The sequence below is a fragment of the Shewanella pneumatophori genome, assembly GCF_023283895.1.
Taxonomy (GTDB): Bacteria; Pseudomonadota; Gammaproteobacteria; order Enterobacterales; family Shewanellaceae; genus Shewanella; species Shewanella pneumatophori.
In genome coordinates this window covers 173,015-634,387 of sequence record NZ_JAKILB010000001.1, presented here as the reverse complement: position 1 = coordinate 634,387, position 461,373 = coordinate 173,015, and the positions used below count along the sequence as shown (strand labels likewise).

General features: G+C 41.7%; 369 protein-coding genes, 35 tRNA genes and 1 pseudogene. 160 read left to right on the top strand and 245 right to left on the bottom strand.

The window, feature by feature from the left end; genetic code table 11:
* Positions 1 to 92: 92 nt before the first annotated feature.
* Positions 93 to 2,633 carry an ATP-binding protein gene (locus L2740_RS02820; protein ID WP_248948517.1) on the top strand — a complete coding sequence of 847 codons (2,541 nt, stop codon included), beginning with the start codon at positions 93 to 95 and terminating at the stop codon, positions 2,631 to 2,633.
* A gap of 3 nt (positions 2,634 to 2,636) precedes the next feature.
* Here the strand turns inward: L2740_RS02820 and L2740_RS02815 are convergent, their stop codons facing one another.
* The 8 genes from L2740_RS02815 to cmoA form a co-directional block, all read right to left on the bottom strand.
* Complete coding sequence (locus L2740_RS02815) at positions 2,637 to 3,530, bottom strand: LysR family transcriptional regulator (RefSeq protein ID WP_248948516.1); 894 nt, start codon at positions 3,528 to 3,530, stop codon at positions 2,637 to 2,639.
* Between the two features lie 88 nt (positions 3,531 to 3,618).
* Entirely contained in the window at positions 3,619 to 4,704 is a 1,086-nt protein-coding gene (locus tag L2740_RS02810; RefSeq protein WP_248948515.1) for a DUF3541 domain-containing protein, read from the bottom strand.
* Complete coding sequence (locus tag L2740_RS02805; protein WP_248948606.1) at positions 4,649 to 6,448, bottom strand: M3 family metallopeptidase; 1,800 nt, start codon at positions 6,446 to 6,448, stop codon at positions 4,649 to 4,651. Before L2740_RS02805 ends, L2740_RS02810 begins: the two co-directional genes overlap by 56 nt.
* Positions 6,408 to 7,358: an alpha-L-glutamate ligase-like protein gene (locus L2740_RS02800; RefSeq protein ID WP_248472367.1), complete on the bottom strand. Its 951-nt coding sequence runs from the start codon at positions 7,356 to 7,358 to the stop codon at positions 6,408 to 6,410. Before L2740_RS02800 ends, L2740_RS02805 begins: the two co-directional genes overlap by 41 nt.
* Positions 7,358 to 8,866 carry a UUP1 family membrane protein gene (locus tag L2740_RS02795; RefSeq protein WP_248948514.1) on the bottom strand — a complete coding sequence of 503 codons (1,509 nt, stop codon included), beginning with the start codon at positions 8,864 to 8,866 and terminating at the stop codon, positions 7,358 to 7,360. Before L2740_RS02795 ends, L2740_RS02800 begins: the two co-directional genes overlap by 1 nt.
* Positions 8,867 to 8,877: 11 nt before the next feature.
* Positions 8,878 to 9,633, bottom strand: coding sequence for an ATP-dependent zinc protease family protein (locus tag L2740_RS02790; protein ID WP_248948513.1), 756 nt, complete (start codon positions 9,631 to 9,633; stop codon positions 8,878 to 8,880).
* A gap of 22 nt (positions 9,634 to 9,655) precedes the next feature.
* The gene (gene cmoB, locus L2740_RS02785; protein WP_248948511.1) at positions 9,656 to 10,648 is read right to left on the bottom strand and encodes a tRNA 5-methoxyuridine(34)/uridine 5-oxyacetic acid(34) synthase CmoB; all 993 of its coding nucleotides are present in this window, start codon (positions 10,646 to 10,648) and stop codon (positions 9,656 to 9,658) included.
* A complete protein-coding gene (cmoA, locus tag L2740_RS02780) occupies positions 10,645 to 11,376 on the bottom strand; it encodes a carboxy-S-adenosyl-L-methionine synthase CmoA (RefSeq protein WP_248948509.1) in 732 nt (243 codons plus the stop codon). The genes cmoB and cmoA overlap by 4 nt, the downstream gene beginning before the upstream one ends.
* 150 nt (positions 11,377 to 11,526) lie before the next feature.
* On the opposite strand from cmoA, the gene L2740_RS02775 reads away from it, so the two are divergent.
* The 6 genes from L2740_RS02775 to ruvB all read left to right on the top strand — a co-directional run bounded on the left by L2740_RS02775 (position 11,527) and on the right by ruvB (position 19,515).
* The gene (locus L2740_RS02775) at positions 11,527 to 14,337 is read left to right on the top strand and encodes a diguanylate cyclase domain-containing protein (RefSeq protein ID WP_248948508.1); all 2,811 of its coding nucleotides are present in this window, start codon (positions 11,527 to 11,529) and stop codon (positions 14,335 to 14,337) included.
* Positions 14,338 to 14,674: 337 nt separating this feature from the next.
* A complete protein-coding gene (gene aspS, locus L2740_RS02770; RefSeq protein ID WP_248948507.1) occupies positions 14,675 to 16,468 on the top strand; it encodes an aspartate--tRNA ligase in 1,794 nt (597 codons plus the stop codon).
* 136 nt (positions 16,469 to 16,604) lie between these two features.
* Positions 16,605 to 17,348 carry a YebC/PmpR family DNA-binding transcriptional regulator gene (locus L2740_RS02765; protein WP_248948505.1) on the top strand — a complete coding sequence of 248 codons (744 nt, stop codon included), beginning with the start codon at positions 16,605 to 16,607 and terminating at the stop codon, positions 17,346 to 17,348.
* A gap of 7 nt (positions 17,349 to 17,355) precedes the next feature.
* The gene (gene ruvC, locus L2740_RS02760; RefSeq protein ID WP_248472375.1) at positions 17,356 to 17,877 is read left to right on the top strand and encodes a crossover junction endodeoxyribonuclease RuvC; all 522 of its coding nucleotides are present in this window, start codon (positions 17,356 to 17,358) and stop codon (positions 17,875 to 17,877) included.
* A complete protein-coding gene (gene ruvA / locus L2740_RS02755) occupies positions 17,874 to 18,491 on the top strand; it encodes a Holliday junction branch migration protein RuvA (protein WP_248948503.1) in 618 nt (205 codons plus the stop codon). Before ruvC ends, ruvA begins: the two co-directional genes overlap by 4 nt.
* Positions 18,492 to 18,501: 10 nt before the next feature.
* Complete coding sequence (gene ruvB / locus L2740_RS02750; RefSeq protein ID WP_248472377.1) at positions 18,502 to 19,515, top strand: Holliday junction branch migration DNA helicase RuvB; 1,014 nt, start codon at positions 18,502 to 18,504, stop codon at positions 19,513 to 19,515.
* A 110-nt stretch (positions 19,516 to 19,625) separates the two neighbouring features.
* On the opposite strand, the gene L2740_RS02745 is transcribed toward ruvB, so the two are convergent.
* Positions 19,626 to 20,138, bottom strand: a complete 513-nt coding sequence (locus L2740_RS02745; protein ID WP_248948502.1) for a hypothetical protein — start codon at positions 20,136 to 20,138, stop codon at positions 19,626 to 19,628.
* Between the two features lie 557 nt (positions 20,139 to 20,695).
* Between L2740_RS02745 and L2740_RS02740 the strand changes: the two genes are divergently transcribed.
* The 5 genes from L2740_RS02740 to L2740_RS02720 all read left to right on the top strand — a co-directional run bounded on the left by L2740_RS02740 (position 20,696) and on the right by L2740_RS02720 (position 28,859).
* Positions 20,696 to 21,163 carry a hypothetical protein gene (locus L2740_RS02740; protein ID WP_248948501.1) on the top strand — a complete coding sequence of 156 codons (468 nt, stop codon included), beginning with the start codon at positions 20,696 to 20,698 and terminating at the stop codon, positions 21,161 to 21,163.
* A gap of 126 nt (positions 21,164 to 21,289) precedes the next feature.
* A complete protein-coding gene (locus L2740_RS02735) occupies positions 21,290 to 22,072 on the top strand; it encodes a fimbrial biogenesis chaperone (RefSeq protein WP_248948500.1) in 783 nt (260 codons plus the stop codon).
* 6 nt (positions 22,073 to 22,078) lie between these two features.
* Complete coding sequence (locus L2740_RS02730) at positions 22,079 to 25,150, top strand: carboxypeptidase regulatory-like domain-containing protein (RefSeq protein WP_248948498.1); 3,072 nt, start codon at positions 22,079 to 22,081, stop codon at positions 25,148 to 25,150.
* 159 nt (positions 25,151 to 25,309) lie between these two features.
* Positions 25,310 to 25,729 (top strand): DUF4402 domain-containing protein, encoded by a 420-nt coding sequence (locus tag L2740_RS02725; protein WP_248948497.1) that lies wholly within the window; start codon positions 25,310 to 25,312, stop codon positions 25,727 to 25,729.
* 613 nt (positions 25,730 to 26,342) lie between these two features.
* Positions 26,343 to 28,859 carry a TonB-dependent receptor gene (locus tag L2740_RS02720; protein WP_248948495.1) on the top strand — a complete coding sequence of 839 codons (2,517 nt, stop codon included), beginning with the start codon at positions 26,343 to 26,345 and terminating at the stop codon, positions 28,857 to 28,859.
* A gap of 69 nt (positions 28,860 to 28,928) precedes the next feature.
* Here the strand turns inward: L2740_RS02720 and gloA are convergent, their stop codons facing one another.
* The 17 genes from gloA to L2740_RS02635 form a co-directional block, all read right to left on the bottom strand.
* Positions 28,929 to 29,339, bottom strand: a complete 411-nt coding sequence (gene gloA / locus L2740_RS02715; RefSeq protein WP_248948494.1) for a lactoylglutathione lyase — start codon at positions 29,337 to 29,339, stop codon at positions 28,929 to 28,931.
* Between the two features lie 413 nt (positions 29,340 to 29,752).
* On the bottom strand, positions 29,753 to 30,394 hold the full coding sequence (gene nth, locus L2740_RS02710) for an endonuclease III (RefSeq protein ID WP_248948493.1): 642 nt from the start codon (positions 30,392 to 30,394) through the stop codon (positions 29,753 to 29,755).
* A 47-nt stretch (positions 30,395 to 30,441) separates the two neighbouring features.
* The gene (locus L2740_RS02705; protein WP_248948491.1) at positions 30,442 to 31,137 is read right to left on the bottom strand and encodes an electron transport complex subunit E; all 696 of its coding nucleotides are present in this window, start codon (positions 31,135 to 31,137) and stop codon (positions 30,442 to 30,444) included.
* Entirely contained in the window at positions 31,130 to 31,768 is a 639-nt protein-coding gene (gene rsxG, locus L2740_RS02700; protein WP_248948489.1) for an electron transport complex subunit RsxG, read from the bottom strand. Before rsxG ends, L2740_RS02705 begins: the two co-directional genes overlap by 8 nt.
* Positions 31,769 to 31,785: 17 nt before the next feature.
* A complete protein-coding gene (rsxD, locus tag L2740_RS02695) occupies positions 31,786 to 32,838 on the bottom strand; it encodes an electron transport complex subunit RsxD (protein WP_248948487.1) in 1,053 nt (350 codons plus the stop codon).
* Positions 32,839 to 32,841: 3 nt separating this feature from the next.
* Positions 32,842 to 35,304: an electron transport complex subunit RsxC gene (gene rsxC, locus L2740_RS02690; protein ID WP_248948485.1), complete on the bottom strand. Its 2,463-nt coding sequence runs from the start codon at positions 35,302 to 35,304 to the stop codon at positions 32,842 to 32,844.
* Positions 35,298 to 35,867 carry an electron transport complex subunit RsxB gene (gene rsxB, locus L2740_RS02685; protein WP_248948484.1) on the bottom strand — a complete coding sequence of 190 codons (570 nt, stop codon included), beginning with the start codon at positions 35,865 to 35,867 and terminating at the stop codon, positions 35,298 to 35,300. Before rsxB ends, rsxC begins: the two co-directional genes overlap by 7 nt.
* A 2-nt stretch (positions 35,868 to 35,869) precedes the next feature.
* Positions 35,870 to 36,448 carry an electron transport complex subunit RsxA gene (gene rsxA, locus L2740_RS02680; RefSeq protein ID WP_012277028.1) on the bottom strand — a complete coding sequence of 193 codons (579 nt, stop codon included), beginning with the start codon at positions 36,446 to 36,448 and terminating at the stop codon, positions 35,870 to 35,872.
* A 107-nt stretch (positions 36,449 to 36,555) separates the two neighbouring features.
* Positions 36,556 to 38,472, bottom strand: a complete 1,917-nt coding sequence (locus L2740_RS02675; RefSeq protein ID WP_248948483.1) for an EAL domain-containing protein — start codon at positions 38,470 to 38,472, stop codon at positions 36,556 to 36,558.
* 148 nt (positions 38,473 to 38,620) lie between these two features.
* A tRNA-Asn gene (locus L2740_RS02670) sits at positions 38,621 to 38,696 on the bottom strand.
* Positions 38,697 to 38,733: 37 nt separating this feature from the next.
* Positions 38,734 to 38,809: transfer RNA gene (locus tag L2740_RS02665), tRNA-Asn, on the bottom strand.
* A gap of 34 nt (positions 38,810 to 38,843) precedes the next feature.
* Positions 38,844 to 38,919: transfer RNA gene (locus L2740_RS02660), tRNA-Asn, on the bottom strand.
* Between the two features lie 39 nt (positions 38,920 to 38,958).
* Positions 38,959 to 39,034: transfer RNA gene (locus L2740_RS02655), tRNA-Asn, on the bottom strand.
* A gap of 43 nt (positions 39,035 to 39,077) precedes the next feature.
* A tRNA-Asn gene (locus L2740_RS02650) sits at positions 39,078 to 39,153 on the bottom strand.
* A 27-nt stretch (positions 39,154 to 39,180) separates the two neighbouring features.
* Positions 39,181 to 39,256 (bottom strand) — tRNA-Asn (locus L2740_RS02645).
* A 40-nt stretch (positions 39,257 to 39,296) separates the two neighbouring features.
* A tRNA-Asn gene (locus L2740_RS02640) sits at positions 39,297 to 39,372 on the bottom strand.
* A gap of 44 nt (positions 39,373 to 39,416) precedes the next feature.
* Positions 39,417 to 39,492, bottom strand: a tRNA-Asn gene (locus L2740_RS02635).
* A gap of 1,000 nt (positions 39,493 to 40,492) precedes the next feature.
* Between L2740_RS02635 and uvrB (L2740_RS02630) the strand changes: the two genes are divergently transcribed.
* Positions 40,493 to 42,499 (top strand): excinuclease ABC subunit UvrB, encoded by a 2,007-nt coding sequence (gene uvrB / locus L2740_RS02630; protein ID WP_248948481.1) that lies wholly within the window; start codon positions 40,493 to 40,495, stop codon positions 42,497 to 42,499.
* Between the two features lie 222 nt (positions 42,500 to 42,721).
* Here the strand turns inward: uvrB (L2740_RS02630) and rrtA are convergent, their stop codons facing one another.
* Together rrtA and queC are read right to left on the bottom strand one after the other, a co-directional pair.
* Positions 42,722 to 43,294 (bottom strand): rhombosortase, encoded by a 573-nt coding sequence (gene rrtA / locus L2740_RS02625; protein WP_420833498.1) that lies wholly within the window; start codon positions 43,292 to 43,294, stop codon positions 42,722 to 42,724.
* Positions 43,295 to 43,393: 99 nt separating this feature from the next.
* On the bottom strand, positions 43,394 to 44,080 hold the full coding sequence (queC, locus tag L2740_RS02620; protein WP_248948478.1) for a 7-cyano-7-deazaguanine synthase QueC: 687 nt from the start codon (positions 44,078 to 44,080) through the stop codon (positions 43,394 to 43,396).
* A gap of 142 nt (positions 44,081 to 44,222) precedes the next feature.
* Between queC and queE the strand changes: the two genes are divergently transcribed.
* Entirely contained in the window at positions 44,223 to 44,891 is a 669-nt protein-coding gene (queE, locus tag L2740_RS02615) for a 7-carboxy-7-deazaguanine synthase QueE (protein WP_248948604.1), read from the top strand.
* Positions 44,892 to 45,012: 121 nt separating this feature from the next.
* On the opposite strand, the gene L2740_RS02610 is transcribed toward queE, so the two are convergent.
* The 6 genes from L2740_RS02610 to L2740_RS02585 form a co-directional block, all read right to left on the bottom strand.
* On the bottom strand, positions 45,013 to 46,092 hold the full coding sequence (locus tag L2740_RS02610; protein WP_248948476.1) for a PLP-dependent cysteine synthase family protein: 1,080 nt from the start codon (positions 46,090 to 46,092) through the stop codon (positions 45,013 to 45,015).
* Positions 46,093 to 46,394: 302 nt separating this feature from the next.
* Positions 46,395 to 46,479: transfer RNA gene (locus L2740_RS02605), tRNA-Tyr, on the bottom strand.
* Positions 46,480 to 46,562: 83 nt separating this feature from the next.
* Positions 46,563 to 46,647: transfer RNA gene (locus L2740_RS02600), tRNA-Tyr, on the bottom strand.
* 77 nt (positions 46,648 to 46,724) lie between these two features.
* Positions 46,725 to 46,809: transfer RNA gene (locus L2740_RS02595), tRNA-Tyr, on the bottom strand.
* A 93-nt stretch (positions 46,810 to 46,902) separates the two neighbouring features.
* Positions 46,903 to 46,987, bottom strand: a tRNA-Tyr gene (locus tag L2740_RS02590).
* A 29-nt stretch (positions 46,988 to 47,016) separates the two neighbouring features.
* Positions 47,017 to 47,101, bottom strand: a tRNA-Tyr gene (locus tag L2740_RS02585).
* 653 nt (positions 47,102 to 47,754) lie between these two features.
* Here L2740_RS02585 and L2740_RS02580 point away from each other — a divergent pair.
* From L2740_RS02580 to L2740_RS02570, 3 genes are all read left to right on the top strand, one after another.
* A complete protein-coding gene (locus tag L2740_RS02580) occupies positions 47,755 to 48,246 on the top strand; it encodes a VC2046/SO_2500 family protein (RefSeq protein WP_248948475.1) in 492 nt (163 codons plus the stop codon).
* A 72-nt stretch (positions 48,247 to 48,318) separates the two neighbouring features.
* On the top strand, positions 48,319 to 48,606 hold the full coding sequence (locus L2740_RS02575) for a DUF406 family protein (protein ID WP_248948474.1): 288 nt from the start codon (positions 48,319 to 48,321) through the stop codon (positions 48,604 to 48,606).
* A 126-nt stretch (positions 48,607 to 48,732) separates the two neighbouring features.
* Positions 48,733 to 50,907: a sensor domain-containing phosphodiesterase gene (locus L2740_RS02570; protein WP_248948473.1), complete on the top strand. Its 2,175-nt coding sequence runs from the start codon at positions 48,733 to 48,735 to the stop codon at positions 50,905 to 50,907.
* Between the two features lie 16 nt (positions 50,908 to 50,923).
* Here L2740_RS02570 and L2740_RS02565 read toward each other — a convergent pair whose 3' ends face one another.
* Positions 50,924 to 51,403, bottom strand: coding sequence for a YchJ family protein (locus tag L2740_RS02565; protein WP_248948472.1), 480 nt, complete (start codon positions 51,401 to 51,403; stop codon positions 50,924 to 50,926).
* On the bottom strand, positions 51,384 to 51,974 hold the full coding sequence (locus L2740_RS02560; protein ID WP_248948470.1) for a YybH family protein: 591 nt from the start codon (positions 51,972 to 51,974) through the stop codon (positions 51,384 to 51,386). Before L2740_RS02560 ends, L2740_RS02565 begins: the two co-directional genes overlap by 20 nt.
* A 164-nt stretch (positions 51,975 to 52,138) precedes the next feature.
* On the opposite strand from L2740_RS02560, the gene smrA reads away from it, so the two are divergent.
* Entirely contained in the window at positions 52,139 to 52,726 is a 588-nt protein-coding gene (smrA, locus tag L2740_RS02555; RefSeq protein ID WP_248948468.1) for a DNA endonuclease SmrA, read from the top strand.
* Between the two features lie 198 nt (positions 52,727 to 52,924).
* Here the strand turns inward: smrA and L2740_RS02550 are convergent, their stop codons facing one another.
* Positions 52,925 to 54,772 (bottom strand): M2 family metallopeptidase, encoded by a 1,848-nt coding sequence (locus L2740_RS02550; protein ID WP_248948466.1) that lies wholly within the window; start codon positions 54,770 to 54,772, stop codon positions 52,925 to 52,927.
* A gap of 181 nt (positions 54,773 to 54,953) precedes the next feature.
* On the opposite strand from L2740_RS02550, the gene L2740_RS02545 reads away from it, so the two are divergent.
* The 4 genes from L2740_RS02545 to L2740_RS02530 all read left to right on the top strand — a co-directional run bounded on the left by L2740_RS02545 (position 54,954) and on the right by L2740_RS02530 (position 58,807).
* Positions 54,954 to 55,172 (top strand): DUF6500 family protein, encoded by a 219-nt coding sequence (locus L2740_RS02545; RefSeq protein WP_248948465.1) that lies wholly within the window; start codon positions 54,954 to 54,956, stop codon positions 55,170 to 55,172.
* 71 nt (positions 55,173 to 55,243) lie between these two features.
* On the top strand, positions 55,244 to 55,588 hold the full coding sequence (locus L2740_RS02540; RefSeq protein ID WP_248948464.1) for a hypothetical protein: 345 nt from the start codon (positions 55,244 to 55,246) through the stop codon (positions 55,586 to 55,588).
* 286 nt (positions 55,589 to 55,874) lie between these two features.
* A complete protein-coding gene (gene psrA / locus L2740_RS02535; protein ID WP_248471782.1) occupies positions 55,875 to 56,522 on the top strand; it encodes a TetR family transcriptional repressor PsrA in 648 nt (215 codons plus the stop codon).
* Between the two features lie 5 nt (positions 56,523 to 56,527).
* Positions 56,528 to 58,807: an acyl-CoA dehydrogenase gene (locus L2740_RS02530; RefSeq protein WP_248948462.1), complete on the top strand. Its 2,280-nt coding sequence runs from the start codon at positions 56,528 to 56,530 to the stop codon at positions 58,805 to 58,807.
* A 109-nt stretch (positions 58,808 to 58,916) separates the two neighbouring features.
* On the opposite strand, the gene pyk is transcribed toward L2740_RS02530, so the two are convergent.
* Together pyk and L2740_RS02520 are read right to left on the bottom strand one after the other, a co-directional pair.
* A complete protein-coding gene (gene pyk, locus L2740_RS02525) occupies positions 58,917 to 60,356 on the bottom strand; it encodes a pyruvate kinase (protein ID WP_248948460.1) in 1,440 nt (479 codons plus the stop codon).
* A 184-nt stretch (positions 60,357 to 60,540) separates the two neighbouring features.
* Entirely contained in the window at positions 60,541 to 61,395 is an 855-nt protein-coding gene (locus tag L2740_RS02520) for a MurR/RpiR family transcriptional regulator (RefSeq protein ID WP_248471779.1), read from the bottom strand.
* Between the two features lie 315 nt (positions 61,396 to 61,710).
* On the opposite strand from L2740_RS02520, the gene zwf reads away from it, so the two are divergent.
* The 4 genes from zwf to L2740_RS02500 are packed head-to-tail and all read left to right on the top strand — an operon-like array spanning position 61,711 to position 66,398.
* Positions 61,711 to 63,183 carry a glucose-6-phosphate dehydrogenase gene (zwf, locus tag L2740_RS02515; protein WP_248948602.1) on the top strand — a complete coding sequence of 491 codons (1,473 nt, stop codon included), beginning with the start codon at positions 61,711 to 61,713 and terminating at the stop codon, positions 63,181 to 63,183.
* Between the two features lie 8 nt (positions 63,184 to 63,191).
* Positions 63,192 to 63,896 carry a 6-phosphogluconolactonase gene (gene pgl / locus L2740_RS02510; RefSeq protein ID WP_248948459.1) on the top strand — a complete coding sequence of 235 codons (705 nt, stop codon included), beginning with the start codon at positions 63,192 to 63,194 and terminating at the stop codon, positions 63,894 to 63,896.
* Positions 63,897 to 63,905: 9 nt separating this feature from the next.
* A complete protein-coding gene (gene edd, locus L2740_RS02505) occupies positions 63,906 to 65,732 on the top strand; it encodes a phosphogluconate dehydratase (protein ID WP_248948458.1) in 1,827 nt (608 codons plus the stop codon).
* A gap of 21 nt (positions 65,733 to 65,753) precedes the next feature.
* Positions 65,754 to 66,398, top strand: coding sequence for a bifunctional 4-hydroxy-2-oxoglutarate aldolase/2-dehydro-3-deoxy-phosphogluconate aldolase (locus L2740_RS02500; protein ID WP_248471776.1), 645 nt, complete (start codon positions 65,754 to 65,756; stop codon positions 66,396 to 66,398).
* 409 nt (positions 66,399 to 66,807) lie between these two features.
* Here L2740_RS02500 and sodB read toward each other — a convergent pair whose 3' ends face one another.
* The gene (gene sodB, locus L2740_RS02495) at positions 66,808 to 67,392 is read right to left on the bottom strand and encodes a superoxide dismutase [Fe] (protein ID WP_248948456.1); all 585 of its coding nucleotides are present in this window, start codon (positions 67,390 to 67,392) and stop codon (positions 66,808 to 66,810) included.
* A 491-nt stretch (positions 67,393 to 67,883) separates the two neighbouring features.
* On the opposite strand from sodB, the gene L2740_RS02490 reads away from it, so the two are divergent.
* Complete coding sequence (locus L2740_RS02490) at positions 67,884 to 68,225, top strand: Grx4 family monothiol glutaredoxin (RefSeq protein WP_028768836.1); 342 nt, start codon at positions 67,884 to 67,886, stop codon at positions 68,223 to 68,225.
* Between the two features lie 152 nt (positions 68,226 to 68,377).
* Here L2740_RS02490 and L2740_RS02485 read toward each other — a convergent pair whose 3' ends face one another.
* On the bottom strand, positions 68,378 to 69,634 hold the full coding sequence (locus L2740_RS02485; RefSeq protein WP_248948454.1) for a uracil-xanthine permease family protein: 1,257 nt from the start codon (positions 69,632 to 69,634) through the stop codon (positions 68,378 to 68,380).
* 177 nt (positions 69,635 to 69,811) lie between these two features.
* Here L2740_RS02485 and L2740_RS02480 point away from each other — a divergent pair, with 177 nt between their 5' ends.
* Both L2740_RS02480 and hda read left to right on the top strand, forming a co-directional pair.
* Positions 69,812 to 70,924 carry a DUF2066 domain-containing protein gene (locus L2740_RS02480; RefSeq protein WP_248948453.1) on the top strand — a complete coding sequence of 371 codons (1,113 nt, stop codon included), beginning with the start codon at positions 69,812 to 69,814 and terminating at the stop codon, positions 70,922 to 70,924.
* Positions 70,925 to 70,998: 74 nt separating this feature from the next.
* Positions 70,999 to 71,709: a DnaA inactivator Hda gene (gene hda, locus L2740_RS02475; protein ID WP_248471772.1), complete on the top strand. Its 711-nt coding sequence runs from the start codon at positions 70,999 to 71,001 to the stop codon at positions 71,707 to 71,709.
* A 91-nt stretch (positions 71,710 to 71,800) separates the two neighbouring features.
* Here hda and L2740_RS02470 read toward each other — a convergent pair whose 3' ends face one another.
* The 4 genes from L2740_RS02470 to bepA form a co-directional block, all read right to left on the bottom strand.
* Complete coding sequence (locus L2740_RS02470) at positions 71,801 to 73,747, bottom strand: hypothetical protein (RefSeq protein ID WP_248948451.1); 1,947 nt, start codon at positions 73,745 to 73,747, stop codon at positions 71,801 to 71,803.
* Between the two features lie 302 nt (positions 73,748 to 74,049).
* Positions 74,050 to 74,418, bottom strand: a complete 369-nt coding sequence (locus tag L2740_RS02465; RefSeq protein ID WP_248948449.1) for a DUF2069 domain-containing protein — start codon at positions 74,416 to 74,418, stop codon at positions 74,050 to 74,052.
* Between the two features lie 11 nt (positions 74,419 to 74,429).
* Entirely contained in the window at positions 74,430 to 74,780 is a 351-nt protein-coding gene (gene arsC / locus L2740_RS02460) for an arsenate reductase (glutaredoxin) (protein ID WP_248948447.1), read from the bottom strand.
* 87 nt (positions 74,781 to 74,867) lie between these two features.
* Positions 74,868 to 76,328, bottom strand: a complete 1,461-nt coding sequence (bepA, locus tag L2740_RS02455; RefSeq protein WP_248948444.1) for a beta-barrel assembly-enhancing protease — start codon at positions 76,326 to 76,328, stop codon at positions 74,868 to 74,870.
* Between the two features lie 110 nt (positions 76,329 to 76,438).
* Here bepA and L2740_RS02450 point away from each other — a divergent pair, with 110 nt between their 5' ends.
* A complete protein-coding gene (locus L2740_RS02450) occupies positions 76,439 to 76,654 on the top strand; it encodes a sulfurtransferase TusA family protein (protein ID WP_248471767.1) in 216 nt (71 codons plus the stop codon).
* Between the two features lie 90 nt (positions 76,655 to 76,744).
* Positions 76,745 to 77,860 (top strand): AI-2E family transporter, encoded by a 1,116-nt coding sequence (locus L2740_RS02445; protein WP_248948443.1) that lies wholly within the window; start codon positions 76,745 to 76,747, stop codon positions 77,858 to 77,860.
* A 137-nt stretch (positions 77,861 to 77,997) separates the two neighbouring features.
* On the opposite strand, the gene L2740_RS02440 is transcribed toward L2740_RS02445, so the two are convergent.
* Positions 77,998 to 78,891, bottom strand: a complete 894-nt coding sequence (locus L2740_RS02440; RefSeq protein ID WP_248948441.1) for a LysR family transcriptional regulator ArgP — start codon at positions 78,889 to 78,891, stop codon at positions 77,998 to 78,000.
* A gap of 141 nt (positions 78,892 to 79,032) precedes the next feature.
* On the opposite strand from L2740_RS02440, the gene L2740_RS02435 reads away from it, so the two are divergent.
* Complete coding sequence (locus L2740_RS02435) at positions 79,033 to 79,647, top strand: LysE/ArgO family amino acid transporter (RefSeq protein WP_248948601.1); 615 nt, start codon at positions 79,033 to 79,035, stop codon at positions 79,645 to 79,647.
* Positions 79,648 to 79,734: 87 nt separating this feature from the next.
* Here the strand turns inward: L2740_RS02435 and bcp are convergent, their stop codons facing one another.
* Positions 79,735 to 80,205: a thioredoxin-dependent thiol peroxidase gene (gene bcp, locus L2740_RS02430; RefSeq protein WP_248948440.1), complete on the bottom strand. Its 471-nt coding sequence runs from the start codon at positions 80,203 to 80,205 to the stop codon at positions 79,735 to 79,737.
* A gap of 20 nt (positions 80,206 to 80,225) precedes the next feature.
* Complete coding sequence (locus L2740_RS02425; RefSeq protein ID WP_248471762.1) at positions 80,226 to 80,762, bottom strand: glycine cleavage system transcriptional repressor; 537 nt, start codon at positions 80,760 to 80,762, stop codon at positions 80,226 to 80,228.
* Positions 80,763 to 81,000: 238 nt separating this feature from the next.
* On the opposite strand from L2740_RS02425, the gene dapA reads away from it, so the two are divergent.
* The 4 genes from dapA to L2740_RS02405 all read left to right on the top strand — a co-directional run bounded on the left by dapA (position 81,001) and on the right by L2740_RS02405 (position 87,633).
* Complete coding sequence (dapA, locus tag L2740_RS02420) at positions 81,001 to 81,885, top strand: 4-hydroxy-tetrahydrodipicolinate synthase (RefSeq protein ID WP_248948438.1); 885 nt, start codon at positions 81,001 to 81,003, stop codon at positions 81,883 to 81,885.
* Between the two features lie 3 nt (positions 81,886 to 81,888).
* Entirely contained in the window at positions 81,889 to 82,986 is a 1,098-nt protein-coding gene (gene bamC / locus L2740_RS02415) for an outer membrane protein assembly factor BamC (protein ID WP_248948436.1), read from the top strand.
* Between the two features lie 475 nt (positions 82,987 to 83,461).
* Positions 83,462 to 84,544, top strand: a complete 1,083-nt coding sequence (locus tag L2740_RS02410) for an efflux RND transporter periplasmic adaptor subunit (RefSeq protein ID WP_248948434.1) — start codon at positions 83,462 to 83,464, stop codon at positions 84,542 to 84,544.
* The gene (locus tag L2740_RS02405) at positions 84,541 to 87,633 is read left to right on the top strand and encodes an efflux RND transporter permease subunit (RefSeq protein WP_248948432.1); all 3,093 of its coding nucleotides are present in this window, start codon (positions 84,541 to 84,543) and stop codon (positions 87,631 to 87,633) included. Before L2740_RS02410 ends, L2740_RS02405 begins: the two co-directional genes overlap by 4 nt.
* 162 nt (positions 87,634 to 87,795) lie before the next feature.
* Here the strand turns inward: L2740_RS02405 and L2740_RS02400 are convergent, their stop codons facing one another.
* The 12 genes from L2740_RS02400 to L2740_RS02345 form a co-directional block, all read right to left on the bottom strand.
* Entirely contained in the window at positions 87,796 to 88,002 is a 207-nt protein-coding gene (locus L2740_RS02400; RefSeq protein ID WP_248948430.1) for a DUF2897 family protein, read from the bottom strand.
* A gap of 20 nt (positions 88,003 to 88,022) precedes the next feature.
* Entirely contained in the window at positions 88,023 to 88,760 is a 738-nt protein-coding gene (gene kdsB / locus L2740_RS02395) for a 3-deoxy-manno-octulosonate cytidylyltransferase (protein ID WP_248948428.1), read from the bottom strand.
* Positions 88,761 to 89,548: 788 nt separating this feature from the next.
* Positions 89,549 to 90,157, bottom strand: coding sequence for a carbonate dehydratase (gene can / locus L2740_RS02390; RefSeq protein ID WP_248948427.1), 609 nt, complete (start codon positions 90,155 to 90,157; stop codon positions 89,549 to 89,551).
* 361 nt (positions 90,158 to 90,518) lie between these two features.
* On the bottom strand, positions 90,519 to 91,358 hold the full coding sequence (locus tag L2740_RS02385) for an alpha/beta fold hydrolase (protein WP_248948426.1): 840 nt from the start codon (positions 91,356 to 91,358) through the stop codon (positions 90,519 to 90,521).
* Positions 91,359 to 91,417: 59 nt separating this feature from the next.
* Entirely contained in the window at positions 91,418 to 92,098 is a 681-nt protein-coding gene (locus L2740_RS02380) for a M15 family metallopeptidase (protein ID WP_248948424.1), read from the bottom strand.
* Positions 92,089 to 93,234, bottom strand: a complete 1,146-nt coding sequence (gene dapE / locus L2740_RS02375; RefSeq protein WP_248948422.1) for a succinyl-diaminopimelate desuccinylase — start codon at positions 93,232 to 93,234, stop codon at positions 92,089 to 92,091. Before dapE ends, L2740_RS02380 begins: the two co-directional genes overlap by 10 nt.
* Positions 93,231 to 93,575: an ArsC family reductase gene (locus tag L2740_RS02370; protein ID WP_476707511.1), complete on the bottom strand. Its 345-nt coding sequence runs from the start codon at positions 93,573 to 93,575 to the stop codon at positions 93,231 to 93,233. Before L2740_RS02370 ends, dapE begins: the two co-directional genes overlap by 4 nt.
* Positions 93,576 to 93,783: 208 nt before the next feature.
* Positions 93,784 to 94,293: a PTS glucose transporter subunit IIA gene (crr, locus tag L2740_RS02365; RefSeq protein WP_248948419.1), complete on the bottom strand. Its 510-nt coding sequence runs from the start codon at positions 94,291 to 94,293 to the stop codon at positions 93,784 to 93,786.
* Between the two features lie 90 nt (positions 94,294 to 94,383).
* Entirely contained in the window at positions 94,384 to 96,087 is a 1,704-nt protein-coding gene (gene ptsP, locus L2740_RS02360; RefSeq protein ID WP_248948417.1) for a phosphoenolpyruvate--protein phosphotransferase, read from the bottom strand.
* Between the two features lie 11 nt (positions 96,088 to 96,098).
* Complete coding sequence (locus L2740_RS02355) at positions 96,099 to 96,356, bottom strand: HPr family phosphocarrier protein (RefSeq protein WP_248471748.1); 258 nt, start codon at positions 96,354 to 96,356, stop codon at positions 96,099 to 96,101.
* 92 nt (positions 96,357 to 96,448) lie between these two features.
* The gene (locus L2740_RS02350; protein WP_248948415.1) at positions 96,449 to 96,835 is read right to left on the bottom strand and encodes an ACT domain-containing protein; all 387 of its coding nucleotides are present in this window, start codon (positions 96,833 to 96,835) and stop codon (positions 96,449 to 96,451) included.
* Between the two features lie 181 nt (positions 96,836 to 97,016).
* On the bottom strand, positions 97,017 to 98,657 hold the full coding sequence (locus L2740_RS02345) for a methyl-accepting chemotaxis protein (protein ID WP_248948414.1): 1,641 nt from the start codon (positions 98,655 to 98,657) through the stop codon (positions 97,017 to 97,019).
* A 318-nt stretch (positions 98,658 to 98,975) separates the two neighbouring features.
* On the opposite strand from L2740_RS02345, the gene L2740_RS02340 reads away from it, so the two are divergent.
* The gene (locus tag L2740_RS02340; RefSeq protein WP_248948413.1) at positions 98,976 to 99,674 is read left to right on the top strand and encodes a DUF3334 family protein; all 699 of its coding nucleotides are present in this window, start codon (positions 98,976 to 98,978) and stop codon (positions 99,672 to 99,674) included.
* 57 nt (positions 99,675 to 99,731) lie between these two features.
* Here the strand turns inward: L2740_RS02340 and L2740_RS02335 are convergent, their stop codons facing one another.
* Positions 99,732 to 100,367 carry a 3'-5' exonuclease gene (locus L2740_RS02335; RefSeq protein WP_248948411.1) on the bottom strand — a complete coding sequence of 212 codons (636 nt, stop codon included), beginning with the start codon at positions 100,365 to 100,367 and terminating at the stop codon, positions 99,732 to 99,734.
* A gap of 208 nt (positions 100,368 to 100,575) precedes the next feature.
* Between L2740_RS02335 and L2740_RS02330 the strand changes: the two genes are divergently transcribed.
* Complete coding sequence (locus L2740_RS02330; RefSeq protein WP_248948409.1) at positions 100,576 to 101,721, top strand: ribosomal protein uL16 3-hydroxylase; 1,146 nt, start codon at positions 100,576 to 100,578, stop codon at positions 101,719 to 101,721.
* A gap of 195 nt (positions 101,722 to 101,916) precedes the next feature.
* Positions 101,917 to 102,459: a GNAT family N-acetyltransferase gene (locus L2740_RS02325; RefSeq protein ID WP_248948407.1), complete on the top strand. Its 543-nt coding sequence runs from the start codon at positions 101,917 to 101,919 to the stop codon at positions 102,457 to 102,459.
* Between the two features lie 162 nt (positions 102,460 to 102,621).
* Here L2740_RS02325 and L2740_RS02320 read toward each other — a convergent pair whose 3' ends face one another.
* Entirely contained in the window at positions 102,622 to 104,157 is a 1,536-nt protein-coding gene (locus L2740_RS02320; RefSeq protein WP_248948405.1) for a DUF3612 domain-containing protein, read from the bottom strand.
* A 213-nt stretch (positions 104,158 to 104,370) separates the two neighbouring features.
* Between L2740_RS02320 and L2740_RS02315 the strand changes: the two genes are divergently transcribed.
* On the top strand, positions 104,371 to 104,880 hold the full coding sequence (locus L2740_RS02315) for an aldolase/citrate lyase/malate synthase family protein (RefSeq protein ID WP_248948403.1): 510 nt from the start codon (positions 104,371 to 104,373) through the stop codon (positions 104,878 to 104,880).
* A gap of 471 nt (positions 104,881 to 105,351) precedes the next feature.
* Positions 105,352 to 106,569, top strand: a complete 1,218-nt coding sequence (locus L2740_RS02310) for an RsmB/NOP family class I SAM-dependent RNA methyltransferase (RefSeq protein WP_248948402.1) — start codon at positions 105,352 to 105,354, stop codon at positions 106,567 to 106,569.
* Between the two features lie 91 nt (positions 106,570 to 106,660).
* On the opposite strand, the gene L2740_RS02305 is transcribed toward L2740_RS02310, so the two are convergent.
* From L2740_RS02305 to hyaA, 12 genes are all read right to left on the bottom strand, one after another.
* Positions 106,661 to 107,080 (bottom strand): secondary thiamine-phosphate synthase enzyme YjbQ, encoded by a 420-nt coding sequence (locus L2740_RS02305; protein ID WP_248948401.1) that lies wholly within the window; start codon positions 107,078 to 107,080, stop codon positions 106,661 to 106,663.
* Positions 107,081 to 107,249: 169 nt separating this feature from the next.
* The gene (locus L2740_RS02300) at positions 107,250 to 107,612 is read right to left on the bottom strand and encodes a hydrogenase maturation nickel metallochaperone HypA/HybF (RefSeq protein ID WP_248948399.1); all 363 of its coding nucleotides are present in this window, start codon (positions 107,610 to 107,612) and stop codon (positions 107,250 to 107,252) included.
* Entirely contained in the window at positions 107,612 to 108,667 is a 1,056-nt protein-coding gene (gene hypE, locus L2740_RS02295) for a hydrogenase expression/formation protein HypE (RefSeq protein ID WP_248948397.1), read from the bottom strand. The genes L2740_RS02300 and hypE overlap by 1 nt, the downstream gene beginning before the upstream one ends.
* Positions 108,664 to 109,785 carry a hydrogenase formation protein HypD gene (gene hypD, locus L2740_RS02290; protein WP_248948395.1) on the bottom strand — a complete coding sequence of 374 codons (1,122 nt, stop codon included), beginning with the start codon at positions 109,783 to 109,785 and terminating at the stop codon, positions 108,664 to 108,666. Before hypD ends, hypE begins: the two co-directional genes overlap by 4 nt.
* Complete coding sequence (locus L2740_RS02285; RefSeq protein WP_248948394.1) at positions 109,785 to 110,033, bottom strand: HypC/HybG/HupF family hydrogenase formation chaperone; 249 nt, start codon at positions 110,031 to 110,033, stop codon at positions 109,785 to 109,787. The genes hypD and L2740_RS02285 overlap by 1 nt, the downstream gene beginning before the upstream one ends.
* On the bottom strand, positions 110,033 to 110,809 hold the full coding sequence (hypB, locus tag L2740_RS02280) for a hydrogenase nickel incorporation protein HypB (RefSeq protein ID WP_248948393.1): 777 nt from the start codon (positions 110,807 to 110,809) through the stop codon (positions 110,033 to 110,035). The genes L2740_RS02285 and hypB overlap by 1 nt, the downstream gene beginning before the upstream one ends.
* A gap of 187 nt (positions 110,810 to 110,996) precedes the next feature.
* The gene (hypF, locus tag L2740_RS02275) at positions 110,997 to 113,525 is read right to left on the bottom strand and encodes a carbamoyltransferase HypF (protein WP_248948392.1); all 2,529 of its coding nucleotides are present in this window, start codon (positions 113,523 to 113,525) and stop codon (positions 110,997 to 110,999) included.
* A 96-nt stretch (positions 113,526 to 113,621) separates the two neighbouring features.
* Positions 113,622 to 115,418, bottom strand: coding sequence for a NiFe hydrogenase (locus L2740_RS02270; protein ID WP_248948390.1), 1,797 nt, complete (start codon positions 115,416 to 115,418; stop codon positions 113,622 to 113,624).
* Positions 115,405 to 115,962: a HyaD/HybD family hydrogenase maturation endopeptidase gene (locus tag L2740_RS02265; protein ID WP_248948388.1), complete on the bottom strand. Its 558-nt coding sequence runs from the start codon at positions 115,960 to 115,962 to the stop codon at positions 115,405 to 115,407. The genes L2740_RS02270 and L2740_RS02265 overlap by 14 nt, the downstream gene beginning before the upstream one ends.
* Positions 115,963 to 115,971: 9 nt before the next feature.
* Positions 115,972 to 116,640, bottom strand: coding sequence for a Ni/Fe-hydrogenase, b-type cytochrome subunit (cybH, locus tag L2740_RS02260; RefSeq protein ID WP_248948386.1), 669 nt, complete (start codon positions 116,638 to 116,640; stop codon positions 115,972 to 115,974).
* A 14-nt stretch (positions 116,641 to 116,654) separates the two neighbouring features.
* Positions 116,655 to 118,358, bottom strand: a complete 1,704-nt coding sequence (gene hyaB, locus L2740_RS02255; RefSeq protein ID WP_248948384.1) for a nickel-dependent hydrogenase large subunit — start codon at positions 118,356 to 118,358, stop codon at positions 116,655 to 116,657.
* Between the two features lie 2 nt (positions 118,359 to 118,360).
* A complete protein-coding gene (hyaA, locus tag L2740_RS02250) occupies positions 118,361 to 119,497 on the bottom strand; it encodes a nickel-dependent hydrogenase small subunit (RefSeq protein WP_248948382.1) in 1,137 nt (378 codons plus the stop codon).
* A gap of 538 nt (positions 119,498 to 120,035) precedes the next feature.
* On the opposite strand from hyaA, the gene L2740_RS02245 reads away from it, so the two are divergent.
* Genes L2740_RS02245 through L2740_RS02225 form a run of 5 tightly spaced genes read left to right on the top strand, consistent with a single transcriptional unit; the run spans position 120,036 to position 125,328 of the window.
* Entirely contained in the window at positions 120,036 to 120,959 is a 924-nt protein-coding gene (locus tag L2740_RS02245; RefSeq protein ID WP_248948380.1) for an ABC transporter substrate-binding protein, read from the top strand.
* The gene (locus L2740_RS02240; RefSeq protein ID WP_248948378.1) at positions 120,956 to 121,960 is read left to right on the top strand and encodes a FecCD family ABC transporter permease; all 1,005 of its coding nucleotides are present in this window, start codon (positions 120,956 to 120,958) and stop codon (positions 121,958 to 121,960) included. The genes L2740_RS02245 and L2740_RS02240 overlap by 4 nt, the downstream gene beginning before the upstream one ends.
* Complete coding sequence (locus L2740_RS02235; RefSeq protein WP_248948377.1) at positions 121,944 to 122,684, top strand: ABC transporter ATP-binding protein; 741 nt, start codon at positions 121,944 to 121,946, stop codon at positions 122,682 to 122,684. Before L2740_RS02240 ends, L2740_RS02235 begins: the two co-directional genes overlap by 17 nt.
* Complete coding sequence (locus tag L2740_RS02230) at positions 122,677 to 124,566, top strand: TonB-dependent receptor plug domain-containing protein (RefSeq protein WP_248948375.1); 1,890 nt, start codon at positions 122,677 to 122,679, stop codon at positions 124,564 to 124,566. The genes L2740_RS02235 and L2740_RS02230 overlap by 8 nt, the downstream gene beginning before the upstream one ends.
* An 18-nt stretch (positions 124,567 to 124,584) precedes the next feature.
* A complete protein-coding gene (locus tag L2740_RS02225; RefSeq protein WP_248948374.1) occupies positions 124,585 to 125,328 on the top strand; it encodes a PIG-L deacetylase family protein in 744 nt (247 codons plus the stop codon).
* Between the two features lie 124 nt (positions 125,329 to 125,452).
* Here the strand turns inward: L2740_RS02225 and asnS are convergent, their stop codons facing one another.
* Entirely contained in the window at positions 125,453 to 126,853 is a 1,401-nt protein-coding gene (gene asnS / locus L2740_RS02220) for an asparagine--tRNA ligase (RefSeq protein ID WP_248471712.1), read from the bottom strand.
* 151 nt (positions 126,854 to 127,004) lie between these two features.
* Between asnS and L2740_RS02215 the strand changes: the two genes are divergently transcribed.
* A complete protein-coding gene (locus tag L2740_RS02215) occupies positions 127,005 to 127,340 on the top strand; it encodes a hypothetical protein (RefSeq protein WP_248948372.1) in 336 nt (111 codons plus the stop codon).
* Positions 127,341 to 127,373: 33 nt separating this feature from the next.
* On the opposite strand, the gene L2740_RS02210 is transcribed toward L2740_RS02215, so the two are convergent.
* Positions 127,374 to 127,961 carry a CoA pyrophosphatase gene (locus tag L2740_RS02210; protein ID WP_248948370.1) on the bottom strand — a complete coding sequence of 196 codons (588 nt, stop codon included), beginning with the start codon at positions 127,959 to 127,961 and terminating at the stop codon, positions 127,374 to 127,376.
* 156 nt (positions 127,962 to 128,117) lie between these two features.
* Positions 128,118 to 129,611: an aminodeoxychorismate synthase component I gene (gene pabB, locus L2740_RS02205; protein WP_248948368.1), complete on the bottom strand. Its 1,494-nt coding sequence runs from the start codon at positions 129,609 to 129,611 to the stop codon at positions 128,118 to 128,120.
* Positions 129,612 to 129,790: 179 nt separating this feature from the next.
* Between pabB and L2740_RS02200 the strand changes: the two genes are divergently transcribed.
* From L2740_RS02200 to L2740_RS02190, 3 genes are all read left to right on the top strand, one after another.
* Positions 129,791 to 131,311 carry a fumarate hydratase gene (locus tag L2740_RS02200; protein WP_248948366.1) on the top strand — a complete coding sequence of 507 codons (1,521 nt, stop codon included), beginning with the start codon at positions 129,791 to 129,793 and terminating at the stop codon, positions 131,309 to 131,311.
* A 393-nt stretch (positions 131,312 to 131,704) separates the two neighbouring features.
* Positions 131,705 to 133,753 (top strand): dipeptidyl-peptidase 5, encoded by a 2,049-nt coding sequence (locus tag L2740_RS02195; protein ID WP_248948599.1) that lies wholly within the window; start codon positions 131,705 to 131,707, stop codon positions 133,751 to 133,753.
* 77 nt (positions 133,754 to 133,830) lie between these two features.
* Positions 133,831 to 134,166, top strand: a complete 336-nt coding sequence (locus L2740_RS02190) for an antibiotic biosynthesis monooxygenase family protein (RefSeq protein ID WP_248948365.1) — start codon at positions 133,831 to 133,833, stop codon at positions 134,164 to 134,166.
* A gap of 248 nt (positions 134,167 to 134,414) precedes the next feature.
* Here L2740_RS02190 and L2740_RS02185 read toward each other — a convergent pair whose 3' ends face one another.
* The 3 genes from L2740_RS02185 to L2740_RS02175 form a co-directional block, all read right to left on the bottom strand.
* Entirely contained in the window at positions 134,415 to 134,978 is a 564-nt protein-coding gene (locus tag L2740_RS02185; RefSeq protein ID WP_248948363.1) for a type II secretion system protein, read from the bottom strand.
* 251 nt (positions 134,979 to 135,229) lie between these two features.
* Complete coding sequence (locus L2740_RS02180; protein WP_248948361.1) at positions 135,230 to 135,796, bottom strand: pilus assembly FimT family protein; 567 nt, start codon at positions 135,794 to 135,796, stop codon at positions 135,230 to 135,232.
* Between the two features lie 238 nt (positions 135,797 to 136,034).
* Positions 136,035 to 137,618 (bottom strand): isocitrate lyase, encoded by a 1,584-nt coding sequence (locus L2740_RS02175; RefSeq protein ID WP_248948359.1) that lies wholly within the window; start codon positions 137,616 to 137,618, stop codon positions 136,035 to 136,037.
* Positions 137,619 to 137,728: 110 nt separating this feature from the next.
* On the opposite strand from L2740_RS02175, the gene L2740_RS02170 reads away from it, so the two are divergent.
* From L2740_RS02170 to L2740_RS02145, 6 genes are all read left to right on the top strand, one after another.
* A complete protein-coding gene (locus L2740_RS02170) occupies positions 137,729 to 138,673 on the top strand; it encodes a LysR family transcriptional regulator (protein ID WP_248948357.1) in 945 nt (314 codons plus the stop codon).
* A 203-nt stretch (positions 138,674 to 138,876) separates the two neighbouring features.
* Positions 138,877 to 141,048 carry a malate synthase G gene (locus L2740_RS02165; protein WP_248948356.1) on the top strand — a complete coding sequence of 724 codons (2,172 nt, stop codon included), beginning with the start codon at positions 138,877 to 138,879 and terminating at the stop codon, positions 141,046 to 141,048.
* A gap of 323 nt (positions 141,049 to 141,371) precedes the next feature.
* Positions 141,372 to 142,100 (top strand): response regulator, encoded by a 729-nt coding sequence (locus tag L2740_RS02160; protein ID WP_248948355.1) that lies wholly within the window; start codon positions 141,372 to 141,374, stop codon positions 142,098 to 142,100.
* Positions 142,097 to 143,569 carry a two-component system sensor histidine kinase CreC gene (gene creC / locus L2740_RS02155; protein ID WP_248948354.1) on the top strand — a complete coding sequence of 491 codons (1,473 nt, stop codon included), beginning with the start codon at positions 142,097 to 142,099 and terminating at the stop codon, positions 143,567 to 143,569. Before L2740_RS02160 ends, creC begins: the two co-directional genes overlap by 4 nt.
* A gap of 73 nt (positions 143,570 to 143,642) precedes the next feature.
* Positions 143,643 to 145,040 carry a cell envelope integrity protein CreD gene (gene creD / locus L2740_RS02150; protein ID WP_248948352.1) on the top strand — a complete coding sequence of 466 codons (1,398 nt, stop codon included), beginning with the start codon at positions 143,643 to 143,645 and terminating at the stop codon, positions 145,038 to 145,040.
* On the top strand, positions 145,027 to 145,482 hold the full coding sequence (locus tag L2740_RS02145) for a ribosomal maturation YjgA family protein (protein WP_248948350.1): 456 nt from the start codon (positions 145,027 to 145,029) through the stop codon (positions 145,480 to 145,482). Before creD ends, L2740_RS02145 begins: the two co-directional genes overlap by 14 nt.
* 117 nt (positions 145,483 to 145,599) lie before the next feature.
* Here L2740_RS02145 and adhE read toward each other — a convergent pair whose 3' ends face one another.
* Positions 145,600 to 148,215 carry a bifunctional acetaldehyde-CoA/alcohol dehydrogenase gene (gene adhE / locus L2740_RS02140; RefSeq protein ID WP_248948348.1) on the bottom strand — a complete coding sequence of 872 codons (2,616 nt, stop codon included), beginning with the start codon at positions 148,213 to 148,215 and terminating at the stop codon, positions 145,600 to 145,602.
* Between the two features lie 330 nt (positions 148,216 to 148,545).
* On the opposite strand from adhE, the gene L2740_RS02135 reads away from it, so the two are divergent.
* Complete coding sequence (locus L2740_RS02135) at positions 148,546 to 149,169, top strand: YchE family NAAT transporter (RefSeq protein WP_248471694.1); 624 nt, start codon at positions 148,546 to 148,548, stop codon at positions 149,167 to 149,169.
* Positions 149,170 to 149,252: 83 nt separating this feature from the next.
* On the opposite strand, the gene L2740_RS02130 is transcribed toward L2740_RS02135, so the two are convergent.
* The 9 genes from L2740_RS02130 to L2740_RS02090 all read right to left on the bottom strand — a co-directional run bounded on the left by L2740_RS02130 (position 149,253) and on the right by L2740_RS02090 (position 156,800).
* The gene (locus L2740_RS02130) at positions 149,253 to 150,587 is read right to left on the bottom strand and encodes an anti-phage deoxyguanosine triphosphatase (RefSeq protein ID WP_248948346.1); all 1,335 of its coding nucleotides are present in this window, start codon (positions 150,585 to 150,587) and stop codon (positions 149,253 to 149,255) included.
* 17 nt (positions 150,588 to 150,604) lie between these two features.
* Entirely contained in the window at positions 150,605 to 151,192 is a 588-nt protein-coding gene (gene yfbR, locus L2740_RS02125; protein WP_248948344.1) for a 5'-deoxynucleotidase, read from the bottom strand.
* A gap of 144 nt (positions 151,193 to 151,336) precedes the next feature.
* Positions 151,337 to 152,551 carry a pyridoxal phosphate-dependent aminotransferase gene (locus L2740_RS02120; protein WP_248948342.1) on the bottom strand — a complete coding sequence of 405 codons (1,215 nt, stop codon included), beginning with the start codon at positions 152,549 to 152,551 and terminating at the stop codon, positions 151,337 to 151,339.
* A 352-nt stretch (positions 152,552 to 152,903) separates the two neighbouring features.
* On the bottom strand, positions 152,904 to 153,464 hold the full coding sequence (efp, locus tag L2740_RS02115) for an elongation factor P (RefSeq protein WP_220781648.1): 561 nt from the start codon (positions 153,462 to 153,464) through the stop codon (positions 152,904 to 152,906).
* A gap of 44 nt (positions 153,465 to 153,508) precedes the next feature.
* A complete protein-coding gene (earP, locus tag L2740_RS02110; RefSeq protein ID WP_248948341.1) occupies positions 153,509 to 154,702 on the bottom strand; it encodes an elongation factor P maturation arginine rhamnosyltransferase EarP in 1,194 nt (397 codons plus the stop codon).
* A 141-nt stretch (positions 154,703 to 154,843) separates the two neighbouring features.
* Positions 154,844 to 155,371, bottom strand: coding sequence for a flavodoxin FldA (gene fldA / locus L2740_RS02105; RefSeq protein WP_248471689.1), 528 nt, complete (start codon positions 155,369 to 155,371; stop codon positions 154,844 to 154,846).
* Positions 155,372 to 155,427: 56 nt separating this feature from the next.
* On the bottom strand, positions 155,428 to 155,700 hold the full coding sequence (ybfE, locus tag L2740_RS02100; RefSeq protein ID WP_248471688.1) for a LexA regulated protein: 273 nt from the start codon (positions 155,698 to 155,700) through the stop codon (positions 155,428 to 155,430).
* Between the two features lie 11 nt (positions 155,701 to 155,711).
* Positions 155,712 to 155,933 (bottom strand): DUF2788 domain-containing protein, encoded by a 222-nt coding sequence (locus L2740_RS02095; protein ID WP_028768924.1) that lies wholly within the window; start codon positions 155,931 to 155,933, stop codon positions 155,712 to 155,714.
* 99 nt (positions 155,934 to 156,032) lie between these two features.
* On the bottom strand, positions 156,033 to 156,800 hold the full coding sequence (locus tag L2740_RS02090; protein WP_248948340.1) for an alpha/beta fold hydrolase: 768 nt from the start codon (positions 156,798 to 156,800) through the stop codon (positions 156,033 to 156,035).
* A gap of 276 nt (positions 156,801 to 157,076) precedes the next feature.
* Between L2740_RS02090 and seqA the strand changes: the two genes are divergently transcribed.
* Both seqA and pgm read left to right on the top strand, forming a co-directional pair.
* Complete coding sequence (gene seqA, locus L2740_RS02085) at positions 157,077 to 157,631, top strand: replication initiation negative regulator SeqA (RefSeq protein ID WP_248471686.1); 555 nt, start codon at positions 157,077 to 157,079, stop codon at positions 157,629 to 157,631.
* 167 nt (positions 157,632 to 157,798) lie between these two features.
* The gene (gene pgm, locus L2740_RS02080) at positions 157,799 to 159,442 is read left to right on the top strand and encodes a phosphoglucomutase (alpha-D-glucose-1,6-bisphosphate-dependent) (protein WP_248948339.1); all 1,644 of its coding nucleotides are present in this window, start codon (positions 157,799 to 157,801) and stop codon (positions 159,440 to 159,442) included.
* Positions 159,443 to 159,501: 59 nt separating this feature from the next.
* On the opposite strand, the gene msrA is transcribed toward pgm, so the two are convergent.
* Positions 159,502 to 159,981: a peptide-methionine (S)-S-oxide reductase MsrA gene (msrA, locus tag L2740_RS02075; protein WP_248948337.1), complete on the bottom strand. Its 480-nt coding sequence runs from the start codon at positions 159,979 to 159,981 to the stop codon at positions 159,502 to 159,504.
* Positions 159,982 to 160,279: 298 nt separating this feature from the next.
* Between msrA and astE the strand changes: the two genes are divergently transcribed.
* The 6 genes from astE (at position 160,280) to L2740_RS02045 (ending at position 166,861) form a co-directional block, all read left to right on the top strand.
* Positions 160,280 to 161,317, top strand: a complete 1,038-nt coding sequence (gene astE, locus L2740_RS02070) for a succinylglutamate desuccinylase (RefSeq protein ID WP_248948336.1) — start codon at positions 160,280 to 160,282, stop codon at positions 161,315 to 161,317.
* A gap of 183 nt (positions 161,318 to 161,500) precedes the next feature.
* Complete coding sequence (locus L2740_RS02065; RefSeq protein ID WP_248948335.1) at positions 161,501 to 162,679, top strand: thiamine pyrophosphate-dependent dehydrogenase E1 component subunit alpha; 1,179 nt, start codon at positions 161,501 to 161,503, stop codon at positions 162,677 to 162,679.
* Positions 162,680 to 162,682: 3 nt separating this feature from the next.
* Positions 162,683 to 163,660, top strand: coding sequence for an alpha-ketoacid dehydrogenase subunit beta (locus tag L2740_RS02060; protein WP_248948334.1), 978 nt, complete (start codon positions 162,683 to 162,685; stop codon positions 163,658 to 163,660).
* A gap of 9 nt (positions 163,661 to 163,669) precedes the next feature.
* Positions 163,670 to 165,280, top strand: coding sequence for a dihydrolipoyllysine-residue acetyltransferase (locus L2740_RS02055; RefSeq protein WP_248948332.1), 1,611 nt, complete (start codon positions 163,670 to 163,672; stop codon positions 165,278 to 165,280).
* A gap of 156 nt (positions 165,281 to 165,436) precedes the next feature.
* Complete coding sequence (nadA, locus tag L2740_RS02050; protein ID WP_248948331.1) at positions 165,437 to 166,504, top strand: quinolinate synthase NadA; 1,068 nt, start codon at positions 165,437 to 165,439, stop codon at positions 166,502 to 166,504.
* A 267-nt stretch (positions 166,505 to 166,771) separates the two neighbouring features.
* Positions 166,772 to 166,861: transfer RNA gene (locus L2740_RS02045), tRNA-Ser, on the top strand.
* Positions 166,862 to 167,257: 396 nt separating this feature from the next.
* Here the strand turns inward: L2740_RS02045 and L2740_RS02040 are convergent.
* Positions 167,258 to 167,899 carry a sulfotransferase gene (locus L2740_RS02040; protein ID WP_248948329.1) on the bottom strand — a complete coding sequence of 214 codons (642 nt, stop codon included), beginning with the start codon at positions 167,897 to 167,899 and terminating at the stop codon, positions 167,258 to 167,260.
* Between the two features lie 102 nt (positions 167,900 to 168,001).
* Positions 168,002 to 169,459, bottom strand: a complete 1,458-nt coding sequence (gene cls / locus L2740_RS02035; RefSeq protein ID WP_248948327.1) for a cardiolipin synthase — start codon at positions 169,457 to 169,459, stop codon at positions 168,002 to 168,004.
* A 160-nt stretch (positions 169,460 to 169,619) separates the two neighbouring features.
* Here cls and L2740_RS02030 point away from each other — a divergent pair, with 160 nt between their 5' ends.
* The 4 genes from L2740_RS02030 to L2740_RS02015 all read left to right on the top strand — a co-directional run bounded on the left by L2740_RS02030 (position 169,620) and on the right by L2740_RS02015 (position 175,606).
* A complete protein-coding gene (locus tag L2740_RS02030; RefSeq protein WP_248948325.1) occupies positions 169,620 to 170,513 on the top strand; it encodes an endonuclease/exonuclease/phosphatase family protein in 894 nt (297 codons plus the stop codon).
* Between the two features lie 154 nt (positions 170,514 to 170,667).
* Positions 170,668 to 172,596 (top strand): RecQ family ATP-dependent DNA helicase, encoded by a 1,929-nt coding sequence (locus tag L2740_RS02025; protein WP_248948323.1) that lies wholly within the window; start codon positions 170,668 to 170,670, stop codon positions 172,594 to 172,596.
* Positions 172,597 to 172,971: 375 nt separating this feature from the next.
* A complete protein-coding gene (locus L2740_RS02020; protein WP_248948321.1) occupies positions 172,972 to 174,744 on the top strand; it encodes a DUF885 domain-containing protein in 1,773 nt (590 codons plus the stop codon).
* 181 nt (positions 174,745 to 174,925) lie between these two features.
* Positions 174,926 to 175,606 carry a response regulator transcription factor gene (locus L2740_RS02015; RefSeq protein WP_248948319.1) on the top strand — a complete coding sequence of 227 codons (681 nt, stop codon included), beginning with the start codon at positions 174,926 to 174,928 and terminating at the stop codon, positions 175,604 to 175,606.
* A gap of 183 nt (positions 175,607 to 175,789) precedes the next feature.
* On the opposite strand, the gene ald is transcribed toward L2740_RS02015, so the two are convergent.
* Positions 175,790 to 176,905, bottom strand: coding sequence for an alanine dehydrogenase (gene ald, locus L2740_RS02010; RefSeq protein ID WP_248948318.1), 1,116 nt, complete (start codon positions 176,903 to 176,905; stop codon positions 175,790 to 175,792).
* Between the two features lie 180 nt (positions 176,906 to 177,085).
* Between ald and lrp the strand changes: the two genes are divergently transcribed.
* The 7 genes from lrp (at position 177,086) to L2740_RS01975 (ending at position 185,622) form a co-directional block, all read left to right on the top strand.
* On the top strand, positions 177,086 to 177,589 hold the full coding sequence (gene lrp, locus L2740_RS02005) for a leucine-responsive transcriptional regulator Lrp (protein WP_028768941.1): 504 nt from the start codon (positions 177,086 to 177,088) through the stop codon (positions 177,587 to 177,589).
* A 190-nt stretch (positions 177,590 to 177,779) separates the two neighbouring features.
* Complete coding sequence (locus L2740_RS02000; protein WP_275973929.1) at positions 177,780 to 180,386, top strand: DNA translocase FtsK; 2,607 nt, start codon at positions 177,780 to 177,782, stop codon at positions 180,384 to 180,386.
* A gap of 70 nt (positions 180,387 to 180,456) precedes the next feature.
* A complete protein-coding gene (gene lolA / locus L2740_RS01995) occupies positions 180,457 to 181,083 on the top strand; it encodes an outer membrane lipoprotein periplasmic chaperone LolA (RefSeq protein WP_248948317.1) in 627 nt (208 codons plus the stop codon).
* Positions 181,084 to 181,092: 9 nt separating this feature from the next.
* A complete protein-coding gene (locus L2740_RS01990; protein ID WP_248948315.1) occupies positions 181,093 to 182,424 on the top strand; it encodes a replication-associated recombination protein A in 1,332 nt (443 codons plus the stop codon).
* Positions 182,417 to 182,791 (top strand): fluoride efflux transporter CrcB, encoded by a 375-nt coding sequence (gene crcB, locus L2740_RS01985; RefSeq protein WP_248472244.1) that lies wholly within the window; start codon positions 182,417 to 182,419, stop codon positions 182,789 to 182,791. Before L2740_RS01990 ends, crcB begins: the two co-directional genes overlap by 8 nt.
* An 18-nt stretch (positions 182,792 to 182,809) precedes the next feature.
* Positions 182,810 to 184,096 (top strand): serine--tRNA ligase, encoded by a 1,287-nt coding sequence (serS, locus tag L2740_RS01980; RefSeq protein ID WP_248948312.1) that lies wholly within the window; start codon positions 182,810 to 182,812, stop codon positions 184,094 to 184,096.
* Positions 184,097 to 184,428: 332 nt separating this feature from the next.
* Positions 184,429 to 185,622, top strand: a complete 1,194-nt coding sequence (locus tag L2740_RS01975; RefSeq protein ID WP_248948310.1) for an amino acid aminotransferase — start codon at positions 184,429 to 184,431, stop codon at positions 185,620 to 185,622.
* Between the two features lie 80 nt (positions 185,623 to 185,702).
* Here the strand turns inward: L2740_RS01975 and yvcK are convergent, their stop codons facing one another.
* A complete protein-coding gene (gene yvcK, locus L2740_RS01970; RefSeq protein WP_248948308.1) occupies positions 185,703 to 186,629 on the bottom strand; it encodes a uridine diphosphate-N-acetylglucosamine-binding protein YvcK in 927 nt (308 codons plus the stop codon).
* Positions 186,630 to 186,787: 158 nt separating this feature from the next.
* Between yvcK and L2740_RS01965 the strand changes: the two genes are divergently transcribed.
* Together L2740_RS01965 and L2740_RS01960 are read left to right on the top strand one after the other, a co-directional pair.
* Complete coding sequence (locus L2740_RS01965) at positions 186,788 to 187,615, top strand: glucosaminidase domain-containing protein (RefSeq protein ID WP_248948306.1); 828 nt, start codon at positions 186,788 to 186,790, stop codon at positions 187,613 to 187,615.
* Positions 187,593 to 188,216, top strand: a complete 624-nt coding sequence (locus L2740_RS01960) for a DUF2987 domain-containing protein (RefSeq protein ID WP_248948304.1) — start codon at positions 187,593 to 187,595, stop codon at positions 188,214 to 188,216. The genes L2740_RS01965 and L2740_RS01960 overlap by 23 nt, the downstream gene beginning before the upstream one ends.
* A gap of 120 nt (positions 188,217 to 188,336) precedes the next feature.
* Here the strand turns inward: L2740_RS01960 and ttcA are convergent, their stop codons facing one another.
* The 11 genes from ttcA to ccoN form a co-directional block, all read right to left on the bottom strand.
* Positions 188,337 to 189,272, bottom strand: coding sequence for a tRNA 2-thiocytidine(32) synthetase TtcA (gene ttcA, locus L2740_RS01955; RefSeq protein ID WP_248948303.1), 936 nt, complete (start codon positions 189,270 to 189,272; stop codon positions 188,337 to 188,339).
* Between the two features lie 80 nt (positions 189,273 to 189,352).
* A complete protein-coding gene (gene uspE, locus L2740_RS01950; RefSeq protein WP_248948302.1) occupies positions 189,353 to 190,285 on the bottom strand; it encodes a universal stress protein UspE in 933 nt (310 codons plus the stop codon).
* Between the two features lie 91 nt (positions 190,286 to 190,376).
* Positions 190,377 to 191,129, bottom strand: coding sequence for an electron transport transcriptional regulator EtrA (gene etrA / locus L2740_RS01945; protein WP_028768953.1), 753 nt, complete (start codon positions 191,127 to 191,129; stop codon positions 190,377 to 190,379).
* A 57-nt stretch (positions 191,130 to 191,186) separates the two neighbouring features.
* Positions 191,187 to 191,879: a sulfite exporter TauE/SafE family protein gene (locus L2740_RS01940; protein ID WP_248948301.1), complete on the bottom strand. Its 693-nt coding sequence runs from the start codon at positions 191,877 to 191,879 to the stop codon at positions 191,187 to 191,189.
* Positions 191,879 to 192,127: a cbb3-type cytochrome oxidase assembly protein CcoS gene (ccoS, locus tag L2740_RS01935; RefSeq protein WP_248948299.1), complete on the bottom strand. Its 249-nt coding sequence runs from the start codon at positions 192,125 to 192,127 to the stop codon at positions 191,879 to 191,881. The genes L2740_RS01940 and ccoS overlap by 1 nt, the downstream gene beginning before the upstream one ends.
* The gene (locus L2740_RS01930; protein ID WP_248948297.1) at positions 192,124 to 194,508 is read right to left on the bottom strand and encodes a heavy metal translocating P-type ATPase; all 2,385 of its coding nucleotides are present in this window, start codon (positions 194,506 to 194,508) and stop codon (positions 192,124 to 192,126) included. The genes ccoS and L2740_RS01930 overlap by 4 nt, the downstream gene beginning before the upstream one ends.
* A 65-nt stretch (positions 194,509 to 194,573) precedes the next feature.
* Entirely contained in the window at positions 194,574 to 195,053 is a 480-nt protein-coding gene (locus L2740_RS01925; RefSeq protein ID WP_248948296.1) for a FixH family protein, read from the bottom strand.
* Positions 195,054 to 195,202: 149 nt separating this feature from the next.
* Positions 195,203 to 196,159 carry a cytochrome-c oxidase, cbb3-type subunit III gene (ccoP, locus tag L2740_RS01920; protein WP_248948294.1) on the bottom strand — a complete coding sequence of 319 codons (957 nt, stop codon included), beginning with the start codon at positions 196,157 to 196,159 and terminating at the stop codon, positions 195,203 to 195,205.
* A complete protein-coding gene (locus L2740_RS01915) occupies positions 196,159 to 196,335 on the bottom strand; it encodes a cbb3-type cytochrome oxidase subunit 3 (RefSeq protein ID WP_248948292.1) in 177 nt (58 codons plus the stop codon). Before L2740_RS01915 ends, ccoP begins: the two co-directional genes overlap by 1 nt.
* Positions 196,336 to 196,345: 10 nt before the next feature.
* Complete coding sequence (gene ccoO / locus L2740_RS01910) at positions 196,346 to 196,960, bottom strand: cytochrome-c oxidase, cbb3-type subunit II (RefSeq protein ID WP_248472258.1); 615 nt, start codon at positions 196,958 to 196,960, stop codon at positions 196,346 to 196,348.
* Between the two features lie 12 nt (positions 196,961 to 196,972).
* Entirely contained in the window at positions 196,973 to 198,409 is a 1,437-nt protein-coding gene (ccoN, locus tag L2740_RS01905; protein ID WP_248472259.1) for a cytochrome-c oxidase, cbb3-type subunit I, read from the bottom strand.
* A gap of 260 nt (positions 198,410 to 198,669) precedes the next feature.
* On the opposite strand from ccoN, the gene L2740_RS01900 reads away from it, so the two are divergent.
* The 5 genes from L2740_RS01900 (at position 198,670) to L2740_RS01880 (ending at position 201,894) form a co-directional block, all read left to right on the top strand.
* Positions 198,670 to 199,134, top strand: coding sequence for a hypothetical protein (locus tag L2740_RS01900; protein ID WP_248948291.1), 465 nt, complete (start codon positions 198,670 to 198,672; stop codon positions 199,132 to 199,134).
* Between the two features lie 145 nt (positions 199,135 to 199,279).
* Positions 199,280 to 199,552 (top strand): hypothetical protein, encoded by a 273-nt coding sequence (locus L2740_RS01895; RefSeq protein ID WP_248948289.1) that lies wholly within the window; start codon positions 199,280 to 199,282, stop codon positions 199,550 to 199,552.
* A gap of 195 nt (positions 199,553 to 199,747) precedes the next feature.
* Positions 199,748 to 201,040 carry a tyrosine-type recombinase/integrase gene (locus L2740_RS01890; protein ID WP_248948287.1) on the top strand — a complete coding sequence of 431 codons (1,293 nt, stop codon included), beginning with the start codon at positions 199,748 to 199,750 and terminating at the stop codon, positions 201,038 to 201,040.
* 238 nt (positions 201,041 to 201,278) lie between these two features.
* Positions 201,279 to 201,548: a putative quinol monooxygenase gene (locus L2740_RS01885; RefSeq protein WP_248948286.1), complete on the top strand. Its 270-nt coding sequence runs from the start codon at positions 201,279 to 201,281 to the stop codon at positions 201,546 to 201,548.
* A gap of 34 nt (positions 201,549 to 201,582) precedes the next feature.
* The gene (locus tag L2740_RS01880; RefSeq protein WP_248948285.1) at positions 201,583 to 201,894 is read left to right on the top strand and encodes a hypothetical protein; all 312 of its coding nucleotides are present in this window, start codon (positions 201,583 to 201,585) and stop codon (positions 201,892 to 201,894) included.
* A 2,106-nt stretch (positions 201,895 to 204,000) separates the two neighbouring features.
* Here L2740_RS01880 and L2740_RS01875 read toward each other — a convergent pair.
* From L2740_RS01875 to L2740_RS01865, 3 genes are all read right to left on the bottom strand, one after another.
* Positions 204,001 to 204,591, bottom strand: a complete 591-nt coding sequence (locus tag L2740_RS01875; RefSeq protein ID WP_248948283.1) for a hypothetical protein — start codon at positions 204,589 to 204,591, stop codon at positions 204,001 to 204,003.
* A gap of 316 nt (positions 204,592 to 204,907) precedes the next feature.
* Complete coding sequence (locus tag L2740_RS01870; RefSeq protein WP_248948282.1) at positions 204,908 to 205,060, bottom strand: hypothetical protein; 153 nt, start codon at positions 205,058 to 205,060, stop codon at positions 204,908 to 204,910.
* Positions 205,061 to 205,128: 68 nt separating this feature from the next.
* Positions 205,129 to 206,061 (bottom strand): PP2C family protein-serine/threonine phosphatase, encoded by a 933-nt coding sequence (locus L2740_RS01865; protein ID WP_248948280.1) that lies wholly within the window; start codon positions 206,059 to 206,061, stop codon positions 205,129 to 205,131.
* Between the two features lie 338 nt (positions 206,062 to 206,399).
* Here L2740_RS01865 and L2740_RS01860 point away from each other — a divergent pair, with 338 nt between their 5' ends.
* From L2740_RS01860 to L2740_RS01845, 4 genes are all read left to right on the top strand, one after another.
* On the top strand, positions 206,400 to 207,545 hold the full coding sequence (locus L2740_RS01860) for an HlyD family secretion protein (protein WP_248948278.1): 1,146 nt from the start codon (positions 206,400 to 206,402) through the stop codon (positions 207,543 to 207,545).
* 7 nt (positions 207,546 to 207,552) lie between these two features.
* On the top strand, positions 207,553 to 209,106 hold the full coding sequence (locus L2740_RS01855; protein ID WP_248948276.1) for an MDR family MFS transporter: 1,554 nt from the start codon (positions 207,553 to 207,555) through the stop codon (positions 209,104 to 209,106).
* A gap of 470 nt (positions 209,107 to 209,576) precedes the next feature.
* Positions 209,577 to 210,842, top strand: coding sequence for a cytosine permease (codB, locus tag L2740_RS01850; RefSeq protein WP_248948274.1), 1,266 nt, complete (start codon positions 209,577 to 209,579; stop codon positions 210,840 to 210,842).
* Between the two features lie 10 nt (positions 210,843 to 210,852).
* Positions 210,853 to 212,142, top strand: coding sequence for a cytosine deaminase (locus L2740_RS01845; RefSeq protein ID WP_248948272.1), 1,290 nt, complete (start codon positions 210,853 to 210,855; stop codon positions 212,140 to 212,142).
* Positions 212,143 to 212,400: 258 nt separating this feature from the next.
* Here L2740_RS01845 and L2740_RS01840 read toward each other — a convergent pair whose 3' ends face one another.
* The gene (locus L2740_RS01840) at positions 212,401 to 212,820 is read right to left on the bottom strand and encodes a GNAT family N-acetyltransferase (protein ID WP_248948270.1); all 420 of its coding nucleotides are present in this window, start codon (positions 212,818 to 212,820) and stop codon (positions 212,401 to 212,403) included.
* A gap of 21 nt (positions 212,821 to 212,841) precedes the next feature.
* Positions 212,842 to 212,964: a DUF3703 domain-containing protein gene (locus L2740_RS01835; protein WP_420833497.1), complete on the bottom strand. Its 123-nt coding sequence runs from the start codon at positions 212,962 to 212,964 to the stop codon at positions 212,842 to 212,844.
* Positions 212,965 to 213,381: 417 nt separating this feature from the next.
* Between L2740_RS01835 and cmoM the strand changes: the two genes are divergently transcribed.
* Positions 213,382 to 214,212: a tRNA uridine 5-oxyacetic acid(34) methyltransferase CmoM gene (gene cmoM / locus L2740_RS01830; RefSeq protein ID WP_248948266.1), complete on the top strand. Its 831-nt coding sequence runs from the start codon at positions 213,382 to 213,384 to the stop codon at positions 214,210 to 214,212.
* A gap of 524 nt (positions 214,213 to 214,736) precedes the next feature.
* Here cmoM and L2740_RS01825 read toward each other — a convergent pair.
* The gene (locus tag L2740_RS01825; RefSeq protein ID WP_248948264.1) at positions 214,737 to 215,375 is read right to left on the bottom strand and encodes a protein-disulfide isomerase; all 639 of its coding nucleotides are present in this window, start codon (positions 215,373 to 215,375) and stop codon (positions 214,737 to 214,739) included.
* Positions 215,376 to 215,545: 170 nt separating this feature from the next.
* Positions 215,546 to 216,598 (bottom strand): Preprotein translocase subunit SecY, encoded by a 1,053-nt coding sequence (locus L2740_RS01820; RefSeq protein ID WP_248948262.1) that lies wholly within the window; start codon positions 216,596 to 216,598, stop codon positions 215,546 to 215,548.
* 503 nt (positions 216,599 to 217,101) lie between these two features.
* Here L2740_RS01820 and L2740_RS01815 point away from each other — a divergent pair.
* A complete protein-coding gene (locus L2740_RS01815; protein WP_248948261.1) occupies positions 217,102 to 219,507 on the top strand; it encodes a peptidase U32 family protein in 2,406 nt (801 codons plus the stop codon).
* Positions 219,508 to 219,765: 258 nt separating this feature from the next.
* Positions 219,766 to 222,153 carry a Lon protease family protein gene (locus L2740_RS01810; RefSeq protein WP_248948260.1) on the top strand — a complete coding sequence of 796 codons (2,388 nt, stop codon included), beginning with the start codon at positions 219,766 to 219,768 and terminating at the stop codon, positions 222,151 to 222,153.
* An 86-nt stretch (positions 222,154 to 222,239) separates the two neighbouring features.
* On the opposite strand, the gene L2740_RS01805 is transcribed toward L2740_RS01810, so the two are convergent.
* Positions 222,240 to 223,160, bottom strand: coding sequence for a manganese-dependent inorganic pyrophosphatase (locus L2740_RS01805; protein ID WP_248472277.1), 921 nt, complete (start codon positions 223,158 to 223,160; stop codon positions 222,240 to 222,242).
* Positions 223,161 to 223,533: 373 nt separating this feature from the next.
* Here L2740_RS01805 and L2740_RS01800 point away from each other — a divergent pair, with 373 nt between their 5' ends.
* The 4 genes from L2740_RS01800 to L2740_RS01785 all read left to right on the top strand — a co-directional run bounded on the left by L2740_RS01800 (position 223,534) and on the right by L2740_RS01785 (position 230,138).
* A complete protein-coding gene (locus L2740_RS01800) occupies positions 223,534 to 223,869 on the top strand; it encodes a PBPRA1643 family SWIM/SEC-C metal-binding motif protein (protein WP_248948259.1) in 336 nt (111 codons plus the stop codon).
* Positions 223,870 to 224,536: 667 nt separating this feature from the next.
* Complete coding sequence (locus L2740_RS01795) at positions 224,537 to 225,739, top strand: efflux RND transporter periplasmic adaptor subunit (RefSeq protein WP_248948257.1); 1,203 nt, start codon at positions 224,537 to 224,539, stop codon at positions 225,737 to 225,739.
* 3 nt (positions 225,740 to 225,742) lie between these two features.
* Complete coding sequence (locus L2740_RS01790; protein ID WP_248948255.1) at positions 225,743 to 228,913, top strand: efflux RND transporter permease subunit; 3,171 nt, start codon at positions 225,743 to 225,745, stop codon at positions 228,911 to 228,913.
* 304 nt (positions 228,914 to 229,217) lie between these two features.
* On the top strand, positions 229,218 to 230,138 hold the full coding sequence (locus L2740_RS01785) for a LysR family transcriptional regulator (RefSeq protein WP_248948253.1): 921 nt from the start codon (positions 229,218 to 229,220) through the stop codon (positions 230,136 to 230,138).
* 117 nt (positions 230,139 to 230,255) lie between these two features.
* Here the strand turns inward: L2740_RS01785 and L2740_RS01780 are convergent, their stop codons facing one another.
* From L2740_RS01780 to punC, 4 genes are all read right to left on the bottom strand, one after another.
* The gene (locus L2740_RS01780) at positions 230,256 to 231,128 is read right to left on the bottom strand and encodes a B12-binding domain-containing radical SAM protein (RefSeq protein ID WP_248948251.1); all 873 of its coding nucleotides are present in this window, start codon (positions 231,126 to 231,128) and stop codon (positions 230,256 to 230,258) included.
* Between the two features lie 420 nt (positions 231,129 to 231,548).
* Entirely contained in the window at positions 231,549 to 232,367 is an 819-nt protein-coding gene (locus L2740_RS01775) for an SDR family NAD(P)-dependent oxidoreductase (protein ID WP_248948250.1), read from the bottom strand.
* 469 nt (positions 232,368 to 232,836) lie between these two features.
* Positions 232,837 to 232,927: transfer RNA gene (locus L2740_RS01770), tRNA-Ser, on the bottom strand.
* Between the two features lie 89 nt (positions 232,928 to 233,016).
* On the bottom strand, positions 233,017 to 234,249 hold the full coding sequence (punC, locus tag L2740_RS01765) for a purine nucleoside transporter PunC (protein ID WP_420833492.1): 1,233 nt from the start codon (positions 234,247 to 234,249) through the stop codon (positions 233,017 to 233,019).
* Between the two features lie 130 nt (positions 234,250 to 234,379).
* On the opposite strand from punC, the gene punR reads away from it, so the two are divergent.
* From punR to L2740_RS01735, 6 genes are all read left to right on the top strand, one after another.
* Complete coding sequence (punR, locus tag L2740_RS01760) at positions 234,380 to 235,282, top strand: DNA-binding transcriptional activator PunR (protein WP_248472284.1); 903 nt, start codon at positions 234,380 to 234,382, stop codon at positions 235,280 to 235,282.
* Positions 235,283 to 235,462: 180 nt separating this feature from the next.
* On the top strand, positions 235,463 to 236,116 hold the full coding sequence (locus tag L2740_RS01755) for a Bax inhibitor-1/YccA family protein (protein ID WP_248472291.1): 654 nt from the start codon (positions 235,463 to 235,465) through the stop codon (positions 236,114 to 236,116).
* A gap of 57 nt (positions 236,117 to 236,173) precedes the next feature.
* On the top strand, positions 236,174 to 236,563 hold the full coding sequence (gene tusD, locus L2740_RS01750) for a sulfurtransferase complex subunit TusD (RefSeq protein ID WP_248948248.1): 390 nt from the start codon (positions 236,174 to 236,176) through the stop codon (positions 236,561 to 236,563).
* Between the two features lie 15 nt (positions 236,564 to 236,578).
* A complete protein-coding gene (gene tusC / locus L2740_RS01745) occupies positions 236,579 to 236,935 on the top strand; it encodes a sulfurtransferase complex subunit TusC (RefSeq protein ID WP_248948246.1) in 357 nt (118 codons plus the stop codon).
* Positions 236,935 to 237,216, top strand: a complete 282-nt coding sequence (gene tusB / locus L2740_RS01740) for a sulfurtransferase complex subunit TusB (RefSeq protein WP_248948245.1) — start codon at positions 236,935 to 236,937, stop codon at positions 237,214 to 237,216. The genes tusC and tusB overlap by 1 nt, the downstream gene beginning before the upstream one ends.
* A 1-nt stretch (position 237,217) precedes the next feature.
* Entirely contained in the window at positions 237,218 to 237,547 is a 330-nt protein-coding gene (locus L2740_RS01735) for a TusE/DsrC/DsvC family sulfur relay protein (RefSeq protein WP_248472288.1), read from the top strand.
* 570 nt (positions 237,548 to 238,117) lie between these two features.
* On the opposite strand, the gene L2740_RS01730 is transcribed toward L2740_RS01735, so the two are convergent.
* From L2740_RS01730 to L2740_RS01705, 6 genes are all read right to left on the bottom strand, one after another.
* A tRNA-Leu gene (locus tag L2740_RS01730) sits at positions 238,118 to 238,203 on the bottom strand.
* 127 nt (positions 238,204 to 238,330) lie between these two features.
* Positions 238,331 to 238,404, bottom strand: a tRNA-Cys gene (locus tag L2740_RS01725).
* An 851-nt stretch (positions 238,405 to 239,255) separates the two neighbouring features.
* Positions 239,256 to 239,341 (bottom strand) — tRNA-Leu (locus L2740_RS01720).
* 123 nt (positions 239,342 to 239,464) lie between these two features.
* A tRNA-Cys gene (locus L2740_RS01715) sits at positions 239,465 to 239,538 on the bottom strand.
* Positions 239,539 to 239,550: 12 nt separating this feature from the next.
* Positions 239,551 to 239,626: transfer RNA gene (locus L2740_RS01710), tRNA-Gly, on the bottom strand.
* A gap of 435 nt (positions 239,627 to 240,061) precedes the next feature.
* Entirely contained in the window at positions 240,062 to 241,498 is a 1,437-nt protein-coding gene (locus tag L2740_RS01705; protein ID WP_248470702.1) for a glyceraldehyde-3-phosphate dehydrogenase, read from the bottom strand.
* 221 nt (positions 241,499 to 241,719) lie between these two features.
* Between L2740_RS01705 and L2740_RS01700 the strand changes: the two genes are divergently transcribed.
* Together L2740_RS01700 and gap are read left to right on the top strand one after the other, a co-directional pair.
* Positions 241,720 to 242,553, top strand: coding sequence for a DUF2989 domain-containing protein (locus L2740_RS01700; RefSeq protein WP_248948243.1), 834 nt, complete (start codon positions 241,720 to 241,722; stop codon positions 242,551 to 242,553).
* 207 nt (positions 242,554 to 242,760) lie between these two features.
* Complete coding sequence (gap, locus tag L2740_RS01695) at positions 242,761 to 243,771, top strand: type I glyceraldehyde-3-phosphate dehydrogenase (protein ID WP_248948241.1); 1,011 nt, start codon at positions 242,761 to 242,763, stop codon at positions 243,769 to 243,771.
* A gap of 53 nt (positions 243,772 to 243,824) precedes the next feature.
* Here gap and L2740_RS01690 read toward each other — a convergent pair whose 3' ends face one another.
* The 5 genes and pseudogenes from L2740_RS01690 to L2740_RS01670 form a co-directional block, all read right to left on the bottom strand.
* Positions 243,825 to 245,183, bottom strand: coding sequence for a transporter substrate-binding domain-containing diguanylate cyclase (locus L2740_RS01690; protein ID WP_248948239.1), 1,359 nt, complete (start codon positions 245,181 to 245,183; stop codon positions 243,825 to 243,827).
* Positions 245,184 to 245,825: 642 nt separating this feature from the next.
* Positions 245,826 to 246,101 (bottom strand): hypothetical protein, encoded by a 276-nt coding sequence (locus L2740_RS01685; protein ID WP_248948237.1) that lies wholly within the window; start codon positions 246,099 to 246,101, stop codon positions 245,826 to 245,828.
* A 166-nt stretch (positions 246,102 to 246,267) separates the two neighbouring features.
* The gene (rimK, locus tag L2740_RS01680; protein WP_248470872.1) at positions 246,268 to 247,155 is read right to left on the bottom strand and encodes a 30S ribosomal protein S6--L-glutamate ligase; all 888 of its coding nucleotides are present in this window, start codon (positions 247,153 to 247,155) and stop codon (positions 246,268 to 246,270) included.
* 84 nt (positions 247,156 to 247,239) lie between these two features.
* A pseudogene (locus tag L2740_RS01675) lies at positions 247,240 to 247,647 on the bottom strand (ATP-dependent zinc protease family protein); the annotation flags it as partial.
* 314 nt (positions 247,648 to 247,961) lie between these two features.
* A complete protein-coding gene (locus tag L2740_RS01670; RefSeq protein ID WP_338056220.1) occupies positions 247,962 to 248,660 on the bottom strand; it encodes an SDR family oxidoreductase in 699 nt (232 codons plus the stop codon).
* 466 nt (positions 248,661 to 249,126) lie between these two features.
* Here L2740_RS01670 and L2740_RS01665 point away from each other — a divergent pair, with 466 nt between their 5' ends.
* Complete coding sequence (locus L2740_RS01665; protein WP_248948234.1) at positions 249,127 to 250,176, top strand: ecdysteroid 22-kinase family protein; 1,050 nt, start codon at positions 249,127 to 249,129, stop codon at positions 250,174 to 250,176.
* Between the two features lie 352 nt (positions 250,177 to 250,528).
* Here the strand turns inward: L2740_RS01665 and L2740_RS01660 are convergent, their stop codons facing one another.
* Positions 250,529 to 251,089, bottom strand: a complete 561-nt coding sequence (locus tag L2740_RS01660) for a hypothetical protein (RefSeq protein ID WP_338056219.1) — start codon at positions 251,087 to 251,089, stop codon at positions 250,529 to 250,531.
* A gap of 2,313 nt (positions 251,090 to 253,402) precedes the next feature.
* Between L2740_RS01660 and L2740_RS01655 the strand changes: the two genes are divergently transcribed.
* Positions 253,403 to 254,455, top strand: coding sequence for a tyrosine-type recombinase/integrase (locus tag L2740_RS01655; protein WP_248948233.1), 1,053 nt, complete (start codon positions 253,403 to 253,405; stop codon positions 254,453 to 254,455).
* A gap of 149 nt (positions 254,456 to 254,604) precedes the next feature.
* Here the strand turns inward: L2740_RS01655 and L2740_RS01650 are convergent, their stop codons facing one another.
* The 3 genes from L2740_RS01650 to L2740_RS01640 all read right to left on the bottom strand — a co-directional run bounded on the left by L2740_RS01650 (position 254,605) and on the right by L2740_RS01640 (position 258,253).
* Positions 254,605 to 255,378, bottom strand: coding sequence for an RluA family pseudouridine synthase (locus tag L2740_RS01650; protein WP_248948232.1), 774 nt, complete (start codon positions 255,376 to 255,378; stop codon positions 254,605 to 254,607).
* 411 nt (positions 255,379 to 255,789) lie between these two features.
* A complete protein-coding gene (locus L2740_RS01645; protein WP_248948231.1) occupies positions 255,790 to 256,830 on the bottom strand; it encodes a porin in 1,041 nt (346 codons plus the stop codon).
* Between the two features lie 79 nt (positions 256,831 to 256,909).
* A complete protein-coding gene (locus tag L2740_RS01640; protein WP_248948230.1) occupies positions 256,910 to 258,253 on the bottom strand; it encodes an FMN-binding protein in 1,344 nt (447 codons plus the stop codon).
* A 194-nt stretch (positions 258,254 to 258,447) separates the two neighbouring features.
* Between L2740_RS01640 and L2740_RS01635 the strand changes: the two genes are divergently transcribed.
* The 3 genes from L2740_RS01635 (at position 258,448) to L2740_RS01625 (ending at position 262,284) form a co-directional block, all read left to right on the top strand.
* Positions 258,448 to 259,635, top strand: a complete 1,188-nt coding sequence (locus L2740_RS01635) for an FAD:protein FMN transferase (RefSeq protein WP_248948229.1) — start codon at positions 258,448 to 258,450, stop codon at positions 259,633 to 259,635.
* A gap of 275 nt (positions 259,636 to 259,910) precedes the next feature.
* The gene (locus L2740_RS01630) at positions 259,911 to 261,683 is read left to right on the top strand and encodes a sensor histidine kinase (RefSeq protein WP_248948228.1); all 1,773 of its coding nucleotides are present in this window, start codon (positions 259,911 to 259,913) and stop codon (positions 261,681 to 261,683) included.
* 1 nt (position 261,684) lies between these two features.
* Positions 261,685 to 262,284 (top strand): response regulator transcription factor, encoded by a 600-nt coding sequence (locus L2740_RS01625; RefSeq protein WP_248948226.1) that lies wholly within the window; start codon positions 261,685 to 261,687, stop codon positions 262,282 to 262,284.
* Between the two features lie 139 nt (positions 262,285 to 262,423).
* Here the strand turns inward: L2740_RS01625 and L2740_RS01620 are convergent, their stop codons facing one another.
* The 4 genes from L2740_RS01620 to L2740_RS01605 all read right to left on the bottom strand — a co-directional run bounded on the left by L2740_RS01620 (position 262,424) and on the right by L2740_RS01605 (position 265,483).
* Positions 262,424 to 262,786 carry a hypothetical protein gene (locus L2740_RS01620; RefSeq protein WP_248948224.1) on the bottom strand — a complete coding sequence of 121 codons (363 nt, stop codon included), beginning with the start codon at positions 262,784 to 262,786 and terminating at the stop codon, positions 262,424 to 262,426.
* 161 nt (positions 262,787 to 262,947) lie between these two features.
* Positions 262,948 to 263,703 (bottom strand): tRNA-uridine aminocarboxypropyltransferase, encoded by a 756-nt coding sequence (locus L2740_RS01615; protein WP_248948222.1) that lies wholly within the window; start codon positions 263,701 to 263,703, stop codon positions 262,948 to 262,950.
* Positions 263,704 to 263,825: 122 nt separating this feature from the next.
* Positions 263,826 to 265,139 (bottom strand): CDP-diacylglycerol--serine O-phosphatidyltransferase, encoded by a 1,314-nt coding sequence (gene pssA, locus L2740_RS01610; RefSeq protein WP_248948221.1) that lies wholly within the window; start codon positions 265,137 to 265,139, stop codon positions 263,826 to 263,828.
* An 11-nt stretch (positions 265,140 to 265,150) separates the two neighbouring features.
* Entirely contained in the window at positions 265,151 to 265,483 is a 333-nt protein-coding gene (locus L2740_RS01605) for a DUF1904 family protein (RefSeq protein WP_248948219.1), read from the bottom strand.
* 255 nt (positions 265,484 to 265,738) lie between these two features.
* On the opposite strand from L2740_RS01605, the gene L2740_RS01600 reads away from it, so the two are divergent.
* On the top strand, positions 265,739 to 265,918 hold the full coding sequence (locus L2740_RS01600) for a hypothetical protein (RefSeq protein WP_248948218.1): 180 nt from the start codon (positions 265,739 to 265,741) through the stop codon (positions 265,916 to 265,918).
* 62 nt (positions 265,919 to 265,980) lie between these two features.
* On the top strand, positions 265,981 to 267,390 hold the full coding sequence (dacB, locus tag L2740_RS01595) for a D-alanyl-D-alanine carboxypeptidase/D-alanyl-D-alanine endopeptidase (protein WP_248948216.1): 1,410 nt from the start codon (positions 265,981 to 265,983) through the stop codon (positions 267,388 to 267,390).
* Positions 267,391 to 267,522: 132 nt separating this feature from the next.
* Here dacB and L2740_RS01590 read toward each other — a convergent pair whose 3' ends face one another.
* The 10 genes from L2740_RS01590 to aroA all read right to left on the bottom strand — a co-directional run bounded on the left by L2740_RS01590 (position 267,523) and on the right by aroA (position 277,800).
* Positions 267,523 to 269,283 (bottom strand): acyl-CoA dehydrogenase C-terminal domain-containing protein, encoded by a 1,761-nt coding sequence (locus L2740_RS01590; protein WP_248948215.1) that lies wholly within the window; start codon positions 269,281 to 269,283, stop codon positions 267,523 to 267,525.
* A 347-nt stretch (positions 269,284 to 269,630) separates the two neighbouring features.
* A complete protein-coding gene (locus L2740_RS01585; RefSeq protein ID WP_248948214.1) occupies positions 269,631 to 270,173 on the bottom strand; it encodes a DUF2058 domain-containing protein in 543 nt (180 codons plus the stop codon).
* 31 nt (positions 270,174 to 270,204) lie between these two features.
* On the bottom strand, positions 270,205 to 271,017 hold the full coding sequence (locus L2740_RS01580) for an SDR family oxidoreductase (protein ID WP_248948212.1): 813 nt from the start codon (positions 271,015 to 271,017) through the stop codon (positions 270,205 to 270,207).
* A 128-nt stretch (positions 271,018 to 271,145) separates the two neighbouring features.
* On the bottom strand, positions 271,146 to 271,841 hold the full coding sequence (pyrF, locus tag L2740_RS01575; protein ID WP_248948211.1) for an orotidine-5'-phosphate decarboxylase: 696 nt from the start codon (positions 271,839 to 271,841) through the stop codon (positions 271,146 to 271,148).
* A gap of 62 nt (positions 271,842 to 271,903) precedes the next feature.
* On the bottom strand, positions 271,904 to 273,064 hold the full coding sequence (lapB, locus tag L2740_RS01570; RefSeq protein WP_248948210.1) for a lipopolysaccharide assembly protein LapB: 1,161 nt from the start codon (positions 273,062 to 273,064) through the stop codon (positions 271,904 to 271,906).
* A 1-nt stretch (position 273,065) separates the two neighbouring features.
* Positions 273,066 to 273,398, bottom strand: coding sequence for a LapA family protein (locus tag L2740_RS01565; RefSeq protein WP_248948208.1), 333 nt, complete (start codon positions 273,396 to 273,398; stop codon positions 273,066 to 273,068).
* Positions 273,399 to 273,521: 123 nt separating this feature from the next.
* Positions 273,522 to 273,809, bottom strand: coding sequence for an integration host factor subunit beta (gene ihfB / locus L2740_RS01560; protein WP_248470728.1), 288 nt, complete (start codon positions 273,807 to 273,809; stop codon positions 273,522 to 273,524).
* Between the two features lie 73 nt (positions 273,810 to 273,882).
* Positions 273,883 to 275,550, bottom strand: coding sequence for a 30S ribosomal protein S1 (gene rpsA / locus L2740_RS01555; RefSeq protein WP_028769030.1), 1,668 nt, complete (start codon positions 275,548 to 275,550; stop codon positions 273,883 to 273,885).
* A 97-nt stretch (positions 275,551 to 275,647) separates the two neighbouring features.
* Positions 275,648 to 276,340 (bottom strand): (d)CMP kinase, encoded by a 693-nt coding sequence (cmk, locus tag L2740_RS01550; RefSeq protein WP_248948206.1) that lies wholly within the window; start codon positions 276,338 to 276,340, stop codon positions 275,648 to 275,650.
* A 173-nt stretch (positions 276,341 to 276,513) separates the two neighbouring features.
* On the bottom strand, positions 276,514 to 277,800 hold the full coding sequence (gene aroA / locus L2740_RS01545) for a 3-phosphoshikimate 1-carboxyvinyltransferase (RefSeq protein ID WP_248948204.1): 1,287 nt from the start codon (positions 277,798 to 277,800) through the stop codon (positions 276,514 to 276,516).
* Positions 277,801 to 278,236: 436 nt separating this feature from the next.
* On the opposite strand from aroA, the gene L2740_RS01540 reads away from it, so the two are divergent.
* Entirely contained in the window at positions 278,237 to 279,430 is a 1,194-nt protein-coding gene (locus tag L2740_RS01540; protein WP_248948203.1) for an amino acid aminotransferase, read from the top strand.
* A gap of 104 nt (positions 279,431 to 279,534) precedes the next feature.
* On the opposite strand, the gene serC is transcribed toward L2740_RS01540, so the two are convergent.
* The gene (serC, locus tag L2740_RS01535) at positions 279,535 to 280,626 is read right to left on the bottom strand and encodes a 3-phosphoserine/phosphohydroxythreonine transaminase (protein WP_248948201.1); all 1,092 of its coding nucleotides are present in this window, start codon (positions 280,624 to 280,626) and stop codon (positions 279,535 to 279,537) included.
* Positions 280,627 to 280,977: 351 nt separating this feature from the next.
* Between serC and L2740_RS01530 the strand changes: the two genes are divergently transcribed.
* Positions 280,978 to 282,129: a serine hydrolase domain-containing protein gene (locus L2740_RS01530; protein ID WP_248948199.1), complete on the top strand. Its 1,152-nt coding sequence runs from the start codon at positions 280,978 to 280,980 to the stop codon at positions 282,127 to 282,129.
* Positions 282,130 to 282,214: 85 nt separating this feature from the next.
* On the opposite strand, the gene gyrA is transcribed toward L2740_RS01530, so the two are convergent.
* A complete protein-coding gene (gene gyrA / locus L2740_RS01525; RefSeq protein ID WP_248948198.1) occupies positions 282,215 to 284,932 on the bottom strand; it encodes a DNA gyrase subunit A in 2,718 nt (905 codons plus the stop codon).
* A 291-nt stretch (positions 284,933 to 285,223) separates the two neighbouring features.
* Here gyrA and ubiG point away from each other — a divergent pair, with 291 nt between their 5' ends.
* The 5 genes from ubiG to yfaE all read left to right on the top strand — a co-directional run bounded on the left by ubiG (position 285,224) and on the right by yfaE (position 290,988).
* Positions 285,224 to 285,934 carry a bifunctional 2-polyprenyl-6-hydroxyphenol methylase/3-demethylubiquinol 3-O-methyltransferase UbiG gene (ubiG, locus tag L2740_RS01520; RefSeq protein WP_248948197.1) on the top strand — a complete coding sequence of 237 codons (711 nt, stop codon included), beginning with the start codon at positions 285,224 to 285,226 and terminating at the stop codon, positions 285,932 to 285,934.
* On the top strand, positions 285,927 to 286,595 hold the full coding sequence (locus tag L2740_RS01515; RefSeq protein WP_248948195.1) for an HAD family hydrolase: 669 nt from the start codon (positions 285,927 to 285,929) through the stop codon (positions 286,593 to 286,595). The genes ubiG and L2740_RS01515 overlap by 8 nt, the downstream gene beginning before the upstream one ends.
* A 510-nt stretch (positions 286,596 to 287,105) precedes the next feature.
* Entirely contained in the window at positions 287,106 to 289,394 is a 2,289-nt protein-coding gene (gene nrdA / locus L2740_RS01510) for a class 1a ribonucleoside-diphosphate reductase subunit alpha (RefSeq protein ID WP_248948193.1), read from the top strand.
* A gap of 72 nt (positions 289,395 to 289,466) precedes the next feature.
* Entirely contained in the window at positions 289,467 to 290,597 is a 1,131-nt protein-coding gene (gene nrdB / locus L2740_RS01505; protein WP_248948192.1) for a class Ia ribonucleoside-diphosphate reductase subunit beta, read from the top strand.
* Positions 290,572 to 290,988, top strand: a complete 417-nt coding sequence (gene yfaE / locus L2740_RS01500) for a class I ribonucleotide reductase maintenance protein YfaE (RefSeq protein WP_248948191.1) — start codon at positions 290,572 to 290,574, stop codon at positions 290,986 to 290,988. The genes nrdB and yfaE overlap by 26 nt, the downstream gene beginning before the upstream one ends.
* A gap of 313 nt (positions 290,989 to 291,301) precedes the next feature.
* Here yfaE and L2740_RS01495 read toward each other — a convergent pair whose 3' ends face one another.
* Both L2740_RS01495 and L2740_RS01490 read right to left on the bottom strand, forming a co-directional pair.
* Positions 291,302 to 291,664: a YgiW/YdeI family stress tolerance OB fold protein gene (locus L2740_RS01495; protein ID WP_248948189.1), complete on the bottom strand. Its 363-nt coding sequence runs from the start codon at positions 291,662 to 291,664 to the stop codon at positions 291,302 to 291,304.
* A 195-nt stretch (positions 291,665 to 291,859) separates the two neighbouring features.
* Positions 291,860 to 293,875 (bottom strand): NADPH-dependent 2,4-dienoyl-CoA reductase, encoded by a 2,016-nt coding sequence (locus tag L2740_RS01490; RefSeq protein ID WP_248948188.1) that lies wholly within the window; start codon positions 293,873 to 293,875, stop codon positions 291,860 to 291,862.
* Positions 293,876 to 294,030: 155 nt separating this feature from the next.
* On the opposite strand from L2740_RS01490, the gene sppA reads away from it, so the two are divergent.
* Together sppA and ansA are read left to right on the top strand one after the other, a co-directional pair.
* Complete coding sequence (sppA, locus tag L2740_RS01485; protein ID WP_248948186.1) at positions 294,031 to 295,872, top strand: signal peptide peptidase SppA; 1,842 nt, start codon at positions 294,031 to 294,033, stop codon at positions 295,870 to 295,872.
* Between the two features lie 400 nt (positions 295,873 to 296,272).
* Positions 296,273 to 297,289, top strand: a complete 1,017-nt coding sequence (gene ansA, locus L2740_RS01480; RefSeq protein WP_248948184.1) for an asparaginase — start codon at positions 296,273 to 296,275, stop codon at positions 297,287 to 297,289.
* Positions 297,290 to 297,377: 88 nt separating this feature from the next.
* Here ansA and L2740_RS01475 read toward each other — a convergent pair whose 3' ends face one another.
* The 3 genes from L2740_RS01475 to L2740_RS01465 are packed head-to-tail and all read right to left on the bottom strand — an operon-like array spanning position 297,378 to position 299,129.
* Positions 297,378 to 297,659 (bottom strand): YeaC family protein, encoded by a 282-nt coding sequence (locus tag L2740_RS01475; RefSeq protein ID WP_248948183.1) that lies wholly within the window; start codon positions 297,657 to 297,659, stop codon positions 297,378 to 297,380.
* Complete coding sequence (locus tag L2740_RS01470; protein WP_248948182.1) at positions 297,656 to 297,973, bottom strand: zinc ribbon domain-containing protein; 318 nt, start codon at positions 297,971 to 297,973, stop codon at positions 297,656 to 297,658. Before L2740_RS01470 ends, L2740_RS01475 begins: the two co-directional genes overlap by 4 nt.
* 28 nt (positions 297,974 to 298,001) lie before the next feature.
* Positions 298,002 to 299,129, bottom strand: coding sequence for a M14 family metallopeptidase (locus tag L2740_RS01465; RefSeq protein ID WP_248948180.1), 1,128 nt, complete (start codon positions 299,127 to 299,129; stop codon positions 298,002 to 298,004).
* Between the two features lie 286 nt (positions 299,130 to 299,415).
* Here L2740_RS01465 and trxB point away from each other — a divergent pair, with 286 nt between their 5' ends.
* Positions 299,416 to 300,366 carry a thioredoxin-disulfide reductase gene (trxB, locus tag L2740_RS01460; protein ID WP_248948179.1) on the top strand — a complete coding sequence of 317 codons (951 nt, stop codon included), beginning with the start codon at positions 299,416 to 299,418 and terminating at the stop codon, positions 300,364 to 300,366.
* Positions 300,367 to 300,457: 91 nt separating this feature from the next.
* On the opposite strand, the gene L2740_RS01455 is transcribed toward trxB, so the two are convergent.
* The 5 genes from L2740_RS01455 to thrS all read right to left on the bottom strand — a co-directional run bounded on the left by L2740_RS01455 (position 300,458) and on the right by thrS (position 304,528).
* Positions 300,458 to 301,030 (bottom strand): GNAT family N-acetyltransferase, encoded by a 573-nt coding sequence (locus tag L2740_RS01455; RefSeq protein WP_248948177.1) that lies wholly within the window; start codon positions 301,028 to 301,030, stop codon positions 300,458 to 300,460.
* Positions 301,031 to 301,393: 363 nt separating this feature from the next.
* Entirely contained in the window at positions 301,394 to 301,753 is a 360-nt protein-coding gene (gene rplT, locus L2740_RS01450; protein ID WP_012155496.1) for a 50S ribosomal protein L20, read from the bottom strand.
* Positions 301,754 to 301,771: 18 nt separating this feature from the next.
* Positions 301,772 to 301,966 (bottom strand): 50S ribosomal protein L35, encoded by a 195-nt coding sequence (gene rpmI, locus L2740_RS01445; RefSeq protein ID WP_011865828.1) that lies wholly within the window; start codon positions 301,964 to 301,966, stop codon positions 301,772 to 301,774.
* Positions 301,967 to 302,053: 87 nt separating this feature from the next.
* Positions 302,054 to 302,596: a translation initiation factor IF-3 gene (gene infC, locus L2740_RS01440; protein WP_248470874.1), complete on the bottom strand. Its 543-nt coding sequence runs from the start codon at positions 302,594 to 302,596 to the stop codon at positions 302,054 to 302,056.
* 3 nt (positions 302,597 to 302,599) lie between these two features.
* Positions 302,600 to 304,528 carry a threonine--tRNA ligase gene (thrS, locus tag L2740_RS01435; RefSeq protein ID WP_248948175.1) on the bottom strand — a complete coding sequence of 643 codons (1,929 nt, stop codon included), beginning with the start codon at positions 304,526 to 304,528 and terminating at the stop codon, positions 302,600 to 302,602.
* A gap of 354 nt (positions 304,529 to 304,882) precedes the next feature.
* Between thrS and L2740_RS01430 the strand changes: the two genes are divergently transcribed.
* Both L2740_RS01430 and L2740_RS01425 read left to right on the top strand, forming a co-directional pair.
* Positions 304,883 to 305,620, top strand: coding sequence for a pteridine reductase (locus tag L2740_RS01430; RefSeq protein ID WP_248948174.1), 738 nt, complete (start codon positions 304,883 to 304,885; stop codon positions 305,618 to 305,620).
* Positions 305,621 to 305,622: 2 nt separating this feature from the next.
* A complete protein-coding gene (locus L2740_RS01425; RefSeq protein ID WP_012277111.1) occupies positions 305,623 to 305,823 on the top strand; it encodes a CPXCG motif-containing cysteine-rich protein in 201 nt (66 codons plus the stop codon).
* 97 nt (positions 305,824 to 305,920) lie between these two features.
* Here the strand turns inward: L2740_RS01425 and L2740_RS01420 are convergent, their stop codons facing one another.
* Positions 305,921 to 306,550, bottom strand: coding sequence for a riboflavin synthase subunit alpha (locus L2740_RS01420; protein ID WP_248948172.1), 630 nt, complete (start codon positions 306,548 to 306,550; stop codon positions 305,921 to 305,923).
* A 35-nt stretch (positions 306,551 to 306,585) separates the two neighbouring features.
* On the opposite strand from L2740_RS01420, the gene L2740_RS01415 reads away from it, so the two are divergent.
* Complete coding sequence (locus L2740_RS01415) at positions 306,586 to 307,944, top strand: MATE family efflux transporter (RefSeq protein ID WP_248948171.1); 1,359 nt, start codon at positions 306,586 to 306,588, stop codon at positions 307,942 to 307,944.
* Between the two features lie 111 nt (positions 307,945 to 308,055).
* On the opposite strand, the gene L2740_RS01410 is transcribed toward L2740_RS01415, so the two are convergent.
* The 13 genes from L2740_RS01410 to L2740_RS01350 form a co-directional block, all read right to left on the bottom strand.
* Positions 308,056 to 308,529, bottom strand: a complete 474-nt coding sequence (locus tag L2740_RS01410) for a GNAT family N-acetyltransferase (protein ID WP_248948170.1) — start codon at positions 308,527 to 308,529, stop codon at positions 308,056 to 308,058.
* 404 nt (positions 308,530 to 308,933) lie between these two features.
* Positions 308,934 to 309,010, bottom strand: a tRNA-Met gene (locus tag L2740_RS01405).
* 44 nt (positions 309,011 to 309,054) lie between these two features.
* Positions 309,055 to 309,145: transfer RNA gene (locus L2740_RS01400), tRNA-Tyr, on the bottom strand.
* A gap of 44 nt (positions 309,146 to 309,189) precedes the next feature.
* Positions 309,190 to 309,266 (bottom strand) — tRNA-Met (locus tag L2740_RS01395).
* A gap of 44 nt (positions 309,267 to 309,310) precedes the next feature.
* Positions 309,311 to 309,387 (bottom strand) — tRNA-Met (locus L2740_RS01390).
* 44 nt (positions 309,388 to 309,431) lie between these two features.
* A tRNA-Met gene (locus L2740_RS01385) sits at positions 309,432 to 309,508 on the bottom strand.
* 85 nt (positions 309,509 to 309,593) lie between these two features.
* Positions 309,594 to 309,670 (bottom strand) — tRNA-Val (locus L2740_RS01380).
* 2 nt (positions 309,671 to 309,672) lie between these two features.
* Positions 309,673 to 309,749, bottom strand: a tRNA-Met gene (locus L2740_RS01375).
* Positions 309,750 to 309,788: 39 nt separating this feature from the next.
* A tRNA-Val gene (locus L2740_RS01370) sits at positions 309,789 to 309,865 on the bottom strand.
* Between the two features lie 13 nt (positions 309,866 to 309,878).
* Positions 309,879 to 309,955: transfer RNA gene (locus L2740_RS01365), tRNA-Met, on the bottom strand.
* A gap of 525 nt (positions 309,956 to 310,480) precedes the next feature.
* Positions 310,481 to 311,755, bottom strand: a complete 1,275-nt coding sequence (locus L2740_RS01360) for an MFS transporter (protein ID WP_248948169.1) — start codon at positions 311,753 to 311,755, stop codon at positions 310,481 to 310,483.
* On the bottom strand, positions 311,752 to 311,934 hold the full coding sequence (locus tag L2740_RS01355; RefSeq protein WP_248948168.1) for a hypothetical protein: 183 nt from the start codon (positions 311,932 to 311,934) through the stop codon (positions 311,752 to 311,754). The genes L2740_RS01360 and L2740_RS01355 overlap by 4 nt, the downstream gene beginning before the upstream one ends.
* A 218-nt stretch (positions 311,935 to 312,152) precedes the next feature.
* Positions 312,153 to 312,650, bottom strand: a complete 498-nt coding sequence (locus tag L2740_RS01350) for a VF530 family DNA-binding protein (protein WP_248948166.1) — start codon at positions 312,648 to 312,650, stop codon at positions 312,153 to 312,155.
* Positions 312,651 to 313,132: 482 nt separating this feature from the next.
* Between L2740_RS01350 and L2740_RS01345 the strand changes: the two genes are divergently transcribed.
* Positions 313,133 to 314,743: an ABC-F family ATPase gene (locus tag L2740_RS01345; RefSeq protein ID WP_248948165.1), complete on the top strand. Its 1,611-nt coding sequence runs from the start codon at positions 313,133 to 313,135 to the stop codon at positions 314,741 to 314,743.
* Positions 314,744 to 314,832: 89 nt separating this feature from the next.
* Here L2740_RS01345 and L2740_RS01340 read toward each other — a convergent pair whose 3' ends face one another.
* The 5 genes from L2740_RS01340 to L2740_RS01320 form a co-directional block, all read right to left on the bottom strand.
* Positions 314,833 to 315,483, bottom strand: a complete 651-nt coding sequence (locus L2740_RS01340) for a CatB-related O-acetyltransferase (RefSeq protein ID WP_248948164.1) — start codon at positions 315,481 to 315,483, stop codon at positions 314,833 to 314,835.
* Between the two features lie 42 nt (positions 315,484 to 315,525).
* Positions 315,526 to 316,362, bottom strand: a complete 837-nt coding sequence (locus tag L2740_RS01335; protein ID WP_248948163.1) for a phospholipase A — start codon at positions 316,360 to 316,362, stop codon at positions 315,526 to 315,528.
* Between the two features lie 193 nt (positions 316,363 to 316,555).
* On the bottom strand, positions 316,556 to 318,565 hold the full coding sequence (uvrB, locus tag L2740_RS01330) for an excinuclease ABC subunit UvrB (protein WP_275973914.1): 2,010 nt from the start codon (positions 318,563 to 318,565) through the stop codon (positions 316,556 to 316,558).
* Positions 318,566 to 318,896: 331 nt separating this feature from the next.
* Complete coding sequence (locus L2740_RS01325; RefSeq protein ID WP_248948161.1) at positions 318,897 to 321,929, bottom strand: UvrD-helicase domain-containing protein; 3,033 nt, start codon at positions 321,927 to 321,929, stop codon at positions 318,897 to 318,899.
* Between the two features lie 84 nt (positions 321,930 to 322,013).
* On the bottom strand, positions 322,014 to 322,187 hold the full coding sequence (locus tag L2740_RS01320; RefSeq protein WP_248948160.1) for a hypothetical protein: 174 nt from the start codon (positions 322,185 to 322,187) through the stop codon (positions 322,014 to 322,016).
* Positions 322,188 to 322,316: 129 nt separating this feature from the next.
* Between L2740_RS01320 and L2740_RS01315 the strand changes: the two genes are divergently transcribed.
* Positions 322,317 to 322,661, top strand: coding sequence for a hypothetical protein (locus L2740_RS01315; RefSeq protein WP_248948159.1), 345 nt, complete (start codon positions 322,317 to 322,319; stop codon positions 322,659 to 322,661).
* 497 nt (positions 322,662 to 323,158) lie between these two features.
* Positions 323,159 to 324,241: an AI-2E family transporter gene (locus L2740_RS01310; protein WP_248948157.1), complete on the top strand. Its 1,083-nt coding sequence runs from the start codon at positions 323,159 to 323,161 to the stop codon at positions 324,239 to 324,241.
* Positions 324,242 to 324,393: 152 nt separating this feature from the next.
* Here the strand turns inward: L2740_RS01310 and L2740_RS01305 are convergent, their stop codons facing one another.
* Positions 324,394 to 324,825, bottom strand: a complete 432-nt coding sequence (locus L2740_RS01305) for a DUF1090 domain-containing protein (protein ID WP_248948156.1) — start codon at positions 324,823 to 324,825, stop codon at positions 324,394 to 324,396.
* A gap of 257 nt (positions 324,826 to 325,082) precedes the next feature.
* Here L2740_RS01305 and L2740_RS01300 point away from each other — a divergent pair, with 257 nt between their 5' ends.
* From L2740_RS01300 to L2740_RS01285, 4 genes are all read left to right on the top strand, one after another.
* Positions 325,083 to 326,615 carry a glutathione synthetase gene (locus L2740_RS01300; protein WP_248948155.1) on the top strand — a complete coding sequence of 511 codons (1,533 nt, stop codon included), beginning with the start codon at positions 325,083 to 325,085 and terminating at the stop codon, positions 326,613 to 326,615.
* Positions 326,616 to 326,895: 280 nt separating this feature from the next.
* Entirely contained in the window at positions 326,896 to 327,843 is a 948-nt protein-coding gene (locus L2740_RS01295) for an extracellular catalytic domain type 1 short-chain-length polyhydroxyalkanoate depolymerase (protein WP_248948154.1), read from the top strand.
* Between the two features lie 233 nt (positions 327,844 to 328,076).
* Positions 328,077 to 330,353 carry a TonB-dependent receptor gene (locus tag L2740_RS01290; protein WP_248948152.1) on the top strand — a complete coding sequence of 759 codons (2,277 nt, stop codon included), beginning with the start codon at positions 328,077 to 328,079 and terminating at the stop codon, positions 330,351 to 330,353.
* Between the two features lie 215 nt (positions 330,354 to 330,568).
* Positions 330,569 to 331,240 carry a response regulator transcription factor gene (locus tag L2740_RS01285; RefSeq protein ID WP_248948151.1) on the top strand — a complete coding sequence of 224 codons (672 nt, stop codon included), beginning with the start codon at positions 330,569 to 330,571 and terminating at the stop codon, positions 331,238 to 331,240.
* A 299-nt stretch (positions 331,241 to 331,539) separates the two neighbouring features.
* Here the strand turns inward: L2740_RS01285 and L2740_RS01280 are convergent, their stop codons facing one another.
* A complete protein-coding gene (locus L2740_RS01280; protein WP_248948589.1) occupies positions 331,540 to 335,094 on the bottom strand; it encodes a hybrid sensor histidine kinase/response regulator in 3,555 nt (1,184 codons plus the stop codon).
* Between the two features lie 215 nt (positions 335,095 to 335,309).
* On the opposite strand from L2740_RS01280, the gene L2740_RS01275 reads away from it, so the two are divergent.
* Both L2740_RS01275 and L2740_RS01270 read left to right on the top strand, forming a co-directional pair.
* Positions 335,310 to 336,494: an MFS transporter gene (locus tag L2740_RS01275; RefSeq protein WP_248948150.1), complete on the top strand. Its 1,185-nt coding sequence runs from the start codon at positions 335,310 to 335,312 to the stop codon at positions 336,492 to 336,494.
* On the top strand, positions 336,482 to 337,456 hold the full coding sequence (locus L2740_RS01270; protein ID WP_248948148.1) for an alpha/beta hydrolase: 975 nt from the start codon (positions 336,482 to 336,484) through the stop codon (positions 337,454 to 337,456). The genes L2740_RS01275 and L2740_RS01270 overlap by 13 nt, the downstream gene beginning before the upstream one ends.
* A gap of 628 nt (positions 337,457 to 338,084) precedes the next feature.
* Here the strand turns inward: L2740_RS01270 and L2740_RS01265 are convergent.
* From L2740_RS01265 to L2740_RS01250, 4 genes are all read right to left on the bottom strand, one after another.
* Positions 338,085 to 340,262: an extracellular catalytic domain type 1 short-chain-length polyhydroxyalkanoate depolymerase gene (locus tag L2740_RS01265; protein WP_248948147.1), complete on the bottom strand. Its 2,178-nt coding sequence runs from the start codon at positions 340,260 to 340,262 to the stop codon at positions 338,085 to 338,087.
* Positions 340,263 to 340,483: 221 nt separating this feature from the next.
* The gene (locus L2740_RS01260) at positions 340,484 to 340,840 is read right to left on the bottom strand and encodes a carboxymuconolactone decarboxylase family protein (protein WP_248948146.1); all 357 of its coding nucleotides are present in this window, start codon (positions 340,838 to 340,840) and stop codon (positions 340,484 to 340,486) included.
* Positions 340,841 to 340,949: 109 nt separating this feature from the next.
* Positions 340,950 to 342,134, bottom strand: coding sequence for a thiolase family protein (locus L2740_RS01255; protein ID WP_248948145.1), 1,185 nt, complete (start codon positions 342,132 to 342,134; stop codon positions 340,950 to 340,952).
* 74 nt (positions 342,135 to 342,208) lie between these two features.
* Positions 342,209 to 342,991: a 3-hydroxybutyrate dehydrogenase gene (locus L2740_RS01250; protein WP_248948144.1), complete on the bottom strand. Its 783-nt coding sequence runs from the start codon at positions 342,989 to 342,991 to the stop codon at positions 342,209 to 342,211.
* Between the two features lie 286 nt (positions 342,992 to 343,277).
* On the opposite strand from L2740_RS01250, the gene L2740_RS01245 reads away from it, so the two are divergent.
* The gene (locus tag L2740_RS01245; protein ID WP_248948142.1) at positions 343,278 to 344,018 is read left to right on the top strand and encodes a CoA transferase subunit A; all 741 of its coding nucleotides are present in this window, start codon (positions 343,278 to 343,280) and stop codon (positions 344,016 to 344,018) included.
* 3 nt (positions 344,019 to 344,021) lie between these two features.
* Entirely contained in the window at positions 344,022 to 344,678 is a 657-nt protein-coding gene (locus L2740_RS01240) for a 3-oxoacid CoA-transferase subunit B (protein WP_248948141.1), read from the top strand.
* Between the two features lie 149 nt (positions 344,679 to 344,827).
* On the opposite strand, the gene L2740_RS01235 is transcribed toward L2740_RS01240, so the two are convergent.
* Positions 344,828 to 345,736, bottom strand: a complete 909-nt coding sequence (locus tag L2740_RS01235; protein WP_248948139.1) for a YeeE/YedE thiosulfate transporter family protein — start codon at positions 345,734 to 345,736, stop codon at positions 344,828 to 344,830.
* Positions 345,737 to 345,838: 102 nt separating this feature from the next.
* Here L2740_RS01235 and L2740_RS01230 point away from each other — a divergent pair, with 102 nt between their 5' ends.
* From L2740_RS01230 to L2740_RS01220, 3 genes are read left to right on the top strand one after another with little or no spacing between them, the layout of a single operon-like run.
* Entirely contained in the window at positions 345,839 to 346,417 is a 579-nt protein-coding gene (locus tag L2740_RS01230; protein WP_248948138.1) for a hypothetical protein, read from the top strand.
* 58 nt (positions 346,418 to 346,475) lie between these two features.
* The gene (locus tag L2740_RS01225; protein WP_248948137.1) at positions 346,476 to 346,682 is read left to right on the top strand and encodes a hypothetical protein; all 207 of its coding nucleotides are present in this window, start codon (positions 346,476 to 346,478) and stop codon (positions 346,680 to 346,682) included.
* 44 nt (positions 346,683 to 346,726) lie between these two features.
* Entirely contained in the window at positions 346,727 to 348,757 is a 2,031-nt protein-coding gene (locus L2740_RS01220; protein ID WP_248948136.1) for a DNA phosphorothioation-associated putative methyltransferase, read from the top strand.
* 26 nt (positions 348,758 to 348,783) lie between these two features.
* On the opposite strand, the gene L2740_RS01215 is transcribed toward L2740_RS01220, so the two are convergent.
* From L2740_RS01215 to L2740_RS01200, 4 genes are all read right to left on the bottom strand, one after another.
* Positions 348,784 to 349,092, bottom strand: coding sequence for a hypothetical protein (locus tag L2740_RS01215; protein ID WP_248948134.1), 309 nt, complete (start codon positions 349,090 to 349,092; stop codon positions 348,784 to 348,786).
* Between the two features lie 9 nt (positions 349,093 to 349,101).
* A complete protein-coding gene (locus L2740_RS01210; protein WP_248948132.1) occupies positions 349,102 to 349,782 on the bottom strand; it encodes a hypothetical protein in 681 nt (226 codons plus the stop codon).
* Positions 349,783 to 349,799: 17 nt separating this feature from the next.
* The gene (locus L2740_RS01205) at positions 349,800 to 352,199 is read right to left on the bottom strand and encodes an amidohydrolase family protein (protein WP_248948131.1); all 2,400 of its coding nucleotides are present in this window, start codon (positions 352,197 to 352,199) and stop codon (positions 349,800 to 349,802) included.
* A 237-nt stretch (positions 352,200 to 352,436) separates the two neighbouring features.
* A complete protein-coding gene (locus L2740_RS01200) occupies positions 352,437 to 355,922 on the bottom strand; it encodes a hypothetical protein (protein WP_248948130.1) in 3,486 nt (1,161 codons plus the stop codon).
* A 199-nt stretch (positions 355,923 to 356,121) separates the two neighbouring features.
* On the opposite strand from L2740_RS01200, the gene dndB reads away from it, so the two are divergent.
* Genes dndB through dndE form a run of 4 tightly spaced genes read left to right on the top strand, consistent with a single transcriptional unit; the run spans position 356,122 to position 361,113 of the window.
* Positions 356,122 to 357,204, top strand: coding sequence for a DNA sulfur modification protein DndB (gene dndB, locus L2740_RS01195; protein WP_248948128.1), 1,083 nt, complete (start codon positions 356,122 to 356,124; stop codon positions 357,202 to 357,204).
* A gap of 1 nt (position 357,205) precedes the next feature.
* The gene (gene dndC, locus L2740_RS01190; protein ID WP_248948127.1) at positions 357,206 to 358,789 is read left to right on the top strand and encodes a DNA phosphorothioation system sulfurtransferase DndC; all 1,584 of its coding nucleotides are present in this window, start codon (positions 357,206 to 357,208) and stop codon (positions 358,787 to 358,789) included.
* Between the two features lie 3 nt (positions 358,790 to 358,792).
* Positions 358,793 to 360,772, top strand: coding sequence for a DNA sulfur modification protein DndD (gene dndD, locus L2740_RS01185; protein WP_248948126.1), 1,980 nt, complete (start codon positions 358,793 to 358,795; stop codon positions 360,770 to 360,772).
* A complete protein-coding gene (gene dndE / locus L2740_RS01180) occupies positions 360,772 to 361,113 on the top strand; it encodes a DNA sulfur modification protein DndE (protein WP_248948124.1) in 342 nt (113 codons plus the stop codon). Before dndD ends, dndE begins: the two co-directional genes overlap by 1 nt.
* Before the next feature lie 80 nt (positions 361,114 to 361,193).
* On the opposite strand, the gene prpF is transcribed toward dndE, so the two are convergent.
* The 9 genes from prpF to L2740_RS01135 all read right to left on the bottom strand — a co-directional run bounded on the left by prpF (position 361,194) and on the right by L2740_RS01135 (position 375,526).
* Positions 361,194 to 362,435 carry a 2-methylaconitate cis-trans isomerase PrpF gene (gene prpF, locus L2740_RS01175; protein ID WP_248948123.1) on the bottom strand — a complete coding sequence of 414 codons (1,242 nt, stop codon included), beginning with the start codon at positions 362,433 to 362,435 and terminating at the stop codon, positions 361,194 to 361,196.
* 269 nt (positions 362,436 to 362,704) lie between these two features.
* Complete coding sequence (gene acnD, locus L2740_RS01170; RefSeq protein WP_248948121.1) at positions 362,705 to 365,329, bottom strand: Fe/S-dependent 2-methylisocitrate dehydratase AcnD; 2,625 nt, start codon at positions 365,327 to 365,329, stop codon at positions 362,705 to 362,707.
* 178 nt (positions 365,330 to 365,507) lie between these two features.
* A complete protein-coding gene (gene prpC, locus L2740_RS01165) occupies positions 365,508 to 366,632 on the bottom strand; it encodes a bifunctional 2-methylcitrate synthase/citrate synthase (protein WP_248948119.1) in 1,125 nt (374 codons plus the stop codon).
* A gap of 194 nt (positions 366,633 to 366,826) precedes the next feature.
* Positions 366,827 to 367,705 carry a methylisocitrate lyase gene (gene prpB, locus L2740_RS01160; RefSeq protein WP_248948118.1) on the bottom strand — a complete coding sequence of 293 codons (879 nt, stop codon included), beginning with the start codon at positions 367,703 to 367,705 and terminating at the stop codon, positions 366,827 to 366,829.
* A gap of 149 nt (positions 367,706 to 367,854) precedes the next feature.
* Positions 367,855 to 368,523 carry a GntR family transcriptional regulator gene (locus tag L2740_RS01155; RefSeq protein ID WP_108946655.1) on the bottom strand — a complete coding sequence of 223 codons (669 nt, stop codon included), beginning with the start codon at positions 368,521 to 368,523 and terminating at the stop codon, positions 367,855 to 367,857.
* Between the two features lie 338 nt (positions 368,524 to 368,861).
* On the bottom strand, positions 368,862 to 370,340 hold the full coding sequence (locus L2740_RS01150) for an efflux transporter outer membrane subunit (RefSeq protein ID WP_248948117.1): 1,479 nt from the start codon (positions 370,338 to 370,340) through the stop codon (positions 368,862 to 368,864).
* A gap of 2 nt (positions 370,341 to 370,342) precedes the next feature.
* Entirely contained in the window at positions 370,343 to 373,423 is a 3,081-nt protein-coding gene (locus L2740_RS01145) for an efflux RND transporter permease subunit (RefSeq protein ID WP_248948116.1), read from the bottom strand.
* Positions 373,424 to 373,433: 10 nt separating this feature from the next.
* Positions 373,434 to 374,546, bottom strand: a complete 1,113-nt coding sequence (locus L2740_RS01140; protein WP_248948115.1) for an efflux RND transporter periplasmic adaptor subunit — start codon at positions 374,544 to 374,546, stop codon at positions 373,434 to 373,436.
* Positions 374,547 to 374,635: 89 nt separating this feature from the next.
* Positions 374,636 to 375,526 carry a LysR family transcriptional regulator gene (locus tag L2740_RS01135; RefSeq protein ID WP_248948114.1) on the bottom strand — a complete coding sequence of 297 codons (891 nt, stop codon included), beginning with the start codon at positions 375,524 to 375,526 and terminating at the stop codon, positions 374,636 to 374,638.
* Positions 375,527 to 375,947: 421 nt separating this feature from the next.
* On the opposite strand from L2740_RS01135, the gene L2740_RS01130 reads away from it, so the two are divergent.
* The 4 genes from L2740_RS01130 (at position 375,948) to L2740_RS01115 (ending at position 384,055) form a co-directional block, all read left to right on the top strand.
* On the top strand, positions 375,948 to 378,209 hold the full coding sequence (locus L2740_RS01130; RefSeq protein WP_248948113.1) for a tetratricopeptide repeat protein: 2,262 nt from the start codon (positions 375,948 to 375,950) through the stop codon (positions 378,207 to 378,209).
* A 683-nt stretch (positions 378,210 to 378,892) separates the two neighbouring features.
* Positions 378,893 to 379,864, top strand: a complete 972-nt coding sequence (locus L2740_RS01125) for a helix-turn-helix domain-containing protein (protein ID WP_248948112.1) — start codon at positions 378,893 to 378,895, stop codon at positions 379,862 to 379,864.
* The gene (locus L2740_RS01120) at positions 379,861 to 381,063 is read left to right on the top strand and encodes an EAL domain-containing protein (protein ID WP_248948110.1); all 1,203 of its coding nucleotides are present in this window, start codon (positions 379,861 to 379,863) and stop codon (positions 381,061 to 381,063) included. The genes L2740_RS01125 and L2740_RS01120 overlap by 4 nt, the downstream gene beginning before the upstream one ends.
* 265 nt (positions 381,064 to 381,328) lie before the next feature.
* Entirely contained in the window at positions 381,329 to 384,055 is a 2,727-nt protein-coding gene (locus L2740_RS01115; protein ID WP_248948109.1) for a bifunctional acetate--CoA ligase family protein/GNAT family N-acetyltransferase, read from the top strand.
* A 186-nt stretch (positions 384,056 to 384,241) separates the two neighbouring features.
* Here L2740_RS01115 and L2740_RS01110 read toward each other — a convergent pair whose 3' ends face one another.
* From L2740_RS01110 to dmeF, 4 genes are all read right to left on the bottom strand, one after another.
* Positions 384,242 to 385,294, bottom strand: a complete 1,053-nt coding sequence (locus L2740_RS01110) for a GGDEF domain-containing protein (protein ID WP_248948108.1) — start codon at positions 385,292 to 385,294, stop codon at positions 384,242 to 384,244.
* Between the two features lie 100 nt (positions 385,295 to 385,394).
* Positions 385,395 to 387,026, bottom strand: coding sequence for a phosphoethanolamine transferase (locus L2740_RS01105; RefSeq protein WP_248948106.1), 1,632 nt, complete (start codon positions 387,024 to 387,026; stop codon positions 385,395 to 385,397).
* Between the two features lie 414 nt (positions 387,027 to 387,440).
* Positions 387,441 to 387,860, bottom strand: coding sequence for a MarR family winged helix-turn-helix transcriptional regulator (locus L2740_RS01100; RefSeq protein WP_248948105.1), 420 nt, complete (start codon positions 387,858 to 387,860; stop codon positions 387,441 to 387,443).
* 26 nt (positions 387,861 to 387,886) lie between these two features.
* The gene (gene dmeF, locus L2740_RS01095; protein WP_248948104.1) at positions 387,887 to 388,840 is read right to left on the bottom strand and encodes a CDF family Co(II)/Ni(II) efflux transporter DmeF; all 954 of its coding nucleotides are present in this window, start codon (positions 388,838 to 388,840) and stop codon (positions 387,887 to 387,889) included.
* A gap of 625 nt (positions 388,841 to 389,465) precedes the next feature.
* On the opposite strand from dmeF, the gene eco reads away from it, so the two are divergent.
* The 4 genes from eco (at position 389,466) to L2740_RS01075 (ending at position 395,358) form a co-directional block, all read left to right on the top strand.
* On the top strand, positions 389,466 to 390,044 hold the full coding sequence (eco, locus tag L2740_RS01090) for a serine protease inhibitor ecotin (RefSeq protein WP_420833491.1): 579 nt from the start codon (positions 389,466 to 389,468) through the stop codon (positions 390,042 to 390,044).
* 538 nt (positions 390,045 to 390,582) lie between these two features.
* Complete coding sequence (locus tag L2740_RS01085; RefSeq protein ID WP_248470790.1) at positions 390,583 to 392,517, top strand: PrkA family serine protein kinase; 1,935 nt, start codon at positions 390,583 to 390,585, stop codon at positions 392,515 to 392,517.
* 48 nt (positions 392,518 to 392,565) lie between these two features.
* Positions 392,566 to 393,834, top strand: a complete 1,269-nt coding sequence (locus L2740_RS01080) for a YeaH/YhbH family protein (protein WP_248948102.1) — start codon at positions 392,566 to 392,568, stop codon at positions 393,832 to 393,834.
* A 9-nt stretch (positions 393,835 to 393,843) separates the two neighbouring features.
* Positions 393,844 to 395,358, top strand: coding sequence for a SpoVR family protein (locus L2740_RS01075; RefSeq protein WP_248948101.1), 1,515 nt, complete (start codon positions 393,844 to 393,846; stop codon positions 395,356 to 395,358).
* A gap of 66 nt (positions 395,359 to 395,424) precedes the next feature.
* On the opposite strand, the gene rplY is transcribed toward L2740_RS01075, so the two are convergent.
* From rplY to L2740_RS01015, 12 genes are all read right to left on the bottom strand, one after another.
* Positions 395,425 to 395,712, bottom strand: coding sequence for a 50S ribosomal protein L25 (rplY, locus tag L2740_RS01070; RefSeq protein WP_202722036.1), 288 nt, complete (start codon positions 395,710 to 395,712; stop codon positions 395,425 to 395,427).
* Between the two features lie 148 nt (positions 395,713 to 395,860).
* Positions 395,861 to 396,409 (bottom strand): peptidoglycan L,D-endopeptidase MepK, encoded by a 549-nt coding sequence (mepK, locus tag L2740_RS01065; RefSeq protein WP_248948586.1) that lies wholly within the window; start codon positions 396,407 to 396,409, stop codon positions 395,861 to 395,863.
* A gap of 96 nt (positions 396,410 to 396,505) precedes the next feature.
* Positions 396,506 to 397,900: a L,D-transpeptidase family protein gene (locus L2740_RS01060; RefSeq protein WP_248948099.1), complete on the bottom strand. Its 1,395-nt coding sequence runs from the start codon at positions 397,898 to 397,900 to the stop codon at positions 396,506 to 396,508.
* 419 nt (positions 397,901 to 398,319) lie between these two features.
* Positions 398,320 to 398,405, bottom strand: a tRNA-Leu gene (locus tag L2740_RS01055).
* Positions 398,406 to 398,532: 127 nt separating this feature from the next.
* A tRNA-Cys gene (locus L2740_RS01050) sits at positions 398,533 to 398,606 on the bottom strand.
* Positions 398,607 to 399,305: 699 nt separating this feature from the next.
* A tRNA-Leu gene (locus L2740_RS01045) sits at positions 399,306 to 399,391 on the bottom strand.
* A gap of 127 nt (positions 399,392 to 399,518) precedes the next feature.
* Positions 399,519 to 399,592, bottom strand: a tRNA-Cys gene (locus tag L2740_RS01040).
* Positions 399,593 to 399,604: 12 nt separating this feature from the next.
* Positions 399,605 to 399,680 (bottom strand) — tRNA-Gly (locus L2740_RS01035).
* Between the two features lie 151 nt (positions 399,681 to 399,831).
* Positions 399,832 to 400,380, bottom strand: a complete 549-nt coding sequence (gene pgsA, locus L2740_RS01030; protein ID WP_248470794.1) for a CDP-diacylglycerol--glycerol-3-phosphate 3-phosphatidyltransferase — start codon at positions 400,378 to 400,380, stop codon at positions 399,832 to 399,834.
* 47 nt (positions 400,381 to 400,427) lie between these two features.
* The gene (gene uvrC, locus L2740_RS01025) at positions 400,428 to 402,257 is read right to left on the bottom strand and encodes an excinuclease ABC subunit UvrC (protein ID WP_248948098.1); all 1,830 of its coding nucleotides are present in this window, start codon (positions 402,255 to 402,257) and stop codon (positions 400,428 to 400,430) included.
* A gap of 18 nt (positions 402,258 to 402,275) precedes the next feature.
* Entirely contained in the window at positions 402,276 to 402,920 is a 645-nt protein-coding gene (uvrY, locus tag L2740_RS01020) for a UvrY/SirA/GacA family response regulator transcription factor (RefSeq protein ID WP_248948097.1), read from the bottom strand.
* A 209-nt stretch (positions 402,921 to 403,129) separates the two neighbouring features.
* Positions 403,130 to 403,220 (bottom strand) — tRNA-Ser (locus L2740_RS01015).
* Positions 403,221 to 403,440: 220 nt separating this feature from the next.
* On the opposite strand from L2740_RS01015, the gene L2740_RS01010 reads away from it, so the two are divergent.
* Entirely contained in the window at positions 403,441 to 405,150 is a 1,710-nt protein-coding gene (locus L2740_RS01010; protein WP_248948096.1) for a S16 family serine protease, read from the top strand.
* Positions 405,151 to 405,217: 67 nt separating this feature from the next.
* The gene (gene fabA, locus L2740_RS01005) at positions 405,218 to 405,733 is read left to right on the top strand and encodes a bifunctional 3-hydroxydecanoyl-ACP dehydratase/trans-2-decenoyl-ACP isomerase (protein WP_248948094.1); all 516 of its coding nucleotides are present in this window, start codon (positions 405,218 to 405,220) and stop codon (positions 405,731 to 405,733) included.
* Between the two features lie 104 nt (positions 405,734 to 405,837).
* On the opposite strand, the gene rmf is transcribed toward fabA, so the two are convergent.
* The 5 genes from rmf to rlmKL all read right to left on the bottom strand — a co-directional run bounded on the left by rmf (position 405,838) and on the right by rlmKL (position 412,387).
* The gene (gene rmf / locus L2740_RS01000) at positions 405,838 to 406,014 is read right to left on the bottom strand and encodes a ribosome modulation factor (protein ID WP_220781850.1); all 177 of its coding nucleotides are present in this window, start codon (positions 406,012 to 406,014) and stop codon (positions 405,838 to 405,840) included.
* A gap of 185 nt (positions 406,015 to 406,199) precedes the next feature.
* The gene (locus tag L2740_RS00995; RefSeq protein ID WP_248948093.1) at positions 406,200 to 408,074 is read right to left on the bottom strand and encodes a DUF3466 family protein; all 1,875 of its coding nucleotides are present in this window, start codon (positions 408,072 to 408,074) and stop codon (positions 406,200 to 406,202) included.
* 30 nt (positions 408,075 to 408,104) lie between these two features.
* On the bottom strand, positions 408,105 to 410,024 hold the full coding sequence (locus L2740_RS00990; protein ID WP_248948092.1) for an ABC transporter ATP-binding protein: 1,920 nt from the start codon (positions 410,022 to 410,024) through the stop codon (positions 408,105 to 408,107).
* Position 410,025: 1 nt separating this feature from the next.
* Positions 410,026 to 410,262 (bottom strand): glutaredoxin family protein, encoded by a 237-nt coding sequence (locus L2740_RS00985; RefSeq protein ID WP_248948091.1) that lies wholly within the window; start codon positions 410,260 to 410,262, stop codon positions 410,026 to 410,028.
* Positions 410,252 to 412,387: a bifunctional 23S rRNA (guanine(2069)-N(7))-methyltransferase RlmK/23S rRNA (guanine(2445)-N(2))-methyltransferase RlmL gene (rlmKL, locus tag L2740_RS00980; RefSeq protein WP_248948090.1), complete on the bottom strand. Its 2,136-nt coding sequence runs from the start codon at positions 412,385 to 412,387 to the stop codon at positions 410,252 to 410,254. The genes L2740_RS00985 and rlmKL overlap by 11 nt, the downstream gene beginning before the upstream one ends.
* Before the next feature lie 698 nt (positions 412,388 to 413,085).
* Between rlmKL and L2740_RS00975 the strand changes: the two genes are divergently transcribed.
* Positions 413,086 to 413,691 (top strand): peptidylprolyl isomerase, encoded by a 606-nt coding sequence (locus L2740_RS00975; protein ID WP_248948089.1) that lies wholly within the window; start codon positions 413,086 to 413,088, stop codon positions 413,689 to 413,691.
* A gap of 314 nt (positions 413,692 to 414,005) precedes the next feature.
* Here L2740_RS00975 and L2740_RS00970 read toward each other — a convergent pair whose 3' ends face one another.
* From L2740_RS00970 to L2740_RS00910, 13 genes are all read right to left on the bottom strand, one after another.
* The gene (locus L2740_RS00970; RefSeq protein WP_248948087.1) at positions 414,006 to 414,542 is read right to left on the bottom strand and encodes a cell division protein ZapC; all 537 of its coding nucleotides are present in this window, start codon (positions 414,540 to 414,542) and stop codon (positions 414,006 to 414,008) included.
* A gap of 174 nt (positions 414,543 to 414,716) precedes the next feature.
* Entirely contained in the window at positions 414,717 to 415,736 is a 1,020-nt protein-coding gene (gene pyrD, locus L2740_RS00965; RefSeq protein WP_248948086.1) for a quinone-dependent dihydroorotate dehydrogenase, read from the bottom strand.
* 59 nt (positions 415,737 to 415,795) lie between these two features.
* Positions 415,796 to 420,640 carry an NAD-glutamate dehydrogenase gene (locus L2740_RS00960; RefSeq protein WP_248948085.1) on the bottom strand — a complete coding sequence of 1,615 codons (4,845 nt, stop codon included), beginning with the start codon at positions 420,638 to 420,640 and terminating at the stop codon, positions 415,796 to 415,798.
* A gap of 261 nt (positions 420,641 to 420,901) precedes the next feature.
* Positions 420,902 to 423,202, bottom strand: coding sequence for an efflux RND transporter permease subunit (locus L2740_RS00955; RefSeq protein WP_248948084.1), 2,301 nt, complete (start codon positions 423,200 to 423,202; stop codon positions 420,902 to 420,904).
* Between the two features lie 12 nt (positions 423,203 to 423,214).
* Positions 423,215 to 424,231, bottom strand: a complete 1,017-nt coding sequence (locus L2740_RS00950) for a WD40/YVTN/BNR-like repeat-containing protein (RefSeq protein ID WP_248948083.1) — start codon at positions 424,229 to 424,231, stop codon at positions 423,215 to 423,217.
* Between the two features lie 54 nt (positions 424,232 to 424,285).
* A complete protein-coding gene (locus L2740_RS00945) occupies positions 424,286 to 425,650 on the bottom strand; it encodes a DUF1329 domain-containing protein (protein ID WP_248948082.1) in 1,365 nt (454 codons plus the stop codon).
* Between the two features lie 19 nt (positions 425,651 to 425,669).
* The gene (locus L2740_RS00940; RefSeq protein WP_248948080.1) at positions 425,670 to 427,718 is read right to left on the bottom strand and encodes a DUF1302 domain-containing protein; all 2,049 of its coding nucleotides are present in this window, start codon (positions 427,716 to 427,718) and stop codon (positions 425,670 to 425,672) included.
* A gap of 316 nt (positions 427,719 to 428,034) precedes the next feature.
* Entirely contained in the window at positions 428,035 to 428,265 is a 231-nt protein-coding gene (locus L2740_RS00935) for a DUF2835 domain-containing protein (protein WP_248948079.1), read from the bottom strand.
* A 119-nt stretch (positions 428,266 to 428,384) separates the two neighbouring features.
* Positions 428,385 to 430,946 (bottom strand): aminopeptidase N, encoded by a 2,562-nt coding sequence (gene pepN, locus L2740_RS00930; RefSeq protein WP_248948078.1) that lies wholly within the window; start codon positions 430,944 to 430,946, stop codon positions 428,385 to 428,387.
* A gap of 124 nt (positions 430,947 to 431,070) precedes the next feature.
* Positions 431,071 to 433,116 carry a carboxy terminal-processing peptidase gene (gene prc / locus L2740_RS00925; protein ID WP_248948077.1) on the bottom strand — a complete coding sequence of 682 codons (2,046 nt, stop codon included), beginning with the start codon at positions 433,114 to 433,116 and terminating at the stop codon, positions 431,071 to 431,073.
* Between the two features lie 33 nt (positions 433,117 to 433,149).
* The gene (gene proQ, locus L2740_RS00920; RefSeq protein WP_248470813.1) at positions 433,150 to 433,785 is read right to left on the bottom strand and encodes an RNA chaperone ProQ; all 636 of its coding nucleotides are present in this window, start codon (positions 433,783 to 433,785) and stop codon (positions 433,150 to 433,152) included.
* Positions 433,786 to 434,071: 286 nt separating this feature from the next.
* The gene (locus tag L2740_RS00915) at positions 434,072 to 434,527 is read right to left on the bottom strand and encodes a GAF domain-containing protein (protein ID WP_248948075.1); all 456 of its coding nucleotides are present in this window, start codon (positions 434,525 to 434,527) and stop codon (positions 434,072 to 434,074) included.
* A gap of 80 nt (positions 434,528 to 434,607) precedes the next feature.
* Positions 434,608 to 434,898, bottom strand: coding sequence for a YebG family protein (locus L2740_RS00910; RefSeq protein ID WP_248948074.1), 291 nt, complete (start codon positions 434,896 to 434,898; stop codon positions 434,608 to 434,610).
* Positions 434,899 to 435,083: 185 nt separating this feature from the next.
* Here L2740_RS00910 and L2740_RS00905 point away from each other — a divergent pair, with 185 nt between their 5' ends.
* Genes L2740_RS00905 through L2740_RS00895 form a run of 3 tightly spaced genes read left to right on the top strand, consistent with a single transcriptional unit; the run spans position 435,084 to position 438,949 of the window.
* On the top strand, positions 435,084 to 435,713 hold the full coding sequence (locus L2740_RS00905) for a paraquat-inducible protein A (RefSeq protein ID WP_248948073.1): 630 nt from the start codon (positions 435,084 to 435,086) through the stop codon (positions 435,711 to 435,713).
* Positions 435,703 to 436,350: a paraquat-inducible protein A gene (locus L2740_RS00900; protein WP_248948071.1), complete on the top strand. Its 648-nt coding sequence runs from the start codon at positions 435,703 to 435,705 to the stop codon at positions 436,348 to 436,350. Before L2740_RS00905 ends, L2740_RS00900 begins: the two co-directional genes overlap by 11 nt.
* A complete protein-coding gene (locus tag L2740_RS00895) occupies positions 436,328 to 438,949 on the top strand; it encodes an MlaD family protein (protein ID WP_248948070.1) in 2,622 nt (873 codons plus the stop codon). The genes L2740_RS00900 and L2740_RS00895 overlap by 23 nt, the downstream gene beginning before the upstream one ends.
* A gap of 83 nt (positions 438,950 to 439,032) precedes the next feature.
* Here the strand turns inward: L2740_RS00895 and L2740_RS00890 are convergent, their stop codons facing one another.
* Positions 439,033 to 440,259 (bottom strand): nucleoside recognition domain-containing protein, encoded by a 1,227-nt coding sequence (locus tag L2740_RS00890; RefSeq protein ID WP_248948069.1) that lies wholly within the window; start codon positions 440,257 to 440,259, stop codon positions 439,033 to 439,035.
* A 59-nt stretch (positions 440,260 to 440,318) separates the two neighbouring features.
* Here L2740_RS00890 and rsmF point away from each other — a divergent pair, with 59 nt between their 5' ends.
* Entirely contained in the window at positions 440,319 to 441,743 is a 1,425-nt protein-coding gene (gene rsmF, locus L2740_RS00885) for a 16S rRNA (cytosine(1407)-C(5))-methyltransferase RsmF (protein ID WP_248948068.1), read from the top strand.
* Positions 441,744 to 442,088: 345 nt separating this feature from the next.
* Here rsmF and L2740_RS00880 read toward each other — a convergent pair whose 3' ends face one another.
* The 8 genes from L2740_RS00880 to apbC all read right to left on the bottom strand — a co-directional run bounded on the left by L2740_RS00880 (position 442,089) and on the right by apbC (position 448,644).
* Entirely contained in the window at positions 442,089 to 442,877 is a 789-nt protein-coding gene (locus L2740_RS00880; protein WP_248948067.1) for a TatD family hydrolase, read from the bottom strand.
* A 45-nt stretch (positions 442,878 to 442,922) separates the two neighbouring features.
* On the bottom strand, positions 442,923 to 443,249 hold the full coding sequence (locus L2740_RS00875) for a PilZ domain-containing protein (protein ID WP_248948066.1): 327 nt from the start codon (positions 443,247 to 443,249) through the stop codon (positions 442,923 to 442,925).
* Between the two features lie 6 nt (positions 443,250 to 443,255).
* The gene (gene holB / locus L2740_RS00870) at positions 443,256 to 444,173 is read right to left on the bottom strand and encodes a DNA polymerase III subunit delta' (protein ID WP_248948065.1); all 918 of its coding nucleotides are present in this window, start codon (positions 444,171 to 444,173) and stop codon (positions 443,256 to 443,258) included.
* A 1-nt stretch (position 444,174) separates the two neighbouring features.
* On the bottom strand, positions 444,175 to 444,813 hold the full coding sequence (gene tmk, locus L2740_RS00865; RefSeq protein ID WP_248948064.1) for a dTMP kinase: 639 nt from the start codon (positions 444,811 to 444,813) through the stop codon (positions 444,175 to 444,177).
* Complete coding sequence (gene mltG, locus L2740_RS00860) at positions 444,810 to 445,817, bottom strand: endolytic transglycosylase MltG (protein ID WP_248948063.1); 1,008 nt, start codon at positions 445,815 to 445,817, stop codon at positions 444,810 to 444,812. Before mltG ends, tmk begins: the two co-directional genes overlap by 4 nt.
* Positions 445,814 to 446,749, bottom strand: coding sequence for an aminodeoxychorismate lyase (gene pabC / locus L2740_RS00855; protein WP_248948060.1), 936 nt, complete (start codon positions 446,747 to 446,749; stop codon positions 445,814 to 445,816). The genes mltG and pabC overlap by 4 nt, the downstream gene beginning before the upstream one ends.
* Positions 446,750 to 446,877: 128 nt before the next feature.
* Positions 446,878 to 447,516: a uridine kinase gene (gene udk / locus L2740_RS00850; RefSeq protein ID WP_248948059.1), complete on the bottom strand. Its 639-nt coding sequence runs from the start codon at positions 447,514 to 447,516 to the stop codon at positions 446,878 to 446,880.
* A 12-nt stretch (positions 447,517 to 447,528) separates the two neighbouring features.
* A complete protein-coding gene (gene apbC / locus L2740_RS00845; protein ID WP_248948057.1) occupies positions 447,529 to 448,644 on the bottom strand; it encodes an iron-sulfur cluster carrier protein ApbC in 1,116 nt (371 codons plus the stop codon).
* Between the two features lie 160 nt (positions 448,645 to 448,804).
* Here apbC and metG point away from each other — a divergent pair, with 160 nt between their 5' ends.
* Complete coding sequence (gene metG / locus L2740_RS00840; RefSeq protein ID WP_248948056.1) at positions 448,805 to 450,844, top strand: methionine--tRNA ligase; 2,040 nt, start codon at positions 448,805 to 448,807, stop codon at positions 450,842 to 450,844.
* An 89-nt stretch (positions 450,845 to 450,933) separates the two neighbouring features.
* Here the strand turns inward: metG and L2740_RS00835 are convergent, their stop codons facing one another.
* Positions 450,934 to 451,686, bottom strand: a complete 753-nt coding sequence (locus tag L2740_RS00835) for a Nif3-like dinuclear metal center hexameric protein (protein ID WP_248948055.1) — start codon at positions 451,684 to 451,686, stop codon at positions 450,934 to 450,936.
* Between the two features lie 248 nt (positions 451,687 to 451,934).
* Here L2740_RS00835 and L2740_RS00830 point away from each other — a divergent pair, with 248 nt between their 5' ends.
* On the top strand, positions 451,935 to 452,276 hold the full coding sequence (locus L2740_RS00830; RefSeq protein WP_248948054.1) for a hypothetical protein: 342 nt from the start codon (positions 451,935 to 451,937) through the stop codon (positions 452,274 to 452,276).
* Positions 452,277 to 452,404: 128 nt separating this feature from the next.
* On the opposite strand, the gene L2740_RS00825 is transcribed toward L2740_RS00830, so the two are convergent.
* Complete coding sequence (locus L2740_RS00825) at positions 452,405 to 454,276, bottom strand: choice-of-anchor I family protein (protein WP_248948053.1); 1,872 nt, start codon at positions 454,274 to 454,276, stop codon at positions 452,405 to 452,407.
* A gap of 469 nt (positions 454,277 to 454,745) precedes the next feature.
* Here L2740_RS00825 and L2740_RS00820 point away from each other — a divergent pair, with 469 nt between their 5' ends.
* The 3 genes from L2740_RS00820 (at position 454,746) to ilvN (ending at position 458,728) form a co-directional block, all read left to right on the top strand.
* A complete protein-coding gene (locus tag L2740_RS00820; protein WP_248948051.1) occupies positions 454,746 to 455,978 on the top strand; it encodes a multidrug effflux MFS transporter in 1,233 nt (410 codons plus the stop codon).
* Positions 455,979 to 456,512: 534 nt separating this feature from the next.
* The gene (locus L2740_RS00815; RefSeq protein ID WP_248948050.1) at positions 456,513 to 458,234 is read left to right on the top strand and encodes an acetolactate synthase 3 large subunit; all 1,722 of its coding nucleotides are present in this window, start codon (positions 456,513 to 456,515) and stop codon (positions 458,232 to 458,234) included.
* On the top strand, positions 458,234 to 458,728 hold the full coding sequence (ilvN, locus tag L2740_RS00810; RefSeq protein WP_028766899.1) for an acetolactate synthase small subunit: 495 nt from the start codon (positions 458,234 to 458,236) through the stop codon (positions 458,726 to 458,728). The genes L2740_RS00815 and ilvN overlap by 1 nt, the downstream gene beginning before the upstream one ends.
* Positions 458,729 to 458,829: 101 nt before the next feature.
* On the opposite strand, the gene L2740_RS00805 is transcribed toward ilvN, so the two are convergent.
* Together L2740_RS00805 and ushA are read right to left on the bottom strand one after the other, a co-directional pair.
* Positions 458,830 to 459,270, bottom strand: coding sequence for an Hsp20 family protein (locus L2740_RS00805; protein ID WP_248470836.1), 441 nt, complete (start codon positions 459,268 to 459,270; stop codon positions 458,830 to 458,832).
* Positions 459,271 to 459,583: 313 nt separating this feature from the next.
* Positions 459,584 to 461,338, bottom strand: coding sequence for a bifunctional UDP-sugar hydrolase/5'-nucleotidase UshA (ushA, locus tag L2740_RS00800; protein WP_248948049.1), 1,755 nt, complete (start codon positions 461,336 to 461,338; stop codon positions 459,584 to 459,586).
* Positions 461,339 to 461,373: the final 35 nt, after the last annotated feature.

Below are 461,373 nucleotides of genomic sequence, written 5' to 3'. Positions count from 1 at the left end.
GGTGTTTTGCGCTTTGAATCAGCTATTTATTGGTGAATCCTTTACTAATAACCTATTGTTAGATGATTACAAGGTTTTAGAGTAATTGCAGTATGTTTAAACAAGGAAGTTGGACCATAAAGCAGTTTTTGCTTGCAGGTAGCATAGCTATCTTTATGCTGGTTATTGTTAATGTGTTAGTTACACAATATGTATTTAGTAGCAAAGCAGCGTTATTAGAGCTTGAATCAAAGGTTGTTGAGTCATCAAATACGTTATTAATGATCCGACGTAACGAAAAGGATTTTATCAGCCGTATACAGCCTAAATATATTACTCAGCTTCAATCGCTAAAAGTAAGCCTAGAGCAACAATTAACATCAATTAACCATTTACTTGCTGAAAGTGGTCTAAATATCTCTTTTAACAGCCAGCAAGCACAGCGTGAACTTGATCAATATATTAGCTCTTTTACTTTGCTCACCAATGAGATTTATCGATTACATGGCGGCAATCATCAAATGGGTCTGTTACAGGTATTTGACCGCGATGCTATTCAGTTGCAGCAGCGGGTCAATGAGCTAGACGATCCGACATTATTTAGTTTAATTATTAATAATAAGTCGACGACATTCGAATTTTTTGACAGTTTTGAACCGCGTTTATTGGTAGAAATTTCTAAGCAGTTTGCTGATATTGAAAGTCATATAGAGAGCCGTTCGAGCTTAAGCAGTGAGTTACAGCAACCATTTAGCGACTTTAAGCATGCTTTTTATCAACTGCAACAGTCTATGCAAAGGCGAGGCTATAGTGAGTCTCAAGGTTATCACGGCGCATTTCGGCAAAATGTTCACAATATTGAAAAAAGCTTAAATCTACTTTTTAAAACCATTCCGTCTCAAGTCGACCATAGCATTTCTGCACTAGTAAACACCCAATTGATCACTGAGTTTTTGTTGGTTCTATGTATCGCTGCAATTCTTTGTTACCTCTATTTAGCAATTACTCGAATGGAGTCGGGACTTATTTCTGCCAAGCAGAAAGAGCAGCGAGCTAACCGAGCTAAAAGCGCGTTTTTGGCCAATATGAGCCATGAGATCAGAACACCATTAAATGGCATTATAGGCATGACAGAGATCCTGAATGATTCTAAATTAACGGCGATTCAAAAAGATTATTTAAGTACGATTAACTCATCCTCGCAAACCTTATTAATGTTGATTAATGATATTTTGGATCTGTCTAAAATCGAATCTGGTCATTTAGAGATCTGTCCTCATACCTGTGGCGTCAAAGAAATTATTTATGACACCGCAGCATTGATTGCCCCCAAGGCGCAGCAAAAGAATATTAATATTGAAATCAGCCTTGATGAGAGCATTCCCAATTACATTCGAGCTGATGAGCAAAAATTACGTCAAGTGCTTATGAACTTGGCTTCTAATGCCGTTAAATTTACCGCCAAAGGTTATGTGTATTTTAAGGTAGAAAACCAAGGGCAAACAGCTGACTCGATTAAATTGTTGTTTTTAGTTAAAGACACGGGTGTTGGGATTGACGAAAGTAAGCATCAGCAAATATTTGAAGAGTTTAAACAAGAGGAAACGAGTACCTCAGTCAATTATGGTGGTACAGGGCTAGGTCTTTCCATCTCCAGCAAAATGGTGAACATGATGGGCGGCGAGATCGCGATAAAATCGAGTAAAGGCGAGGGCAGTGAGTTTTCCTTTTTACTCAATTTCGAGCTACAAAATGATGAAGTTCTTACTCCTAAACTACGCAATACTCATGTTATTTATTGTACGACTAATCCAAACTCCTTACTGCTACAAAACTTAAAAGGTCTACATTATCCTTTTGCGTTAATCGATAATATTGCCAATATTGGTGATTTATTAAAGCAATCGAGCGTGATTATTTTGCATGCTGAAGAGTTAGCGGATAGACAGGGTTTGCATGATGTCTCACGTAGTTATCCTAATATTGCTATTTTACTTGCTCGGGGAAATCATCATTATAAAGAAGATTTTGGTGATTTAGTTGCAGGTTACATAACTTTACCACTGCTCGGCAGTCGCTTAGATAGTTTACTGCAATCTGTTGCTCTGCAGAGTAAACAACAGGTTGAACAATTAGACATATATGACGCTGAGAATAAACCGACTGCTGGGTTTAATGCCAAAATAAACAGTGGGCTAAAGAATTTAACTGCTCCTGAGCCAAAGGCATCTGCATATACTAAGCAAGATATGTCTGCAGAAAAACAGCCAGCTACGTTAGCTAAAATGGTATTAGTTGTTGAAGATAATAAGGTTAATCAACAAGTTGTATCAATAAATCTAGCCAAGCTTAATTTACCTTATCTTATTGCCAATGATGGGCAAGAAGCACTGGAGCAATTTAAGCAGCATCGTGGTCAGTTTTCGGTGATTTTGATGGATTGCATGATGCCGGTGATGGATGGCTTTGAAGCGACAAAAGCGATTCGGAATTTGGAAAAGCAATTAGCGACTCAACCTGTGCCCATTATTGCTTTAACCGCCTCAATTTTAGATGATGATATTCAAAAGTGTTTTGACTCAGGCATGGATGATTATCTACCTAAGCCTTTTAAACGAGAAGTATTGGTAGATAAACTCGCGAAATTGCATTAGCACTTATTCAATTTGGTGATGTTGCTTGATAATGGCTTCAAGTAATTCACTGGCAGGTCCCTGCTTATCTCGATTAGGGATCACTAAGCTCAAATTTGCTCTACGTTTACTAGAGCCTTGCAGTTGTAGTTTAGTTAATAATTGTAACTCGAGATCATTGTCTACAAGGTTTTGTGGTACCCAACAAAATCCCATGCCTTTTTTCAAAATGGTAATCGCCTCATGGAAATTACTCACCGTCCAGCGTTGCTCGGCTTTCAGCCAGCCTAAGTCTGTATTTGGCGCTAAGGCAGTATCTTTAATAACGATTTGTAGATGCTGTGCTAAGGTTTGATCATCGTCGATAATGCCCATTTGGGCTAGTGGGTGCTCTGGATGGCATACTAGCGCAAAGTCTATATCGAGCAAGGGTTCTGCTATATGACCTTTAGGAGGCGGCCCGCCACAAATCGCAAGATCTACACTCTGTTGATTGATTAACTCTGCAGTGCCGGTAATGACAGTGTCGACAATCGTGACTCTTGTACCACGGCTTTGTGGTAAAAACTCACTAAGAGCGTCAACTAAGTGCTCCATTGGATAAATGATTTCACGGGCAATGGTTAATGTTGGCTCCCAACCAGTTTCTAAGTTATTAGCCAGCATTTCGAGCTCATTAACAGATTGGGTTATGTGGCGAGAACGACGCAGTAACACTTCGCCACATTCGGTCAAATAGGCTTTTCGACCTTTTACTTCAAGTAGTTGTACCCCAAGTTGCAATTGCAGTTTTGCGACGGCATGGTTAAGTGACGATTGGCTCTTATTGAGTTTTTCTGCGGCTTGAGAGTAACCACCGAAATCGACCACTGCTTGCAGTATTCGCCACTGCTCAAGCGTTGATTTTGCTCTATCCATAGGAGTGTAATTATCTGAAATGGTATTGCGAATATTAAATAAAGAGCCCCGAGGGGCCCTTTAAAGGTAATTTACTTAACTGAACGAGTTACTTTTTTATTGGCGTAACTTGTTTGGGCAAATACTTTTTAGTCGCTTTTAACTCTGAAAGGTACGGGCCTTTATGCAACTTTTCCGGCCAATCAAGTAACATCATTGCTAATACGTTTCGGTGTTCGCCAATCACCAGATCTGGGTTACCTCTTGGTGATAAAATGATTTGTTCTTTTTGATCAAATGCATTGATGATGTGCTGCTGGGTTTTCTTGACAACAGGGTTGTTTGGCTGGCCAGCTAATAAGAAGCTAATACCCACTTCAGCAATAATATCGTCTGTGGCATCTTTTAAAATGCGGTCAATATTGTGCTCGAAGTGATCTAAAATCCATGCAAACTCTTTAGCATCGACATTGTGTTGGTAGTATTCACTCGCCGCAAAAACAAAGTGGGTCATACCGTACAGCTTATTGCGATACTGTTTTTTATCTAGCGTGTTGTCTTTACTGTCTGGATAAACATCAATAAATGCTTGTTTGTAATCAGCTAGATAATCACCTACACCAATCTGCTTTGCCCAATAAACGTAGTTAATGAGCTGCGCAGCCCAAGTTTCTATCATGGCTTTATCAGTTAAACCGGTTTTTAAGTCGGCTTTTTTCAGTGCTGCAGTAAGCTGGTCATGACATGGGCCGGTAAAACCAAACTCATCAATACGGCTTGAGTAACGCAATAATACATCGGTATAAAAAATGAATTCAGGGAAGGGCTGTAGCGCCTTTTTACGTGCTTTTGCACGTGGCCCTTTACCTAGTACCGAAATTGCTTGTTCTGCCTGTTCAGAGATAAAGCCTGGCTTATCAATATTACAGGCGTAAAACGCTTGAGCTTCAGTGACAGCGTATAAATCAACAAGTGCAGCATTGGCGTATTTGGTATCGCCAGTCATACGATATTGACGAATGCCATAGTGACCTTGCACACGAGGAGGCAATTCGAATAGATGCTCTTCAAGGTTGTTTTTTATCCCTTGATAGACTTCTGCCTTAGTTGACTCTGTGACAGCAAGGTCGGCGGCAAAACTATTGGCGCAAAAAAGTGCAGCTGCGAGAGTACTGATCTTGAGGATTGAAGGCATATTGAGTCCTTTTGATGAGTGAGTCACTGGTTATTGGCTCCCCTAGTAATAATTGCAATCGAGTTGCTAAATCGCTAGCGGTTTCATTAACCACTAAGTTGTTGAAAACACGTTTTTGATTCTGACAGTCTTTTGTCGACTGGTAAATATTCTTGGCTACGGCCTGTTGCCAGATGTTTTGGTAGTAAATTGGTCCTTGGTAGACAATGCCACTAAAACTATAGGCAGAATCGCTAATATTATCCCAACCCTTACCAAATGCGAGCGTAAATACTTTACTTAAATCGAATTTGTTGTTGCTGTCTGCTGCTAAATAAGTATTGAATGCGACCTTAGCGCGAAACACCTGTAGCTGCGCTGAATAACGCTGCAATATTGCTTCTCTGCTATCTGGTGTCGGTGTAGGTAAAAGCTTAGCTTTAAGCCAAATTTGCAGCCAAAGCAGGTCGATTTTGGCGCTGTCCTGAGTTTCGCCTAGGGTATTATTAAGATAATACTTATCGCCACTGGCTAGCTGACTAACAATTTGCGCAAGTGCGTTAATGACCTGACTTTGGGTTTTATATTGGCTTAAATCAGTGGGAAGGGTTAGCTCAAATTGACCAAACTGCTGACCAACAACAGTATGACGAATGGCTTTGGCCTTAATCCTTTTACCAAGGTTGACATAAACCTCACCAATTAATCGTTGTTCATGGTAAATACGATAAAGCTTTGGATTAACCTTGGAGAAACGGATCCCAAGCGTTTCGAGTGCAGTACTTATTTGCTGTAGCCATAACTGTGAGCTGTATGACTCGACCTTCGTTGATTGTGCTTTTGCCAGTAGTTGGCCAAGATCCCAAGGGGCGATATTAATAGCTTGAGTTTGCGCATCTAAAAATTTAGCGACTAAGCTCGGCTCTGCTAGCCATTGCTGACTCAGCATATTTTCGACATAGTCATTAAAACCTGCCTGTGTGGCTTGCTGCTGGCGCAGCTCTGTGATTTGCATGAGTGCGGTGTGGTTTTTTATCGATGCGCGGCCTTGATATGCTTGCCACACTTCCTTTCTACACTGTTCATTGGGCTGTTTAATTAAATAGCTGGCTAAAGAGTCGTTAAAGGATTTGTCGTGCTGATTTGTTATTTGTTCAGTCATCGCTTCAGGCTGATCTAATTTACAACGCTCGCCAATAAAATTCAGGCTTAGTGACTGGCTGCTCACACCTTGCTTAAAAGTCGCCTGCGCCGTATGTAATTGCGCTTTATCGTAGGGCTTTTCGGTGTTTTTTGCTAAACGATTGATGCGTTTTGCTAATGCTTGAATATTAGGATCTTGGCTAGCCGCAAGTTTAAAACGAATTGATTGAAACTCTGCCGACTTAAAAAACAGCGCTAGCTCGTCAGCTAGATACAACTGACATTGCAACACACGCTCACGGTCAGCGTATGTGAGTGGAAATTGACGATAATACTTGAGCCTATCGTTGATATTGAAAAAGCCAATGAGGTTTCGTTCAAGTTCGATGGCTTGGTTTTCTATAGTAAAGTTATTGTTTTCATTAGGCTTGTTAGCTTGAATATCTAAATTGTGCTTAGCAGGAAACTGATAACTCAGACATTGCTCAACTAACAGTGGGATAGGAGATACGGCAGCATAAGCTGCCGTATTAAAGCAAAATAAACACCAGATAGCTGGCTTTAACAGCCATTGACGTAGATTAGCTGTTGGCACTGAAATGGATTTTGGCGTAGGCCACACGTTCTTCAACAGTCATATTATGGTTGCCCATTTTTTCAACATGGCGAAGATTAGGTAAAATACCGCGACCATTAGCAATTTGAATCGCTAAACCCGGACGCGCATTTAGCTCAAGCAAAAGCGGCCCTTTGTTTTTATCGAGAACCATATCGGTACCTAGATAGCCAAGTTCTGACATTTCATAAGCCATTGACGCTGTGTGCAATAGCGTATCCCACTGAGGGACTTGTATCGAAATAAGCTCTTTTTGCGTGTCAGGATGCAGATCAATAGGTTGGTCAAATTGCACTGCATGTAGGCCTTTACCTGTTGCAATATCAATTCCGACACCCACAGCACCTTGGTGCAAATTGGCCTTACCGTCGGATGCCGCGGTAGAAAGTCGCAACATGCCCATAATTGGAAAGCCTTTAAAGATGATCAGACGAATATCTGGTACACCTTCATAAGAGTAACCATCAAATACAGGATCAAATTGAATCAAGCCCTCTACAATAGCTACATCAGGCTTACCACCTAATGAAAATAGACCACTGAGTACGTTAGAAACGTGACGGTCAACTTCTGAAGGAGTGACTTCTTGGCCGTTAGGCTTGTAGTATCGACCATTCTCAACTTTGGTAACCACCAAGATCCCTTTACCGCCAGAACCTTTAGACGGCTTAATTACAAAGCCGTCAGTGTTATTTACCATGCCTGGAATATCTGCAATACCGTGTTGCTCAGATACAGTACCAATTAAGTCTGGCACGGCGATGTTATTCGCCAATGCCAATTGCTTAGTGGTTAACTTATCATCGACTCGTTTGTAAAACTTACGCGGGTTATATCGACCGATATAGTCGATATTACGTTTATTCATACAAAGCACGCCGTTGCGTCTTAAATCTGAAGGCTTAGCTAGAAACATTATTTTTCTCCAGCTAGTGGCTTGAAGCGTTTAAGTTCAAGCAGGCGATATCCTGTGTATTGGCCCATTAATAACACTAATGCCAAAATAACTAAGTGAATACCTAAGAAGTTAAATACCCAATGCTGAACCCAAGTTGCGCTCATTGCTAAGTAAGCAAGGGTTGCTACGAATAGGCTACCGCCACCTTGCACGATAACTTCTTTCGGGCCTTCTTCTTCCCACAGGATAGACATTCTCTCAATGGTCCATGCCAAGATGATCATTGGGAAGAAAGTAATGGTTAAACCTTCGCTTAGGCCAAACTTATATGACAGCAAGGTAAATAAGCCGATAATCCCTATCACCACGATAATTACTGCGGAGATCCTGGAGATGAGCAAGAGGTTGAGCTCAGAAAGATATGAGCGGATCATCAAACCAAACGCCACAATCAATAGGAAACCAATTAAGCCTGTAAACAGCGTTGTTTGAATAAAGGCGAGGGCAATTAGCACCGGCATAAAGGTACCCGATGTTTTAATACCAATAAGTACGCGTAAGAACACGACCATAAGTACGCCAATTGGGATCAGTAAAATACCTTTGAATAGGCTTTGCTCTTCTAGTGGTAATTGATATAGCGAGAAATCTAACGCATTGTCGTTTTTCATTACATCAATTGCAGTTGCTAACGCTGAACGCGTGTCTTGCAGCATTGAAAAGTTAACTTGCGAATTTACACCGCCAATAACATCCAGTACAGATGTGCCAGAGCGATCCCACAGCAGTAGATTATCAGGACGGCCCTGAGTGCCTTCTTCTGCGTTAAACAGATGCCATTGGCCGTCATTATACACTTCAACAAAATTAGATAATTGCTGTCTACGGCGCTGATCTTCTAGATAAAGACCGCTGACTTCTTTTGCCGGGATCCCTTTGCTATGCAGCATGCGGATAAACAATTTACTAGGTGAATTACTGGTAAGCAGTAGCTCAATATTCTGGCTACGCTCGTTGGCGTTTAACTCTTTATTTAACTGCTGAGCAAAAGAAAGGTTAGTCGCGCTTTTTGACCACACTTCATCAATAGCCTGTTCTGCAGCAGCTTGCTCTGTTGCCGGCCATGGGTACGCAGACGGGCTTTGTGGCTCTTTATCTTCCAAAAGCTTATCTTGGCCGGTTGGAATGAGGGTGACTTTGTAATAAAGATCTTGAGTACCGGTTGCACTGCGAATCGACCAAATTGCGCGGCGATCGATGGCATTATTAGTAATGGTTAAGCCGTAACCTGGTGAGGTCGCGTTTTCTACCAAAATTTCATAAGCAGGATCTTCAGGTAGAGAGAACGACACCTCTGCAGGCTCGCCTGTACCACGAAAGCTCACTTTGGCGTCAACAGCCCAGCTTTGTACTTGCTTTCCTGGTAAAAAAGGTACGCTGTGCTCTATGCCGCGATAAACGCTAGCCGCAATACCGCTAATAAATAGCAATGCGACTAAAATGTAAAAGGGTTTTCTAGAATGCATTTGCAATTATCCTATTTATTGGCTTTAGACGACTTAGCGTCTTGTTTTTTTCCGTGGATAAAGGTTTGTCCAACATCTACAACCGCGATATCTTGCATAAACTTGCGGCCAAGTAAAAGTGGATACTCTAAATGGCTACGGTCACTTAGGTTTAAATCTGTTTCAGCTTTGTACTGACCAATTTCAAGATGAGCATGGATCACAGGGCGGCGATCACTTTTATCTTCAGCATCTTGCTTAATGCGTACAAAACGTTCAACTTTTGATTCGAAGGTTTTAGCCGGTTGTTTTTCGCCTTGGGTGAATACGTCAAAACGAACCCATTGGCTACCATCTCTTTCAAATAAAATGATATTACGTGCATCAAGTGAAGATGACTCAGCACCGGTATCGATACGAGTCTCAAAGCTTGATTTCACCTCATCAATATAAACATGCTCAACGGCGCCAAGCATAAACTTATCGCCAATCGGTGATGGTGGGCATTGCACTGGTGCTACGACCGGTACAACTGCTGGTTCTGGTTTTACATTTATTTCAGCAACTTTGTTATTGAGTTCGTCAATTTGAGCTGTGAGCGCTGCGAACCCAGCAGATTGCGCTTGATCGCAATGATTAATTGCCGCCAGAATATTAGTTTCTTGCTTAGTTAAACTGGCTTCAAGCGCAGTGGCATCAACTGGAATTGGTGCATTCTTGTCGTTAGTCGTTGCACAACCCGCAAGGGCGGTTGTGACTGCGGCAATACAAATTATCTGCTTGAACATAGTGCTTCCCATTTACTATTGGCTAGATTAAGTCTTTGTTTGGCTGATTTTTAGTGGCGATAATAGTCGCTCTTTTAGGCGCCGGATAACCTTCAACCGTTAGGCTAACATCATTAGGGTCTAAATAATCAACCAATGATTCATTTGGCATCCATTTGGTGCGTCTTTGTTCTGCTAGCGAAGTAACATCCACGTCAACACAACGAATATCGGTAAAGTCGCACTTCTTTAACCACAGCATAAGTGCGGCAACAGACGGTAAGAACCATACGTTGTTCATTTTTCCATAACGATCATTTGGCACTAACACTGTGTTTTCATCACCATCTACAACCAGCGTCTCAAGTACTAATTCGCCGCCAGTACGTAGCTGATCTCTTAATTGGTAGATATGATCAATAGGCGAGCGGCGGTGATAGAGCACACCCATTGAAAATACAGTGTCAAATGCGTCAAGTGCTGGCAGCTCTTCAATCCCTAACGGTAGGAAATGAATAGGGTGGTCGTTACCTGCTAAGCGTTTAACTGCCTCAAACTGGCACATAAATAATGGTGATGGGTCGATACCAACAACGTGCTTAGCGCCTTCACCCAGCATGCGCCACATGTGATAGCCACTGCCACAACCTACATCGAGAACGGTACGGTTAGCCAGTGGTGAGATATGCGGTACAACGCGATCCCATTTCCAGTCAGAACGCCATTCTGTATCGATTTCAACACCATGTAACGAATAAGGGCCTTTACGCCACGGCTTAAAAATACCTAACAGGTTTTCAAGCTTTTCACGTTCACCATCACTTAGTTGCTCACCTGAACCAATTTTTACACTACTTTTAAAGTCAATGATGTCTGCTTCAGGATAGTGCAGTTTATTTAGTACTTTTTCCCACTTAGGTAGTGAGCCGTGCTTATGTTCGCGCTGCCATTGGCCAAGGATTGCTGGCAGGGTTTCCAGCCAATGTTGCAGGCTAGAATCTGAAATTTGTTTGTAAAACGAGCTAAAGCTAATCACTTAATTGCCACCATTGATGCAAAATTAAAACATTGGAACCACACACTGAACTGCTCAAAACCTTGGGCTCTAATTCTTGCCTCATGTTCGGCTAGCGTATCAGGTTTCATTACATTTTCTAACGAGCTACGCTTTTGGCTGATTTCTAACTCACTGTAACCATTTGCTCTTTTGAAATCGAGATGTAAATCGTCTAGTGTTGACTGAATTTTGTCTTCTTTAAAGTACAGCTTCTCAGAAAGTACCAGTAAGCCACCTGGCACCAGTCCTTGGTAAATATTTTTCAGTAAATTCTCACGATCGCTCGGCGCTAGAAATTGCATGGTGAAATTGAGCACAACAAGTGACGCATTTTCAATTTTGATATCTCTAATATCACCGCAAACTAGCTCTACCGGTGTTTCACTGACATAAGCTGCAAGGTTTTCATTGCAACGTTCAATCATGGACTCGCTATTATCGATAGCCACAATTTGACAGTTGCGGCCCTCTACTCGGCGGCGAATGCTTAACGTCGCCGCACCTAACGAGCAACCTAAGTCGTAAATTTTTGTATTTGGCGCAGCATATTGTTGTGCCAGATCACCAATAGTATTAATGATTTGCCCATAGCCAGGTACTGAGCGCCTGATCATGTCATTAAAGACACCGGCGACTTTGTCATCGAATTGAAAGTCGCTGACTTGTTTGTAAGGCTTGGCAAAAAGATTATCTTGTGAAGAGTTCATGTGATCAGATCGTGGGAGTTCAACACTTTATTCTAGCTAAACATGACACTTAGCAGCAAGGCTAGCACTGGAAATTCCCCATAAAATTTTGTCTAATAGCAATAATAAAACAAAAAAGAAGCAAAAATTTAACCTTTTTGGGAAATGTAATTGAAAACTATCACTTGTTTGTTGCTTGCCTTTTTAGCCATGCTGGTTTCGTCTGCTGCTATATCAAGCGAAGTTGACGCTAAGCCTCCAATTGTTATTGCGATGAGCAATGATACCTATCCGTTTCAATTTGTTGATGAAAATAATCAGCCAAGCGGACTTCTAGTGGACATTTGGCTTGAATGGTCAAAACAAACAAATACTCAGGTGATTTTTAAACCAACCAACTGGGTTGATTCAACCAGCAATCTAGATAATGGGGTTGCGGATGTGCATATGGGAATGGCTAAAACCACTGGAAGAGCAGAGTTGTATCAGTTTGGGCCTCAAATATTAAACTTTCAGAGCTTTCTGTATATCAATTACCAACTACCTAAGCCACAAACGTTAGCCGATTTATTACCTTATAAAATAGGTGTTGTTCGAGGTGCCGCGCAAATCGCACTGTTACAAAAACAAGAACCCAGACTGACCTTTAGTTTTTATGACAACCGGACTGAATTACTTAAAGCCGTTATCAATGGTGAAGTTTTTGTATTTGTCAGCTTGGAAGGCTTTTTACGTGAGAGCCAGATAAACAACACTATTTCTGTGCAGTTTCCAAAGGAGAACCGTAAGTCGATTGCCAAGATGTCTTTTTATCCGGCATTACTAAAAACCAATCAAGAGTTATTAAAGCAGATTTCGGCAGGATTCGATGCCATTCCTGAAAACGTTATCGATAGTTACGTTAAACAGTGGCTGGGAGATAAACGCTACCAAAACGATATTGTTATCGCAATGCAGTCGGGTGTAGGGCCTTATGTGGATATAGGCGCAGATGATTTACCCCATGGTCTGCTGGTCGATATATGGAAGTTATGGTCAGAAAAAACTGGCCTGCCAATCCGTTTTGTTGCAGGAAACATGAAGCAAAGTGTCGACTATGTGAAACGGGGCATAGCCGACGTACACCTTGGTTACCCTGAAAGCGCTTCGATACAAACAGGGTTAAATCGTGCCCATACGATTTACCAAGTCACCAGTCGATTATTTTCCTACCAACACCCACTTAAGTCTTTGGACGAACTTAAAGGCAAGGTCGTGGGAGTTGCCCCTACTTCTCCTTATTTAACCGATCTAATTGATACGCTGCCTGATTCTGAAATTCGTTTCTACTCCTCGGTAAGTAAAATGATTGAGGTGGCAAAAAAAGGGGAGATAAGTGCATTTGTTGCCGCAGGTGCGTGGACTCAGCATCACTTGCTACTGAATCAAAGTTGGGATTTGTTTCATCAGTTCGCCGGGGTTGAATTTAAAACTGACATGTATGTGTTAAATCGCAATAAAGATGTTGGTTTTTCGGCGCGAGTGGCTGCAGGATTTCAGCAGATCTCCTTAGCTGAGCTGGCAGCGATTGAGCGCAAATGGATGCTAAATCCAGATGACCGCATTTATCGGGAGCAGGGCGGTATGGTTGAGTTAACTGCTCAGCAACAGCAGATTATAAATAACATCGGACCAATAAAGGTCGGTTATTTACGTGACTGGCGGCCGATGGAATTTGAACTTGACGGTGAATACTCCGGAATTAATAGCGATATCGTTAATATTGTGGCTAAAGAGCTTGATTTAAAAGTGACCACACAGGCGTTTGATGAATGGCAAACATTATTAGATGCGCTTATTTCCGGCAATGTTGATATGGTTGCCAGCGTTGCACAAACAGCGGAACGACAAGGCCAAATAGGTTTCTCTGTACCTTATTGGCCATCACCTTGGGGACTTGTTACGCAATATAGCAATATTAATGTATTTGGTTTAGATGAGCTCAGTGGCCAGCGGGTCGCCGTAGTTGAGGGCTATCATATTGTTAGGCAATTAATGCAGCAATATCCAGATCTAAAGTTAGTGTTGGTCCCCAATAGTCAAGCGGGCTTGCAGGTGGTTAGTGAAGGTAAAGCCGATGTCTTTATCGATAAAGTGGTTAATTTAAGTAGTGGATTAAGAAATGGCGATTACACTAGTTTAAAAATGTCGATGTTGGTCGATTTTGCTGAGCAGCGCAGTCACATTGGTGTGCATCTGAGTAAGAAAGCACTATTACCGTTAATGAATAAAGTATTAGCCACTATTGACCCTGAAACTCAAAAAAATATCCATCAAAAATGGGTGGCACAAACAATCGAGTTTGGTCGTGATGAATACCACAAACAACTGCAATTTGGCTTGGTGATATTTGTGGTATTAATGCTTGTGGTTATTGTGGCTTTATTTGCGATTAGGCATTTGCGCAAAGAGGTAGATAGACGGATAGCTGCTGAGACCAAAATGGCCCATTTTGCTAAACATGATAGTTTGACTCAGCTACCGAATCGCTCGCTTATCGAAGATAGGTTAGAGCAAGCTATTTTGCTACATACTCGCACCACGGCGCAGTTTGCAGTTATTTTTATCGACCTTGATGGCTTTAAGCTGATAAACGATCAGTTCGGCCATCATGCTGGTGACGACTTTTTAGTGCACGTTAGTGGTGTATTAAAAGATGGCATCCGTCGCTCTGACACGATTGGGCGCTTAGGCGGTGATGAATTTGTTGTTATTTTAAATGATATAAAAGATATCAAATCTGTTTATGAAGTTGCTGAAGCTTTATTGGCGGGTTTAGCACAGCCCTTTACTTTACAAGGCTCAGAGCTTTCTGCATCAGCCAGCATAGGCATTGCTGTATTCCCTAAAGACGGTGATAGCATAGATGGCCTATTAAAAATTGCGGATAAGCAAATGTATCGCGCTAAACACTCGGGCGGCAGGGCGTACCGCAGCCAATAGCGGTAAATTTGGGGCCGATTATTTTTCAGCTGAGTTTGGAATGAACTTTGTTATCTCGCTGAGAGCAAATGCGCCCTAAAATTGTGTATTTAAGTTGCGATTACGCATGGCGGAATTGAAAAGTTTGTAGTATGTCAGCCCTGAGTCGTTAAAACCTAAGTAAACTAGTCATAGCTCATCGACAGCTTAGGATAAGTTTTTATTCTAAATTGGTGGATAGTTAGCCGACTAGTCGATAAGTTATTTGGAAAACGGCAATATTTCTCTATAATGCCCGTTTTGTCTTGTTTTGAACCAGATCCTCAAGCATCGCTTTGCGGAATAAAGGAAGAGTTAAATGCGCAGTCATTATTGTGGAGACGTCAATAAGTCTCACGTAGGTCAAGAAGTGACCCTAGTGGGTTGGGTTAACCGCAGCCGAGATTTAGGCGGCGTAGTTTTTCTCGATTTACGTGATAGAGAAGGTATTGTTCAAGTTGTTTACGATCCAGACCTTCCAGAAGTGTTTGATGTTGCAAGCACACTACGCAGTGAATTTTGTGTTCAGATTAAAGGCCTTGTAAGAGCAAGACCAGATAGCCAAGTTAACGCTGACATGCGTACTGGTGAGATTGAGATCTTAGGTCTAGAGCTAACTATTTTAAATAGCTCTGCGCCACTGCCAATCAACATGGACAAAAACCAGCACAACACTGAAGAGCAACGTCTTAAGTACCGTTACTTAGACTTGCGTCGTCCTGAAATGGCTGACCGCATTGTATTCCGCTCTAAAGTGACTAGTGCAGTTAGACGTTTCTTAGATGGCAACGGTTTCCTAGACATCGAAACGCCAATTCTGACTAAAGCGACGCCTGAAGGTGCCCGTGATTACCTAGTACCAAGCCGTACTTATAAAGGTCAGTTCTTCGCATTGCCGCAATCGCCACAATTGTTTAAGCAGTTGTTGATGATGTCTGGTTTTGACCGCTACTATCAAATCGTTAAGTGTTTCCGTGATGAAGACTTACGTGCTGATCGTCAGCCTGAATTTACCCAGATCGATATCGAAACTTCATTCATGACATCTGCTCAAGTGATGGATAAGACTGAAGAAATGGTACGCGGTCTGTTTAAAGAGCTATTGAATGTTGATTTGGGCGAGTTCCCTAAAATGACATTCGAAGAAGCGATGCGTCGTTTCGGTTCTGATAAGCCTGATTTACGTAACCCGCTAGAGCTAATTGACGTAGCTGACATCGTTAAAGACGTCGAGTTCGCGGTATTCAATGGCCCTGCAAACGATCCTGAAGGTCGCGTAGCTGTATTGAGCATTCCTGGCGGTGCTAAACTTTCACGTAAGCAGTTAGACGAATACGCTAAGTATGTGACTATTTACGGTGCTAAAGGTCTAGCTTGGATGAAGGTTAATGATCTTGACCAAGGTATGGAAGGCATTCAGTCTCCAGTGCTTAAGTTCCTAAGCGAAGATGTGGTTAAAGCACTATTAGAGCGCACAGGCGCACAAACTGGCGATCTAATCCTATTCGGTGCTGATAAAGCTAACATCGTTGCAGAAGCAATGGGTGCTCTACGTCTTAAAGCGGGTGAAGACTTTGACTTGCTGCAAGGCGAGTGGAAGCCTCTTTGGGTTGTTGACTTCCCAATGTTTGAGCGTACATCTGACGGCGGTTTGCATGCAATGCACCACCCATTCACGGCACCAAGCAACATGACGCCAGAAGAACTAGAAGCTAACCCAATTGCTGCTATTTCTGATGCATACGACATGGTACTAAACGGCTGTGAATTAGGCGGTGGTTCGGTCCGTATTCACGATAGCAAAATGCAGTCAGCAGTATTTAGAATTCTAGGTATTAATGACGAAGAAGCGAGCGAGAAGTTTGGCTTCCTATTAGAAGCCTTGCGTTACGGTACACCACCACACGCAGGTCTCGCATTCGGTCTTGACCGTATCATCATGTTAATGACTGGTGCCAGCTCAATTCGTGACGTGATGGCGTTCCCGAAAACAACCACTGCAGCTTGTCCGTTAACTAACGCGCCAGGGTTTGCTAATCCGGTTCAGTTAGCTGAATTAGGTGTAAGCGTTGTTGAGGCTGAGCCAAAAGCTGACGCTAAAGACGCTGAATAATAAAGCGTGATTAAGAGCCGAGTTAAGACTCGGCTTTTTTTTCGATAAAATATACCCAAGTGACTTACATCCAACAAAAGCAAACTAAGTTGTAAATCCTGTTTAGGTTGTTTGGGTATAAATTAAGGAGATAGATATGGCAGGTCATAGTAAATGGGCCAATATTAAGCACCGTAAGGCTGCTCAAGATGCAAAGCGCGGAAAACTATTCACCAAATTTATTAGAGAATTAACTGTAGCGGCGCGAGAGGGCGGCTCAGATCCAGATTCAAACCCTAGATTACGCGCTGCTATCGACAAATCGCTATCAAATAATATGACCCGTGACACCGTTGAGCGCGCAATCAAGCGCGGCGCTGGTGAGCTAGATGGCCAAGTATTAGAGACCATTATTTATGAAGGCTATGGTCCGGGTGGCACCGCGGTTTTGGTTGAAACCATGACGGATAATAAAAACCGCACCGTATCAGGTGTGCGTAATGCATTCAGTAAATCTGGCGGTAATTTAGGTACTGACGGTTCAGTTGCATACCTTTTTGATAAAAAAGGTATTATTTCTTATGAAGGCGTAGATGAAGACACCATTATGGACGCTGCACTTGAGGCTGGCGCTGAAGATGTGGTGACCCTTGAAGATGGCTCAATTGATGTGCTAACTTCACCGGAAGATTTTGGTGTGGTTAAAGATGCACTCGATGCTGCAGGTCTTGAATCCGTAAATGCTGAAGTGACTATGGTACCTTCAACAAAAGCAGAACTTGATGCTGATACAGCACCTAAGTTTTTGCGCTTGATTGATAATTTAGAAGATCATGACGATGTACAAGAGGTGTACCATAACGCCGATATTTCTGACGAAGTCATGGAAAGTTTGGAATAAGTAATCTATGGCAATTATTTTGGGAGTCGATCCCGGCTCCCGGATCACCGGTTATGGTGTTATTAACTGTGTTGGTCGACAGCAGATTTATCTAGGCAGTGGTTGCATTCGCACCAGTTCTGATGAGTTACCACAGCGATTAAAACAGATCTTTGATGGCCTTTCGGAAATTATTAGACAATACCAGCCTGACGAGTTTGCTATTGAACGGGTTTTTATGGCCAAAAACGCAGACTCGGCGTTAAAACTTGGCCAAGCTCGTGGCGCTGCAATTGTTGCCGCTACGGCGGCTAACTTACCAGTTGCAGAGTATAGTGCCACGCAGATAAAGAGCGCCGTCGTGGGTACTGGCCGCGCACAAAAAACACAAGTACAGCATATGATCCAACAACTGCTTAAATTACCCAGTGCACCGCAGGCTGATGCGGCTGATGCACTCGGTGTGGCGGTGTGTCATTATCATACTTGCCAAAGCTTAGTTGCCTTGGGCGGCCGAGCAAATGTAAGAACATATGGACGATATAAATGATAGGTCGTATACGCGGTGTATTAATTGAAAAGCAAGCACCTGAAGTTGTGGTGGATGTTGCCGGTGTTGGTTATGAAATTCAAATGCCATTAACTAGCTTTTATGAATTACCAGAGCTGGGCCAAGAAGCGGTGATCTTTACTCATTTTGTGGTGAGAGAAGATGCGCAGCTACTTTATGGCTTCATTTCAAAGCAAGAAAGAAGCTTATTTAGATTATTGATTAAAGCAAACGGCGTTGGGCCAAAACTAGGCTTAACCATTCTTTCAGGCATGACAGCCGGCGAGTTTGTTGCCTGTGTTGAGCGCGATGATATTGCAACACTAGTTAAGCTTCCTGGTGTGGGTAAGAAAACCGCAGAACGTTTATTGGTTGAGATGCGTGACAAGCTTAAGAGCTTGATGGAAACATCGGTTGGCTCAGAGCGAGAATTTGTGTTGCAGTCTAACTATAAAGCACCTGAAATAGTTAATACCGCAGAAGAAGACGCAATTGCAGCGTTACTGTCTCTTGGTTATAAACCTGCTCAAGCGAGTAAGGCGGTATCGTCAGTTTATACTGCAGATATGACATCTGAGATGTTAATTAAATCCGCTCTTAAATCGATGCTTTAAGGAACTGTAGATGATTGAAGCTGACCGATTAATACAGCCACATGTGTTAGACCGAGATGAAGTCGAAGCCGTAGATCGCGCCATGCGGCCTAAGCTGCTTGATGAATACACAGGTCAAGATGATACCCGAGCTCAACTAAAAATCTTTATTGAAGCAGCGCAAAAGCGCAGTGAAGCACTCGATCATATGTTGATTTACGGCCCGCCAGGTTTAGGCAAAACCACGTTAGCTATGATTGTGGCTAATGAAATGGGGGTGAATATTAAGTCTACATCTGGCCCTGTGCTTGAAAAAGCAGGAGATTTAGCGGCGCTACTTACCAACCTTGAGCCTAATGATGTGTTGTTTATCGATGAGATCCATCGTTTAAGCCCTGTTGTCGAGGAGATTTTGTATCCAGCAATGGAAGATTATCAACTCGATATTATGATAGGCGAGGGGCCTGCAGCTCGTTCAATAAAGTTGGACTTGCCACCGTTTACGCTAGTTGGCGCCACGACTCGTGCAGGGGCATTAACCTCACCACTTAGGGCGCGTTTTGGTATTCCGCTTAGACTAGAGTTTTATAACGTAAAAGATCTTTCAAGCATTGTATCGCGCTCAGCTAAAGTGATGGGGCTAGAAATTGATGATGAAGGCGCAATAGAAGTCGCAAGACGCTCTCGAGGCACACCGCGAATCGCTAACCGTTTACTCAGGCGCGTAAGAGATTTCGCTGAAGTGAAACATAGCGGTGCAGTGACTAAATCGATTGCCGATGAAGCGTTAGATATGCTTGATGTGGATGCTGAAGGTTTTGATTACATGGACAGAAAGTTGTTACTGGCCATTATTGATAAGTTTATGGGTGGCCCAGTTGGTTTAGATAACTTAGCAGCGGCAATTGGTGAAGAGCGTGAAACCATTGAAGATGTGCTAGAACCATTTTTAATTCAACAAGGCTTTATCCAGCGAACACCAAGAGGACGTATCGCAACTAACAGAGCTTATAGTCATTTTAATATCATCAAGCCAGAAGCCTAGCTGTTGATAAAAGGCTTATTTTAAGTCAGCGCATACTTATTGGCAGAAATGTTTAACTTTTTTGAGCTGGTTTGATAGCGATATAAGTCATCATAATTGGAGCAGTACTGCTACTGCTCCGTTACTCTGAGTACATATTGCGGGGACTTTTGCCCAGCAGTTGCTTTTTTCCCCGCCACGACTTTAGCACCAATAGAAATTATTTCTCCATTCACTCCAGGGTTTTCAAGCGCAACAGTTGGAAAACGCTTATAGGTTTTATTCTTATACCTAACTCTCAACGTTTTTAAATTCACTTTGGTTTCATTAGCAAGCTGAAAAAACTCAATAGTTATCGGTTTTGTGCTGTCAGAAGTGACTAAATATTTACCTTGGTAATAGTCGTTATCGAGCAAGGTTGCGTTGGTTCCCCCACCAAGATTACCTTTCCAATTCACAATGACTACGGTGGATTTGTTTAAGTTCTTTACTGTAGTCGGGTACTTCAGTGGCTGGATCTCTGTAATGATAACCGCAGCCTGGGCTATTGATGTACTTAAAACGTAGCTCATAAGGGTGGCTGTTAATGTCAATACCGCTCGATAAACAGCGATATGTCTTGTGCTATTTAATGAATTAAACATATTTCCCCTTGTTATTGTTTTAATGGGCCTCATTAGGTTACTGAAAAGTTAACATTCGGGAAAGGCTAAAATAACAACCGGACAGAAATAACAGTAATCAATCGCTCAAAAATTAGACTAAAAAAGGTTTTTTATAGTACAAAAGTATATTTTTGAGTGTTCACTCTAGACTAAAGGGTTATGTTTAATGGTTATATATTAGCCGTTTAAGTTATAAGTATTTGTAACCCACATTAAAAATAAGTAATTATTAATGCCGCAAATACGAGATTTATCTAGGGTTTATTCTGGTTTTGGCTGGGTTTAGTAGGTTTTAATTCTGTCTGGCATTTTTTTAAAACCACATAGAACTTATGGACTATGTTTTATTGATTTTTTATCTTATTACAGTTTTATGAAGTAGGGTTTGCAGCTATTGAAGAGTGTAATGAAATTGTTATAAGTTTTATTTCGAGCAACGCATTAAAGATAATTACTACGGTAGATCAGTGGCTTAATAATCCTTAATTAGCACAGCGAAAATATGAAAATAATCGATAAAACTTAGGAAATGGATAATGACAAATAAAATACTACTTTCTACTCTTGTTGCATCATCACTACTACTTTCTGCTAGTGCTACTGCTGAGGATGCAACTGGCACAGCGAATTTCAATTTAGTCTACCCACTAACTGTAACTGAAGCTACAGCGCTAGAGTTTGGTGATGTTTCAATTGTTGCTGATGGCAATTGTGGAGTCGATTTTGCCGGAGGAACTACGGGAACTATATGTGTTTCTGGCGGCGCGACACAAGCTGCTGGTGTATTCACCGTTACTGGTGCTAATGGCTCTGTTAACGTATCTGTATCAGGCGCAAACAGTAGTGTAGATGGCGTAGTGTTTACCCCTAGTGTTGCTAATGCTTCTGAAACAATATCTGGTAACACGGCATCGATTAATGTAGCTGGAAACCTTGCTATCACTGCAGCGGACGCGACCGCTGGTACTCACGCACTATCTTATACATTGAGCGTGACTTACTAAATCTTTTAAGGGGCTATAAGTAAAATGACTTTTTAGTCCCTATTTTAATCGACGATTGTCGGTGCCGAAGTAAGCTATTTAAAACAATAAAAGAGGGTAAACCTCGTATATTAGCTAGGCGTACATATGAAAAAAATTTTACTTTGCTGTATTGCTTCACTTTTGGCGTTTAATGCCTCTGCCAACCTACTTGTTAACCCTACTCGTGTAGAACTTGACCGCAAAAATACCAGTGCTGTTTTCTCTTTAGTCAATAAAAGTAAGAGTTCTGCTCGCTACAATATCTATTTTGAAGATAAAAAAATGCTCAGCAATGGCGAGTATGTCGAATTATCAAAGCAAGAAGTTACCCACTCGCTAGCAAGTTTTGTACGTTATTCACCCCGTCGAGTTAATATAGAGCCTGAGCAGGGAGTACGAGTTCGTTTAGCTGCTCGTTTACCGAGAAATATTGTCCAAGGCGAATATCGAAGTTATATCGTTTTTCATCAGATCCCTTTAGCACCTAAAAGTAGCACTGATGCAACAGAACAAAGTACTGACACATTCAGTTTGTCTATTTCTGCTTATATGAAAGTTGCTATCCCAGTTGTGATGCGAGTAGGGGATTTAACTAGCGAGCTTACAATTGAAAAAAGCGCGGTTAATAGCACTAAGCAAACTATTGAGGTGACTCTGCGAAGAACTGGTGAGCGCAGTAGCATTGGTGATATAGAGGTGATTAATCCGCAAACCAAGCAAATCGTCGGGGCAAATAAAAATGTCGCCATTTATACCGAGGTTAACCAACGCCAGTTTTCAATACCTTTGAATCAGCCTGTTGCTGCAGGGACCAAGTTACTTATTCGTTATCAAGAGAATGACTCGCTTTTTCAAGCAAAAACCGTAGAGGCTAACTTGATAATATAGCCGACTTTGAACGCGCTACTTGGCATTTTACAGTGTTGTCGCTGGCTTACTTTAGCAGCGATATTTCTGATCGCGTTACTTGCGCCCAAACCAGTATCACAAGGCATATCAAGAAACGAACCTGTTAATGACGCTAATCTAAAAACGTTTACGCCTTTAGCTATCATAGAGATGGACTCTGCAACGGCGACTATTGTTAACGACACCCCATCTGAAAATTCGCTCAATAGCCAACAGCAAACTATTGTAACAACAGTTACTCAGCCCGAAAAAGTACCGCAAGTTTCATCGGCCCAGAAAACGCAATTAAGGCCTGATACAAGATTATTAGCGCAGCATAACAGCAATAAAGATAGAGTGGTAACAAAGACGACAGCGGATCAATCCATCGTTGGTGAACCATTTGATGGCAATCTTGAAACGGTCTCAGAAAATTCTTCAGTCAAACAAAGCAGTATTGCAAGCTTATCAACTGCTTCGCCACAGCAATATAATCCATATAATAATCAAAAGGCCGCTGAGCCTACCTTCTCTGAAGATCCGCAAATGCCAGTGTTACCGGCTAATTCCGTGGCTCAATCTCAGACAGAGATTAATGCTTGTGCGCATCAGCTAGCTATTCCATATACAAATCAGATGGCTGACGAAGCCCAATTTCTGGTAACCCAACTATTTTATGCTGATATGTTGTTAAGTAATGAAATGTTCGCTTATCAAAATAATGGCCGCATTTATTTACCTTTAGAGTTTATTGTTGAGCAGCTCTTATTACCGCTGCAAATCGATATCGCGACTTTGTCGGTACATGGCTGGTTCGTCGACGAGTCGAAAACGATACAAATAGATCAGCAGTTGATGCTGTTTTGGAATCAAGGATACGATTGCAGCGTAACATCATCGGTGATTTATCATGATAGCTGGGATCTCTATATTGAGACGAAAATATTGCAACAGCTATTTGGTATTGATATTAACTTTGATTCAGCGAGGCAAAAGTTTGAAATAGCAGCTTCGGAGAATATCCCTCTTAGCCAATTAATTGAAAGACAAAAAAAATACCAGTTATTCAATGCACAGAAAAACAGCGCAGATGAGCGAACTGTACGAGCTGTTAATAAAGAATATGCAGTTGTTGGTGATTTAGCACTGAATGTCGATCTAGGTGTAAGGACGCAATCATTCAATGGTGACGCTAAAACTGAATTAGACAGTTATATACAGGCTAGGACAGATCTATTTGGCCACAACAGTTATGCGGCATATTCTCAAACAGATAGCGGAGCAACCTTTAATGGCTACCTTGAAAGAGTTGTCCAAGATCAATGGATCAATTTTTACCGTTTGGGTGATGTTGATAGCCACAGCCTATCTTTGGTTTCTTCTTCAACTCGAGGTGCTGGCTTTACAGTTAGCGCAGGCACTAAGTTTACAGCAGATCTACGTACCATAGTTGTTGATGGGGAGTTGGAGCCGGGCTGGGATGTAGAACTTTATCGTAATAATACTTTAGTTGGCGTACAACGCGTGCAATCTGATGGACTGTATCGCTTTATTGAGGTGCCATATTATATTGGTTTAAACCAGTATCAATTGCGTTTTTATGGGCCTAACGGTGAAAGTCGCGTCGAATCTTTTAGTAAACTACTTGATAGCTCAGTACTCGAAAAAGGAAGTATCGGAGTTAATGTTGGCGGCATTTCCCGCGAACAAGATGACTTAAAACAATATTATGCAGATATAAACTGGGCAGCTAGAGAAGATATGACTCTTGGCTTAGCTTTGGTCCAGCAACAAGATGAATTTAAGCAATGGCAGTTTTTACCGCGTTTATCGGTTAATTATGTGGGTGATGCTCAGTTAATTCAGCTAAATTATGTTCAAAGCGAACAAGGCTACGCAACGAGCGCAGCCATCCAAGGCAGTCAAAGTGATATCGATTGGCAAGCAGAGTGGCAAAAGTACAGTAATTATTCAACCTGGGATAATGTTGGCGGTCGGATCAAGCAAGAGGCATTTACCAGTTTAAGCGGTTCTTTTGCAGATCTTGGATTGAATTGGGGACTGAATGCTCGCTGGCAGGCGCTCAATTTTGGTAGCGACAATGCACAAGCAAACTTCCTACTATCTGGTCAACTGTACTCTTTGTCCTTAAGCAACGAACTTCGCTGGTCCAGTTTAAACAAGCTTGATAGCTGGAGCGATAGAATTGCAATTTCAGGTAGGTTAAACGATTGGCAAGTACGTAGTTATGTTGATGTAGAGATTTCCCCTGAATTGACTTTAAACCAATGGGTATCAAATCTAAATACTGCTATTAATGATAATGCTAACTATCAAGTTGAACTGCGTTATCAACCTAATAGTGACACTGAGTTTAGTATACGAAACTCCATTGCTTATTTTTTCGATTTTGGCAGTTTGCGGTTAGATGTTGATAATGCATCCAATGGAGATTGGTTCGCACAAATGAAGTGGAATAGCGCACTATTATGGGATACAGAGCAAGATCGTTGGCTTATCGATAGAATGAGCTATATCAATACGGGAACGGTAAAAATCATCGCTTTCCAAGATGATAACGCAAATGGTGAATTTGAAGCGGAAGAACAACCAATATCCGGACTTAGATTCTCGGGACATAGTCAATCAAATAAACAAACTGATCAAAACGGTGAGCTACTTGTTACTCAGCTACAAACCAATAGGCAGCAAAAGTTAACATTGAATGAAAATAGCTTGGCCGATCCATTTTTACTGCCAGCGGCACATATTATTAGTGTTAACCCGCATCCTGGACATATTCAACCTATCTTGTTTCCTGTTATGTATACCGCTGAAGTCGAAGGAGAGGTTGTTTGGCAACAAAGCGGTTTAGCAGCAACAGGAAAATTGTTAGAGCTGCAATCATCAAACAGCGATAAAACTTATCAAGCGCGGGTTGAATATGATGGAATATTCATCTTTGATCAAATCCTTCCAGGAGACTACCAACTCTTTTTAGACAGTGAGCCTATTCGCAGCGTGAAGTTAATGCCTGGTGAGTTTTTGCAGTTGCCGCAGTTAGCGCTTGCTGATTAATGACGAAACTGGCTTTAGCTTGAGAAATTCAGATTTTATTGCTTTATTTTCGACAGCTTTGAGTACTTCAAGACTTTTTGAACAGATATAAGCGCTAGAAATATCTTGGTACGCAACTATAGTTAACGAACTCCTCCTATGAACTGTTGAGAAAATCATATGCAGCGACTATTTTGCTTGGCGACAGCAATTGCTCATGCTCATTTTAATTTAGTTCTGCCAGTGTCTATTGAGCAAGCTAAGCCTTTGGAAATGGGTGAGATCTATAATATCCCGCAAGGAGTTTGTGAAGTGACAGACACAGGTTATAAGGGGAATGCTTGTGCAGGCAGCAACTATTCGTTAGGCAAGCTAATTGTTAATGGCAGCAGTTCACAGCAGGTGCAGATCAAGGTTAATAGCGCCGAAAATAATGAAGTTAAGTTCAAGCCTATTCTGCCCAACGGACAGCAGTCAATATCAATCTTATTGTCTACGGCTACAACTGAGCTTTATATAGGAGGAGAACTTTCAATAACGAAAAGTGCAACCGAAGGTAACAAAAGCATCCAGTATACAATTGAAGTTAACTATCAGTAGTTTTGCATTAGCGGTACTTATTAATAGTTAGTAACAAGTAATAGCAAGACCTGTTTTCTTTAAGGTCTCTCTTTTCAACCAATCGCTATAATTTGTAAGACATATGATTTTTTATGCGATTACAACTTAGTATTTACTCTGTCCACATCTTGATTTTTCATGCAACATTTTTTCACATTTACGTGATACAGCCTGCCTTTTAGCTTAACCCACGCTTACCGCTACGCTAATTTTGCCTATAAAAACATGAGCAATATCTAACAATTTAAACTTTGTTAGCTGTCTTTACTAAATTTACCAAGTTAAAAGTGTGACGCGCGTCACACTTCTGTTGTTTGGCTTGGTTAATAAAAGGTTGCGTTAGTTTTGGTCAAAAGAACTGGCATTTTTATCTTATACAGTTTTTACCACTAGTGCGTGATGTAACTCACACTGTTTGATTGTTTGTTTGTTATGTTGATTTTCCTTTTGTTTACCTTTTATTAACCATTGCTTGTGAATGGTTAATAAATTGCTCGATTGACGCTTGAAACGTGAAATTGCAGTATCGATACCAACGTCAGGAATAACAAATGACGTATATAAAAATAATTAGGTTAGGGAGTACAACATAATGAACAGACCATCTAAATTGGCCTCTGCAATCAAGTTTGGCTTGATTGCTTCGGTTTCAACCACTGCATTTGCAACATCTAGCATAGCCTTAGCTGAAGAAGCGGGTGCAGATGTAGAACGCATCGCTGTCACCGGCTCCCGTATCCAACGTCAAGATATGGAAACAGCTTCTCCAGTAACCGTTATTGGTGCTGAAGAAATTCGTGCTGAAGGTTTTACTACTGTTGACGAACTACTTCAAGCCCAAACATCTATGGGCGGTAAAGCAGTAGGTTCAAGCACTAACAACGGCGCAGACGGTGTAGCGCAGGTTGATCTACGTGGTATGGGTTCACAACGTACATTAGTACTTTTGAACGGCCGTCGTATGGTTAACTCTGGTTCAGGCGCAAACAGTTCTGTCGATCTTAACTCTATTCCTGTAGCAATGATTGCTCGTGTAGAAATTCTAAAAGATGGTGCTTCTGCAGTATATGGTTCTGATGCTATTGCTGGTGTAGTAAACATTATCACTAAGAAAGATTTCGAAGGCTTCCAAGTTGACGTTCAAGGCGGTATGACCGATAAGAGCGATGGCGAAAATGGCGAGATCAGCGCATTATACGGTTTTAACACAGATACTGGTAACTATACCTTCGGTGCCGCTTACTCAGAGCGTAAAGGTGTAATTCAATCTGATCGTGATTGGACTGATCCAGGTAATAGTTCATTCATTCCGAACGGTTCTTTGGGCGGTAAAGTTAAAGATGAGAATGGCAACTGGGTAGACCGTGAAGAAGGTTACGACTTTACTCAAGACAGTTTCTATCAAACACCAAGCAAGCGTTACAGCTTATTTGCAAACATGACTCAAGAGCTAGGCGATGACATCGTAATGACCGGTGACATCTTATATACCAAGCGTAAGTCAAACCAGCAATTAGCGCCGCAGCCAGCAAATATCATGTTAGATGTTTGTGAAGCTGGACAAGACCCTATGACATGTCTAGAACTTGATCAAGACATGATTGATGCGGGGATTACTCCAGATAAGAACGGCCAAGTTAACTACAGAAAGCGTATGAATGATGTAGGTCCTCGTATTTATAATCAGGATACTGATACATGGCGTATTTCAGCAGGTCTTGAAGGCTCGTTAGATATTAATACTGGTATGAACTGGGATGCTTCGTACACATACGGTAATAACAAAGCTAAGACTGGCGTAGAGAACTCAATTAACGCTAACTTGATGGCAGATGCTATCTATGCTGACCAAGATCCTTGGTTAACTGGCCAGCCAATGACGGATCAAGATCTACTAAACAGCGTTTCTTATGACGAGCAAGCTGACGGTGGTAACGAGCAGCATGTATTCTCAGCAGGTCTAAATGGTGAGTTATTTGACTTAGACGCTGGTGCAGTAGCATTCGCAATTGGTGCAGAGTATCGCTACGAGAGCGGTTACTATAATCCAGACCCAATTGTTGTAGCGGGTGAAAGTACAGCTGCTCAGCAAGATCCAACAGATGGTAGCTACAATGTTATCTCTGTATTCCAAGAAGTTAGCGTACCATTTACTGATAAACTAACCGGTGAATTTGCACTACGTTTTGATGACTACTCAACATTTGGTAATGCATCAACTTGGAAGATTGGTCTTACTTACGAAGCAACTGATGACTTAATGCTACGTACAGTAGCGGCAACAGGTTTCCGTGCACCAAGTGTAAGCGAGCTATATGGTGGTAACTCAGGTTCTTACGATTACCTAGTCGATCCATGGGGTAACGAAAAAGACCCACAGATCTTAGTAAACCGTACTTCTGATGAAGATCTTAAGCCTGAAGAGTCTGAGTCATACACTGCTGGTTTAGTTTACTCGCCAAGCTATGTAGATGGTATGTCGCTAACTGTTGATTACTGGCGCTTTAAAGTGAAGAACGCAATTACGCGTCTTGACACGCAAGCTGGTATCGATGCGTGTTATGCAGGTGACGCATCAGCTTGTGAAACATTCAACATTGGTGCAGATGGTGATTTGTCTAACTTGACCAACTCACTAACTAACGTTGGTTTCCAAGATACAAGCGGTATTGACTTCAACTTAGCCTATAACTTTGAGGCATTGAGCCTAGACTGGACCGTAAGCAACGATACAACTTACTTGTTGAACTTCGAGCAAGACGGTAAAGACTACACTGGTACAATCGATGGTAACTTCGGTGCTTACGCAGAAGTTCGTAACAACTTCAGCATCAAAGCGGGTCAAGATGACTGGACTGTAATGTACTTCAACCGTTATATCGGTGAAATGGATGACCTAGCAACAGGTGATAAGGTAGATTCTGTTCTTTACCACAACCTATCAGCATCTTACTTCATCAATGATGCTTGGATGCTAAGCGCTGGTGTTAAGAACTTTACTGATGAAGAGCCGTCAAAAGTTTCTAACGGTAGTGACGGCGGTACAGTACCAGAAGTTTACGATGTAATCGGTCGTACATACTTCGCTGGTGTAACCATGAAGTTCTAAATAGCATTTGCTATTTAACTTAAAGAAAAAGCGCCGAAAGGCGCTTTTTTATTGACTAAAATGAGTAGCTTAACCTAAACCATTTTCAGCTGAGCTCATTTGGATAAACTCAATTTTGTAGCCATCAGGATCTTCGACAAATGCAATTTCAGTTGTGCCGCCAGCCACTGGGCCAGCTGGGCGAATAACTTTACCACCGGCCGCTGCAATGGCTTCACAACGTGCGTAGATATCTTCTTCGCCAATTGCGATATGACCAAAAGCATTGCCATGATCGTAGCTCTCAGTGCCCCAGTTGTATGTAAGCTCAATTGCAGCGCTTCCTGTAGACTCTTCATCATAGCCAACAAAGGCTAATGTGTACTTATATTCGCTGTTTTCACTTTGTCTAAGCAGTTTCATGCCTAAAACTTGCGTATAAAATTCAATACTGCGTTCAAGGTTGCCAACGCGGAGCATGGTATGTAGTAGTTGTGCCATGTTAGATTTCCAACAAGTAGGGGAATAGTTGAGCCGAAGTATATCTAAATTCTCATTGATAGACACACTTTGTAAAAATTGAGCCAGATCAATTTCTTTAGTCAGTGCATGGATCACAAAATCTCTAAATTACTCTGAGAAAGTCCCATATTTCTTATACTATTAGTTAAGTATTTAAAGGAGAGCACTATGCAAACTGAACTAAAAATGTCACTCGGTCTTACTGCTGTGATTGCTGCGTTTTTAACTGTTTTCTTTATTTGTATGTACTAAAGCTATTTTGTTAGGTCGTGATATAAGTGAGAGTCTTACTTATAGAATGGCGTAACAGTTAGATAGTTAACAGCATAGAGATACAAAAAAAGCCGCAAATAGCGGCTTTTTTGTTTTTAGACTAAGGCGTGATAACAGAACTAATCTTCCGGATAAACCTTATCTTTGAACTCGCATAAATCCTCAATGATACAGCTACCGCATCTTGGCTTACGTGCTATGCAAGTATAGCGTCCGTGTAAAATAAGCCAGTGGTGAACATCGACTTTAAACTCTGCTGGCACCACTTTAAGTAGTTTGTTCTCTACTTCAACCACGTTTTTACCCATAGCAAACTTAGTACGATTAGATACTCGGTCGATATGGGTGTCTACCGCGATTGTTGGCCAGCCGAAGGCTGTATTGAGTACCACATTCGCCGTTTTTCTGCCGACGCCTGGCAGAGCTTCTAACGCTTCTCTGTTTTCTGGTACTTCGCCATTGTATTTTTCAACCAGGATTTCACAAGCCTTTACCACATTGATCGCTTTATTGTTATATAAACCGATAGTCTTAATATATTGCTTTAATCCCTCAACACCTAAGTCGGCAATCGCCTGAGCGGTATTAGCCACTGGAAATAACTTATCAGTGGCTTTATTCACGCTGACATCGGTCGCTTGAGCGGATAATGTTACGGCAACGAGCAATTCAAATGGACTAGAGAAATTTAGCTCTGTTTCTGGATGAGGATTATTTTCCCTAAGCCTTTCTAAAATTAAGCGGCGTTTTTCTGCGTTCATTTTTCACTCTCGTGTTGTTTTTATTATTCACTTGCACTGACGTTGATTTAATTAACCTTAGTGATGCGCGCGCGAGTAGGGACTTCTAATTCAACTTTAGGTTGCTTATTTGCCAAGTACTGGTCAATTACGTTCTTAAGGGCGATTAACAGACCCATGCCAATAAATGCACCAGGTGGCAGCATGGCTAATAAAAAGCTGGTATCAACTTGCCAGATTTGAATCGTCAGCGACTTAGCCCAATCACCTAATAGCTGATCAGCGCCATAAAATAAAGTGCCTTGGCCCAATATTTCACGACTTGCACCAAGTACGCAAAGTACTAATGTAAAGCCTACTCCCATCATTAAACCGTCAAATGCAGATTTAACCACATTATTACGTGAGGCATAGGCTTCGGCGCGACCAATGATCACACAGTTAGTCACAATCAGAGGCAAAAAGATCCCTAATGATAGATATAGGCCGTAGGCATAAGCGTTGATAAGCAATTGCACTGCGGTAACTAGCGCAGCAATGATCATTACAAACACCGGAATACGAATTTCTTTAGGTACAAAATCACGAACTAAAGAGACTAGAATATTTGAGCCAATGAGTACCAGCATGGTTGCTAACCCAAGGCCTAATGCATTGGTTAGGGTAGCTGTAACCGCAAGTAGTGGACATAAGCCTAATAGCTGTACTAAGCCAGGGTTATTTTTCCATAACCCTTGCTTGGCAACTTCTTTAAAATCACTCATTTCCTACCTCACAATTTGCAGGTGCAGACAGTAATGTGGCTTTATTAGCATTAAAATACTGAACGGCTTTTTTGACAGCTTTTACATAAGCACGTGGGGTGATTGTTGCGCCAGTAAATTGGTCAATCTCACCGCCATCTTTTTTAACGTTCCAACGCTTATCTTCATCTGACAGCAATAATAACCCATCAAAAGACTTAACCCAGTCAGACTTTCTCAGCTCAATTTTATCGCCAAGGCCAGGCGTTTCTTGGTGAGAGAGGGTGCGCACGCCTAACACTTCGCCTTCGTGACTAATGCCAATAATGACTTTGATATTGCCGTTATATCCATCAGGAGCAATGGCTTCAACGGCAATGGCTACACCTTTACCATTCATTGTAGCGATATAAGCAGGCAGAGTGTCTTCTGTACCTAAAAACTCTGCTGAGGTTAAACCAATACAGTGACCGGTTAATTCATTGTCATGGATGTCATCAGGAATGATCTGATGTAACACTCTAGCAAGCTCTTGCTGTTCTTGTTGCCTAATTTTGTCATAGGTAAATTGATTGACGATTGCAACTAGCCCGGTACAAAGCAGTGCGAATAAACCAAGTAATAAACCGTTTTTCAACATGGATTTTTTCAAAATAAAGTCTCTTTATCCTAATTGCCGGTTCTATGACCATATGTACGAGGTTTAACGTAATAGTCGATAAACGGCGCGCAAAGATTAGCAAGTAACACAGCAAATGCAAAAGCGTCAGGGTAGCCACCAAAGGTACGGATAACGTATACCAATACACCTATAAGTGCGCCAAAGATTAATCTACCGCGAATGCTGGTTGCCGCTGTAACAGGGTCTGTTGCAATAAAGAAGGCGGCAATCATGGTAGCACCAGAAAATAACTGAACTAGGGGGCCTACATGAGTATCAGGGCTGAGTAAGTAACCAAAGCTGCTACAGATAAACAGTGAGCCAATGATCCCTGCGCTGATATGCCAGCGTATAACCTTTAGTTTTAACATCACCAGGCCACCAACAAGGTAAGCCATATTTACCCAAAACCAACCAATACCAAAACCGTCAGAGAATATTGGTTTACTTAGGCTCTCGGTCATGGTTAATCCAAGTGCTAAGTCGGTTTTTACAGTATCGAGTGGAGTTGCCATTGCTAACCCGTCAAAACCTAACTTGTATTGGTTTAGCTGCTCTGCAGACATAGAACCAAATATAGCTTGCAGCGTCAGACTGATATCCATGGGATTTTGTGCGATAACTGTTGGTATTGACCAGCTGGTCATTTGCACAGGGAAGGAGATCAACAACATCACATAAGCAGCCATTGCTGGGTTAAAGATGTTTTGTCCTAAACCACCGTAAAGCTGTTTTACCAGTACGATAGCGAATAAGGTTCCTATAACAACTAACCACCATGGTGCGATTGGCGGTATGGCTACTGCGAGCAATATTGCAGTTAACACGGCACTGTTGTCGCTAATGGTTGGCATAATTGCGCGTTTACGTAATGCTAATACTGCGGCTTCAGCTGCAAGAGCAACAATGACAGCAAGAAGTATTTGCACTAGCACGCCGATACCAAAGAAATAGCTTTGAGCTGCGATCCCTGGTATCGCGCACATAATGACGCGGCGCATAACTGTTTGTGTTTGAAGTTTTACTTTCAAATGTGGTGACGAGGCTAACTTAAACGCCATTATTTATTCCTTTTCCTGCAATTTTGCCTGCGCTTTCTTCGCTTTTGCTTTAGCAATAGTGGCAGCAATACGGGCTTTCTTTTGCTGCTCAGCAGTTAAAATTGAAGCCGACTCTTCAACTAATGAAACAGATGCATCTGCTGAATTTTCAGCGTCAGTGCTGTCTTTAGTATTAACGATGTTACTTACCGTTTCTTGTCTGGTTTCAGATATTGCAGTTTCTATAGGCTCACTCACAGTTTCAGGTTCGATTGCCATATCTGTATCTTGAATCGATTGCTTAGCCTTTTCTGCAAGTTTTTTAGCTTTAGCACGAGCAACGGCAGCGGCTACTTTTGCCTTTTTGTCATCAGCGGCCGAAACTGTTTCAGCAGGTACTGCATCAGCTTCAGCAATAACATCAGCAGGCGCTGCTGTATTTCCTGTTAAAGCAGCTTGTTTCTTGGCTTTAGCACGAGCAACTGCAGCAGCAACTTTTGCTTTTTTGTCATCAGCGGACTGAGCTTTATCAGCAGTTGCTGAATCAGCTTCAGATTGAGCAATAGCATCATCTGGTGTTGCTGGATTTCCTGCTTTAGCCGCATCCTTTTTAGCTTTCGCACGGGCAATAGCCGCAGCAACTTTTGCTTTTTTATCATCCGCTGCAGGAGCTGTATTGGCTGAAACTGCATCTGTTTCAGATTGACCACTAGTGTTAGCAGTATTAGCGGCTTTAGCTGCATCTTTTTTGGCTTTAGCACGTGCAATCGCTGCTGCTACCTGGGCTTTTTTATCATTTGCATCCGCTGGAGCTGACTCCTTGTTTGCTGCTGCCTCTGAGGTAGGAGCTGCCGCGCCGGCCTTTTTAGCCTTAGCACGGGCAAGCGCTGCTGCAATCTGCGCTTTTTTGTCAGCAATATCGTTACTTGGAGCAGGCTCAGTACCAGCCTCAGCTGCTTTTTTAGCTTTAATTCTTGCCATCGCTTCAGCAACGGCATTTTTATCACCGCTAGACATACTGCCTTTACGTCGCTCAGCAGCTTCTTTAGCTTTGGCTTCACGGGCAAGCTTTTCATCTTCAAGACGTTTTAACCGAGCTTCGAAGCGCAATTTGGCGAAATCGGCTTGTTTCTTCTCTTCGTTTTGAGTACGAATTGCGGATTTAGCAATTCGGTAATATTCAACTAGTGGAATATCGCTTGGACAAACATAACTACAACAGCCGCACTCGATGCAGTCGTGTAAGTTAAAGCTAGCGGCTTTGTCATACTCTTCAGCTTTTGAGTGCCAAAAGAGCTGTTGTGGTAGCAATAGTGCTGGGCAGGCCACGGCGCATTCACCACAGCGAATACACGGCTTTTCAGCTACTGAATCAGCGATTTCAGAGCTATCGGGTAACAACAAACAGTTGGTACCTTTTAGCACAGGCGCGGAAATATCAGGTAACGAGTGTCCCATCATTGGGCCACCGATAATGATTTTATCGTTTGCTACGTTACCGTTGAAACCTAAGGTATCAAGAATGTGCTTCACTGGTGTGCCGATTTGCACCCAATAATTACCTGGCGTTTGGCTATTTAGACCTGTAACAGTGACAACGCGCTGGGTAAGTGCTTGTCCATTGGCTACAGCGTCGTTGATTGCGTATGCGGTTGCAACGTTTTGCACTAACATACCAAGTTGGGCTGGGATTGCTCCTGATGGTACTTCTTGACCTGTTAAGATCTGGATAAGTTGTTTTTCACCACCAGACGGATACTTGGTTGGCACGGCTGTAATGCGTGTCGTTCCGTTAGCTAACGTACTGCTATTGAGTGCATGTTGCATCGCGTCGATTGCTTCAGGCTTATTATCTTCAATAGCAATAATAATGCGCTTAGGTGAAATCAAACGCTGGATAATGGCAACACCCGCTAAGATCTCATCACTATGCTCACGCATTAATCGGTCATCGGAGGTGATATAAGGCTCACACTCAATACCATTGATGATAACTAGCTCAATTTCACTTGCTGGGCTTAGCTTAATGTGTGTCGGAAACGCTGCACCACCAAGACCTGCAATACCTGCTTGCTGAATAATTTTAAGAATTTCTTGGTTTGACAGTTCTGCATGGTGAGCATCAGTTTTAATGGCCTCATCGAGTCCATCAGCTTCAATAATACAGCTTAATACTTCAATACCGGATGCGTGATTGCTCGGCATTGGTTTAATTGCTGTGATTGTGCCAGAGGTCGGTGCATGTACCGGGCAGTAGGCGAAACTGGTTCCGCTAGTTAACGATTGGCCTTTTAATACTCGTTGATTAACTTCAACAGCCAGTAAAGCGCTATCGCCGACTTGAGTAAGCGGCAGCACAAAGTGCTTAGCAAGTGGTAACTGACCAATTGTAGTTTGATTCGATAATGATTTTAGCTCTGGAGGATGTACACCGCCGTGTGCACGCCACAGCGTTCCTTTATCAATTTGCTCTAATAAAGTTAACACAGCGTATCCTCTTGCAACTGTTTAACAGGAATAGCATTAAGCTGCCAATCCCAAGTTTTGGTGGTTTGTTCTACAGGCAACATATCAATACAATCGACAGGGCAGGGAGCAACACATAAGTCGCAGCCTGTACAATAATCCGTAATGACCGTATGCATGAGTTTGCCCGAGCCTAAAATGGCATCAACGGGGCAAGCTTGAATGCATTTAGTACAGCCAATACATTCTTCTTCACGGATGTAAGCAACCTTTTTAACTTGAACTTCTTCAGTTGCATTAAGTGGCTCAGGATCAACGCCCATTAAATCGGCAAGTTTTTCCATTGTAGCAGTGCCGCCTGGGGGGCATTTATTGATTTTATCACCGTTTGCGATTGCTTCAGCGTATGGGCGACAGCCGGGATAACCACATTGTCCACATTGGGTTTGTGGCAGTAATGCTTCAACTTGATCTGTGAGTGGATTACCTTCGACTTTAAATTTTTCTGCTGCGAAACCGAGTAAAACCCCGAATACGAGAGCGAGTATTGTCAGGACGACAATAGCAATAACAATACCTGACATGATTATTTAACCAATCCTGTGAATCCCATAAAGGCAAGCGACATTAGTCCGGCTGTAACCATAGCAATTGCGCCACCTTTAAACGGTGTTGGCACATCTGCTGCTGCCAAACGCTCACGCATTGCAGAAAATAGAACTAATACTAATGAAAAGCCAACTGCCGCACCGAAGCCAAAAATTGCAGACTCAATAAAACCGTGTTTTTCGTTGATATTAAGTAATGCCACACCAAGTACAGCGCAGTTAGTCGTGATTAGCGGTAAGTAGATCCCGAGCGCCCGATGCAAAGATGCACTGGTTTTTTGAACTAGCATTTCAGTAAATTGCACTACAACGGCAATAACCAGAATGAAACTCATGGTACGCAGGTAGCCGAGATCGAAAGGCAACAATAGATATTGATTGACTAGATAGCTAAGAATAGACGCTAGTGTCAATACAAAGGTTGTTGCCATTGACATACCAATAGCAGATTCGAGCTTGCTCGATACGCCCATAAATGGACAAAGACCGAGAAATTTTACTAGTACGAAGTTATTGACGAGCACAGTGCCAATCAATAAAAGGAGATATTCACTCATCTCTATTCAATTTTTTAGACAGAATTGACCCTATTATCGGCTTTTCCTTAGGTATTAACAACACATAGAAAGCATGGATAAAAGGTTTGCTTTATAAATGAGCAGTGTTAAGCGCTATTTTTGGCTTTATCGTCCAATAATAATGCAGTTGGCTTAGCAATATAAAAGCCTTGTAAGCCATCGATGAGCATCTGTTCCATGATGAGTTTATCTTCTTGATTTTCAACGCCAGTTGCTATCACTCGAATGGCAAGCTTACGAGCGATATCGATAATCATTTTGACGAAAAAGCGGTTTTGTGGATCCGAGCTAATACCTTGGGTATAGCTGTGATCGAGCTTGATAAAGTCCGGGCGAACTTCTTTGAAGAATTTAAATGAGGTAAAGCCTAAACCAAAGCGCTCAATAGAAACTCGTGATCCTACGCTATGTAACTCATTAATAAAGTGATAAGTGGCACTAAGGTTTGATTGCATGCCAGACTCATTAACTTCAAAAACTAACCGAGCTGCAATATGACGTTGTTGAATTAACATGTTTTTCAACCAAGTAACAAACGGCTTTTTGGTTGCCGACGCCGCGCTGATATTGATGCCAATCAGGCCTGATATGCTCGGGGATTGCAGTAATATTTGGATAGCGTTGAGTACAATCAGTTTGTCAATTTCTTCACTCATTCCGTGGCGCTCTGCCATGGCGATAACGGTGGTCGTAGGGAACAGCTTGCCTTCGTTATTGTAAAATCGAGATAAAAGCTCACGGTATGATTCGACATCGTTACGGCATGGGCGAATCGGTTGCACGTAGAATTTTACGGCTTTGCGTCTAATTAAATCACTGATCGCCACTTTCCAGCGACTTTCACCAAATAATTCATCACCGGTAAGCTTTTCTTGTACATGATAACTATTAGGGCCTAATGTTTGCGCAATGCTGACGGCAGTATCCGCTAGGGTCATTAATGAAACAGCATCTGTATCTTGTGAATAAGGAACTAAACCAATATGGGCAATTGAGGCGGTACCAACTTGTTGTTGGTACTCGTTAAAGCCAGTTTTTATCTGACTGGCAATCTGCGTTGATTGTTTAAGGTTAATATTGGGCAGTACAACGGCAAAATCCGCTGTTGAAATTCGGTAAAACAAGGCTTGGGAACAGTCTTTAAAAGCTGTTCTTAATTCATTGGCAATGCGCGATAAATAGTCATCACCACCTTCACGGCCAACCATTTGATTGATCGTGCCAAGTTCGGTTGCTTTTATGATGAATAAATTACCCACTTCATCTTGATTAGGCTTACAAATTTCATCTAGCTTTTCGGTAAAGCGGGCCCTAGTACCAAAACCGGTTACAGGATCTTGAAATGCAGTTTTACTGAGCTTGTCATTATCTTCTTGTAACTGGTTGATTTTTAGTTTTAGTGTTTGCTGGCTTTTCTCAAGCGAGGTTGCGATAACGCGATAATCACTTTTTAGGCGAGAAAGCTTAATTGCATCAAAAGAGAGATTCGCGAGATCTTCGATTTTGTTAGCGATATAACTAAGATTGCTTTTTTGGCGGCGAGTTAGCCATGCGTAACTGAGGCTGATGAGTAAGAAACTGCCCCAAATAATGATTAATTGCTGTTGAAAATGATTGCTTGCTTGGATGAGTAGCGGTTGATTAGAAAGTTTGACTTGCAGTCGGCCGGCGGCCAAAACGTGTGTTTCTGCGATGTTGCTGCTAAAAACAGATGCTAGCAGAGACGGAGCTGTGGCCTGTAAAGTACCGCGAGTATAATTATTATTACTATCAGTGGCATCGATATACTGAAAAAACTGAAAATCAACTTCAGGCTTCATTAAGGCATACAGTTCTGCGCCTTTGCCTTGCCATTGCTCTTGTTTGCTGATCTCTGCCACATAGCTTTTCAGCAAGTTTTTATTTTGCTTGTCCAAGTTTTGTTTCTCCTGCTGAAAACTCAACACTGTGAGTGCAGAAAAAATTAACAGTAGCAGTAATTGGAATAACTTGGATGTAGGCATAAGAATCCGTTCAATGCAAAATACTCTACCAAAGAGTAGATCAAATCTAATTGGCAGCATTATAAACAGATTTAAGGGTTGAATGTAACTTGTTTGTTATGGTGATTTTGTATGAATAACGGAAAGAGGGGGAAGCGATGATTTAGGTTGGCTCCCCAGACTGGACTCGAACCAGTGACATACGGATTAACAGTCCGCCGTTCTACCAACTGAACTACAGGGGAATCGATGTACCTATATACTAGCAATGTTAGGTTAAAGTGGCTCCCCAGACTGGACTTGAACCAGTGACATACGGATTAACAGTCCGCCGTTCTACCGACTGAACTACAGGGGAATCGTAATACTTTAACATTAACTTTTAAATAAAGTGGCTCCCCAGACTGGACTTGAACCAGTGACATACGGATTAACAGTCCGCCGTTCTACCGACTGAACTACAGGGGAATCGTAATACTTTATCTTTTAACTTTTTTACTATTAAAGTGGCTCCCCAGACTGGACTTGAACCAGTGACATACGGATTAACAGTCCGCCGTTCTACCGACTGAACTACAGGGGAATCGCAATACTTTAATTTTTTAACTTATCTTACTATATAAAAGTGGCTCCCCAGACTGGACTTGAACCAGTGACATACGGATTAACAGTCCGCCGTTCTACCGACTGAACTACAGGGGAATCGTATACTTTTATATTGTCTAAAAATGGCTCCCCAGACTGGACTTGAACCAGTGACATACGGATTAACAGTCCGCCGTTCTACCGACTGAACTACAGGGGATTCGCTATTTTTAGTGATACTTACTTAACTTTGTAAAAAGTGGCTCCCCAGACTGGACTTGAACCAGTGACATACGGATTAACAGTCCGCCGTTCTACCGACTGAACTACAGGGGAATTACTTTTTACTTTATTAGATAACTATCTAATTCAACTTAACTTGGCTCCCCAGACTGGACTTGAACCAGTGACATACGGATTAACAGTCCGCCGTTCTACCGACTGAACTACAGGGGAATCGTTTAAGTTACGTCTCGTTGAAGACGGAGCGCATATTAAATCGCTCTTACAATTGAGTCAACTCGACAAGGGAAAAAAAATGAAATTATACGCTTAAGTGGTCACCTAACGCGCATAATGATGACGAATGCAGCATTTTTGTTAAAATCTGACCAGCTTCAATATAAGCCTATGAGTTATGCCAAGTTTTCTATCGTACATATTTTAACTTATACGAGTATCGAGTCATGAGTTTTTCGAGTTAAGCGACATTTGTAGGAAACTTTCAGTTATCCATGATTGTGCTGATTATGCCGCTTGCTGCTAAAATGCCCAGTACAACAAGCTTTGCAAGAGTTATCCACTAAATCTGTGGATAAGCCTGTGGGTTAGTCATAAAAATCCTCGGCAAATGCCGATGGATAGGGACTTGGACTTAAATTGACCGAAATTTTCGATTGTTTTTTTTAACGAGCAAAAACAATGTGATGGAAAAATCAACAGTTAATTTAGTGCCAACTTCAAACTTGTTACAATCCTGTAATATAGTAAGCGTTTTATATTGTGAATTAATGCGGCCATTTCACTAGTGTTGACGCGAACGTTAGCCCAAAAGACTTACGCCTGATGGCGTTATAAAGTTTCATTGTGTAGCTGAAACTATAGCTGCAGGCGGCCTTTGCTTTGATAAGCAACGCCTTTTAGCGTTTGAAACAGCACTTTTGGCTAGTTATGGCTAGTGAGTTGTCAAGCAGGGGCAGTAGGTCATTGGTTGTTCTTCATTAACTAACGACTGTTACCTGCTAGGGCTATAGCTACAATGACTAATCTGTTATTCCTAATAACCAACAAATATCGAAAGCTAAGTGAGCAACCTTATAGTGATTGGGATAAATCGTCTTATTAAAAGGGCTTTAATCAATTGTGGCGCTCGGTTCGTATTGAAATTGATAAAACCGCGCCTTTATTAAGCAAACTAAGGTAATATAAAAGCTTATCTTTAAAAGGAACGCTCTGAGTGTCTGAATCTGTATTTCAATTAGAATCCTCGTATAAGCCTGCTGGCGATCAACCTACTGCAATTAACAAGCTCGTCGACGGTCTTGAGTCCGGTATCGCGTGCCAAACACTACTTGGTGTTACGGGCTCGGGTAAAACGTTCACTGTTGCTAATGTTATCGAAAGGATGTCACGGCCAACCATTATTATGGCGCCGAATAAAACGCTGGCAGCACAACTCTATGGAGAAATGAAAGAGTTCTTTCCCCATAATGCTGTTGAGTATTTTGTTTCTTATTACGACTATTACCAACCAGAAGCTTATGTACCTTCAACTGGCACCTTTATTGAGAAAGACGCCTCGGTTAACGCTCACATTGAACAAATGCGTTTGTCAGCAACAAAAGCTTTGTTAGAGCGTAAAGACGTTGTGTTAATTGCGTCGGTTTCTGCCATATACGGCTTGGGCGATCCTAAGGCCTATATGAAAATGCTATTGCATCTTAGAGAAGGTGCAATTATGGAGCAGCGCTCGATATTAAAGCGTTTAAGTGAGTTGCAATACACGCGTAACGATATAGAACTGCAACGTGGTACTTATCGTGTTCGTGGTGAAGTGATTGATATTTTCCCAGCTGATTCAGATAAACATGCCATTCGTATTGAGTTGTTTGATGATGAAATTGAACGTCTAAGTATGTTTGATCCGCTTACGGGGCATATCGTTAAACGTATTGCACGAACGACCGTGTACCCTAAAAGCCACTATGTGACGCCACGAGAATCAATTTTAGCGGCAACAGAAGAGATAAAAGAAGAACTTAGAGACCGTAAAAAGCAACTGCTTGAGCTAAATAAGTTAATAGAAGAGCAGCGGATCACCGAGCGGGTTCAGTACGACGTTGAGATGATGACAGAACTAGGTTACTGCTCTGGCATCGAGAACTACTCACGTTATCTATCGGGGCGTGCACCTGGTGATGGGCCGCCAACCTTGTTGGACTATTTACCTGAAGACGGTTTGCTTATCATCGATGAGTCCCATGTAACCGTGCCGCAAATAGGTGCAATGTATAAAGGCGATCGCTCTCGGAAAATGAACTTAGTGGAATATGGATTCCGTTTACCATCGGCGCTAGATAACCGTCCACTCAAATTCGAAGAGTTTGAAGCGTTAATGCCACAAAGCATTTTTGTTTCAGCAACGCCAAGTGATTATGAAATTGATAAGTCTGACGGTGAAATTGCAGAGCAGGTAGTACGACCAACCGGCTTACTTGACCCCGAGATTGAAGTTAGACCGGTAAGTACGCAAGTCGATGACTTATTATCTGAGATTGGTAAGCGTGTTGCTGTTAATGAGCGGGTATTGGTTACTACTTTAACTAAGCGCATGTCTGAAGATCTGACAGAGTATTTGGACGAGCACGGCGTAAAAGTGCGTTATCTACATTCTGATATCGATACTGTAGAGCGAGTAGAGATTATTCGTGACTTAAGACTAGGTATTTTTGATGTGTTGATTGGCATTAACTTATTACGAGAAGGCTTAGATATGCCGGAAGTCTCGCTAGTTTGTATTCTTGATGCTGATAAAGAAGGCTTTTTACGTTCAGAGCGCTCGCTTATTCAGACAATTGGCCGCGCTGCTCGTAATGTTAATGGTAAAGTGATCTTATACGGCGACCGTATTACCAAGTCGATGGACAAGGCGATAACAGAAACAAACCGCCGCCGCGAAAAGCAACATCAGTTCAACCTTGATAATGGTATTACGCCAAAGGGTGTGATGAAGAAAATCACAGACGTGATGGATGTTGGTGATACTACTGATATTTCCCAAGACAATCTTCAGCGAGTGGCGGAAGGTAAGGGGGATTATCATGTTAAACCTGCTGATATTAGCCATGAGATTGATAGACTTGAAAAGCAGATGCATGAACATGCTAAGAACCTTGAGTTCGAAGAGGCTGCTGCTATTCGTGATCAGGTGGGGCGATTAAGAGAGCAGTTTATAAAAGCTTAAGTTAGCCCCGTAAACAAAAAGCCAGCTTAATTTAAGCTGGCTTTTTAATGGGGTAGAAATACCGCTTAACAAGAATTTCTAATACTTTATATACTGATTGGTATTAAACCTCGTATTTACCGGCTGTACCTATGCTTTTACTGCCATAGTTTTGAACGCTATTGCAGTGAATACTCATGCTTTGTTCATTAAAATTGCTTTGAACCTAATACTGCCACAAGTTTAGTGGCTGTTAGCGCGAGAAGAGTCTTTTTTTAATATTACGAGGTAAGCTAGTATGATGACAGCACATGCAATACCACAAACCAAACCGACTAAATGTGCTTCGGTAGCTACGCGGGCATTAATTAACTCTGTAACCTCGGCACTGGCACCAAAGTATTGCTCGTAAGCCACTTTAACGATGACACCTAACAATAATAAATAACCAGACTTGTAGCCTTGGCGGATATCAAAAACAGCGCCATATGTAAAAAGACCATGCAGCATTCCGCTCAAGCCAACATAACCGATAAGCTCTGGATAAAAGCCAAGTAATCCCAGACCTTGTAACAGGCATAAGCAAGTAAATAAAAGCGCTAACCCTGTCATGCGGTAATACTGCTCGTGTAATGCCACTATTACCCAAAAACCTGCTAAGTTCATGAGTAAATGCCAAAAATTGGTGTGCAGCAAGTTACCCGTGATTAAGCGCCACCATTGGCCATCTAAGATAAAATATCTTTGATAAGCGAGCGTAGATGCAAAGTCTGCAAAATAAAAAATGCTGCATAAAACGCTAACAAGTAAAGCCAATATATAGGGGCTATTAGCCCCAAATTTAAGTTTGCTAAGATTAGTGGTTAGCAAGTATGAATTCCCTGTAGATGAAATATCCTTGGTGCTAGTTCTGCTTTAGCAAGATTTCTCCGCTAATTGTGCTTGAACTGTGTCTTTATTATTTAGGTAATCTTCAAGGCCACGCTTTCTTAAAAGACAAGCCGGGCACGTACCGCAACCATCGCCTTTAATGCCGTTATAGCAGGTTAGTGTTTCATGGCGGATAAGATCTAAGCTTTGTAGCTTATCGGCTAGCGCCCAAGTTTCCGCTTTATCAAGCCACATTAATGGTGTTGATATGGTTAGTTTCTTGTCCATACCTTGCTCAAGTGCGTTTTGCATGGCTTTGACAAAATCATTGCGACAATCTGGGTAGCCAGAGAAATCGGTCTCACACACGCCAGTGATCACGGTATCAGCACCCAGTTGATAAGCATAAATACCTGCTAAGGTTAAAAACAGTATATTTCTACCTGGAACAAAAGTATTAGGTAGACCGTTTTCCATGAGTTCATTTGAAACTGGTATTGAATCGCGAGTAAGCGCTGATATGGCTAGTTCATTGAGTAAAGTCACATCCATAACTTTGTGGCTCGCGAGTTTTAGTTTGCTACCTAACTCTTTTGCAATTTCAATTTCTTGTCTATGCCTTTGGCCATAATCAAAGGTAATGCCGTGCACCTCATCAAATTGTTGAAGGGCTTGAATAAGGCAGGTTGTCGAATCTTGACCACCACTAAAAACTACAACGGCTTTTGACATAATTAAATCTAATCTAGTAATAAATAAGACCTAATAGTTTAACGCAGGCGTCAGAGCTTTGAAACTACTTGGCTTTGAAACTACTTGCGGCTAAGGGCGAAATCCTCTATAACTTCGCCCCGGTTATCCAAGAGGCTATATGATGAAGTATCCAGTAAATGAAGTATTTGAAACCATACAAGGCGAGGGCACTTTCACCGGAGTTCCAGCCATTTTCGTTAGACTTCAGGGTTGTCCCGTAGGTTGCTCTTGGTGCGATACAAAACAAACTTGGGAGTTATTGGAGCAAAATCAAGTCGCTCCAGAGTTGGTGATTCAAGTTGACGGTACTATCGGCCGCTGGGCTGAATTAACGACACAAGAGCTAGTCGCTGCTTTTGAAGCGAAAGGCTTTAATGCAAAGCATGTGGTTATAACTGGCGGTGAGCCTTGTTTATATGACTTGACTGCCATGACGAAATACCTGCATAGCCAAGGCTATCAAACTCAAATTGAGACCAGTGGTACATTTGAAGTGTTATGTGACCAAGATACTTGGGTGACAGTGTCACCTAAGGTGAATATGAAAGGTGGTTACAAAGTATTAGATCAAGCATTGAACCGTGCCAACGAGATCAAGCACCCAATTGCCACGGAAAAACACATTGATGAGCTTGATGAATTGCTAGCTGATATTGATTTAAAAGATAAAACTGTCTGTTTACAGCCGATAAGCCAAAAGCCGCGTGCGACAGAGTTAGCTATGGCTACCTGTATAGCGCGTAATTGGCGTCTTTCTATTCAAACCCATAAGTATTTAGATATTGATTAATCAATATCGACATAAAAAAGCCCTTATATCTCTCGATAAAAGGGCTTTTTTGTAACTGTTATAAGCGCAACTATACATAGCTACTATATTTTTGATTAATGTTTGCGACTAATGTTTGTGACTAACGTTGTAGGCTAGGGCAAATCAGTGTGCTTGTGGTGCTAAATTGCTGCAATGCCTTTGTGTATGGTGTTAAGTCACCGATATTCTCAGCAATCCAATCTGCGTCATAATAAGTATCTAAATAGCGTTCGCCTGAGTCACAAATTAAAGTCACGATAGAGCCCGTTTCACCTTTTGCCACCATTTCACTTGCTAGTTGTAATACGCCATAAAGGTTCGTGCCTGTCGAAGCACCTGTTTTACGGCCGATGATATTTTCTAACCAATGAATGGTTGCGACTGATGCTGCATCTGGAATTTTACGCATTTCATCTACAACCCCTGCAATAAAAGAAGGCTCAGCTCTTGGTCGACCAATACCTTCTATTTTACTTCCATTGGCGCAGGTTACTTTGTTATCTCCGGTTTTGAAGTAATCAAAAAATACAGATTGCTCTGGATCTACAACACAAAGTTGGGTTGCAAGCCGTTGATAACGAATATAGCGACCTATTGTTGCTGATGTGCCGCCCGTACCTGGACTCATAACAATCCAAGACGGAATGGCATGTTGCTCTTTTTCCATCTGATTAAAAATGGAGTTAGCAATATTATTATTGCCGCGCCAATCGGTAGCGCGTTCAGCATAGGTAAATTGGTCCATATAGTGGCCGTTAAGTTCCTTAGCTAGACGCTCAGATTCGGCGTATATTTTACTTGAATGGTCAACAAAGTGGCACTGTCCGCCATAAAACTCTATTTGTTGGATTTTCTTTTTGGCTGTCGAGCTTGGCATTACCGCAATAAAAGGTAGCCCAAGCAACCTGGCAAAGTAGGCTTCTGATACTGCAGTACTGCCGGATGATGATTCAATTACAGTGGTGCCTTGTTTTATCCAACCATTGCAAAGGGCATATAAAAATAGTGAGCGGGCAAGGCGGTGTTTAAGGCTTCCCGTTGGGTGGGTACTTTCATCTTTTAAATAGATGTCGATACCTTTTAGGTTAGGAGTATCGAGTTTTATTAAGTGAGTATCGGCACTGCGCTGAAAATCAGCTTCAATTTTTTCAATTGCTTGATTTACCCAGGAATTAGTCACTTTATCGCCTCTGATTAATGCGGTTAGCGTTAAATCATAGTGAAAAGGGGCTGGGATTGGTAGCACTAAAATACTAGAGCACGATTATGGCTGGAGTATAAGTCTATGTTTAAGAATATGAATGTGTACAAACTAGGGTAGTTTGTTGTGAAGTGATGCGGTTAGTTTGGAAATAAATTTATTAGAAACGTTGAACTTGGGAAACAGCAAATTCACAAATTGATACTGTTATTTTAAATGTGAAATTTGAAATAGCAATTTGAAATAGGAGATTTGAAACTTAAAGGGAGCGATGAACAAAGTGGTGGAGGGAGAAGGATTCGAACCTTCGAAGGCTGAGCCGTCAGATTTACAGTCTGATCCCTTTGGCCACTCGGGAACCCCTCCACATTTATACTTCATCTTACTTTGATGTTGCGCACTGCATTGGCCTACAGTGTTTACTGCTTTAAAACGTTTGAACTAAGAAGTGGTGGAGGGAGAAGGATTCGAACCTTCGAAGGCTGAGCCGTCAGATTTACAGTCTGATCCCTTTGGCCACTCGGGAACCCCTCCACATTTTCTTACTTCTGTCTTGCTCACTGTAATTGGCCTACAGTGTTTACTGTTTTAAAACATTTGAACTTAAGAAGTGGTGGAGGGAGAAGGATTCGAACCTTCGAAGGCTGAGCCGTCAGATTTACAGTCTGATCCCTTTGGCCACTCGGGAACCCCTCCACATTTTCTTAACTTCGGTCTTGCTTGGTGTTACACACAATATTGGCCTATTGCGTTTGTTGCACTCACTTTGATTACAAAATGCAGTAGAAATGGTGGAGGGAGAAGGATTCGAACCTTCGAAGGCTGAGCCGTCAGATTTACAGTCTGATCCCTTTGGCCACTCGGGAACCCCTCCAGAGTATTTCTCTACAAATTGTATGCAAATGGTGGAGGGAGAAGGATTCGAACCTTCGAAGGCTGAGCCGTCAGATTTACAGTCTGATCCCTTTGGCCACTCGGGAACCCCTCCTCAATTGCGGCGGCAATAGTAGTCAGAATTTTTTCTGCTGTAAAGCCTAAATATGAAATAACTGCCTGTTTGCTCAATTAACTTCCAACGAGTTGTTTCGTAGATGCATTCTTACCCATATTGCTCAGTTATTAGCTGCTGATTTGCTGAATTGGTGAGACATGCTTTTTTCTGGCTATTTTGAGCGATAAACCGAACAACCTCTAAATTAATCAAAATCTAACCGTTTGCTAATTTTTGCCAATAATTTATTTAGTTTTCTATGTGATGGGAACTTTACTCGCTAAGTATGTTTTTTAAATATCGAGTAGGTTTTGAACATACAAAGCACAACAGAACGAATTGGAACATTAGGAAGTCAGCCTAATACGCCCTCAAAAAAGCGCAAAAACGATTTTAAGCAAAAGTTAATTGGTCCTCTGTTTGGCAATGATGTTTGGATATAAACGAATGAGAGATATAGCAAGAGTTTCATGACTACGGCTACATAGAGGATTCGGTAAATCGTCGCTAGCGAATAAATTACTGAGTACTAACTAATTGCGTAAATTAATCAGCCTAAAGCCATTGATTTTGAAATAAAGCCTAAAGTAATCGCTTACGCAGTCGATTAACTTACAACGAGTTGTTTTGTAGGTTTATTTTTGGTCAATATGAGTGCTGTTCAACTAAATAGCGTGTTAGTCAATGAATCACAGCTAGGTACGAGGCTCAATCATGCGATTGGCTCAAACCGACGGGGTGAGTTTGGCTTATTACTCTCTTTATTGTCAGCTGATGCTCGTGATATGGCGCAATTTCAAACTCAGAGCCATAAATCTTCCGATCTTAGAGCTAAGTTTGACTTACCTGCGCCGCAAGCACTATTGAGCCAATTGGATAAAGATACTCCCTGTACAGACAACAGCCAAATTTACCAACAGGCAGGAGCAACTGCGTTTCGTTTAGCCAACCTATTGGATGAAGAAGCTTTGGTGATCCGCAGAAATGAAGCGCTTGAGATGGAACAAGTATTAGCTAACTGCGAGCTTAATGTTCGTAATAAATATCAACAAATAACAACAAGTCCCGAGGTACAGTTAACCCACTTTGTTGATCAGCTACAAATGCAACGAAAAATGAGTGAGTTTATTGCGCAAGCTTGAAGATGATCCTGCTTTATTTTGATTTGCTGATATATAATTGGCGTTCATTATTGTAGTAGAGACTAATTTAAGATGAAAAATATTCAACAAGCACAATCAGCCCTAGTGAATGATACTTGTACTGACTGTGGTAGCTTTGTGGATGTAGGTGCTGTAATTGATGAATTTGATACAGTATTAGAGCTTGAGTTAAATGGTGATAATTGTCAGCAATTAGCAAATGACGTTATCGCTAAAGCTCAAAGTCGCTTTGATGCTGTAACTGCAGAGTCTGAATTTGCAGCCGATAGCGCTAAGGTAAACATTACTTTTTCGTGTAGTGCTGAAAAAATGATATTTCAGCTTGAAAACGGTCTGTAATCGACTGTTGATAACTTGCTGAAAATACGTTAACTCGTGTAATCTTGTACCCTATAAAAATATAATTAACGCTTTAGTTTAATAAGAGCGATTGGTGAACGATTGTTTACCTCAACAGGATAACGTGTGAAGAAGCAGAAATCTCAACAGTTGTTGGAATACATTGTTAATTCAGAAGCCAAGCAGCAAGGTGATTTTAGAGCGACAGCTCAGATTGCCGCAGAACTGCTTTCTCAGCAGCTTAATGTATCTAGCGTTGTGGTATCTGCACTTTGTCATCTCGATGATAAATTAGAACAAATAACCCGTCTTTCTACTTCAGCCGTTTGCCATTCATCATCTGCTTTTCGTCCAACCCCGTCTGCCAGTTTTGCTTTTATTCAACAACTCATTGGCGAGCGGCATATTAGCTCTGAAGACTGCCTGCAGGATAGTCGCTTAAGTGAATTGCGAGAATATTATCAGCAGCAAGGAGTGAACTCAGTTCTTGAGGTCGCTATACGTATTAATGGCCATCTTGAAGGACTGTTAAGTTTAGAGCGCACAGAGGCAACGGAACCTTGGCATGACAGTGAAGTGCAGTTATGTTCCCAAGTGGCCGATCAACTTGCATTAACTTTGGCGACTCAGCACGGCTACGATAAGGATGAACGTATAACCTTATTTCTGTCTGCGGCAGAACAATCAGATCAAATAATGATGATTGTTAATCTAGAGACAGAGACCATTGAATATGTGAATAAAGCGCACTTTGAATTAACAAGAGTAGAAAAGAAGCGCATTGTTGGCCGAAAAGTCAGAGTGCTAGATTTTTTTAAGCAATACCCAAACCTATCTGAACAAGTCTTAAATAAAGCCCGTAATGGCGAAAGTTCTGAAGAAGAGATAAATCTGGTGCGTCAAGATGGCAGCACATACTGGATGAGGTTGGGAGTAAAGAGTTTTATTTCAGAGCGCGGTAATCATTTTGCACTTGTTAATGCTGAAAACTGTACTGAGCAGCATAACCACCAAACCGAGCTATTACGTCTCGCTTGGCGCTGTGGCTTAACAGGGCTGTTTAATCGTACCCATTTCAGCAGAGTCCTTGAAAAGCAAAGTACTGGACATTTAGTGCTTGTAGATTTACGCGGTTTTAAACGCTTTAACGACACCTACGGCCATGCTAGCGGTGATGTGATGTTGGTTGAAGTTGCAAGACGGATCAGGCATTTTGCCGAAGTAAACCAGTTATCGGAAATCGCACGTATTGGTAGTGATGAGTTTGCGATTTTATTTGAAAATGAAGAAGATGAATCACTCATTGAAGAAGCCACCGAGCGGCTTTATCGTCAATTAGAAGCCCCAATCACCATAGGCATTGAACAAGTTGAGCCTAAACCTGCACTTGCTCGAGTCGATTTAACCTCAATTGAACAGCTGTTTTCGCCGCTAACGTGTGCAGATATTGCGCTACAGTATGCTAAAAGTAAGCAAGGTAGAGCGATTCAGGTGTTTAACTCCGCACTGCTTAATGCGTTTAAAGAAGATGCACAAATTGAACGTGATCTGGTCGCGGCCATAAAAGGGCGTCAATTTGAGCTTTATTATCAACCACTAAAAGATTTGAAGAAACAAGCTTATATTGGTGCTGAAGCTTTGATCCGTTGGCACCATCCGAAAAAGGGCGTGCTTTATCCCGGTGCGTTTATTGATATTGCAGAGCAGTCCGGCTTAATTAATGATATTGGTTCTTGGGTATTAGAAGCAGCCTGTAAGCAGCTTAACCTCTGGCAACGACACCAAATCGATATATCAATGCATGTTAATGTGTCGGCAAGGCAGTTTTTCAGTGGTAGTTTGTTTGAGCAGGTTTGGGAACTCGTTACTCGCTACCGCTTGAAACCTCATAGTTTAATTTTGGAAATTACTGAAACTGAGTTAATGGAAGATATTCGCTCTGCGACGAACTTGTGTAATGAGCTAGCAGATCTTGGAGTGGGCCTAGCCATTGATGACTTTGGCACTGGTTATAGTTCAATGCGCTATTTAAAACAGTTCCCTATCAGTAAACTTAAAATTGACCGTTCATTTATCTCCGACCTAACCGTAAGCCATGAAAGTCGCGAGATTGTTAGTGCTATCATTGCCATGGCATCGGCACTAAATATCTCATTAACGGCCGAAGGTGTGGAGACTAAGGAGCAAGAGCTGTTTCTTGCGCAGCATTTTTGCCATCAAGCACAAGGCTTCTTATATAGCCCTGCATTGAGAGTTTCAGAGTTTAGCGACTTTTTAACGAATAAAGCCGCTATACATTAAGCAAATTAATCTCATATTAACGAGAGCAGCACTGCTTAAACTTTTTGCCACTTAAGCAAACACATAAATCGTTGCGCTTAGGAAAAACTGGCGATTTTTGTACGCCTTCAGTATACAGCCAACGGCCATCAAGTTTTACAAAACTAGAGCACTCATGAATAGCGTCTATTTCGCTATCTAGCTTATACCAAGCTTGAAAAGTTACCGTACCTGTTAGACCTTTTTCTGAGCTCGTTATCACGTCCAAACTTAGCCAGTCTGGCAAAGGCTCCTTGGCAAGATCTGCTTCTGTTAATCCGTTTAAATAGTCTGGGTGGTGGCTAGCAATTAGATATGGATATTGCGCCAAATAGAAGGCACAAAAGCGACTTCGCATTAACTGTTCAGGTGTTTCTGGGAGCTGCTTAAGTAAATGAAATACCTGGCAACAGTCTTTATAAGTACGTTCAGAGCAGCAAGGGCAGAGAGAATGTGGATCAATGTTCGGGTTTGTCATTATGTTTAGGCAGTGAGTTTTGGCTGATTGATGGGAATTGGCGGCCATAATAAAGGTTTGGGCTAGGTTTGGCATTAAAATAAAACGATGCTTCTGCTCGGTTATTGGTATCAACGGTTAAGTACCATTTTCCATCTTGTTTCTTTTTAGACACACCAACAAATTTACCCGCAAATTCACTGCTAGGCTCACCGTTATCTAATGGAGGATGGAAGCGAATTAGGTAGTAACCCACATCTGTGGCACTGCGGCCAATTATATTGCGTTCAATAACTCTAAAATCCACTTCAATTTTGGCATTTTTGTGTTTAATTTTGCCAAAAAAGGTTTCGTACAAAGCAACGATTTTATCGCGGCCGATAGTGATCTCTTCACCTTGGCTTTCAGGAATGTAACAAGCATCTTCTGAGTAGATAGTTTTCATTCTATTGGCGTCTAACTCATTAAAAGCCTGACTAAATTGATTATACACCGCATTGAGCGCTTCATTATCATCAGCAACAGCTACCTGTAGTGCGCTGAAATAGAGCAAACTGAATAATGTAAACGCGGTTGCAACTTTTTTAAGCATGTAATAGGAGACACTAAGAATATAATAGTTAACACTATAATAGATGGCTTGGGTGAACTAAAGTATTAGATCTTTACAAGATGTGTTACCGCATGTTTTAGCTTAGTACGTTTAGGGAGCTGGAGCTGTGATAACGTTTAAAAGTGGCACTAAGTGGAGAGATTATGGGTGATGATGAGATGAGCCTTTTTCTGCAGGAAATGGCGGGCGTACAACCACTTAAGAGTAACACCACCACTATTTGCGAAAAAACGGTTTCTACAGAAGCGCAAGATGCTCGTAGAAAACAGCTACAAATGAGTGAACAGCGTGCACTGCTTACGTTAGATCCGCATCTTGTTACGGCCAGCGAACCAGATGCGATAGTAGAGTTTAAGCGCGATGGGGTGCAAGATGAGGTCTTTCATCGTTTAAGTTTAGGCGGCTATCCGTGTAAATTTGAAGTTGACCTGCACATGCTTAAGCCTCAGCAGGCTAGAGAAGCGTTGTACCAGCAGATCCAGATTGGCCGTGAGCGCGGTGAACGCAATATAATGATTATTTATGGCAAAGGTGTTAAAAGTAAGCCTTTCCCCGCATTGATGAAATCATTTGTTATTAATTGGCTTGAACAGATAGATGAAGTGCTGGCATTTCACTCTGCACAGCGAAGACACGGTGGTACTGGCGCGCTCTATGTGATGTTGGCAAAGTCAGAGCAAAAGCGTATCGAAGCCAAAGAGACCAACCATAAAGGCGTAAATGTTCGCTAATGTTTATTGTTTACCCCAAAAGCCATTTTACTTTAATAGTAAAATGGCTTTTGGGTATAAGGTCTGAGTGATATCAATCTAGTTGAACCCACTAAGTACTGCGTGAGCTTATTTATAGACAAACTGAGCTGTAAAAAACTTAGCTGCAAATAAACTCAAACGCTAATAGGGCTAGCTATTAATACACACTCAAGATTATTACCAACCACACTGACGGTTAGCTGCGCTGTTTTGCTCATCTAACCAAGTTTGCAGTGGTGCAAAGTAATCAAGTACCGCTTTGGCATCCATTTCTTTGGTACCGGTAACAGCTGCTAACGCCTCAGGCCATGGCTGGCTTTGACCCATTTCTAACATGGTATTGAGCTTAGCGCCGGCTTCTTTGTTGCCATAGATACTGCATCTATGCACAGGTCCATTGTCTCCTGCTATCTCACATAACGATTTGTGGAACTGGAACTGTAGAATGTGTGCTAAGAAATAGCGGGTATAAGGAACATTGCCCGGTACGTGATATTTAGCACCCGGATCAAAGTCGGCTTCACTACGGGCTATCGGGGCTTTAACACCTTGGTATTTCTCCCTTAGTTCCCACCATGCTTGGTTATATTGCTCTGGAGTAATTTCACCGCTAAATACTTTCCATCGCCATTGGTCAATCATTAAACCAAATGGCATAAAGGCCACTTTGTCGAGTGCTTGTTTGAGTAATAAACCAATATCTTTTGAAGCATCTGGTACTTCATCCAACAGGCCAATTTGTTTTAAATAGTTAGGTGTAATTGAAAGCGCAACTGTGTCACCGATAGCTTCATGGAAGCCGTCATTAGCACTGTTTTTAAAGATAAAAGGCTGATTTTTGTAGGCGCGTTGATAAAAATTGTGCCCCAATTCGTGATGAATAACGGTAAAGTCTTCAGCTGTTTTTTGAATACACATTTTAATACGAATATCGTCGAGGTTATCGAGATCCCAAGCTGATGCGTGACAGACTACATCTCTATCTTCAGGCTGGACAAACAAAGAGCGCTGCCAGAAAGTGTCCGGTAATGGTTCAAACCCTAAAGAGGTAAAGAAGCTTTCTGCTTGCTCTACCATCTTAATTTCATCGTAATTATGTTTAGCTAAAAGCTCTGTAACATCATACCCAGGGTCGGCATCTTTGGGGGCAACTTGGTTATAGATATTGCCCCAGCTCTGAGCCCACATATTACCTAGTAAGTGCGCAGGTATTGGCCCATCTGCCGGTGCGACTTCGTCGCCATATTGTTCATTTAGTTCGCCACGAACATAGCAATGAAGTGAGTCATACAACGGCTTTACTTGACCCCATAAGCGATCGAGTTCAGTGGAGAACTCATCTGGTTTCATATCGTAATTGCTGCGCCAAAGTTCAGATAAATTGGCGTAGCCAAGATCTTTAGCGCCTTCATTAGCTAGCACAACTTCTCTTTCAAATAGCGGTCGCATAGGTTTAGCAATTTCACGCCAACCTTGCCAAACCTCAAGTAATTCATCAGGATTTTTTGAATTGGCCATAATCGCTGAAAGCTCAGGTTGAGTTAGACAGCGGCCATCTTCAAAACAGTACTTACCTTTACCATATAAACCGTTTAATTCAGAAGTGATCCCTGCAAGTTCAGCATTTTTAGCGGGATCTAAAGGAGCTGGCAGCACGATAGAACTGCGTAGAATGTTTAGTTTACGCTTATCTGTTTCACTAAGTGTAAGGTCTGCGTATTGCGCTGATTGAGTGGCTAGTTCAACCGATTTAGCGGTATACTTCTCAGCGACACTGGCTGAAAGTGCAGCTGTATCTTCAGTAATAAAATTGCTGTAAATCCATTCAGAACGATTAATTTCAATAGATAACTCAGCCATCGTTGATTCAGCATCTTGAATAAACTGTTTAGCTTCCGTAGTTTTATCTACTTTTACACTACTAGTTTCAGCTTCTGTTTTATTACAGGCTGAGGTACTCAGTGCTATGGCGATCAGTGCTGCAAGTTTTGACACTGTGGCCACTTTGGCGAGGCTGTTATTCATTCTCTAATCCCTTTGTTGTTTTTGTGTTGCTTATTCTACTTGTTTTGTTACTAATTCATAGTTTTGCTGTTGGCTGAGCTTAGGTTGCCAATTAATATTGATTTATTGATGTCGATGGATATTAGGCAAGGCAGCTTGAAGAAGGTAATTCAAACAGGCTAAATAGGGAGTAATATTAGTCATGCGTGAGTGTTTAAGAAGTAAAGTAATTGAGGTTTGTACTAAGAAAATTAGCCAAAAAGGGGATAATGTAGGCGTTTCATTTTATGCGTTTTTTGCTAACAAAAATAATAACCCACAATTACTAATGGAAGCGGCAACATGGTGGATTGAAACTCATCAACTCGATCATTTCGAAAAGGCTCACAAGATCATGACTATGGTTAAACAAGGGTTATAAAATTCTTTATCAAACAGCTGCAAGCTTTGATAGTTAATGACAAAACTAGCGCCCCACTAAAGAGAATATTTATGCGTAAAAGCACAGTGATTATGTTGACCTTACTAATAGTTTCTAACCTGTTCTGGTTTCTGAACTACTTCCATACCAAAATTGACCATGCTGTAACGCTTACTTATCACGATGCTAGTTACCAAACGACCACTAAAATGCTCGAGCAGGCGCTAATAGTCGCTAATAAGAACCTGATAGGGGAGCCTTTGGCAACGGCTGAAAATACGTTAGTCGAAGACGTTTACGGTTTGAAACCATTTAAGAAGGAGGGCTGTTTGTATGCAGGTGGCTTGTGTTTAAAGCTTGATGAAACTGAAACGGTAATTTCAGTGACATTGGAGTCACCTAGGCCCTTTAAATGAGCTTACTTTGGCTAAGTCTGTTTTGAGTCTTTAGCTTAGCCTTACCCCTTTTAGCTTAGCGTCGTACTGCCTAGTGATCATCGAGTAATGCCAAAACTTGTAAGTTGCTCTGTAAAATATCTGCGAAGTGTTCAATCACAAACAAAATCTTTCTTGTTCTTCCTAGTAAGCCTTATTCGTTATCTCATAAGTCAGTTTATTCTTATATAAAAGGTATTTAATTTGACAAGCACAAAGCGAATGTTTAATTTAAACGAGTGTTTTAAATAGATATAAAGGCAACGGAATGGCAAATCGCTCCGATACAAAAACAAGAATACTGGACGCTGCGGAAAAATTATTTGCAGAAAGAGGTTTTTCAGAAACCTCACTAAGACTAATTACAAGTAAAGCTGAAGTGAACCTTGCTTCTGTAAACTACCATTTTGGCTCAAAAAAAGAGCTGATTAGAGCGGTATTAGCCCGTTACCTTGATGTATTTATGCCTGCTGCTGCAAATGCAATTGTGGCCGTTAGACAAGAAAATGCTGACGCTTCATTAGACGCTATTTTTTCTACCTTGGTTGCTCCTTTACTGGATCTAAATCAACTACGCGCTGAAGGCACAACAACCTTTTTGCAGTTATTAGGTCGCGGTTATATAGAAAGCCAAGGTCATCTTCGCTGGTTTATTACAACTCACTATGGCGAATATTTAGGTTTGTTCGTTAATGCTGTGGCAGAAAGTGCGCCACATATTCCACCTGCTGAAATGTTTTGGCGATTACACTTTACCTTAGGTACGGTTGTATTCACCATGGCATCAGCTGATGCACTCACAGAGATTGCAGAAGCTGATTTTGGCGAGCACAATGATATTGAAGCGGTTATTAGGAAAGTAATTCCGTATTTATCTGCGGGCGTGTCAGTCCCACTTACTAAGGATGTAATCTAAAAATTATGGCTACGACATTATTGATACTGTTGCTTATCGCAATAGTCGTTGTATTCAGTGTTAAAAATATCAGGATGCAGTTAATCACGCGTCCTGTTTTTAGTTTTTTCAAAAAGGTATTACCACCACTATCGAACACTGAAAAAGAGGCGATGGAAGCGGGTGATGTTTGGTGGGAAGCTGAACTATTTAAAGGTAAGCCAAACTGGCAAGTACTGCATAGCTATGGCAAGCCGACTCTCACTTCTGAAGAGCAAGACTTTATTGATAATCAAGTCATGACGGCATTAACAATGATTGATGATTACGACATTGTTAATGAGAGAAAAGATTTACCACCTGAGCTTTGGGAATACTTTAAGAAAGAAGGCTTTTTCGCGCTTATCATTCCGAAAAAGTATGGCGGCAAGGCATTTTCTGCCTACGCAAACTCAACTATCGTAAGCAAGATCGCCAGTCGCAGTGTTAGCGCGGCTGTGACGGTTATGGTGCCTAACTCTTTAGGCCCAGGTGAATTACTGACTCACTATGGTACAACAGAGCAAAAAGACCATTGGCTGCCATTACTTGCCGATGGACGAGCTGTGCCGTGTTTTGCGTTAACAGGCCCAGAAGCGGGCAGTGATGCTGGTGCGATCCCTGATACCGGTGTTGTGTGCCGTCAAGAATTTAATGGTGAAGAAACGCTTGGGCTAAAGCTTAACTGGAATAAGCGCTATATCACGCTTGCACCAGTCGCAGATGTACTTGGTCTTGCGTTTCAAATGTCAGATCCAGATGGTCTGCTAGGTGATATTAAAGATATTGGTATCACCTGCGCCTTAATCCCAACCGCTCACCAAGGGGTTAAAATTGGTCGTCGTCATAACCCGCTAAATCTAGCGTTTATGAATGGTACAACTCAAGGTGAAGATGTGTTTATTCCACTTGATTGGATCATTGGTGGCCCACAATATGCGGGTCGCGGCTGGCGTATGTTGGTTGAATGTTTATCTGCAGGTCGCGGGATTTCATTGCCTGCGTTGTCAACGGCATCAGGCCATATGGCAACAAAAACAACAACCGCTTACAGTGTTGTTCGCCAGCAATTTGGCTTACCAATCGGTCAGTTTGAAGGTGTGCAAGAGGCGCTTGCTCGTGTTATCGCCAATACTTATCAGCTTGAGGCTGCAAGACGTTTAACCACCACGGGTATTGACTTAAAAGTTAAGCCGTCAGTAGTGACCGCTATCGCCAAGTACCATATGACAGAGCTTGGTCGCAAAGTTGTTGATGACGCAATGGATATTCAGTCGGGTAAAGGGATCCAATTAGGGCCGAAAAACTATCTTGGTCACGGTTATATGGCGCTCCCGATTTCAATTACCGTTGAAGGTGCAAACATTCTTACGCGTAGCCTGATGATTTTTGGTCAAGGTGCGACTCGTTGCCATCCATATGTGTTAGCTGAAATGGAAGCGGCAGCAATGGAAGATACCGAAGCGGCGATAGAGCGCTTTGATGCACTTCTGTTAGGGCATATCGGCTACGCTACTCGAAATGCTTTTAGTGCATTTGGTAATGCATTAACTGGTAGCCGCTTTAGCCAATCGCCAGTCAGTGGTGAAACAAAGCAGTATTATAAAGATATGACACGCCTTTCAGCTGGTCTTGCCTTTATGACTGACGTTTCAATGCTTATTTTAGGCGGCGATTTAAAGCGAAAAGAGATGCTGAGTGCGCGTTTAGGCGATGTATTAAGCCAACTATACTTAGGCTCTGCAACCTTAAAGCTATTTGAAGACAATGGACGTCAGTTTGATGATTTACCTGCAGTGCGTCATGCTATGGCAACTCGATTACATTTAGCAGCCAAAGCGTTAGATGAAGCAATCCGTAACTTCCCTAATCGCGGTGTAGCACTATTATTACGCGCTTTAATCTTCCCACTTGGTAATCGCTTTAAAGATGCTACCGATAAGCAGTCTATCGATTTAGTTGAAGCAATGAGCAAGCCATCACCAGCTCGTGATAGATTGACTCACTTGTGCCCAGACTTTGCGGATGATAGCAGTGGTATTGCCGATGTTGAAAATGCGTTTATTGCCAAGCATGCCTGCAAAGGGCTTTATCAAAAGCTTAAGCAAGCGCAAAAAGAGGGGACACTCACTAAGCTGCCACCTTTAGCCTTGTTTGATGCGGCGCTTGAGATTGCGCTTATTACCAATGAAGAGCATCAACAATTGGTTGCTGCCGATGTGCTAAGACTTGCAGCTATTAATGTTGATGATTTTGAGAAACTTTAATATCGTCTAGAGTAAAGGTTACTCAATAAATACAAAAAAGGTACGCAATTGCGTACCTTTTTTATTGATGATTTTTGTCTAACGATTACTGTAGACAACCAGTCATTGCTTAGCCAACTACAACAACTTTGCTGGTGTTTGTGCCACCAACAGTTTCCATTGCATCGCCTTTAGTCATCATCGCCATATCACCTTTTTGTAGGTAACCAGCTTGAGATAAAGTCTCTAATGCTTTTTGTGCTACAGCTTCTGGAGCGTGAGCTGTAGAGTCGAAGTATACTGGTTTAACACCACGGTATAGTGCCATTTTTGCAAGTGTAGACTCATGACGAGACAGCGCGAAAATAGGTAGGGCAGAGCTAATACGAGACATCAATTGCGGTGTCGCGCCTGACTCTGTTAAAGCGATGATTGCTTTAACGCCTTCTAAATGGTTTGCTGCGTACATAGTCGACAATGCAACAGTTTCTTCAATCGTAGTAAACTGCTGATCCAGTCTGTGCTTAGACACTTGCACACTTGGGTGTGATTCGGCGCCAAGGCAAACTTGAGCCATTGCTTTTACGGTTTCTTCTGGGAAGTCACCAGCTGCTGTTTCAGCACTTAGCATCACTGCGTCAGTACCGTCTAACACTGCGTTTGCAACGTCCATAACTTCTGCGCGAGTTGGCATTGGGCTAGAGATCATTGACTCCATCATTTGAGTAGCAGTGATCACTGGCTTATTCAATTGGCGTGAACGGCTGATTAGGCGCTTTTGAACTGCAACAAGAGCAGGGTCGCCAATTTCAACACCTAAGTCGCCACGGGCAACCATTACAGCATCAGATGCAATAATTACATCATCCATTGCTTCGTCAGTTGCTACTGCTTCTGCACGTTCTACTTTAGAAACGATCAGTGCGTTGCTACCTGCTTGGCGGGCCAAATCACGAGCGTAGTTAAGATCAGCGCCACTTCTTGGGAAAGATACAGCCAAGTAGTCAACACCAATCTGTGCTGCAGTAATAATGTCAGCTTTGTCTTTTTCAGTCAGTGCAGCAGCGGATAGACCACCACCTTGTTTGTTGATGCCTTTATTGTTTGATAAAGGACCTGCAACCGTTACTGTGGTATGAACTTTATTGCCGTCAACGCTCTCAACTCGTAATTGCACGCGACCGTCATCTAGCATCAAGATATCACCAAGACTTACGTCTCGTGGCAATTCTTTGTAGTCGATACCAACTTGAGTTTCATCGCCTTCACCTTTCGCTAGATCACCATCAAGGGTGTACGCTTGTCCAAGCGTTAACATAACCTTTTTGTTGTCTTTGAAAGTTGAGATACGGATTTTAGGGCCTTGTAGATCGCCTAAAACAGCTACATGAAGACCAAGCTCTTTTGCAATTGCTCGAGTGTCGTCTGCGCGTTTTTTATGATCTTCTGGTGCACCGTGAGAGAAGTTTAAACGAACAACGTTAGCACCGGCTGCGATAATGCGGCGTAAGTTGTCATCACGGTCAGTGGCTGGACCCAAAGTTGTTACAATTTTGGTTCTGCGGAACATGAGATACTCCGTTAAGTTTTAAAAAATTCTAACCCTATATTATCAGACAATAACCAATTATGTAGTAAAATTACGAATAAATTGTTCTGTCTCAAGTTTTTAATTTTGTGACGTATTCCTACATTATTCGTTAAAAGGGCAATTTGGTGAGTGCCAAATTGCCGCAAATTAAGCAGAAAGTCAGTTACATAATTGGATCTTTGTCGATTCTAGACTCTTTCAGCACTTCTTTAACACGCTTGAGGTTTTCACGGAAACGCGGACCGCGTCTTAGCGTAAATCCTGTGGCGAGCACATCAATTATAACTAATTGTGCTAAACGTGACGCCATTGGTAAATACATATCAGTATCTTCTGGCACTTCCATTGTTACAGGAAGTGTACACACTGTTGAAAGTGGTGAGTTACGTGCGGTAATACCAATTACTGCAGCACCATTTTCACGAGCCAGTTTAGCAATATCAATTAGTGACTTTGTGCGACCAGTGTGGGAGATAAGCACCACAACATCACCTTCATTACTGTTGATACAACTCATGCGCTGCATAAGAACATCGTCGAAACTGATGACAGGAACATTAAAGCGGAAGAATTTATTTTGCGCGTCATGGGCAACTGAGGCTGAAGCGCCAAGACCAAAGAACGAGATTTTTTTAGCTTGGGTCAATATATCAACCGCTTTGTTTACCGCTGCGGTGTCTATACTTTGCCTGGCTGTATCAAGTGATGCCATTGAAGATTCAAAGATCTTAGTGGTATAAGAGTCAGGGCTATCATCTTCTTCAACGTGGCGGCTTACATAAGGCGTACCATTGGCTAAGCTTTGTGCCAAGTGAAGTTTAAAGTCGGGGAAGCCTTTTGTATCTAAACGACGACAAAAGCGGTTTACGGTAGGCTCACTCACATCAGCCATCTTAGCTAAGGTGGCAATACTTGAGTGAATGGCTGTCTGAGGCGAAGATAAAATAACTTCTGCAACTTTGCGTTCAGACTTACTAAAATGGGTAAGGCTTTTTTGCACCTTTTCGAGGGTATTCATATGCGTACGTCCACTCAGTATTAATGTAGATTATTATATTTTGATCACAGCTTTTTTGTTGTCGTCAAAGGCCTATTATTTCCGCAGCGTTGACGCCAACATTAATTTATAATGACAACAGGTACAAACACGATAAATTTTAGTAATTTTATCACAAAAGCATATCAGATTATGGCGTAACATAGCTAATACGCTAACTTGAAGTTTATTATAAAATTTAGATGCAATTACTAAATTGTGTTGTTATATTACAACAAATGTGTGAATTCTCGTCAAAAATGATGAGGCACAGTGTCAAAAGGAGATTTTGAAGCTATGGGCATAACAACACCAGAAGCCAAAGCTTGTGATTTTGTTCTATTTGGGACTAAAGGGGATCTTGCTAAGCGTAAGTTGCTACCTTCTTTATACCAACTTGATAAAGCAAATTTACTGAATGTCGATACGAAAATCCTCGGCGTAGCAAAAGATGACTTTAGCCAAGAAGAATATCGCGAGTTGGTTACCACCGCATTAGAGACATTTGTAAAAGATGGCCTCTGCGAAGAGACCAAGAATCGCTTCTTGGACCGTTGCCATTATATCGGCACCAACTTCACTGTTTCTGATGGCTATCAAGCGTTCCATGATATTCTAGAGCCAGAAAAGCGGGTTATGGTGAGTTACTTCGCTACTCCGCCAGCTATTTTTGGTGACATCTGTCGTTGCCTGCATGAACAAAATCTTATCTATCCTGACTCTCGTGTCGTTCTCGAAAAGCCAATCGGCTCAGATCTCGCTACTTCTCGCATTATTAACGACCAAGTTTCAGCTTACTTCGAAGAAAACCAAGTTTACCGTATTGACCATTACTTAGGTAAAGAGACGGTTCAAAATCTTCTTGCTCTGCGTTTTGCCAACTCTTTATTTGCATCTAAGTGGGACAACCGCACCATTGATCATGTGCAGCTAACCGTTGCTGAAGAAGTGGGTATTGAAGGCCGTTGGGGTTACTTCGATAAAGCCGGTCAAATGCGCGATATGATCCAAAACCACTTGTTACAGGTTTTAACATTGGTTGCAATGGATCCGCCAGTAAACTTAGACGCTGACAATATTCGTGATGAAAAAGTAAAAGTGCTTAAATCACTGCGTCCTATTAACGCTGACAATATTTACGACAACACTGTTCGTGGTCAATACAGTTCAGGTTTCTTAAAAGGTGCTCCAGTACCTGGTTACCTAGAAGAAGAAGGCGCAAATGTTCAGTCCAATGCTGAAACTTTTGTTGCACTGCGTGTTGATATCGATAACTGGCGTTGGGCTGGTGTACCTTTCTACTTACGTAGTGGTAAGCGCATGCCGTTTAAGAGCTCTGAAATTGTGGTGTACTTTAAAAACCCACCGCACAACCTTTACAGCTCAAACTACCGTAATCTGCCACCGAACAAATTGACTATTCGTCTGCAGCCTCATGAAGGTGTTGAGATCCAGATGCTCAATAAAGTACCTGGTTTGGGTGAAAAGCAACGCTTGCAAACGACAAAACTGGATTTAAGTTTCTCTGAGACGTTTAAAAATGAACGTATTGCAGATGCTTATGAGCGTCTATTGCTAGAAGCTATGTTAGGTAACCAGGCGTTGTTTGTCCGTCGTGACGAAGTTGAGCAAGCTTGGAGCTGGGTCGACGGCATCATTCAAGCGTGGGAAGAAACTGACGAAAAACCAAAACCTTATCCAGCAGGAACTTGGGGCCCAGTAGCTTCAGTAGCGCTAATCACTAAAGACGGTCGTTCTTGGGACGAGTAGAGGAAAGCATGATTAAAGAAACGGTTTTTAAATCATTCGATAATAAAGATGCACTTGAAGCTCAACTTGCAGAACGTATCGCGAACCAATTACAAGAAGCGGTTGATGCGCGTGGTAAGGCAAGCCTTATCGTTTCCGGTGGCTCGACACCGCTAAAGCTATTTGAACTTTTAAGCAAAAAAGCGATTGATTGGAGTGATGTGTATATCACTCTTGCTGATGAGCGTTGGGTGAGTGCTGAACATAGCGACTCAAATGAGCGTTTAGTTAGAAACAATTTACTAAAAAATCGAGCTGCAAGCGCAAAGTTTCGTGGTTTGAAAAATATGTATTCTACACCTCAAGAAGGTTGCGACATGGCAATCGAGCAGCTCGGTAGTTTTCCAAAGCCGTTTGATGTTGTGGTATTGGGTATGGGGAACGATGGCCATACATGTTCTTGGTTCCCTTGCGCAGAAGCTGCTGAACTTGAGCATGCGTTTACAACCAGCGACTTATGTGCAGCTGTTCAGCCTGGTAATGCACCACATGCTCGGATCACGCTTTCTAAATCTGCGATTTTAGCGAGTCGTCAAATCTATTTACATATCGTTGGTGAACAGAAGTTAGATGTTTACCGACAAGCACTAGCAAACGAAGACAGCCGTGAAATGCCTATCCGTGCAGTATTGGATCAGCGCAAAACACCTGTTGATGTTTACTGGAGCGCTTAAGGAGTAATTATGCACAGCGTTGTACAATCTGTTACAGACAGAATTATTGAACGAAGCAAAGATTCTCGCGCTAAATACCTAGCGGCGCTCGATGATGCTAAAAATAAAGGCGTTCACCGTAGCGCTCTTAGTTGCGGTAACTTGGCCCATGGCTTTGCTGCTTGTAACCCAAGCGATAAGAATGCGATTAAGCAATTAACCAAAGCAAACATTGGTATAATTACATCGTTTAACGACATGTTATCTGCTCACCAGCCATACGGTGAATATCCAGATATGTTAAAGCAAGCGTGTAATGAAATCGGCAGTGTTGCTCAGGTCGCGGGTGGCGTTCCTGCTATGTGTGATGGTGTGACTCAAGGTCAGCCTGGCATGGAACTTAGCTTATTGAGCCGTGAAGTGATTGCAATGGGCACTGCGGTTGGTTTATCGCACAATATGTTTGACGGCGCATTGTTGTTAGGTATTTGCGACAAAATCGTACCGGGCCTACTCATTGGCGCGTTAAGCTTTGGTCATTTGCCTATGTTATTTGTGCCTGCAGGGCCAATGAAATCAGGTATACCAAACAAAGAAAAAGCCCGTATTCGTCAGCAATATGCTCAAGGTGAAGTCGATAGAGCAGCGTTATTAGATGCTGAATCTAAGTCTTACCACAGTGCTGGTACCTGTACTTTCTATGGTACAGCAAACAGTAACCAGTTGATGCTTGAGGTTATGGGGCTGCAGTTACCGGGTTCTTCTTTTGTAAACCCTGATGACCCGTTACGTGATGTATTAAGCAAAACCGCTGCTAAGCAGGTTTGTCGCTTAACTGAAATGGGCACTCAGTACACACCAATTGGCCAAATCGTGTCTGAAAAATCAGTTGTTAACGGCATCGTTGCCTTACTAGCAACAGGTGGTTCAACTAACCTAACTATGCATATTGTTGCTGCTGCACGCGCGGCAGGGATTATTGTTAACTGGGATGATTTCTCTGAGCTTTCAGATGCTGTACCACTTCTTGCACGCGTATACCCTAACGGTCACGCTGACATTAACCATTTCCACGCAGCGGGTGGTATGGCGTTCTTAATCAAAGAATTGCTAGATGGTGGTTTACTGCATGAAGATGTTGATACGGTGGCAGGCTTTGGTCTTAAGCGTTATACCCAAGAGCCGCAGATCCGTAATGGTGAACTAACTTGGGTTGACGGTCCGCAAACAAGTTTAGATCCTGAAGTGCTGACAGCTCTTGATAAGCCATTCCAAAACAATGGTGGCTTAAAATTACTTAAAGGTAATCTAGGTCGTGCAGTGATTAAAGTCTCTGCAGTGCAAGAGCAGCATCGCATTGTAGAAGCGCCAGCGGTTGTTATTGATGATCAAAATAAACTTGAAGCAATCTTTAAAGCCGGTGAGCTAGATAAAGACTGTGTTGTAGTCGTCAAAGGTCAAGGCCCTAAAGCGGTTGGTATGCCAGAGCTGCATAAACTAACGCCGATTTTGGGTACTCTGCAGGATCGTGGTTTTCGAGTTGCACTGTTAACTGATGGGCGCATGTCTGGCGCATCAGGTAAAGTACCTGCAGCTATTCACTTAACACCTGAAGCCCTTGATGGTGGCTTAATCGCTAAGATCCACAATGGCGATCTTATTCGTGTAAATGCTACAACGGGTGAATTGTCACTGCTTGTAGATGAAGGCGAGTTAAATGCACGTGTTGCTGAAAAAGTAGACTTGCACAAAACTAGCTATGGCATGGGTAGAGAGTTATTTGGCGCTCTACGTTCAAGCCTAAGCAGCCCAGAAACGGGCGCTCGTAGCACAAGTGCTATCGATGAAATTTATTAATCTTTAAGGAAGAGTAACGCAATGCTTGAGAATAACTGGTCATTACAACCACAAGATATTTTTAAACGCAGCCCTATTGTTCCTGTAATGGTGATCAATAAAATCGAACATGCTGTACCATTGGCTAAAGCACTGGTTGCTGGCGGTATTTCGGTACTAGAAGTGACACTACGTACCGATTGTGCCTTAGAAGCTATTACTAAGATTGCTCAAGAAGTACCTGAAGCTTTAGTTGGCGCAGGCACTATCTTGAACAAAGCACAACTAGAGCAAGCAGTTAATGCTGGCGCACAGTTTGTGATCACGCCGGGTGCTACTACGGAGTTGTTAGAAGCTGCGATGGCGGGCAATACACCGCTAATTCCTGGTGTGGCGAGCATTTCAGAAGTAATGAAAGGCATGGCGTTGGGTTACACTAACTTCAAGTTTTTCCCAGCCGAAGCATCTGGTGGTGTGAATGCGCTTAAAGCATTCTCTGGCCCATTAGCTGATATTCGTTTTTGCCCAACAGGTGGTATTACACCAAGTAGCTATAAAGATTATTTAGCACTGAAGAATGTTGATTGCATCGGCGGCAGCTGGATCGCACCAACTGATGCGATGGAGCAGGGCGACTGGGAACGCATTACAGCATTATGTAAAGAAGCGATTGGTGCACTAAAATAAGTGCTTAAATAAGTATTTTGGTATAAACACTTAAGTTTAAGTCAATAACTTATTAACAATCGAGTTCGCTACATTTCAGCTGGTAATTGTTTCTATTTAATAGCAACCCAGTGTAAAGCAAATTTAAATCCGAATGCCGTTGGTATTCGGATTTTTTATATCTAGCGAGTACTAAGCTTTTTATCTATTCGGCTCTTTTATGGATTAGCTCAATAGTACAGTTTTGAGTCAGGCGTGAACTCCTTAGACAAAAGCACTTGTTAAACGCTTCAAATTAATTGATTGGTTTAACCATTATTTATATGTTGCTTAGCTAGAATTAGGCAAAAAAATACCGCTCATAATGAGCGGTATTAATTTCATATCCTATAAGGTTCGTCTGATATTAATAGACGTCTTAAAAGATTGTTTAACCAGCGAAGTTTGCGTTAACAAATTCCCAGTTAACTAGTTCCCAGAAGTGAGCTAGGTAGTCAGGGCGAACGTTACGGTAATCGATGTAGTATGCATGTTCCCATACGTCTACAGTCATGATTGGTGTAACGCCTTCGTCAGTTAGTGGTGTTGCTGCATTGCTAGTGTTAACAATAGCAACAGTGCCGTCTGCGTTCTTAACTAACCAAGTCCACGCGCTACCGAAGTTGTTCACTGCAGCATCTGTAAATTGTGCTTTGAATGCTTCGAAAGAGCCGAAAGCTGCGTTGATTGCATCAGCAACAGGGCCTGTCGCTTCACCGCCACCATTTGGTGATAGGCAGTTCCAGTAGAAAGTGTGGTTCCAGATTTGAGCTGCATTGTTAAAGATACCACCAGTAGAGGTCTTGATGATCTCTTCTAGGCTCTTTTGCTCAAGGTCAGTGCCTTCAACTAAACCGTTAAGCTTAACAACGTAGGTGTTGTGGTGCTTACCGTAGTGGTAGTTAATGGTCTCTTCTGAGATATGTGGCTCAAGTGCGTTGTTTGCGTATGGTAATGCTGGTAATTCAAAAGCCATTAGTTTTCTCCGTTAACTTCTAGTTTGTTATTTTGTGCGTTCTTGCTCACTGCGGAACATTTTACCTAATAAACTTGTGAAGTGTATCATTGTTTCTTGCAATTGAGCGATTAACTTAATCGTTTATTTCTATTATACCAATTGCATTAATAATCTGTTCATTCCGTGGGAATTCAAAGCACTGAAGGCAAGTCGGGAATTTGAAGCTAATAGTTATTCTATATCGAGAGTTTCTGGCGCAGCATGCAGTGCTTTGAAGCCCACCCAGAGGGAAGCGCTCAAGCATTCCACTTCTGCTTTGCATGGTCTCACAAGGGAATAACCATTCTGTCGTCCATGCGCCTTGAATTGAAAAGCTGGAGCGCTTCTGAATTGATTAAATTACTAATGTAATTGGTATTGATATTATCCCTTTAAAAAGTAGGTTTTTGTTCTGCTGAATACTGGCGTACAATAGGCCTCTGTAATGAAGTTCTAATCAGGAAAGAAAAATGGAAACAGTAGAAAAGATCAAGCAGCAAATTGCCGAAAATCCAATTATCGTATATATGAAGGGTTCACCAAAGTTACCAAGCTGCGGTTTTTCTTCTCAAGTTGCTCAAATCATGATTAATTGCGAAGAGCAATTTGCATTTGTTGACATCCTCCAGCATCCAGATATCCGCGCTGAACTACCAAAATACGCGAACTGGCCGACTTTCCCACAGCTTTGGGTTGAAGGCGAGCTAATCGGCGGTTGTGATATTTTGACCGAAATGTACCAAAAAGGTGAGCTGCAAACGCTTATCAAAGAAACTGCCGCTAAATACAAAACAGAAGACGACCAAGCATAAGCTTAGGTGTTAACTGTAAAAAAGCCCCTAATGGCGTCAACCATTGGGGGCTTTTTGTTGCGCTATGATTGAGTGCTTAATATCTTCTCTCTATAAACAGAGTTGTTAATATTAAGCGCTTTGTTATAGGGCTCAAATAAAGCCATTAAGAATTAAGACGGTGGATTTAATTCATCGCTAACAATTTTGGCATGAGATGCAGCGTTGTCAGGCAAAATTAAATTCATTGCAATGGCAACGATACCGCAAAGGCTAATACCGGTAAGGCTAAATGAACCAATACCGAACGCCATGCCACCAATACCAAATACTAATGTTACGCCTACAATACTCAAGTTACGTGGCTCATTCATATCAACGTGGTTTTTGATTAATGAGTTCAAGCCTACTGCAGCAATTGAACCGAATAGTAGACACATGATCCCGCCCATAACAGGGACTGGAATGGTTTGTAATAGTGCGCCAAGCTTACCAACAAACGAGAATAAAATGGCGGTAATAGCGGTCCAAGTCATTACAACTGGATTAAAGTTTTTAGTTAGCGTTACAGCGCCAGTTACTTCTGAGTATGTTGTATTTGGTGGTCCACCAAATGCTGATGCTGCGATTGTTGCTACACCATCACCGGTTAGTGTGCGGTGCAGACCCGGCTTTTTAAGGTAGTCTTTACCGGTTACGTTTGAAATAGCCAAAATATCGCCAATGTGTTCAACTGCTGGAGCAATTGCTACTGGGATCATAAATAAAATAGCTTGCCAGTTAAATTCAGGAGCAACGAAGTTTGGTAAAGCAATCCAAGCCGCTTCTTTTACAGGCGTAAAGTCCACAATACCAAACGCTAAACTCAAGCTATAACCAACGCTGATCCCAGCAAGGATTGGCATCAGTTTTAGCAGACCTTTAGCAAATATGGCGACAGCAATGGTAGTAAAGAGTGATGCTAGAGAGATGATTAGTGCTGTATTTTGTTCAACAAGCGCGATACTACCATCAGCTGTTTTACCAATGGCCATGTTTACCGCTACAGGGGCTAAGCCTAAACCAATAACAATAATTACCGGACCTACAACCACTGGTGGTAATAAGCGTTTAATAAAGCCACCACCTTTCACTTTGATGATAGCGCCTAAAATTACGTAGACCAAACCTGCAGCCATAAGGCCACCCATGGTTGATGGGATCCCCCAAGTTTGTACGCCATACATAATAGGGGCGATGAATGCAAAAGAAGACGCGAGGAAGATAGGGATTTGACGCTTGGTGACCAACTGGAACAATAATGTACCAATACCAGCAGTAAATAGTGCAACGTTTGTATCTAAGCCAGTTAGCAAGGGCATTAACACCAATGAGCCAAAGGCGACGAACAGCATTTGCGCTCCTTGCAAAGGCATGGTCAGATTTTTCATTTTTTCTCTCTTATTTTAAGTAAACCTATCAATAATAACTGGTATTTTTAAGCTTGGCTGTGAACTAGTGCAAATAACTTGTCTAAGCTATTAATCGGAACGAGCGGTTATTACCAATAATTATTGGCAGAATATGTGGTACAATTTTAATAACTGAGCCGTCTTTGAAAAGAAAACATGTTGAAACTCATATTACGTATTTGTGTTATTTTTTGCTCTCTTACAGGCTTCACTGCAACTGCTATGGCAGCAGAAGTGAAGCAGCTTGATGAGGGCATTGTACCTATAGAAACGCGTTCAACAACGCTAAGAACCCAGGGGATAAAACAGGCGTTTGAAAATGTAATCCTGAAAAACTCTGGTACTCAAAGTGCGTTGACTAATGAGCGAATTAAGCAGCAGTTAGGTAGTGCTAGCTCGTTAATGACTCAATATGGTTACTTTGAACAAGATGGTGAGCTATTTCTAAAGGTCAATTTTGATCATAAACGCATCATTGCGTTACTACGTGAAGCGGGTTTACCGGTTTGGGGCAAACAACGACCTTTAACAATTGTGTGGTTAGTTGCAGGTGAAAATGGTGAGCGTGAGATTTTAAATGACGCTTCTGATACCGTCAGCCGGACAACTTTCAATCAAGAGTCTGAAGCAAAAGGTGTTCCTTTACTGTTCCCACTAATGGACTTAGATGATGCCATGCGTGTTGGTGTTAATGATATTCGCGGCCGCTTTGCAGATAACGTTGCCAGTGCATCACTAAGGTACCAAGCAAACTATTCACTTTTAGCGACGATTGAACAGCAAGGAGCTGTGTATCGTTATCAAATGGATCTTTATCCGAGAGAAAAAGCACCACAAGCACTACAGATGACATCATTAGTAAGTCAAAGCGGCGAGGCGTCTTCGATGGAAGAAGCTGTAAAGGCGATTGTGGCAGCAACGAGTGAGTATTATGTTGGTCAATACGCTGTTGCTGACTCAGGTCAAAAAAATAGCACTACTATTATATTTACTGATGTCGCTGAAATGCAGCAGCTGGTATCGATAGAGCGCTACTTAAGTCAGTTGAGTGCGATAAAGTCAGCGCGTGTTGCTAACATTCAAGGCCAAAGTGTTGAGTTTAATATAGACCTATTTGGTGATGAAGCCGATCTTCACAGACTCATGGCGTTAGATCCAAGAATTGATGTAATTAACTCGCTAAGTGAGCAAAATAGTAATTATTCATCTTTTGACCCAGTAGAACAGCCTCAGAAAGAGACCCAGATCTATTATTGGAAAGGTCAATAACTCCCATTCAAGTGGCACACATGCTAACATGTGTGCCTTAAATAGAAATGTTGCGCCCTGTGAGAAGTCCCTGAGTGAAGTTAAACTCTCCATTACAATTATCACTACCAGTTCATCTGCCTGATGATGAAACCTTTAATAGTTATTATCCTGCTGCAGGTAATGATGAACTGATTAAAAGCTTACAAGATTGCGCGGAAGGCCAGTCTGATGGCGCCGTTTTTTTATGGGGGCCAGAGAAATCCGGTCGAACCCATCTAATGCATGCTGCCTGTGCTCATGCTAATGATCTTGGTCGTAGCAGTTTTTATATTCCATTAGGGATCCATGCCAGTATTTCTACCGCGCTTTTAGAAGGGTTAGAAAAACTTGACCTAGTGTGTATCGACGATGTTGATGCGATTGCCGGCCATCCTTTATGGGAAGAAGCAATATTTGATCTTTATAATCGCATTTCAGAGCAAAAAACTTGTTCATTGATTGTGAGCGCTAGTGTGTCACCAAGTGATAGTGGTTTTTCTTTGCCTGATTTGGTGTCGCGGATGCAGTGGGGGCTTAATTACCAATTGCAGCCGATGGCTGATGAAGAGAAGTTAGCTGCATTGCAACGTCGTGCTGCGATGCGAGGCTTACAGTTACCTGAAGATGTTGGTCGTTTTTTATTAAATCGTTTAGCGCGCGACCTAAGAACATTATTTGATGTGTTAGATAGGCTGGATAAAGCTTCTATGGTGCATCAGAGAAAACTGACGATTCCATTTATTAAAGAGATGCTACGACTCTAACATCAGTTTTTAAATGGTTCTAGAAAACCTTTAAACAAAAGCCCGGTATTTTGCCGGGCTTTTTTGTGATGATTAAGCGTATTAAAACAAACTAATTAACTGGCTTGATATGCCTATCACCGCTAAAACGTAGGGGAGGAACAACCATGGTTTCAGTTGCCGAAGTCCTTGCCTGAGGGCTGTTTAAACGTACATTTGTGGCGGCTGAAATAGCAAGGTTGTTTGACCAAGATTGACCTTGAGTCATCTGAATTGGCTCAGGTAGATTACTAATAATCGCGCTACCATTTAGCTCTGGCATCATTTGATTAATGACAAAAGCGGCTCGGTTTTCTAGCTTAGCATCACCAATCCGACCACGTTGACCCCAATCAACAATAATTGAGCTTGCTGTTGGACTCTCTGGCTTATCGGTTATACCAACATCACGCTGAATGGCATATCTATGGCTCATCATCGCTTCTTCAAACAGCATTGCAGCGTCTTCTCTTCTGGTTGAATAGGCATAATAATCGCTGGCTCTATCAGGGGAGAAGAAACTCGTTATATCTGCAGGTAGGTAGCTTTCTTGTGTGCTGGTAGCTGATTCGCCTCTAAAGCTCACTTCTGCAAGACCTACCATTTCTTGGCTGTTAAGCGGATAGAAATTGACGAGTTGATCAGAGATTAGCGCTGAGTCATTACTTCGGCGCTGATAATCATCGAGCAGAGTAGGCCCTGTTAAACTGCTATGTACACTTCTTGGGAAGAAGTCATTGGCATGAGCTAGCTCGTGATATAGCAATGAAGCAAGATCGGGTAGCATTTGTTGAGCGCTGCGGTCGACTCTGACACTTCTAGGTGTTGTATACGATGTATAGCTGTTATTTTTAACATAGCGCCAAGGCATTAAAAATTGCAGATCATTGCCAAAACCACTGCGATAATCTGGTGCTTCATTAATCGTATCGCGTTCTTCTGCAAGTAACCAAAGGTCAGTTGGATCTAAGTAAATCGCTCCGGTAACGACCCAATAAAATGAGGGTCTTACATCATAACTAATTACGATAGCTGAGACTGATTGTAACAGCGTTGCAAAGTCACTATTTGGATCTAAATTCTCTAGAACATATTCGAAGTTCTCGCCCATCCACTGATGCGACACTAGCAAGCGGTCTAAAATAGCTTGCTTGTTGTTAATACTCGCGTTTTGTCCAATCAAAGGTAAGGTGTCAATGCTACAGCTTTGCTGTAACTGATTCGAATACACACACTGTTCGATGGCATTAGCGTAAGGAGAGTTTTGGTTATAGGCGAATGTTTTAGCTACCCGCTCTTCAAAGTAAGGTGAGGTGATAGTGGCTTCTTTTGTGATAAGCACTAACACATCGTCACTTACACTAGCACCATTTAGGTTTGCGGTTGCTCGTAAAATACTAATCGTGTCAGCAGTGACACTTGGCGCTGTAAATAATGCTTGCTCTGAAGCACTAACATCTGCGTCAACATCAGGGCCTGCGGCCACGCACCAAGTGATATCCGATAAACTACTATTGGTATCTATTCTAAAGCTAACTGAATTACCATCGCTTACCTGATGATCGACTCTAGCTGCTATAGAGTTTGAACTTGCATTAGCTACAGTTATCTCAATAGTTTCTGTATAGCTAACACCATTTTTACTTGCTGTGACTTCAAATGAATAGCTGCCACTTTGTGTTGGAGTAAAAGCCAAAACAGGGCTTTTAACACTTTTTAAAATTAACGCGGCACCAGCGGTTTGTGACCAGTTAAAGCGGTAGTCGCTTACATTGCTATTATCGATTGTGGCGATAACCGCGCCTGGTTGGCCGCTAAAGTATTGGCTTTCAAGATTAAAAGAAACCACAGAATCTGTTGAGACAAGATTAAGTTCTGTTGGATTTGTGCAGCGTGCAAGTCCAGTAGTAGGAACTGGAGGCGTAACCACTGTATCGCTTGAACCATCGTTGTTACTACTGCCACCACATGCTGAAAGCATCAACATACTTAATAGTGCCCAGCCTAAGGATTGCTTCATAGTTTTATCCTTTATTTTTATTGTATTCGGTGCAAATTTATTGCGTATATTGAATATAGCACGGAGCTTGAAACGTAAAAAGTATGTTAATCAATAGAGGCTGGTGTTAATTGGTGTGCAGTACAGTTCGCTTGCTAACGCTAGATTACAGATTTTGCATCTGTAACCATGTTTGGACGATTAAAAGCAAATGGAATTAATAGAAAGGGCGAAATGAAGGGAGTTGTATAAGATCTGGGGTGATTAGATCAAAGTAACAGAGCCCAGTATTGGACTCTGTTTAATCCGATTCTCTGACTTAATTATTTCTTCTTTTTCAATCCAAGACCCAGTTCACGTCCGCGGATCCGAGCATAAAATGGAAAGCCAATTAATAAACTACCGATAAGCAGGGTTTCTATAACAGCAAAAAGCGTGTCAGTTTCTGTTACGTACACTAAGGTTAATGCGTGCAGCATATAAAGGCATAAAATAAAACTGGCCCACGCATAAGTATATGGCTTACCAGTTAAAATGCCTTTTAGTGGTAATAGCAGTGGTACTATCCATAAGAGGCTAAACAACATGCTGTATTCGCCGGTTAACCCTTGCTGAACAAACCATGCCCCTAACATCATGACCAATGCCACGTATCCTGCACGGCAAAGTTTAAATAGGGTATCTGAGCTCATTTTATGCTCCGTTAGATAATCGTCAGTACGTTTTCTGGAGGGCGACCAATTACAGCCTTATTATTTGCCAGTACGATTGGGCGTTCGATTAATTTAGGCGTAGCAATCATTGCCTGAATAAGATCTGCGGTTGATAATGTATCGTTGTTTAAGCCTTGTTCTTTATACTCAGCTTCTTTTACACGCATCATCTCTCGAGGTGCAACATTCAGTTTGGTGAGGATCTCTTCAAGTTCTACTGCCGATACTGGCGTCTTTAAATATTCAACAATTTCTATGTTGCAATTGTGCTCTTCTAATAAAGCCAAAGTCTGGCGGCTTTTTGAACAGCGCGAGTTGTGATAAATCTTAACGTTAGTCATTGTCATATTCTTGTTATTAAACCTTGGCGCTATGATACTGTATTTTGTGACCATAGTCACAATGAAACCGCAACAGTTAAGCCCTTGTTATTGCAATTGCTCTAGGGCTCGATCTGCTTGTCTAAATTGTCTAATTCTTGCCTCTATTCGAGCCAATTGTAGCGCGTCACCTTTTGACTCTCGATAAGCAAAATTGAGTTGGTCAATTGCTGTTTTGTAGTCGGCAATAAGCGCCAATGATTCAGCTTTTACAAAATGCTGCATCGCCTTGTTACCGCTCTTTTTATAGGCTTCAGTAAGTAGCAAGTATGCAAGTTGATCTTGCTTGTCGAGGAAAATTAAATCTTCTAGGAGCGGAATGGCTTTATCTATCTGGTTATCTTCAAGATAGATATTGGCTAAATTGGTATTCACCACAGGAGACGTCGGTTTTAGCTGCTTTTGTGCTTTTAAAAGGGCGATAGCCTCTTTATTGGCGCCGCGTTGATTAAGCAAATCTGTCTTAGTATCGATATAAAATAGGTTATTTGGGCTTTTAGCCAGTAGTTCGTCAATGATAGCTTCTGATTCTGCGAACTTCTTTAACCTAAACAAAGCTAATGCTTTGCCATATTCAGCGGCACTTTTGAAGGTATAACGATTGTGTTTTAGCTGCTGATTAAAGATAGATAATGCCGCTTGTTCACTATAGCCCGAGAATCTGACTTGGATCCGCGCTTTTGCTAGTTGAAAGTCAAGATTATCCGGCACATACCTAAAAGGATATCGCTCAGCTCGTATACGTGCTTCAGAAATACGTGATTCTGGCAATGGGTGAGTCAGCAACATTTGTGGAGGTTTAGTGGTAAACCGATAGCGAGTGGCTAATTTACCAAAAAAGTCTGCGGCACCATTAGGATCAAAACCAGCATCGACCATGATTTGCATACCAATACGGTCAGCTTCTTTTTCGTGTAAACGGGTGTAGTTAATTTTAGATTGCGTCGCAAGTGCTTGGGTGGTGGCAAGAGCTGCCATACCAGCCTGAGGAGAAGCGATGGTCAGTAATATTGCACCTAAAAGACCTGCAATGGTTGCCGGAGAACTTTTTTCTTGAGCTTCAATCGAGCGTGCTAAATGGCGTTGAGTTACGTGAGTGATCTCGTGACCAAGAACTGATGCTATTTCACTTTCGGTGTCAGCATTTAAAAATAACCCCGTATGAACACCTACGTGGCCACCAAAAAATGCGAATGCGTTGATCTCATCATTGCGCAGTAAAAAGAAGTAAAATGGCGTTTTTACTCCAGTTGCATGGGCAACTAATTTGTTACCTAGCTCTGTTAGGTATTGATTTAAAACTGGATCATTAACCATTGGCGCAGAACCGCGGATCACTCGCATATATGCGTCACCGAACTCGGTTTCTTTTTCTAAGCTAAAAGTATTAACGGCTGCTGTACCTAAATCAGGCAAGTCATTATTGGCGTAGCCCATTGGAGAGCTAGTGCATAAGATAAATGACAGGGCACCTGCGATAACGGATTTCGATAATGTTAATTTACTCAAGCGGATCCTTAATTTGGGCTATGCTTCTATTATCACTCGGTCACAGAACTTGCTTGTGGAATGCGTGGCCTTTAGGATAATAGCCTTAGATTGTTTATAGCAAGTTCATTATGATTATTATTGATTTAACATCTTATCGCTGCCCGTTACCGCTTGTGAAAGTGAAAATGGCATTAAAGCAGCTTTCAACGGGTGATAGTGTCCATGTTTTATTATCCGACCCTGGCTCTAGGCAAGATGTTCCCCGTTATTTAAAAAAAATTGGAGTATGTCACTCCATCGGTGAAGATACTGACACAGTATTATCTTTAACGGTCACTAAATAGAAAATAATTTAAGCAATTTTACATAGGAAAAATATCATTATAACGATGACTGCAAAGGACTATAATAGGTCGTCAAACTAGGGAGTATGAATGTTATCTGTTTTAAGTCGTTGGTATAAAGAGCGTTTTAGTGATCCACAAGCTGTTACTTTAGTCCTTATTCTTGCAGGTCTTGCGCTTGCAATCTACTTTGCGGGTGGTTTGTTAGCCCCATTATTAATCGCCCTCGTTTTGGCATTTTTACTTGAGTGGCCCGTCGCCCAGATGGCTCGGATTGGGATCAACCGAACTACAGCCGCATCGCTAGTATTAGTCCTGTTTATTGGCTTAATGTTATTAATTACTTTTGGTTTAGTTCCTAGTATCTGGAAACAAGGTGTAAGCCTTATTGCTGATCTTCCCAGTATGATAGACAAAGGCTTAATCACTGCTCAAAGTTACATCAATCAGTATCCACAGTTCGTCAATCCCGATCAGCTTGATATCATGGTGGAAGAGATTAAAAAAATGCTTGATACCCAGCATTTACTTGATATTGGTAAGCAGCTACTCGGGTACTCGGCTTCTGTATTAGTGGTGATGGTGTACGCAATTTTGATCCCCTTGTTGGTGTTTTTCTTTTTAAAAGATAAAGACGAGCTTATTAAAGGCAGTAAGCGATTTTTTCCAACTAACCGTGATTTAGCGCGTAAAGTGTGGAACGAAATGCATCAGCAGATCTTTAACTATATTCGCGGTAAGGTCATTGAGATCGTGATAATTGGCGTGGTCAGTTATATCTTTTTTGCGTTTATGGATCTGCGTTATGCAGCACTGCTTGGAGTTTTGACCGGTTTATCAGTGCTAATTCCTTATGTTGGTGCAACCTTGGTCACTTTGCCAATTGCACTGGTAGCATTTTTTCAGTGGGGTGTGAGTCCTGAGTTTGGCTACTTGATGGTCGGTTACGGTGTTATTCAGGCGCTTGATGGCAATGTATTAGTCCCGATTTTATTTTCTGATGCGGTTGATTTGCATCCGGTATTTATTATTGCTGCGGTATTAATTTTTGGTGGTTTATGGGGAGTGTGGGGAGTATTTTTTGCGATCCCGTTGGCCTCACTTGTTAAAGCGGTTATTAACGCTTGGCCAGTCCCTGAGGCCCAATCCACTGCGAGAGTTAACAGTGACGAAACTACCGCAAAGCTTGAAAAAGAAGCATCTTAACAGTCAAGTAGGCAACATACTTTAAATCTAAAAAGCAGCATTTATGCTGCTTTTTTAATGGCGCTTTTTAACAGATTAACATGGTGCTCGCTAGATCAGAGTGTTGAATTAGCTTTATGCTTTCCTGCTGAAATTCATTAGGGAATGATTAACGCAGTTTGGGCACTTGCCGCTAATGAGCGATAGATAACGCTGGTTTGCTTGGCTTTAATATTCCAGTGTTGCCAATATAAAGGTACTTGCATTCTTTTGTTCGGAAATACTTCGACGAGTTCGCCTGAGTCCAAAAGTGATTGAGCTTGCAAGTGACCAACTAGTCCGTAACCCATCCCCATTTTAATCGCTTCTAAAAAGCTCTCAGAGGAGGGGATTTTGTGTTCGCGCCAACTTTTATCAGTGATCCCAAAATAAAAGCTCAAAAATTTATCATGTAGTTTATCTTTAGTTGAAAACACAACCGCTGGGGCGAGAGCAATGTCTTCGATGGATGAGTTGGCTTCAAAATAGTGTTCTATGAAAGCCGGCGTAGCGACACACAGATACTCCATATGACCGAGAAACTCACTGCTGCAACCAGTTAGCGCCAAATGGGAGGTTGTCACACAGCCAACCGCTTCGCCATTTTTTAGTAGATTATGAGTATACGCTTCATCATCAATGATCAATTCAAGTAGCCATTTATGATGTTTAAACACTTCGGCTAATGCGGGTAAAAACCAAGTTGCTAAGCTGTCGGCATTAACGGCTATTTTTACAATTGTCGGTAGTGATGGATCATCAACATCCATCTCTGAACGTAATTCGCTTTCGAGTAATTGCACCTGTGCATAATGACGCAATAACCTTTTTCCTGTTTCTGTCGGCCGCACCGGATTTGCCCGAATGAGCAGCGACTGGCCAACTTTATCTTCTAGCTGTTTTATTCGCTGTGAAACCGCGGATTGGCTGATGAAAAGGTGCTGTGCAGCTTTATCAAATCCGCCTTGTGATACAACAATCGAAAGTGCTTTTAGATGGGCGTAGTCAAACATAATGACCTTACTTGGTTTGAATTTTAGTAAAGGTTTTGCGATATAAGTATTTTTAATACGTTATTAAATTTATTAGTTGTACTTATTTTTGTCCAGAGATTATTCTTGCGTCCTATTAATTTCGACGGTTTTGAGGCAGTAATGCAAACAGCATTTATTCAAGGTATGGGGATAGGCGGTAGCCTAATTATGGCAGTAGGCGCACAAAATGCATTTGTTTTAAAACAAGGGCTTAAGCGTTCACATTCGTTGCCTATTGCAGCAATTTGCTCTTTTATCGATGCAGTTATGATTACAGCGGGTGTTGCTGGTTTAGGCCATTTAATCTTGGCATTTCCTTTAATAAAGGATATTGCGAGTTTTGGCGGTGCAATTTTTTTATTGTTTTACGGTTATAGCGCGCTGAAGTCTTCTTTTAACGAAAACCGTCTTGATAGTGATGACGCCCTTGCGGCTGATAGTTTGAAAAAAGCGGTGTTGACCACCTTAGCGATTAGTTTGCTGAATCCACATTTGTATCTTGATACTGTGGTATTACTTGGCAGTATTAGCGTGCAATTTGAAGGGACAGAGAAGCAGTGGTTTGGTGCTGGCGCTGTGTTAGCTTCTTTTGTATGGTTCTTTAGTTTAAGTTTAGGCGCTAAATACTTGAGTCCTATATTTAAAAAGCCAAAAGCTTGGTGTTATTTAGACCGTTTTATTTGTATCACTATGTGGTCGATAGCCGCAGCACTTATGTATCCGTATATTGTGTAACGCATAAATTAGCTTTAGCTAGATCTAAAAAAGGAGCCATTAGGCTCCTTTCATTATTCAATAAGTAAAAACGATTTCAGATTGAAATTAGCTATTTTGTAAATGAGCTAATACAACTTCGTGGTGATCTTTAGTTTTAAACTTATTAAATACGTGAGCGATATTACCATCTTGGCCAACTAAAAAGCTAAGGCGATGAATTCCATCGTATATCTTGCCCATGAACTTCTTTTCACCCCACACGCCAAAAGCGTCTGCAATAGCATGATCTTCATCGCTTAAAAGCGAAAAGTTTAGCGATTGCTTATCAGAAAACTTTGCAAGTTTAGCAACAGGATCAGGACTTAAGCCAAGAACTGTTACTGATAATTCATTAAGCGGCTCTTTACTATCTCTTAAACCACAGGCTTGCACTGTGCATCCTGGCGTTGATGCTTTAGGGTAGAAATAGACAAGTACCGGGCCTTTTTTTAGTTCTGCTTCTAGGCTAATGGTTTCGTCAAATTGGTTTTGTAGAGTAAATAGCGGCGCTTTATCGCCCACTGTTAAGGTATTCATATGTTCTCGATTCCTTTTATTTAGCTTTCTACACCTTGCATACGTTCAATAGTGCATTCAAGTACTAATTCATCTGCAAGTGCAAGTACACCCACTTCTAATTTATCTACATCAACTTTTTCAGGCACATTAATGGTTAAGTTAATGTTTTGAGTCGGATTACCTGATTCATCTTCTTCAGCATGGGATTTTACTGCAGCAATATCAAGTGAGCGCTCTGCCATAAATTGGGTAATTTTACCCATGGTGCCACGTTGGTCGCGACCGCTAAAGCTGATGTCTAAACGAGAAATGTAGTTTTGAGGCGTATGCTTAGATGTACGCTTCATTACCGTTAGTAATTCAAGCTCAACACTTAAACTCGGTAACGAGGTTTCCATTTTAGTGATTGATGGCCATGAACCCGCAAGCATCATGATTAAGGTAAATTCATTACCAAATAGTGCCATGCGACTATCTACGATATCGCAATCACACTCACTCGCGAGTCGTGCAAACTTACTCACAATACCTGGGCGATCGGCCCCCATTGCAGTAACGACTAAGTGATTGGACATTCAGTACCCCATATTATTATTTTTAGACTAAAAAAGCGCCAATTGAAAAGCGCGTTTTATTTGTGGTAGCTAATGCTATCACAAGTTAATCCGTTTGCGATCTCTGTCATTGTGATCAGGCCACTAATTTAATATGTTTCAACTTGATGACGATTATGCTTAAGTCTTGCGTTCTAGTGCTTGTTTTTAGTGGATTGCATCAGTACCATAGCCAGTCCTGAACCCTTGGGGAATACACATGATATACGGAAGCATCGTTGCCTTAATCACGCCAATGAATAGTGATGGCACAGTAGATTATAAGAGTCTTGAAAGTTTAGTTGAGTACCATATCGCCCAAGGTACTGACGCCATAGTTGCCGTTGGCACAACTGGTGAGTCAGCAACACTCCCCCCAAAAGAACACATTGCGGTCGTTGAGCACACGGTTAAATTTGCCGCTGGCCGTATTCCAGTTATTGGTGGCAATGGCGCAAATGCCACAGCTGAAGCGATTGAATTAACTAAAGCGCTTTCAAAAACGGGTGTAGCGGCAATGCTTGGCGTAACGCCTTACTACAATAAGCCAACTCCTAAAGGCTTAATTGCTCATTACACAGCCGTTGCGCAAAGCACAGACATTGCACAAATTTTATATAACGTACCAGGACGCACAGCGGTTGATATGTTACCTGAAACCGTTGCTCAGCTGGTGGGTGTTGGTAACATCATCGGCGTTAAAGAAGCGACTGGTGATTTGTCACGCGTTAAAGAGCTACGTCGTCTTTGCGGCGATGACTTTATGCTTTATAGCGGTGATGATGCTACAGCCAGAGAGTTTTTAACTTTAGGTGGCAATGGCGTTATTTCTGTTGCCAACAACATAGTTCCAGCGCAATTTAAAGCGATGTGTGCTGCAGCATTAGCCGGTAATTTACCTGCTGCGTTAGAAGCTGAAGAATCGATTAAAGATTTATTTTCAGTACTATTTTGCGAAGCGAATCCAATACCTGTAAAGTGGGCTGCTCACCGCATGGGACTCATCAGTCAAAATGAAATTCGTTTACCTTTGACTGAACTTTCTAGTCAGTTTCATGGTCTGTTGCTAGAAGCGATGAAAAATGCCCGAATAGAGGTTCAATAATAAATGCTAAAGCAAATATCTCCTTTAATTTTAGTTGTTGCTGTATCTGCTTGCAGTACGCCAACTGAAAGAAAGTTAGCAAACGATATAGATCAAAACTATCAAGACTTAACTGTAGCGCCGAAATTGATTATCCCTGAAGGCTTGAATCAACCTACCTACAGTAAGGAATATGATATTCCTGAAGTTGGCGCTAAAGTTGATCAAAACTTAGTGGGTAACAGACTCGACATTCGTCCACCATTACAGGTTTTACCTATGGCGGAAGGGACGCGAGTTGAAGAGGGCAGTGAGAATATTAAAGTTGTGGTTGAGTCAATTGACAACGATATCTCACTAAAGCAAGAATTATTCGACGTGTTAAAAGAGTACTTTGCTAAGAAATCAATCCCACTACGCAGTGAAGATTTTGATAAAGGTACACTTGAAACAGATTGGATTGAAAGCGACGAAGTTATCGAGTCTAGTCTTTGGGGCAGTGATAAAGTTTACAAGTTAAAGCAACGTTACTTGTACACCGTAGATGTGCGTCCACATGGTCGTAGTGGTAACTTAACTATCGATTTAATCGAACATGAAGAAAGCTACGATGGCGACCTTCAAGAAGTACTGTTAAGTGGTGAAGATAAGCGTCGTTACACTATCGATAGACTTAATGATTCTATCAGTTATATCAGTATTGAACGTGCCAAAGCACTTAAGGCTAAGCGTTTGAAAGAAAGCTTAGGTATTGATGTTAACCTAGTGAATGAAGCTGAAGAGCAGGCATACTGGTTAGCTGACGCTAAGTTTAAGCGTACTTGGGATCGTTTACGTATTGTTCTTCCAGAAATGGGCTTTGAAATCGTTGATATGGACAGCAATAAAGGTTTGCTTTACATCAATGTGACAGATGACTCTGGTTTCTGGAGCTCATTGTGGAGCGAAAAAGAACTGCCAATTGAAGCGGGATCTTATCGCATTGAACTTAAAGATGGTGCAAACGATAAAACAGAAATCCATTTGTTAAACGCTGAAAATCAACCACTTTCTAATGAGGTTGTTACCGCGGTTTATGAAGGTTTCTCTGAACTAATGCAAGAAGACCGCAAGGTTCGTTAAGTGAGTTTGTTTTATTAGCCAGTTAAATGAGCTCGTGAGTGTTAGCACCTAGCTATAACAACGAGCGCAAACGCTAAAAAGCACTTATCTATGTAAGTAATATCTAAAAGGAGCCTAATGGCTCCTTTTTTATGCTTAAAAATCAAGCTCTCTGATGGTTAGGCCAGTCTTGATACAAAATGTCACTAAATCTATAACAGCCGACATTTGTTAGCCTAAGTTGAAATACTTGCTTTGGAACCTATCGATAAGTGATTCTTTGTGGGTAGTAAGCGGCTGTTTCAATTTGATTTTAATTGTTTTGTGTCGTTAGGGACAGTCTTAGCCGTGTATGACTTATCCTGTTAAATATGGCGTTGTTACCTATGGAAGGGTGTGACTGAATTGTGTCATTTGTAAGAAAAAGTAAAACGTATTGAAGCAAAGTTATGTCTAGGTAAACTAACGACAATTGAAAGTAGTTTATGAAGGCATCATGAAAAAAATAATAATAATTGTCTTAATCCTCTTAGTTGCCGCGGGATATTTCTATAACCAGCAAGCGCCGGTCACACAAGCCAAGAACTCACGGCCTACACCTAACGTTGTGGTCACTAAAGCATCGATGGAACCGATACGTGATGAAGTTGAAGCGCTTGGCACGAGTAAAGCGAATGAGTCTATTACTGTCACCGCCAAAGTGACTGAGGTTGTGACTAAGGTAAACTTTAACGACGGCGATTTGGTTGATAAGGGCCGCTTGCTGGTGCAACTTCAAGATAGTGAGCAACGTGCTCGAGTTACGGTAGCAAAAGTTAAAGTTAAAGATCATCAACGTGAGCTAGAGCGGATCAGAACACTGGTCACTAGCCAAACAATCGCGGAGCTTGAGCGCGACCGTCTACAAACATTGATTGATACGGCAAAAGCCGAGTTAGCGCAGGCTGAATCTGCATTACGTGATCGCCGAATCACTGCTCCCTTTAGTGGCGCACTAGGGCTAAGACAGGTGAGCACCGGTGCGCTGGTATCACCGGGCAACGCAATTACTACACTCGATGATATATCGGTTATCAAGTTAGACTTTTCTGTACCAGAGCGTTTCTTACAGTCGCTTGCATTAGGCAAAAAAGTTGAGGCGACAGCAGTTGCCTTTGATGGTGAAGTATTTGAAGGAAAAGTGGTGTCTATTGACAGCCGCATTAATCCAAAAACTCGTGCAGTTATTGTGAGAGCTGAAATACCTAATCCAAAACAGCGTTTACTACCTGGTATGTTAATGAAAGTAAAATTGATTAAAACCAGTCGCGATGCACTCATTCTTCCTGAATCAGCCATAATCCCCATTCAAGACAGACATTATGTGTATTGGGTTAATGATGAAGGTGTTATTGAGCAAAAGCAGGTAGAACTAGGCCTTCGTAAGCGTGGTTGGGTAGAGATCATTGATGGTGTCGCGCTTGACGAGCAAATTGTTATTCGTGGGCTGTTGAAGGTGAGACCTGGCGATAAAGTTAAAGTGACTTTTAGTGAGCGCTTTAGTTTTCTTAAGCAGGCTAGCGTGGAGCCTGTAGTATGATTTTAACTGATCTCTCGGTTAAGCGACCGGTATTCGCTTCAGTTATTAGTATCTTATTAATTGTCTTTGGCTTAGTTGCATTTGAGAAGTTGCCATTAAGAGAATACCCCAATATTGATCCGCCCGTAGTATCGATTCAAACCAATTACCGCGGCGCGAGTGCTGCCGTGGTTGAAAGCCGAATTACCCAATTAGTTGAAGATAGAATTAGTGGTGTAGAAGGTATTAAGCATATCAGCTCATCTAGCAGTGATGGCCGCTCTAATGTGACATTAGAATTTGATGTAGGCCGCGATATTGAAGCTGCTGCAAATGATGTACGTGATCGCGTTTCAGGTCTATTGAACAACCTGCCAGAGGAAGCTGATCCACCAGAGGTGCAAAAAGCCAATGGTGGAGATGAAGTGATTATGTGGCTGAACTTGGTGTCTGATCAGATGACAACTTTGCAGCTAACCGATTACGCGAGACGTTATTTAATCGACCGATTCTCGGTCATCGATGGCGTTGCCAATATGCGTCTTGGCGGCGGTAAAGTGTACGCTATGCGGGTATGGATCGACAGACAAGCACTTGCCGCTCGTAACTTGACCGTTGCCGATATTGAGTCGGCGCTACGTTCAGAAAACGTTGAATTACCGGCTGGTAGTGTTGAATCAAAAGAGCGTCATTTTACCGTACGTTTAGAGCGTAGTTTTAAAACCTCTGATGACTTTGCCAATTTGGTATTAGCTGAGGGAGACGATGGTTATCTGATAAAACTAGGCGATGTGGCTAAAGTTGAAATTGGATCAGAAGAGGAGCGAATTACCTTTAGAGGTAACCGAGAGTCGATGATTGGCTTGGGTGTATCTAAGCAATCTACCGCTAACACGTTAGATGTTGCCCGTGCTGCCAATAAGTTAGTTGATCAGATTAATCCAACGCTTCCGGCAGGCATGGAGATTAAACGCTCTTATGACAGTTCAGTGTTTATTGAAGCGTCGGTTAAAGAGGTTTATCAAACGCTATTTATTGCTATGTTTTTGGTTATTGTAGTGATTTACCTGTTTTTAGGCAGCGTGCGTGCCATGCTTATTCCGGCGTTAACCGTTCCAGTGTCTTTAATGGCGACTTTTATCGTATTGTTTGCCCTTGGTTATACCATTAACTTGCTCACGCTACTGGCGATGATTTTAGCGATTGGTATGGTGGTAGATGATGCTATTGTTGTACTTGAAAACATTCATAGACGTATAGAAGAGGGCGACTCTCCACTAAAGGCGGCTTATTTAGGGTCACGTGAAGTAGCTTTTGCAGTTGTTGCCACGACTTTAGTATTGGTTGCTGTGTTTATGCCAATCACTTTTTTAGAGGGCGATTTAGGTAAATTATTTAAAGAGTTTGCCGTTGCGATGAGCGCGGCAGTTATTTTCTCTAGCATAGTGGCATTAACATTAAGTCCAATGATGTGTTCGAAAGTGCTGAAGCCTTCGTCGCAAGATCCTTGGTTGGTGCGTAAAATTGATGCGGGGATGGATAAACTATCAGATGTCTATCGCAGCACATTAAAAAAGGCGATGCGCCATCCATATTTGGTTTCATCACTTATTTTAATTGCCTTGGTAAGTAGTGCGTTTTTAGCCAAAGAGGTACCACAAGAATTTGCTCCGCGAGAAGATCGTGGTTCTATGTTCTTGATTGTGAATGGTCCACAAGGTGCCAGTTTTGAATACATCGAATCTTACATGGATGAGATTGAAAACCGCTTAATGCCATTAGTCGAAGCGGGTGAAATCAAACGTTTGCTTATTCGTGCGCCCCGTGGGTTTGGTCGTAGTGCCAACTTTTCAAATGGTATGGCAATTATTGTATTAGAAGATTGGGCGGTTAGACGCAGTGCATTTGAAATTATTGGTGATATTCGCGGCAGGTTGTCGGATCTAGCTGGTGTTCGGGCGTTCCCGGTTATGCGCCAAGCCTTTGGCCGCGGAGTCGGTAAACCCGTGCAGTTTGTACTGGGGGGGCCAAGCTATGAAGAGCTCGCTAGGTGGCGTGACATCATTATCGAAAAAGCTAAAGAAAATCCGAATCTGGTTGGTTTAGATCATGATTATAATGAGACTAAACCGCAGTTAAGAGTGGTTATCGATAAAGATAGAGCATCGGATCTTGGGGTGTCGATTTCCCATATTGGCCGAACTCTAGAGTCGATGTTAGGCTCGCGTTTAGTCACAACCTTTATGCGTGACGGTGAAGAGTATGATGTGATTATTGAAGGTAATCGCGATAATCAAAACACCGCCAGTGATTTAGAAAATATATATGTGCGCTCTGATAGAAGCAAAGAGCTGATCCCGTTATCGAATCTAGTCCATGTGGAAGAGTTTGCTGATGCTAGCCAACTTAACCGCTACAACCGGATGCGGGCCATTACTATTGAAGCTAACTTAGCCGATGGTTATAGCTTAGGTGAGGCGCTTGATTATTTGAATGATCTCACTCATGAATACCTACCTGCAGAAGCAATTGTGAGCTACAAAGGCCAATCATTGGATTACCAAGATTCTGGTAACTCTATGTACTTTGTATTTATTCTCGCTCTCGGCATCGTATTCTTAGTATTAGCGGCGCAGTTTGAAAGTTATATTCATCCAATGGTGATCATGCTGACGGTACCTTTAGCCACTTTAGGCGCGCTTATTGGCTTATGGGCAACAGGGCAAACCCTTAATATCTATAGTCAAATTGGTATTATCATGCTGGTGGGCTTAGCGGCTAAAAACGGTATTCTTATTGTTGAGTTTGCTAATCAGTTGCGAGATAAAGGGTTAGCATTCCAAGATGCGATTATCCAAGCCGCCAGTCAACGCTTAAGACCTATCTTGATGACGGGGATCACGACTGCAGCAGGTGCAATACCCTTAGTATTAGCTGAAGGGGCCGGCGCTGAAACTCGTTTTGTTATTGGTGTGGTTGTATTATCGGGGATCACTTTAGCAACTTTCTTTACTTTGTTTGTTATTCCAGTTGCGTATTCATTGATGGCAAAAAATTCAGGTTCGCCAGAAATGATTGCGAAACAGCTTGAAAAAGAGCTAGCTGAATAGTGATTTAATCTTTGCTGATTAATAGCTAATTGAGACTAATAAAAAAGGCGCCTAAGGCGCCTTTTTTGTGGTTATGTACTGAGTGAATAATGCTTAGCTTAAACGAGTTCCATATTCTGGACCGGTTCAAATCTTTAACAGATTAATTTGCTCTACAGGCGACTATTTATCTTTATGGTTAAGCTCAGCTGTTTTAGTTTCAGTTTGCTTACTTTGCTCATCAACTTTATCTGTGGTCTTGATCTGTTTATCGTGATCTTTACCAAAATGAGTCATTTTATGTTTAGCACTGTACTTTAGCACCGCAAGATTACTAGCGATCACACCAAGTACAAACAAGATAAGCAGTGCAACTTCAAGATCTGACATAACCTTTATCGCCCCTTTATTTACTCAACTGCCAATCGTGCTTCACAGATGCGAATATCTTCTGGAGTATCCACTTCTGGAAAATCAAAAGCACTAATAGCGACTTTAATTTTATAACCGTATTCAAGAGCGCGAAGTTGTTCTAGCTTTTCTAGCTCTTCTAAACGGCCTAAAGGTAACTTAGCGAACGTTTGAATGAATTTACGTGTATAAGCGTAGATCCCAATGTGTTTGTAAACTGGATATTCGCTAGTGTCGCGGCCAAAAGGAATGCGAGCACGTGAAAAGTACAATGCATTGTGATTATTATCGAACACCATTTTTACATGATTAGGATCGTTTAGCTGAACTTCATCTTTGATCTCAACTCCTAAGGTTGCCATATCAAATTCGCCAGGATGACGCTCGCATAGGCCTACAAGTTGCTCAATAACAATCGGGTCGATTAGTGGTTGGTCGCCTTGCAAGTTAATCACTAAATCGTCATCAGCTAAGCCTAGGATAGTAATTGCTTCATCGATACGATCGGTACCTGATGCAGCATTTTCACCTGTCATAACAACTTTACCGCCAAAGCCTTCTACTACATCTTTAATGCGCACATCATCAGTTGCTACATAGATGTCTTTGATGCCTTTTGCTAACGCTGCACGTTCATACACATGTTGGATCATAGGCTTGCCATTAATAGGAGCCAGTGGTTTACCAGGGAAACGGCTAGAGCCATAACGAGCAGGGATTAACAAGGTTACATTCATTCAATTTACCTATTTTAATATTACGTAGGCTTCGTCATTGAAGCCTACCAATGCTTAGTAAGCGTTTAAATACGGCGAAACAACCCAGTGTGCATTTCGTCGGTGATTTTTTCTTGCAAGACTGAGCCGTAAACATTATTCCATAAAGGGCCCATGTTTTAGTGCCCGCTACTATTTTAGTGATAGTTTCATCAGTCAGATCTTGGCAAACCTTCTTAGCCTGCACAGTATCACGAGTTGCCATCATTTTACGAAAATCAGCTACGCCTTCAGGAAAGTTTTACTAAGGCGTTAAATGCTAGCTGTTGCCGATCCCGTGATAATAACCTGATACGTAGCCGAGTTCATAAGGTACAGCGTGCCAGGCGCCAATTTGGCTGTGGGTTGTGCTAATATCGGGCATAAGATGCTTCCATTAGTTTATCATCTTTTTCGCTACGCACATCTATAAATACTTCACAGTAAAGCGGCATTGATTTTTCAGCAAATGCGTTGGCAAACTTATAGATATCAATGCCAGTGAATTATTCAGTACAGTTGATATAGCATTCATTTTTGAGGTATTCAGAGATTGTAACGGATATGCTCAAAGTTATAACTGAAGGTAAAGCCGCTTCCATTACAACTGCCACTTCTGGTGCTGTTTCAGGCCAAATAATTCAAAAATAGGTTTGGCCATTAAAACAAAAAAGCCAATTCAGCAAGAACACTGAATTAGCTTTTAAATAGGCTAATAAGGAGTAGGCCTATTAGCGACTGATTTGAGTTATGCCAAAGGATTTAGCGTATTACTCTTTGTCAGTATCGTTATTAACGGTGACATCTAAATCTGAAAGTAAACCGTTTTCTACGCTGTAGATCCAACCGTGCACGGCTAACTCTTGGCCTCTATCCCATGCGTCTTGAACGATGCTCGAACTCGTTACGTTAGCCACTTGTTCCATCACGTTTAATTCGCAAAGACGGTCAAAGCGTTCATCTTCGTCCATACTGTCAAGATCTGCTCTATGGATCCGATAAATATCGCGGATATGACCTAACCAATTGTCAATTAGACCTAATCTGTCAGTGCCCATTGAAGCTTTAATTCCGCCGCAGCCATAATGACCTACAACCATAATGTGCTTCACTTTCAAAACTTCTACTGCATATTGCAATACAGATAAGCAATTAAGATCAGTGTGAATAACCATATTGGCAATGTTTCTGTGTACAAAAACTTCGCCTGGCATAAGATCGATAATTTGATTTGACGGAACGCGACTATCAGAACAGCCAATCCAAAGATATTCAGGGCTTTGCTGTTTTGCGAGTTCTTCGAAAAATTTAGGATCTTCTTCTAAAATTCTACCAGCCCAGCGGCGGTTATTATCAAAAAGTGGTTTTAATAGTTTCATTCTGCTCTTATCTATTCGGTCAGTTAAGAAAAACTTTTAGCAAGCGCAGTCTAACACTTTTGCTTTAGCTTGCTGGTCTACTCAGTAATATAGACAAGTTGTCTTAAATGTTTGTTAATTCTGTTGCAAATAGGTTGTTTTTCATCTGATTGATATCTAAATAGTAACCTAAGTCTAGTTAAACTACGGCATTGCTACGTAGCGGCGCTATGTCATACAGTTAGTGTTTCAACCTAATATTTCAACTTATTTATTTAACTTAGTTATTCAATTTCGTTATTTAATTTAGTTATTCAGATTTGCAACCACATAGTGTGTCAGCGGGGAATGAGTCTGAATGAGCCATTGCCTTGTTTTTAGATTAACTAATATTGTTTGCTAAAAATTGAGCTAGCTGATTGTTTACAAATTCCGCTTGCTCCAAAGTCGAGATATGACCGCATTCAGGAATATGCACATATTGACTACCGCTAATAGCATCGTGCATTAAATAGCCTTCAAGCACACTACGCGCTTTATCTTCAACACCAGTCATGATTAAACAAGGTAGGGTAAATTGTTCTACATCGTCCATTGTATCTCGTCGACCAAAAATCATTCTACCCATCTGGTAGATTGAATCTATTTTGTCGGTGCTGGTTTGTTGTAGTTGCTGCTCAAAGCCGGCAACCAACTCTGCATTGGGCTGGTTTGCAAAGAACAACGGCGATATCGCTTGAATAATCTTGTCTGAAATAGTTTGTTCTGCCTTAATGACATCAAGCATGGCGTAATACTTATCACGTGTAATTTCAGGCTCATAGCCAATAAAACTACCTAACATCGCTAGGCTTTTTACTCGAGAAGGGGCTTTAAGAGTAAGCTCTGCGCCCCACATTGCGCCAACAGAAAGACCAATAATAGAAAACTCGTCAACCTTAAGGTTATCCATCAGCGTCAGCATATTTGCTGCAACATCTCTCAAATTACGGCAGTTAGCAGGCACGTTCCCTGACAAACCATGCCCCCAAAGTTCTGGAACAATACAACGGTAGTTTTGACTTAAGAGGGCGATTTGGGGGGCCCACATTTTACAATCCCATAAGTAACTATGGCCCATGAGTAACACTGGACCTTGTCCGATATCAAGGTAACTTAGCGTACTGCCATCGATTTCAATTTGGTGTCTGTGTTGGCTAAAAGATTGGCTAGTGGTGCTCATGTGTAGTGTTTCTCTAAATATAAATACGATTAATGTGTAAATTAATAATTTTTAGGTGTTTAACTTGCTGGCGATGGTGCGACTCGGTAGACATACTCAGCGATAAGCGCATCAAGTTGCGGCACTATATACTCTTTCAAATTCACGCTAGAGGATGCTAATACGGTTTTTAATGCAGTTGAGTCAAAGCCTTGGGTGTATTTATCTGCAACGGGATAATAACTCAGATGCCAAGCTTCTGGGCTGACGCCGCTCAAACCAGCTTGAAAAGGGAAATAAAAACCAAACTGTTGCGCGTGTTTATCTAGCCATTGGCTGAGCTTATAACAAGGTCCATCTTGCTGATACTCTGCTGAAATCAACTGTAAATCTTGCTTGGTTATCATATTGCCATCAAAAATATCGATATCAGTGCCCCAGTGATGACGAGACATACCGGGAATGGCTGACCAAATTAGGATATGTTCGATCAATTCGTTTGGGGTTAACAGAGTGATATCAACGGCTATAGAGTCTCGGTTTAGCACTGGACGCTTTCCGTCGACTTTATTATTCCAAATCAATTGTTGTCTATTGAAGTCACGAAACGCCGAGCAGATCTGTAAATCTATTTTGTCAGCTTTAGCAGCCTGTTGCATAAGTAAAAATGCTGCCGCTGTTTGGCGCTCTAAACGATGGCCTAAACAATCAACAAAATGTTGACTATCTAAGCCATATAAAACACTTTGATTTATTTGCAAAGTAAGTGTTCCAAAATCGCTTCGTAGCAGTCGGTAAGCAATTCAAGGTCGGCAACTTTAACGCACTCGTTCACTTTATGAATCGTTGCATTAACAGGACCTAGCTCAATGACCTGAGCGCCAGTTGGTGCAATAAAGCGTCCATCAGAAGTGCCGCCCGATGTTTGTGGATCAGTATCTAAACCTGTCACTTGCTTAATGGCTGCTTTGGTTGCTTCTAATAACGGGCCATCGCCGGTTAAGAAAGGCAAGCCATTAAATACCCAGTCAATTTCATAATCTAAGCCGTGAGCATCAAGAATGTTTAGCACCCGCTTAATTAAAATTTCTGCTGTCACCTCAGTTGAATATCTGAAGTTAAACATTACTTCTAGCGCGCCGGGGATCACATTCGAAGCACCGGTACCGCCGTTGATGTTAGCTATTTGGAAACTGGTTGGTGGGAAAAACTCATTACCATTATCCCACTTCATCTTGGCTAGTTCATCCAGTGCCGGTGCGGCTCGATGAATTGGGTTATCTGCAAGGTGAGGGTAGGCAACATGGCCTTGGATCCCTTTAACGGTTAGATTACCCGTTAAGCTTCCTCGACGGCCATTCTTAACAATGTCACCCAGTTTATGAGTCGAAGAGGGTTCACCGACCAGTGACCAAGTTATCTTTTCATTACGCGCTTCTAAGGTATCAATTACCCGAGTGGTACCATTAATGAAAGGACCTTCTTCATCACTTGTAATTAAAAATGCTATCGAGCCTTGATGCGCGGGGTGTTTAGCGACAAAGCGTTCAGTGGCCACCAGCATTGCAGCTAATGAACCTTTCATATCGGCAGCGCCTCGTCCGTGCAGATACCCATCGATAACCACAGGATCAAATGGTGGTGTATGCCAACGATTAAGATCGCCTACTGGCACGACATCGGTATGCCCAGCAAAACAAAATAGCGGTGCGTCGGTGCCTTTGCGTGCCCACATGTTAGTGGTGTCTTCAAACACCATTGACTCGATAGTAAACCCTGCTTTTGCTAGGCGCTCGGCCATTAACGTTTGGCACCCTTCATCTAAAGGGGTAACTGATTGCCTAGAGATAAGCTCTTTAGCTAATGCGAGTACTGCAGAATCTTCTACACCGCTCATAGGTTAAACCACTTACGGTAATCAGCTTCTTTAAAGCCAACTTGTACTTGATCGTTAGTAACCAAAACAGGGCGCTTGATTAACGTTGGGTATAAAGCCATAAGTGCGATGGCTTTTTTCTCGTTTAGATCGCTTTTTTCGGTTTCAGTTAAGTTTCTAAAGCTGGTACTGCGCTTGTTAAAAAGGCTTTCCCAACCAACAGCTTCAACCCATTGCTCAATTTGCTCTGCTGCGAGTCCGTCTTCACGAAAGTCATGAAAAGTGACCTCTAATTGATTTGCTTCTAGCCACTTACGCGCTTTACGCACTGTATCGCAATTCTTAATTCCGAAAAGTATCAAAAGGGTACTCCGATCTATTTTTATAAGTTGCAGGCATTGTGGCATTGCTTGTGATTCTGCTCAAGGGTGAATTGCTGCTAAATAGCAATCTTGAACGTTATTCAAGGCTTTTTAAGTTGGGCCCATTTAAATGTTGATTTTTGTTTGCGGGAATGAAAAAGAGCCTAATGACTAAATAGGCTCTTTTAATAAAACTTTAGCTTGAGGTTTAAAGTTTTACTGCAAAAATAACGTCTTTGCCAGCTTCAAGCTGGCCCTGCTTTTTGTCAATCTCTTGAATATCTTCCATGTTGGCGATTAACACAGGCGTTAACAAGCTGTCGGTATGTTGTTTTAAATAGCCTAGGTCAAACTCAAGAACTGGATCGCCCATTTTCACTTCTTGGCCTTCTTCTGCAAGACGTTTAAAACCGTTGCCTCTTAGCTCTACTGTGCCGATGCCGAAGTGAACGAAGATCTCTAAGCCTTCGTTTGATTCAATACTGAATGCATGGTTAGTTTCGAAAATTTTACCAATTCGGCCGTCAATTGGTGCTTTGATTAGCTGACCTTTAGGTTCTATTGCTAAACCGTCTCCGACTATTTTTTCTGAAAAGACCGGATCGGGGACTTTTTCTATTGCGACTACTTTACCCGAAACCGGTGCGTATACGTTTATCACACCTGATATTTCGGTTTGTCCTGAGATCAGGCGTCTTATACGGCTCAAAAATCCCATTAATTGCCCCTTTGGCGTTTTGTTGTTCTATATGAAAGTGGCGCTGATTAAATCTGTTATATCGTTAAGCGACATTGTTGACCTATAACTTTAATCTATGCCGTTAATGTAACGCGCTAATTCATCAATTCTTGTCAATTTTAATGCGTGTTTCGCTTGGGATAAACAAGTTTGATAATTAATATTACGTAATGCAGATTTAACCTCTAATAAAGCACTTAGGTTGACACTTAGCTCATCAATGCCCATGCCGACCAACAAAGGAGCAACCTTGGGATCACTTGCTAGCTCTCCGCATAAGGATACTCTGATATTTCTTTGGTGAGCGACATCAATTGTTTGTTGGATCAGCGTTAAAACGGCAGGGCTGAGTGATGGATATTGCCGTGTCAGCATTGGGTTAGTTCTGTCTGCCGCCATAGTATATTGGGTTAAATCATTGGTTCCAATACTTATAAAATCCAGTAAAGGTAACATAGCTTTTAGGTTGAGCACTGCCGCTGGGGTTTCAACTACTATGCCATAACTGAGTTCACCAAAGCCTTTTTCTTCTTCAACCAGTTGCGCTTTACATTGCTCAATATACTCAAATAAAGCATCTAGCTCTTCGATCTGATTTATCATCGGAAACATCAGCCTAATCGGTCCATGATTGGCAGCGCGAAGAATAGCTTTGATTTGTGTTTTAAACAGTTCAGGGTGGCTTAAACTGTAACGGATCCCGCGTAAACCCAATGCAGGATTATCTTCATCTATTGTGGCTAAACAAGGTAACTCTTTGTCTGCGCCTACATCTAAGGTACGTATGGTGAAGGTGTTACCCGCCATTAAATGTAATGCATCGCAGTAAAATTGATATTGGGTCTTTTCATCTGGCAATGTGTTGGTATTCATCAACATAAATTCAGTTCTAAAAAGGCCTATTCCTTCAGCGCCTACATCGGCTAAGTGGCTGATATCATTAAGGCTGCCAACGTTGGCCAACAGACCTACTTTTTTGCCGTCAAGGGTTTCGGCTGGTAAGTCTTTCAACATCAGCAACTGTTGTTTACGCGATTCATCTTGCTGCTTAAGGGCTAACAATTGTTTAATTGTTGCAGAGTTAGGCGCGATGACTACTTCACCATCAACGCCGTTAAGCACAACATCGGTACCATTGGCGATATTGGCCTGTTCATATTGGCAACTCAAAAGAGCAGGGAGCCCGGCTCCACGGGCTAGAATTGCTGTATGACTGGTTACGCCTCCGGTATGCAATACTAAACCTGATATGTGCTCTAAAGGCAGCATTGCAAATTCTGCAGGGGTTAAATCTGCGGCAAAAATAATTGTATCTTGGTCAAGCTGACTTAAATTGAAATGCTGAGCGCCATTAAGACGAGCGATAAGACGTCTACTCAGACAAAGCACATCTTCGGCTCGATTGGCGAGGTAAGGATCGTCTAGCGCTGCAAGTTCATCGGCTTGGTGGCCAAAAATACGTTCAATAGCTACGGCTGCGCTTACTTGCAACTTACCAATAGTCGAATCAATCTCTGCGACTAAATCTTCATCATCTAAAATCAGCAGATCTGCTTCTATTAATGCTGCATGGGCTGAATCAGCTTCGAGCTTAAGTAAGCTCTGTTGTAGATATTGTTTTTGGGTATCAAATGCATGATGTAAGCGCTGGGATTCTTGCGCAATTTGGCTAGTCGGAATAAGACGGTAATCAATTTTTTCATGATGAAAATTTAAGTGTAGCGCCTTACCAAAAGCGATACCCGATGAAACTACGATTCCAGTAACCGACATAACTCGCCCTTTTAACTAAGTGTAATGAGTAACTCAGAGACTTCTTGCACAGCTTGTTGCGCTTGCTCTCCATCAGCGATGACTTTTACTGAGACACCTTGATATAAGCCTAAGGTTTGCAACTTAAACAAACTTTTTGCACTGGCTTGTTTGCCATCGCACTCTACAAAAATATCACAGGCAAACGATTTTGCTTTTTTTACCACAAGGGCTGCAGGGCGAGTGTGGATCCCGTGTTCTGCTGTAATGGTGACGACTTTCTCATACATTATGCGTAGACTCTAAGGTTTATGAAGCAAACTAGTACAATATTCATTGTGGTACAGCGACCGTATTGATGACTAATTTATGGATATTGTCACTAATAATCAATGATTTGGTAATTTTTCTTTTTTAGTGCTTTGGTTGTTGCTACCAAGGTATTGGATTTGACTAAAATATAGTCAGTGTCGAAGGTGGAAATAGCGAAAATACTGATGTCTACATCGGCGAGCGTGCCCGAAACGTTTGCCAATATACCTGTCATTGAAAAGCCTAGGGGGCCTAACACTTCTAAGCAGCGCCAGTCATCTTCTTGCTCTAGGCTATCAAGCTTAAGAGTTGATGGCACAACTACTGAGACTTCATCTTTGGTTTTACCGATAAAATACATTGGCTGCTGAAATACGTCCGCAGGAATAACCGTATCTGGTGAGAAACTATGAATGGTATAAAGCGCTGGATGAATTGCTAAGGTCATGCGAGCCATAGGTATTATTCACTCTTTCAAGATCCCTTGAGTGTTTCAGCTTATCATAATTTACATAAAGCGCGAGGAGTAAAAACTCCTCGCGTGGTGAGGGGGATAAAAAGCTTCTGGTTAAGTCTATTTTGTCAATCAATGTTCAATTTTGTCGGTTAGTTCTAACGATATTCGTTGTTTTGGGGGACTAGTCGACTTTAAATTGTCCCAGAGTTTGTGCGCTGTCTTGACTGATTTTTTGTAGAGAAACCGCAGCGTTATGATTACTTTCATTAGCCTTGACCGACACTTCTGTCAATTCAGTAATTTTACACACGTTACGATTAATCTCTTCGGTAACAATAGATTGCTCTTCAGTGGCACTGGCTAACTGGGTGTTCATATCACTGATATGAGCAATTAATTGTAAAATATCGCCTAGAGAGTCACTCACCTCTGTTGCTTGTGATTGTACTTCTTGGGATTGACTTTGATTTTGCTCGTTACTAGTAACGACTTGATTCACTCCAGACTGGATATCTTTAATGATATTTTGGATTTCATTGGTGGAGTCTTGAGTGCGATTAGCAAGGGCGCGAACTTCATCGGCCACCACGGCAAAACCTCTACCATGAGCACCGGCACGCGCTGCTTCAATCGCGGCGTTAAGCGCTAACAAGTTGGTTTGTTCGGCAATACCGCGAATAACATCTAAGATACTACCAATTTGCGATGATGATTTGCCTAATGCATGGGTAACTTGCTGGGCATTTTTAAGTTCGGTAGCCAGTAGTTCGGTATTACCTAGGGTAGCATTCATCATTTTCATGCTTTGCTCTGCTTGGCTTTTAACACTATTCGCGGCATCTGCGGCTTGATTGGTATTGTTGGCCATTTCATGAGTTGTCGAGAGCATTTGATTAATGGCTGTGGCTACACTCGCTGTTTCGCGGTGCAAGTGTTCAACACTGACATTTGATTCTTCTGCAGCATTAAGTAGGCGCAGGGCATCATTATCTAAGCTTTGGCCAATAGGCTTAAGTTCTGCCACCATATCGCGAATTTTAATCACAAACAGATTGAAAGCTTTCGCAAGATCGGCGACTTCATCCTTACCTTTAGTCGGCAGTTTTTGGGTTAGATCACCTTCGCCTTGAGCGATATCACGCATGGCGGCAATCGCTTCTTTTAAAGGCGCTGTAATTGACACGTTTAGCACTAAGAAGAACAAGAAAATCGGGATGGAGATCATTAGCATAATGACTAAATAATCAAATGCCATAGAGTACATCACATCATGGATATCACTCATATAACTACCGGTAACGATAGTCCAGCCCCAAGGTTCGTAGTAACGAGCCTCGACTAATTTGGCTTCTAACTGACCGCTGCTAGGGTTAGGGAAATTAATTTCTGCAGTTGCGATTTGCTGCTGTTTAGCCAGGTTGACTAAGGTATTAAAGTTAACTGGATCTTGGGAGCGAAACACTTGCTCGGCATTTTGGTAAATCACACTTTGATCTGCGCCATGGGCAAGAATGCTCTGCTGCGGGCCTAAAACGATAAAGTAACCATCGTTACCGAAATGAATCGAGTTGAATAGATGTTTGGCTGCCTTTTGAGCGTCAGCAATTGAGGTTTTATTGTCTGTTACTAGTTGCTTATTTGCATCTAAAAGACTAACTGCGGTATTGATTTGTGCATCATTTTGTAGCCATTTTTGGCTAACCAAATTTGTGTATTGTTCATTAATAGAGAAGCTTGCAAAACAAACTGTACCAATTGCAGCTAGCATCAACATTAATATCAACCGCTGTAAAATCGTAAATTGTCTTAGTAAAGCAATCATGTTGTTGTCATTTTGTTTACGAGTACATGCTGTTAACTTACCTTTTTTGCTAGGGCAAATGAATAAGCAAGTTAATGTTTATTTTTAATATGTTAACTGCATCCAAAAACTCAAAAATCTAGACAAACAAAGGCTTAGACTAATATTCTGTAGCTTTCAGATAAGGGTCACTTTTATAAATATTTAGATCTAAAACTCAACACTTTGCAGAATAAAATCCCGAAATATGACTTTATATAAGAATGATGACGGCTTTTACTATGTTTTGTTAAGTTACTGAGGCAATATAATGCCGATTATCAATAAAAGGTTGTTTTTATGCAAAGCACTGTTTCTGTTTCGACTGACGATATCTTATTAAAGTTATGCCATTCTGTTGCTCATGTCTTATCAAGCACGACTCATAGTCAAATTTCTCACGCAGGCATGGTGCAATCGATAACTAAAACTTGTTTGAAACCAGATCTAGGTTGTTTCTCGATTTTTGATGGTGGTTTCTCTGGGCTGGTGGTCATTAATTTTTCGGCGCCTGCAGCATTGGAAATTTACCGCGAGTATATGCTTAATATGGCAATGCCTGAGTCTGAATTAGCTATCTCACATACTTCTGATGATGTCGGCAATGTGATGGGCGAATTGATGAATCAAATTCTTGGTGATTTTATTAATAAGATCAGTAAAGAATTACAAACTAGCATTAGTCAAAGTCAGCCTAAGATGTTGACTATTAATAAAGAGTTAACGATTTCGATTGATACCAATTTAGATGATGGTATTGCACGTCGAGTATCATTTAAAACCCAGAATAACCATGTGTTTTATTTAGAGTTTGCTATGGATAAAACCGAGTTTATTAAGTTGAGCGAATTTGAAGCTGATGATGAGTTTGATTTAGATGAACTCCTTGCTGAGCACGGACAAATTTTGGCATCTGCTGGCACAGAATCAAAAAAGCAAAAGCTCGCAGTCACCGGTTCCAGCACTGCAGATGATTTATTGGATGAGCTAGGCTTATAAATTAATAACCGCAGTTTTAAGTTTAAAACTGCGGTTATGCATGCCTTACTGCGCAGGCTAGTTTTGTTTACGTAAAAACTGAAAAACGTTTGCTTTGCTTTGTTTGGCAATCGATTGCAATAAACTAAAATCAGGATTAACCAACTGGAAATCTTGCTGTAGATCTTCAAGCATGGCCAACCAAAGGTCCGCTGTCATTTCACTATCGGCTAAAGCGCGGTGAAACACACCATCATGTTGAATATTCTTATAACTAATTAAACTACCAAGCTTATGGTTTGGCGCGTCTTGATACAATCTACGCGCAATCAACATAGAACAGGCAAAACTACCTGAATAATGACGGTTAATTTGGCGTAACTCGGCATCTAAAAAACGTTGGTCAAAAGAAGCATTATGAGCCACTAAATTGTAGTCGCCAATAAAGTCGGCAAAATCTGCCATAACGGTTTCACAAGATGGCGCGTCACTTAACATCAAATTGCTAATGCCAGTATAGTTTTCAATAAAACCACTAATTCGAAACCCTGGATTCATGAGCTGTTGGAATCTGTCGATTACCTTGCCGTCTTTTAACATGACCGCACCGATCTCAATGGCACGATCGCCTTGGGTTGGTGATAAACCTGTGGTTTCGAAATCGAGAACCACAACAGTATCTGCAGGCTTCTTGTGTTGATAGTTAAGTGTCAATTTTTTGCTTCAGTGGTAAATTCTAACGGCTATTGTATTGATGATTTAAAGGCAGTCAATCTTGTTTGCTTATCAGTGCTAATGATGGAACGTGCTTGGTTAAATTGAGCGCATAGCTGCAGAGTAAAAGCATCTTTTATGATCTCGGCAACCTTTTTTTTTCGAAAATGCTGTTAGTATCGCCCGCAAATTTTAGTGAGTGATTAACATGCAATTAGATATCAATGGCTTAACGCCAGAGCAGTTTCTAAACGAATACTGGCAAAAGAAACCGTTAGTGATCCGTCAAGGGTTTAAGCAATTTCAAGACCTATTGTCCCCTGACGAGATGGCGGGGCTTGCATGTGAAGAAATGGTCGAGTCACGTCGGGTTTACCAACAAAATGGTGAATGGCAAGCTGAGTTTGGCCCATTTGACTCCTATGAACACCTAGGTGAAAAAGATTGGACTTTAATTGTCCAAGCACTGAATAACTGGGTACCTGAAGCGGAAGAGCTGCTTAAGTGTTTTGATTTTATTCCACGCTGGCGCCTAGATGATGTGATGGTGAGCTACGCCGTACCTGGCGGTGGAGTAGGGCCACATATTGACCTTTATGACGTATTTATTTGTCAAGGCTCAGGTCGCCGCAGGTGGCGTGTGGGTGATAAGGGGCCGCATAAAGAGTTTGCAGCGCACCCAGCCTTACTGCATACCGAAGCGTTTGAGCCAATCATTGATGTAGAACTACTACCTGGTGATATTTTATATCTGCCACCTGGATTCCCGCACGATGGTGTAACTCTTGAGCCGTCAATGAGCTTCTCTGTGGGCTACCGCACTGCATCAACCAAAGATATGGTAAGTGCACTTGCAGATCACTTGATTGATAAAGACTTAGGTGCGAGTCAAATCAACGATCCTGACCGCCCGCTTAGCCAACACTCAGGTTTAGTGGACGCACAGGATTTAGCGCGCTTAAAACAGCAATTGATTGATACGTTAGACGATACATTAGTCAGTGAGTTTAGCGGACGCTACTTAACTCAGTCGAAGTGTGAGCTTGATTTACCGGAGCAGTCATTAGGCTTCCAGATTGATGATATTCATTCTATTATCGCAGACCAACCACTTGTGCGTTTAGGTGGATTACGTTGTTTATATTTTGCTACCAGTATTGAAACTGGCGCAATGTATATTAATGGTGACCAAGTTCATCTTGGTGTCGAGAATGCCGAGTTTATAAAGCTTGTGTGTGATAACCAGCAAATTGGTGCTGAAGATTTAGTTAAGTGGCTTGATAATAACACTGTTATGGCTCAGCTAACTGATTGGGTTAATGCTGGTTACTGGTATTTTGAAGACCTAGATTAATTAAGCGTCAACATAGGCCGATTGAGTCGGTTTAGCCTAAATACAGTAAGCCCAGTTGTTATAATTTATCAATACCAACTGGGCTTTTTAATAGATTTAATTCAGATGTTTAGTTTGTATTATTAGGTAAGAATAACTGTTTAAGATAAGAACAAACTTGTTATAGTTTATTCTTTTAGAAAATTTGAGGTAACCATGTTTGCAGCTATTCACAACGGCGTCATAACGATCCGTGAATTTGAACACAAAGACTTACCTAGCTTTGCTGCCTACAGAGCGTTACCTGAGGTTGCTAAATACCAAAGCTGGAGTAGTTATTCTATTGAACGAGCGGAAAGCTTGTTTAATTCAATGGCAGAACACCAATTTGGAGAACAAGGGCAGTGGTTTCAATTGGCCATTTGCCTTACTGAGACTGACAAGATTATTGGCGATCTGGCGGTTCATTTTATCGATGATGCGCAAATAGAGCTCGGATTTAGTCTAAATCCAGCGTTCCAAGGTCGAGGTTATGCGCTTTTAGCTTTAAATTGCGTTGTTGATTACCTATTTTCGACCTTATCCAAACATCGTATAGTGGCAACTGTTGATTGTGAAAACTCGGCTTCATTTCGCCTATTGGAAAAAGCAAAATTTAGGCGTGAAGCCCACTTTGTCGATAATATCTTTTTTAAAGGCAAGTGGGGCAGTGAATATCAATATGCCTTGCTAAAAACTGAATGGTTAAAAATGCAGTAGTTAACCACACAGTTGTTGCGACCATAATCGCTAAAAACTGTAAAACGTAAACCCCCTTGAGCTTAGCAGTTCTCAACCCAACACTGCTATCTTGTTTTCTATGTCGGTGTTAACTACTGCCAATCAAGTCTAACTGTATGATTTTTTTGATGTTTTCTACATTCAATCTTCATCGCATAAAGCACGCCCAGCTTGATAACAACTCGGTTGCCTTGGGCAGACCGCACCGCGAGCACAAATAAGCCGAGCGTCATTTTCTATGCCGCGTTCAATCCAATTAATATTGAGAATTTTCGCTACGCTCATAAGGTTTTTCTTAACATGCGCAGGCATAGTCACAGAGCCACTATTGGTGGCGCATGATTGTTTTAAATCCGCTGCAATCGCGGCTGCTTCGCCGCCTTGGGCATCAATAGCGGGATTTAAATCAATGCCTGCACAAAGCACGTGATTATTGCCCGCCATATCTTCAACTTTGATTGACTCACAGCAATAGATCCTTGGCTCATCAGCAACATCCAAAATGGATATTTGCGCTGAGGTACCGACTTTTGGCTCATTAATCATTCTAAATACCGCCCAGTGCTGACAGGGATCTTCTACAACGCGCATATTTCCCCAAGGCAGTGGAATACCATTACCACGATAAACGGCTTTTAATTTACCAGGGGCATAGGCATCAAAGTAGTGCCAATGGGGGTAGGGGGAGACAACAGTCATACGCCGCATTGCAACGGAGGCTGAAACACCTATGGTTTTACTAACGTTAATTTCATAACCGTGACGGTCAAGTAATTGCCTATAAGCCACTTTAGGGCATAACAATGCACCGGCAAAAAAGCTCGACTCGAAATCTCGCCATGCATGTAAAATATCTTGCGCATTTAGGGTAGAGGAAGCTGTTGCAGCGTTATCGTCATGGGAGGCTGTATGGCGGCGACCTGCAGTTAATACGCACTTAAGTCCATCTTTGTTGTGTAAAACACAGTGACCAATATGTACCGCTAAATCATACTTTAGCCGAGTGGGGTAGGACTTAAGCATTTTATTTAAATAAATGGTTGATGGTGGCTCAAAAAATGAAGTCACCACATGGGCGGTACTAACGCCCATTTCATCGACCACCTCTTGCGGCGTTCTATCTACCCATTTGAGCTTTAACCCTAGTGATTTTGCAATCTGCTTTAAATCATCTAATGCCAGTGGTAAACGTTTGTGGCCGACTTCTTCTGCGGCGCGCTCTAGATCAGGGAAATGATTTTGATGATGCTCTTGGTGAGCGCGAATCAACAGGTGGGCAAATTCTCTACCGGTAGTGCCTGTTTGAGACAACATTTCTGGAATAGCAATTTGTAAAATATCATTAGAAAACAGAAAGCTTGGTTCTAATGCCATGCCGTTAATACCGCCACGGCGGCCTTTGGCAGGGGTTATTGCATCCTCTTCTGGAACGTCATCTAAAAACCAATCAACTTCTTTTTGAAACACTGCGGCAATTACAGCAAGCATGCCAGCACTGGGTACTCGCTTGCCTCTTTCAATCATCGACAGGTAAGACACTGACGGTGCTGATTCAGGATCGACACGCACACAACGGGCAGATAAATCTTCCATTGTTAGATGATTGCGTTTACGCAAGTTTCTTATCTTGGTACCGAGAAAATGTGACTTTCTGATCAAGCTCTGATTGTTTTTCATCTTGTAAAATTCACAGTGTAAAATTTTTATTGTGAAATTGTAATGAAAATTACACTAGACTACAAATCAAGCAGTCAGGAAATGGAATTAACTTTTGATTGCTGGATGGAAAGTGATGAGTAAACGGAAACGTTAATCCTAATAACAGGATGACAATCTCTGATAAACAACAGTGACAACCTTCTAGGATTTAATCAGTAAGAGGACAGGGCCATGGATATATCAACAATCAATACGACTCAAGTAAACCAGAATAATAATTTTATTGCTGCCGATCTTGTTGATGTGAATGCTGTCAATGTGACTAAGCAAGACGCAACGGCCCCTTGTGCAAAAGAGTTTTTAGACGCTAAATTTCCTTTAGCAAACGGCTCCCATAAAAATGCGTGTAGCTATGTAGTCTACTATCAGCAGCTTTTGGTATTTATGGCAGACGGTTCGCAAACGGGTTTAAAAATGCCTAAACAGTTTGTTGCCCTAAACGGCCATAAAAGTGAGCCTACTGCAATTTTGTTGAAGGATAACGGCGTCCATGTTGAGCTCACTTTTGATCGCACTAAAGACAATCGCGACCAAGAATTAGCTAACATTAACGATATTCGACTAGAAGGTCATGAATACTGGATAAGCTTGATAGACATCGAAAGAACCGTGGTTGCATCGTCAATGCAGGAGCAAGTGTTTACCGCAAAGGATGGCAGTGACTACCTGCTTAAGCGATAGTTTCACCTTAAATTATTCGCTAGAACCTTGTTACATTAAGCTGGGTTTAAATGGATTAAAAATAGTAAAAGCGTCGCAAGTAATCTTGTGGCGCTTTTTAATTTGCAGCGATTATATAAACAAGGATACTTCAATATGCTTGTAGGGGGAATTTCTCGTTAACTGCCACGGTAAAGTTAGCTTATTCTTCACCTAGCCGCAGAAGCTAACTATTGCTTCTTAGGTAACATTCAATCTAATCCAGTAAAAAAGAGTTGTAAGCCATTAGGGCTGCTGCTAAAGCGCAACTATTGGTTGCTTGCAAAACACAAGATTAACTGGGCGTAAGTAAGCGTTATTTACTTTTAATAAAGACTTTAATCAGAACTGGGTAATTTAATGATATTTATCGCCAGTTTGCTCCGGTGTAGCTTGCGTATTTGCCGCTTTGCTCCTATGATCGCAGCGTTTTCTAATTAGGGTAACTTTTTAATGTTAAAATCTTCGCTATCTCCTAGCTCTAACGAACTAGTGATCAGTATTCTTGATCTTGTTTTATCAGAGGGTAAGCCGTTAGATCGTGCTTATTCACAACACTTTTCGGGACTAAAACTAGAGCCGAAAGAACAAGGTCGCATCACATTCGTAGTAGGTGATATTTTACGAAGATTGAACCTTTATTGTTTCCTGTCTGATGTTAAGCCAGAAGAAATGGCCCGTTTAGGCACGCGTTTGCTGAACGTTTGGCATCTTTTTAACAATTTACCGCTACCGAAAATGCAGTATGCGCTGCAAATCGACCCACAAGAATTAGCTAGCCGCATTGAAGCTGCGAAAGCGCAACCTGTACTTTGGGATGGTTGTCCTGATTGGCTGAATGAAATGGGTCAAGCGCAAATGGGCGATAAGTGGCCAGCAGAGCGTGCTGCACTAAATAAGCCAGCAAAACGCTTTTTACGTACCAATATTTTAAAGTGTACCCGTGAAGAGTTAGCAACGGCACTTCGCAAAGAAGGTGTTGAAACTGTTACGGTACCGGGTGTTGATACAGCGCTTGAAGTGGTTTCAGATTCTGCGCTATTTAGAACTGAAACCTTTAAAAAAGGTTGGTTTGAGCAGCAAGATGCTGGCTCTCAGTTAGTGGCATTAGCACTTGATGCCAAGCCTGGTATGCGCGTTGTTGATGCGTGTGCTGGCGCAGGAGGTAAAACCTTATCTATTTCAGCGCAAATGCAAGGTAAAGGTCGCTTACTTGCGATGGATGTTGAGCAATGGAAACTTGATAACCTCAAGCAACGTGCTCGCCGTGCCGGTGCACATAATGTTGAAACACGCATTATTGCCAGCAGCAAAACCATTAAGCGCTTAAAGTTAACTTGTGATCGTGTGCTATTAGACGTGCCGTGTTCAGGTTTGGGTGTACTTAAACGTAACCCAGATGCCAAGTGGCGCGATACGCCAGAGCGTTTACCTGTGTTAGTTGAGCTGCAAAAGCAGATCTTACAAAGCTACAGCCGTATGGTAAAAGTGGGCGGCATGTTAGTTTATGCAACATGTTCAATTATGCCAGAAGAAAACCGCGATCAAGTTGATGCGTTTTTAGCTGAAAATAAACATTTTAGATTTATTGAAGATGAAACGATTAGCCCAGCAGACACAGGCTTTGACGGTTTTTATCTAGCTAAACTTGAGCGAATTGCTGAAGCATAACGTAGGCAGTTTTAATTCAATAGAAAGAGCACCTAAGGTGCTCTTTTCTTATGTGTTTAGTTAATCAACTTAGATTGAAGCAATTTCCGTTTTACTCACCATTAATGGTGACGAGCACTTTACGCTTACCGCCATAATCTCTGTGTTCACCCAAATAGATCCCTTGCCAAGTGCCTAAATTAAACCGTCCATTAGTGATAGGAATCGCTAAGCTAACGCCTAACAAACTTGATTTAAGGTGAGCAGGCATATCATCGTCACCTTCATAGGTGTGAGTGTAATAGGGCGCACGTTCAGGCGCTAAACGGTTAATATAGGCTTCAAAATCAGCGCGCACGCTAGGATCGGCATTTTCATTTAACGTAAGCGACGCTGAGGTATGTTGTAAAAGTAGATGAGCCACGCCAATTTTTATCTGACGTAGCTCAGGTAGTGAGCGCTCGATCTCTTCTGTTACCAAATGAAAACCACGAGATTTTGCTGTTAGCGATATAGTTTGTTGTAACCACATAATCAATTCTGCAAAAAGAAGGGTACGCCAATGGTTATCTATTTTAGCTCGTTGATCAATTAGCTTATTTAAGTGTTACCTTGATAAAATCGAATGCCTGTTAATGAGCTTTGCTCACAGCTTACAGTACATTCGATTTTTATTAGCGAGTTTTGCTATTGCTATAGATTTAGCCCTGCAGTTCTTCGTTTTGCTCTAACTCTAATAGCATAAGCATCATATCTTCACCATCAAGCACGCGGGTGTTATTGCTTTGGCAGTGGCTGCAGATCACGTTGCGCTGTTTATGTTCGGTTTGTTGGCCGCAATCATTACAGGCGATAACCAGAGGCTGAATATGCATGATCAAGTCGGCATTGCGGCAGATCCCCTCAAGCTTAAAGGTGTCGAACGCTGTGTTAAGAAGACTTGGCTCTACACCACTTAAGATCCCAAGCTTTATTTCAACACGAGTAATGGCGTGAGCATTATTATCTAATGCTAGTTGCTCACATTGCTCGATTAATGCAGTAACTATCGAATACTCATGCATTAACAGATCCTCGGTAGTAATTCACCTTGAGGTACATCTAAATATCGAGCACTACCCCAAGGAGTATGCAAAATTACTTTTCCTTGTTGGCTGTTTTCTTTAGCGTTGTTGCTATCCGCAGTCACTTTATCAGCAGTTACTTGGCCAATAATACTGGCGGATTGGCAATGACAAAATTGCTGCATAACACTGAGTGCTTTTTCTGCGTTATCATCGGGTACGGCAACAATAAAGGTTCCTTCATTAGCCAGATCAAATGGCTCAAAGCCATAAAGCTCACACAGACCTTTGACTTCATCACTTACTGGAACCGCTTCTTCTTTTACCTCTATACAAACATTTGAGGCTTTAGCCCACTCGTTTAATACTGCTGATAACCCACCACGGGTGGCATCACGCATTGCATGAATATCAACGTTAGCGGCAATTAATTGCTCGACGATTGGCCACAAGTTAGCGCAATCACTGCTGAGTTCAGATTCCAGTGCAAGTCCCTCACGGGCCATAAGAATAGCAGCGCCGTGACGGCCAATATCGCGACTAACTATTATGCAGTCACCAGCTTCAAGGTTTTTCACTGAGATCTTAGGCTTTAATATGCGGCCAACACCAGAGGTATTAATAAACAAACCATCTGCGCAGCCCTTAGGCACCACTTTAGTGTCGCCGCAAACAATTCGGGTATTAGACTTTTTCAGTTCTCTAGCCATGCTGGCAACAATGGTTTTAAGTTTTTCGATTTCAAAGCCTTCTTCAATAATCACGCTACAGCTTAAATACTGCGGCTCAGCGCCCATCATGGCTAAATCGTTGACCGTACCAGCAACGGCAAGCTTGCCAATATCGCCACCAGCAAAGAAAATAGGTGCGACAGTAAAAGAGTCTGTGGTAAAGGCGATATTGCCGTCAAAGTGCAATACTGCCGCGTCTTCTTCATTTTGCAAAATGGCGTTATCGAAAGCGTTAAAGAATATGTCTTTAATTAGGCGGTTCATCTCTTTACCACCACCGCCATGACTTAGCTGAATGACTTTGTCGTTTGTCACTGAATTCATAAATTGACTCCGTTATAGCGATAGTAGGCGTTGCAAGCGCCTTCTGAGCTGACCATACAGCTACCAAGAGGCGTGTCAGGGCTGCATCCTCGGCCAAATACTTTGCAATCTTTGGGTTTGCAAAGGCCTCTTAAAATATCGCCGCACTGACAGGCTTTATGATCGTCAATCTCTATTTGTGGTAATACATTGGCGTAAACCCGCTCGGCATCTAAGTGAGCGTATTCAGGTTTGAGCATGAGTGCAGAATTTGCAATCGGGCCCAATCCGCGCCAGCGAAACTCCGGTCGAATAGTTAGATATTTATCAATTAATGCTTGGGCGGTTTTGTTGCCGTTTTCAGACACCGAGCGGCTGTATTGGTTTTCAAGCTCAGCACGTTGCTCTGCTTTTTGTTTTACCAGCATTAAAATTGATTGCATCACATCTACTGGCTCAAAACCGGAAACCACAACAGGCGTGTTGTATGTTTCAACTGCTTGACGGTATATTTTTGCGCCACTAATTACGCTCACATGAGCAGGTCCAATAAAGGCGTTCACTTTTACTTGTGGATCGTTCATGACCGCATCAATAGCAGGTGGGACTAACACATGGTTTATATGAAACAGCAGATTAGTGATGCCGCGCTGGTTTGCTTGCTCTATTAACACCGCCGTCATTGGTGTTGAGGTTTCAAAGCCTATAGCGAAAAAGATAATGGTTTTGTTAGGATTATCAGCTGCGATGGTTAAGGTGTCTAATGGATCGTAAATCGGCCTGATATCGCAGCCTTTAGCTCTAAATTGCGCCAAACTGCCTTTTGAACCGGGAACGCGGATCATATCCCCTAGTGTCACTAAAATGGTATCGGGCTGACTGGCAAGGGTTGCGGCATGGTCAATGCGCTCTTTAGGCATAATACAAACAGGGCAACCGGGGCCATGAATAAACTCGATATTGCTCGGTAGTAATTGGTTAAGACCGTATTTCATGATGGTGTGGGTATGACCGCCGCACACCTCCATTATATTAATCATACCTTCTACTTGGCTGGCATAGTGGGCTATTTGCTGGGCGAGTGAGCGGATCACTTTGGGATCGCGAAAGCCTTGATAAAGATCGTTTAAGGCAATCATCACGCCTCCCGCTCTTCTTGTTCAAGTTTGGACACAATCTCCTGATACAGGGCTAAACTTTCCATCGCATCTTGTTTATCTATCTTGTTCATCACAAAGCCAATGTGAATAAGCACATAATCATCAAGGGCTAACGGCTCTGCCAACAAATGGCTACTGACTTTACGTTTCACGCCCATCGTATCAACGGTAACTGCTTGCTCGTCTGGATGAAGCTCAACGACTTTTGACGGAATAGAAAGACACATTAAGCAGTCACTCCAACATTATGATTAAGCCACTGCACCACTTTTTCGAGGGATTCAGGCTGCTTAACCGAGATCGCCATTAGTTCTACATTAGGGTTTAGCTTTTGTAGTTGTTTACGAGACTCTTCGATACTGAAATCAAAATGGGGCAGTAGATCTGATTTGGTAATTAATACCAGATCTGCACGGCGGAACATCACCGGATATTTTTCTATCTTGTCATCGCCTTCAGGTACTGACAGCAATACGATATTTTTATGGGTACCAACATCATAACTTGCAGGGCAGACGAGATTGCCGACGTTTTCTACAAAACAGATATCGATAGGATCTAAATCAATGTGGGGTAGCGCGCTATGCACCATAAATGCATCTAAATGACAGGCTGCGCCGGTTTGGATCTGATAAGCATTAATACCTTTGGCTTTCAATCTATCGGCATCGCGAGAAGTTTCGAGGTCGCCTTCAATAACCGCATATTTAAGATCGGTATATTGATGTAAGTGTTCAAGTAGTGTGGTTTTACCGCTGCCTGGGCTGCTCATTAGATTGAAGGCTGTGATCCCCTTGGCTTCAAAGTGGTCACGATTGTGCTGGGCTTCAATATCGTTTTTATCAAGGATTTTATGGATCACTGATAAAGTGGTTTTGTCATTTAATTGGGGGTTACTGGCAAGATTATGATCATGTCTTGCATGTGAATCTTTGGTATGAGAGTGGCCAGTTTTTAGTAGGGGATCGTGTCGGGCAATTGAACAGCCGCAGTCTTGGCACATAGGAAACTCCGTTTATTATAGTATTAAGTTATTGTCGATCACGACTTCGTTATACGTTTTGATTTAAATCAGCTTTACCAAGATGCGCGTGAGATGTGTGTCGCATTTTGGCTGCTAATTGTGTTGTTTCACACCTGCTAATTTATCTAATTAGATTCATTAGCAGGCATTAGGCTGGTATTCAGTTTTATTCTGTGGATTTTGTAGCAAGGGAGTACCAAAGCTGACCGAGGGAGATCCCCGCATCGTTAATTGGTACATATTTAGGCTCTAATACACGATTGCCTTGGGCGATGAGTGCTGTTTCGCAGCGCTGTAATAAGTATTTGTTTTGAAACACGCCACCACAAAGAACAATCGGTAGTTCAAGGTGCTCTTTAGCGGTCAGGCAAACGATATCGCTTAACGCATCCATAAAGCTTCGGGCTATCAGGCCTATGCGTATAGGGGTTAATGGTTCAGCCTTAATAGCATTGATGATCTGCACCATTAAATCTACGCTATCCCATACATTGTTATTCGATTTTATCGAAAAATGGATTGGGCTCCCTAGATATTGGTTACGAATAGAAGTCCTGCTATCAGAATTATTCACGACTATATTATCGTTTTGTAGATTACTTGCACTGAAAGCTTGTTTGGGCAGCTTGTTATGAGTATCTAATAATGCATGCTGTGTTAAAGAATTAGCAGCTGCTTCTAAAAGCATACCTGCTTGCCCTTCATATTGAATCTCATCAATCAGGCCTAAAACTACCGCTATAGCATCGAATAACCGGCCGATAGATGAGGTTTTTACACTAATGTTTGCACGCCAGACTTTTGTTAGGTTATTAAAGGTAAAGCTTGGGATCTTGGTAAAAGCGGGCAGTTTTAAGGTTAGGATCTCTTCGGGTGAATATTTTTCAAGTAAGATGGATAGCAACACTCGATTAGGCTGTTTAATCGCTTGTTCACCGCCGATTAATTGAAATGGCATCAGATGGGCTAGACGTTGATATTTTTGGTTATTGCACAGTAGAGCCTCACCGCCCCAAAGCGTTGCATCATCACCTAAGCCTGTGCCATCAAAGGCAAAACCTAATACAGAACCGGTATAATTGTTTGCCGCCATTACACTAAGTACGTGGGCGTAATGATGTTGTACGCTAGTTTTTTTATGAGCTTGCTGTTCGGCCCAAACGCTGGTGGCGTAATCAGGATGAGTGTCGTGAACCAGTTTTCTCGGTTCAAATTGGTAAAGCGTTTTAAAAGTAGCAAGGGTGTGGTGAAAATAATCTAAGGCTTTAATGGATTCTAGATCGCCGATATGTGGGCTTAAAAAGATGTTTTGTTTAAAGCCAAAACAGACGGTATTTTTTTGTTGTGCGCCAACAGCCAGGGTTGCTTGTGGAATGGGCTGTTCACAATACAGGGATAATGGCGCATAACCTCGAGCTAGGCGAAGCACTTGCACTTTATCGTTAATGACTTGCACTACGCTGTCATCACAAGCATTTAGTATTGGCCTATTATGATCCAATATAAAATCAACAACATGGCCAAGCTTTTGTTTGATATCCAATGCATCAATTATTATTGGCTCGCCGGATAGGTTGGCACTGGTCATCACTAGCGGGCGTTTTAGCTGTGCTAAAAGCAAAAAGTGTAACGGTGTATAGGGTAAAAATACCCCTAGTTTATCTATTGCCGGGGCGATTAATTCGCTCAAGCTGTTTTGCTGATGCTTTAGTCCAATGCTCAAAGACGGCGCTATTTTCTGCATCAGGGTAATAGGGCGCTCTGCTGAGCTAAGGGTCTGCCATTCAATTGCATTACCGTAAACATATTGGGCGCCGACTTGCGGATTTTCGACCATAATTGCAAACGGTTTTGCTGGTCGATGTTTACGCTGACGCAGTAAAGCAATGCTGGCATCGTTGCTTGCATCGCAAACAAGGTGAAAGCCACCGAGCCCTTTTATTGCCAGTATTTTTCCCTCTTGCAACGCTTTGACCGCATCGGTTAACGCTTGTTCTCTATCACTTAACCTTTCAAGAGCTGCAGTATTAAAGCTTAACTGTGGCCCACAGTCAGGACAGCTAACTGGTTGTGCATGGTAGCGTCTATCTAAAGGGTTTTGGTACGCATCGGCGCAGCGATCGCACATAGCAAAACTTGCCATGGCAGTATTGGGTCTATCGTAGGGCAGAGCGTTAATTAAGGTGTATCTTGGGCCACAGTTGGTACAATTGGTGAACGGGTATCTAAAGTGGCGATTGCTACTCTCGATTATTTCACTAAAGCAATCATCACAGGTGCATTTATCGGGTGATACTGCGACAACGCTATTGTTAGCGTTAATTCGCTTGCTACCGCTATCGCCATGCTCCTGGGAATTATCACTGGCGATAATGGTAAAACCGGTTTCATTACCGATTGTGGCTAGTGGCTTGCTGGTGATGTTATCGATGCGCGATAGTGGCGGTGGTGATAATACAAAGGCTTGCTCAAACTCAGTTAATGCGCTTTGTACGCCTTGGGCAATAACCAACACGCCCTGACTATTATTTAAGACGCTACCGCTTAACCCAAGCTCATGGGCGAGACGATAAACAAAGGGACGAAACCCAACCCCTTGTACAACGCCGGTTATATTAAGTTGGATCCGAGCAAGTGTGGCTTGCTCGACCCCATGTTGTGGATTACTGACCGGCTTGTTGTCGGTTAACTGCATATATTTCAATACTCTAACGGGTAGAAGGCTTGTGGTTAAAACAAGAGTTAGATAGCTAAGGCTAGCCTTGCTAGCTTTAGCTAAAAAACGTTGGAATTAACGCCTACGTTGTTTTAAATACAGTCCACCTACTGCGAGGTTTACGCCATCAAGATCCATCGCAGGATTGGTGTTTAGGGTAAAGTTCTTCACGAGTCGCAGGGCAACTCGTTCTGCTAGCATCGGGTTACTGAACTCATTACCTGCTAATACAATCGATTTTAAGCCTATATTTTGGTCTAAATGCTCAATCCAATTTGCTATGTAATCAGCAAATGAGTCGTGAAGACCAAACGCAAGTTTTTCAAGATAGCCTTCTTCTGCCAGTCTAAAGCTAATGATACTGCCTAAGGTTTTACACCAGTTTAAGCTTCGAGCGGCTTCGCCTTTGGTCAATGGAAAATCAATTCTTGGGGCGTTGCTGCCTTTGTGAGCCATGGCTTTTGCTATTACGAAGTCACAAAGTGCTGTTTTAGTCAGCTGAGTCGCGGCCTCTTTTGTATCGCCTTTACTGGTTTCAGCTCCAAGTATAATGGCTACGATTGCCCACAGGGTTTGAATATTATTACAAGGTGCTGCAAGTTTTAGCGATAACAGCTGAATGTAATCCTCTGGATATTGAGCTTTAAATTTCTCTAACAGGATTTTTTGCGGAGAATCTGACAGTTGATGAACAATCTCGTAGCCGTTATCAGGCAACTCAGGAAACTCAAAGAATAGCTCTATTTTTTGTTGCTTATCCGATGTCACAATCTGACTTTTATATTGATCGCTCAGATAAATCGCTGCAGTATTTTTAGCATGCTTATTGCGTATATGGGCGGCGAGTAATGCACAGGTTGCGGCATTATCAGGGGCTTGCCCTAAAGGTTGATGGTTAAAAATCGGCTCTTGGATAACACTAATGATATTTTTTTGCCATTTAGCAATATAAGGCCCGGTTTGCGCATCATCGTGTAGTGGTGTTTGAGTGGTCGGAATCAATAGCGGCGCAGTGCCTAATTGGCTCATTACCTCACACCACTGGCCATTGACCATTGCAAAATGTGGATTGTCTGAATGGGCAATATATAGATAATCAACTCCTTGCTGGCGCAGTACTTCACAAAGCACCAATAATAAACGCGATTTAGCAAAACAGATCTCATAAAGAGCGTTATGTAGGCGAGGGTGCTTAGCAATGGGTTTTGCACTGATAAACGGCTTTTCAATACTTGATAAACCAAGTATTTGACTACCTGTGAGTGAGAAGTGTGCGTTAAGATTATTTGGGTTGCAGATCACCAGATGTTGCCGCTGCTGCGAGCTGTTAAGGACTTTATTATTTATGGGCTGGAAACTAACGATGATCGGCAATGTGTTGCTTGGGCTAGGTAGCTCTATATAGCCTTGTGAATTAAGCTTTGCCGTTAAGGCTTTGACATCTTCGAGACTAAAGGATTTTTCTGCATCAGTAATGCGTAAATGGCTTTGGCAACAAGGACAGGCGAGATCAATCTCACCGAACTGCGCTGATTGATTGTCGGCAAATTTAGGTTGGCAGTGTTGGCAATATTCTAGGCCTAAATTTGTAGAGATTAAGTTATTATTTTTTAATGGTGTTTTACTGCCTCTAAAGTCGTCAACCAGCTTGATATCAGGCTTAGTTAGGCAAACCGATAATAAGAAATCATTGGCAACCTCATCTGCGAGTTTTTCTAACTTACCTTGTTCGCCCTCGGCTTCTAAATAGTAACGGTTTTCTTCTCGGCCAATGGCAATGTCATAATCAGGTTTAAGTAGGTATTGATCACATAGGTGAGCGTAAAAAGGCACGTCGCGGGTACAATTAAACTCGAATCTAATTTTCTTCATCGGAAATTAAGCCACGTTTGTAGGAATCGGGAATTAGGCTGTTGATGTCGATATTGGCAATGCGTTGGTGAGAAAAGCCTAATGTTTGTAGGTGACGCAGTAGCGTTGCTTCCATTAAAGGTACAGCCGCTTGGATCTGTTTAGTTAAACCTAAGATCATCGGCTCGAGTACCGTTGGAGTGACCCCTAATACAAAGGTTTTTGGTCGGTCGCCGACCATTTCCATCATGATTAGAGTTTGTAGCATTTCTACCTCGTGAGCGCTGCCTTGCCAATCGATTTCAGCAGGTGCCTTGTCGAAGTCAAAGAAATACACTTCACCGGGCGCAACACCATTAGCGTTAACTGTATCGACCACGATAAGGTAGTCATACTGACAAAGGGTAGGGATAAGTCCTTGGGCTAATGTTCCACCATCGAGAATGTCTAACTGCTCAATTGGATGGTGGAAATGATAGTTTTCTTGGATGTAATTGACGAAATGTACGCCGATGCCCTCATCGGCGTACAGGACATTGCCAATACCAAGTAGCAATATCTTCATGAGTTCCTTTTATTTTTTCTTATGGTAGTCATAACCTGAGACAATTGAGTCAACAGAGTTGTGCTTAAAGCGAATACCTGACCAAACAGCCATATATACATGTATTACCACAAAGATGATAAATACCCAGGTTAGGTAATGGTGCCAAATTCGTACAGGTGCTAAGCCCCCCATCAATGCCGTTAACCAATTCGCCATTGGTGCAATTAACCCACCAAGACCTTCATGGTATACATTGGCATACAAGACGAGTCCTGTAATGCAGATCAACAACGCAACGACAGAGATTGCCAAGTAAGTCACAAATTGTAGCGGTCCATACACACCAGCTTTGTCTAAATGTCCCATCCATAGGTAAGACTTAAGTTGAGTGATCCAACTTTTTACGCTCATTACGTCTTTAAAAGAGCGTCGTTCGATATCGCTTTTACCGAAAAAGAACAGGTAAGCCCGCACTATGGTAATTGCCACTAACACAAAACCAAAGATCTGATGGGCGGCGCGAATATAACCTTGTACCAATACGTCAGAGTTTTCTGGCGCAACCAAAAACGGCCACGCGATATAAAACCCAGTTACTATGAGTACGAAAATGGCTAAGGCTCTTAGCCAATGGAATATTCGTATTGCAGCACCAAAGATCAGTTCCCTTTGGTAGGGCGCAGATTGAGTTGCCATGTTATCCCCCTTGATTAAAATCCGTTGGGATCAATTTTAAATTCACCTAAGTTTTGCCCTTTGTAGTCCATAACGTGTACAGCGCAGGCCATACAAGGGTCGAACGAGTGAATAATGCGGATCACCTCTAAAGGCTTGGTTGGATCTTCAAGCTTTAGCCCAATAAGCGAAGCTTCATACGGGCCCATCTTACCGTTAGCATCAACGGGACCAGCGTTCCATGTGGTTGGTACTACAGCTTGATAGTTTTCAACCTTACCGCCTTTAATACGGATCCAGTGACTGAGCATACCGCGCGGCGCTTCAATCATGGCGTGACCTACATACTCTTTGCTTGAGTCAATCTCAGGCTTGATATAGGTGGCTTCGTCAGACTGCATATTGGTTAGCATGGCATCAAAGGTTTTTAGGCCTTCTTCAGCAACAATAACGGTTTGCAGCATACGTGCTGCGGTGCGACCTAAAGTAGTTAATAGCGCTTCAACGGGTAAACCTGTAGCTTCAAGTAAACCGTTAACCGCATTAACTACTACTTGGTTTCCGCGAGCGTAACTGACAAGTAAACAAGCGAGCGGGCCAACTTCTACAGGCTCGCCGTTATAACGTGGCGATTTAACCCAAGTGTATTTGCCGTCACCATCAACTGTAGGTAGCTTGCCGTAGACGGTGTCACGCTCAACAAAACCAGTGTAATCAGGCACAGTTGTACCATCGTAAGGATGCTCTGGTTTATCGGCTTTATACCAAGCGTGGGTAGCATCTTCTGAGATCATGTCCGGATCTAAATCAGATACATTGGCTAAGTCGCCATTCATGATCACGCCTTGATTAAACAGGTACTGGTTATCCCCAAGTAAGAAGTCATCACAGGCTAAGAAGTTTTTAATATTGACGCCGCCAAGTACGCTAGGCTCACTGCCAAAGGCAGCTGCAGCCATTACAACGTCGGCTTTATAAGCTCTGATAATAAAGTCTTGTACGATTTCATGCTTCTGCTTCCACTCTTGTAAACGAGCAGGGCTTAGCATGTCGCGAACAGCTGTGACGCCGCCAACAACAATCGATTGTGGATGCGGTGATTTGCCCCCAAAAATTGCTAGCATTTCAGCGGCAACGCGCTGTACTTCTAATGCTTTGAGATAATGTGATAGGGCGATTAGGTTTTGCTCTGGAGTAAACTTGTAGGTTGCGTTACCCCAGTATGCGTTAGCGAATGGACCAAGCTTACCGGTTGCCACTAGCCCTTTAACTTTTTCTTGCACTGCGCGTAGATCGCCTTCACCAGCTGCAATCGGATTGGCGGTATATTTCAGTGCTTCTTGGGCGGCTAACGCAGGATCTGCACTTAATGCAGACACAACATCGACCCAATCTAATCCGTGTAGATGATAAAAATGCACAATGTGATCATGCATATACAAAGAGGTTTGCATCAAGCTACGTAGATATTTGGCATTGAGTGGAATTTTAACACCTAGGGCGTTTTCAACCGCTTCTGTACCGCAGCGGTAGTGCGAGTAGGTACAAACGCCACAAATGCGCTGCACTATTAAGCCGACATCCATAGGGGTACGGCCTTTTAGAATCACTTCAATACCACGCCACAAAGTGGAAGATGACCAGGCTTTTGTAATGACATTATTTTCATCAACTTCGACTTCAACGCGAAGGTGACCTTCAATACGCGTGATTGGATCGATAACAACACGTTTACTCATGATTATTCCTCTTCAGATTTGGCAAATAAACTGGCTACAGCATGTGCGCCAATTCCAACAGCAGTTGCACCTAGAATGACCGCACCAATGGTGTCGCTGGTGGCGTCTAAACTGTGCAGCAATTGCCTACCTAAAGGCTTTTCAAAGTCGGCCATATCATCCCAGAAGTTAGGTTCTGAGCAGCCAATACAACCGTGGCCTGCAAGTACCGGCCAGCTAGTATGGTGGTTGAAACGTTCTGTAGGGCAGTTGTTATAGGTGTAAGGTCCTTTACAACCAACTTTATATAAGCAGTAACCATCTTTTGCGCCTTGATCGCCAAACTCTTCAACGAATTCACCTGCATCAAAACGGCCACGACGTTCACAGTTGTCGTGTACGCGCGCGCCATAAGCCCACTTAGGACGGTTAAACATATCAAGTGCAGGTAACTTGCCAAACATGATGAAGTACATCAAGGTACCGACAATGTTCTTCTCACTTGGTGGACAGCCACCAAGATTAATCACGGTTTTATCAACCACCTCATAAACGCCTTTTGCACCAGTTGGGTTTGGCGCTGCGGCTTGCACGCCACCAAACGCGGCGCAAGTACCTACAGAGATAATCGCTGCGGCGCCTTTAGCTGCTTCTTGCACGATATGTAAACCGGTATGACCTTTACAGCCGACAGTCAAATAAGCACCGTTATTTGCTGTTGGAACCGCGCCTTCAACTGCAAGCAGGTAGTTACCTTTATAGGCTTCTAACGCATGCTCAAGGTTCTCTTCTGCCTGCCAACCTGCTGCAGCCATTAGGGTTTCGTGATATTCGAGTGAAACGTGTTTAAAGATAAGGGTATCGAGATTAGGGGTATCGGTACGGATCAAGGACTCGGAGCAACCAGTACATTCGGCTAGATGCAGCCAGACCAGTGGTACTCTATCAGCAAGCTCTGCTGCTTCAGCAACGAGTGTGCTAAACGGCAGAGGCAGTGTAAGCATGGCGGTAACTGCTGCGCTCCATTTCATGAAGTCGCGGCGGCTAATGCCATTTTGCTCCATCTTTTGCTGAAGGGTTTCACCACTACGAGGTTCTAACTGACGAAGTTGTTCTATTCGTGCGAGGCCTTGTTGATAAAGGGCTTCATGTGTTTCCATGTTTAAACCTTTTTTATTGTAAGGAATTTGCTCAACTTCAGCAGTTTATGCTGCACAACTCTGTTAAATGTTGATGTGGGTCAAGTTTTTTTTCGCTTTCAGAGGTAGGTCTGGAGTAGTGTTTCGCACTCTTGCGGTAGATCATTAAAAGTGACCTTGATGAGACAAAATGGCACAGGTTGGATTTTTTTGTGAAGGAGGTCACTAAATGATGATTAAAAAACAGATGCCACAATTTGGCGCTCGCTTAAACGTATTGAGTCAAGTTAGCTGTTGTGTCTTTCTTGCACTGTTTACTTAACGCCGAGCGCAATAAAATCGTTATCGTTTAAATTTTGCTTTTATTGAACGGGGTTAAGCCTAGAGCAATTTATTAATTAACTTAGTTAAGCGAAATTTTGTTGCTTGCATTGTGATGGTGGTCACGAAAGGGTTGTTGCTCTATTGTTTGCTGGCTCGTTTTTGTAATGTTTTGCGATTTAAATCAATAAAACCCGACATGGTTTTATCTATTATCGTGGCAAAAAAAGAGAACGATTTGTACAAGCTACTAATAATAAGTCTGTTTTTTACTCTGCCACAATATTCATTCGCAGCTAATGATAGTGAATCGAAACCGGCTCAATCAACTAAACCGGATCTGACAACCTCATTGGATCGTGTGGTTTCTTTAAATCAGCATGTCACTGAGGCGTTATTGGCGCTGCACGCTGACAAACAAATAATTGGCATTTCTTATAACGATGATAAGCCGGCCGAGCGATGGGTTGAGCGATTCAATGCATTACCCTCATTATCTAAGGAATACCCCAACCCAGAGATCTTGCTATCGTTACAACCACAGTTGGTTATTGCAGGATTTAATAGTGCGTTTAGTGATTGGGGGATCGGCCCACGTCAACGTTGGACCTATTACGGTGTGGACAGTTACTTATTTAAGTCCGGCGAAGCTAACGCGGTTGTTAGTATGGCGACCATTTTTGGCGATATAACAAACCTAGGCCAATTGTTGGGCAGAGAACATCAGGCTTATGAACTGATTGATAGCTATAAAAAGCGACTTAATGTCATAAGCAAGCTGCAAACCAAGCCAAGAGTGTTGTTATGGCTAAGAGAGTACGACATTCCCTACGTTGCAGGGTGCTGCGGCGCTGGAAATTTATTAATTGAACAAGCTGGTGGGATTAATATTGGTCAGGATATTAACTCGCAATGGGGACATATGTCGTGGGAGTCTGTTGTGGCTCTTAACCCCGACGTCATATTAATGGTCGACTCAAATTGGTCGTCATTTAGCCAAAAGCAAAGTTATGTAGAGTCTCAACCATTGTCATTTGCTATCCATGCTGTTGAAAGTTCACAACTACTTAAGGTCGGCTTTTCTGAAACTGTTGCAGGCGTGCGCTTAATTGACGGAATTGAATTGGTCAACGCATACCTAGAGCAAGTTACTGCATTATGAGTTTATTTAAGCGCTACTTGTGGTTGTTGATTTTGGTGTTGATGTGCTTATTGCTGATCTTGTTCATCACCGGCGTGTCTTATGGCGCGTTATCGCTATCAATCTCTGAGTTAATAGGCGGTTTGACTCAATCAGAAGATCACAAACTCGCTTCAGCAATTATTTATGACATGCGTCTGCCACGAGCGATCTTAGCTGCGCTTGTCGGTTCGGCATTATCTGTCGCAGGTCTGTTAACTCAAACCCTTGTCAGAAATCCGCTGGCAGATCCTTATTTACTCGGTATTGCCAATGGCGCCTCTTTATTTGCTGTTAGCGGCATCACTTTGGGCTTGTTTATTCCACAATGGTTATTGGCGGTACTCGGGGCAACAAGCGCGTTTATCTTAGTGATGATGTGCGCTAATCGAAAAGGCGTGCCAGTATCACCAATGGCTTTGGTGTTGTGCGGTGTCACAATCAGTTCTATTGGTGCATCACTAACGACCTTAATGATGATCCTCGGCGATGAGCAAGCTTTAAGTCAGATCCTCAGATGGCTGATGGGCTCGCTCGTAGGGACAACCTGGGAGCATACTATTCCCTTGTCTATTGCCTTACCAATTATTGTCTATCTAGCTTACCGTAACAGACACTATCTCGATTTAATGCTGCTTGGCGATGAAAAGTCACAGTCTATTGGCGTCAACCTTACGTTATTACGTTGGCAAGTTGCGTTTGGGGTTTTACTTTTAACCGGAATGTCTGTTGCTTCAGCCGGTGTCGTGGGCTTTATTGGTCTGTTAGTTCCGCATATTTGTCGATTGCTAGTTGGAGGCAGCCATAAACACCTCATTCCTATAACCGCAACATTAGGCGCTGTGACCTGTGTTTTCGTCGACATTATTTGTCGATGGTTATTAGCACCTAACGAATTACCGCTTTCTGTGCCCTTAGCATTGATCACTGCGCCATTACTCCTCTCGCTAATAAGAAGGCAAACTCATGCTGCATATCGATAGTTTGCACATAGCCGCTAACGGGCTTGAAAACCTAGCTCCATTTCAATTTAGTGTTAACTCTGGAGAGTGGGTGGGGATTTTAGGTCGCAATGGCTGTGGCAAAACAACCTTGCTTAAGTCGATGGCTGGATTACTCCCTGTTAAAAGTGGTGATTTATATTGGCGCACTGACTCACTACTGGGTATGAAACAAAAACTACGCGCCAATTATCTTGCACTTATGATGCAACATAACGGTGTCTGCGGTGGTTTGAATGTCAGTGATGTGGTGTCTTTAGCTGCATGTTCCTCTTGTGTAGATCAAGCAAGGCTAGCGCAGTTGCTGGCAGATTGCAGTCTTACCCACCTTAAAGATCGTCAATTAGAACACCTATCTGGCGGCCAGCTACAACGAGTCATGCTGGCGCAAACATTATTTCAAAATACTGAATTACTGTTACTTGATGAACCGACCAATCATTTAGATATTTTTCACCAACATCAATTGCTGTCGATCATTAAGCAGCGCGCAAATACCGTTATAGCAACCTTCCACGATATCAATTTAGCGGCGCAGTATTGCGACAAACTGCTGCTTTTAGTGGATGACAAGGTGGCTTCATTTGGTGCGCCAACTGAGGTGTTAACACAAGAAAATATGCGTTTAGCTTATAAAGTTGATGCCCAAATCCAAACTGGGGTTAATGGCGTTAACGTTACTGTTGTTGGAGTATTTGATGAGTAGTGTTTTATTGGCTTTAGGTGCAATCGCCATTGCAAATGTGAATGAGATAGATGAGGTGATAACCGTAACCAATACACTGGAACAAAACTTAAGCCTAGATCAAGCTAAGTTAGGCCAATCTATGGTAGTGATTGAACGGGAACAAATTACTAGCTTTGGTCAAGCCGATATCAATTCAATTCTTGCTCAATGGGTGCCGGGCTTATTCTCGTCCGCCAAAGGAGGTCGTTATGATGGCGGCTATTATTCACTACAAGGCTCAAGGAAGCAGGATATCTTGTGGTTACTTGATGGTAACCGGTTGAATAATCGCTTATATGGCGGCGTGTACCTCGATAGCTTAAATCCAAACATGATTGAGCGCATAGAAGTACTTAAAGGTGGTCAAGGCATCGTTTATGGCACCAGTGCGATCGCCGGGGTGGTCAATATTGTTACTCGCGATCTTTCAAAGCAAAATTCCGCTGAATTCTCGATAGGCGCAGATACACTTGCAAGCCAAAGTATTGATGGTTATGTCTCTGGCGATATAGAGAGTATTGATTGGTCTTTATATGGCTCTTACTCAACGAGTGAAGGTTATCAACTTTGGCCCGATGAAAATATCCATTGGACGGCGTCGGATGACGTTAAGCGTGGTTATACGGTTTATAACATTGGCGGTAAGGCGAGATGGCTTGGTGAGCAAGACCAGCAGTTAACGATGCTGATGCAATTTAATCATGCGGATCTAGAACGGCTTAGGCCTTATGGCACAATAAACAGCAATAACGATAGAGATGAAAAGCTCATTACTCTTGATTATCAGCATCCGATATTCGATGAGTGGGATCTGCAAGTAAAGGGTTATTACCACAGCTGGGATACTTATTATAACCGAGTTGATCAGGACGAAAATGGTGACATCACAGTTGTTGATGATAACAGTTATTGGGGGTTTGAAGATTACGGTGTAAAGGCTATGGCACAATATCGCTCAGGCGAGATTAATGACTGGCTTATTGGTGCAGAGCTGCAACAGTATCGCGGCGAAGACGAAGTGATGAACTTCGTCAGTGATACCGAAACCGTGCAATCTGTTTTTGTTCAATTCAGACCTCAAATCCATTTAACTCAATTTTCATTTGGCCTGCGTTACAGCGATATCTCAGATGCGGGTGACAGCCTCAATTGGAGCGCAAGTAGTCAACATGAGTTTAACCCCAACATTGTACTTTCAGCATCTGTCGGAACAGGTTTTAGATTACCTAGCGCTGAAGAGCTATTTTCGGTAGCAGAGGAAGGTGGTGTTACGGGAAATTCTGATTTAAACCCTGAGCAAAGCATGAGCGCCAATATTGGTCTTCGCTTATCGGTTGATGAATTTACGTTTGAGCCATTGCTATTTTTGCGCGAAGTCGATGACTTAATCGGCATTAAAGATGCGCATTACGTCAATCTTTCTGAACAGGTCAATACTAAAGGTTTTGAATTGCTTAGCCAGTGGCAATCTGATGCGCTAAGTATCTCTGCTGCACTGACATACGCAGATACCAGAGAGAAAGGCGAGTCTGAGCAGTTATCAGGGATCCCCAAATGGTTATCACAAGTTAACGCGGACTATTTTGTCTCAGACAGTATAAAACTCGGTGTTCAAGGCCTGTATACCGGCTCTCTTACTGAGCATGATGTTGAAGTTGGTGGAGAGTGGGTTTTCTCGCTGTCATCTAGCTATACATTAGGTCAACACACGCTCAGCCTGAGGTTAGAAAACATGTTTGATGTAGACGGCGCTGTCAGCGTATTTAATCCAGGAAGCACCGCACCAGAGGAGCATAGACAACCCATACCAACCTTGGGGACTCCTCGAGACCTACAGTTTAATTATCGTTATCAAATGTAATCAACTTTTGGAGTCACTATGGAACAGAGAATATTATTTCTTGGCGTGTATGGTATGGAAATCGTTGAATGTGGTGGCGCACTGGCGATTAATGCTCAAAAAGGTGGCCAGTCATTTGCGTCGGTTATGCTTGCCAAAGAGACGATGAAGACTGAATTACAAGATGCTGCGGCTGTGCTTGGCATTAATAAGCTGTACTTTAATGATTTTGAACGTGGTGGGATTGATCTTCGTAAGGAGTATAAAGTTGAACTGGTAAGAGTTATTCGCGAAACCAAGCCAGATATTATCATTACTCAATGCCCTGAACACAGCTATGAAGATCTCGATCCCGATAGAAGACCCGCTATGATGCTGATCCTCGAATCGATTGCGTTAGCGTCTCGAGATTTTGCCCTAGCAGAATTACCTGATCTCGCGCCGCACCCCGTTGCCACTATATATTACATGAATCCCAAAACACCTAATTGTAGTATTTCATTAGCTTCAGTAATGCATTTAAAAAATAAGGCAATGGATTGTTTAACAACACAAATGCGGTTTTCTGGCGAGCATTTCTCTCAGTGTTTGTCTCAAGATGAACGTACTGCGATTAATCCACAATTTGATGCGTTTAGCTTTGTAGAACGCGGCCGCGCTGTGCAACAGGCAATTGATAACTCGCTCTATTTTTATAATGGTATTGGTAGCCATAGTAAGTTTGTGATTGCAGAGCCTTATAGAAGGCATGGGATTATGGAGTTAGAAGAGCTAATTGCTTAATGATTTACTAGATAAAAACAAAAATGCCAGTAACTGATTACTGGCATTTTTATGAAACGATTGTATTGAGCGTTAAAAGTTTTTACTTAAAACTAAATGCTCAAAACTAATTGAGAATTAGCAATTAGAAGTTTGCAGAGTTTGGTGAGCGTGGGAATGGAATCACGTCACGGATGTTAGCAACACCAGTCACGTAAGAAACCAAACGCTCAAAACCTAGACCGAAACCTGCGTGAGGTACTGTGCCGTAACGACGTAGGTCACGGTACCACCAGTAATCTTCCTGGCTCAGTTCCATTTCTGCAAGACGTGCATCAAGTACGTCTAAACGCTCTTCACGCTGTGCGCCACCGATGATTTCACCGATCCCTGGAGCTAGCACGTCCATTGCAGCAACTGTTTTACCGTCGTCATTTAAGCGCATGTAGAATGCTTTAATGTCTTTCGGGTAGTTCTTAACAACTACAGGTGCTTTGAAGTGCTCTTCAGCAAGGTAACGCTCATGTTCTGAGTGTAAATCGATACCCCATTCAACGTCGAACTCAAAATCTTTATCACAAGCTTTCAGAATTTCGATTGCGTCTGTGTAGTCGATTTGCGCGAAATCACTGCTTACGAAGTTTTCTAGACGAGTGATCGCTGTTTTCTCTACACGTTGTGCAAAGAACTCTAAGTCATCACGACGCTCTTCAAGTACGGCTTTGAAACAGTACTTAAGCATGTCTTCTGCAAGCTTAGCTGCATCGTTTAGATCAGCGTAAGCAACTTCAGGCTCAACCATCCAGAACTCTGCCAAGTGACGGCTAGTGTTTGAGTTTTCTGCACGGAATGTTGGACCAAAAGTATAAACTTTTGATAATGCACATGCGTAAGTCTCAGCGTTAAGCTGACCCGATACTGTAAGGAAAGACTCTTTACCGAAGAAATCTTCACCGTAATCAACAGTGCCTTTGTCTGTACGTGGTAAGTTCTCTAGATCTAATGTCGATACACGGAACATTTCACCAGCGCCTTCAGTGTCAGATGCTGTGATTAGCGGTGTAGAAACCCAGATGTAACCTTGTTCATTGTAGAAGCGGTGAATCGCTTGCGATAAACAGTTACGTACACGGGCAACAGCACCAATGATGTTAGTGCGTGGACGTAAATGGGCTAATTCACGTAAATGCTCAATTGAGTGACGCTTTGCAGCCATTGGGTAGGTGTCTGGATCTTCAACCCAACCAGCAACCTCAACCTTAGTCACTTGCATTTCGAACGCTTGGCCTTGACCTGGAGATTCAACAACTTCACCAGTCATCACTACAGAACAACCAGCAGTAAGCTTTAACACTTCGTTGGTGTAATTTTCTAGATTATTTGGCACAACACCCTGGATAGGGTCGAAACATGAACCGTCATAAACAGCTAGGAATGAAATTCCTGCCTTAGAATCGCGGCGGGATCTTACCCAGCCACGTACTGTGATTTGCGAACCAATCGCAAAGTCACCTTTAAACACAGAAGCGACAGATGTAATGCTCATTGTTGCTTAGTTCTCCAACGAAACGTTTTTTTAAATAATTTGGAGGTTTATATTACCTGTATAAACGCTTTTCTCAAGTGGAAAGTAGGGTATCTTAGTGTCTAAATTGCTATTGTGACGACAATCATGACAAAAACTATGGATGGCATGCATGAATAGAGTAAAAATCTTCCACTTTTTATTGTCGAGCCTGTCGATTATCGGCTGGTCTTTGGCTATCTATGCCTTAATGCTTTTTGATAAGGCAAGGCCAGATGCTGCGATAGGCTACTTTCAAAGTCATGGCGCAGAAGTAAGACTTGAGTGGGATCCTGAGCAAACGGTATTGCTGGAACATATTATTTGGGTTTGTGCGGTATTAAGCTTTATCAATCTTGGGTTTAACCTTTACATTGCTCAGCGCAGTAAACTCGGCTGGTGGGTTAATATTCCTTTACTGTTTACCTGCTCATTGGCTGCGGGGCTTTATATCCGCTTTGTGGTCTAATTAAAGACTTTCGTTATGACTTTATTTGTGACTTTAGTTGTGACTTAAATGCCGGCATAACAAATCAATCATCGCTGCTGTAGCGCCCCAAATAAAATGCTGTTTATAAGGAATAAAGTGCACCGGGTATTGCACTCCTTTGCGGGTATAAAGTTGACTTTGGCGATTATAACGCTTTAACAGAAATGATAGTGGCACGGTAAAATATTCATCCACTTCACCAGGGTCGATAACGGGCACAAATGATTGTTTAACAGTTGCGACAAATGGGGTGATTTCAAAGCCTGTAAATGTCTTATGGGCTGGTAGCGCGCCAATTACTTCGACATTGGTATTTAACAGGCCAATCTCTTCTTGGGCTTCTCGTAACGCGGTGGCTTGATAACTTATATCTGTTTGCTCAACTTTACCGCCGGGAAAACTGATTTGCCCTGGATGCGCCCTAAGGTGTGTAGGGCGCCTGGTCAAAATAACGTGCAGCTGATTATTGATTTCATGGATAGCAATTAACACCGCAGCTTGACGAAGATTAGTCTCAACTTGGCCTAAGTCTGATTGAATAGGATCTAGCTCTGGTAAAGTGTTAAGACTATAGCGGGCTTTAAACTCGACCAGATCCATTGATTATCCTTTTATAATAAGCAATTGCTATTAAACCACTGATATTAAAGTACTGATATTAAACTACTGTAATTAAGCGATGGTTATTAAGCCCCTGTAATAAACTTGAGGTTTTATACTCGCTCGTTACTTAGCGCTCTATTGAGTGCTTTTTACTTAATGATTGAGCTTCGATAAGACTGGGAGTATTCGGCTCACTTTATCAAAACTTTCTTGGTACTCAGCATCAGCCTTAGAGTCGGCGACGATACCCCCTCCGGCCCAACAATGAATGACACCTGTCTTTTGCTGCTCTTTAGCTTTCGTTTCAGAGCCCAGCTTTGTATTAGTTTGTTCTGCCACTAGCGTGCGAATAGTAATACTAGTATCCATAGTGCCGTCTTGGCTGATATACCCAATTGAGCCACAATAGAGGCTTCTTCTTGAAGGTTCAAGCTCCTCGATAATCGACATTGCGCGGATTTTCGGTGCGCCAGTTATCGAGCCTCCCGGGAAACAAGCCTTAAGTAAGTCTATTGGTGTTAGCTTAGGAGCTAGTTTGGCCGTTACTGTACTAACTAAGTGATGTACTGCTGGAAAGCTTTCTACATCAAACAGTTTTGGTACTGTTACACTTCCGGGCGCTGCAACTTTACCTATATCGTTACGTAATAGATCGACAATCATTAAGTTTTCAGCGCGATCCTTTTCAGAGCCCTTTAATTGCTCTGCTAAGGCTAAGTCATTCAGCGGATCTGTATCGCGTGGCATAGTGCCTTTAATCGGCTTAGTCTGCACATCGCCATTTTGATGCTGAATAAATCGCTCAGGTGAAATAGACAACAACGCATGCTGCTCAAGACGGATAAACGCTGAGAAAGGCGCGCCATTGGTTTCTCGTAGCGCCATGTAAGCTTGCCATTCATCACCTTGATACGCTGCGCTAAAACGCTGAGTCAAATTGATTTGGTAGCAGTCACCGCTTAATAGGTACTCTTGTACCTGAGCAAATTTCTGTTTGTAAGCTTGCTCGGTCAGCTGATTTTGCCAATGACTGGTTAAAGTAAAAGGCTCGATATTGCTTGATGTATTGCTAACGAGTTTGGATAGTCGCTTCGCAAGAATATCGAGTGCTTCATTGGAGCTGTAATGCACTAAATGCCAGCTGTTATCTTGATAATCAAAGATCAACGCCCAGTCATAACAGCCAAGATTCATCTCTGGTAGCGAAATATCATTTTCAGCTAGCTGTGGTAATGATTCGATTACCCGACCTAGATCGTAGTTAAAACTGCCCATCACACCGCCGCTAAACATAAATGGGCTGTGCTTTTGTACTGGGTAATATTCGTTAATTAACGCATTAACTAAGCTAAACGGATCATCATTAGAATGCGATTGTTCGGCGCTATTGATGCTATAAGGCTGATTAATTGGAAAAAGGGCGCTTCTATCAATACTGCGATTGATTGTTGTGTTATCCGCCTTAGTCACAATCGTTGCGACTGGTTCGGCACAGATCACATCAAACCTTGCGTCAGTGTGATTTGCATTGGCTGAATCGAGCAAAATTGCCCAAGGTGTACCCTCAAAATGAGAAAATACAGCTGTAGTGGTCAAATTCCAATCAAGACGCTTACAAAAAACGGCATTTTGCGCCAAATTGTTCATCTATTCACCCTATCTAAAATGTGATGTTTAACTAAAAGTCGCGAAAGAGTATCATATTGGTTAAACAAGTAATAAAAACAAAAACACCTGAGCGTTAACGGTGACTGAGTCATACATAACAAATAACTTTTAGTATGATTTCAGCCGATTAATAAGTGTCTGCTAAAAAGGAAGTGTCTGTGAGTAAAGAAGTCCCTGTCATTAAGCAAGCCGATCTCATTGAAAGCGTTGCTGATGCCCTACAATATATCTCTTATTATCATCCAAAAGATTTCGTCGATGCGATGGCTGAAGCTTATGAGCGTGAGCAAAGCGCAGCAGCTAAAGATGCGATTGCACAAATCCTAATTAATTCTCGTATGTCAGCAGAAGGCAAACGTCCTCTGTGCCAAGATACGGGTATTGTAACCTGTTTCGTTAAAATCGGCATGGGTGTTCAGTGGGATAAAACCGATTTAACCGTACAAGAAATGGTTGATGAGGGTGTGCGCCGCGCTTATACCAATCCAGATAATCCTTTACGTGCATCTATTGTTGCCGATCCTGCTGGTGGCCGTAAAAATACCAAAGATAACACGCCATCGGTTGTCCATGTTGAAATGGTCCCGGGTAATCATGTTGATGTGGCTATTGCAGCTAAAGGTGGCGGCTCGGAAAATAAATCTAAAATGGCGATGTTAAATCCGTCTGATGATATTGCCGCTTGGGTAGAGAAAACCTTACCGACTATGGGCGCTGGTTGGTGCCCACCGGGTATGCTAGGTATAGGTATTGGCGGTACAGCTGAAAAAGCGGCTGTTATGGCTAAAGAGTCATTAATGGATCCTGTCGATATTCATGAGCTTCAAGTACGCGGTGCAGAAACTGCTGATGAAAAACTGCGTTTAGATATATTTGAGCGTTCAAATAAGTTAGGTATTGGCGCGCAAGGTCTTGGCGGTGTAACTACTGTGCTTGATATTAAAATTAAGTCAGCCCCAACACACGCAGCCTCTAAGCCTGTAGTAATGATCCCCAATTGCGCAGCAACCCGCCATGTTCACTTTCATTTAGATGGATCAGGTCCAGCAGATCTAAGCCCACCATCTCTAGAAGATTGGCCGGAGATCACTTGGGAAGTGGGCGAGAGCGTTCGTCGTGTTGACCTAAACACTGTGACGCAAGCAGAGATGGAGCAGTGGAAGAGCGGTGATACTTTGCTGCTTAACGGTAAGATGCTTACTGGTCGCGATGCCGCCCATAAACGTATTCAAAGCTTAATTGAAAGCGGTGAAGGTCTACCTGAAGGTGTAGATTTTAAGGGTAAGTTTATTTATTACGTAGGGCCGGTAGACCCAGTTGGTGATGAAGTTGTTGGTCCTGCTGGCCCGACAACTGCAACTCGAATGGATAAGTTTACTGACTTGATGCTTGAAACCACTGGTCTAATGGGCATGATTGGTAAAGCTGAACGCGGCCCTGCTACCGTTGAGTCGATTAAAAAGCATAAGTCTTGTTATTTAATGGCTGTTGGCGGCGCGGCATACCTTGTATCTAAAGCGATTAAGAAATCACGCGTGGTTGCTTTTGCAGACCTTGGTATGGAAGCCATTTATGAGTTTGACGTTAAAGATATGCCCGTTACAGTGGCTGTAGACTCTGATGGTGTTAATGCCCATGAAACCGGACCTGCCATTTGGAAGGTTAAGTTAGAAGGCTAAATCGAAAAACTAAATCGAAAATCTAAATTCAAAAGCTGAGTTAACAGATTTAGCTAAAGCCGTTAAATAAGCTTATCTGTTTAGCTAACGGTTAAGATGACTGAAATAATTTGTTGCAGTCAGCTTGCAATCTAAGGCCTGAGTGTATTGATTCAGGCCTTAATTTTGGCTAATGTGCAGGTCAACTCGCATAAATTACTGACTATTTAGATAAATACTTACACAACAAAAGCTCACATAATGAAAGCTAACTCGATAAAAATTGATAATGTTTACCGTGAAAGTGCAGTGGGTCGTTATGTAAATAGCTTTGGTATTATTAAGCAAGTCGCAAATAGAACTGAAAACCTTTCAATAAAAATAACGATTAACGATAAGAATAAGACTACTACGATGAAAAAAACTGCAATCATAATGGCGCTTGCGTCAGCTGGCGCGGTATTTGGCGCCCAGGCTGCGTCTACAGCACCTTTTACCGTTCAAGATCTCGTTAAAATGAATAAGCTTCATTCGGCAGCATTGTCGAATGATGGCGAAAAAATCGTTTATGCTGTGAAAAATATTGATGCAGAAGGTGAGTCAACGACAGACCTTTATTTGCAACAACTTAGCGGCTCTACAGCAATCAAACAACTTACAAGCGCTGCAGGCACTGAGCACAGTGTGGCGTTTGGTCCGAATGATAAAAATATCTACTTCCTCGCCGCACGTAGTGGTTCAAGCCAAATTTACAAGCTTGCACTTGATGGCGGTGAGGCAATTCAAGTTACCGACTTCCCGCTTGATGTTGAAGGCTTTAAATTATCGCAAGATGGCAAACAAGTTGTCGTCAATATGCGTGTATTCCCAGAGTGTAAAGATCTTGCTTGTTCAAAAGATAAATTTACCGAAGAAGCTGAGCGTGATACCACTGGCCGCGAATATAAGCAGCTTATGGTGCGTCACTGGGATACATGGAGCGACCATTCAAGAAGCCACCTGTTTGTTGCCCAATTAAACGGTACTAAAGTATCTGATGCCGTTGATGTAACTGCAGGTCTTGATACTGAAACGCCACCTAAGCCGTTCTCGGGTATGGAAGAAGTGACCTTTACTCCAGATGGTAAACATGTTGTTTATACAGCAAAAGCGCCCGGTAAAGACCAAGCATGGATCACTAACTACGATTTATGGAAAGTTAGCGTGGCTGGTGGAACTGCTGAAAACTTAACTGAAGCCAATAAAGCATGGGATGCACATCCAACTTATTCTGCCGACGGCCGTTATTTAGCCTACTTTGCAATGACAAAGCCAGGTTTTGAAGCTGACCGTTACCGCATCATGCTGCGTGACACTGTCACAGGCCAAGAAAAAGAAGTGGCACCACTATGGGATCGCAGCCCAAGCTCACTTGCCTTTGGTAAAGATAACAAAACCCTTTATGTAACGGCCCAAGATGTGGGGCAGGTGTCAATTTTTGAAGTTAACACTCAGTTTGGTGATGTTAAGACTATCTATAACGAAGGTAGTAACAGCATTGTTGGGGTGAACAAGGATAAAATCATCTTCAGCCATAAGTCGCTAGTTGAGCCGGGTGACTTATACACTATTAATCTAGATGGTCAGAACCTTAATCGTATAACTGAAGTGAACAAAGACAAGCTCGCTAAAGTGAAGTTTGGTGAATACCAGCAGTTTAGTTTTAAAGGCTGGAACAACGAAGAAGTGTTTGGTTACTGGATCAAACCTGCTAATTATAAAGCAGGTGAGAAGTACCCAATTGCCTTCTTGGTACACGGCGGTCCACAAGGCTCGTTTGGAAATTCATTTAGCAGTCGTTGGAACCCACAGTTATGGGCGGGTGCCGGTTACGGTGTGGTGATGATTGATTTCCACGGCTCAACGGGTTACGGCCAAGCCTTTACTGATTCAATTACTCAAGATTGGGGCGGTAAACCACTAGAAGATTTACAAAAAGGTCTAGCTGCTGTGACTAAACAGCAAAAGTGGTTAGACGGTAACAATGCATGTGCGCTAGGTGGCTCTTACGGCGGCTACATGATGAACTGGATCCAAGGTAACTGGAATGATGGCTTTAAGTGTCTAGTAAACCATGCCGGTCTATTCGATATGCGCTCTATGTACTACGTAACAGAAGAACTGTGGTTCCCAGAGTTTGAATTTGGTGGTACTTACGAAAAGAATAAAGAACTATACGAAAAGTTTAACCCGGTTAACTACGTAGAAAACTGGCAAACACCTATGCTAGTGATCCACGGCGAGAAAGACTTCCGTGTTCCTTATGGCCAAGGTCTTGCGGCCTTTACCTATATGCAGCGTAATGGTATTCCATCAGAGTTGCTCATTTACCCTGATGAGAACCACTGGATCCTGAACCCAGACAATCTCGAGCAATGGTACGCTAATGTACTCGGTTGGATGGACCGTTGGACTGAGAAATAAATAAAACCAGAAAGCCAGAATGAAAATTCTGGCTTTTTTATTAAGCATCAAAATTTTGTATTTAAGGGAATAAATAGATGAGCCTTATCGCAAACACGCCTACACCGCCTTATTACTACGTTGTTTTTACCTCTGAAATGGCAGAAAACATTGAAGGATACGCTGCGATGGGTCAAACAATGGCTAAGCTCGCTCATGAGCAAGAGGGCTTTCTTGGAATGGAGTCGGCGCGGGAGCAGATTGGGATCACTGTGTCTTATTGGCGCACTCTTGCTGATATAAAAGCGTGGAGATTAAACGCTGAGCACATGGAAGCACAGCGGTTAGGTCGTGAAAAGTGGTATTCATCTTTTACCTTACGAATTGCAAAAGTAGAACGTGAGTATTGTTTGACTAGAACTGTATACGACTAATTTACTCATTGGATTGCTAAATAAATAGCAACAAAATAGTCAAAGAACTAGCAGGGAAAAGTGTTATGGTGATAGATAATGATATTTGCCGTGAGGCAGTGCAAGCTATTGCATCGCGCTAAAAGGAAGATACTTAGACAGTTAACAAGTAATTGATTGCTGGAAAATTGGGTTTATTTTAAAACAACGCCAGAACTTACGTTCTGGCGTTGTTTATAGTAGGGCTACCTATCTCATGCTCACTGCAGTTAGCAATCTCGGGTATATGTTGTAACCGCGTATTCATGTCGCCGAGTTGGTGAGCGGTACTCGATATGACATTCAAATTTACCAGAACGAATTTGACCGAGTTTATCTTGCCATTTTGCCGGTACGATTGCTGCCGAGCCTGCACGCTTGTATACATTAGTAATAAGAAAGTCTTCAGCAGGCAAACCAAAAGCTGTGCGATAGTTATTATTGATAATGTTGTTTAGTTTGATTGGCGCCAGCGGATATCCGTTACTGACATAAACCTTAGTGCCACTGACATCGATAAAGTATTCACCAAAAAGCCTATTGCAGTTAGGGTGTTTATTAAATAACGAACAGCCTGAAAGTTCGTTAATGCTTTCAATCGCTGTTTTAGTATAAATAATCTTGTTTTGGGCATCGACTTTTGCAGCTACATCTTGGAGCTGGGCGATTTGCGCATTTTGACCGATATTAAGGAGTTTAGGCAAAGTAAACACTGCAATAATGGCTAAGATAACGACGACTGTAACCAATTCTATTAGCGTATAACCGCGGGTGATTTTGTTTTTAATAAGCATACTAGTGAACGGAGTGTACAAAAGCGCGGAGAATAATGATTATTGCTTTTGCAAACAAGCAACTAACTGACTGCAAAACGGAGGAATATCGTAATTGCAGTCAGAGTCACATTTTAAAAAGCTTAACTGGTTGAAACTTATGCTTATAGCTGTCAGGGAGTCGCGTTAGGACTTAGTTCTAAGCTAAATATGGTGCTAGTGCTAGCTTGGGCTTATCTTTAACTAGGCTCAAGCTTTAACTCAGTCCTGACTTAGCAATCTTTAGTAAAGACTTTTACGCTGTAGTTTCGAATCGATGTTGGCGAGCTATATTCTACATGGCATTCAAAAATACCATTCTTAATATCGTTTAGTTTTTCAGACCATTTTATTGGCACAATTGCAGTGGCAGATAAATGCCGAGTCACACTGGTAAAGTCAAACTCTGTGCTTGGTAAACCAAAAACAGTACGGTAGTTATTATTAACCGTTGCGCTAGATGTTAGCGGCGGAAGCGGATAACCCATGCTGACATAAAGACGAGTAGCGCTTGCATCGATAAAGTATTCGCCTTGCCTGATATCCCAATTAGGGTGATTGCCACAGGCGTAAGAACATCCCTCTAGGTGCTCAATATGAGCAATCGCACTTTTACTGTAAGTTAGCTGGTTTTGTGCGCTAATCGATGCAGCAATTGAATTAAGCTGAGCGATATGTGCATCTCGGTCTAAGTTAATCAACTTTGGCAGTGCTACTATCGATAAAATCGCAACAATAATGATGACAAAAACCAGTTCTATCAATGTAAAACCATATGAATTATTGCGAGATGCTTGCATGCTTGTTACCGATTGAAAAAATAAAGCGCGCAGGGTAACGAGCGCAGTAGCTGTATTCAAGTATCCAATGTTACATATTGATACGTATTTGGCTAAGTGTTAACTGGATCACTATTATAGGAATGACTTGCCAATAATGACTCAAAGATAAAAAGGCCTGCTAAATAGCAGGCCTTTCGTTATTAGCTCATTACTGAGCATTAAATCCACTTCAAAAATTCAATGCTCTAATGACGACTTAGCTAAATTGGTTCATGGTATTGTCTTTACCTGACGCTTTTAATGCCTGATCACCTGAGAAGTATTCCTTGTGATCATCACCCATGTCAGATCCAGCCATGTTTTGGTGCTTAACACAGGCAATACCTTGGCGGATCTCTTTACGCTGAACATTGGCAACGTAACCTAACATACCTTGGTCGCCGAAGTACTCTTTGGCTAAGTTATCAGTCGACAGCGCAGCAGTATGGTAAGTCGGTAGCGTAATCAAGTGATGGAAAATACCCGCTTCACGCGCAGCATCTGCTTGGAAGGTACGGATTTTTTCATCAGCTTGTACCGCGAGCTCAGTATTGTCGTAATCAACACTCATTAGCTTATCACGGTTATAAGCTGACACATCTTGTCCGGCTTCAGTCATGGCATCAAATACTTGCTGACGGAAGTTTAGCGTCCAGTTAAACGAAGGCGAGTTATTATAAACTAGCTTAGCGTTTGGAATAGTTTCACGGATCTTATTTACCATAGCGCCAATCTGGGCAACGTGTGGCTTCTCTGTTTCAATCCAAAGTAAATCTGCACCATTTTGTAATGAGGTAATGCAGTCAAGTACGCAGCGTTCTTCACCAGTACCTTTACGGAACTGGAATAAACCGTTCGGTAAGCGTGCAGGTTTTACCAGTTGACCATTTTGCTGGAATACCACATCGCCGTTTGCAAGGTTTGCCGCATCTACTGCTTCTACTTCTAGGAATGAATTGTATTGCTCACCAAGATCACCTGGTTCATTCGTTACAGCAATCTTTTGTGTAAGACCTGCACCTAATGAGTCTGTACGCGCAACAATCACACCATCATCAATACCAAGCTCAAGGAATGCGTAACGAACGGCGTTGATTTTTGCTAAGAACTCCACATGAGGTACGGTGACCTTACCGTCCTGGTGACCACATTGTTTAACATCAGACACTTGGTTTTCAAGCTGGATACAACAGGCACCGGCTTCAATCATCTGTTTCGCCATAAGGTAGGTCGCTTCTTCGTTACCAAATCCGGCGTCAATATCAGCAATAATAGGCACAACATGAGTTTCAAAGTTATCGATCTTCGCTTGGATAGCTGGCTTTTCTGCATCGCTAGCAGCATCTAATTGACGGAATAGGCCGCCTAACTCACGTGCATCTGCTTGTCTTAGGAAGGTGTAAAGCTCTTTAATTAGTGAAGCAACAGAGGTCTTTTCATGCATGGATTGGTCTGGCAATGGACCAAATTCGCTTCTTAGTGCAGCAACCATCCAACCTGAAAGGTATAGATAACGACGTTTAGTCGTAAGCAGGTGCTTTTTGATAGAGATCATTTTTTGTTGGCCGATAAAACCGTGCCAGCAACCTAAAGATTGCGTGTACTGCGACGAGTCTTTGTCGTAGTTGTCCATATCTTCACGCATAATTTTTGCAGTGTACTTCGCAATATCTAAACCGGTTTTAAAGCGGTTTTGTAGACGCATACGAGCTACAGATTCAGGGTTGATTGCATTCCATGCGCTACCTTCAGCATTAATCAAGGTAGCAGCTTCATCGATGTTTGTTCTGTAATTTGTCATGTGTCTATTCCTTTAACAATATGATTAGCGGCGATTGATTACGTTGAAAATATTAGTAAGATTTGTTTAAATAAGTCTAATTTATAGTCTCTATTGTCGGTATTAATCTCATGAATATATCTCGTATTGATTTGAATCTATTGGTTTATTTGGATGTTTTGCTACGTGAAAGAAATGTTACCAAGGCGGCGGATCAGCTAGGAATTAGCCAGCCGGCAATGAGTAATGGCTTAAAAAGATTACGTACTTTATTTGATGATCCGCTGCTAATAAGAACCAGCCAAGGCATGACTCCAACAGAGCGAGCTCAAGAACTACAGCCGACAATTAGTGAGCTTATTATTGGGCTGGAGAAAGCTGTGCAACCGCGCGCAGAGTTTAATGCCGCCGATAGTGAGCAAGTGTTTCGCGTTATGGCAAGTGATTACGCCGAAGCGACGTTAATTCCACCACTTATCGCTCGCTTACGCACTGAAGCGCCTAATGTTATCTTAGATATTATGACGCCAAGTGATGTCAGTTTTCCTGATGTAGAGCAGGGACGAGTTGATATGGTTATCAACCGGTTTGACAGTATTCCGCAGTCATTTCATCAAAAGGTATTGTGGAGTGATGACTTTAGTTGCCTGATTAGTAAGACAAATCCTGTTCTAGATAAATTCTCACTCGACAGTTATTTAAAAGCGAATCATGTTTGGGTCAGTAAAACAGGCATGGGAGTTGGCGTAGGTATGGATCCCGGTGACGTACAGCGCCTGGGGTGGGTGGACGAAGCATTAACTAAGATTGGCGTGCAGCGACGGATCACCGTATTTACTCGCCATTATCAAGCTGCTTGTTTGTTGGCTGAACAACAAGATTTGATCGCAACCATACCAAGTAAAATGGCCAAGCAGCACGAGAATAACGAGCGAGTTTGTATTGTGCCACCGCCTTTTATTATCCAACCAATTGCGCTAACTATGGCTTGGAGTCCGCTGCTTCAACATAACCCAGCCCACAAATGGATGCGCCAATTAATAACTCAAACTGCAGACAGTTTTGGCCGAAGCTAGCAATATAAGTAATCTTTTTTCATTTTAGTTGTTTTTATACGCAAAATAGCGATTTTTGATAACTTTGGTGAATAGTGGGGATAAAGAGTATAAATTTTATAAATGGCGGCTTAACGGTATAGGCTGGTAAAAGTAGAGAAAAGGTTTCGATACAAACGGACATCTTTAGCGTAAATGGTTTTACAGAAAAAGAAGGGCACACTATGACAGCACGTATTCGAGTAGGTGGATTGCAGATCGCAAAGTCACTATGGGAGTTGGTTGATAGCGAAATTTGCCCTGGCACCGGGATTAGTTCACAGATCTTTTGGAGAAAGTTTGAGGCCATCGTCAATGATCTTGGCCCCGTGAATCAAGCATTATTGGCAAAACGCGAGCAATTGCAGCAGCAAATAGACGAATGGCATCTTGGCAATAGCAGTAAGCCGTTTGATTTAGCAGCTTATAAAGCCTTTTTAACAGATATTGGTTACTTAGTTGCAGAAGGCGCAGCATTTTCTATCAGTACCGAAAATGTTGATAACGAGATCACCAGCCAAGCTGGTCCTCAGTTAGTAGTACCGGTCAAAAACGCACGATTTGCTCTTAATGCTGCCAATGCGAGATGGGGCAGTTTGTACGACGCGCTTTATGGTACTGACGCAATTAGCGCTGCCGATGGCGCTGAATTGACCAAAGAATACAACCCTAAGCGCGGTGCTAAAGTTATTAGTTTTGCTAAGCGTCACCTTGATACCGCTGCACCGTTAGTCAGTGGTTCTCATGCTAACGTCACCCAATACTTTATTGAAAGCGGCGTATTAAAAGCAAGACTTGATAGCGGTCATACTACCGAGCTAACTACTGCTAATAAGTTCGCTGGTTTTAATGGCGAACAATCAGACCCTTCAGCAATCCTAATCCTTAATAATGGCCTACATATTGAGATCCAAATTGATCGCAATCATCTAGTTGGTAAATCTGATCTTGCAGGAGTTAAAGATCTTTTAGTAGAGGCAGCCGTGACAACCATTATGGATTGTGAAGACTCTGTCGCCGCTGTAGATGCTGAAGATAAAGTTGAGGTTTATCAAAACTGGCTTGGGTTAATGCAAGGGCGCTTGACTGCAAAACTGGTCAAGAATGGCAAAGAGATCATACGTGAGCTAAACAACGACCGACAGTATATTACTCCAAACGGGCAGCAGTTAAGCTTACCAGGAAGAAGCCTATTGTTTGTGCGCAACGTTGGTCACCTAATGACCATAGATGCGGTACTTGATAAAGATGGTAATCAAGTACCTGAAGGTTTTCTAGATGGCATGGTAACGGCTTTTGCTGCTTTGCATGACTTGAAAGGTAATAACAATCTGCGTGCGAATAGTCGTAAAGGTTCAATCAATATTGTTAAACCCAAAATGCATGGTCCTGAAGAAGTGGCATTTACCTGTGAACTGTTTAGCCGAATAGAAGATGCATTGAAGCTGTCACGTAATACCATTAAGGTCGGTATTATGGATGAAGAGCGCCGCACAACGGTCAATCTTAAAGAGTGTATTCGGGCAGCTAGAGAGCGTGTGGTATTTATTAATACTGGTTTTTTAGATAGAACTGGTGATGAAATTCATACCTCTATGTTAGCTGGGCCATTCGTTGCCAAATCTGTAATGAAGCAGCAGGCTTGGATAAAAGCTTATGAAGATTGGAACGTCGATATCGGTTTGGAGTGTGGACTACAAGGCCTCTCGCAAATAGGTAAGGGCATGTGGCCAATGCCGGACGAAATGGCGGCTATGCTCCAGCAAAAAATCGCTCATCCACAAGCTGGCGCAAACACAGCTTGGGTGCCATCACCAAATGGCGCAGTATTGCACTCAACACATTACCACCAAGTGAGTGTGGTTGATGTTCAAAATGAGTTAGCAAGCAGACAACGTGCAAGTTTGGATGATCTGCTTACTTTGCCGTTAATGCCTACAGGCGAGCAACTAACTGCGCAGCAAAAGCAATTTGAACTGGATAATAACGCTCAAGGTATTTTAGGTTACGTGGTGCGCTGGATTGACCAAGGCGTAGGTTGCTCAAAAGTACCGGATATCAATAACGTTGGTTTGATGGAAGATAGAGCAACACTGCGCATATCGTCGCAATATTTAGCGAATTGGTTACATCATGGAGTGTGCACAGAAGAAGAGGTGTTGGCATCGCTTAAAAAGATGGCGCTAGTGGTTGATAAGCAAAATCAGGCTGATAGCGAGTATATTAGTATGGCACCTAGTTTTGATGGCGTTGCGTTTAACGCGGCATGTGATTTGATTTTTAAAGGTAAACAGCAGCCCTCAGGTTACACCGAGCCTTTATTACATGCTTATCGAAAGCAAGCTAAGGCAGGATGAAACGTGAGTTAAATCAACATCTATTGAATCATTAATTGTAATCCGTTATGTGTTAACACTCATAGCGGATTTTATCGTTTATTCTTAAACATTGTGGTCAATGAAATGTATCCGACTTTGGGGATCAAATATTAAGCGGGCACAAATACATGGGGAATTTTTAGACCTATTTATGTTAAGTACATTAAGCCGTAACCGAGCAGGTTAATAGTTCCTCTTTATTGTTGAGCTGTTTAGCCTCAACAATATGATTAATATGTCGATTTATACACCTGCTCTACGTTAAGCTTGTTGCCCATAAATAATGTTAAAGGGTTAACTCGTTGAGCGCTAAAGCGACAGTTGTGATTATTGAAGATGAACCAGCCATTGCAGACAATCTCATTCATGTATTGGAAATGGATGGTTTTAATGTTTGTTGGTTTGCAACCGGTGAGCAAGGGTTAGCCTATATAGCCGATAATACGGTAGAACTTGTGGTGCTTGACGTCGGCCTGCCTGATGTGAACGGTTTTGAGCTTTGTAAAACCATACGCGAGTTCTCCGATGTAGCGATTATCTTCTTAACCGCAAGAAATGACGAAATAGATCGTGTTGTAGGGCTTGAAATTGGCGCTGATGACTATGTGACAAAGCCATTTAGTCCGAGAGAAATGCTTGCTCGAATTAAATTACGCATCAAAAAGCCGACCTTTTTTGCAAGTCAAGTGGTTGCTCCCGCTACTTATATAGATGGGCAATCAACAGAACCAAGCACAAACACAGGCGGTTTAATATCAGCTAATTTTGATTATTGTGTTGATGGACAAATGCTTGGTTTAACCGCAGTTGAATTCAAGATCTTAGATAAGTTAATTAGCCACAGTGCAAATGTATTAAGTCGTGAACAGCTGCTCATTGCTGCCGATATCGCGCCGTCCGCTTCATATGAGCGCAATGTCGATTCACATATCAAAGCGATCCGCCAAAAGCTCAAACCTTTTGCTTTAGCTGATTCGATTCAAACCAAACGTGGTTTCGGCTATTTTTATAAACAGAGTCCAACGCTATGATGCGCTGGCCAAAGATCCCATTAGGCTTAAGACTATTCTCCCTGTACTTTATCTTAGTCGGGATCACGGCTTACATGGTCAGCACTACGGTAATTCAAGAGCTTAAACCAACGGTTAGGCAAACTACCGAAGAAACACTTATCGATATGGCTAACCTGTTAGCGGTTTTAGCTGAGGAAGAGGTCGCAAATGAGCGGATCTCTGAAAGCCGTTTTTCTAAGTTACTTGCGGCCTATGGCCAGCGTGAGCCCGAAGCACGGATGTGGGAACTTGGCAAAAAGGCGCTCAATCATCGAATTTATATTACAGATAAAAACGGCATAGTGATCGCGGACTCGTGGCAGCAAGATGTCGGTGCAGATTATTCACAGTGGAATGATGTGTATCTTACTTTGCGAGGCCAATATGGTGCGCGCAGTACCACGGAGGATCCAGGCGATCCCTTATCTACAGTGATGCATGTAGCAGCACCCATCTACCATAACAAAAGCATTATCGGCAGTGTAACAGTAGCAAAAGCCAATCGTTCAGTTCAGCCCTATATTGATCTCTCAAAGCGTAATGTGTTGTATTGGATGTTACTAATGAGCGGTCTAGTGCTTATTGCGGGCGCTTTGTTTTCTTGGCGGATCCATTCAGCGCTAAATAAGTTGGAAGACTATGCTGATAAAATGGGGCGTGGTGAAAAAGTGGTAAAACCGACATTCCGCGTTTTTTATGAATATGGCAATTTAAGTAACGCATTAGAGAAAATGCGTGAGCAAATTGATGGTAAAAAGTATGTCGAGCAGTATGTTGAAACCCTAACTCATGAACTCAAAAGTCCATTGTCTGCGATAAAAGGGGCCAGTGAAATACTGCAATCGCCATTACCTGCGGATAAAGTTAGTCGATTTTCAGCCAATATCGAACGCGAAACCGATAGGATGCAGTCTTTAATCGATAAACTTTTAGAGTTAGCTCGATTAGAGAAACGCCCTCAATTAGATGCATTAGTGTCAATGAACCTTATTGAGATGATAAAGGAAGTTAATCTGGGTTCTGAGGCTCGCTTTGCCAGTAAATCTATTATATGCCAGATTGAGCAGCCATTATCTGCTGAACTAGCCAGTGACTGCCGCTTACTTGGCGATAGTTTTCTCTTTAAACAAGCACTGTATAACGTGATGGATAATGCAATTGATTTTGTTGAGCCAGGCGGTGAGATCTCTTGGTCACTTATTACAAGGGACAAAGAACTAGAGCTGGCCATTTATAATACTGGCTCACAGATCCCTGATTATGCAATGCCACGTATTATTGAGCGCTTTTATTCATTGCCGCGCAAAAATGGCATTAAAAGTACAGGCCTTGGACTTAACTTTGTAGAACAAGTGGTTAAATTGCATCAGGGAATTCTCAAAATAGAAAACCTAATGCAGGGCGTTAAAGTCACTATGATTTTACCTTTGAACAGCAACTCCATCTAATCTCCACATTCGCTCCATTTAATCTCCAATTGTTGATTTTAAAATTCAGATCTCAACAATTGGAGAATCATCCATGAAAAAAATACTTAATAATCAGGTCGTCAATAAATTCGGCTTTGTACTTTTACTGTTTGTGTTACTTCAGATCCCTTTGACTATGGTAACTGATTTAATCTCAGAGCGTTCTTATCGGTTAGAAGAAGTGCGAAGCGAAATTGCACGTAGTAGTACCGGTGAACAAAGGATCATTGGACCTTTTATTACTGTTAATTTTACTGAAGTTGTTAATCATGAGGGCAAGAGCTACTTTAGCGAGCATCGTAAGTATATTTTACCGGAGGTTTTTAATTTTGATGCAGATCTTGAAAGCTATGCCAAGTACCGGGGGATCTACCAAGCGCGTCTTTATAAAGCAGATAGTCATTTAACAGGCTCGTTTGATTTAAATCGAATTACAGCGATCGCACCTGAAAAGATTAACAGTATTTCCATGGTGGTTGGGGTTGCTGATAGTCGAGGCCTTATCAAGCTCAATAAAATGCAACTTGATGGCAAAACTATTGAAGTTCAGCCTGGCACTGGGCTTAACCAATTTGCGCAAGGGTTTCATACTAATCTTGATCTAGCGCAGTTATTAGCGATTAGTGATAATAAAGAGGCGAAAACCTCATTGCAGCTATTAAAATTTGATTTTAGCTTTTTATTGCAAGGTATGGAGTCGATTCAAATCAGCCCTATTGGTAAAGAGTCAAACATCTCGATGGCTTCTGCATGGCCGCATCCAAGTTTTACAGGTGATTTTTTACCTATTTCGTCGGACATTTCTGATAACGGCTTTAACGCACAATGGGTTAGTAATAATTTTTCTTCAAATATCAGTCAACTTTTCGAGCATTGCATGGTAGATAAAGCGGCTTGCGCTGAGTTAGAGCGTCGGCAAATGGGCGTTGATTTAATTGAACCAGTTGACCATTACCTTAAATCACATCGTGCTGTTAATTATTCATTGTTAGTGATTACATTGGTGTTTGCCAGCTTCTTCCTGCTCGAACTGTTCCAAGCTCGGCCAATGCACCCGGTACAATACGGTTTTGTTGGTTTAGCTTTAGCACTATTTTATTTATTACTCATCTCACTGAGCGAGCACACAGGCTTTAATTGGGCTTACATTATGTCGGCTATTGCTTCAACACTATTGTTGAGTATTTATGTGGGTGGCATGTTGGCTAACGCTAAGCATGGAAGGCTTTTTGGTTTGTGCTTGATGGGTCTCTATGGTTTGTTGTTTGGACTATTACAAGCTGAAAGTTATGCGTTACTGATGGGTAGTTTATTATGTTTTGCGATTTTGAGCTTATTAATGGTAATGACGAGAAATGTTGACTGGTATGCAAAAAGTAACGAACACGTGGATGTAGTTGCGGATGTAGCTAAAGATACTCCAGTAGGGCTTGAGAATGAAAGTCAATAAGGTGCAGCTTGCTAAATCGAATGCTAAGCAGCTCTCGAAAGGAGGGGCTTACTTTAGGTTTTGCTTAGAAAAAGCAGTAATCAGCTTCAGTCTTTTACTAGTTCTTATATTTATCGCTGCTTTTGTTCGCGACACATTTATTAGGCCGATAGTCGGAGATGTATTGGTTGTTGTGTGGTTATATTATTTACTGGCGAGCTTTTTAAAGCTTAGTATTCGAGCGTTAGTTGTTATGACGCTTTCAATAGCCTTTAGTGTTGAGTTTGCCCAGTACTTTAATGTGCCTAGTTTACTTGGTATCGAGCCTGCGACCGTCATAGGAACCATTTTAGGGGCAACATTTGATTGGCTAGATTTAATCGCTTACATAACTGGGGGAGTGTTATGTGTGGCTATTGAGTCGTTATTAAATCGGCGAGTTGCGGCCCAAACGGGGCAGTAATAATTTAAAATAGCAATGCCAATACTAATATCAATACCAGTGCCATAAAAGATAAAACCTAGTCAATGTTGGCTAGGTTTATCTATTAATACTTGTGCAATTTAGCAGAGCTGTGTTCTACTCATCGCTGTAGTCGTTTCCATAATAACTGGCTAACAATACTTGCTTAAGCTCGGCGATCAGTGGATAACGTGGATTTGCACCGGTACATTGGTCGTCAAAAGCGTCTTCGGCTAATTCGTCGAGTTTTGCGAGGAAATCGGCTTCGTTAACTCCTGCTGCTTGGATTGAGCATGGAATGCCAATCGTCTCCTTGAGCTCATCAATTTTTTTAATGAGCGCTTCGACTTTTTCTTCATCACTAATGCCTTCGCCTGTGGCGTGTTCCAGTTTTAAGTATTCTGCAATCTTTGCGTAACGGCAAAGTGCTTTCGGTCTATCATATTGGCTAAATGCTGCTTGTTTGGTTGGCATGTCTGTAGCATTAAAGCGAATGACATTGCTGATCAGTAATGCATTTGCTAAACCATGGGCTAAATGGAACTCCGCCCCAAGTTTATGCGCCATAGAGTGACAAATACCTAAGAACGCATTGGCAAAGGCTATTCCCGCAATGGTGGCACCGTTATGCACTTTTTCACGGGCAACCGGCGCATTAGCACCATGGGTGTATGCATCTGGCAAATGCTTAAATAATAAGTCTAGTGCCTGCAATGCTTGGCCATCGCTATATTCATTTGCCATTACACTGACATACGCCTCTAACGCATGGGTAATGGCATCGATACCACCAAAAGCGGTAAGTGACTTTGGGATATCCATGACAAGATTTGGGTCAACAATCGCCATATTAGGCGTTAGCTCGTAATCGGCAATTGGGTATTTCATCCCTGTTTGCTCATCAGTTACTACGGCAAAGGGAGTGACTTCAGAACCCGTACCTGAAGTTGTGGGGATGGCTACCATCTTGGCTTTGCGCCCAAGTTTTGGGAACTTATAAATTCGTTTAGTGATATCCATAAAGCGCAGTGCTAAGTCGGCAAAATCAACGTCCGGATGCTCGTACATTACCCAAATGATTTTAGCCGCATCCATTGGTGAACCACCACCGAGGGCAATAATCACATCAGGCTGGAAGCTTTGGGCTACTTTGGCGCCTTGCTTAACAATCTGCATGGTTGGGTCGGCTTCTACGTCATAGAAGATTTCAGTTTCAAGGCCTAAGCCTTTGAGGATTTTGATAGTTTCATCGCAGTAGCCGTTGTTGAACAAGTATTTGTCGGTAACGATTAACGCCCGCTTCTTATCGCTAAGCTCTTCTAATGCGATTGGCAAACTACCACGGCGGAAATAAATAGAAGAGGGGAGTTTGTGCCACAACATATTTTCAGCCCTTTTAGCGACCATCTTTTTGTTTAATAAATGACTTGGTCCAACATTTTCTGAAATTGAGTTGCCGCCCCAAGAGCCGCAGCCTAGAGTGAGCGATGGCGCCAGTTTAAAATTATAAAGATCGCCAATACCGCCTTGGGATGCAGGGGTATTGATTAAAATTCTGGCGGTTTTCATCCTAAAGCCAAACGCGTTAATACGCTCGTTTTGGGTATCTTGATCGGTATAAAGCCCTGATGTGTGGCCTATGCCGCCTAATTTCACCAGTGCATCGGCTTTGTTCAGTGCATCTTCAAAGTTTGCTGCGCGGTACATGGCGAGTAGCGGCGATAATTTTTCGTGAGCAAAGGCCTCAGCGTTATCAATATCTGTGACTTCACCTATTAATACCTTAGTTGACTTATGCACTTGAATTCCAGCCATTTCAGCGATTTTAGCAGCACTTTGGCCGACGATGTCTGCATTTAGTCCGCCATTCTTTAGAATAACCGATTGCATAGCTTGGGTTTCAGCAGGGCTTAAAAGATAGCCGCCGTGACTGGCAAAACGCTGCTTAACTTCGTCATAAACCGAATCAATAACAACCACAGCCTGCTCTGAAGCGCAGACTACGCCATTATCGAATGTCTTCGACATCAAAATTGAACTGACAGCGCGCTTAATATCTGCCGTTTCATCAATGACTATCGGCGTGTTTCCAGCACCGACACCAATTGCTGGTTTACCTGATGAATAGGCGGCTTTGACCATGCCGGGGCCACCTGTTGCTAATATGAGGTTAATGTCCTCATGGGTCATTAACTGATTAGATAGCGCAACGGATGGCTCATCAATCCAGCCAATAATATCTTTAGGGGCACCGGCTGCAATAGCGGCTTCTAACACGATTCGAGCGGCTGTGGTGGTTGATTGCTTAGCCCGTGGATGAGGCGAGAAAATAATTCCGTTGCGGGTTTTAAGGCTGATAAGTGCTTTAAATATTGCGGTTGAGGTTGGGTTTGTCGTTGGCACTATGCCACAGATAATACCGACAGGTTCGGCGATAGTGATAGTTCCGAATGTGGGATCTTCAGATAAGATGCCACAGGTTTTTTCGTCTTTGTATTTATTGTAAATATACTCAGATGCAAAATGATTTTTAATGACCTTATCTTCAATTACGCCCATTTGGGTTTCATTTGCAGCCATTTTGGCGAGTGAGATCCGCGCGTCAGCCGCAGCAAGCGCGGCAGCTCGAAAGATTTTATCGACTTCTTGCTGAGAGTAGTTAGCAAATATCTGTTGCGCGGTTTTTACTCGTTCAACTAATAGATTGAGTTGTTGCTCATTGGTTATTGTCATAGTCGCAATCCTGAAAAAATTTAGCCAAAGCTAATTTGGCTAAACATTCTCTGGTGCTCTAAAATTCTACCTATGAAGAAAAATTACACGTAATAGCGCCTTTAATCTGTGATGAAAAGCCCATTTTGCCTGCTTTTTGTAATTTTATAACCATAATGGCGACAAGATGTTGTGATTTAAAGACAGTGATTGAATTGTAAATTGATAACTATTATTCAAAGTTGTGATTTAGGATAGAAAATCTCATTTTTGGTTTTAAGAGTCATGAGTTAGAGTAGCGCCACATTTTTTATGAACACATAACGCCTTGGGCGCGTTGAGGGTAAGACGTTGGATTTAACACTCTACGTTAAATTTTTTCTTGGCTTAATTGCGATAATTAATCCATTTGGATTGTTACCGGTTTTTGTGAGCTTAACCAGCCACCAAACCGAAGCTGAGCGTAACCATACCGGCAAAGTCGCTAACTTTGCTGTGGTGGTGATTTTGCTAGTGACGATATTTGCAGGCCAACATATCTTAAATATGTTTAGCATTTCGCTATCGGCATTTAGGATCGCGGGCGGTACCTTGATTGCAATTATCGCGATGTCGATGTTGCAAGGTAAACTTGGTGAAGTAAAGCGTAACAAAGAGGAAGACCGTGAAGCATCCGGTATGGAATCTGTTGCGGTTGTGCCATTAGCTTTGCCGTTAATGGCAGGCCCAGGTGCAATTAGTTCAGTTATCGTATCGGCTGCTGAGCACAACAGTCTAGAAAACCTTATTGGTATGTCTATCACTGTGATTCTATTTGGCTTACTTAGTTTTACTCTGTTTAGAATGGCGCCAATTATCTTTAAAATCCTCGGTAACACAGGAATTAACGTTATTACCCGTCTAATGGGTCTATTAATGCTATCTATCGGTATCGAAGTTATTGCCGCTGGTGTGAAAGGATTTTTTCCAGGCTGATAAGACATAGCTGTAAAATGATAAAGGCACTCATTGAGTGCCTTTTTGCTATTTACGTGAAACTACCACATTAATTTGATTCACTAAAACTCACTACTAAGCTCCATCATTGACCCCGATTTTGCGCTAAATAGGTGTTGATGCAACTTAGCGGCAAACTCATCTGTCATGCCGGAAATATAGTCAGCAATAACGCGGTGGCTGTTACCTTGTTTAGCCTCTGTTGCTAGCCAACGCTCTTGAGTATTGAGTGGCAGGAGTCGCTCAGGATCAGAAATAAAAGCTTCAAATAGCTCCATGACAATCTGTTGGCCTTTGTATTCCAGCATTTGGATCTCTGGTTTGCGGATCACATACTTAAACACAAACTGCTTTAACACGCTAAGCGCATGGTCAAAAGCAGGTTCTAATGCTGCGTTGTATTTAAGAAGAGGTTCTTCAAAGCCATCGACTTGCTGAATAGATATTGCGGTGACGAAGCCGTTAACTAAAGTGCCAATAGCATCTTTACGTTCATGATGTTTAACCGAGAACAATCGCTGGCTTATGGTAGCAAACTCATGTTTTATCCACTCGTCGTTGGTATCAGCTAGGGCCAGAGTAACATCACTGCGCCACTGTGATTCATTTACTATCCCCATTACTATGGCATCTTCTAAATCGTGTACAGCGTAAGCGATATCGTCAGCTAGCTCCATAATTGAGCAATCTAACGATTTAAAACGAGTACGCTTATGTTTGCTGTTGTTTGGGGCATAACTGGATAGAAATAGCGCTTTATCTGATTGAGACAAAGGCTCAAGCACCCAGTCAAGTATGGCTAAATCATCATCGAAAATACCTTTAACTGGCGTCCAGTCAGCGGGTTTTAATTGCCTGAACTTTTCAACTTTGGTGTGTTTGTCCGTACTACAAAGTTGGCTGTACGGCGCAGGGTACTTTAAGATCCCAAGTAAAGTTCGCCGACATAGGTTCATACCAAAATGTTCAGTGTAGGGCTCTAAACCGGTAAGTATTCGAAACGTTTGCCCATTGCCTTCAAATCCGCCGTGTTCACGCATCATGTAATTGAGTGCCACTTCACCGCCATGGCCAAATGGCGGGTGGCCGATATCATGCGCCAGACACAGAGATTCAATCAGGCTCATTGAGTCGAGCAGTGGATCATATTGTGGCTGTTTTTGTTTAAGCTGCGCGCAAATACCTGTGCCAATTTGTGATACTTCTAAAGAGTGGGTGAGGCGGGTGCGATAAAAATCATTCATGCCTACGCCTAGCACTTGCGTTTTAGCCTGTAATCGACGAAAAGCAGCCGAGTGCAGAATACGAGCACGGTCGCGCTGAAACGGGCTGCGGTGATCATTACGTCTTTGCTTGTCTTCGCCTAAGCGTCGCTCATTCCATACTGGATCTGTCATGCAGTTTCCTCAAGGCATTAAAGCAATTTATTGATATCGTCTAAATCTAGGGTAAAGCTGGGAATAAAGTGTTCAATAAAATAGCTGACCGCTGGGTTTGTATCGCCTTTAAGGCGTTGTTCTAGACGTTTTTGAGCCGTGCTGAACTCGCTATTGCCAGCACGTTTTTCTTCTAAACATTTAAGGTATGCACAAAGCGTGTCTGCTGATTTTACTAACGCTTTGTATTCCGGGTCCGCGTGTTCACTGGTTAACAGTGCTTGGTAATCTTGTTTAAATTCATCGGGCACCATTTCCAGCAAACGCTGCTCGGCGATGGCTTCAATCTTTTTGTATTCGGCTTCGATTTCTTTATTGAAGTACTTTACTGGAGTGGGGAGATCACCTGTTAAAATTTCACTGGCGTCATGAAATATGGCAATGGTTGCCGCTTGGTATGGGTCGTAGTTGCCATCAAATATTTTGTTGCTAATAATTGCCAGTGAGTGCGCGACCATAGCGACTTGCAAGGAGTGTTCTTGTACATTTTCAGTTCTTACATTATACATGAGTGGCCAGCGTTGAATTAATTTCATTCTAGCTAAGTGGGCAAATAAATGACTCATAATCTTCCTTTAATCTAGCACTGACGATGACTCCTTGAGACTAGCATAGTTAATATATAAAAAAACGACCCTAAGGTCGTTTTTAATTGTTAAACATTGATAAATAGATTAATTATCTTTTAGCAAGGTTTTGTAAGGCTACAGTTATTGCTTGTAGTTACCTAAGAAGTCACCAAATTCTGATAGTGCTTTGGTTAACTCTTCTTTGTATGGTAGGAATACTACCCGTACATGATCCGGCTCTGGATAGTTAAAGGCTGAGCCTTGAACTAAGAGGATCTTACGGTCTTTTAGTAAATCCAGAACTAAACGCTCATCATCTCGAAGGTTAAATTTCTTTTGATCAAGTTTAGCAAACGCATATAACGCGCCTTTTGGTGTTTTGACGCTAACGCCAGGGATCGAGTTAAGCATATCCACACAAGCATCACGCTGAACGCGTAAACGGCCGCCTGGCTGAACTAATTCTTGAATGCTCTGATAACCACCTAAAGCTGTTTGAATTGCGTGCTGACTTGGTACGTTTGCACACAGGCGCATAGAGGCCAGCATATCTAAGCCTTCAACGTAGCTTTTAGCTGCTTTCTTGTTACCAGTAAGCATCATCCAACCTACACGGAAGCCTGCTGCGCGATACACTTTTGACAGACCATTAAAGGTAACGGTTAAGATATCGTCAGATAAGCTAGCAGCAGGAATATGTACTGCTTCATCGTATAAAATCTTGTCGTAGATCTCATCGGCAAATAAAATCATATCGTTTTGACGACATAGCTCAATTACTTCCAAGATCAATTCTTTTGAATAGACTGCGCCAGTAGGGTTATTTGGGTTAATTAACACAATACCGCGGGTTCTTGGGGTGATTTTGCTCTTGATATCTTCAAGATCTGGGAACCAGTCAGACTCTTCATCACAGCGGTAATGCTGTGCTTTACCCCCTGATAGATGCACAGCTGCTGTCCAAAGTGGATAATCTGGCGAAGGCACTAAAATTTCATCGCCGCTGTTTAGTAGGCCTTGCATAGCCATTACAATCAGCTCAGATACACCATTACCTATGTAGATATCCTCGATATCAACACCGAAAATACCTTGAGATTGATAGTGCTGTACAATCGCTTTACGAGCAGAGAATAGGCCTTTAGATTCACAGTAGCCTTGCGCACTTGGTAGATTCAAGATCACATCACGTACGATCTCTTCTGGGGCCTCAAATCCAAATGGGGCAGGGTTGCCTATGTTCAGCTTTAGAATACGGTGACCTTCGTCTTCTAGTCGACGGGCTTCTTTATGCACCGGACCGCGAATGTCATAACACACAGAATCTAGTTTATTGGATTTGATAATTGGGCGCATCTACACCTCGAAAATGCTTCTATAAATATGAGCCAAATACTTATTTGGCTTAGTTGCTGGCACAATAGCTAAAATCAAACAACAAATAAAGGATTAAATGCCTAATTTGATGGGTTAAAAAAGAATATGATCTTATTTGCTGGCTTTAATACTTAATCGAAAAGTGTTTTATGCTGTTTTGGCGGTTTTTTGCAGTGTGAGTGGTGGCAAAGTTACAACAAGCCGCAATATAAAGCCTAATTTAGCATTTTAAAAATATCGCCTTAGCTGGTATTAAATGGCTAAATTATAGACATGAATTTTAAATGCAAAAAAGCCAGCAAATGCTGGCTTTTAATAAGCGTGGTTAAGATTAAACGCGCTTTTTGAACTCGTTAGTACGAGTGTCAATTTCAATCATGTCGCCAGTCTTAACGAAATCAGCAACACTTAATGTACCGCCACCAGTGATAGTCGCTGGCTTCATTACTTTACCTGAAGTATCGCCACGAGCTGAAGGCTCAGTGTAAGTTACTTCACGTACTACTGAAGTTGGTAGTTCAACAGAGATTGCTTTACCTTCGTAGAAAGTTACTTGGCAGTTCTCTTCCATACCGTCAACGATGTATGCTGCAGCATCACCTAGGTTTTCAGCTTCAACGTCGTACTGGTTGTATTCAGCATCCATGAATACATACATAGGATCAGCAAAGTAAGAGTAAGTACAGTCTAGACGCTCTAGAATGATATCTTCCATCTTGTCTTCACCTTTGAAGGTGCTTTCAGTAGTAGAATCTTGTAGAACGTGCTTAAGCTTTAATTTAACGATAGCAGCGTTACGGCCAGAACGAGTTGTTTCAGTTTTTTGAACAACCCATGGGCTGCCATCTAACATGATCACGTTACCAGGACGGAGTTCATGAGCAGTTTTCATTATACTATTTCCTATTTTAGGTTTTTCTATTTAAACGTAGTATCTTAGCTATTTTTGACGAATTGAACTAGTCGAGAAACAAGATCTACATCATTTATCGCGTCAATTGGCCATTGAGCTGCATGTTGCAACAACGGCAAATTGGCTAAATTAATTTGTTGCCAGTGCTGGGTCGCTTGTGTGTCTTGTTCTTGGTTAAAGGCAAGATTGAGCGCTTTCCAGCTTTTAGCTAATTCTGGCGGCAGATTATTACAGTAAAGCTGCATAAAGGCATCTAATTTTATTAGATGATAGTCATCTTCTTGCACATAAATGTGCCAAATGAACGGTTTTGCAGCCCATTGGGCACGTAAGAACGAATCTTCACCGCGCACAATATTAAAATCACAGCTCCAAAGTAGCTTATCGTAGCTCTCTTGATCTGTCATTGGCAAAATGTGGATGATTAAGTTACCGAGTTTTATCTGTTCACCGCTTGTTAACTGGTCTACCTGCGTTGGCAAGATTGAACGTAAACTATTCAGGCTTCTACCTTTTGGGATGAGCGCATGAGTTGTTTGTTCACTTTGCTGCCAATGTTGACATAGGGCTAACAGGGCAGAGGACTCATAGCTAAACACACTAATGACGTTATCTTGAACCTCTATGCCCTTAAGACCTAATTGTGCAAACAATGCCATTTTATTTTGTGGATCGTTTTGCCATTCTTCGCGCTGCTTTAGTAAAGCACCTTCACAAAGCAGACCACCGGTTTTATCTGTAAAACCAGGGAAATAAAAGTGCTTCTTTAATCCGCTTGGTTGCATAGAGGGTAAACCATGGCAGCCTTCGACCCAAGACTCAGCACTGAGGTACTCAAGGTTAATCCACACTGGCGGCTTTTGTTTACTGCTATCTGCTTTGTAATCACTATGCAGTTTTAACAGTACAGTTTTGACTTCATCTGGCAGTTCGCAGGCAAATGCTTCAATCAAAACAGCACCTGGCTGATAGGTCAGAGCTAAAGGCACTGTCCATTGATTGATGGTGATCCCGTAATGAACTTGGGTGGTAAGTTGTGGATCGAGCTGGGGTAAGATATGCGAAAAGCTATTTAAGTCATCGACCCAAAGTGTAATATCAATTTGTTTTTCATTAGCTAATTGCTTAGCTAGGCGCCAAGTGACACCGATATCACCATAGTTATCGACAACAGCACAAAAAATGTCCCAATGCTCAGTAGACGAACCACTTACCATGCTATAACACTCACCGTGCGACTCTTAGTCCAAGAGTCGAATTAAACTGACACGCTAACAGCGCGGACAAAAAAGCGGCATATTAATATGCCGCTTTTACTATCAAAAAATACTAAAGTAAAAATACCTTAGCGAGTTTTGTTAGTCTTCTAGCTCTGCTAAACACATCTCTTCGTAGATCTGTTTAACCCAAGCGTCAACGCGCTCTTCAGTTAGTTCTGGTTGACGATCTTCATCGATACCTAAACCAACAAAGTGGTTTTCATCTGCTAGGCCTTTTGATTCTTCAAAATCGTAACCTGCAGTTGGCCAGTGACCAATTACAACAGCGCCACGCGCTTCAACGATTTCGTTAACCATGCCCATAGCGTCAAGGAAGTACTCTGCGTAATCTTCCTGATCACCACAACCAAAGATTGCGACTAATTTATCTTCAAAATCAATTTGCTCAAGTTCTGGGAAGAAATCGTCCCAATCACATTGCGCTTCACCGTAATACCAAGTTGGAATGCCGAAAATCAACAGATCGTAATCTGCGATTTGTTCCTTGGTACTTTTGGCAATATCTTTTACCTCAACCATTTGCTTGCCCAGTTTTTTCTGGATCATTTTGGCGACGGCTTCGGTGTTGCCTGTATCAGACCCGAAAAAAAGACCTACAGTTGCCATTGTTGTTCCTTTAATATCTAGTTAACTATTAATGGTGCACGTATATAAAAAGTGGGTTAGTTACTAACCTGCTTTTGTAGTATAGATTCGATTAGTTGGCTGCGGCTGATATTACTGGCCACAGCTTGTTCATTCAAGGCGTCATACAAATCTTGTGACACCTTTAACTCTATTCGCTTTAATCCGTTAGCTCGGTCACGCTGAATCTGGTTTCTTTTATTAATTTTGAGCTGTTGGTCGCGCGGCAACGGATTGCTGCGAGGCCTACCACGTCGCTTTTCTGTTGCAAACAGATCAATGGTGGTTCTATCTGATGTTTCTTTTGCCATTGAATTCGTATTTACCCGATACCTGAGCCTTCCCAGGTCATCTGTATAATCCCTTTTGCAATAAACCCGGCACAGCCGAGAAATAACACTAGCCAAACGATGTAACGCCCAAACTTTGGCACTTTACCTTGCTTGAGTACATCTTGAATGGCCATACCGATAAAAAAGAAAATGGCTGCAAAAAACAGGTTTAAGCCGAGTGCTTCAATCTGTTCCATATATTGCATTAGCATTTGCCATTCCTTTCTAGGCCAAAAAAGTTGCGCGAATATACCATATAAGTTTTCGAGCGGCTATAAGCTTTACATGTTTCTCTCGCGAAAATTACCATACTAGCTAGTGATGAAATCTTTAACTATACGATTAAAAATGTTGGCTTTTTGAGCATGTAGCCAGTGACCGGTGCCAGCAATCGTTTTGGCTTTTACATTTGGGAATTGGCTCATAATCGCTTGGCGGTGTTCGGCTGTAATGTAATCAGAATCTCCGCCGCGGACAAATAGGCAAGGGCCTTCATAGACAGCGCCAAACTCTGGCCAGGCAATAATATCTGGATAACTGCTTTTAAGTCCCGAAAGATTCATTTTCCACGCAAAACCAGTAGCTGTTCTAGTTAATGATTTTAATAAAAACTGTGCGGTGCCATCATCAATGCTGGATGCCTGCATATGAGTTAAGGCCTGTCGGCGATCGGTAAGTTCATTAACTGGCATGCTTTCTAATGCAGCAAATACTGCGTCATGACGGCTTTGGTAGCTAACTGGGGCAATATCGGCAACCACTAACTTATTAACCCATTGCGGGTAGTTAAGTGCAGTTGCCATTGCGATCTTACCGCCCATAGAGTGTCCAACAAGCGTCACGTTGTTACATCCATGCTTACTACAAAGCTGCCCGATAAAGTCAGCCATGTTGTCAGCTAGGGTTTGATAATTCATTGCGCTGATATGTGGACTTGCACCATGATTGGGTACATCAACACGCACCACTGTATAGTCGGTTTCCAACTCTTTACCAAGTGCTTTTAAATTATCGAGATCGCCAAAAAGACCGTGAATGAGAATAACAACGGGTCCTTGGCCACTGGTGGTGTAATGCATTTTCTGGCTGCCTTGGTAACGTAAATTTGGCGCAGATTGTGCCTTGGTTAGCTAAGAAAACCAACTATTAGCCATAAAATCACCACAAGAGGAGAAAATATCGGCAAAGATCGCTTGTTAAATGAGTTCTTTTTCAGTTGGATCGCAGTTTTCATTTAATGGCGCTTTATCAAGGCACTAAACCTCGCTACACTGGGCGAATAATTCGGGATCGTTTGCGATCGATCGCATTAAAACAACGCTATTCCGCTTTTTTACTTAAGGAAGACTACCATTATGAAATATATCGAAGTTGATGAAGAGCTTTATCGACACATCGCCAGTAAAACAGAACAAATTGGCGAGAGCGCTTCGGATATTTTGCGCCGTATATTGGGACTACAAGTTGAATCTGTGGTTGAAGATGCTCCTGAAGAGATCAGTCATCCAAGCCTTGAACAAACTCCTAAGGTTGAAAAGGTAGTTAAAAAGCCTGTCGCAGCAGTAAAAGCGGTCTCTGACTTTAATCAGTTAATTGACGCAGAGCTACTAGCGAATCAGAAAGGTGCAGTAGGGCGCTTCTTATTTATTCTAGATACTGTGTATTTAGCATCGCCTAAGCAATTTGAGCAGGTATTACAGATCCAAGGGCGTGACCGCTTATATTTCGCGACTTCAAAGGAAGCGTTATTAAAAGCCAGTAAGTCTGCTAACCCGAAAGAGATTGGTCAAAGTGGATTTTGGGTTACTACCAATAATAACACTGCAAAAAAGCGCACTATTTTGTCAGAAGTGTTAATGCAGTTTGGTACTGATGAAGTGCAGATAAGTGAGATCGCAGCTAAAATTTAACGGTTAATTGTAAATTCTGAATCGTTAAAGGCCATTAACTCAAGGTTTGCTCAATATCGGCAAACCTTTGTCGGCTTTAAGGCAGACATAAATTATTAATATAAAAGCTGTAAGCTGAAACTATAAAAGGTTCAGTGTTTATTACAACGCCATAAAGGAGAACGTACTTGGCTACACATAAGAGAGCAGGATTGATTGCTGAGCAAAAGGATTTGGTCAATATCCCAAAACTCGTTAGCCTATATTACCGCTTACAACCCAATGTAGAAGATGTGACACAACAGGTCACCTTTGGTACATCTGGCCATCGTGGTAGTGCCGTAAATAGTAGCTTCAATGAAGCACACATCGTCGCAATTGCCCAAGCTGTCGCTGATTACCGCATACAAGCGAATATCACTGGTCAGCTAATTCTAGGTATCGATACCCACGCATTATCTCAGCCTGCTGCTATTTCAGTTATTGAGGTATTGGTGGCAAATGGCGTAAATGTCGTGATTCATAAGAATGACGGTTACACGCCTACACCGGTCGTTTCTCATGCGATTATTTGCGCCAATAAAAGTCCATCAGGTCAGGCTTTAGTTGATGGTTTGATTGTTACTCCATCGCATAATCCGCCTCAAGACGGTGGGATTAAATACAATCCGCCCCATGGTGGCCCAGCGGAAGGTGAGATCACCAATTGGATCCAAGATAAAGCTAATGAATATCTTGCAAGTAATCTCACCGGCGTTAAGCAGGTGAGTTACCAAGATGCGTTAGCAAGTGAATTGCTGACAGAAAAAGATTTAATTACACCCTATGTAGAAGATCTTGCCAATGTCATCGATATGCAGGCTATTGCAGATTCCAAGATAAAGTTAGGTATTGATCCACTAGGTGGTTCAGGTATTGACTACTGGCAACCGATTGCTGCGCATTACGGCATTGACCTTACGGTTGTCAACCAAAGTGTCGACCCTAGCTTTGCGTTCATGCCGCTTGATAAAGACGGTAAAATCCGTATGGATTGTTCGTCTCCATATGCTATGGCTGGTTTATTAAAACATAAAGATAATTTTGATTTATGTTTAGGTAATGATCCTGACTTCGACCGCCACGGTATTGTTTGCCCTGGCAGTGGCTTGATGAATCCTAACCATTTTCTTGCAGTTGCAATTGATTACCTTGTTACCCATCGCCCTATGTGGACCGCCGAGATGGTGATTGGTAAAACACTGGTCTCAAGCGCGATGATTGATAAAGTTTGTGCGCTGCACAATAAACAAATGGCTGAGGTGCCAGTAGGCTTTAAATGGTTTGTTGACGGTCTAGGTAATAGCGAGTTTGCGTTTGGTGGTGAAGAAAGCGCTGGTGCTGCATTTTTAAGAAAAGATGGTAGTACTTGGTGTACAGATAAAGATGGTTTTATTCTTTGTTTGTTAGCGGCTGAGATCTTAGCTGTTACCGGCAAAACGCCACAACAGCGATATGATGAGCTTGAAGCGCAGTTCGGCAAAAGTTATTACCAGCGGATTGATAGCCCTGTAAGCCTAGAAGATAAAGCTAAGTTTTCAAAAATCGATGCTAATGCAATTACTGCTGATACCCTTGCAGGAGATAGTATTTTACAAAAGCTAACTCATGCGCCGGGTAATAACGCAGCGATAGGCGGCATTAAAATGGTTACTGACAACGGCTGGTTTGCGGCTCGTCCGTCAGGTACCGAAGCTTTATTTAAGCTGTATGCTGAAAGCTTTGTCAGTGAAGCACATTTGGCGACCTTACTTAAAGAAGCGCAAGCGATTGTGGCTGATGCATTAAAGTAATGTGAATTTTTAGAACGAAAAAGGCACCTTAGGGTGCCTTTTTATTGGTCGCGCTATGCTTAGTAGCTTATATGGCAGCTTGGAAGGTTATTTTTAGCCAAATAATCTTGATGGTAGTCTTCAGCTTGATGAAACTGCTGGCAAGGAACGATTTCGGTCACTATGGCTCGGCTTCCCCATTTTTGGCTTTTAATTAGCCCAAGCTTTGACGCTTCAGCTTGCTGCTTTTGAGTTTTATCGTGGAAAAATATAGTACTACGATATTGGCTACCAATATCGCCACCTTGTTGATTTAAGGTGGTGGGATTATGATTTTGCCAAAAAATAGCTAATAAATCGTCAAAAGATACAATGGCTGGATCGAACTCAACCTGCACAACTTCAGCATGTCCCGTGATGCCTTGTTTGACATCTAGGTAGCGGGTAAATTGATCTTTTCCGCCCATATAGCCACAAGTGCAATCACGTACACCGTTAACTTTACGGAAAAAATACTCTACTCCCCAAAAACACCCTGCGCCAAATGTTGCTAATGCCATTGCTGTTCTCCTTAAAACCAAAACTACATAGTTAACTGTTAGCTAGTGTTATCAGTTACTAAATTTAGCCGTTTGGATGGCTAGATGGCTTTATCTTGTTTTATTTTGACGACCATTGCAAGCTTAAATTGGTTTACCTGAATAATTGTTAAACAAAGCTTGGTAAATCCTTAGCAGAATTGGTGAGCAATTATGCTACTATTCCAGGCAGAATTAGTGACTGTCGCCAACGAGATAGCTAGTGTTTACTGGATCTTGCGTGACGTTAAGCTGACAAACCAATAATAAGGAGTAGTTTGTGTTTCACGAATTGAAACAGTCTAAGGACTTTTTAGCGCTGACTCTGGCACACCCTCAACACATAGCAGAGTCCTTTGAGTTTACACTTGATAATCAAATTCATGTTCAGGTTTGGGATACAGGTGTAATAGTATTTGAACCACTCAATGTGGAGCACACTAAGGATATTGTCCTTTCTTGTGCGGTTCACGGTAATGAAACAGCTCCCATTGAGCTGTGTAATGAGTTAATGACTCAGTTACTCAGTGAAGACATCGCCTTAACCGAGCGAGTGCTGTTTTTAATTGGTAACCCTGCCGCAATTCACAATGGCACCCGCTTTATTGAAGAAAACCTGAATCGACTATTTAATGGGGCGCACTCAGCAGGAGAAGGATTGGTTAACGCTGAGCGAGTAAGGGCTAAGAATTTAGAGCAATATGTTGATAAGTTCTTTATGTCGCAAGAGGGTGAACGTCAACGAATTCATTATGATTTACATACTGCAATTCGAGGTTCAAAGCATGAGAAATTTGCTATTTATCCCTACCGTGGGCAACGTAAATATAGCCGCCAACAGATCATGTTTCTCGAGTCTTGCGGTGTAAACACCATCTTATTTCACCACGAACCAACTACTACCTTTAGTTATTTTTCTTCTCAAAATTATCAAGCCGACGCATTTACCATTGAACTGGGTAAAGTTTTCCCTATGGGGCAAAACGATATGACTCGCTTTATCGCAATGAAAGAGATGCTGACTTTGCTGCTTAGCGGCAAAGATCTGCAACTGCCGAAATTCGATTTAAAACGTCTTAACCTTTACCAAGTATGCCGTTCGGTGAATAAACGTTTCGATGATTTTGAATTTACTTTCGCTAACGATGTCGAAAATTTCACAGCCTTCCCACAAGGGTATATTTTAGCTAAAGAGGGCGGACAAGAGGTAAAAATTGAACATGAGTTTGAAGCCATTGTGTTCCCCAATGCCAAAGTGCCCGTTGGGCAACGCACTGTGCTTATGCTAAAGGCTGCAGACGATAGCAATATCGATTAGCTGCTGAATGAATAACTGTGCATGTAAACCAATATATACATGCAATGAGCTGCTAAGTTGTCGTTTCAATGATGGGAAGTATTGAGAGTTAGTTTACGTTAACGTAATGTTCTTCCCGCGTATTAAAATAGAAAGGCGTTGCTGCAAGTCATAAAGCGACGCCATCAATAACAAGAGCACATTATGAGCAACGCAACAACGAATGCTGAAACAGTCCATCGCGTGAGCTTTCTTGATAAAGACTCATTGGCGATCCCAATTTTAAAAGTGTTACAAGCAGACGGCACCGCCTATGAAAACGCGGTTTTACCTGTTATCGACGAGACGTTAGCCAAAAAGATCCACGATACCTGCGTGTTTACTCGCGTACTAGACGAGCGTATGTTGGGGGCGCAGCGTCAAGGTCGTATTAGTTTTTACATGACCTGTACCGGTGAAGAGGCCTCTATTATTGGTAGCACTGCCGCGTTAGATGATGGCGATGTTATTTTGGCTCAATACCGTGAACATGCTGCGCTACGTTATCGTGGTTTCACCACTGAGCAGTTTATGAATCAAATGTTCAGTAATGAGAAAGATTTTGGTAAAGGCCGCCAAATGCCAATTCATTACGGCAGCCAAGCATTAAATTATCAAACGATTTCATCACCACTAGCCACTCAAATTCCCCAAGCAACGGGCGTTGCATACAGCCTAAAGCGCCAAGGAAAGCGCAATATCGCTATCTGTTATTTTGGAGAGGGCGCTGCATCTGAAGGTGATTTTCACGCCGGGTTAAATATGGCCGCGGTGTTGAACACGCCGGTTATTTTCTTCTGCCGCAATAATGGTTACGCCATTTCAACGCCAACTGATGAACAGTTTAAAGGCAATGGTATTGCAAGCCGCGGTGTGGGTTATGGCATGCATACTATCCGTGTCGATGGTAACGATATGCTGGCAGTACTTGCTGCGACTCAGCAAGCCCGTGCTTATGCACTTGAGCATAATGCGCCAGTGTTAATTGAAGCCATGACATACCGCCTTGGTGCACACTCTTCATCGGATGATCCTTCTGGATATCGCTCTAAAGAGGAAGAGGCAAAATGGCAGCAACATGATCCGGTTAAACGCTTTAAGTTGTGGATGGTAAATAAAGGCTGGATGGACGAGCAAACAGACAGTGAGCTTTACGTTAAATATCGTGAAGAAGTGTTAGCTGAGCTGAAAGTCGCTGAAAAAGTGCCGACGCCGCATATCGATGAAATCATTACCGATGTCTACGATAAGCCAACGCCTATTCTAGAAAAGCAGTTAGCCGAACTTAAAAAGCATATTAAGAAGTATCCAGAATCCTATCCAAAAAGCGCAGGGAGAATATAAGCCGTGGCTCAAATGAATATGTTGCAAGCCATTAACGAAGCCCTAAGCTCGGAAATGGAAGCGGATCAAACAATGACGGTGTTTGGCGAAGATGTCGGACACTTTGGTGGGGTATTTAGAGCTACATCTGGTCTGCAAGAGAAGTTTGGTCGTGATCGCTGTTTCAATACACCACTGACTGAGCAAGGTATTGCTGGTTTTGCCAATGGTTTAGCCTCAAACGGCATGACTGCGGTAGCTGAAATACAATTTGCTGATTATATTTTTCCTGCAATCGATCAAATCGTTAATGAAAGCGCCAAGTTTAGATACCGTAGTGGTAACGAGTTTGATGTTGGCGGGCTGGTATTTAGAACGCCTTATGGCGGTGGTATTGCAGGTGGTCATTATCATTCACAATCACCAGAAGCCTACTTTACGCAAACTCCAGGGTTAAAAGTGGTTGTGCCACGTAATCCAGAGCAAGCGAAAGGGTTATTAATTGCCTCTATTCGCGATAAAAATCCAGTGATCTTCTTTGAGCCAAAACGTCTTTATCGTGCCTCTGTTGGTGAAGTGCCTGAAGGTGAACATATTATCGAGCTGGGTAAGGCTGAAGTGGTTCAAGAAGGTAGTGATATTACCTTGTTGGGTTGGGGCGCACAGATGGAAATCCTTGAGCATGCTGCTGAAAAAGCGGCGAAAAAAGGTATTTCTTGTGAAATTATTGACCTAAGAACGCTTTCACCTTGGGATGTTGATACGGTAGCTGAATCCGTTAAAAAGACCGGCCGCTTACTGATCAACCATGAAGCGCCATTAACCGGTGGTTTTGCTGGCGAAATTGCCGCGACAATCCAACAAGAGTGTTTCTTATATCTTGAGTCGCCAATTGCGCGCGTATGTGGACTGGATACACCATATCCGTTGATCCATGAAAAAGAATATATGCCAGACGCATTAAAGACGTATGAAGCGATCTTAGCTTCAGTCAATTTTTAGGAGCCGGCCATGATTAAAGATTTTATCCTACCGGATATCGGCGAAGGCGTTGTTGAGTGCGAGCTGGTTGAATGGTTAGTTGAAGAAGGTGATAGTGTGGTTGAAGATCAGCCTATTGCCGATGTAATGACTGATAAAGCATTAGTGCAGATCCCTGCGCCAAATGCTGGTGTGATCACTAAACTGTTTTACGCTAAAGGTGAGATCGCAAAAGTGCATGCACCTTTGTATTCCGTTGATGTTGCAGAAGAGGGCGAAAGCACCTCAGAAGCACAAGCAGCATATGTAGCCGTTGAACAAGACGATGCAGTAAGCGTACAGAATAATGCTACAGCAGGCGTTATTATTGAAGAGTTCCTATTGCCGGATATCGGTGAAGGGATCGTTGAGTGTGAACTGGTTGAATGGTTAGTCGAAGAAGGTGATTCTGTAGTTGAAGATCAACCTATTGCCGATGTAATGACCGACAAAGCACTTGTACAAATCCCGGCAATTAAAAACGGTAAAATTGCCAAGCTACATTACCGTAAAGGCCAACTAGCTAAAGTACATGCACCGCTATTTGCCATTGAAGTGGTAAATGAAACGCCTGCTATTACTAGCACACAAAGTAATGCCACAGCTGATAGTGCTAAAGAGCAACAAGTACAGAATGCTGGACCTGTTGCACAGGGCAAAGCGTTAGCTAGCCCAGCTGTGCGCCGCTTAGCACGTAGTTTAGATCTTGATATTGCTACCGTGACTGGTACTGGTAAGAATGGTCGCGTGTATAAAGAAGATATTGAGCGTCATCAATCAGGTCAAACAACTGCGGTTGTTGCTCAACGTTCCGAAGTAGCGAGCAATGTTGTCAATACTAGTTCTGGTAATAATGCTTCTGTCGCTAACAACACTGCATCAGCAAGCAGCAATAGTGCAGATAGAGTAGAGCCAATTAAGGGCGTTCGCGCAGTAATGGCGAAGATGATGACGGAATCGGTTTCCACAATTCCTCACTTTACTTACTGTGAGGAATTTGATTTAACAAAATTAGTTGCATTACGTGAAAGCATGAAGAAGAAATACTCAACAGATGAGCTAAAGCTCACTATGATGCCGTTCTTTATGAAGTCTATGTCTCTGGCGTTAGCGCAATTTCCGGATATGAACAGCCAAGTGAATGCCGACTGTACTGAGCAAACGTTTTTAGCGAGTCATAATATCGGTATGGCCGTTGACTCAAAAGTGGGTTTACTGGTGCCTAACGTTAAAAACGTTCAAGACAAAACCATTCTAGAAGTCGCTGCTGAAATCACTCGGTTAACTAACGCAGCTCGCAGCGGTCGTGTATCTCCAGCAGATCTTAAAGGTGGCAGCATTTCAATTTCAAACATTGGCGCGCTTGGCGGTACAGTCGCTACCCCAATAATTAATAAACCAGAGGTTGCAATTGTGGCTTTAGGTAAGCTGCAGGTGTTACCAAGGTTTAATGATAAAGGTGAAGTCGAAGCGCGTAAGATCATGCAAGTGAGTTGGTCTGGTGATCACCGCGTGATAGATGGTGGCACGATTGCTCGTTTCTGCAATTTATGGAAACTTTATCTAGAGCAACCACAAGAAATGCTATTAGCGATGCAATAATTCCAGTATTAGAGCTCGTTATATTAAAGGATTTCAACAGGTTAAAAGGCGCTTATTTGAGCGCCTTTTTTTATGCTCAATATCGCTATAAGAGTTTTAAAATTGTGAACTATTCCGTATAATTCCGCTAATCTGTTATTGCCCTTTGGTTGTACTATGAGCGCGTTTGCCCCAATTATCGAAAATATTGATTATCCTTTTCCGGCTAAACCTATTCCTTTATCTGATGAAGCAAAAGCTGAATCAAAAGCCAAAATTAAGCAGCTTTTAAAAGATAAAGATGCGGTACTCGTTGCCCATTATTATACAGATCCTGAAATTCAAGCTTTAGCTGAAGAGACGGGCGGTTGTGTATCTGATTCGTTAGAAATGGCGCGTTTTGGCCGTGATCACCCTGCAAAAACCTTAATTGTTGCAGGCGTTAAGTTTATGGGGGAAACCTCTAAAATCTTGAGCCCTGATAAAACAATTCTAATGCCGACATTAGAAGCAACATGCTCGCTTGATCTCGGCTGTCCAATTGATACCTTCAGCGAATTTTGTGATGCTCATCCAGACCATACCGTTGTTGTCTATGCCAACACCTCAGCTGCTGTAAAAGCGCGTGCTGATTGGGTTGTTACATCAAGTATCGCGTTAGAAATTGTGGAGCACTTAGATAGCCAAGATAAAAAGATGATCTGGGGTCCAGATCGTCACTTAGGCAGCTATATTGCTAAGCAAACTGGCGCAGATATGTTGATGTGGCAGGGCGAATGTATTGTTCACGATGAATTTCAAGCTAAAGCATTGCGTGAGCTTAAAAAAATTCATCCAAATGCGGCGGTATTAGTACATCCAGAGTCTCCTGCAAGTGTTGTGGAGCTTGCCGATGCTGTTGGTTCGACAAGCCAGCTTATTAAAGCAGCCCAAACGATGGATAACGACACGTTTATCGTTGCAACCGACAAAGGGATCTTCTATAAGATGCAGCAAGCTGCACCTGATAAGAACCTAATTGCCGCGCCGACAGGCGGTAACGGAGCAACCTGTAAGAGCTGTGCACATTGTCCGTGGATGGCAATGAACGGCCTTAAAGCAATTGAAAGCGCGCTGGAAAATAAAGATCCAAGTCAACATGAGATCTTCGTTGATGACACATTACGTTTAGATGCACTAAAACCACTAGACCGAATGTTAGATTTTGCAGCTAGCTTGAACATGAAAGTAAAAGGTAACGCTTAAGCGTTAATGCTTATCGAGAAAAAATAGCCCGTATTAACGGGCTTTTTTTTGCCTTTTGCTCAGCTAATTCGGAGATAATTACAGCAACCCATTACATTGATTAGTATTATTGATTAGCAATTATGCAAACGTTTGTGAATAAGCTTATTTGTCTTGACGCATTTAGGCTATTTCAGTAAAGTAGCGCTCCGTTGCTAAGCAAATAACTGTTTGTCAGATATTAAGATTTAGCAGGCGTGGTGCTAAACACGTAAAAGATATTGCATTGGTGAGCTGGCTGAGTGGCTGAAGGCGCACGCCTGGAAAGTGTGTTTAGGTTAATCCCTAACGAGAGTTCGAATCTCTCGCTCACCGCCATATAATAAAAAATCCCGTTATCGAAAGATAACGGGATTTTTGCTATTTGCAGCTTCAAGACCAATGAATCTGAATTTATCCATTCCTACAGCTAAGGTTAGCGCTAATGTTTAGCTTTTATCCTTAGCGCCCATGTTTAAGTATTATGTTTAGCCATTATGTGCTGTTAACTTTGGCTAATACCCGAGCGGCTGATAGCTCATTAGATTGCTATCAATATAATTCTTACTAAAAAGGCTCATCTGGGGTTTGTTAGCGGCTAACCTGGTAAGAGTCTTTACATTAATGGATTAATGCCTATCAACTATTTTGATGCAAAGCTGAACATGTAAACTCTATACGTAAGCTCAAGATGTAAGTTCCATGCGTAGTTCTATGGTTAGGTATCCTTTGACCTTACTTACGCTTATTCGCGTACTCAAAGAACTTGCGATGCTCAGGTCCCGCGCTATTTGCGTTGACTTTATTTGGATGCTTGTGCTCCTTCCAGCACGCTACTTTCTTGCCGATATTAAGGTGCGGAAAAATAGGTGCTCCGTCAAATTCTACCTCTAGAAACTCCAGCAGTCTGCTAAGGCTACTGCTGTCGCTAATGTCGATGCGAAGTAAATCATCGCGACCATTAAAGTAATCTAAAACTTCCCTCTGATGACGTAAATAGCAGGCTTTAAGGTGCTCAGCATCATCTGGGATAGCAGTTGTGGCAAGTTCAAAGGTGTGATTAAAGGTGCGCTTTAAAATTGGATTAAAGGTGCCTGTTGTTAGGTCAAGCTCAGCTTTCATCTTGTTGACTAGCATTTGCATAGAAGGTATCCAGAGCGATAAATCACGCTCTAGGTATACAAATTTGGAGCCTGGAAATAAACCATCCAGTTGTTTGTAATCGCAAAAGCAAGGTGAGTCTGAAACTATATCTGCTAATGTAAAAGCATGTTTGGTATAAGCCGTATGGGCGACTTTAAATCCATAATCTAACATGGCGACACTGATACTGGTTGTACCGGTTCGAGGTAGGCCAATAATAAAAACTTTATTCATATCATTCCAAATAACGCATATTGCGATAACAACCTGATGTGCAGTTGCAGATTATTTTGATTGTTAACTGCTTTTAAAAACGGATAGATGCTGTTGTGAAAGCTATAACAATGGGCTAAACAGGTAGAAAATTCGCTCTGCTGTACGGCTAGCAATCGAGCGCTTTTCCCATTCAACTTGTGAAACCTTTACTGCATCAGCTAAATAGCCTTGTTGGACACGCTCTAGCTTTTCGGTGAACTCCAGATTATCGACCGCTAGGGTAACCTCAAAATTTAGCCACAAGCTACGCATATCCCAATTAACGGTACCAATTAAACAGTGGTTACTGTCTATTACTACACTCTTGGTATGTAATAGCCCACCTTTAAAGCGATGAATATTGACCCCAGCTTCAAGTAACTCACTAAAAAATGCGCGGCTAGCCCATTCAACCATAATAGAGTCGTTTTTATCAGGAATGATGATATCGACCTGAACATTTCTTTGCGCAGCAATTACAAGTGCCATATGCAGGTTGTCGCTCGGCACAAAATAGGGGGTGGTGATCACGATACTTTTTTGCGCTTGATAAATACTTTGCAGCAATACTCGGTGAATCACTTCTTCACGCATGCCTGGGCCAGATGGGATCACCTGGACTAAATCGGTAATTTCACTGTCTTCGTGAGTAAGGCATTTAGGCTGCTCAGGCAAAAAGCGCTCGTTAGTTTCTACCTCCCAGTCCCAAGCATGGATGCTGTTTAATACCGGTACAGATGGGCCGGTGATCCGTACCATAACATCAATCCATTGACCAACTCCGGCATCTTGGTTGAAGTATTTTGGGTCAACCAGATTCATTGAACCTGTGTAACCTATTGAGTTGTCAATCACCACAATTTTGCGGTGTAAGCGCAGATCTAAGCGTCTAAAGAACATCCGAAAAGGTGATACTTCAAGTGCACTTGTCACTTGTATACCGTGGCTTTTCATTAATTTTGGCCATTTGCTTTTAAAAAAGTGTCTGCTGCCAGCAGCATCGAGTAACAAACGAACTTCAACGCCTCTTATCGCACTTTCTATTAGCGCATTGGCAACATCGTCGGCTCGGCCACCGGGATGCCAAATGTAAAACTCTAATAAAATTGTTTGCTTTGCTTGCTCTATATCAGCAATAAGCTGATCTAATATTTCATAGGTTTCGCTACATAGAGAGAGGTTGTTATCTGCTAAAGCGGGAATACCGACTTGTTTCTCACAGATCGCACTAATAGATTGGCCGTAAAGGCTGGCGACATGAGGTCGGTATTGGCGATATTCATAGAGTTTTTTAAACCATTCACCATAAGGTTTAAACATTAGCTCTGCTCGCAAGGCTCTTTTTTTACCTAAATTAAGCTCGCCAAATAACAAATAAGCAAAAGCACCACCTAAAGGCACGATATAAATAATCATTAGCCAAGCAAGAGAAACGCCAATAGAACGCCTTTTAGCTACGACGCGAATGCTGATCCCTGCAATCACTAGCCAATACAGAAATACCCCTGCTATGGTTAGTAGCTGGTAAAACTCATACATATTGTGCTTGATAGTATTTTCCTCAGGCGCGTTGTTAACAAAGGTTAAGTTGGAGCTAAGTAACCTAAAATTTATGTAGAATGATTATGTGACTAAACTAATGAGCTATTATAATGAAAAGATTACTTTAAATCTAAGTACAGAGTTGAATTAGCCCACTATGGCAAAAATTATTCGCAAAATTATTTTTCTATCTCTTATCGCAATCGTTGCGGTGGTTTTCTACATTTATGACGCTGCAGTGATCCCACCTGACGACGTACTGCTTACGAATGAGCAAGGCCAAAGCCAAGTGACTCAATGTATCACACAAACCACGAGTGCACCTCTTGATAGACACGGCAATTTAGACGTCACCACTTGGAACCTATATAAGCAGCAAAGCGATGGTTGGGATCAAACATTAAAACAACTTGTTGAACGTACGGATTTATTGCTTTTACAAGAAGCGCAACTATCTGATGAACTCAAATCGTTTGTTGAAACGCAAGAGCTTTATATGTTGCTGGCGCGCGCATTTAATTTTGCAGACGAACCCATAGGCGTGATGAATCTAACTCGTGATAAACCCCTTAGCAGTTGTGTATTCAGAAAGGCCGAACCTTACATTAACTTCCCTAAGTCAATGCTGGTGTCATATTATCTACTCAGTGATGCAAGCCAGCTGTTAGTGGTAAATATTCACAGCATCAACTTTACCTTTGGTATTGATGAATATTTGGCGCAATTAAGCGTGGTAAAACAGGCAATGAAGGATCACCAAGGACCTATAGTGTTTGCTGGTGACATGAATACTTGGAATGATCAGCGTAGCGCTGCAATTGATGAGTTAGTGAAGTCAGCAGGTTTAGTAGAGGCAATACCGGAAAATGATTCGCGTACTACATTTTTTGGGCATAATTTAGACCATATTTTTTATCGTGATTTAGAGCTAGTGAATGCTGAGTCAATTATTACCGCAAGCTCAGATCACAACCCAGTTAAAGCTTACTTTAGACTAGAGAAAAAATACCCCGTAAAAGCGCAAAGTTTGCAGCAAAACAGTGCTAACTAACGCCGCTTTGGCAAACTATTATCGATAAAGACTTAAAGCAGCATAATGTTGAATGTGACGAGTTTTAGGTTTTTTACAAACAAAACTATTACGCTTTTCGCGAAACTTTAGCCAGTTATTAAGCTGGCTTTTTATTATAAAGACAGGGTTATTTATGGAAAACGCTCACGCGTTACTTGCACAGTATTTTGGTTTTAATCAGTTTCGCCCTGGACAGGGGGAGGTAGTTGAAAATGTATTAAACGGTAACAGTGCTGCCGCAATTTTTCCTACAGGCTCAGGTAAGTCTCTTTGCTATCAGCTTCCAGCTTTAGCCCTACCACACTTAACTTTAGTGGTGTCACCATTATTGGCATTGATGGATGACCAATTACAATTTTTGAACAGTAAAGGGATTGCTGCGGCTTCTATTGATTCGACCCAAACTAATGAACAAAGTAGCGCTGTCATCCAAGGTGTCACTGACGGCACAATTAAAATTTTAATGATTTCAGTGGAGCGGCTTAATAATGAGCGCTTTAGACGCTTTATTGCATCTGTTCCTATTTCATTACTGGCAATTGATGAAGCCCATTGTATTTCAGAGTGGGGCCATAACTTTCGCCCGGATTACTTGAAATTACCGGCATATCAAAAGCAGTTAAATATCCCGCAGGTACTGTTGTTAACTGCAACAGCAACCCCTCAGGTTATTGAAGATATGGGAAGTAAGTTTTCCATTCAAAAAGAGTGCGTAACACTAACCGGTTTTTATCGCTCCAATTTAAATCTGCAAGCTGTCGGCATTCGCTCTGCAGATAAAATGGCTTATTTAAAAGATTGGTTGGCAGGCCGTATTGGTCAAAGTGGCATTGTTTACGTCACTTTGCAGCAAACTGCAGAAACGGTAGCTAAGTCTTTAGCTGGGGCAGGGCTCAATGCTATTGCATACCATGCCGGTATGGATAGCGATAAAAGAAAACAGATTCAAAATCAGTTTATGGCCGGTGAGATCCCGATTATTGTGGCTACAATTGCTTTTGGTATGGGTATTGATAAAAGTGACATCCGCTTTGTAGCGCATTTTGACCTACCTAAGTCGATTGAAAACTATGCTCAAGAAATAGGCCGAGCAGGTCGAGACGGATTTAGCTCAGACTGTTTGGTGCTAGCTAATCGCGATAATTTGAGTGTGTTAGAAAACTTTGTCTATGGCGATACTCCCGAAGCGAGTGGTATTGAATATGTACTGCAAGAGATTAAACAAGCTGCTGATGGTGGGCAATGGGAGGTATTGTTAACGCCATTATCAAATGCTTCGAATATTCGCCAATTAAGTCTTAAAACGTTATTGGTTTATTTAGAGATGCTGCGGGTGATTAAGCCAAAATACAGTTATTTTGCCGACTATCGCTTTAAATTGTTGAGCCCGTTGGCTGAGCTGTTGGCAAAATTTGACCCGCAAAGGCAAGAGTTTATTAATGCGCTGCTTGATAGCTCAGATAAAGCCAAAATTTGGTACAGCGCAAATTTCACATCATTAGAGCAAACATTGCCTAATAGCCGGGACCGCGCAATTAAAGCGCTAGACTATTTACATCAAAAACAACTTATTGAGCTTGAAAGCAAACAATTAACCCAAGTTTACGATGTATACAGTGCCAATATAAATGACTCTATCGCAACACGTTTATTTGAACGCTTTAGCATGAAAGAACAAAGCGAGATCAATCGTATCAACCAACTGGTCGATTTTTTTGATAGTGAATCGTGTTTGAGTTTACTGTTAGCGCAGTATTTCGCTGATCCTTATTTGAAAGAGCCTTGCGGCCACTGCAGCGTTTGTGCCGGTCAGAGTGCTCATTTGCCTGCGCCAGCACCATTACCGCCTTTGACTGAGTTAGATTTTACCAGCACTTGCGGCGATGCTATGACAAAGTTGGCCAGTAAAACCACCCCAATTTTATTAAGTCGCTTTTTATGCGGTCTTACTACGCCAATTTTTACCAAATTGAAAATGCGCCAAGTACGTGGTTTTGCCCAGCTCGAAAACTATCGATTTAAAGACGTGTTAAATTGGGTAGAGCCGAACTTAAATCGCTGAACATCAAAATAGCTAAGCATTGCTTTAACGATACAATCGTTAGAGCAATTGTCTGCCCAAAAGTAGTTTTAGTAAAACTAACCCCTAATAAGCTTTAGCAATATAACTTCACTGAGCCAAAACCCCGGTCTTTTATAAGCAGACTCATAAATGAGAGTTGGCTAATCCTTAATGAGTAAGAACCTTTCTCAGCCTAAATAATGTCAATTTTTGTTGCAAATTTAATGACAAACACCAGTTTGTTAAGGGTTTAAGTTATGTAACAAAGGTTGTCTAATTTGGTTTAATTACTGAAAAATTAAACAGAACATGATTTACTTGGGACGAATATAAAAAGTGGCAAAGACCACGAACTCGCAAATTAAGGGAATCACCATGAAAAAAGCCGTATTGCCGTTGGCTATCGCCTTATCTCTAGTTGGCTTAACCGCCTGTCAGACCCAATCAACGACTGACGTTGCAGCTGTCGAAATTTCAGATCAAAAACTCGCATTTGAGCAATTTAGCCAAAGCTTTATTGATTCACTTTGGATTGAGTCACCGACATGGGCACTGTATAGCGGCTTTCATAAATATGATGGTGTGTTGAAAGTTCCTAATGCTGCCACGCGTGCTGCAACGCTGGCTTTTATTGATGCTCAGCAAAGTGCACTGACTAAGTTTGACCCGAGTATGATGACTCCAGCGATGTTAACGGACTATCGCCTTATCGAGAACCTATTAGCAGAGATGAAATGGGATCTTGAAACATTTAAATCATGGCAGTGGAACCCTTCAAGTTACAACGTTTCTGGTGGTTTTGCGCAAATAATTAATGAAGACTTTGCACCATTAGATGAGCGTTTACGTTCAGTCTTGGCACGAATGGAGAATGTTCCCGCATATTACGCTGCCGCACGAGAAAATATCGTTAAGCCAACTTTAGAGCACACACAGTTAGCTATCATGCAAAACCAAGGTGCTTTCTCAGTTTTTTCGAGTGAGTTACTTGATAAAGCAATTACCTCTGATTTAACCAATGAAGAAAAGGCATTATTTGCCACCAGATTTAATAAAGTTTCAATGGCAATTAATGAGCACATTGATTGGTTAAAGGCATTAGAAGTTGATTTAGCTAAAAATGGCGCTAAAAGTTTCCGCATTGGTGAAGAACTTTATGAGCAAAAATTTGCTTATGATATTCAGGCTGGCATGACGGGGAAAACCCTTTATGAAAAAGCCGTAGCGGATAAAAATCGTGTTCAAGCTGAAATGGCAAAGATCACCCATAAGATATGGAGCAAGTATTTTGATACGGCAATTCCTGCCGCTGATAATGTTGCTATTAAACAACTGATCGACAAATTATCAGCAAAGCATGTTAAGCGAGACGACTTTGTGGACGAGGTTCGCGCGCAGATCCCTGAACTAGTTGAGTTTGTAAAAGCTAAAGATCTAGTCACTTTAGATCCAAATAAGCCCCTCGTTGTGCGTGAGACGCCTGCTTATATGCGTGGTTATGCCGGTGCATCAATTAGTGCTCCTGGACCGTACGAGAAATCAGGTAACACTTATTACAATGTCACACCACTTGATGGTATGAGCGATGAGTCAGCGGAAAGTTACTTACGTGAATATAACCACTGGATTTTGCAAGTGCTTAATATTCATGAAGCTATCCCGGGTCATTACACTCAACTTGTTTATTCAAATGAGTCGCCTAGCTTAATTAAAAGCTTATTTGGTAATGGTGCTATGGTAGAAGGTTGGGCAGTTTATACCGAGCGTATGATGCTAGAAGAAGGCTATGGCGACTTCGAACCTGAAATGTGGTTGATGTATTACAAATGGAACTTACGAGTGATTTGTAACACAATTTTAGACTACAGCATTCAAGTTAAGGGGATGACTGAAGAGCAAGCATTAGACTTGATGATGAACGAAGCATTTCAGCAACAAGCAGAGGCAGAAGGCAAATGGCGTCGAGCAACATTAAGTCAAGTACAGCTAACCAGCTATTACTCTGGTTATCGTGAGATCTACGACTTCAGAGAAGAATATAAAGCGCTTAAAGGTGATGATTTTGATCTAAAAGCCTTCCATGAAGAGTTTTTAAGTTACGGCAGCGCACCGGTAAAATATATTCGTGAGCTGATGCTTAATAAGTAATTCGCATTTTTTATACTTTATATTCAATCGTAAAATTAGAAGACCAGTAGCTTTTGCTGCTGGTCTTTTTTATTTGGTAGAAAAAAATAACAAAATATGATGCTTGTTAAGTTAAACAGACTAGTAAAAGCCTTTCTTTTATTGTAATCTAAATGATAACAATTCGCATTAAGTTTAAAAGATGAAACACGTATTATTGGTAGATGATGATCTTGTATTTCAAAGCGCGCTAAAGCCAGTTTTGGAAAGGGAAGGCTTTATTGTCACTGTTGCAAATAACGGTGTAGAAGCACTAGATAAACTCAAATCAACCACTCAGGATCTAATTTTGTTAGATCTCAACATGCCTGAGTTGAATGGAATTGAGCTACTTAAGCTTCGAGTTGATAAAACGCCGGTAATTGTAATTTCCGCCTTAGATGCAGAAGAAGAGCGAATAAAAGTCTATGAACTCGGTGCAGATGACTTTTTAAGTAAGCCTTTTAGCTATCGGGAGCTTACGGTTAGGATCCATGCGCTATTAAGAAGAATCGCTGTTGTTAGGGCGCAGTCAGAACTAGCGGAACCAGTACAGGACATTTTGTTTGACGATAGTCGTTTTGTAATTTCAATTTCTGAAAGACCGGTTTCTTTTACGCAAACAGAATTTAAACTGTTTAAGTATCTATTTGAAAGAAAAGGCCAGGTGATAACTAAGCAAGAACTTCAGCGACGTGTTTTACAAAAAGAATTAGGCCAATTTGATCGTAATTTAGATATGCACATTAGTAATACGCGGCGTAAGCTATCGGAAAAGCAGCTACCAAAAAGCTTGATTAACACCGTAAGAGGCAAAGGTTATAGCTTTGCATTAGCGAGTTAAACTTGCTGTTTTAGCCAAATTTGAAGAAACGGACTTTTAACTAATTACCTGCAAGCAGAACATAAAAAGGGAGCCATTGGCTCCCTTGTTCGTTATCGCTAGTTATAAATCACTAAGAGCTGTTATTTAAGCACTCATACTGGGTGGGCGTCATCTAACAGCCTTTAAACGATAAATACCTGCTTATTTTAGCAAAATAGTTGGATCAACAAATTCCATATCTAAAGCTTCAGCAACTTCTGCACAAGTGATCTTACCGTGCATCACATTTAGGCCGTTTAGTAAGTGCTTGTCTTGTAGTAGCGCTTCTCTGTAACCTAATTGTGCCAACTTAATAATATAAGGTAGTGTTGCATTGTTTAGTGCGAATGTTGAGGTACGCGCAACAGCACCAGGCATGTTTGCTACACAATAATGTACTACGTCATCAACAATATAAGTTGGATCTTGGTGTGTTGTCGCATGTGAAGTCTCAATACAACCACCTTGGTCGATTGCAACATCCACAATTGCAGAACCTGGTTTCATGCGCTTGATGTGGTCTTTAGTCACAAGTTTTGGCGCCGCAGCACCTGGAACTAATACACCACCAATAACAAGATCTGCTTCAAGTACATGCTTTTCAATAGCATCTGCTGTTGAGTAGATAGCTTTTACTTTATTGTCGAACTGAGCGTTAAGACGACGTAATGCATCGATACTACGATCAAGAATGACAACGTCTGCGCCAAGTCCAACGGCCATTTGTGCAGCGTTGGTACCAACCATACCGCCACCAATAATAACGACTTTAGCTGGCTCAACACCCGGTACGCCACCTAATAACATACCGCGGCCACCCATAGACTTCTCAAGTGCCATAGCACCTGCTTGGATAGACATACGGCCAGCAACTTCTGACATAGGCGCAAGTAGTGGTAGGGTACCGCGATCGTCAGTAACAGTTTCATAAGCGATACAAACAGAACCGCTTTTAACAAGATCTTCAGTTTGAGGAAGGTCTGGTGCAAGGTGAAGGTAAGTAAAGAGAAGTTGATCTTGGCGTAGCATTGCACGCTCAACAGCTTGTGGCTCTTTTACTTTTACAATCATTTCTGATTGGGCAAATACTTCTGCAGCAGTGTCGAGAATTTTTGCGCCTACAGCAATATAGTCTTGATCAGCAAAACCAATTCCTGAACCAGCATTTGTTTCAATAAAAACCTCATGACCACGTGAAGTTAGTTCGCGAACGCTTGATGGAACCATACCTACACGATATTCGTGATTTTTGATTTCTTTTGGAACACCTATAATCATCTTCGAGCCTCAATTTCGCATAAAAACCCATTTAATATGGGTGTAATTGTTATTTTATATTGCCTGAACGTGAATGTTTCAGGGAAATCTAGTATAGTATTCATTCCGTAGTTTATGCTGCTGAAGTTTTTGCTTAAGCAGTTAATAATATCGTTGTTAACGACAACCAGGGTTATAAATATGGTTAATAATAAAAAGAGTCCTATAAAAGACTTAGATCGTATAGATAGAAATATACTTAATGAATTACAAATTGATGGCCGAATTTCGAACGTAGAGTTATCTAAACGTGTAGGATTAAGTCCAACCCCTTGTCTAGAACGAGTAAAAAGACTTGAAAAACAAGGGTATATAAAAGGATATACAGCTTTAGTTAACCCACACTATTTGGGCGCTTCTTTATTGGTATTCGTTGAGATCACTTTGAACCGTGATACTGCAGAAGTGTTTGATAAGTTTAACAAAGCAGTTCAATTACTGGATGATATTCAAGAATGTCACTTAGTATCTGGTGATTTCGACTACTTACTTAAAACTCGAGTATCAGATATGTCTGCATATCGCCGTCTTTTAGGTGAAACACTGCTTAAGTTACCAGCGGTTTCAGACACTCGTACTTATGTTGTGATGGAAGAAGTTAAGCAAACTAATCGTGTTGCTATTAATACAGTTACAGAACTGTAAATATTAGTCTTTGCTGGTAAAAGGGGCCTTTCAGGCCCTTTTTTTATCGAAAACGATGAATGATACAAAGTGTTGCAAAATCCTCTTGTGAATAGTTATGCATCCATAAGCGAAAGTAGCAAACGCTGCAAAAAGTCTTAAATTCTGGTATCTTGTCCCTAATTAACATTTTTTTAGTGTAGGTTTTCCATTGTCCAAGGGAAATAGCGTTAAAACCCTATCTGGTATTCAACGATTACTGGAAGGTAGTCTTATTATTTGTTGCATGTTAGCAACCTACGTCTTAATCGCATTAAGCAGTTTTCACTCATCTGATCCAGGTTGGAGTCAGTCGCATTTTGACGGTGAAATCCAAAACCTAACCGGTGCAGTAGGGGCATGGCTCGCTGATGTGCTGTTTTATTTCTTTGGGTATTGTGCCTACATCATTCCCATTATTATCGCCCTAACTGGCTGGTTGTTGTTTAAGCGTACGCATAAGTTACTGGAAATAGACTACTTTTCAGTAGGGCTTCGATTAATCGGCTTTTTATTAATCGTACTAAGTCTTGCCGCACTAGCGAGTATGAATGCCAATGGCATTTATGGGTTTTCGGCAGGCGGAGTCGCTGGTGATGTTATTGCCGAGGCGATGCTACCTTACTTTAATAAACTGGGCACTACACTGCTGTTGCTGTGTTTTGTCGGTGCTGGTTTCACATTATTAACGGGCATTAGCTGGTTAACTGTTATTGATATGACAGGCTATGCAACTATATGGCTATTTAAAGCAATTAAGAATTTACCAAGCCGCTTTAAACCAGATATCGGTGACACCGAAGATACTCGTGGATTTTTATCAGTTGTAGAGCGATTTAAAGAACGTCGTAATGCGCAGGACCAAGATGTTTACGATGATGAATATGACGATGAAGAAGAGCAGGGCAATAAACACAGTCCTACTGTAGCTGAAACTAAGGCTAAACAAACTAGCGTTAATCGTGTTGAACCTAAGTTAGCGTCAACCGGCGAAGCAAGAGTTGAGCCTAAGTTAGTTAATAGTATTCAGTCTGTTGAAACTCAGCAAGAAGCTGAAGTAGCACCGCCATGGGTTACCCACACTGCAGAGCATCACTCTGATGTAGAGATTATCGATTTTGATAACACATCTTCAGTTGGCACGGCCGGTATACCTGCACCTGCTACAAATCATGCCGCTCCGGCAGCGGCAGCGACTAGTGCTAATGATAAAGTAAAGATTGTTGATGGTATTGTTGTACTTCCTGGTCAAGAGGAAGAGCAACAACGTGCGCCATTAACACCGTTACCTTGTATTTCATTACTGGATATACCTGATCGCAAGAAAAACCCAATTAGTGAAGAAGAGCTTGAGCAAATCGGTAAACTGGTAGAAGTTAAGCTGGCTGACTTTAATATTACTGCTAACGTTGTTGGCGTATATCCAGGGCCAGTTGTAACACGCTTCGAGCTAGAATTAGCACCGGGTATTAAAGCATCAAAAATTACCAACCTTTCAAAAGATTTGGCACGCTCTCTGTTAGCTGAAAACGTACGTGTTGTTGAAGTTATCCCTGGTAAAGCGTATGTGGGTCTCGAGTTACCTAATAAGTTCCGTGAAACCGTATTTATGCGTGATGTGCTCGATTGCGCAGAGTTTAGGGACGACCCATCACATTTAAGTATGGTGCTAGGCGCTGATATCGGTGGCAAGCCGGTTATTGTTGACCTTGGTAAAATGCCACACTTACTGGTAGCGGGTACAACCGGCTCGGGTAAATCAGTGGGTGTAAACGTCATGATCACCAGCTTACTTTATAAGTCTGGCCCTGATGATGTGCGCTTTATCATGATCGACCCTAAGATGCTTGAATTATCAGTTTACGAAGGTATTCCACACCTATTGTGTGAAGTGGTAACCGACATGAAAGAAGCATCTAACGCCTTAAGATGGTGTGTTGGGGAGATGGAGCGCCGCTATAAGCTAATGTCTGCGCTTGGAGTGCGTAACTTAAAAGGTTACAACGCCAAAATTAAAGAAGCAAAAGCTGCAGGGCAACCTATAGTTGACCCACTTTGGAAAGCCTCTGACAGTATGGACGCAGAAGCTCCCGAGCTTGATAAATTGCCTTCAATTGTTGTTGTCGTCGACGAATTTGCTGACATGATGATGATTGTTGGTAAAAAAGTAGAAGAACTCATTGCACGTATTGCCCAGAAAGCACGTGCTGCTGGTATTCATTTAATTTTGGCAACGCAAAGACCATCGGTTGATGTTATTACCGGCTTGATTAAAGCAAACATTCCAACTCGTATGGCGTTCCAAGTTTCTTCTCGTATCGACTCTAGAACCATTTTGGATCAACAAGGTGCGGAAACATTACTTGGTATGGGTGACATGCTTTATCTGCCACCTGGCACAAGCGTACCTAACCGAGTACATGGTGCATTTATCGATGACCATGAAGTTCATAAAGTGGTTGCCGATTGGCATGCTCGTGGTAAACCACAATATATAGATGAAATTTTACAAGGATCTGCGGAAGGCGAACAAGTTTTGCTCCCGGGTGAAGCAAGTGAGTCAGAAGAAGACGTTGACGCCTTATATGATGAAGCTGTGGCTTTTGTTACCCAAACTCGCCGTGGCTCTATCTCTAGTGTGCAACGTAAATTTAAGATTGGTTATAACCGTGCTGCGCGTATTATTGAGCAGATGGAACTTCAAGGCGTGGTCAGTGCCCAAGGTCATAATGGTAATCGTGAAGTTCTTGCGCCGCCACCACCAAAAGATTACGTATAGTTATACCGAAAATATCACCAAAGAATTATTTCAGTGTTAACCCCCAAAAGGGGTTAACTCGGAGAGTAAAATGAAAAAGATACTAACTATTGCAGTGCTTAGCTTACCTATGTTTTACCAAACTTCAGCTTTTGCAACTGCGTCGGACGATTTAAAACTCAAGTTGGCAGAAATTAGCAGTTTAAAAGCTAACTTCAACCAAAAAGTAACTGACATTAATGACAAAGTGATTCAAACAGGTGAGGGAGTATTTGCACTTTCACAACCAAATCAATTCTATTGGCATTTAACCGCGCCAGATGAATCACTTATTGTAGCCGACGGCACCGATGTTTGGGTTTATAACCCTTTTGCTGAAGAAGTGTCTGTGATGGATATAAATCAAGCAATAAATGCATCGCCAATCGCTTTGCTAGTTCATTCCGACGATTCAACTTGGTCGCAATACAATGTTACTCAAAGCAATAATTGTTTTGATATTAGCCCTAAAGATACCGATAGTGGCGTATCTGAAGTACAAGTTTGTTTTAACGGAACTGAACTTACCCAAATGGTCTTAACTGACCAGCAAGGCAATATTAGTGATTTTACACTGTCGGATCAGCATGTGATTGCTGACCAAGATAAAGAACTATTTAAGTTTATTGTTCCTGATGATGTTGATATTGACGATCAACGCTTAAAATTAACCAATTAAGAGTTCACCGTGTCTAGTTTTAGCTTCGATTTTGCCCCGGATTTTAGACCATTAGCCGCGCGTATGCGGCCTGAAAAGTTAGAGCAATATATTGGTCAGGCGCACCTATTAGGTGAGGGCAAGCCATTGCGCCAAGCCTTAGAGGCAGGTCGTGCTCACTCTATGATGTTTTGGGGACCACCAGGAACAGGAAAAACCACACTTGCAGAGTTAGTCGCACATTATGCTAATGCACATGTGGAACGGATCTCAGCGGTAACTTCGGGTGTTAAAGAGATCCGTAGTGCGATTGAGCATGCAAAAAGCGTGGCCCAATCTAGAGGGCAACGCACACTGCTATTCGTTGATGAAGTGCATAGGTTCAATAAAAGCCAGCAAGATGCCTTCTTGCCATTTATTGAAGATGGTACGGTTATTTTTATCGGCGCGACCACAGAAAACCCTTCATTTGAAATCAATAACGCACTGCTGTCTCGAGCTCGTGTTTATTTAATCAAGCAGCTCGAGCCACAAGAGATCACCCAAATAGTGCAGCAAGCGCTTGAAGATGAAGAACGTGGATTAGGTAAACGTAAGTTATTAATGCCGCCAGATGTGGCAATCAAGCTTGCTCAAACCTGTGATGGTGATGCTCGAAAAGCACTTAATTTAGTCGAGCTGATGAGCGATATGCTCAAAGATGGTGAAGCATTCACCGAGCAAATGATTATTGAAGTCGCTGGGCAACAGCTTGCTGGTTTTGATAAAAACGGCGATCAGTATTACGACTTAATTTCCGCAGTCCATAAATCCATTCGTGGTTCAGCGCCTGATGCAGCGCTTTATTGGTATTGCCGTATGTTAGAAGGCGGCTGCGACCCCTTATATATTGGCAGACGTTTACTGGCTATCGCATCGGAAGATATCGGTAACGCAGATCCTATGGCGATGACTGTGGCAGTAAATGCTTGGGAGTGTTTTCACCGAGTAGGACCATCAGAAGGCGAGCGAGCGATTGCACAAGCAGTGCTATATTTAGCAAGTGCGCCAAAAAGTAACGCTGTTTATACTGCATTTGCTCAGGCTCGTCAGCTTGCCCGAGAAACTGGGCATGAACCCGTACCTGAACACCTGCGTAATGCGCCAACTAAACTGATGAAAGAAATTGGCTATGGACAAGGTTATCGTTATGCCCACGATGAACCTAATGCCTATGCTAGTGGTGAAAAATATCTGCCAGCCGCGCTAGCTGAACAGCGTTTTTACTATCCAACAGAACGTGGATTTGAAAAGCGCATTAAAGATAAGTTGGCGCAACTAAAGCAGTTAGATGAACAAAGTGAGGTTAAAAGATATGAATAATGTTCTTTTTGTCGCCTTAGGCGGATCAATTGGTGCAGTTTTTCGTTATCTTATCTCATTATTGATGCTTCAGGTATTTGGTAGTGGATTTCCTTTTGGTACACTGATGGTCAATATCTTAGGTTCGTTTCTTATGGGGGTAATTTTTGCCCTTGGCCAAGTAAGCGAACTTAGCCCAGAGATTAAGGCGTTTATTGGTGTGGGTATGCTAGGTGCTCTCACCACGTTTTCAACTTTTTCCAATGAAACTTTATTGCTGATGCAAGAAGGTTATTTGGTAAAAGCCATATTGAATGTTGTTGTTAATGTTGGCGTGTGTATATTCGTCGTGTATCTCGGACAACAATTAGTGTTTTCTCGTTTTTAACTATTAAGATAATAAAATATGCTAGATCCAAAATATTTACGTAATGAATTAGAAGTTACCGCCGAGCGTTTAGCTACCCGTGGATTTATTTTAGATGTTGAACGTCTAAGCAAGCTTGAAGAAAAGCGCAAGTCGCTACAAGTTGCGACTGAAGAGTTACAAGCATCGCGTAACGCTATTTCTAAATCGATTGGTCAAGCTAAAGCTAAAGGTGAAGATGTTGCGCCGATTATGGCAAAGGTCGGTACGCTAGGCGAAGAACTTGATGCTAAGAAAATTGAACTGGCATCGTTACTTGAAGAGTTAAACTCAATCGCTATGAGCGTGCCAAATCTGCCAGACGAATCTGCGCCAATTGGTGCTGACGAAACTGAAAACGTTGAAGTTCGTCGTTGGGGCACTCCAAAAGAATTCGACTTTGAAGTTAAAGACCACGTTGAGCTTGGTGAAAACGTATCAGGTCTAGACTTTAAAAACGCAGTTAAAATCACTGGCTCACGTTTTATCGTGATGAAAGGCCAGATTGCACGTATGCACCGTGCACTAGCTCAGTTTATGCTTGATCTGCACACAACTGAACACGGTTATACAGAAGCTTATGTGCCATTACTTGTTAATGAAGACAGCTTATTAGGTACTGGTCAGTTACCAAAGTTCGGTGAAGATCTTTTCCACACTAAACCAGCGACTGAAGAAGGCCAAGGCCTAAGCCTAATCCCAACAGCTGAAGTGCCACTGACTAACTTAGTGCGCGATGCAATCATCGAAGAAGAAGACCTGCCAATTAAGTTTGCAGCTCATACGCCATGTTTCCGTAGCGAAGCGGGGTCTTATGGCCGTGATACTCGTGGTTTGATCCGTCAACACCAGTTCGATAAAGTTGAGATGGTTCAGCTAGTTAAGCCTGAAGAGTCTATGCAGGCACTAGAAGAGCTAACGGTTCACGCTGAAACTGTTTTGCAAAAATTAGGTCTACCATACCGTACAGTTGTGTTATGTACTGGTGATATGGGCTTCGGCTCAGCTAAAACATACGATATTGAAGTATGGTTGCCGGCGCAAAATACTTACCGCGAGATCTCTTCTTGCAGCAACATGCAAGATTTCCAAGCTCGTCGTATGCAAGCGCGTTACAAAGGCAAAGCAGATAAGAAGCCAAGCTTACTACATACGCTAAACGGTTCTGGTCTAGCTGTGGGTCGTACACTAGTTGCGGTGCTTGAAAACTACCAAAATGCTGATGGTTCAATCACTGTACCTGAAGCATTACGCGGCTACATGGGCGGCTTAGAAAAAATCGGTTAATCGATTTTTAGCTACCCCTAGGTAATACTAAAAGCCTTTAACGCAAGTTGAAGGCTTTTTTATTGGCTAATTTAAAACGTTGATAAAGTTTAGGTATAGTTTAAAGCTAGTTACAACTTGACCTAAAATTATTTCATTTTGATGTATTTACATATTTATCGATATAGCTGGATATTATTGATAAATAGCTAGCTAAATAGGCTAAAAACTAAGGAAACTTTGCCTAAGCCGCATTTATTACCATTACTCTTAAATGCCTCTTTCTCCGAAAAGGCTTCAATGTTATAACTACACGCGAAAACCCTACACTTCTAATATTTAGGAAAGCCGTCATGATATTTTCCCAGGTTGAACTGGCCCCAGCCGATCCAATTTTAGGCTTAACAGATGCATTTAAAGCTGACGTTCGCGAAGAAAAAGTGAACTTAGGTGTTGGTATTTATAAAGATGAATCCGGCCAGACGCCTATCCTAAAATCAGTTAAGTTTGCTGAAGAAAAATTATTAGCGACTGAAAAAAGCAAAAGTTACTTAGGCATGGAAGGTGTTGAAGCTTACAACCGTGCTGTTCAGAGTTTATTGTTTGGTGCTGAGCATAGTGTTGTTACCGACAGCCGTGCATTAACAGCTCAGGCGCCGGGAGGTACAGGTTCTTTACGCGTTGCAGCTGAATTTTTAGTCCGTCATACAGACTCTAAGAAAATCTGGATCAGCAACCCAACATGGGCAAACCATAACAATATCTTTAGTACCGCTGGCTTAGAAATCGCAGAATACACCTATTATAAGGCTGAAACGCATTCTCTTGATTTCGAAGCTATGGTTCGCGATTTAGAAACTGCGCAGCAAGGCGATTTAGTGCTGCTACATGGTTGTTGTCATAACCCAACGGGTATTGACTTAAATAACCAGCAATGGCAACAAATTGCTGAACTTTGTTTAGCTAAGGGCTTAGTGCCATTATTTGACTTTGCATACCAAGGTTTTGGTGCTGGCGTTGAAGAAGATGCACAAGGTCTACGAATTGTTGCTAATACTGTCCCCGAACTAATTGTTGCAAACTCTTTCTCGAAAAACTTCGGTTTGTACAACGAGCGTATCGGTGCGGTAACGGTAGTTGGCTCAACTAGTCAGGAAACGGTTAACGCATTTAGCCAAATTAAGAGCACTATTCGTGCTTCATATTCAAACCCACCAGCGCACGGTGCATTAATTGTTAGCACCATCCTAGAAGATGCGGCGTTAAAGCAGTTATGGCATGACGAGCTGCAAGAGATGCGTGAGCGTATCGCTGAAATGCGTACATTGTTTGTAGAGTCACTAAAAGCTGCTGGTGTTACCCAGAACTTTGATTTTATTTCTAATCAAAACGGTATGTTTAGTTTCTCTGGTTTGAGCAAAGAGCAAGTTAACCGTCTACGAGATGAGTTTGCTGTTTATATTGTTGGCTCAGGCCGTATCAGCGTTGCAGGTATGACTAAGACTAATATGCCAGTGATTTGCGCTGCTATTGCCAAAGTGCTGTAAGTCTCACGCTTAGCTTAAAAAAGGACCTTAGGGTCCTTTTTTGTTTTTTGTAACCGCGACGATTGTTACTTCAGCGCAAGTTAAGCTGATTCAATATTCACATCGGCTAAGCAAGTATTCTGACTAACCATGTAAGATAATGCGTCAGCCAGCGCTTGTCGGTCGTGTAAACCGATATGATGACTACTTCTCAGTGGATAGTAGCTGATGTTTCCATCTTGGTAAGAGTGCTCACCATGACACAAAATTTGGTCAATTATCTTTAGACCAAGCACTTGATGACACCAGCTGATTTTTTGCGCCAAACTGCAATCAGCGATAGGAGAGGGTTCTTTAGTTAAGTTATCGATCAAAATGACTTCGGCATTAGACTGCGCCAATGCGTTTGCTATTCTAGGTAATAGCAGCGGTGGCATTACACTTGTTAAGAAGCTACCGGGCCCTAATATGATGAGCTCAGCGGATTTTATCGCTTCACAGGCCTCATTGGTGGCTTCTACTTGAGGATCAAGCGAAAGTGCAATGGGGGTATCCTGCATTTTATCGACATTAGTCTCGCCAAATACGCTTTTACCACAGGCTTGCATTGCTACAAGGTGGGTTGGCTCCTCAGACATTGGGATAAGGCGCGTATCAATATTTAAAAAGGTTCTTACCAAATTAACGGCATCTAAAGGGCGAACACATAGCTCGTCGAGCGCCATTAACATTAAATTACCAAGGTTATGGCCAGTTAATTCGCTTTCACCGTTAAAGCGGTATTCAAATAGCAGCGAGCCAATCGATGGTCGCCTTGCTAACTGGGTTAAGCAATTACGTAAGTCTCCCCAAGCGATACAATCTTTTTCCGCACGAAGACGGCCAGTAGAGCCACCGTTATCAGTCGTTGTTACTATCCCTGTAAGCTTTGGGCCTAAAAATGATAATGCTGAGAGAACTCGGCCAAGACCATGTCCGCCACCTATGGCTACCACATGATTGTATTGATTCAGCCTATTTGATTTCATTGCAGGGGGTCTCCTTCCTGAATACCCAAAATAATGAGTTAAAAACGAATTATACATAAATTCGCAAATATTTTCCCGATGTATTATCAAGGCGAGCTAGCATATAATGGCAAAAGCTTTAAATCACGTATTGCATTCAATTCGATAAAGGAGAATGAGTGAAAACAGGCAAAATTGGTCTATTTACCATCGCAATAGGGTTAGTCATTGTGCTATTCCTTTGGGTCAAAATAATTTTTATTCCGTCAGAAGACGAGAAGGTTCAACAGTTAGGTAAAGCAGTAAAAAATACTGCCGTGGCTAATGTCGTTCCTGACTTTGCTGCGATTAAGGTCGTTAGCGAAAAAAAGGCCGCTTTTTTTGATTTTTTGAGGCCATCAATTAGGCATCAAAATGCGGTTATTCAGGACGAACGCGACTTTCTAATCAACATTCGCAATCAAATTGTTAGCGCAAAGGAATTGACGGATGCAGATGAGTTCCGCTTACAGCAGATTTCAGAGAAGTATCAATACACGTTAAGAAGTTTAACCTTGGCAAACATCGATACCTTGCTTGTTCGGGTTGATGTTATTCCTGAAGAAATGGTGCTTATACAGGCTGCAAATGAAACAGGTTGGGGCACATCACGATTTGCACGAGAAGGACTTAATTTTTTCGGTCAGTGGTGTTTTAGAAAAGGTTGTGGTTTAGTACCGCAATCTCGAACTCAGGGGTTATCTCACGAAGTCGCCCTGTTTAAGACTGTTGAAGACTCTGTAGCTTCATATATGCGCAACTTAAATTCAAATGCGGCGTACTCGTTATTACGTTCAATTCGAGCAGATTTACGTGCACAAAACAAAACTCCACGAGCACAAGATCTCGTATACGGACTAATTAATTACTCTGAGCGTCAAGAAGCTTATATTGATGAGTTACTTGAAATGCTACGCCAAAACCAACGATTTTTAGTGGATAACAATGAAAAAACAACTGCTGTTTAGCTGTATTTTATTAGGCTTTGCTAGTGCAAGCCAAGCTGCGCCTATATCTCTTGAGTATCAAGGTTTTTATCAGCGCCTGAAACAAGTGAATAAAGGCAACTATCAACTGGTTGAACTCGCCTTTTCTGTTTCAAAAGCCAATGGCTGCCATGTGAACAGTGGCACTATCACAACGGAAAAGGATTCATTTCCCTTAACGATCACCAAAGATCAGCGCCTATTCTTACCTTATGACAGTCAGCTTAAATCTGATCGCGCGCTCATTAACCTAGATGTGCAAGGGAGCGCTGATACTTGCGCTATTGCTATGCAGGTTCGAGCTAAAAATACTAAGCAGGAATATAGCCAAAGTGAGCTACAGCAGGTCGCTGATGAAATGAATGCCTTACTTGACCGTATGCAAGGTTTTCCAATGCGTTATTTTGCTGCTGACATAGCAGGGTTAAATCTCGAGTTTGATGGCGATGCGACAGTATATATCGATGATAAAGCGATCCCTGTTACGGGTACCTACCGCCTAACTACCAGTGAGCTAAATGATTTATCTCGCTTAAAAACATCGGTAGCACCTAAAGTTATTAGCCCTTGGACTGCAAAGTAATTTTTCAGTTCTAATCGTGAGTTAATAAAAAGCCCTGCAAGGCATATCGCTTTGCAGGGCTTTTTTATCATTTGAGCTAGTGCAATTAAGCAAACACCAGTTAGCTCTCAAAGTTAGCGTTTAGTCAGGCGTATAAGTGCTGACGACATCGATGCGTGAAGCCGCATCTAAGTTAATGTGACCATTGTTGGCTACATCGACAAAATCAAAAGCAGGCAAGTCTGATTCTGCTACATCACCACGCATAGGCGCATCAGGATCGCGTTGCAATGCTAAGAAATCAAATTGCTCGCGGTCAACACCTTGTGACGGTGAGGTATTCTGCATTGCGGTAAAGATGGTTTCAATACGACCTGGGTGCTGCTTATCCCACTGCACAAGCATATCTTTAACTGCAGCACGCTTAAGGTTTTCCTGAGAACCACATAAGTTACACGGAATAATAGGGAAGCCTTTCAAACCAGCGTATTCAGCAATATCTTTTTCACGGCAATAAGCTAATGGGCGGATCACCATATTTGCGCCGTCATCAGACAATAGCTTAGGAGGCATGGCTTTCATCTTGCCAGCGAAAAACATGTTGAGGAACATGGTTTCAATAATGTCGTCTCTATGGTGACCTAGTGCAATTTTAGTGGCGCCAATTTTTTGTGCGAAACCATAAAGCGTACCACGACGTAGACGCGAGCATAATGAACAAGTCGTTTTGCCTTCAGGGATCTTCTCTTTAACGATAGAGTAGGTATCTTTCTCAAGAATATGGTACGCAACACCTAGAGTGTCTAAATATGCAGGCAAAATGTCTTCAGGAAAGCCTGGTTGCTTTTGATCTAGGTTAACCGCAACAATTTCAAATTGGATCGGTGCACGTTTCTGAAGATTCAACAGAATATCAAGCATGGCGTAACTATCTTTACCGCCTGAAAGACAGCACATAACACGATCGCCATTTTCAATCATGTTGTAATCGCCAATTGCACGACCCACTTCAGCGCGTAAACGCTTCTGCAGTTTTGACATGCGGGTTACTTGTTTTGGAGTTAATTCTTCGGACATAAAAAAACGCGCCTAGTACACAATAGTTCAGGGCGCGTATTATTCCAGCTTAATGGGCTTTGGTAAAGCCTAGAAAGTGGTTATAGCTCTTCTAATGGCGATTTATAGCCATCAGGCTTTATCGCAAGTAGGTCGCAGTTAATGCTATCAATTACATGTTCAGCTGTATTGCCGATTAATGCTGCTGAAAGGCCTGTGCGACCAATCGTACCTAAGATGACGAGTTCAGCATCGAGCTTAGCGGCGAGATCGGGGATGACGTCTTCCGGTAAACCTTCTTTCACATGGCAATTTTCAACGGCAATGCCATAAGCATTAGCAAGGTAGTTAATCCTTTCTTCATGCTGTAGGCGAATGGTTTCACTATAAGTGTGCGCGTCGAAATCTGGTAGTTCGATAGCTAAATTAACGGGAGTACCTGGGTAGCCATTGACCAAGTGCACCTGAGCATCAAATTGTTTAGCAAGTTTGATTGCGTGAGCAATAATTTTACCGTTTAAAGACTCGTTAGCATCGTCTTCGGCGCTAACATTGACGGCACAAACAATTTTACCTGCAACTGGCCAGTCGTGCTCTTTAACTAACAACACCGGGACAGGGGCTTTGCGCATAAGGTGCCAATCGGTTGGCGTGAAGATCACAGATTTAAGTTTGTCGTGTTCATGGGTACTTTTAACAATCAGGTCAAACTCATTGTCTATGGCAAACTTGATGATGCTTTCGAAAGGGCGGTTATGCCAAATAACCTCTAGATTTATAACTACGCCATCTTTTGCATAGGGTCTTACAATGTCTTCGAGCCAAGCTTTACGTTGATTTACCACCCCTTCACGCATGGCTTCACGTTCTTGACCAGACAGAATTGACGTCATTTCATATGAGAAATCAAAAATGGATAGAAAGACCGTGATTTGGGCTTGGCTTTCAGTTGCCAATTCAACGGCTCTAGCAAGAGCCGCCTGTTTTTCTGTCGTAGGATCGACAACCACAAGGAGTTTTTGATAATCCATCATAACGGTTCCTTATCTAATATCGTCTAGTTTCATCTTGCACCAATAAGATGAATTTGTATTGTTTTAGATCAAGCGGTTGGCCGAATAATTCCTATCTTGCGATATTGCTGTTACCAGATAGTTCGCTTAAGGCATCGATATCTAAAATAGTGATATATTTACCTTTAACTTCAATTAATTCAGCTTTTTGAAAGCGGCCGAGTAAACGGCTAATAGTTTCAACGGTGAGGCCGAGATAATTACCGATATCACCGCGAGTCATAGTCAGTCTGAACTCTCTTGGTGAAAAACCGCGGCTGCCGAATCGCTTAGCGAGATTGCTAATAAATGCGGCAAGTCTTTCTTCTGCATTCTTTTTACTGAGTAATAAAATCATCTCTTGATCACTTTGGATCTCGTTACTCATTAAACGCATGATCTGTTGTCTAAGCTTAGGCATTTTACCTGTTAGCTCATCTAACGTAGTGTAAGGAATTTCGCATACCATTGAGGTTTCAAGGGCTTGTGCAAAGCTTTGGTGAAACTGTGAATGAATGCCGTCAAAACCGATAACATCACCAGCTAAATGAAAACCTGTGATTTGTTCATCGCCTTGTTCGGTAATGGTATAGCTTTTGATTGTGCCAGAACGAATAGCAAACAAAGACTTAAGTGGGTCGCCAGATTTGAAAATAGGCTCGCCTTTTTGAACGGGTTTTTTACGCTCAATGATCTCGTCAAGCTGATCTAATTCATTAGAGTTCAGCGTAAACGGAATACAAAGTGTACCCATACTGCAATCATGACAATGAATCGCGCATCCTGAAGCCATTTGGCGACGATTCTTGTTGTTATCTGCTGACATTGTCTCTCTCAATTTTGACTGTTCATCTACTATGGTAAACTAATTTGATATTTGGAGCTAGCTAAGCTGGCCGATAGCAACGTACAAGGTTTGTATGCCAAATGCGATAAGGGCAAGACCGCTTATCATTCGTACAGCTTTCTTCTGCACTAAACGACTAAAGCTGCTAGCTGCAATGCCTGCACTTAATAGTGCTGGTAAAGTACCTACACCAAAGGCCAACATAATAAGCGCGCCATCTACAGCATTTCCAGCTGCAACAGACCAAGTTAGCATGCTATAAACCAGCCCGCAGGGTAACCAGCCCCATAAACCGCCAGCGATAAACGCATGGCTATGATTTTTTATTGGTATAAAACGATTTGCAATTGGCGATATAAAGCGCCAAAGCCATTTGCCTGCTCGTTCTATCTGTACAACGCCTGCCCAAATTTGTGCAATATAAAGCCCGGTGATTATCATCATAACGCCTGCAAAAACGCGTAGCACAAGCAGATAAATATCAGCGTTAAACATTAAACCTAATGCGCTGGTGCTTGCACCGACTAAGGCGCCGGCCGCTGTGTAGCTTAATATGCGGCCGCTGTTATAACTCAGCAAGTAGCCTAGTTGGTTGACTAATGCATTGCCTGTTTGCTGCTTTGGTAGGTTAGCTGACAGCGCCCCAACTAAACCGCCGCACATACCAATACAATGCCCTGCGCCCATCAAGCCAACTATTAGCGCACCAACTAAACTGTAATCTTCCACTAGTTGTTACTCGGGCTTGATGGATTATTGTTGTTATCTTTTGTTTGAGCTGCTTTTTTTGCTGCGTTGGTTGTTGAGTTTTTAGCTCCAGCTGTATCGCTATCTGCTTTATCATCTTCAAACAAAATAGAAACACTTTGCTTTTCAAGATCATCAAACTGATCTGATTTCACCGCCCAGAAAAAAATGCCCACAGCAACTAACACAAAAATCATCGCGATTGGGATTAGTACATAGATAATGCTCATAAACGAACCTTAAGAAGTCGAAGACTATTGCTGACAACGATCAGTGAACTTGCAGACATGCCAATTGCCGCAATATATGGCGCTACATGACCTGTTACCGCCAATGGAATAATAAATAGATTATACCCTAGCGCCCAGAATAAGTTCTGTTTGATAATGCGCCCAGTAAGCTTAGCGACGTTAACCGCATCAGCAAAACGGGACAGATTATCGCCCAATAGAATAATGTCAGCACTGTTTTTTGATATGGCAGCACCGCTCCCCATTGCAATAGACAGGTTAGCGCCGGCAAGAACTGGCGCATCATTGATGCCATCGCCGAACATAGCAACTTGGCCATGTTGCTGGAACTGATCGATCAGTTGTAGTTTGCCTTGAGGCGATAAACCTTGATGGGTATCAGTGATCCCAAGACGTTTGCCTAAAGCAACAACTTCTGTCGAATTGTCGCCACTCGCAATACTAAGCTTACAACCAATCTGTTTTAGTTGCTTAACAGCAAGTTCTGTTTCAGGGCGCACTTCATCATTCAAACTGACTTTAGCTTGGATAACGCCATCACAGCTTAACCAAACGGTAGTGCTATCTTCTACGTCACTACTGCCATTTACAAACTGTTGGCTGCCCACTTTGCAAAAGCGGCCATTCACATACCCAGATAAACCATTGCCGACAATGCTTTGCCTGTCACTGACGTTATTGCTTTTATCAAAAAATGGCGTAAACGCTTTAGCTATCGGGTGTAAAGAACCTGCTTCTAGTGCCGCGATATAGGTTAGCGCTTCTTTCTTTGAAAGCTCGCCGCTAAGCTCAACCTCGGCAATGGACAGCGAACCTAAAGTCAGCGTGCCAGTTTTATCAAACACCACATGTTGAATTTTAGGCAAGCGCTCAAACACACCGGAGCGGCGAGTGATAATACCCAGTCGAGTCATAATTGCAGTGCCGCAGGTAACCGCTGTTGGCGTAGCTAAAGCAAGGGCACAAGGGCAGGTTGCAACAAGCACAGACAAGGTGATCCAAAATGCATCTTCAGGTGAATAAAAATACCAAAATAGATAAGTGAGTGTTGCGATAAGTAAAATCGCCGCAGTAAAGTAGTTGGAAAATCTATCTGCGTATAAAGCAATTTTAGGCTTATTGTTTGATGCAATCTCTTGTAGACGAATGATCTCGGCAACCAGTTGATCTTGGCCAAGCGCAGTTACTTTAACCAGTATGGGCTGCTCAATATTAATGGTGCCAGCAAAAACTTCAGCTTCAACCTCTTTGGCTAACGGCATTTGCTCACCAGTTAACATAGCCTCATTAACTGCAGTCGTGCCCTCAACCACCACACCATCGGCTGCGATGACTTCACCTGGCTTAACTAAGATTACATCGCCAATGGCTAAACGCTTTGCCGGCACCTCTTCAAAACCGTCGGTCGTTTTTAGCTGGGCGGTTAACGGTACTAATTTATGAAGATTACTCGAACTGACAGATGCCTTTTGGCGGGCGTTTTGCTCAAAGAAACGACCTAATAATAGGAAGAATGTAAACATGGACACAGATTCAAAATAGACTTCACCTGTGCCATTAATTGTTTCGATACAACTTGCGATATAAGCGCCGCAAATCGCGATACTGACAGAAACATCCATATTGAGCCTGCCCATTAGCATTGAGCGAACTGCACTAAAATAAAACGGTTGCGCTGAATAGAATACGACTGGTGCGGCAAACAGCATGCTGACCCAACGGAAGTAATCGCGGTACTCTGTATCAAGATCGCTGAAATAACCAGAATATAGGGCGAGGGCAAACATCATCACTTGCATGGTGGCAAAGCCAGCAAGGCCGAGTCTTAGTAAGAATTTACGGCTGTCTTTTTTACTTTTCGTTTCTTGCTCATCAACCTGAAACGGCGCGGCTTGATAGCCAATAAGACTAATCTGGTTAAGGATTTCACTGAGCTTTATTTTTTCGCTATCCCAAGCAATCAATGCTCGCTGGGTCGTGGAGTTAACTTGGATTTTGGCAACACCATTAAGCTTTTTAATTTTATGTTCTATTAGCCATGCACAAGCAGCGCAAGTAATACCGTCGACTGTCAGCGACACTTCACTTAAGGAATCGCGCTGTTGAATAAAGTCTTGTTGTACTTCAGGCAGATCATAAGCACTAAAGTTAGACAACTCCTCAGGAACCAATGCAGTTTGCTTACTGCCAGGTTCTGTACGGAACTTATAATAGTTGGTCAGTCCAGCATCGATAATTGCCTGAGAAACAGCTTGGCAGCCTGGACAACACATTAACTGCTCAACATCATTAATGCGGGTGGTAAATTGCTGTCCTGTTAAAACAGGTTCATTGCAATGAAAGCAGTTTGCTTGACTCATGAAATGTGATTCTTTTTATAAGATTGAAACCCGCTGTGATAGCAACGGGTTAGGGCATAAGCGGTTTAGTTTAACCAGTACTCTTGATCATCTTTTAATGCAACGCGCTGTTGAATGCGCCATGTTTGGTCATAACCTTCAATTCTGACTTCCCACGGACCTGAAATAGGCTGGTCTAAATCGATTCGATAAACCCCATTAGCATCGGCGGTGACGATTTGCGAAAAATCACGTTCAGCTAGTGTTGGGTGGAAAAAGCTAATACTTAATGCAGCGAGGTAGGTGTCGCCGCCATGCTGTGAGATCTCAACATACTTGTCGTCAAACTCAAGTAGGTAGTTCATGCCTAGTTGCTTTGCTTGCTTGATCTTACGAAGGTCAATATTAATTCCTTTACCTTCTTTGTAATAATCTTCGGTCACCAATGGATCTTGATTATCAATAGCAACGATTAATAAGTTGATACTGGCAACAACGGCACATAACGGCAGTATGATAAGAAACCAAGGCCAAAACTGCTTATACCAGGGTTGTGGAGTAGACATTATTTACCACCTTTACTTATTAGAATAGTTGTTAAACTCTGGGAAAAAAGAAACGTCATTTTACCCATAAAAGTGTGAGTTATCACTTAAAAAAAAGGCCTCGTTTGTGACGAGGCCTTGATATTACACTCGGTGTTAACCTGGTGTGATTACTTGTTAGACAAGCTGTAAACGTAAGCTGTAATTACGTGAACTTTTTCTTCACCTAATACATCTTTCCAAGCTGGCATTACACCAGTACGGCCATTCTTAACAGACTGGATAATTGCGCCACGACTACCGCCGTAAACCCAAGCATTATCAGTTAAGTTAGGTGCACCCATAAACTTGTTACCGGTGCCGTCCATACCATGACAAGCGAAACAGCCTTTCATGAATGAACCTTGGCCTTGTGCTGCAAGCGCTGCATCGTGTTCACGACCAGATAGCTTAACAACATACTCAGCTAGACCTTCAAGCTCACTGTCTTCAATCGGTAAACCACCTTTTGGCGGCATCATACCGTGACGACCGTTCATGATAGATGTCTTAATAGTTTCTAGCTCACCACCATATAACCAAGCATCGTCGGTTAGGTTAGGGAAGCCTTTGCTACCACGAGCATCACTACCATGACACATTGCACAGTTTTGTAAGAATAAACGACCGCCAACTTTCAGCGCTTCCTCATTCTTAACTAACTCTTCAAGCGGGGTGTCAGCATATGCCTTGAAGATAGGACCATACTTTTCATCAGCATGTTTTACTTCTTGGTCATACTGAACCCAGCGGCCTTCAGCTTGAGCATCAATAACCGCTTGCTTCGATTCTTCAATCGTACGCACGCTTTGGTTTGAGCTTGTCCAACCTAAAAAGCCTTTAAAGCTACCAAGACCTGGGTAAAGTGCTAAATAAATCACACTGAACACGATGGTAATGTAGAACATGTAACTCCACCACTTAGGTAGTGGGTTGTTGAGTTCTTCAATACCGTCAAAGGTGTGACCCATTGACTCGCCTTCTTCTACGCCAGTGTCGTTCTTAGAACAAGCACGCAGTAGAACAACACAGCCAATGATTACAATTACCGTAAGAACGATAATCCATAAACTCCAGAAGTCACTCATCACTTTTTGTCTCCTGAGCCGTTCGATACAGTATTCATTTCCTCATCAGAGAAAACCAAGTTAGCTGCATCGTCAAATTGCTTTTTTCGGCTCGAGCTATATGCCCAAGCAAATATACCGACGAAGGTCACCATTACTACTATGGTTATCACTCCACGTAATGTGCCGTAATCCATATTTGCCTCCTTATTTTAGCGCGTGGCCAAGTGATTGTAGATAAGCAATCAAAGCTTCAAGCTCAGTCTTATCTTTCACTGCGTCTTTAGCGCCAGCAATCTCTTCATCCGTGTACAAGTCGTGAGTTGGGTGAAGCTTACGCAAGATATCCATCTTCTCACCGGTTAGATCACCAGTCAGTTTGTTATCAGCTAACCAAGGATATGCAGGCATGTTTGATTGCGGTACAACAGCGCGTGGATCAATTAAGTGAACCTCATGCCATTTATCGCTATAACGACCGCCAACACGAGCCAAATCTGGACCTGTACGCTTAGAACCCCACTGGAATGGGTGATCCCAAACTGATTCACCCGCTACAGAGTAGTGGCCGTAACGTTCAGTTTCAGCACGTAAAGGACGGATCATTTGGCTGTGACAGTTATAACAACCTTCACGAACGTAAATATCGCGACCTTCAATCTGTAGCGCCGTATAAGGGATTTGACCTTCTAGCGGCTCAGTTGTGTCTTCTTGGAATAAAAGGGGAGTGATCTCAACCAAGCTACCAAAGCTGATTGCGATAACAGTAAAGATCCCTAATAGACCGATGTTTTTCTCAACTATCTCGTGATTAAATTTCATCGAATCTACTCCTTAAGCTGCTTTTGCTTCAGCAATTGCTGGCAAAGAATCTTTAGGGGCCTTAACAGTACGGATCACGTTGTATGCCATTAAGAACATACCTGTAAGGAAGAATACACCACCTAAGAAACGAACAAAGTAGAATGGGTAAGAGGCTTCTAAGCTTTCTACGAAGCTATAAGTCAATGTACCGTCAGAGTTAACTGCGCGCCACATCAGACCCTGCATTACACCAGAGATCCACATTGAAACGATATAAAGAACAGTACCGATTGTTGCCAACCAGAAATGAACGTTAATCAGGTTAGTGCTGTACATACGGCCATGGCCAAATAGAACAGGGATCAAGTGATATAGCGAACCAATTGACACCATAGCAACCCAGCCCAATGCACCTGAGTGAACGTGTCCAACAGTCCAGTCAGTGTAGTGAGATAGTGCGTTAACTGTTTTGATTGCCATCATTGGGCCTTCGAAGGTAGACATACCGTAGAAAGACAATGAAACAACTAAGAAGCGCAAGATTGGGTCTGTACGAAGCTTATGCCATGCACCAGATAGGGTCATAATACCGTTAATCATACCACCCCAAGATGGAGCGAATAGGATTAGTGACATCACCATACCAAGTGACTGAGTCCAGTCTGGCAGTGCAGTGTAATGAAGGTGGTGAGGACCCGCCCAAATATACAATGCGATTAGTGCCCAGAAGTGAACAATAGAAAGACGGTACGAATAAACAGGGCGACCAGCTTGCTTAGGTACAAAGTAGTACATCATACCAAGGAAGCCTGCTGTAAGCAGGAAGCCTACCGCGTTGTGACCATACCACCACTGAACCATAGCATCTACAGCACCACTATAGAGTGAGTAAGACTTGGTCATGGTTAGCGGCACAGCCATAGAGTTAACTATGTGAAGTACAGCAACGGTAATAATAAAGGCACCGAAGAACCAGTTTGCCACGTAGATGTGGGAAGTAGTTCGTTTGACGATAGTACCGAAGAACACCACAGCATAGGAGACCCATACAATGGTAATTGCGATATCAATTGGCCACTCTAGTTCAGCGTATTCTTTACCACTGGTAATACCAAGCGGTAAGCTGATAGCTGCCGATAGAATGATGGCTTGCCAACCCCAGAACGTAAATGCAGCTAACTTAGGTGCAAATAGTCGAGTTTGACAGGTGCGTTGAACGATATAATAGGATGTGGCGAAAAGGGCTGAAGTACCAAACGCGAAAATCACGGCGTTCGTATGTAGAGGTCGTAGACGACTATACGTTAACCATGGAGTTTCAAAGTTTAGCTGCGGCCAGATTAACTGAGCTGCGATTAGTACACCTACTGCCATACCGACAATTCCCCACAAAACTGTGGTTAACGCGAATTGACGTACGACGGTGTAGTTGTAATCAGCGCCTTGAGGCTGGGAATGGTTCATCATATTGCTTCCACTGCTTATTACTTATACTTATTGTTGTAGAGAAAAACTCTACCCGATTAAATGACAAATAAACCTCGGCCTCCTATCGGAAACAAGGGTGTTCTGTCAATATGTAACCCTGCATTTATTGAAGTAACGCAAGGCAACGCCATGATACTTGAGCTACATCAAAAAAGATAGGATTTAAGGGACTTGATAAGTTGATCTAGATCAAGGTTATCCATAGAATGTTAAAACAATTGATATAAAGGTTAATTATCGTGCAAGTTACTCACAAATCAGCAGTATTAGGATTTTTAGTAGCAGGTTTTTCACTGTTGTTTCTACAAGGCTGTGAGCCTAATAACCCGCAGTTTACAGCGCAAAAGCCTATAGATACGAGTCTTTGTAGTTTTAAAACTGACGTTTGCGCCAAAACTGTTGCTGATGTTGATATTCAGTTAAGCCTCAACCCATGGCAAGCCCCAAGCGAAAAGCCATTGACGCTAACACTTAACACTTCTAAGCCTGTTGAAAATCTAAAAGTAAAATTACAAGGTCGAGATATGTTTATGGGCATTATCCCGGTGAATTTAACCCAAACCGATAAAACTAATTATCAAGGTGAATTAGTGTACGGTTCATGCAGCAGTGGCTACATGGTTTGGAGCGCAGTTGTTAGTTTTACAAGTGGTGGCGAAGAGGTGTTTACCACCTTTGACTTTCTTGCCGACAATCCAGGTTAAAGCCCAACCAAAGCGCCAATAAATAAGCAGTTAGCTATAAAAACTAAAAGGGCCCCTGCAATTCAGCAAAAGAGTTGTTGATAATCATTATCATTTAGGTATATTAACCTTAACTCTTGTTCTTAATGCCCTTGGAGCTAACATTATGGCAACTCCAACTCGACGGTTAAATATTAGTATTCCTGAAGACAAAATCGCCCAGTTGATCCAACAAGGTCTGCTCTGCGCAGCAGATTTTAAATGCTTAGACTCAGAAACCAAGCAAGCGGTATGGCAACTGTGTCTCTGGAGCTGTGAAAAACGAATTCATTGTGACAAGCAGTGCCAGGAAAGCTGCAAGTCGCTATGTGGCGAATCCCTAAATAGGGAACCACAGTGCGATGAATCAATGAATATTCTTACTTCTAAAATCGTATAAGTTAAGGGCTTTGATTACTAGTCGCTTAATTCGTCACACAAGCATATAAAACAAGCGTCACTTATCTAACGGGTACAAAAGTGCTTTTACTTTGCTGCAAAGTAAAAGCACATTATTGATATTGTTTTAAAAATTCCTGATTATCGCCAATCAGTATAAAATGAGCTTATAGCTAATTTAATATGACGCCGTTTTATGCAACTACCACCTGTTATCCCGCTTTTTGATTCCATCGACTTTATTCAGTTAGGTAATCCGCTCGTCAACCAACATATTACTCAATTGAGTTTAACTAAGCTTGACGAAGCTGGGTTAGTGTTTGAGCTCGCTACAGATTGGTTGTTTGAACAAAAACATAATGAGAACAACTACAAAGCATATCGTAGTGAATTGACCACATTTCTACATTGGTGCTTTGACGTAGCAGGGCTAAATGTAAGTGGAATAGGCCGTAAAGAGATAGGCCTTTATGTCGATTATTGTCAGCATCCGCCACAAGAACTGATCGGCTACTTTAATGTTGCCCAATTTAAGCAGGACAAACAATCAGGGGAACGCTCGCCTAATCCTGCGTGGCTACCCTTTCGTGGTAGTAAAACTGACGGCAAGACCAATCCTTATGTTCTCAGTGACAGCGCACTTAAAACCAAAGTGGCGATCCTATCTAGCTTTTTCAGTTACCTAATGGGTGAAGATTACTGCGAGAGAAACCCTGCACAAATGTGGCTAAACAAAAGTCGGTTCTCATCAAATCGAAAGTTTCGCTTAAATAGCGATGATGACAATCAGCTGGCGTTTACCGAACTGCAGTGGTCCTACATTATGGCAACCGTTGAAAAGCTCGCCAAAGAGCAGCCCGATTTACATCAGCGAAGCTTGTTTCTCATTAAGCTCATTTACTCATGTTACTTACGGGTTTCAGAAGTATCGGCAAGGGCGGGATATTCTCCCGTTATGAGCCAATTTAAGCACAACAGCCAAACCGGTATTTGGCGATTCCATATCCCTAAAAGTAAAGGTGGTAAGAGTCGAAGTGTTGCAATATCTAAAGCATTATTAGCAGCGTTAGTCGATTACCGTCGTTACTTAAAATTGAGTGATTACCCGTCAGCCACTGAGCGGCACCCGCTAATCGTAAGGCAAAAAGCCGCAGGGCGAGGGCGCGATGCAGGCATGATTAATGCGAACTTGGGAATACGTCAAATTCGCGAAGAAGTAGATAAAATCATTGAAAATGCGGCTAACAGTATCGAACGTGACGGCTTTATGAGTGATGCAGAGCAAATGCGCAGCCTAAGTATTCATAATATTCGCCATACAGGCATTACTCACGACATCAATATTAACGGCAGACCGCTCTCGCATGTGCAAGCCGATGCAGGCCATGAAAGTATCGATACCACTTCGCAATATTTGCACACCTCGCAAATCGAGCGCCATGAAAGTGCGCAGAATAAATCATTCGATAGATTGCAGGGGATTGAGTGAGAGTTTGATAGCTTTTATTCAAACATTGAATGAACATAGCAATAAATACAAATTAACACCCTGACTTATTAATAAAGCTCTCTTTTGAGAATCGGTGCTTCTATACATATGGTATGACAGTTAGCTTGGTTACAGATACATCCTCGTTATTCTTGTTTAGAATAACGAGGATTGTGATAGTGTTTTTATGCTACAGGCATTTACATTTTGCTCAGTCTAATACGTTTTGGAGTTCGGTTTGGCAAAGATTATATTGCAAGGTTTTATCATAGTACCTGATTTAGATCTTGAGCTAGTCAGTCGCGAATTGGTTACCCACAAAAGCCTCACCTTAAAAGAGGCTGGGTGTTTAACTTTTAGTGTGGTACCTGACGAATCAAATCCTAATAAGTTTAATGTTTACGAGGAGTTTGTAGATCAAACTGCTTTTGATAATCATCAAGCTAGAGTGAAATCATCTCAATGGGGCAAAGTCACTTCACACATTCTGACTAAACCCGCGTCTTAAAAGGGCGCTAGAAAACTGTTAAAAATGGGGTGATATGCAAATAAGACAAGCAACTCAAAGTGATTTAAAACATTTTTTCACATACCTTAATGATCACTTGTCAGATAATGGTGTCGGCGATACCCATCTTTTCCAACCTATGTCTAAAACAGAATCATCTGTCAAGGAAGCCATGAAATCACGTTTTTCTGAAGGCATTAACACAGCAATGTACCAACAAGGCTGGCGAGGTCTTTGGCTGGCATTCGATGAAAACAAAAAGATAGTAGGGCACATCGATATTAGAGCGTACTCAGAAAACCATACAGCGCATATAGTATTACTGGGAATGGGATTAGATCGTTGAGTTCGAATGCAAGGGCTCGGCAAGCAATTAATCAATAAAATTCTAGAGTGGGTGGCTGCTCAACCTGTAATCGAGTTTGTTGTTCTTTGGGCGCTTTCAAATAATATCGCGACGCAAAAAATGTATATAAGCAGCAGGTTTGAGAAGTGTGGTGAGATAAAAGACATGTTTAAAATAGATGGTAAGTCTTTATCTTATACTGTTATGTCCCGAGCATCTGTACTCGATTAAAGTTTATAAATGGCGATTAAAATAGAGTAGGGAACAACAAGGTTTATAGGGAGTTGATGAGTTAAGAGTTGAGTAAAACTATCGATAAAAACTAATGAAAACAAGCTGAGCAGGGTGGTCAGATAGCCGCGAAACCTAGGGCATGGAGCAGATAGTTAACGTTCATGATGTTCGATACCTTATGCTTGGGATAAACAAAGTCTATACCTTGTTGGAGTACATAACTGGCTGTTTGTATGGGATTAGTTAGGATGCTTTATAACTCCACATCAGAATCTGAATCCTTAACCTTTATCCAAATTAACCATCCTGTTTTAATCTTTTTTCTAAACTCTAAATCTAAGTAAGTAGCTACCTATATAACTCAGTTTGTTGTTGCATAGATTGCTACTGGCTTTGATTTTGGCTTTGATTTTGGCTTTGATTTTGTCTCTGGTCTGGTTATGGGTTTTCAGAGACCAGTTAATGCCGATAAGTGACATTATCGGCATTTGACTAAAAAGGGCTTTTTCTATCACTTATGCTTTGACATTATTGCATCGTAGTTCTGTTGCTTGCTCATGTGCTTATGCATGATAAACACTGTTTTTATTACTATTTTTAGCACTGTTTTTTGAGTTATAACTGCATGTAAAGGCCGTATTAAGTCTATTTTAGTTAGATTGAATGACGACAGTACCGCGTAACTTCTCGGCGTTTTCTTTTAGTAAATATAAGCTCCTGAATTAAAGCTGGCCTTACTCACAATAGAAACAGCAACGGCGCTAATCATGACTCTAGTTATGTCGATAACTATTGCCAAGCTTACCTTGATGCTGAGTTGGCTCAGTTAGCTTTATGCCTGTTCCTGCAAATTGAGCCAATTGGAATGGCCAATTAAAGCGAGCTAAGACCTAAGGGCTTGATAACGCATTCAACAAATTACAACTCTAGCTATTCTAGTTATCGAGCTTTAGTTATCGACAAAAAAACTAATAATCGAAGTAAATTAGATTCCAGGCAGATTTTTAAGAAATGATACGGCGCGCTGTGTGGCTACTTTTAAAGTTTGCCTAGCTCAGCTCATCAGATTTCACGTAGCGTACAGTTTAAATATCAGATTTTAGTGGCTGTTTTGACTTAAGTTAACTAATCAATAGTTAGCTAATCACTGTTGACTTGTAACTTGAGTTACTAGGTCAAGTCTGCCAGAAAAACAAAGCCCGCCATTAAGTCGCATCATTTTAGGATGGTACCAAATTATTGCAGCCGTTAATTCGTATCATCAAAAATTCTATGTGCAACTGAATACGCCACGGATATTTGCTTAGTTCAGAATTGCATGCTTAAACTTAGATAAAACTTCGATAGAGTTAATAAAAGCTTTGTATAGATGTGCGTAACCAAACTGCGCTGACTGAGATTCTCAATTTGAATGACTGTTGCCATATATAATGTTGAGCAACAAAACGCTTAGCCATAAGGTTAAAGTGTTTGTTAGGATTGATAAGCAATTAACTCAATGAAGCGTAGCGACTGGATATTTACCAAGCTAGTGTGAGTTAGGTAATAATCGATAAAAGCGTTAATTGCTCAGAAAACAAGTCCGCAGTTCCACTTATCGATGACTCAGATACTGTGTCATACTTATACGCACAATGTATATTATGTTAAATAGGCTTTGTGGTTAGATACCTGTTCGTATATGTTTTGATAACTGTCACTTTAAATGAGAACCTCAACCACTCTGTATAAAAGCTGCAATTAGAACTGCTGTATAAAAATGCAGTTATCTTTATTCCAAAACATTTTTACCACAGCAACGACATTCGGGATCAAACTCTGGTGGCATGACAATAATAAATCCACAATGTGGACACAAATCACCTTGGTTAATCATCGAGTGTAACTTCCGTCGATTAATGACACTGTCATTTTCTGTTTGCTGTTAAGCATTAAGGTTGCAACTGTTTCATTTAACCCAACAAGTTGCCAACCTAACTTTATGGCTTTAGATACAGTGATAAAAGCTAGCTTTGATTTAGCAATTGTTGCCAACGCAGGCTCAGCATTAAAACAAACCTTTTCAACCATTACTGGTTTGCAAAGATCGACAGCCATAGTCCATTTTTGCGAGCCATTGTCGAATTGAAGATCTGTGAGTTTAAAAATCTGATGAGAATTTAGCTGCATAATATTCCATTTATCTTCATCGATCATTTTGCCACACGATATCATTACACCAAACGTTGCAACTCCGCTCTGAACCAGCTCAAGGTCATTTTTACGTGCAGTCCAATTATGGTTTATATGGCCAGCTTTCGTGCGATATGGTGTTTCAGAATGCACTTCAACGCGTCCATGGCTAATCTCTTCCTGCCAAATCGTTAAACACATAGCATTTCTTGCCGGCACAAAGCATCCCCAGGAGTATTGGTTAGGAAGTTTTTGTCCAAGCACTTTTTCAAAGAACTCGTTAATACCCATCTTGTTTCCTCTATTTAGTACGAACAAATAAACTTTAGCATGCTGGCTATACAGTTGTATACTGGGTTTTTGTGTTTATTATCTATACCTGCATAGTTAACTGCAGCACAGTCAAAAAATAGCGATTATGTGCGTTAAATCACTTTCAACACAAGGAGTTGGGTTTGCTAAGATAGCTAATGCTTCTTTAACACTAGTTGATTGGGGATTTGCGTAGTTTATAGATAGGTTGATTTAAAGCCTTAAAATGTAAGAGTAGGCAAATCAAATAACTTGAGTTACTCATATTAAGGCTCTTTTTATAGAGTTAAGTGCCCTACTTTTTATCTAAGTTATTAGATAATTCTTCTTCAGTAAGGATCTCTACAATTTCTACATCACTAATATCAAGTTGTTCAGCTTCATATAAGGCTTTAAATTCGGGGTCTTTAAGCGCCTTTTCCTTTAACTGCTGTAATGTTGTAGTCATTTTTTTTAACTCCCCTATCAGTATAAAAGCTTTTTTTAAGTGAACTTTACGTTTAAAGAACTGACGCTTTAAGCTCTAATAATTGGATCTAAGGTGTCTAACGCTGTTACGCCAATAAAGTGAATTTCACCAAATGCATCGGTTAGTTTAACTGTGCCAATCGGGATGGCTGTTTCATCAGTATTAGCGAATATTTTTAATACATCATTAGCGATTAGAATCGACGTATTATCAAAGCCGCCGCACCATTTAGAGACATCAATCATTCTTTTGCATAGTTCTGCTGCTGATGTTCGCTGATTAAGGATCTGCTTAAAGGTACTGTCCTCAATGTAATGCGCGCCATCAGAGGTTAAAATAAGACGTTTGATTTGGCGGATCTTTGGAAACGTAACCAGTTGCGGCTTGATGTCAGGTCCAACGCCCACAAATTGCAATAAGCCTTTGCTTAAATGCACGCCGGCAGCATCAGCATTTTGCCCTGCAAATGTATCATCTTTTGAATACTGTTTAATTCCATGGGCTAAATTGGCATAAATACGGCTATCGCCAACATTGATTGCCTCAAACTGGCCATCGCTATCAAAAATAAACGCCGATAAAGTCGCACCGCCATTGCCATTATAAAGCGTGTAAACGTCATTATTGGCATCTTCGACTGCGGTAATTAACCGCGGACCAATAGGCATTAATTGGTTTTTGATACAACTACTTAAAAATGTGGCAATACTCAGACTTGCGCAATTAGCGCCAGATGCCATTCCGCCCATGCCATCGCACAATACACCTATAATAAATGACTTCGATGCTGAAACTTGAACTTGCACACACACAACGCGATCTTGATTTTCAGGTCTGATATTGCCGATATCAGATGCCATGGCGACCGACCCATTGAGCATTTCACGCACTGCGCCACTCTCAATGGGTCTATTTAACCAAAGCTGGATATGTTCTTTTAAAGCTTGTTGTGGCATAACGGTTTCTTCGATTTTTTGCATGTGTGTCGTTGATGGTTTCAATATAACGTAACCAAGGTAGTTATGGTATCAGTCGAGACTAAAAAGTGCTTTCTAACTTCAAACACGCGCGATTGAGGTCTATTCACCGCTAAACTGAGCTATTTCGTTAAGTTTAACTCTGAAAACTGATATCGGCGCCCTGCTCCTTTAGTCGATTTATTAGGCATTTATATCGTTATAGTCACAATCATGGTCTAGTATTTATTGCAGGCGAAGTTTACGTTTATCGATATGTTGACAGCGTTAAACGTGACCTGCTTGTAATAAGCAGAGCTAGTTTAGCTCGGCTATTTAATTCATAACCTAGGTTTACCCTTATGAGTGATAATCCAAAGCAATCTCATACAATGCGAAATCTTATCGTCGCACTGACTTTATTGGTTCTAGTGGTATGCCTGAGTTACTTCTATATTCAGCATCAGAAAAATTACCCTAGTACTGATGACGCTTATGTGCACGCCAATATTATTTATATTGCCCCGCAAGTTAACGGTAAAGTTATCAGTGTGAACGCCTCAGATTATCAAACCGTGAGTAAAGGCGACTTGCTGGTACAAATCGATCCAGCCCCTTTTCAAGCAAAACTAGATGAAGCGCGCGCAGCCTATTCTATGGCGCTACAAAATAACGCTGCTTCTGGCGATGCGATATTAGCGGCAAGCGCAAATGTAAGAAGTGCAGTGGCTCAACTTAATGATGCTCAGGCGACTTATCAGCGTGTTAAACAACTGGTAGCGCAAGCACTACTGCCTGCACAAGATCTAGATGATGCGCGGGCAAAACAGGCTACAGCGGAAGAAAATGTCATCGCAGCGCGTGCAACAATGTCGCAATTAATAAAAGCTCAAGGCGCACAAGGAGACGACGCGCCTGAAGTAAAAAAAGCCGCCGCAACCTTAAGTCAGGCAAGCTTGTCGTTATCTTATACCAACATTTTTGCTGCCCATAACGGTAAGCTTGGTAAATTAGCGATTCATGCTGGCAGTGTTGTATCGCCCGGACAAGCATTAGTGCCATTAGTCGTCGACAACACTTTTTGGGTCCAAGCAAACTTTAAGGAAACTCAACTGGAGCGACTTAAAAAGGATTTACCTGCCAGCATTACCTTAGATCTTTACCCTAAGGTTGATTATAGTGGCCACATCGAAGCGATTTCCCCGGCAAGTGGCTCGTCTTTTTCTTTATTACCTCCAGAAAATGCTACCGGTAATTGGGTAAAAGTACCCCAGCGTTTTCCTGTATTAATCCGTTTAACCAATGAACATCAACACCCCGACTTTCCGCTGCGTGTTGGCGCGAGTGCCGACGTAACCATTGATACGCTCTCACCCATTGATACTGCTAAAAGTAAATTAAGTGACCCGAGCCAATTAGATTCAAAGTCAGGGATAAATAACCAAACAAAAAACCAAGGTATAACTAAAACCAGTAAAACGAACAAATCTGCAGACGGTGTAGAGTAACTGCGCAATGGCTATAGAATCGCAAGGCGCAGCCAGTGATAAATCTGATAATTCTGCTGAAGAAAGTCATGTATTAAGTGAGGGCAGCCGTAAACTAGTCACTTTGGCGGTAATGCTGTCAGCAATTATGGTGCTGCTTGATATGACGATTGCCAATGTGGCGTTACCTCACATGATGGGCGCTTTGGGAGTCACGTCCGATCAGGTCACTTGGGTACTGACGTCTTATTCTATGGCGGAAGCGATATTTATTCCACTTGCTAGTTTCCTTGCGCTTAAATTTGGTATTCGTCAGTTACTCCTTTTATCGGTTAGCGGTTTTATTGTGAGCTCGGCGTTGTGCGGCCAAGCGGATACGATAGCTGAAATGGTGACATTTAGGGTAATGCAAGGCGCGTTTGGTGCATCGGTGATCCCATTGTCACAGTCAATCATGGTGCAGATTTACCCTGCTGCCGAGCGTGGTAAGGCGATGGCACTATTTAGTGTTGGCGTATTACTGGGCCCTATTCTTGGGCCAACACTTGGCGGGATCATTACTGAGAACATGGACTGGCGCTGGATTTTTTACGTTAACCTGCCCATAGGTGCTGTATGCCTGAGTTTGATTTATCTGTTTGTAAAACTAAACGGCAAAGGTAAGCCCAAAATTGATTGGCCCATTGTAATCGCGATGACAATAGGAATTGGTTTATTGCAAATGGTGCTAGATCGCGGTAACGATGAATCTTGGTTTGAATCAAACACCATTTTGTTTTCAGCCATTATCAGCGTAATCGCAATTATCTTCTTCGTTGCCCGCTCGTTTATTACCAAAAGTGATATCGCGCCAGTTTGGTTATTGCGTGATAGAAACCTCGCCATGTCGTGCTTGGTGATGGCTGGTTTTTCTATGGGGATGTTCGGCATTACCCAATTACAGCCAATGATGTTAGAGCAGTTATTAAACTACCCTGTCGATACTACTGGCTTTGCTATGGCGCCCCGCGGGTTAACTTCAGCTTTTGTGTTGATCGCTATGGCCAGTTATATGGATAAGGTCGATGCAAGACTATTGATTGTGATAGGGCTTAGCCTTAATGCGTTTGGTACTTACTTGATGACTCAGTACTCGCTGGAGATTAATATTTACTGGGTGCTGCTGCCAAGTATTGTTCAAGGTGCGGGTATGGGCCTCGTGTTCGCGCCTTTGAGCCAATTGGCTTACGCCAGTTTGTCACCTAAAGACACGGTTGGCGGTGCGGTGGTGTTTAACTTATGCCGCACCATTGGTGGCTCTTTTGGTATTTCAATCGTTAATACCTACTTTACCCGAATAAAGCAGCAAGAATGGAATCAACTGGGCGGGGCGTTGTCTCCGAGTAATCCGGTTTTGCAAAACGCAGCTCATCAGCAAGGCGTCAGTATTACCGACCCAGGTTTTATTGCTCAACTGCAAAATATGTTATTGCAGCAATCCACCCTTTTAGCATTTGTGTATACCTTTGGCTTTCTATTAGTGTCTTACTTATGCTTAATTCCACTGCTTGCCTTGTTTAGGCCCAAAGCAAAAGCTCAATAATATAGTCGCTACCTCGCTGCGGTTAATTTATTCGGTTAATCTTCTCGTTTAACCAAATAATGACCTGTATAGAACTTACAAACATGACTAGCATGACTAGCATGACTAGCATGACTAGCATGACTAGCATGACTAGCATGACTAGCATGACTAGCATGACTAGCATGACTTGATACCTTTTATTACACCTGTGCGTGCTATTGGTTTCGTAGCGATATGTGCTAACATTTTTACTTTAGTTGCGTCTCATTTAGCAATACACACCAACCTGATAACACCTTGATGTTTACGTTGTTATTACGTATATCTTTATTTAATAAATTAGCATGTTTATTTGCTTGACTCGTTTTTGATTATGACTAAACTACGCGCCGTTTGCCTGACGAGTAACTGCTGTATCCCAGTATTGCTGGTGTTTGTGCGTAGTCAGGTAAGCCGTGTATTTTCTTTATTTAATCCAAGGACAATAAATGGCAAGCGATAATAATTACAGTTTAAGCCCGGTGCCTATTTCGGCACGTAAAGGTGTTTTATCCCTGACGATGGTGATGTTGGGACTGACCTTTTTTTCAGCGAGTATGTGGACAGGTGGCACACTCGGTACTGGTCTCTCTTTTAATGATTTTGTTCTTGCGGTTCTCATTGGTAATTTAATTCTCGGTATTTACACTTCTTTTCTCGGTTATATTGGCGCTCAAACAGGGCTTTCAACTCACCTCCTCGCTCGTTACTCTTTCGGTTTAAAAGGTTCTTGGTTACCCTCGCTACTTCTTGGTGGCACTCAAGTTGGTTGGTTTGGTGTTGGCGTGGCAATGTTTGCTATTCCGGTTCAAAAAGCCACTGGCATCGATACTAACCTCCTCATTATCATCTCTGGTCTACTAATGACCTTCACTGTTTACTTCGGCATTGGCGCCATTATGATCCTGTCGGCCATTGCTGTTCCTGCAATTGCACTGTTTGGTGGTTTCTCTGTTATTCAAGCGGTTGACACTATGGGCGGTATGCAAGGACTAATGGCGGTTGAACCAGAAAACCCTATCGATTTTAATACCGCGCTAGTGTTAGTTGTCGGCTCGTTTATTTCAGCTGGGACCTTAACTGCGGACTTTGTACGCTTTGGCAAAAATCCTAAAACCGCAGTATTTGTCACCATGTTTGCCTTTTTTATTGGCAACTCTTTAATGTTTGTCTTTGGCGCAGCAGGTGCAGCGGCAACAGGCCAAGCGGATATCTCGGAAGTAATGATTGCTCAGGGCTTATTAATCCCAGCTATTATCATCTTAGGTCTTAATATTTGGACCACTAACGATAATGCGCTTTATGCCTCTGGCCTTGGTTTTTCTAATATTACCGGCTTACCAAGCAAATACTTGTCGATTTTCAACGGCATTATCGGCACCTTATGTGCGCTATGGTTATATAATAACTTCGTTGGCTGGCTAACCTTTTTGTCAGCCGCCATTCCTCCAATCGGCGGGATCATCATTGCCGATTACTTGCGTAACCGTGAAAAATACAAAGACTTTACTAGCGCTAAATTCTCAACCGTTAATTGGGCGGCAATTAGCGGCGTGATGATTGGCGTGCTTGCTGGTCACTTACTGCCGGGTATCGTACCAATCAATGCTGTGTTAGCCGGTGCTATCAGCTACTTATTGATTGATGAAGTACTAAAACGTGTGACTGGGCAGCAACCAGTTAAATCAGATTGTAACAATGCAACCAATGCATAAGGAAAACACCATGTCATCAGCAAGTATGTTGATTAAAAATGTGACGCTTAAAGGTCACGAAGGCCTGCAACAATTGTTGATTGAAGACGGCAAATTCAAAGCTATTAGTCCTATGACTGAAGCGCTGCAATACGATGCTTCAACCCAAGTTATTGATGGCGAAGGCGGAATGGCGGTTGCCCCTTTTTGTGAGCCGCACGTTCACTTAGATACAACTCAAACGGCTGGTGAGCCGAGCTGGAATATTTCAGGTACTTTATTCGAAGGTATTGAGCGCTGGGCCGAGCGTAAGTCTATGTTGTCTATCGACGATGTTAAAGCACGGGCAAAGCAAACCCTCAAATGGCAAATCGCTAACGGTATTCAACACGTTCGTACTCACGTTGATGTGTCGGACCCGACTCTTATTGCGCTAAAAGCCATGCTTGAAGTAAAACAAGAGATGAAGCCTTGGATTGATATTCAGATTGTTGCATTCCCACAAGAAGGCATTTTGTCTTACCCAAATGGTAAAGCGTTATTAGAAGAAGCAGTAAAGCTTGGTGCTGATGTGATTGGTGCTATTCCGCACTTTGAGTTTACTCGAGAATACGGTGTTGAATCTCTACATTACGTGTTTGAGCTTGCGCGCAAGTATGACCGTTTGATTGACGTACACTGTGATGAAATTGATGATGAGCAGTCACGCTTTGTTGAAACCGTAGCTGCCCTCGCCCATAAATACAATATGGGAGAGCGCGTAACGGCGAGTCACACTACAGCAATGCATTCGTACAACGGTGCTTACGCCTCGCGCTTGTTCCGTTTGCTTGGTATGTCAGGTATTAACTTTGTGGCAAATCCGCTAGTAAATATCCATCTTCAAGGTCGTTTTGACGATTACCCTAAGCGCCGTGGTATTACTCGCGTTAAAGAGATGCTAGCTGCTGACATTAATGTGTGCTTTGGTCACGATGACATTTTTGACCCTTGGTATCCGCTTGGCACAGCTAATATGCTGCAGGTATTGCACATGGGCTTACATGTTTGCCAAATCATGGGTTACGATCAAATCAACAACTCTTTAGAGCTAATCACTAATAAGTCTGCTCGTACTTTAAATATTCAAGACAACTACGGTATTGAACTTGGCAAGCCTGGCAACCTATTGGTATTGCCAGCTGAAAACGGTTTCGATGCGGTTCGTCGTCAAGTACCAGTACGTTACTCAGTGCGCCAGGGTAAAGTGTTAGCCCAAACCCAAATAGCGCAAACACAAATTCACTTAGCTGAGACTGAAGACGTTACTTTCCGCCGTTAATAGCGTTAACTTTTGTGCTTATAAACGCTTCTCTGATGATGTTAGTGATTGTATAAGCATTAAAGGTCCATTAAGTTGTTTGACTAAACCGCGCATGAGCGTAAATGGTCGATACAACTTTAATGGACCTTTTTTATTGGCTGATTACTAGATATTTGTTATTTGATGCGTATCATTAGACGCTTATCACTAGAAGCTGTGCAAAATTCCTAGTTATCAATTTATACACGATTAATTTGGCTGCTTCACATTCTTAGGCTAATGCTCATCGCCAGAGTAAACCCACATAGGTACTGTTTGGCCTGCTCGCTCAAATCCTAATGATTGATAAAAAGCCGTAGAGTCGCCATCGGCGGTTAGCATTTGCTGGTGAAAACCATGGTAATGACCTTGCATTAATTCCATCACTTGACGGCCTATACCTTGACGCTGAAAATCTGGATGAATCAACAGATGTGGGTAATAAACCACTAGATGCCCGTCAGAAATAGCATTACCTAAACCGACTAACTTGCCATCCACCCTTGCGGTGACCAATGTGTCTGAATTTAATAGTGCTGCGAGCAGTTTTTCAGGAACCTCTGCTGATGACCACGCATTGGCTTTATAAAGTGCAACGACCTCTTTCTCGTTTATCTGCTTGCTGACTTCAACGACTAAATTAATGTTTACGCTCATGCGCGCTTAATCCTCTATGCATCACTGTTTAACTGTAACTAGTAGCAGTTTTTGTAGGTTTTTTGGTATAGGCATCGGCTTTAATGGGTTGACGTTAGCGCCACCTGTATTACCAATAGGCACCCAGATCTGAGAAAATATAATCGATGCGCAAATACTTGTACATCATAATATTTTTCATTTTAAAGCGGTTTTAGCGCGAGTAAAACGCGTCTTGCTGTCCACACCTTTTAATTATCCACTTTTGCATGGAAATGCGATAAATGTGAATAGTGAAAGCTATAAACCCGAGATATTTTTAACTTTTATTCAATTGCTAGCATAATAATTCAGGGGTTTAAGAGTGTAACTGGTGGTATTTATGGTCACAAAGAGGAAAAATGCATGCATCGCTAATTAGTTCTACATCGTTGTCGCTATTTACGTATTAGGTGATTTAAATTTACAGCTTGCTGTGAGAAAATCCGCGGCCGCATATTTTAGTTCTCCTTTGCCGGTAGATTTTTAAGTGAAACACAACCGGGAAAAGTGATAGTAAACGTATAACCAAAGAAGACAGCAGTGAAACAAGATAGAAATTTTGACGATTTAGCACATAAGTTTGCAGCAAGTATTTACGGCACTGCAAAAGGTGAAATAAGGCAAACCGTAGTGTGGCAAGATATTGAGCTTATCTTGAAAGAGCTCGCTGGTGACAATTATCAACAGCTCCCACATCAAGAAACTGCGCACCAGGAGCTAAAGACTCAACCTACTTTTAGTGTGCTTGATGCTGGTGGGGGATTGGCCCAGCTTTCACAAAAAATTGCTGCTTTAGGCCACAATGTTAACTTGTGTGATTTGTCGAGCGAAATGCTGTCGCTAGCAAAACAAGATATTACTGCTAATAACCTGCTTGAGCGGTATCGATTTATTCATAGTCCAGTGCAGCATGTTTCCGAGCACCTAAACCAACCTGTCGATTTGGTTTTGTTTCACGCAGTTATGGAATGGCTAGCAGAGCCTATAGCTGCATTGACTTCGTTATGTGAGCAGGTCAAACCGGGCGGGATTATTTCAGTTATGTTTTACAACTATAACGGCCTGCTATTTAAGAATCTTATTTGTGGCAATCTTAAGCATATTGAGCAAGGTATGCCGCATCGAAAAAGGTTTAAACTGCAACCCCAACAAGGCATTAAGCCTGAATTAGTCTATCAATGTTTGCAGCAAGCCGGTTTTGAGATCATAGGTAAAACGGGTGTGCGCACTTTCCATGACTATATGCAAAATCATGATATGGGCCATTTTAGTTTTGATGAAATTGTGGCGATGGAGCAAAAACTTTGTCGTCAGGAACCATTCCTGTCCTTAGGCCGCTATATCCATGTTTATGCGAAGAAAAAATCTTAATATGGTTTGATTAGACATCAATTAAATTCAGCTCAGATTAACCTTTATTTGCTATGCTAAACCCGTCTAAAAAAGACATGAATATTTGGCTAGTTGATAAGGGTTATACACTGGCATTTTAGAGCCGCTATTGAGTTATACCAATCAGTATAAAATTAACCCCAAAACTAGTTTGCGATGCGTTCAGCTAAAGGCTATTGGCCTGAATTTCTACTTAGCTTTGAACAATGACAAAGTGGGATTAATGATACTGAGGAGTAACTGTATGCTAGAGAGCCTATTAGTTTTGAAATGGTTTTGTTTGGTGATGTTTTACATCGCACTAGTTAGACTTTGTTATAACAACTAGCGACAACAACTAGGCTTACCGATCAAAATATTTCAAAGCAGAATAACCTTGAATAGTTTCAAGGTTATTCTTTTAATTATGCATTCAAATGCGCTTCGCTAAATTGGTTTTAATACAAGGCTTTTATTGATAGAGCGTAGGCCAAATAGCACTTCTAGCATAAGAATAGCCTGATTTACACCTCTAATGCAGCTAGCTCTTCCCGTACTGCAGCTACAACGCCCTCTGGAGCGGCTAAGTGCTCCGAGTGATCGATAAAGATAGCTTGATCGCCAGATGTCATTACCAATACTGGGAATGCATTGGTTCCAATTGCTTCACCAATCTCTGCAATACCTGCTAATACACTTTCAGCTTCATGGCTTAGTGCATCTTTAAATACTTTGTTTGATGGTGAAAGCTTGTAATGATTAATGAGCTTGTCGAAATTATCGCGAGTTTCAAAAGGATTCGCGTCAACAAAGTGTTGTTTTTGGATCGCTTGCAACAATTCAAACTCTTTATCTGCTTGTTTTGATTGTACCCAAGACATGAAGTTAGCAACTTTAACAGAGGAAGCTTTCTTCTTATGCTGTGCCAAATAACTATCACCAAACTCTATGTCGCTTAATGCACTAACCTGCTCTATTTGCGCCTGTTTCGGTGCATCTGAGCCATTAAAGTGAGCACAGTGCAATAAATGTAGATCTGAAAAGTCAAAAGCGTTAATCAGCTCAGCAACCACTGGTGTGGCGGCATAACTCCAAGGGCAATGTGAGTCATAGATAAAGTAAAGCGTTAACGGGTCTTGATGTTTTGTCTGATTAGCTGGCATTAACTGGGATCTTGTTGATATTTACGTTGCTCAGATCCTAAGGGCTTTAGTGAATTTATTCAAATATCAATTTAGCTGTAGCGCTTACTTTTAAGACAAAGAGGCATAAAAAAAGGAAGCCTATTAATGCGGCTTCCCTTTTTGGTATTGATAACTAAGTGATAAACGACTTAGGCTGGTTCTGCCTCGGCGTTAATTTCCGCTTGCACACCATGCCACTGATAGTGATTGTTTGGCTTTTTACTCACTACACCCGCAGCGAACATTTTTGCAAAGATTTCATCAACTTCTTCAGTTGTAATATTTAAATATTGGCTGACTGCACGTTTAGTACAGTTAACACGCTTTTCAGCCAACACATCAATCACTTGCTCATACATTGACTTTGGCTCTGCTTCTGGCAATTGCTTAGGCTCAAAGTGTGGAATAAAGTCTGAATCGTCACTGTGTAAACGACGGTATGCATCAAGGGTGATTGGCTCAAGCTGCTGTGATTGGGCTTTAAATCGCTGTCTAAAGCGGTTTTCCTCGCCAATTAAACCAACAAAGAAAGCTGCAAAAAAGTCTAATAGAATCGATAAGAATACCACTAGGCCTAACTGGGCTGTTTCAGCTTTGATATTTAAAGACTGGGCTAGGCTTTCAATCAAACCAACAATTGAACCTTGGCTAACAACAGGTACGCTATCACGTTGCATCGCTAACTTTTGTTGCTGTTCCCGTAAAATGTTGTTTTCTTTTTGAATACGAGTCACACCAGTAGCAATACGCTCCATTTGGATATACTTTTCTGCAGCAACATTATTAAGCTCAATTTGCTTATCAATAGCGGCGATTTGCATATTAAACGCGTTTACCTTGCTTTGCTGTACCTGCACATGTTCTTGAGCTTTATTGGTTGCACTATTAATACCACCAATTGAACCGCCAATAGAAATTGCTGCTAAAACGGCATAAAAACCAAGGGCTGAAAACATACCAAAGAAGTTTTTACGTGCATAACGCTCGCCCACTTCATACCAGGCGAAGAATTTTCCTAATTCGAAAATAACCGCTAAGCCACCGAACAAAAGCTGCATGACAGGGTCGTCATCAATAGATAGGAATAACAGTAACGAAAAAATAATTGAAGCTAAAATAGATGCGCCAGTGAAGCTGTAAACGCTCCACATTGCAAACCTACCTTTTGGAAAACGTTCAGCGAGATTTTGATTGTAAAGCATAGTGGACTTCTAATAGTAGACTTTGAGTGAAAGCGGATTAATTCTGAATTACTTGAGAACAAGAACATTTAGCTTACACTAAACCAGAGTAATACTCTTTAAAAAAACTAATGCATAGGATCTTATGCATATAATTGCAGCATATATTGTATTAATGCTAACCAATCAGTGATTAGCACTAATTTAAATCACTATTATCTGCAACTCTTGATAGTGATAGCCCTAGCTTTTTGCTTAATCACAATGACATCTGTGTTAGCGCTGACAAATGATAGATTCGATAAACTAATGGCAAACTATTGTTCTTTTTTCAGATGTTGAACTAATTTGGATAAGATCCGCGTCATAGTTTAGGAAAATAGATTTTACTGACATAGATCCGTATCAGGCTAACTCATACAATGGCCGGCTTATCTTGATAAAGTCTCACACATTTGTGCATTTTTTGGTGTTGTTGCAACTTAATGAACGCCAAAATTTATGAGCAATTAACTAGGAATACCATGAGAAAACTTGAACTATTGGCGCCCGGCGGTGACATAGAGTCGATTAAAGCGGCGATTGTTGCTGGTGCTGACGCGGTATATTGCGGCTTAAATAGTTTTAATGCCCGTACCCGTGCTGAGAATTTAAGTTTCGAAGACTTACATGGTTTACTTAGAATCGCCCACAAGCATAACTGTCAGTTATTTTTAACGCTCAATATCATAGTGTTAGAAAGCGAACTTCCCGCTCTACTCAAATTGCTTAATCAGCTAGTCAATACGGCAATTGATGGTGTTATCGTTCAAGATCTGGGTTTGTTTTATCTTTTAAAGCGCCATTACCCGACGCTTGATATTCACGCATCGACTCAGGTGACGACCCATAACACAGGTCAATTGAGCTTTTTAGGTAACCTTGGAGCGTCGCGGGCAAATTTATCTCGCGAACTAAGTCTTAGCGAAATCAAGTTGATGTCAGACAAAGCCCATAGCATCGACATGCTAACTGAGGTGTTTGTGCATGGCTCAAACTGTATTGGATTCTCTGGGCTTTGCTACTTTAGTTCAGCCCATGGCGGTAACTCAGGTAATCGTGGCCGCTGCAGTCAGCCTTGCCGCGATCAATACCAAACCACAAACGCAGGTGCTGAGTATCCGCTTAACTTAAAAGACAACTCTGCATTCGCAGACTTAGATGCGTTGTATGCTGCGGGCGCAGATTCATTAAAAGTCGAAGGCAGAATTAAAAAGTCTCACTATGTGTTTCGGGTTATTGAAACTTGGCGTAAACAAATTAGCCGCTTAGAGCAAAATCTCGCGACTAGTTTAGATAAAACTCCTCTATACACAGTATTTAATCGTGATTTTTCCAATGGCTACCTACATGGCGCAATTGGCAAGAACATGTATATCGATAATCCACGTGACAATGCGGTGCAGCACTTTAGTCATATCGCGTCTTTAACGCCAATTACTTCGTTAACTAAGGATGACGCAGCCACTAACGTTAAAAAAGCGCTTTATGATGAAAAGACTCAAATTATTACTACCGTTGGCGACAAGATTAGTAAACTCAGCCTAGATAAACCGCTGATCACCCTATCGGTTAGTGGACAGAGTGAGTATGTGTTATCGATTAAGGTGAAAGTCAGCGAACAACAATATAGCCAGTTTGAAGCGCCAGAGTACCGCGAGTTTACTGTATGTTCAGTGTCAAACTTGATGGCTTCTGATAAATACGGCTTAACTCACGAGGAACTATCAAAACGCTTTCAAAGCTTTAATAACATTGAATATCAGCTAAACCCTCTTTGTTTTGATGACTTAGGCGACAATCTGTTTGTACCTTTTAAAGAACTAACAGAGATGAAACGTCAGATCACCATAGGCTTGAATAGAGGTCGTGAACCTGTTGAGCCAGTAACTTTACAACAAGTGCGTCAGCAGCTCGCTGCACTGGATAAGCAAAAAGCCTCAGCAGATGTCGTTACAAAAGCTGATAAGGCTTCTAACACATGCCAAGCGTCAGCTACAACATCGCTCTCGATTTTAATCGCAAACCGCCGCGATCTTGCCTTGTATCGTGAGCTAAAACAGCAAAATGCTTTATTGGCAAACAATGCTCAGCAGATAAATGCCTATTATTTAGTGCCCGATGCTATTGAGAAGCAACTTGATAAATTGGTTTGGTTGTTTAAGCAGGAACCTGAGTTAACCCCGTGGTTTGGCGCGGTTATAATGGAAAACGATTTAATTGCAGCTCAAAGCTTATTGCGGCAAGTTAAGCCTAAGCACATTGTGACCAACAATAGTGGTGTTGGCGTAATTGCCAAGCAATTGAATATTAGCTGGATTGCTGGGCCTTATTTGAATACCAGTAACTCAATAAGTTTATATTGCTTGCAGCAACAGGGTTGTAGCGGCGCGTTTTTATCAAATGAGCTTAATAAAAAGCAACTTAAGGCGATAAAAGCGCCGCATAATTTCAGCCTACATTACAGTATTTATCACCCAATTATGTTGATGAGTAGTCGTCAGTGCTTGTTTTTACAATCATCTGGCTGTGACAAAACGGTAATGGATGATGAATGCTTAACTGTTTGTAAAAAATCGACCAGCCTGACCAATATTAAAGGCGTTGACTTTGTTATCGACAAAAAACGTAGCGAGCATAACGCCCTTTATGGCAACCAGCATTTTTATAATCCGCAAGTTTTGTCCGATCTTGGTGGTAAGTTTGATTCGGTGTTATTTGATCTGCGCGCGATTGAAACAAACAGCCACTGGCAACACGGTGTATTAGAAACCTTGCTAGAAACTAATAAACAAATCAGTTCTAAAGTTGGTTCTGAGCATGGTAATGACGTTGATTTAGCTAATTTGGTTCGTAATACAACTCGCGTTCAATATCTAAAAGGTCTTTAGTTTGTTTACTCATCAGGCAGGGTAAATAACTTATAAGCAGTAACAGTCTAGTGGCTTTGACTATTTATAAGCTTAGGTATCAATTCCTCAGTTTGTTCTTTTACAGCTAACCCCTGGGGGATTTTTGTTTTGTGGTTAATATTTACCCGCTTAAGTGCTTTATTTGTTTAAAAAATCTACTTTTGGTAAAAAAATAGCGAAATCTTGCTGTTAACTGTTATAGAGTGAAATTATTGACAGTCATCAGGAGGATGTATTATGCCAATAAAACCTCTCAACAGCACCAAGCTGTACCGCGCATCTGCGCTTAAAAAATTATCTTCAGACTGTAAGTCAACCAAACACCTCGAACCACTGGATGAAATCGTTGGTCAAGCCCGGGCCCAGCAAGCTGTCGAGTTTGCCCTATCGATGAAAGAGAAAGGCTACAACATCTATGCATTAGGCCGTAATGGTCTAGGTAAGCGCACTATGGTATTGCGCCATTTAAATAGACAGGCGCCAAACTCTAATGGCCGAACCCTGTTTGATTGGTGCTACGTGGTTAATTTTGACGATACCCGTAGTCCCAAGGTGCTTAAGCTACCTGCAGGTATGGGACTGACATTTAAAAAAGATATCGAAAAACTTATGGGTAAGCTGCTTAAGTCGCTGCCATTAGCGTTCGATAACGAAATGTATTACACCCGCGCCGATAAACTTAAAAATCAGCTCGCAGCTAAACAAGAAGAAGCACTTTTGTTACTAACAGAAGAAGCAAAGCGTCATAGCGTTGGTTTGTCTATTTCACCTCAAGGTAATTACGAGCTTGTGGCGTTAAATGGTGAAGAGGCTCATAGCGAAGAAAGCTATTTAGCATTGTCTGCAAAAGAGCAAGACGATATGCAAGAATCGATTTCTAAGTTTGAAGCCCAGTTGCGCGGTATTGTTCGCCAAATCACCGTATGGGAAGAAGATTACGCTGAGAAGCAGCAAAAGCATGATGAACAAGTAGCCGATGGTGTGCTCGCCCATGTACTCGATGCATTAAAAGATCAATATAAAGATCATCCCAATGTTAAGGCTTATATCAAAGCCATGCATAAGGACATTCTTGATAATCTGGATATCTTCCTAGAAGAAAGTGAAGAGCAAGCTGCCCTTGCCTACGCTTCTATGAGTAAGAAGATGCCAAGGCGTTACCAGATTAATGTGCTGGTGTCGCAAGCATCACAAATGCAGCCCATTATCGTTGAAGAAACACCTAACTATCACACCATTTTTGGTTACGTAGAAAACGCCACTTATAAAGGCACGGTATTTACTGATTTCTCTTTAATTCGTCCTGGTAGTCTGCATAAGGCAAACGGCGGTGTATTAATGATTGATGCGGTAAAAGTGCTAGAGCATCCTTACGTATGGGATGGGTTAAAACGCGCTTTACGTTCTCGCAAATTAAGTGTCACCTCACTTGAACGTGAAGTAACATTGTCGGGCACCATTTCACTTGATCCTGAGCCTATTCCGCTTGATGTAAAAATCATTTTGTTTGGTGATTTCGCAACTTATAAACTCCTACAACAGTATGACGCTGAGTTTACTGAGCTGTTTCGAGTGACAGCGGATTTTGAAGACAGAATGCCTAGAACAGATAAATCTGAAGTGCAATATGCCCAGTTTATCTCAAGTATTGTGCACAGCAACAAGATGCTGCATTGCGATAAAAAGGCAATAGCTCGGGTAATTGAATTTAGTTCGCGTCAGGCTGACGATCAAAACATGCTCTCATTGCATTCGGTTGATATTGCTAATTTGCTACGTGAAGCCAATTATTGTGCGCGTTCAGTGAATGCCAACATGATCCGAGTCAGTCACGTAGAGCAAGCGCTCGCCAATAAAGAGAAACGTATTTGCCGCGCTAAAGATGACTTTATGCAAAGCTTTGTTAATGGCACAACGTTGATCACCACTTCAGGTTTAACCGTTGGCCAAGTTAACGCGTTATCAGTGATGTCGACCACAGATTATCAGTTTGGTGCGCCAAGTCGGATCACCGCCACTACCGCGTTTGGTGAAGGCCGAGTGTTTGATATCGAACGAAATGTCGAGCTGAGCGGCAGTATTCACTCTAAGGGTGTGATGATTTTAACCGCGTATATCGCTTCGATTTTGGGTAAAACCGATAAGATCCCGTTATCGACCCACCTCACCTTTGAGCAATCTTACGGCGGGGTTGATGGTGACAGCGCCACTATGGCTGAGCTTTGTGCCATGTTGTCATCTTTTGCCGGTGTAGGATTAAGACAGGATATTGCGATTACTGGCTCAATGAACCAGTTTGGTGAAGCTCAGCCTATTGGTGGTGTTAACGAAAAAATCGAAGGCTTCTTTGATGTTTGTAAGATCCGCGGGCGTAAAGACAGCCAAGGTGTGATTATTCCGCAATCAAATGTGCATAATCTTATGCTACGAAAAGACATTGTCGATGCTGTAGACAAAGGAAAATTCCACATTTGGGCGATTAGCCATGTGGATCAAGCCATTGAGTTGTTGACAGATCTCAAGGTCGGCAGCCTAAATGCTAAAGAGGAATACCCTAAAAACAGTATTTTAGGCTTAGCTCAGGCGAGGCTAAACGGTTTACGTAAGAGTGACGGCAAAGATTAATTAGCTTGGTATTGGGAGTAACGAAAACAAAAAGGCCGAACATAATGTTCGGCCTTTTAAAATATTCGATTTGCTTACAGTTAAAGTTAAGCGAAAACGTCTTGTAGTGGTGGTACAACTTGCTTCTTACGGCTTAGTACACCATCTAACCATACTTTGTTGTTTTCAGACTTGCAGTTGTAAGCTGATTCAATCTTAGCTAGGTCGTCACTGACGATTAGCATTTCAGAACCTTCTTTCATAATGTCAGTCAGTAACAATAGTACGCTGTGACGGTTACCTTCAGCTTTAAGTGCAGCGATATCCGCTTCAAGTTCAGCTTTAATATCGTCAAATACTGAAAGGTCGATAACCTCTAGCTGACCGATACCGACTAGGTTACCGTTCATGTTGAAGTCTTTAAAGTCACGCATCACAAGATCGCGCGCTGGTGTACCTTCTACAGCTGACTTAACTTTAAACATATCCATGCCTAAAGCTTTGAAGTCTTCAATGCCAGCAATTTCTGCTAATGCTTCAACACACTTAATGTCTGCTGTTGTGCATGTTGGCGACTTGAAAATAACCGTGTCACTTAAAATAGCGCATAGCATGATGCCAGCGATATTTTTTGGAATTTCAACGTTGTAGAAGTCGTACATCATTTTGATAACAGTGTTACTACAACCTACTGGACGGATCCAGCACTCTAATGGTGTAGAGGTCGTTAGATCGCCCAGTTTGTGGTGATCAACGATACCTACGATTGTTGCTTCTGCAATATCGTCTGGCGCTTGGGTCAGCTCAGAATGGTCAACGATATACACTTCTTCGCCAGCGTAGCTAAGCTTAAGCTCAGGTGCGTCAAAACCAAACTTTTCTAGAATGAAAGCTGTTTCTGGTGAAATGTCACCTAAACGCGTCGCAACTGACTCTTCACCGATTTGGTTTTTTAGGTGTGCAAGTGCGATAGCACCACAAATTGAATCTGAATCTGGGATTTTGTGGCCCACAACATAAACTGGCATAGTAAAGCTCTCCTTTAATTTGCGCCGATTTTAACAAAGTTTTCGCGGATGCGGAAATACCAAAACGTCTAAGATAGCGCACTAAAGCGAGAAATTTAGTGTATTTAGGCAAAACTGGCAGCGTTTTATCTAGTTTAAACCCGCCAAAGTGTATAACTAGACTCAATATTTATACCTAAACTGAGCGCAGGCCTTGTTGGATGATTAACGGCAGTATGTCCACCAGCAACTGGGAATTGGATTAGGATAAATCACAAAATGACTAAATTAGCGCTGAAAAGACGGGTTAAATAGCGACTTCAGTACCACTTTATGGATTTTTATAGTATAAGCTTGCCTAAATTTATCTTTATAAACACTGAGCACCATAGCGATGTCTGACAAATTCTTTTTTAAAGGCCGTAAAACGCCAAAGCCTAAGCACGAAAGCTATGGTTACAATACAAAACGTGAAGTAAAAGTAGGTACCGCAGAAAACCCACTGCAGCTGCTTGTTCAAACAGCTGAAAGAGAAGCAGAAGTTAATCAACTATTAGCTGATAATCAGCTGGTGGGCGTGATTACAGTTGATGCAGAGCAAGCTGAAGATATCGTGCTTTTAGAGGGTTTACTTAATAAACCACAAACAACTCGTTTTGAAAAAACGCCTAACCGTAACGAACCTTGTGTTTGTGGTAGCGGTAAAAAATATAAAAAGTGCTGCGGTTAAATTAACCTTTCTGCTAATTGCACTGACAAAAGCCCCTTTCGGGGCTTTTTTGTTTTTAAACCTTTGGCTTAATACGAATGTTGTCATCAACCAAAAAGGAGTTTGGCAAAATAAGATGATCCCCTCAAAACTACCTTAGTTATTAACCTTCCTCATTTATGTTCGCTCCGGGCTTTGCTGTAGCGCTTTTACGAGCTGTAACTTTAGAATCTGCTTTCATCTTAAGTTATTAACCAACAACCACTGTGCATACACCAATAACCTAAAGAGCGAAACCGGGCGGATCGTTCGAGGTTTTTTAGCCAGTCTTGTAGATATTTTTACCTGCATTGCCTAGTTATTTCTTTACATAAATGTAAAATTTATTTTAAGTAAAACCCAAATAGGTAAGCTAAAGAAAGAGTAATCATGACAAAATATAATCTATATTTTACAGTGGCATAGGTGATAATTCATTTTCCATTTTTATTCCAGTTCAAATTAGCGCGACAACTTTTCTCTGATTAAGCGTCAAATTTCGTCACACACGTTTACATAATCAACCTGTCACAATTCATCAATTCAATTAACATACAATCAAAATTAAAAATTAGATTTGCTCAGATATTCTTTAGCAAGAAGTAAAGATTGTGTATCGAGTGGAGTGCTTCAACAAGAGGACGTGTTTGTGGCTACAAAAAAACAGATCATTTTACCTATCGTTGTTATCGCAGCAGGCGTAACAGGGTTTATTGGCATGTCAGCATTAAAGAAACCACCAGAGGAAAAAGAGGAATTAGATACAACTCCTCTGGTGTCCGTTCAAGCAGTAGAAATTAAGCCAATGAGCTTTGCAGTAAGCTCATACGGTGTAGTCAGCGCCAAATATGAAACAGAACTTGTCTCACAGGTAAATGGTGAAATTGTTTATTTATCAGAAGCCTTTGTTAAAGGTGGATTTGTCAAAAAAGGTGATGTGTTAGCGAAAATTGATCCAAGTGATTATGAAGCCGCCTTAATAGACGCCAAAGCTAACATGGCGTCTGCGCGCGCGACACTTGTACAGGAAAAAGCCTTTGGTAAGGTCGCCGAAGAAGAGTGGAAACGCATAGAAAATGGTGTACCAACAGAACTTAGTTTACGTAAACCACAACTTGCTCAAGAAGTTGCCAAACTAAACTCCTCTGAAGCCGGCCTAAAGCGTGCTAATCGCAATTTAGAGCGAACCATTATTAAAGCGCCATATGATGCGTTAATTGAAGCGCGTCACATTGGTCTAGGTTCTTATGTCAGCATGGGTACCCCACTTGGTAAAGTATTAAGCACTGATCACGCTGAGATCCGTTTGCCTATCGCCGATAAAGAGCTGCAATTTTTAGACAATAAAGGCAAAGGCGCTGAGGTTATGCTCACTGGCGAGTTCGCGGGTCAATCGCAAGAATGGCCTGCGACAATTGTAAGAAGTGAAGGTGTAATTGATAACCGCAGCCGTATGACGTATCTAGTGGCAGAGGTGATTGACCCTTACGGACTCAACTCAACAGCGAATGATTTTAGCAATGAACTGCGTTACGGCACCTATGTTACAGCGAGTATTGACGGTAGTCATGCTGGTCAAGTCGCCGAGATCCCGAGACACTTGGTGATTAACAATCAAGTGGCGACATTAGATGATGAAGGCAAGCTTAGGTATAAGGACATTACTATAGTGCGCCAAATCGGTTCTAAGGTGATTGTATCAGCCGGACTTGATGCTGGTGTAAATGTCATTACCTCTGCGCTTGATTATCCCATTGAAGGCATGCAACTTGCCCTGCCACAAGATCCAACACTCGATGATGAGTCAGACGATCCTCAAGCTACTCAGTTAGCAATGGAAGAGAAGGATTAATTCATGATCGATACTAATAAAGGCATTATCGCCTGGTTTGCTCGCAATAGCGTTGCAGCAAACCTGTTGATGATTATTATCTTACTCGGTGGCCTACTTACAGCTAACACTATTCGCAAGCAGTTCTTCCCTGCAGTAGAGATCAATTGGCTAGAGTTTAACGCTGTATACCCTGGCGCAGCGCCCCAGGAAGTAGAAGAAGGGATAACCATTAAGATTGAGGAAGCACTTGAGAGCGTTCAAGGTCTTAAACGGGTTATTACTTACTCGAACCGTAATATGTCATCTGGCTATTTTAGAATTGAAGATTCATACGATCCACAAGTAGTGCTTGAAGAGGTCAAATCTGAAATCGACTCTATTTCCAGCTTTCCGGACGGGATGGAACGTCCGAAAGTTGAAAGGATTAAGATCCGTCAAGAAGTCATGTACATGAGTCTTTATGGCGATCTGTCTCAGCGCCAACTTAAAGATCTTGGCGAAAAAATTCATGATGAACTGCTGCAACTTCCAAAAGTAAATATCACCGACTTTTATGGCGGCTTAGGTTATGAAATCGCAATTGAGGTCAGTAAAGACAGATTACGTGAATTTGGACTAAGTTTTAACGATGTTGCCGATGCGGTGCGAGGTTATTCTCGTAATATGTCTGCTGGGCAAATTCGCGCTGAAAACGGCTATATCAATCTTCGCGTGCAGAACCAAGCGTATGTGGGTTATGAGTTTGAAAGCCTGCCACTGATCACCCTTGAAGATGGCACAACCCTTTTACTTGGTGATGTTGCTACTGTTATTGATGGTTTTGAAGAAGGCATTCAATACTCTAAGTTTAATGGTAAAAACTCAGTAACTTTCTTTATTGGTGCTGCAAACGATCAAAGTCTTACCGATGTTGCCGATGTAGTAAAAGCTTATATTGAAGACAAACAAAAAGTGCTGCCAGAGGGCGTTAAGCTCGAACCTTGGGTCGATATGACTTATTACCTTGAGGGCCGCTTAGATCTGATGCTAGACAGCATGAAAAGTGGCGCTGTATTGGTGTTTATTCTGTTAGCACTATTCCTACGAGTAAGACTGGCATTCTGGGTGATGATGGGCTTGCCTGTTTGTTTCTTAGGTACCCTATTATTTATGCCAATGGCGATGATTGACGTCACCATTAACGTTATCAGTCTATTCGCCTTTATCTTAGTGTTAGGTATTGTGGTCGATGATGCCATCGTTATGGGAGAAAGCGCCCACGCTGAATGTGAAGAAAAAGGTCAAACCTTAGATAACGTTATTCGCGGGGTTAAACGTGTCGCTATGCCCGCTACCTTTGGCGTATTAACCACTATTGCTGCGTTTTTACCAATTACCTTGGATGATGGTCCCTCTTCTGCTTTTGGCCAAGCCATTGGTTATGTGGTTATCCTTTGTCTTATTTTCTCTTTAATTGAGTCTAAGCTTATTTTGCCAGCGCATTTAGCGCGTATGAAGCAAAAAACCGTCGTTAAACCGGGTTCTAAAAATCCGTTAGATTGGCTGCGCAATATAGTTAACTTCTTACAAGAGAAAGTTGATAGCGGATTAAAGGTATTAATCATTAAGTATTACCGCCCCTCACTAGAACTGGCTGTTAAGTACCGTTACACAGTGATTATGGTGTTCTTAAGTCTGACAATGGTGTGTGCCGGCCTTTATACCGGCGGCGTGATCCGCTTTATTGGTCAGCCTAAAATTCCTCATGATTTCCCGAGGATTGAGTTCGAGATGAATATAGATGCATCTGAACGCTCTACTTTAGCCGCCGCCTTAGCCATTGAAAAAGCACTTAAACAGGTCGATGAGCAGATTAAAGCTGAGTATGGCCAGAACATGATTTCTGATCTTCAGGTTGAACTACGTGGTAGAACCGGAGCCGAGTTAAGAACTAAACTTGTTGATCCAGAGCTCCGCCCTATCGATACCTTTGCCGTTGCAGAGCTTTGGCGTCAAAACATGCCATTAATACCGGGGATGAAGTCATTTACCATCCAAGATAACTTGTTTGGCGGTGGTCGTGATGATGGTGACATTAGCTTTAGGCTTGAAGGTAAAGATGATGCGCAATTAGTCGCTGCAGCGAAAGAGCTTAAGGCGAAGCTGAATACCCTTAAAGGCGTTGGCGATGTTAATGACAGCCGTCAATCAAGCGCCAAGGAAATTCAGTTTGAGCTTAAACCGCTAGCGCATAGTATCGGCTTAACGCTTGCTGATATTGCGCGCCAAGTTGGTAACAGCTTTTATGGTCTTGAAGCGCAGCGTATTTTACGTAACGGCGAAGAGATTAAAGTGATGCTGCGTTACCCTGAAGAGCAGCGAAACTCTATTGCTCAGGTTTCAGACGTAATGATTAAAACTCCACAAGGTGCTGAGCTACCGTTATCTGAAGTCGCTACGATTGTAGTTACCGACGGCGTGAATAGTATTCGCCGCGAAAATGGTAACCGTACTATTAATGTTTGGGGCTCAGTTGATGCCGAGCAAGCTGAACCATTTAAACTAGCTAAAGATATTCGCGATAACTTTTTGCCTGAGTTATTGACTAAATATCCACGAGTTAAAAGTGAAGTTGCAGGTAATATTCAAGAGCAGCTAGACAGTGCTGATACTCAGCTTAGAGACTTCTTAATCTCTATGTTGGTGATTTATAGCTTACTTGCAGTGCCACTTAAATCTTACTCACAACCGATAATGATTATGGCGGTTATTCCGTTTGGTGTGATTGGCTCTGTGCTTGGACATATGTTACTTGGCTTAGACCTAAGTGCCCTTTCGATATTTGGTATAATCGCGGCTGCAGGTGTAGTAGTGAACGATTCGCTTGTAATGGTGGATTACATCAATAAGTCGAGAGAATCTGGCATCGCTATAAAGCTGTCAGTACTTGATGCGGGCTGTAGACGCTTTAGAGCAATTCTATTAACCTCGCTAACCACCTTTATTGGTCTGGTACCTATTATGACCGAAACCAGCATGCAAGCGCAGATGGTGATCCCAATGGCCGTGTCTTTAGCCTTTGGTGTGTTGTTTGCCACTGTCGTGACTTTGGTGCTGATCCCATGCTTGTATATCATGATTGAAGATATCAAACGCATGATTGGCAGTAAGTCGCGGGTTGAAGAGCCAACAACAGAGGCGGTAAGTGCGTAAACTCTTAAACCATGCGTAAATGCAGATTAAAAGCCTGAGGAATTCTCAGGCTTTTTTATTTTTAGCCCTAAACCACTAACTTCAGTAGGTGGATCTTTTACTATCTGCCCCCATTAGAACTAACCTATTGCTGCGAAAGGTTGTTGGTAGCTATCGTAGGTGATCTTAGCTACCTCGTCCTCATTACGAAAATCAAGGCCAAATTTAAGTTGATAATATGCGTTCAGACGCTTAATTTTACTTAGTATTTAATGAAAATTAGTTTATTTTTATAACTACTATTTAGATGACGTATAAAATTGAAATGAATCTAGAACATCTAAAGCTGTTTGTACGTTTGGCTTCTACTCACAATATCAGTATGGCTGGTCAAGAATTAGGGCTTTCTCCTGCCGTTGCCAGCGTACATATCAATAAACTAGAAGAGAGTTTAGGCGTGCGTTTGTTACATCGCACCACGCGAAAAGTGTCTCTGACTCAAGAAGGTGAATCATTTTTACCCCACGCACTGGAAGTATTAGCGACAGCCGAAGCGGCAAGAGCTGCAGTTGGTGCAGGATTTTCTTCGCCTAGTGGTACTTTACGAGTAACTGCCCCCGCCTCTTTTGGTCGCTTACATATGGTCAGAGCATTGAAAGGCTTTATGCAGCAATATCCTGATCTCACAGTCGATTTACGTTTTTCAGATACAATCATTGATTTAGTTGATGGCGGCTTTGATGTGGCTATTCGTATTGCCGAGTTAAAAGACTCATCATTGATTGCCCGCAAGCTTGCTTCTGACAGACGAGTGCTCTGCGCATCACCTGCTTATATAAAACAACATGGGGTCCCAACAACACCGGAAGAGCTGGTTAATCATCAATGTATAAACTTGATGAATTTAGATACTTGGGTATTCGATACAGATAAGGGCCCTTATAGTATAAAAACCAAAGGATGCTTTAGAACTGACAACGGTGATGCGATGCGTGATGCAACCGTTGACGGTCTTGGGTTGTCGGTAAACTCTATATGGAGTGTTTATCAGCAACTTATAAGCGGTGAATTGGTTGAGGTATTAACAGATTATCCATTTGCTTCAAACGCATCGATATGGGCGGTTTATCCAAGCTCTAGATTAATTGCACCTAAAGTGCGCGCATTTATCGACTTTTTTAATCAATATTATGGACAGCCAGCCTATTGGGAAACTGAGTTAAAAGCGGCTAAAGCTTGCAATTAAGCACAATCAATTAATGAACGGCCGCTTACCGTTAACATACAAATTGTTTAGTTACTGTAAGCGGTGTATGAGCGCTAATCCAAGCTATTATTTTCTGTTAAAAGCGCTAGCAAACAATTACCACGAGAAGGTTTGAATAACTCTATCTTCAGCTTTGGCTCGTAGATCAATCGCTGAATTAACCTTATTCAAAAAACCTTCTTGGCAATGAGGTAATCCGCCTTTAAGTGAAACAATGTTATTACCGTGGTCACCCCAATAGAAGGTATTAAAATCGAGATGACTCAGCAGATATTGCTCCTCTTGTAAGATCTGTCGCTCCGTCGGCATGATAAACTCACCGCGCTTTACCTCTTGCTCAAGTACAGTTCCTGGCTGAATAGCTAATGCCATCGGTGCGATCTCATCTGGTTGCATCTGGTTTAAGATGTCAGTCGTGGCAACAATATGCTCCTTAGAACGCTCTTTGCCACCTAAACCAAATATAAAAGATAACAGAGTTTGTATGCCTGCCTCTTTCGCCATTTCCATACCTTTAATAGCCTGCTCTGGGCTCATGTTCTTCTTGATTTTATCAAGTACCAAGCGGTCGCCTGATTCTAATCCAGAATAAGCCATAGTTAGACCAGCATCTTTGATCTCTTTTAACTCGTTAATCGACTTACGTCTAAAGTCGTTTAAGCCGCTGTACATAGAGATCTTAGTGCACTCAGGGAATGTAGTATTGAGCTTATCAAACAGCTTTAACAAATAATCAGTGCGCGCAGCCATAACATTACCGTCGATTAGAAATATCGAATCTACGTGTGGATAATAGATCCTTAGTTGATCGATATCTTTGAATACATCCTCTAGATCTCTAACTTTAAAGCGTTTGTCATCAAACATGCTGCAAAACGTACAGGTATTAACACTACAGCCTAATGTTGTTTGAATAAGTATGCTTCTCGCCTCAGGCCAAGGGCGATACACTTTTCCTTGGTAGTTCATTTGTTTGTTCTCACGTTAACAAGTGAATATTAATAAAGCTGTTGCGAGTACTAACGTACTTAGAATGCTTAGCTTCGATTCAGTATTTACAGTCTAACAGTTAGTTTAAATTTGATAATACTCGGATTTGAAGATACATTTTTAATAAAAAATATAAAATGGTCAGTGTGCAGACACTATCGTGGATTTAATATTGAAAATGATTTGGTAGTCGGTGTTGTCGTTATTGTTGGCATGAATACTAGCTGTCTAACCGCTAGACGCCTTAGTTACTCCAAGTTTTGTTAATTCGGCGCTTACGAGTTTGAGGCTAGAGAATAAAACGAAAAAAGCCAGCTGAAGTAGCGAGCTTTTAGTTGGTTGAGTTCAATACTGCTTTCACACACTATGCAAACTCGCTTTACTGTTTATGCTAATTAATCAGTTAATAGCTGCGTTAGCAGCAATCACAGACTCTATTGTCTCGACCACTTGCTCTACTTTCACCGTATTAAGGGCATCTGGATGAGGAGATCCAAATGCACCTATATCGTTATCAAAATACTGCCCAGCTGCTGACAAGAATTCATCAGATAATGCCGCACGGAGCAGAATGTCTGCGCCAATTGATAAGTCGCCTCCAGTAATACCGTATGCGGTTTTTACCATCTTACTGCCAAGTAATGATTTAGGATTAATCGAGACTATGACTTTATCAGTGCCCTTCTGCTGCTCTAGCAAGCCTAATGATCGAGAAAACATCGTAAGCGCCAATTTACTTTGTGCATATGCCTGACCATCAGCTAGCGGTTTGTCGCCTTTTAACGCGGTAAGGTCAACACTTGCCTGAGCTGCTGAAGACAAGTTTACGATACGGCCATCGTCCGCAATTAATGGCAGTAAATCTTTAGTAAGAATATAAGCAGCAACTGTGTTAACGGCGAATCTAACATCTAAATTGTCAGCAGTTATCGTGTCGCTTACTGCATAAACGCCCGCATTATTAATCACAACATCTATGGAGTTAAAACGCTGCTTTAGCTCTGCCACCATATTATGGACGGCACTTAAACTTGATAGATCCGCAACGATTGTCGCTACATTCACTTTATAAGCTTGTTCGATTTCATTTGCTACAGCCTCTACTTTACTTGGCGTACGTCCATGAATAATTAAAGAATGCCCTAATTCTGCTAGCATTTTTACTGTTACTAAACCAATGCCGTCAGTCGCGCCAGTAACTAATATCGTCTTATGCATTTTAAAACCCGCTTAATTGGTATTTGCTAAGCGTAGACAATAAAACTAATTCGCTTAAGCTTCTATAGTCTAGCTAAGAGAATAAGTTTATATAAATATTTGAAAATCAACGCTCGGCTTTATAGATAGATTTTAAAAAAGGCAAAGAATAGCGGTTGTTAACTAAATAATAGAGGCGGTAGGCTTAGAGTTTATAATTACCGGCGAGAAGCTAGCATACAAAAATCGCGACTTTTTTGAGTCGCCCCTTATCTTAATATGCTGCAGAGTTAGGGATTTGCCCCTACATATCAGCCCTATAAACCCATAAGGTTATACTTACGAAAAAGCCCCTAACATTTCTGCTAAGGGCTTTTCTTAAAATTGGGGAGAGATAGCAGACTTTAACTAACAGGAACCCTCTGGTTCAGTCGCTGAACTCTAGATAGCAAAAATCCCGTTATCTTGCGATAACGGGATTTTTTGAATATGGCGGAGAGATAGGGATTTGAACCCTAGATGGGCTATAAACCCATGCCGGTTTTCAAGACCGGTGCATTCGACCACTCTGCCATCTCTCCGAACGCCGCGAATAATATAGCGCTCTTGAGTGCTTGTAAAGAGATAACGTTATTAAATTATCTCTTTGACTAAGATTAGACCTGTTAGCCTATTTCTCGTCCTGATTGATTGCAATACGTGCAGGATCTGGAATCACAATTTCTTCACTCACTTCATTCCAGGTTTTATAGTTGCGTAGTTTAAAGCCCATAAATACGATGAATGAGCAGATCATGATCCCCCAACCAATAGCAACTTCACCACTTGTTGCCCACATCGCCACTAGGCTTGAAGCACCAAAAGATAAGCTGATCTGCAAGAAGTTCTGTAATCCTGCCGCTTTTGCTGCGTTCTCAGGAAACTCCTGCAGTGCGCCGTTGACAACAATTGGGTAAATACCACCACTACATGCAGCCAATACGGAGAATATTGTTAGCAATGGGAAGATACTTAAGCCTTGGAATACAATTGTCACTACAGCGATAGACATTGCACAGGTACCAAACACTGACAATAAAACCTTAAGTGTTTTCTCAGATCCAAGTTTACGAATAAGGATCTTGCTCGCATAGCCACCTAAAATGAACGTGATGGTTTGTGGAATAAAGCTTAGTCCGATTGCTGTAGCATCAAAACCGTGTTGCTCCATTACTACTGGCCATAAAGTTAGGTACGAAAAGAATGCACCTGAACAAGCGCCAAATATAATCACATTACCTAAAAATTTAGTGTTTTTTAGGATTGAGAAATAACGTATCTCTTTTTTGTCGTGACTTACCGCTTTTGTTTCTGCTGGAACAAACCAAGCTGTCAGCAAGATCATTACCGCAGCTAAACCGGTTAATGTAATAAAAATGCTTTCCCAGCCAAAAGACTTGAGAATGAAAGCGCCTAGGATCGGAGCCAAAGCTGGTGATAAAGCCACAAGAGGCATAATATTAGAAAATACGCCTTGCGCTTTTGACGCATCATATTTCTCAATAACAATTGCTTGCCAAATTACACCAGCAGAACACGCGCCTAATGCTTGAATAAAGCGTGAAATATTGAATACTAGAATTGAGTCACTTACTGCAAGAGAGAAACTAGCAGCAGCAAATAACACCAGACCGAAGATCAGTGAATTACGTTTACCAAAGCGCTCAACTAGCGGGCCATAAAGCAATTGACCTAACGCTAAGCCAGCTAAAAAGAAAGTAAGCGACATAGCAACTTGCGATGGCGAAGTAGCCATAGTGTCTTCAATTGCTTTGAAAGCAGGCAAGTACATGTCAGTTGCGATAAAACCTAACATGCTTAGTAACGCAAGATAGGTAAGGAATATATAGTATTTAAGATTCATCGTTGATTTCTTCAGTCAATATTTAAATCGAGGCTTTTATAAAGCAGCGCAGTGTAATCACTTGCTAAAGTACTGTGAAACGTTTATTTTTCACATTAGCTATCAAAAAAAATCACAGCAGGACGTGAGTATGCTTTCAGAACAATCATTACAACTTATCGATATGGTGGCGCGAGTTGGTAGTTTTACCGCAGCAGCGAATAAATTACACAAGGTCCCTTCTGCGGTTAGCTACGCCGTTAAACAAATTGAAGAAGAGCTAGGTGTGGTGCTGTTTGTAAGGCATCATCGCAGTGTTAGTTTAACCCCCGCCGGTGAACATTTCGTTAAGCAATCTAGAACCTTATTGACCGACATTGACGCTATGCGGGCTGATACGATCCGCGTTGCTAATGGCTGGCAACCTACTCTATCTATTGCACTCGATAATATCGTTCGAGCTGATAAAATCAGTAATTTGATTGCTGATTTTTACCGCACTTTCGATAATGTTGAGCTCATCATTCGCATTGAAGTGTTTAATGGCGTGTGGGAGTCAATTGCTACCGGACGAAGCGATATTGCCATCGGCGCAACAACTGCCATCCCCGTCGGTGGTGATTATCACTTTAGAGACATGGGCGAAATTGAGTGGTGTTTTCTTGTAGGTAAAAACCATCCGCTTGCCGACATTGATAGACCATTAAGCGATGATGAACTTCGCCAATACCCATCGATTTGTTTGGAAGACACTTCCAGAGAGATCCCTAAACGCATGACTTGGTTATTAGAAAACCAACGCCGCTTGGTTGTGCCTGATTGGATCCGAGCTATTAATTGTTTTCGTGAAGGCCTAGGTGTCGGATATATGCCGGCGCATTTTGCATTTCCGTTTATCAAAACCGGAGCATTAATAGAAAAACAACTCGAACGACCTAACAAAACCAGTCCTTGTTGCTTGGCTTGGAACGCCGCGAATACTTCGCCAGCGATGACCTGGGTGCTCGATTATTTAGGTGATAGTGAAAAATTACATAAAGATTGGTTGGATTAACTTAGTTTAACTTAGTTGTTTTTGGCGGATAAGCGCTTTATACCTAAGTGTAGCTACGGTATGATTCAATAACTTAAGGTAAGGATCGCACCGGTTTTAATGATTTCGGGAACTCCTTACGTAACTTGTGCTCAAATTATATAGCTTGAAAATTTGTCTTCGGAGAAAGAAATGAAAGATATGACACAACAAACCGCGTATAGCAGTACTACCGTTGAGGTAAACAAACTGCTAAAAAATACGTACATGCTACTTTCTATGACACTGGCGTTCTCTGCAGTGTGTGCGGGTTTAGCAATGGCACTGGCCATTAGCCCAATGATGTCTCTTGGTTTATCTATCGGTAGCTTAGTGTTGTTGTTTGTTACCCTAAGAAAAGCTGATTCAAGTGCCGGTATTTTTTGGGTATTTGCATTTACAGGTATGCAAGGTGCTTCACTGGGTTACATTCTTAACCATTACGCTGGCATGGCAAATGGTCCACAGTTAATCATGCAAGCGCTAGGTTTAACTTCAGTTATCTTCGTTGCACTTTCAGGTTACGCAGTTACGACTAAGAAAGACTTCTCTTTCATGCGTGGTTTCCTTATCGCCGGTTTAGTTATCATGGTTGTTGGTTTGCTTGTTAACCTGTTCCTTGGTAACGGCATGGTATTTATGGCGCTTAACGCTGGTATCGCATTGCTAATGACTGGCTTCATTCTTTACGATACAAGCAAAATCGTAAATGGTGGCGAAACTAACTATATCCGCGCGACTATCGCTTTATACCTAGATTTCTTAAATCTATTCGTTGCCCTACTGCATTTAATGGGCGTTGGCGGCGATGACTAATACCAATTAAATTTAATTGAGTTAAAATGGTCCTATTAAAGGGCCATTTTTTTTACCATGAGCAAATTTATAATTCAGGTTAACTCCGCGCCTTATGGCAATAGTGCAAGTTTTAGTGCCTACCAGTTCGCTAAGGAAGCATTAGCTAGCGGACACACGATTGATAAGGTTTTCTTTTATCAAGACGGTGTACTTAACACCAATATGCTTAACAGTCCTGCAAGTGATGAGTTTGATTTACAACAAGCTTGGCTGGATTTACATCAACAACACGGTGTGCCATTGGTTAACTGCGTTTCTGCAGCGCTGCGCCGCGGAGTGCTTTCTGAGTCTGAAGCTAAAGAATATCAGCAGCAACATTGGAACATGCAGCCACCGTTTATCATGGGCGGTTTAGGCGAGCTTGTTAGTGGTATTGAGAAAGCTGATAGGCTTATTTGTTTTTAAGATCTTCGAGTCATTATGAAAAAACTGTGTATTGTATTTAAGCAAGCACCTCATGGCACAGCTCATGGGCGTGAGGGCTTAGATTTTGCGTTATTAAGCGCAAGTTTCGAACAAGAAGTTAGCTTACTCTTTACCGGAGAAGCCGTACTCACCTTACTTAAAAATCAAGATCCTGAATCTATTGGTTGTAAAGATTACATATCTACCTTAGGTGCCCTGCCTTTGTATGATATTGACACGGTACTAGTTTGCCAGGATTCGTTACTAGAACTTGGGTTAAGTCACGAGGAGTTGCGGATCTCTACCTTGGTTGCAACGAGCGATGAAGTCGCAGAGCATTTAAATCAAGTTGATGAGGTAATGGTTTTCTAATGATCTTACATCTTATTAAAGAATCACCAGCCCAAAGCCTTGCATTGACAACTTGCTTGCGCTACGTACGCAAAGACGATTGTATTTTGCTATCGGGTAATGCGGTCAATTGCTTACTTAAAGTTGAAATTATGCAGCGACTTACAGGTTATACTGTTTACGTTTCAAAAGAAGATATAGCCGCGCGCGGGCTACAGCGGTTTGTAAAAGAGATTGAACAAGTGAACTACAGTGATTTTGTAACACTGAGTCTTAAGTACGATAAAGTAATTAGTTGGTAATATGATTGAGTTTAACGGTATACAAATAGAAACAGATCATCAGGGATATTTAAAATCTGTGAGCGATTGGAGTCCTGAATTGGCGCCTGTGATTGCTGCAGAAGAAAACATTACCCTGACAGACGCTCACTGGGAAGTGGTTAACTTTGTGCGTGAGTTTTACCTTGAGTTCAAAACTAGCCCTGCAATACGCGTATTAGTCAAAGCGATCGGGCAAAAGTTGGGGGAAGATAAAGGTAACTCTAAATATCTTTACACGCTCTTTCCAGTCGGTCCCGCAAAGCAGGCCACGAAAATTGCCGGCTTACCAAAACCAGCGAAATGTATTTAAAGTAACAAAAATAACGCCCTCTTTTGAGGGCGTTATTTTTGATAGTAAAACAAAGAGCACTGCGATTAAAGCGCCAGCAGTTATTGCTTAGAACAGTTTCCTCCAACTTGATTCATGAAGTGATAGAGCTCGCCGCTAATTCCTCACTCTTAACCGAAACAACAATGGTTTAGATGATAATGGTACCCTTGGACACACCTAGACTTAGATACTTTATTTAACGAAGCCAATCTTATTAAAAGTAATCCCTTGTATATTTGTCATAGGCGTAAATACAAAAAAGCCCCCGCTTATGCGGAGGCTTTAATGATGGTACCCGTGGCCAGATTTCAACAGGCACGCACTATGTCAATGAAGAGCGCGAGGGATTTAAATTGCTTTAAATTTAAGACGTAAAAAACCAGCTAGATGGCTGGTTTGATTACATCTTCTAAATGAAGATGATACCTGTGGCAGATTTGAACTTAGATGCCTTATTTAACGAGGCCGCTCTTATTAAAAGCAATCCCTTGTATATTTGTCATAGGCGTAAATACAAAAAAGCCCCCGCTTATGCGGAGGCTTTAATGATGGTACCCGTGGCCAGACTTGAACTGGCACGCTTATTCAGCGAGGGATTTTAAATCCCTTGTGTCTACCGATTCCACCACACGGGCAAACTCTTTGATTTTGATGATACGTATTGTCGGTATCAATACTGCTTACTATCACTCGCTTATGATTAAAGCTAATATGTAAACTCACCAAACTCTTATTCTTTTCGTCATAACTCTTAAAGAATTATGGAGGCGCGACCCGGAGTCGAACCGAGATCGACGGATTTGCAATCCGCAGCATAGCCATTCTGCCATCGCGCCGTTTTGTTTCCCATCTCTTGGGAACGAGGCACACTTTACCTGAATTAAAATCTCAGTCAATAATAAATTAAATGTTTTTATTCAACTGGTTAAAACACGATCTAACAAGGTGATATATAGCCAATTGCAGCTTAAATATCGCACTAGTCGCGCTGAATGGTAGAAAAATGCCTTAGCGAAAATTTTTGCAGTATTAACGATAATTCGGACTAACCGAGCTTTCCGCCACTTACTCTGGCGAAAAACTCTATTAACCCTTATGAAATAGTTTGAACAATTTTTAATATGCTAAATATCAATCTGAGAATCAAATTACAACTGCATTTGATTTTTATAAGCGGGACTATTTTTAGGTGACCTTTTTCACCGCGCCCTGCAAATCCAATAGCCTTTTACACTAGTTTTTAACACTAGCCTCTGACAATAGACGGTTAGGCATGGGTCAATAGATAATCTGAGTTCGACAAGGTATCTATGGAGCCTGATACAAACTTGAATACAGCCCGATTATTGTTTAACAAATACCCTATGGCTCAGACAGTCACAAATCTTAGATACAAAAAAGCCCAGCATATGTGGAGGCTTTAATGATGTACCCGTGACCAGGTTGCAGCAGGCACGCACTATGTCAATGAAGAGCGCGAGGGATTTAAGTTACGTTAAATTTAAGACGTAAAAATCCAGCTCGATGGCTGGTTTGATTACATCTTCTAGATGAAGATGATCCCCATCGCCAGATTTGAACTTAGATGCCTTATTTAACGAGGCCGCTCTTATTAAAAGCAATCCCTTGTATATTTGTCTTAGGCGTAAATACAAAAAAGCCCCCGCTTATGCGGAGGCTTTAATGATGGTACCCGTGGCCAGACTTGAACTGGCACGCTTATTCAGCGAGGGATTTTAAATCCCTTGTGTCTACCGATTCCACCACACGGGCAAACTCTTTGGCTTTGATGATACGCATTGTCGGTTTCAATACTGCTTACTCTCATTCGCTTATAAAAGCTAAAAGTAAACTCACCAAATTCTTGTTCTTTTCATCATAACTCTTAAAGAATTATGGAGGCGCGACCCGGAGTCGAACCGAGATCGACGGATTTGCAATCCGCAGCATAGCCATTCTGCCATCGCGCCACTTTATTAAATTGGAGCGACATATCGGGTTCGAACCGATGACCTATACCTTGGCAAGGTATCGCTCTACCAACTGAGCTAATGTCGCATTTCAATTTAATCTGTAGTCAAGTCGATGCGTAATTCGCTTCCCCTTGACTACGGAATGGCATTCTACCGATTTACCCATCATAGTCAATCGCAGAAAAACATTTTTATGACTGTTTGATGTTAAATTCATCAAAAATAATAATATTGGCCTACATTGCTCATATCTTGTTCTGATCTGGAACTCATTAATGCTAGTTTTCCTTATAGAATGTTTTAAAACGCCGATTACAGCACGCATACCTGTTAGTCAAAGTGCCTCAAGTTAAACAATCTCAGCAGCCACAATCTTGTTTTTATATATTGATACTTTAGTTTTGTTCACTATTGATAGCAGTTTTGCAGCTGCCCTTACCTATCTAGCAGACATAAAAAAACGCCTCTTAGTTTAAGAGGCGTTTAGCGTAATAGTTATCTACCGTAATTAGCTATGCAATTAGCCAATAGGTAATGATTGGTAGTTAAGGTTAAGCATTTTCTGCATAACACCAACAACCTGACAGCTATATCCAAATTCATTGTCATACCATACATAAAGGATAGTACGGTTGCCTTCAGCAATAGTTGCTTGTGAATCAAGTACGCCAGCGTAACGAGAACCAACTAAATCGCTAGATACGATTTCAGTAGAGTCTGTGTAATCAATCTGATTTTGCAGATCTGACTGAAGTGCCATATCTTTTAGGTATTCGTTCATCTCGTGTTTATTGGTTTCACCATTTAGGTTTAAGCTAATAATAGCCATAGACACATTTGGTGTAGGAACACGGATTGCGTTACCAGTTAGCTTACCTTCAAGTACAGGTAGTGCTTTTGATACTGCTTTTGCTGCGCCGGTTTCAGTAATAACCATGTTCAATGGTGCACTACGACCACGACGGTCAGCACTATGATAGTTATCGATCAGGTTCTGGTCATTGGTATATGAGTGAATTGTTTCTACGTGACCGTTGACGATACCGTACTTATCATTAACCGCTTTTAGAATTGGCGTGATAGCGTTTGTCGTACAGCTTGCTGCAGATACAATCTTATCTTCGTCTAGGATGTCAGACTCGTTTACACCGTAAACAACGTTCTTAATCGCACCTTTAGCTGGTGCAGTAAGTAGCACTTTGCTTGCACCAGGTGATTTAAGGTGTAGACCTAAACCATCTTCGTCTTTCCAAATACCCGTGTTATCTACAACGAGTGCATTTGAAATGCCAAACTTAGTGTAATCGACTTCATCTGGAGAATTAGCATAGATCACTTGGATATAAGTACCGTTGGCGATAATTGCATTGTTTTCTTCATCTACTTCAACAGAGCCATTGAATGGACCATGAACAGAGTCACGACGAAGTAAACTTGCACGTTTTTCTAAATCACCTTTACGGCCGCCGCGTAATACAATCGCGCGCAGTCTTAATTTGTTGCTTACGCCGGTTCTTTCAATAAGAAGGCGGGCTAAAAGACGTCCGATACGGCCAAAGCCGTATAACACTACATCTCTTGCTTCTTCGGTATCTTCATGGCTGATTGCATCAGCAAGCTCACGGCTCATATAAGCTTCGATTTGGCTTGCATCTTGGTATTCGCGCCAGTAATTAACAGCTAGTTTGCCGATATCGACTTTACACTGTTTTACCGCTAACTTACTCAAAGCCTCTACAAATGGGAAGCTTTCACGTAATCTCAGTTTCTCACCAACATGGCGACGCACTAAACGGTGCGATTTAATGATTTCGATAGTAGAAGCATTTAGCAGAGGCTTGCCATAGACGACGACTTCTACACCTTGGTTACGGTATAATTTACCAAGTAACGGCTGCATAGCTTCAGCCATTTCGAAACGTTCTTGCCAACTTTGTAGGTGTTTATCAGCGCTCATTAACAGATCCTTTATCTCACTTTTCTGATTTAAATACAGAAATGTTTGAGTAACAAAAAGAAAAGACCAATAATCTAACGTTATGTAGGGTGTCTTTCCCCGTTTGGTCGGCGCCATTGTAATGAAAAGTTGGCTGTCAGGCTAGTCAGAAATTTTCTGTAACGATGTAATTTTATTAGAGAAAATCGCGTCAGGAGTCTTGTTTGAATAGAAATTTTGTAATGTTTACATCATTTTTAGGATTTGTCGGTTTTTTTGGCCTTTTAGGCTGTGAAGGCCCTTCAAATACTCAGGTTATTTGTAACAAAAATCCTGAACTTTGTGCCGATTTGCATAAAGATAGTTGGTGTAGATTTGAAAAAGGCGACTTAATTCGCAATCGCTATAAGCTAAAAAGCACTCCAACACCTTCGGGCAAGCTAATATTTGACCAGCTTGTGTATTTGGAAGATTACAATAAGTGTGTCGAATTGGCAGCAGGTGTTCAGCATATCTTACATCCTGAGCGCACTAATGACAGAGCAAGAGCTTTTGGCCTGAGTTCACAGTCATTATTTGAGCTTCAGCAAACCACCAAAAATAGTCAAGACCCTCACCTCGCCTATTATCATTGGTCACGCTTTAATGATGTAAATGCTGGGAATGTATTTTTTGCCGCAGAAAAGGCGGGGCTAATTAACGATGTAGAACTATTAGCACAACTTGCGGCGTATTACCTTAGAAGTAATCCTGAAAAGTCCAAGTCTTTATATGCACAAGTGCTTAATAGCAGTAATAAAGAAAACTTCAAACCTGATTGGTTACTTGCGCTTGCAACACTCTACCGCAACGAAAACAAACCAGAAGTGGAGTACTGGTTGTCGATGACCAATATTGTGATGACCGATGCTAAATACACCCAGTCGCATATGTTAGCGTTACTGAAGGGTAATAAAGCATTACAGCTAGATCTTGATAAAGACGCAAATGAGCTTGCTCAGCTATTGGTTTCTGGAAATTATCAGCAAAGTAAGCTAAAAATGTTGCTGGATAAAGAAACAAACCACGCAGGATAAATTAAAACTGTTTTACGCAAACATTTGGTAAGCAGTATTTGTTTTATGAAATTTGCGAATATTTGCGTAAATTCGCGATATGTGTAAAAAAATTACTTAATTTATTGCAGTAAATAGGCTTTTATCACCGATAAAACTTGACGAAGGCTGTCAATTTGGTAATTTTACTACCAGATTCTATTTAAACATTTACCAGAGGGATATGAGATGACTATCCGAGTTGCAATTAACGGCTATGGCCGTATCGGCCGCAATGTTCTACGTGCTCTATATGAAAGCGAAAAGAACTATCCTATTAAGATTGTTGCACTTAACGATTTAGGTGACGCATCAATCAATGCCCACTTAACCAAATATGACTCTGTACATGGCCGCTTCAACGCTAAAGTTGAACACGCTGATGACGCAATTTTTGTTAATGAAGATAAAATCCTTACCTTCCAAGAGCGTGATCCTTCTAAATTACCTTGGAAAGAACTAGAAGTAGATATCGTATTTGAATGTACAGGTATTTTCACTTCTAAAGAATCTGTGCAATCGCATTTAGATGCCGGTGCTAAGAAAGTTATTATTTCTGCTCCTGGTAAAAATGTTGATGCAACCGTTGTATACGGTGTAAACAACGATCTAATTACTAGTGACATGACTGTTATCTCTAACGCGTCTTGTACTACTAACTGTTTAGCGCCTTTCGCTAAGCCACTAAACGATGAAATCGGTATCGAATCTGGTCTTATGACCACGATCCACGCATACACTAACGATCAGCGTTTATCTGACGTATACCACACTGACCTACGCCGCGCTCGTGCTGCAGCAATGTCTATGATCCCAACTCAAACTGGCGCAGCTGCTGCTGTGGGCTTAGTTGTTCCTGAGTTAGCGGGTAAATTTGACGGTTTAGCCGTTCGCGTTCCAACAGTAAACGTGTCTCTAGTGGATTTATCGTTTGTTGCTGCACGTGATACAAGCGTTGAAGAAATTAACGCTATTATCGAAAAAGCAGCATCTGTTGCACCACTGAGCGAAGTGCTAGCTGTTAACCACGAGCCTTTAGTATCTATCGATTTTAACCACAATGCTTTCTCTTCTAACTTCGACGCGACACAAACTCGTGTAAATGGTCGTCTAGTTAAAGTTATGGCTTGGTATGACAACGAATGGGGCTTCAGTAACCGTATGCTTGATAACGCGGTTGCATTAATGAACGCTAAGTAATTAGCACCATTTGAAAAAGCCCAGTTTATACTGGGCTTTTTTGTGGGTGAAAGTTAAAGATTCATTGCTGACGTTTGGGCCGTTTTGAGCGTTTCAAACTCACAACGGTTACGTCCCTGCTGTTTTGCTTTATACATCAACAGATCTGCTTGCTGCATTAATGTTGAGCTGCCAACACATAAAACATCACTATGGACTCCGCCTAGACTTACGCTAATCGCTATTTCACCAATATCAGTTTGAAATTTCGTTGCTGAAATATGGTTTTGTATCTGACTTGCTAAGCGTTTAGCCTGACTAAGACTAAGGCCAACATCAAATATACTAAACTCTTCGCCACCAATACGGCCAAATGTCCCACTACTGCTTAATACGCTATTTACTCGATAAACTACGGCTTGTAATACTTGATCACCTATATGGTGGCCATACTCATCATTTACAGTTTTAAATTTATCTACATCAAAAATGAGTAAGGTTAGACTGCCTTTTTTAGCTGAAATTTGTTGTTCCAACTCGTTCATATAGAAACGGCGATTAGCAATTCCGGTTAACGGATCACTGCCAGCAAGCAGTTTTAGCTCTTGATTGGCTTTATTTAGCTCGCGGGTTCTATGTGACACTGTGCGTTTTAACTGAAAAATGTAGACTGAAACCATGCTTAGCGCTGTAACTACCATCAAAGGTAAAAGGTAGCTTGGATAAACAGTCTCTACATGTAGCCATTTACGTTGGACTCTATCAAAAGTTGCATTGTCTACTTTGTTAAAACCAGACTTTATAAAGTCCAATAGATGGGAGTTACCTTTTGCAACCGCCGGCTTCACAGATGCTGTGTATAGATGTTGAATCGGCGAAAATGCGTTTTGTTTTTTCGCGGTGTAAAGGTAGAAATTTGCAACTTGAAAGTCTGCAATAAACACATTAATTTTATTTTTGAGTGCTGCGCTAACCATTTGCTCATTGTTATCAAAACGTTCGAGCGTTGCATCTGGATGCGCTCCTTGAATAAAACTATCTTCATAACTGCCTTTTATTACGCCTAGCGCTTCTGTTTCTAAGATAGTGTCAATATCAAGGTTTAGCAGCGACTTATTAACAAAAAGCTGACCATCTAGTTTGGCTAAATTATTGCCAAAATCAAAAAATGCGGAACGTTGGCTAGACCATAATAAACCGGCGTGAACATCGGCTTTGCCCTCTCTTACAAGATCAATAGAGTCCTCCCAGTCTGTCAGTAGAAATGTAATTTTAATATGGTTTGCCTTACCAAATTCATTCCACAAATCGATAAGCAACCCACTAGGCTGTCCATTATCATCGATATAGGAAAAAGGTTTCCACGCCTTAGAGTTAGCTACAACTAAAGAGAGAGATGTATTGGGAGGATTTGAATTCGATTCATCTGCCAAGGAAAATGTACTGCAAAAAAAACAACACAATAAGCTCAAGCAAATCATTAAACGCGCACATCGTTCTAGACGCATACAGCTAACATTATAATTTTGCTGATCTTCGCTAATTAAAGCCACGAAATACAGATCCTTTGTGAATTCGTTGAACGTCTAAAAATACCATTATTACCAAAATTGAACCATCGAAAGCGCCGATTTACAGTTCGGTTCAATCAAAGGTATTAATTTTAACTAAAAATTTGACAAACTTATAAGTAAGAGATTCTACTTAGTTCGCTCGGAGCGCTAATTTTTCTGGTTATCAGTGTTAGTGTTTTGAGTCATTAGAAAGTGGAGTTTTGTAATTCGGCGAAATCTTTAATTTATGAGTATTCAAGTTTTTATACTGATTGGTATTACAACTTGTAGCGACTAATTCAGGCATTTGCAACAATCAAGCAGGCCCTAGATGATCAAACAACAGGCCGTTGCTAGCGTCGTATAAAATCTATTTAGTGTACAGCCTAGTAAAGTGAGCCAACAGCCAAGTTCTTTGCTACTGGCTTTATGTGGTCACTAATGGTTAAAGCTAAATAAAGGCTTTAAATAAGAAGTTTAAGGCTAGAAAGTCTGAGGCATTACACGTAAATAAGAGTAAGGCTAACTGCGCTTGATCCTCACCACTTTAAAGATATCCATTTCAAATCCCGCAATACCTTGTTTATCTGCGTAATATGTCATATTGACACTAGCGCCTGATAAGCTTTTATATTTTTTGGTTCGTTTAAAGGTAAATGGCGTATCGCAGTTATCTATCATAACGGTATGCAGCACCCAATCATCTTTCATTCTTTGGGTGTGTGAGCAGACTTTGACTCCTTCAGAATGGATGAGTTGGTCGTGTTTAACTAACATTTTATCCACGTTGCTTTTCACTATTTCCTCCAAAGCCAAAAAACTAAGGCTTAAAAATAGCACATCAGCGCTTTTGAGTAAAAATGATCACTCGTAATTATGTTCGACGGCAGAATTTCTGCGTAAAAAAAGCGCTTGGTTATGAATAAAACCAAGCGCTTTTTATTATCAGTGTTACTTATTAGGTTTAAGCTTCAGCTGTCCAGCCTAATTTCTTTTCAATTGATTCGATCATCGCGCCTGCAATGTCGATACCAGTAGCTGACTCGATACCTTCTAATCCAGGAGAAGAGTTGATCTCAAGTAACAATGGACCACGGCTTGAACGAATAATGTCAACACCAGCAACACGTAGACCCATAGTTTTTGCAGCTTTTATCGCCAATTGTCTTTCAGCAGCACTTACAGACACAATTGATGCGCTACCCCCCATGTGAATGTTTGCTCTAAACTCGCCAGGAGCCGCTGTACGCTCGATTGACGCAACAACCTTACCGTCGATCACAAAACAGCGTAAGTCCTTACCTTGGGCTTCTTTAATGAACTCTTGCACAAGTAGGTTAACGCGTAATGATTTAAATGCGTTAATAACACTTTCAGCAGCTTTAGTTGTCTCTGCAAGAACAACACCTTTACCTTGAGTACCTTCAAGTAACTTAACGATAAGTGGCGCGCCGCCAACCATATCGATTAGATCTTTGGTATCAACAGGTGAGTTAGCAAAACCACTTGTTGGAATATCAAGGTTGTTCTTTTGCAATAACTGTAAAGAGAACAACTTGTCTCTCGAGCGAGTGATTGCATCAGAAGTGTTTAATGCTTCAATGTTTAAACTTTCAAAGTGACGCGTTAATGCACAGCCGTAGAAAGTCATACTTGGTCTAATACGTGGGATAACGGCATCCACGTCGTTCAACACTGTACCGCCACGGTAATGAACTTCCGGAGAAGATGCATCTAACTTTAAGTAACACTGGCTGATATTTAAAAATACCATTTCATGGCCACGCTGCTCACCGGCTTCGATGATGCGTTGGTTACTGTATAAGTCTGGGTTACTAGCTAGTAGACCGATCTTAAGACCGCTCTTCTTCGCCTTTTTAACGCCATATAGAGCTTCGACTTCATTATCGTTTTGCTCACCTAAACAGAAAGACTCAGATGGATCGACTAAGGTCTTGTTGCTCATTGCTTCACGACCGAGAAGCATACGGTATCCCATGCTATCGCGATTAGTCAGCGTAAGTTCAACTTCCCAAGCATGACCACCTAATTGAATAACAGAGGCAATCACATAACGCTTTTCAGACTCACCGTTTGAGCTTTTAACATTACGGCGGTCAACAACCTTGCTTTCACATTTTAGAATGATCTTGCGACTGTTTTGTATCGGGTGAAGTTCAAATGAAACCCATGGCTCCCCTTCTCTTTTAAAAGGACGGATATTGACGGCATGGATTGATGATGTTCTGGCGCCAGAGTCTACTCTAGCTTTAATTGCAGGAACACCAAGAGCAGGGAATGCACACCACTCTTCACTTCCGATAATAAACTTATTGTCGCTCATTACAATTCTTCCAGTTAAGTTAAATTAAGGAGCGCGAAAGTACTCCTTTTTTCAGCAGATGCAAACTAAATTTTAGTTATTTTCTACAAACGGATAGGATTTTGCCTAAAATCCTGAAAACTGAGACCTCTGTCGTCATTTTTTAGACGTATAAACGTCTGACAGCACAATGAAAACAGCTTGAGATTTAGCCTACCAAAAATATTGAAACTACGAAAGTTTGTGCAAAATTAAGCCAAATATTCAAGGTGAAAGTCTATTTGGGATTGCTCATTTTTGTCTACCAAAAATCAACTCTAATAATACTAGTACAGTTACCAAGGAATCGTCTTACCTTGGTAGTCGATAAAACTGCCGCTTTGTTCAAAAGATAGCTTATCTATGACCTGCATCATTCCTTGCACTGATGTTTCAGTATCAATAAGAGCATTAGGACCGCCCATGTCTGTTAATACCCACCCTGGATGCAAAGCAACCGATTTTACGCCGTCAGTGGCTAAATCAATGGATAAACTTTTCACTACGGCGTTTAACGCAGCCTTAGAAGACCGGTAGTAATAGCCACCACCGCTGCCATTATCCGCCATGCTCCCCACTTTAGACGAGATAAATGCTAAAGTGCAACCTTGTGTAAGATTGAGCTTCGGATAAAGTAAGTTAGTGATAAACAAAGGCCCAAGTGTATTTATCTCTAACACTTTGCGCCACTCTCCAAGGTTTACCTGACCAAAGCTAACGCCTTTCGGACCATAGTAACCAGCGTTATGAATCACTAGATCAAATGACTCTTCAGGCAAATTAAGCGAATCAAGGCTTATGTTATCAAGCTCATCCAAATCCAACTTCACAATGGTAAGCTTTTGATAAACGGACTTAAGTGATAGTAACTTGTCGGCATCATTTGGCGACCGGCAGCAGGCTGTCACTTGCCAACCCGCCGACAAATAGGCTTTTACAAACGTAAGGCCGATACCTCTATTTGCGCCAGTAATTAAAAGGTGCTTTCTCAACACTAAACTCCTTTTTACTCTTCCATCAATTGTTAATAAATGCGCTTTGATTCAATTACTAAAGTTAGCGTTAGACTTTAACTTATTTGAATTACTGTTTTCTAGGTTTACTGTTACAGGATCCTTAAATTTGCAAATATCCTAAGAAGTATGTTGAGTAACGCACAAATATGACGCTCAGTTCTAATACTTACGCTAATTTAAGGAATGGTTTGAATCCTCTTTACTACTTACTACTCTATTGGATAAAAGCTACAACAAAATGATAAAATAACGGCGGTAAAAACCAGTAAAAGCATGATATTAAGCCATAAAACGTAGCTAAGATGTTCTCGAAAACGCTAGCAGGCAAAAAGATAGAATGGAAAACTTGGTAAACTGTAATTAGTTGATTTGCTTTTAATATCCTATATAGTAATCAGCGACCGATAGCTAATAAAACAGAATTTTGTAAGGCATTGTTATAACGATGAATAAAGTCGACATAGACGCCATAATCGGAGATTTAATTGGGTCAGGCATTTGTCGTAAGTCCGAGGTAGTCCAAACGCTTTGGTCTGGATACGGAGAAATTTCTCGTTTTAGCGTTGGGCCCAAATTAAGCGCATCGCCCTCTTCGACTCAATCTTTCATCGTTAAAACAATTGTACCTCCAGAGAACATCCATCACCCACGAGGTTGGGCTAATGAAATTTCTCATAAGCGAAAACTACGCTCCTATGAAGTAGAGACGAATTTTTATCGAAATTGGGCTCAACAGTGTGACGATCAATGCCGCGTACCAAAACTTCTGGCTGAATATGGTTTTAGTGGCGCGCCGCAGGAGCAATCTCGCTCTAACAATATCAAAATGATAATAATGAGTGATCTAGATGCTGATGGTTTTGATAACAGAGCTGATACATTGACCGTCAAGCAGACCAAGGTTGTTTTAGGTTGGCTTGCGCATTTTCATGCAAAATTCATCGAGCTGGATGATACCAAGGCACGGCATGACTTGTGGCCTATTGGTAGCTATTGGCATCTTGAAACTAGAAAGCAAGAATTCGATGCGATGCCTGATTCAAGTTTAAAGCTATTGGCGGAAAAAATAGATAAGCTACTGAATAACTGTAAGTATAAAACGATTATTCATGGTGATGCTAAAGTTGCCAACTTCTGTTTTAATGCTGATTACACCGATGTAGCTGCAGTCGATTTTCAGTATGTTGGCAGTGGCATTGGTGTTAAGGACGTTATTTACCTCCTAGGAAGCTGTTTAACTGAAAGCCAATTAGTGAATAGTTTTGACACTTTAATGAATGAATATTTTCAATCTCTTACCCTGGCGATTCAGTTATATCATCCAGATCTCAACGCAAAAAGTATTGTTGATGAATGGCTTGATCTTGTTGATATAGCATGGGCAGACTTTGAAAGGTTTTTGGTTGGCTGGGCGCCATCACACCCCAAAAGAAATGGTTTTAGCCAAACCATCACCGACAGGGCGTTAGCTCAAATAATTGATAACAATCTCTAACGCTTATCAGCCTTTCAATCATTTTCTTGTTGAAGCAGAACTTACGATTTCTACAATTCAAAAAAGCGATACTATGTGAATCGCTGATATAAATAATAGATTTTGTAACAGGGGGGGACCTGGTTTCCTCTAGTGGGATAATTGAATAATCAGATATTAAACGACTAACCTTTAATCTAAAGTTAGCTAAATCCATTTTGCTAACTTAGATCATCAATTGCTTAACCTAACTCTTATTTAGCTTTAGATTAATGCCACTTGAAAAGGCGCATTATGAAACGCTATTTTAAAAACTCCCTTCATATACCATTAATTTTAAAGGATTTTTGTTGTGAAGATATAGGATGTTATATTACTCTAACATGTCAGCGGCATAACTGGCTTGATCACTTAATAAACTATCGATAGCCTGGTCAAAAGTATCGATTTGGTTAATGGCCATATATTCTTTTAAACGAATGACCAAGTCATTACTGATCTCAATATGGGATTTTTTCTTTCTCTTTTTTATCTGAGAAAGCTCCTTTCTTACCATTCGCCAACCGTAGTCACTAAAATATAAATTTAATAGTTTGTTGGTATCATTAAGTTCTGCTGCGACTGATGGGCTGTGTTTTCTTTTTTTATTTAAAACCGAAAGGCTTTCACTTAGACTAATGTAAAGTTGGCTACGTTGCTCTTCGCTTGGTAAATCTACAAACCATTCACGTCTAGCTGAAATTGAAGTTAATGGGATCAATCGATAAATTAATGGTAATGCAAAAACCAATTCCTCTGATTCAAGAAGTTTCAGTTTTCGTCCAGCCTTCGGAGCAGATAAGTGGTAGCACCAGCTATTATCGAATTCACTGCAAGTAGCGCTTTCACTATTCGAATGCATAAGTTTTACATCTGAGGTTTCTACCTGGTCCATTAGCCTGTTCTACTCTTATCTAGTTTAAATGGTTACACCATATATAATGGGGATTATTTCAAAATCGAATCGATTAGTCTAGCTAAGCATCTAAAAATTAACAGTTTAAATTAAAGTTGGTTTTCTCAAATTTAGATTTAGAATGTATGGTTAAACCATTTACTGTACGTCAGATTATAATACTTGCTAGAACTAACCAATCATTAGAGCAGTTTATATAGTGGTTCACATAGTCCCTAACATGGCTATTCCAGCCAAACTTGCCAGATTACTTTGAAACAAACTACAGCTTTTCAATAAGCAAGTTGTTACATACAAAGTCTCACATATAGGTTCTTGTATGTAACCTATTTATACAGCCCTATTTCATACAATGCCGTTAAAGTGTTAGATTGACCGCGGTTATGCAAAAAGTGATTTTCGATGATTAACTCTTTAGTTCAGGTGTCTTGATGGTTACGAACACGCTAAGATTTTATAGAATGTAAATGCATGATTTTATATTCAATACTCAATACTCAATACAGAGTGTCATCAACTTCTAGAATTTCTAAACATTTAATAACTAAAATGAAGAATTAAGGCACTGCTTGCTCGTTAAACTAGATGCCAGTATCTGACTGGGTTATCACTTGCTTTTACTATTAATTACTTTTCTGCTGTTCTGTTATTTCTATTCGTGCAATTTCTAACTGACTTTTTGAAATAGGTTTAGTTATATCTTAACTAGATTAACTCTCCCCTTTTTCATTGCTCGAATAGTCTAATTTCGGTTCTGGCTTTTAGCTCTTTAGCATTAGCTTGTAGTTATTTAGATAGGTCGGATGTGCTTGGTGTTTTTTGAATAGAGCTTATTATATGGTTATACCAAACTTTAATATTTTTATTATATCGTGGTTCATTGTATTAAGTAAGCAACTAGCACGCACAAATTTCAGTGCAAATATTGTTCAAAGTCATACTGTTGTGTCTGTAATAACAGCAGTTACCGGCACTGAGGCTAGTAATTATTAGCCTAAGGATGGCTATTACAAGATAAATTTGTAATTTTTGCAGTAACTTGGCCAGTTGAGTTAACGTTAAACTCTGTTACATTATGGCCGTACTATTCTTAAAATCAGCATTTTTCAAATAAATTTTTTAAACACGGTTTTGCTAAATTAAGCTTAAAGTAAAGCATAGCTTCAGAGTTGTTTCTTGTTTAATCATGGACAGCTAATGCTACAGAGATCCGATAATTCCAGAACACCCAAAACCTAGCATCGCTTAGCTAATGTAAATGATGATTATCAAAGCTAAATTACCCTACCCATTCACCTTTATCTCTCTAACTTTTACTGGACTTAATTTTAAACGGATAACTTTTAATCGGTCTAGAATTTAGTAACTTTGAGTACTCAAGTTTTAAGTTCAATATTTCTATACTTTCTACTCAAGTCCTCAAGTTGTTTTAGTGCTATCACTGTAAGTTAATATTTCCGAGCAGATCATATATTAGAGTGATACTGTACTCACTAAAGAACTTCAAAAAACAGGTTTTTAGCCACCTTTAGCATGGTATAACCACAGTTAAATTATTCTTGATTAACACTACAATTCCCCCTGAATATCCTCATAGCGACGCATTAGCAAATATTCTTAACGGAAGTGTTTAGGTTAAAAAATCAGCAAACCCTTATCATAAAGCGTAAAGTGCTACATAGTATGGTGTCACCATTTAACTATAATTCCAGTTGGCTACTCAACTTTAGTCACACTAAGGACAAAATAGCCGAGTAAAAATCACCACAAATTGTCTATAAAACCATCATAATTTAAAACCGAGACTGAATCCTTATTTGCTTAACTGAAGAAAGCCCTTCTAAATTTTAACTTTGCTGTCTATCTAGTAGCTCATGTTTTGTATGAATATCGTGCAAAAACTGGCTTAATGATCAAATAGACGTCTCTACCAGTGATAATGACGATTATCACTGGTAGAGATAAGCGATTTTAAGTAAAATATCGGCTAGTATTAACGGCTTAACACCGAGTTGTGCTAGATTTTTAAGCTTTTTTGGGATACTAAAAATTAGTCATGTTATATAAGAGTGGCTATTTGAATTAGCTCAGATCGTAAAAATCCAATTATCTGTAGAAATTATCCAGCTCTATTTCAGTTTGTTTAGCGATAGAAAACGTCAAGTTATTGCTTAAATCACAGGTTTAAACGGCCAATATAAAACTATGAAAATAGGCCTTTTAACTTTATGGCACACACCGATAAATCGGCTAATAACGTAATAGCGCAAAATTGTAATTAAAAAAGGCAGTATGAACGAACTGACTCAATTTAATAGTGCATTAGTAACTAAGCAACAATCAGCACACGATTCTAATGAAAAGTTTTTCCAAGAAAATCAGTTACCTTTATCGATTCTTGATGATTACAAAAGTGCTGCCAGTGAAACACAATATGAGATCTCGGCCAATACACGCCGGGCCTATCAATCTAGTTTTACTATTTTTAAAAACTATTGTGACCAACATAATCTGAGTGCCCTACCCGCTGACCCTAGAAGTGTTATTTCCTTTATCGGTCATCAAAAAGAAATTTATCAAGAGAAAAACGGCCACCAGCTTTCAAAGCAAACAATTAACTCACGATTAGCGGCGATAAGATTTTTCCATATTCAAGCCGCACATCATTCACCCACAGAACACCCTTTGGTGATCAGGGTGATGCGTGGTCTAATGCGTAATCAATATCGACATACATCTGATTATGATCAGCAACCAATCACTTATGATGAATTAGAAATGTTACTTGCGATTATCGATCAGCAACCACAGGAGTTAACCCGATTAAGAGATAAAGCTATTTTACAGTTGGGCTTGCAAGGTGGCTTTAGACGTTCAGAGCTAGCAGAAGTAAAAATTGAACATATTAGTTTTTTAAGAGATAAGTTAAAAGTCAGAGTTCCCTACTCAAAAAGCAACCAACAAGGCCAACGCGAATGGAAAGATCTTCCCAAGCATGAGCTTTTTTCTGCGTATGATGCGGTGCAACTTTGGTTAAATGCGACCAAATTAAAGCAAGGGCACCTATTTAGATCCCTTAGTCGCGATGGTAATTCCATTCGTGACTATCAAATTACTCAAGGTAAAGCCGGTAAAGGTTTTTTGAAAGGCGACGATATTTATCAAATGATTAAAAAGTATTGTGATAAAGCCGGACTAAATTCTCAATTTTTTGGCGCCCATAGTTTACGAAGCGGTTGTGTTACCCAGCTACATGAAAATGATAAAGATCACTTATATATCATGGCTAGAACTGGTCACACGGATCCACGATCCTTACGTCACTACTTAAAACCAAAAGACTAAATCATTAATATTAACGATTTAGTTAGACGTTCCGCTTAAGTTTATTAATACAAATTAAAGTGAAAAGCGTTACATTATCGACCCTTATGTTTGCCTTGGTGCCTAGATTTAATACTTACATTAATGATGCAAATAAGTCCTACCATGGCTTAAAAGGGACAAGGACAATTTGCAAAAATCCGTTCTCCCGTAATGGGATGGTTAAACTCTAGTCGCGTAGCATGTAGCATTAGTCGAGGTGCAACTTGATAAGAATAAGCGTCGCCATATAAGTCACAACCGATAATGGGATGACCAATATTGTGAGTATGGATTCTAAGTTGGTGAGTGCGCCCAGTTTCAGGGATCAACTCTACCCGACTTATAGTTGTAAAGTCTTTATGCGCCTGTTTTTTTTCACCATGATTTTCTCTGAGATTATTCAATCTACTTTCACAATTTTGGTTAGAATAAACCTCTTCACCAATTAGCCGATAAATGGATTTTGCCGGTTTCCCCTCCAACAAACAGATCTTCATCTTCGGAAAATTAGGCTTATCTTTAGCTATTGGCGCCTCGATAACACCTTGTTGTTTGGTCAATTTCCCTAACAATAGTGCGGTATAAGTTTTATCTACGCTTCGCTGGCTGAACTGTTTACACAATAACGCATTGATCTGTTTATTTAATGCGATCACCATTAGCCCTGAAGTCCCCAGATCTAACCTATGCACTAAAGTGCAAGTAGGAAACATTTTCACTAGCCGGTGGTGAACTGAATCTAAGTTTGCCGGGTGCTTACCAGAGAGTGACAACAAACCAGATGGCTTATTGATTAATAAAATATGTTCATCTTGGAACAAGATTTTTATTTCTTCAAAGCAAGGAGGCGCAATAAAGTCATCTGCAGCTGAAGCAAGATATGATGAATTAGAGTTAGACACGACTACAAACTCAAGTGAATAAGGAGGCCTATCATACCTGAAATTTAGTGTTTCAACGAGTCACAGCGCTAGTGTACTAATCAGACAATTATGAAAAGTTAACTTAAAAGTTCACGAAAAGCGGTTATGCCTGTTCTAGTTAGTGTATTTAAACTGAGATTTTTACGCTAAGTTTATGCTGATTTTCATAAACTAATTCTAGTCACCCAGACTGCATAAAAACTTATAAATCAAAATATAATCCCGAGATATTTTTAACAAAACTGCATATTTAGTAAAACTTATGAATAAAAGTGTAGATAGGATAGAGGCGGTATAACAAGAAGTTAGAATGGATAACGTACTTCCGTGTACGCTCCATGGGGGCAAATTTTGAGACTAGAAATGAAAAGTCTCAAGAAATTTTAACGCTTAAAAATCGATTCTAAAACCAATGCTGGCGATAGTGTCATCAAAGTCTGAGTATTGCTTAATCTCAAACTGACCAATTTCGGTATGCACACGAGTTGATTTTGATAACCGATATTCCGCACCAACAGCCCAAGTAGACACTTCTGGAACTTCAGTTGCCGCAGCACCTAACTTGTCATAAATACGGTTGGCAATCACACCGGTACCCGAGTCATCTTGTCCGTATTGCGCTTTTAAGGTCAACTTATCTATTTGATATTTAGCACTGACAATAAAGCCGTCGCCATCACGCTGCTGCCAATTATCTTTATTTGGGTTTACGATTTCAGAAGTTTGGTACATAGTACCAAGCATCAGGTTGTTATATTTGTATTGTGCTACAAGACGAGTACCTTTGATGTCTTCAACACCATCGGTATAAGCAGCAGCTAAATATAAATCGCCGGTTTTGAATAACTTATCGCCATAGGTTAATGCAACTTGATAGTTACCATTATCACGACGAACATCATCTTCACCATAGTAGTTATCTTCTAGAATGTAGCTTGCACCGAATTGCAGCTTATTCCATTTTACAGTTTTGTATTCTAGCGAGTCGCCCCAACGCTTATCACCAGCAAACAAACGGTCATGCTTTAGTGAATACATATCCATTGCATCCGATGTGCCTTTGGCCATCTTAAATACAGGATCGATTCGACCTGCTGCAAGTTGACCTGCAGTTGAATGCTTTATTCCCAAAAATGTTGGTCGTGCTGAAAAAGGATTATTGTTCTTACCTTCGCTAGCACCGTTAACACCCACTTCGATTTGGTAAAAAACGGTAAAATCTTGATTAAGTGCAGCGTTACCTTTGACACCCAGGCGGGTCCAGTTATTTTCTAGAATCGTGCCGCTCTTACCACTATGGGTTGCACTGCCGCTATCTGAATTGGTAACTGAATAATCAATACGACCATAAAACTTATACGCGTCAGCCATAACACTTGGTGAGGCCATAATTGCAGCAGCTAGCAAAGTTAGTTTAACTGTTTTCATCATCTATTCTCTTAATATATAAACTTAAAAGTCAGACGACTCCCTAATACTTCGACATTTGGGAGTCGTGTATTAGGGCTATTTATTGTTTTTTATGTTCTAGGATCATGCCGTCCTGGCGCATTTCCTTATACAAAACATCAGCTAAATTTAGGTAGTTATCCCAAGAGTTTGAGCGCTTTGTAAAACCAGTTGCGGCATAACTGCCTGTGTCGCCAGTTGCTGGCAAATCATCAATCATGAAAAGTGAACCACCTTGTTGAAGGTGCGCATTTAGCCCATCGATCATCACGTTAAAACCGATACGAGCTGGCTCTACATAATTAATAGATTCGTACTTTGATTGACGGTAGAATTTCTTTTGTGATGCATCTTTAATTTGCGCCTTTTCATCAGCGAAGATTTCATCATAATGGGCTTTGGTAATTTGCTTAGTGTCGGTATCTACAACAATACGTAGCATCGCAGTTACACCGGTCCACTTGCCTTTAGCATCCATTAATTTTTCAGCTTGTTGATAAAATCTTTGGTTGCTACCTTGTCCATTAATTTTTTCATGGATCTTTGCTGTTAATGGAACCATAGATTGTTGAATACTGTTTGATGCACCAGCAACAACATCAATACCTAAATACTTAAGGCGATTTGGCTCTTTAAGCTTGTTGCCTAACTTAGCGTCGTATTCTGGATTTAGGTCAAAAGTTAACTTGTCCTGCTCAACCATTAACTTTTCCATGGTTAACGCTGACTGAACCCAAGCAGTTCCCTTTTTCTTACCCATTGAAAAATTATATTCAGACATACGCTTAGGCACGTTTTGGTATAAGCGCGTGTAATAATTTGGACGACCGCTTTCGTTAAACTCAGCAAAAATCACGTTTTTAGCATTGTTAAGTTCAGTAACTATTGCGACACTGCCCATGTGACCTTGGCGGAAGCGCGCTTCTTCGTAGTAGTAGTCACCTTTGATTAAGCCTAGATCTGGTTGAATAGACCACTTAAGTTTAAAGTTATCGTCAGCATTTTCTTCTTTAGCACCAACCGCAACGTATTCTGGTTGACTACCATTTGCTCTTGGTAAAGAGTTAATAGCTTCTAAAATACCGTTCGAAGAATAGGTTGCGCCAGATACCGCATCAATTCCCTCGTGGCCATTTTTTGCAACGATTTGAGACAATAAACGCTCTGCGTTTAAATACAGTGATTCAGTTTCGTTATGAGATTTGGTTTTTATATCTACGATATGACCATTTTCAACTTCAACTGTTAAGGTGATCAGGCCTTTCTTGCCCTTAGCTGACACATCGTGAGTACCATCAGCATACTTGCCCTGCTCCATTGTTGTTGAACAACCAGCTAGGGTCATGGTGGCAAAAAGTACAGCGCCACTAATTATGGATTTATTGAATTTTTTTAAGCTTTTCATTTTGTCAGCCTTAATGGGTTATTTCATTAAGGCCAGAATATAAGGATTAAAATTCTCTACAATTGCGGAAATCCGCAACTGGTATATCTGAGTTGCAGTTTTTTGACTTGGTTAACATTTATTAATCACGCACATTATAATTTTAGATATTTATGTTATTCCTTTAGCACACAATGTCCTTGTTAACTTTTATTATGAAGCTCACCCCAATATTTTTTTTATTATCTAGTTTGTCTTGTGGGTTTATCTCCAGCGCACAGGCTTTAGAACATAAAGATTTACCAATAGCGCCAGACTTTGAAGTAATCAAAGTTGATACTAATGGTAATCCGTACCAATGTAACGGTAATGCACTTATTAGCTATAAGAATGGTGTATCTAACTTAACAACGCTTAAATATTTCGGAACATCAATTTCTATTGATATCTATGACAATGAAGTTGATAACCTTAATAAGGTATTGTGTAACAGCTTAAATGTTATTCAGAAATACCATTACTTAGCTTCTAACTACAGCACTTACCCTCATGTTACAAATATTAAATCGATTAATAATGCGCCTGAAAAATTGCATCACATCGAACCTGAGTTAACTGAACTGCTTGAGGCAAGTATAGATTGGCATGATAAATCAGAAGGTTTTTTTAATATCGCTCTATCACCTATTATTGATATTTGGCGTGGCTATCGGGCTCAATGTAAAGGACAACGTAAGCTAGATGACGAGTGCGACATTCCAATTGAAGCTGAGTTAAACTCCGTCAAGCACCTAATAGATATAGATAATATAAATTTAGATACCGTTAATAACACCATACAAATGCAAGCAGGGATGAGTATTGATTTAGGTGGAGTGGCTAAAGGCTGGATGGCTGAAATGGTATATCGTCAGCTAAAAGCCGATGGAGTTAACAACTTTATGATTAACGCTGGCGGCAATATTCGCCATTATGGAATACACCCTGAAGGCCGTAACTTTACCACCGCTATCGAAGATCCTATCTGTAAAAAGTTTAATAATTCTCTAAGAAAATGTTTAAATTTTAATGGCCAATATCATGAGGTTTTGACAGGCCAAGATATAAGTTTAGTTTCTAGTGGTAATTACTTGCGCTATTATCGAGTACAAGGAAAAGAATATCACCATATAATCAACCCTAAAACACTTTTCCCGAAAGAAACTGGTGTTGCAACAACTGTCGTAATGAATAGTAACCATATTTATGCAGATATTATCTCAACTATGCTTTTTCTAATGCCACTAGAACACGCGGTAAAATACGTTAATGAGCATGATGAAGTAGAAGCCGTTTGGTATTTAAATAGCGATGGAGAAAAAGTGACTAGTAATAACTTTAAAAACTACAAGATTAAACACTAACCATTTATAATTTTGACATTTATTTTAAACCTCGGTTGATAAGTATAAATCATCCGAGGCATATAAAATAAAAACACAACTAAATATTTAACAGCAAGTAAATCAACAATTATTAGAACTGCTGTAAGATTATAATTAACAGTAAATATTTATCCTGTAGCGGTTTTCCGCAATGCTTTCATTTATGTGACTAGCTTCACTTAGCACGCTGTTTATTTCTACAAACATCTATAATGGAGTCATAATACACGGGTATTTCCTCTATAAAGCCAAAAATGATAAAAACGTTTCCTAAATCTATCGCTATCGCATGCTTTTCGTTATTTGCTTTCAGTAGCTACGCCTTAGCTCAGAGCGCTCCTATTCGAGTGGGAGTATTGGCTTTTACCCATACGGACAGCGTAACTGAGCGCTGGCTTCCTACCGTGGCTAGAATAGAGAAAGATCTTAATAGACCATTTGAGTTAGTAGCGTTAACGCCAAGCGAACTAGATTCTAGTGTTGCAGAAGGAAAACTCGATTTTTTAATCACCAATGCTTTGACTGGTGTAAGTTATAAAAAGGATTTTGGTACTACGAGTCTGCTGACCCTAGTCCCGCAGGGAAATAACGAGCCAACACGCTCGGTTGGCTCAGCGCTTATCACCCGCGTTGATGAACGAGTAAAAAGCTTTAGGGATCTAAAGTCGTTAACGGCTGTTTCTACTGACAAGCAAGCTTTTGGTGGCTTCCAAATCATGGCTGGTGAAATGGCGCACAATCAGCTCAACCCATTTAAAGATTTTAAAAGTCTTGAATTTGTAGGTTTTCCACAACAAAAGTTATTACAACTGGTGATTAGTGGCAAAGCAGATGTAGCTATTTTACCTACGTGTGTATTAGAGCAAGCACTAAGCAATGGATATATTCCAGCTAATAGCCTTAAGGTGGTACTCACTAAACCGACGACAAGTTTTCATTGCCAAACTTCAAGTGAGTTATACCCCTATTATTCATTTTCTAAGTTAGGCAAAACCGACCATCGCCTTGCCACAGAAGTTATTAAGTCACTTTTAAACATAAAGTCTAGCGATCAAGCTGCAGTAATTGGCCGTTATGACGCCTGGTCCGCTACCGTCAATGATAGCCATGTATTTACGCTATTAAAGCAATTACAACAGTGGCCTTTTGTGACCAATTGGACCTCAATATTCAGGAGCGCCATGCCTTGGGCAATTGTTATCTCGATATTGCTGTTTTTTGGCTACGTACACCACCTACGCGTGAAGAGAATGGTGGTTATTCGCACTCGCGATCTACAGCAAGAAATCACTCAACACACACAAACCCAAAAAGCACTGCTTGAGCAAACCAAGCAGTTTTACAAAGCTCAACGTGTTTTGTTAACCGGCGAGATGGCATCAGGCATTGCTCATGAGCTAAATCAGCCTTTAGCCGGGATCCGCTACCTCACGCAAGGATGCATTTACCGTTTATCTGACGAACAGACAGAGCTTAAAGAAGCGATGACCAAGGCGATACAGCAAGTCGATAGAGCCCAGTCAACGATAAAGCGCTTTAGGCATTTTTGTCAGCAGCCTAGTGTCATGACCGAGTGCAACTTGAACTTAGTATTAGAGGAAACCCTAAGTTTGATGGCACCAGAGTTTCTTAGAATGCATTTGACCCCCAAACTTGTCAGTGAGCCGGTGGATTTAATTGCCGACCCTAGCCTGTTGCAGCAAGTATTTGTCAATATCATCCGTAATGCATTAGATGCTATGGCTGACGCAGAGCAACCTTATCTTGCAATAAGTCTGGTAAAGCATCTTCACAAGGTCACTATCGCTTTTGAAGACCGAGGTACTGGTTTAAGTGAAACAGCACTAGAAAGGCTATTCTTCCCATTTGAAACCTCAAAAGAGCATGGCTTAGGTCTAGGGATGATAATTTGTAAACGGATTATTGAAGAGCATGATGGTGAGATCCATGCAGTAAATAACTTCGATGAAAACCAGCAGGTTACAGGATTAACCATCTCTATTTCTTTACCGATTAAGGAGTCTTAAATTGACCCATCTGTATCTTGTTGATGACGATCAAGCAGTGTTAGATTCTCTAACTTGGATGTTAAACGGCCTGGGCTATCAGCCTCAAGGTTTTTTATCTGCGGATAATTTTTTAAAGCAGGTTGATATTCATAACGAAGGTATTGCAATACTTGATGTGCAAATGCCGGGTATGGATGGCAGTGCCCTGCTAAATCATCTAACTAAATTACAAAGCCCTATCGCAGTGATCATGTTAAGCGGCCACGGTAATATCGCCATGGCAGTACAAGCGATTCAAAAAGGTGCGTTAGATTTTTTAGAAAAGCCGGTTGATGGTGACAAACTAGCAAGCTTACTCGAACAAGCAGACTTAAAAACTAAACTTAATGTTCAGCGTAAAACTGAACGAGATCAACTAGATTGTAAACTAGCAACCTTAACTGCTCGAGAATTAGAGGTGATGGAAAAAGTACTTGAAGGCAAGCTTAATAAAGTGATTGCTGCAGAACTGAATATTGCCCAGAGAACATTAGAGCTACACCGTCAAAAAGTGATGCAAAAGATGCAGGTCAGCAATGTCGCTGAACTTGCATTTTTAATGGGTAAAAATGTCGAGTAGTCAACTTATACTTACCTAAAAAATATAGCCGGTTTGCGTAAACCAAAGAGTTTCAGATCTAGATTTTAAGGCTAAATTTTAGGATAAATTCAAAAGCAGTAAATCAAACTGGCTTATTCAAACGAGCGTGTAGGTTACCTTAAGCAATACGGCTTCCTGGGCTACGAACTAAATTGGCCCAAGAAGCACAAAATTCCCAACCTTTATCCTTGCATACTAACCCCGCTTTATAACGGCCCTTAGCGTAAGTATTGTCATTTAGGGTAAACAACTGCACCTCAAGGTTTAATTGGGCTATAAGCTTATCTTGGCGTTCTAAGGTCGATGCTTGCTGCAAGCTATAGGTCCCGGCGATAAATACAAACGACATAGTCAATATAGGCAAAATTAAGCGATAAAAACTCGGCTTTATATGATTAGGTTCAGCCGACCGCATGTTGCGGATCACAACTATTTTGCCTTGTATACATTCATTGAGCAGTTGCGCAGTCATTGACGGCATTAAACATCCTTTTATTCGCCTAATTAACAACCATAATAGCGCAAATTAGAGCGAACTCAACTTGTTACACTAATTGATAATATTATCCTTGCTACTATCACTTAGCATCACATAAAGCGGCTGACAAAGAACGCTTGTGACTCTTGTTTTATTTAAGGGAACTAGTCGTTTTTAAGTGCTTTTAGCATCGCTGCATCATACACAGTGGTTAACTGCTCTATCGCGCCTGCTTCTCGTACGTTCCGGCTACGGCCTTTCAATGAAGATTCAACAAACAAGGCAAACCATGCTTCAAGCGCCGCACCGTTGTGTGGCTCTCCTGCAGCGCTTAATGCTAGTGCTGCAACTTCTGCAGTACCAAGCTGAAATTCACGCGCACCTTTTCTTAAGGCATAAGAGGCAGTGGTTTCAGGCGAAAATGAAAACAAGGGTAAATGGTGTAGATACTCGCTTTTTCTGAACATCTTAATGGCTTCGCGCCAACTGCCATCTAAGATAATAAACAGCGGCTTTTTGCCATCAAGGCAGTCACCTTTTGAAACCTTATTAAATACTGCTTGGTTATCAACAGCATATTCAGCGGGAAAAATCACAAAAGGCTGGTACTGTGGATCGTTAATAATCGACAACATTTTCCTATTTGGCTCGTTTCTTGACCAAATAAAAGCATGGGTGTCAGGCACTAGATCAGCAATAAGTCTGCCGCTATTGCTTGGCTTAAGCACTTCATCGTCATACATCACCAATAAAAACGCTAATTCACTGTTAACTTGCTTACGCTTACTACAGGTACAAAGGTGTTCTGCTAATAAGCAAGATTGGCAACGAATAACGTTTTTACCTCTTGCCGTAAAAGGCCTAGAGGAAATCGCTTTTCGGTATTCATACAAGTTATGTACTGCATGTTTTGGCAACATCTTGGGTAACCTAATTTTCAATGCTTATAACCTATAGCAAATTAAAGCTATCAGGTTATCGTTAGTGTTTGTTAAAGCAAAAAGCCTGCGCTAAGGCAGGCTTTTAATTGTAAACCATATATCTACAAAATCCGTCGAAGCAAAAAGTCTGCTTTTAAACGTTTAATCCGTTTCATCAATTTACGAACTGGCGCCGGATAATTGTGTAGTGTTTCTATTTGGCTGTAATGGAACAGACGCTCTGTATGCTCAAGAATATGTTCTTGTTCATCTTCAAATTGCTTCTTCCAACACTCGCTTTCATCTTGCAATAATAAACCGTTTTCTAAATCAAGCGCCCATGCTCTCGGATTTAAGTTACTGCCAGTAATTAAGTGTTTTTTACCGTCAGCGCTAATCCCTTTAAGGTGGAAACTGTTGCGGCCATCTTTCCATAAATGAATATTTAATTGGCCGTTTTCAATCGCCCATTGTTGGCGCTTGGCAAACTTACGTAATGATTGCTCATACATATATGGCAAAGCACCAATGGTAGAAAACTCTTCTTCTGGCGGAATATAGAAATCATTGGAGGTTTTGTCGCCCACAACAATATCAATTTTCTTGCCGTTACGAAGATGCTTAGCCAATGCTCGAACTAGAATATATGGCGGATTAAAATAGGGGGTGCAAATAAACAGCGCGTCTTCAGACTCTTCAACTAAAGAAACGATTACCTTGTTTAACTTGTTCTTTTTACGGCCAAGACCAACGAGCGGTGTCACACGATTGCCAATCTTGGTTTGGCTGTATGTGTATTCAGCTTTAGACAGTCTGTGCTTAAGGCTACTAACTTCCGCTTTGGACGGTAAGTGTTCGGATTCTTTAGGCTGAGTTAACGAACTTACCGCTACATCATGAGCCAAATACTTTTGGATCATCTCGCGCATGCTACGTGCAAGCTCGGCAGACTCAAGTACATGGTAACGATCGAAACGGTATCTATCCGCTTGGTGTAAATAGATATTATTGATGCTAGCGCCGCTATAAATCACTGCGTCATCAATGACAAAGCCTTTAAGGTGTAGCACACCCATAAACTCACGAGACTTTACAGGAACACCTAAAATGTCAATTGGGTGCTCGGCTGCTTCATTGACCTTGCGATACATGAAGTAGTTACCGCTATCGCCTTTATGACCAATTAGGCCACGGCGAGCACGGTGGAAATCAACAAGCACTTTAATATCAAGCTCTGGATTGCGTTGTTTAGCATCCATTAACGCCGCTAATATCTCTCTGCCCGCTTCATCATCTTCTAAATAAAGTGCTGCGATATAAATCGAGTGCGTCGCATTTGTGATTCGAGATAACAATTCAGTTTTTAACGCTTTTGGCGTTAACAGCCATGAAAGCGAGTCTGGTTGTAGCGGTATGCCACCTAGCTTATTCAGCAAGGCTTCTCTCCTTAATAGTGCTGACCATCTTTATAATATGTGCTCGGTGCTAACTGCCTAAACATAACAATAACTTGTTTAGCATTCGGATAAGCTTTTAATACAGCTTCACGAATAACCTTTTCGGCACGATGGTGTGTTTCAGGATCTTTGGGAAACCATAATACTTCGACTTGTGCAATATCGTTGATTTTGACACCGTGACGATATTGGCTAGTGTTGATCCAGTCGAGTATAAAAGAGTCTGGTTTTGCCTGACAAACGTCGGCTAATGCCTCGAGTAAACTCTCACTGAGTTTCGCGACTACTAACTCCGGTAATCCGCTGACTCTTATATGTGGCATTAAAGATCCTCCTAGATAAGGGCATAGAAATTACCGATTTAAGCGCCTTTGGGCAAGGTTTTTCTATCAATATCGCTCTCTAGCGCTAGTTTTAGCTGGGTTCTTGCGCTGTTAGCCAGTTATTTGTCCATATAGTAAGGCAAATCACACCAGTAAATTTTGTGATCTAGCGCTAATTGTTTACCCTAACTTGCAAAGATCGCTGCGCTGTTGTTTGCTAATATAAGGGTTTATTTTTACCAGTGTGAGACATTAATGAATTTCAAAATACTCCTGACGCTTGCCGCCGTGTTATTGAGTGCTTGGGCTATTTTTCACTTTAAAACTCAACTTGGCATTTTTGTTGTGCCACTCTTTTTTGGTTTAGTATTTTTTGTCACTTTACGCTTATACAGACTAATGGAAAAAGACGACCCTAGCGATAATCGCGACTAAGATTTGTGCAACGATTATTACGCCCTACTCTAGTTAATATTAATATAAACAAGGACGAACTTTTGGGAATATGCTCATTCACTCCCCGTATTTTTTCCACCCTACTCGCAGTTTGTCTTGCTCCATCAATATCGGCTAATGAATATTTAACCAATATGATGGCGGCAATAGCACCTGAAACTTCCCAAACCGCCGTTATCGTTGGCACTGAACCAGACGGCGCTTTTCGAGTAAATGATCAGCAACTGTTTACACCCGCTAGTACAATGAAGCTTTTAACCGCGGTAGCAGCGACACAAGCTTTAGGCGAAAACTACACATTCAAAACCCAAATAGACTCCTATGTGAGTATTGCCAACAATCGAATTGAGGGCGATCTGTTTATTCGTTTTGATGGTGACCCAACACTGTCATCTCGTGATTTGAACCGACTCTTAAAACAACTTAAAAGCCAAGGTTTAGAGCATATCGATGGCAATGTTTATCTCGTGGGTAATCAACAAGAAGCGCTCAAAGCGCCTGGTTGGGTCTGGGATGATTTAGGGATTTGCTACGCAGCACCAGTTTCACGTTATGTCATCAATCATAATTGTATCAACGCCAAACTAGAGCCAAGACTTGCAGATGATTTAGGTAAACTGACTTACGACAAGAGCCAACCGGTTACCATTACTAGCACTGCAGTTTTTGACAAAACCGCTACTAGAGAGTTTTGCGAGTTAGAGCTTGATAGGAGTGACGATAATCAATTTAGCCTATCGGGCTGCTTCCCAAGTAAAAAGCCGCTTAAACTAGCTATTGCTATTTCAGACCCAGCACTTTATGCGCAGAACATCATTAGCGGACTGCTTGAGCTAAATGAAATTTCGATTAAAGGCGAAGTATTGCTGACAAACAAAAGACCTGCCAATACCCTACTTATTGCTGAGCACCAATCAAAACCGCTCAATACGCTAGTAGGTGCTATGTTATTGCATTCCGATAATTTGATAGCAGATAGCCTGTTAAAGCGGATGGGACAAGTGAAGTTTGGCGTTGCCGGGTCATTTACTAACGGCAGTAAAGCGATGATATCGATATTAACTAAGCTGGGTATAAATCTAGAGTCTGCCAATATTGTTGATGGTTCCGGTTTGTCACGCTATAACCTTTTAAGCGCAAATCAGCTTTATCAGGTATTACAGCTTATTAAGTCTGATAAGCGATTTAATCACCTTGTCGAGCTACTGCCTATTGCTGGTGAAACTGGTACGCTGCAATACCGTAAAGGATATCGTTCAGCGCCACTTAAAGGCCATATTTTTGCAAAAACAGGCTCTATGCTTGGTGCAGTTAATCTAGCAGGCTTTATTAAGGGCAAGGATTTTGACTACCGTCCGTTTGTGATCTTAGAAAATGGCCATAGCCCCGCAGTGAAACAAAAGGAGATCGCGCCATTTAGCGTACTGCTTTTACAAGCAATAATTGAATAAAATAGCATCGTCAGGCGCTTCAATATTAACGTTATTGCCTGAGCATAAAAAAACGCCACTTAATGTGGCGTTTTTAATTTATGCAATTCAAAATTTATCAATGACTTAAAGTCTCATGGCATTTCTAGTTACTTAGAAAAGGTTCTCATCCATTTGCATAATTGATAAGTCACCTTTGTTTACCTGCGATAAATGATACTCTGCTTTAGCGAGTAACTTATCCATATAAAAACGGTTAAGCTGAGCTTTTTGCAGCGCAAACATAGGATCTTCATGGTCTTGAGCCGCATCAGCCATTGCCAACCAGAAACAACCATAAAGTGTGTAACCAAAGGCATCAAGATAATCAACCGCACATGCGTTTATCAAGGCTGGTTGCTTCAGCTTGTTTTCATTGACTCCGCTTGCAACTTCTAACAGTTGCTCTAATAAAGCTAAAACCTTAGCTTTATCTGCATCATCAACCTTGCTATAGCTATTAATATTGGTGACTTGCTCAGCAACTAATTCGCGCAGTGCAGTCAGATTGTCTCCGGTAACCTTACGGCCTAAGAAGTCAATGGCTTGAATACCGTTAGTGCCTTCATAGATTTGCGCAATACGAGTATCACGCACTAACTGTTCAATCCCTGTTTCTCGAATATAACCGTGACCACCAAAAACCTGCTGCGCCATGATAGCAGCGTCTAAGCCGCGATCACTTAAAAATGCTTTTGACACAGGAGTCAGTAAACCAACGTAGCGAGCCGCTTTCGCTTTCACATCGGCATCTTCGGCGTATTTGGCTAAATCTAACTGCTGACCCGTGAATACAGATAACGCACGACCTGCTTCAGTTAAGGTGCGAATAGTTAACAGCATTCTTCTCACATCGCCGTGAACCAAGATAGGATCGGTTGTAGCACATGTTGGTGAACCGCCTGCAGCTACGCCCTGAATACGCTCTTTAGCGTAATCAGCAGCCATTTGATAAGCAGCTTGTGAAGTGCCTAAGCCCTGAATACCAATAGCCAAGCGCTCATAATTCATCATAGTGAACATACACACTAAACCACGATTTGGTTTGCCTATCAGATACCCTTCAGCTTCATCGAAATTCATTACGCATGTCGCTGAGCCTTTGAGACCCATTTTGTGCTCAATAGAGCCCACGCTAACGCCGTTTGCTTCGCCTAAGCTATTGTCTTGATTAACCTTAATTTTAGGGACTAAGAATAGTGAAATCCCTGATGTATTTGGTAGTTTAGCAAGCACTAGGTGAATAACGTTTTCAGTAAGGTCGTGATCGCCACCAGTAATAAAGATTTTACTGCCAGTAATGTTATAGCTGCCATTGTCGTTAGGCACAGCTTTAGTGCGAATGTTACGTAGGTCTGACCCTGCTTGTGGCTCAGTCATATCCATCGCACCAGACCACTCACCGCTATAAAGCATTGGTAAGTACTGCTGCTTTATCTCTTCAGTACCGTGAGCATGAATGGCAAGTGCAGCGCCAGCGGTTAACGAACCATATAGTGTAAAAGCGTTACATGCGCTATATGCCATCTCATCAACGAGTACACCTAGCATTTTAGGCATACCCATACCGCCAAGCTCCGGATCGCCACATAAGCCAACCCAGCCGCCTTCTGCATACTGGTTGTATACCTCTTTATAACCATCAGGTGTGATCACAGTATCAGCTTCGAGACGAACACCTTGCTCATCGCCATTGCGGTTTATAGGATGGATCAACTCGCGGCATATTTTATCTGCTTCATCTAAAATAGCCGCTGCAGTATCTATATCTACCGATTCCGCCATCGCAGGCATCTCAGACCATGTTTTAGGGGCGTCAAATACTTTTTCAAGTAGAAAGCGCATCTCAGCTAACGGGGCGTTATACGGGTTCATACAGTACTCTTAAACAATAGATTAAAACAGTTGTTTCAATCTATCAGAAGTTACCTTAAAAGACACCCCCTACCGAGTAAAACTTTTAACTCTATTTACTGAATTCGACTCTCCGAACACGCCTTTGCGCTATCTATTAGATAATCATTCTGTAGCGAATTTTTGTTGAACTATAACTTCTGACACTTGATAAAAATAAAGTTTGGATTCCTACTCAGCTGCTCATAGGTCTCTGGGTAGCATATTCTGTATACATTTTTGAGTTCGTATAATGCTCGTTTCTAGATAAATAAAAAAGCCGCACTGAATGTATCGGTGCGGCTTACAATTTTAAAGTGGCTGGATAATTACCACATTAGATCATCAGGAATGACATAGTCAGCGTATGGATCGTCTTCCTCTACAACCTGAGTATTATCTTCTTGAGTCCAAAGGTATCCAACCCACGCTGGAACGAGCAGGTTTACCCGCTCCGCTAGCTTGTGTGGAACTAAATAACTTTGCTCTTCGTGACGCACAATACCTAAATGGCCATTTAGCAGCTCACTTTGCATTTTATCGTCGACATAAATCGAATAGATCTTGTTTTCAAAGGTAAAGTTAAATTTAATTTCTGCGTCTTTTGCCGGAGTGATAGCAAATTTCTTAAACTCAGTTACCAATCCACGTACTAAGCCCTTTTCAGAAGCTTCAGCAAAACGTTGTTCATTTAACTGTTTATCTTTTTCAACTTGAGCTAATTTTTTAGCAGCAATCTCTTGCTTAAGCGCAGCAGAACCATCGTCTACCTTAGCTTTCCTATCACGACGTTTTTGCGTTTTAGTGTCTTTGACTTTCTGCTTACTAACTAGACCAGCTTTTAACAGTTGTTCTTGAAATGGGTTTGCCATACTAATTCTCTAATTTTCCAATTTATCTGCTTTAGCTTTTGCGCTGCGTCGCTAATTGGCCTATTTCAGCCATTGCCGCACCAGCGCCGCCAAGTGACCAACCACCGTCAACAGGTAAGACCGTGCCGGTAATATAAGATGCCATGTCCGACGCCAAAAATAGCGCTGCATTAGCGATATCATCACAATCGCCATTACGTCTTAACGGCACACTTTTAGCGACACGCGCTTGTAATTCTGCACTAGGCGCAAGTCTATCAAAACCCTCAGTACCTGCAATAGGACCAGGTACAATTGAGTTGATCCGGATCCCTTTTCTGCCCCACTCAATTGCTAAGGTCTTTGTTAGCATATCCACACCGGCTTTAGCAGCACAAACATGAACCTGCATTGGCATGGGGACGTAGGCTTGAGGGGCTGATATTTGAATGATTGCTCCACCGCGTGCGTTAATCAAAGGGTAAGCTTGCTTTAGCACTTGAAAGCTACCGAGTAAGTCAATATCCATCACTGACTTAAAGCCATTTTCAGAAAGGTTTTCAGCTGATGATGGAAAATTGCCTGCGGCACCGCTGACTAAAACATCTATGTAGGCAAAGGTGTTTTTAATGGTTAAAAAACCTTGTTTTAATGCATCTAAATCTCTTACATCAAAACAAACACCAAAGTGATTTCCATTCGAATTAGCTAATCGAAGCTCTGCTACTGCGGCGTTGACTTTATCTTCACTACGACTAGCAACAGCAACGTTGGCACCTGCTTGTGAGAAACGCTTTGCAATACCTAAGTTGATCCCACTGGTACCACCGACTACAACAACATTCTTTCCTTGATAGCTAAACATAGTGACATTTATCCTTTTAGGTTAGAGCTGATTAAGACTGGTATCTAAAACAGCCAGTCTTAAACTAACAATCTTGAACTAACAATCTTTAAAACTTGTTTAGCTCTAACCTACTCGGCAAAAATCTATTAAGCAATCGTTTGGTGAATTGCTTGAAGTGCTTTTAATGGATCGGCAGCTTTAGTGATAGGACGGCCAATAACCAGATAGTCAGAGCCAGCAGCTAGCGCTTGAGGTGGCGTCATAACGCGATGTTGGTCACCATTATCACTACCAACCGGACGAATGCCTGGGGTGATCAATTTAAAATCTTGACCAAACTGAGCTTTTAGCAAGCTTGATTCTTGTGCTGAACATACCACACCGTCAAGACCAGCCTGTTGAGTTAATGCAGCTAAACGTAAAACATGCTCAGAAGCCGGTACGTTAATCCCTAATAGCTTTAGCTCATCATCGCTCATAGACGTTAACACAGTTACTGCAATTAACAGTGGCGCTTTATCACCATATGGCTCTAGTGCACGTTTAGCCGCTTCCATCATAGCTAAACCACCAGTGGCATGAATATTCGTCATCCATACACCTAATTCAGCCGCAGCAGCTACCGCTTTAGCTACAGTGTTAGGGATATCGTGAAACTTTAAATCTAGAAATAATTCAAAACCACGGCTATGAATGTCAGTGACGAGCTGCGGTCCAAATAAGGTAAACATCTCTTTGCCGACTTTAAGGCGGCACATGTTCGGGTCTAATTGATCGATAAGCTGCAAAGCATCATTTTTATTATCATAGTCTAGGGCAACTAAAATAGGCTTGTCAGTCATTGTTTCTCCAATCGCTTTGCGGGGTAATATAAGGTTTTTAATATCAATATAGCGGTTTACGGTTATTCTCCGTCTAAACCTCTAATTCTTTTTATGCTGCCCCACTGCTTGCATGAGGGGCAATGCCAATACAGCCTGTGTGATGGGAAACCGCACTCTCTACAGCGGTAACCAGGTCTGTATTTAATTTGTTGCTCTACTAGTTGCTCAAGCATGGTTAAGCTTTTTTTCGCTTGCCCTTCTTCAGCTTGTAGCAAGTGCATTTTCATTAAATGCTGGAAACTTTTCATGGTTGGGTGCCTGATAAGGCCTTCCATGATTAGTTTTTCAGCATCTTTGATATCGCCTTGATCAATCATATGCTGGGCAAGCGTAATGGTGACACTCGCACCGGCACCATTTTCAATAGCTTGACGCAGTAATTCTTGATAACCAATACAATCGTTAGACAGCAAATACGCTTGTTTGGCTGTTGCCAAAATATCGGTAAATAAGTCGACATCTGTAGCCAAGAGTTTTTCTATTGTTTGTTTACAAGATTTAAAATCTTCTTGCTTAAGATATTGCTCTGCAAGTGTGAGCAACGCTCGGCCGCACTGGTTATCTTGTTTGATCGCCGCTTGTAAGTGTTTTAATTTAAGCGAATCGTCATCGGTTTCGTTAGCCAATTCACAATAAAAATGCGCTGTCTCATGTTTGAGCTCGCTTTGGCGTTTGCGCTTGAGCTTTTTAATAATATTTATGGCTTTCTGCCAGTCTTTAGTGACCTGATAAATTGCAATAAGCTGAGTTTCAGCCTCTTCACTATGATCATCTTGGCTAACAAGATTGATAAATATTTCTTCTGCGCGATCATAAAAACCGGCAGCAAGATAGTCTTTGCCCAACTCCATCATGGCAATATCTCTTTGCTCAGTGGTTAAGCTTGGTCTAGCAATAAGGTTTTGATGGATACGGATTGAACGGTCTACTTCACCACGTTTGCGGAATAACGAACCTAAAGAAAGGTGGGTATCAATCGTGTCATCATCGACATCTAACATAGAGATAAAAAGATCGACAGCTTTGTCGGATTCGTTAGATAGTAAAAAGTTAAGCCCAGTGAAATAGTCACGGCTCAACTGTTTGCGTTGATTAGTTTGTTTTTGCCTGACACTTCTGCGGCCCATATACCAACCATAACCGGCTGCTATCGGAAGAAGCAGAAAGAGGATCTCTAACATATTAAGCGTCTACTTCTTTATCGTTACTTTGCTTAGTCATTAAAGCTTTAGTTGATTCGTCAGTTACCGCAGTATCGTCTAGCTTTGCTTCGGCTAGCGCTAATTTCTTTTTGGTACGGCGTAGCGCCAATTTTAATCCTGCAATATGGTACATAGCGAATATCCAGCTCACTAAGAAACCACCAAGAAAAACGGTCGCTAATACCACTGGAAGTCTGAACTCCCCTTGAGCAACAAAGTAGCTAATCGTAACTACCTGCTCGTTTCGGGCGCCGAATATAAGTGCCAAAATAAAAAATGCAGCGACAAAAAAGGCAATGATAAATGACTTCACGTTAAGCTCCATTGAACGCGTGGGTAAGCTTTGATTATCTAAGAAAATGAGTGAACTAGCTAGCTATACCTAAGTTTTAGATATAAAAAAGCCTCCTAATGGAGGCTTTTAATACAATGTAAATTACGCGTTAACAGCGTCAACACGTTCGCGCAGTTCTTTGCCTGGCTTAAAGTGCGGTACGTACTTGCCTTCCAATTCAACTGATGTACCAGTCTTTGGGTTACGGCCAGTGCGTGGTGCACGATAATGAAGTGAAAAACTACCAAATCCACGGATCTCGATACGATCTCCAGTTTCCAATGTCTCGGCCATTTGCTCTAACATTTCTTTGATAGCTGCTTCCACTTCTTTCGCAGACAGCTGCGACTGCCTAGTGGCAAGTTTTTCGATTAGCTCGGATTTAGTCATCCTATACCCTCTATTTATCAAGCCAAACACAGTCACCTTTTAGGGGCGCAAGCACCCCTGAACTTCAAGGCGATTATTTACGAGCTGCTTTGAACGCTTCAGCCATTGCGCTGCTCATAGCAACGTCATCTTGCTTGTTCAAGCTAGCCATTGCTTCTTTCTCTTCAGCTTCATCCTTAGCACGGATAGATAGGCTGATGGTGCGGTTCTTGCGATCTACACCCATGAACTTAGATTCAACTTTGTCACCTACAGAGTAAACTGTAGATGCATCTTCGATGCGCTCACGAGAGATATCTGAAACGCGAAGGTAACCTTCAACAGTCTCAGCTAGTTCAATTGTAACACCTTTTGCGTCAACTGCAGTAACAACACCATTTACTACAACACCTTTCTTCTTGTCAGCAAGGTATGCATTGAATGGATCGTCTTCAGTTTGCTTAACGCCTAAGCTGATACGCTCACGCTCTGGGTCTACTGAAAGAACTACAGCGTGGATTTCGTCGCCTTTCTTGTATTCAGCAACTGCGTCTTCGCCAGTACCGTTCCAAGAAATGTCAGAAAGGTGAACTAGACCGTCGATGCCGCCGTCAAGACCGATGAAGATACCGAAGTCAGTGATTGACTTGATCTTACCAGAAACCTTGTCGCCCTTGTTGAAACGCTCTGCGAAGTCATCCCATGGGTTAGTCTTACATTGCTTAAGACCTAGAGAAATACGACGACGCTCTTCATCGATGTCTAGAACTAGAACTTCAACTTCATCACCTAGGTTAACAACCTTAGATGGGTGGATGTTCTTGTTAGTCCAATCCATTTCAGAAACGTGAACAAGACCTTCAACGCCTTCTTCGATTTCAACGAAACAACCGTAGTCAGTTAGGTTAGTTACGCGACCAGTTAAACGTGTGTTTTCTGGGTAGCGCTTGCTGATTTCTAACCATGGATCTTCGCCAAGTTGCTTAAGACCTAGTGATACGCGTGTACGCTCACGGTCATACTTAAGAACTTTAACGTTGATTTCGTCACCAACATTAACGATTTCAGATGGGTGCTTAACACGCTTCCAAGCCATATCAGTGATATGTAGAAGACCGTCAACACCACCAAGATCAACGAATGCACCGTAGTCAGTAAGGTTCTTAACGATACCTTTAACTGATTGACCTTCTTGAAGGTTCTCAAGAAGAGCATCACGCTCTGCGCTGCTTTCAGATTCGATAACTGCACGACGAGAAACAACAACGTTGTTACGCTTCTGGTCAAGCTTGATAACTTTGAATTCTAATTCTTTGTTTTCTAGGTGAGCTGTGTCGCGAACTGGGCGAACGTCAACTAGAGAACCTGGTAGGAATGCACGGATACCGTTTAATTCAACAGTGAAACCGCCTTTAACCTTACCATTGATGATACCGATTACAGTTTCAGCATCTTCGTACGCTTTTTCTAGAACGATCCAAGCTTCGTGACGCTTAGCTTTCTCACGAGAAAGTTGAGTTTCACCGAAACCATCTTCAACAGAGTCAAGAGCTACGTCAACTTCGTCGCCAACTGCGATTTCTAGAGCGCCTTGAGCGTTCTTGAACTGTTCAGCTGGGATTGGGCTTTCAGACTTAAGACCTGCGTCAACTAGTACCATACCGTTTTCGATGGCTACAACTACACCACGTACGATAGAACCAGGACGGAATTCAAGTTCATTAAGGGATTGTTCAAATAGATCAGCAAAAGATTCAGTCATGTTTAAGTTACTTTCTTTAATAAACCACGGACCATCCTGGACGTGGAGTCAGATTAATAATTCGTCTCATCCTTGGAACGAATAGTTAAGTACCTGCTTACGCCTGTACTTGGAGCTTTTTGTGAATATGCGCTATTGCAATTTCAAGCACATCTTCAATATTTATATTGGTCGTGTCGATAACCAAAGCGTCTTCGGCAGGCACCAAAGGAGCGACACTACGATTCATATCGCGGTCGTCACGCTCTTTAATCTCAGACAAAAGTTGATCGATATTAACATCGAAGCCCTTGTCCTGCAACTGATTATAGCGTCTTTGGGCTCTTTCTTCAGCCGATGCGGTTAAATAAAGTTTTGCCGGTGTGGTTGGAAATACAACCGTACCCATATCGCGTCCATCAGCAATCAAACCAGGTGCTTCGGCAAAAGCACGCTGACGACGTAATAAGGCTTCTCTCACACGAGGAAATGCCGCCACTTTAGAGGCCGCATTTGAGCATTCTTGGCTGCGTATCGTTAATGATACATCTTCGCCTTCTAGTACAACTTTAATCCCTTTGCCTTCACTGCCTGTAATAAATTGCACATCTAAATGCGCTGCAAGTAAAGTTAATGATTCTTCATTATCTAGCTCTACATTATGGTGAATAGCAGCTAAGGCTAATACACGGTAGATCGCACCACTGTCTAATAACTTGTAGCCTAAACGCTCAGCAAGTAATTGACTAATAGTACCTTTTCCCGCACCGCTTGGGCCGTCAACAGTGACAACAGGCGCCCTTTCTGACATAAAATCCTCCACAAGAAATTCCATCTTCCTTGATATAACCGAAAAATGAGCGCGCGCATTATAAACTATGTAACGCAAGAAAGCGGCAAAAACTTCAAATAAACGGGAACTTGGTTCAGTAAATCGTCAGGTTGATAACTCAACCTGACGTATATGACACGCTAATGGAAGATTTAGGCAGGTTGAGACAGTGCACTAAATTGATTGAAATAATCAGGGAATGTTTTAGAAGTACACTCAGGGTCGTTAATCGTAATACCACAATCTGCAAAGGCCATCATTGAGAAGCACATCGCCATGCGGTGATCATTGTAAGTATCAATCGCCGCAGTATTGAGGACTTCAGGTGGCGTAACGCTAATGTAGTCGTGGCCTTCATCCACAATTGCACCGACTTTCCTAAGTTCCGTGGCCATTGCAGCTAGACGATCTGTTTCTTTAATACGCCAGTTATAGATATTACGAATGTGGGTGGTGCCGGTTGCGAACAAAGCAGCAGTTGCAATGGTCATTGCCGCATCTGGGATATGGTTCATATCTAAATCAACTGCGGTTAACTTTGCCTTTCTGGCAATAATGTAATCATCGCCCCACTCTATCTCGGCGCCCATCTGTTCAAGTACATCAGCAAATTTCACATCGCCTTGGATAGACAGCTTACCAACGCCAGTTACTTTTACTTCTCCACCTTGAATTGCACCCGCAGCCAGAAAGTAGGAGGCTGACGACGCATCGCCTTCTACAAGTACTTTGCCAGGCGAAACGTAACTTTGACCCGCCTTAATGGCGAAAGACTGGTAATCGTTATTTTGAACCTTTACACCAAATTGCTCCATCAACGCCAATGTAATATCAATATAAGGTTTAGATACCAATTCACCTTTGATTTTGATATTCACATCGCCTTGAGCAAGTGGCGCCACCATCAATAAAGCAGTTAGGAATTGGCTAGACAAATCTCCAGCAATTTCAACACCACCACCATTGAGACCCGTAGAAGTAATGCTTAATGGAGGAAACCCTTCATTTTTAAGGTAAGTGACCTCTGCACCAAGTTGACGCAGTGCATCGACTAAATCGCCAATAGGTCTTTCTTCCATGCGCGGTTCACCTGTTAACGTGAATTCGCCTTGGCCTAGCGTTAGCGCAGCACATAATGGACGCATTGCTGTACCCGCATTACCCAAAAATAATGTTTGCTGCTCGACTGTATTTAACGGCCCTGCGAGTCCATCTAACTCACAAACCGTGTTATTTTCTGATAAACGATAATTTACACCTAGCTGCTTTAATGACGTTAACATGTAGCGGATGTCATCAGAATCCAGCAGATTGGTAAGTGTCGTGGTGCCTTTTGCAAGGGTTGCCAATAATAACGCTCGATTTGAAATACTTTTCGAACCTGGGATATTGATGGTTCCAGATACTTTACTAATTGGCTCTATGCGTAATTGATTCATTGCGTACTTCTTATTATGTCTGCAGGAGTCAAACTCGCCCGCGGGTTAACAGTAGATGTTCATGCTCGATGACTTGGCTAATTTGATGCGTTGGGCGTCAAACGGGAGATCACCACGACAAAGTGATCGTCATTTCGCGTTTGTTTGAACTTCGTAGTAATAAAATTACTCATTGACGCGCAGGATTCAACACTTTTTTACTAAAACAGCCCTTTAATACACAAATTATGCTCAAGTTACGAAAATAACCAGTTAACTATTATGCATTGGTGACGGTATTTCTTGGAACTTAGTTGGGTGGAATGATTCATTTCCAAAAAAATTCACAAGGAATATCCTCTTCAACGCTGTTCTTTTTACACTTTTTTACGTTACTCTAACTCAATAAAGATAAACGGCTAAACGATAGCCGAACACATAAAAGGTAAATTGAGCCATGTTCAACAAATTGACCGCTATGCCTGCCGATCCCATCCTTGGTTTGCTGACAAAATACCGCGAAGATCCTCACTCTCAAAAAGTTGACCTTGGTGTTGGCGTTTATAAAGATGAGTCAGGGCATACGCCGATACTGTCTTGTGTTAAGAAAGCTGAAAAATTTAGATTAGACACAGAGTCAACCAAAGTTTACATAGGGCCAACTGGCTCAGCTGATTTTAATAGATTGATGTCTGAGCTTGCATTTGGTACCGATCACCCAGCACTGCTAGCCAATAGAGTACGCACGGTATCAACCCCTGGTGGAACAGGTGCATTAAGGGTTGCTGCAGATTTCATTAAACGTTGTAACCCTAACGCGACGCTTTGGGTAAGCGACCCTACATGGGCTAATCACACAGGGTTATTTGAAGCTGCCGGTATTAACGTTAAGACCTACCCTTATTATGATTACGACAGTAAGTCATTAAAGTTTGATGAAATGAAAGCAGCGCTAGCTTCAATCAGTGCAGATGACGTTGTATTACTACATGCTTGTTGTCACAACCCTAGTGGAATGGACTTAACCAACGAGCAATGGGATGAAATCATTGCGATCAGCGTTAATCAGGGTTTTACTCCGTTAATAGACATGGCTTATCAAGGTTTTGGTGATGGCGTAGATGAAGACGCTTATGGCGTTCGCAACATGGCTGCTGCAGTAGAAACCATGGTTTTATGTAGCTCATGCTCTAAAAACTTCGGTTTATACCGTGAACGTATCGGCGCCTGTACCATTATAGGAAAAGATGCAGCTCGTGCAGATATCGCCTTTTCAGTATTGCTATATGTAGTACGTTGTATTTACTCTATGCCGCCTGCACATGGCGCCGCGATTGTTGAAACCATTTTAGGCTCAGAAACGTTAAAGCAAGAATGGTTAGCGGAACTAAAAGAGATGCGTGAACGCATTAACGGCAACCGAGCCATGTTAGTCGCGAAACTTAAAGAAAAAGGTGTTCAGCAGAATTTTGACTTCATAGCTGAGCAAAAAGGTATGTTCTCATTCCTTGGAATAACCTCTACACAAGTTGCAGAGCTACAAGAGCATTATAGTGTGTATATGGTTGACTCTAGTCGAATTAGTATCGCAGGTATCGGCAATGGCAATGTTGACTATTTAGCAGAATCTATCGCTAAAGTTATTTGTTAAATCAGCCTAAAAACAGCCTATTTGAACAAATAAAAAGCCGATACATCAAGTATCGGCTTTTTTATCAGCGTCTTTTTTACGATCAACCTATAAGACTCAAAAGCTTAGGCGTTTTTAGCAGCAAACTCGGTCATAAATGTAACCAGCGCATCAACACCTTCTAACGGCATAGCGTTATAAATACTTGCACGCATACCACCAACCATACGATGGCCTTTTAACGCCACTAACCCCGCGGCTTGGGCTTCGGCCAAGAACTTGCCATCAAGTTCTGAATTGGTCAGTTGAAACGTCACATTCATGCGGCTTCGATTTTGAGCAGCAACGCCGCTAACATAAAAATCTAATTCATCAATGCATGCATAAAGACGCTTAGCTTTCTCGATATTACGCTGCTCCATTTCTGCCACACCGCCAACACTTTTCAGCCAGCTAAACACTTCAGCGGCTAAGTACCAAGCGAACGTTGGTGGCGTGTTGTACATAGAATCATTTTTAACCGCCAGACGGTAGTCCATAATTGAAGATTGCGGTAAACATGGCAAAGCCAATAAATCATCACGTACTATTACGATACTTAAACCTGAAGGACCAATGTTTTTTTGTGCCCCGGCGTAGATTAAACCAAATTGGCTTACGTCTATTTGACGCGACAAAATGTTGGACGACATATCGGCGATAACAGGCCAAGGGCTGTTTAAGTTGTCAAAAATTTCAATGCCATCAACTGTCTCGTTTGGACAGTAATGCACATAACGATAATCTTTATCGATTTGGGTCAGTTCAGGAATAACAACTTGGCGCTTACCAGCTATGGATTCGACAATGTTAATTCTGTCGATGTTATCCTTACCCGCTAACTTTTCAGCCTCTTCTACTGCAGCTTGAGACCAACTTCCATCAACTAAGTACAAAGCTTTACCATTATCACCTAGAAAATTATTTACAACGGCAGAGAATTGACCTCGACCACCGCCATGCATAAACAAAACATGATAATTGTCAGGAATTTCCATCAACTGACGTAAATTCGATTCAGCTTCCTCAGTTAGCGCGATAAACTCTTTACTACGATGACTAATTTCCATCACGGAAACACCTTGGTCATTCCAGTTTAATAATTCTTGCTGAGCCTTTTGCATTACAGCTTGGGGCAACATCGCAGGGCCGGCACAGAAATTAAAAATCGCGCTCACATTATTGTCCTTCTATTGTTATTAGTAGAAACACTAGGTTCTTATACTCTGTTAGCAGTATATCCTAACTTCGCAGCTGTAAAAATAAAAAAATCAACCGAATGTTCTTATACATCGTCATGGTTAATAACATCTTTTTTATTTTTATATTAGCTATTGTTTTTGTTAAAATCCTGAAGTCCACGGCATATGTAATACTTAAAACTTATGCTCAGAATACTTGTTTAATTGAATCAATGATGGTTCGATTAAAGTAAAACAAATAACGGCAGATCTAAAATGGATTTGTTGCTACGCGTAAAGCGTAAAATACTCTAAACAGACCGTTTTAACGGCACATTGGATCTGTACATGTTTTTAAAACCTATGTTTGTGATCGGCGCATTATCAATTAGCACTTGTTTATCCATTCATTCTGCCTTTGCTTCGCCTTATAAGCCCCTTGCCGACAACTTCAAACAGCAATTTCATCGCGAATTAAAAAATAACAAAGTGCCGGGCGGCGCATTTGTTATTGTTGATGCTGATAAAGTGATTAAGCTAAGTAGTTACGGTAAGCGCAGCAAAGGTAGCAGTAAAAATATTAATGCTGATACTGTTTTTAGACTAGCTTCTGTTTCCAAGACATTTGCGGGAACCTTAGCGTCAATGTTAGTTGAAGAAGATAAGCTAGATTGGCAACAACCAATCGTAAGATATTTACCTGAGTTTACGTTAGCAACAGAACGCCCCGCTAAGAGCATTAACCTTGGACATATTATTGGCCATAGTACGGGGTTAATGCCAAACAGCTATGACAACCTAATTAATAGCAACGTTAAAATGGCAAAGATCATTGATAAATTTGACGAGCTCACACCTATCTGTAAACCTGGTGTTTGTTATGGCTATCAAAACGTTGCGTTTTCTTTTATTCAAACAGCTATAGAAACGCAATCGCAGCAAAGTTATCCGCAGCTACTTCAACAGCGGATCTTCACACCTCTAAAAATGAACACGGCTTCAATTGGTTATGATGCTTTTCAGCAAACTAAAAATCGTGCAGAACCCCATGTAAAAACTAAGCATGGATTTAAACAAGTTAAAGTAAAACCCAACTACTATCAATTGGGCCCTGCTGCCGGTGTCAATGCCAGTATCAGAGACATGTCTAAATGGCTTATAGCAAATTTAGGGCAAAATCCTAACGTGTTGCCACCTAGTGTAATTAGCGATGTCACAACACCGGGGGTTAAAACCACTAGAGAACTACGTCGCCGCGACTGGCGTCCGTATTTAGATAGCGCTCATTATGGCAAAGGTTGGCGAGTGTATGAGTTTAACGGCAGGCCGTTGATCTATCATGCGGGTTGGGTTGCTGGCTACGTCGCTGAGATCTCTTATTCACCTGAGCTAAATATCGGTATGGCAATGTTACTCAATGGCGAGTCTAGAGTGATAGCTGAACTCAGCGCTAAATTTTGGCGTGATACCTTTAAGCATGCAGATAAACTAGGGCAATAATACTTTCACCATATTCTCGGTAATAAAAAAGGATGCCAATTGGCATCCTTTTTTGTGAACTGCTTAATCAGTAAGTTAGTTACGATTAATCTTCAGTTTTAGGCGTTTCTTCATTGTTAGCTTCTGTGCTATCAACATCTGTCGCAGCAACTGTAGCTGCGGTTTCCGCACCTTCAGTGATAATTGGATTACCATCAGCATCTAATTCAGCTTCAGGAACCTGAATTTCATCAATACGCTGTAGTCCAACGACTTTCTCATCTTCTGCGGTACGAATAATCGTAACACCTTGCGTGTTACGGCCAATCGTTGATACACCTTCAGCAGGAGTACGAACTAGCGTGCCCTTGTTGCTGATAAGCATGATTTCATCGTTTGAGCCAACTTGAACAGCACCAACTACCGCACCGTTACGCTCGCTTACTTTAATAGAAACCACACCTTTAGTACCACGGCTCTTCGCTGGGTACTCAGAAAGTTCTGTACGCTTACCGTAACCGTTTTCAGTCACTGTTAGGATTGCGCCTTCACCTTTAGGAACGATTAGCGACACAACGGTTTGGCCATCTTCAAGCTTGATACCACGAACACCGGTAGCAGTACGTCCCATAGCACGAAGTGCAATCACTTCTTCGCCGGTTTCAGGATCAATCTTAACTTCACCTGTTTCTGAGCTACGTGCTTTCTCGTTAAAGCGGACAACTTTACCTTCATTAGAGAACAGCATGATGTCGTCGTTACCATCGGTAATATCAACACCAATCAACTGGTCGCCATCTTTTAGGTTAACCGCAATAATACCGTTCGCACGTGGGTTGCTGTACGCAGTTAGAGCCGTTTTCTTAACCGTACCGTGTGATGTTGCCATGATAATGTACTTATCTTCAGCATATTCACGTACAGGAAGAATCGCTGTAATACGCTCACCTTCTGCAAGAGGTAACAAGTTAACAATTGGGCGACCACGAGCTGTACGGCTAGCCAATGGTAACTGGTACACTTTAAGCCAGTACATCTTACCAAAGTCAGAGAAACACAAAATGGTATCGTGAGTATTCGCAACAAGTAGTTTTTCAACAAAATCTTCGTCTTTAACTTTAGTCGCTGCTTTACCTTTACCACCACGACGCTGCGCTTGGTAATCACTTAGTGCTTGGTACTTAGCGTAACCAAGGTGCGACAATGTTACTACAACGTCTTCTTCGTTGATCAGATCTTCAAGACTCATATCAACTTCGTTAGCGTTAATAACTGTACGACGCTCATCACCGAAATTAGCTAGAACTTCTTCAAGCTCTTCTTTAATCACTTCCATCAAACGTTGCGGACTACCCAAGATGTGAAGTAGCTCAGCGATGATTTCTAAAAGTTCTTCGTATTCTGCAATGATTTTATCGTGTTCTAAACCCGTTAAACGGTGTAGACGAAGTTCAAGAATTGCTTGTGCTTGCTGCTCAGTCAAGAAGTACTGGCCGTCACGAATACCGTATTCTGGTTCTAGCCACTCAGGACGCGCTGCGTCATCACCTGCTTTTTCAAGCATGCCTTTAACGTGGCCAAGTTCCCAACCTTGTGCAACAAGTTTAACTTTTGCTTCTGCAGGGGTTGGAGAAGCTTTAATCAATGCAATAATTGGATCTATGTTAGCCAGTGCGACAGCTAACGCTTCAAGAATATGAGCACGTTCGCGAGCTTTACGCAGTTCAAATACAGTACGGCGAGTCACAACTTCACGGCGGTGAAGAATAAAGCACTCTAGCATCTCTTTTAGGTTAAATAGTTTTGGCTGACCGTTAGTCAGAGCAACCATGTTAATACCAAAAGAGCACTGCATTTGCGTTTGAGCATATAAATTGTTTAGAACAACTTCACCCACTTCGCCGCGCTTAATCTCAACCACAATACGCATACCGTCTTTATCTGACTCGTCGCGCAGGCCGCTAATACCTTCGATCTTTTTATCTTTAACAAGCTCAGCGATTTTTTCAATCAAACGCGCCTTGTTAACTTGATATGGAATTTCGTGAACAATAATACGCTCACGGCCATTTTCTTCCTCGATCTCAGCGCGAGCACGCATTACAGCGCGACCACGGCCAGTCTTATATGCGTCAATAATGCCCTTACGGCCATTGATAATTGCTGCAGTTGGGAAGTCAGGGCCTGGAATGTGTTCCATTAGCTGTTCAATAGAAAGCGCTGGTTCTTCAATCAGGGCTAAACAACCGGCAATCACTTCGCTTAAGTTGTGCGGAGGGATGTTAGTTGCCATACCAACAGCAATACCTGACGAACCATTCACTAATAGTGCTGGAATACGTGTTGGTAATACTGCAGGAATAAATTCAGTACCATCATAGTTAGGTACAAAATCTACTGTTTCTTTTTCTAAGTCAGCAAGTAATTGATGCGCCACCTTGTCCATACGGATTTCGGTATAACGCATTGCAGCTGCCGCGTCGCCGTCAACAGAACCGAAGTTACCTTGACCGTCGATTAATGGGTAGCGCATAGAGAATGGCTGAGCCAAACGAACAATAGTGTCATATACAGCGGTATCACCATGTGGGTGATATTTACCGATTACGTCACCAACAACACGGGCAGACTTTTTATAAGGCTTATTCCAGTCGTTTTTTAATTCGCTCATCGCGAATAGTACGCGGCGGTGAACCGGCTTGAGACCGTCACGAACGTCCGGTAGTGCACGGCCAACGATTACGCTCATCGCGTAATCTAAGTATGAATTTTTTAATTCGTCTTCAATATTAATTGGTGTTATAGATGAAGCCAGATCAGTCATAAACTGCTCGATCCCCTGAAATTTAGCGAGCTATTCCTATTTCCTAGAATAGCGAAGCTTGAAAACGTGATTTGGCATTCTAACACAGTTATTTGATGGCGCTAGACCCAAATATCGATTCATTTTAAATAAGCTAAAAAAGCCAAATCACTTGATTAAAATCAAGGCATAGGCGCATTAATTGTCCACTTTGTTCAATAAGTAACAAACGGCTACATAACTGCTTTGTTTCTTAGCGCTAATCATTATAATGTGGCCAAAAGACGGATTTGTCGCTCAGAGGTAATTTACGTGCAAACACAGAATAATGTTGATCCACAAGAGATCGCCAAGTTTGAGAAAATGGCCGCTACATGGTGGGACCCGAATGGCGAATTTAAACCACTACATAACCTTAATCCACTGCGTCTTAACTATATTGACCAAACCGCTGGTGGAATATTTGGTAAGCAAGTTTTAGACGTAGGTTGCGGTGGCGGCATTTTGTCTGAAAGCATGGCAAAGATTGGCGCCAATGTAACTGGCCTTGATATGGGCGATGAACCACTTGATGTGGCAAGACTGCATGCACTGGAAGCCGGTGTAACGATAGACTACGTTAAAAACACTGCAGAAGCGCACCGTGACGAACACCGTGGCCAATACGATGTCGTAACCTGCATGGAAATGCTTGAACACGTACCCGATCCAAGCTCAGTTATTCAGGCTTGTGCCGACATGGTTAAACCAGGCGGTTACGTATTCTTCTCAACCATCAACCGCAATATTCGTGCTTATATAGAAACCATTCTAGGCGCAGAGTATGTATTAAAGATGTTACCGGTTGGCACCCATGATCATAACAAGTTTATTCGTCCTTCAGAGTTGATTGGACTTGCCGATCAAGCAGAGCTTATCTGTAAAGATGCTGTTGGTATTACTTATAACCCTATTACAGATATTTTTAGATATACCAAAAGCTTAGAAGTTAATTATATGATAGCCACGGTTAAAAATGACTAAGGTTATAGCTAGCCAAGTAAAAGGTGTGCTATTTGATCTAGACGGCACACTTGCTGATACCGCCCCGGATATGATTGCAGCGCTTAATATGACTCTGCAAGCAAATGGCTATCCACAAGTTGCATTTGAGGCTCTACGTGCAAGCGCGTCTCATGGCAGTATTGCCATGATTAAAACGGCCCTTCCCGATGTTAAGGATGAGCAGCTAGCTGATTTGCAGCAATCATTATTTGATCATTACCAGCAAATTAACGGCGATAATTGCCAGTTATTTCCAGGAATAGAACTGCTCCTTCAACGGTTAACTCAGCAGGCTATCCCCTATGGCGTTATTACTAACAAACCCGCAAGATTTAGTCGACCATTACTCAATAAACTTGAATTGACTGCTAATATGCCTGCGATTGTAAGTGGTGACACGACTTTGCATTCTAAACCGCATACTGCACCTATGTTTTTAGGCGCACAGCAGCTTGATATTGCTCCTGAGCATATTCTGTATCTTGGTGATGCAGAGCGTGATTTAGTTGCCGCGAAGTCTGCTGGTATGCTTTCTGGCCTAGCGCTATGGGGTTATATCAGCTCAACTGATACACCAGATACATGGCCTGCAGATATTTGTTTTGCAACAGGCGACGATCTCGCTGACTTTTTTAAATAAACCGGCAACTAATCGCGTTAATGTTAAGTAATTTAAGGAGGCAAAATTTGTTGTTTTTAGTGAGACTTAGCACACATTTACAACAACAGTTTTGAAGCCTGTCATTTATCATACAAACGGATTAAAAAAGATCGTTTCAGATCGCTCAACTAAACTGCGATCTAAACGATCTTTTTATTTGATTAAATAATCCTCACCAACGAGGAAATCAAATCAAAACAAGCTTTAACGGTTAGCCATTACTAACAGGCTCGATTATCCTCAAGATATCCACAACTTGTCCCCTAAATTCCCACTTGCAAAAAACTGACAACCTCACTATCTTGTAGCTATTAAATCTAAAAACACCATATATTGTGTGTGAGAGACTTAAACAGGCACTATTTAGTCGTTTGTGTCAACAAAAAGGAACTCTCCGTTTTTACGGTTAAAACTGTTTGTTTACAGGGAAACGTACGGTGAACCTGAACAGGTCACTTTCATAAATATAAAAACCAAGGTCTATCTTTAATGAATAGCAATATGACAGTCACAAAACGTAGTGGCGAACGTGAGACGATCGATCTCGACAAAATCCATCGCGTTATTGAATGGGCGGCAAAGGGATTAAACAATGTCTCTGTTTCAGAAGTTGAGCTACGTTCTCACCTACAATTTTTTGACGGCATTGCCACTGAAGCCATCCATGAGACTATCATTAAAGCCGCTGCAGACTTAATTTCTCCTGAATCACCAGATTATCAGTTTTTGTCTGCACGCCTCGCTGTGTTCCACTTACGTAAGAAAGCTTTTGGCCAATTTGAGCCGCCTAAGCTTTACGATCATGTAGTGAAATTAGTAGAGCTTGGTAAGTACGACCAACATATTCTAGAAGACTACAGCAAAGAAGAGATCGATATATTAGATAGTTACATCGATCATTGGCGAGATATGAACTTCTCTTACGCCGCAGTTAAGCAGCTAGAAGGTAAATACCTTGTTCAAAACCGTGTGAGTCATGAAATTTATGAAAGCGCGCAGTTCCTATATATCTTAGTGGCAGCTTGTCTATTTGCTAAGTATCCAAAAGACACGCGTCTTCAGTATGTTAAAGACTTCTACGATGCGACATCGACATTTAAGATCTCACTGCCAACACCAATCATGGCGGGTGTGCGTACCCCTACGCGTCAGTTCAGCTCATGTGTACTGATTGAATGTGGTGACAGCTTAGATTCAATTAATGCCACATCATCGTCAATCGTAAAATACGTATCACAGCGCGCCGGCATTGGTGTCAATGCGGGTCGTATTCGTGCGTTAGGTAGCCCTATTCGCGGTGGTGAAGCATTCCATACAGGTTGCTTACCATTTTATAAGTACTTCCAAACAGCGGTTAAGTCTTGTTCTCAAGGCGGCGTTCGTGGTGGTGCTGCTACCCTATTCTACCCAATGTGGCATCTTGAAGTTGAATCACTATTAGTACTTAAGAATAACCGTGGTGTAGATGACAACCGTATTCGTCACTTAGATTACGGCGTACAAATCAACAAGGTTATGTACCAGCGTTTAGTTCAAGGTGGCATGATAAGCTTATTCAGCCCATCAGACGTACCTGGTATGTACGATGCATTCTTTGAAGATCAACAAGAGTTTGAGCGTCTATATCTTAAGTATGAAGCTGACCCGAGCATCCGCAAAAAGCAGATCAAAGCGGTTGAGTTGTTCTCACTGATGATGCAAGAGCGCGCCTCTACAGGTCGTATCTACATTCAGAACGTGGATCACTGCAACACTCACAGCCCATTTGACTCTAAAGTAGCGCCTGTTCGTCAGTCTAACTTGTGTCTGGAGATTGCATTGCCAACGAAGCCGTTAAATAACATTAACGACCCAGAGGGTGAAATTGCACTTTGTACACTGTCAGCACTTAACTTAGGTGCGATTAAGAAATTAGAAGAGCTTGAACCACTGGCCGATCTAGCTGTGCGTGCGCTTGATAACCTACTCGATTATCAAGATTACCCTATCATCTCGGCAAAGAAAGCGTCGATGAACCGCCGTACTTTAGGTATCGGTGTGATTAACTTTGCTAACTACTTAGCAAAAGAAGGTGTGCGTTACTCCGATGGTTCAGCAAACGGCATTACCCATAAGACATTTGAAGCGATTCAATACTATCTATTGAAAGCGTCAATGAAGCTAGCTCAAGAACAAGGCGCTTGCCCTGCTTTCCATGAGACAACTTATGCTAAAGGTATTTTGCCTATTGACACTTATAAGCGTGACCTAGACAAGATTTGTGATGAGCCATTACACCTTGATTGGGAAACATTACGTGAAGAAATTAAAACGCACGGTTTACGTAACTCGACGCTTTCAGCACTAATGCCATCAGAGACCTCTTCACAGATCTCTAACGCTACAAACGGTATTGAGCCTCCACGCGGTTTAATCAGTGTTAAAGCCAGTAAAGATGGTCAGTTAAAGCAAGTGGTACCTGATTTTGAAAAGTACCGATATAGCTACGAGCTATTATGGCAAATGCCAAATAACGATGGTTATTTGCAGCTAGTTGGTTTAATGCAGAAGTTCGTCGATCAGTCGATTTCAGCTAATACCAACTACGACCCGACTCGTTTTGAAGGTGGTCGCGTACCTATGAAGGTACTGTTAAAAGACTTATTAACCGCTTACAAATATGGTGTGAAGACACTTTACTATCACAATACTCGTGATGGGGCTTCAGATAGTCATGACGATATCACTGCCATTGAGAAAGAAGATGACAGTTGCGCTGGCGGCGCATGTAAGATCTAACCCAAGATATTAATCATTAGTATTAAACGTTAATTTAAGGGGGCGCAGCCCCCGTTATCGGAAGATAGAAAAATGGCCTATTCAACATTTTGTCAAACTCCAAACAACGCAATGCTAGAGCCTATGTTTCTTGGGCAATCAGTAAACGTCGCGCGTTATGATCAACAAAAATATGAAGTTTTTGAAAAGCTAATTGAAAAGCAACTTTCATTCTTCTGGCGCCCAGAAGAAGTCGACGTTAGCCGCGATAAAATCGATTACGCTGCTCTACCTGAGCATGAAAAGCACATTTTCATCTCAAACCTTAAATATCAAACACTACTTGACTCAATTCAAGGCCGTTCTCCAAACGTTGCATTTTTGCCGCTAGTATCTCTGCCAGAGTTAGAAACTTGGATTGAAACTTGGTCTTTCTCTGAGACGATTCACTCGCGTTCTTACACGCATATTATTCGTAATATCGTTAATGATCCGTCTATTGTTTTTGATGACATTGTAGAGAACGAAGAGATCTTAAAGCGTGCAAGCGATATCGCTAACTATTACGATGATTTAATCAAGTTAAGCCAAGCGTATCACCTACATGGTGAAGGCAATCATGAAATTGATGGCGAAGTGATTGAGGTCACTAAGCGCGCAATCAAGAAAGCACTGTACCTGTGCATGGTGTCAGTAAACGTACTTGAAGCGATTCGTTTCTATGTCAGTTTTGCTTGCTCTTTTGCTTTTGCAGAGCGCAAAGTGATGGAAGGTAATGCCAAAATCATCCGTCTGATTGCACGTGATGAAGCATTGCACCTTAACAGCACCCAACATATCTTAAAGATCATGCACGCTGGTAAAGACGATCCTGAAATGGCTGAAATCGCGAAAGAGTGTGAGCAAACTGCCATTGATATTTTCGTTAAAGCCGCTGAGCAAGAAAAAGAATGGGCGAAATACCTATTCAAAGATGGCTCAATGATTGGTCTAAATGAACACATTCTTTGCCAATATGTTGAATACATCACTAACGAGCGCATGAAAGCAGTTAATCTTGCCTCTCCTTATGAAGAAAAGAGTAACCCACTACCATGGATGAAGAACTGGTTAGAAAGTGATTCAGTGCAGGTCGCACCACAAGAAGTAGAAGTCTCTTCTTACCTTGTCGGTCAAATCGATTCTTCAATCGACGAAGATGAGTTCGCAGACTTTGACCTTTAAACCTGTCAACTTTAGTCAAGCAAGCTTTAAGAAGGCTCCGATTGTGAGCCTTCAAGGCATGCCCGTGCTGCTGTTCAATCAGCAGCACCTAACTTTGCTTGAAGCACTAGAGCAAAAGAAAGTGAAAATATTCTCCGAATGTCGCAGTGGCTTTTGCGGGCAATGCAAAACTAAAGTCAAAAGCGGTAGTGTTACTTATATTAAAGAGCCTTTAGTCGAACTAGAAGCGGATGAGTGCCTGCCCTGCTGCTGCATACCTGATGGAGACATCGATTTAGCGCTTTCAGCTGAAGGTGCTGAAGTTGTAGTGCGTGTAGCCACTCCGCAACCTACTATTACACCAGGTGTTAACAGCGAAGTGGTTTCTGCCAACACCCAAGTACAAGACTGAGCCAAAATTAAACTCTAATTATTAGCTCAATCGTTTACATCTTGGTTAAACTTAACAAACATATATTCGATTTTAGATAGGTTTGTCTTCCAGTTCCAAAAGTCTTTAAGTACTGAAGTACTGAAATCCTTAAATTTAAAACTAGCTAGCCAGGACAGGCCATATTAACGAAGTAATATTGGTACAAAGCCCATTAATCTTTAATGGGCTTTTACACTAGTTTCACAAATAGGGTTAAAACGGGCCTATAAACCTCAGCTAAATATTGCTTTTTATGTCGTCATGCTTAGTGACGACCATTCTTTAGGCTCTATTATTTAGCGAGTTTAATCGTATCCACGTCGATTACCGTATAAGACCAGCCGCTATCGACTTCCCCCTGTAGAACGACTTTGGTCTCAGGAGTTGCCTCTACGCCATTCCAATCTTGATCATCAATTTCAATAATGATTTCACCAGTATTGTCTTTGAATTTATATTCTTCGTTACCTAAACCCGCAGTAATATAGCCAGTCAGTAGCACTTGAGTATCGTCCTTAGCTTCTAAAGCAACTGCAACAGTCTTAACACTCACATTGCTTGGCCCAATAAATCCGCCCGTTTTTTCAGGACTCGGTGTAGCAAAAACACTTGATGATCCAATTAACAAACCAATTATTAATACGGCTCTTTTCATAGGATTATTTCCTTAGTAGATGAATTCTCATGTCAACATTAGTCATTAATACTGTAGTACATACTGAGAAACAGTATTTGCATCTTAGCCATGTAATTGTGAAACGAATGTGATTTTATGTATATAGTTAAGCCAATAAAAAACCTGCTAATACATAAAGCCTCAGCAGGTTTCCTTTTAGCGACTTTTCAAAGTTTAAAGTGCTATCGCTAGCTCAGCGCCTTGTCTGATAGCGCGCTTAGCATCTAGCTCTGCGGCAACATCAACCCCGCCAATCAGATGAACAGGCAATCCGGTCGCTTTCATTTCATCTACCAGCTCGGTATTAGATACTTGACCCGCACATAAAATCACATTATCGACATCCAGTATTTCTGCATTACCGTCAACACTAATGTGTAAGCCTTGCTCATCAAACTTCTCGTAGCTAACGCCTACTTTAGTCTCCACTTGATGCTGTTTGAGCACTGTACGGTGGATCCAGCCAGTCGTTTTACCTAGGCCCTTACCAATCTTAGTGGTTTTACGCTGTAGCAGATAAACTTGGCGATGTTTATCTTCAGGTACTTGCTCTGTTAACCCACCCGCTTGTTTGTAGTCTTTATCAATGCCCCATTGCTTCAACCAACGCTCTAAATCTAAAGTTGAGGATTCTGATTCACACAGAAAATGTGCCATATCAAAGCCAATACCACCCGCGCCAATTAACGCAACTTTTTGGCCAATTTGAACTTCACCATTTAACACTTTTTGGTAATCAACAACCTTTGGGTTGTCAAAGCCCGGTAGATTGATTGCTCTTGGTTTTACCCCGCTCGACATAACCACTTCATCGAACTTTTCGTCACGCACCACACTGGCATCGAGGCGGGTGTTTAATCTGAGCTCAACATTATGCATTTTGATCTGATTAAGGAAATAACGGATGGTTTCATCAAACTCTTCTTTGCCCGGTATTTTACGCGCTAGATTAAACTGACCACCCACTTCTGATTTAGCCTCAAACAAGACAACCTCATGACCTCGAGTGGCAGCATAAATAGAGAACGCCATACCAGCAGGGCCAGCCCCCATTACAGCTATACGTTTTTTCGTTTCGGCAGGAGTAAAATTAATCTCGGTTTCATAACATGCCCTAGGGTTAACTAAGCATGTTGCTCGCTTTAGAGCAAAGGTGTGGTCTAAGCAAGCCTGGTTACAGCCAATACAGGTATTAATAAGTTCGGGGGTGTTTGCGGCCGCTTTATTGACGAAGTCTGGATCTGCAAGGAAGGGTCTTGCCATTGACACCATATCAGCCTGACCGGATGCGATAATATGCTCGCCAATTTCCGGGGTATTAATTCGGTTTGTCGCAATCAGCGGGATCGACATTTCCTTCATCAATCGCTCAGTCACCCAAGCAAATGCGCCGCGAGGCACACTGGTTGAAATTGTTGGCACCCGCGCCTCATGCCAACCAATACCGGTGTTGATAATCGTTACCCCAGCTTGTTCAAGCCATTTAGCAAGCTGTACTACTTCTTCCCAAGTTGAGCCGTTGTCAACCAGATCAAGCATAGATAGCCTGAAAATAATAATGAAATCAGAACCGACCTTAGCGCGGATCTGTTTAACGATTTCAATTGGAAATTGAGCACGGCTCTTAAACTCACCGCCCCATTTATCATCACGCTTATTGGTCCGTGAACTAATAAACTGGTTAATGAGGTAACCTTCACTGCCCATCACCTCAACACCATCATAGCCGGCTTTTTTAGCCAATGCGGCGCTGGTTGCGTAATCTTTTATCGTGCCGTTAACTTGTCTTGCGGACATAGCTGACGGTGTAAATGGGGTAATGGGTGATTTGATTTTACTCGGGGCACTTGAAAAAGGGTGATAACCATAACGGCCAGCATGTAACAACTGCATACAGATCTTACCGCCTGCTTCATGCACCGCTTGAGTCACTTTAGTGTGTTTTTTTACTTGCCATGGAAAACTTAGCTGACAAGCATTTGGCGCTAAACGACCACGTAAGTTTGGCGAAATACCACCGGTAACAATCAAGCCAACACCACCTAATGCACGTTCTTTATAAAACGCTGCCAGTTTCTCAAAACCGCCCTTTTCTTCTTCCAAACCTGTATGCATTGAGCCCATCAATACACGGTTTTTTAACTGGGTGAACCCCAGATCTAAGGGTTCTAATAAATGCGGAAACGACATTCAAACATCCTTTTTAAACAAGTGATTTAATCCAGCATACCTTGTGTAAAGAATAAGCTCAACAAAGCTGTTAATAGATTCGTTTACAATTGAGTTTTCCTTTCCAACTAGATTTCAGTTAGCATTGTCATATCTAAGCGACAAAGGAGTGGCTAATGTCCACTAAACCCTCAATTTTCAAACGGATATTCCTACTCAGTTGGAATATCATTAATGGTTTTAGAAAGCTATTTATTAACCTTATTTTCTTTGGTTTGATTGCGATTATCATTGTAAGTTTAGCCAGCGAAGACACCATTCAAGTTGAAGATGGTTCTGCTCTAGTCTTAAATTTGGCCGGGGTTATAGTCGATCAAAAACGTCAAGTTGACCCGATAGAAGCTGCAATGAAAAGTGGCAACGAGGCCGATGGTAGTGCAGAAATCCTGCTTGCAGATGTAATTAGTGTAATTAATAACGCTGCTGCAGATGACAGGATCAGCCAGATTGTTCTGGATTTAGCACTGCTAAATGGTACAGGCATGAGCAAGCTGCAATCCATTGGTGATGCACTAGAAGCATTTAAAGCAACAGGCAAAACAGTTGTGGCGAATGGCGATTGGTATGGTCAAAACCAATATTTCCTTGCCAGTTTCGCAGATAAAATCTACCTAAACCCACAAGGCAGTGTGCAAATTGAAGGCTTAAGTCGTTATCGCCTTTACTTTAAATCAGCCTTTGAGAAGTTAAAGATCAATGCACATGTTTTCCGTGTAGGCACCTTTAAGTCAGCTGTTGAACCGTTTATTCGTGACGACATGTCTGCAGCAGCAAAAGAAGCTAACCTGACATTACTGAATGATTTATGGCAAAGCTACGCTGCAACCGTTGCAGCAAACCGCGACATCGAAACGAACAACCTATCACTCAGTGCTGAACAATACCTTGCTGAGCTTGATAAAACAGATGGCCAGTCAGCAGAAATGGCTGTCAATATGAAATGGGTTGACGACCTTAAATCAGCTGAAGAATTCAGACTAACTATGGTTGATGCTGTGGGTAAGTCTGCTGATGGAGAGTCATACAAGCATGTTGATTTTTATGATTACCTATCAGTAACCCAAACTCACCCAGTACTGAGCTTAAACGACAAAGTCGGCATTGTCGTTGCTAAAGGTAATATCTTAAATGGCTCACAACCGGCTGGACAAATTGGCGGTGAAAGTACTTCTCAACTACTCAGAAAAGCGCGTTTTGACGACTCAGTTAAAGCCGTTGTTCTGCGCGTTGATAGCCCTGGCGGTAGTGCATTTGCATCTGAGCAAATTAGACAAGAAGTATTAGCACTAAAAGCTGCCAATAAACCTGTCATTGTCAGCATGGGTAGCTACGCAGCCTCTGGTGGATACTGGATCTCAGCCAGTGCTGATTATATCTATGCAACGCCAACGACTCTAACAGGGTCAATTGGAATATTTGGTATGATCACCACTTTTGAAGACTCCCTTGCGAGCATAGGTGTGAATACCGATGGTGTAAGCACTTCTGATTGGGCAGGCTTTTCAGCAACCAAAGGACTTTCGCCACAAATAAAGGCTGTAATACAACGCCATATCGAGCGTGGATACCATGACTTTATTTCACTAGTAGCCAATGAGCGCGATATGACATTAGAGCAAGTCGATAATATTGCCCAAGGTCGTGTCTGGACAGGCCGTAAAGCGCTTGAACTGGGTTTAGTTGATGGTTTAGGCGAACTACAGGACGCAGTAACAAAAGCTGCTGAAATGGCCTCTCTCGAACAATATGATACTGACGTTATTGAACGAGAACTCACTCCACAAGAGCAGTTTGTGCAAGAGATGTTTGCATCAGCTGCGAGTTATATGCCGCAAACATTAACTCAATCGAGTGCTGTAGATGCCTTAATCAACCAGTGGTCAGCAGTTATTGATGAGTTTAAATCATTTGATGATCCAAACGGCGTCTATCTTTACTGCGATACCTGCAACTATTAATCCATAGCTTATCAGCTAGTTTACAAGCCCAGCTTAACGCTGGGCTTTTTGTTACGAAAATAATCTTTACTCGTCAATTATCTGCCAGCCTTACAATCACCACTATAAATTTTGAGCCATAAACTGCTCACACCAATTAATCGCCAAACATTAAATGTGACCCAACACCAATTGCTCAAGCCTTTCTAGTTAGCTATCAGGCAATTGCTGGCATTATTGATTTTTACCACTGACGCACTACCTGCTTTAGGTATATAATCCCGCCATTGCGTTTTACCTACGCGGGCAAAATATGAGTAACAGGCAACTATCAGTATGAGTTATCAGCTCTAGTAATAACCGTGGTAATACCCTACGCGATACTCGAGAATTAAACCCTAGAACTAAAAGACAAATAAACATGACAAAACGTTCAATCTACGTGGCCTACACTGGCGGTACAATCGGTATGCAAAAAACCGAGCATGGCTTTGCACCTGTTGCCAATTTTCTTACTGGTTGCGTGCAAGCAATGCCAGAGTTTTATCATGACGAAATGCCCGACTTTGTCATTAGTGAGTATTCGCCGTTAATTGATTCTGCGAATATGAAACCAACCGATTGGCAAATGATTGCTGACGACATCAAATCTAAATATGATCAGTACGATGGCTTTGTGATCTTGCATGGTACCGACACGATGGCGTTTACCGCTGCTGCGCTGTCTTTTATGTTACAAGGGCTTCAAAAACCGGTTATCGTAACGGGCTCTCAAATACCATTAGCACAGCTACGCTCAGACGGGCAAACAAACCTACTGAACGCCTTATATATTGCCGCTAACTACCCTGTCGCTGAAGTCTGCTTGTTTTTCAATAACAAGTTATTTAGAGGCAACCGTACGACAAAAGCTCATGCAGATGGTTTTAACGCTTTTGCATCGCCAAACTTCCCGTTGCTATTGGAAGCCGGTATTAAGATCCGCTGGCATGCAGGGCAGCGTGCCAAGTTCAACCCAGATGTACAATTAGAAGTCGCAAAAATCAGTCCGCAACCGATTGGCGTTGTCACCCTCTACCCAGGGATAAGTACTGAGATCTTCGCAAACATCCTCTTGCAACCAGTTAAAGCACTTATCTTATTAACCTTTGGTGTGGGCAATGCGCCGCAAACTCCTGAGTTACTAAAAACCCTAAAAGATGCCCATGAACGTGGAATTGTGATTGTTAACTTGACCCAGTGCTTACAAGGCCGGGTTAATATGGACGGTTATGCTACAGGTAATGCATTAGCTGAAGCTGGTGTAACAAGCGGTTATGATATGACAACAGAAGCAGCGCTGACCAAATTACACTATTTATTATCGACCGATATGACGCCTGATGAAATTCGCGCAGCCATGAAAGTATCCATTGCTGGTGAACTAACAACAGAGTAATTTTGATTTCACTAGCGAGTAAATAAAGCCGAAATAAAAAGCCCAAGCAGTTTGCTTGGGCTTTTCGTATATACAGCATATTCAACGATTACAGTTCTTGCTCTTTAAACTCAGCGATTGACTCGCCTTTAAATTGTTTTTTAAGCTCAGACTTAGATAACTCGTTGACCTTGCCTTCACTATTAATCGTAAAGTGGTCAGTTTGCTGTAATCGTCTTGCTTGATAAAGCATAACAACCTGTTGAGTCGACGCACGTTGCTCGGGAGTTAATACCGTTCCGTCCTCCCATTTACCCAGCTCTACACCACTAAGCAAACGCTGATAAACCTCATCAGGCATTTCATCTATTACTTTATTAATGTCGGTCATACTTTCTTCCGTTTATGCAGCACAATTTGCACGCGAGTGATTAAGTAGCCTACAAAGCCTAACGAAAATGCGCCTATGGCCAAATAAGAGCGGGTTCCCTCTGCGGGCTCGCCGCCCCAAAACCAAGCCACTACGCCACCAATAAACAAAGTTAACGCAAGAAAACTTTGGTTCATTAACTGGTTAGATCGCTTAATATGGCTGATCACTCGAAGGCTTTCATTGTCGGCAGAAACACTGGCACGACAATGGTTGCATTCTTTAGCCATACTCGAAATTCGTTTATTGCAACTAGGACAATTAACTAATGCCATTGGCTACCTCTTAGCTAGTGTCTATCTGTTATTTTAGTTTATCAACGACAGCATTCATTGCAATCAATGAAGCTTCACCAAGGTAAATACAGCGCTCTGGTGACCAGCCTGCCATCAGATCAGGCATATTGGCATTATCTTTAAATGGCATTTCAAGTGTATTTGAAAGACAGCCAAATGTATGGGCAACCCAGTTAGAAGCGACAGTTAAGTTTGCCTGACCCGGCTCGTCTTTGTCGTAACCGAATTTATCTTGGAAATCTGGGCTAGCCATCAGCAAGGCATCAACAAATTCTTGTTGACGAGCGGCATCTTCTTTAGTGAATGCAGGTACGCCTTCACAACCAGCTAAGAACACGTAAGGTAAACCTTCATCACCGTGCACATCGTAAAACAAGTCTACACCGGTTTCTTTCATCTTATTAACCACGTAAAGCACTTCAGGGCTTTTTTCTAAAGAAGGTGTTTTCCATTCACGGTTAAGGTTGGTACCCACAGCATTAGTACGTAGGTGCCCACGTGCACTGCCATCAGGATTCATATTAGGTACGATGTAAAAATTGGCTTTATCAAGTAATGCTTTCGCCGTTGGGCAGTCGCTATCAAGCAGATTATTCATCAAGCCTTCAACTAACCACTCAGCCATAGTCTCACCTGGATGCTGACGCGCAGTGATCCAAATGTTAGCTTTATCTTCGTCACCATCGCCAATTTTAACCAAGGTCATGTCACGACCATCTAACGTTAAGCCTAAGTGTTCAAGACTTACTTGCGGATGAACTTGCACGGCAGCTAATAAGTCTTGATGGCGTTCATAACTGTATGGCGCAAAATAAGCTATTTGAATCGCATCGCAATCTAGCTCAACTTGAATTGAAAGCTTACCGTCTACATACTCCGTTGGTAAGCGGAACCAGTTCTGTCTATCGTAAGTCGCAACGGCTTGATAATCTTCCCAACCTTTTGTGTAAGAAGCTTTATCAGCGTTTACGATGTTAAGCGTATATTGGTTGCCCACTACCCCTTCTAATTTGAAGTTAAACCACTGAAAAAACTCTCCGCCCTCATCTGGACGAATTGCTAATTGAACATCATCTTTATTATCAAGATTAATAACTTCGATGTTTCCACTATCAAAATTGGCGGTAATACGCATAACACTTCCTTTTACTTTTGCTTGTGAAGGTTTGGCTATTGAGTTTAAGAAAACAAACCAGCCACCTGTCTTTCTTTGTGCTATAGAATAAACCAAAATGTGATAAGGAGCAGCCTAAACCCACTAAAAACCGTTAAATATCACAGCCAAGCAGCGAAATATTAAACACCAATGCTAAATACAGAGCTTTACCCCTCTCACTAAATTCCCTACAATCGCTGCAATTAGTAAAACAAGGGCTCAATTCCCCTTGCTGTACCGCATTCGTTAAGGAACGGAGAAAATAATGACTCAAGCTAGACATTGTGAACTACTTATTCTGGGTTCTGGCCCTGCAGGCTACACAGCAGCAGTTTATGCCGCTCGCGCAAATCTTAAGCCTGTACTGATCACAGGTATGCAGCAAGGTGGTCAGTTAACGACTACCACTGAAGTTGAAAACTGGCCAGGCGATGCTGAAGACTTAACAGGTCCAGCATTAATGGAACGCATGCAAAAGCACGCAGAAAAGTTTGAAACAGAAATTATTTTCGATCACATCAACGAAGTGAACCTTAATGTACGTCCTTTCCAACTAAAAGGCGATAACGGCGAATTTACCTGTGATTCTCTCATCATCTCTACTGGTGCATCTGCGATGTACCTAGGTTTAGAGTCCGAAGAAGCATTTAAAGGCCGCGGTGTTTCAGCTTGTGCTACTTGTGATGGTTTCTTTTACCGTAACCAAAAAGTTGCTGTAATTGGTGGTGGTAATACCGCCGTTGAAGAAGCACTTTACCTAAGCAATATTGCATCTGAAGTTCACCTTATTCACCGCCGTGATACTTTCCGCAGTGAAAAAATTCTCACTAAGCGTCTGATGGATAAAGTGGAAAACGGTAATATCGTACTTCACTTAGATAACACGCTTGATGAAGTGGTTGGCGACCAAATGGGTGTTACTGGTCTTAAGATGAAGAGTACTAAAGATGGCGCGATTAAAGATCTAGAAGTTGCTGGTGTGTTCGTAGCGATTGGTCACAAGCCAAACACTTCAATGTTTGAAGGCCAATTAGAAATGAATAACGGCTACATTAAAGTTGAAAGTGGCCTAAACGGTAACGCAACTCAAACTAGCATTAAAGGTGTATTTGCTGCAGGTGACGTAATGGATCAACATTACCGTCAAGCGATTACTTCTGCAGGCACCGGTTGTATGGCAGCATTAGATGCTGAGCGCTTCTTAGACGCACAATAATTCATTAGAATTATCCGAAAAAGCCAACTATTTAAGTTGGCTTTTTTATTGTCTGCTGTATGACTTTTATTGTTAATTAAGCTCTCCGTTGTTAAACCGTCTTAGAGTAAAGCACCACTTCAACATCATCACCCGCATCTGGGTGATCGAGATTTCCTTTAAAGCTCATACCTAGCTTTTTCATAATATTAATCGAAGCTAAGTTTTGCTCATCTGCAATTGCAGAAAGATGTTTAATCTCAGGTTGGGTTTGCAAAATATGTTCGATAACTTTAGTTGCACTCTCAGTAGCTATGCCCTTGCCCCAAGTTTCTTGCTTGAAACGCCAACCAATTTCCAAATCATCATATCTAGGCGTATCTGTAAAAAAGTACATCGGTCTAATTAAAATCCAGCCAGCAAAATAAGCTTCTACTTTATCAGCCTCGTTAACTAATGTTTGGCTTTGGTTAATAAACACTTTCCATAAGCCCCACCCCTTTTCAACATCCCGATAAGCTGCAAATCGTGGCATAAACACAGTTTCTATTTCTTCAAGACTTGGAACTCGCCCACCATTAATGTACTTCATTACCATAGAGTCTTGATCTAGTTGGAACTGTAATTCTGTATCATCTAAAGACATGGGTGAAATGATTAAGCGTGGTGTGGTTAACGTGGTCATTAGTACAAGCCCAAATAATAATGAATCGACATAAGTCTATTAAGCAGGTAATGATAGCAACAAAACTAGCATAAACTTAAGATTAACTAGCTAATGCTGCTAAAGTCTAGCTGGTAAAGTCGTTAACGCTTTAAAAGGATTTAAAGTTCCTCGATGAGAAGTATTTAGCTACGTATGTTTTGCAGTGGTTTGTGCAAAAAAAGATATAGCTCCTTAAGTATTCAAACGAATAGTCGCAAGTGCTTACAAAAAAAAGCTAATAAAGCGATCTAATATCCTAAGTCCCATGAATTTTTTAAACTAAATAACAGCAATAAAAAAAGGGAGCCCTAAGGCTCCCTTTTTCAAAAGATTCTAAACTAATTACTTAGCTAAAGCGTCTTTTGCTTTTTCTACTAAAGTTGCGAATACAACTTTATCGAAAACAGCGATGTCAGCTAGGATCTTACGGTCGATTTCGATTGATGCTTTTTTCAAACCATTAATGAAACGGCTGTAAGATAGGCCATTTTGACGAGATGCCGCATTGATACGAGCAATCCATAGTTGACGGAATTGACGTTTCTTTTGACGACGGTCACGGTAAGCATATTGACCAGCTTTAGTTACTGCTTGAACAGCAACACGGTAAGTACGGCTACGAGCGCCATAATAACCTTTAGCTAATTTAAGTACTTTCTTGTGACGAGCACGAGCGGTTACACCACGCTTAACTCTAGGCATTGTTCTTTACTCCTCTAATTAAGCGTATGGTAGTTGACGTGCAATTGCTGGCACATCAGACTTAGCTACTAAACATTTAGCACGTAAGTGACGTTTACGCTTAGTGCTCTTCTTGGTCAAAATGTGACGTAAGTGGGCTTGCTTGCGCTTAAAACCGTTAGCGGTTTTCTTAAAACGCTTTTGTACACCCTTGTCTGTTTTCATTTTAGGCATTGCTAAAACTCCGCATTGGGACAATTAATAAAACGCAAGGCGAACAGGAAACCTCAAGAGGCCCCTGTTACTTTTATGGTTGCCTTACTATTTCTTTTTCGGTGCGAGAACCATTACTGCTTGACGACCTTCCATTTTCGGGAAAGATTCGACAACAGCAATAACTTCCAAATCAGTTTTGATACGGTTCAAAAGATCCATACCTAAACTTTGGTGAGCCATCTCACGACCACGGAAACGCAGCGTTACTTTCGCTTTGTCGCCGTCTTCTAGAAAACGAGTCAGGTTGCGTAGTTTTACCTGGTAGTCGTTTTCGTCTGTACCGGGACGGAATTTAATTTCCTTCACCTGTACAATTTTCTGCTTCTTCTTTTGTTCTTTTTGAGCTTTTGCTTTGTCAAAAAGGAACTTACCGTAGTCCATAACACGACAAACTGGCGGCTCAGCATTAGGACTGATTTCTACAAGATCTACGCCAGCTTCGTCAGCGATTTCTTGAGCTTCTCTAATGCTCATGATTCCCAATTGCTCACCATCAAGGCCGTTTAAACGGACTTCTGGTACACCAGTGATGAGTTCGTTAATTCTGTTCGGGGCCGCCTGGCGCCCTGCTGTTTTCTTGATCTTTATGACCTAATCCTCCAACAAATTTAGACTACGGAGCGAAATCTGGTTCTTGAGCTTAGTAGCAAATTCTTCGATTTGCATTTTACCTAAGTCAACGCCTTCACGGGTACGCACCGCTACTTCCTTATTTTCCATCTCTTGATCACCAACGACCAACAGATATGGCACACGCCTTAAGGTATGTTCGCGTATTTTAAAGCCTATCTTCTCATTCCTCAAGTCTTTAGTTGCACGAATTCCATGTTCTTTGAATAAATTGACGACATTATCGACATAATCCGACTGTTTGTCGGTAATATTCATTACAACAACCTGAACTGGAGACAACCAAGCAGGGAATTTACCTGCGTACTCTTCAATTAGAATACCCAAGAAGCGCTCTAGTGAACCCAAAATCGCACGGTGGATCATAACAGGTGTTTGACGGCTGTTATCTTCAGCAACATAAGTTGCACCTAAGCGACCAGGTAACGCGTAATCGAGCTGCACTGTACCACATTGCCACGCTCTGTCTAGACAATCATGCAATGTAAATTCAATCTTAGGGCCGTAAAACGCGCCTTCGCCCGGTAAAATTTCGAATTCAATGCCATTAGCAGTTAATGCTTGCTTAAGCGCTTCTTCTGCACGATCCCACATATCGTCATCACCGATACGCTTTTCTGGACGTGTAGATAGCTTAACAACGATATTGCTAAAGCCGAATGTTTCGTATGTATCGTAAACCATCTTGATACATGCGCTCACTTCCTGCTGTACTTGTTCTTCAGTACAGAAGATGTGTGCATCATCTTGCGTAAAGCCACGTACGCGCATTAGACCGTGTAGTGAACCTGAAGGCTCGTTACGATGACAACAACCAAACTCTGCCATACGCAATGGTAAATCACGGTATGACTTAAGACCTTGGTTAAAGATCTGCACGTGACCAGGGCAGTTCATTGGCTTAACTGCGTATTCACGGTTTTCAGAGCTCGTTGTGAACATCGCTTCTGAATATTTGTCCCAGTGACCACTGCGTTCCCAAAGTACACGGTCCATCATTAATGGGCCTTTTACTTCTTGGTAAGTGTACTGACCTAGCTTTTGACGAATAAACTTCTCAAGCTCAAGGAACAAGCTCCAACCATCGTTATGCCAGAACACCATACCTGGTGCTTCTTCTTGCATATGGTAAAGATCTAGCTGCTTACCAATTTTACGATGGTCACGCTTAGCCGCTTCTTCAAGACGGTTAAGGTGAACTTTAAGGGCTTTCTTATCAGCCCAAGCTGTACCGTATACGCGTTGTAACATCTTGTTATCTGAGTTACCGCGCCAGTATGCGCCCGCTACACTCATCAACTTAAAGTTCTGACAGAACTTCATGTTTGGTACGTGTGGGCCACGACACATGTCGATATATTCTTCGTGATGATAAAGCGCTGGCGTTGAGTCTTTTGGAATGTTCTCATCCAAAATAGCCATTTTGTAAACTTCACCACGAGATTCAAAAGTATCACGCGCTTCTTGCCAGCTAACAACACGCTTATCAACCGCGTAATTAGTTTTAGCAAGTTCAGCCATGCGCTTTTCTAGCGCATCGATATCTTCCTGAGTCAACTTATGGTCTAAGTCGATGTCATAGTAGAAACCATTATCAATAACAGGGCCGATGGCCATTTTGGTTTCTGGGAACAGTTGCTTGATTGCATGACCTAGCAAATGCGCGCAAGAGTGACGAAGAATTTCAACACCCTCTTCATCTTTAGCAGTGATGATTGAAAGATCTGAATCAGTTTCAATCAGGTCACATGCGTCTTTTAGTTCACCGTTCACGCGACCAGCGATACACGCTTTAGCAAGACCAGGACCAATATCAGCAGCAACATCTAAAGTAGAAACAGAGTGAGCAAACTCGCGTTTGCTTCCGTCAGGAAGTGTAATAACAGGCATGATTTTTCCTTTTCCAGTGGTGACCCCCACGTAGGGCCACTTGGTTTTAAAATTAAGTGTGGTTTACGCAACTGGGACTAGGCCTTACAGGAGCCTGGGTTTTCCAGCGCGCAAGCCGCTAATTCTAAGTGATAGCAGCGAGAAGATGCAAGTTTTACAAAAAATTGTTTTACTAATAAAAACTGGGTGATTACCTATGAGAAAAATCGAGTCAAAATGCTGGCTTACTGGAACCATATAGGTTTAGCGACCATTTGGCATTAGGGCTGAAATCACTCTTTATCAGACTAAGTTTGTAGATTACCCTAGCCTCCTCTATATAAATAAGTTTTATGGATTATAAAAGGACTAAAAATGGCAACATGGGCGCTAGTGACAGGTGCAGCAAAACGGATCGGCTTAGCCATAGTTAGTCAACTGCATAGCGATGGCTACAACATCATTATTCACTATGGTAATTCAGCTAATGAAGCTACCCAGCTAAAAAATAAGCTTAATAAGCTTAGACCCAACTCAGCCGAGACTATCCAAGCAAATTTGGCTGAACCTACCGCCGTTAGTAAACTCGCCCAAGATATTTTGTCGTCTAACATTCAGCTGTCTGTACTTGTAAATAATGCCTCTAGTTTTTACCCCACACCTATCGGCAATACAGATTTTGCGCAAGCACAGCAATTGCTAACAACTAATTTGCTGAGCCCGTACCTATTAGCAGAACAATTAAGGTCTCTGTTAAGCCTGCATCATGGCTGTATCATAAATATGTTAGATATCCATGGTAAGCGCCCTCTAAAAGATCATGGGCTATACTCTATATCTAAAGCTGCACTTGAAATGGCAACATTATCACTGGCTCAAGAACTTGCGCCATCAATCCGTGTAAATGGCGTCGCTCCAGGGGCCATTTTATGGCCTGAGCAATCGCTTGAAGCGTCGCAACAAGCCGTTTTAGATGCAATACCATTAGCTAAGCTTGGCCAAGCCGAAGATATAGCCAAGCTTATATCTCACCTCATCAGCGCGCCTTATATCTCAGGGCAAATTATTGCGGTAGATGGAGGCAGAAGCGCTGTGGGTTACAAGGGAGCATAGCGATGCGATTCATCAATAAAACAATTAGTTGCCCGCACTGCGGGCATCATCAACACATAAATATCGATGCCACCTGTGGTGACCAAGATTACTACGAAGATTGTCGTGTTTGCTGTAACCCTATCCATATGCGATTACATATGGACGAGGCGCAGCACAAAATTGAGTTCTTTATCGACTCCGACGATGAGCAGATTTATTAAAGTATATTGTTAACGACGTCCGTTAATAAGCTACTTTTATTTGCTTAGATTACCTAACGACTTTAATTAGTACGCTGCACTTTAAGCGACAAACTGGCTATTGTTGACTCGCTTCATTCGCGAATCTCTTTGCAAGCACTCGTTCTACGGTGTCGACAATCGCCTGAGTTTGACTATCAATCTCGATATTAATCGAGTCACCTTTTACATAGCTATCAAGGTTGGTCAGCTTTAACGTTTCTGGAATTAAGTGCAGCATAAAGCTCGTCTCAGTCACCTCTCCTACCGTTAAACTACAGCCGTTTACACCTACAAAACCTTTATACAAAATGTAATTCATCCATTTCGGTTCAACGGTTAAACGAATGTCATAATGCTCATCGGTTACACTGACTAAATCTACCTCTGCTTGAGTATGGACATGGCCCGATAAAATGTGCCCACCAATCTCACTACCGAAGGTTAATGAACGCTCTATGTTAACCTGTGATCCAACTCTCAGTTTTGATAGGTTAGTTAGCTTAAGGGTCTCTTCCATTACATCGAAAAACACCCTATCATCTTCTATTCTTGTGACTGTTAAACATACACCGTTATTTGCGACACTTGCCCCTAGTGAAAGTCCCTCGCGCAAATCCGGCCCAATAGCGATTTGTAGCGTATTTAAACCTGATTTTTTATCAATCGCCAACACTTCGCACGTTGCTTGAACTATACCTGTAAACATTATTCTCTCTCGTTAGTATATTAAGGGCTGTACCCATGAACCATTCTGGCTTTCAAGCCAAACGCTTAGTCCAATTGGCATTACCCGTGCTAATTGCCCAAGTTACCCAAACAATGATGGGTTTTATCGATACCGTAATGGCAGGTAGAGTTAGTGCCGTTGATATGGCTGCTGTTGCTATTAGCGCCAGTCTTTGGCTACCTGCACTATTATTCGTTCAAGGCTTATTAATGGCCTTTACACCTGTATTTGCCCACCATCATGGTGCAGATAACCAAAAAGCGATTCAACCTTTAGCTTATCAAGCTGCCTATATTGCCATAATTGGCAGCGCCATTGTGGTGCTTATCCTCTCATTTGCAGAGAATATTTTCACCATGATGGATCTTGAGCCTGAAATGGCAAGGTTAGGTGTGGGTTACCTAAATGGCTTTATGTGGGGCGTACCTGCTTTTGTGCTCTATCAGGTACTTAGAGGCTGTAGCGAAGGTATTTCTTACACGCTGCCAACTATGGTGATTGGTTTTGTTGGCTTAGCAGTCAACATACCAGCTAACTACATCTTCATTTATGGCCACTTTGGCATGCCGGCAATGGGCGGTGCAGGTTGTGGTGTTGCAACAGCATTAGTGTTCTGGGCAATGTTTATTGCCATGGTCATCTATATGCAGCTTCATAAAAAATTTAAAGAGCTAGCTCCCTTCAAATCTTTTCACATGCCAGACCTAAAAGTTATGTTTGACATGACCAAACATGGCTTACCTATTGCTATGGCGCTATTTTTTGAAGTGAGTTTATTTGCAATTATTGCACTATTACTGGCCCCATTAGGTGCGATTGTGGTTGCAGGTCACCAAATTGCACTTAACTTTTCATCAATTGTGTTTATGATCCCGCTATCTTTAGGTATTGCGGCTTCCATTCGCGTTGGTTATTACTTAGGCCAAGACAAACCTGAGATTGCAGCCTTAGTAACAAAATTAGCACTAATGATTTCATTTTCATTGGCGGCGTGCACGGCAGTGATCACGATTCTATTTAGACACGAAATTGCTCTGCTTTATAACGATAACCCTGAGGTGATCTCATTAGCGGGCAGCTTGATGTTCTTCGCTGCCATCTATCAACTATCAGATTCTATACAGGTGGTTACCGCAGGTGCACTACGTGGCTATAAAGATACCCGCAGTGCCTTCTACATCACGCTGGTCGCGTACTGGGGGATAGGTATGACACTTGGCTACACCTTAGCGCGTACAGACATCATCGTACCGCACATGGGCGCCCAAGGATTCTGGATTGGCTTAATTGCCGGTCTAACCGCTGCCGCCATCATGTTTGCAGCACGTTTAAGATATATTCAAAAACAGGGTGTGGTGCACTCGGCAATCTAGCTAACCGAATGAACTAAACAACTATAGCAAAAGGCCAACTTTATCAAGTTGGCCTTTTCTTTGCGCGTACCCCATAAATGATCAATATATAATGCATCACTTACAAAGTTCCTAACCTAAGTCGCGATGTTTAAAACACTGGCGCGTGACTAAACCCCATACTTCATCATGATATTTGTCTTCAATATATGCCCCCGCAGTATAATCATTTACTACATCACGCCAAAAAGCTATCGCGTGATCAGCTCCCGCTACTTGCTTAATCTCCCATGAGCCGAGAAGCAGCTTAAATAAACAAGTTATAAAAGACTTCCCTACTTTGTTTTTACGGAAGTAAGGCACCACGTAGAAATCACAGATCTCAAATTGATGATCACTTTTGTCCTTAATTGCAGCCAACGCAGCAGGCACTTCATCGATATAAAGTAAAAAACCTCTAACATCTCCTTCTATTTTTGGAAATATTGTAAACAAGCCATTTGCGTCGGGTTTATCCGCAATAATCTTTGAAAACTCAGCCGCATAACCTTGATATAGATTTTCATACACCTGTTTATTAGTGCTATCAACTTGAACTATGTTCATTACATCTCCAATAATGTGCGTTAGAGGCAAAGCAGACTCAGCCTCATCGCTAAAACAAAGCAAAAAGTTCTATACTTTAAAACTGCGAAATTCAACACCAGATTTACACTAAGCAGTATAACCCCTAAATACTGCAACAACTGCAATAATCAGCACAAAAAAATCAGCTTTCACTGGCCTACTTTCACTCTATCCATTAACTAAAGAATTGGTTGCTGGGTTTGGATTGCTTCCGACAAAAACTTTGCAACGATCTTCGACTAACCTTTATAAACAGCTGAGCCCAACGAGCTAGCGAACAGGTCCATCTCCGGTCTGTGTATACAAAAAAAATTCAGCAGATTTTAGGCACAAAAAAACCAGCTTTCGCTGGCCTACTTTCACGTTATTCTTTAAGTAAGAATTGGTTGCGGGAGCTGGATTTGAACCAACGACCTTCGGGTTATGAGCCCGACGAGCTACCAAACTGCTCCATCCCGCGTCCGATAAACGCTAATAACTGTTTTGATTCTGCTATAAAAGAATTGGTTGCGGGAGCCGGATTTGAACCAACGACCTTCGTCTAGCTTTTATAAAGAGTTGAGCCCGACGAGCTACCAAACTGCTCCATCCCGCGTCCGATAAACGCTAATAACTATTTTGATTCTGCTATAAAAGAGTTGGTTGCGGGAGCTGGATTTGAACCAACGACCTTCGGGTTATGAGCCCGACGAGCTACCAAACTGCTCCATCCCGCGTCCGATAAACGCTAATAACTATTTTGATTCTGCTATAAAAGAATTGGTTGCGGGAGCTGGATTTGAACCAACGACCTTCGGGTTATGAGCCCGACGAGCTACCAAACTGCTCCATCCCGCGTCCGATAAACGCCAATAGCTGTTTTGATTCTGCTATAAAAGAATTGGTTGCGGGAGCTGGATTTGAACCAACGACCTTCGGGTTATGAGCCCGACGAGCTACCAAACTGCTCCATCCCGCGTCCGAATAACAACTAAGCTCGAGTAGCGTTTAGCTTCTCCAACCAGTGCTAAATAATAGATTTTTGGATTCTTCTACAAAAGAATTGGTACAACCGAGTGGATTCGAACCACCGACCCCTACCATGTCAAGGTAGTGCTCTAACCAACTGAGCTACGGTTGTATTGGTTGCGGGAGCTGGATTTGAACCAACGACCTTCGGGTTATGAGCCCGACGAGCTACCAAACTGCTCCATCCCGCGACAGGGGTAATAGATTTTTAGATTCTTCTATAAAAGAATTGGTACAACCGAGTGGATTCGAACCACCGACCCCTACCATGTCAAGGTAGTGCTCTAACCAACTGAGCTACGGTTGTATCGCACACGAACTGGTTGCGGGAGCTGGATTTGAACCAACGACCTTCGGGTTATGAGCCCGACGAGCTACCAAACTGCTCCATCCCGCGACTATGTTCTTGCTGTTCGCTTGGCAGTTGCCTTGGAACGAGCGCTATAGTATGGCGATAGCGTCTATGTTGCAAGTAAAAAAACACAAATAGCTGCCAAGCGGTGATTTGATGGCCAACTTGCGTGGTGTTTAGGCATTTTATCGCATTTTTTAAGTAAAACAATTACAAACAAGAATGTTTTAAGGCAAATTTTAACCAAGAATATCGATTGTCAAAGTTACAAGAGCCGATTTTACAGTGCTTTTTGGTTATCCAACTGGATTTATGCTTCAGCCGGCATACTAAAACACCGTTCATATACACTTAAACACCAATGAATCCCTTTTAAACAATTCGTAAAACTTATAAGCAACAGTCAAAAGTCCATCAACACACGCGCTATTTACTATTGATAGCTATTTATACCAGCGTTATTTAATTGCAGCCGTGAACACGAGGTAAATATGCTGCTCCCTCTCTTTACACAGACTATAAAAAAGCCACCCTACGGTGGCTCAAATATTCAAGTACAGCATTTTGTTACTAGAGCGATCCCATAGGTTTATCAACTAACGGTAGCTCACTATTCCTATTAGCTTCTCTATTATGACTATTTTTAGAAAGCTTAACTTCCGAGACAGGCCTATCATCAATCGGTAAGTGTAATAAAGCTGCGATAAAGGCTAATACTACAGTTGACCACCAAATTGGCTCATAACTACCATAATAGTCATAAATTCGACCGCCAACCCAAGCGCCAAGGAAACTACCTACCTGATGGGTAAAGAACACTAAGCCATATAATGTAGATAGATAGCGAGCACCAAAAATCTGCCTCACTAAGCCAGAAGTCAAAGGCACTGTTCCTAACCAACAAAATCCAATTGCGGCGCCAAATATAGCAGCCGTATTATCAGTCACTGGCAATGTAACAAAAGCAGCAATAACCGCAGTTCTCACCAAGTAAAGCGCACTCATTACATACCGCTTACTAAACCTGTCGCCCATCACCCCCCAAAAATATGAGCCAAAGATATTAAATATACCGACATAGGCTAAAGCTAATGCTGCAGTCGATGCATCTAAATGTTTATCAGCAAGGTAACTTGGTAAGTGTGTGGCAATAAACATTACATGAAAGCCACATACAAAGAACCCCATATGAATTAACCAATAGTTACGATTAGTACATGCCTCTGCTAGTGCCTGTTTTAATGTCTGATCGTTTAGTTGCTCTTTACTGTTATCGTTACTTTTAGCTGTTTTCATAAACGAAGCAAAAGCAAACATAAAGCAGCACAATAGTGCAAATACTTGCAGCGCCGTTTGCCAATCAAAATGGGTTAATAAGCTTTGTGCTCCAGGGATCACTGCGAACATGCCAAACGAGCCAGCCGCAGTCGTCAATCCAAATGCTTTTGCCGTATGCTCTGCAGGTACCACTTTCGCGACGGCGCCAAGCACTACAACATAACTAGTCGCACTAAGCCCTAATCCAATCAGCATACTAATAGAGATGTAAAACATCTCAGAGGTGTTCGAAATAGAGGTTAATAACAACCCCAATCCATAAGCCAACGCACCAAACATAATGACTTTTTTTGAACCAAACCTATCAGCAGCCATGCCGGTAAAAGGCTGGAAAACACCAAAAAGTAGATTTTGCAGGGCGATAGCAAGGCTGAAAAACTCACGTCCAGCATCAAAGCTCATCGAAATTGGCATCATAAAGATCCCAAAAGATTGGCGGATCCCGAGGCTAATAATCAAAATCCCAATGCCTAGCCAAACCAAAAGAGGAAAACGAAAGATGCTCATAGTTGTACAGCCCTATGTTTCGCTCCAGCGGAATGTTGATGGTCATCATCGGCTTGGTTTGCTAAATCGTTTTTCGGAATTTGGTGACAGCCAACTTCTGCGCCATTGTCGCTGAATGCGTTGAGCAAAGGTGGATAGTTATTAACTAATAGCAAAGTCAACATTAACGCGGTAGTCATGCGGAGCAGCTGTGCAGATATGGATTGAGAGCGCATCGATTTACAAGGTTACTTAAAAAGGAAGCGCATGCTACTGATTAGTCGGCCATGAAACAAATGAATAAATAGAATCAACACTATGCACTAGATGCATATATTAACTTGAAAGAAAGCAGATAATAAAAAGGACCTGTCAGGTCCTTCTATCAATTAATTACAGCGTTTGCATCAAATGCTAACTACTTACCCCAAGGGTTGGTAGGATCTTGTGAGGCAGCAGGACGCTTTGGGCCATTACGACGGTTTTGAGCATAACCATCTTGCGCTCTTGGTTTGTCTTTGCCAAAACGTGGACGTGCACCGCTCTTTTTCATCGCTTTGTAATTAGCTTCAGCTTTAGCGCGCATCTCCTCTACAAGCTCAACCGTTAGTTTCTCTGGCTTACGTGGCACGATACCATCAGCATAACCGCGCTCACGTGGCTTAAGTTCCATTTGCGCAGCCGTACCTTTTGGCATGCGTTTAAAGCGATAAAGATAAAATGCTTCAACACGTTCTCTAGCCCACTCGGTTTTCTTTAAAAACTTAATGCAACCAGCCATATTGGGGTTAAGGTTAAAACATTCCAATTTTAACGCTGCATAAAGCACTTTATAGTCATAAAACTTCACCAGTTCAGTTAGCAAAGTTTCTAAATTTAAGCCGTGGAGTGGATTATTCTGTTGGTGTTCAATCATGGGGAGTCCAAATATCGCAGAACATGTGCAGACACATGCATCTATAAAAAATATTCAATCAATGAATACTTAGACTGCTCAACGAGCAGCGCAAAACAATGGCCTAATAATAACAAGAAATTGCACATATCACCCATAAAATCGTCCGGCTTGTTTGAATTTTTACAAAAACACTCAACTATTCACTCTCTAGATACTGGCAAGTGATATAAAGTCATTTAAATTTTGCAGTTAACACCTACTTTAACCAATGCATTTTATCAGAGTTTCAAAGTTTGCTGATCAAGCTACCCAATAAGTTTAGCCAAGGCTCAAAACAAGGCCAATCAAATAAATAAGCCTTGATTCATCGCATGATTGCTCGACATCTAAGCACTGACCTCTGTATAATCCGCCGCTGTTTTGCCTCTCGTACAGGATTGTCTTTAGCAGCCTGCTAGCGCCTTGGCTTTCACTCTTTACTAATCACTCAGGATACTCTTTTGATCTCTACCGCAAATATCACGATGCAGTTTGGCCCAGAGCCATTATTCGAAAACATTTCCGCTAAGTTCGGTAACGGCAATCGCTACGGCTTAATCGGCGCAAATGGTTGTGGTAAATCCACCTTTATGAAGATCTTAAGTGGAGAGCTTGCCCCTACTTCAGGCAACGTTTCTATTACGCCAGGTCAAAAAGTCGGTACCTTGAGCCAGAACCAGTTCGCATTTGAAGAATTCAGCGTCATTGATGCGGTAATTCAAGGTGATACGAGACTATGGGAAGTTAAACAAGAGCGTGAACGCATCTATTCACTACCAGAAATGAGTGAAGAAGACGGCATGTACGTCGGTGAACTTGAAAGTGAGTTCGCAGAAATGGACGGTTACAGCGCTGAAAGTCGCGCCGGTGAAATCCTGCTTGAAGCCGGTATTGAAGAAGAGTTGCATTTTGGCTTAATGAGCCAAGTGGCACCAGGTAAGAAGCTGCGTGTACTTTTAGCACAAGCATTATTCTCGAACCCAGATATCCTGCTACTTGACGAACCAACCAACAACTTGGACATTCACACCATTAACTGGTTGGCTGAAGAGCTTAATAAGCGCAAGTGCACCATGATCATCATTTCGCACGACAGACACTTCTTAAACACTGTATGTACCCATATGGCGGATATCGACTATGGTGAGCTTCGTATTTACCCAGGTAACTACGAGTACTTTATGGAAGCGTCTGCACTTATTCAAGAGCAGCTATTAGCCGGTAACGCTAAGAAAAGCGCTGAAATGACTGAACTACAAGACTTTGTTAACCGCTTCGGTGCTAACGCATCTAAAGCTAAACAAGCAAGTTCGCGTGCTAAAAAGCTAGAGAAAATCAGTTTAGATGAAGTAAAAGCATCAAGCCGTATGACGCCATCTCTTCGTTTTGATGACGGCAAGAAAATGCACCGCCAAGCCTTAGTCATGGAAAATGTAGGTCACGGTTTTGATGGTGAGTTACTGTTTGAAGGCGGCGATTTAATCCTTGAAGCGGGCGCAAAACTTGCCGTTATTGGTGAAAACGGCGTAGGTAAATCTACGTTCCTACGCTGTTTAGTCGGTGAATTATCAAACAAGGTTGGCGAGATCAAATGGTCAGAAAATGCCTCTATCGGCTATTGCCCACAGGACAGTAGCAAAGATTTTGATAACGACTTAAACCTATTTGACTGGATGTCACAGTGGCGCCTACCAAAGCACAATGACTTAATGGTTCGTGGCATGTTGGGCCGTTTATTATTTACTGAAGACGACATCAACAAAAAGGCACGTAACTGCTCTGGTGGTGAGAAAAACCGCCTGTTATTCGGTAAGTTAATGATGATGGACATCAACGTTCTGGTAATGGATGAGCCGACTAACCACATGGACATGGAAGCCATTGAAGCACTAAACAATGCGCTTAAAGTGTACCAAGGCACGCTAGTGTTTGTGAGCCATGACCGTGAATTTGTTTCATCTTTAGCAACGCGCATTATCGATGTAAAAGACAACAAGCTTATAAACTTCCAAGGTACTTTCAACGAGTACATGGCAAGCCAAGCAGAGAACGAAGCCAAGAAAGGCGCTTAAGTATTTATCTAAGCCTTTCTAATAGTAAAATGGCGCTAATCTTTGAGATTAGCGCCATTTTTGTATAGCTTGGTTAAAGCAAACAATTATCACTGATTATCTAGGTAGTACTGATATAAGCCGTCAATATCAGCGCTACACATTAATGCCATCGCCCCTTTTAGCTTGTCTAGCGGCCAATCCCACCATTTCATTTCGAGTAACTTGGCAATAGCTGCATCATCAAAACGCTGCTTAACCAACTTATTGCTGCCCACCACCACACAGTAAGGCGCAACATCTTTGGTGATCACTGCTCTTGAACCAATTACAGCACCATCGCCAATGGTCACGCCGGGCATGATCATCGCCTCACTGCCAATCCACACATCATTGCCAATCACGGTATCGCCTGCACGCTCAAAGCCGCTTTTTACACCTTCGCCAAACTCTTCTGGCGCAAACGGGTAAGTCGAGATCCAGTCCATGCGGTGACCTTGATTGCCTGCAAGCATAAAGCAAGCCCCCGAGGCGATTGAGCAGAATTTACCAATAATCAGCTTATCGACTTCGCCAAAAACGCCCGCTTCCCATACATCAATCGTTGAACCGTCACCTAAAAGGTAACGTACCGCTTGATCTTCAAACGACTTACCATGATAAAAACCCGAATAGTAAGAATATTCTCCTACTTCAATATTGGGGTTAGTGACTTGCTGTTTAAGTTTTTTAGAATCAAGCCAACTCGAAAACTCGTTCATTCTTACTGCCTAAATAAATATTTTGAATAGGGTTATATATGCTTAAAACGCGATACCAAGCCCTACAGCGTTATCAAAATGATTGTAATCTGAAATCGTTAACCCATAGCCACTTTGCAATTTCATGTAACCTTTTAATCCTTTGTAAATCGGAAAACGCCAACTAAGTTCCTCATAACCATTAGAAAAACCACTTTCTAACAAGTTGCGTACGGTTAGGCTAATCTGATGCTCGCCAATATACCAATCGCCTTTAATCGCACCGTAACCCATATAATCATCGATATCAGGGTTGTAATCTGTACCAGAGCTTATCCAGGGTTTAATGCTAAGTTCTATATCATCAAGTGCTAGAGAAAATTCGGCATAAGCGCGATTCCAACTACGCTCATAAATCCCCCCTTTACCGTTAGACTGGTGCTCAAAACCAATACTGGTACTCTGCCAAATAGCGCTCTCGTCAGCATGTTGCCAAAACCAAAATACCTGTGGCTGATATTGTGAGTCACGAAAATATGCTGAATCATCATAAGCTTGCCAATTTGATATTTGACTATAAGCAAGATAAAAACCGTCATTATCAGTGAATAAGTTTTTGGCAATACCATATTTTAAACTGAACTGAAATTGTATATTGGTTTCGCTGATCTCCCCCTTGTTAGGGTTTTGCGGCGCGTAGTAAGCTTGATTAGCAGATTGAGTTTGGTAAACAGGTAATATGAAATTATTGTCAAACACTTTCAAACTATAGAGATCTTGTTCTGGAACTAAGCCTGCAACACCTGTAACTTCCTTACTTAAGTGACCTCCCTCTTCAGCCTGTATACCTGCCGCGGCCAGTGTGCTTGTTAACAATACAATTGTGACTTGATAGTTCAAGGTTAGTAATCTCCCTATAGATCCGTACCATCCAACAATAAAAAAGACACTGAGGTGTTTTATCCAAACTTACCTCAATGTCTTAATATATGTGAATCATTTTGTTTTTATAGCATTTATCAAGGTTTAGACCACTAATAATTCTATAAAAGTTATTATTTTAGAATAAGTATCGTTAGCTTCGGGCAGTACACTACATATAAATAAACTGGCGATAGAGCAGCACTAACTGTTCTCGTACTCGTTTGGCATCCTCAAGGTTTGATGAATCTACTAGGCTTATTAACTCTTTCTCTTTGGCAGTAATTAATTGGCAAAGCTCAGCCAGACTTTCGCAAAAACCAACTCTGTCTTGCCCTCTCTCACTGACATCAACACTAGGTTGACCATCATTTTGTGACTTATCAAGCTTACGCCCCGATGAGCTAGGTACAATTGAATTTAAGCGGTTGTACTCAATTTGATCTGCGCGCCGACTTTCTGAATCATCTATGGCTCTTTTCATCGCAGGTGTCATCTTATCTGCGTACAAAATAGCCTTACCATGTTGATTACGAGCAGCCCTGCCGATAATTTGAATCAAGGCTTGCTCCGATCGTAAAAAACCTGCGTGATCGGCATCGAGTACAGCTACAAGTGATGCTTCGGGAATATCTAATCCCTCTCTTAATAAGTTAATACCAATCAATACATCATAAGTACCAGCGCGAAGCGCGTTTACAGTTTCAATTCGATCGTTAGTTTTCACATCAGAATGCAAATAGCTAACTTTAATTCCTTTTGCTGCCAAATGGTTATTTAAGTTCTCAGCGCTTTTCTTAGTTAATGTCGTAACCAAGGTTCTTTCGTTACGCTGATTTCTTAGCTTAATCTCATTAAATAGATCTTCAATACTGTTAGCTGACGGCCTAATTTCAATTTCAGGATCCAGTAAGCCGGTTGGGCGAATAATTTGCTTAAACACCCGCGACTGTGATTTTTCTAGCTCATAGTGACCAGGGGTTGCAGATACAAATATCGTTTGTGGCTTGATCCCTTCAAATTCAGCAAAGCTCAACGGGCGATTGTTTTTGGCAGAGGGTAAGCGAAAACCAAAATCAATAAGCGTGCTCTTACGGCTCTGATCGCTCTTATACATAGCCGAGATCTGTGGGATCATCACATGGGATTCATCGATAAACAATAAACCGTCTTTAGGCAGATAGTCGAATAGAGTCGTTGGCGGTAAACTTGGGTCACGTTGATTAAGATACGACCCGTAGTTTTCAATGCCGGAGCAATAACCTTGAGTGGTTAACTGCTCCACATCAGCCAAGGTTCTTTCATATAAACGTGCCGCCTCGGTGAATCTATTCTCGCTATTGAGTTGTTCAACCTGGCGCTCCATGTCAGTCATGATTTGCTTACATGCTAATTCAACCTGCTCTATCGATACTGAATACAACGTCTTTGGTGACACCAAATATTGTTCAATATCATCTAGCTTGTCACCGCTTATTGCATCAACCCAATAAAGCTTAGCGATATGGCTACCAGAAAACTCGACAGTGAGCGATCGATGTTCTGAATCTGCCGGAAAGATATCTATCGCTTGGTCACGCACTAAAAAAGTGGCTCGCTTGATGGTGCGACTACAACGGCTGTACTGCAGCCGCTCAAGTTGTGCGATTAAAAGGTCAATATCAACCTCTTGACCTAACTGCAAATGAACTTGTAACGACCGATAAGCCTCCGGATCACCTAAGCCATATACAGAAGAGACCGATGCAACCACAATCACATCTCGGCGTTCAATTAGCGCTTTAGTGGTCGACAAACGTAAACGTTCAAGCTGCTCGTTAATAGCAGAATCTTTACGAATAAATCGGTCACTACCCGGAAGATAAACCTCAGGCTGGTAGTAATCATAATAAGAGACAAAAAACTCCACCGCATTTTCAGGAAAGAAGTGCTTCATCTCACTATACAGCTGCGCCGCCAGCGTTTTGTTGTGAGCTAAGATAATTGTTGGCCGTTTAAGCCGATGAATAATGTTGGCAACAGTAAATGTTTTGCCTGAGCCAGTGACGCCTTTTAAGGTTTGATGAGTTGCTCCTTGCTCAATCCCATCTATCAAGCGAGCAATAGCTTCTGGCTGGTCACCAGATGGTGGATAATTGGAATGAAGAATGAATTTTGATTTCAATTGCTGTGAATGGGACATAGAAAGCGCCTTTAATTGAACCGAGTAAATCTAGTACAGGAATTAACGTCACCTATTGGCAGTTAATATAAGTATCTATCTTAGTTTAATTATTAGCCGCTTTGTTATTTATTAACCAAGCTAATTTACAAATGGCCTACAAATTAAGCCTCCTTGGCTTAATGAGTGCTGTTAACCTAAATAAACTCACTCGCTTATGGCATGAATAAAACTCACCGGAATAATAAAAAAAGGTCAGAAAAATAAACTATAAAAACTTTGACCCCTATTAAACAGTGGTTTAAATAACAATCTACACTGAAAAAAATTAAACGCACGCTAAAGGTAGTCTTTACATCTCTGTACCAGCAATAATACGAGTGTATTGGCATCGAGTCGTATCCCCCCTTCTAAACTGATCACAAGCTAAGAACGACTGACCTGTTTTGGCGTTTTTACGCAATAAAAGCTTACCGTTAATACATTCAGGGCAACGTTTAAGCTTATTACTACAGTGCTCCGCTACACAAAAGTACTCAGTTTGATTGTGCAACATTGGCGCGCTGTTACATGTCTTACATCTATCAACTTTGGTATCACAATAATCCTTACCAAGTGAGCAAGTGTAAAACAGCCCAAAGCGCCCTTGTCGTGGAATAAGCTTACCTTCTTGGCAGGCAGGGCAACTAGCTTGATGCTGATATAAGCTTGCTAGTTCACTGTTTATAATGTTGATGTCATCAGTGAAAGATCGCAGTTCTTTTATAAAACTCGACTCTTTACCAAGTTCAGCTTGCACAAATACTCGTTGTTTAGCGCGCGACAAGGCAACATAAAATAAGCGCCGCTCTTCGCTATCTTTAAAGCTATCAAGCGTTGGTAACATCACATCTAAAATAGGATCGTTATCGATTTTACTCGGGAAACCATACTTGTCGTCATTCACATCAAGCACAATCACAAAATCGGCTTGCTTACCTTTAGAGGCATGAGCCGTCATTGCAGAAATGCTTAATTGTGGAAAACGCTGCTGCCAAACACTTAAATCCTTTAAACTGTTTTTAAATCGACTTATTAGCATCACACTGGTGGGCAGAGCACCAACCTGTTCAATAATACTGGCAAACGCCTGCTGCAGCGCCGCCTCTTTAGTATTGATTAGCAAGTAAACTTCTGGGTTATCGCTCTTGCTGTGAGTAGTTAGTTGTTTGCTTAACTGAGCAGGGTTTACTTGAATGAACCGTGAAGCGACCTTTTCAATTTGATTATTAAATCTAAAGGTTTTGTCTAACGTTACCGTTTGCGCTGCACCAAAGGTTTGTTCAAATGCCGTAGTTAAACTCAAATCACTGCCCGCAAAGCGATAAATTGCTTGCCAGTCATCACCCACACAAAAAAGCGCACAATTAGGATTAGCATCTCTTAAGGCTTTAACTAACTCAGCGCGCTCAGCGGATATGTCCTGAAACTCATCAACCATGATGTATTTAAAACGAAAGCTATCTGAAGTTTGTTGATGAAAATCCTTTGCAGTCACTAAGTTATTGGCCTTAGCGATCATATCGGAAAAGTCGAGGCAGTTATGCTCATTAAGATAGGCTTGATATTGCTTAATCACCCAACTAAATAGATGTAAAAACGCGCTCCAACGCTGTTGGTTATAGTTGGCTAGCTGCTTGTTTTTACGTTTAGCAGTAGCGGTTAGCTTGGCTTGCAAACGAGTATTTGAATCGAGTTTGTGACTCATTTCTGCAGTTTGCTCTGCTTGAGTTGAGCTATCAATAGCAGGTTTTAAAGACGATTCTGCTAACTTCGCCAGCTTTACTTTTTTAAGCTGGGCTAAGCTCATACCGGATGCTTTAAACAAGCTGACAAAACTTGCCATCAAACGGCTTACGTTGCGGTACACGCCTAAAGCTTTAACTTGGCTAAACACTTCCTTGGGTGAAATAGGTTTAAACAACTGATTTTGCTCAAGGCCTAACTCCTCAGCGCGAGCACAAAGCTGCTCCTCTAAACTACTTTCAAGTTTGCCCGCATCTGCTTGCCAACTGAATGTTTGCATCAAATAGCTGCCGTGCTGTTGATGTAAGGCTATTTTCCAATCACGGCTTTGATTGTATGCGTCTTTATCAATATCGGCGCGGGTATTACCCTGCTTATCAATACCAAAATGCTCAAGATAAGCATCTAGAACCGGAATATAAAAGTCTGGTTGATACACGCTTTTACCGGGCTCGCTGACATCGCCCGGATATTTAGGCTCGTAGTCAAATTTAATTCCGTGAGTATAAAGGTAATTACAGATCACCAGCTCCTGAAAGCTTTTCACTAAATCGCCAGATAGTGCTCTTATCTCGTTGTTTTTCAAGTAGCTGCGATAGTGCCCTTCAGAGCGGAAATCGAGTTCATTTCGTTGCGGGTACAAATAGCGGCCAAAATACTCAGCAACCGGATCGGCCATATCAGGATCGGCAACAATGCAGTCAATTTGACTATCAATAAATTGGGTAAACTGCTTTTCGTCACTAGCCAATACCGACACTTGAGTCGAGCTTTTTAAATAGCTTTGAATGATCTCTTTACCGAGGGCATGAAAAGTACTGACCTTTACCGCTGTTAACTCAGGGCTAGATAGCACACGTTGGCTTAACTCCTGACGTGCATCTTTACCATAAGCCAGCATTAGAATTTCATCTGGCTTAGCCAAACCTTGACTAACTAAATAGGCAGCTTTTGCCGCCATAGTGCTGGTTTTTCCCGTCCCCGCTCCGGCTATAACGAGCGTATTGTTTTCATCAATGACACAAGCTTGCCTTTGTAGCTCAGTTAACGGGTGTGCTTCAATCGAATCAAATAGACTTTGATGCACTTTTAGCTGCTGATTTTGCCACCACTGATTATATTTAGCGGTAAACAGATCAGGCTGCTTAATAAACTTTGCTAAACGGCAATTTAGCAAATTGATATCAAAGCCTAGAGTCCGGAAATGCTCTGTAAGCTCAAGTTTCTCAATAGCTCCTTTGTATTTCTGCTGTAAACGGCGTTTATCTGAATCACGTAAATAACGCTGGTGAGCACTGAACTCTTTGTCAAAATCAGCCGCGTCTTGTAGTAATAAATTAAAAGCTTGCTCAAGCTCCGCGCGATGAAATGCCAAACGATTATTTAACGCCAAGCGCAATAAAGGTTTACTGTGAGTAAAATGAAAAAAGCGAAAACGCTGCTTGCCCCACATCAATGATAAAGTGAACCAACCACGCCTAACCTCAACGGATTGTGATAAGTCAGGATAGCTATATAGCTTACCGTTTATCGATAAACCTTGATCGCACAAATGCGCGCTATTACAAAAGAACACGCCCTGAAAAAAACCAAACTGCACAGAATGTCGCCTAAGCTCCATCAACTACCTCAATACAACAAAATACCGCGTCATATTAACAACTAAAGCCGGGCTCAAGTAGCGCTAATTTGCTTTTCGATGCCAAAATAACACCTTGTAAAACTGAGACAAAATGGCCAATAATTCGGCAAAAGATGCAAATATCGCCTTTTTAGCTTTTTTTACATATAAAATCGGCTTTTCAAGCGTGATAAACAACACAAAATCAACTGCAGCGCCTTTAATCAAGCGCAGCATCACATACCTAATAATATGTAAATGCTAGCCTAATCTTACAAAGCATGGCGGCAGACAAATAATAGAAATGCCATGCAAGATCATTTAGAACACTGACCAAAGATGGATGAGAAAAGGGTTTACCATATTATGAAAAAACTACTAATTGCGGGTCTTTTAAGTTGTGCAGTAGCTGGTCAAGCAAGCGCTGAAAACCTAGATCAAGAAACAGCACTTGGCATGGCAAGTCTGATGATTTGTACCACTTTTTATGCTGAGCACGACATGCAAATTGAAGGCGTGATTGTTGGTCAATCTATGATGTCTCATAAAAATGCGGGTATCGAAGATATGATCATGTCTAAAGAAACTAGCCAAGCACTAGACCAATACATGAAGAATTTCCAAGCCGCTAACAAAGAGCAACAAATCAAGATCTGTGACGGCGCGATTAAATTTGCTCGTGAAAGCACATTTGTAAAAGTCCCTGAGTAATTTGCTAAACCATTAGTGATTCACTCGCAAACGTACAAAGTTCGCTAAAGTCCACCCTGCTTTAACTTGGCTTCAGCTCATTGGCGAACCAAGTTAAAACATTTCAGGACAATACAGGCAAACACAATAAGGCTTAGCAGCAATGCTAAGCCTTTTTTGTAGATGCAACCGTTTGTATTACGTTTACAAGCAACAAATTTGCATTTGCTAGGCTCTTATAGTGCAGGGCCGTTAGCATAATATCGCACTACGACTCATACTATTGCGGCCAAACCAAACAGCGATAAATCGACTGTTTTGCTAGCGGGGTACAAATGAATAGACTGGCAAACAAAAAATAGCTATAGATTTGTCACAGAAGTTACTGTTAGCTTTAGCTATAGTAACAGTACTTTATCATCTTAAATTGTGTCGATAAGGGGCACTTTTTAACTAAACGCCGTAGTAAGGCCAAACATTTAAGATTGATTAAAAAATGTATTTTGGAGCGCTATTTGATGGACAGCTTTAAGCTAAAACCCCACCACGCCATTCTACTTCTTGCTTTGGCCATTGCGTTTTACGCATGCTACCTGCTCGTTTCACCTTATTTAGGCTCTATTATTTTGGCGGCGATTGTTGCGCTGTTAGTTCTGCCACTACATGCAAAAATTGAAAGCTATATGCCAGCAAAACCCAATCTGGCATCTGTGGTGTCATGTACCTTAGTCACTGTGGTGGTGTTGCTGCCTTTGCTATTTGTCACTATTGCGATAATGAATGAAGGCATCAATTTTATGGGTAACGCCTATGATTGGTTAACTAATGGCGGCGCCAAGGCATTTTTATCTCACCCTTATATTCAAAGTGGCATTAGCCTACTCAATAAATGGCTTCCTTTTGAAAGCTTAAAAGTAGATGAACTCGTGCAGCAAGCAGCAGTAAAAGTCACCCAACTCAGCAGCAGCTTTTTGTCTGCCAGTACCGGACTACTGGGCGATGTGGCCAATACGGTTTTAAGCTTTTCTCTAATGCTATTTGTGCTGTTTTTCTTCCTTAGAGATCAACAAACTATTGTAAGTAGTATCCGCCACATCATTCCATTGTCGCGCTCTCAAGAAGAGATGATTTTTAACGAGGTCAAAGTTGTAGCTAAGTCCGCTGTTTTTGGTGCGTTTTTAACGGCACTGGCCCAAGGTGCACTAGGTGGTATCGCCATGGCAATGGCAGGGTTTTCAGGACTCTTTTGGGGCAGCATGATGGCCTTTGCCTCATTTATCCCCTTTGTAGGCACCGCCATGATCTGGCTACCCGCATCTATTTACCTATTTATTACCGGTGACTGGCAATGGGCGCTGTTTTTAATCGCATGGGGAGTGTTGGTTATTGGCTCGATTGATAACTTTCTAAGACCTTGGCTAATGCAAGGCAGTACAGGCATGAGTACCCTACTACTGTTTTTCTCATTATTAGGTGGCCTACAACTGTTTGGCTTAATCGGCTTAATTTACGGCCCGATTATCTTTGCCGTGACCTTAGTATTAGCCCGCCTGTATGAAATCGAGTTTAAAGATTTTATTGAGCAGCAAGATAACAGCTAAAACACACCTAAAGTAAGTGAGCCGCTATGTTAGTGCGGCTCAGCTAAGTCAAAGCAAAAGTCAACGTAAAAGTAAAAACAAAATTAAAAGTAAAGCCAAGCCCCACCTATAAGGGGCTATTGGCCGTTAACTTATTGCAGATGTGGCGACAACTATTTAGTCCCCTGCAAGCTTGCTAACTCTTGCTCAAGCTCCGCCAGCTTAGTATTTTCGCTCAGCAGTTTTTGCTTGTATTTATAGGTTTTATCTAAATTACTCTCTTCCTCAGCTTCTTTTAACGAAGCCTCATACTTATCTATCTGTTGTTTTACATCTACTATCTCGGCCTCTAGATCTTGTTTTTGGCCATCGTTAGTGCAATTAGCTTCGACACTTTTCAGTGCCGTTTCTAAACCCGCCACTTTATGTGTATTACCATGAGCTTTAGCCATCACGATTTGCTTTGAGATCTCACAACGCTTTTTATCACAACCAACCATAGTGCTACAGTCTTGATGGTGATCAGCAAAAACAAGCTTTGCGGGCAGTGCAAAACTCAATATACAGGCGGATATAGCTGTTAACGCAAATGAGGTATTTTTCATCTGAATATCTCCGGTTCATTATCAATAAGCTCATACAGCAAAACTAAACTCGCTATCACTTATATAGACACTGCTCTGCTATACGTCCACTTAGCACTACTAATGCCTGATTATTATTCCTCATCACTTTTAACCTATTTAATTCGACTTTATTCGAAATAAAAATTGACATAAGCGGGTAGTACACCTACATTTCGACAATAACGGAAATAAATTAATGCAGAACGTTGATTCAGGCAGTAAACAAGGGTGACACTATGATTAACGACACAAGCAAGCAAGCCTCACAAGATGCGATTGAGTGGGCGTTAACCCATGGTATGGCGTTAAAAACCACGGACTATTCTGCTGTACACACAGCTTTTAGCTTAACACCTACCCCTATCACGACTGCGCGCTATCAAAAGCTAACCGCATCGGTAGGTTTACTCGGCAAGCTAGTGCACTTTGCATCTGAAGACTGTGAGTTCCTTACCCAAGCGATCGAACCGATCACCAAAGGCGATCCTTTCTTTCATGCATTATTAGAGATGTACCAGGCGATTCACCAAACTAATCAGCAACCTATTCAGCAACTTACTCAACAAGCGGCGCAAAGCGCTAAACGTTTGCCGCTATTAATTATGCGCAGCGACTTTATGGATGATGCCGCTTTGGGACCAAAACTGATTGAATTTAACGGTATCGCCGCAGGTATGGGGCCATTTGGCCAACGAATACATGAGCTACATAAGTTCTTGCAGTTGCAAGCGCTTGAAGCCTTCAGTGAATGGTCAACACCAGCAACGGGAAAATTAGTTGCCAATAGAGCGCTAGAAAACTTGGCCCAAGGTGTTGCCAAGGCGACATTTAAGATTAACGCCGAGTTTGCAGCTGTCAAACCGGACGCAAGTGTTCTAGCCCCAATTGATAGCACAACTAACGCGCCAACTTTCTTGATGGTTGTGCAAGCAGGTGAAGATAATGTTTACGATCAACACCTGTTAGAGCATGCGCTACAAGCCAAAGGCATTCGAACCATTAGACGCACCTTTAGAGAGTTGTACGGCAAACTTAAAACTGGCGATAACCATAGATTGTTACTTGACGGCGTCGGCGCAATCGATACCGTCTATTTGCGCGCAGGCTACCAGTATTGCGACTACCACGCCAATGACATCATTAGCCGTGTTTGTTGTGATGCGTTAATGCAAACCCGGATCTTTATTGAAAAACACCGGGTTGCTGTTAACGCTTCAGTAAGCCAACAGTTGGCAACCAGTAAACGGGTACAGATGTTATTGTCTTCAATGGAGCCTGCAGCCCTCACCCGTTTTGGCTTAACGCTAGATGAGGCAATCGCCGTTAAAGAATTACTCGGTGAAATGATCGCTGTTACTAAAGACAGCGCCGCTATCGTAGCTAACAGCAGTAATAATGACTGGGTCCTTAAAAACCAAGGCGAAGGCGGCGGACACTGCATATTTGGCGACGACATTTTGCCAAAACTTGCCGAGCTTAAACCAAGCGAATATCAAGCTTGGGCGCTAATGCGCAGATTGCACCCAACAGCAAGAGCAACAACCGCGTTGACTGTGCGCAAGGGTGAGCTTCAACAAGTTGACGATCTTATCAGTGAAATCGGCATGTTTACCGTTCATATTGACGGTGAAGCAGCAATTGAGGACGAAAATAGCCAGAAACAGGCTTACGCCGGATATTTAATTAGAAGTAAATCAGCCCGCAGTACTGAAGGCGGCGTCCACAGCGGTATGGGCGTCTTGGATTCGCTGGTGTTTAGTAACAAATAACAAGGTTAACTCAAATTGATCCCTCGCTATTAAATACAGACAGGCAGTTGTGCCAATGTCTAGGGCCTGACTCTACCGAACTGTTAATCATAATAGTTCGGTTCCTAGCGTCATCAACAAGCACTACCTTATTGATATTAGATATTAAAAAGTCTTCCATGTAATAACTAAAACAAACGTTATTTCTTTCCCTATAGATCTAAAGTGCCATTGTCGTAAATCTAAAAATTCAGCAAGTTGAGCCTAAGCATTAACTTTTCCCTAACATGGAAGGTCAACAATGGGCGCAATCAGCAATCAAATAAAATGTAGTAGCAGTGCAGTGAAAGGCTTGATTTTAAGTCTTTCGCTACTACCTGCCACTGCCTCTGCCGCTTTTATTCCGCTTACAGATTTTGGTGCAAACCCAGGTTCACTAACGGCAAGCTACTTGGAGCCTAAAGAGGCAAACGAAAATCTAGTCGTGTTACTTCATGGTTGTGAACAAAATGGCGAAACCTTGGCTGAACAAAGTGGATTGGCATCACTGGCCAAGTCGCATCAGTTCTCACTGCTTATTCCTCAGCAAAGCTATGATAACAATATAAAAAAGTGTTTTAACTGGTTCTCTCCTCAGGATACAAACCTTGACTCTGGAGAGATGCTATCAATTAAAAACATGATCTTAGCCGCTAAAAAAGAGCTTGATGCCAGCCAAGTTTACCTTTTAGGCCTTTCGGCAGGCGGCGCCATGAGCAGCGCTATTTTAGTCAATTACCCCGAGCTGGTGGACGCCGGCGCTATTGTTGCCGGACTGCCTTTCCCCTGCGCGAATAATCTCACAACCGCCATATCCTGCATGCGCAAAGGTCCATTACAACCTGCATCTGAGCTGGTATCACAAGTTAGAAAAGTACAACCCACACAGCAAAGTTGGCCAAGGCTGACAGTGTGGACTGGCGATAGTGATTCAGTCGTGAACCCCATTAATGCCGAGAGGTTAGCCTATCAATGGGCTGGGCTTAAACAGCTACAAGATCAACCAACTAGCTCTCAAGCAAAAGGCGTACAGACAACACAATGGCGAGACAGTAACAACGAGGTTGCCGTAGAGCTAATAACAATAACAGGTTTAGAACACGGTATAGCCGTCAATCCAGCGGTTAGTCATGGCGGTACAAGCGCACCATTCTTGCTTACCTCCCCCGTTAGCAGCGCCATTGAAATTGTTAAATTTTGGAATATTTAACTCAATAACGTCCGCAGGCTAAATGCATTATCCGCTAAAAAGCAGCCAGCGCTTCGAATTCCAAAACACGAAACAACGATTAATAACTATTTAAACCAGAAGCTTAACAACCGTATACTACTATAGTGCCGATTTAATTATTACTTCATTGCTATAGAGTCAATGCCAAGAAAAACAATAACAATGAGTTAACAGCCAAGCGCTAGCAACTCAGTACTCAACAGGGAACCTCTATGGAACAGAACACTATCAAGCTAAGCTGCCTCGCCTTAGCCATTTCAACCGCACTCACAAGCCAAGTTGTACTGGCTGCCGATGAAAAAGCTAGCATTGAGCAGGAACCGATCCTAGAGCGCATTGAAGTTACCGCGCGTAAAACCGTTGAAAGCCTACAAAATGTTCCAATTGCCGTGACCTCGGTCAGCGCCGAGCAACTGGCTGAAAACGGCATTACCGAAATGATTGAAGTGCAGCAGTTCTCGCCTAATACCACGCTGCAACGCAGTCGCGGTACTAACTCAACCCTTACCGCCTTTATCCGTGGTGTGGGTCAAGAAGATCCACTTTGGGGTTATGAGCCGGGGGTCGGTATTTATATCGATGACGTATACGTGGCACGCCCACAAGGTGCGGTATTAGATATTCTCGATGTAGAGCGTGTTGAAGTACTTCGCGGGCCACAAGGTACGCTTTACGGTAAAAACACCATAGGCGGTGCAATCAAGTATGTGACTAAGAAGATGTCAGGTGATGCGCAGCTCGATCTTAACGCCACCTTAGGCAGTTACAATCAGCAAGATTTTAAGATTGCCGGTCAATATCCTTTAGTCGATGACAAACTCTATTTTGGCTTTGCGTTAGCAAGCCTTCGACGTGACGGTTATGGTGAATTCATCACATCAGCACTCGCAGGTCAAGACAAAGAAAACTATAACAAAGACGTAATGGCTGGACGCTTGACGCTGGAGTATACCCCTACAGACGATCTCTTTATGCGTCTTAACTATGACAAGACTGAAGATGAGTCCAATGCTAAAGGTGGTTATCGTCTGCTGCCAAGCCTGCTGACCGATGCGCCGGTACCGGACAGCGTTTATGATTCTTACACCAGTATGCCTACCTGGAATAAAGTTGAAACCGAAGGATTAAGCTTTACCTTAGAGTATTTCATTAACGATGAATGGACCTTTAAATCGGTTACCGCCTCACGTGAAAGTTATTCACCGACAAATATAGATTTTGACAATACCGACCTGCGTATCTTCGATGTACCAGCGATTTATGACGATGAACAGTTTTCACAAGAGTTTCAAGTTAACTATGATACTGAAGACTTAAACATCGTCTCAGGGCTGTATTATTTTAAGGGCGACTCCTGCGGTCACTTCGACGCCATCTTAGAAGAAGCCTTTATGGCCTACGGTGGTCTAACCCGAGAAGTGCGTGGTTGTAACAACAGCGAAAGCTATGCAGCCTATGCCCAAGGCTCTTACAATTTAACCGAGCAATGGTCGCTGACCCTAGGCGCTCGTTACACAGAAGAAACCAAAGATGCCACCGTATATAACGGAGTGGTCTTTGACAGCATTTATCCAGAAACCGGATGGTATCCAGGTTTTGAACGCGATGAAGATCTTATCAATGCCAGTGTTCCATTAGTTCTCGACGACAGCGAAACCTGGTCACGCTTTACCCCTAGAGCCGGAATCGAGTACCAACACAGCGATACATTAATGGTGTTTGCCAGCTACTCTCAGGGTTTCAAATCAGGCACCTTTAACCCAAGAGCGACAGGACCTGAACCAGCGGTTGACCCAGAGGTCGTCGACTCGTTTGAAATAGGTTTTAAGAGCGAGTGGAATGACAACTTACGCTTTAATGCCACCGCTTTTTACCTAGATCATAAAGACAGACAATTCGTCACCGTTTTACCCGGCGAAGATGCTGCCGATCTAAACCAACGTTTGGGCAATATCGGTACAACTACCGCCAAAGGTCTTGAACTAGAGATCCAGTATGCTGCCACTGAGTCACTCAATCTATTTGGTACTCTTGGCCTAATCGATTCATCATTTGATGAAGTGATCTCTTATGATGAAAATGGTAATCAAATCGATATCAGCGACAGTTATACCGTCGCAAACACGCCAGAAACCACAGCCAATGCTGGCTTTAATTATGACTTCAGTACTGGGATTGGTGATTTTGTCTTTAATGGTAACTACTACTATCGCAGTGAATATGACTTAACGGTAACAGATAGCCTGCTCACTCAAGAAGGTTATGGATTACTTAACTTTGGCCTTAACTGGTATAGCGAAGAAGGTAGTTGGACCGCAGGCCTGCACTGGAAGAACGTTACAGATGAAGAGTACTTAGTCGGTACCTATGCGTTTGTCACCCCAACCGACGACGGCGGTTATCTACCCGGTCTTGGCGGAGACAACACCTTAATCGGCTACTATGGCGATCCGCAAACCATTTCTCTCACAGTTGGCTACAGCTTTTAATGTGAGTCAACAACAATTGATATAAGCAAGATAATAACCGAACTGGGCAACCAGTTCGGTTATTGCGTTAGTACTAGCTGTACTCGCACTCAGTTTTACAGGCATGACTACAAAACTGAGTGCAGAGATACGAGTCTACAAACATGAGTTTCTGAATAATGAATATGCTAATGTACTTATCGTCAGCAAAATGGAAGATCCTAAAGGAGTAGATTATGTCACAGGCTAAAGTCGCTATTGCAGATGACCATCCGCTATTTCGCGCAGCACTCAAACAGGCTGTCGTAGCAAGCTTCGACAAGACTGACATTTTGGAGGCAGAGAACTTTCAAGATCTGTTAACCCTAGTTGAGCAGACCCCCTCACTTGAAATCGTTTTTCTTGATCTACATATGCCTGGTAACGACGGCTTTACCGGCCTAACCTTGCTGCAAAATCATTTTCCAGACTTGGTTGTTATCATGGTGTCATCGGACGATCAGCCTGAGATTATGCGCAAGGCCGTCGATTTTGGTGCCAGCGCCTTTATTCCAAAATCAGCCAATCTCACTGTCATTGGCGAAGCGATCAATGAAGTGCTCGATGGCGAGATCTGGCTGCCAGAGCACACCAATATCAATAACGATCAAGAAGCAGCCGCCGAGCATCAACGCCTAGCCGCCCAACTTGCACAACTGACCCCACAGCAATATACCGTACTTGCCCGTATCGCAGACGGACAACTCAATAAGCAGATAGCTTATGACTTGGATATTAAAGAGACCACAGTGAAAAAGCATGTATCAGCAATACTGCTTAAACTTGAAGTGTATAACCGCACCCAGGCAGGGCTAGTTTACCAACAGCTGATGATCACCTCGCCAGAAAATGACGTGGTTGTAGCTTAACATCTTAGCACTTCGACTACTGACAGAGGTTGCTATCTAAACATGCTAACTTCATCGCATCTTGCCCCCGCCCGTTAGGCGCGAGGGCAAATGCTCGCGCAAAACGCTTAGCCCCCTGTATACACTCAACCTAAATATGCCCTTTCCAATAACATAGATTGGTTACTTAAGTTATTCGCGCAGGTTTATAGCGAAACCACCACGACTAATGATTCAGGCCGCCAGAAGCCTTAAGCTATAACGGCAAGGGGCTGAATATGCACTACTCCATGTAAGACTTATATCACTGTCATGTCAGGTTATAACAACTTTTTAATTATCTTTTTAAGCGCAATTGCCTTTACTGGTTTACGTACAAATGCATAACCCGCTACGGTGGTATGCTGCCGCACTTGCTCAGAGGGATCCGCAGAGCAGATAACACAGCTCGGTGGTTGTGATACAAAGCCGCTATGGCTGGCAAGCAATCTCTGACTTAAATCGACGCCGTTTTGCTCATCATCTAGATGGTAATCAGCAATGATCAATTTTGGCACTTGTGTACCCGCTTCCCTCGGCTTTCCAGCATTAAGTGTTAATTGCGCATCTAACAATTCACGTGCACTTGCTTCATCTTTAGCGGCAAGAACATGACAACCCCAGTCACTTAGCTGGCTAGAAATGGCTTTTAGCATCAGCTCATCGTTATCTATCACCAATACGCTAATATCAAATTGTGCCCTGCTGGTTTGGCTTTCATCACTTGGAAAGCTAACAACATTGCTGCGGTGTTTCTGCTTTGCAATTCTAGGCACTTCAATAGCAAAGCAAGTGCCCTTACCTATAACGGAATTTAAGGAGATCTTTAGATTCAGTAACTTTGCAATTCTATCTGAAATCGCTAAACCAAGACCTAAGCCCGGCACCTCACGTGTCTGCTCTAAACGTGCAAACTCACCAAATATCGTTTGCTGCTTATCTTCTGGAATTCCAGGCCCGTTATCCCACACTTGAATTAAAATACTCTGTTTAAGGCGTCTAACACCTAAAACGACCTTAGGACTAAAACTACGGTTTTTTGAACCACACTGTAGGGCAGTGTTCTGTAAACCGACTTCATTGCTTGTGTGCTCATGCTCGTATCCGCCAGCGGGCGAGTAGTGAAATGCATTAGATAAAAAGTTTTGGATCACTCGCCTTAACATGCGTTGATCGGTTTGAACAAAGCAGCTAGAGAACTGGTAGCTAAAATCGATGTTAGCTTGATTGGATAACACATTGAATTCATTAGTCAGTGTCGATAGCAGCTCATCAATAGCAAAGTCACTACACTCAACTTTCTGCGAGTTGCCATCGAGTCTTGAGATCTCAACTAAATCAGAAAGCAAGTTCTCCACCACATTGAGCGAGTCCTCAATATGATCCGCTAACTCAGTTAATTCTGTCGATTTAACCCTTTGCTTTAGCATATCGGTAAACAAGGTTAGCGCATTGAAGGGTTGCATTAGATCATGGCTTGCTGCAGCTAAAAATCGGGTTTTAGAGCTATTCGCAGCTTCTGCTTCTGCCTTTGCCATCGCTAACTCATGGGTGCGACTTTCTACCCGCTTTTCTAATGTTTCATTAGCCAGTTGCAACGCCTTTTCCGCCTTGATATGCGCAGTAATATCAGAAAAGGTACTGACAAAACCACCACCTGGCATAGCTTGACCGCGGATCTCTAGCACTATGCCATTGGGCAAGGTGCGTTGATAATAATGACCATTGCCCGAGCGCATATGTTCAATCCGTCGCTCAACTAAATAGCTCGCTTCATCGCCAGTTATCACCCCGCGATCTATATTAAAACGGATCAACTCCTCGATAGGGATCCCGGCTTTAACAAAATTCTCTGGGTACTCAAGTAGCTCAATATAGCGTTGATTCCATGCAACAAGGCGCATATCAGCATCAACCACACTGATCCCCTGCTCGATATTCTCCACGCCAGATTGCAATAGCTCACGATTAAACTCAAAAATCTGAGTGGCTTCATCAACAATGCTCACCACATCTTCAAGCGGTACCTTTTGCGAAAATGAAGCCGCTTTCATCACCATACGAGTCGAGGCCGAGCCCAATACGCCAGATAGCTTTAAGCGGGTATATTCCACCAGCTTACCACTTCTATCCGACTCATTCTCATGCATAGTCTTAGCAAATGCCAACAAGCTATCGGCTTCCTGTTTATCGATAAATCGATGCAATAAACTATAGAGATCGTTCACGCTCAAGTTACGTTCAAACTGACTCTGGGAGCGGTTTAAAAATAGCTCAGCCTGAATAGACTCGCCAACGCTGCGACGAGAGAGTAACGAAATGAGTACATAACAGGCTAAATTAGCCGACAAACTGTAAAACACACCGTGAGTGACAGGATCGAGCCAACTCAGCCCAAACAAACTGGTCGGAACCAACCAACTTATTTCAAATGGGCCGTATAACACCCAGTTAGTGTCAGCGAAAATAGAAGGCAGCAACAAGGTATAAAGCCAGAAAAACGTGCCAGCAATCAAACCAATTAGCGCACCGTTGGAAGTCGCTTGTCGCCAAAACAAGGCGCCGACGGCCGCGGGCGCAAACTGAGAAAGCAGTACAAATGATAATAAGCCAATACTGGCTAGATGACTTTGCTCGTCGATGTAACGGTCAAAAGCAAATGCAAAGAGCAAGATAGCAGCAATGGATACGCGCCTTAAGTTAAGTAGCGCACCAGCAAGCTGAGGTGTCTGTTTGGCGTTAAAGTGGGGGTGACGCAGTAATAACGGCGTTAATATCTCAGTAGAGATCATTGTGCTCAGTACAATCGCTGCCACAATGACCATAGCTGTCGCAGCCGCTAACCCACCCACATAAACTAAAATCCCCAACCAAGCTTGTTGGTAAAACAGAGGAATGGTCAACACATAAGTATCGGCAGCAACACTGCCGCCTGGGAAGGTTAACTGGCCTGCGATGGCGATAGGCAAAACAAACACATTGATTAAAATCAGGTAAAGCGGAAATAGCCAGCGTGCAGCCTTAAGCTCCTTTTCGTGATGATTTTCAATCATCATCATGTGAAACTCTTGGGGCAGAATAAAGATGGTTATCGCACCAAGAACCACTTGTATCAATACAAAGTAAATTGAGCCGCTATCTGTCGCCGGTTTTAAATGCTCTTTTTGCGATAATAGATCGCCAAAACCATCAAAAATAAAAAAGGTGGCAAAAATGCCCACAGCAGTCAAAGCAAATAACTTAACCACAGAGCTAAATGCAATAGCGAACACTAAACCCTGATTTTGCTTACTGGCAGCAATTTGCCGAGTACCAAACCAAATGCTGAAAACGATTAACACTAAGGTCACCACAAAGGCAGTGCTAATACCAGACTGAAAGGTACCTGTGAGCAAATCAAAACTTGTACTAATCGCTCTAAGTTGCAGGGCGATATAAGGAATAGTCCCTAGCATAGAGACTATGGCAATTGTGGCGGCGATTTGCGGCGATCTGTCATATCGACAAGCGATAAAATCGGCAATAGAGGTGAGGTTCTGCTCCTTAATTATCTTAAGGATCCGCATTAACATCGGCCATGCAAATACTAAGCAACAGATAGAGCCTATATAGATAGGTGCAAGCCAAGCCCCAGTCGTTGCGGCTTGCCCTACCGTGCCGTAAAAGGCCCAAGAGGTGCAGCTCACACCCAGAGATAAACTATAAATCCAAGGCTGGCTCAGCCACTGGCTTTTTGCCTGATCTTGCCCCCACTGCGCCACCACAAACAACAACCCCAAATAGGCGATAGAAATAAAGGTGATCAACCAAGTATCCAATGACAACCAAGCTAACACTGTCTCTCCTTCACGCACTTACTCCTTTTATCTGATCTATCTTCGCCAACCTAAGCCCAAGCCCCAAAAAAGTAAACACAAGTTGGTAACCAACTGATAAATCCAGCATAACACGATGAGTCGACCTATGTAGTGCACTAAGGTAGTACTTCTTTATCGCTAACCATCAGATAACCTAAGTCTCAGTATTCACATAAGATTTGAAGCTAGACTCTATGAAAATAACCAATAAATACCTCGTTGAATCCCTCGTTTTCTTTAGCTATGTTTTGTTTGCCATGGCTTGGGTCGGCGGCACAGCAAGCATGGATCAGATCATGGCTTCCATGCAGATCGACAGTCTGGCATCAGCCAGTTTTATTAGTGGCGCCGTGACGTTAGCCAAAATCGTCGGCACCTTTGGTGCAGCCTTGATAACCATTAAGTTCGGTGTCAAATATGCCTTTTTGATCGCCAGCTTATTAATTGTCTCAGGCTTAATGACGCCCTTTTCCCCTAATTATGAACTCTTGTTGATCAGTCGATTTTTGATGGGGCTAGGCGGCGCGTTTATGATTGTCTACTTCAACCCTATTGTGATGCAGTGGTTTACGCCTGAAGAACGCCCCGTGGTAAACGGTCTCAATGCCGTCGCTTTTAATGTAGGAACCGCCATCATTTTGTGGTTTATGGCCGATATTAATCAGCTGACAGGTGGCTGGAAAGCAAGTTTAACCCTGTTTTCCCTCTCAAGTTTGCTCTTAGCCATAGCATGGTTATTGGTAAAATTTGAAACTGAAACATCATCAAACCAGCAAAGGACTGCCGACACAGCTCATTACAGCTATATTGATGGTTTAAAAGATAAGTTCAACTGGGCCTATGGGTTTACCTACTCAGGTCTTTTATCTTTCTATATTTGCTTATTTACCTTCTACCCCAAAGCAGGCATTAGTCAAAGTAAGTGGGTTATTGGCTTTGGTATATTGGGCACAATCGCAGGCATACTCTACAGCAAGCGTAAACCGCTTAGGTTGCCTGTTATTCGGTTTTCAGGGGTTATCATCACCTTAACCATATTTGGTTTGTCATTTAGTACCGATGCCTGGATTCAAACCCTATCCGCCATCGTATTAGGCTTCTTTATCTTCTTCCCTGTCACTGCATTGGTAACACTGCCCCATGAAATCCCCAATATGACAGGACAAAAAATAACGGTGGTGTTTAGCCTGTTCTACTCCATCAGCTACCTGTTCTCAACCATAGTGCTTTGGGTCTTTGGCAAATTAGTCGATATCAATGGCGGCGACTACTCTGCCTCTTTCGTCCTAATCACCCTTATTAGTACCACCTTTTTTATTGGCAGTTACCTTTTACCAGAAACAGGTAAAGCTAAGGAGCTCAAACCATGCGAGGCATAATATCCCCTAAACTTGAAGACTTTCTAACTCAGGCCAATAACGCTTTAGCAGAGGCTAAGCGTAACAAGGTTGAATGGACGCCTGCATTGATACGCGGCAACCTAGACAAACTCGCCGCCTTTATGAGTGAAGCGCCGGAACTCGCCTTTGTTGAAGATAGATGTTTAGACTTTGAAGGCCGAGAGCTTGCGGTGCGAGCCTATAGCCCAGCGCCAAATGAACCCTTGTCAGTACTGCTGCACTTTCATGGGGGCGGCCATATGTGCGGCAGTGTTGAGCTATATGACCCAATCAGCAGGCAGTTAGCCAAAACAGCCCGCTGCGTGGTTATTTGTGTCGAGTATCGGTTAGCGCCAGAACATCCCTATCCGGCTGGTATTCATGATTGCCAACATGCCTTAATCAATTACAAAAAACTGCTTAAAGGCGTCGCTCATAATGATACTGTCACCATTATGGGTGATAGCGCTGGCGGCGCTATTTGTACGACACTGAGCATGAATAGCTTAAAAAATAGCGATATAAAGATAGATAAACAGATTTTGATCTACCCAAGTGTCGATTACACCATGAGTAGCCCATCAATACAGAGCAACGGCTGTGGATTTTTATTGGAGCAAGATAAAATCCGTTGGTATTTTCAGCAGTATTTTTCGCTCAACACCAATGAAAATGTCGATTCAACTGATGAATCCGAGCTGCAAGTTATCAAACAAGCCTCACCCCTTTATGGTCCCTTTTCAAACAAGATGCCTGAAACATTAATCTTTACAGCAGGCTGCGACCCGCTGCGGGATGAAGGTCTCGCCTACGCTCACGCGCTTCACGAAGCAGGTGTTAAGGTCAGCCATCACCAGTTTGACGGGCTAATTCATGCCTATATGTTGCTGCAAGATCTGGTAAAAGAGGAATGCCAACAAACCTACCAACAAATAGCGGACTTTATGCTTGAATTGACTTAAAGTAATTTATTTAAAGTAATATGCTTAAAGTTATTAACTTAAAGAGTCAGCCAGTTAGTTCCTCAATATCAGCAGTGCCTTTATATAACCTTATACAAATACTTTATATAAAGGCACTTTTTATTAGAACATCTTCCATAAAAACATTTACCCTTAAAATCAAACACATAAGAAATACAGTCAATAATATCGACTTTTGCGCCTTTCACTGTTTGCCCTTCTTAGCCTTCTTTCCTCGCCTGACAATAAGCCTGAAAACAAGCTTGATATAGGCCCCAAACAAGTCTGATTATTTCCCCATTAGAAAACACGTAACTGCCCTGTGATTTACTAGCCAAATTGAGTAAATTGCTTACCATAACCCTCTATCAATACAGCCTTTAAGCGACTAATAATTACATTCTACAAGTGCACTAAGCTGGTGGTATTAGCTTAGAAGCATTAGCTTGATTGCTAAGCTTGGTGCAAACCTAGTCTTATAGCGACAGAAAAGCATTTGATGAGAGGATTCAATTAGCAATCTAAGCGTCTAGTTTTACTAAAAATAGAAAAGCCAGCTTATATTGCTGGCTTTTGCGAACACATAGACTTAAGCCTATTTGCACCGATTAATCAAAGCGGCTTTTAACTAGGGGCAGCTTCCCACCATAAAATAATTACTGCTAGTTTGGGCAAGCGTTGTTGAATAGAACACATTGTAAAGCCCCATATTTGTACCAGAACCCAATGCGAAAGCATATGTGCCATTTGTCGTGGCGCGCCCAGCTTGCACATGGGCATAATTACTGGCCGTGGATTCACTGCATTGAAAACTATCACCATCTGGCGTTGAGTCACATACATTGCCAATCCCATCAGCATCGTTATCCAATTGGTCGCTATTGGCTATATTCGGGCAATTATCTTGGTCATCGCTAATACCATCACCATCGCTATCAACAATTTCACCGTCAGGCGTTGAGTCACATACATTGCCAATTCCATCTGCATCGTTATCCAATTGGTCGCTATTAGCCATATTCGGGCAATTATCTAGGTCATCGTTAATGCCGTCATTATCACTATCAGGCGTTCCCGCCCCGCCGCCAACACAAGCTTGTACAGGGCCTGCGCAGCTGGTATCCCCGTCAGCGACCCATTGGCATTGATTAGTACCAGATGGGTATTCACGCATAGTAAAATCGGCCGTACCAAATGCAAGGTAACATGCAGAATAGCCAACGCCCCAACTGATATGCCCTTGATTGATATGCAGGTTATAGTCACCAGTCACACCAGCGTCGACAATAAATGACACACTATCATGACTAGATAATGCCGTTGCATCTGTTGCGATAACATTAGCGATTTGACTGCCACCCGGTAAATCACAGGCCTCAGCCGAATACCGATAACCGCTAGCGGAATCAACAATACTGGCATTAACTTGGTTACCATTATCAAAACTCACCGTTACAGAGGTTAAATCTAGGTTTATATCAACTGCGACCCCAGAGATTGTGGCGCACTGGCCCGAAATCGCCGCGCTAATGCCACTTAACTGAGGCGCTGTTGGCTCAGGTACAGCGCCCACTCTGGCCGTAATAGTTAATTCATCTCCGGCTTTGGCTTCATTATCAAAGGCAATAGCTGTTATTGAGTAAAGACCATCAACTAACGCACTGCTGCTTTTGCTAAAACTGCCATCTATAGTGGAAACCTGACTCGTCAATGTTTCTACCAGTTCGCTAACGCCGGAGCCTAAGCGATAAATAGTAAGCTCAACACGTTCAACTGAGCCCTCTGCATCAGTTGCCCTCCCAGACACTAATAACCCACCATTGGACTCAATGGCTGTAAGATCACTTAACGCAGGCCCAGAGTTTCTATCGACTCTTAAATTATTATCAGTAAAGAACTGACCAAGATATTGGGCAAAATTAATGCTATCAGATGCAACATAATCGCCAGATGCACCCGCACCACCAGACCAAGAGTGATCAAGCCCTTCAAACCAAAGCATACTGACACGATTATCACTCCACAGATGCTCTTGTGCAGTTTGCCCCACACCATCGCTCACTACACGGCTGCCCACTTGCTGATTTGCTCCATATACCAAGGCAAAACCATTTGCATTTTGTTGGTTATAACAAGTATTCACCGTTGTATCGGCTGTGCCATGGCCGATTACCGCAATCTGGCTAGAAAAGTGACTCTTATAACTGCCAGCATAGCCTTCACAACGTGACTTGAAGGTAGATGCCGCAACAGACTCACAAGTCGTAATAGCCCCATTAGAGCTTGTGCCTATTGTAGGCCCAGCACTGGGTGCAACTCCGGCAAAAACATCAGGTGCGACACACGCTGTTTGCGCTGCCATCGCAGCACCAGACGAGAGCCCTGCTATATACACCTGCTTGGGGTCAATATTACGTTGGCTATCGCCACTCATGGTATTCGCTAAGTTGATCAGGTTTTTATAATCTGCAGAAGATCTATTGATACTCCCTTGCCAGTATGACCAGCAGCTATAGCCGGCTTTATTCATTGCATCTGGCACAGCGATTACCACGCCGTGCGCTTCAGCAGCTTGCTCAAGGTTTGCGGTTAAATAGTTATTAATGGGCTGCACACAGCCATGAAGCACAATAAGCAGCGACTTGCCCTGACCTATTTGCGAATCACTATCAGGTGTATAGATGTGAACTTTATTAAATCCACCAATTGAAACGTTTTGCTGCCAACTGCCGCCATAAGCAAAGCTTGAACTTAGACCTAACACGATGAGCAGACATAGTTGAGGTACTTGGTTTATCCATTTCATTTATTTTCACCTATCGCTTAAAAAATAGACACCAAAACGAACCTAAGGAAACGGATTAAACTTGGGTATGGGTCTTTAGAGGTAGTTAAGAGATAACTAATGATAACGGTGGGTAATAAGCAGTTTTAAAACACAAAAAGTCATTGATGAAACGTAATCGATAAAAGTGGCTTACCTTGACGCTCGACTTGCGTACAATTCAAGCCAAAAACACCAGAGCGTCAGTCAGAGCCAATCACTTCACTTGCCGCTCTAAATGCCAGCTGTGCTGCTGGTGCGCCACAATATACAGCGCTATGCAATAACACTTCCTGGATCTCCGCTACCGAGGCTCCATTTCTTAGCGCGCCGCGAACATGGCCCTTTAACTCTTCCGGGGATTTTAATGCTGCCAACATAGCAATAGTGACCAAGCTACGCATTTTTAAATCGATACTGTCTCGGTGCCAAGTCGCGCCCCAGCCATGACAATTAATATAATCCTGCATAGGTTGAGTAAACTCATTAGCGTTTTGTACTGCACGCTCAACAAAGTCAGTACCCATCACCTGACGCCTAATTTTTTCACCCGTTTCCATACTCTGCTTGTCCTTTACTTAAAACGTTTACTTGAGCAATTTACAGCCAAAAATAATGCTTGTTCAGTACCATTTATGGCTCACTATGTCGCAATCTATTAAGTCTGCATCAGGGGACTTCAACCGCTATCGCCACAGCCTCACCACCGCCAATACAAAGCGCAGCAACGCCCTTTGACAGTCCTCGATTTTTTAACGCATGAATAAGGGTAACCACTATTCGAGCGCCACTTGCTCCCAAAGGATGCCCTAAGGCGCAGGCACCACCGTTCACATTAACCTTTTTGTTATCCAGCCCAAGTTCATTGACTGCCAACATAGTCACCATGGCAAAGGCTTCGTTGATCTCCCAAAGATCGACCTCCTCCTTTTGCCAGCCCGCTTTGTCTAATAACGCATTGATTGCACCAATAGGCGCGAGCGTGAAATCTTCAGCAGCCTGTGCGTGGCTAGCGTACGCTACGATGCGGCACAAAGGCATTAAATGATTTGCTTCAGCCTTAGATGCTTTCATTAATACCAGCGCCGCCGCGCCATCCGAAATTGACGATGCATTAGCCGCAGTGATCGTGCCAGACTTGGCAAATACGGGTTTCAGTTTAGGAATTTTATCTGGGTTAACCAGTTCAGGCCCTTCGTCACGACGAATACAGATATCCCCTTTGCGAGTTCTTATCACCACAGGTTCAATCTCATTTAAAAAAGCGCCTGTTTCAGCTGCATAGCAGGCCTTTTTAGCAGAGTGAATCGCAAACGCGTCCATGGCTTCACGGCTGACTTGCTGCTTATCGGCGGTAATTTGCGCAAGTGTGCCCATAGGCATTGTTTGATAGGCATCTTCAAGGCCATCAAACATCATGTGATCTTTGAGCTCACCGTGCCCCATGCGATAGCCCTCTCGGGCTTTCGCTAACAAATAAGGCGCATTCGACATACTTTCCATACCACCAGCAATCGCCACTTCAATGCTTTCGGCGTTTATGGCATCGTGAGCTTGCATTAAGGTTTTTATCCCTGAGCCACACACCTTATTGACAGTTGTCGCCCCTACGCAATCAGCTAATCCCGCTTTTAATGCAGCTTGTCTTGCAGGCGCTTGACCAGCGCCTGCTGGCAGCACGCAGCCCATGAGTACTTCATCTACCTCATTGGCTTTTATTCCCGCACAGGCAATCGCGGCTTTAATCGCTGTTGCGCCTAAGTCAGTCACTTGAGCCTGACATAATCCACCAAGAAAGCTTCCTATAGGGGTGCGCTTAGCAGAAACAATAACAACGGGATCATTCGATGACATAAATAAGCTCCTAGCGGTTCAACAACTCGCGATTAATACAGTCCATGTTTGGGTATTGGTGACTTAAAGCGACGCTACTGTGACGTCCAGGCACCATCCATAGGTAAAGCCGAGCCCGTGATCCCACGTGCGCTATCACTACATAAAAACAGCACAAACTCACCAATCTGCCTAGCATCTAACATTTCTGGCAGAGGCTGCTTAGCCGTGACTAGCTGGTACTTGGCGTCTTCAAAACTGGTTTGGTTTTTACTCGCTATATCTGAGATTTGATTATTAATCAGCGGCGTATCGACCCAGCCCGGGCAAATCGCATTGGCAGTAATGCCCTGCTCGGCGCACTCAAGTGCTACCACTTTAGTCAGGCCAACAATGCCATGTTTAGCCGCACAATATGCCGACTTGTTAATTGATGCCACTAAGCCATGAACCGAGGCAATATTGATGATCCTGCCCCAGCGGTTCTCGCGCATACCGGGTAATGAGTGTTGGATGGTGTGAAAGGCAGATGACAGATTAATCGCAATAATATCGTTCCATTTTTGCAGCGGAAAACTGCCCACCCCTTCGGTATGCTGAATACCGGCATTGTTAACTAAAATATCAATCGTGCCTAAGCTTGTTATGGCCCGATCCATAAAGCGCGCAATGCAGTCCGCGTCACGCAGATCAGCATTATCGAACAAGGTTTTTATTTGATAACGCTCAGCAAACTCCAGCGCTAAAGCCTGACCTTCAACATCACTCATTAACCCGTGTAGCACTAGGTTTATCCCCTGCTCAGCTAACACATGAGCGGTCGCGAGTCCTATCCCACTTGTTGAACCTGTAATTAACGCAACCTTTCCACTTAACATGCAGACTCCTCATCAGCACAGGCGTGCTGGCAGACAATTTAAAATAAGGCATGATCAAGATGGCGTTAAACGACTTTATGCAGCTATAGCAAAAAGCACTAACAACAAACTGGATTGATAAGCCATATCAATATCGCAAACCCCATCCGATCACCCATTCAGATTACTGCAACAGCCAGCAGATTTATTTGGCACCTTAGTAGCATATGAGCATCTGTTTTTTTGAGTAATAGTGAAAAGAGAAGCACAAAGACGGCTCGCATCGAGTCTTAGAGGAGAAGCATCTATGTCTGGATTTAATAAACTCGTGACAAGCTATCAAGACGCAATGGCTGGGCTCGAAGATGGTATGACGGTCATTGCTGGTGGCTTTGGCTTATGTGGCATACCAGAAAACTTAATCAATGAAATCAAAAACAAAGGCACCAAACAACTCACCATGGTCTCTAATAATTGCGGCACAACAGAGCATGGGCTAGGCGTATTACTGCCAGGAAAACAGATAAAAAAAATGATCGCCTCCTATGTAGGCGAAAATGCAAACTTTGAAGCGCAAATGATGTCAGGCGAACTTGATGTCGAGCTAACGCCACAAGGCACACTCGCCGAAAAAATGCGGGCAGCGGGGGCTGGTATACCCGCCTTTTACACAGCGACCGGTGTTGGTACACCAGTGGCAGAAGGTAAAGACACCCGTGAGTTTAATGGTCGAGAATACATACTTGAACATGCTATCAAAGGCGATTTTGCCATCGTCAAAGCGTGGAAAGCCGATACTTACGGCAATCTTGTTTATCGTAAAACCGCCCGTAACTTTAATCCCCTCGCCGCCACCGCCGGCAAAATAACCGTGGTAGAAGTAGAAGAAATAGTCGCGGCTGGAGAGTTAAACCCAGACGAAATTCACACCCCCGGGATCTATGTCGATCGCCTTATTCAAGGCAGCTTTAGCAAAATGATTGAACAAAGAACCACCCGAAGCAGATCCGCATCAGCCTCGACACTCCACACATCGACAGGAGCTTAAGATATGGCACTTTCCAGAGAGCAACTCGCGCAGCGCGTCGCCCAAGAGTTACAAGATGGTTACTACGTCAATCTTGGTATTGGTATCCCGACTCTAGTCGCCAACTATATTCCACAAGGCATGGAGGTGATGTTGCAATCAGAAAACGGTCTGCTGGGCATGGGACCCTTTCCCTATGAAGAAGAGTTAGACGCCGATCTGATTAATGCAGGCAAACAAACCGTCACTATGGAGACAGGTGCAGCAGTTTTCGACTCGGCAGAATCCTTTGCCATGATCCGCGGCGGCCATGTTGATCTTACCGTACTAGGTGCATTTGAGGTTGATACACAAGGCAATATCGCTTCCTATATGATCCCGGGAAAACTAATAAAAGGCATGGGCGGCGCAATGGATTTAGTCGCTGGCGCCGACAATATTATCGTCACCATGACCCACGCCTCAAAACATGGCGTATCTAAATTACTCAATAAATGCAGCCTACCGCTCACAGGCAAAGGCTGTATCAAGCGCGTATTAACCGATCTCGCCCTCATCGAAATCAAGCAAGGCAAATTTCACCTTGTTGAGCGCGCCCCGGGGGTGAGTGTTAAAGAGATAATCCAGCTGACAGCCGGCGAAATGGTCGTGCCAGACCATGTACCAGAAATGAAGTTTTAAGCTCAAACAGACAAGTTCCTAGAGGCAATGTTTAGATTCTAGAGTATATCGCTGGGATCTAAACTTCACTTCAGCCTCTAGGAACGCTTTTTTTGCTGCTGATAAGGTTGGTTAATCCTTCAGTGCCATACCTACTGACCAAAACCAGCTTACCGAGTAAGCACCATAGACAATTTAAGCCCCACAGCAATGCCAGCTAGCATACAAAGCACAGTTGTGATCCCTGCTGGTGATAGTGACGGCAAGCCAAGCAAAAGCTGGCTATCATTACCACCACTCGCAATAGCAGCGCCCACTCCCATTAAGCAACCAGCTAGAAAATGTTTCAAACTACTGCGGCTAGTTAATGCTACAAGGTCAAATGTTTTCTTATGCAAAGCAGCTAAGAGCATACCAATTATTAAAGCTCCAATAAGTATAAAACGGCTATCATCAGGCCAGATTTCGGATTTTTCATACCAAAGCGATAAGCTAACATCCTTCAACAACCCGCTAGGAGTCCATTTGGGTTCGTGCAAAAAAACGATACCTGCACATAAGCCTATGCCTAACATGCTGAGCCAAAGCTTACGATTTTCTAGGGTCATTTTTATTGTACATAGCAAAATGAAAACAGATATACAGACTAGAATCCCTGTATGTAGACTAAGCTCAATTTGATAAGGCGAAATACGATAATCAAGAGAGAATGAGGCTAACAATAACCAACCCACTAACCAGCCATTAATTGTCAAAGCCATCACTAATTGACCTCTGGCTAATTTGCTAATCGTTGAGACCCCACATCCTCCATTAAGTGAAGCCCCAAGTCCAAACAGAAAGCCACCAACAACTGCTAATATTGAATATTCATAGGAAATAAAAGGTGTTTCAACATCAACAAGGTAACCTATAAGTATAGAAATCCAAGCCAAAGAGCCGCTCATTACAATGGAAAATAGAAACATTGGTTTACCGGCTAATGCCTCATTTACACCACGAACAAGACATAACCCAGTTGTTTGAGCTAAGTAACCAAGCAAACCGATAAGAAGTATCGAAAATACAAACAAAGTCATTAAATATTCCCTTAACAATAGCGACTAACTCTGTATAGACTAGTAAGGCAAATAAACTCCATTTCGTCCATTATCACAAAAATTTCAAGCAAATTGGCAGCTATGATAAATAGAGATTTAAAGCAGCATATTAGTCAGCATTTTCTTTTTGAGGACTTAATCATTTGTGGTGAAACTGCTACTCCCTCGAAAATAGCCAATATCCCGCAACAAGAAGAGACTTGGAGCGCATTACAACAACTGGCAGTACACCTTCTCGATCCTATCGTTGACCAGTTTGGCCCAATCACCCTCACCTATGGATTTTGCTCGCCAGAATTAGCGAGAGCAATATCTAAAAATAAAAATCCACATATTGCGCCAAATATAGACCAGCACGCCTCTCACGAGCTAAATAGCAAAGGAGTGCTAATCTGCCCTCGCCTTGGCGCAGCGGTTGATTTTTTTGTTGATGCTAGGCCAGAACAAATGGAAGAAGTTGCGCTGTGGATAGCTGAAAACCTTAAGTTCGACCGTATCTACTATTATGGCAAAACACGGCCGTTGCATATCAGCTATGGTCCTGAGATGAACCAGTTTGTGCAGCTTATGAATACCAATCAAGTCACAGGACGACGAACACCAGGAAAACGAGCCATTGGAGACAACGCCTTATCCTTGTTAACACAGCTTAATTACTAGTTTTGTAGTGGCATAGCGTTTAGCCAAAGTGCTATAACTGAGGTTTGTGAGTTAATAAATGTTAATCAGAAATACCAAGATGATAGATAACCAGCCAGACTGTAAACAAAGTGATAAACCTAGTATTTGGCTTACTAGTAAAGAAGCCATGAAGCATTTTGGTTTGTCTGGCTGTGAGCTTATGCATAAGCGTGAACGTGGTGAATTAACATTTAAAAAGCAAGGCAATGCCTACCTTTATTTACTCACGCTAAAAGGTAACTAACTCAAACGTTATGTATAAAGTAGTAAGCTAATTAAGGATATAGCGTGGACGCAACTAAATTTAATCAACTCGTTAGCTCTGTTCCTTTAGGAAAGAAACTACCTGAAGCTATCTATCTACATAAAGACTGCTTTCCTGAGTTAGATAACACCCTAACTCAATTTATTCTTGCAGTTGGCAGCGCACTTAAAATAGATCCGAATGGGTGGCATATAGTTAAGTTATCACGGAATGAATTCAGACTATCGCTACTCTCCTACCCGACCTTTTTCACAGAAGCTTATCCATCACTCACTCAAAGCGTAACGGTTGACCTCAATAAACTAAGCCACCGTATCGTTGACTACAAAGACGGTGACAATCCGCCAATCCTGCACCGCAAAGAAACCATGCTTCCCGTTCAACATGAATGTTTCGATGAATTTAAAGCAATCACTGAAGAAGGAGAAAATGCCGGGCTCTACCAAAATAGCCGTATGATTGGTTTCAAGCAAAGCTGGCTACGCACTATTGAAGCGCATGGCTATACATTGGTAGACGGGCGATTATTTCGAAGCTCTGCAGTTATAGACCAAAGCAATACAACAGTAACAAGTATTGACCGCCATAAAACTGCGATTGTGAGGCATGAACTCTCTGCCCCAATGAAGCAACTCGCCAAGCAAGGCTACCTTAATGGCGAACATACTATCTTTGATTATGGCTGCGGTCGAGGCGATGATTTAACAGAGCTGGAGGCACATGGATTAGATGCTTTAGGCTGGGACCCGAACTTTCGACCAGAAGTAGAAAAGGTAAAGTCCGATCTCGTTAATATCGGTTTTGTCATTAATGTGATTGAAGACAAAGTTGAGCGAGATGAAGCGCTCCTTAGCGCTTGGGAGCTTACAACAAAATTACTTGTCGTTTCTGCAATGTTAGCCAATGACAAATTCATCAGCCAGTTCACTCCCTATAAAGACGGTGTCATTACATCGATAAATACCTTTCAAAAGTATTATGCGCAATCAGAGCTCAAAGGCTATATAGAGCGCACACTTGATGAAAACGCAATCGCCATTGCCCCCGGTATTTTCTACATATTTAAAGATAAACTGGAAGAGCAACGTTTCCTTTCTGGGCGCTTTAAGCGCCACCATTCATGGAAGCAATTAACCACGCCAACTCCAACAAGTGAAGAACAAGCAAGGCTGCTGTTTACAAAACATCATGAGCTGCTTAACCTGTTTTGGGACAAGTGCTTAGAACTTGGTCGTTTACCCGCTTTAGAAGAATTTACTGAAACGCCAGAGATAAACGCTGCGATTGGAAACGCCAAGAAAGCACTAAAACTGCTACTACAAGTTCAAGGTGAGCAAGCAACTGCGGTATTCGAAGCAGCAATTGCAACTCGGCGAGAAGACCTATTGGTTTATTTTGCTCTATGTCAGTTTGAACAACACAAAGGCTATACACACTTACCCAATGAGCTGAAGCGAGATATAAAAGTATTCTTCGACACCTATAAAGTTGCCCAAGCAGAAGCTAAAACCTTACTCTACCGAATCGCTAATACCCAAGAAATAGAGCAAGCCTGTATTGAAGCGCATCAAACGCTACCAGCGAGTAAATTAAACGACGGTCACTCACTAGAACTGCATAAACAATTCTTACCGCTTCTACCCGCCTTGCTGAGAGTTTATGTTGGCGCTGCCATTCAGTTATATGGGGAGTTAGACGAAATAGACATCGTAAAAATCCATATCACCTCAGGCAAAGTCAGCTTTATGGGCTACGATAATTTCGACACTAGCCCCTTGCCGACACTGCGAGAGCGTATCAAGGTCAAAATGTGGCAACTTGATGTAGACTTTTTTGATTATGTTGATGAGCACGCAAGACCGCCACTGTTATTCAAAAGCCAATATCTCGATAAAACGTTTGATGATTTCAATAAACAAATAACTTTTGACAATAGACTAAATAAGACCAGTGTTGTCACTCAAAGCCTAGGAGCAAATAACTTGAGTAAGCTAGAGTTAAGCCTAAAGCAAAAAGGGTTTAAAATTAAAGGCTATCGTTTTTACCGATGTTGATAGCCCTTAACGCATTTAGAACATCACTAACGAGATAACCTTCTTTTTCTAGCGACGGTTTCAAGTATGGTTATTGGAGTTTTTGGTTTTGTCTTAAACTCTTCCAGTAAATCAAAGGTGCCAGGACTCACTCGTGTAAAGAACAAGTTATTCGCTTTATCGTTTCTTTTTGAGTTTACACAAGACATTTCCATTTTAACCCGCACACCTTCAGAGGTACTGACTTCAGCCTTCGTCATTAACTTAAGGGTCAAAATAACACTATGTATCTCATCAGCTCTAGCTGGTCGTCCTAAATGGTTCAATGCAATAACTGCAGCTTCAGTGATTATCATTTTAGCCTCTTATTTCTTAGGTATAAATCCATTAACCTTGTCGCCAAAAAAGTGGAAATCATCAATAATATCTTTATGCCTAGAAACAACTTCTTGCTCAATAATCTCGAGCAGGCGTTCATTTGCTTCATTTTCACGAAGGTGCCCTGACTCAAATCGAGCATGATTTAATTGAACCTGAAAGCCAGCTGTTCTATAACGCGACCAAGAACGAGTAAAACCCTCTAATCGATTTATCAAATACATCAAAATTGAAATACTAAGACCTAAGCAAGACAAGCTAGGAAGGAGAAGTTCAATATCTACACCAAATAAATGTGAAATCAATGGTAAATACATAATCAATAGCGTCAGGTAATCTTGACTTTTTAAATCATTTAAAACTGATATATCTGGGTCATATATTTTTGATATCCATATAATGATAGTGGGGATAGCAAACAACGTAGCAACTATTGCGCTTTCATCATTAACACGTAAATCAAAAAAACCTGCCTTACCAATAAGATACAAAACTAACCCATTAATGGCCCAAAATAATGCTACTACCGCTAGTTTCCTACATTTATCACTCTTTTCCAAAGACCAGCTTACATAATCGTTACAAAAACTCAGATAGGCTTTATACCTCTCCGGATAAGTGCGTGTAGCACAAAAATCAGACCATTTGGGGTGGCTATTATTACTCAACTTATATATTTCCAATTTTAAAATTGATTTTCAAAACGCCAAATTTTGCCGTTCTTTACGATTTGTTCAAGCTTAGCAATAGCTTCCATTGGCGGAAGTCGCTTATCGAGTTCAATTAGCACATGCGCATATTCATTACGTAAGTTTGTCGAAAAAATACCAGGATCATCAGACCCTAATACCACAGGTACCTCCATCCCTTCTTCATCACCAACACCTAACCAATTAAAGATATGATGTTCTGAATAACTCTCGTAAAAGCTAATTCGTAGGTTACTGGTTGGCAACGACTCTATTGCCATTTGTTTTTTAGATATCTTTTGCAAAATAGACTTTTGCAAAATACGTAAAATATCCTTGGTGAATACCTGCTCTACTGGGCAAGTATCGATATCTACCTCTACCAATTCATTATATTTTCGAATGAAATTAACATCATGTATACCATGATATCTTTCGAAAAGTTTAAAAGCCCTTGGTTTAACAGCTCTTAACTCTTTGATTTTTAAAATTTCATCAATAATTTCAGACCTAATGGTATGACTACACTTTGACTTAAGATCGAAAGCCAATATAGGATCTAAATACCTTAACTTCCAAGCCTCGTGTAAATCTTCAGGCGTGATATATTCAAAAGAAAACAGCTGAGTAGGAGCCGCTTTCTGTTCCAATGCCGGTGCTACACAATATATTTTGTTTGTTAGCTCTCTAATGCCACTCTCTAACAGGTTTAACACCTTGCCAGAACAATCTGCTTTTTTAAGGATATGGTAAGCAAATACAAGGTCATCAAGCCGCTCACCTTGCTTCATCACGACTCGTTTACCTATGCGGTCTCGCCATAGCTCAGGATCTATGCCAACGGCAGTGCCGTGACCAATACGGTTACCATGGTTTAAATCAAGAAAACGCAAAGCTTCATCAACAGTCCTAATCCCAGAAAGCAGATGCACATAATCCTCACCGGCATGAAATGTAAAGTTATGATAGCCATCGTTTCTTAAGCGCCTAAAAACTGGGGCAAATACATCTGCACCAGCATCTAGCTCATTCGCCGCCGCGTCAAAACCTTTAAGGTATTCAGGTAAATCAGTGTAACGTTGATGCAAAGCCATCAATGCCCTTCGAGTCTTTTCAACGTCATTTCTAAGCTGGTAATGACGACAGCACCAGCCAAGATTATGTAACCCTACCTCATCTTCTTTCATACTAGATAGTTTAGCTGCACGTTTATCTTGCTGTTTAATAAAGTGTGCAATTAGGCTTAATTGCAACCTTCCTTTATAGTTTTTATCAGCTTTTAATAATTCAACAATATTCTTACCAGAAGTATTATCTTTATCTGAAAACCCTGCTTTATAACGAGAGTAGCCTTGTAAGATCGAGATTAGCCTTTCTTTATTAGCTACCAATTTTTTATTTGGTGCAAAGCGGCCTTCTAAACGTTCAATACTCTGAGCGTTATCATTGGCTACTTGAGAAAAACGCGCTTCATAATCACGTTCAACATCTGAGCGAATTTCATTTACTGTAATTTTTTGGAACTGGTCAAAACCGTAGAACTGCGTCTGTTGCACCACAAGACGCATAAGTTGACACTTTATGAGCAGATAATAGTAAAAGAGCTGAGCAAAATTCTCACTTTTTGACTTTTCTAAGTGGGAAAATAACTTTATCAACAATAATGACTCTTTAACCAAAGGTGTTATTAATTTAGAACCCATATGGTTAGTAAACACATCGATACTACAATCATTATCTATTTGTGCAAACCTATCTTCTTCACCTTTATTGAATGGTGAATATAACCTATCGAATTCCGCACGCTGATTAATATCCTTTAGAGTTTGCTGATTAACCTCTTTATCATTTACTGCACAGTCGAGCAAAACAGAGCGAAGCATTTTGGCTACACGAAGCCTCACCAATAGCTCATTTTGCGTAAAATCAAGCTCCTCTAGACCATATAGCTCCTTTACCAAAGTGTTATCATGAGCTGGTTTTATGGCATTAGAAAAAGCATGTGGTCTCTCTAGGGCTGTGCGCCACAATAGCTCAATCTCTGTTGTGCCATTGAGGTGAATATGCAAATCATCAAGCTTATTCCTACTGATCACATCATCAAGGCGATTATCGATAATACTAGGTAAAATACTATGCCCAATCTGCCCTTTCATATGTTTTTCAACATAATTTTTGAGTTCAAGCTTTCCAATAAAATTCGGACAACCGTGTTGTTTTAAAAGCGAATAGCTCAAAAAGAGCAGAGGTGGCACTTCAGTGATAATAGTTTGCCACTCTTCAAATAGACCGCTACTAACATAGAGTTCCTTAGCGTAACCACAATGCAAATATCTGGTCTTTACTCTGTCAAATGAACTAATGAGAAATTCCCTTACACCATCCTCTCCTCGCATAAAGATAGATTGCCTATTTTTTATAAGGTGATCAGGTATGTTAGGTCCTCTGCGATTTACTCCTTGATAGATCAATCTATTCAAGTTAGTTTTGTTAAGAAAAACACTACGGCGATATAGCCGCAGTATCTCGAGGTTCCTAAAGGATTCACATATTAGCTTTTGTTGCAAAAGATTGCTCCAACATACTATATTAGTTATCGATAGTTAAATTTGGTGATTATATTTCTTATCACTTTAATCTTTTGGAATCAGTTCAGATACTAAAGAGTTTAACTGTTCTAGCTCATCAGCTTTTGTTAACTCTCCCGCTTTTGTTAACTCTCCCGCTTTTGCTAGCTTTCCACTTTTAGCTAACTCTTCGGCTTTAGTTAACTCTTCAGCTTTAGTTAACTCTTCAGCTTTAGTTAACTCTTCAGCTTTAGTTAACTCTTCAGCTTTAGTTAACTCTTCAGCTTTAGTTAACTCTTCAGCTTTAGTTAACTCTTCATCTTTAGTTAACTCTTCAGCTTTAGTTAACTCTTTAGCTTTAGTTAACTCTTCAGCTTTAGTTAACTCTTCAGCTTTAGTTAACTCTTTAGCTTTAGTTAACTCTTCGGATTTTGCTAACTCTTCGTTATGAGTACAATCAATAATTCCAACTTCGACATCGATTTTTTGATATCCAGTAACAACACCTGTAATAGGTATTGCATTAAGCAACGGGTTTAAATTACTAAACTCAATATCAACCTCTTCAATAGTGCCTCTAACTTTCAGATCATTAAGATAAAATTCAGCCAATTCACTTTGATTAGTATTGCTATCATTGGCATCTATTTCACACATATTTAAGTAATATTTTGCATGAGCATCTAACCAATTCCAATCTTTAGGTAGTCCTTGGTAGCTTTTGGGCTCTTTACGCATAAAAAGACCGAGTAACGGACACGATACTAGAATCGTAAATAAACTAACCTCCTTACTAGACTCACTTGTTAATATCTTGTCCGTATAAATGTCTTTTTTTGTATCCAGCTTAAAATACTTTGTATAATTTTCAAAAAAGTACTTTTCTGTTTTTGCTATCGATTTATTAGTTAGAATTATATTCTTTCTATTACCATCTTCAATTAAAGCTGCGTGTAACAAAGAAACTACTTGAGCATGCAGTAAAGAACCTAATGCCCTTTCTGAATCTACATCTCTCATTAAGGTATAAAAATTATCAGCGAAATTTGTCAATGAAGCACTAGATATTGGCAATAGCGGCCATTTTACTTTTACCACATCCAGCCATTTCAATAACCTTTTAGCAAAACCGAAATAACTATCTTCCTTTGTGGAAAATGCAAGTTCTTCGAATTCGGTTTCATCTTCAAGATTATCTTCAGTTGAATCTAACCAATCTGGCATTCCCAATTTACTATTATTTATGATTTCAGGAAGGTGAACTTTGACGAGTTTATTTTCGTCTTCTATATTTCTACTGAGCAAAATAACTATATTCGAAAAGAGTGTCATAATGGACATATAACCTGTATCCTGCCCCCTTACTACACCACTCGTTTTTATTAATGCCAGATTACTTAGAAGCCCAAGATCATAGTCCTTTGTAATTGTATCCAATCGATTATAAAGTAAACCTCCAACTTTCTTAGCTGGTCGTTTTATAGTTTTGTAAACCTCAGCCATCGTTGAGTGCCACTCACCCATGAGTGGATGTCCGTAGAACTTATCGCCTAATTCTTTACTATTCGCCATAGAAAAAGTATAATAAAAATCATCTTTTATTTTATTTCTAAGCTCAGTAATTTTTGTTGTAGCTTGTTTTTTATCTGCCGATTTAGAACCTTTGTTCCTCTTTATATTTTCTGCAGCCTTTATCTTTTCATATGAATCAATTAGAACTGAGCTTTTATAGAATTTAGATAGAATTACTTCGATATCTAAGCCAACATCTTTATAAGGGACTCGATATAGACCATTTGTTTCCGCCTTTCCTTTTCGTGTCTTTATAGAAGCTAACATTGCTTTATTTACTGACTCAAAAAAGCTTGAATAACTATCATTAATTGCCATGTAATCTAAAACGTTTACTACGTCTACATTTGAAGTACTAATATCTCTATAATCTAAAAATATCGACTTAGGTAAAGAGGTAAGCAGCATCCATTCAAATGCCTTATTAATATCATATCTTATATGACTATTTGCTATAGCTAAAAAGGTTATAATTCTATTGTTTATGTTTTGGTTTGGTGAAGTTGGATATAGCTTACTAAAAGACTCCCATTTATTTTGTTTGAGCCCCCACTTCCAAAATAACTGTACAAGCTTATTAATAGAAAAGTGCGATATCTGCAAATCAGTATAACTTATACCAATACTATTCATAGTAGAAGAAAAAGAGTCTGCTATACGAACGCTAAAAGAGCTCAGTTCTTTTCTTTCATTAATATACTCATTTGATAAAGCTGCGCCAACAACGCCATTTTTATCGACAGAAACAAGTAGTTTTGTAGCATGCATTACTTGCATTAATGTTCTTGCTGGCAAGTTTAATACCGCAGAATAAAATGCTTGTTGTTCTACTTTTTTTGAAATTCCAAAGCCAACCTCGGCTACTTTTTCCAAATAAGATTCAATCGTAATTTTAGGATAGTTTTCTTCAGAATTAAATTGAATCAATATTCCAAGATCTGTTCGTTGTGTAAGTTGTTTTTGCTGTAATGCTCGCTGTTGAAGAGTCAACATATGAACTCTTTTTTCAGGTTTCAATACCTTCATTAAATATTGTTCTTCGAGATCGCTTACTTTATTGATTAAAGCGTCTTCATCAAAAGAGCGAACATCCTCCATTCGATGAAAAGATACAGAAGGCCGATCATACTCAATTACATTCTTACCTATTGACTCAAATTGTTTTGCTCGAACTAAAGTTTGATATAATTCAATATCACCAGAAATCAAAATAACTAATTTTATCGATGTAAGGTATTTACGAACCGTTTCTAAAACAGGCCAACCACGTTCAAATTGTGTATCAATATCGTCAAACGTAACAACGAACGCCTTTTTATCAACCACTTTTAATGCTTTATCAATGAAATCATTAAGTTTTTTTTCTAATGTTCGACCGTCTGCCGCTTTATTTAGGCCCGTTTCTAATATATATGATTTATCTTCCCATTCATCGCCGTAGTTTGTAGACGCACCAATACCATCAATCTGACAAAGTCCACCAGCTAACTGTTTCAATGCCTTATAAAACTCATCAAGATCGATTTCTGATGCATTCTTTGATGAAGCATTTACTTTTTCTTTTATCTGAGATATCAATATTATCAGTACATGCTCTTTTGATGAAATTAGAGTCGGATCAATAACAGGCAATACTGACAGACTTTCCGGAACTTTAATAACATCTTCTGGATCTGATAAATAAGAGCCCTTAGACGCTTTATGCATGCTCGTTAGAATATGTCTTATAAGAGTCGATTTACCACTTCCTCTAGATCCACATATAGTTATAGCGTTGTGATACCTTTCATAAAATATTTCATCTGAATCATTACTATTAGTTGTAGTTTGCTGTTCTATCTGAGCTATTATCTTATTAAATAGCTCTCTTCGCGCTTCCTGCTGAAAAATTTGTTTGAAGCTTAAGTCAACTACGTCAGTCGGATTAGCGAGGTTTAGAATGATTTTTTTGTTAAGTTCAGGTCTATCTGGGGTAGTCATAACAACTCGTCCCTGTCATTAATTTTGAGTCATTAAATCACATCTTTAATCACTACAAAACAATAACTTAAAGAAACTGATAGCTTGTCATACATTATGTTAAAAGCTAAGTTAGTAAGCGACTTTTATACGTTGATTTTAAATTTGGTACGTATATAATCACGTACTATAAGTTCCAGTAACGTATAAAGTCGCGAACATGAGTCAAGTCGATAGTAACTTTTTTTATTCTTTTCCTGCGGTTAGAGGCCAACAGGCAGATCGCCCTTTTTACATCGCCACATGCCCCCTTCGGATCATTCCCAAGATCTTTATTTTTGATGAAGAGGAAGTTCCTGCAGAACTTAGAGCACAGCGCTCGGTTAACAAAGCTAGAATTCCGGAGATCACCCGTTACTTAGTTGATAACCCGAAGGGGTATGTGTTTTCTGCATTAACAGCTTCTGTTGAAAAAAATGTGACTTTTCATGCAGCTAGTGAAGGCAGTGACTTAGGTACATTACATGTACCTATGGAGGCACAAATACTGATTAATGATGGCCAACACCGCCGCGCAGCCATAGAAGAAGCGATTAAAGAGAAGCCTGAATTAGGCCAAGATAATATCGCTGTATTATTTTTCGTTGATGAAGGCCTTCAAAGAAGCCAACAGATGTTTGCTGATTTGAATAAACACGCTGTACGCCCTAGCCCTTCGATCAGTTCGTTATATGATTTTCGGGATTCCTCAGCCGCAGTTGCTAGGCATTTGGCATTAAATGTTGCCCCTTTTGTTGCTTATACAGAAATGGAAAAATCCTCTGTTGCACTAAAGAGTGCCAAGTTATTTACATTAAGCAGTATTAAACAAGCTACGCAAATATTGCTTAATAAGGGGTCTAAAGCTTCTTTTTCCGATGAAGATTTAGAATTAGCGAGTGAATATTGGTCACTAGTTAACCAACACGTAGCCGAATGGCAGATGGTCCAAGCGAAGGAGATATCTCCAAGCCAGTTAAGGCAGGAATTTATCAACGCTCACGGCGTAGGGTTGCAGGCTTTAGGTATGGTGGGGCAATCTCTTTTATCTCAGCACCCCGATGACTGGCGACAAAAAATCGAACTCATCAGGAATATTGATTGGCGTAAGGCGAACCCGTTATGGGACAATAGAGCCATGCACCACGGTCGTTTATCGAAAACAACAACCAGTATAAAGCTAACGGCCAATATTATTCGTCAAGCTCTTTCTATTGCTTTGACTCCGCAAGAACAACAACTTGAAAATGAATTTGAAAAGTAACATGCATCAGTTTTATCAATATGAAGATATTTCAGTTTATCTAGATTTTATTAACGACCAAGTATTTTCAGGTCGACCTTTGAGTGAACAAGTCGCTGAATTACAATACCTATATCTTGAAGAGAGCCAACCTTGGGTTGTCGCTTTTAGTGGTGGTAAGGATTCTACCGCTATTTTAACGTTAATGTTTTTTGCACTGTTGGGGCTTTCACCTGCACAGCGTAAAAATAAGGTGTATGTTGTTTTTTGCGACACTCTCGCTGAAGTCCCTATTTACTTAAGTAAAACGCTTAAGACGATTAAAGCTGTGCAAAGAACGGCAGATCAACTTGGCTTACCAATTGAAACCAAGATCATCACTCCTAAAACTCAGGATACTTTTTGGGCTCGTTTGTTAGGCCGTGGCTACCCTGCCCCGAATTTGCGACTAAACCGCTGGTGTACGGAAAAGATTAAACTAAATCCTTTTAAGCATTTTGCTAAGGCGCAGTTCAGTAGTAATGAGAGCCCTATTGTGATGATTGGGTCTCGCGCAGCTGAAAGTGTAAATCGTCAAGCCATCATAGAAAAGTATCACTCAAGTGATAGCTACTTTGATGACTCTGACCCATCTTACCGGCGTTATGCTCCAATTAAAGATTGGGGAGTAAATGATGTTTGGCATCTTTTAGGTCAACGAGTCGCGCCAGGCCAATACGAGGATATGGAACCATGGGAAAGCCCTTGGGGTACCAGTAATATTGGTTTAGTAGAGTTATACGATAGTACTAACTCTACTAGTGGTGAGTGCCCATTAGTTGAAACTGCGAGTTCTCCCGGCTGTGGTAAATCTCGGTTTGGTTGTTGGACATGTACTGTTGTGACCAAAGATAAAGCCATAGATGGTTTAATTGCTAACGGTGAAACGTGGTTGGAACCGTTAGCAAAATTCCGTAACTTCTTACACTCAACGACTGAACCAAGTGTTAAGCAACTCTATCGCCAAGATAGACGCCGAGATGGCAAAGTAAGCGTTAAGCATGGTTTGCAAGATGAAAAGAATGTTGAATTTATTCAAGGCCCTTATTTTCTTCATCTAAGAAAAGAGTGGCTTGCCCATCTGCTAACTATGGAGAAAGATCTTAATTTAGCTGGCCATGAAGCGAGCTTAATTACTGAGGACGAGCTTCACGAAATTCGATATCAGTGGAGAAATGATCCGTTAACACCTGATTGGGCTGACGAACTGCCGAGTATTTACGAATCCGTTTATGGTAAAGGCAAGATCAACTTTCCGAAAGATGATGTTAGCAATTTTGGTGAGCTTGAAGCTCAGGTTATCGATCAATTAGCTACGCAGTATGAGACATCAGCTGACTTGGTTAGAAAACTCATCGAATTAGAGGTCAGCCTCAATGGCTTAGGTAAGCGACAAGGCTTATTCCAGCGTATTGATAGAATATTGGCTCAAGATTGGGGCTCTGTTGAACACGCAAAAAATAAACGTGAAAATGAAAAAGCGATTCACTACGCCCTAACTCAGGATTTAACAGACATTGGTGCTGAACTTGATGGCATCACTGCCATGTTGAATAAAGAATTTTAAACGATGATTATTAAAACTCTCACTCTAGAAAACTTTCGAGTATTCTCTGGGCGTCATGATATAAACCTCATGCCTGAAGTCGGCTCACCTATTGTACTGTTTGGTGGACTAAATGGTGCTGGAAAAACTTCAATCCTAACGGCTATTCGTTACGCGCTTCTTGGACGAATGGCTTTTGATGAAGTTACGAGTCAAAAAGGTTATATAGAACATCTCTCAGGTTTGATTCACCATTCAAATCATATCAGTGATCCTTTACGAGCGTCTGTAGAAATTACGTTTGCTTACATCCGTGAAGGTAAAGCCGTCGAGTACCATATCACGAGAACTTGGTCATCTGGTGAAGCAGACACTTTGGTTGTTATTGAAAATGACGTTATTCGAAGTGAGCTTAACTACGAACAGGCTCAGGCATTCTTACTCGAATTAGTACCATCAGGTGTAGCAAATTTAGTCTTTTTCGATGGCGAGAAAATTGCGGATCTTGCAGAGGACAATAACGGCTTTGCACTAAAGGACGCTGTTAGCAAACTGTTAGGCTTAAACATCGTCCAACGATTACAAGAAGATTTAAGAATTTATCTTAAAAGAGTTGGAATATCTTCAGCTACGACTCAGCTGCAAACTGAATTTGAGACTCTTGAGTCTGAAAAGCTTCTATACCTGCAAGAAGCCAGACAGCTAAGAAATGATGCGGATAATCACTATAACGTGATCACCGAACTTAGCCGACAAGTAAATGTAGCTGAGCAAAAACTATTGAGTGGTGGAGGTGCTTGGGCTAACGACAGAGAAGAAACTAAAAAAGAAGTTGATAGCCTTCTTATTAGTAAGCAAGACTCTGAGACTGAACTCCTAAAAGAGCTCGATGGTTGTTACCCGTTGAGCCTTGCCCCTAACACGCTTGCAATGCTATCTGAGCACTTAAAGCAGGAGTCAGATTATCAGTCTAGACAGCACTTTTCGGTACAATTTGAGCAGTTTTTACCTCAATTGCAAGACGCTTTAGCCAATTCACAGTTGCAAAGCAATGCGACTTTAGCAATTTTACAGAATGAAATTTCAACATTCACACAAAGTATAAAGTTACCAGAAGTAGAGTTTGGTATATCTGTACAGCAAAGCGGTTTACTTCACTCTCAAATCGAAAGTTTAAGCCAGCAATCGTCTGATAAGGTAAATAAACTTAAAGTTATTCTCACGGCACTTGAGGATACAATTGATAGCGCAGCGGTCAATATTGAGAGAGCGCCAGAAAAAGAACAACTTAAAATTGCATTTGATGAACTTCGCGCACTTGAACTGACCAAAAAAGAAGCGGTAAAAAAGTACACTGATAAACTTTTAAATGCCAAAGAAAAATTCATTAAAGCGCAGCAAGTAGCACAACGCTTATTAAAACTGCATACTGATATGAAACGGGCATTTGGTGACAATGACTCTGCTGCGCGTGCAGCATCAGTCATAGAGTTACTTAATCAACTTAAGGAGCATTTAAGTCAAGTACGCATAACTCAGCTAGAGTCTGAATTTAATACTTCTTATAAAAAGCTCGCAAGAAAAGATGACCTCGATATTAAAGCTAGCATTGACCATAATAATTTTAATGTGACTTTGTATAACAACAATAAACGCAATATAGACAGAAAATCGATGTCTGCAGGTGAAAAGCAAATCTATGCTATCGCGATGTTGGATGCGTTAGCAAAAGTTGCTGGTAAGAAACTACCTATTGTAGTCGACACTCCTTTAGGTCGCTTAGACTCAAAACATAGAAATAAATTAATTGAAAACTATTTCCCTGAGGCTTCAGAACAAGTGATCATTTTATCAACTGACACAGAAGTAGATGCAGGATTTTTTGATGTGCTTGCAGGTAAAATTAGTCAGAGCTACCAGATCACTTTCGATGCTAAAACACAGTCTTCATTCATAGATAAAGGCTACTTTTGGCAAAGTGAAGATCTACCGGAGGTTGTATAATGTTACCAACTCGCGGCCTAAAGTTACCTAAAGATACTGAAGAGCAACTAAGACGCTTAAAGTTGAAAGCTAAGATAACGCCTAATGTTGCTTCAAGACTCGCATTTTTTAAATCAGTTGAAAGTGGTTATCGCTACCATGACTCAACTATTAAGTTAGATGGTTCACTAGTTTTAGATAAGGTTACATGGTTAGGCGACCTTACTCTTGCAATTGATTGTACGTTAACAATGCTTTACCCCACTCTTGATAGTAAAGAGCTGGAGAAGGCTTGGGCTACACATGTGCAACATGGAGTAAAAACCATGCGTATGGTTAAGTCCGTTAAAGATTTAGCGTAGAGTTAAGGTAATAAGTCAAAATTAATTTCTAACAAAAACCACAACAACTGTGGCTTTGTTAATATTAAGCAAACGCTGATTTAGCCTTGCGGCACTCTCACCCAACCTTCCATAAGTACACGGGCGCTGCGGCTCATTACCACTTTATTTACCTGCCAGTTGCCGTTCACCTCAGCGGCTTCTGCGCCGACTTTTAAGGTGCCAGATGGATGACCGAAGGTGACAAAGCCATTGTCATCGGCTTTACCGCTTGTGTGTTTACTTGCTTTACTTTCGGCAGCTGCAAGGCTTACAAGGGTGCCGGGAATTGCGGCTGCAGTGCCAATGGCGACTGCGGCTGTGCCCATCATGGCGTGATGCAACTTACCCATAGATAGCGCGCGAACATTGAGGTCAATATCCGTTTTGGCAATTGCTTTACCACTTGATGAGGTGTAATCAATGGGCGCTGCAACAATCGCGACTTTTGGCGTATGCTGACGGCTGGCTGCTTCATCTATATGTTTAATCAAGCCCATTTGCACTGCGCCATAAGCGCGAATGGTTTCAAACATGGCAAGCGCCTTGGCATCGCCATTTATGGCCTCTTGCAGCTCAGCACCTGTATAGCCTAGCTCGCTGGCATTGATAAACACAGTTGGAATACCTGCATTGATCATAGTGGCTTGTAATACGCCGCTTGGCACAATCTCTGTTGGTACTTTTAAATCATCGATTAAGTTGCCCGTTGGGAACATAGCCCCTTCGCCATCGGCTGGATCGACAAACTCAACTTGCACCTCTGCTGCGGGGAACGTGACGCCATCTAACTCAAAATCACCGGTTTCTTGGACTTCGCCATTGGTGATAGGTACATGAGCTATGATGGTTTTTTGAATGTTCTTTTGCCAAATTCGTACAACCGCAATGCCGTTGTGAGGAATGCGGCTACTGTCGACTAAACCGTTGCTGATAGCAAACGAACCAACTGCAGCGGTCAAGTTACCGCAGTTACCGCTCCAGTCAACGAAAGGTCTGTCGATAGCCACTTGACCAAACAAGTAATCTACGTCGTGATCGGCTTTATCACTTTTAGCGAGGATCACGGTTTTACTGGTACTGGATGTTGCGCCGCCCATGCCATCTGTGTGTTTAGCGTAAGGATCTGGACTGCCAATGACTCTCAGTAACAAGTTGTCTCGGGCGCAGCCTGCAACCTGCGCGTCAGCTGGCAAGTCGGTTAAGTTAAAAAACACCCCTTTACTGGTGCCACCACGCATATAGGTGGCTGGCACTTTAATTTGTGGGGCAAATATTGGTTTTTGATCCGTTGTAGTGGTCATGTTTTTTCCGTTTGAATGCTGGTTTGGCCGCTTAGTCAGTTTTGATATTTGCGTTTTCTTTAAGAGTTAACCCAATTTGGAGCTAACCTTGCATGGTAACTAACCCATGCAAGGCTTATTTTTAACAGCAAGAATTAAAGAGCAAAGATTAACGCTCTACTCTTAATCCGCTGATGGCTCTCTTGAAGACTCCTAGCTTGCTGAAGGCTCTTCATTACGTTGAAGACTCCTAGCTAGCTGAAGACTCCTAGCTAGCTGAAGGCTCTTCACTAGGTTGAAGAATCTAAAAAATCTTGGGCGAAGCGTTGCAGTATGCCGCCAGCTTCGTAGATAGAGACTTCATCTAAGGTGTCAAGTCTGCACTTAACTGGGATCTCAACGGTTTCACCATTTCGGCGAGTCATGATCACGGTTAGCATTGCGCCGGGCGTTCGCTCGCCGTGTACGTCAAAGGTTTCGGTACCATCAATTTGATATGTATGGCGGCTGTCACCTTGAGTAAACTCCAGCGGTAATACGCCCATACCAACAAGGTTAGTACGGTGAATACGCTCAAAACCCTCGGCTACAATCACTTCAACACCCGCTAGGCGTACACCTTTTGCTGCCCAGTCACGACTTGAGCCTTGGCCGTAGTCTGCACCTGCAATGATGATCAGCGGTTGCTTGCGCTCCATGTAGGTTTCAATCGCTTCCCACATGCGCGATTCAACACCTTCTGGTTCTATGCGAGCGTAAGAGCCTTGCTTGACTTCAACTTCACCATTACGGCCAGTTTGGGTCACCATTTCGTTAAATAGCTTAGGGTTGGCAAAAGTAGCACGCTGCGCGGTTAAGTGATCGCCGCGGTGGGTAGCGTAAGAGTTAAAGTCCACCTCTGGTAAGCCCATTTTATGTAAATAGGCACCTGCTGCACTGTCGAGCATAATGGCATTGGATGGTGACAGGTGATCGGTGGTGATGTTGTCACCCAGAACCGCTAACGGACGCATGCCTGTCATGGTGCGCTCGCCTGCTAATGCCCCTTCCCAGTATGGCGGACGACGAATATAAGTACTTTGTGGACGCCATTCATATTGAGGATTAGTGTTGGTGCCATATTCAACTTTAATATCAAACATCGGCTCATACACTTGGCGGAACTGCTCTGGTTTTACGCTCTGGCTAATAACGGCGTCAATCTCTTCATCTGATGGCCACAGATCTTTGAGTAAAATATCATTGCCGTGCTCGTCTTGGCCTAAGACGTCTTTTTCAATATCAAAGCGAATCGTACCTGCAATGGCGTAGGCAACCACTAAAGGCGGCGATGCAAGGAACGCTTGCTTGGCGTATGGATGAATACGACCATCGAAGTTTCGGTTACCACTGAGTACCGCGGTGGCATAAAGATCGCGATCGATAACTTCTTGCTGAATAACCGGATCTAACGCGCCGCTCATGCCGTTACAGGTAGTACATGCAAAACCGACGATACCAAAGCCAAGGGCTTCAAGCTCTGGCAGTAAATTGGCATCTTCTAAATACAGTTGCACCGCTTTTGAGCCGGGTGCTAATGAGGTTTTCACCCAAGGCTTACGAGTTAAGCCTTTGGCATTGGCGTTACGGGCAAGTAGACCTGCGGCAATTACGTTGCGTGGATTAGAGGTATTGGTACAACTGGTAATGGCGGCAATAATACACGCGCCATCTGGCATTAAGCCTGCTTCTTCTTCCGCTTTGTTGGCATAAGGCGCGCTTATGCCCTTATCTGCTAAGTCGGCTGTTGATACACGGCGATGCGGATTAGACGGCCCTGCTATGTTGCGGCCTACGCTTGATAAATCAAAACGCAGCACACGCTCATATTCAGCATCTTTTAGGCTATCCGCCCACAGGCCTGCTTGTTTAGCATAGGTTTCCACTAGCTTAACTTGCTTGTCGTCACGGCCAGTTAACTTTAAGTAATCAATGGTTTTTTCATCGATATAGAACATGGCTGCTGTGGCACCAAACTCTGGGGTCATGTTAGAGATGGTTGCGCGATCGCCAAGAGTTAAGTTGCTTGCACCTTCGCCAAAGAACTCAAGATAAGTTGAAACGACTTTTTCGTTACGTAAAAACTCGGTGATTGCCAGAACAATGTCAGTGGCGGTAATGCCACTTTGACGCTCGCCCACCAGCTCTACGCCTACAATATCTGGCAAACGCATATAAGATGGTCGGCCTAACATTACGCTTTCGGCTTCAAGACCACCTACGCCGATAGCGATTACGCCTAAGGCATCCACGTGCGGTGTATGGCTGTCGGTGCCAACTAAGGTATCTGGAAAGGCTACGCCGTCGCGTGCTTGCACAACTGGCGACATTTTCTCTAAGTTAATTTGATGCATAATGCCGTTACCCGGCTGGATCACATCAATGTTCTCAAACGCAGTTTTGGTCCAATTGATAAAGTGGAATCTATCGTCGTTACGTCTGTCTTCAATGGCGCGGTTTTTTTCAAATGCGTCTTTTTCAAAACCAGCATGTTCTACCGCAAGCGAGTGATCCACAATCAACTGGGTCGGCACTACTGGATTTACTTTTGAAGGGTCGCCGCCCTTTTCTGCGATAGCATCACGTAAACCTGCTAAATCCACTAATGCGGTTTGGCCAAGGATATCGTGGCAAACAACACGCGCGGGATACCAAGGGAAATCTAAATCACGTTTACGTTCGATGATCTGTTTTAGGCTAGCGGTTAGTGTTTCTGGCGAGCAGCGACGTACTAAGTTCTCGGCATAAACACGAGAGCAATAAGGCAGCTTGGCGTAAGCGCCTGGGCTAATGGCATTCACGGCCGCTTCGGTGTCGAAATAATCAAGCTCGGTATCCGCTAACGCTTTGCGGTATTGGGTATTTAATTGGGTCATAACGCGTTCCATTTTAAGGCGTGGTAACAAATGGAAAGCTCAAGCTCAGTTATTATTACTAGCGCTAGCTTTTGCTAGATTTAGCATTGAATTATTTTGATAGAGCTTAAGCCATTAATAGCTTTGGACATAAAAGTCAGCAGCAAAACTTTATTGCTGCTGATTTATTTAGCTATGATTATCTTTCACTAATAGGGTTAACTTTGCGTGGTTCGCTACCTGTGTAATCAGCACTTGGACGGATAATACGGTTGTTTGAGCGCTGTTCCATTACGTGTGCAGCCCAGCCTGTTAAGCGTGAACAAACAAAGATAGGCGTAAATAACTTAGTTGGAATGCCCATAAAGTGATATGCAGAAGCATGGAAGAAGTCAGCGTTACAGAACAGCTTTTTGGTGTCCCACATAAACTCTTCACAAGCGACTGAGATATCGTAAAGTGAGGTATCACCAAACTCATGTGCTAGCTTTTCAGACCAAGCTTTGATGATCACGTTACGTGGATCAGACTCGCGGTAAATTGCGTGACCAAAACCCATGATCTTCTCTTTACGTGCAAGCATGCCTGCCATTTGCTCTTTGGCATCAGCTGGCGATGTGAACTTTTGGATCATATCCATTGCTGCTTCGTTAGCGCCACCGTGCAGTGGGCCGCGTAATGTACCGATTGCGCCAGTGATACATGAGAACATGTCAGATAAAGTTGATGCACACACACGAGCGGTAAAGGTAGATGCGTTGAACTCATGCTCAGCGTACAAAATTAGTGACACATCCATTACGCGGCGGTGTAGCTCAGATGGCGCTTTGCCATTAAGTAGGTGTAAAAAGTGACCACCAATTGAATCTTCATCAGTTACACAGTCAATTTCAACACCTTCGTGAGAGAACTTGTACCAGTAACACATAATGGCAGGAAACGCTGCTAGTAAGCGGTTGGCCGCTTTGTTTTGCTCGCTAAAGTCGTTTTCAGGCTCTAGGTTACCTAAAAAAGAACAACCTGTACGCATCACATCCATTGGGTGAGCGTCAGCAGGAATACGTTGTAACACCTCTTTTAAGGCTTGTGGAAGATCGCGCTGAGCGAAAAGCTCAGTTTTATAGTGATCAAGCTGAGTTTGATTAGGTAATTCACCGTTAAACAGTAAATAGGCCACTTCTTCAAACGATGCGTTATCGGCAAGATCTGCTACGTCATAACCACAATAGGTTAATCCCGAACCTGACTTACCCACTGTACATAAAGCTGTTTCGCCTGCGCTTTGTCCGCGTAGACCTGCTCCGCCTAACTTTTTATCAACCATTGCTCTCTTCCTTTTATTTGTTGGCCCGTCAGGGTTAACCGCGGGCTTTTTATATTTATTACGTTAGCGCTTATCCATCACGCTAACGTTTGTAAGGTACTGCCGTTTGTTTACAATTTATGAGGTTAACTATTTACTTTAACCTTGAATTCTCACCCTATAGCTTATTGAACTTGTTAGCTATTCAATCTTGTTTACAGATTTTTGCCTTCAGCAAATAGCTTATCTAGCTTTTGCTCGTAATCGTGGTAACCCAAGTAATCGTATAGCTCCATGCGGGTTTGCATTGAATCAACAACCGCTTTTTGATCGCCGTTTTCTAATATTGAGCTATACACCATCTCAGCCGCTTTATTCATGGCTCTAAAAGCACTTAACGGATACAGCACCATAGATGCGCCCCACTCGCCCAGTTGCTGTTTATTCCATAATTCTGTTTGGCCAAACTCAGTAATATTGGCAAGAATTGGCACATCAAGCGCGTCGGCAAATGCGCGGTAATGCTCTTCTGTTTTCACCGCTTCAGCAAAAATGCCATCAGCGCCCGCTGCAACATAAGCTTTAGCACGGGTGATTGCCGCCTCTAGACCTTCTTGAGCAAATGAGTCAGTGCGCGCCATAATGAAAAAGTCAGGATCGGTGCGGGCATCAACTGCCGCTTTAATGCGGTCAACCATCTCTTCAGTTGACACTATCTCTTTATTTGGGCGATGACCACAGCGCTTTTGCGCCACTTGATCTTCCATATGCACCGCTGCTGCGCCGGCTTTTTCCATGTCGCGTATGGTTTTAGCAATATTAAAAGCGCCGCCCCAACCTGTGTCGATATCAACCATTAGCGGTAAGTCACAAGCTGAAGTAATGCGCTGTACGTCTACAATCACATCGTTTAACGATGTCATGCCTAAGTCTGGTAAGCCGTATGATGCATTTGCTACGCCACCGCCTGAAAGATAGATGGCTTGGTGACCGATCTTCTTTGCCATCATGGCTGAATAAGCATTAATGGTACCGACAATTTGCAGCGGCTTATTTGCCACTAATGCTTCGCGAAACTTCTTACCTGCGCTCATGGTGTATTCCTTATATTTATTTGCTTGAAATACCAGCTTTTAAAAGGCGATATTCCAAGCTCACTGACAATTGTTTTATCTGTTATTAAATATGTTTATCTGTGCCTTACTGCTTTAAACGATTGTAGCGTTAGCAATCGGCTGCAATATCACTGCATCGTGTGTTCTAGTTTGTTTTCTATGCTCGATTTTGAGTACAAAATGTGGCGACGCATCAGCATTTCAGCTAATTCAGCATCACGATTACAGATGGCTTGTACAATATGTTTATGTTCATCAAAAGCGGTGGTCACTCTTGGCCCACTCATACCTAGCTGCACCCGATACATACGCACTAAGTGATAAATGCCATCGAGAAGCATTGAAATTAGATGCTTGTTTTTACTGCCTAGAATGATTCGATAATGAAAGTCGACATCGCCCGCCTCTTGATAATAAGACTGACCGGATTTAACTTCGTTAAAGTGACTGCTTAGCAGCGATTGCAGATCGGTTATTTCCTGATCGGTCATATTTAATGCGGCAAGTCTCGCGGCCATACCTTCAAGCGACTCGCGCACTTGATATAACTCAAGTAACCCTTCGGCAGTTAAACTCACCACTCTGGCGCCGACATTGGCCTTACGTTCAACTAAATGGCTAGCCTCGAGGCGGTTAATGGCCTCTCGGATCACCGCGCGGCTAACACTGTATTTTGTCGACAACTCTGTTTCACTTAACTTTGAGCCCTGCACTATCTCTCCTTCAACTATCTCTTTACGTAGTTGAAAAAAGGTCTTATCGGCACTGGTAATAGGCTGTTCGTTAAAAAATGTCATCAAATATTCGAATATTAGTGCTTAATGGATTGTCGACAATCTAGCCAGATAAAACATTATAGTCAACAGTAAACCAACAAATTGTCGACAAAGTTACAGTAAAGTCTAACGGACAGCATGGGCACTTTTTCAGCAAACAGGCGCAAATTGTTTACAGTGTGGCAGCTAAATTGCGCGATTTATTTGTACTATTTGAACGTGACTATAGACGCAATTATGCTAGAGATGCGGCTAAGTGATTGGGATTGAAAGGGCAAACGAGCAACGACTTAGGCCGCTGCTCGTTGAAGTGTATAGAGACGACTTTTACTCGCGAGCTTTATGGCTAATTTAACAAGCTAGCCTTGCTGTGGTTGTTGCCAATCTCCCCCTAACGCTTTGTGTAACCCTATGGTTAGGTGAGCCGTTTGCAATTTCGCGGCGACGACACGATCTTTGAGCAGGTTGTGTTGTCGCTGGGCATCTAAAATTGACAGGTAATCAGTTAAGCCTGCTTTATACAGAGATTTTGCTTTATTAACTGCGTTACTGGTTTCAGCTTCAGCCTCTGACACGAGTCTGACATATTGCTGACTATGGCCATATCCTTGTAACAAGGTTTCGACTTCACCAAAAGCGGCGATAACCGTATGTTGATACTTAAGCACACTGGCATCGAAGCGCGCCTGTTGCAGATCGACCATGGCATCACCTCGCCCGCCATCAAATAGGTTCCAACTCACGCCAACGCTAGCAAGCCAAGACACTGAGTCACTGCTAAACAGATCGTCAAAATCTTTGGCTAATACTCCCGGTGAGCCCGTTAAATACACTTTAGGATATTTAGCGGCAATCGCAGCGCCATGCTCTTGATTAAGGGCTGCCATCTCCCGTTCAGCTATTTTGATATCTGGCCTACGAGTCAATAAGTCAGCAGGCAAACCTGTGGGGATCACTCCTTTAAAGCTTGGCAGTGTGCTGGTTTGAGTAAATCTTTTCATCACTTGCTTAGGTGTTTCACCCAGCAAAATAGCGAGTCGCTGTTTATGAACATTTTCCGCGATCTCAAGCTGTGGTATTACAGCTTGAGTTGCAGCTAACATCGCTTTGGCTTGTGCTTCATCAAGCTTTGAGCCGTAACCGCTTTTGATCACTAGCTTAACCAAATCTAAGGTGCGCTGTTGATCTGCGACGGTGTTAAGCGCGATATGTTTGCGCTCTTGTGCGCCACGCATTTGCAAATAGTTATGGATCACATCTGAGGTAATCAAAGTGGTTAAGCCTTGACGCATTATCTCAGCTTGCTGCTTACGAATAGCCGCGGCATTTGCTTGGCGGTCAATCTGGCCAAATAGATCGGCTTGCCACGCTATGGTCGCGCCTGCGAAAAATGCACTCTTATTATCATCAACTAATCCAAGTTCCTTTCCTGTTAAAGGGTTTGTCGCTGTGATTGCGCCGCCCAGTAACGGATCATTGTCACTAATCTGATAGTTACCAAAGCCCGCACCTAAGTTCACCGTTGGCACTTTAAAAGACTCAATAGCGGTTTGATAAGACTGCGCCATTTTTATTCGTTCTGCGGCTATTTTTAACGATATAGACTGGCTTTGTGCATCAACAACCAACTTGTTAAGTACCGGATCGTTAAAGCCATGCCACCAGGTGTCATGCTGCGCGTTATTATCAAGGTTTAACTCTTTAGCTTGTGTTCCTTCTGCTCCTTGAAACAGATATTCGCTAGCAAGGTTAGTTGTTGGCACTTGATAGTCGGGGCCTACCGCACAACCCGATAGCATTATTGCAAAAGCGATTGGTGCAAGTGTTAAAGATTTCATGATTATTGCTCCTGAGCTAATTGCTGCTCAGCTGATTGTTCAAGGTTGTCGGTTACTGAGGCTTTATCTGAGTTTCGATAAAACAGGCAGTAAAAGGCCGGCATAATAAACAACGACAGCAAGGTTGCCGCAGCTAGACCGCCGATAATGGTTGACGCCATTTGATCAAATAGTCGGTCACTTAACAGTGGGATCATACCTAGCGCAGTGGTGAGAGCGCCCATAGAAATAGCCATGGTTCGGTTTAATGTCGCCTCTTGTACAGCTTGTTTTAACGGTTTGTTTTGACTTCGTTCCAGCTCAATTTGATCCATCAATACAATGCCGTTTTTAATGATCATGCCTGAAAGCGTAATCGCGCCAATCAGTGCCATAAAGCCAAATGGTTTATCCAGTAACAGTAGTGTCCATGTCGCGCCTATAGCCGCTAGCGGTAAGGTGATTAAGATAATGGCCGGTTGTTTAAAGCCGTTAAACATTGCCACCATAATCACCACCATCATCAACAAGGCTTTTGGCATTTGGCTTAGGGTGTCGTTTATTGCGCGGTTTTCATCATAGTACTCACCGCCCCACTCAAACGCGTATCCTGCCGGTAAGTTTATGGCTTCAATTTGGTCTTTAATTTGATTACGCGCCTGTGCTGGCGTGATATCAAACACATCAGCTTGGGCGGTAATTGTCGGCAAGCGATTACGACGCCAGATCATGCTTTCTTCGGCTTTAAGTTCAAAACCATCGACCACTTGGCCAAGCGGCACACTATGACCAGCAAGCATTGAGCGCACTGGTAAGGTTTCAAGCGAGCTAAGATCGGCATCGCTACTTCTAAAGCTAATAGGGATCAATTGATCAGCTTGATTTAAGGTGCCTATGGTCACGCCTTCGGTCGCTCGTTTCATCGCCATAGAAATATCGGTACGATTCAACCCTGCTCGACGTGCTTGTTCTTGGTTAATGATAGGTGTGATAACTTTGCTCATTTGGCGCCAGTCGTCACGCACATATTTAATGTTGGCGTTGTCTTGCATAATAAGCTTCGCCTCATCGGCTAGCTGATGCAGTACCTTAGGATCTGGACCTGTAAACCTTGCCTCGATACTGAATTTATCTTTAGTTGCTAGCTTGAGCGCTCTGAATCTTGGTTCAGCGTTAGGAAACTGCTGCGCAAGCCAGAGATCACCGCGTTTGGTTAAATCAGCAATGGCATCATAATCTGTCACATTGATAACGATTTGCCCGTAACTTGAGTCAAATGGCTCTGGCTCAACCGTGACTGAAAAACGCGGTGCGCTTGCGCCTACATAGCTTGAAATCGTCGTTACTTCCGGCTGTTCTATTAACCAAGCTTCAATTTTTTTCATATCAGATGAAGTCTGCTCTATCTTGCTACCGTTAGGTAACCAATAGTCAAGAAACAGCATTGGTCTATCTGAGCTTGGAATAAAATTGATAGCGACATATGGCACCGCTAAGGCAGTCACAAGCAGTAGTGGGACCACCAAAGAGATAGCTTTAACCGGGTGATTCACTGTCCAAACGACAGCGGCTTGATAGCGACTTGGTTTAGATACGGCTTGCTCTTTTTTGCTAGTTGGCTTTATCCATAGCCAACAAAGTAATGGCGTTAAGGTGACTGCAACTAACCATGAAAATAGCAAAGACGAACAGATGATCAGAAACACTGAGCTAGCAAACTCACCGGCATCGGTTTGCGAGAATAGAACTGGACTTGAACCCATAATCGCAATTACAGTTGCTGCAAGTAAAGGTTTAGCCGTTTCTTTAACCGAATCTATTGCCGCTTTGCTGCGCTCAATGCCTTGATTTAACTTAACTACGAACAGATCTGTGATTACAATTGCGTTATCCACCAGCATGCCTAAGGCCAAAATAAAGGTACCCAGTGACACTCGCTGCAGATCTACGCCTGCGATATACATATAGATCAATGTCAGCAAAATAGTGAACAACAAGCTACCGCCGACTATAGTTGCGCTTTTAAAGCCCATAAAGATCAACAGTACAGCAAATACTATCACCACACTTTCAAGCAAATTAATCACAAAGTCGGCAATTGATTTTTCAACTTCATCAGGCTGAAATGCAATCGTGCCAATCTCTATGCCTAAAGGCAGTTCTGCCTGATAATCTGCAATAATCTGCGTCAAGCTTTCACCAAGGCTGACCACATTGATGCCATTTACTGGGCTCACTGCCAAAGTAATAGCTGGTTCGCCATTAAAACGGCTTAAGCTCGTTGCCGGTGTTTTATAACCTAAGCTGACGTCGGCGACATCGCCTAAGCGAATAAGTCCGGTGCTGTACTGACCTGCACCGCCTTTTATAATCAGGTTTTTAATGTCGTTTACTGACTTAAACGCACTACTTTGATCAATGCGGATCCGTTGCTGATCAGCAGCAAAGCTGCCGCTATCAAATGTTAAGTTTTGGCTGGCCAGTTGGTTGATAACCTGCACCGAAGACAAACCATATTGGGCAAGACGCTCGTCGGGTAGATCAATATATACAGCTTGGCTTTGCACGCCATGAAGCTCAATTTTCTTGATCCCAGCCACTGTTTTGATGCGCCGCTGTAGCTCTTTGGCGTATTGTCTTAGCTCTTCAGGCTGAGCATTTTTACCATGAACACTAAATAGCATGCCGTAGACTTCACTAAACTCATCTTGAACTATGCTTATTTGCGCTGTGGCTGGTAAAGTCAGTTTCACATCGGCAATTTTACGTCTTAGTAAATCCCACTCTTGCGGCAAGTCTTTTGAATTTGTCGATTCTTTTAGATCAATGAAAATCATCGAGCTGCCTGGTCGGGACAAAGAGCGTAATTTCCACATTGAGCCCATCTCTTGTAGCTTAGTCTCAATCTTATCAGTTACTTGTTGCTCAATCTCTTTGGCTGATGCACCGGGATAAAGGGTCACCACCACCGCGCTTTTGACGGTGAAGGCAGGATCTTCAAGTTTGCCTAATTCAAAATAGGAAATCAGACCCACTATGACGCACAGCACACTGAAAAACAGCACAAACACCCGCTGTTTTATGGCAAATTCAGCTAAATTCATCTTAGTTCTCCTAATAGCTAAATGCTTTAGTCACGGTGTAGCTAACAACTTGATCAGCTTTTAGGTAATGCACACCCGCCGTTACCACTGCATCACCGGCGCTAAGCGCACCGGTTAAACACGCACTATTACTTTGTAATGAATCCAGTGTCACTGGTGTTTTTACGGCTCTATGCTCTTTAATCAAATAAACGCTTTTTTTACTGCCCTCATTGATAATGGCGCCGTAAGGCACACAAAAACTGGCTGATTTGGCATCAAAGCCCACTTCAACACTCACCGCTTTACCGGGCAGCGCCTTGGTCGTTTGATTTAATACAAACTCGACTTGATAGGTTTGTTTGATTGGATCCGCGAGCGCATCTTTAGCACTCAAACTAGCCATAATGGCTTTAGTCTCGCCGTGCCAACTCACCTGAGCAGCTTGTTGTGGATCTAGGGCTAACATGAGATTTTCTGGCACATCAATAACGGCTTTCATTTCACCAAGTTGATGCAGTGAAAAGAGTGGGTTTCCCGGCGCTGTTTGCTCAAAGGCTTGTTGTGCTTTAGAGCCAATCACGCCGCTAAACGGCGCTTTAAGTTCTGTGTAGGCTAAGGCGTCTTGTGCTTTTTGTAGGTTTTGCGTCATCACATCGCGCATGGCTAGGCTGCGCTTATAGCCGCTTTTTGCGCGATCAAGGTTTACTTGGGAAATCGCATCATCAGCAATGGCTTGTTTAACACGCTTAAGCTCAGCTTTAGCGAGTTGAAAAGCCGCTTCGGCCTCGGCTTGGCGCGCTTTTAGTTCGATAACATTAACTTGATAGTCGTGGGGATCTAACCGCGCTAACAGTTGACCCTTTTCAACGCTATCACCCGTTTTAACTAAAATCGCTGCAATGGTTCCAGGCACTTTAAATGCAAGATGAGCGGTATTGGTTGCTTCTAATACACCAGAAAAACGCCTGACATTGGTTTGCTGTGAATCATCAAGCAACATGATCTGCACCGGGCGCTCAATCTTTTGAATGGCAGTTTGGCTGGTTGCTGTCCTGGCTGGGGCTTCGCTACAGCCATTTAGTATTAATAACGCCAGCGGCACAACTGACAGTGGGATAAGTTTAGAACCTGAGATCTTCATCTCTCTCTCCAAATAGATTAATTGGAGAGAGTGTAAGTGTTTAACTTATTGAGATAATCTGCCAGTAATGCACCACACTGTCACGATAATTAAGACAATGCAGTGTAGAGTGGAATTTCTTGTAATAAAAAATCAATCAATAACCGAGTTGGTAAACTGATGCCTTTACGGTCTGGATAGATAAGCCAGACATCTTCTTTTTTTGATTCATACTCAGGTAAGATCCGCACTAAGCTTTTGCTTTCAATTGCCCCTAACGCAAACAAAGGTGGCATAAAGCCAATGCCCTGCCCGCCAACAATAGCGCGACGAATAAAGCCCATATGATTACAACTCAATTTGCAGTTTACTTTTACGCTATCTGAAATTAAGTCCCAATTGTCATCCAATGTGCCATCGGGCCAGCGATAACATATTGCTTGGTGCTCAGCGAGTTCAGCTAAGGCTTTAGGCGCGCCATGTTGGGCAATATAGTCTGGGCTGGCATACATGCCACGACCTAGGCTTAATAATTTGCGTGCGATAAAACCGGAGTCTTGGATTTTGCCTGCGTGTACTACGAAATCGAGCCCTTGGCTGTAGATATCGTTGACATAGTTATTGGTAAAGCGAAGGTCAAGCTCAATATCTGGATACAAGCGCTGGAACTTTGCCAGTACTGGCTGTAAGGCTTCGTCGCTTTCAGGTAAGAAGCCGAGTTTAACTTTACCTATAGGCTTTTCATCTAAATCTAGTAACTTATTTTTTGCTTGTTCAAAACCATCAAGCACATTTAGCAAATCGTGATAGTAAGTTTCACCGTGCTGCGTCAGCCTTAATTGGCGAGTTGTGCGGAAAAACAGCTGGGCGTTCAATGACTTTTCAAGCTCGCCAATCCGCCTACTGACATTGGCTCTTGGTAGATCGAGCGCGGTTGCTGCAGCAGTAAAACTGCCAAGCTCCACCACTATGGTAAACAGCTTTAAATCTTCTATGCGCATACTATCGGCCTACCATAGGTAAATTGGCTTTCTGCCATTTTTTAATTGCTAAAACTGTAACGGGTTTAGCTATCCGAGCATAGTTAGTCTTTTATGCCTGTGCAGCAGCGCACAAAATAGTCTTGGTTTTACACTTGCAACAATAGACAAGCGGCTAATGATCGGCGATGTTAGACAATAAGTTAGCTAAGCATTTATTTAAGCGGCAACACGCTTACCGTTAGTAAAATAGACGAACTCTAAAATGACTAAATAGAGCTGGCTTTATCAGTTACTGATATGACTTAGTTTCCGGTTTAGGTTCAAGAGGAACCTGCAATTTTATAGATTTGATAAAAAGGATGTAACTATCAAAGACTTTATAAAAAACTCTCTCCTTGGTGCGCTTGCAAGCTCTGTGTTAATTAGCAGTTCCATTTCAATGTCTTATTCTGCCGACTTTGTTGGCTCCTTTAGCTGCAAAACGTGTCACCAACAAGCATTTGAGGATTGGACTGGCTCTGATCACGATATGGCAATGAAACATGCTAACTCTTACAGCGTTTTTGGCGATTTCAATCAAGTCAGCATCAATCATGGTGCAGAAAAGGCAGAGTTTTTTACTAAAGATGCAAACTACTGGGTTAAGCTTGCGAACCGCAAAGGCCAAGCGACGGATTATAAAATCAGTTATACCTTTGGTTATTATCCGCTACAGCAATATATGGTTGAATTTGAAGACGGCCGAGTACAGCTTATTCCTTTTGCTTGGGATAACCGACCAATTGAAGATGGTGGCCAAAAGTGGTTTTATCTCTACCCAGATAACAGCGAGCAGCATCAAGACTTTTATTGGCTCAATGTTGGTCAAAATTGGAACCATATGTGTGCAGATTGCCACTCAACCAATGTAAAAAAGAACTACAACCAAGCAACTAATTCTTTTAGTACGCAATTTTCTGAAATAAACGTGGGTTGCGAGGCCTGCCATGGCGCGGCAAGTGAACACCTAGCTTGGGCGGCAACACAGCCAAAATCACAATCAAAAACAGAGCAAACATCTGCTTCAAAGCAAATAGCAGACGTAACCAGCGTAAAACAAAAATCACACTCTAAAGAGGATCTTGGTTTTAATCGCGACCTTTCAAAACCTGTGCAGAATTGGACACGCTTAAGCAGCAATGCACCTACCGCCAAACCTAACGGTTTAAAAGCTACGGAGCAATTACAGACCTGCGCCCAATGCCATAGTCGGCGTCTTCAGATCAGTGATAGTAATGCTTTAGTCGCACAGCCATTTGGCGACCGTTATCAACTTAATCTAATTGCGCAGGCGCAATATCATGATGATGGCCAAGTGTATGATGAAAACTATGTTTACGGCTCATTCTTACAATCAAAAATGCACAAAAATGGTGTAGTGTGTAGTGACTGCCATAACCCTCACTCAACCGAAACTCTGTTAAAAGGTAATGCACTTTGTAGCCAATGTCATAACCCTGCAGAGTTTGATAATAAAAAACATCATAATCATGATGATAACGCCGGTGCTCAATGCGTAAATTGTCACATGCCTGAAACCACTTATATGCAAATTGACGATAGGCGTGATCATAGCTTCAGCATTCCAAAGCCTGCAAATACCCAAAGACTCGGCTCACCAAATGCATGTAATCAATGCCATCAGGATAAGTCCGTTGACTGGGCAACAACCCATTTAAACAATTGGTATCCTGAGTTAAACACTTTACAACCACAACATTTTAGTAGCGCGTTTGCCAGTGCTAGAGTTGGCAATCCACAGTCTGTGGATAGCTTGTCTTATTTGTCGCAAGACCACCAGCAAGCCAATATTATTCGTGCAGCAGCCATAGAGCGCTTAGCGCAATACCCTGGAAGAAATGGCGTTGTGGCAATAGCGCGAGCAGTTAAGCACCAAGACGATATGCTCCGATTTGCAGCTGTTGAAGGTAGTAGCCCCTACTCTGTTAGTGAGCGCTGGCAAATGATTGCCCCGCTATTAACCGACAATGTTTTAGCTGTAAGAACCCAAGCTGCAGCGGCGCTGGCGAATTATTGGCCAGAGTTCACTAAAAAGCAGCAAGACTTGCTGCAAAAGCCGCTAGCTGAATATATAGCAGTATTAACCTTTAATGCCGACAGAGGTTTTGCGCAAACTAACTTAGGTAACCTGTACGCGAATCAAGGGTTAATCAATAAAGCAGAGGCAAGTTACCTAAACGCAATAAAGGTACAACCCAATTTTGCACCAGCTTATAGTAACCTTGCGGATCTTTATCGCGCCCAAGGAATTGAGGCGAAAGCAATGGCAATATTAGAGCAAGGAATTGCAGCTCAGCCCGGCTCTGGCACATTGTATTTTAGCCGAGCACTTGCCCAATTAAGAGTGAAGCAAACACATGCTGCACTTAGTAGCTTAAAAAAAGCGACAGAGCTTGAGCCTAATAATGGCCGTTTTTGGTATGTGTATGGTGTTGCACTCACCCCAACTGCTATAGGCGAAGCTGGCAATGCATTTAATCGGGCTTATCAAGCGAGTGGTAATCCACAATACCTGTATGCCTTGTGCGAACTAATGATCGATAATCGGTCCCCACAAAGCCTACAATGCTTAAGTAAACTTAAACCATTAGTTCCCGAGAATGTTTTAAGCAGTTTGAGAAATAAATTACCTGAATTATAAGCCCTTAAATTGGTGTAACAACATCGTTACACCAATTACTGGTCTGATAACTCGGTATTTTTGATATAAAACCAGCAGCAAATTGTTCTAATGAAACTTTTCACAATCTTGTCGGGAATTACTGAAACAATAAACCCCATTATTATATTAATTTTTTATGACAGGCAATCTTTACAGGCTATTGAAATCAAACTAGTGACGCAAGAAAACATCCTTCTTATTAAACATCAGGTAGATTAAAATATTATTAAATATAACTATTTAACTGAAACCTTCACTATTAAATATTAAGTACCCAATTACTTAGCTATTCTCTTACGGGTGACACTTATATTGTATTCACATACTATTATTCACTTCCCCCTTAGACTCCCCTCAAAAATAGTGTTTTAATCAACATTATCAAAAATAAGACTTATTTTATACTCTATAGGCATACCAATTCAGTCAATAAAATTTACTTGCCGTGTCATTAACACCATATGTATTTTAAACTCACATTTTAGTCACAACCACTGGCGATTATTATGGTAAACAGATGAATAATGAAAGAGTTACAGGTCTCTATTTTAATGACGACAGCCATAAGATGTGGGTTACATATATTATATCACCTCCAGAGGAAATAGATGGCGTTAACAAACAACAATATTTATGGATATTAAATTATCTAAGAGAAAACAATGGAACACGATATGACCTTTACAAATTACTGTTACACAAAAAACAAACGAAACCATGTATTTTCCACCTTCCTTAAAAAGATACGAGCAAACAATGTTCTTTCTCAGGAGCAACTCTGCTTGCAGCTTAGACAACATAGCAGCCTGTTTTACAATTTAGATTCTATAACAGTTAGCAGATGGGAGAGAGGAGTAAATATTCCTTCTCTCGCAAAACAAGCTGAAATAGTTGAACTATATGACAATGAGCTAACTTGCATTTATGCGTGCGATAAGCAATTTATTCAAGAGTCGAGTCATTTAATTAAAACGGACTCTGAACAGCAAAAATCTATTCACCCTTACTATCGAAATGATGAATATTATATACAAACTATCGATATTCGGGATGACAGGTTTTATCTAGTGTTAAAAATGATCTTACGTTATGAAGGTAACCCGACTTTAAAGTTGAATCCACCATTAGAGGAGTTTGACAGTTTAAACGATCTGAAAATTTCGGTGGCAACGGCATTTAATGGCCAAATTATTGGTCATAGTCTTTTTCTAACAACAACTGAAAATGTAATAAAGGAAATAGCAGAAACAAATAAAGACTTAAGAACCATTATAAACTCTAGTAACAGAAATGAGCATGATGCGATGATAGTATTTTCATCTTCAGGTGCAACCAAACAGGTTGAGAATAGTATTATGTCAACCTACCTTAACCAGTTCTCGCAGCAGAAGAAAATGCGCTATTTTTGCTTTTATACATGCGATGGCAATCTAGTGCGTAAGCTGAGCACTGCAAAGTTAAAGCCATTTAGACATACAAAATTAAAGGTTCAGGAAAGAGTTGTAAATATTAGATCCTACTTTTTAAAACGCTCAGAGTTAATGGCGAATCGATTTTTATTAAAATTAGCAATAATTACTCCGCAGCAACTAGGTAATTTACTAGGAACAAATAAAAAGGAAACAAGCTCATGAAGATACTAATTGTAGAGGAGTCTGAGTTTGTAAGGAGCGCGATAAAGAAGCAGTTTGTAGATGTTATGACTGGCTTACCTATCATATTTGAAAATACTGAATGCAGTAAGTCTGCTATTAACACCTTAAGAAGTGCAAAAGAGTCAATATTAAGAAAAATAAACTTAATCATTATAGATCTAAGCTTAGTTATCGATAACAAGTTTGCGCTAATGAATTACATGGTTAAAGTAAAAGACAACGTCACTCCAGTTATTATTATTGGCTCGGCCGACAGATGGGTTTTTGATCTAATTGAGAATTTAGCCTTAAGCTTTAACTTGAATCTAATCGGTAGCTTTAAAATGCCTTTAAGAGCAGCAGATATTTACAATATCATTCACAATAATAAACACATATTGGCCACTGATAAAACAACGTCCTGGCCTATATTGTCTTATAACACTGCGGACATAATAGACAATCTGAACAGACAAGGTTTGTGTGTTTATTATCAGCCCAAAATACACCTCGAAACCAAACGAGTCGTTGGCTTTGAAGCGCTCTCTAGGATCTGCATAGATGGTAGCGTCATACTAAATCCAGATGTTTTTCTGCCGATTTTAGAAAGAGAAAATTTAACTTGTAGGTTAACCAAGCTCGTACTTGAAAATGCACTGTTCGATTGGGAAACACACACAACTCTCAAAAATTATCAGTTATCCGTTAATATCTGCGCAGACGACTTAATCAGTGAAGAGTTAGTCAGCGACATAATAAAGCAATATAGACAAGATAAAGATATTGGTTTAACGCTTGAAATAACCGAGTCTACACCAACAGAGGATGAAACCCTAATTCTTGAATCAATCAAGAGGTTTATTACCAATGGAATAGAAGTCTCACTTGATGATTTTGGAAAAAGTTATTCTAGTCTAGACAGGTTAGACTCTATTCCTTTTGACGAGATAAAAATCGACAAAAGCTTTGTGTCAGACATGGATATTAATTCTCAACATCAAGCCATAGTGGGTGCTATCATTGAGCTTGGAAGTAAATTAAGAGTAAAGGTTACTGCTGAAGGGGTCGAAACAGCTTCAGTTGTCGAGATGCTAAAACTAATGAATTGTAGGTATGCGCAAGGCTATTACTATAGTGCCCCGATAGAAGTATCTGAATTAATCAGTTGGATTGATAATTATAACAAACAATTTAAGTAGACTGATAATGAGTACATTAATTTAACTCAACATTACTTATCTCGCTAAAACTTTAAATATCTTCCTTATGCTGACACGCAATCAAAATAAGCCTAGCTGCAGCCCCGCCTCAAATAATGAGAATATTACTCGTTAGCCTAAGTCAATGACTCATGTATTTTTGGGTACTGCCATCACTGCCCATTTTGAGTTTTCGACTATTATCCTATGGTAAAAGCTTACTCCTCATGTAAACTCATAACATACTGACTTATAGGATAAGTTCATGAGCCAACGTACGCTTCATACTCTTTTTAGACCCACATCAGTTGCCATTATTGGCGCCTCAAATCGGCCTAAACGCGCAGGTAACGTATTGATGAAGAATCTGCTCTCTGGCGGATTTTCCGGTCCTATTATGCCTGTTACACCTAAGTATGAAGCGGTTCTTGGTGTTTTGGCTTATCCCAATATCGAAGCATTACCGTTAAAGCCAGATCTTGCCATTATTTGTACTGCGGCGAGCAGTGTGCCAGCGATTATTGAAACCTTAGCTCAATTCGGCTGTAAAGTTGCGATTGTTATGGCCTCAGGCCTTGCGGATGAATTCACTGAAGATGGCACAAGCTTACTTACCTTGACCCAGCAAAATGCACAGCGTTACGGCATGCGAATTCTGGGGCCTAACAGTTTAGGGATGATTTTGCCTAACTTAGGGTTAAATGCCAGCCTTGCTCACACCGCCGCCCTACCCGGTAAAATTGCATTTGTGTCTCAGTCAGCGGCAATTTGCACCACGGTATTAGATTGGGCAAATAATAAGGGGATTGGTTTTTCATCATTTATTTCCCTAGGTGATGCCAATGATATTAACTTTGACGAACTACTCGACTATTTAGGCCGTGACTCAAAAACTGACGCCATTTTGCTCTATATCGACTCTGTAAATGAAAAACGTCACTTTTTGTCGGCTGCTCGAGCAGCATCGCGTAATAAACCTATCCTAGTAATCAAGTCAGGTCGCAGCATCGAAGGCACTAGCGCTGCAAAACTGCACACTGGCGGGCTTGCTGGTAACGATGCCGTTTACGAAGCAGCCTTTAGACGTGCAGGTATGCTAAGAGTTAATGATTTGATTGAGCTTTTTGCTGCAGTAGAAACCTTAGCTCATTCACGTCCGCTACAAGGCGAGCGTTTAGGTATTATCAGTAATGGTGGTGGCCCTGCGGTACTTGCGCTTGATGAGCTCATTTTAGGTGGAGGCAAGCTACCGCCGCTTTCGCCTGAGATTTATCAGCGTTTAAATGAGCTCCTGCCAAAAAGTTGGTCCGGACAAAATCCAGTTGATATTGGTGGTGATTCTGATGCTATCCGCTACGCTAAATCACTCGAGATCTTAATGGATAGCGATGATCTCGATGCGATCTTAGTGTTGCATTCACCATCGGCTTTGGGTGAAAGCGTTGAGATAGCACAAGCCATTGCAGCAACCATTTCAAATCATCCCAATCGACATAAAATTAATGTATTAACCAACTGGAGTGGTGAAGATTCTGCCTATGAAGCGCGTAAACACTTCTCTAAGTCTCGTATACCAACCTATCGTACGCCTGAAGGTGCAGTGGGTGCGTTTATGCATATGGTTGAGTACCGTCGTAACCAAAAGCTACTGCAAGAAGTACCGCAATCCATCCCTGTTAATATTCCTGCCGACAGTGTTACGGCTCGAGCTAAATTACAGCAAGCTATTGATAGTGGGAAAACCCTGTTAGAAACCCATGAGTCAAGGGGAATATTAGATGCATATGGTCTAAATACCGTTGATACTTGGTTTGCCAAGAATGCTGAACAAGCGGTTGAATATGCACAACAAGCCGGCTATCCCATTGCGCTAAAAGTACAATCTCCTGATATCCATCATAAGTCAGATGTTCACGGTGTGATGCTGAACCTCACGTCTGATGTTGAAGTCAAGCAAGCTGCTAAAGCCATGATAGAACGAGTTATGTCACTTAATCCTGACGCAAAAATTGAAGGACTAATTGTACAGAAAATGGCACTAACAGCCGGTGCACAAGAGATCCGGGTTGCCGTTGCTAACGACCCAGTATTTGGCCCTGCTATTCTACTAGGTGAAGGTGGGTCTGAATGGGAGCCAACTAAAGATGCTGTAGTCGCCCTACCGCCATTAAATATGACGCTTGCGCGCTACATGGTTATTCAGGCGCTGAAAACTCAGAAGATCCGCGATAGACGTTTACCACGTGGGCTTAACATGAACGCGCTTTGCGTAATGCTTACACAGATCTCACACTTAATTATTGATTGCCCTGAAATTGCAACGCTCGATCTTAACCCGGTACTTTGTGCAGGAGAAGAAATCACCTTGCTCGATGTCAATATTGGTTTAAATGCAGAGCCGATTGATAACGCCTCGCGTTTGGCTATTTCCCCCTATCCAAAAGAGCTTGAAGAAACCGCACAACTAAAAAACGGCAATCAAGTTATGCTGCGCCCTATTCTGCCCGAGGATGAACCTAAGCATCTAGCCTTTGATAACTCACTTTCTGATGAAGATAGATACAAACGCTATTTTGGTGTTCGCTCTAAGATGACTCATGAAGAGATGGCAGTATTAACCCAAATTGATTACGCCCGTGAAATGGCTTTTATCGCAACCGCTATTGGAGATGATGGCGAGGAAACAACATTAGGAGCGATTAGAGCATCTATCGATCCTGATAATACAGAAGCTGAATTTGCGATGGCGGTGCGCAGCAATTATCAAGGCCAGGGCCTAGGAAAAATGCTACTTGAAAAGCTTGTTCGTTATTACAAAAATAACGACACTTTAGTGTTAACCGGCTTTACCATGTTTGAAAATCGTAATATGGCCAGTCTCGCTAAAAGTTTAGGCTTCACAGTAACCTTTGATATGGAAGAGCGTTTAATTCATATGCATATGGATTTAAAAGCGACTTCAGATAACGCTGCTCAAACTGATATTGGCTAAAAAGTTAACAAAGGCTTTGTTAACTCAATACTTGCTTCCAGCTTCTAAAGCATAAGGTTAAGCGCGGTAGAAAAAAGAGAAAGATAAAAACGCGCTTTATCTTTCTCTTATGACATCCTAAATAACGTTGATTACTACTGATATGTATCAGGCTGCGAGTTATACAACAGGAATAACAGACACACTCTAAATTGGCGTCTCAACTACTGCCTCTCCCATTACGCAATTACGACCTGACGCCTTAGCTCGATACAATGCTTCATCAGCACGTATAAAGTAGCTGTCTTTATCATCGTGTGGCCTCAACGATGCAACGCCAACAGATACTGTGATATTACCTAGGGGGAGTTTTTTCTCTTTACCTATGGTTAAGTTTCTATTGGCGATTTTTCGTCTCAGATTTTCTGCAACTTTATGAGCATCTTGATGATTAGTATTGGGTAGCAAGATAACAAACTCTTCTCCACCATAACGGGCGACAAAATCATCGCCTTTCACGCCATTTTTTAGCGCTTGCGCAACGTAGGCCAATACTTTGTCGCCAATAAGGTGGCCGTGGGTATCGTTAAACTTTTTAAAGTAATCAATATCAACCACTAATAAGCTACTTTCAAAGTTGTCATGATTGAAACTATCTATGTGGCTTATCACTTCTTGATCAAAGGCTCGACGATTATTGAGCGAGGTAAGCTGGTCCGTTAGCACTTCAGATTTTAGCTCGAGCATCTCATTCCTGAGCGACTCGACCTCTTGGTTCATATTACTGAGGCTCTTATCCATTTGACTATTAGCATGAATAATTTCATCAAGCTCGCTGGTTACGCCATCTACCAGTCTTTGCAGTAAAGCTGGATCAGCGTTGTTTTTCAATGCGGTATCAAACTCAGATAGTGACGCCGAAAAACGTGATGTGCCTTTGCTCATACTGGCAATCTTGGAAATTAAACTATTAATGAGTACCTGAGTTTCAATCTGAACACTTTCGATAATATCCGGATAATGCATCTGAATATAATTCTTATATAAGCTATTACAGATCTCTGGAGTGAACTCAACCTTGTTCTCTAAAAGGCCATCGATGGCACGCTTTAAATCTAGGTTTATTCCTTTATAGTATTCGTACCATACTGCGTAATTATCAGGGGTTACAGGAATACTAAGCTCCGACATCTTAGGAACTGCATGACGCAAAATCTTTGCCGATAACTCAGTTTCTGATAAATGTTGTGCCATATCCATGAATTTAGCCATCCCTTATTGATATCCATACCAATCAATAGTTTAAACAAGAAGCTAGATGTTGCCAGCTTCTTTTTGAAGAAACTATATTTTATAATTATTAGCGCCTACAACGGGCAAAAATATCTGCTTTGGCTTGATACACTTCGCTAGTTATATTCATCAACCCAAGTAAGCTATCAAACAGGTTATCGTGAGAGAATCCTCCTGCTGCAGCTTGTTTTTTTAGACAAGTTAAATCCAAGTTGTTTTGCAATGCAAACTCAGGTGAAAACCATGCTAAAAATGGGATATGAGTTTGCTCTTTAGGTGCTAAAGCATAAGGCGCACCGTGTAAATACAAGCCACTTTCGCCTAATGATTCACCGTGATCCGACATATACAGCATCGCCGTATCAAACTTATTACTCTCGCGTTTAAGGCGATTTACAACTTGTGAAATAATATAATCCGTATACAAAATAGTATTGTTATAGGTATTGAGCAACTCTGATTTTGTGCAATTTTGTATATCGCTGCGCTGACAATCTGGCGTAAAAAATCGATGTTCCACAGGGTAACGCTGGTAATATGTCGGACCATGTGAACCTAAAATGTGCAGCACAATCACTGTGTCTTTGGCACTAATATCAGCTAATTGATGATCCAATTCATCCACTAATACTTGGTCATAACAAGACTCACCATTACACCACTTTGACTTATGAGTATTATCGATTAAAAGGTGCTTAATGTTGTTACAGACGCCTTTGCAACCACTGTCATTATCTAACCATTGCAATTGGATCCCCGCATGAGACAGTACGTCGATCACATTATCTTGCGCCTTTGCCCTTCGCTCATCATAATCTTGCCTATCCATTCTGGAAAACATGCATGGCAATGACACCGCTGTAGCCGTTCCACATGAGGTGGTGTTATTAAAAACCAATAAATCTTGTTCTTGAGTATGTGAATTTGTTGGTTGTTGATAACCATAATAGGCATAGTTCATCGCCCTTGCGGTTTCTCCAACAACCATAACCACCAGATTAGGCTTATCTTTTTGCTCTAATTTAGAGCTAGTATTGCTAGCATCTAAACCAAGTTGTTGATATTCAAGCGGTGTTTGTAGGTAATTTAGATTAATAAATTTGGCTGTAGAACCAATGAAGTATGTGGGAATAATAGAGCGTTTTATTAGGCTATTGTTACGACCAAATGCTAAATAGTTTTCATAGTAGAAAGCGGCTATCAACAAAATACCTGCAAGCATAGCTAACATAAATAGTGCTTTGCTGAGTACTTCTTTTGCAAATGGTTTGTAGCGTATATTAACTTTATAGATAAGAAAGGCTGGCAAAACGCCAGTTACGATAAAGCTTAGAATTGATACCCAGTTCAGGTAAGTTGAAGCTTCTGACTGATTTGTTTGAACCAGATTCTCAATCATACCGTAGTCAAAAACCGCCCCATACTGAAATTCCGCAAAAAATACATTAGCTGATATAAGGGTTAGTAAAATGAAAAATGGTTTGGTTAAATATTTCAGCGTAAACAAGCTAAAAACAAAAGATAACGCGAACACCAAAAAGAAAGGCACTGTCGCAATAAACAGCATATTGACGTCAGCTTGCTTGTCGATACCATGTTTGACTACATTGAAAAAAGGAATATTGAACACGCAAACGTAATAAAGCGCCAATATAAATGTGAATTGTAAACTGTTGAGACTTTTAAGACGTGATAGCACTGAGGTTGCTCACTTAATTAAGACAGGTTAGAAGGAAGTTTGGCCCTCCTTGCCATAGCCTAAGTAGGCGGTTCCAAAGTAATTTTAGCACTTTAATGATTTTCTACAAAGCAAGTACTGCAACATTTACCACATTTAAGATTAAAATGTATCAAATGTAACTATCGGGGAATCACAATTTGGAATATTAGGCAGTGGAATCACTAGCTAACTGTTACGTTGCACTAACATGCCAGCTTTTAAGCCACCGTTTTTTGTCACAGTCATTAGTACAATATTTGCCCTTCCAGCGAGAACTTAGCGCAATGTTTTGTGTATATCTGGAACTTGCATGACCATGCTGCTCACATCAAGTGAAGAGCATAGTTGAACTTGGTTTAGACTTGTTTATTAAGAGTCGCAGGATCAGAATCGCTAAAACTCTTTGTTAATCCGTTCAAAAAAGTTCAACAATTGTGCCCGCTCTTCATCGCTAAATTTAGCGGTTAAGTCCTGAGTTAACTGTGAGTGAAGTTTATCGTGCTCAGAAAACATATCGTAGCCACTATCGGTCAATTCAATAAGTATCGAACGTCTGTCATTAGTGTGCGGCACGCGTATAACGAGCCCTGCATCGACCATTTTATCAATCTGAACAGTTAAGGTGCCAGTTGTGATCCCTATCTTCTGCGCTAGCTCTTTCATGCGCATAGGACCATTAAGACCTAAAATCTCAACCGTATGTACTTGAGGTAAGCTAAAGCCTTTATCTTTAACCACCGCAGTTTCCCAAGATGATAACTTCTCGTAAAACTCAATCATTGCATGATTTAAACTATCATCTTGGTTTGTCATTTATTTAACTCTAAAGGAATAGACAGTTATTGTGCCTCACTCGGCTTATTAACTTCAATAGTGACATGCGTTAAGCGCTCAAAATCTGCAATTTTAGCTTTAAAATAGTCCGCACCTTCACCCGTAGCAGACTCAATAACAAGCGTTGCAGCATAATGATCTGCACTTACTTTCCAAATATGTAAGTCTGTTACCAACGCTTGTTCCTGCTCAAGTTTTGCGGTGATCTGTTTAATGTAATCTTGCTCGATACTCGCATCTAAAAGTACTGGACTAGTTTGCTTTAACAACCCCCAAGCCCAGCGACTTATTATGACTCCGCCTACAATCCCCATTAATGGGTCTAACCAAGTTAAGCCAAAGTATTTTCCCATCAGCAGCGCAACAATCGCTAATACTGAAGTAAGCGCATCCGCCAATACATGAAAATAAGCAGCGCGTAGATTATGGTCATGTCCATGAGTATGAGTATGAGTATGATCAAGATGTTCGCCATGAGCGTGCCCGTGGGAATGACCATGGTGATCTTTGAGTAAGAATACACTCGCGACATTAACTGTAAGGCCAATAATTGCGACCAAAATGGCTTGGTTGAAATAGATTTCGTGCGGACTGAATATTCTTGTACCAGACTCTACCAACATTACCAATGCTACTAAACCCAACGCAATTGCACTTGTATAACCGCCTAGTACACTCACCTTACCTGTGCCGTATGAAAAGTCGGCAGAATTCGCATTCTTCCGAGCGTAGCGATAAGCAAACAAAGTGATCATAAATGCCGCAGCATGGGTTCCCATATGCCAACCATCTGCTAATAACGCCATAGAACCGTACACAGTTCCGGCTACAATTTCGACAACCATAGTCACTACAGTAAGTAGCAACACATACGCGGTATTACGTTCCCCAGCACTATTTATATTAGAAAAACTTTGCTTATGTTTACAATTTGACGTTTGTCCTTCATTCTTAAGCATCTAATAACCTTATCTTTATTATTAATTTTCAGTATTAAGTTACCGTTAACGACGGTAAAACCTTGCGTGAAACAACAGTTAGCAGTTCTGTTTCTTGCCAAACTTACTCAATAATTCGTACCTCACTGTTTGACAGGTCTATTGTTTACCTGCCCAATTGCTTGACTACCATCAACCCTGCAAGCTATTTACTTTGTAACCTATATAGATTGAACACCCTTTAGCTTGAAGACCTTATGACTTCGCCCCTTAAAACTTGACCACCTTATAATTTGAATAACTTATAATTTGATTTACATATAACTTGAATACCATTTAACTTGAAAGTCGAATAGTTTGAAACTCAAATTAAAATACGTTCTAAAATTTACTAATACAATTGATGAATGGGTTTACGTGATCCAGATCACCAATTGAGTAAGGGAAACTTTAAGTCGCTACGGAACTAAAATCGCTAAAATCAAACTAATCAAATAGAAGAAACGTAGTAAGGGTTTGTTAATTAGGTATTTTGTTTAAAAGAAAAAATTATTTGAAATAAATTTCAGTTTCATTAACCCTTTTTAAAAACTAGGCCGTTTATATGAGTATTGAACATAAGCAATGCTACTATTTTGGAGAATTTATGACTTTATTCACTAACACAAACATGACTCGCACACTTCTTACTACCTCTTTAACCATTGGAGCGATCACATTGGCAGCCATGACTTTCAGTGCAAGTGCAACTAGCCCAGTACATCCATCTGCAATTGATCAACCTATGCTAACTTCCCAATCTTATACATCTAAAAGTTATAAGGTTTCTGCAGACACAAAAATGTACCCGAAACCAGAAGCTGGTCAGGTACAACATATCTTAACTCTGCCAAAGCTTGATAACGAAAATGATTACATGGTTGAGATTGAAATTGGCCAATCAAGAATGGTTGATTGTAATAAACATAGTTTAAATGGAGACTTACAGCAGTTAACTGTTAAGGGATGGGGTTACAATTACTATCAGGTCGACAACATCACTGATGGCCCAAGCACTATGATGGCCTGTTTTGAGCAAGTAAAAACAGAGCAGTTTCTTACAATCCGCAGCGACTTAATGATGAAATACGATAGCAGAACTGCGAAAGTATTCTACCTACCGGAAAACACTCAGATCCGTTACCGAGTATGGCAAGCGACTTCTGAGTTTGACTACTCTAAATAAGCTAAAGCCTTGGCGGAGATCCGAGCAGACTAAACATGGCTTAGCATAAATGGTGTTTGGTTAGTCAATATTGGTAACTCGTAGACACCGATTCATAGCCAACACAGCTCCCATTAAATAAACCAAGTAATCAATTTGTTTACTTGGTTTATCTGTCTTTGTAGCGGATCTTCAAATCCAGACTATCGATGTTTATTTCAACAAGTATTGTTAACTATTTGGAAGAAACAGATGAGCAAAGTAAACATACAGCGCTTCAGAATTGATACCAGTTTATCGGCTATAAGGCTCAGCTATTCAGGCTAAATTACCACAGGGGAATAGCAAAACAGACATAGTAAAACGCACATTAGAAATAATAATGCTTAGTCGATTTTAGTAAAACCTATCAACTGCAACTATTGCATTTGCAACTATTTCTTATTGTTTTTATTTACTTTTTTACTACAAAGCTCCCATTTTACGACTAACATTAAAGTTAGGAGGCAAATCCCATTGACCTCTAATCTTATCATTTGTGCGTTTCAGGGGGCCGGTTATGAGTATATTTGAGCATTACCAACAGCGCTATGAGAAAAAACTCGACGAAGAGTATTCATTAGAAGACTTTTTAAAAATCTGCAAACAAGACCGCAGCGCGTACGCATCTGCTGCTGAACGATTATTAATGGCTATTGGTGAGCCGGAGGTCATTGATACCTCGAAAGATCCTGTCTTAAGTAGGCTGTTTTCCAACCGCTTAATCTCTCGCTATCCAGCATTTAAAGATTTCTATGGCATGGAAGAAGCGATTGAGCAAATTGTGGCTTATCTAAAACATTCAGCTCAAGGCTTAGAAGAGTCGAAACAGATCTTATATTTACTCGGCCCTGTGGGTGGTGGTAAATCATCATTAGCAGAAAAACTAAAAGCGTTAATGCAAGATGTGCCTGTATATGTGTTAACTGCTGATGGCGTTCGCAGCCCGGTAAACGACCACCCTTTTTGTCTTTTCAACGTTGATGAAGACGGAGATATTTTAAAAGGCGAATACAACATTCCCGAACGTTACCTTAAAACCATTATGTCACCTTGGGCGGTTAAACGTTTACATGAGTTTGGTGGTGATATCTCAAAATTCAAAGTGGTCAAAGTTTACCCTTCAATTCTCGACCAACTCGCGATAGCCAAAACCGAACCCGGTGATGAGAATAACCAAGACATTTCATCACTGGTGGGTAAAGTTGATATTCGTCAACTAGAGCATTTTGCACAACATGATGCTGATGCTTATTCCTACTCAGGTGCACTATGTCGTGCTAACCAAGGCATGATGGAGTTTGTTGAGATGTTTAAAGCACCAATTAAGGTGCTACATCCATTATTAACAGCCACTCAGGAAGGTAATTATAATGGTACAGAAGGGTTATCTGCCCTACCTTTCTCTGGCATTATTTTGGCTCACTCCAACGAGTCAGAATGGACTACCTTTAGAAACAACAAAACCAATGAAGCATTTTTAGACCGTGTTTATATCGTTAAAGTGCCTTATTGCCTCAGAATTTCAGAAGAAGTTCGCATTTACGAAAAACTATTGGCCAATTCAGAGCTTGCTAACACGCCATGTGCACCAGGAACCTTAGAAACTTTGGCGCAATTTAGTGTGTTATCAAGAGTCATTGCGCCAGAGAACTCCTCCATTTACTCTAAAATGCGCGTATACGATGGCGAAAGCTTAAAGGATACCGACCCTAAGGCTAAGTCATATCAGGAATATCGCGATTACGCTGGCGTTGATGAAGGTATGCTAGGTTTGTCTACTCGATTCGCTTTTAAAATTCTCTCGCGAGTATTTAATTTTGACCATACCGAAATAGCTGCAAATCCAGTGCACCTGTTTTATGTGTTAGAACGTCAAATTGAACAAGAGCAGTTCCCATCGGAGATGGCTGAACGTTACTTAGAGTTTTTAAAAGGATACCTTATCCCTAAGTATGTTGAATTTATTGGTAAAGAAATTCAAACAGCGTATTTAGAGTCCTACTCTGAATATGGTCAGAATATTTTTGATAGGTATGTTACATATGCTGACTTTTGGATTCAGGATCAAGAATATCGCGACCCTGAAACAGGTCAGCTTTTCGATAGAGCCGCTTTAAATGCCGAGCTTGAAAAAATAGAAAAGCCTGCCGGAATCAGCAACCCTAAAGACTTCCGAAATGAAATTGTCAATTTCGTGTTGCGTGCTCGCGCCAATAACGAAGGTACAAATCCACTTTGGACTAGCTATGAAAAATTACGAACGGTAATTGAGAAAAAGATGTTTTCAAATACTGAAGATCTATTACCGGTTATCTCTTTCAATGGTAAAACCTCGACAGATGATCAACGTAAACACGATGATTTTGTTAATCGTATGATGGAAAAAGGCTACACCCAAAAACAAGTAAGACTACTTTCAGAATGGTATTTGAGAGTAAGAAAGTCTTCTTAAAAAGCCCAGGGGGGAGTTAACTCCCCCACTATCGGCTAGGAGGTGCGCATGACAAGTTTTATTGATAGAAGACTTAACGCCAAAGGTAAAAGTACCGTCAATCGTCAACGATTTATTAATCGTTATAAAAAGCAGATTAAAAAAGCGGTAAGTGATGCAGTCACCCGCCGCAGCGTGACTGATGTTGATAAAGGCGAAAAGATCAGTATCCCTACTCGCGACATTAGCGAGCCTACATTTCACCAAGGTAATGGCGGCGTCCGTGAGCGTGTCCACCCGGGTAACGATAAATTTGCTCGCGGCGATCAAATTGAACGCCCACCAAAAGGACAAGGGCAAGGTGCCGGACAAGGAGAAGCATCAGACTCTGGCGAAGGCCAAGATGATTTTGTTTTCCAAATATCTAAAGATGAATACTTAGAGCTTCTGTTTGAAGATCTAGAGTTACCTAACTTGCAAAATAATCGATTAAATAAACTCGTTGAATATCAAGTGTATCGAGCCGGTTTTACCAATGATGGCGTACCAGCCAATATTAATATTGTCCGCTCATTACGCTCATCACTTGCTCGTAGAACGGCGATGACTTCCACTAAGAAGTCCAAGTTAATTGCATTAGAGCGTGAGCTTGAGGATCTTGAAAATACCCCAGGCTCAGAAGCTGAGCGTATATTGGCGCTTAAGGCTGAAATCAAAGATCTCAAAGAGCGGATTAAGAAAGTGCCGTTTATTGATACCTTCGATTTACGTTACAACAATTACGCTAAACGTGAAGTACCGTCTAGTCAGGCGGTGATGTTTTGCCTCATGGATGTCTCTGGTTCCATGGATCAGGCAACCAAAGATATGGCGAAACGATTTTACATATTGCTGTATTTATTCCTAACTCGAACCTATAAAAATCTCGAAGTTGTGTATATCCGCCATCATACACAAGCTAAAGAAGTCGATGAGCATGAGTTTTTCTACTCCCAAGAAACTGGCGGTACAATTGTATCTAGTGCACTTAAACTTATGCACGAAATCCAGCAAAAACGTTATCCGGAAAATGAGTGGAACATATACGCAGCTCAAGCATCGGATGGCGATAACTGGGCCGATGACTCCCCTTCTTGTCACGAGCTTTTAGAAAAGAAACTACTTCCTGTTGTACGCTATTTTAGTTATATCGAAATCACTAATCGTGCACACCAAACCTTGTGGCGAGAGTATGAAGATTTACAAAAATCACATGCCAATATTGCTGTTCAACATATCAAGCAGGCTGAGGATATTTACCCAGTATTTAGAGAGCTTTTTAAAAAGCAGGCTGTGTAGGAGGCGCTAATGGATACTCCAAATAAAACAACACCAATGGATGATGGCCCAGATTGGAACTTTGATTTATTACAAACCTATTTGACCGAAATTGAGCGCGTTGCAGGGATCTATCGCTTAGACGCATACCCGAATCAGATAGAGGTCATTACTGCAGAGCAGATGATGGATGCTTATGCCGGTATTGGTATGCCAATAGGTTATACTCACTGGTCATTTGGTAAACGATTTATCGAAACGGAACAGGGTTATAAACGTGGGCAGATGGGACTTGCCTATGAAATTGTGATTAATTCGGATCCGTGCATCGCTTATCTGATGGAAGAAAATACCATCACAATGCAAGCACTAGTAATGGCACATGCAAGCTTTGGCCATAATAGTTTTTTTAAAGGTAACTACCTTTTTAAAACATGGACTGATGCAAGCTCTATTATTGATTACCTTGTGTTTGCTCGAAACTATATCAGCGAATGTGAAGAGCTTTACGGTATTGAAAAAGTGGAAAGTATTATCGACTCTTGCCATGCCCTTATGAGTAATGGCGTTGATAGATATAAACGTCCGAGTGAAATATCGTTCAAAGAGGAAAAGGTTCGCCAAAAAGACAGAGAAGCCTACTTACAAAGTCAAGTTAATGAACTGTGGCGCACCATTCCCGATCAACCACAAGAGGAAGCTAAGCTTGAAAAAACTAACTTTCCATCAGAACCACAGGAGAATATCCTCTACTTCATAGAGAAAAATGCCCCGTTATTAGAACCTTGGCAACGAGAGATTGTTAGAATAGTCCGTAAAATGGGGCAATATTTCTATCCCCAGAAACAGACTCAAGTGATGAATGAAGGCTGGGCAACATTCTGGCATTACACCATCTTAAACCATCTCTATGATGAGGGTTTAGTCACAGACAGATTCATGCTGGAATTTCTACAAAGCCACACCAATGTTGTCGCGCAGCCAAGTTATAACAGCCCCTATTATAGTGGTATTAACCCTTACGCTTTGGGTTTTAATATGTTTGTCGACATACGTCGGATCTGTGAAAATCCAACAGAAGAAGATAAAGAATGGTTTCCTGATATTGCTGGGAGTGACTGGTTAACAACCTTACACTTTGCAATGGAGAACTTTAAAGACGAAAGCTTTATAAGTCAGTATCTATCGCCAAATATCATCAGACAATTTAAGCTATTTTCTATTCTTGATGATGATAGAAAAAACCATATTCAAGTTTCGGCTATTCATGATGATTCTGGATATAAAGAGATCAGAGAAAAACTATCTCAGCAATATAACCTCTCTAATCTTGAGCCAAACATTCAAGTTCAGAACGTAGAGGTAAAAGGAGATCGATCATTAACCTTAAGGTATGTACCTAACTCAAGGATCCCACTGGCTGATACTTGTCAGCAAGTGGTAAAGCACCTACATCGCTTATGGGGATTTGACGTAAAACTTGAACAATGCGATGAAGGAAACATCAGTATTATTGCTGCTTGCCCAGAAAAACCAGCAGAATAGTTATTAAATATGTTCAGCCATAAAAAAAGCGCCTTTAAGGCGCTTTTTTATCAAATCAGCTTAAAATTAAGCGAATTTGAAGTCAACGTGTTCGATCATAGGCTTGAACGCGTGGCGTTGCATGTCTTGAACGCGAACTTTAACATCTTTACCTTCTAGAGCGATAGTTAGCTCAGAAGTGTAGAAATCTTGGTTCTCTTGAATGTTGATGATATCTTTGTGTTCAAAAACAATAGAGATAGCTTCTTTACCTGGACCGTAGATAACACCAGGAACTTTCTTAGCGTGACGTAGGCGGCGGCTCGAACCTTTCCCGATTTCTGTACGAACTTGTGCAGCGATAGTGTAAGACATATTTAACTCACTTTATAAAAAATAATAAAAAATTCAAAGTCACCATTTTCGACCAACGATGACTTGTGCTTAAAGCGGGCGGATTCTACCATAGCGCTTTTAAATTAACAAAGTTTATCGTACTTAATACTCAGATATACGCCAAACATTACCAATTCCTGACCGGGCCGGTATCAATATGAATGAAACCTGAATTTGGGTAGTAACCAACTCCGCCAAGTTTTAACTCAATTGCGGCCTCACGGATGTGAGCAAGTTTGACACCAGGTAAATCTAGATCTAATGCCATGCCTTTCATATGGTAGCTTTTTTTTGCAACACCATTACTGTTTTTAGCTAACATCGCATTGGTTTTTGGCGAACGATAGCCAGATATAATGTGCAACTCATCATCAAAACTCAGTTCTTCAGTTAATTTAAACGCAAAATCAAAAAGGCGTTTATCCATAGGTGCAGATTCGTTTTGGCGATGATCTCTTAGCACTTGGCTAAAATTGGTTAAAATTTTACTTTGATAGTTACCATCTATCCAGTAGCTTCCCTGCCCCCGTTCACCAGTGTGGCGATTATAAAAGCCTAAACTTCTCACCCCGGTTGTTGAACGACTTGCTTGTGCTTTTGATGGCAACATTGAAAACATTGCTACGCCACCTAAGCCTAATAATAACTGTCTACGAGAGGAACATACTACTGACACACTTTCACCACTGACTACTTTTCCAACAACTGGCAAGCAAACTAACCTTTCAGAAATAAGAAATCAAGCGCAGAAGCTAAATTAGCTAAAACTGCACTACAAGTCATTGATCTGTGCACTTTCGTGGTCTTGAACCTGAGGTTGGCTGTGCATTTGGTAGATATCATTTCTAAACTGTGCTTGATTCGAATCATCCATCCAAGCCGTCCAATAAACTAAATGAACATTCAATTTAGCGTTAAGTGCAAACCATTGAGTTCGTGTTCTGTCTCTATGTCTATCAACCCAAGTTTGTTTATCTTTAACTAAATTTGCAGCCATCCAGTTAGCTAAACCTTCAACGTTTTGCACTCGAATACACCCTGAAGATAAAGCTCGATTACTACGTTCAAATAATTCCGGATCTGAAGTGTCATGCAAATAAACACTAAAATCGTTAGGAAAGTAAAACTTGTACCGTCCTAACGTATTATTTAAACCCGGACGTTGTACAAACCGGTATGGAAATGGGCCTTTGGCTAAATCACTCCATTGCTCTGCAGTTCTTTGCATGCGATTATCATCTCGATCATACACATCAAAATTACGCTCTGCGATATAGTTACCGTCCTTTCTCACTTGCGGGAGTAAATCATTGTAGAGGATCTTTTTTGGCACTCGCCAACTTGGATTAATCACTACATTTGAAATAGAGCTACTTAGCAAAGGCGTAGGTCTATAGGGTTTACCTACAATAACTTTAGAGGCTAATTCTACTCTGCCCTCATTAAACAGCTCCATCTCAAACGCTGGAATATTGATGACTAAGAAGCGCTCTTCTCGTTGAGCCATAAATTCTGCGCGTTGAACAAAATTGTTTGCCAATATTGATGCCCTTTCTGCAGGCAAAATATTTAACCATTTCATAGTCTCAGGACCGATAACAGCATCCGGTTTTAGGCCATGTCGTAATTGAAAGCGTTTCAAGGCATTGGCCACTGAACTGTCTAATATTGTTGATTCTGAAGCTGAGTTTTCTATATCGCCCAATAGCCATAGACGTTTAACAACATCTGCTATAATCGGATCTTGCTTACCAGGACGAATAAGTTGGGATAGCTGGATTGGCTGCCACCAATCTTGCTCAGCAAGCCACATTAAATGACGGATTCGATTCTGAACCTGCAAATAGCCAGCAAGTTGAGGCTCTAAAGCCAGTGCTCTTATAAATGGATCATCAAGTTTATTAACAGCAGCATTGTTTATAGGGATCTGTTTTGATTGCCAGAACGCTTGAATATCTGTTTCTATTTGCTGAATTGCGTCGGACTTGACAGATGCTTGTGTTAACACGACTTTATGCTGGTCAAACTCCGAGTTAGGTTTAACTAAAGCAATAAGCGATACCTGTTGATATAGCATTTTTTTCGCACGTTGAAGTCGTTCATCAGCAAGGCTAACAACACTAAAACACAGCAGGCTTATACAACATATAAAACGACAAAACCCCATCTAACTTCCCTTTTAAACTACTTTAATAAAGTATGGCAAACAATTGTGTTTTGTATATGACCAAAACATAAATTAACCAGACTTTACCGACTTAGTTATAGAGGGCTAAACCAACACAGCATGATTGTTTCTTAATATTAGCGAGTTAACGACAGTACCGAATGATTAAGCTTGCTGCCTAATCCGAGGTTATGACTAAAACAACTGTATTCTTGATAAAGTAAAGGGCGTCGTTATTTTCATTAGCAGCACAATATCTCCCCATTTCAGCGTAAAGGCTTTAATGATAGTACCCGTGGCCAGACTTGAACTAGTGCGCACTATATCAATGAAGAGTGCGAGGGATTTAAGTCACTTCAAATTTAACGCGTAAAAAAACCAGCACAATGGCTGGTTTGATTACATCTTCTAGTTGAAGATGGTACCCGTGGCCAGACTTGAACTGGCACGCTTATTCAGCGAGGGATTTTAAATCCCTTGTGTCTACCGATTCCACCACACGGGCAAACTCTTTGACTTTGATGATACGCATTGTCGGTATCAATACTGTTTACTCTCATTGCCTTATAATTAAAGCTAATGTGTAAACTCACCAAACTCTTATTCTTTTCGCCATAACTCTTAAAGAATTATGGAGGCGCGACCCGGAGTCGAACCGAGATCGACGGATTTGCAATCCGCAGCATAGCCATTCTGCCATCGCGCCGTTTTGTTTCCCATCTGTTGGGAACGAGGCACACTTTACCTGAATTAAAATCTCAGTCAATAATAAATTAAATGATTTTATTCAACTGGTTAAAACACGATCTAACCAGGCAAATAACGTTCAATGAATGCTTATAAAATGGCTAATCTAGATCTCAAGGATGCCGTTCTCCTCTGCTCCTTGTCTTTCTTCGGCAAAACCAGATAAAGATACAAGCAGCCCTGTTGGGGCGTATATACTGAACTTTAATCAGGGTTATAGTGTATTTGGTATATATCCCCGAATGGTAATGTGGAGGCTTTAATGATGGTACCCGTGGCCAGACTTGAACTAGTACGCACTATATCAATGAAGAGCGCGAGGGGTTTAAGTCACTTCAAATTTAACGCGTAAAAAAACCAGCACGATGGCTGGTTTGATTACATCTTCTAAATGAAGATGGTAGTACCGTGGCAGATTTGAACCTAGATGCCTTATTTAACGAGACTGCTCTTATTAAAAGTAATCACTTGTTCTTTTGTCATAGGCGTAAATACAAAAAAGCCCCCGCTTATGCGGAGGCTTTAATGATGGTACCCGTGGCCAGACTTGAACTAGTGCGCACTATATCAATGAAGAGCGCGAGGGATTTAAGTCACTTCAAATTTCAGACGTAAAAAAACCAGCGCTAGGCTGGTTTAGTCACTCTTCATAAGAAGATGGTACCCGTGGCCAGACTTGAACTGGCACGCTTATTCAGCGAGGGATTTTAAATCCCTTGTGTCTACCGATTCCACCACACGGGCAAACTCTTTGACTTTGATGATACGCATTGTCGGTATCAATACTGCTTACTCTCACTCGCTTATCATTAAAGCTAATGTGTAAACTCACCAAACTCTTATTCTTTGCATCATAACTCATACAGAATTATGGAGGCGCGACCCGGAGTCGAACCGAGATCGACGGATTTGCAATCCGCAGCATAGCCATTCTGCCATCGCGCCACTTTATTAAATTGGAGCGACATATCGGGTTCGAACCGATGACCTATACCTTGGCAAGGTATCGCTCTACCAACTGAGCTAATGTCGCATTTCAATTTAATCTGTATTCAGGTTTGCGTTTAACTCGCTCCCCTTGACTACGGAATGGCATTCTACCGATTAAATACCAAGAGTCAACGCTATAATTACCGATAAATGTCTGTTTGCGCACTTATCGAACTTTTCGGTGTTTTAACCAGCTATTCGGCAGTTAAATCTTTCCAAGCCGCCAAAATATAGCTCATCATCGACCATAACGTAAGAACTGCTGCTACGTAAAATAATGCATAAGCTACGTAAGTTAAAAATTCATTTGGTTGCCAAATTAAGCCTGTTATCGCAACCATTTGCGCTGCAGTCTTATACTTACCAATCCAAGACACAGCAACTGCGCCGCGTTTGCCAATTTCAGCCATCCACTCCCTGAGAGCTGATATTACAATTTCACGACCAATCATAATAAGTGCTGGTAGGGTCAACCAAATATTACCGTACTCAGAGATCAATAATACTAAGGCGGTGGTCACCATGATTTTATCTGCAACCGGGTCAAGGAATGCGCCAAAGCGAGTTGATTGTTTTAATTTACGCGCAGCATAACCATCTAAAGCGTCAGTAACAGCGGCTAACCAAAAAACAAATGCAGATGCAAAAGGAGACCAGGGCTCTGGAATATAAAAAAGCACAACAAAAACAGGTAACAGTATTAACCTGAAAAGTGTTAACGCAATAGGAATGTTAAACGGCATTTTAGAACCTATTAGTCAAAAGCAGCGCCAATCTTGCCTTAATTTTGTTACCCTCGCAATGCATCATGTATCGTTTGTGCCATTTCTAGGCTAATACCGGGAACTTTTACCAATTCAGACACACTTGCGCCCTTCACTTCTTGAATACCACCTAAATATTGCAGCAACGCTTTACGACGTTTAGGGCCAACACCTGCAATGGATTCCAGCGAAGAAGTGTTGCGTGTTTTTTGCCTTTTGTTTCTGTGCCCAGTAATTGCAAAACGATGAGACTCGTCACGAATATGTTGTATCAGGTGTAATGCACCTGAATCTGCAGGCAATGTAAACGATTCTTCATTTTCACCATAAATTAAAGTTTCGAGGCCAGGCTTACGACCTTCACCTTTTGCCACGCCTATGAGCGTAGGTGCATTGTCTAAAGCAACAAATTTCTCATCCACTATCTTTTGCGCGATCCGTAATTGGCCAATACCACCGTCAATAAATAAAATATCAGGGATTTTTCCTTTATCGGTAACCTTATCGAAACGGCGAGTAATCGCTTGTTTCATAGCTGCATAATCATCACCAGGTGTGATACCTTCAATATTATAACGACGATAATCTGCCTTGTTAGGCCCCTCTCGGTTAAACACTACACAAGAGGCTACCGTACTCTCTCCCATCGTATGACTGATATCAAAACACTCCATACGTTTGATGCTACTTGTTGCTTCAATTGCCTCTTCTAACAATAGGAATCGCTGCTCTACAGTATTCTTGTGCGATAAACGTGTATTAACTGCGTTTGTTGCATTAGTTAAGGCTAACCTTAAAAAGCTGGCTCTTTCACCACGAACATTGGTTTTGATCTCAACTTTTTTATTCTGTCCCGTTTGAATCGCTTGTGCTAATTCGGTTTGCTCCTCAAACGATTCACTAATCAAGATCTCTTTTGGAGTTAAGCGTTGGCTGTCTGCGTTGAGATAAAACTGTAACATAAACGAGCGCAAGACTTCGGATACCTCTGTGTTAGCTGGTACTTTAGGGTAATAGCTTCGGCTACCGAATATTTTACCTTCTCGAATAAACAACAAATGGAAGCATGCGACACCTGAAGCATAATAAGCACCTATGACATCAAGATCACCTGATGCATTCGATACCTCTTGCTGCTCTGATACACGCCTTAACGCAGTGATTTGATCACGAAAAGTAGCAGCTTGCTCATAACGCATTTCTGCAGCGGCTAATTCCATTTGCGCGACTAACACCGACATAACCTGACTATTCTTGCCTTTTAAAAATAGTGTGGCTAAACGAACCTGTTCTTGATAATCAACGGTGCTAATTTTGTCAACACAAGGCGCACTGCAACGGCCAATTTGATATTGCAAACAAGGTCGAGAACGAGATTTATAATAAAGGTCGTCACATTGCCTAATCGGGAATATTTTCTGCATCAGGTGCAAGCTTTCTCGTACAGCACCACCGTTGGGGTATGGTCCGAAATATTGTCCCTTATCGCGCTTCGGACCTCGATGATAGGCCAAGCGTGGGTGTTTATGATTACTTAATAAAATATACGGGTATGACTTATCATCTCGAAGCAATACATTGTATTTGGGCATGTATTGCTTGATGTAATCATTTTCAAGGATCAGGGCATCAGTTTCACTGTGAGTCAGTGTTACATCGATATTGGCGATATGAGAAACCAATGCTTGGGTTTTAACATTGGCTAAATTTTTACGAAAATATGAAGAAAGACGCTTTTTTAAATCTTTCGCCTTCCCCACATAAATCACAGTCCCCTTTTGATCATACATCCTGTAAACACCAGGCGATGAGGTAACTGTTTTCAAAAAGTCTTCGGCATTAAATGCATCTGGCATAACAGGTTTGAATTTGAGTTAGAATTGTCCCGTATCCAACATCTTATATCTTATTGCTAAACGAGTCAGCTCTACATCGCCTCCAATACCAAGTTTCGCGAATAATCTGTAACGATAGCTGTTAACAGTTTTAGGGCTCAAATTAAGCTGCTCAGAGATCTCGCTGACCTTTTCACCATTGGTTATCATCAACATAATCTGTAACTCGCGTTCAGATAGCGTTTTAAAGGGATTCTCTTCTGACTGGTTAAATTGACTTAAGGCCATCTGCTGCGCAATTTCTGGCGATAAGTATCTTTGTCCATGAGCTACCTGTCGAATAGCCTGTAATACCTCAGGAGAGGTTGCACCTTTAGTTAGGTAACCCGATGCACCTGCTTGCATAACTTTTGTGGGAAAAGGATCTTCAGTGTGAATAGTTAAAACAATGATCTTAGCGTGGGCTTGGAAACGCAAAATTTTTCGAGTAGCTTCTAATCCACCAATGCCGGGCATATTCATGTCCATTAAAATCACATCAGCTTCATTTTTACGGCACCACTGTACAGCGGTTTCGCCATCACCAGCCTCTCCGACCACTTTAATACCGCGCTCGTCTTCAAGGATCCGTCGAATGCCGGTTCTAACTAACTCATGGTCATCAACTAAATATACAGAGATCAAAGTTGTCTTACCCTTAAATGCCTTATCCTGACCAAGAGGCTTTGGACAGAATTTAAAATGTTAATAAGAGTTAATTTATCGCATATGACAAGATATAGAAAGGAAAAAATAGCAAATTCAATGCGACTAGCACTTATATAAATAAGTTATTAATTAATGACTTAGATAGAAAAGCAAAAAAGGCAGCCTTAGGCTGCCTTTTCTTAATTTGGCGGAGAGATAGGGATTTGAACCCTAGATGGGCTATAAACCCATGCCGGTTTTCAAGACCGGTGCATTCGACCACTCTGCCATCTCTCCAGTGGGCTAGATATTATGCGTTTCATAATATGAAGTAAACCTATATAACTAAATTTATGTTAAATCCAGCATCTTATGACTAAATAGCAAACGATATAACAGATTATGACCTTGAATAACATCGCGCATGCTGCACTCTCTTGTCATACTGAATGTGATCTATCAAAGACTTTGCAAAACTGTGCTAGTATCAGCCTACTAAAAATAGCCATGCACTTTTATGAACTCAAACGTTATTCCTGCTTCAGCACTAATTCCTCATTTTACGCTTTCTCCAAAACAGGAATTTACTCCCAGCGCAAAAGCAAACTTATTAGCCCAAGAGCGCTGCTCAGACGCATTTAGACTGCTTAGCGAAACAGACAATCAACATATGTTTATCGCAGAGTATTTTGGCTGTAACCGTAAACGTACTATCAAGGCTCTAATCGATGCACACGGCATATTTTCGCCACAATTTTTAGTGGTCAATGAACATCAGGAACCAATTTGGACCCAAAGCCTAAGCTGTGCTGCCAAACCTTTAGCGTCAAAGCAGCATAAGTATCGATATTTATCGGGGTCAATCCGCAAAACAGACCTAGTCGGCCGCTATAACAACGAAAGTAAAATGTACGAGCCGGGTTTGTTGGCAACATGCCATTATTTATTTATTTGTGCAGATTCTTTATGGAAGAGAGAGCCTCTTTGGGACTTATTACTTGAGATCCTTGATAAACAAGCCTACCACGCCCACTCTCAGCTCGCTGAACTACCGTTAAATTGTAAAATAGTGCTGATTGGCTCTAGCCACCAATATGGTAGCTGTTGGCTAGGAGAGCCGAGCTTTTCGCGCCATTTTCCACTCCTTGGTGAATTGATCAATGAAATGGATCTTGATGAGCATTCAGTTGATGAGTATTGCCATTGGTTAGCGGGTATTTTTGCTGATTTAAATATTCAGGTAGAAAGTGACGCGTTGCAATTACTACTACAATTTTGCGCCAAGCTTGCTGATCATCAATTACGCCTAAGTTTAATGGCAACCAATATTGAACATTTGTTAGCTCAAGCGAAGGCCTATGGCCGTAATGAGCTCATTAGCCATCAAACACTAGCCCATAGTATAGCAATGCTCAATCAACGACATAATGCATCAGAGAGGCTATCAGAACAAAATTTTGATGATCTTTTTATCAACCTACCAACTCAAGATGAAGTCATTGGCCAGATAAACGGTTTAACCGTGATTGAAAACGCAGAGTTTAGTTATGGTGAACCTGCACGTATTACTGCTTCAGTCCATTATGGCGATGGCGAAGTCGCCGATATTGAGCGTAAATCTGAGTTAGGTGGCAATATTCACGCGAAAGGTATGATGATTTTATCAGCCTGTTTGTACCGCATATTTGGAAAGGACGCTCCACTTCACCTTAACGCGAACATAGTGTTTGAACAATCATATCAAGAGATTGACGGCGATAGTGCGTCGTTGGCTGAATATTGTTGCCTAATATCAGCTATAGCGGAAAAGCCGATAAATCAAAGTCTTGCTGCTACTGGAGCCATCGACCAGTTTGGAAATGTTCAGGCTATTGGCGGTGTTAACGAGAAAATAGAAGGTTTCTTTAAGCTGTGTAAACGTCGAGGTCTTACGGGTAATCAAGGTGTCATAATCCCCTGCTCTAATATGCAACAACTGAACTTACATCAAGACGTCATAGATGCTGTCGCTGAAGGCTTGTTTTCAATTTATCAAGTTAAGCATATCGATGAAGCTGTTGAAATTCTCATGCAACTGCCAGCAGGTAGTGCTGATGAGGACAATCAATTTCCAGACGAGTCGCTATACGGTTTAGTACAGTCTCGATTAGAAAATCTAGCTGGATACCAAGACGAAGAACCTAGCCTTTTTGCGAGACTTCTCGATAAATTTAAAATTTCTAGCTGATCGGAGTTGTTTAGCGTACACGTGTTCGCTAACCTTGGCAGCTCAAATTGCTGGAGTATAAAAAATAATGAGTTACGCAAACAGTTTTACTAAAGAAGATCTTGTTGCCTGTGGACTTGGCAAACTATTTGAACCGAATTCTCCAAGATTGCCAAAAGATAATATGTTGATGATCGATCGAGTATTAAAGATTAATACCGATGGTGGTGAGTTTGGTAAAGGTGAAATTGTAGCGGAACTGGATATTAACCCTGACCTTTGGTTTTTTGATTGTCACTTTGCAGGTGATCCAGTTATGCCTGGTTGCCTTGGATTAGACGCTATGTGGCAATTAGTCGGTTTCTTCCTTGGTTGGGAAGGGGCGCTAGGTAAAGGTCGTGCATTAGGTGTCGGTGAAGTAAAATTCACTGGCCAGGTTTTACCTGAAGCTAAAAAGGTGACCTATAAACTTACTATTAAGCGTAAGGTATACCGTAAACTGGTAATGGGTATTGCAGATGCAACAATGGAAGTTGATGGGCGTGAGATCTATAGCGCCAAAGACCTTAAGGTCGGTATTTTTACCGATACAACCTCATTTTAAATCGCTGTTAGTTGTCATTAAAATGCCCTCTTTATTAGAGGGCAAAAATGCTGCTTAGTTGATCCCTTGTAAAATTCAAAATTCTTAGAATAGATGACTAAGTGCTATTTATTAAATAAGCCGCTTACTCGTCCATCAATGCCCTCGCGCCAACCACCAAGCCATTGTGATTTTGAATCAAGTGTCGAATAGGGACAGATCTCTTTTGATCGGCCTCCAATTCCCGCTTGGAAACCTTTTGAAAAAGCTCTATCTAATCGATCTCTTTTTTGTCTTTTCATGCAAGCATCCTCTCTTCGATAACAAAAGAAGCTATCGCTTCTCCCCATAAATAAATCTTTTTTTACTCGAGATCAATCCCTAAGAAACGACTTATTCATGGTTATTTTTTAAGCTATTGAGAAATCTTACAAATTTATTGCAAAAAAAATCGAGGCATTAGCCTCGATTTAATCTTCACAATCTCTTACTTAAAACGGCGTCTAAACCATAACAATGGCAAAGCTAACAACCATGCAAAACTAGCCGCGCCTTTACGCACGTAATTATCGTCACTGCCATCATCATCAACAACTGTACAAGCTTCTGCACCTGCAGTTGTGTTTGGCTGTAATACAACCATGCGCGGCAAGAATGAAGTCACAGGGTCGCCATAACCATTAAGCTCAAAAAATGGTAAGCCATTGTCACCAATCACGATATTGCCATCGTCATCAAATTTATAAGATGGTTTACGAATAAAGGCTGTACCCACAATAGTGCCATCTTCGTTAATGCTATTCGCTTCGACAACTAAGATTTCACTTTTATAGGTTAACGTTTTACCTGAGCCATCTTCTACACTAACTAAATTGCGTTCCCAGTTACCTTCAGCATTTTGCTGATAACCTTTAGACTCACAAGTCAGTAGGTTATTGAGGTTTTTAAATTCACCTTCAGGAAACTCTGAATTAGGTAGCTGATATAAGAAACCAGCTTTTGGACGTGGTTTCTCTTTATCATGAGTTGTTTCAATATAACCAACGACTTGACCTTGATTATTGATGTCACGTGCTCTGCTTCCAAGGTCTGAAATGCTATTATAAAAGTCATTTGGAGTAACTAGTGGCGTTTCAGGACTATTAGTATCAAAGTAGAAAAACTTATCGCGGCGATAACCATTGATGTACTTGTTATAACTACCAACGAGTATACCGTTATCATTAACATCGTAAGCAATTGACGAGTAAACATCTATTGCTTTATCAACATCTACCCAGTTGTACTTGTATTCGCCTGTAGTTGCATCTTTAGTCCAATAAGCAGCATCGTAATATAACCTATCAGTATCATTGTTACGATAAACATAAGAACGTCCAGCTACAACTCCTTGGTTATTAACTCCCAATCCCTGCGCACTGTATACAGACTCATTGGTGACTTCGAGACCAAGCGGCAACATCGTTGGTGTTACTACACCAGCATCATATTGCCAAACGTATCCACGTATTTGATACTGAATATCACTATAGCCATATTGGTTCGGAAACTGAGCCGCTTGAATACAGATATCCTGTGGCGCGGTTTCACTGTTGTTTTCAACGCAAGAATTAATAATGTTAGCACTATTTTCGCTGATATCTGTACTGGCATAACCAGCAATCAAACCGCTATTATTGACCGCAGCAGCACTTGAAAAACCACCTACGGTTATTGTTTGCTCTTCAGATTCACCCTCTTTATAAACATATTGATTATAAGGCGGTAATAATGGAACTTCAGCATCTGCACCTGACTTTACAAATCCACGCTGTTCATATTCACGGTAATACCAAAACTCTTGAGTTTCACTACTACCATCATATGGAAGAGTTTGCTCTTCAGCCGTCATCGCGCCGACTTTCAGCCCTGAGTCGTTGATATCATAAAAGAAAGTATCTACTGAATTGACTGTGTCTTCATCTTCAGGAAACGTCGGCGCAGTAGTGCCGTTAACACTTTCAAATGTAGGTAACCATTCGTTACCAATCGAATTAAAAGTAAAGTTGTTTGCTATAATCGGCAAATTAACAGAGTAAGTAATGGTCTCAGAATCTGCTACACCATCTTCAATGTCGATAACACCGTCATCTTCTTCAGAAACAGTAAGCTTTTTCTTACCTTTAGCAGTACCAACAGCTTCATTGCTGCTATTAACCGCCATACCATAGCCGTTACGGGTGTTGGCTATAGTTCCGTTTAAATCGTAGGTATCAAGATCGATATTAATAATTTCATAAACAGGTGCTGCCTGCACACCTTGAAGTACGCTTATCACGCCAACAGCAACTAACGATAGGGTTTTATCCAACTTAAACTTCATTAACTCGCTTCCTATTTCTTATTTTTTAGCTTACTTCAATGATTCGAGCTCTTCCCATCGCTCAAAGCAACTCTCAAGCTGACTCTCCTTATCGGACAACGCTTTTAAGTTTTCATTCACTATTTTTTGTTCCTGGCTATAAAACTCAGGCGCACTAACAATTGTTTGTAGTGCTTCAAGCTCTTGCTCTAGCTGCTCCATCAAAGCAGGTAAAGACTCTAATTCGCGTTGTAGCTTATATGAAAGCTTTTTCTCGGCTTTCTTTTCAACGACGGTTGCAGCAGGCTTAGCCTCTACAACAGCTGCTTGGACAGCTTTTTGTGCTTGAGGTTCCTCAGAGTAGAATCGAGCCCCTTGAGAAACAGCATCCTCATAGCCGCCAACATATTCACTCCAGCCACCATTACCTGTAAACCACCAGCTACTGGTTACTGTATTGTCAATGAATGCACGATCGTGGCTAACAAGTAACAATGTACCTTTATAATCAGCAAGTAAAGACTCTAATAACTCTAACGTCTCAATATCGAGATCGTTGGTCGGTTCGTCGAGGATAATAAGGTTTGCAGGCCTTAGCAACAAACGCGCAAGCAATAAACGGTTCTTTTCACCACCAGATAAAGCTTTAACTGGTGTTCTAGCTCGCATTGGCGAGAATAAAAAGTCCTGTAGATAACTTAATATATGGCGGTCTTGACCATTAATTGTTACGGTTTTCTTACCTTCACCAACGTTGTCTTCAACGGTTTTTTCAGGATCTAATGCCTCACGATATTGGTCAAAGTACGCAATTTCAAGCTTAGTACCGACTTTAACATGACCTGACTGTGCTTCTAGTTGACCAATCAACAACTTAACCAGAGTTGATTTACCACAACCATTAGGCCCGATTAGAGCAATGCGGTCGCCACGTATAACTGTTGAGCTGAAGTTTTTGACCAAATTCTTTTCTGGTAGGTTGTACTCTAAGTTTTCTATATCGAAAACCAACTTGCCCGAGCGCTCCGTATCAGCCACAGCCATTTTAGCGCCGCCTTGACGATTAAGACGCGCCATACGCTCGACGCGTAGGTCCTTAAGTGCACGCACGCGACCTTCATTACGGGTACGTCGAGCCTTAACACCTTGACGGATCCATGCTTCTTCTTCAGCAAGTTTTTTATCAAAGTGAGCATTTTGTTCTGCTTCAACACGCAGCCATTCAGCTTTACCTTCAAGGTACGCTTGATAGTTACCAGGCCAGGATGTGACAACACCACGATCTAAATCTACGATTCGTGTCGCCATACGTTGAATGAAGCCACGGTCATGGCTGACAAACACAATTGCGCCACGATAACTAAGTAAAAACTGCTCTAGCCATTCAATGGTATCAATGTCTAAATGGTTAGTTGGTTCGTCGAGTAACAGTAAGTCAGGATCACTCACGAGTGCGCGAGCAAGTGCAACTTTACGCTGCCAACCTCCAGATAGCTCCGATAATGGTGCCTCTGAATCCAAGCCTAGTAGTTCACAATTTTGACTAATACGGTTGTCTAATTGCCATCCATTTAAGTGGTCAATTTCTTCCTGCAAACGCTCCATTTGCTTTAGCATACGTTCCATCTCATCAGGAGATGCGGTTGCTAAGTCGTGTGATAACTGATGATAACGTTCAAGTTTTTCACCGACTTCTTGCAGGCCTGCTGCAATATAAGCGTATACAGTACCCTGCTCTGCTTTCGGTGGATCTTGCTGTAAACGACTGACTTTAACATCTGTTGCAATGTTAAACTCACCTTCATCAAGCAAAACGTCGCCACTTAATACTTTCATTAAGCTCGATTTACCCGCGCCATTACGGCCAACAATACAAACACGCTCACCTGGTTCTATAGTGAAATCGGCATTTTGTAATAATGGGGTATAACCGTAGGCTAAAGAGCCGTTATTAATACGTACGAGACTCAACTTACGCTCCTAAAAATTCTGCTAGTGCTTCGAGATCAAATGGCCAATTTAGTTCAGTTTGGGTTTCGACTAATTTGACAACAGGAATACGAATACCGTATTGCTCTGCAAGAGATTGATCATCACAAATATCTATCATGCTATATGGCACGTTTGCTTGATTGAGCAAATCCGCTGCCAACTCACACAGATGACAAGCATCTGTGTGATACAAAATAACTGACAAGTTACTTGGCATGTGTAATTAGCCAAGTGTTATGGATGTGGGGATTACGTTTATAATCAAGCGGTAAAGTTTGGTTGTCGATATTCTTTACAGACATACCTTTAGCTTCAAGATCAGCTATTTCCATTTTAAATTTGCGCTTATTATTTGAGAAAATAATCTCTCCACCTGGATTTAATAGCTTAAAGATGTCTCCAAGCATATCCACGTGATCACGCTGTACATCAAAAGAATCTTCCATTCTTTTTGAGTTTGAGAAGGTTGGCGGATCGATAAAAATCAGGTCAAACCTGTCGTGAGTACGTTTAATCCACTGTAAACAGTTCGCTTGAACAAATTGATATTTATCGCTATTTAAACCATTTAATGCAAAGTTCTCTTTCGCCCAGTCTATATAGGTATTTGACATATCAACTGTCGTAACAGATGTCGCGCCGCCTAATGCTGCGTGCACAGAAGCTGAACCCGTATAAGAGAATAAGTTACATACACTGCGGCCTTTTGACTTCTCGCCAACTAACTTACGCGTTAAGCGATGATCTAAGAATAAACCTGTATCAAGGTATTCTTTTAGATTTAACTTAAATTTAGCGCCATATTCGGTAGTGATTAACTCAAGCTTACTTGCAGCTAACTTCTCATATTGATTCGTGCCTTTTTTACGCTCACGAGTCTTTAAAATAATATGGTTCGGATCAATACCAATGGCACTTGGCAGTGAAATTAGCACATCAGTTAAGCGGCGCTTAGTCACTGCTTCAGGGATTTGTGCAGGCGCTGAGTATTCTTGGATCACAACGTAATCAAGATACTTATCAACAGCTACATTATATTCTGGTAAATCGGCATCATACAGGCGATAACTATCTACGCCCTCTTTCTTTGCCCATTTTTCTAACTGCTTAAAGTTCTTCTTAATACGGTTAGCAAACGGCACAGCGATATCACTAACATCACCTTCAACTTTGATATTCGCGGGGTCGATTCGACGGGTATTTTCAGCATGAACAGTATAAAGGTTAAACGCACATTCAAGCGCACCGTTATTCATCTTCATCTGTTTATCAGCTTTAAGCTTTAATGCAGATAATAGCTCAATATCACTATTAAGAATTGCTATGCTCCAACCGCCAAACTCAGCTTTAAACTTATCGCCTAACTGATAGTACAATTGCAGTAATGAAGTAACGTTACCCAAACGCTCACCATAAGGTGGGTTTGAAATTAAGAAACCAGCAGTTTCTGGTACTTCAATGTTAAGTGCATTACAAACACTGAAGTCAATAAGATCCAAAACACCGGCATTTTCTGCATTGCGCTTAGCAAGTGCTACTAAGCGAGAATCGATATCAGAGCCATAAAACTTAAGCTCACAACGTGTCTTACCAATTGAAGCACGCGCTTGCGCTTCGTTTAATAGTTCTTGCCACACTTTTTTGTTATGCGGTAACCAATGTTCAAAGCCAAAACGCTCACGGTGAATACCAGGCGCCATATCACATGCAATCATGGCAGCTTCAATTAATATCGTGCCACTACCACAGAATGGATCAAGCAGATCAGACGGTGCACTCTGCCAACCACTGCGTACTAACATATTCGCAGCTAAGTTTTCTTTTAGTGGCGCCTCACCCGTTGTAGAGCGATAGCCACGTTTGTGTAACGCTGGGCCAGAAAAGTTAAAACCAATTGTGATTTCGCCACGTCTAAAGTGCGCGTCAATTCTGAAATCGGCATCAACACGTTCTACATTTGGACGACTAAAATCATCATCGCGGAAACGGTCAACAATAGCATCTTTAATTTTCAGCGCGCCAAACTGAGTGTTCTTAATAAAGCCACCCAAGCCGTGAAAATCAATGCTAAAAGTACTGCGATTTGAAAACTGCATTTGCCAGTCAATACCATAAGCCGCATTGTAAAGCTGCTCCGGAGATTCACATGGGCCTTTATAAATAACGTAAATAATTCTGCTGGCAAGTCTTGACCAAAGGGTAATACGATATCCCAGCTCTAAAGGCGCGGTGAAATATACACCAGCAACACTTTCTTTAATGTCAGTAGCGCCAAGCTCGGCGAGTTCAAGTGATAACGCGTATTCATAGCCCCGAGGAGCAGCAGCAAAAAAATTTAACATTGTTTAGTCGACACACAGTAAAAATTAGTTCGGTATTATACCTGTTAGCGGGCTTAAATGATAAAAGTTATTGGCCAAAGCAACATTAAATCTGTGGAACTGCAAATAAAACGCTAATTGAATCACTATCGCAGTATTATCAAGCGCACTTTTAGTAAAAATCTATTATTGATTACACAACGTTAGTAATGCGCCGATCCCATAGTTTACTCGCCTGGCAGGCTATTCTATCTAGCCACTGCAACCCAACTCCCGATACTCATTTTGCATTATCTGTCTTTAACATCAGCCTTCAACAAAAGCGCAGTGCATCCCTATACATATCAATAAGATAAACCTCTTTAACCAAAATGGCATATCTGGCTATTACCACCGCTTTCATCTACATGTTTCTCTATGTTTACCGGTCAATTGCAGCGAATCCCTACGCATGTAAATCAAGATAAAAGGCTATTCACTCCGATAAAATAAGCTAATAACCTGATAAACAATAGTAAACAGCCACATCCCGCCAATAATATCAAACAACACAGCACCAACAATTTCATTACGTGCCACTTACTTAAAATGCGACACTTTGTATCGATTTTATCTATAGCATTGATCTAATGGCTTAAATCAATAAACTCAACTTCACACAAAAATAACAACGCAAAACACTTATGCAACAAAGCATGACTGTATGAAGTGAGAATAAAATGAATAAACTCCTACCCGCTTTTCTTTGTCTAGGTTTAGCTGCATGTGGCGGCAGTGATAGCGACAGTGCAGATATTACTCCCCCTAAAGAAATACCCGACTTACAAGCCGATGCTTGTTATTCAATGGCAACCAATATGGGTGAAATTACCTTGGCAATAGATTTAACCAACATGCCAATTACAGGTAAAAACTTCAAAGGTTACGTCGATGATGGCTTTTATGGCGGTACGCTATTTCATCGTGTAGCCCACAATTTTGTAATTCAAGGTGGCGGATTTACAACCGGTATGGTTGCTAAACCCGGCAATGATCCGATTGTTATTGAAGCTGATGTTGGGATCAGTAACGAGCGCGGTACAATTGCAATGGCACGCACAAGTAACCCTAATTCGGCAACATCACAATTCTTTATCAATGTGTTAGATAATCCACAGCTAGATGCGTCAAGTTCAAGCTATGGCTACGCCGTATTTGGAAAAGTCGTCGAAGGGATCGAGATTGTCGACCAAATCAATATTGTGGATACTGTTGACGGTAGTGAAGTTCCAGTAAACGAAGTTGTCATTAACTCGGTGACTGAAGCAAGTTGTCCTGCGGTCTAAAAAGAGTTGATAGAGAGGTGTTGACTGTAACCTTAAGCAACACCTCATCATTAAATAATCAAGCTCAATTCACAGTTAATAAAAATAGGTAAAGCTAAAATAGCAGTTCAATTTAGCACTATAACCGAGCAAATATCCTTTAAATACAGACTTGGTATTTAGTAGAAGTAAATTTAGCTAAAAGATAAGCATCGAATAAAGAAAACGAGATAATTGGCTTAATTAGGGGAATAGTAATACAAACGCCAGCTTCATAAATAAAAGCTCAACGAAAGTAGCATCATTTTGCTGACAATTAAGAATAAGGGTAAATCTTAAGCTGCGTTAACTTGTCTAGTACCGACAGGTAAAGGCCCTAACCTATCGTTCATAACTTTAATCGTCTCAAATTGCGTTAGCGATTTAACATCCGTTAATCGGCATTCTGCAGACATAATCATCATTAAGGATGCTTGCAGGCCCGACTCGATTACAAGAGCAAGTACCGAATGTTCGTTGGTTGTCAGTTGTAATAACTTACCGACTTCGCTATAAACGCATTGATGAGAAACCTTAAAAAACCAAGATTTTGGCATTTGAGGTTTTAATAGAAAATGTGCAGCCGTTGCATTAAGAGCAATCTGTACAATCAGCGCATCATTTAAAGAAAGTGACTTTGATAAACGGTCAACCAAATCAATATAAAACTTAGCATGTTCAACACTAAATTCTAATGGCTGTTTGGCATCTGGTATTAGGGTCTTTAATCCATAAGGCGACAAAAACTCCATATCGTCCCCTAACGAAACACTTAATACTGCATGTTTCTCATTATATCCCCATTGCCAATCCCTTTTTGGCATTAATAACATAACGTTTACCTTTATTTTAATATAATCGGATAATAGATGATTATTTCATCAATATCAAAATAAATTTAAATTCTATATTTATGATCGTTAATAAATAAAAACGATCATTAAGATCCAAATTAAGATCTAAATGATCGTTTTCCGATCTAATAATTATTATTCGATCTACATTAATTATTTAATACGGTATGCTTCAACAATATCTTTAATTAATTTCGGACCTTGATAAATAAAACCAGTATAAATTTGTACCATTTCAGCGCCAGCATCTAACTTATCAAGTGCATCTTCAGCAGCGTTAATTCCGCCCACACCAATAATAGGTAATTTACCTTGTAAGCAATCAGCTAACTGCTTAATAACAACTGTTGATAATGAATTCAGTGGCTTACCACTTAGGCCACCAGCTTCGTTAGCGTTTAGTAATCCACTTACGCCATCACGAGTTAAGGTTGTATTGGTTGCAATCGCTGCATCAAACTCACTTTTGATTAATGCCTGAGCAATCTTTTCAATCTCTTCGCTTGATAAGTCCGGTGCAATTTTTAATGCAATAGGTACATACTTACCGTGCTTTTCTGCAAGTTCTTTTTGTTTTGCTTTTAGTGATCCAAGAAGATCATCTAAAAGATCGCCATATTGCAGTGTACGTAAACCAGGAGTATTTGGTGAGGAAATATTGACTGCGATATAAGCAGCATACTGATAAACTTTATCCATACAGATCAAGTAATCTTCTTTACCTTGCTCTACCGGTGTATCTTTGTTCTTACCAATGTTAACACCAACCATAGCATTTGATTTAACTGCTTTTAGGTTTTCAACTAGGTTATCAACACCTTTGTTGTTAAAACCCATGCGGTTAATAATCGCTTTAGCTGGCTTTAATCTAAAACAACGTGGTTGATCATTACCTGGTTGTGGACGTGGCGTTACCGTTCCCACTTCAATATGACCAAAACCCATAGCATGGAATGCATCGATACATTCACCGTCTTTATCCATGCCCGCAGCTAAACCCACAGGATTAGGAAAAGTCAGTCCCATCATAGTAACAGGGGCTGGCTTAATATTTTGCGCATAAAAGCAATTTAGAGGCGAATTACCAGTAGACTTTAAACTGCCCATAGCAAAATTATGCGCTAGTTCTGGATCCATCTGAAACATGAACTTTTGTGCGATTTTATAAAACATGTTTTCTCCTAGACCGAAAAAAGCCCCGGCATTTGCCAGGGCTTCTGATTTAAATCAGATTACTTCTGCCCTTCACAATGAAGGATCAAAAGATTAAGTTCACGTAAGGCTACAGAGAACTTTGCAAACTCGTGGCTTTGCGAAGTCTTGAAGTCAGATAGCATGTGGAACCAACGTTCCAACAAGCTTTGATTTGACTCAATCCACTCTGAGATGATCTTATTAGCATCACAGCTTTCAGTGCAAGTTCTTAATACAACAGAACTTAGTGACCGCTGCTGCCAATCAAGCTCTTCTCTAAAGGCTGCTCTTGCGAGTGCTTGCCAATGGTTAGTTACCGGTTGCGCGCTAATTTGTTCTAGGAACCAGTGTAAGTCTACACTCGCGCCTAGCTTAAAGTAGGTTTCGGCAACTAATGGAACTGGCTTGCTCTCAGATTCACAAATTTGAGCAATATCTAATGCTGAGAACAGAGTGCTAACGTTCGCTACAACCATAGCCACGTCTTCAGGTACACCCTCTTTTATCAATGCGTTCGACTCAGCTCGAATACCTTCGACCTCTTCACTCACCATGTACTGATGAACACTTTGTTTCAATTCATCAAATACAGGCTTGAAGAAGGCAATAGTTTGCTCGATATTCAAGTTGCGATTGCGATGACGTAGGAACCATCGGCTCGCGCGTCGAATGTTGCGACGTAATTGATGCAACATTTCACATTGTACTACAGCTGGTATTACGCCATTCAAATCTGTTATAGATTTAGTTAAATCAGCTAAACCAAATACTTCGCGAGCCATAGTATAACAAATTGCAGCTTCCGCTACTGAGGCACCTGTCTCATCTTGCATACGTTGCACGAAATTAAGTCCCATATCATTGACTAATTCATTAGCCAAAGATGTAGCAATAATTTCACCTCTTAGAGGATGCTGTGCCATATTTGCAGCGTACTTTTCTTGCAATTGCTTAGGGAAGTACTCAACAAGCAACTGACTCAAAAAGCTATCTTCTGTAATTTCAGAAGTCACAAGCTGCTCTTTCAAGATCATTTTTGCGTAAGCAACCAACACTGAAAGCTCAGGACGAGTTAACGACTTACCATTAACTAAACGATCTGCCAATTCATCTTCATTTGGCAAGAACTCAAGCGCTCGGTCCAATTTACCTTCTTTTTCAAGATAATGGATAAAGCGGATCTGTTCTTTAAGCTGCTCGGCGCCACGAACCTGAGTAATCGAGATTGAGCGAGTTTGATCTTTACAATCTTGCAGTACAATACGACTCACTTCATCAGTCATATCTTCAAGCAAACGGTTACGCTGTTTAACCGTCATCTCACCGTCGGCGACTAAAGCGTTTAATAAGATCTTGATGTTAACTTCGTTATCAGAGCAATCTACGCCACCAACGTTGTCAACGAAATCAGTATTCATACGGCCGCCGTTAGCGCAGTATTCAATACGACCTAACTGAGTACAACCTAAGTTACCACCTTCGCCAATAATCTTGGCTTGAACTTCGTTACCGTTTACACGAATAGCATCGTTAGCACGGTCACCCACTTCTGCATGAGACTCGGTGTTCGCTTTAACATAAGTACCAATACCACCGTTCCAGATCAGATCTACTTGCATTTTAAGTAGCTCTTTTAGGAGTTCTAACGGTGTCATTGACGCTTTTTGGCTACCTAGCATCTTCTTCATTTCAGCAGACAATGGAATAGACTTAGCTGAACGCAAGAATATGCCACCACCTTTCGAAATAAGCTCTTTATTGTAATCTTCCCAACTTGAACGTGGCAGTGCAAATAAACGCTCACGCTCTACATAACTAGTCGCAGCGTCAGGATTCGGGTCAATAAAGATATGCATATGGTTAAAGGCTGCGACTAAGCGCGTGTGCTTTGAAAGCAACATACCATTACCAAATACGTCACCGGCCATATCGCCAATAGCTAAACAAGTAAAATCGGTAGTTTGGCAGTTTACGCCCATTTCACGGAAGTGACGTTTAACAGATTCCCATGCACCACGGGCTGTAATACCCATTTTCTTATGGTCATAACCGTTACTACCGCCAGATGCAAACGCATCACCTAGCCAGAAGTTATACTCAATAGCAATTTCGTTAGCGATATCAGAGAATGTTGCGGTGCCTTTATCTGCTGCTACAACTAAGTACGGGTCGTCTTCATCGTGACGAACAACATTTTCAGGCGGTACAACATCACCATTAATAATGTTGTCACTGATATCAAGTAAACCACGAATAAATAAGCGATAACATTCTTGGCCTTCAGCGAAAAATGCTTCTCGGTTGCCATCGGTAGGAAGCTGCTTACAAACAAAGCCACCTTTAGCGCCCACAGGAACAATTACTGTATTTTTTACTTGCTGTGCTTTTACAAGACCAAGCACTTCGGTACGGAAGTCTTCACGGCGATCAGACCAACGCAAACCACCACGAGCCACTTTACCACCACGAAGGTGCACACCTTCAACCCGAGGTGAATAAACAAAGATTTCATACTTTGGTAGTGGCTTCGGCATCTCTGGGATCAAGTTTGGTTCAAACTTGAACGAGATATATGACTTAGGTAAACCAGACTCTAAAACTTGATAGAAGTTAGTTCGGCTAGTTGCATTAATTAGGTCAAGGTAACGACGAATAATGCGGTCATCATCAAGGCTTGATACATCTTCTAAGCGCAGATCAATTTGCTCAATAAACTTGTTCAATGTACGCGTTTTCAACTTAGGGTTGAATTTACGGATATACATTTTAACAAGTAGATCAGCAATTTGTGGATAGCTTGAGAAAGTTTCCTCAATATACGCTTGGCTAAATGTTGAGTCGATTTGACGCATATATTTAGCATAAGCACGCAGTACCGATACTTCGCGACCAGTTAAGCCCGTAGCCAGTACCAAACGGTTAAAGCCATCATCTTCAAGTTCTTTTTTCCACACTTGAGATAGTGCAGTTTGGAAACGCTCTTGGCTATCGGCAAGATCATCTGTGGCAACATTTTGAGTTGTCATCAAGAAATCTAAAATCCAATACGTCGCGCCGTCTACCGTCTTAACTTCATAAGGTCTTTCGTTAATTACGCGAAGACCGAAGTTTTCCAGCATAGGTAACACGTCTGAAAGATGGATAGGCTCATCTTTATGGAACAGCTTTAAGCGAACTTTATTATCATTTAACGCCGTTTCTTGCGGCTGATAAAAGAGCATTCCCAGCTTATGATCATCATCCAGTTCTTCAAGGTGCTGAATATCAACAACTGATGAGCTTGGTAATACATCTTCTTTATAACTACGCGGGAAAGCATCAACGTAACGCTTAATTAAGCTGTTACCCAACTCTTCACCTTGAGCACTGATCACCGCGCTTGCGAGTTTGTCTTCCCATGAGCGGGCTGCTTCAGTCAAATTATTCTCAATCGCTGCCACATCGACATCCATATTATTATTGTCAACTTTGATAATGTAATGGGTACGCGCCAAAGTTGATTCTGAGAAATAAGTGGTAAACTCAACGTCTTCGCTGCTACCAAAGTGTTGCGCTAAAATTCGTTGCGTGTCTTCACGTAACTTAGTGTTGTAGCGATCTTTCGATACATAAACTAAGCATGAGAAGAAACGACCAAAACCATCTTTACGAACAAACAGTTTTAGTTTATCGCGGTCTTGCATCTCAAGTACGCCGTGCGCAATTGAGGCAAGCTGCTCAACACTTGCTTGGATAAGCTCATCACGTGGCAAGGTTTCTAGAATGTGCATTAACGCTTTGTAATCATGAGAGCGTGGTGCTAGACCTGAATTGTCTAATACTCTTTGCACTTTTTGCGCTAATAATGGGATTTCGCGTGGGCTGCGGTTGTAAAGGTTTGATGCATAAAGACCGATAAATCGATCTTCACCAATCACATTACCTTGCTCGTCAAAGCGTTTTACACCGATATAATCTACATATGCAGGACGGTGAACACGGCTTTTTTCGCTGCTCTTGGTCAATACTAACAAGCTAGTATCAAGTGCTTCTTTGCGGGCACTTTCTGAAAAGTTAGACAGCAATAACCCGGTTTCTGTTTTTGCTTTTGCTGACTTGGTCATTAAGCCCAAGCTGGTTGACTTATCAGCAACGAGCTCTAGATCACCTTCGACTTTATGCAAGTCATAACGGCGGTAGCCTAGTAAGGTAAGGTGATGGTCATTAAGGTAGGAAAGGAAGTTCTTAGCTTCGCTTAGCTCTTCTTTAGTACCTGGATAAGGACGGTTTTCAAGCTCTGCGATAGTTTCACCAAGCTTGAGCGACATTGCTTCCCAGTCATTTACTGCAGCTGCAACATCGGCAATGACTGATTCAATTTCTTTGGTAAGGGTTTTGATATCTGCATCGCTGCTTTGTCTGTCAATTTCAATCAAGAAAACTGCAACTTTAGTGGCATTGCATTGCTCATCTGAGCTGTAACTAACATGAGTTACTGCACCATTTTCGCGTTCAATCGCCATAGGCGTGTGCAGCATCATGTGTGCAGTAATGCCAAGGCGGTTAAGCGCCATGCCGACAGAGTCGACTAAAAATGGCATATCCGGTTGAATAATTTCAATAATTGAATGGCTTGACTGCCAGCCATGCTTAGACTGACTTGGATTAAACACTTTAATGTGACCTTCCCCGACGGAGGTCTTATTAAGTGCATTCCACTGGCTTAACACCGCACCGTAGAGATCGCTATCATTGCGCGCATTGAGGTCGTCTTTCGACATGTGCGCATAAAGGCAAGTTGCGAATTGTTCTACTTGTTTTGCTTGTGAATTGGGTACTTTAGCGTGAATTAGGTTGACTACATTTTCGAGCAGTACTGAAGGCATTGCATCTTTCAAGGCCATGTTGCTATTTCCTTAGGGGCTATGGCAGCGCTTTTTAATTTTTATGGATGCTTCGTAAACCGACCTGAGCCTATTTCTGTGACCTAGGTCATAAGCCGCAGTCTATTACTAAATTCGCAACATTTCGAGAACTATTTTAGTGGTACATCCTCATTGTGGCGGCCTTTTAAACGATTTATTTTGCAAAGTTGCGAGAACAATCGCCAATTACGTGTTTTTATGCATAAAAAAAGAGGAGCCTAAGCTCCTCTTGTTCCTATTCTACTTGGGCTGCCGCCAAAACACCGCTGCTATTGCAGGGAGGATAATTATTGCTCCCAACATATTTACCAAAAACATAAATGTTAGCAATATTCCCATATCCATTTGGAATTTTAGTGCAGAGAAGAACCAAGTACTCACACCAATCGCCAATGTCAGTCCGGTAAAGATCACCGCGCTGCCACGCTCCACAAGCGCTTCATAATATGCTTGTTGAACCGGCATTCCATCACGAAGACGAACCGCCATAGTTGATAAGATATAGATACCATAATCAACACCAATACCCACACCCAAAGCAATAACCGGTAACGTACTCACCGCAAGGCCAATATCCAACTGCGTCATTAATGCTTGCGCTAAAGTTGAAACAACATACAGAGGTAGAATTACTGCGATAGTTGCTCGTAATGAACGAAAACTTATCAGACATAAAATAAATACCGCACCATATACATAAAGCATCATGGGCAGCTGGGCTTCAGCTACTGCTTCATTCGTTGCGGCCATTACGCCTACAGGGCCTGAAGCTAACTTAAACTGGATCTTATCTGTATCCATCTTAAGCTTTAGCTCATTCACTTTATCAATCACTAACTCGATAGTTTCAGCTTTATGATCTTCAAGGAACAAGTAAACAGGCATCACCGAACAATCACTATTCAATAGTCCCGAAGTTGTTGGTACTCGCCCTACAGCTTGCACTAAACTTGCGGTGGTTCTCGGTAGCACACTCCATTTAGGGTTGCCCTCGTTAAAGCCCGCATTTACTCGTTTAGCAACCGAGGCCAAACTTGCTGTTGATTCAACACCCGGAGTGTTGCTTACTAGCCATTCAAACTCGTCTATTTCAGTGAGTACTGAGTGATAGGTACAAGCCTCTGGGAATGCTTCAACAATTACCGTCATAACATCTGTGGTGATTGAAAACTTATCGGTAATAAAGAAAGTATCTTGGTTATAGCGAGAGTCAAGATGGAGCGCTGGCGCCCCGCCCTGCAGATCACCAATCTTCATCTTGTTAGCTTGCTGCAGACCTACGCCATAAAGCACAGCAGTGATCACTAATACCCAAACGGCATATTTAAGGGTGGCAAACTTAGATAATTTTAGCCAAATAGGATTAACTTGTGGCTGCTCAGTACTATTTGCAGATACCGAGGTGTATGAGATAAGCAGCGGCAGTAGCATTAAGTTAGTTAAAATAATCACCGCTACACCTAAAGATGCAGAAATCGCTAACTCTCGGATAATGCCAATATCAATTGCCAGCAGGGTCATGAAACCAATAGTGTCTGACAACAATGCCACACCACCTGGGATCAACAAGCTTCTAAAGGCTAACGCTGCTGCGGCTTTGGTTGTTTGTCCATCAGTAACTCTGCGCTTTACCGCATTAATCATCTGTACGCTATGACTAACACCAATAGCAAACACTAAAAATGGAATAAGTATGGACATGGGATCTAAGCCAAATCCAACTACAGTAAGTAAGCCAAGCTGCCAGATCACCGCGACTAAACTACATACCAACGGTAAAATAGTCAGCGCTACAGATTTTGAGAAAAAGAACACCATTACCGCGGTAACAAGAATCGCGATAAGGAAGAACAGCAGTACGCCTTTTGCGCCGTCAGCAACGTCACCGGCCATTTTAGCAAAACCGATAATATGAATTGTTATTTCATCTGTTTCATATTGCTCACGCAACTCTTTTTCAAGTTGAGCTGCAAAGGCCAAGGTATCGAGGGCTTCACCTGTTTGTGGGTCAAAGTCCATTAACTGCGCGCTAACCATTGCCGCAGAATAGTCTTCAGCAATTAGGCGACCGACAATACCTGCTTTTTCGATATTGCCACGAACAACTTTTAAGCCATATTCGGTCGTTGAAAAATCGGCGGGGATCACTGGCCCGCCAGCAAAACCATCTTCAACCACCTCAGTAAAACGCGTTGACGGTGAAAATAGCGATTTAACCTGAGCGCGGTCGACTCCAGGGATAAAAAATAACTGATCATGCACATTTTTAAGTGCATCGAAGAAGTTTGGGTTAAAAATATCGCCACTAGTATCTTCAACCGCAACCATAATGCTATTTGCACCACCAAACTGTTTTTGGTGCTTTAAATAAGTTTGCATATAGCTATGGTTCAGCGGAATGTTTTTAACAAAGGCCGCGTCCATCTTTAGGTTGCTTGCTTGTAATCCTAAAAATATCGTGGCAATCGCAAATAAAAGAATGACAAATGCTCTATGACGAAATAGATAAGATTCGAATCCATTAACTAATTTATCTAACATAGTAAGGCCCTATTATTTTTGTTCTAATTTGATGAGACCTTTATTACCCGCGACCCAAAGATGTCCTTCTGAGTCTTCGGCAATAGCAACTAAGTTTTCACCTTGTCGCTGCTCGACTAACTGACTTTCTCCAGCAGTTGTAATATCGATTATCACCCCTGCATTACCTACAACACGCAGTGTCCCTTCGCCTAAACGTAAACCCGCATTGATTGTTGAATCAACAGGCAAGTTAACCTTTGTCCAATTAACCAATTGCAGGTCGCTAATAAATACATTGCCGCGCAAGCCCATTACAAAAGCAGTATCATCAACAATAGAGGCATTAAACAAAGAACCTTCGTATATAAAATCTTGCTTTAACCAAGTAAGACCTTTATCGACAGAAGTCGCAACGAGGCCAAGTTCGCCAACCATCAGTAAAGTGTTATTTGTTGCAGGGATAATTCGATTAAAATGCGGTAGTAGTGTGCTACGTTCTGAAAGGTAAAGCGCTTCATCTTCGGCTTTTAGCTCTTCTAGATAAGCGACGTCTTCTTCAAATAGCAGTTCTTGATGGTACTCACTGCTCCAAGTGTTACCACCATCTAACGTTCGATAAAACAATCCATAAGCGCCAACAGCAACGCCTTCTTGCTCATTGAAAAACAAAACGTCCAAAAACGGTTTTTCAATTTCAGCCGATTGCATTTGCAGCTGCCATGAATGGCCACCGTCTTGCGTATGCAAAATCGTTGCGTCATGGCCAACAGCCCAACCTTTTAGAGGCGAAACAAAAAACGCTTTTGTTAACAGCACTTCAGTAGGAGTATTAACTTGTTGCCATGTTTTATCGAAAACAAACGCGTGTCCTCGCTCACCGACGGCAACCAAGGTTTGTTGATTCTTTGCGATATCTAAAATAAGAGAGTTTGCAGCAAGAGGTTGAATTTGTTGTTGTAAATTTTTCTCTTGAGCCAATACTGGAACGGTATGAAAAAGGCTTATAAAACTCAATATTGAGATAAATCGAAGCATGCTAAACGACATACAAACTTCCTTTAAATGTAGAGAGGGGCTTGCGCCCCTCTTAGAGCGGAGGGTTTAGCGGATACCTGCACGGCGCAGCGCTGCCGGTGTGAAGTTAGCTTCACTTAGCTTGGCATCAAAGTCATACATACGACCTTCATTATCTAAGCCCATGGCGATATAACGACGCGACTGTAAGTCATGGAATACTTCTAACGTACTCCACTGGGTTGGCACTTCGTAGTAGTTAAGACCATGAGCGATCGCAACGCGATAAAGTTCATCACGATTATCGTAAAGATCGGCTACCGATACCTGCCATGAATCTTCATCAATATAGAAAGTACGTGCCTTATAGATATGACGCATGCCCTCTTTTAATGTAGCCTTCACTACCCAAACACGATGCTTTTCATAACGCACGTATTCCGGGTTGATATGACCTGGGGTGATAATCTGATCATAATCAAGCTTGTCTGAATGCAACTTATAGTCGTTATATGGAATATAAAGCTCTTGCTTCCCCACTAGCTCCCAGTTGTAGCGTACCGGTGAGCCGTTAAACATATCGAAATCATCGGTTGTTCTTAGGCCATCAGACACTGTACCTGGCGTATCAAACGCAACGTTAGGCGCTTTACGTACTCGGCGCTGCCCTGTGTTATAAGTCCATGCTTGGCGAGGTAACTTTTCTTGATCCATAGTTTCTTTTACAAGCAGCGCAGTACCCGCTAGTCGCGCAGGTTGGGTTACAACTTGTTTAAAGAAAAACAGCGTATTGTCGTTAGACAATTTATCAAGAGTCATCTCAGGACGAGAGTACTGAAAACGAATTTCTTCAGCGGTTTCTACCAAGGTATAACTACCGCCCGCAGTTGGCGCCGCCTGACTACGAGAAGTTTTAATATCAACACCGCGGAATCGCAATACGTGATTCCAAATAACCTCTAAACCATTTTCGGGCATAGGGAAAGGGATACCAATCGAAGCGCCTTTAATACCATTACCGCCATCAATTAGCTCAGCTCGGGTAGCATTTTCTTTCGTTGCGTCGTAAACGAACTGTGGTACAGATGCAGAGCGTCGAGTCTGGTAAACATTCATCTTGAATGTTTCAGGATAAAGCTCAAATAATTTCACTTGCCCATCTGATAGATACTCTTTGTACTTATCTTTATTGGCATTGGTAATGGTAAATTCAATTTTATCATTTGGGAACGGATCCGGATGATGCATGCCTTTACTGTAACCGGCTACTGGTTTAGTAATACCACCATCCCAAGCTGGAATAGAACCATCAGCATTTCCTGCCTTTTCACCACCTAATGGCGTTAGCTCTGTACCTAATTTAGCAGCATCTGCTTCAGACACTTTTGCCATCGCTACTGGTGCGCTGATAGCAAACATCACTGCTACAGGCAATATCGCAAGTTTATTCATTGTTATTGTCCTTGTGATTTTAAATTGAATACTTAATGTTGAAAGAAACATAGTCTCTATCAGCCATTGTATTAGTTGTCCCTACTCCACCAAAGAAGGTGTTGTACGAAATATCAGCTCCCCAGCGGCTTTGGTAATCAAAGTTAATCCCAACCGCAACTGATTTCTTACCTTCTGTAAATAGGAACATTGGATCCGGCGTAATACCGTCAACGTCATGAGAGAAAATCACTCGTGGCGCAATATTCACCCCACCCCATACGTTGTTATAATCGGCTTTAGCAACTAATCGATAACCCCAAGCAAAGTCTGTTGGGAATGGATTTGTTTCTGGTCCGTTATGTAGAGCTTCGATAATACCTGGCATATCTGGATTACCGCCTGAGCGACCTGTTCCAGGACCATTTAAGCGCAGCTCATCATGGCTTGGCATATCGTGGATCCAAACACCACCGATTTCAGCCAGCATAGTCAAGTTATCGGTACCAAGAGTTGGACCAAATAAGTGAGTAAAGGTCGTTTGTGCTTGCGTAGTATCTAAACGAATAAAGCCTTCGGCATATTCGCCCGGACCATAATTCTCAACCTGAGAAATGCCATCAAGATCTGGACGTAGTCCAGCATTAGCAAGCTGCTGCGGCATTGCTGCGAATAGAAGTTCAACATCATCAATCTGCAGAGGCTCATCTAAACGGTGAGCAATTTCACCGGCAACCGATGTATCACCTAATAAAGTGTTAAAACTCACACCCATTAATTGAATATCTTCAGGGTATACAATTTGCGCTTTAGAAAACGTCTCCAAAGCGAGTAAATCTTCGCGAGTCATCGCTTCGCCGGACTGCGCTTTACCGCCTAGACGTTGTAAGTCTCGACCAATAGCTTCTTGAGTAAAGTTAGCTGTGGTACCGCTGATCAGCGGACGACGGCTATGATAGTTCATATAATATAAACCAAACTCAGTTTCGCCTAGCTCTGGTGAATAGTACCCTAACTTGACACCCCATTGGCCATCATCACTTGCTTCAGCAGGATCTTCCACTAGAGTAGCTTTTGTTGGATAGGCTAATGCGAGTGACGCTAAAGTTGCTGCATCTACTTGACCAGAACCCACCATACCAACAAGTGCATTGTATTCAGCCATAAGGAAATCTAAATTCATGTCAGGATTAGCGTTAAAGCCTAACTGAGCATTTTGGCTGTAACCGCCATAACCGGCAAAGTCATTGGTTGAGAAGAATGAACCCGGCGTTGGTACCCATACAGGCTCCCAGTCATACTGATAGAAACCTTCAACTGACAAGTTATCAGTCACACCGAAAGACGCCCAAACCATGCCTTGAGGTCTAAATGCTTCTTTTAGTTCTGCACCAGGAGCATTAAGAATATTTAAATCGACCGGGTTAATCACACCAATACCATGGGCAATAAGAGTACTTTCTCCCCAAGAGACAACTTGATTACCAACACGGATTGAAAGTGGATTAGCACCATCGTTAAAATCGAAGTCAGCATAAACAAACGCATCGAGTAAGCGAATATCTTTACACTGAACTTCAGATGCTTGGCTGTCAGCACAAGGATCGAACTCCTTGCCTGTTAATGGATCATTGAAACCAAAATCACCATCATTCATTTTTCTATCATAGAAATACATTCCACGGGCAAATAGACCGAAGTTTTGGTATTTCAATGATAACTCGTGTAAACCTTTAAAGATCTCTGAGGTGGTATCGCCTTGAGAGTAAAGTAAGTTACTCAAATCACCGTTACTTGAGTATGAGCCTGGTTGAGCCCAAATTTCTGCAGAGCTATATTTTGTATCACCAAAAGCAGAGTAACCAGACCAATCAAATCTCGGGTGATTTACCTTACCAATTTGATTATCCCAATCTCTCCCCTCAACGCGCCAACTTGCACCAGCAGTCCAAGTCGAGTCGAATGTTCCTTCTACATCACCCCAATTGAATGAAACTGCATTAGCCTGATTTGTCATACCAAATCCAAGCGCTGCAACTATCCCCAAAGCGAGCGTAGACTTATTAAAGCCGTTTTTAACCTTTTTCATTTAGCTTCTCTCCGTAACCTGCTGGATTCTTTTGTTATAGGAATTGATAACCAACATGCTGTTAGCGTACAGGTAACACCATTGTTACAGCATTTACACGAAGTGAGCAAGGACGAAACATAGAAAATATTTAAAAGATTTCGTCACTTAGAAAGAAATTCAAATAGCCTTTTTGAGAGTGTATTTAAATCAGCAACAGGTTAACTAGAAAAACAGAGGGGTTTTGACTTTATATGGTTTATTAACAGTAAGTTATATACAAGCGATAGTTTACTGACGCATTGTTTAAAGCAATCGTACGTTTGAAGTAATTACTCTAATTTTTTTCTAAGCTAATTAAATTTCCTTGTGCATCAATTGTCATACAAAAATATGCACGGATCCCGCTTGAAGTTAAAAAACGGCGAAAATGTTTGGCGTTTATCCATAGAGTTTGCCCTTTGACATCAACAACCTCGACCTTATTCACTTCACCGCGGTAATAAGGTAAGAATTCTTGGTAACTGATATTTAGGGGAAAATGAAACTGCTGATGACCTGATGACACGTACTTACTCTCTCGATTTTCAATAGCGATATAATAACGCGCCTCAATAATTTTCAGAAACCATTGAGGCGCGGTTACATTGAGTAATACTCAAATCTGAGTATTATCTCGCAAAAGTGTTAAGCCAAAGCTTTAGTTACTTTTTCATAAAGATCTTTTGAAAGATTTTCCACTTTCAAAATCCGATTTAACTGCTGAGTCATCAATTGTTGACGCTCAGAATCAAACTTTTTAAATTGGATCAGTGGCGTAATTATACGAGCTGCAACCTGTGGGTTCAGTGTGTTCAACTTTACGATCGCGTCAGCTAAAAACTCATATCCCAGACCATCTTTTCTATGGAATTCAAATGTATTAGCGGCTGCAAAAATCCCAATTAACGAGCGAACTCTGTTTGGATTATTGAAACTAAATGCCTGATGTTCAAATAACGCCTTAAGCGTAGCAATGCACAGAGTGTCATTTAAGGTTGCATGTAAAGCAAACCACTTATCCATCACTAATGGGGTTTTGAGCCACTTTTTCTCAAATTGGGACATCAGTTGATCACGGATAGCTGATGGCTCTGAGTTCAGCGCGGTTAACGCCGCTAAACTGTCTGTCATGTTAATCGCTTGAGCAAATTGCTTTTGCGCTAACTCTGCATGAGTATTATCAACTTTAACTAATAAATTTAAGCAGACATTCTTTAGTGAGCGTGCAGCAGCATCATCGATAGATGCTAACTCTCTAACAGTTGCAAGTAATTCATCTTCACAATTTTCAGCGATCTCAAGTACAACAAACTCCCTCGCCAATGCCAGATTATCGAGATCAACGGTACTCTTTTGCTCAATTAACGACCCAGCGCTAGGCATGGTTAAAATTTCCGCCATTAATGCTTTGTCTAAATCTTCAGCTAGAATAACGCCTTTAAAGGCATCGATAATTCTTGGGTCAATGAACATAGCTTGCTGTTGTTGTAAACGCTCAACATTTTGCCAAACTGACTGACTAAATAATGCAACTGAAGCTTCCCATTTCGCTACCTCGCTAGTTGCATACCGCATGATATGCACTAACTGAGCAACGGAATAATCGAAGTTAAGCTTTACTGGCGCTGAAAAGTCTTGTAGTAAAGAAGCGACCGGTTGCTGTTGGATATTTTCAAAACTAAATACTTGTTGCTCTTGAGTAAAGTCTAAAACCTTATTAACAATAGACTCGCCCGCTGGGTCAATTAGCTCAATATCGAACGGAATATGCAGCGGCAATTTAGCGGAGCCGTCTGGCGTAGCTGGAATTGATTGCGCCAAAGTCAGTGTATAGGTATTAGTTTCGCTATCAAATTGTTCTTTAATATCGACTTGTGGCGTCCCCGCCTGACTATACCAACGCCTAAACTGAGTTAAATCTACGCCACTGGCATCTTCCATCGCAGCGACAAAGTCATCACAGGTAACCGCTTGTCCATCATGTCGCTCAAAATAAAGCGCCATCCCCTTTTGAAAACTCGCCTCACCTAACAAGGTGTGCATCATTCTAATAACTTCAGCGCCTTTGTTATAAACAGTAACGGTATAGAAGTTATTCATCTCAATCACAGATTCTGGACGAATTGGATGAGCCATAGGACCTGAGTCTTCAGCAAACTGCTGGTTTTTCATTATCTTGATAGCATGAATACGGTTAACGGCACGAGAACCTAAATCAGAGCTAAACTCTTGATCTCTGAATACTGTTAACCCTTCTTTCAGGCTTAACTGAAACCAATCGCGGCAAGTAACGCGGTTTCCGGTCCAATTGTGGAAGTATTCGTGACCAACAACAGACTCGATACCATGATAATCATCATCCGTAGCAGAATCTTTATCAGCTAGAACAAACTTAGTATTGAAAACATTTAAGCCTTTGTTTTCCATTGCGCCCATGTTAAAAAAGTCGACGGCAACTATCATGTAAATATCTAAGTCATATTCAAGGTTGAAGCGACTTTCATCCCATGCCATTGATTTTTTTAACGATGCCATAGCATGATGCGCTTTATGCAAGTTACCTTTATCAACAAAAACCTGAAGCTTGATATCTCGCTTACTGCAAGTTGTGAAGCGGTCTTCAAGTAAATCAAAGTCGCCGGCCACTAATGCAAACAGGTATGCTGGTTTTGGAAAGGGATCATGCCATTGTGCAAAATGTAAACCATCACTCGTTTCACCACTTTCAACAAGGTTACCGTTACTTAATAAATACGGGAAAGCTTGTTTATCAGCAGTAATTCGTACCGTATAAATAGCGAGAACATCAGGGCGGTCAAGAAAATAGGTAATACGCCTAAAACCTTCAGCTTCACATTGAGTACAATAAGCACCATCAGACATATACAGCCCTTCCAGGCTAGTATTAGCCTCAGGGTCAAGTGATGAGCGGACCTGCAACTCAAATTCATTCAGTTTAGTTTCAATGACTAGCTCACCTGCTCGCTCTACATATTGTGCTGCTTCACCATTAATCAACACACTTTGTAATTGAATATCGTCACCAACTAAAATGAGTGGACTTTGATGAGAACCTTGACGGCGTACAGTACTCGTAGCAATGATTTCAGTTTGCTTACCTGCTAAGGAGAAGTCGAGATCGATATGGGTAATATGAAAATCTGGTGCTTGATAATCTTTAAGGAATTTAGCTTGTGGCTGGGACATGAACTACCCTCTTTATTTTTGAAAATAGAATAACGGCAATCGAAAGAAGTAATTATACCAATCTCTATTGTTATTATTTAAGTAAAAAAAAACGCGCTTTAAGCGCGTTTTTTGTCAGTAATTTTTACTGTTTTTGGTTTTTAGCTAACTTTTCGATATCGGCTAAATCCAAGGTTATTAATGCGGTTTCATCAAGGAAAGCATCTGCTAACTCAACGTCATCAGGAATATCATCTAATGATTCAACCTTATCAGCCCCTTCTCTCACTAACCTCTCGTTAGCACGATCAAGTTGCTTTTGATCATTTTCATCTCGTTCAGCTAAACGCTCACTCTTAACAAGAGAGACGGTTTTGTCATCGTGGTTCTTTTTAAACTCTGCGATGTCATCAAAAATGTAGCCAAACTCAACATCTGACTTAATACGGTCTTTATGTTTACCGTCTAAGTTAGTGATCAACTGCGGATAAATTTCGCCTAATGTGCCATATTGTGCAACAGGAACTTTATCCCAAGGTAATGCATTTTCTTCTTCAGCCTCACCGTATTCCCCTGGCTCTAAAGCACTTGGGAATGGAATATCAGGAGTCACACCTTTAAGCTGAGTACTACCACCGTTTATGCGGTAAAACTTGGCAATTGTATATTGCACGTGACCAATAGGCTTTTCATACATATCGTATATACGCCCTAGGCTCTTATGCTGCTGTACAGTACCTTTACCAAAAGTCGATTCACCGACAATCAATGCGCGGTCATAGTCTTGTAGCGCTGCGGCAAAAATCTCAGATGCAGATGCGCTATAACGGTCAACCATTACGGTTAATGGGCCATCATAAGTGACGCGTCCATCGTTATCGCGATTTTGTGTTACACGCCCGTTAGCATCGCGAATTTGTACAACAGGCCCCTGCTCAATAAACAGTCCCGTCAATAAAGTCGCTTCAGTTAACGCACCACCGCCGTTACCTCGAAGGTCAATAATAATACCTTCAACTTTGGCTTCTTTTAATTCGGCAAGCTCTTTAGACACGTCTTTCGACAAATCCATATAGAAGCCTGGAATTTGAATGACACCGACTTTACGATTTGCGTAAGGTCCTTCTGTAGGTTCAAGCACTTTAGAGGTCGCAGCGCGGTCTTCTAAGCGGATCTTGTCTCTAACAATCGTCAGTTCAAAGGTTTTGGCACTTGTACCACCTTTCTTCGGCAAAATTTGTAAAACAACTTTACTGCCTTTAGGGCCTTTGATCAGTTCGACTACGTCATCAAGACGCCAGCCGATCACATCGACAATTTCTTTACCTTCTTGGCCTACACCGATAATTCTATCTTCTGGCGACAGCTTTTCGCTTGATGCTGCAGGGCCACCTGCAACTAAGCTTTTAATAACGGTATAGTCGTCATCAACTTGCAATACTGCACCGATACCTTCTAAGCTCAAGTTCATTTCCATTTGGAAACGCTCAGCATTTCTTGGAGAAAGGTAACTGGTATGTGGCTCGACAGTGCGAGCAAAGGCATTCATAACGCCTTGGAATACATCTTCGCTGTGGGTTTGACTTAAGCGTTTAATCGCATTGTTATAACGCTTCTCTAAAACCTCTACGATCTCGTCCCAGTTTATACCAGTAAGAGATAGGTTAAGTGCGTCATATTTTACGCGCTGGCGCCAAAGTTCATCTAATTCAGCTTCATTCTTAGGCCAGCTTGCCTCTTCACGGTCATATTCGTACTTGTCACCAGCCACATCGAACTTCATTTCTTCATCAAGTAATGAAAGTGCGTAAGCAAAGCGCTCATAACGACGCTTTTGAACAAGCTCATACATGGCATAAGCTTGATTCAAATCGCCACTTTTCAACATATCGTCAAACTGAGTCGAATAGTTTTTAAAACTATCAATATCAGATTGTAACAATACATTTTTGCGAAAATCGAGTTGCTTCAAGAAGCGATTGAATACTTGCTCAGAGAACGCATCATCCATATCAAAACGATGATAATGCGAACGAGTGAAGAGACCAGTAACACGTTTACTGGCTACTTTATGCTGCGGTTCCTGCTTAAGAGCGGGCAACTCGCTGAATTGAATAGTTGGGCTTACTGCCCACGCCGAAAATCCGACAAAAATACTAGCAATGGATACAGCCAGAGAAAGTTTTCGCATCAACAAGTTACTCCTTTAGGTGCTTTTAAGCCATTACAGCAGTATATGTTCAACTCTAACTTTGATAGTTAAACCAGAGTCTAACTGAACTTGAACATCTTCTTTCTTAATGTCCAAAATAACACCAGCTACTGGTGCTTTGCCTAATTTAACATTAACACGTTGATTAGCCTTAAGTTCAGCTAAAACTGCAGGTGTTAAATTCTCAGCTACAACAGCCTCTTTTACTGGCTTGCTAGCTGGCGCTGGCTTTGGACGTTTTGCTACAGGCTTCTTAACTGGCTTTTTAGCTACCTTAGCAGGGTTAGCATTCTTAGCCTGAGCTACTCTTTTAGCCTTTGCTTTTTCTTGGCTTTCTTTAAGTGTAGCTGCCGCATGGTCAACGTGCTCTTGTTCAAGCTCACCACAATCGTTGCCATCTAAATCGATACGCTGTGCGCCAGCTTTAACGCACTTAAGGTAACGCCAGCTGCTAGTGTATCTTCTTAACGCGATTCTGAGCTGAGTTTTACTGACTTTAGAATCATCAGCTAACCTTTCCGCTAAATCTTGAAACAAACCAATTTTTAATGGTTTAGTTTCACCTTCAGCTATAAAGCATAAAGGAAATGTTTCGTACAAATACGCAAGAATAGCGTTGGTATCGGTCAACTTTTCTGTTGATTCCATCTTTACTTCCACAGTTTAAAAAAGGGACACCACCGACAAGTGAGTCACTTGTATCAGTATATGTGTCGTTTATATTTGTCTGATCAGGCCGTAAATCGCAAATGAAAATTGGTTAACATTTGTTTTTACACCCTAAAACCAAACCTACCTTAGCAACAACAAAACTCAAACTCCATTCATTCATTTGATGAATGTAATCGGGTTTAATTTTTTAATTACTCAAACCGCTTATTATAGAGAGGCTTCAAATGATTGCGACCTACAATTAACGATAATTGCTCGCGGATTAACCAAATAGGCAAATTTCGAGACTTTTAACCAAGGTTTCTACGCCTTGTCGATCAATTTCAGTGAATCTTGATAACGATGGGCTATCAATATCTAGCACACCGATAACAGTTCCATTTTGCCTAAAGGGCACAACCAACTCTGAATTACTGGCGCTATCACAAGCAATATGCCCTGCAAACTGATGTACATCGTCAACCATTTGTGTTGCGTCTAGTGCTACCGCGGTACCACAAACACCTTGACCAATTGCAATGCGCGTACAAGCCACTTTACCTTGGAAAGGCCCGAGAACCAATTGATCATTTTTCACTAAATAAAAGCCAACCCAATTTAAATCTTCAAGATTTTCATTAAGTAATGCTGAAAAATTAGCTAAAGCGGCGATTACGTCATCTTCTCCCTCAAAAAGAGCCTGAACTTGACGATTTAACGTATCGTAAAAAGCATTCACTGCACTATCCCTAACTGTTAAATGACCTTCTTAGTTGAGGCTGCATTCTAACAATAAACAGTAGTTTGGGATCAAGTGGTTTATTTTGCTTCTTTAGTTTCAGCTTTTTTAGGTGTTTTCTTTACTGGGGCTTTTTTCTCAAGCGCGCCACCTTTAAGTAAAACTTGTAAATCGTCTTTATTCTGAGCTAAATAAAAACTCAATTTTTCAATGTCGTTTTCAGTTAAATCAAGTTCACTTTTACTCAAAAAAGGCATGAGGTTGTCTGCGACATCAAGCATCTTATCGTAGGCATCAGCTTCCTTTTTAGATGTAAAAGTCATCTTTTCAACCCCTTCTCTCACCACTACAAATTGCGTTACAACGGCCATGTCCAACCTCACACTGTTTTTATATACAGTAAATAGTCTCACACATTGAACTTCTTATGCAAGTTTTCTCGTTTTTCTGATAAACTTCTTTGATTAATGACTCAATATTTTCAATTGCATAGGTGTCGTTCAATGAGTTTTGAGTCCGAAATAAGGCGAATTTCGTCTACTTAAGTGATAAACGGATGGGAATGGAACCGATAGATCATAGTATTAGTTTGTGTCAGTCATGCGACTTAGTCATAAGAAAACGCGCGTTACCTTCGGGTGTGCGTGCATTATGCCCGCGCTGCCATACGCCTATTTACGACACTCCATATTGCTCAATTAATGGCATGCTTGCACTCTGCTTAACGGCAGTGTTCTTTTTTGCTCCAGCCAATTTATACCCTGTGCTGTCGTTAGAGTTTCTTGGCAGTATCAGAACAACCACTGTTCTTGATGGTGCTTTTGCAGTTTATAACCAAGGTTATTGGCTCGTTGGCATCGCCGTACTTATATCCGCAGTCCTTGCTCCCGGCTTTTTATTGCTGTCTGTTTTAAGCCAAATTTTAATTATTAAATATGGCCTCGCCTCAGCAGTGCTGAGAAAACTACTTAAGCAACTTTTAAAAGTCCAGGGACTATTAACCCAGCTGACGATGCTAGAAATCTATGTTATTAGCTTTTTAGTCGCAGCATTTAACCTTGCTGACTTTGCCACGGTGTCATTTGGTTTTGGTACATTTTGTTTCACTATGCTGTTTATTATGACTTTATTTTTAATGCGAGAATACGATCTAGAACATATGTGGAGTTTTCTCGATGAGCAATAACCATAACGAGCACGCAACATTAGGTAAGGATATCGGCCTAACCTTGTGCCCGACTTGCCATAAGGTAACCTGTTGTAAATCGGCAAACTGTAGTCGCTGCGACGCACCTTTAATTGTTAGGGATTATGCAAGTGTGCAAAAAAGTTGGGCGCTACTCATTACTGCAGCCATTTTGTTGATCCCTGCAAATATTTACCCGATTACAACCCTAACGAATCAAGGCCGAGTCACCCAAGATACTATTTTCTCCGGTATTGCCCACTTGGTAAAAACTGACATGATCCCGATTGCGATCATCCTTTTTACCGCCAGTATTTTAGTACCTATTTTAAAAATTGTTGGCCTAACCATATATTTGTCAGCAATCACCTTTAAGCTACCTATTTCAAAAAAGAAGTTGATGACAGGCTTTCATATCATTGAATGGATTGGCCGTTGGTCAATGCTAGATCTGTTTGTTATTTCACTTACCGTTGCTGTCGTTAATATGGGGCAATTATTAGATGCTAAACCCGCTCCAGCCGCCACAGCTTTCGCCCTCGTTATTCTACTCACGCAGCTTGCTGCAAAAGTCATAGATACCCGTTTACTCTGGGATAGATTGGAAGCAAAAGATGACTCAAGTACAAACGCCTAAAATCGTCAAGAAAAAACTATTCTCACCGATTTGGTTATTGCCTATTATTGCGCTTGCACTTGGTGCTTGGCTCGGGATAAAAAGTATCCGAGAGTCTGGCATTGAGGTAACTATACATTTCCCGAGTGCTACCGGTATGGACATCGGCAAAACACTGGTAAAATATCAGGGCCTAACCGTCGGTAAAGTTGTTGATATGAGTATTGATGACTCACTTCAAGGCGTGAATGTTAATGTAATAATGGATTATCGTTCAGCACCCTTTATTAACGATGGTACCAAGTTCTGGTTGGTCAGACCTAAGGCAACAATTACCGGTGTTGAAGGCTTAGATACACTATTTTCAGGAAATTACATCAGTATTTTACCTGGCGAAGGTGAGTCTCGTTCATTTTTTGAAGCAGAGACAAAAGCGCCAGTAATCACTCCCGGTGTCGAAGGGCTTATCGTCCATATTACATCTGATAAACTTGGCTCACTTGATGTTGGCTCGCCTATTTTTTATCGCCAAATTCCAGTCGGACAAGTCGTTGGTTATCACTTAGAAGGTACCGACGAAATTTTAGTGACGGCTTTTATTCAGCAACAATATGCTGAACTCGTTAAAGTTGACTCACAATTTTGGAATGTTTCTGGAATTAGTGTCGATGCATCGCTATCTGGGATCAAGGTTAATAGTGAAAGCTTGGCGTCAATCTTAGCCGGTGGAATTAGCTTTAGTTCCAACAGTAATTCATCACTTGCTCAGAATAATCATGAGTTTTCATTGTTTGACAATGAACAAGAAGCTTTAGGTGGCGTGCAGTTCGACCTTATCGCTAAAGGCAATGAATCGGTTTCAAATAATGCTGCTATTGTTTATCGTGGCATTCAAATTGGTCAGGTGATGACTAAGCAGCTCAGTGAAAATGGCATTGTACTATCAGCTAAAATTAATAGCTTGTATGAAGAGTTACTTACTGACAGTGCACATTTTTGGCTTGAGGGTGCCGATATTTCACTTTCTGGGATCAAACATCCAGAAAGACTGATAACCGGCAGCGTGATTAATTTTGTCCCCGGAACAGGTGCCGCAAGAAGCTCTTACCCTTTACTTAACCAAGCGCCTGAATCCAGTAACGATAAGAAACTGCTACTTACGTTAACAGCAAACTCGAACCCAGGCGTAAGCGCTGGAGCTGAGATCCGTTATAAACAAATCAAAATCGGCCAAGTATTATCAAATAAACTTACTGACGATTTTAGTCAGGTCGAATATCAAGCTGAGATCGATGCAGACTTTGTTGGCTTGATCAGCGGAAATAGTCACTTTATTGCCGAATCTGCATTAGAAATTGATGCCAGTATAGAAGGCGTAACCGTTAATACTCGTGACCTAAACACGCTCACAAGTGGCGCGTTAAGCTTAGTGCGTGGCAGCAATAAGTCATTAGCAAAAGCCGGTGATAAACTTGCCGTGTTCGCCAGCAATGACGATGCAAACAGGTTTTTCCATCAACAAGGCTTGATAACTAAGCGACTCATTCATCAAGATGCCGCTGATTTAAACGCTGGCTCGCCTGTTTACTATAAAAAAATGCAGGTAGGTACAGTTACCCAAGTTGACTGGCAAGCAAGCGATAATAACTTCGCAATCGATATCGCGATTGAAAAAGCCTTCGCTAGCCTGCTAACCGAGCAAACTGTTTTTTGGCGTAACAGCGCACTATCAATTAATGCCAGCTTAAGTGGCGTTGAAGTCGACGTAGCACCACTTATGGGCGCTTTAAAAGGCGGAATTAGTTTAGGTTTAATCGATGGTAGTAAAGTTGCCAATGATAAAGCTTTGTACGACAGTAAGTTTCTTGCACTTAGTCAAGCACAAGCTATTACACTAACCTTCCCTGCCACTGTTAAATTAGCAGCAAAAGCGCCAATTCGTTATCTTGGACATAAAGTCGGTCAAGTAGAAACTGTTACCTTAACGCCTAACCTAAAAGAGTTAACGGTCACGGCCTACTTATATGGTGAATATGCCGCTAACTTTACTCAGCAAGATGCAGCTTACTCTATTGTGGATGCTAATATTTCTCTCGCCGGGATCACTGCACCGGAAACCATTTTAACAGGCCCTTATATCGAAGTTTTCCCGGGAACAAGCGGTACTAAAGCAGATTCATTTAACGGTGAAATCGCATCAAAGTTCCATAATATTGATGATGCATTAGTGTTTAACCTAAACAACAATGCTTTAGGCTCTGTAAAAGCAGGTACTGCGATTTTCTTCAGAGGAGTCAAAATAGGCCAAGTCGATAGTTATGAGCTTTCACAGCAAGGTACAGGTGTTGTGATGCAGGCGCATATCAAAAAAAAATACAAGCACTTGGTCAATAGTACTAGTGTATTTTGGGACCTATCAGGCGTTAAAGTCGATGTCGGGTTATTTTCAGGCGCTCAAATTGAAACAGGTTCACTAGAAACAATTCTTGCTGGCGGCATAGGTGTTGCGACAGAGATGCCAACTTCTGCAGCAAACAAGATATCAAGTGAGCAAACATTTAAGCTAAACAAGCAGCTTGAACCAGAATGGCTAAACTGGGCGCCCAACCAAGCTCTGTAAATTGCCAGAAAGTATTAAAAAAGCGAGGCTTCAAGCCTCGCTTTTTTGTACTCAGGTTTTACCTAGTCTTGGCTCTGGCAGTATTAACCATAAAACTGATAGCACACTAAAATTGCCGCGATAATCCCTGCCAAGTCAGCAAATAGACCACAAGCCAGTGCATGGCGCCCGTTGCGGATCCCTACTGCACCAAAATACACTGCTAATACATAAAAGGTCGTTTCTGTGCTGCCTTGTAAAATCGCTGCTAAACGCCCGGCAAAAGAATCCACACCGTAATGCTGCATAGTTTCTAGCATCATAGCTCTGGCGCCAGAGCCACTAAATGGTTTCATAATTGCTGTGGGCATTGCATCGACAAAACGTACATCCCCCCCCGCAAAAGCAATAATGCCAGCAATAATTTGCAATAGGTAATCTAGAGCACCAGATGCCCTTAGTAAAGCAATTGCCAATAGCATGGCTAACAAGTAAGGAATAAGCTTAATTGATTGCGAAAAGCCCTCTTTGGCCCCCTCTATGAACTCATCATATACAGCGACTTTTCGAATTCCAGCCACCAACACAAAACTGAAGATAAGTAATAGTAAAATGCCATTACCGAGTGCCGTACTCACCTCACCTATAGCCGTAACCGTTAACGTGCTGAGATAAAAAACTAACCCTATTAGCGAAGATAAAATAACGCCGGCATAAGCAAGTACTACAGCGTTTAGTAACGATAAGCGCTGCACAAGTGCAACAATAGTAAGTCCAGCCAATGTCGATACTGTCGTAGCCAGTAATATAGGCAAAAATATATCAGCAGGTGCTGCCGCGCCTTGTTGAGCACGATATAAAAATACAGTTACCGGCACTAATGTAATTGACGATGTGTTTAAGACTAAAAATAGAATTTGCGCGTTAGTTGCAACATGCTTATTCGGGTTCAATGTTTGCAGATCTTGCATGGCCTTGAGTCCCAAAGGTGTTGCAGCGTTATCTAATCCGAGCATATTCGCGGTAAGATTCATGGTTACACTGCCATATGCAGGATGCCCTCGGGGTACTTCAGGCATCAGCTTTGAAAGCAGTGGTTCAAACATACGTGAAAAAACAGCGACGACTCCCGCCTTTTCACCAACCCGCATTAATCCCATCCACAGCGATAATACACCAACTAAGCCAAGGGCAATTTCAGCTGCAAGTTTAGCGCTTGAAAAAATGGCATCTACACTCTCAGAAAGCACTTGTATTTGCCCTGTTAGCAACTGAACAAATATCGCCAATAATGCGGTAGCAAAAAAGCCAAACCAGATCTTATTTAGCACGCAATTTATCTCTTTAACTCTGTTATAATCTCAGTACTTTACCGCATTATCTTCAACATATGGCTCATTTTAATCAGAATTTTCTCGATAGTATTGAACGCGAACTCCCATCTCACCTGACAATGGACGACTTTATTGCCTACAGCAATAAACCATTACGATTATCGATTAGGGTTAATACGCTCAAAATTAGCGTCGATAGCTTTATCGAGTTGATGACAACTAAAGGCTGGCAATTTGACCCCATTCCTTGGTGCAGCGAAGGCTTTTGGATCAGCAATAATGTTGAGATCCAGCTAGGCAATACTATCGAGCACTTACAGGGGTTGTTTTACATTCAAGAAGCAAGCTCTATGCTGCCACCAACAGCCTTATTCGAGGGCAAAACGGCTGATATCACAGCCGATACTCGAGTGCTTGATATGGCTTCAGCACCGGGCTCAAAAACCACTCAAATCGCGGGATTGATGGAAAACAAAGGCCTACTTGTTGCTAACGAGTATTCAGCAAGTCGCGTTAAAGTGCTACATGCCAATATCTCCAGAATGGGCGTATCTAACTGTGCTTTAACTCATTTTGATGCCCGAGTATTTGGCGAATACTTATTTGAAACCTTCGACTCGATTTTATTAGATGCGCCTTGTAGCGGCGAAGGCACAATCCGTAAAGATCCTGACGCACTAAAAAACTGGGATAACAATGAAAATAAGGGCATTGTTGACACTCAAAAGGCGCTCATTGAGTCTGCATTTTTGGCATTAAAAGTCGGAGGCAGTTTAGTTTATTCTACTTGCGCATTGAGCCGACAAGAAAACCAAGATGTCTGCCATCATTTAAAGTCAGTATTTGGTGATGCGGTCGAGTTTATGTCATTAAGTACATTATTCCCGCATGCAGATAAAGCTTGTACCAAAGAAGGCTTTTTACATGTTTGGCCGCAAATTTACGACAGTGAAGGTTTTTTTGTTGCAAAGATTAACAAGCTGACTGCTGTTGAACGCCAGCAAGAAGAACCAAGAAAGCAAAAAAACTTTCCATTTACCCCAGTAAAAGCAAAACAAATAGCGGAACTAGAAAGCTATTTTAAAGATACGTTCGGTATTACTTTGCCAAAAGATGCTGAGATTATGCAGCGTGACTTAGAGTATTGGTTATTCCCCAAAGCCATCACGCCACTTATCGGCAAAATGCGCTTCCAACGAATAGGGATTAAACTGGCTGATGCGCTTAAAAAAGGCTACAAGGTACGCCATGAGGCGATATTGGCGCTGCCGTCACCGAGTATGATTAATCTTAACGATGAACAAGCTAGAGAATATCTGATGGGGCGAGACATCAGTCTGGCAGAAAGAATTAAACCGCAAGGTGAAGTTATTGTTAGCTATGCGAACGTTTCGCTTGGCGTGGCTAAACATCTAGGTAATAAATTAAAAAACAATCTTCCCAGAGACTTAGTAAAAGATAAGATTGCACTTTATCCTTAGAATAGCTGCTTGTGGACACAAACAGTTACATTTACACCGAGTGAGCTTGAAAATAACCAGTCAAAACCTAAAAAGCTAGTCTACACTGTATAGCATCGGTTTTTACAACGAGTCGCTCAAAGATTAAATGATAGATAATAATGGAAAGAGACATCCGTTATTATCTAGTCTAAACAGAATTCTCAGTACAAGGTGTACTGCAAGAGTGGCTTTTATCTGAATTTACCTTAACTGGTAACAACAGTAGCGCACGGCTCCTAGTGAGCCATTCCCCTAGACCCAGAACAATTGGAATAGTTTTGGGTCTTTTTTTGTCTGAAATTTGAGATGAATTGACGAGGAAGATTAACGCCCAGCTAAACGAGCGGCGTCTTTGAATAATTTAAAGAAGTTTTCAGTCGTGTAGTCTGCTAGCTCAGGGTATTTCTCTCCTCTCAGCTCAGCAACAAACTCAGCAACATCACGCACAAAAGCAGGTTGGTTCTCTTTACCACGGTGCGGTACCGGTGCCAGATACGGTGAGTCGGTTTCGACCAAAAGCCTATCTTTTGGCACCTTTCTGATCACGGTACGCAGATCAGCAGCATTTTTGAAAGTCACAATACCAGATACTGAAATATAGAAACCAAGATCCAATGCTTCCTTAGCCATTTCCCAGCTTTCTGTAAAGCAATGAAGTACCCCGCCGACACGGTCAGCGTTGCCGCGCTTTAAGAAGTTAATAGTGTCTTCGCGGGCATCACGAGTATGAATAATAAGAGGCTTATCTACCTTTACCGCTAAATCTATTTGCTGCTCAAAACATTGCTGCTGTAACGCTTTGGTTTCATTAGCATAAAAGTAATCAAGACCTGTTTCGCCAATCGCAATGACTTTTTCATCGCGGGCAAACTGCTCTACTTCTTCAATGTTTAAGCCGTCTTGTACATCTAACGGGTGTACTCCCGCTGACAAAAAGACTTCATCAAACGCAGCCATTTTTTGCTTCATATCAGTAAAGCCTTGTTGGCGAACGTTAACGCAAAGGAAATAGGCAATATCACGAGCTTTGGCAGCTGTAATAATTTCTTGCAGAGAAGCCTGATCTGGCGCTATTTTAAGACGGTCTAAATGACAGTGTGAATCGATAAGCACGATAAAAACCCAACAAACAACAAAAAGGACTGCAAGTCTACCCAGCTACATAGTGGAGGTCAAATCTGCAGAGGCCAGCTCACTCGATAGTAGTTGTTCGATATGGTGCTTATGAAAATCAGGCTCAGTTAAAATTTTTACCCCAACACCTGCTGGTCGACCACCAGATGCGCCTAACGGGTTAATCCAAACCACTGAACCACTAAAATCATATACTTGGTTCATTGCCGGAAGTTGATAAGAAACCCTAACCTCTTGCCCTAACGTGAAGCTTTGAGTTGTCGTAATGAACATGCCTATTGGTTTAATAAAAGGCATATAAGCGCGATAAAGCTGCTGTAAAGATTCAAATTTAACAACAAGATTTGCCATAGGGTTTTATTGACTCATTAACTGATTATACTCGAGCGTTAATCCTTCGAATAACGCTAATGAATTGACATTAGGCATTACCGACAAGCGAGTTTCTAATTGCATCACTTTTGCAGCAAGAGTTGCTAAATTAACCCTTTTTAATGGGTCAAGATCTTGCTTTTTAACTAAAACTCTATGCAATACCAGATATAAAACTTTAAGAGCATCAGAAACTTGCTTCTCACTTACGTTGGTTAAGCTATCACACAGATGCCCAGACGACAAACTTTGTAACCAACCTTGCCTGTATTCCACTAAGCTTTGATCACGTCCAGTTGCCACGGCATCTACAATCGCTAATGGGCCACCAACAACCGGTAAGCACCAAGACAAATCCTCTGAAGTTACCAACTCTTGTTGTAGCCACTGTTTAACCTCCGCTCTAGCTGGAAAGTTAAATGCTAAACGTTGGCAACGGCTACTTATCGTCGCCAACAATCGACTTGGGGAGTTCGCCTGTAAAAACAGAATAATATCTTTACCTGGTTCTTCCAAGGTTTTAAGCAATGCGTTGGCAGAAGCTTGGTTTAAACGCTCAGCGTCGAAGATCACTGCGACGCGGCGACCACCTTGCTGTGGCGTGGTTGACAATTTCTGACAAAGAGCACGAATTTGATCAACTTTAATCTGTGCACCATCAGCTTCAATACGATAAAAATCAGGATGATTATTGGCTTCAAGTAACTGGCATGGTTTACAAAAACCACAACTTCCAGTGTTGCCTACTTGTTTACATAAAGCAGCCTTAGCTAACTCCAATGTAAGTTGTTCACCACCATATCCGAGGTCCATACCTAGCAGATATGCATGCCCAACCCGATTATTTTTTAGCTGTGAACTAAAGTCAGCGATAGGAGTCTGCAGCCACGGAAGCATTGTCATCTTACCAACTCAATTCTTGTAGTAAGGCAATAATATCTTTATGCACCTCAGCCATACTTTGGCTAGCATCAACAATTTTAATTGAGTCATCGGCGTCAGCAAATTCTAAAAACGTTGCACGAGTACGATTAAAAAATTCAATCTCTTGATTTTCAATGCGATCTAACTCGCCACGGCGAGCTGCGCGCTCAAGGCCCAGTTTTGGCTCAATATCTAAATAGAGTGTTAAGTCAGGTTTAAAGCCTTTTAGCGTTGCGTCACTAATTGCTGATACTAAAGGCATAAGTCCACGACCACCGCCTTGATACGCTAAAGACGATAGATTGTGTCTATCGCCTAACACCCAATCGCCTTTTGCTAACGATGGCTTAATCACATTGGCTACGAGTTGCGCTCTTGCCGCGTAAAATAGCAAGCACTCAGCTTCGTCACATAAAGGATCATCTTCATTAGCCACTTTGACTAGATCTCGCATTTGCTCGGCAAGTGGCGTACCGCCGGGCTCACGGGTACAAACTGGAGCTTTGCCAGTGTGTTTTTCAATAAAGTCTCTTACCAGAGCAATTGCGCTTGATTTACCCGCACCTTCAAGCCCTTCGATAACAATAAATTTTGCGCTATTTTGTGTATTCGTATTCATCGATTTCTCTGATATTTATTCACTGCTCGATTGTGCTCGTTCAGTGTTTTTGAAAAAACATGGCTACCATCATTTCGCGACACGAAATAAAAATAATCAACATCTGCAGGATGCGCTGCTGCTTGAATGGCGGCTAAACTCGGAGCAGCGATTGGCGTTGGTGGTAAACCATTAATTCTATATGTATTAAATGCCGTCGTTTCACGAAGGTCTTTACGGGTGATATTGCCATTATATCTATCGCCCATGCCGTAGATAACTGTTGGGTCGGTTTGTAAACGCATACCTTTACGTAAACGGTTGACAAATACCGCGGCGATCCACGGACGCTCGCTCGCTTTGCCCGTCTCTTTTTCAATAATTGAGGCTAAAATAAGTAGCTCATAAGCTGATTTAAGGGGTAAGCCTTCTTGCCTACCCTGCCAAGCTTTATCTAACTCAAGCTGCATTTTTAAATAGCTTTTATTCAGTAATGCCTTCTCACTGCTTCCTGCAATATAATGATAGGTATCAGGGAAAAACTTACCCTCAGGCAGTCCTGAATCATCACCATTTTCACGTAAAATCTGTGCAAAAACATCTTCGCCGATCGTCAATCTAGGTTGTTGTTCAAGTACCTGTTGCCACTCTTTTACTGTTTGACCTTCTAACAGAGTTACGCCGAAGGATTTTTCTTTGCCGCTTATGATTTTAGCCAGCAAAGTATTTACGGTGTCGTCAGGATTTACATCGTAAAGGCCTGAGCGAATGTTTGCTAATTCAGGCTTTATGCGTACCAACCACTTAAGCTTCCAGCCCTCTTCAATCAGTTGCTCAGACTCTAGAACGCTAATAAACTGGTTAAAGTTAGTACCACGCTTTACGTCTAGTTCTTTAGATTCTGTTAGGTTAACTGGCGTCTCGCCATAAGCCAGCAGAGTTTGATAACCCCAGTAACCGCCAATTGCCGCAACAGTTAACAGCGTAAATAATACTGCGAATAATCCTATTATTGCTTTTTTCATAATGTCAGACTGAGCTGTTCTCTTACTTTAGATGTCAAAGAAGTGCGGCTAAATTGCTTATCATCAATTACCACCACATCAATAAGCCCAAATAGGCTATTGGTTATAAAAGCATACTGAGCCTTGGCTAGCATACTGTAATGAAAATCGCAGATTTCGACTTTATAGCCCATTTCTAGCAACTGGTAGATCACCTGCTCGCGCATCATACCAGCTACGCCAGCGAAGCATATCCTTGGGGTCATAATGATTTGTTCAACCACAAAAAAGATATTCGCCATTGATGACTCGATAATATTGTCATCTGAGTCTAATACCAACCAATCTTGAGCATTCTCTGGCAAAGCGGTCGATTTAATTAATACTTGCTCTAAACGATTACAATGCTTGATACCTGCAAGCTTTGACTGCCTGCCGAGTTTAATGTCTGATAAAGCTAAACAGATCCCCTCTTGCTGCCAAGCTGCATATTGAGCAGGCAGTGCATGTACTGACACGATTTCATTTATAATCGGCAGACCCGCATTGTTGCTTGCTGTCGCGCCTTTGCCATTATCTTTGGCTAAATCCTTACCGGCTTGAGTAGCAGATTCAGAAACAGCTATTTCCTCACCAATAAAAGCCAAATTCTGACGCACCAAGTCGATACCATAGCCTCGACCACCAGCACCACGAGTCAGCAATAATTTAATACAAGAATGAGGGTTAGCTTGAGCTAAACAGGTTAACTGCTGCTTGAGCGTCGCAGATGGATACCAATTAAAACCGAGTCGAAAAGTGCCTTGAACAAGACGCTCTAAATGCGCTGTCAAAAACAGGATCTGGCCTTGGCTTACTCGCATTGTTGCAAATAAGCCATCGCCATAAGCTAAGCCCCTATCTAAAGGGTTTACATTGGTATCGGGTTGTCCATTTACCCAAACTTCAGACATTAGCAATCCTGATTACTTTGACTAGCAGCTTGTTGCTGTACTTTCTCACTTGTGCCCAAACCTTAGTAAATCTATTTAGGCCAGTTAACCGCATATCCGCTAAGTTCTCTTAATATGAGTAAGTTATCTTATTTTGCAAGTAAATGCTGAATACGCGCTTTTAAGATATCCGTTGCGATACGGTTTTTGCCACCGCGAGGCACGATAATATCAGCGTATTGCTTTGACGGTTCAATGAACTGCAAGAACATTGGGCGAACAGTTTCTGTGTACTGTTGCATAACAGAATCCATTGTTCTGCCACGCTCAGCCACATCGCGTGCAAGACGGCGCATAAAACAGATATCCAGCGGAGTATCCATAAATACAGAAGCATCCATCTCTTTACGAAGAGCAGGATCTGTCAGTAGCAGAATCCCTTCTAAAATAATCACTTTTTTAGGAGTCAGTGTTACTTTTTCGTCGGTACGCGTATGCTCTGTATAGCTATATACAGGTACATCTACCGCGTTTCCTGCTTTTAACTCACGTAAGTGGCTGCACAATAACTCGTGGTCCAGTGCCTTAGGATGGTCATAATTAGTTAGTACACGTTGGTCCATAGATAAATGGCCTTGGTCGCGGTAGTATGCATCTTCTGCAATCACGCCAATTTGATCTGTACCTAAATCGCGGCAAAGCTCTTCATAAATCGTTTTAGCGATTAAACTTTTACCCGACGCTGACGCGCCAGCGATACCAATTACAACACAATCTTTAGAATTCATTTAAAATAGACCTTATTCGTCATCAGACATGCTAATTGATACTTTAGGCTGTGCTTGACATAACGCAAGCTGTGCCCCGACCTTTCTAGCGATTTCACGATAAATACCAGCAACTTGACTTGATTCGTCAGCCACTACAGTTGGCGTACCTTTATCTACATCTTCACGGATATTAAGCTGTAGCGGTAATTGACCGAGTAGTGGCACCTTGTAGCGAGTTGCCATTTTCTGGCCACCTTCTGCACCGAATGGGTGATCTTTATGACCACATTCTGGACATAGGTGGAAACTCATGTTTTCAACAATCCCCAATACTGGGATGTTTACTTTTTGGAACATGCTCACGCCTTTTTTAGCGTCAGCCAACGCAATATCTTGCGGTGTTGTAACGATTACGGCACCACTTACTGGCACTTTTTGCGACAAAGTAAGCTGGATATCACCAGTTCCTGGTGGCATATCAATCACTAAGTAATCTAACTCAGGCCACTCAGTTTCAGTAAGTAGCTGTACTAGCGCACCAGCCGCCATTGGGCCACGCCATACTGCAGCTTGGTCACCATCTAACATAAAGCCGATAGATTGCGCTGCAATGCCATGTGCCGGAGCAAAGGTCATGATTTTACCATCTGGCGATACAGGCTTGAAATCTTCAACACCTAACATCATCGGAATGGATGGACCATAGATATCAGCATCTAGAATACCAACGCTGGCACCTTCTGCCGCCAATGCTAAGGCAAGGTTAACTGCAGTTGTTGATTTACCCACGCCGCCTTTACCTGAAGCAACAGCAATAATTTGCTTAATATTAGGTAGTGGCTCAACAGCGCTAATCGCTGAAACCGTTTCTGGTTGGAAATCGATTTCACATTCTACTTCATCGATAGCATCCAATGTTGCTAACGCTTTAGTCACTGCCATTACAATGTCACGATACTGCGTCTGACATGGGTATGAATAGCATAAACCAAGTTGTAGTCGCTTACCTTCAATTGCAAGTTTTGTAACCATGCCCGCACTGAGCAAACTTTTGTTCAAATACGTGTCTTGAAAGGTATCGAGAATCGCTAAAACTTGACTGAGTAAAGCATCATCGAGATGATAATTTGGATGTGTTGAAGACAAAATGCTGACCCCCTAAATAAGATTTGCGCAATTGTACCAGATATTCTGGCAAACATTAGTCTAGATTTAATCCACTTGTGCGAGCTTTTGATGAAACTATGCATAGGATCGGTTAGTATCTATGCCATTCCAATTTGGTTCCCAGCGATTTTGAGAAAAGATGGCAAATTCACAACGTAAAATCTTAGTCACAAGTGCCCTTCCATATGCTAATGGTCCTATCCACTTAGGCCATATGTTAGAGTATATTCAAACCGATATCTGGTCACGTTTTCAAAAGCTTCGTGGACATGAATGTCATTATATCTGTGCAGACGATGCTCACGGCACGCCAATCATGCTTAAAGCACAGCAGTTGGGGATTACTCCTGAAGAGATGATCGCTCAAGTTCAAAAAGAACATGAGAAAGATTTTGCTGACTTCAATATCCAGTTTGATAATTTCCATAGCACTCACAGTGACGAAAACCGCCAGCTGGCTAGCGATATTTACATCAAGCTACGCGACAACGGTTACATCAAAACCAAAACGATTTCTCAACTTTTCGATCCTGAAAAGTCGATGTTCTTACCAGATCGTTTTGTAAAGGGCACTTGCCCACGCTGTAAGTCTGAAGACCAATACGGTGACAACTGTGATAACTGTGGTGCGACATACAGCACCACCGATCTTATCAACCCTAAGTCAGCAGTTTCAGGCGCAACGCCAGTAATGAAAGATACTGAGCACTTCTTCTTTGACCTGCCAGCATTTGAAGGCATGTTGAAAGAGTGGATCAACTCAGGTTCATTACAACAAGAGATGGCTAACAAGCTAGGTGAATGGTTTGAGCAAGGTTTGCAACAGTGGGATATTTCTCGTGATGCACCTTACTTTGGTTTTGAGATTCCAGATGCGCCAGGTAAATTCTTCTACGTATGGTTAGACGCACCTATTGGCTATATGGGCTCATTTAAGAACCTGTGTGATAAGCGTGACGATCTAAACTTCGACGATTTCTGGGCCAAAGATTCAACCGCTGAAGTGTATCACTTCATCGGTAAAGATATCGTTTACTTCCACAGTCTATTCTGGCCTGCAATGCTTGATGGTGCAGGGCTACGTAAACCAACTAGCGTATACGCACACGGTTATGTAACGGTTAATGGCGCTAAGATGTCAAAGTCTAAAGGCACCTTCATTAAGGCACGTACTTACCTTGATAACTTAGATCCTGAGTACCTACGTTACTACTACGCCGCTAAATTAAGCAGCAGAATTGATGATCTTGATTTAAATCTTGAAGATTTCGCTCAACGCGTTAACTCTGATTTAGTTGGTAAGCTAGTTAACTTGGCATCACGCACCGCAGGCTTTATTAGCAAGCGCTTTGATGGCAAGCTAGCAAAAATTAACGATACAAGTCTAACAACAAGCTTCTTAGCGAAACAAGAAAGCATTGCCAACTTCTACGAGACTCGTGAATACGGTAAAGCTATGCGTGAAATCATGACGCTAGCAGATATTGCTAACGCTTATGTTGCAGATTCTGCACCATGGCAGTTGATCAAAGAAGATGATAAGCAAGAACAAGCACATCAAGTTTGTAGTAATGCACTTAACTTGTTCCGCATTTTGGTCACTTACCTTAAGCCTGTGCTACCTAAGCTTGCGCAAGATGTTGAAGCCTTCTTACAAATGGAGCTAACGTGGGACAACCTAGACATCGATCTAGCTGGCCACGAAATTGCTAAATTTAAGGCTTTAATGCAGCGTGTTGAGATGAAGAGCATCGAAGCGATTATCGAAGCCTCAACTGAAAATTTACAAGTAACAGCTGAGCCTGAAGTTAAAACAGAGGTTAAGAGCCCGCTTGAGCAAGACCCTATTAGCGATGAGATCAGCTTTGATGATTTCGCTAAAATCGATCTACGTATCGCACGCATTGCCAAAGCTGAACACGTTAAAGAAGCCAACAAGCTTTTACGTCTTGAGTTAGATTTGGGCGGCGAAACCAAGCAAGTATTTGCTGGTATTAAGTCAGCTTATGCGCCTGAAGATCTAGAAGGTAAGCTAACTGTTATGGTTGCTAACCTTGCACCGCGTCAAATGCGCTTTGGTGTATCAGAAGGTATGGTACTCGCTGCTGGTCCTGGCGGAAAAGATCTTTGGATCATGGAGCCACATGAAGGCGCTCAGCCTGGTATGAAAGTTAAATAAGCTTTTATACTTAATACGTTAACCAAAAAAGCCGCTAAATTAGCGGCTTTTTTATTGGGTAAAGTTATTTGGTCTTACCAATCAAATAGTTAAACTGGATTCACGATATCAACAAAGTGATGCGCTAAACCAAATTTATCAGCCAAATGCTCACCTAATGCTTGAATACCATATAGCTCAGTTGCGTGGTGGCCTGCTGCGTAGTATTGGATCCCCTGCTCTACCGCTAAATGATAAGTTCGCTCTGACACCTCACCGCTAATAAAGGCGTCAATCCCCCTACTTGCCGCAATATCAATATAATCTTGCGCTCCACCTGTGCACCAAGCAACGGTCGACACCATGGCACTGTCGTCACCTAAATGCTGACAACAACGATTTAGCTTTTGCGAAATATGTTCATTAAACGCTTTTGCCGTTAATGGCTGAGCCAATTTACCTTGCCAAATAAGCCCTTGAGCCACACCTTCAATCACTTCAGGCTCAACAATTTCAAGTACTTTAGCAAGCTGTGCATTGTTACCAACTACAGGGTGCGCATCTAGCGGTAAATGGTAACCCATCAAGTTAATGTCATTAACTAGTAACGCTTTAATGCGCTTTTGCTTCATTCCGACAATGATTTCTGGCTCACTTTTCCAGAAAAAACCATGGTGAACTAAAATCGCATCTGCGTTAAGTTCAATCGCCGCGTCTATTAATGCCTGACAAGCTGTAACGCCAGTCACGATTGTGTTTATCTCAGCCTTACCCTCAACTTGCAATCCGTTTGGCGCATAGTCTTTAAAACTTGAGGTTTGTAAATAATCTGCCAAATATTGGCTCAGTTCAGTGCGCGTCATAAATCCGCCAAAGATAGCAAAAAACTCATTTTAACCTATTGTTAGTATAAATAAACAGTTAAGCCGTAAAGCTATCTAAGTTTACTCAGTTGAATAAATTGAACATTTTTAATGCTACTTTTAACAAAAAATGCTTAAAACATCATAGAAATACAGCCAAATACGGCTAAAATTGGACTTTACGGTACTTTAAACGATAAAATCAGTACAAACCTTCAAGTACACACAAAAATAAACAGGTTATTATTATGTCTAAACTGACCAAAGAAGAAGTTATCAGCACACTTGAGGCTGCGCTTACTGCGCGTGATGGCCAAGCTGTTAAAATTGAACAGAAAGGTAGCTGGTACAAAATCGATGGCGGTAAATCTTTACGCTTTAGTGATTTAGAAGCGATGTTAGCCGACGTTGGTGGTGCTAGTGCGCCAGTTGAAGCTAAAGCTGAGAAAAAAGCAGCAGCTAAACCTGCAGCGAAGAAAACTCCTGCTAAAACAGCAGACAAGCCAGCAGCTAAAAACGGCGGTAAAACCCCTAAAGAGCTATGGCGTGAAAAACTAGCAGGTAAAGGTCAATTACCTCGCGGTTTCTAAGCTTTATTAATGATGCTTTGTTAGATAGCCTAGGCTATACAAAAGCTCATAAATGTAATTAATAAAAAACTCCGTTACTAACATAACGGAGTTTTTTATTGTTTTATTTTACTGAGCACTGATTGGTATTAAAGGCCTAATGCATAGACACTTGTAGTACCGCTCACTTCGTTACCGATAATCAAAATTGGCTCGCCTGTAGGGCTGTTTTGCGCCGTAACAAACTTCATCCCCTCGGGTCCTAAATCGCCGGCTAAGCTTGCATCACCAGTGACTTCGCCAGTATCTGTGTTGATTTCAAAATCAGCGCTAAAATCACGATTTACAATGTAATCGACAAAACTCACATTAAAAGGATTGCTGATATCGTAAATCATAAAACCACCGTTACGCTCAAGGCCGATAAACGCATAAGTCACATCACCGATTCTACCAATAGCTAACGCTTCAGGCTCACCCGCTTTATCATCACTACGGCTATCACCTTTATTCTCATCGTTACTATTATTAAAATCATTACCTAAAATAGCGGCAGTAATGCGTGAAAAGTCAGAAGCTGAGTCAAACACTTGATTGCCCTGCGCATCCCATATAGAAAATGAACGCGCACCGTAGCTAACTATCTGATCAAAATCACCGTCATTGTCAGTATCGCCTAGACTTGTTGTCACCTTTAACCTGCCGAGCTGAGTTTTATCTTGTGCGGCAGCAAGTTGAGGGTGCATTAGATCTAAGGTTAAATCGTCAGCACGTGCCTCTTCAGAAAAACCGTCATAATCTCTGGCATCACCTTCATTAGCTGTAACGATAAAATTAGCGCCCTGCCATTGATAGCTTTGTATGGTATCAGGCTGATACATACCATAAACATCTTGATATGCAACAAAGTTTACCCGGTCGTCTTTATCACTCGCATCAATTTTATTGTTCTCTAAACCGTAATTTTTAAGCCCTAACGGCAATAGCGCTTCAATATTCTTATCAACTAAGTTTATCACTGCAATAGCATTGTTTTCCTGCAGCGACACAAACGCTTTAGTGTTGTCTTCACTGACAGCTATGTACTCAGGTTCGAGATCTTGTGCTACGGTGGCGCCGGGCCCATTAAGCTTTATCATTGCACTGACTTCATCTTGACGTGAACCGCCAAGATTAAAGTCCTTAAAATTAAGCGACATTGCCTCTGTCTCTGGGATCCCATTAGCAATTTCAATAAGCGAAATGCTTCCCTCCGGGTCAGCATCATACGCAGAATTTGGCTCACCTTCATTTGCTACCAATAGCAAAGTACCGTCACGGTTAAACACCACATTATCAGGCAGTGCACCCACTTCTACTTGCTGCTCAAGCATGGCTTCACCGCTATCATCTAATCGATAAAACGCAATGTATCCCGCCCCTTGTTTACTATTTCCAGCTGTATCACCTCGTTCAACTGCCACAGCAAGTAGGTCCTCATAGATACTTAAACTATTTACGCCGCCTAATCTTTCAAGAGCGAGATCACCACTCACATCTAGCTCACTAAGTTTACTCACATTATTTAATGCTAATGCGCCAGCACCTGATACGCCATCATCCACATTCAAACTTGAGCCATCTAATACATCAACTTTTCCGCTTTGAGCATTTACGACAAATATACGCTTTGACTGGCTATGAAAATCGACAATTTCAGCAGCACTTAGCCCATAAATGTCACTTTGAAAACGACCAATTAGTTCAGCGGTTAGCTTGTTACTAGTTTGATTACAAAGGTACTGGGTTTGCGCACTATCAACTTCATTGTCGTCCAGATTACCGTTACCATTAATATCCAGCCCTGTTGTGACCATTTTACCGCCCAATGGACACTGTTCGCTGCCAATAGCCAGTGCTGAAATGGCGACAAGTGAATTACTCCCGTCTTGACCTGCTGCACCATTTTCACCATCGTCAGAGCACGCTGTTAACCAGCAAGCGCTCACCAGCAAAGGCACTAGTTTGAATTGCTTTTTCATCGTTATTCCTTTATTCAATACGGGATCAATATCTTTGGCTAAATAGCTACACCTGACAGAGCAGCCATTTGAGCGCCAACCAACCTATTGCGAATTAACGACATTAAGATGACAGCAACAAGACATTTAGGTGACAAGTAGATCGTGATAAAAACGCAAAACCAGCTTTAAGCTTTTGCTTACAAATTGGCTAAGATTTGCAGAGAAATAAAGCGGTTTTTTGATTGAAAATTTTGCCTAAAACGCTACTATGAATGCATCTGACACGCTTATTTACACAACATTTTGCGTGCTCCTTTCATTGACTAAAATCATTTAGCCTACAATGTAAGCACCAGCAGATCTAACACTGATAAGCGCCCTATTTAGATTTCTCTGCAAGCTCCATTGCTATAAGTCCAAATGCTTCGCTGATATACATTGAATAACACCAGAACAGCTCCAGTTTAAGAATTATATTGAGGTACCGTTGAACAACTCACCTGTGAACCAAAGCAATCAAAAATATCCTTTTGGCGCTAGCTTAGCTTTACTGATCCCTATGCTATCAGCCATTATTGCGATTACCCCACTGGCAATCGATATGTACTTGCCGGCAATGGCAACACTAGCGACAAGCTTTAATACCGATATCACTTTAGTGCAACAATCGTTAAGCTTGTACTTAGGCGGCTACGCATTAGGTATGCTCTGCTTTGGTCCGCTTGCCGATAGGTTCGGCCGTAAAAAACTGGTATTGATTGGCCTCATAGGTTTTATGATTTCGAGCCTGGGACTTGCGTTTGTAACCAGTATTGAAAGCTTTTTAGCTTTACGTTTTATTCAGGCGTTTATCGGCGCTGCGGCAACTGTTGTTGTGCCTGGTTACATAAAAGAGCTTTATGGTAAAAACACCGCAAAAGGCATGTCTTATGTCAGTTTAATCATGATGTTAGCGCCTTTAATTGCGCCAAGTATTGGTAGTTTGATCTTAGAGTTGGGTGACTGGCACTTAATCTTTTTTATTTTGGCTTTCTATGCTTTTGTTTTATTACTTTTAGTCAGCCTTAAACTTAAGATGCCAAGTGATAAAGACAACAGCAACCGCAGCACTCAGTCATTTTTTGGCGCTTATGCCACTGTATTTACCAAGAAAGGCGTCAAACTAAACATTGCTAGCGGCGTGTTAACCTCGTTTGCTTTCTTTTGTTATCTAACCGCTTCACCTTTTGTGTACATGGAAGTGTTCCAATTAGATAAATCGCTTTTTGCCATATTATTTAGTACCAATGTTGGTGCATTAATGGCGGCAAACGTGGTCAATAGCCGCATTGTTGGCCGTTATGGTTCAAAGCGTATGCTCAAAGTAGCTACATTTTTTGCCGCGATTTCAGGCATTGCATTATTAGCGGTTAATCTGCTTGAGCTTAACTACGTGTTTACAGTGATGATGTTATTACCGTTAATGGCTTGCTTAGGGGTTATGTCAGTCAATGCTGATGCAATCGTATTAATGAAGTTTCAAAAAGAAACCGGCACTGCAACCGCGGTAATAGGCACATTACGCTTTGGATTTGGTGCCTTAGCTGGTCCGTTATTAGCACTATTTTATACTGGCACAGCAGTGCCCTTTTCAGCCTTAATGTTATCAGCCGTTATTCTTGTTGGTTTATGCCAATTTTTGAGCCGCCATGAGCCTGCAGTAACAAACAATGACGTATAACCAATAAAACCTGAATATTGCCATTAGGCGTGGCAATCTTTGTTACTGTGTTTTAACTGTGTTTGTCCTAATATCACTATTTAATACTGGGTTTTGCGTTAACGCTAACTTGAGTTAACTCCCCATAACACTAGAGATCTGCCGCTACATACATCCTCTTAAAATCACCCTAACGTTCATACAATCTGAACATTAGGGTTAGCGTTCTTGTCTACGCTTCTCAAAGCTAAATCATACTCCATTATTGGTTCTGCTTTATTGCTGTATTTATAGACTATTTTCTATCCGATAATGAAAATTCTTCATTCAGAACAGTTTTTGGCCTAAATCGCTTGAAATAACTTTTGGGTTTTATATGATGAAAATACATTCAGTTTGAGTGTTTGCCGAACAATATTTTGTAAAAGATATCTTTTCCTAAGATTATTCTGGCATTTCGTGAGCAAAGATTACCGTCTGAGCTTAATTATTAGAGCGATTACCGTCGCTGTATCAAGATACTGCATACGTCGCGGTAACTTATGAGGAAATACTATGGAGAAGCTATCAGGCGCCAGTATGGTCGTCCGTTCTCTTATTGATGAAGGTGTAAAACATATTTTTGGTTATCCAGGTGGTTCCGTACTGGATATCTATGATGCTCTACATGAAAAATCCAATATTGAACACATTCTAGTTCGTCACGAACAAGCTGCAGTGCACATGGCTGATGGGTATGCCCGCGCAACCGGCGAAGTCGGTGTTGTATTGGTAACTTCAGGCCCTGGTGCCACCAATACCATCACAGGTATTGCAACGGCATACATGGACTCAATCCCATTAGTTGTTATCTCAGGCCAAGTGCCAAGTAATCTTATCGGCAACGATGCCTTTCAAGAGTGCGATATGATTGGTATTTCTCGCCCAGTTGTTAAACACAGCTTCTTGGTGACGGATCCTAAAGATATTCCGGCAATCCTTAAAAAAGCATTTTATATTGCCGCAAGCGGTCGTCCAGGTCCTGTAGTAATCGATATTCCGAAAGATTGCATGAACCCTGCTCTTTTGCATGATTATCAATATCCTGAAGATATCAGCATGCGCTCATATAACCCGACAACTTCTGGGCATAAAGGTCAGATCCGCCGTGGTTTACAAGCGCTATTAAACGCTAAGAAGCCGGTGCTTTACGTTGGTGGTGGCGCAGTAATTTCTGGTTGCGACGCGCAAATTTTAGCGTTATCAGAAAAGTTACAAATTCCAGTCGTTAGCACGCTGATGGGATTAGGTGCATTTCCCGGTACTCATAAAAACAGTGTTGGCATGCTAGGTATGCATGGTTGTTATGAAGCCAATATGGCCATGCATAACAGCGATTTAATTTTCGGTATTGGTGTGAGATTTGATGATCGCACCACCAACAATGTCGAAAAATATTGCCCTAATGCAAAAATCCTTCATATCGATATTGACCCTTCATCTATCTCTAAAACAATCAGGGTTGATATCCCAATCGTTGGTTCAGCTGAAAAAATTCTCGACGATATGCTCGCGCAAATCGAAGCCAATGATTTTGCGATTACCGATCCAGCCGCAAACGATCAATGGTGGAGCGATATCGCAACTTGGCGAGCAGTAGATAGTCTTAAGTACTCAACCAATGATAAGAAAATCAAACCACAACAGGTTATTGAAGCGGTTCATAAACTGACCAATGGCGATGCTTACGTAGCATCAGATGTAGGTCAGCACCAAATGTTTGCTGCGCTTTATTACCCGTTTAATAAACCACGCCGTTGGATAAACTCAGGCGGCCTTGGCACCATGGGCTTTGGTTTACCTGCAGCTTTAGGTGTAAAACTTGCCATGCCTGAAGAGACCGTTATTTGTGTCACCGGTGATGGCTCAATTCAAATGAATATTCAGGAGCTTTCAACCGCACTGCAATATGATATTCCAGTGATTATTATCAACCTTAACAATCACTTCTTAGGCATGGTTAAACAATGGCAAGATATGATTTATGCAGGTCGCCACTCACAATCTTACATGGACTCAGTGCCCGATTTTGCCAAAATATCTGAAGCATATGGCCATATTGGCATGACTATCAGCAATCCAGCAGAGCTAGAAGAAGGGCTTAAAAAGGCCCTAAGCATGAAAGATAGGCTGGTGTTTATGGATATTCATGTTGATGAAACAGAGCATGTTCACCCAATGCAGATCCGCGGCGGTGCAATGAATGAAATGTGGCTGAGCAAAACGGAGAAAAGCTAATGCGTCGTATCATATCGGTATTACTTGAGAACCAACCCGGCGCACTTTCACGAGTTGTAGGGCTATTTTCTCAGCGTGGTTATAACATTGAAACACTAACGGTTGCGCCAACTGAAGATAAAACATTGTCTCGCTTAACGATTACGGTTAATGCTGACGAATATGTGTTAGAGCAAATAGAGAAACAATTACATAAACTTATTGATGTCCTCAAAGTGTCTAACATTACCGAGTCTGCGCACGTTGAGCGCGAATTAGCACTGATAAAAGTTAAAGCACAAGGTGAAAACCGTGAAGAAGTGAAACGCTTAGCTGATATCTTTCGCGGTCAAATTGTTGATGTCACCCAAAAGCTTTATACGGTGCAGCTTATTGGTACCAGCGATAAGCTCGATGCTTGTATTGCGGCGCTGGCCGATTTTACTAAAGTGGTTGAGATCTCACGCTCCGGCGTGGTTGGTCTTGCTCGCGGCGAAAAAGCAATGAAAGCTTAATCTTATTAGAGATGAGCGAGATACTAAAAGGGAGCCATAAGGCTCCCTTTTCAATTCTTAGCTATTAATAATTGAATACATTATTAATGGTGCTCTTGCTCTTATTCGCCATCAATTAAGCGCGCACTGCCAATTTCAATTTTTCTTGGTTTCATCGCTTCTGGGATCTCGCGTTTAAGATCAATATTTAATAAGCCGTTTTCTAAATTGGCACCAATTACTGTTACATAGTCAGCTAACTGGAAAGTCCGTTCGAAGCCACGCTCAGCAATACCTTGGTAAAGATATTTGCGTTCTTCTTTCTCTTCCGCTTTTGTGCCCTTCACTAATAGCTTATCGCCTTCGCTGGTAATATCGAGCTCTTCCATTGAAAAGCCAGCAACAGCCATCGTAATACGGTAGCGGTGTTCATTAATTAATTCGATATTGTACGGAGGGTAACCAGAGTTACCTTTATTAGACGCCGCATGCTCTGCAAGTTGTGCTAAACGGTCAAAACCAATTGCGCTGCGGTATAGTGGAGTTAAATCGTAGTTTCTCATGGGTATATCCTTGTATTAAGCAATATATTAAATGTATTTGGCCGACACATGTCGCACCGATAATGAAGCGTCACTTAACGCTCCGCTCTAAACATTGCCCCGTAGGCGCAGTGATTAGATCTCTTGTTAGGCCCTCATTGAGCGACCTTAATGAATATATGTGGATGGCGTAATTGCTTTTCAAGGGATTAAAGAAAATATTATTAGATTTTTACGAAAAGGCCAGTCATAAATGACTGGCCTTATACAACTTTAAAGCAAACTTAACTTGAATACATCACTTCAATCTGCATTAAAGTAAGGTTACTACTTCTTAGTTTGAAGCTGGGCAACCCTTCACTTCTTTACCGTTATTCATGTATACAAGCTTACCAGGTACAGGAGCATAATCTGCAGCCTTAACACTTGGGTTTGCTACAAAGAATTCACGTAATGCCGCAGCATCAGTAATTTGCGTTGATTCGACATCAATCACAGGATAATCATCGCCGCCAGCCGCACTGAAGCTGATCACAGAGAAACTATAAGTGTCAGTCAAATTGAAACCTCTGTTGTTAATATCAGTGATATCAACTTCACCTGCAGCACAATCAACCGTCATAGAGATATTATCTAACTGAGCATATGCACCTGAACCTGCTGTTTTAGTCGCCACAACGTTTAAGTAATCTTTAACTTCAGCACCTGTCATCGTTGCTTTAGTCACAAAGTTACCAAATGGTTGTACTGTTAATACATCACGGTAGGTGATAGTGCCAGCTGCAATTGAATCACGCACACCACCAGAGTTCATTACACCAAAATCAGCATTGACGAGGTTAAATGTTCTGTATGCGTGTCCAAGCAAGTGACCTAAGTTTGTTTGCTCACTACGAACAACGTCACGGTCGCCTTCAAGCTTCGCATCTGTTTCAGAAATTACTTCATCAAGTAACTCTTGACCTTGATCTTGGAATGGCTTTAATACAGCTGTTACAACTGGATCAGCAGCAATCTCCTCTCCAATGGTTACATAAACACTGTTACCATTTTCATCTTTAACAGTGTCGCCATTTTCATCTTTTAATTTTGTTTTTAAGTTAATTGGGATCAACTTATAGCTAGCAAGTTGCAACTGGCCGTTAAAATATTCAAAGTCTGCACGACCAACATACTTACCCCATTCATGAGCTTGCATGATATAAGTGCCGTTTTGCTGATCAGGTTTACATTCATCACCAGGATTAAAATCTGCGTACTCACCACCTTCCATACAAACTGGATTTTGTGAGTGACCACCAATAATGGCATTTAATTGACCAGGTTCTAGAGAGCGAGCTAGCGTAACATCACCAGGGGCTTCACTACCATGTTTACCATCTGCGTAATGACCCATGTGAGTTGTTGCAAAGATAAGATCTACGTTTTCATTAGCTTTAACTTCTGCGATCGCCTTAACAATCTCTTCTTCAGGATCAGCAAAATGAATTTTGGCTACATTATCAGGATTAACAAGTTTAGCAGTGTCTTTAGTCGTTAGACCAATTACCGCAATTTTCACGCCGTTTACGTCGAAGACTTTATAAGGATCGAAGTAACGCTCATCAGTTACTTTACCGTCTGCGTCTTTATGGTAGATATTTGCTGCAAGCATTGGAAAATCAGCTAGTTTGGCTTGCATATCAAGTACAGATAACTCGTTATCAAACTCATGGTTACCAATCGCCATGGCATCATAACCAAGTAAGTTCATACCTACGAAATCTGGAACTGCGTCTTGCATATCTGATTCAGGTACACCAGTGTTAATATCACCACCAGATAGGAGAATTGTCTCACCACCAGCAGATTCAACTTCAGCACGGATTTGTTCGATAAGGGTCATACGAGCTGCCATGCCATACTCACCATTACTGTTCTCCCAAAAACGACCGTGGTTATCGTTAGTATGTAGAACGGTAAACGTCTTACATGCATCTCCCGCTTCTGCGCATGTCTTTGGTGTATTATCGTCATTATCACTACCACAGGCCGTTAATGCGCCCATAACAGCTGTAGCAACGAGTCCTTTCAGTAAAGTCTTTTTCATTACAATCAACCCCTTGATTATTTATTTTTTGTATT

What these genes read in the sequence shown, in the direction of transcription:
- L2740_RS02820 (WP_248948517.1), top strand. Translation starts at nt 93, where the DNA reads ATGTTTAAACAAGGAAGTTGGACCATAAAGCAGTTTTTGCTTGCAGGT.
- L2740_RS02815 (WP_248948516.1), bottom strand. Translation starts at nt 3,530, where the DNA reads ATGGATAGAGCAAAATCAACGCTTGAGCAGTGGCGAATACTGCAAGCA.
- L2740_RS02810 (WP_248948515.1), bottom strand. Translation starts at nt 4,704, where the DNA reads ATGCCTTCAATCCTCAAGATCAGTACTCTCGCAGCTGCACTTTTTTGC.
- L2740_RS02800 (WP_248472367.1), bottom strand. Translation starts at nt 7,358, where the DNA reads ATGTTTCTAGCTAAGCCTTCAGATTTAAGACGCAACGGCGTGCTTTGT.
- L2740_RS02795 (WP_248948514.1), bottom strand. Translation starts at nt 8,866, where the DNA reads ATGCATTCTAGAAAACCCTTTTACATTTTAGTCGCATTGCTATTTATT.
- L2740_RS02790 (WP_248948513.1), bottom strand. Translation starts at nt 9,633, where the DNA reads ATGTTCAAGCAGATAATTTGTATTGCCGCAGTCACAACCGCCCTTGCG.
- cmoA (WP_248948509.1), bottom strand. Translation starts at nt 11,376, where the DNA reads ATGAACTCTTCACAAGATAATCTTTTTGCCAAGCCTTACAAACAAGTC.
- aspS (WP_248948507.1), top strand. Translation starts at nt 14,675, where the DNA reads ATGCGCAGTCATTATTGTGGAGACGTCAATAAGTCTCACGTAGGTCAA.
- L2740_RS02765 (WP_248948505.1), top strand. Translation starts at nt 16,605, where the DNA reads ATGGCAGGTCATAGTAAATGGGCCAATATTAAGCACCGTAAGGCTGCT.
- ruvC (WP_248472375.1), top strand. Translation starts at nt 17,356, where the DNA reads ATGGCAATTATTTTGGGAGTCGATCCCGGCTCCCGGATCACCGGTTAT.
- ruvA (WP_248948503.1), top strand. Translation starts at nt 17,874, where the DNA reads ATGATAGGTCGTATACGCGGTGTATTAATTGAAAAGCAAGCACCTGAA.
- ruvB (WP_248472377.1), top strand. Translation starts at nt 18,502, where the DNA reads ATGATTGAAGCTGACCGATTAATACAGCCACATGTGTTAGACCGAGAT.
- L2740_RS02745 (WP_248948502.1), bottom strand. Translation starts at nt 20,138, where the DNA reads ATGTTTAATTCATTAAATAGCACAAGACATATCGCTGTTTATCGAGCG.
- L2740_RS02740 (WP_248948501.1), top strand. Translation starts at nt 20,696, where the DNA reads ATGACAAATAAAATACTACTTTCTACTCTTGTTGCATCATCACTACTA.
- L2740_RS02735 (WP_248948500.1), top strand. Translation starts at nt 21,290, where the DNA reads ATGAAAAAAATTTTACTTTGCTGTATTGCTTCACTTTTGGCGTTTAAT.
- L2740_RS02725 (WP_248948497.1), top strand. Translation starts at nt 25,310, where the DNA reads ATGCAGCGACTATTTTGCTTGGCGACAGCAATTGCTCATGCTCATTTT.
- L2740_RS02720 (WP_248948495.1), top strand. Translation starts at nt 26,343, where the DNA reads ATGAACAGACCATCTAAATTGGCCTCTGCAATCAAGTTTGGCTTGATT.
- gloA (WP_248948494.1), bottom strand. Translation starts at nt 29,339, where the DNA reads ATGGCACAACTACTACATACCATGCTCCGCGTTGGCAACCTTGAACGC.
- nth (WP_248948493.1), bottom strand. Translation starts at nt 30,394, where the DNA reads ATGAACGCAGAAAAACGCCGCTTAATTTTAGAAAGGCTTAGGGAAAAT.
- L2740_RS02705 (WP_248948491.1), bottom strand. Translation starts at nt 31,137, where the DNA reads ATGAGTGATTTTAAAGAAGTTGCCAAGCAAGGGTTATGGAAAAATAAC.
- rsxD (WP_248948487.1), bottom strand. Translation starts at nt 32,838, where the DNA reads ATGGCGTTTAAGTTAGCCTCGTCACCACATTTGAAAGTAAAACTTCAA.
- rsxB (WP_248948484.1), bottom strand. Translation starts at nt 35,867, where the DNA reads ATGTCAGGTATTGTTATTGCTATTGTCGTCCTGACAATACTCGCTCTC.
- rsxA (WP_012277028.1), bottom strand. Translation starts at nt 36,448, where the DNA reads ATGAGTGAATATCTCCTTTTATTGATTGGCACTGTGCTCGTCAATAAC.
- L2740_RS02675 (WP_248948483.1), bottom strand. Translation starts at nt 38,472, where the DNA reads ATGCCTACATCCAAGTTATTCCAATTACTGCTACTGTTAATTTTTTCT.
- queC (WP_248948478.1), bottom strand. Translation starts at nt 44,080, where the DNA reads ATGTCAAAAGCCGTTGTAGTTTTTAGTGGTGGTCAAGATTCGACAACC.
- queE (WP_248948604.1), top strand. Translation starts at nt 44,223, where the DNA reads ATGAAGTATCCAGTAAATGAAGTATTTGAAACCATACAAGGCGAGGGC.
- L2740_RS02580 (WP_248948475.1), top strand. Translation starts at nt 47,755, where the DNA reads ATGAGTGCTGTTCAACTAAATAGCGTGTTAGTCAATGAATCACAGCTA.
- L2740_RS02575 (WP_248948474.1), top strand. Translation starts at nt 48,319, where the DNA reads ATGAAAAATATTCAACAAGCACAATCAGCCCTAGTGAATGATACTTGT.
- L2740_RS02565 (WP_248948472.1), bottom strand. Translation starts at nt 51,403, where the DNA reads ATGACAAACCCGAACATTGATCCACATTCTCTCTGCCCTTGCTGCTCT.
- L2740_RS02560 (WP_248948470.1), bottom strand. Translation starts at nt 51,974, where the DNA reads ATGCTTAAAAAAGTTGCAACCGCGTTTACATTATTCAGTTTGCTCTAT.
- smrA (WP_248948468.1), top strand. Translation starts at nt 52,139, where the DNA reads ATGGGTGATGATGAGATGAGCCTTTTTCTGCAGGAAATGGCGGGCGTA.
- L2740_RS02550 (WP_248948466.1), bottom strand. Translation starts at nt 54,772, where the DNA reads ATGAATAACAGCCTCGCCAAAGTGGCCACAGTGTCAAAACTTGCAGCA.
- L2740_RS02545 (WP_248948465.1), top strand. Translation starts at nt 54,954, where the DNA reads ATGCGTGAGTGTTTAAGAAGTAAAGTAATTGAGGTTTGTACTAAGAAA.
- L2740_RS02540 (WP_248948464.1), top strand. Translation starts at nt 55,244, where the DNA reads ATGCGTAAAAGCACAGTGATTATGTTGACCTTACTAATAGTTTCTAAC.
- psrA (WP_248471782.1), top strand. Translation starts at nt 55,875, where the DNA reads ATGGCAAATCGCTCCGATACAAAAACAAGAATACTGGACGCTGCGGAA.
- L2740_RS02530 (WP_248948462.1), top strand. Translation starts at nt 56,528, where the DNA reads ATGGCTACGACATTATTGATACTGTTGCTTATCGCAATAGTCGTTGTA.
- pyk (WP_248948460.1), bottom strand. Translation starts at nt 60,356, where the DNA reads ATGTTCCGCAGAACCAAAATTGTAACAACTTTGGGTCCAGCCACTGAC.
- L2740_RS02520 (WP_248471779.1), bottom strand. Translation starts at nt 61,395, where the DNA reads ATGAATACCCTCGAAAAGGTGCAAAAAAGCCTTACCCATTTTAGTAAG.
- zwf (WP_248948602.1), top strand. Translation starts at nt 61,711, where the DNA reads ATGGGCATAACAACACCAGAAGCCAAAGCTTGTGATTTTGTTCTATTT.
- pgl (WP_248948459.1), top strand. Translation starts at nt 63,192, where the DNA reads ATGATTAAAGAAACGGTTTTTAAATCATTCGATAATAAAGATGCACTT.
- edd (WP_248948458.1), top strand. Translation starts at nt 63,906, where the DNA reads ATGCACAGCGTTGTACAATCTGTTACAGACAGAATTATTGAACGAAGC.
- L2740_RS02500 (WP_248471776.1), top strand. Translation starts at nt 65,754, where the DNA reads ATGCTTGAGAATAACTGGTCATTACAACCACAAGATATTTTTAAACGC.
- sodB (WP_248948456.1), bottom strand. Translation starts at nt 67,392, where the DNA reads ATGGCTTTTGAATTACCAGCATTACCATACGCAAACAACGCACTTGAG.
- L2740_RS02490 (WP_028768836.1), top strand. Translation starts at nt 67,884, where the DNA reads ATGGAAACAGTAGAAAAGATCAAGCAGCAAATTGCCGAAAATCCAATT.
- L2740_RS02485 (WP_248948454.1), bottom strand. Translation starts at nt 69,634, where the DNA reads ATGAAAAATCTGACCATGCCTTTGCAAGGAGCGCAAATGCTGTTCGTC.
- L2740_RS02480 (WP_248948453.1), top strand. Translation starts at nt 69,812, where the DNA reads ATGTTGAAACTCATATTACGTATTTGTGTTATTTTTTGCTCTCTTACA.
- L2740_RS02470 (WP_248948451.1), bottom strand. Translation starts at nt 73,747, where the DNA reads ATGAAGCAATCCTTAGGCTGGGCACTATTAAGTATGTTGATGCTTTCA.
- L2740_RS02465 (WP_248948449.1), bottom strand. Translation starts at nt 74,418, where the DNA reads ATGAGCTCAGATACCCTATTTAAACTTTGCCGTGCAGGATACGTGGCA.
- arsC (WP_248948447.1), bottom strand. Translation starts at nt 74,780, where the DNA reads ATGACTAACGTTAAGATTTATCACAACTCGCGCTGTTCAAAAAGCCGC.
- L2740_RS02450 (WP_248471767.1), top strand. Translation starts at nt 76,439, where the DNA reads ATGATTATTATTGATTTAACATCTTATCGCTGCCCGTTACCGCTTGTG.
- L2740_RS02445 (WP_248948443.1), top strand. Translation starts at nt 76,745, where the DNA reads ATGTTATCTGTTTTAAGTCGTTGGTATAAAGAGCGTTTTAGTGATCCA.
- L2740_RS02440 (WP_248948441.1), bottom strand. Translation starts at nt 78,891, where the DNA reads ATGTTTGACTACGCCCATCTAAAAGCACTTTCGATTGTTGTATCACAA.
- L2740_RS02435 (WP_248948601.1), top strand. Translation starts at nt 79,033, where the DNA reads ATGCAAACAGCATTTATTCAAGGTATGGGGATAGGCGGTAGCCTAATT.
- bcp (WP_248948440.1), bottom strand. Translation starts at nt 80,205, where the DNA reads ATGAATACCTTAACAGTGGGCGATAAAGCGCCGCTATTTACTCTACAA.
- L2740_RS02425 (WP_248471762.1), bottom strand. Translation starts at nt 80,762, where the DNA reads ATGTCCAATCACTTAGTCGTTACTGCAATGGGGGCCGATCGCCCAGGT.
- dapA (WP_248948438.1), top strand. Translation starts at nt 81,001, where the DNA reads ATGATATACGGAAGCATCGTTGCCTTAATCACGCCAATGAATAGTGAT.
- bamC (WP_248948436.1), top strand. Translation starts at nt 81,889, where the DNA reads ATGCTAAAGCAAATATCTCCTTTAATTTTAGTTGTTGCTGTATCTGCT.
- L2740_RS02410 (WP_248948434.1), top strand. Translation starts at nt 83,462, where the DNA reads ATGAAAAAAATAATAATAATTGTCTTAATCCTCTTAGTTGCCGCGGGA.
- L2740_RS02405 (WP_248948432.1), top strand. Translation starts at nt 84,541, where the DNA reads ATGATTTTAACTGATCTCTCGGTTAAGCGACCGGTATTCGCTTCAGTT.
- L2740_RS02400 (WP_248948430.1), bottom strand. Translation starts at nt 88,002, where the DNA reads ATGTCAGATCTTGAAGTTGCACTGCTTATCTTGTTTGTACTTGGTGTG.
- kdsB (WP_248948428.1), bottom strand. Translation starts at nt 88,760, where the DNA reads ATGAATGTAACCTTGTTAATCCCTGCTCGTTATGGCTCTAGCCGTTTC.
- can (WP_248948427.1), bottom strand. Translation starts at nt 90,157, where the DNA reads ATGAAACTATTAAAACCACTTTTTGATAATAACCGCCGCTGGGCTGGT.
- L2740_RS02385 (WP_248948426.1), bottom strand. Translation starts at nt 91,358, where the DNA reads ATGAGCACCACTAGCCAATCTTTTAGCCAACACAGACACCAAATTGAA.
- dapE (WP_248948422.1), bottom strand. Translation starts at nt 93,234, where the DNA reads ATGAGCGGTGTAGAAGATTCTGCAGTACTCGCATTAGCTAAAGAGCTT.
- crr (WP_248948419.1), bottom strand. Translation starts at nt 94,293, where the DNA reads ATGGGATTTTTGAGCCGTATAAGACGCCTGATCTCAGGACAAACCGAA.
- ptsP (WP_248948417.1), bottom strand. Translation starts at nt 96,087, where the DNA reads ATGTCGGTTACTGGAATCGTAGTTTCATCGGGTATCGCTTTTGGTAAG.
- L2740_RS02355 (WP_248471748.1), bottom strand. Translation starts at nt 96,356, where the DNA reads ATGTATGAGAAAGTCGTCACCATTACAGCAGAACACGGGATCCACACT.
- L2740_RS02350 (WP_248948415.1), bottom strand. Translation starts at nt 96,835, where the DNA reads ATGGCTCGCATGACCTTAGCAATTCATCCAGCGCTTTATACCATTCAT.
- L2740_RS02345 (WP_248948414.1), bottom strand. Translation starts at nt 98,657, where the DNA reads ATGATTGCTTTACTAAGACAATTTACGATTTTACAGCGGTTGATATTA.
- L2740_RS02340 (WP_248948413.1), top strand. Translation starts at nt 98,976, where the DNA reads ATGCAAAGCACTGTTTCTGTTTCGACTGACGATATCTTATTAAAGTTA.
- L2740_RS02330 (WP_248948409.1), top strand. Translation starts at nt 100,576, where the DNA reads ATGCAATTAGATATCAATGGCTTAACGCCAGAGCAGTTTCTAAACGAA.
- L2740_RS02325 (WP_248948407.1), top strand. Translation starts at nt 101,917, where the DNA reads ATGTTTGCAGCTATTCACAACGGCGTCATAACGATCCGTGAATTTGAA.
- L2740_RS02320 (WP_248948405.1), bottom strand. Translation starts at nt 104,157, where the DNA reads ATGAAAAACAATCAGAGCTTGATCAGAAAGTCACATTTTCTCGGTACC.
- L2740_RS02315 (WP_248948403.1), top strand. Translation starts at nt 104,371, where the DNA reads ATGGATATATCAACAATCAATACGACTCAAGTAAACCAGAATAATAAT.
- L2740_RS02310 (WP_248948402.1), top strand. Translation starts at nt 105,352, where the DNA reads ATGTTAAAATCTTCGCTATCTCCTAGCTCTAACGAACTAGTGATCAGT.
- L2740_RS02305 (WP_248948401.1), bottom strand. Translation starts at nt 107,080, where the DNA reads ATGTGGTTACAACAAACTATATCGCTAACAGCAAAATCTCGTGGTTTT.
- L2740_RS02300 (WP_248948399.1), bottom strand. Translation starts at nt 107,612, where the DNA reads ATGCATGAGTATTCGATAGTTACTGCATTAATCGAGCAATGTGAGCAA.
- hypE (WP_248948397.1), bottom strand. Translation starts at nt 108,667, where the DNA reads ATGAATTCAGTGACAAACGACAAAGTCATTCAGCTAAGTCATGGCGGT.
- hypD (WP_248948395.1), bottom strand. Translation starts at nt 109,785, where the DNA reads ATGATTGCCTTAAACGATCTTTATCAAGGCTTTCGCGATCCCAAAGTG.
- L2740_RS02285 (WP_248948394.1), bottom strand. Translation starts at nt 110,033, where the DNA reads ATGTGTCTTTCTATTCCGTCAAAAGTCGTTGAGCTTCATCCAGACGAG.
- hypB (WP_248948393.1), bottom strand. Translation starts at nt 110,809, where the DNA reads ATGTGCCAAGACTGCGGCTGTTCAATTGCCCGACACGATCCCCTACTA.
- hypF (WP_248948392.1), bottom strand. Translation starts at nt 113,525, where the DNA reads ATGCAGTTAACCGACAACAAGCCGGTCAGTAATCCACAACATGGGGTC.
- L2740_RS02270 (WP_248948390.1), bottom strand. Translation starts at nt 115,418, where the DNA reads ATGAAGAAAATTAGATTCGAGTTTAATTGTACCCGCGACGTGCCTTTT.
- L2740_RS02265 (WP_248948388.1), bottom strand. Translation starts at nt 115,962, where the DNA reads ATGAAGATATTGCTACTTGGTATTGGCAATGTCCTGTACGCCGATGAG.
- cybH (WP_248948386.1), bottom strand. Translation starts at nt 116,640, where the DNA reads ATGGCAACTCAATCTGCGCCCTACCAAAGGGAACTGATCTTTGGTGCT.
- hyaB (WP_248948384.1), bottom strand. Translation starts at nt 118,358, where the DNA reads ATGAGTAAACGTGTTGTTATCGATCCAATCACGCGTATTGAAGGTCAC.
- hyaA (WP_248948382.1), bottom strand. Translation starts at nt 119,497, where the DNA reads ATGGAAACACATGAAGCCCTTTATCAACAAGGCCTCGCACGAATAGAA.
- L2740_RS02240 (WP_248948378.1), top strand. Translation starts at nt 120,956, where the DNA reads ATGAGTTTATTTAAGCGCTACTTGTGGTTGTTGATTTTGGTGTTGATG.
- L2740_RS02235 (WP_248948377.1), top strand. Translation starts at nt 121,944, where the DNA reads ATGCTGCATATCGATAGTTTGCACATAGCCGCTAACGGGCTTGAAAAC.
- L2740_RS02230 (WP_248948375.1), top strand. Translation starts at nt 122,677, where the DNA reads ATGAGTAGTGTTTTATTGGCTTTAGGTGCAATCGCCATTGCAAATGTG.
- L2740_RS02225 (WP_248948374.1), top strand. Translation starts at nt 124,585, where the DNA reads ATGGAACAGAGAATATTATTTCTTGGCGTGTATGGTATGGAAATCGTT.
- asnS (WP_248471712.1), bottom strand. Translation starts at nt 126,853, where the DNA reads ATGAGCATTACATCTGTCGCTTCTGTGTTTAAAGGTGACTTTGCGATT.
- L2740_RS02215 (WP_248948372.1), top strand. Translation starts at nt 127,005, where the DNA reads ATGAATAGAGTAAAAATCTTCCACTTTTTATTGTCGAGCCTGTCGATT.
- L2740_RS02210 (WP_248948370.1), bottom strand. Translation starts at nt 127,961, where the DNA reads ATGGATCTGGTCGAGTTTAAAGCCCGCTATAGTCTTAACACTTTACCA.
- pabB (WP_248948368.1), bottom strand. Translation starts at nt 129,611, where the DNA reads ATGAACAATTTGGCGCAAAATGCCGTTTTTTGTAAGCGTCTTGATTGG.
- L2740_RS02195 (WP_248948599.1), top strand. Translation starts at nt 131,705, where the DNA reads ATGAAAAAAACTGCAATCATAATGGCGCTTGCGTCAGCTGGCGCGGTA.
- L2740_RS02190 (WP_248948365.1), top strand. Translation starts at nt 133,831, where the DNA reads ATGAGCCTTATCGCAAACACGCCTACACCGCCTTATTACTACGTTGTT.
- L2740_RS02185 (WP_248948363.1), bottom strand. Translation starts at nt 134,978, where the DNA reads ATGCTTATTAAAAACAAAATCACCCGCGGTTATACGCTAATAGAATTG.
- L2740_RS02180 (WP_248948361.1), bottom strand. Translation starts at nt 135,796, where the DNA reads ATGCAAGCATCTCGCAATAATTCATATGGTTTTACATTGATAGAACTG.
- L2740_RS02175 (WP_248948359.1), bottom strand. Translation starts at nt 137,618, where the DNA reads ATGACAAATTACAGAACAAACATCGATGAAGCTGCTACCTTGATTAAT.
- L2740_RS02170 (WP_248948357.1), top strand. Translation starts at nt 137,729, where the DNA reads ATGAATATATCTCGTATTGATTTGAATCTATTGGTTTATTTGGATGTT.
- L2740_RS02165 (WP_248948356.1), top strand. Translation starts at nt 138,877, where the DNA reads ATGACAGCACGTATTCGAGTAGGTGGATTGCAGATCGCAAAGTCACTA.
- creC (WP_248948354.1), top strand. Translation starts at nt 142,097, where the DNA reads ATGATGCGCTGGCCAAAGATCCCATTAGGCTTAAGACTATTCTCCCTG.
- creD (WP_248948352.1), top strand. Translation starts at nt 143,643, where the DNA reads ATGAAAAAAATACTTAATAATCAGGTCGTCAATAAATTCGGCTTTGTA.
- L2740_RS02145 (WP_248948350.1), top strand. Translation starts at nt 145,027, where the DNA reads ATGAAAGTCAATAAGGTGCAGCTTGCTAAATCGAATGCTAAGCAGCTC.
- adhE (WP_248948348.1), bottom strand. Translation starts at nt 148,215, where the DNA reads ATGACAATAACCAATGAGCAACAACTCAATCTATTAGTTGAACGAGTA.
- L2740_RS02130 (WP_248948346.1), bottom strand. Translation starts at nt 150,587, where the DNA reads ATGACAGATCCAGTATGGAATGAGCGACGCTTAGGCGAAGACAAGCAA.
- yfbR (WP_248948344.1), bottom strand. Translation starts at nt 151,192, where the DNA reads ATGAGTCATTTATTTGCCCACTTAGCTAGAATGAAATTAATTCAACGC.
- L2740_RS02120 (WP_248948342.1), bottom strand. Translation starts at nt 152,551, where the DNA reads ATGCGCCCAATTATCAAATCCAATAAACTAGATTCTGTGTGTTATGAC.
- efp (WP_220781648.1), bottom strand. Translation starts at nt 153,464, where the DNA reads ATGAAAACTGCTCATGAACTCCGTCCTGGTAACGTGATCATGTTAGAT.
- earP (WP_248948341.1), bottom strand. Translation starts at nt 154,702, where the DNA reads ATGGTAAGTGGTTCGTCTACTGAGCATTGGGACATTTTTTGTGCTGTT.
- fldA (WP_248471689.1), bottom strand. Translation starts at nt 155,371, where the DNA reads ATGGCAACTGTAGGTCTTTTTTTCGGGTCTGATACAGGCAACACCGAA.
- ybfE (WP_248471688.1), bottom strand. Translation starts at nt 155,700, where the DNA reads ATGGCAAAAGAAACATCAGATAGAACCACCATTGATCTGTTTGCAACA.
- L2740_RS02095 (WP_028768924.1), bottom strand. Translation starts at nt 155,933, where the DNA reads ATGCTAATGCAATATATGGAACAGATTGAAGCACTCGGCTTAAACCTG.
- L2740_RS02090 (WP_248948340.1), bottom strand. Translation starts at nt 156,800, where the DNA reads ATGCATTACACCACCAGTGGCCAAGGACCCGTTGTTATTCTCATTCAC.
- seqA (WP_248471686.1), top strand. Translation starts at nt 157,077, where the DNA reads ATGAAATATATCGAAGTTGATGAAGAGCTTTATCGACACATCGCCAGT.
- msrA (WP_248948337.1), bottom strand. Translation starts at nt 159,981, where the DNA reads ATGGCATTAGCAACATTTGGCGCAGGGTGTTTTTGGGGAGTAGAGTAT.
- L2740_RS02065 (WP_248948335.1), top strand. Translation starts at nt 161,501, where the DNA reads ATGAGCAACGCAACAACGAATGCTGAAACAGTCCATCGCGTGAGCTTT.
- L2740_RS02055 (WP_248948332.1), top strand. Translation starts at nt 163,670, where the DNA reads ATGATTAAAGATTTTATCCTACCGGATATCGGCGAAGGCGTTGTTGAG.
- nadA (WP_248948331.1), top strand. Translation starts at nt 165,437, where the DNA reads ATGAGCGCGTTTGCCCCAATTATCGAAAATATTGATTATCCTTTTCCG.
- L2740_RS02040 (WP_248948329.1), bottom strand. Translation starts at nt 167,899, where the DNA reads ATGAATAAAGTTTTTATTATTGGCCTACCTCGAACCGGTACAACCAGT.
- cls (WP_248948327.1), bottom strand. Translation starts at nt 169,459, where the DNA reads ATGTATGAGTTTTACCAGCTACTAACCATAGCAGGGGTATTTCTGTAT.
- L2740_RS02030 (WP_248948325.1), top strand. Translation starts at nt 169,620, where the DNA reads ATGGCAAAAATTATTCGCAAAATTATTTTTCTATCTCTTATCGCAATC.
- L2740_RS02025 (WP_248948323.1), top strand. Translation starts at nt 170,668, where the DNA reads ATGGAAAACGCTCACGCGTTACTTGCACAGTATTTTGGTTTTAATCAG.
- L2740_RS02020 (WP_248948321.1), top strand. Translation starts at nt 172,972, where the DNA reads ATGAAAAAAGCCGTATTGCCGTTGGCTATCGCCTTATCTCTAGTTGGC.
- L2740_RS02015 (WP_248948319.1), top strand. Translation starts at nt 174,926, where the DNA reads ATGAAACACGTATTATTGGTAGATGATGATCTTGTATTTCAAAGCGCG.
- ald (WP_248948318.1), bottom strand. Translation starts at nt 176,905, where the DNA reads ATGATTATAGGTGTTCCAAAAGAAATCAAAAATCACGAATATCGTGTA.
- lrp (WP_028768941.1), top strand. Translation starts at nt 177,086, where the DNA reads ATGGTTAATAATAAAAAGAGTCCTATAAAAGACTTAGATCGTATAGAT.
- lolA (WP_248948317.1), top strand. Translation starts at nt 180,457, where the DNA reads ATGAAAAAGATACTAACTATTGCAGTGCTTAGCTTACCTATGTTTTAC.
- crcB (WP_248472244.1), top strand. Translation starts at nt 182,417, where the DNA reads ATGAATAATGTTCTTTTTGTCGCCTTAGGCGGATCAATTGGTGCAGTT.
- serS (WP_248948312.1), top strand. Translation starts at nt 182,810, where the DNA reads ATGCTAGATCCAAAATATTTACGTAATGAATTAGAAGTTACCGCCGAG.
- L2740_RS01975 (WP_248948310.1), top strand. Translation starts at nt 184,429, where the DNA reads ATGATATTTTCCCAGGTTGAACTGGCCCCAGCCGATCCAATTTTAGGC.
- yvcK (WP_248948308.1), bottom strand. Translation starts at nt 186,629, where the DNA reads ATGAAATCAAATAGGCTGAATCAATACAATCATGTGGTAGCCATAGGT.
- L2740_RS01960 (WP_248948304.1), top strand. Translation starts at nt 187,593, where the DNA reads ATGAAAAAACAACTGCTGTTTAGCTGTATTTTATTAGGCTTTGCTAGT.
- ttcA (WP_248948303.1), bottom strand. Translation starts at nt 189,272, where the DNA reads ATGTCCGAAGAATTAACTCCAAAACAAGTAACCCGCATGTCAAAACTG.
- uspE (WP_248948302.1), bottom strand. Translation starts at nt 190,285, where the DNA reads ATGATGGATTATCAAAAACTCCTTGTGGTTGTCGATCCTACGACAGAA.
- etrA (WP_028768953.1), bottom strand. Translation starts at nt 191,129, where the DNA reads ATGTCAGCAGATAACAACAAGAATCGTCGCCAAATGGCTTCAGGATGC.
- ccoS (WP_248948299.1), bottom strand. Translation starts at nt 192,127, where the DNA reads ATGAGCATTATCTATGTACTAATCCCAATCGCGATGATTTTTGTGTTA.
- L2740_RS01930 (WP_248948297.1), bottom strand. Translation starts at nt 194,508, where the DNA reads ATGAGTCAAGCAAACTGCTTTCATTGCAATGAACCTGTTTTAACAGGA.
- L2740_RS01925 (WP_248948296.1), bottom strand. Translation starts at nt 195,053, where the DNA reads ATGTCTACTCCACAACCCTGGTATAAGCAGTTTTGGCCTTGGTTTCTT.
- ccoP (WP_248948294.1), bottom strand. Translation starts at nt 196,159, where the DNA reads ATGAGTGACTTCTGGAGTTTATGGATTATCGTTCTTACGGTAATTGTA.
- L2740_RS01915 (WP_248948292.1), bottom strand. Translation starts at nt 196,335, where the DNA reads ATGGATTACGGCACATTACGTGGAGTGATAACCATAGTAGTAATGGTG.
- ccoO (WP_248472258.1), bottom strand. Translation starts at nt 196,960, where the DNA reads ATGAAATTTAATCACGAGATAGTTGAGAAAAACATCGGTCTATTAGGG.
- ccoN (WP_248472259.1), bottom strand. Translation starts at nt 198,409, where the DNA reads ATGATGAACCATTCCCAGCCTCAAGGCGCTGATTACAACTACACCGTC.
- L2740_RS01895 (WP_248948289.1), top strand. Translation starts at nt 199,280, where the DNA reads ATGGCAACTCCAACTCGACGGTTAAATATTAGTATTCCTGAAGACAAA.
- L2740_RS01890 (WP_248948287.1), top strand. Translation starts at nt 199,748, where the DNA reads ATGCAACTACCACCTGTTATCCCGCTTTTTGATTCCATCGACTTTATT.
- L2740_RS01880 (WP_248948285.1), top strand. Translation starts at nt 201,583, where the DNA reads ATGCAAATAAGACAAGCAACTCAAAGTGATTTAAAACATTTTTTCACA.
- L2740_RS01875 (WP_248948283.1), bottom strand. Translation starts at nt 204,591, where the DNA reads ATGGGTATTAACGAGTTCTTTGAAAAAGTGCTTGGACAAAAACTTCCT.
- L2740_RS01870 (WP_248948282.1), bottom strand. Translation starts at nt 205,060, where the DNA reads ATGACTACAACATTACAGCAGTTAAAGGAAAAGGCGCTTAAAGACCCC.
- L2740_RS01865 (WP_248948280.1), bottom strand. Translation starts at nt 206,061, where the DNA reads ATGCAAAAAATCGAAGAAACCGTTATGCCACAACAAGCTTTAAAAGAA.
- L2740_RS01860 (WP_248948278.1), top strand. Translation starts at nt 206,400, where the DNA reads ATGAGTGATAATCCAAAGCAATCTCATACAATGCGAAATCTTATCGTC.
- L2740_RS01855 (WP_248948276.1), top strand. Translation starts at nt 207,553, where the DNA reads ATGGCTATAGAATCGCAAGGCGCAGCCAGTGATAAATCTGATAATTCT.
- codB (WP_248948274.1), top strand. Translation starts at nt 209,577, where the DNA reads ATGGCAAGCGATAATAATTACAGTTTAAGCCCGGTGCCTATTTCGGCA.
- L2740_RS01845 (WP_248948272.1), top strand. Translation starts at nt 210,853, where the DNA reads ATGTCATCAGCAAGTATGTTGATTAAAAATGTGACGCTTAAAGGTCAC.
- L2740_RS01840 (WP_248948270.1), bottom strand. Translation starts at nt 212,820, where the DNA reads ATGAGCGTAAACATTAATTTAGTCGTTGAAGTCAGCAAGCAGATAAAC.
- L2740_RS01825 (WP_248948264.1), bottom strand. Translation starts at nt 215,375, where the DNA reads ATGCCAGCTAATCAGACAAAACATCAAGACCCGTTAACGCTTTACTTT.
- L2740_RS01820 (WP_248948262.1), bottom strand. Translation starts at nt 216,598, where the DNA reads ATGCTTTACAATCAAAATCTCGCTGAACGTTTTCCAAAAGGTAGGTTT.
- L2740_RS01815 (WP_248948261.1), top strand. Translation starts at nt 217,102, where the DNA reads ATGAGAAAACTTGAACTATTGGCGCCCGGCGGTGACATAGAGTCGATT.
- L2740_RS01810 (WP_248948260.1), top strand. Translation starts at nt 219,766, where the DNA reads ATGCCAATAAAACCTCTCAACAGCACCAAGCTGTACCGCGCATCTGCG.
- L2740_RS01805 (WP_248472277.1), bottom strand. Translation starts at nt 223,160, where the DNA reads ATGCCAGTTTATGTTGTGGGCCACAAAATCCCAGATTCAGATTCAATT.
- L2740_RS01800 (WP_248948259.1), top strand. Translation starts at nt 223,534, where the DNA reads ATGTCTGACAAATTCTTTTTTAAAGGCCGTAAAACGCCAAAGCCTAAG.
- L2740_RS01790 (WP_248948255.1), top strand. Translation starts at nt 225,743, where the DNA reads ATGATCGATACTAATAAAGGCATTATCGCCTGGTTTGCTCGCAATAGC.
- L2740_RS01785 (WP_248948253.1), top strand. Translation starts at nt 229,218, where the DNA reads ATGAATCTAGAACATCTAAAGCTGTTTGTACGTTTGGCTTCTACTCAC.
- L2740_RS01780 (WP_248948251.1), bottom strand. Translation starts at nt 231,128, where the DNA reads ATGAACTACCAAGGAAAAGTGTATCGCCCTTGGCCTGAGGCGAGAAGC.
- L2740_RS01775 (WP_248948250.1), bottom strand. Translation starts at nt 232,367, where the DNA reads ATGCATAAGACGATATTAGTTACTGGCGCGACTGACGGCATTGGTTTA.
- punC (WP_420833492.1), bottom strand. Translation starts at nt 234,249, where the DNA reads ATGAATCTTAAATACTATATATTCCTTACCTATCTTGCGTTACTAAGC.
- punR (WP_248472284.1), top strand. Translation starts at nt 234,380, where the DNA reads ATGCTTTCAGAACAATCATTACAACTTATCGATATGGTGGCGCGAGTT.
- L2740_RS01755 (WP_248472291.1), top strand. Translation starts at nt 235,463, where the DNA reads ATGACACAACAAACCGCGTATAGCAGTACTACCGTTGAGGTAAACAAA.
- tusD (WP_248948248.1), top strand. Translation starts at nt 236,174, where the DNA reads ATGAGCAAATTTATAATTCAGGTTAACTCCGCGCCTTATGGCAATAGT.
- tusC (WP_248948246.1), top strand. Translation starts at nt 236,579, where the DNA reads ATGAAAAAACTGTGTATTGTATTTAAGCAAGCACCTCATGGCACAGCT.
- tusB (WP_248948245.1), top strand. Translation starts at nt 236,935, where the DNA reads ATGATCTTACATCTTATTAAAGAATCACCAGCCCAAAGCCTTGCATTG.
- L2740_RS01735 (WP_248472288.1), top strand. Translation starts at nt 237,218, where the DNA reads ATGATTGAGTTTAACGGTATACAAATAGAAACAGATCATCAGGGATAT.
- L2740_RS01705 (WP_248470702.1), bottom strand. Translation starts at nt 241,498, where the DNA reads ATGAGCGCTGATAAACACCTACAAAGTTGGCAAGAACGTTTCGAAATG.
- L2740_RS01700 (WP_248948243.1), top strand. Translation starts at nt 241,720, where the DNA reads ATGTTTACATCATTTTTAGGATTTGTCGGTTTTTTTGGCCTTTTAGGC.
- gap (WP_248948241.1), top strand. Translation starts at nt 242,761, where the DNA reads ATGACTATCCGAGTTGCAATTAACGGCTATGGCCGTATCGGCCGCAAT.
- L2740_RS01665 (WP_248948234.1), top strand. Translation starts at nt 249,127, where the DNA reads ATGAATAAAGTCGACATAGACGCCATAATCGGAGATTTAATTGGGTCA.
- L2740_RS01660 (WP_338056219.1), bottom strand. Translation starts at nt 251,089, where the DNA reads ATGGACCAGGTAGAAACCTCAGATGTAAAACTTATGCATTCGAATAGT.
- L2740_RS01655 (WP_248948233.1), top strand. Translation starts at nt 253,403, where the DNA reads ATGAACGAACTGACTCAATTTAATAGTGCATTAGTAACTAAGCAACAA.
- L2740_RS01645 (WP_248948231.1), bottom strand. Translation starts at nt 256,830, where the DNA reads ATGATGAAAACAGTTAAACTAACTTTGCTAGCTGCTGCAATTATGGCC.
- L2740_RS01640 (WP_248948230.1), bottom strand. Translation starts at nt 258,253, where the DNA reads ATGAAAAGCTTAAAAAAATTCAATAAATCCATAATTAGTGGCGCTGTA.
- L2740_RS01635 (WP_248948229.1), top strand. Translation starts at nt 258,448, where the DNA reads ATGAAGCTCACCCCAATATTTTTTTTATTATCTAGTTTGTCTTGTGGG.
- L2740_RS01630 (WP_248948228.1), top strand. Translation starts at nt 259,911, where the DNA reads ATGATAAAAACGTTTCCTAAATCTATCGCTATCGCATGCTTTTCGTTA.
- L2740_RS01620 (WP_248948224.1), bottom strand. Translation starts at nt 262,786, where the DNA reads ATGCCGTCAATGACTGCGCAACTGCTCAATGAATGTATACAAGGCAAA.
- L2740_RS01615 (WP_248948222.1), bottom strand. Translation starts at nt 263,703, where the DNA reads ATGTTGCCAAAACATGCAGTACATAACTTGTATGAATACCGAAAAGCG.
- L2740_RS01605 (WP_248948219.1), bottom strand. Translation starts at nt 265,483, where the DNA reads ATGCCACATATAAGAGTCAGCGGATTACCGGAGTTAGTAGTCGCGAAA.
- L2740_RS01600 (WP_248948218.1), top strand. Translation starts at nt 265,739, where the DNA reads ATGAATTTCAAAATACTCCTGACGCTTGCCGCCGTGTTATTGAGTGCT.
- L2740_RS01590 (WP_248948215.1), bottom strand. Translation starts at nt 269,283, where the DNA reads ATGAACCCGTATAACGCCCCGTTAGCTGAGATGCGCTTTCTACTTGAA.
- L2740_RS01585 (WP_248948214.1), bottom strand. Translation starts at nt 270,173, where the DNA reads ATGGCAAACCCATTTCAAGAACAACTGTTAAAAGCTGGTCTAGTTAGT.
- L2740_RS01580 (WP_248948212.1), bottom strand. Translation starts at nt 271,017, where the DNA reads ATGTTTAGCTATCAAGGAAAGAATGTTGTTGTAGTCGGTGGTACCAGT.
- pyrF (WP_248948211.1), bottom strand. Translation starts at nt 271,841, where the DNA reads ATGACTGACAAGCCTATTTTAGTTGCCCTAGACTATGATAATAAAAAT.
- lapB (WP_248948210.1), bottom strand. Translation starts at nt 273,064, where the DNA reads ATGTTAGAGATCCTCTTTCTGCTTCTTCCGATAGCAGCCGGTTATGGT.
- ihfB (WP_248470728.1), bottom strand. Translation starts at nt 273,809, where the DNA reads ATGACTAAATCCGAGCTAATCGAAAAACTTGCCACTAGGCAGTCGCAG.
- rpsA (WP_028769030.1), bottom strand. Translation starts at nt 275,550, where the DNA reads ATGACTGAATCTTTTGCTGATCTATTTGAACAATCCCTTAATGAACTT.
- cmk (WP_248948206.1), bottom strand. Translation starts at nt 276,340, where the DNA reads ATGTCAGAAAGGGCGCCTGTTGTCACTGTTGACGGCCCAAGCGGTGCG.
- aroA (WP_248948204.1), bottom strand. Translation starts at nt 277,800, where the DNA reads ATGAATCAATTACGCATAGAGCCAATTAGTAAAGTATCTGGAACCATC.
- L2740_RS01540 (WP_248948203.1), top strand. Translation starts at nt 278,237, where the DNA reads ATGTTCAACAAATTGACCGCTATGCCTGCCGATCCCATCCTTGGTTTG.
- L2740_RS01530 (WP_248948199.1), top strand. Translation starts at nt 280,978, where the DNA reads ATGTTTTTAAAACCTATGTTTGTGATCGGCGCATTATCAATTAGCACT.
- gyrA (WP_248948198.1), bottom strand. Translation starts at nt 284,932, where the DNA reads ATGACTGATCTGGCTTCATCTATAACACCAATTAATATTGAAGACGAA.
- L2740_RS01515 (WP_248948195.1), top strand. Translation starts at nt 285,927, where the DNA reads ATGACTAAGGTTATAGCTAGCCAAGTAAAAGGTGTGCTATTTGATCTA.
- nrdA (WP_248948193.1), top strand. Translation starts at nt 287,106, where the DNA reads ATGAATAGCAATATGACAGTCACAAAACGTAGTGGCGAACGTGAGACG.
- nrdB (WP_248948192.1), top strand. Translation starts at nt 289,467, where the DNA reads ATGGCCTATTCAACATTTTGTCAAACTCCAAACAACGCAATGCTAGAG.
- yfaE (WP_248948191.1), top strand. Translation starts at nt 290,572, where the DNA reads ATGAGTTCGCAGACTTTGACCTTTAAACCTGTCAACTTTAGTCAAGCA.
- L2740_RS01495 (WP_248948189.1), bottom strand. Translation starts at nt 291,664, where the DNA reads ATGAAAAGAGCCGTATTAATAATTGGTTTGTTAATTGGATCATCAAGT.
- L2740_RS01490 (WP_248948188.1), bottom strand. Translation starts at nt 293,875, where the DNA reads ATGTCGTTTCCGCATTTATTAGAACCCTTAGATCTGGGGTTCACCCAG.
- sppA (WP_248948186.1), top strand. Translation starts at nt 294,031, where the DNA reads ATGTCCACTAAACCCTCAATTTTCAAACGGATATTCCTACTCAGTTGG.
- ansA (WP_248948184.1), top strand. Translation starts at nt 296,273, where the DNA reads ATGACAAAACGTTCAATCTACGTGGCCTACACTGGCGGTACAATCGGT.
- L2740_RS01475 (WP_248948183.1), bottom strand. Translation starts at nt 297,659, where the DNA reads ATGACCGACATTAATAAAGTAATAGATGAAATGCCTGATGAGGTTTAT.
- L2740_RS01470 (WP_248948182.1), bottom strand. Translation starts at nt 297,973, where the DNA reads ATGGCATTAGTTAATTGTCCTAGTTGCAATAAACGAATTTCGAGTATG.
- L2740_RS01465 (WP_248948180.1), bottom strand. Translation starts at nt 299,129, where the DNA reads ATGCGTATTACCGCCAATTTTGATAGTGGAAACATCGAAGTTATTAAT.
- trxB (WP_248948179.1), top strand. Translation starts at nt 299,416, where the DNA reads ATGACTCAAGCTAGACATTGTGAACTACTTATTCTGGGTTCTGGCCCT.
- L2740_RS01455 (WP_248948177.1), bottom strand. Translation starts at nt 301,030, where the DNA reads ATGACCACGTTAACCACACCACGCTTAATCATTTCACCCATGTCTTTA.
- rplT (WP_012155496.1), bottom strand. Translation starts at nt 301,753, where the DNA reads ATGCCTAGAGTTAAGCGTGGTGTAACCGCTCGTGCTCGTCACAAGAAA.
- rpmI (WP_011865828.1), bottom strand. Translation starts at nt 301,966, where the DNA reads ATGCCTAAAATGAAAACAGACAAGGGTGTACAAAAGCGTTTTAAGAAA.
- thrS (WP_248948175.1), bottom strand. Translation starts at nt 304,528, where the DNA reads ATGCCTGTTATTACACTTCCTGACGGAAGCAAACGCGAGTTTGCTCAC.
- L2740_RS01430 (WP_248948174.1), top strand. Translation starts at nt 304,883, where the DNA reads ATGGCAACATGGGCGCTAGTGACAGGTGCAGCAAAACGGATCGGCTTA.
- L2740_RS01425 (WP_012277111.1), top strand. Translation starts at nt 305,623, where the DNA reads ATGCGATTCATCAATAAAACAATTAGTTGCCCGCACTGCGGGCATCAT.
- L2740_RS01420 (WP_248948172.1), bottom strand. Translation starts at nt 306,550, where the DNA reads ATGTTTACAGGTATAGTTCAAGCAACGTGCGAAGTGTTGGCGATTGAT.
- L2740_RS01415 (WP_248948171.1), top strand. Translation starts at nt 306,586, where the DNA reads ATGAACCATTCTGGCTTTCAAGCCAAACGCTTAGTCCAATTGGCATTA.
- L2740_RS01410 (WP_248948170.1), bottom strand. Translation starts at nt 308,529, where the DNA reads ATGAACATAGTTCAAGTTGATAGCACTAATAAACAGGTGTATGAAAAT.
- L2740_RS01360 (WP_248948169.1), bottom strand. Translation starts at nt 311,755, where the DNA reads ATGAGCATCTTTCGTTTTCCTCTTTTGGTTTGGCTAGGCATTGGGATT.
- L2740_RS01355 (WP_248948168.1), bottom strand. Translation starts at nt 311,934, where the DNA reads ATGACTACCGCGTTAATGTTGACTTTGCTATTAGTTAATAACTATCCA.
- L2740_RS01350 (WP_248948166.1), bottom strand. Translation starts at nt 312,650, where the DNA reads ATGATTGAACACCAACAGAATAATCCACTCCACGGCTTAAATTTAGAA.
- L2740_RS01340 (WP_248948164.1), bottom strand. Translation starts at nt 315,483, where the DNA reads ATGAACGAGTTTTCGAGTTGGCTTGATTCTAAAAAACTTAAACAGCAA.
- uvrB (WP_275973914.1), bottom strand. Translation starts at nt 318,565, where the DNA reads ATGTCCCATTCACAGCAATTGAAATCAAAATTCATTCTTCATTCCAAT.
- L2740_RS01320 (WP_248948160.1), bottom strand. Translation starts at nt 322,187, where the DNA reads ATGCTGCGCTTGATTAAAGGCGCTGCAGTTGATTTTGTGTTGTTTATC.
- L2740_RS01315 (WP_248948159.1), top strand. Translation starts at nt 322,317, where the DNA reads ATGAAAAAACTACTAATTGCGGGTCTTTTAAGTTGTGCAGTAGCTGGT.
- L2740_RS01310 (WP_248948157.1), top strand. Translation starts at nt 323,159, where the DNA reads ATGGACAGCTTTAAGCTAAAACCCCACCACGCCATTCTACTTCTTGCT.
- L2740_RS01305 (WP_248948156.1), bottom strand. Translation starts at nt 324,825, where the DNA reads ATGAAAAATACCTCATTTGCGTTAACAGCTATATCCGCCTGTATATTG.
- L2740_RS01300 (WP_248948155.1), top strand. Translation starts at nt 325,083, where the DNA reads ATGATTAACGACACAAGCAAGCAAGCCTCACAAGATGCGATTGAGTGG.
- L2740_RS01295 (WP_248948154.1), top strand. Translation starts at nt 326,896, where the DNA reads ATGGGCGCAATCAGCAATCAAATAAAATGTAGTAGCAGTGCAGTGAAA.
- L2740_RS01290 (WP_248948152.1), top strand. Translation starts at nt 328,077, where the DNA reads ATGGAACAGAACACTATCAAGCTAAGCTGCCTCGCCTTAGCCATTTCA.
- L2740_RS01285 (WP_248948151.1), top strand. Translation starts at nt 330,569, where the DNA reads ATGTCACAGGCTAAAGTCGCTATTGCAGATGACCATCCGCTATTTCGC.
- L2740_RS01275 (WP_248948150.1), top strand. Translation starts at nt 335,310, where the DNA reads ATGAAAATAACCAATAAATACCTCGTTGAATCCCTCGTTTTCTTTAGC.
- L2740_RS01270 (WP_248948148.1), top strand. Translation starts at nt 336,482, where the DNA reads ATGCGAGGCATAATATCCCCTAAACTTGAAGACTTTCTAACTCAGGCC.
- L2740_RS01265 (WP_248948147.1), bottom strand. Translation starts at nt 340,262, where the DNA reads ATGAAATGGATAAACCAAGTACCTCAACTATGTCTGCTCATCGTGTTA.
- L2740_RS01260 (WP_248948146.1), bottom strand. Translation starts at nt 340,840, where the DNA reads ATGGAAACGGGTGAAAAAATTAGGCGTCAGGTGATGGGTACTGACTTT.
- L2740_RS01255 (WP_248948145.1), bottom strand. Translation starts at nt 342,134, where the DNA reads ATGTCATCGAATGATCCCGTTGTTATTGTTTCTGCTAAGCGCACCCCT.
- L2740_RS01250 (WP_248948144.1), bottom strand. Translation starts at nt 342,991, where the DNA reads ATGTTAAGTGGAAAGGTTGCGTTAATTACAGGTTCAACAAGTGGGATA.
- L2740_RS01245 (WP_248948142.1), top strand. Translation starts at nt 343,278, where the DNA reads ATGTCTGGATTTAATAAACTCGTGACAAGCTATCAAGACGCAATGGCT.
- L2740_RS01240 (WP_248948141.1), top strand. Translation starts at nt 344,022, where the DNA reads ATGGCACTTTCCAGAGAGCAACTCGCGCAGCGCGTCGCCCAAGAGTTA.
- L2740_RS01235 (WP_248948139.1), bottom strand. Translation starts at nt 345,736, where the DNA reads ATGACTTTGTTTGTATTTTCGATACTTCTTATCGGTTTGCTTGGTTAC.
- L2740_RS01230 (WP_248948138.1), top strand. Translation starts at nt 345,839, where the DNA reads ATGATAAATAGAGATTTAAAGCAGCATATTAGTCAGCATTTTCTTTTT.
- L2740_RS01225 (WP_248948137.1), top strand. Translation starts at nt 346,476, where the DNA reads ATGTTAATCAGAAATACCAAGATGATAGATAACCAGCCAGACTGTAAA.
- L2740_RS01215 (WP_248948134.1), bottom strand. Translation starts at nt 349,092, where the DNA reads ATGATAATCACTGAAGCTGCAGTTATTGCATTGAACCATTTAGGACGA.
- L2740_RS01205 (WP_248948131.1), bottom strand. Translation starts at nt 352,199, where the DNA reads ATGCGAGGAGAGGATGGTGTAAGGGAATTTCTCATTAGTTCATTTGAC.
- L2740_RS01200 (WP_248948130.1), bottom strand. Translation starts at nt 355,922, where the DNA reads ATGACTACCCCAGATAGACCTGAACTTAACAAAAAAATCATTCTAAAC.
- dndB (WP_248948128.1), top strand. Translation starts at nt 356,122, where the DNA reads ATGAGTCAAGTCGATAGTAACTTTTTTTATTCTTTTCCTGCGGTTAGA.
- dndC (WP_248948127.1), top strand. Translation starts at nt 357,206, where the DNA reads ATGCATCAGTTTTATCAATATGAAGATATTTCAGTTTATCTAGATTTT.
- dndD (WP_248948126.1), top strand. Translation starts at nt 358,793, where the DNA reads ATGATTATTAAAACTCTCACTCTAGAAAACTTTCGAGTATTCTCTGGG.
- dndE (WP_248948124.1), top strand. Translation starts at nt 360,772, where the DNA reads ATGTTACCAACTCGCGGCCTAAAGTTACCTAAAGATACTGAAGAGCAA.
- prpF (WP_248948123.1), bottom strand. Translation starts at nt 362,435, where the DNA reads ATGACCACTACAACGGATCAAAAACCAATATTTGCCCCACAAATTAAA.
- acnD (WP_248948121.1), bottom strand. Translation starts at nt 365,329, where the DNA reads ATGACCCAATTAAATACCCAATACCGCAAAGCGTTAGCGGATACCGAG.
- prpC (WP_248948119.1), bottom strand. Translation starts at nt 366,632, where the DNA reads ATGGTTGATAAAAAGTTAGGCGGAGCAGGTCTACGCGGACAAAGCGCA.
- prpB (WP_248948118.1), bottom strand. Translation starts at nt 367,705, where the DNA reads ATGAGCGCAGGTAAGAAGTTTCGCGAAGCATTAGTGGCAAATAAGCCG.
- L2740_RS01155 (WP_108946655.1), bottom strand. Translation starts at nt 368,523, where the DNA reads ATGACATTTTTTAACGAACAGCCTATTACCAGTGCCGATAAGACCTTT.
- L2740_RS01150 (WP_248948117.1), bottom strand. Translation starts at nt 370,340, where the DNA reads ATGAAATCTTTAACACTTGCACCAATCGCTTTTGCAATAATGCTATCG.
- L2740_RS01145 (WP_248948116.1), bottom strand. Translation starts at nt 373,423, where the DNA reads ATGAATTTAGCTGAATTTGCCATAAAACAGCGGGTGTTTGTGCTGTTT.
- L2740_RS01140 (WP_248948115.1), bottom strand. Translation starts at nt 374,546, where the DNA reads ATGAAGATCTCAGGTTCTAAACTTATCCCACTGTCAGTTGTGCCGCTG.
- L2740_RS01135 (WP_248948114.1), bottom strand. Translation starts at nt 375,526, where the DNA reads ATGCGCATAGAAGATTTAAAGCTGTTTACCATAGTGGTGGAGCTTGGC.
- L2740_RS01130 (WP_248948113.1), top strand. Translation starts at nt 375,948, where the DNA reads ATGTCTTATTCTGCCGACTTTGTTGGCTCCTTTAGCTGCAAAACGTGT.
- L2740_RS01125 (WP_248948112.1), top strand. Translation starts at nt 378,893, where the DNA reads ATGGAACACGATATGACCTTTACAAATTACTGTTACACAAAAAACAAA.
- L2740_RS01120 (WP_248948110.1), top strand. Translation starts at nt 379,861, where the DNA reads ATGAAGATACTAATTGTAGAGGAGTCTGAGTTTGTAAGGAGCGCGATA.
- L2740_RS01115 (WP_248948109.1), top strand. Translation starts at nt 381,329, where the DNA reads ATGAGCCAACGTACGCTTCATACTCTTTTTAGACCCACATCAGTTGCC.
- L2740_RS01110 (WP_248948108.1), bottom strand. Translation starts at nt 385,294, where the DNA reads ATGGATATGGCACAACATTTATCAGAAACTGAGTTATCGGCAAAGATT.
- L2740_RS01100 (WP_248948105.1), bottom strand. Translation starts at nt 387,860, where the DNA reads ATGACAAACCAAGATGATAGTTTAAATCATGCAATGATTGAGTTTTAC.
- dmeF (WP_248948104.1), bottom strand. Translation starts at nt 388,840, where the DNA reads ATGCTTAAGAATGAAGGACAAACGTCAAATTGTAAACATAAGCAAAGT.
- eco (WP_420833491.1), top strand. Translation starts at nt 389,466, where the DNA reads ATGACTTTATTCACTAACACAAACATGACTCGCACACTTCTTACTACC.
- L2740_RS01085 (WP_248470790.1), top strand. Translation starts at nt 390,583, where the DNA reads ATGAGTATATTTGAGCATTACCAACAGCGCTATGAGAAAAAACTCGAC.
- L2740_RS01080 (WP_248948102.1), top strand. Translation starts at nt 392,566, where the DNA reads ATGACAAGTTTTATTGATAGAAGACTTAACGCCAAAGGTAAAAGTACC.
- L2740_RS01075 (WP_248948101.1), top strand. Translation starts at nt 393,844, where the DNA reads ATGGATACTCCAAATAAAACAACACCAATGGATGATGGCCCAGATTGG.
- rplY (WP_202722036.1), bottom strand. Translation starts at nt 395,712, where the DNA reads ATGTCTTACACTATCGCTGCACAAGTTCGTACAGAAATCGGGAAAGGT.
- L2740_RS01060 (WP_248948099.1), bottom strand. Translation starts at nt 397,900, where the DNA reads ATGGGGTTTTGTCGTTTTATATGTTGTATAAGCCTGCTGTGTTTTAGT.
- pgsA (WP_248470794.1), bottom strand. Translation starts at nt 400,380, where the DNA reads ATGCCGTTTAACATTCCTATTGCGTTAACACTTTTCAGGTTAATACTG.
- uvrC (WP_248948098.1), bottom strand. Translation starts at nt 402,257, where the DNA reads ATGCCAGATGCATTTAATGCCGAAGACTTTTTGAAAACAGTTACCTCA.
- L2740_RS01010 (WP_248948096.1), top strand. Translation starts at nt 403,441, where the DNA reads ATGAACTCAAACGTTATTCCTGCTTCAGCACTAATTCCTCATTTTACG.
- fabA (WP_248948094.1), top strand. Translation starts at nt 405,218, where the DNA reads ATGAGTTACGCAAACAGTTTTACTAAAGAAGATCTTGTTGCCTGTGGA.
- rmf (WP_220781850.1), bottom strand. Translation starts at nt 406,014, where the DNA reads ATGAAAAGACAAAAAAGAGATCGATTAGATAGAGCTTTTTCAAAAGGT.
- L2740_RS00995 (WP_248948093.1), bottom strand. Translation starts at nt 408,074, where the DNA reads ATGAAGTTTAAGTTGGATAAAACCCTATCGTTAGTTGCTGTTGGCGTG.
- L2740_RS00985 (WP_248948091.1), bottom strand. Translation starts at nt 410,262, where the DNA reads ATGCCAAGTAACTTGTCAGTTATTTTGTATCACACAGATGCTTGTCAT.
- rlmKL (WP_248948090.1), bottom strand. Translation starts at nt 412,387, where the DNA reads ATGTTAAATTTTTTTGCTGCTGCTCCTCGGGGCTATGAATACGCGTTA.
- L2740_RS00975 (WP_248948089.1), top strand. Translation starts at nt 413,086, where the DNA reads ATGAATAAACTCCTACCCGCTTTTCTTTGTCTAGGTTTAGCTGCATGT.
- L2740_RS00970 (WP_248948087.1), bottom strand. Translation starts at nt 414,542, where the DNA reads ATGTTATTAATGCCAAAAAGGGATTGGCAATGGGGATATAATGAGAAA.
- pyrD (WP_248948086.1), bottom strand. Translation starts at nt 415,736, where the DNA reads ATGTTTTATAAAATCGCACAAAAGTTCATGTTTCAGATGGATCCAGAA.
- L2740_RS00960 (WP_248948085.1), bottom strand. Translation starts at nt 420,640, where the DNA reads ATGGCCTTGAAAGATGCAATGCCTTCAGTACTGCTCGAAAATGTAGTC.
- L2740_RS00955 (WP_248948084.1), bottom strand. Translation starts at nt 423,202, where the DNA reads ATGTTAGATAAATTAGTTAATGGATTCGAATCTTATCTATTTCGTCAT.
- L2740_RS00950 (WP_248948083.1), bottom strand. Translation starts at nt 424,231, where the DNA reads ATGTCGTTTAGCATGCTTCGATTTATCTCAATATTGAGTTTTATAAGC.
- L2740_RS00945 (WP_248948082.1), bottom strand. Translation starts at nt 425,650, where the DNA reads ATGAATAAACTTGCGATATTGCCTGTAGCAGTGATGTTTGCTATCAGC.
- L2740_RS00940 (WP_248948080.1), bottom strand. Translation starts at nt 427,718, where the DNA reads ATGAAAAAGGTTAAAAACGGCTTTAATAAGTCTACGCTCGCTTTGGGG.
- pepN (WP_248948078.1), bottom strand. Translation starts at nt 430,946, where the DNA reads ATGTCCCAGCCACAAGCTAAATTCCTTAAAGATTATCAAGCACCAGAT.
- prc (WP_248948077.1), bottom strand. Translation starts at nt 433,116, where the DNA reads ATGCGAAAACTTTCTCTGGCTGTATCCATTGCTAGTATTTTTGTCGGA.
- proQ (WP_248470813.1), bottom strand. Translation starts at nt 433,785, where the DNA reads ATGGAATCAACAGAAAAGTTGACCGATACCAACGCTATTCTTGCGTAT.
- L2740_RS00910 (WP_248948074.1), bottom strand. Translation starts at nt 434,898, where the DNA reads ATGGCCGTTGTAACGCAATTTGTAGTGGTGAGAGAAGGGGTTGAAAAG.
- L2740_RS00905 (WP_248948073.1), top strand. Translation starts at nt 435,084, where the DNA reads ATGGGAATGGAACCGATAGATCATAGTATTAGTTTGTGTCAGTCATGC.
- L2740_RS00900 (WP_248948071.1), top strand. Translation starts at nt 435,703, where the DNA reads ATGAGCAATAACCATAACGAGCACGCAACATTAGGTAAGGATATCGGC.
- L2740_RS00895 (WP_248948070.1), top strand. Translation starts at nt 436,328, where the DNA reads ATGACTCAAGTACAAACGCCTAAAATCGTCAAGAAAAAACTATTCTCA.
- rsmF (WP_248948068.1), top strand. Translation starts at nt 440,319, where the DNA reads ATGGCTCATTTTAATCAGAATTTTCTCGATAGTATTGAACGCGAACTC.
- L2740_RS00875 (WP_248948066.1), bottom strand. Translation starts at nt 443,249, where the DNA reads ATGGCAAATCTTGTTGTTAAATTTGAATCTTTACAGCAGCTTTATCGC.
- holB (WP_248948065.1), bottom strand. Translation starts at nt 444,173, where the DNA reads ATGACAATGCTTCCGTGGCTGCAGACTCCTATCGCTGACTTTAGTTCA.
- tmk (WP_248948064.1), bottom strand. Translation starts at nt 444,813, where the DNA reads ATGAATACGAATACACAAAATAGCGCAAAATTTATTGTTATCGAAGGG.
- mltG (WP_248948063.1), bottom strand. Translation starts at nt 445,817, where the DNA reads ATGAAAAAAGCAATAATAGGATTATTCGCAGTATTATTTACGCTGTTA.
- pabC (WP_248948060.1), bottom strand. Translation starts at nt 446,749, where the DNA reads ATGTCTGAAGTTTGGGTAAATGGACAACCCGATACCAATGTAAACCCT.
- udk (WP_248948059.1), bottom strand. Translation starts at nt 447,516, where the DNA reads ATGAATTCTAAAGATTGTGTTGTAATTGGTATCGCTGGCGCGTCAGCG.
- metG (WP_248948056.1), top strand. Translation starts at nt 448,805, where the DNA reads ATGGCAAATTCACAACGTAAAATCTTAGTCACAAGTGCCCTTCCATAT.
- L2740_RS00835 (WP_248948055.1), bottom strand. Translation starts at nt 451,686, where the DNA reads ATGACGCGCACTGAACTGAGCCAATATTTGGCAGATTATTTACAAACC.
- L2740_RS00830 (WP_248948054.1), top strand. Translation starts at nt 451,935, where the DNA reads ATGTCTAAACTGACCAAAGAAGAAGTTATCAGCACACTTGAGGCTGCG.
- L2740_RS00825 (WP_248948053.1), bottom strand. Translation starts at nt 454,276, where the DNA reads ATGAAAAAGCAATTCAAACTAGTGCCTTTGCTGGTGAGCGCTTGCTGG.
- L2740_RS00815 (WP_248948050.1), top strand. Translation starts at nt 456,513, where the DNA reads ATGGAGAAGCTATCAGGCGCCAGTATGGTCGTCCGTTCTCTTATTGAT.
- ilvN (WP_028766899.1), top strand. Translation starts at nt 458,234, where the DNA reads ATGCGTCGTATCATATCGGTATTACTTGAGAACCAACCCGGCGCACTT.
- L2740_RS00805 (WP_248470836.1), bottom strand. Translation starts at nt 459,270, where the DNA reads ATGAGAAACTACGATTTAACTCCACTATACCGCAGCGCAATTGGTTTT.
- ushA (WP_248948049.1), bottom strand. Translation starts at nt 461,338, where the DNA reads ATGAAAAAGACTTTACTGAAAGGACTCGTTGCTACAGCTGTTATGGGC.